The organism is Aquirufa sp. A-Brett2-W8 (assembly GCF_054558755.1).
In genome coordinates, this window is sequence record NZ_JBPXKS010000004.1 from 1 (window position 1) to 326,782 (window position 326,782).

At 42.0% G+C, this 326,782-nt stretch carries 293 protein-coding genes, 2 tRNA genes and 2 pseudogenes; 148 read left to right on the top strand and 149 right to left on the bottom strand.

Features of this window, described 5'->3' with window-relative positions; all coding sequences use genetic code 11:
- Positions 1-280: 280 nt before the first annotated feature.
- Both pruA and ACST13_RS03560 read right to left on the bottom strand, forming a co-directional pair.
- On the bottom strand, positions 281-1,909 hold the full coding sequence (gene pruA, locus ACST13_RS03555) for an L-glutamate gamma-semialdehyde dehydrogenase (protein ID WP_459521848.1): 1,629 nt from the start codon (positions 1,907-1,909) through the stop codon (positions 281-283).
- A 57-nt stretch (positions 1,910-1,966) separates the two neighbouring features.
- Positions 1,967-2,707, bottom strand: coding sequence for a helix-hairpin-helix domain-containing protein (locus ACST13_RS03560; protein ID WP_459521849.1), 741 nt, complete (start codon positions 2,705-2,707; stop codon positions 1,967-1,969).
- A gap of 399 nt (positions 2,708-3,106) precedes the next feature.
- On the opposite strand from ACST13_RS03560, the gene rpoB reads away from it, so the two are divergent.
- The 8 genes from rpoB to ACST13_RS03600 all read left to right on the top strand — a co-directional run bounded on the left by rpoB (position 3,107) and on the right by ACST13_RS03600 (position 17,865).
- The gene (gene rpoB, locus ACST13_RS03565) at positions 3,107-6,979 is read left to right on the top strand and encodes a DNA-directed RNA polymerase subunit beta (RefSeq protein ID WP_459521850.1); all 3,873 of its coding nucleotides are present in this window, start codon (positions 3,107-3,109) and stop codon (positions 6,977-6,979) included.
- 59 nt (positions 6,980-7,038) lie between these two features.
- Complete coding sequence (gene rpoC / locus ACST13_RS03570; RefSeq protein WP_459521851.1) at positions 7,039-11,370, top strand: DNA-directed RNA polymerase subunit beta'; 4,332 nt, start codon at positions 7,039-7,041, stop codon at positions 11,368-11,370.
- Between the two features lie 72 nt (positions 11,371-11,442).
- Complete coding sequence (locus ACST13_RS03575) at positions 11,443-11,763, top strand: DUF3467 domain-containing protein (protein ID WP_459521852.1); 321 nt, start codon at positions 11,443-11,445, stop codon at positions 11,761-11,763.
- An 88-nt stretch (positions 11,764-11,851) separates the two neighbouring features.
- Positions 11,852-13,303 carry a tagaturonate reductase gene (locus tag ACST13_RS03580; RefSeq protein ID WP_459521853.1) on the top strand — a complete coding sequence of 484 codons (1,452 nt, stop codon included), beginning with the start codon at positions 11,852-11,854 and terminating at the stop codon, positions 13,301-13,303.
- 195 nt (positions 13,304-13,498) lie between these two features.
- Positions 13,499-14,905, top strand: a complete 1,407-nt coding sequence (gene uxaC / locus ACST13_RS03585) for a glucuronate isomerase (RefSeq protein WP_459521854.1) — start codon at positions 13,499-13,501, stop codon at positions 14,903-14,905.
- Positions 14,905-15,915, top strand: a complete 1,011-nt coding sequence (locus ACST13_RS03590) for a PfkB family carbohydrate kinase (RefSeq protein WP_459521855.1) — start codon at positions 14,905-14,907, stop codon at positions 15,913-15,915. The genes uxaC and ACST13_RS03590 overlap by 1 nt, the downstream gene beginning before the upstream one ends.
- Before the next feature lie 2 nt (positions 15,916-15,917).
- Complete coding sequence (locus ACST13_RS03595; protein WP_459521856.1) at positions 15,918-16,580, top strand: bifunctional 4-hydroxy-2-oxoglutarate aldolase/2-dehydro-3-deoxy-phosphogluconate aldolase; 663 nt, start codon at positions 15,918-15,920, stop codon at positions 16,578-16,580.
- A gap of 1 nt (position 16,581) precedes the next feature.
- Complete coding sequence (locus ACST13_RS03600) at positions 16,582-17,865, top strand: MFS transporter (RefSeq protein WP_459521857.1); 1,284 nt, start codon at positions 16,582-16,584, stop codon at positions 17,863-17,865.
- On the opposite strand, the gene ACST13_RS03605 is transcribed toward ACST13_RS03600, so the two are convergent.
- From ACST13_RS03605 to ACST13_RS03630, 6 genes are read right to left on the bottom strand one after another with little or no spacing between them, the layout of a single operon-like run.
- Positions 17,862-18,446 (bottom strand): precorrin-2 dehydrogenase/sirohydrochlorin ferrochelatase family protein, encoded by a 585-nt coding sequence (locus ACST13_RS03605; RefSeq protein ID WP_459521858.1) that lies wholly within the window; start codon positions 18,444-18,446, stop codon positions 17,862-17,864. The genes ACST13_RS03600 and ACST13_RS03605 overlap by 4 nt on opposite strands.
- Complete coding sequence (gene rlmN / locus ACST13_RS03610; RefSeq protein ID WP_459522133.1) at positions 18,439-19,437, bottom strand: dual-specificity RNA methyltransferase RlmN; 999 nt, start codon at positions 19,435-19,437, stop codon at positions 18,439-18,441. Before rlmN ends, ACST13_RS03605 begins: the two co-directional genes overlap by 8 nt.
- Before the next feature lie 56 nt (positions 19,438-19,493).
- Entirely contained in the window at positions 19,494-19,946 is a 453-nt protein-coding gene (locus ACST13_RS03615) for a GatB/YqeY domain-containing protein (RefSeq protein WP_459521859.1), read from the bottom strand.
- 12 nt (positions 19,947-19,958) lie between these two features.
- Positions 19,959-21,473 carry a GH3 auxin-responsive promoter family protein gene (locus ACST13_RS03620; protein WP_459521860.1) on the bottom strand — a complete coding sequence of 505 codons (1,515 nt, stop codon included), beginning with the start codon at positions 21,471-21,473 and terminating at the stop codon, positions 19,959-19,961.
- A gap of 2 nt (positions 21,474-21,475) precedes the next feature.
- The gene (locus ACST13_RS03625) at positions 21,476-22,294 is read right to left on the bottom strand and encodes a glycerophosphodiester phosphodiesterase family protein (protein WP_459521861.1); all 819 of its coding nucleotides are present in this window, start codon (positions 22,292-22,294) and stop codon (positions 21,476-21,478) included.
- A 41-nt stretch (positions 22,295-22,335) separates the two neighbouring features.
- Complete coding sequence (locus ACST13_RS03630; protein ID WP_459521862.1) at positions 22,336-22,722, bottom strand: DUF4296 domain-containing protein; 387 nt, start codon at positions 22,720-22,722, stop codon at positions 22,336-22,338.
- A gap of 84 nt (positions 22,723-22,806) precedes the next feature.
- Here ACST13_RS03630 and ACST13_RS03635 point away from each other — a divergent pair, with 84 nt between their 5' ends.
- The 4 genes from ACST13_RS03635 to ispE are packed head-to-tail and all read left to right on the top strand — an operon-like array spanning position 22,807 to position 26,314.
- A complete protein-coding gene (locus ACST13_RS03635; protein WP_459521863.1) occupies positions 22,807-23,673 on the top strand; it encodes a DUF58 domain-containing protein in 867 nt (288 codons plus the stop codon).
- Complete coding sequence (locus tag ACST13_RS03640) at positions 23,673-24,527, top strand: hypothetical protein (protein ID WP_459521864.1); 855 nt, start codon at positions 23,673-23,675, stop codon at positions 24,525-24,527. Before ACST13_RS03635 ends, ACST13_RS03640 begins: the two co-directional genes overlap by 1 nt.
- Positions 24,517-25,509 (top strand): VWA domain-containing protein, encoded by a 993-nt coding sequence (locus ACST13_RS03645; RefSeq protein WP_459521865.1) that lies wholly within the window; start codon positions 24,517-24,519, stop codon positions 25,507-25,509. The genes ACST13_RS03640 and ACST13_RS03645 overlap by 11 nt, the downstream gene beginning before the upstream one ends.
- Position 25,510: 1 nt before the next feature.
- A complete protein-coding gene (gene ispE / locus ACST13_RS03650) occupies positions 25,511-26,314 on the top strand; it encodes a 4-(cytidine 5'-diphospho)-2-C-methyl-D-erythritol kinase (RefSeq protein WP_459521866.1) in 804 nt (267 codons plus the stop codon).
- On the opposite strand, the gene ACST13_RS03655 is transcribed toward ispE, so the two are convergent.
- From ACST13_RS03655 to ACST13_RS03665, 3 genes are read right to left on the bottom strand one after another with little or no spacing between them, the layout of a single operon-like run.
- Positions 26,311-27,429 (bottom strand): efflux RND transporter periplasmic adaptor subunit, encoded by a 1,119-nt coding sequence (locus ACST13_RS03655; RefSeq protein WP_459521867.1) that lies wholly within the window; start codon positions 27,427-27,429, stop codon positions 26,311-26,313. The genes ispE and ACST13_RS03655 overlap by 4 nt on opposite strands.
- Entirely contained in the window at positions 27,422-31,897 is a 4,476-nt protein-coding gene (locus tag ACST13_RS03660) for a CusA/CzcA family heavy metal efflux RND transporter (protein ID WP_459521868.1), read from the bottom strand. Before ACST13_RS03660 ends, ACST13_RS03655 begins: the two co-directional genes overlap by 8 nt.
- A gap of 57 nt (positions 31,898-31,954) precedes the next feature.
- Complete coding sequence (locus ACST13_RS03665) at positions 31,955-32,338, bottom strand: hypothetical protein (protein WP_459521869.1); 384 nt, start codon at positions 32,336-32,338, stop codon at positions 31,955-31,957.
- An 83-nt stretch (positions 32,339-32,421) separates the two neighbouring features.
- On the opposite strand from ACST13_RS03665, the gene ACST13_RS03670 reads away from it, so the two are divergent.
- From ACST13_RS03670 to ACST13_RS03705, 8 genes are all read left to right on the top strand, one after another.
- Positions 32,422-33,039: a DedA family protein gene (locus ACST13_RS03670; protein WP_459521870.1), complete on the top strand. Its 618-nt coding sequence runs from the start codon at positions 32,422-32,424 to the stop codon at positions 33,037-33,039.
- A complete protein-coding gene (locus ACST13_RS03675) occupies positions 33,036-33,515 on the top strand; it encodes an NADH-quinone oxidoreductase subunit A (RefSeq protein WP_459521871.1) in 480 nt (159 codons plus the stop codon). Before ACST13_RS03670 ends, ACST13_RS03675 begins: the two co-directional genes overlap by 4 nt.
- A gap of 19 nt (positions 33,516-33,534) precedes the next feature.
- The gene (locus ACST13_RS03680) at positions 33,535-34,992 is read left to right on the top strand and encodes a bacillithiol biosynthesis cysteine-adding enzyme BshC (protein ID WP_459521872.1); all 1,458 of its coding nucleotides are present in this window, start codon (positions 33,535-33,537) and stop codon (positions 34,990-34,992) included.
- Positions 34,977-35,996, top strand: coding sequence for a tRNA 2-selenouridine(34) synthase MnmH (gene mnmH / locus ACST13_RS03685; protein WP_459521873.1), 1,020 nt, complete (start codon positions 34,977-34,979; stop codon positions 35,994-35,996). Before ACST13_RS03680 ends, mnmH begins: the two co-directional genes overlap by 16 nt.
- Entirely contained in the window at positions 35,986-36,789 is an 804-nt protein-coding gene (locus ACST13_RS03690) for a serine O-acetyltransferase (RefSeq protein ID WP_459521874.1), read from the top strand. The genes mnmH and ACST13_RS03690 overlap by 11 nt, the downstream gene beginning before the upstream one ends.
- A gap of 1 nt (position 36,790) precedes the next feature.
- Positions 36,791-37,666, top strand: a complete 876-nt coding sequence (gene cysM / locus ACST13_RS03695) for a cysteine synthase CysM (RefSeq protein ID WP_459521875.1) — start codon at positions 36,791-36,793, stop codon at positions 37,664-37,666.
- Positions 37,667-37,765: 99 nt separating this feature from the next.
- Positions 37,766-37,838: transfer RNA gene (locus ACST13_RS03700), tRNA-Phe, on the top strand.
- 168 nt (positions 37,839-38,006) lie between these two features.
- The gene (locus ACST13_RS03705) at positions 38,007-38,786 is read left to right on the top strand and encodes a TylF/MycF/NovP-related O-methyltransferase (RefSeq protein ID WP_459521876.1); all 780 of its coding nucleotides are present in this window, start codon (positions 38,007-38,009) and stop codon (positions 38,784-38,786) included.
- Positions 38,787-38,809: 23 nt separating this feature from the next.
- On the opposite strand, the gene ACST13_RS03710 is transcribed toward ACST13_RS03705, so the two are convergent.
- Complete coding sequence (locus ACST13_RS03710) at positions 38,810-39,418, bottom strand: hypothetical protein (RefSeq protein ID WP_459521877.1); 609 nt, start codon at positions 39,416-39,418, stop codon at positions 38,810-38,812.
- An 82-nt stretch (positions 39,419-39,500) separates the two neighbouring features.
- Between ACST13_RS03710 and ACST13_RS03715 the strand changes: the two genes are divergently transcribed.
- The 6 genes from ACST13_RS03715 to ACST13_RS03740 all read left to right on the top strand — a co-directional run bounded on the left by ACST13_RS03715 (position 39,501) and on the right by ACST13_RS03740 (position 47,056).
- Positions 39,501-42,509, top strand: coding sequence for an amidohydrolase family protein (locus ACST13_RS03715; RefSeq protein WP_459521878.1), 3,009 nt, complete (start codon positions 39,501-39,503; stop codon positions 42,507-42,509).
- Positions 42,510-42,517: 8 nt separating this feature from the next.
- Positions 42,518-43,822: an amidohydrolase family protein gene (locus ACST13_RS03720; protein WP_459521879.1), complete on the top strand. Its 1,305-nt coding sequence runs from the start codon at positions 42,518-42,520 to the stop codon at positions 43,820-43,822.
- Positions 43,823-44,009: 187 nt separating this feature from the next.
- The gene (locus tag ACST13_RS03725; protein ID WP_459521880.1) at positions 44,010-44,216 is read left to right on the top strand and encodes a helix-turn-helix transcriptional regulator; all 207 of its coding nucleotides are present in this window, start codon (positions 44,010-44,012) and stop codon (positions 44,214-44,216) included.
- 21 nt (positions 44,217-44,237) lie between these two features.
- On the top strand, positions 44,238-44,759 hold the full coding sequence (locus tag ACST13_RS03730) for a hypothetical protein (RefSeq protein WP_459521881.1): 522 nt from the start codon (positions 44,238-44,240) through the stop codon (positions 44,757-44,759).
- Positions 44,760-45,197: 438 nt separating this feature from the next.
- Entirely contained in the window at positions 45,198-45,932 is a 735-nt protein-coding gene (lptB, locus tag ACST13_RS03735) for an LPS export ABC transporter ATP-binding protein (protein WP_459521882.1), read from the top strand.
- Entirely contained in the window at positions 45,929-47,056 is a 1,128-nt protein-coding gene (locus tag ACST13_RS03740; protein WP_459521883.1) for a trans-sulfuration enzyme family protein, read from the top strand. The genes lptB and ACST13_RS03740 overlap by 4 nt, the downstream gene beginning before the upstream one ends.
- On the opposite strand, the gene ACST13_RS03745 is transcribed toward ACST13_RS03740, so the two are convergent.
- Both ACST13_RS03745 and ACST13_RS03750 read right to left on the bottom strand, forming a co-directional pair.
- Complete coding sequence (locus tag ACST13_RS03745; protein ID WP_459521884.1) at positions 47,053-47,319, bottom strand: PEGA domain-containing protein; 267 nt, start codon at positions 47,317-47,319, stop codon at positions 47,053-47,055. The two genes, ACST13_RS03740 and ACST13_RS03745, sit on opposite strands and share 4 nt — an antisense overlap.
- A 61-nt stretch (positions 47,320-47,380) precedes the next feature.
- The gene (locus tag ACST13_RS03750) at positions 47,381-48,904 is read right to left on the bottom strand and encodes a capsule assembly Wzi family protein (RefSeq protein ID WP_459521885.1); all 1,524 of its coding nucleotides are present in this window, start codon (positions 48,902-48,904) and stop codon (positions 47,381-47,383) included.
- 56 nt (positions 48,905-48,960) lie between these two features.
- Here ACST13_RS03750 and ACST13_RS03755 point away from each other — a divergent pair, with 56 nt between their 5' ends.
- Positions 48,961-50,349, top strand: coding sequence for an undecaprenyl-phosphate glucose phosphotransferase (locus ACST13_RS03755; protein ID WP_459521886.1), 1,389 nt, complete (start codon positions 48,961-48,963; stop codon positions 50,347-50,349).
- Here ACST13_RS03755 and ACST13_RS03760 read toward each other — a convergent pair.
- The 4 genes from ACST13_RS03760 to ACST13_RS03775 are packed head-to-tail and all read right to left on the bottom strand — an operon-like array spanning position 50,324 to position 55,526.
- A complete protein-coding gene (locus ACST13_RS03760; protein ID WP_459521887.1) occupies positions 50,324-51,091 on the bottom strand; it encodes a WecB/TagA/CpsF family glycosyltransferase in 768 nt (255 codons plus the stop codon). The genes ACST13_RS03755 and ACST13_RS03760 overlap by 26 nt on opposite strands.
- Positions 51,078-52,340: an O-antigen ligase family protein gene (locus ACST13_RS03765; protein WP_459521888.1), complete on the bottom strand. Its 1,263-nt coding sequence runs from the start codon at positions 52,338-52,340 to the stop codon at positions 51,078-51,080. The genes ACST13_RS03760 and ACST13_RS03765 overlap by 14 nt, the downstream gene beginning before the upstream one ends.
- Positions 52,327-53,964 (bottom strand): hypothetical protein, encoded by a 1,638-nt coding sequence (locus ACST13_RS03770; protein ID WP_459521889.1) that lies wholly within the window; start codon positions 53,962-53,964, stop codon positions 52,327-52,329. The genes ACST13_RS03765 and ACST13_RS03770 overlap by 14 nt, the downstream gene beginning before the upstream one ends.
- Complete coding sequence (locus ACST13_RS03775; RefSeq protein WP_459521890.1) at positions 53,958-55,526, bottom strand: capsule assembly Wzi family protein; 1,569 nt, start codon at positions 55,524-55,526, stop codon at positions 53,958-53,960. The genes ACST13_RS03770 and ACST13_RS03775 overlap by 7 nt, the downstream gene beginning before the upstream one ends.
- Positions 55,527-55,671: 145 nt before the next feature.
- Here ACST13_RS03775 and ACST13_RS03780 point away from each other — a divergent pair, with 145 nt between their 5' ends.
- On the top strand, positions 55,672-56,301 hold the full coding sequence (locus ACST13_RS03780) for a type IV toxin-antitoxin system AbiEi family antitoxin domain-containing protein (protein ID WP_459521891.1): 630 nt from the start codon (positions 55,672-55,674) through the stop codon (positions 56,299-56,301).
- Between the two features lie 14 nt (positions 56,302-56,315).
- The gene (locus ACST13_RS03785; RefSeq protein WP_459521892.1) at positions 56,316-57,188 is read left to right on the top strand and encodes a glycosyltransferase; all 873 of its coding nucleotides are present in this window, start codon (positions 56,316-56,318) and stop codon (positions 57,186-57,188) included.
- Here ACST13_RS03785 and ACST13_RS03790 read toward each other — a convergent pair.
- The 41 genes from ACST13_RS03790 to ACST13_RS03990 all read right to left on the bottom strand — a co-directional run bounded on the left by ACST13_RS03790 (position 57,159) and on the right by ACST13_RS03990 (position 100,533).
- Complete coding sequence (locus ACST13_RS03790; protein ID WP_459521893.1) at positions 57,159-58,610, bottom strand: flippase; 1,452 nt, start codon at positions 58,608-58,610, stop codon at positions 57,159-57,161. The genes ACST13_RS03785 and ACST13_RS03790 overlap by 30 nt on opposite strands.
- The gene (locus tag ACST13_RS03795) at positions 58,610-59,431 is read right to left on the bottom strand and encodes a hypothetical protein (RefSeq protein ID WP_459521894.1); all 822 of its coding nucleotides are present in this window, start codon (positions 59,429-59,431) and stop codon (positions 58,610-58,612) included. Before ACST13_RS03795 ends, ACST13_RS03790 begins: the two co-directional genes overlap by 1 nt.
- Positions 59,432-59,433: 2 nt before the next feature.
- On the bottom strand, positions 59,434-60,126 hold the full coding sequence (locus ACST13_RS03800) for a glycosyltransferase family 25 protein (protein ID WP_459521895.1): 693 nt from the start codon (positions 60,124-60,126) through the stop codon (positions 59,434-59,436).
- Positions 60,119-60,838, bottom strand: a complete 720-nt coding sequence (locus tag ACST13_RS03805) for a hypothetical protein (RefSeq protein ID WP_459521896.1) — start codon at positions 60,836-60,838, stop codon at positions 60,119-60,121. The genes ACST13_RS03800 and ACST13_RS03805 overlap by 8 nt, the downstream gene beginning before the upstream one ends.
- On the bottom strand, positions 60,838-61,872 hold the full coding sequence (locus ACST13_RS03810; protein WP_459521897.1) for a hypothetical protein: 1,035 nt from the start codon (positions 61,870-61,872) through the stop codon (positions 60,838-60,840). The genes ACST13_RS03805 and ACST13_RS03810 overlap by 1 nt, the downstream gene beginning before the upstream one ends.
- Positions 61,872-64,307, bottom strand: coding sequence for an SLBB domain-containing protein (locus ACST13_RS03815; protein ID WP_459521898.1), 2,436 nt, complete (start codon positions 64,305-64,307; stop codon positions 61,872-61,874). The genes ACST13_RS03810 and ACST13_RS03815 overlap by 1 nt, the downstream gene beginning before the upstream one ends.
- A 160-nt stretch (positions 64,308-64,467) precedes the next feature.
- Positions 64,468-65,553, bottom strand: coding sequence for a mannose-1-phosphate guanylyltransferase (locus ACST13_RS03820; protein WP_459521899.1), 1,086 nt, complete (start codon positions 65,551-65,553; stop codon positions 64,468-64,470).
- 17 nt (positions 65,554-65,570) lie between these two features.
- Positions 65,571-66,137, bottom strand: a complete 567-nt coding sequence (locus tag ACST13_RS03825; RefSeq protein WP_459521900.1) for a D-sedoheptulose 7-phosphate isomerase — start codon at positions 66,135-66,137, stop codon at positions 65,571-65,573.
- Positions 66,118-67,083, bottom strand: a complete 966-nt coding sequence (locus ACST13_RS03830) for a bifunctional heptose 7-phosphate kinase/heptose 1-phosphate adenyltransferase (protein ID WP_459521901.1) — start codon at positions 67,081-67,083, stop codon at positions 66,118-66,120. Before ACST13_RS03830 ends, ACST13_RS03825 begins: the two co-directional genes overlap by 20 nt.
- An 8-nt stretch (positions 67,084-67,091) precedes the next feature.
- Positions 67,092-67,643 carry a sugar transferase gene (locus ACST13_RS03835; RefSeq protein ID WP_459521902.1) on the bottom strand — a complete coding sequence of 184 codons (552 nt, stop codon included), beginning with the start codon at positions 67,641-67,643 and terminating at the stop codon, positions 67,092-67,094.
- A 10-nt stretch (positions 67,644-67,653) separates the two neighbouring features.
- Positions 67,654-68,625: a UDP-glucuronic acid decarboxylase family protein gene (locus tag ACST13_RS03840; RefSeq protein ID WP_459521903.1), complete on the bottom strand. Its 972-nt coding sequence runs from the start codon at positions 68,623-68,625 to the stop codon at positions 67,654-67,656.
- Positions 68,626-68,628: 3 nt separating this feature from the next.
- On the bottom strand, positions 68,629-69,945 hold the full coding sequence (locus ACST13_RS03845; RefSeq protein ID WP_459521904.1) for a UDP-glucose dehydrogenase family protein: 1,317 nt from the start codon (positions 69,943-69,945) through the stop codon (positions 68,629-68,631).
- Between the two features lie 21 nt (positions 69,946-69,966).
- Entirely contained in the window at positions 69,967-71,052 is a 1,086-nt protein-coding gene (gmd, locus tag ACST13_RS03850) for a GDP-mannose 4,6-dehydratase (protein WP_459521905.1), read from the bottom strand.
- 12 nt (positions 71,053-71,064) lie between these two features.
- The gene (locus ACST13_RS03855; protein WP_459521906.1) at positions 71,065-71,952 is read right to left on the bottom strand and encodes an NAD-dependent epimerase/dehydratase family protein; all 888 of its coding nucleotides are present in this window, start codon (positions 71,950-71,952) and stop codon (positions 71,065-71,067) included.
- Positions 71,949-72,701: a glycosyltransferase family 2 protein gene (locus ACST13_RS03860; protein ID WP_459521907.1), complete on the bottom strand. Its 753-nt coding sequence runs from the start codon at positions 72,699-72,701 to the stop codon at positions 71,949-71,951. Before ACST13_RS03860 ends, ACST13_RS03855 begins: the two co-directional genes overlap by 4 nt.
- Positions 72,695-73,780 (bottom strand): glycosyltransferase family 9 protein, encoded by a 1,086-nt coding sequence (locus ACST13_RS03865; RefSeq protein ID WP_459521908.1) that lies wholly within the window; start codon positions 73,778-73,780, stop codon positions 72,695-72,697. The genes ACST13_RS03860 and ACST13_RS03865 overlap by 7 nt, the downstream gene beginning before the upstream one ends.
- The gene (locus ACST13_RS03870; protein WP_459521909.1) at positions 73,767-74,828 is read right to left on the bottom strand and encodes a hypothetical protein; all 1,062 of its coding nucleotides are present in this window, start codon (positions 74,826-74,828) and stop codon (positions 73,767-73,769) included. The genes ACST13_RS03865 and ACST13_RS03870 overlap by 14 nt, the downstream gene beginning before the upstream one ends.
- Positions 74,829-74,908: 80 nt before the next feature.
- Positions 74,909-75,976 (bottom strand): glycosyltransferase, encoded by a 1,068-nt coding sequence (locus tag ACST13_RS03875; RefSeq protein ID WP_459521910.1) that lies wholly within the window; start codon positions 75,974-75,976, stop codon positions 74,909-74,911.
- Positions 75,977-76,669: a DUF5672 family protein gene (locus tag ACST13_RS03880; protein ID WP_459521911.1), complete on the bottom strand. Its 693-nt coding sequence runs from the start codon at positions 76,667-76,669 to the stop codon at positions 75,977-75,979.
- 107 nt (positions 76,670-76,776) lie between these two features.
- The gene (locus tag ACST13_RS03885) at positions 76,777-77,544 is read right to left on the bottom strand and encodes a glycosyltransferase family 2 protein (RefSeq protein WP_459521912.1); all 768 of its coding nucleotides are present in this window, start codon (positions 77,542-77,544) and stop codon (positions 76,777-76,779) included.
- Positions 77,541-78,500, bottom strand: coding sequence for a glycosyltransferase family 2 protein (locus tag ACST13_RS03890; protein ID WP_459521913.1), 960 nt, complete (start codon positions 78,498-78,500; stop codon positions 77,541-77,543). Before ACST13_RS03890 ends, ACST13_RS03885 begins: the two co-directional genes overlap by 4 nt.
- The gene (locus ACST13_RS03895) at positions 78,497-79,366 is read right to left on the bottom strand and encodes a dTDP-4-dehydrorhamnose reductase family protein (protein ID WP_459521914.1); all 870 of its coding nucleotides are present in this window, start codon (positions 79,364-79,366) and stop codon (positions 78,497-78,499) included. Before ACST13_RS03895 ends, ACST13_RS03890 begins: the two co-directional genes overlap by 4 nt.
- A gap of 7 nt (positions 79,367-79,373) precedes the next feature.
- A complete protein-coding gene (gene wecB / locus ACST13_RS03900; protein ID WP_459521915.1) occupies positions 79,374-80,498 on the bottom strand; it encodes a non-hydrolyzing UDP-N-acetylglucosamine 2-epimerase in 1,125 nt (374 codons plus the stop codon).
- Between the two features lie 4 nt (positions 80,499-80,502).
- Positions 80,503-81,522 carry a polysaccharide biosynthesis protein gene (locus ACST13_RS03905; RefSeq protein ID WP_459521916.1) on the bottom strand — a complete coding sequence of 340 codons (1,020 nt, stop codon included), beginning with the start codon at positions 81,520-81,522 and terminating at the stop codon, positions 80,503-80,505.
- Entirely contained in the window at positions 81,515-82,708 is a 1,194-nt protein-coding gene (locus ACST13_RS03910) for a glycosyltransferase (RefSeq protein ID WP_459521917.1), read from the bottom strand. Before ACST13_RS03910 ends, ACST13_RS03905 begins: the two co-directional genes overlap by 8 nt.
- Before the next feature lie 2 nt (positions 82,709-82,710).
- Positions 82,711-83,727: a glycosyltransferase family 2 protein gene (locus tag ACST13_RS03915; RefSeq protein WP_459521918.1), complete on the bottom strand. Its 1,017-nt coding sequence runs from the start codon at positions 83,725-83,727 to the stop codon at positions 82,711-82,713.
- Complete coding sequence (locus ACST13_RS03920; RefSeq protein ID WP_459521919.1) at positions 83,712-84,578, bottom strand: alpha-1,2-fucosyltransferase; 867 nt, start codon at positions 84,576-84,578, stop codon at positions 83,712-83,714. The genes ACST13_RS03915 and ACST13_RS03920 overlap by 16 nt, the downstream gene beginning before the upstream one ends.
- A 2-nt stretch (positions 84,579-84,580) precedes the next feature.
- Positions 84,581-85,756: a DegT/DnrJ/EryC1/StrS family aminotransferase gene (locus ACST13_RS03925; RefSeq protein ID WP_459521920.1), complete on the bottom strand. Its 1,176-nt coding sequence runs from the start codon at positions 85,754-85,756 to the stop codon at positions 84,581-84,583.
- 6 nt (positions 85,757-85,762) lie between these two features.
- Positions 85,763-86,689, bottom strand: a complete 927-nt coding sequence (locus ACST13_RS03930; protein ID WP_459521921.1) for a GDP-L-fucose synthase family protein — start codon at positions 86,687-86,689, stop codon at positions 85,763-85,765.
- 24 nt (positions 86,690-86,713) lie between these two features.
- The gene (locus ACST13_RS03935; protein WP_459521922.1) at positions 86,714-87,694 is read right to left on the bottom strand and encodes an NAD-dependent epimerase/dehydratase family protein; all 981 of its coding nucleotides are present in this window, start codon (positions 87,692-87,694) and stop codon (positions 86,714-86,716) included.
- Positions 87,695-87,724: 30 nt separating this feature from the next.
- Entirely contained in the window at positions 87,725-88,594 is an 870-nt protein-coding gene (locus ACST13_RS03940) for a glycosyltransferase family 10 domain-containing protein (protein WP_459521923.1), read from the bottom strand.
- Between the two features lie 4 nt (positions 88,595-88,598).
- Positions 88,599-89,441, bottom strand: coding sequence for an O-fucosyltransferase family protein (locus ACST13_RS03945; protein WP_459521924.1), 843 nt, complete (start codon positions 89,439-89,441; stop codon positions 88,599-88,601).
- On the bottom strand, positions 89,438-90,229 hold the full coding sequence (locus ACST13_RS03950; protein WP_459521925.1) for a class I SAM-dependent methyltransferase: 792 nt from the start codon (positions 90,227-90,229) through the stop codon (positions 89,438-89,440). Before ACST13_RS03950 ends, ACST13_RS03945 begins: the two co-directional genes overlap by 4 nt.
- A 25-nt stretch (positions 90,230-90,254) precedes the next feature.
- Entirely contained in the window at positions 90,255-91,583 is a 1,329-nt protein-coding gene (locus tag ACST13_RS03955; RefSeq protein WP_459521926.1) for an asparagine synthase-related protein, read from the bottom strand.
- A 1-nt stretch (position 91,584) separates the two neighbouring features.
- Positions 91,585-92,313 (bottom strand): glycosyltransferase domain-containing protein, encoded by a 729-nt coding sequence (locus tag ACST13_RS03960; protein WP_459521927.1) that lies wholly within the window; start codon positions 92,311-92,313, stop codon positions 91,585-91,587.
- A complete protein-coding gene (locus ACST13_RS03965; protein WP_459521928.1) occupies positions 92,314-93,069 on the bottom strand; it encodes a glycosyltransferase in 756 nt (251 codons plus the stop codon). It lies immediately after the preceding gene.
- Between the two features lie 40 nt (positions 93,070-93,109).
- Positions 93,110-94,393, bottom strand: coding sequence for an ABC transporter ATP-binding protein (locus ACST13_RS03970; RefSeq protein ID WP_459521929.1), 1,284 nt, complete (start codon positions 94,391-94,393; stop codon positions 93,110-93,112).
- Entirely contained in the window at positions 94,390-95,244 is an 855-nt protein-coding gene (locus ACST13_RS03975) for an ABC transporter permease (RefSeq protein ID WP_459521930.1), read from the bottom strand. Before ACST13_RS03975 ends, ACST13_RS03970 begins: the two co-directional genes overlap by 4 nt.
- Positions 95,245-95,250: 6 nt before the next feature.
- Complete coding sequence (locus ACST13_RS03980) at positions 95,251-96,387, bottom strand: hypothetical protein (RefSeq protein ID WP_459521931.1); 1,137 nt, start codon at positions 96,385-96,387, stop codon at positions 95,251-95,253.
- A gap of 1 nt (position 96,388) precedes the next feature.
- Positions 96,389-98,983, bottom strand: a complete 2,595-nt coding sequence (locus ACST13_RS03985; RefSeq protein ID WP_459521932.1) for a polysaccharide biosynthesis/export family protein — start codon at positions 98,981-98,983, stop codon at positions 96,389-96,391.
- Between the two features lie 191 nt (positions 98,984-99,174).
- Positions 99,175-100,533, bottom strand: coding sequence for an MFS transporter (locus ACST13_RS03990; protein ID WP_459521933.1), 1,359 nt, complete (start codon positions 100,531-100,533; stop codon positions 99,175-99,177).
- A gap of 295 nt (positions 100,534-100,828) precedes the next feature.
- Here ACST13_RS03990 and ACST13_RS03995 point away from each other — a divergent pair, with 295 nt between their 5' ends.
- The 6 genes from ACST13_RS03995 to ACST13_RS04020 all read left to right on the top strand — a co-directional run bounded on the left by ACST13_RS03995 (position 100,829) and on the right by ACST13_RS04020 (position 102,818).
- The gene (locus ACST13_RS03995) at positions 100,829-101,164 is read left to right on the top strand and encodes a type II toxin-antitoxin system RelE/ParE family toxin (RefSeq protein WP_459521934.1); all 336 of its coding nucleotides are present in this window, start codon (positions 100,829-100,831) and stop codon (positions 101,162-101,164) included.
- The gene (locus ACST13_RS04000) at positions 101,148-101,444 is read left to right on the top strand and encodes a helix-turn-helix domain-containing protein (RefSeq protein WP_459521935.1); all 297 of its coding nucleotides are present in this window, start codon (positions 101,148-101,150) and stop codon (positions 101,442-101,444) included. The genes ACST13_RS03995 and ACST13_RS04000 overlap by 17 nt, the downstream gene beginning before the upstream one ends.
- Before the next feature lie 75 nt (positions 101,445-101,519).
- On the top strand, positions 101,520-101,711 hold the full coding sequence (locus ACST13_RS04005; RefSeq protein ID WP_459521936.1) for a hypothetical protein: 192 nt from the start codon (positions 101,520-101,522) through the stop codon (positions 101,709-101,711).
- The gene (locus ACST13_RS04010) at positions 101,712-101,939 is read left to right on the top strand and encodes a hypothetical protein (protein WP_459521937.1); all 228 of its coding nucleotides are present in this window, start codon (positions 101,712-101,714) and stop codon (positions 101,937-101,939) included. It abuts the gene before it with no gap.
- 248 nt (positions 101,940-102,187) lie between these two features.
- Entirely contained in the window at positions 102,188-102,556 is a 369-nt protein-coding gene (locus tag ACST13_RS04015; RefSeq protein WP_459521938.1) for a type II toxin-antitoxin system RelE/ParE family toxin, read from the top strand.
- Complete coding sequence (locus tag ACST13_RS04020) at positions 102,519-102,818, top strand: helix-turn-helix domain-containing protein (RefSeq protein ID WP_459521939.1); 300 nt, start codon at positions 102,519-102,521, stop codon at positions 102,816-102,818. The genes ACST13_RS04015 and ACST13_RS04020 overlap by 38 nt, the downstream gene beginning before the upstream one ends.
- A 95-nt stretch (positions 102,819-102,913) precedes the next feature.
- On the opposite strand, the gene ACST13_RS04025 is transcribed toward ACST13_RS04020, so the two are convergent.
- The 5 genes from ACST13_RS04025 to hisH are packed head-to-tail and all read right to left on the bottom strand — an operon-like array spanning position 102,914 to position 105,941.
- Entirely contained in the window at positions 102,914-103,252 is a 339-nt protein-coding gene (locus ACST13_RS04025) for a phage holin family protein (RefSeq protein WP_459521940.1), read from the bottom strand.
- Positions 103,253-103,258: 6 nt separating this feature from the next.
- Entirely contained in the window at positions 103,259-103,858 is a 600-nt protein-coding gene (gene hisIE, locus ACST13_RS04030) for a bifunctional phosphoribosyl-AMP cyclohydrolase/phosphoribosyl-ATP diphosphatase HisIE (protein ID WP_459521941.1), read from the bottom strand.
- Between the two features lie 7 nt (positions 103,859-103,865).
- Positions 103,866-104,627 carry an imidazole glycerol phosphate synthase subunit HisF gene (hisF, locus tag ACST13_RS04035; protein ID WP_459521942.1) on the bottom strand — a complete coding sequence of 254 codons (762 nt, stop codon included), beginning with the start codon at positions 104,625-104,627 and terminating at the stop codon, positions 103,866-103,868.
- Positions 104,621-105,352, bottom strand: coding sequence for a 1-(5-phosphoribosyl)-5-[(5-phosphoribosylamino)methylideneamino]imidazole-4-carboxamide isomerase (hisA, locus tag ACST13_RS04040; protein WP_459521943.1), 732 nt, complete (start codon positions 105,350-105,352; stop codon positions 104,621-104,623). The genes hisF and hisA overlap by 7 nt, the downstream gene beginning before the upstream one ends.
- 1 nt (position 105,353) lies before the next feature.
- Positions 105,354-105,941 (bottom strand): imidazole glycerol phosphate synthase subunit HisH, encoded by a 588-nt coding sequence (gene hisH, locus ACST13_RS04045; protein ID WP_459521944.1) that lies wholly within the window; start codon positions 105,939-105,941, stop codon positions 105,354-105,356.
- A 56-nt stretch (positions 105,942-105,997) separates the two neighbouring features.
- Here hisH and ACST13_RS04050 point away from each other — a divergent pair, with 56 nt between their 5' ends.
- Entirely contained in the window at positions 105,998-106,645 is a 648-nt protein-coding gene (locus tag ACST13_RS04050) for a TVP38/TMEM64 family protein (protein ID WP_459521945.1), read from the top strand.
- A 255-nt stretch (positions 106,646-106,900) separates the two neighbouring features.
- Positions 106,901-107,152 (top strand): hypothetical protein, encoded by a 252-nt coding sequence (locus ACST13_RS04055; protein WP_459521946.1) that lies wholly within the window; start codon positions 106,901-106,903, stop codon positions 107,150-107,152.
- A gap of 116 nt (positions 107,153-107,268) precedes the next feature.
- On the opposite strand, the gene ACST13_RS04060 is transcribed toward ACST13_RS04055, so the two are convergent.
- Entirely contained in the window at positions 107,269-107,664 is a 396-nt protein-coding gene (locus tag ACST13_RS04060; protein ID WP_459521947.1) for a Dabb family protein, read from the bottom strand.
- 26 nt (positions 107,665-107,690) lie between these two features.
- Between ACST13_RS04060 and ACST13_RS04065 the strand changes: the two genes are divergently transcribed.
- Together ACST13_RS04065 and gpmI are read left to right on the top strand one after the other, a co-directional pair.
- A complete protein-coding gene (locus ACST13_RS04065; protein ID WP_459521948.1) occupies positions 107,691-108,368 on the top strand; it encodes an NAD-dependent epimerase/dehydratase family protein in 678 nt (225 codons plus the stop codon).
- Positions 108,369-108,420: 52 nt separating this feature from the next.
- Complete coding sequence (gene gpmI / locus ACST13_RS04070) at positions 108,421-109,941, top strand: 2,3-bisphosphoglycerate-independent phosphoglycerate mutase (RefSeq protein ID WP_459521949.1); 1,521 nt, start codon at positions 108,421-108,423, stop codon at positions 109,939-109,941.
- 421 nt (positions 109,942-110,362) lie between these two features.
- On the opposite strand, the gene ACST13_RS04075 is transcribed toward gpmI, so the two are convergent.
- Together ACST13_RS04075 and eno are read right to left on the bottom strand one after the other, a co-directional pair.
- Positions 110,363-110,683 carry an FtsB family cell division protein gene (locus ACST13_RS04075; protein ID WP_459521950.1) on the bottom strand — a complete coding sequence of 107 codons (321 nt, stop codon included), beginning with the start codon at positions 110,681-110,683 and terminating at the stop codon, positions 110,363-110,365.
- A 4-nt stretch (positions 110,684-110,687) separates the two neighbouring features.
- The gene (gene eno / locus ACST13_RS04080) at positions 110,688-111,965 is read right to left on the bottom strand and encodes a phosphopyruvate hydratase (RefSeq protein WP_459521951.1); all 1,278 of its coding nucleotides are present in this window, start codon (positions 111,963-111,965) and stop codon (positions 110,688-110,690) included.
- A gap of 90 nt (positions 111,966-112,055) precedes the next feature.
- Here eno and ACST13_RS04085 point away from each other — a divergent pair, with 90 nt between their 5' ends.
- Positions 112,056-112,766 (top strand): thioredoxin domain-containing protein, encoded by a 711-nt coding sequence (locus ACST13_RS04085; RefSeq protein WP_459521952.1) that lies wholly within the window; start codon positions 112,056-112,058, stop codon positions 112,764-112,766.
- Here ACST13_RS04085 and ACST13_RS04090 read toward each other — a convergent pair.
- Positions 112,747-113,718, bottom strand: coding sequence for an aldo/keto reductase (locus ACST13_RS04090; RefSeq protein WP_459521953.1), 972 nt, complete (start codon positions 113,716-113,718; stop codon positions 112,747-112,749). The genes ACST13_RS04085 and ACST13_RS04090 overlap by 20 nt on opposite strands.
- Before the next feature lie 258 nt (positions 113,719-113,976).
- Here ACST13_RS04090 and ACST13_RS04095 point away from each other — a divergent pair, with 258 nt between their 5' ends.
- Positions 113,977-114,339 carry a LytR/AlgR family response regulator transcription factor gene (locus tag ACST13_RS04095; RefSeq protein WP_459521954.1) on the top strand — a complete coding sequence of 121 codons (363 nt, stop codon included), beginning with the start codon at positions 113,977-113,979 and terminating at the stop codon, positions 114,337-114,339.
- 497 nt (positions 114,340-114,836) lie between these two features.
- Here ACST13_RS04095 and rsmG read toward each other — a convergent pair whose 3' ends face one another.
- From rsmG to ACST13_RS04120, 5 genes are all read right to left on the bottom strand, one after another.
- Positions 114,837-115,463 (bottom strand): 16S rRNA (guanine(527)-N(7))-methyltransferase RsmG, encoded by a 627-nt coding sequence (gene rsmG / locus ACST13_RS04100; protein ID WP_459521955.1) that lies wholly within the window; start codon positions 115,461-115,463, stop codon positions 114,837-114,839.
- Between the two features lies 1 nt (position 115,464).
- Positions 115,465-116,697 (bottom strand): tetratricopeptide repeat protein, encoded by a 1,233-nt coding sequence (locus tag ACST13_RS04105; protein WP_459521956.1) that lies wholly within the window; start codon positions 116,695-116,697, stop codon positions 115,465-115,467.
- Positions 116,669-118,225, bottom strand: a complete 1,557-nt coding sequence (locus ACST13_RS04110) for an Rne/Rng family ribonuclease (RefSeq protein WP_459521957.1) — start codon at positions 118,223-118,225, stop codon at positions 116,669-116,671. The genes ACST13_RS04105 and ACST13_RS04110 overlap by 29 nt, the downstream gene beginning before the upstream one ends.
- Positions 118,226-118,512: 287 nt before the next feature.
- On the bottom strand, positions 118,513-119,358 hold the full coding sequence (locus tag ACST13_RS04115) for a tetratricopeptide repeat protein (protein ID WP_459521958.1): 846 nt from the start codon (positions 119,356-119,358) through the stop codon (positions 118,513-118,515).
- Positions 119,359-119,387: 29 nt separating this feature from the next.
- Positions 119,388-119,681, bottom strand: coding sequence for an HU family DNA-binding protein (locus ACST13_RS04120; protein ID WP_459521959.1), 294 nt, complete (start codon positions 119,679-119,681; stop codon positions 119,388-119,390).
- A 144-nt stretch (positions 119,682-119,825) separates the two neighbouring features.
- Here ACST13_RS04120 and mutY point away from each other — a divergent pair, with 144 nt between their 5' ends.
- The 3 genes from mutY to gldE all read left to right on the top strand — a co-directional run bounded on the left by mutY (position 119,826) and on the right by gldE (position 122,813).
- On the top strand, positions 119,826-120,881 hold the full coding sequence (gene mutY, locus ACST13_RS04125; RefSeq protein ID WP_459521960.1) for an A/G-specific adenine glycosylase: 1,056 nt from the start codon (positions 119,826-119,828) through the stop codon (positions 120,879-120,881).
- 48 nt (positions 120,882-120,929) lie between these two features.
- Positions 120,930-121,385 (top strand): single-stranded DNA-binding protein, encoded by a 456-nt coding sequence (locus ACST13_RS04130; RefSeq protein WP_459521961.1) that lies wholly within the window; start codon positions 120,930-120,932, stop codon positions 121,383-121,385.
- Between the two features lie 78 nt (positions 121,386-121,463).
- Positions 121,464-122,813, top strand: a complete 1,350-nt coding sequence (gene gldE / locus ACST13_RS04135; protein ID WP_459521962.1) for a gliding motility-associated protein GldE — start codon at positions 121,464-121,466, stop codon at positions 122,811-122,813.
- 6 nt (positions 122,814-122,819) lie between these two features.
- On the opposite strand, the gene ACST13_RS04140 is transcribed toward gldE, so the two are convergent.
- The 3 genes from ACST13_RS04140 to ACST13_RS04150 are packed head-to-tail and all read right to left on the bottom strand — an operon-like array spanning position 122,820 to position 125,964.
- A complete protein-coding gene (locus ACST13_RS04140; protein WP_459521963.1) occupies positions 122,820-125,096 on the bottom strand; it encodes an ATP-dependent helicase in 2,277 nt (758 codons plus the stop codon).
- Positions 125,097-125,149: 53 nt separating this feature from the next.
- A complete protein-coding gene (locus tag ACST13_RS04145; RefSeq protein WP_459521964.1) occupies positions 125,150-125,743 on the bottom strand; it encodes a DUF1684 domain-containing protein in 594 nt (197 codons plus the stop codon).
- Positions 125,740-125,964, bottom strand: a complete 225-nt coding sequence (locus ACST13_RS04150) for a hypothetical protein (protein WP_459521965.1) — start codon at positions 125,962-125,964, stop codon at positions 125,740-125,742. The genes ACST13_RS04145 and ACST13_RS04150 overlap by 4 nt, the downstream gene beginning before the upstream one ends.
- 48 nt (positions 125,965-126,012) lie before the next feature.
- On the opposite strand from ACST13_RS04150, the gene pxpB reads away from it, so the two are divergent.
- Positions 126,013-126,660, top strand: coding sequence for a 5-oxoprolinase subunit PxpB (gene pxpB / locus ACST13_RS04155; RefSeq protein ID WP_459521966.1), 648 nt, complete (start codon positions 126,013-126,015; stop codon positions 126,658-126,660).
- Positions 126,657-127,520, top strand: coding sequence for a 5-oxoprolinase subunit C family protein (locus ACST13_RS04160; protein WP_459521967.1), 864 nt, complete (start codon positions 126,657-126,659; stop codon positions 127,518-127,520). The genes pxpB and ACST13_RS04160 overlap by 4 nt, the downstream gene beginning before the upstream one ends.
- Here the strand turns inward: ACST13_RS04160 and uvrB are convergent.
- Entirely contained in the window at positions 127,491-129,509 is a 2,019-nt protein-coding gene (uvrB, locus tag ACST13_RS04165) for an excinuclease ABC subunit UvrB (protein WP_459521968.1), read from the bottom strand. The genes ACST13_RS04160 and uvrB overlap by 30 nt on opposite strands.
- A gap of 73 nt (positions 129,510-129,582) precedes the next feature.
- On the opposite strand from uvrB, the gene ACST13_RS04170 reads away from it, so the two are divergent.
- A complete protein-coding gene (locus ACST13_RS04170) occupies positions 129,583-130,437 on the top strand; it encodes a glycoside hydrolase family 16 protein (protein WP_459521969.1) in 855 nt (284 codons plus the stop codon).
- 2 nt (positions 130,438-130,439) lie between these two features.
- Complete coding sequence (gene mazG, locus ACST13_RS04175) at positions 130,440-131,225, top strand: nucleoside triphosphate pyrophosphohydrolase (protein ID WP_459521970.1); 786 nt, start codon at positions 130,440-130,442, stop codon at positions 131,223-131,225.
- Here the strand turns inward: mazG and ACST13_RS04180 are convergent.
- Complete coding sequence (locus tag ACST13_RS04180; RefSeq protein ID WP_459521971.1) at positions 131,222-132,325, bottom strand: aldose epimerase family protein; 1,104 nt, start codon at positions 132,323-132,325, stop codon at positions 131,222-131,224. The two genes, mazG and ACST13_RS04180, sit on opposite strands and share 4 nt — an antisense overlap.
- Positions 132,326-132,482: 157 nt before the next feature.
- On the opposite strand from ACST13_RS04180, the gene rpsA reads away from it, so the two are divergent.
- The 12 genes from rpsA (at position 132,483) to ACST13_RS04240 (ending at position 149,050) form a co-directional block, all read left to right on the top strand.
- Positions 132,483-134,330 carry a 30S ribosomal protein S1 gene (gene rpsA / locus ACST13_RS04185; RefSeq protein ID WP_459521972.1) on the top strand — a complete coding sequence of 616 codons (1,848 nt, stop codon included), beginning with the start codon at positions 132,483-132,485 and terminating at the stop codon, positions 134,328-134,330.
- 108 nt (positions 134,331-134,438) lie between these two features.
- Positions 134,439-135,872, top strand: a complete 1,434-nt coding sequence (locus ACST13_RS04190; RefSeq protein ID WP_459462658.1) for a Gfo/Idh/MocA family protein — start codon at positions 134,439-134,441, stop codon at positions 135,870-135,872.
- 64 nt (positions 135,873-135,936) lie between these two features.
- A complete protein-coding gene (locus ACST13_RS04195; RefSeq protein WP_459521973.1) occupies positions 135,937-136,446 on the top strand; it encodes a cupin domain-containing protein in 510 nt (169 codons plus the stop codon).
- A 102-nt stretch (positions 136,447-136,548) separates the two neighbouring features.
- Entirely contained in the window at positions 136,549-137,154 is a 606-nt protein-coding gene (locus tag ACST13_RS04200) for a TetR/AcrR family transcriptional regulator (RefSeq protein ID WP_459521974.1), read from the top strand.
- Positions 137,151-138,491, top strand: a complete 1,341-nt coding sequence (locus ACST13_RS04205; RefSeq protein ID WP_459521975.1) for a TolC family protein — start codon at positions 137,151-137,153, stop codon at positions 138,489-138,491. The genes ACST13_RS04200 and ACST13_RS04205 overlap by 4 nt, the downstream gene beginning before the upstream one ends.
- Positions 138,492-138,498: 7 nt before the next feature.
- Positions 138,499-139,608 carry an efflux RND transporter periplasmic adaptor subunit gene (locus ACST13_RS04210; protein ID WP_459521976.1) on the top strand — a complete coding sequence of 370 codons (1,110 nt, stop codon included), beginning with the start codon at positions 138,499-138,501 and terminating at the stop codon, positions 139,606-139,608.
- A gap of 64 nt (positions 139,609-139,672) precedes the next feature.
- Positions 139,673-143,044, top strand: a complete 3,372-nt coding sequence (locus tag ACST13_RS04215) for an efflux RND transporter permease subunit (RefSeq protein ID WP_459522134.1) — start codon at positions 139,673-139,675, stop codon at positions 143,042-143,044.
- Positions 143,045-143,225: 181 nt separating this feature from the next.
- The gene (locus ACST13_RS04220) at positions 143,226-144,323 is read left to right on the top strand and encodes a hypothetical protein (protein ID WP_459521977.1); all 1,098 of its coding nucleotides are present in this window, start codon (positions 143,226-143,228) and stop codon (positions 144,321-144,323) included.
- Between the two features lie 58 nt (positions 144,324-144,381).
- Positions 144,382-144,912, top strand: coding sequence for a hypothetical protein (locus ACST13_RS04225; RefSeq protein WP_459521978.1), 531 nt, complete (start codon positions 144,382-144,384; stop codon positions 144,910-144,912).
- A gap of 224 nt (positions 144,913-145,136) precedes the next feature.
- Positions 145,137-146,825 carry a gamma-glutamyltransferase gene (ggt, locus tag ACST13_RS04230; protein WP_459521979.1) on the top strand — a complete coding sequence of 563 codons (1,689 nt, stop codon included), beginning with the start codon at positions 145,137-145,139 and terminating at the stop codon, positions 146,823-146,825.
- A 2-nt stretch (positions 146,826-146,827) separates the two neighbouring features.
- Positions 146,828-147,898: an N-acetylglucosamine-6-phosphate deacetylase gene (gene nagA / locus ACST13_RS04235; protein ID WP_459521980.1), complete on the top strand. Its 1,071-nt coding sequence runs from the start codon at positions 146,828-146,830 to the stop codon at positions 147,896-147,898.
- A 3-nt stretch (positions 147,899-147,901) separates the two neighbouring features.
- On the top strand, positions 147,902-149,050 hold the full coding sequence (locus ACST13_RS04240; RefSeq protein ID WP_459521981.1) for a methionine aminotransferase: 1,149 nt from the start codon (positions 147,902-147,904) through the stop codon (positions 149,048-149,050).
- Positions 149,051-149,501: 451 nt separating this feature from the next.
- Here ACST13_RS04240 and ACST13_RS04245 read toward each other — a convergent pair whose 3' ends face one another.
- On the bottom strand, positions 149,502-150,605 hold the full coding sequence (locus ACST13_RS04245; RefSeq protein WP_459521982.1) for a glycerate kinase: 1,104 nt from the start codon (positions 150,603-150,605) through the stop codon (positions 149,502-149,504).
- A gap of 61 nt (positions 150,606-150,666) precedes the next feature.
- Here ACST13_RS04245 and ACST13_RS04250 point away from each other — a divergent pair, with 61 nt between their 5' ends.
- The gene (locus ACST13_RS04250; RefSeq protein WP_459521983.1) at positions 150,667-151,035 is read left to right on the top strand and encodes a hypothetical protein; all 369 of its coding nucleotides are present in this window, start codon (positions 150,667-150,669) and stop codon (positions 151,033-151,035) included.
- Positions 151,036-151,063: 28 nt separating this feature from the next.
- Here the strand turns inward: ACST13_RS04250 and ACST13_RS04255 are convergent, their stop codons facing one another.
- The 5 genes from ACST13_RS04255 to ACST13_RS04275 all read right to left on the bottom strand — a co-directional run bounded on the left by ACST13_RS04255 (position 151,064) and on the right by ACST13_RS04275 (position 159,490).
- Positions 151,064-152,308 (bottom strand): serine hydrolase domain-containing protein, encoded by a 1,245-nt coding sequence (locus tag ACST13_RS04255; RefSeq protein ID WP_459521984.1) that lies wholly within the window; start codon positions 152,306-152,308, stop codon positions 151,064-151,066.
- Positions 152,305-153,120: a sterol desaturase family protein gene (locus ACST13_RS04260; RefSeq protein WP_459521985.1), complete on the bottom strand. Its 816-nt coding sequence runs from the start codon at positions 153,118-153,120 to the stop codon at positions 152,305-152,307. Before ACST13_RS04260 ends, ACST13_RS04255 begins: the two co-directional genes overlap by 4 nt.
- Positions 153,117-155,849: an invasin domain 3-containing protein gene (locus tag ACST13_RS04265; RefSeq protein WP_459521986.1), complete on the bottom strand. Its 2,733-nt coding sequence runs from the start codon at positions 155,847-155,849 to the stop codon at positions 153,117-153,119. Before ACST13_RS04265 ends, ACST13_RS04260 begins: the two co-directional genes overlap by 4 nt.
- A 196-nt stretch (positions 155,850-156,045) precedes the next feature.
- Entirely contained in the window at positions 156,046-157,203 is a 1,158-nt protein-coding gene (locus ACST13_RS04270; RefSeq protein WP_459521987.1) for an OmpA family protein, read from the bottom strand.
- Between the two features lie 4 nt (positions 157,204-157,207).
- Positions 157,208-159,490, bottom strand: a complete 2,283-nt coding sequence (locus ACST13_RS04275) for an O-antigen ligase family protein (protein ID WP_459521988.1) — start codon at positions 159,488-159,490, stop codon at positions 157,208-157,210.
- A gap of 469 nt (positions 159,491-159,959) precedes the next feature.
- Between ACST13_RS04275 and ACST13_RS04280 the strand changes: the two genes are divergently transcribed.
- The 4 genes from ACST13_RS04280 to ACST13_RS04295 all read left to right on the top strand — a co-directional run bounded on the left by ACST13_RS04280 (position 159,960) and on the right by ACST13_RS04295 (position 163,114).
- Positions 159,960-160,997 carry a hypothetical protein gene (locus ACST13_RS04280; RefSeq protein WP_459521989.1) on the top strand — a complete coding sequence of 346 codons (1,038 nt, stop codon included), beginning with the start codon at positions 159,960-159,962 and terminating at the stop codon, positions 160,995-160,997.
- Between the two features lie 79 nt (positions 160,998-161,076).
- Positions 161,077-162,411 carry a YHYH protein gene (locus ACST13_RS04285; protein WP_459521990.1) on the top strand — a complete coding sequence of 445 codons (1,335 nt, stop codon included), beginning with the start codon at positions 161,077-161,079 and terminating at the stop codon, positions 162,409-162,411.
- Positions 162,374-162,583: an asparaginase domain-containing protein gene (locus tag ACST13_RS04290; RefSeq protein ID WP_459521991.1), complete on the top strand. Its 210-nt coding sequence runs from the start codon at positions 162,374-162,376 to the stop codon at positions 162,581-162,583. Before ACST13_RS04285 ends, ACST13_RS04290 begins: the two co-directional genes overlap by 38 nt.
- 30 nt (positions 162,584-162,613) lie before the next feature.
- Positions 162,614-163,114, top strand: coding sequence for a heme-binding domain-containing protein (locus ACST13_RS04295; protein WP_459521992.1), 501 nt, complete (start codon positions 162,614-162,616; stop codon positions 163,112-163,114).
- A 328-nt stretch (positions 163,115-163,442) separates the two neighbouring features.
- Here the strand turns inward: ACST13_RS04295 and ACST13_RS04300 are convergent, their stop codons facing one another.
- The 4 genes from ACST13_RS04300 to ACST13_RS04315 form a co-directional block, all read right to left on the bottom strand.
- The gene (locus ACST13_RS04300; RefSeq protein WP_459521993.1) at positions 163,443-164,489 is read right to left on the bottom strand and encodes an NAD(P)-dependent alcohol dehydrogenase; all 1,047 of its coding nucleotides are present in this window, start codon (positions 164,487-164,489) and stop codon (positions 163,443-163,445) included.
- 282 nt (positions 164,490-164,771) lie between these two features.
- Entirely contained in the window at positions 164,772-166,262 is a 1,491-nt protein-coding gene (locus tag ACST13_RS04305) for a GH3 auxin-responsive promoter family protein (RefSeq protein ID WP_459521994.1), read from the bottom strand.
- A 7-nt stretch (positions 166,263-166,269) separates the two neighbouring features.
- The gene (locus ACST13_RS04310) at positions 166,270-166,980 is read right to left on the bottom strand and encodes a tetratricopeptide repeat protein (RefSeq protein WP_459521995.1); all 711 of its coding nucleotides are present in this window, start codon (positions 166,978-166,980) and stop codon (positions 166,270-166,272) included.
- A 10-nt stretch (positions 166,981-166,990) separates the two neighbouring features.
- A complete protein-coding gene (locus ACST13_RS04315) occupies positions 166,991-168,415 on the bottom strand; it encodes a DEAD/DEAH box helicase (protein WP_459521996.1) in 1,425 nt (474 codons plus the stop codon).
- 88 nt (positions 168,416-168,503) lie between these two features.
- Between ACST13_RS04315 and ACST13_RS04320 the strand changes: the two genes are divergently transcribed.
- Genes ACST13_RS04320 through ACST13_RS04330 form a run of 3 tightly spaced genes read left to right on the top strand, consistent with a single transcriptional unit; the run spans position 168,504 to position 171,413 of the window.
- Positions 168,504-169,586: a chloride channel protein gene (locus ACST13_RS04320; protein ID WP_459521997.1), complete on the top strand. Its 1,083-nt coding sequence runs from the start codon at positions 168,504-168,506 to the stop codon at positions 169,584-169,586.
- On the top strand, positions 169,587-170,777 hold the full coding sequence (locus tag ACST13_RS04325) for a M14 family zinc carboxypeptidase (RefSeq protein ID WP_459521998.1): 1,191 nt from the start codon (positions 169,587-169,589) through the stop codon (positions 170,775-170,777). It abuts the gene before it with no gap.
- Complete coding sequence (locus ACST13_RS04330) at positions 170,778-171,413, top strand: NeuD/PglB/VioB family sugar acetyltransferase (RefSeq protein ID WP_459521999.1); 636 nt, start codon at positions 170,778-170,780, stop codon at positions 171,411-171,413.
- Here the strand turns inward: ACST13_RS04330 and ACST13_RS04335 are convergent.
- Complete coding sequence (locus ACST13_RS04335) at positions 171,408-172,172, bottom strand: ribonuclease H-like domain-containing protein (protein WP_459522000.1); 765 nt, start codon at positions 172,170-172,172, stop codon at positions 171,408-171,410. The two genes, ACST13_RS04330 and ACST13_RS04335, sit on opposite strands and share 6 nt — an antisense overlap.
- A gap of 3 nt (positions 172,173-172,175) precedes the next feature.
- Complete coding sequence (gene lipB / locus ACST13_RS04340) at positions 172,176-172,910, bottom strand: lipoyl(octanoyl) transferase LipB (protein WP_459522001.1); 735 nt, start codon at positions 172,908-172,910, stop codon at positions 172,176-172,178.
- 68 nt (positions 172,911-172,978) lie between these two features.
- Here lipB and ACST13_RS04345 point away from each other — a divergent pair, with 68 nt between their 5' ends.
- The 9 genes from ACST13_RS04345 to ACST13_RS04385 all read left to right on the top strand — a co-directional run bounded on the left by ACST13_RS04345 (position 172,979) and on the right by ACST13_RS04385 (position 183,287).
- On the top strand, positions 172,979-173,332 hold the full coding sequence (locus ACST13_RS04345; protein WP_459522002.1) for a YraN family protein: 354 nt from the start codon (positions 172,979-172,981) through the stop codon (positions 173,330-173,332).
- 23 nt (positions 173,333-173,355) lie between these two features.
- Positions 173,356-173,766 (top strand): rRNA maturation RNase YbeY, encoded by a 411-nt coding sequence (gene ybeY / locus ACST13_RS04350; protein ID WP_459522003.1) that lies wholly within the window; start codon positions 173,356-173,358, stop codon positions 173,764-173,766.
- 27 nt (positions 173,767-173,793) lie between these two features.
- Complete coding sequence (gene mnmG / locus ACST13_RS04355) at positions 173,794-175,653, top strand: tRNA uridine-5-carboxymethylaminomethyl(34) synthesis enzyme MnmG (RefSeq protein WP_459522004.1); 1,860 nt, start codon at positions 173,794-173,796, stop codon at positions 175,651-175,653.
- Positions 175,653-176,552, top strand: a complete 900-nt coding sequence (locus ACST13_RS04360; RefSeq protein ID WP_459522005.1) for a class I SAM-dependent methyltransferase — start codon at positions 175,653-175,655, stop codon at positions 176,550-176,552. The genes mnmG and ACST13_RS04360 overlap by 1 nt, the downstream gene beginning before the upstream one ends.
- Positions 176,545-178,176 carry an Ig-like domain-containing domain gene (locus ACST13_RS04365; protein WP_459522006.1) on the top strand — a complete coding sequence of 544 codons (1,632 nt, stop codon included), beginning with the start codon at positions 176,545-176,547 and terminating at the stop codon, positions 178,174-178,176. The genes ACST13_RS04360 and ACST13_RS04365 overlap by 8 nt, the downstream gene beginning before the upstream one ends.
- A 475-nt stretch (positions 178,177-178,651) precedes the next feature.
- Positions 178,652-180,424 (top strand): AMP-dependent synthetase/ligase, encoded by a 1,773-nt coding sequence (locus tag ACST13_RS04370; protein WP_459522007.1) that lies wholly within the window; start codon positions 178,652-178,654, stop codon positions 180,422-180,424.
- A 49-nt stretch (positions 180,425-180,473) separates the two neighbouring features.
- A complete protein-coding gene (gene gmd / locus ACST13_RS04375; protein WP_459522008.1) occupies positions 180,474-181,553 on the top strand; it encodes a GDP-mannose 4,6-dehydratase in 1,080 nt (359 codons plus the stop codon).
- Position 181,554: 1 nt separating this feature from the next.
- A complete protein-coding gene (locus tag ACST13_RS04380) occupies positions 181,555-182,808 on the top strand; it encodes a nucleotide sugar dehydrogenase (RefSeq protein ID WP_459522009.1) in 1,254 nt (417 codons plus the stop codon).
- A 2-nt stretch (positions 182,809-182,810) separates the two neighbouring features.
- Positions 182,811-183,287: a UpxY family transcription antiterminator gene (locus ACST13_RS04385; RefSeq protein WP_459462751.1), complete on the top strand. Its 477-nt coding sequence runs from the start codon at positions 182,811-182,813 to the stop codon at positions 183,285-183,287.
- A 186-nt stretch (positions 183,288-183,473) separates the two neighbouring features.
- Here ACST13_RS04385 and ACST13_RS04390 read toward each other — a convergent pair whose 3' ends face one another.
- Both ACST13_RS04390 and ACST13_RS04395 read right to left on the bottom strand, forming a co-directional pair.
- On the bottom strand, positions 183,474-183,824 hold the full coding sequence (locus tag ACST13_RS04390) for a four helix bundle protein (RefSeq protein WP_459522010.1): 351 nt from the start codon (positions 183,822-183,824) through the stop codon (positions 183,474-183,476).
- A 240-nt stretch (positions 183,825-184,064) separates the two neighbouring features.
- Positions 184,065-185,300 (bottom strand): nucleoside recognition domain-containing protein, encoded by a 1,236-nt coding sequence (locus ACST13_RS04395; protein ID WP_459522135.1) that lies wholly within the window; start codon positions 185,298-185,300, stop codon positions 184,065-184,067.
- Positions 185,301-185,352: 52 nt separating this feature from the next.
- Here ACST13_RS04395 and ACST13_RS04400 point away from each other — a divergent pair, with 52 nt between their 5' ends.
- The 4 genes from ACST13_RS04400 (at position 185,353) to ACST13_RS04415 (ending at position 189,406) form a co-directional block, all read left to right on the top strand.
- On the top strand, positions 185,353-186,033 hold the full coding sequence (locus ACST13_RS04400) for a M15 family metallopeptidase (RefSeq protein ID WP_459522011.1): 681 nt from the start codon (positions 185,353-185,355) through the stop codon (positions 186,031-186,033).
- Between the two features lie 95 nt (positions 186,034-186,128).
- Positions 186,129-187,481, top strand: a complete 1,353-nt coding sequence (locus ACST13_RS04405) for a TolC family protein (protein ID WP_459522012.1) — start codon at positions 186,129-186,131, stop codon at positions 187,479-187,481.
- Between the two features lie 381 nt (positions 187,482-187,862).
- On the top strand, positions 187,863-189,257 hold the full coding sequence (locus tag ACST13_RS04410; RefSeq protein ID WP_459522013.1) for an efflux RND transporter periplasmic adaptor subunit: 1,395 nt from the start codon (positions 187,863-187,865) through the stop codon (positions 189,255-189,257).
- Between the two features lie 75 nt (positions 189,258-189,332).
- Positions 189,333-189,406: transfer RNA gene (locus ACST13_RS04415), tRNA-Asn, on the top strand.
- A 357-nt stretch (positions 189,407-189,763) separates the two neighbouring features.
- On the opposite strand, the gene bla is transcribed toward ACST13_RS04415, so the two are convergent.
- The gene (bla, locus tag ACST13_RS04420; protein WP_459522014.1) at positions 189,764-190,519 is read right to left on the bottom strand and encodes a subclass B1 metallo-beta-lactamase; all 756 of its coding nucleotides are present in this window, start codon (positions 190,517-190,519) and stop codon (positions 189,764-189,766) included.
- Positions 190,520-190,822: 303 nt separating this feature from the next.
- Here bla and ACST13_RS04425 point away from each other — a divergent pair, with 303 nt between their 5' ends.
- The 6 genes from ACST13_RS04425 to ACST13_RS04450 all read left to right on the top strand — a co-directional run bounded on the left by ACST13_RS04425 (position 190,823) and on the right by ACST13_RS04450 (position 202,798).
- Positions 190,823-191,200: a hypothetical protein gene (locus ACST13_RS04425; protein WP_459522015.1), complete on the top strand. Its 378-nt coding sequence runs from the start codon at positions 190,823-190,825 to the stop codon at positions 191,198-191,200.
- Positions 191,201-191,303: 103 nt separating this feature from the next.
- Positions 191,304-192,389 (top strand): efflux RND transporter periplasmic adaptor subunit, encoded by a 1,086-nt coding sequence (locus tag ACST13_RS04430; protein WP_459522016.1) that lies wholly within the window; start codon positions 191,304-191,306, stop codon positions 192,387-192,389.
- Positions 192,390-192,411: 22 nt separating this feature from the next.
- A complete protein-coding gene (locus ACST13_RS04435) occupies positions 192,412-195,642 on the top strand; it encodes an efflux RND transporter permease subunit (RefSeq protein WP_459522017.1) in 3,231 nt (1,076 codons plus the stop codon).
- Positions 195,632-197,044: a TolC family protein gene (locus ACST13_RS04440; RefSeq protein ID WP_459522018.1), complete on the top strand. Its 1,413-nt coding sequence runs from the start codon at positions 195,632-195,634 to the stop codon at positions 197,042-197,044. The genes ACST13_RS04435 and ACST13_RS04440 overlap by 11 nt, the downstream gene beginning before the upstream one ends.
- A 964-nt stretch (positions 197,045-198,008) precedes the next feature.
- The gene (locus ACST13_RS04445; RefSeq protein ID WP_459522019.1) at positions 198,009-201,017 is read left to right on the top strand and encodes a SusC/RagA family TonB-linked outer membrane protein; all 3,009 of its coding nucleotides are present in this window, start codon (positions 198,009-198,011) and stop codon (positions 201,015-201,017) included.
- A 32-nt stretch (positions 201,018-201,049) separates the two neighbouring features.
- Entirely contained in the window at positions 201,050-202,798 is a 1,749-nt protein-coding gene (locus tag ACST13_RS04450; protein WP_459522020.1) for a RagB/SusD family nutrient uptake outer membrane protein, read from the top strand.
- 185 nt (positions 202,799-202,983) lie between these two features.
- On the opposite strand, the gene ACST13_RS04455 is transcribed toward ACST13_RS04450, so the two are convergent.
- Complete coding sequence (locus ACST13_RS04455; RefSeq protein WP_459522021.1) at positions 202,984-204,054, bottom strand: phosphatidylinositol-specific phospholipase C1-like protein; 1,071 nt, start codon at positions 204,052-204,054, stop codon at positions 202,984-202,986.
- A 373-nt stretch (positions 204,055-204,427) separates the two neighbouring features.
- A complete protein-coding gene (locus ACST13_RS04460) occupies positions 204,428-205,735 on the bottom strand; it encodes a hypothetical protein (RefSeq protein ID WP_459522022.1) in 1,308 nt (435 codons plus the stop codon).
- A gap of 253 nt (positions 205,736-205,988) precedes the next feature.
- Between ACST13_RS04460 and ACST13_RS04465 the strand changes: the two genes are divergently transcribed.
- Positions 205,989-206,456 (top strand): GNAT family N-acetyltransferase, encoded by a 468-nt coding sequence (locus ACST13_RS04465; protein WP_459522023.1) that lies wholly within the window; start codon positions 205,989-205,991, stop codon positions 206,454-206,456.
- A 22-nt stretch (positions 206,457-206,478) separates the two neighbouring features.
- Here ACST13_RS04465 and ACST13_RS04470 read toward each other — a convergent pair whose 3' ends face one another.
- Entirely contained in the window at positions 206,479-207,051 is a 573-nt protein-coding gene (locus ACST13_RS04470; RefSeq protein WP_459522024.1) for a hypothetical protein, read from the bottom strand.
- A gap of 169 nt (positions 207,052-207,220) precedes the next feature.
- Between ACST13_RS04470 and ACST13_RS04475 the strand changes: the two genes are divergently transcribed.
- The 5 genes from ACST13_RS04475 to ACST13_RS04495 all read left to right on the top strand — a co-directional run bounded on the left by ACST13_RS04475 (position 207,221) and on the right by ACST13_RS04495 (position 210,315).
- On the top strand, positions 207,221-208,291 hold the full coding sequence (locus ACST13_RS04475; RefSeq protein ID WP_459522025.1) for a serine hydrolase domain-containing protein: 1,071 nt from the start codon (positions 207,221-207,223) through the stop codon (positions 208,289-208,291).
- Positions 208,292-208,372: 81 nt separating this feature from the next.
- Positions 208,373-208,567, top strand: a complete 195-nt coding sequence (locus ACST13_RS04480; protein WP_459522026.1) for a hypothetical protein — start codon at positions 208,373-208,375, stop codon at positions 208,565-208,567.
- 2 nt (positions 208,568-208,569) lie between these two features.
- A complete protein-coding gene (locus ACST13_RS04485; protein WP_459522027.1) occupies positions 208,570-209,028 on the top strand; it encodes a hypothetical protein in 459 nt (152 codons plus the stop codon).
- 106 nt (positions 209,029-209,134) lie between these two features.
- Complete coding sequence (locus ACST13_RS04490) at positions 209,135-209,608, top strand: nuclear transport factor 2 family protein (RefSeq protein ID WP_459522028.1); 474 nt, start codon at positions 209,135-209,137, stop codon at positions 209,606-209,608.
- A 71-nt stretch (positions 209,609-209,679) separates the two neighbouring features.
- On the top strand, positions 209,680-210,315 hold the full coding sequence (locus ACST13_RS04495) for a DUF1835 domain-containing protein (protein ID WP_459522029.1): 636 nt from the start codon (positions 209,680-209,682) through the stop codon (positions 210,313-210,315).
- Between the two features lie 121 nt (positions 210,316-210,436).
- On the opposite strand, the gene ACST13_RS04500 is transcribed toward ACST13_RS04495, so the two are convergent.
- The 6 genes from ACST13_RS04500 to ACST13_RS04525 are packed head-to-tail and all read right to left on the bottom strand — an operon-like array spanning position 210,437 to position 218,393.
- On the bottom strand, positions 210,437-211,585 hold the full coding sequence (locus ACST13_RS04500; RefSeq protein WP_459522030.1) for a Gfo/Idh/MocA family protein: 1,149 nt from the start codon (positions 211,583-211,585) through the stop codon (positions 210,437-210,439).
- 14 nt (positions 211,586-211,599) lie between these two features.
- Positions 211,600-212,622, bottom strand: a complete 1,023-nt coding sequence (locus tag ACST13_RS04505; RefSeq protein WP_459522031.1) for a sugar phosphate isomerase/epimerase family protein — start codon at positions 212,620-212,622, stop codon at positions 211,600-211,602.
- A gap of 12 nt (positions 212,623-212,634) precedes the next feature.
- Positions 212,635-213,843, bottom strand: a complete 1,209-nt coding sequence (locus ACST13_RS04510; RefSeq protein ID WP_459522032.1) for a class I mannose-6-phosphate isomerase — start codon at positions 213,841-213,843, stop codon at positions 212,635-212,637.
- 4 nt (positions 213,844-213,847) lie between these two features.
- A complete protein-coding gene (locus tag ACST13_RS04515; protein ID WP_459522033.1) occupies positions 213,848-214,903 on the bottom strand; it encodes an aldose 1-epimerase family protein in 1,056 nt (351 codons plus the stop codon).
- Positions 214,904-214,914: 11 nt separating this feature from the next.
- Positions 214,915-217,617: a c-type cytochrome gene (locus tag ACST13_RS04520; RefSeq protein WP_459522034.1), complete on the bottom strand. Its 2,703-nt coding sequence runs from the start codon at positions 217,615-217,617 to the stop codon at positions 214,915-214,917.
- A 2-nt stretch (positions 217,618-217,619) separates the two neighbouring features.
- Positions 217,620-218,393, bottom strand: a complete 774-nt coding sequence (locus ACST13_RS04525; RefSeq protein WP_459522035.1) for a 3-keto-disaccharide hydrolase — start codon at positions 218,391-218,393, stop codon at positions 217,620-217,622.
- 87 nt (positions 218,394-218,480) lie between these two features.
- Here ACST13_RS04525 and ACST13_RS04530 point away from each other — a divergent pair, with 87 nt between their 5' ends.
- The gene (locus ACST13_RS04530) at positions 218,481-219,710 is read left to right on the top strand and encodes a neutral/alkaline non-lysosomal ceramidase N-terminal domain-containing protein (protein WP_459522036.1); all 1,230 of its coding nucleotides are present in this window, start codon (positions 218,481-218,483) and stop codon (positions 219,708-219,710) included.
- Between the two features lie 50 nt (positions 219,711-219,760).
- Here the strand turns inward: ACST13_RS04530 and ACST13_RS04535 are convergent, their stop codons facing one another.
- From ACST13_RS04535 to ACST13_RS04550, 4 genes are all read right to left on the bottom strand, one after another.
- Positions 219,761-220,501 (bottom strand): hypothetical protein, encoded by a 741-nt coding sequence (locus ACST13_RS04535; protein WP_459522037.1) that lies wholly within the window; start codon positions 220,499-220,501, stop codon positions 219,761-219,763.
- Positions 220,502-220,654: 153 nt separating this feature from the next.
- Entirely contained in the window at positions 220,655-221,440 is a 786-nt protein-coding gene (locus ACST13_RS04540) for a DUF2490 domain-containing protein (protein ID WP_459522038.1), read from the bottom strand.
- A 22-nt stretch (positions 221,441-221,462) separates the two neighbouring features.
- Positions 221,463-221,966, bottom strand: coding sequence for a cupin (locus ACST13_RS04545; RefSeq protein ID WP_459522039.1), 504 nt, complete (start codon positions 221,964-221,966; stop codon positions 221,463-221,465).
- 12 nt (positions 221,967-221,978) lie between these two features.
- Complete coding sequence (locus ACST13_RS04550) at positions 221,979-222,890, bottom strand: alpha/beta hydrolase (RefSeq protein WP_459522040.1); 912 nt, start codon at positions 222,888-222,890, stop codon at positions 221,979-221,981.
- 140 nt (positions 222,891-223,030) lie between these two features.
- Between ACST13_RS04550 and ACST13_RS04555 the strand changes: the two genes are divergently transcribed.
- On the top strand, positions 223,031-223,645 hold the full coding sequence (locus tag ACST13_RS04555) for a class I SAM-dependent methyltransferase (RefSeq protein WP_459522041.1): 615 nt from the start codon (positions 223,031-223,033) through the stop codon (positions 223,643-223,645).
- A gap of 50 nt (positions 223,646-223,695) precedes the next feature.
- On the opposite strand, the gene ACST13_RS04560 is transcribed toward ACST13_RS04555, so the two are convergent.
- The 3 genes from ACST13_RS04560 to ACST13_RS04570 all read right to left on the bottom strand — a co-directional run bounded on the left by ACST13_RS04560 (position 223,696) and on the right by ACST13_RS04570 (position 226,773).
- Entirely contained in the window at positions 223,696-224,406 is a 711-nt protein-coding gene (locus ACST13_RS04560) for an FkbM family methyltransferase (protein ID WP_459522042.1), read from the bottom strand.
- A gap of 218 nt (positions 224,407-224,624) precedes the next feature.
- Positions 224,625-225,818, bottom strand: coding sequence for a glycine C-acetyltransferase (kbl, locus tag ACST13_RS04565; protein ID WP_459522043.1), 1,194 nt, complete (start codon positions 225,816-225,818; stop codon positions 224,625-224,627).
- Between the two features lie 7 nt (positions 225,819-225,825).
- Complete coding sequence (locus ACST13_RS04570) at positions 225,826-226,773, bottom strand: NAD-dependent epimerase/dehydratase family protein (RefSeq protein ID WP_459522044.1); 948 nt, start codon at positions 226,771-226,773, stop codon at positions 225,826-225,828.
- 220 nt (positions 226,774-226,993) lie between these two features.
- Between ACST13_RS04570 and ACST13_RS04575 the strand changes: the two genes are divergently transcribed.
- The gene (locus tag ACST13_RS04575; RefSeq protein WP_459522045.1) at positions 226,994-228,295 is read left to right on the top strand and encodes a Gfo/Idh/MocA family protein; all 1,302 of its coding nucleotides are present in this window, start codon (positions 226,994-226,996) and stop codon (positions 228,293-228,295) included.
- Between the two features lie 13 nt (positions 228,296-228,308).
- Here ACST13_RS04575 and ACST13_RS04580 read toward each other — a convergent pair whose 3' ends face one another.
- A complete protein-coding gene (locus ACST13_RS04580; protein WP_459522046.1) occupies positions 228,309-229,439 on the bottom strand; it encodes an alginate lyase family protein in 1,131 nt (376 codons plus the stop codon).
- A gap of 51 nt (positions 229,440-229,490) precedes the next feature.
- On the opposite strand from ACST13_RS04580, the gene ACST13_RS04585 reads away from it, so the two are divergent.
- The 7 genes from ACST13_RS04585 to ACST13_RS04615 all read left to right on the top strand — a co-directional run bounded on the left by ACST13_RS04585 (position 229,491) and on the right by ACST13_RS04615 (position 233,782).
- The gene (locus ACST13_RS04585; RefSeq protein WP_459522047.1) at positions 229,491-229,781 is read left to right on the top strand and encodes a hypothetical protein; all 291 of its coding nucleotides are present in this window, start codon (positions 229,491-229,493) and stop codon (positions 229,779-229,781) included.
- 105 nt (positions 229,782-229,886) lie between these two features.
- Entirely contained in the window at positions 229,887-230,660 is a 774-nt protein-coding gene (locus ACST13_RS04590; RefSeq protein WP_459522048.1) for a YHYH protein, read from the top strand.
- Positions 230,660-231,067, top strand: coding sequence for a toxin-antitoxin system YwqK family antitoxin (locus ACST13_RS04595; protein ID WP_459522049.1), 408 nt, complete (start codon positions 230,660-230,662; stop codon positions 231,065-231,067). Before ACST13_RS04590 ends, ACST13_RS04595 begins: the two co-directional genes overlap by 1 nt.
- A complete protein-coding gene (locus ACST13_RS04600; protein WP_459522050.1) occupies positions 231,045-231,671 on the top strand; it encodes an SCO family protein in 627 nt (208 codons plus the stop codon). The genes ACST13_RS04595 and ACST13_RS04600 overlap by 23 nt, the downstream gene beginning before the upstream one ends.
- A 69-nt stretch (positions 231,672-231,740) precedes the next feature.
- Positions 231,741-232,607, top strand: coding sequence for a sugar phosphate isomerase/epimerase family protein (locus tag ACST13_RS04605; protein ID WP_459522051.1), 867 nt, complete (start codon positions 231,741-231,743; stop codon positions 232,605-232,607).
- Positions 232,608-232,632: 25 nt separating this feature from the next.
- A complete protein-coding gene (locus tag ACST13_RS04610) occupies positions 232,633-233,079 on the top strand; it encodes a winged helix-turn-helix transcriptional regulator (protein WP_459522052.1) in 447 nt (148 codons plus the stop codon).
- Between the two features lie 154 nt (positions 233,080-233,233).
- Positions 233,234-233,782, top strand: a complete 549-nt coding sequence (locus tag ACST13_RS04615; RefSeq protein WP_459522053.1) for a nuclear transport factor 2-like protein — start codon at positions 233,234-233,236, stop codon at positions 233,780-233,782.
- A 53-nt stretch (positions 233,783-233,835) separates the two neighbouring features.
- Here ACST13_RS04615 and ACST13_RS04620 read toward each other — a convergent pair whose 3' ends face one another.
- A complete protein-coding gene (locus ACST13_RS04620; RefSeq protein ID WP_459522054.1) occupies positions 233,836-235,173 on the bottom strand; it encodes a PhoPQ-activated pathogenicity-related family protein in 1,338 nt (445 codons plus the stop codon).
- 185 nt (positions 235,174-235,358) lie between these two features.
- Here ACST13_RS04620 and ACST13_RS04625 point away from each other — a divergent pair, with 185 nt between their 5' ends.
- Positions 235,359-236,027: a type II toxin-antitoxin system Phd/YefM family antitoxin gene (locus ACST13_RS04625; RefSeq protein ID WP_459522055.1), complete on the top strand. Its 669-nt coding sequence runs from the start codon at positions 235,359-235,361 to the stop codon at positions 236,025-236,027.
- Positions 236,021-236,188 (top strand): hypothetical protein, encoded by a 168-nt coding sequence (locus tag ACST13_RS04630; RefSeq protein ID WP_459522056.1) that lies wholly within the window; start codon positions 236,021-236,023, stop codon positions 236,186-236,188. Before ACST13_RS04625 ends, ACST13_RS04630 begins: the two co-directional genes overlap by 7 nt.
- Here ACST13_RS04630 and ACST13_RS04635 read toward each other — a convergent pair.
- The 7 genes from ACST13_RS04635 to ACST13_RS04665 form a co-directional block, all read right to left on the bottom strand.
- A complete protein-coding gene (locus ACST13_RS04635; protein WP_459522057.1) occupies positions 236,185-238,284 on the bottom strand; it encodes a c-type cytochrome domain-containing protein in 2,100 nt (699 codons plus the stop codon). The genes ACST13_RS04630 and ACST13_RS04635 overlap by 4 nt on opposite strands.
- Complete coding sequence (locus tag ACST13_RS04640) at positions 238,284-239,735, bottom strand: DUF1501 domain-containing protein (RefSeq protein WP_459522058.1); 1,452 nt, start codon at positions 239,733-239,735, stop codon at positions 238,284-238,286. The genes ACST13_RS04635 and ACST13_RS04640 overlap by 1 nt, the downstream gene beginning before the upstream one ends.
- Before the next feature lies 1 nt (position 239,736).
- Entirely contained in the window at positions 239,737-242,055 is a 2,319-nt protein-coding gene (locus ACST13_RS04645; protein WP_459522059.1) for a PSD1 and planctomycete cytochrome C domain-containing protein, read from the bottom strand.
- Between the two features lie 53 nt (positions 242,056-242,108).
- Positions 242,109-243,536 carry a c-type cytochrome domain-containing protein gene (locus tag ACST13_RS04650; protein ID WP_459522060.1) on the bottom strand — a complete coding sequence of 476 codons (1,428 nt, stop codon included), beginning with the start codon at positions 243,534-243,536 and terminating at the stop codon, positions 242,109-242,111.
- Positions 243,537-244,526 carry an NHL repeat-containing protein gene (locus ACST13_RS04655; protein WP_459522061.1) on the bottom strand — a complete coding sequence of 330 codons (990 nt, stop codon included), beginning with the start codon at positions 244,524-244,526 and terminating at the stop codon, positions 243,537-243,539. It abuts the gene before it with no gap.
- Positions 244,527-244,612: 86 nt separating this feature from the next.
- Positions 244,613-247,387: a PSD1 and planctomycete cytochrome C domain-containing protein gene (locus ACST13_RS04660; protein WP_459522062.1), complete on the bottom strand. Its 2,775-nt coding sequence runs from the start codon at positions 247,385-247,387 to the stop codon at positions 244,613-244,615.
- A 3-nt stretch (positions 247,388-247,390) separates the two neighbouring features.
- On the bottom strand, positions 247,391-248,851 hold the full coding sequence (locus tag ACST13_RS04665) for a DUF1501 domain-containing protein (RefSeq protein ID WP_459522136.1): 1,461 nt from the start codon (positions 248,849-248,851) through the stop codon (positions 247,391-247,393).
- A 102-nt stretch (positions 248,852-248,953) separates the two neighbouring features.
- On the opposite strand from ACST13_RS04665, the gene ACST13_RS04670 reads away from it, so the two are divergent.
- Positions 248,954-250,039 carry a Gfo/Idh/MocA family protein gene (locus ACST13_RS04670; protein WP_459522063.1) on the top strand — a complete coding sequence of 362 codons (1,086 nt, stop codon included), beginning with the start codon at positions 248,954-248,956 and terminating at the stop codon, positions 250,037-250,039.
- Here ACST13_RS04670 and ACST13_RS04675 read toward each other — a convergent pair.
- Positions 250,028-251,314: a GntP family permease gene (locus tag ACST13_RS04675; RefSeq protein ID WP_459522064.1), complete on the bottom strand. Its 1,287-nt coding sequence runs from the start codon at positions 251,312-251,314 to the stop codon at positions 250,028-250,030. The genes ACST13_RS04670 and ACST13_RS04675 overlap by 12 nt on opposite strands.
- Before the next feature lie 127 nt (positions 251,315-251,441).
- Here ACST13_RS04675 and ACST13_RS04680 point away from each other — a divergent pair, with 127 nt between their 5' ends.
- The 3 genes from ACST13_RS04680 (at position 251,442) to fabV (ending at position 255,924) form a co-directional block, all read left to right on the top strand.
- Positions 251,442-251,993 (top strand): hypothetical protein, encoded by a 552-nt coding sequence (locus ACST13_RS04680; RefSeq protein WP_459522065.1) that lies wholly within the window; start codon positions 251,442-251,444, stop codon positions 251,991-251,993.
- A gap of 128 nt (positions 251,994-252,121) precedes the next feature.
- Positions 252,122-254,602 carry a zinc-dependent metalloprotease gene (locus ACST13_RS04685; RefSeq protein WP_459522066.1) on the top strand — a complete coding sequence of 827 codons (2,481 nt, stop codon included), beginning with the start codon at positions 252,122-252,124 and terminating at the stop codon, positions 254,600-254,602.
- A gap of 119 nt (positions 254,603-254,721) precedes the next feature.
- Entirely contained in the window at positions 254,722-255,924 is a 1,203-nt protein-coding gene (gene fabV / locus ACST13_RS04690) for an enoyl-ACP reductase FabV (RefSeq protein ID WP_459522067.1), read from the top strand.
- 210 nt (positions 255,925-256,134) lie between these two features.
- On the opposite strand, the gene ACST13_RS04695 is transcribed toward fabV, so the two are convergent.
- Positions 256,135-257,046: a LysR family transcriptional regulator gene (locus ACST13_RS04695; RefSeq protein ID WP_459522068.1), complete on the bottom strand. Its 912-nt coding sequence runs from the start codon at positions 257,044-257,046 to the stop codon at positions 256,135-256,137.
- A 62-nt stretch (positions 257,047-257,108) separates the two neighbouring features.
- On the opposite strand from ACST13_RS04695, the gene ACST13_RS04700 reads away from it, so the two are divergent.
- On the top strand, positions 257,109-257,867 hold the full coding sequence (locus ACST13_RS04700) for a DUF4386 domain-containing protein (RefSeq protein ID WP_459522069.1): 759 nt from the start codon (positions 257,109-257,111) through the stop codon (positions 257,865-257,867).
- Here the strand turns inward: ACST13_RS04700 and ACST13_RS04705 are convergent.
- Positions 257,805-258,578, bottom strand: coding sequence for a glycerophosphodiester phosphodiesterase family protein (locus ACST13_RS04705; RefSeq protein WP_459522070.1), 774 nt, complete (start codon positions 258,576-258,578; stop codon positions 257,805-257,807). The genes ACST13_RS04700 and ACST13_RS04705 overlap by 63 nt on opposite strands.
- A gap of 174 nt (positions 258,579-258,752) precedes the next feature.
- Between ACST13_RS04705 and ACST13_RS04710 the strand changes: the two genes are divergently transcribed.
- The 9 genes from ACST13_RS04710 (at position 258,753) to ACST13_RS04750 (ending at position 263,722) form a co-directional block, all read left to right on the top strand.
- Positions 258,753-258,998 (top strand): hypothetical protein, encoded by a 246-nt coding sequence (locus ACST13_RS04710; protein WP_459522071.1) that lies wholly within the window; start codon positions 258,753-258,755, stop codon positions 258,996-258,998.
- A gap of 68 nt (positions 258,999-259,066) precedes the next feature.
- The gene (locus ACST13_RS04715; RefSeq protein WP_459522072.1) at positions 259,067-259,969 is read left to right on the top strand and encodes a CorA family divalent cation transporter; all 903 of its coding nucleotides are present in this window, start codon (positions 259,067-259,069) and stop codon (positions 259,967-259,969) included.
- 4 nt (positions 259,970-259,973) lie between these two features.
- On the top strand, positions 259,974-260,450 hold the full coding sequence (locus tag ACST13_RS04720) for a PhzF family phenazine biosynthesis protein (RefSeq protein WP_459522073.1): 477 nt from the start codon (positions 259,974-259,976) through the stop codon (positions 260,448-260,450).
- 384 nt (positions 260,451-260,834) lie between these two features.
- Positions 260,835-260,999, top strand: coding sequence for a hypothetical protein (locus tag ACST13_RS04725; RefSeq protein WP_459522074.1), 165 nt, complete (start codon positions 260,835-260,837; stop codon positions 260,997-260,999).
- Positions 260,992-261,591, top strand: a complete 600-nt coding sequence (locus tag ACST13_RS04730) for a zeta toxin family protein (protein WP_459522075.1) — start codon at positions 260,992-260,994, stop codon at positions 261,589-261,591. Before ACST13_RS04725 ends, ACST13_RS04730 begins: the two co-directional genes overlap by 8 nt.
- 82 nt (positions 261,592-261,673) lie before the next feature.
- Positions 261,674-262,189 (top strand): DinB family protein, encoded by a 516-nt coding sequence (locus ACST13_RS04735; RefSeq protein WP_459522076.1) that lies wholly within the window; start codon positions 261,674-261,676, stop codon positions 262,187-262,189.
- Positions 262,190-262,240: 51 nt separating this feature from the next.
- Complete coding sequence (locus ACST13_RS04740; protein WP_459522077.1) at positions 262,241-262,378, top strand: DUF2256 domain-containing protein; 138 nt, start codon at positions 262,241-262,243, stop codon at positions 262,376-262,378.
- Positions 262,353-262,646 (top strand): TIGR03643 family protein, encoded by a 294-nt coding sequence (locus tag ACST13_RS04745; protein WP_459522137.1) that lies wholly within the window; start codon positions 262,353-262,355, stop codon positions 262,644-262,646. Before ACST13_RS04740 ends, ACST13_RS04745 begins: the two co-directional genes overlap by 26 nt.
- Entirely contained in the window at positions 262,646-263,722 is a 1,077-nt protein-coding gene (locus ACST13_RS04750; RefSeq protein ID WP_459522078.1) for an FAD-binding domain-containing protein, read from the top strand. Before ACST13_RS04745 ends, ACST13_RS04750 begins: the two co-directional genes overlap by 1 nt.
- Here ACST13_RS04750 and ACST13_RS04755 read toward each other — a convergent pair.
- On the bottom strand, positions 263,702-265,141 hold the full coding sequence (locus ACST13_RS04755) for a cryptochrome/photolyase family protein (protein WP_459522079.1): 1,440 nt from the start codon (positions 265,139-265,141) through the stop codon (positions 263,702-263,704). The genes ACST13_RS04750 and ACST13_RS04755 overlap by 21 nt on opposite strands.
- Positions 265,138-266,601, bottom strand: coding sequence for a cryptochrome/deoxyribodipyrimidine photo-lyase family protein (locus tag ACST13_RS04760; protein WP_459522080.1), 1,464 nt, complete (start codon positions 266,599-266,601; stop codon positions 265,138-265,140). Before ACST13_RS04760 ends, ACST13_RS04755 begins: the two co-directional genes overlap by 4 nt.
- An 84-nt stretch (positions 266,602-266,685) precedes the next feature.
- Here ACST13_RS04760 and ACST13_RS04765 point away from each other — a divergent pair, with 84 nt between their 5' ends.
- Positions 266,686-267,315: a hypothetical protein gene (locus ACST13_RS04765; RefSeq protein ID WP_459522081.1), complete on the top strand. Its 630-nt coding sequence runs from the start codon at positions 266,686-266,688 to the stop codon at positions 267,313-267,315.
- On the opposite strand, the gene ACST13_RS04770 is transcribed toward ACST13_RS04765, so the two are convergent.
- The 4 genes from ACST13_RS04770 to ACST13_RS04785 form a co-directional block, all read right to left on the bottom strand.
- Positions 267,310-267,798: a PaaI family thioesterase gene (locus ACST13_RS04770; RefSeq protein WP_459522082.1), complete on the bottom strand. Its 489-nt coding sequence runs from the start codon at positions 267,796-267,798 to the stop codon at positions 267,310-267,312. The two genes, ACST13_RS04765 and ACST13_RS04770, sit on opposite strands and share 6 nt — an antisense overlap.
- Entirely contained in the window at positions 267,795-268,430 is a 636-nt protein-coding gene (locus ACST13_RS04775; RefSeq protein ID WP_459522083.1) for a putative polyvalent protein kinase domain-containing protein, read from the bottom strand. Before ACST13_RS04775 ends, ACST13_RS04770 begins: the two co-directional genes overlap by 4 nt.
- A 45-nt stretch (positions 268,431-268,475) precedes the next feature.
- The gene (locus ACST13_RS04780) at positions 268,476-268,937 is read right to left on the bottom strand and encodes a helix-turn-helix domain-containing protein (protein ID WP_459522084.1); all 462 of its coding nucleotides are present in this window, start codon (positions 268,935-268,937) and stop codon (positions 268,476-268,478) included.
- A 69-nt stretch (positions 268,938-269,006) separates the two neighbouring features.
- Positions 269,007-271,013: a glycoside hydrolase family 3 protein gene (locus ACST13_RS04785; RefSeq protein WP_459522085.1), complete on the bottom strand. Its 2,007-nt coding sequence runs from the start codon at positions 271,011-271,013 to the stop codon at positions 269,007-269,009.
- A gap of 53 nt (positions 271,014-271,066) precedes the next feature.
- Between ACST13_RS04785 and ACST13_RS04790 the strand changes: the two genes are divergently transcribed.
- A complete protein-coding gene (locus tag ACST13_RS04790; RefSeq protein ID WP_459522086.1) occupies positions 271,067-271,714 on the top strand; it encodes a DUF1801 domain-containing protein in 648 nt (215 codons plus the stop codon).
- A 59-nt stretch (positions 271,715-271,773) separates the two neighbouring features.
- Entirely contained in the window at positions 271,774-272,262 is a 489-nt protein-coding gene (locus tag ACST13_RS04795) for a 2TM domain-containing protein (protein ID WP_459522087.1), read from the top strand.
- A gap of 47 nt (positions 272,263-272,309) precedes the next feature.
- Here ACST13_RS04795 and katG read toward each other — a convergent pair whose 3' ends face one another.
- Positions 272,310-274,475: a catalase/peroxidase HPI gene (gene katG / locus ACST13_RS04800; protein WP_459522138.1), complete on the bottom strand. Its 2,166-nt coding sequence runs from the start codon at positions 274,473-274,475 to the stop codon at positions 272,310-272,312.
- Positions 274,476-274,715: 240 nt separating this feature from the next.
- On the opposite strand from katG, the gene ACST13_RS04805 reads away from it, so the two are divergent.
- From ACST13_RS04805 to ACST13_RS04815, 3 genes are all read left to right on the top strand, one after another.
- On the top strand, positions 274,716-275,615 hold the full coding sequence (locus tag ACST13_RS04805; RefSeq protein ID WP_459522088.1) for a LysR family transcriptional regulator: 900 nt from the start codon (positions 274,716-274,718) through the stop codon (positions 275,613-275,615).
- Between the two features lie 77 nt (positions 275,616-275,692).
- Positions 275,693-277,933, top strand: a complete 2,241-nt coding sequence (locus ACST13_RS04810) for a TonB-dependent receptor family protein (protein WP_459522089.1) — start codon at positions 275,693-275,695, stop codon at positions 277,931-277,933.
- Positions 277,934-277,943: 10 nt separating this feature from the next.
- On the top strand, positions 277,944-278,450 hold the full coding sequence (locus tag ACST13_RS04815; protein WP_459522090.1) for a hypothetical protein: 507 nt from the start codon (positions 277,944-277,946) through the stop codon (positions 278,448-278,450).
- Position 278,451: 1 nt separating this feature from the next.
- Here ACST13_RS04815 and ACST13_RS04820 read toward each other — a convergent pair whose 3' ends face one another.
- Positions 278,452-279,015, bottom strand: a complete 564-nt coding sequence (locus ACST13_RS04820; protein ID WP_459522091.1) for a methyltransferase family protein — start codon at positions 279,013-279,015, stop codon at positions 278,452-278,454.
- A 110-nt stretch (positions 279,016-279,125) separates the two neighbouring features.
- On the opposite strand from ACST13_RS04820, the gene ACST13_RS04825 reads away from it, so the two are divergent.
- The 5 genes from ACST13_RS04825 to ACST13_RS04845 are packed head-to-tail and all read left to right on the top strand — an operon-like array spanning position 279,126 to position 284,664.
- Complete coding sequence (locus tag ACST13_RS04825; protein WP_459522092.1) at positions 279,126-280,043, top strand: TolB family protein; 918 nt, start codon at positions 279,126-279,128, stop codon at positions 280,041-280,043.
- 34 nt (positions 280,044-280,077) lie between these two features.
- Entirely contained in the window at positions 280,078-281,478 is a 1,401-nt protein-coding gene (locus tag ACST13_RS04830) for a Gfo/Idh/MocA family protein (protein WP_459522093.1), read from the top strand.
- Position 281,479: 1 nt separating this feature from the next.
- On the top strand, positions 281,480-283,111 hold the full coding sequence (locus tag ACST13_RS04835; RefSeq protein ID WP_459522094.1) for a sulfatase family protein: 1,632 nt from the start codon (positions 281,480-281,482) through the stop codon (positions 283,109-283,111).
- A gap of 1 nt (position 283,112) precedes the next feature.
- On the top strand, positions 283,113-284,327 hold the full coding sequence (locus ACST13_RS04840) for a hypothetical protein (protein ID WP_459522095.1): 1,215 nt from the start codon (positions 283,113-283,115) through the stop codon (positions 284,325-284,327).
- Positions 284,328-284,337: 10 nt separating this feature from the next.
- Complete coding sequence (locus ACST13_RS04845; RefSeq protein ID WP_459522096.1) at positions 284,338-284,664, top strand: DUF6370 family protein; 327 nt, start codon at positions 284,338-284,340, stop codon at positions 284,662-284,664.
- On the opposite strand, the gene ACST13_RS04850 is transcribed toward ACST13_RS04845, so the two are convergent.
- The 4 genes from ACST13_RS04850 to ACST13_RS04865 are packed head-to-tail and all read right to left on the bottom strand — an operon-like array spanning position 284,661 to position 290,195.
- Positions 284,661-285,854 carry a multidrug effflux MFS transporter gene (locus tag ACST13_RS04850; protein WP_459522097.1) on the bottom strand — a complete coding sequence of 398 codons (1,194 nt, stop codon included), beginning with the start codon at positions 285,852-285,854 and terminating at the stop codon, positions 284,661-284,663. The two genes, ACST13_RS04845 and ACST13_RS04850, sit on opposite strands and share 4 nt — an antisense overlap.
- Positions 285,855-285,900: 46 nt before the next feature.
- Positions 285,901-287,289, bottom strand: coding sequence for a TolC family protein (locus ACST13_RS04855; protein WP_459522098.1), 1,389 nt, complete (start codon positions 287,287-287,289; stop codon positions 285,901-285,903).
- Entirely contained in the window at positions 287,279-288,577 is a 1,299-nt protein-coding gene (locus ACST13_RS04860; RefSeq protein ID WP_459522099.1) for an HlyD family secretion protein, read from the bottom strand. Before ACST13_RS04860 ends, ACST13_RS04855 begins: the two co-directional genes overlap by 11 nt.
- Positions 288,564-290,195 (bottom strand): peptidase domain-containing ABC transporter, encoded by a 1,632-nt coding sequence (locus ACST13_RS04865; protein WP_459522100.1) that lies wholly within the window; start codon positions 290,193-290,195, stop codon positions 288,564-288,566. The genes ACST13_RS04860 and ACST13_RS04865 overlap by 14 nt, the downstream gene beginning before the upstream one ends.
- Positions 290,196-290,279: 84 nt before the next feature.
- On the opposite strand from ACST13_RS04865, the gene ACST13_RS04870 reads away from it, so the two are divergent.
- The 3 genes from ACST13_RS04870 (at position 290,280) to ACST13_RS04880 (ending at position 295,564) form a co-directional block, all read left to right on the top strand.
- Positions 290,280-291,005 carry a TetR/AcrR family transcriptional regulator gene (locus tag ACST13_RS04870; protein ID WP_459522101.1) on the top strand — a complete coding sequence of 242 codons (726 nt, stop codon included), beginning with the start codon at positions 290,280-290,282 and terminating at the stop codon, positions 291,003-291,005.
- A gap of 147 nt (positions 291,006-291,152) precedes the next feature.
- Complete coding sequence (locus ACST13_RS04875) at positions 291,153-293,891, top strand: DUF7133 domain-containing protein (RefSeq protein WP_459522102.1); 2,739 nt, start codon at positions 291,153-291,155, stop codon at positions 293,889-293,891.
- A 29-nt stretch (positions 293,892-293,920) separates the two neighbouring features.
- Positions 293,921-295,564 carry a carboxylesterase/lipase family protein gene (locus ACST13_RS04880; RefSeq protein ID WP_459522103.1) on the top strand — a complete coding sequence of 548 codons (1,644 nt, stop codon included), beginning with the start codon at positions 293,921-293,923 and terminating at the stop codon, positions 295,562-295,564.
- Here the strand turns inward: ACST13_RS04880 and ACST13_RS04885 are convergent.
- The 3 genes from ACST13_RS04885 to ACST13_RS04895 all read right to left on the bottom strand — a co-directional run bounded on the left by ACST13_RS04885 (position 295,561) and on the right by ACST13_RS04895 (position 300,177).
- Positions 295,561-299,067: a family 78 glycoside hydrolase catalytic domain gene (locus ACST13_RS04885; protein WP_459522104.1), complete on the bottom strand. Its 3,507-nt coding sequence runs from the start codon at positions 299,065-299,067 to the stop codon at positions 295,561-295,563. The genes ACST13_RS04880 and ACST13_RS04885 overlap by 4 nt on opposite strands.
- A 103-nt stretch (positions 299,068-299,170) precedes the next feature.
- Positions 299,171-299,680, bottom strand: a complete 510-nt coding sequence (locus tag ACST13_RS04890; protein ID WP_459522105.1) for a nuclear transport factor 2-like protein — start codon at positions 299,678-299,680, stop codon at positions 299,171-299,173.
- Positions 299,681-299,793: 113 nt separating this feature from the next.
- Positions 299,794-300,177, bottom strand: a complete 384-nt coding sequence (locus ACST13_RS04895; RefSeq protein ID WP_459522106.1) for a Dabb family protein — start codon at positions 300,175-300,177, stop codon at positions 299,794-299,796.
- Positions 300,178-300,271: 94 nt separating this feature from the next.
- Between ACST13_RS04895 and ACST13_RS04900 the strand changes: the two genes are divergently transcribed.
- Positions 300,272-300,568, top strand: a complete 297-nt coding sequence (locus ACST13_RS04900; RefSeq protein WP_459522107.1) for a Dabb family protein — start codon at positions 300,272-300,274, stop codon at positions 300,566-300,568.
- Here ACST13_RS04900 and ACST13_RS04905 read toward each other — a convergent pair.
- Genes ACST13_RS04905 through ACST13_RS04915 form a run of 3 tightly spaced genes read right to left on the bottom strand, consistent with a single transcriptional unit; the run spans position 300,537 to position 303,906 of the window.
- The gene (locus tag ACST13_RS04905; RefSeq protein WP_459522108.1) at positions 300,537-301,424 is read right to left on the bottom strand and encodes a dihydrodipicolinate synthase family protein; all 888 of its coding nucleotides are present in this window, start codon (positions 301,422-301,424) and stop codon (positions 300,537-300,539) included. The genes ACST13_RS04900 and ACST13_RS04905 overlap by 32 nt on opposite strands.
- Entirely contained in the window at positions 301,421-302,872 is a 1,452-nt protein-coding gene (locus ACST13_RS04910) for a sodium:solute symporter family protein (protein WP_459522109.1), read from the bottom strand. The genes ACST13_RS04905 and ACST13_RS04910 overlap by 4 nt, the downstream gene beginning before the upstream one ends.
- Before the next feature lie 44 nt (positions 302,873-302,916).
- Positions 302,917-303,906 carry a sialidase family protein gene (locus tag ACST13_RS04915; RefSeq protein WP_459522110.1) on the bottom strand — a complete coding sequence of 330 codons (990 nt, stop codon included), beginning with the start codon at positions 303,904-303,906 and terminating at the stop codon, positions 302,917-302,919.
- 68 nt (positions 303,907-303,974) lie between these two features.
- Here ACST13_RS04915 and ACST13_RS04920 point away from each other — a divergent pair, with 68 nt between their 5' ends.
- From ACST13_RS04920 to ACST13_RS04935, 4 genes are all read left to right on the top strand, one after another.
- Positions 303,975-305,171 (top strand): parallel beta-helix domain-containing protein, encoded by a 1,197-nt coding sequence (locus ACST13_RS04920; RefSeq protein WP_459522111.1) that lies wholly within the window; start codon positions 303,975-303,977, stop codon positions 305,169-305,171.
- Complete coding sequence (locus ACST13_RS04925; protein WP_459522112.1) at positions 305,171-306,169, top strand: SO2930 family diheme c-type cytochrome; 999 nt, start codon at positions 305,171-305,173, stop codon at positions 306,167-306,169. The genes ACST13_RS04920 and ACST13_RS04925 overlap by 1 nt, the downstream gene beginning before the upstream one ends.
- A 121-nt stretch (positions 306,170-306,290) precedes the next feature.
- Positions 306,291-307,046 (top strand): hypothetical protein, encoded by a 756-nt coding sequence (locus tag ACST13_RS04930; RefSeq protein ID WP_459522113.1) that lies wholly within the window; start codon positions 306,291-306,293, stop codon positions 307,044-307,046.
- A 9-nt stretch (positions 307,047-307,055) separates the two neighbouring features.
- On the top strand, positions 307,056-307,442 hold the full coding sequence (locus ACST13_RS04935; protein WP_459522114.1) for a hypothetical protein: 387 nt from the start codon (positions 307,056-307,058) through the stop codon (positions 307,440-307,442).
- A 212-nt stretch (positions 307,443-307,654) separates the two neighbouring features.
- Here ACST13_RS04935 and ACST13_RS04940 read toward each other — a convergent pair whose 3' ends face one another.
- On the bottom strand, positions 307,655-308,494 hold the full coding sequence (locus ACST13_RS04940; RefSeq protein ID WP_459522115.1) for a VOC family protein: 840 nt from the start codon (positions 308,492-308,494) through the stop codon (positions 307,655-307,657).
- 75 nt (positions 308,495-308,569) lie between these two features.
- On the opposite strand from ACST13_RS04940, the gene ACST13_RS04945 reads away from it, so the two are divergent.
- Together ACST13_RS04945 and ACST13_RS04950 are read left to right on the top strand one after the other, a co-directional pair.
- Positions 308,570-308,785, top strand: a complete 216-nt coding sequence (locus tag ACST13_RS04945) for a hypothetical protein (protein WP_459522116.1) — start codon at positions 308,570-308,572, stop codon at positions 308,783-308,785.
- 105 nt (positions 308,786-308,890) lie between these two features.
- Entirely contained in the window at positions 308,891-309,415 is a 525-nt protein-coding gene (locus ACST13_RS04950) for a ThuA domain-containing protein (protein ID WP_459522117.1), read from the top strand.
- Here ACST13_RS04950 and ACST13_RS04955 read toward each other — a convergent pair.
- On the bottom strand, positions 309,393-310,022 hold the full coding sequence (locus ACST13_RS04955) for a peptidoglycan DD-metalloendopeptidase family protein (RefSeq protein ID WP_459522118.1): 630 nt from the start codon (positions 310,020-310,022) through the stop codon (positions 309,393-309,395). The two genes, ACST13_RS04950 and ACST13_RS04955, sit on opposite strands and share 23 nt — an antisense overlap.
- 39 nt (positions 310,023-310,061) lie before the next feature.
- On the opposite strand from ACST13_RS04955, the gene ACST13_RS04960 reads away from it, so the two are divergent.
- Both ACST13_RS04960 and ACST13_RS04965 read left to right on the top strand, forming a co-directional pair.
- A complete protein-coding gene (locus ACST13_RS04960) occupies positions 310,062-311,138 on the top strand; it encodes a carboxypeptidase-like regulatory domain-containing protein (RefSeq protein ID WP_459522119.1) in 1,077 nt (358 codons plus the stop codon).
- Complete coding sequence (locus tag ACST13_RS04965) at positions 311,135-312,400, top strand: M28 family peptidase (protein ID WP_459522120.1); 1,266 nt, start codon at positions 311,135-311,137, stop codon at positions 312,398-312,400. Before ACST13_RS04960 ends, ACST13_RS04965 begins: the two co-directional genes overlap by 4 nt.
- A 52-nt stretch (positions 312,401-312,452) precedes the next feature.
- Here ACST13_RS04965 and ACST13_RS04970 read toward each other — a convergent pair whose 3' ends face one another.
- From ACST13_RS04970 to ACST13_RS04980, 3 genes are all read right to left on the bottom strand, one after another.
- Complete coding sequence (locus tag ACST13_RS04970) at positions 312,453-313,907, bottom strand: RagB/SusD family nutrient uptake outer membrane protein (protein ID WP_459522121.1); 1,455 nt, start codon at positions 313,905-313,907, stop codon at positions 312,453-312,455.
- 21 nt (positions 313,908-313,928) lie between these two features.
- Positions 313,929-317,141 carry a SusC/RagA family TonB-linked outer membrane protein gene (locus tag ACST13_RS04975; RefSeq protein WP_459522122.1) on the bottom strand — a complete coding sequence of 1,071 codons (3,213 nt, stop codon included), beginning with the start codon at positions 317,139-317,141 and terminating at the stop codon, positions 313,929-313,931.
- A gap of 135 nt (positions 317,142-317,276) precedes the next feature.
- Complete coding sequence (locus ACST13_RS04980) at positions 317,277-317,687, bottom strand: GNAT family N-acetyltransferase (RefSeq protein WP_459522123.1); 411 nt, start codon at positions 317,685-317,687, stop codon at positions 317,277-317,279.
- Between the two features lie 70 nt (positions 317,688-317,757).
- On the opposite strand from ACST13_RS04980, the gene ACST13_RS04985 reads away from it, so the two are divergent.
- A complete protein-coding gene (locus ACST13_RS04985; RefSeq protein ID WP_459522124.1) occupies positions 317,758-318,606 on the top strand; it encodes a sugar phosphate isomerase/epimerase family protein in 849 nt (282 codons plus the stop codon).
- Here the strand turns inward: ACST13_RS04985 and ACST13_RS04990 are convergent.
- On the bottom strand, positions 318,603-319,481 hold the full coding sequence (locus ACST13_RS04990) for a hypothetical protein (protein WP_459522125.1): 879 nt from the start codon (positions 319,479-319,481) through the stop codon (positions 318,603-318,605). The two genes, ACST13_RS04985 and ACST13_RS04990, sit on opposite strands and share 4 nt — an antisense overlap.
- Before the next feature lie 97 nt (positions 319,482-319,578).
- Here ACST13_RS04990 and ACST13_RS04995 point away from each other — a divergent pair, with 97 nt between their 5' ends.
- From ACST13_RS04995 to ACST13_RS05010, 4 genes are read left to right on the top strand one after another with little or no spacing between them, the layout of a single operon-like run.
- Positions 319,579-321,015, top strand: a complete 1,437-nt coding sequence (locus ACST13_RS04995) for a DUF2271 domain-containing protein (RefSeq protein WP_459522126.1) — start codon at positions 319,579-319,581, stop codon at positions 321,013-321,015.
- Positions 321,016-321,594: a PepSY-associated TM helix domain-containing protein gene (locus tag ACST13_RS05000; RefSeq protein WP_459522127.1), complete on the top strand. Its 579-nt coding sequence runs from the start codon at positions 321,016-321,018 to the stop codon at positions 321,592-321,594.
- A complete protein-coding gene (locus ACST13_RS05005; RefSeq protein ID WP_459522128.1) occupies positions 321,591-322,244 on the top strand; it encodes a hypothetical protein in 654 nt (217 codons plus the stop codon). Before ACST13_RS05000 ends, ACST13_RS05005 begins: the two co-directional genes overlap by 4 nt.
- On the top strand, positions 322,244-322,669 hold the full coding sequence (locus tag ACST13_RS05010) for a DUF6174 domain-containing protein (protein WP_459522129.1): 426 nt from the start codon (positions 322,244-322,246) through the stop codon (positions 322,667-322,669). Before ACST13_RS05005 ends, ACST13_RS05010 begins: the two co-directional genes overlap by 1 nt.
- Here ACST13_RS05010 and ACST13_RS05015 read toward each other — a convergent pair.
- Together ACST13_RS05015 and ACST13_RS05020 are read right to left on the bottom strand one after the other, a co-directional pair.
- A complete protein-coding gene (locus tag ACST13_RS05015) occupies positions 322,666-323,028 on the bottom strand; it encodes a hypothetical protein (RefSeq protein WP_459522130.1) in 363 nt (120 codons plus the stop codon). The two genes, ACST13_RS05010 and ACST13_RS05015, sit on opposite strands and share 4 nt — an antisense overlap.
- The gene (locus ACST13_RS05020; RefSeq protein WP_459522131.1) at positions 323,025-323,987 is read right to left on the bottom strand and encodes a zinc-binding alcohol dehydrogenase family protein; all 963 of its coding nucleotides are present in this window, start codon (positions 323,985-323,987) and stop codon (positions 323,025-323,027) included. Before ACST13_RS05020 ends, ACST13_RS05015 begins: the two co-directional genes overlap by 4 nt.
- 273 nt (positions 323,988-324,260) lie before the next feature.
- Here ACST13_RS05020 and hemN point away from each other — a divergent pair, with 273 nt between their 5' ends.
- Positions 324,261-325,658 (top strand): oxygen-independent coproporphyrinogen III oxidase, encoded by a 1,398-nt coding sequence (gene hemN / locus ACST13_RS05025; protein ID WP_459522132.1) that lies wholly within the window; start codon positions 324,261-324,263, stop codon positions 325,656-325,658.
- Positions 325,659-325,718: 60 nt separating this feature from the next.
- Here the strand turns inward: hemN and ACST13_RS05030 are convergent.
- Both ACST13_RS05030 and ACST13_RS05035 read right to left on the bottom strand, forming a co-directional pair.
- Positions 325,719-326,213: pseudogene (locus tag ACST13_RS05030) on the bottom strand (LamG-like jellyroll fold domain-containing protein); the annotation flags it as partial.
- A 201-nt stretch (positions 326,214-326,414) separates the two neighbouring features.
- Positions 326,415-326,782: pseudogene (locus ACST13_RS05035) on the bottom strand (integrase core domain-containing protein); the annotation flags it as partial.

The window sequence follows — 326,782 nt, forward strand, 5'->3', positions numbered from 1 at the left end:
TCTTGTACCTCCAATAAACCGTCCAAAGCAACCCGCTCTGGTGTGAATCTAATCACTCGATTTACTCTCAGTCTTGCCCTAGAAACCTTCTGTTCCTAGCGATTGGGAGTGCAAAGATGTAGGATTAATTCTTTAAACGCAAGTATGCCTGTGAAACTTTTTAAGAAGAATTGCCTAAAACACTGAAAATCAAAGAGAACAAATAAAATAAAAAATGAAAAAATCCTCGCAAAAATTAATTCTGCGAGGATTTGGACTTTATTTGGCAATAATAAGATTATTACTTTTCTAAGAATGGGTACCTAAAATCCGTAGGAGAAACGAAGACTTCCTTCACCGTACGCGGCGAAACCCAGCGTAATAAATTCAAATAAGACCCCGCTTTATCATTCGTTCCAGAGGCGCGCGCACCGCCGAAAGGCTGCTGGCCCACCACGGCTCCCGTACACTTATCATTTAAATACAAATTCCCTGCGGCATTTTCCAACACCTTCATCGCCTCGAGCATCGCATATTTATCTTGAGCGAAAATAGCCCCGGTTAAAGCGTAGGCCGAAGTCGAATCCACTAAAGCGAGCGTTTCCTTCCAGGCAGCATCTTTGTATACATAGATCGTTAGAACGGGTCCAAAAATCTCTTCCACCATCGTGCGGTAAGTCGGGTTCGTGGTTAATAGCACGGTAGGCTCCACGAAATATCCTTTTGAGTCGTCGAAGTTACCGCCGGAAACGATGGTGACTTCAGGAGATTTTTTTGCTTCACTTATATAAGAGGTGATTTTGGCGAAGGCTTTCGCGTCGATTACTGCGTTCACGAAGTTTTCGAAATCTTCCGTGCCGCCCATTTTGATGGCGGCTAAATCTGTTTTCAATTGTGCTTCTACGGCTGGCCATAAAGAGGCTGGAACGTAGGCACGCGAGGCGGCGGAACATTTTTGGCCTTGGTATTCAAAGGCACCACGGATTAAACCGGTCGTTAAAGCTTGTGGATCTGCGGAAGAATGGGCTACAACGAAGTCCTTTCCACCGGTTTCGCCTACAATTCGAGGATACGATTTATAGTTGGCGATGTTTTGGCCTATATTCTTCCAAATCGTCTGAAACACACCTGTCGATCCCGTAAAGTGAATTCCCGCAAAATCCCGGTGAGCAAACACCACTTCTCCCGCTTCCGGGCCATCCGCTAACACTAAATTAATAACTCCAGCCGGCAAACCTGCCTCCTCTAAAATATCCATCAATAATCCCGCCGAATAGACCTGCGTAGGCGACGGTTTCCAAACGACCGTATTCCCCATCAATGCCGGCGCCGCTGGTAAATTCCCCGCAATCGCCGTGAAATTAAAGGGAGTCAAGGCATAAACGAAGCCCTCTAAAGGACGGTATTCCAAGCGATTCCATACACCCGGAGAAGAAATGGGCTGTTGGCTATAAATTTGTTGTGCATAATGCACGTTAAAACGTAAGAAATCAATCCACTCACAGGCCGCATCAATTTCCGCCTGGTAGGCATTCTTCGATTGGCCTAACATCGTGCGCGCATTTAATTGCATTCTATATTTAGTCGCCGAAAGATCAGCCGCCTTCAAAAATATCGCTGCGCGTTCCTCCCAAGGCATCGATGACCAAGCGGATCTAGCCGCCAAAGCCGCATCAATCGCCTGAGCAACCTCTGCTTTTCCTCCTTCGTAATAATGCCCTAATATATGTTGGTGATCGTGCGGGCAAGTCATGGCAACTTTTTTGGCCCCCTTCACAGAACGACCCGCGATACGCATGTGCACATCGATTTGCTGATTCCGCAAACCAGTAAGGGCTTGCTTTAATTTTATGCGTTCCGCTGAATTCGCGCCGTATTGTAAAATCGGCTCATTCACAGGTGTAGGAACTTGAAAAACTCCTGAGGACATATTGTTTCGTTGATGTGTATTAAATAGGATACTAAATTACGGGTTTTCTACTTATTATCAAGGTGCCTGCAATGGAGCATCGAAGCTGAGGTAAGGTTTCAATCGCCTCCACGCCACCTGATCTAGTAATTGTATTTGCTGCAATGATTCGAAATCCTTCAGCGGACCATGCTGTTTTCTGTAGGCCAAAACCACCTTCGACTGACCATAGGGCAAATACGGGTGCTTGAAATCTTTCCATTCCACCTGATTAATTTTCAAAAATCGATAAACTCCTGCTCCTACCTTTAATAAGGCCTTATTTTCTTTTACCCAAACCGAGTCCAGGCCATAGACCTCCTTCAATTGATCCACCTGGTAAAACCCACCCAATTTCTCCCGATAGGTGATGATCCTTTTGGCAAAACCAGGACCAATCCCGTTCAAGGCGACCCAAGCCGCCGAGTCCGCGGTATTGATATCAATCGCCTGCTGCCTCCTGTGGCCTCCTGACTCTTTCCCTCCGGACTTATGGCTCCCATAGTCGACCCAAGCTTTCCGCCGGCCTCCGGACTTATAGCCTCCGGACTCATTCCCTCCGGACTTAAACCCTCCGGACTTCGGACTAATCTCCTTATAATTCGCCTCCCAAACCACCGGATTAAATTCCAACCTTTGCTGCTCTTTACTATAGTACTCGCTTCCTATATAATAGACCACATAGATGCCCATCATAAAGAAGAGAACAATAATCCCTTTCATCTCATCGTGTGTGTAGGCGAGGGTGAAGCGGAGGTAATAGTGGATCTTATTTTTCATTAGTGGATGATTTTAAAGCACAAAGAATAAAGTTGGTTAAAAATGATGCTGAAGCCCCATTTTCGTTGTTATAGAAAGGCAGACCACAACACTTCATAAAAGCATCGCCTACGGCGACTCCAACTTTATTCTTTGTGCTTTATGCTCTATTCTTTAATTACAAGGCAATCTCAAACAAAAATCCCACACCTCCCTTGCATCTCAAAAAATTATCAGTACCTTTGCAGGCTATTTTAGGGTACAAGTCTACGGACCTATCCAAAAAGAAATGATTTCTGAAACACAATTCCTTTATCGTAGGGGAAACGCAAAGGGGAATCATTTTTCATCTACGAGGCATTTCAGCTTTAAATTGTGCCCTAAGGGCCCTTATTCATTTAATTTAAAACGTATATAGCCTTGAGTAACATCACTGCCACCGGAAGACACAGCTTTGCAAAAACGCAGTCTGTGATCGATTATCCAGATTTTCTGGATATCCAAATCAAATCCTTTCAGGATTTTTTCCAGCTAGAAACAGCTGCCGAGAATCGTACTGACGAAGGTTTATTTAAAGTGTTTGCTGAGAATTTTCCAATCGCGGATTCGCGGGAAAATTTCGTTTTGTCGTTCGTTGACTACTCTGTAGATCCGCCGAAATATTCGGTAGATGAGTGTATCGACCGCGGTTTAACGTATTCAGTACCTTTAAAAGCGAAATTACGCTTGATCTGTAATGATACAGACAACGAGGATTTCCAAACCATCGAACAGGAAGTATTCTTAGGAAACATCCCTTACATGACAGAGCGTGGATCATTCGTGATCAATGGTGCTGAGCGTGTCATCGTTTCTCAGTTGCACCGTTCGCCAGGTGTATTCTTCGCGCAATCGAAGCATACGAATGGAACTAAATTGTATTCGGCTCGTATCATTCCATTCAAGGGTTCTTGGATTGAGTTTGCAACGGACGTTAACAATGTGATGTATGCGTACATCGACCGTAAAAAGAAATTCCCAGTGACTGTATTGCTTCGTGCGATTGGTTATGGTAATGACAAGGACATCCTTGATTTATTTGGCCTAGCTGAAGAAATGAAGGTGGACAAGAAAAACTTGAAAACTACGGTAGGACGTCGCTTAGCTGCGAGGGTTTTGAAAACGTGGCAGGAAGACTTCGTAGATGAAGATACAGGTGAGGTAGTTTCTATCGACCGTAACGAAATCTTGATCGAGCGTGATACCGTTATTACGGAGAACGAGATCGAGACGATTTTGGAATCAGGATCAAGCACGATCATCTTGCACAAAGACGATGTGAACGTATCAGATTACAACATCATCTACAATACATTACAAAAAGATACATCCAACTCGGAAAAAGAGGCGGTAGAAGTTATCTACAAGCAATTACGTAATACGGATGCTCCAGATGAGCAAACGGCACGTGATATCATCCAAAACTTGTTCTTCTCGGATAAGCGTTATGATTTAGGCGAAGTAGGTCGTTACCGTATCAATAAAAAATTAGGCCACGATATCCCGATGGATATTAAGGTGTTGACTAAGGAAGATATCATTTCTATCGTGAAGTATTTGATCGGTTTGATCAACTCTCGCGCGGTTGTCGATGATATTGACCACTTGTCTAACCGTCGTGTACGTACGGTGGGTGAGCAATTATATGCTCAGTTCGGCGTAGGTTTAGCACGTATGGCTCGTACGATCAAAGAACGTATGAACGTTCGTGATAACGAGGACTTTAAGCCAGTAGATTTAATTAATGCACGTACCTTATCGTCTGTGATTAACTCGTTCTTTGGAACGAATCAGTTATCTCAGTTTATGGACCAAACAAATCCATTAGCCGAGATCACGCACAAGCGTCGTATGTCTGCACTAGGGCCAGGTGGTCTTTCTCGCGAAAGAGCTGGTTTCGAGGTTCGTGACGTTCACTATACGCACTACGGTCGTCTTTGTACGATTGAAACACCAGAGGGACCGAACATCGGTTTGATTTCATCTCTTTGTGTGCACGCGAAAGTAAACGGAATGGGCTTCATTGAAACTCCTTACCGTCTAATCGAATCAGGTAAAGTAGATACGTCTACGACTGTTTCGTATTTAACGGCAGAAGAAGAAGATGGAATGAACATCGTTCAAGCGAATGCACAGATTGACAAAACGGGTAAATTCTTATCGGAGCGTGTGAAGGCACGTTTTGAAGGTGACTTCCCTTTAGTGAATCCAGCGGACGCACAATATATGGACGTTGCTCCTAACCAAATCGTATCCGTTGCTGCTTCTATGATTCCTTTCTTAGAGCATGATGATGCGAACCGTGCCTTGATGGGATCGAACATGCAGCGCCAAGCTGTGCCTTTATTGCGCCCAGAAGCGCCTATCGTAGGTACAGGTTTAGAGCACCGCGTGGCGATTGACTCTCGCACATTAGTAGTAGCAGAAGGTAGCGGGGTTATCGAATATGTAGATGCCTTGAAAATCGTTGTTAACTACGATCAAACAGAAGAGCAAAAATTAGTGAGCTTCCACGGTTCTACTAAAGAATACAAATTAATCAAGTTCCGTAGAACGAACCAGGATACAACGATTAACTTAAAGCCAATTGTCTTCAAAGGACAAAAAGTGGTGAATGGTCAAGCGCTTTGCGAGGGTTATGCAACTCAAGCAGGTGAGCTAGCTTTAGGTCGTAACATGAAAGTGGCGTTCATGCCATGGCAAGGTTATAACTTTGAGGATGCGATTGTGATGTCGGAGAAAGTAGTTCGTGACGATATCTTTACTTCGATCCACATTGAGGAATTCGAATTAGAGGTGCGTGATACGAAACGTGGTGAGGAGGAATTAACTTCAGAGATCCCGAACGTTTCAGAAGAGACAGTTCGTAACCTAGATGAGAACGGTGTTGTTCGTGTAGGTTCAGAGGTGAAAGAAGGAGATATCTTGATTGGTAAGATTACGCCAAAAGGAGAATCTGATCCAACTCCAGAAGAGAAATTATTACGTGCCATCTTTGGTGACAAAGCAGGTGATGTAAAAGATGCTTCGAAGAAAGCGCCGCCGTCATTAAAAGGGGTGGTAATCGATACGAAATTGTTCGCTCGTCCTAAAAAGGATAAAGAAGAACGTGATAAATCGAAAGCTGAATTGAAGAAAGTAATGAAGCAATACGGTAAAGACTTATTAGACGTGCGTAAAATCATGATCGATAAGACCGTTACTTTATTAGCTGGAAAAACGTGTGGTGGTATCCGTCACAAGTTTGGTACAGTGATCGTAGAGAAGGGAGTTAAATTCACTGCGAAAAACATCGAAGAATTATTATTCCCAGATAAAAACTTATACCGCGATGAGTCAACGTATGCAGTTCCAGAAGAAGCGAATTTACTTTCAGATTTGATCGTAGAGGACGCTACTGCGGATGCAGCGACTAACGCGACTTTCTTAGCCTTAATTAAGAGTTTCCACGTTCGTCGTAACGAAATCGCTGGAAATTTCAAGCGTGAGCGTTTTGTGTTAGAGGTAGGTGATGAATTGCCTGCAGGTATCGTGAAATTAGCGAAGGTGTATGTAGCTAAGAAACGTAAGTTAAAAGTGGGTGATAAGATGGCGGGTCGTCACGGTAATAAGGGTATAGTTGCCCGTATCGTTCGTGAAGAAGATATGCCATTCTTAGAAGATGGAACACCAGTAGATATCGTATTGAATCCACTAGGCGTACCATCTCGTATGAACTTAGGACAAATTTACGAGACCGTATTAGGTTGGGCTGGTCAAAAATTAGGTAAGCGTTACGCTACGCCTATTTTCGACGGTGGAACTGAAGCAGAGGTAGCTGCTGAATTAACATTAGCAGGCTTACCAGACTGGGGTCGTACGTATTTATACAATGGTTTAACGGGTGATAAATTTGATCAACCGGTGACTGTAGGTATCATCTATATGTTGAAACTGGGTCACTTAGTCGATGATAAGATGCACGCACGTTCGATCGGACCTTACTCATTAATTACGCAACAACCATTGGGTGGTAAAGCTCAATTCGGTGGTCAGCGTTTTGGTGAGATGGAGGTTTGGGCATTAGAGGCCTTCGGAGCAGCGAATATCTTGCAAGAGATCTTAACTGTGAAGTCTGATGATGTCATCGGTCGCGCTAAAGCTTATGAAGCGATTGTGAAAGGGGAGAATATGCCTAAGCCGAACATTCCAGAATCATTCAATGTATTGATTCATGAATTGAGAGGTTTAGCCCTTGAAATCACCCTTGAATAAAAACCATTGGGCTTTGGCCCTAAAAAAAAGAGTTCATTTTCCAATAAAATACAAAGAAAATGTCATTTAAAAAGACTAGAAAGCTGAATAGCGATTTCCAAAAAGTAACCATTTCCCTTGCCTCTCCAGAGTCCATCTTAGAGGGGTCTAACGGGGAGGTAACACAACCGGAAACCATCAACTACCGTACCTACAAACCCGAAATGGGTGGTTTGTTTTGCGAGCGTATCTTCGGTCCTACGAAGGATTGGGAGTGTCACTGCGGTAAATACAAGCGTATACGTTACAAAGGCATCATTTGCGATCGCTGTGGTGTAGAAGTAACCGAGAAAAAAGTACGTCGTGAGCGTATGGGCCACATCGAATTAGTGGTTCCCGTAGCACACATTTGGTACTTCCGTAGCTTACCGAATAAAATCGGTTACATGCTAGGTCTATCTACTAAGAAATTAGACCAAGTGATCTATTACGAGCGATTTGTGGTAGTTCAAGCAGGTATGTACGCGGAAGAAGGAAAGATTGGTAGCCAATACCTTGATTTCTTAACAGAAGACGAGTACTTAGATATCTTAGACAAATTACCGCGCGAGAACCAACATTTACCTGATGAAGATCCACAGAAATTCATCGCGAAAATGGGTGCTGACGCGTTAAATATGTTATTGTCACGCATCGAATTAAACAGCTTATCGGCTGACTTACGTCACTCTGCGGATACAGAATCATCTCAACAACGTAAGGCTGAAGCCTTGAAGCGTTTAAAGGTGGTAGAAGCATTCCGTGAGTCGATCGGTCGTATCGATAACCGTCCAGAGTGGATGATCATCAAAATGGTCCCCGTAATTCCACCAGAATTACGTCCTTTAGTGCCATTAGATGGAGGTCGTTTTGCGACATCTGATTTGAACGATCTATACCGTCGTGTGATTATCCGTAACAACCGTTTGAAGCGTTTGATCGAGATCAAAGCGCCAGAGGTAATCTTACGTAATGAGAAGCGGATGTTGCAAGAGGCTGTAGATAGCTTATTTGACAACTCACGTAAAGTAAATGCGGTTCGTTCTGAAGGTAACCGTGCCTTGAAATCCCTTTCTGATATGTTGAAAGGTAAGCAAGGTCGTTTCCGTCAAAACTTATTAGGTAAGCGTGTCGATTATTCAGGTCGTTCTGTTATCGTGGTAGGTCCAGAATTGAAAATGCACGAGTGTGGTCTTCCGAAGGATATGGCAGCTGAATTATTCAAGCCGTTTGTTATCCGTAAGTTGATCGAACGTGGTATTGTAAAGACGGTTAAGTCTGCGAAGAAAATTGTTGATCGTAAGGATCCAGTGGTTTGGGATATTTTAGAAAACGTAATGAAAGGACATCCAATCCTTTTAAACCGTGCTCCTACCCTTCACCGTTTAGGTATCCAAGCTTTCCAACCGAAATTAATCGAAGGAAAAGCAATCCAATTGCACCCATTAACTTGTACGGCATTTAACGCCGATTTTGATGGTGACCAGATGGCGGTTCACGTTCCACTAGGACATGAAGCGATTTTGGAAGCCTCTCTATTAATGCTTGCATCTCATAACATCTTGAACCCAGCGAATGGTGCCCCTATTACGGTACCATCTCAGGACATGGTGTTAGGTTTATATTATGTAACGAAAGGTCGTAAGACAACTCCTGACCACAAAGTAGAAGGAGAAGGACGTCGTTTCTACGGATTTGAGGAGGTTGTTATCGCCTTGAACGAGAAGAAATTATCGAAGCACGCGAACATCGTAGTGAAAGCTACGGTACGTAAGGAAGATGGTACATTGGTAGAAGAAATGGTGGAAACTGTTGCTGGCCGAGTATTATTCAACTTATGTGTTCCTGAGGCAGTAGGTTACATTAATGAGTTATTGACGAAGAAGAAGTTACAACAAATCATCTCACATGTTCACAAGATCTGTGGTATGGCTCGTACGGCTCAATTCTTAGATGATATTAAAGAATTAGGTTTCCAACAAGCCTTCCACGGTGGTTTATCGATGGGTATTGGCGATGTTCAAATTCCTGCTGAGAAGGCTTCATTAGTGAAGAAAGCACAGGAAGATGTTCAAGCGGTTTGGGACAACTACTTAATGGGTCTAATCACAGATAACGAGCGTTACAACGCAGTTATTGATATCTGGACAAAAGTGAACTCGAAAATTACCGAGACGCTAATGAAGCAGATGGAGGAAGACAACCAAGGATTTAACGCGATCTACATGATGATGCACTCCGGAGCCCGTGGTTCTCGTGAGCAAATTCGTCAACTAGGTGGTATGCGTGGTTTGATGGCGAAGCCTCAGAAGAACTTACAAGGTTCTATTGGTGAAATCATCGAAAACCCGATCCTTTCAAACTTTAAAGAAGGTCTTGACGTATTAGAGTACTTTATCTCGACTCACGGTGCGCGTAAAGGTTTGGCAGATACTGCCTTGAAAACAGCCGATGCGGGTTACTTGACACGTCGTCTACATGATGTAGCTCAAGATGTTATTGTAAATGAGGACGATTGCGGTACCCTTCGTGGTATTGAAGTTTTCCCATTGAAAGACAACGAGGAGATCATTGAACCATTATCGGAACGTATCTTAGGTCGTGTTTCTATTCACGATGTATATGATCCGATCACAAATGAATTAATCGTTGCTTCAGGCGATGAAATCACTGAAATAGTAGCGAATAAAATTGATGAGACAGCGATCGAATCAGTAGAAATTCGTTCGGTATTAACTTGTGAGACTTTAAGCGGTGTTTGTGCGAAATGTTACGGACGTAACTTAGCGACAGCAGCGATGGTGAACTTAGGAGAAGCAGTAGGTGTAATCGCCTCTCAATCCATTGGTGAGCCAGGTACACAGTTAACATTACGTACGTTCCACGTAGGTGGTACAGCACAAAACGTTTCTTTAGATGCGAGCGTAAAAGCGAAATTTGACGGAGTAGTTAACTTCGAAGAGGTTCGTTCTGTAAGCTCTACCGATGCGGACGGTAGTCCAGTTGAAATTGTGATGGGTCGTTCTGGTGAGATTCAAATTGTGAATCCAGCAAATAAACAAATATTGATCTCTTCTAACATTCCTTATGGTTCATTCTTACGTGTTAAGGAAGGCCAAGCAGTGAAAAAAGGAGATGAAATCTGTGCTTGGGATCCATACAATGCGGTAATCCTTTCTGAGGCTGAAGGTAAAATTGAATTCGAAGCAATCGAAGAAAACAATACCTACAAAGAGGAAGCGGATGAGCAAACGGGTATGCGTGAGAAGGTTATTGTAGAATCGAAAGATAAGACGAAGAACCCATCTGTATTAGTGAAAGCAAAAGGTAAAGAAGATTTAGTATATAACGTTCCAGTAGGTGCTCGTTTAGCCATCAACGAAGGAGATAAAATCAAAGCGGGTCAAATTATCGCTAAGATTCCTCGTGCAGCAGGTAAAACGCGTGACATTACGGGAGGTCTACCACGTGTAACGGAATTATTCGAAGCGCGTAACCCTTCTAACCCAGCGGTTGTAACTGAGATTGATGGGGTTATTTCTTACGGTGTGATTAAGCGTGGTAATCGGGAGATTATCGTGACACCTAAAGAGGGAATCGAGCGTCGTTACTTAGTGCCTTTGACTCGTTTGATCTTAGTACAAAATAATGACTTCGTACGTGCGGGTTCTCCTTTATCTGATGGTGCTATTACGCCTTCAGATATCTTAAAGATCAAAGGACCTACGGCAGTACAAGAATATTTAGTGAACGAAATCCAAGACGTTTACCGTCTACAAGGTGTGAAGATCAATGATAAGCACATCGAGTGTATCGTTCGCCAAATGATGCAAAAAGTACAGATCCTAGAGCCAGGTGATACACAATTCTTACAAGGTCAAAACGTAGATCGTTTCGTATTCCGTCACGAGAACGACTTGATCTTAGATCAGAAAGTGATCACTGATGCGGGCGAATCTGAAAAATACAAAGCAGGTATGATTCTTTCTTCTCGTGCTTTACGTGATGAGAACTCTTCGTTAAAGCGTAGAGACTTGAAGTTAATGAAGGTGCGTGATGCGCAAGCAGCCGTTTCTTCGTCGAACTTACAAGGTATCACACAAGCGTCGTTAGGAACTGAATCATTCATCTCCGCTGCGTCGTTCCAGGAAACTACGAAAGTACTTTCTGAGGCGTCAATTCGCGCGAAAGTGGATACCTTAGAGGGCTTGAAAGAGAACGTTATCGTAGGTCACTTGATACCGGCAGGTACAGGTCTTCGTCGTTACAAAGACATCATCGTTACATCGAAAGATGAATTGAGAGCTTTGGAAGCGAAGAAGGAAGCTGCTGAGATCGCAGAAGCGAAAGAAAAAGTAGAGGCTGCAAACTAATTTGTAGATTCATTTGAATAGACCCCCGGCTTTTCTTAAGTTCGGGGGTTTATTTTTTATACCAAAAAAAATATGGAAAACCCCACAGAAGAAAATCAATTAAATATCGAGCTTCCAGAAGAAATGGCGGAAGGACATTATGTGAATTTAGCACTCATTGCGCACAGCCCATCAGAATTCGTAATGGACTTTATTCGCATCCTACCAGGCCTACCGAAGGCGAAAGTGAAGTCTAGAGTAGTAATGACTCCAGACCACGCGTATCGTCTAATGCAAGCGCTACAAGAGAATATTCAGAAGTATGAAGAGGCTTTTGGTCCGATTATGAAAGAGGGCGACTCCTCTGGTTTTCAATTCCCTATGAATTATAACGGCCCCATAGGCGAAGCGTAAACGTTTTAGATCATTTAATCCCATTTTTTTGCTTGAAAATCAGGTAAAAAGACGGGATTTGTGCCTTTTAAGTGAAATTACTATTACTATGCGCTTATCGAAAAAATTCCTGGAGTCAGGCAAACTACATTCAAGCATTCCTTTACAAATTCCTTCGCCGGAGGTTTTTACGTATCCGGAGAAAGTAGTGCAGTTTGGGACTGGCGTTTTGCAACGTGGACTTTGCGATTTTTATATCGACAAAGCGAACCGCCAAGGTATTTTCAAAGGTCGCGTAGTAGTTGTGAAATCTACCACGAAAGGCGGCGCAGATGCCTTCGACGAACAAGATGGATTGTACACCCACTGCATTAAGGGAATCGAAGATGGCGTAGCGAAAGAAGAAAATATCCTTAATTCCTCCATCTCGAGAACGATTACCGCTTCCAAGGATTGGGATAAAATTATCAAATGTGCGAAAAGTGAGGACATGCAAATCGTCCTTTCGAATACGACAGAAGTGGGCATCAGCTATGTGGCGAATGACCCGATTGCGAATGGTTGCCCAGCCTCATTCCCAGCTAAATTATTGGCTTTCTTACACGCGCGTTTCACGCATTTCCAAGGTTCTGCTACATCAGGAATGGTGATCGTGCCCACTGAATTAATTATCAATAACGGCGATGTATTAAAAGGCATCGTCTTGAAATTAGCGGCAGACCACGGTCTTTCTGCTGAGTTTGTTTCTTGGTTAGAAACAGCAAATCACTTCTGTAATTCATTAGTGGATCGCATCGTGCCCGGTAGCCCGGATGCGGCGACTAATGCCGAGATATGTGCACAATTAGGTTACGATGACTCTTTACTGATTATCTCGGAGGCGTATAGCCTTTGGGCGATTCAGGGAAGTAAAAAAGTAAAAGACGTGCTTTCCTTTGCTTCAGCAGATAAAGGCGTGATCATCGCAGAAGACATCGAAATCTACCGCGAATTGAAATTGCGCTTGTTGAATGGAACCCACACCCTGCTTTGCGGCATGTCCTATTTATTGGGTTTCCGTCTGGTGAAAGATGTGATGGCAAATGGCTATTTGAGCAAATTGATTATGAATTTAATGCTGAGCGAATTAGCGCTGGGCATCCCGTATAAGATGGATTTCAAGGTAGCGGATCGCTTCGGACGTTCGGTGTTAGACCGTTTCCGCAATCCGTATATTAACCATAAATTGATCGACATTACGGTACAGTATACGACGAAAATGCGGATGCGTAATGTGCCGTTGTTGATTAATTATGCCCAAAACTTTGGCAAAGCACCCGAGCTTTTCTGCATGGGATTCGCGGCCTATTTACAGTTTATGCAGGCGGTGAAAGAGGAAAATGGAAAGTATTATGGCGAAAGCAATGGGGAGGCTTATCCAATCCAATGCGACTATGCACCGTATTTTTACGAGGCATGGAAAGATTTTGACTTGAATAAAGTGCTGTCTGACACGGATCTTTGGGGCACGGATTTAACGAAGGTTCCGGGGTTTATGGAAGGAGTTGCTAAGTACCTTTGAGAGAGTATAGATAAGAGAGTAGAGAGTATCGATTTAAAGCATAAAGAATAGAGCACAAAGCATAAAGGAGAAAATGGTAAGTGGTGAATGGTAAATGATAAATGATTCCTCCGGACTCATTCCCTCCGGACTGACTACTGGCTACTGACTACTGGATACTGACTACTGTCTACTGAATAGATTAACCCACATACTATGAAAGCGTTTTTAGATAAAGATTTTTTATTGCAGTCCGAGACGGCGCAGACTTTGTACCATCAATATGCGGCAAAAATGCCCATTATTGATTACCACAATCATTTGATCCCACAGCAGATTGCGGAAGACAAGCAATTTGATAACATCACCCAAATCTGGCTAGCCGGCGACCACTACAAATGGCGCGCGATGCGAGCACATGGGGTTAATGAGAAATACATCACAGGGAATGCATCGGACGAGGAGAAATTCTTGAAATGGGCTGAAACCGTGCCTTATACGATGCGAAACCCACTTTATCACTGGACGCATTTGGAGTTGCAGCGCTATTTCGGGATTACAGAATTATTGAATGCAGAAAGCGGAAAGCGCATCTACGATCAGTGCAATGCCTTATTGCGTACTAAAGAATTTTCTGTGCGCAACCTTTTGTTAAAGATGAACGTGAAGGCCCTTTGTACGACGGATGATCCGATCGACAATTTGGCCTACCATTCACAAATCAAGGCAAGTGGATTCTCTATCAAGGTCTTGCCTACCTTCCGTCCAGATAAGGCGATGGGTGTGGATGACGAGATCGTATTTGTAGAATATGTAAACGCTGTAGCGAAGGCGGCTGAAATGGAGATTCATACCTTAGCAGATTATAAAAAGGCAATCGCTGCGAGACACGATTTTTTCCATTCGGTGGGTTGCCGATTAAGCGATCACGGATTAGAACAGATTTACGCGGATGAATATAGTGAGCAAGAAATTGCACACATTTTCGAGCGTTTAATGACGGGAAAAACGATTAATCAAAAGGAGAAAGTGCAATTCAAATCGGCGATGCTAGTTTATTTTGCACATTTAGATCATGCCAAAGGCTGGACACAACAGTTCCACCTAGGGGCTATTCGCAATAATAACGACCGACTATTAGGTGCTTTAGGGCCTGATACGGGATTTGATTCGATCGGGGATTTTGAGCAGGCGAGACCTTTGTCGAAATTCTTAAATCATTTAGATTCTACGAATCAATTAGCGAAGACGATATTGTATAATTTAAACCCGCGCGATAACGAATTATTAGCTACAATGACGGGTAATTTCCAAGATGGGACAATCGTAGGAAAGATGCAATTTGGGTCAAGCTGGTGGTTTTTAGACCAAAAAGACGGCATGGAAAAGCAGATCAATGCCCTATCCAATATAGGTATGCTAAGTCACTTCGTGGGGATGTTAACAGACTCGAGAAGTTTCCTTTCCTTCCCTCGCCATGAGTATTTTAGAAGAATCTTATGTAATTTACTAGGCGCGGATGTGGAAAACGGTGAATTGCCGGCGGATATCGCTTGGTTAGGCAAACTGGTGGAAGACATTTCTTATACTAACGCGGCAGGATTTTTTAATTTCGAGAATTAATGAAGAAGGTTATCACTTTTGGCGAAATCATGGGGCGTTTAAGCCCGGCAGGCTACGGTCGAATTACTCAAGCTCAATCACTCAACATCACCTACGGTGGTGGCGAGGCGAACGTGGCGGGAGGATTAGCCCATATCGGTTTTCCGGCGGAACATGTGACTTGTTTCCCAAACAACGAATTAGGAAAGGCGGCGGCAGGATACTACCGTCAGGTAGGGGTGGATATGTCCCATACCGTTTACCAAGAGGGCAGATTAGGTTTGTATTTTGTGGAGTTTGGGGCAGCGATGCGTCCGAGCAAAGTGACTTATGACCGCGCTGATTCAGCTTTTGCTAATTTAAACCCAGCGGATTTTAATTGGAAAGAAATATTCACAGGAGCAGGATGGTTTCATTGGACGGGTATAACGCCGGCCATTTCGGAAGCAGCTGCGACTGCCTTAAGAGCAGCTTTGAAAGAAGCAAAAGCACAAGGCTTGACGATTTCGGCGGATGTGAATTACCGAAAGAACCTTTGGCAATATGGTAAATCCGTTAAAGAAGTAATGCCCGATTTAATCGCGCAATGCGACATTATCGTGTGTGGAAAAGGCGATGCGGAAGATATATTAGACATCGTTCCCAACGGTTCTCAGAAAAGTGGATGGCACGATATCTGTATCCAGATTAAGGAGCGTTTTCCGAACATTAAGAAGATTATTAATACGAAACGAGGACAAATTTCTGCCTCTCAAAATAACTTGTCAGCGACGTCTTTCGATGGCAAAAAAGTCATCAAATCCGAAACGGTAGAAATCTCCCAAATCGTTGACCGCATCGGCGGTGGGGATGCTTTTATGGCTGGATATATTTACGGAAACCTCGTTTTAGGCGATGAGGCTAAGTCTTTGGCTTTTGGAGTGGCTGCATCCGCCTTAAAACACACGATCGAAGGAGATATTAATTTGTCTACTATAGACGAGATTCAGACCGTGATGGCCGGTGATATTACAGGACGATTAAAACGATAAAAATGGCTAGAAATTCAGCAGATGTAGTGTACTCACGATTAGCGGAAACGCCCATCGTCCCTTTATTTTTCAATGCCGATCAAACGATCGCCCAAAACGTGCTTAAAGCCTGCTACGATGGTGGAATTCGCGTTTTTGAATTCACGAACCGCGGCGAAGCGGCACCAGCCATTTTTGCGAAATTAATCGACTTCTGCGAGAAAGAATGCCCAGATTTAGTGCTTGGAATCGGTACCATTTACGATGCGAAACAGGCGAGCGAATTCATTGAAATGGGAGCTGATTTTATGTTACAACCATTTACGACACCTGAGGTTGGCGAAATTTGCGCGAAACATAACATCCCCTGGATGCCAGGAACGATGACCTTAACAGAAATTCGTAACGCGGAAATTTTAGGGGCAAAATACGTGAAGATTTTCCCAGGCAATGTGGTAGGACCTGCTTTCGTGAAAGCAATTCAAGGACCGATGCCGAAGACCAAAATTATGGTCACTGGTGGTGTTGAACCCAACCGCGAAAGTCTACAATCTTGGTTTGGCGCAGGTGCTGCAGCCGTAGGTTTGGGTTCTCAATTATTCCCAGCCGAATTAATTCAAAAACAAGACTATACCTCTATATCAAACACGATCGCTAATCTGATCAAAACCTATCACGAACTATAATATGGAAACAATTGGAAAGTACCGCTGGAAAATATGCGCTTTGCTATTTTTCGCGACGACGATTAACTACTTAGATCGACAGGTAATTGGATTATTAAAGCCGGTTTTAGAAAAAGAATTTGATTGGTCTGAGACTGATTATTCAAATATTGTTATTGCTTTCCAAGCGGCTTATGCGATTAGTTTATTGGGTTTTGGCGGCATTATTGATCGCATCGGAACCAAGTTAGGCTATTCGATATCGATCGTAGTTTGGAGTATCGCGGCGATGATGCATGCTTTAGCCACAGGCACGATGAGCTTTGCGTTTATGCGCGGTTTATTAGGTCTAGGCGAGGCAGGAAACTTTCCGGCAGCGATAAAGACGGTGGCAGAATGGTTCCCAAAAAACGAGCGGGCGCTGGCAACAGGTATATTTAATTCGGGAGCGAACATCGGTGCGGTGGCTGCTCCCATTTTGGTGCCCTGGATTTTAGGTGCTTATGGTTGGGAAATGGCATTTATCGCAACGGGGGCAATCGGGTTTATTTGGTTAATTTTCTGGTGGTTCTATTATGAAGTGCCTTCTAAGCACAAATCTTTATCTAAAGCTGAATTCGACTATATCCACGCAGATATGGAGGCGAAAGATGATAATGTAACGCCCGTGCGCTGGGCTAAGTTATTTGGATTCAAGCAGACTTGGGCCTTCTTTTTTGGCAAAATGTTTACGGATCCGATCTGGTGGTTCTTCCTATTCTGGTTACCATCCTACTTCTCTGAGCGCTTCCAATTAGACTTGAAGAAGCCTAGTTTAGAATTAATCATCGTGTATACGGCGACGACGATTGGTAGTATTGGAGGCGGTTGGCTGTCAGGTTATTTGATTAACAAAGGCTGGCCATCTTTCAAAGCACGTAAATGGTCCATGTTCAGTTTCGCCATCGCGGTGGTGCCTATCATGTTAGCGCGTTATTGCGATAATATCTGGCAGGCGGTAGGGTTGATTTCCCTAGCAGCTGCGGCTCACCAGGCTTGGAGCGCAAATATTTACTCGATCGCGACAGATATGTTCCCTAAGAAAGCGGTAAGTTCTGTCATCGGAATCGGTGGAATGGCTGGATCTGTGGGCGGTATTTTCTTCCCAATGATCGTGGGATCTTTACTAGACAAGTATAAATTATTAGGCAATATCAACGACGGATATAACATCATCTTCCTACTGTGCGGAAGTGCGTACATGATCGCTTGGGTGATTATTTATACCTTGGTACCTACGCTGGAGACAGCTAAGATCGACGATTAATCTTTCTTAGGAAAAATCAAATTCTTCGTCAATTCATTCAATTGGGTAATTTTCTCTTGAAAGTCACCCTTTAAAGTTTTGCGGGCAGCCTCTAATTGATCGAGGGAGGTTTGGATGTCTTCAGGGATCACGTCTTCGAGGAAGGCTCTGATTCTTTTGGCCAAAGTAGGCGATTTCCCATTCGTGGAAATCGCAATCTTCAAATCCCCTTTTTGGACGATCGACCCCAAGTAAAAATCACATAAAGGAGGCGTATCTGCTACGTTGCAAAGCAAATGCTGCGCAGCTGCTAAGGCTTTTATTTCTGCTTGTAATACAGGTGAATCAGTAGCACAGATAATCAAGTCTAGCCCTTCTAAATCAGTCGGCTGAAAACCGCGGGTTAATATATGAACGTGGGGAAAATCTTGTAAATACTCTAACGTTTCTGGGCGGAAAAAAGGCGCTACAAGCGTCAATTTTGCCTCCGGCGAATTGCGTAAAATCGCAGATGCTTTTTCCAAAGCCACATTCCCTCCTCCCACGACCAAAGTCTGGATTTGATCCATTTTCAAGAAGATAGGAAACATTGTATTAGGCATCTGCTGGAGCTTTTTTGCCGGCTAGTTGACCACAAGCCGCGTCAATATCGCGTCCGCGGGAGCGGCGAATATTCACGATCATTCGTTTGCTTTCTAAATAGGCAGAGAACTTCGCGATGGCATCTGCCTCCGCATTAACGAAGGTCGATTGTGCGATCGGATTGTATTCGATGAGGTTGATTTTGCATGGGATGCCTTTGGCAAACTCATACAATTCTCTAGCGTCCTCGATCGTATCATTAAACTTATTAAAAACGATGTATTCGAGGGTAATGTCATTCCCGGTTTTATCGAAGAAGTATAACAGCGCTGCCTTCAGTGACTCCAAGGTATTGCTCTCGTTAATGGGCATGATCTGGTTCCGCTTCGTATCATTCGCGGCGTGCAGGGAAAGTGCTAGATTGAACTTCACCTGATCGTCGCCTAATTTCTGAATCATCTTTGCGATACCCGCCGTAGACACCGTAATGCGGCGCGGAGACATCCCCAAACCGTCCGGGGACGTAATCTGCTCGACGGACTTTAACACATTCGCATAGTTCAAAAGCGGTTCGCCCATTCCCATGTAAACAATATTCGTCAGCGCCTGACCGTATTTTTCCTGTGCCTGATCGCGAATTAAAACGACCTGATCATAGATCTCAAAGGACTCTAGATTTCGTTTGCGATCCATATAACCCGTCGCACAAAAGCTGCAGGTTAAGGAGCAACCGACTTGAGAAGATACGCAAGCCGTCATGCGTTCGCGAGTAGGAATTAATACCCCCTCGATGAGGTTTTTATCGAATAATTCGAAGCTAGATTTGATCGTGCGATCGGAGCTAATCTGCGCCTCTGCGGTGGTTACAATTTGCAAAGAAAATTTCTCCGAAAGCCACTCGCGCGTCGTCTTCGGAATGTTTCCCATCGCGTCGAAACTGCGCGCTGATTTCTTCCAAATCCATTCGTGTACTTGCTTTGCCCGGAATGCAGGTTCTCCGGCTGCGAGCATTTCTGCTTTCAGCTGATCAAAACTTAAATTCCGTATGGCAATTTTTTTCTCCAATCTTATTTCTTTAATAATTCATTCACCTTTGCAGAAATCGCTTTGCCATCTGCTAAACCCGCTAATTGCTTCGAAGCTACACCCATCACTTTTCCCATATCGGCTGGACTTGTCGCGCCTACGGAGGCAATGATTTCGGTGATTTTCACCGTTAATTCTGCATCAGACAATTGCTTAGGCAAGAATTCTTCGATGATGGCTAATTCAACTTGCTCTTTTTCGGCTAAGTCAGGGCGATTTTGCGCTACATAGACTTCTAATGAATCGCGGCGTTGCTTCGCAGCCTTCATTAATATTTTCATTTCTGCATCTGTACTTAATCCCTCAGAGCTAGAGCCTGAAGTTTCTTCTAAAAGGATCATTGATTTGATCGCACGTAAAGCACGTAAACGGTCTGCGTCTTTCGCACGCATGGCATCTTTGATACCATTCTCGATAGTTAATTTTAACGACATAGCTTGTTTTGATTAAAAATGAGCCTTGACTCCTTCTAAAAATTCCCGGTGGTTACTTAACCTCGGAACTTTATGCTGGCCTCCTAATTTTCCTCGTTCTCGCATCCAGTTATGGAAAGTTCCGGCTGGGGCGATATGGATTAAAGGTGGGCCAAGCACTAAATCATAAGACCTTTTCGCATCGTAATCCGAGTTTTGCTCGCGTAGCGTTTGGTCTAAAATCTGTGCAAAGGTACGAAAATCTTTTGGGGCTTTTGAAAATTCAATAATCCATTCGTGGCAACCCGTTTTGCCTTCATTCATAAAGACCGGACCTGCCGTATAATCCTTGATCTCTGCCTGCGTCGCGGCGCAAGCGCGCGCGACGGCCGTCTCTGCATTCTCGATGATCAGCTCCTCGCCGAAGGCGTTGATAAAGTGCTTTGTCCGTCCGGAAATCTTGATGCGATAAGGACTCAGGGAGGTGAACTTCACGGTATCTCCGATCTTGTAGCGCCACAAGCCCGCGTTCGTAGAAATAACCATGGCGTAGTTTACGCCTACGGCCACCTGTTCCAACGTCACAATCGTATCAGCCTCCTCTCCCTCGTCGTTCATCGGAATGAACTCATAAAAAATGCCATAATCGAGCATCAGGAGCATCTCATCCGGTTTGGAAAGATCATCTTGAATCCCAAAAAAACCTTCCGACGCATTGTATATCTCTAAAAATCCAACCTGAGACGAGGGGAATATTTGGTTCTTAAATAACTCCCGATAAGGCCCAAAAGCCACCGCCCCGTGAATCATAAACTCAAAATTCTCCCACACCTCCAGAATCGACTTCTTACCGGTAATCTCTAAAATCTTCTCAATCAACACCAGCGTCCAAGTAGGAACGCCCAGAATACTCGTCACATTCTCCTTCGAGGTCTCCAGCGCCATCTTCTCGATCTTCTGATCCCAATCCCCCATCAGCGCCACATCGAGCGAAGGCGTGCGAATCATCTGAGCCCAAATAGGCAGATTCTTCATCACCACCGCCGACACATCCCCCATCAACATACTCGAATTCACCGGATTCTCAGACAGACTTCCACCAATCGACAAACCCTTCCCTTCGAAAATCTTCGTATCGGGCTTATTCTGAATCAGCAACGTAATCATATCCTTCCCCCCCATCATGTGGCATTCCTCCAGCGATTCCTTCGAAACGGGAATAAATTTACTCCGCGCATTCGTCGTCCCAGAAGACTTCGAAAACCAGTTAATGGGCGTATCCCACAAAATATTTTGCTCGCCTTGCATCATTCGATCGATGTAAGGAAAGATCTCCTCGTAGGTAGAAATAGGTACTTGTTGCTTGAATTTCTCGTAATCGCTAATTTCCTTATACCCGTGCTTAACGCCCCATTCCGTCGAGCGCCCATGCGTCAACAGGCCTTGCAGCATCTGGTCTTGTAATTCCAAAGGTCGTTCGTAAATCCCCTCGATCCGCGGCATCCTCCGCTTCATAAACCACAACAAGGTCTCATTAAACAAGGACATGTTTAGGGCTTTAAGAATTGAGGAGCACGATTCGGGTAATCGGTGATGATTCCATCCACTTGCCAATCACTAAATTTCTGCATCTCTGCCGTCGTGTTGATTGTCCAAGGTATAACTTGTATGTGACGCGCGTGACAAAAATCAATCTGCTCTTTTGTTAAAAACCGATGCGATGGACTAAAAATATCGGGTACAAATCCTAACGCCGAAAGCATCTGCTCCGGCGACTCTTTCTCCACTAAGGCAGAAATACGGCCTTTATGAATCGCCTTATTCCAGTATTGCAAAATCGCAAAATCGAAACTCTGCAAGATCAAAACGGAAGGCGAAATCTGCCCAGCAATCACCGACCAAACGCGGTCCGAAAATTCTTTCACCGTCGCCGGCTGGGAGATTCCATATTCGGAGGGTTCGGATTTGATTTCGATATTATAAAAAATCTGACGTCCTGTCTTGCGTGCAAAGGCTTCCCCTAGGGCTAAAACCTCTGAAAGCAATGGTTTATAGGTCGATACGCGTACTTGTTCTGGAAAAAGCTTGTTGCCACGAGATCCTACGTCGAAGGGTTTGATTTCGCTGTACGTTTTTTGGTATAAATTAATGGATGCATCGGTCACCGGACGCCCATCCGAAAACGAGGCATACAACGGATTCATATAGGGTTCGTGCGAAACATATACCTGGCCATCCGAAGACAGGCAAACATCCATTTCGAGTACGGTCACTCCCATCTCTAAGGCGTGTTTAAAAGCGGGTAGTGAGTTTTCTGGATACAAGCCTCTACAGCCCCTATGCCCTTGAATAACAGGTGATTGTGCCATAGAAAATAGATTTACACACAATAATAATAGAAGAAGCTTTCTCATGGTTTTTTAGCTGCGGCTTTTTTAACCGCGGTATTTTTAACCGCCGTATTTTTCTGGCGCTCTTCAATAATCTCATTTACTCGGGTATATAATTTGATAAAGGCAGCTGGGTCTTTCACATAGGATCCATAACTTTTCGCTACCTGCATCGAATCTAGTCCACGTTTTTTCAACGTCTGCTGAGATAATTCATGATATAAGACCAGTGAGGTGTCGGTATTGCCCACGTGCAAGTTTTGGATGATAGCTTCATCTATGTGAATATCTGCCAAAACCTGAGCCATCTGCTCCTGCTCTAAACGATCACTCGAGGATTCATTCACACAGGCGCTAAAAGTACCCGCGCTCAAGGCCAAGAAAAGCAATAATAAACCCTTTTTCATCTTGTAAATATACCCGTAAATTAGAAAGCTTTTAGCTCATTTCATTCAGATTGGGTAAAAAATAGGTAATTTAGTCTCGTGGATATGGACATCAAAGCCTTCCTGACCCATGTCGTTCAGCTGGAAATTCGCATTAGAAAAGCGATTAACACGCAAATGCATGGAAATTTTTCCTCCGTCTTTAAAGGATCGGGCTTAGAGTTTAGTGACCTTCGCCAGTACCATTATGGAGACGACGTGAGGCACATTGACTGGAACACCTCATCGAAGGGTCATGGTACATTCGTAAAGCTATTTAAGGAGGAAAAAGAACAAACGGTCTTCTTCCTAATTGACGTTAGCGCCTCGGGTTCTGTGGGTAGACGCGGGAATAGCAAAATCAAAACGTTGAAGGAAGTCGCTGGCGTTTTAGCCTTTGCGGCTATTCAAGAAGCAAGTCACTTAGGCTTCGTCTGCTTTAGCGATAAAAATGAGAAATATATGCCGGCGGCAATGGGCAAAAAACATGGCTATAAGGTGATTTCAGAACTTTTTCGGGTGGAGCCGGAGAATACGGCGACGGATTTAAAAGCAGGGCTAACCTTTGCATTGCAGACTTTGAAACGCAAGAGTTTACTGTTTGTTTTATCTGATTTCATCGACGAAGGTTACGAGGATTTATTGCGAGCTGCGGCATTAAAGCATGATTTAGTGGTCTTGCATGCACTCGATAAGCAAGAGATAAATTTGCCTTCCATGGGCATCATTCCCATTTACGATCCAGAGCGCAAGCGGACTACTTGGGTGAATACCTCTACGCGAGGGTTCAAGAATTTACTCCAACAGCAGGTGAAAAACCGCGGCGGAGATTTGAAGGAAATGTGCAAGAAATGGCATGCAGATTACGTGGAATTGCGTTCTGGAGAAGATTTCGTGCCGGCTTTAGTGAAACTTTTTAATGCTAGACGTTAATGCAAGAGACGCCATTCATCATTAAGGGAAAGTTTCAGGAGGATTCCGTTGTCATAGGGCAGCCGATTCACTATTCCTTGTATGTGCGTCATCCGAAGGGACAAGAGGTATTTTTTCCGAATGCGAACCGGAATTTTGGGTCTTTTGAAACCGTAAAAAGGGAATTCTTTGCGACAAAAACAACGGCCTCCGGGTCTTTGGATTCTGCCGTATATACCTTGCGTTTATTTAATTTAGCCCCGGTCCAAAAACTCCAAATTCCCATCTACCTAGTGCAGGAACCGGATTGCACGATCATATACCCGGTCGTAGACAGCATTCACTTAAAACGCTTGCTGCCGCATCCGGAACAAATTGATTTAGATTCATTGTACCAAAGCATTCCGATCGAACCTATTAGCCCTAAAACAGATCTAAAAAATGTATTTGCGACAGGGATTAGTCTTTTTATTTTGGCGGGATTGATTTATTGGATTTTTGGCAAAACGATTACGAAACTATTTCAACGGTACTTATTGTGGAGACGAAGACGGGAATTTAGACGTACTTTCCAGCGCTATACGCGTCAAGTGGCAAGCACGCCTGTGGGCTTATCGAATTTAGAGAAAGCCTTTTCTACCTGGAAGAAATATGTAGAGGAATTAACGCAATTGCCATTCACGACCTTTACCTCGAAGGAGATGCTGGATAATTTGGCAGATGAGGCGATGGAAAAGGTTTTAAATGAAATGGATTCGGCCATTTATGGAGGAAATTTCTCTGCTAAAACGACGGAATCCGTTCAATATTTAGACGCCTTAGCGACAAATTTATACGAAATAGAACTAGAGAAGATCAAGAATAATGAAGTTTAATCCGCTCTATTCCTGGCATCAAATACAGGCTTTTTTCAGCTTTGAGTGGGAGAATGGCTTGTTTTTGTATGGCTTGATTTGGCCGTTTTTGCTTTACTTTATTAAGTACCTTCGCCAGCGGGGAAATCAACCTCGCCTCGAATTATCATTATCGGTTCCGCTGAAACAAAATCGCCTTTCTTTGGTACTGAGTTATGTGCCTATGATCATTCAGATACTGTGCATTTCGTCTTTGATCATCGTGGCGGCTGGGCCTTACCGGGTGATCAAGCACCAAAAGAAACAAGTAGAAGGCATCGACATCGCTCTTGCCTTAGACATTTCTTCTTCCATGCTGACGCAGGATATATCGCCTAGTCGATTAGAGACGGCTAAAACGATGGGGACGGAATTCATTCGAAAGCGCAGCCACGATCCTATCGCTTTGGTGGCTTTTGCGGGCGCTCCCTATTTAGCTAGCCCCATCACCACGGATACGGCCTTTTTATTGCATCAATTAAAGCAATTCCAGACGAAACAAATCGTGGAAGAAGGGACAGCTTTGGGGGATGCGTTAGGGATGTGTATTAACCAAATCCGCGACAGCGAAAACCCCAAGAAAATCAGTATCCTGATATCTGATGGAAACAATACCGCCGGAAATTTAGATCCAGTAACCTCCGCAGAACTAGCCAAAAACTTTAATATTAAAGTCTATACCATTGCGGTGGGAAGCCTGAAAGCCAGCACTGATCCCGTAGATGAAAGTACCTTAAGGGAGATCGCAAGCATCACCAAGGGCAAATTTTTCCGGGCTACTAATAGCCAGGCTTTACAACAAATCTTCCAAGAAATTGATAAAATGGAGGCTTCGATTGTGAAAACCGTTACTTGGGAAGAACATATCTCCCTTTCATATTTATTCGCAGAAATTAGCCTCATCCTGTTCTTTGTCAGTCTGTGGGTTCGTTTCAGTTGGATAGGCAACTCTTTAGAAGATTAATATGGTTTTATTTCCGCACGCGAAGATCAATATTGGATTATACATCACGAAGAAACGCAAGGATGGGTTTCATGATTTGGAGACCTGCTTCTTTCCGGTGCCTTGGACGGATGTGCTAGAAATCAGCCCTTCTGATGAGTTTAGTTTTAGCTCTTCTGGGCTCGACATTCAGGGGGACATAGAAGATAATCTTTGCTACAAGGCTTATGAGCTGTTGCGAAAAGAGCATAAAATGCCTCCGGTACATATTCATCTGCATAAAATTATCCCGATGGGCGCTGGTTTAGGCGGAGGATCATCAGACGCTGCCTTTACACTAAAGGGCTTAAGAGACCTCTTTCAATTACCCTTAACGAATGAGGATTTACAACCTTATGCGGCAAAATTAGGGAGCGATTGTGCGTTTTTTCTGTCGAATCAGGCGGCTTTTGGGAAAGGAAAGGGAGATCAATTAAGTCCGATAAATGCCCATTTGAAAGGCAAATTCCTCGTTTTATTATACCCTGCCGTGGGCATCTCCACCGCGGAAGCCTATGCGGGCGTGACGCCATCAAAAGCCCCGGTCGATTTGCGCAAAGCTATTTTGAAAGAGGGTTGGAAAGAGACGATATCGAATGATTTCGAGAAAAGCATCTTCCCACATTACCCCTTATTAGCGTCACTGAAAGAGGAAATGTATGCCTTGGGTGCTAGCTATGCAGCCATGAGCGGATCAGGATCGACCATTTTCGGAATTTTTGACAAAAAAATCGACCCACCTGCAGGATGGGCCGATTATACGATCTGGACAGGATTGGCAGATTAATCTTTCGCAAAGATTGCCTCTAAAGCAGAGGCACCCTTGATGACTAATTTCCCGGCCGGTAATTCTTTCAATAATTTAATTCCAGCAAATTCCGGAGTCGAACTCAAAATTTCCACAGGCACCTGGGCCATCACGCCATTGGCCATTTCTACATAGATAAAGCCTCCTTTACCCACGCGAGCCAAACCCGCCTGAGGAATGCTTGGAATCTTCTGTGTACCCACTTTAACACGTGCGCTCACGAATTGACCCACCGTAAAGTTCTTTTCGTCTGCCTTATTTTCAAAGTGTCCGTGAACGGAGGTCGTGCGATTTGTTAAGTCCACTTGAGGAGCAATAAGGAAGATTTTTGCTTTGGCTTTTTGGCCCTCTGATTCAAATTCGATAATCTGACCGATGTCTAATTTTCCCAAATCCTTTTCGAATACCTTCAATTCCACGTGCTTATCTTCCATTCCCACCACCTTAATTAACACATCAGACGGCGTGACATATTTGCCTATCGCTAGGAATTGATCTTCAATATAACCGTCGATGGGCGAACGCAAAGTTAAAACAGAAGAGATATTTCCCTTAGCCAGCGATTTCAAATCACAGCCTAAGACCTCCAGTTTCAAACCCAAAGCCTTCACTTGCGCATTCACATTGCCTAAATCCGCTTCCGATTGTTGCAACTTTTTCTTCGATCCCACTTCCTCATTCGTTAACACTTGTTGACGTGATTTCTCTGAACTCATAAAAGTCTGAGACGAAAGTGCCTGCAAATATTCCTGTTGCATTTGGATGAAATCGAGCGAAGTCAAAGTCGCTAAGGCCTGGCCTTTGGATACCTTTTTACCTGGTAGCAATTCGTAGGTAGTCTTCACATAACCCGCAATCGGAATCGATATCGAGGCTAAAGACACCGGTGGTACATCGACCACACCTGTACATTTCACTTCTGTGGACATATCTTTTTCTTCCAAAACACCGAATTCGATGCCAGCGTTGGTTTTTTGTTCCGCCGTTAATTTAATTTCTGACATCGGGGTCTCTTCCGACGTTTCTTCTTTTTTCGAGCAAGCGGCTAAGCTGAATAAAAGGCTTAGCGCTGCAAATTTGAATAACTTATTCATTTCCAATGATTGTTTGACGTGTGATAATCGCCTGATTGTAGGCGTTGACTTCTTGAATATAACTCTCTCGAATCTGCCAAGCCTGCTGCGTATTTTGCAACATTTCGACGTATTCGATTTCCCCCTGCTGGTAACTTTTCAGGGCTGTCTTTTCTAATAAAGCCGCCTGCGGGATCGCCGTGGAGGTATAGTAGGCTAAACTAGCGCGGTATTTTGCGACTGCTGCCTCTGCATTCTTGTAATCCGTTTGCAAAGCCGATTCGGCTTGGATTTTTTGGCTGACAAAAGCCTCCTCTTGCAATTTGGCAGAGGCGATTTTGGCTTTCTGGCCCTTCATAAAAATTGGAATAGCCAGGCCAGCTTGAACAAAGTTTTGGCCCCCTACATTTTCAATACTCTGAGAGGTTATACCAAATCGCAAATCAGGTTTCAAGCGTTCCTGTTCTACTGCTGTCAGCAATTTCCCATGTTGCACCTGCTCGGCTAAAAGTTCGATGGTTGGGTTTTTAGACAGATCAAGTCCCGCAGCACCGGATTCCATTGTCAGGGATTCCTTGCCTTCGATTTCGAATTCGCCGGGTTCATTAATCCAATACGCCAGGTTTTGATAGGCCGTTTTCTGGTCCGCTTCTAGCGCGATTCGCTTCTGCTGAAACTCTCTCAAACGGGTTTCAGCCGCCATTAATTCCAAACGATTCGTCTCGCCTTGTTGGAATTTAATGGTTGCCGCGCGCTTCATCTGCGTGTATAGGCTATCTTGTGCTTGCAAAAATGCTAGATTTTTTTGCTGTGCCAAAATCTGGTAATAATAGAATTTCACGCTCGATGCCACTAAGTTTTGGGTGATTTTTAAACGCTTTTCACTCATCAATTTCGCTGAAATCAAAGCCTTCACCTGTGCCTTCAATAGTGTGGGCCATGGGATGCTTTGGGATGCCATCAACGTATAATCCTGACTAGAAGAGGTCTGCGTCTTTCCGTACTGCGCATCGACTGTGCTCTTGGGCAATTCCTTCCCGGAATTGATGAGGGCTTCTGAGGTTTTTACGTCGGCGATGCCGGTGGCAAGGAGGGCGTTGCGCGTGGAGGCTTGTGCGAGGCAAGCCCGGAGGGAAAGAGTCCGAAGGGAGGGGTCGTCACTTCGTGACTTAGTCGACTGCGTCTTAGTCGCCTCCGGCTTAGTCAATGAGTCGTCGCAGTGTGACTTAGTCGACAGGCGGGAGTCGTCGCTTTGCGACTTTGTCAATGGGTCGTCACTTCGTGACTTAGTCGCCTCCGGCTTAGTCACTGCAAACGAACTAAATGACATCAAGATAAATAAAACGATCATGCCTAGTCCTTTGGCCTTCAACATCTTTTCTCTACGGCCCATCACGATCGAGTATACGACTGGAATAACGACTAAGGTTAAAAAAGTCGCGGTGATCAAACCACCGATCACGACCGTCGCTAATGGACGCTGAACTTCCGCTCCAGGTGAGTGACTCAGCGCCATGGGCAAGAAACCTAAAGACGCCACCGCCGCGGTCATAATCACGGGTCTAAAACGCAATTCCAAGCCTTTCTTCAAACGCTCGTCCACACCTAAGCCTTCCTCCGCTAATTGCTTAAAGTAGGACAGCAAAACGATTCCATTCAAAACCGCGACACCAAACAGGGCAATAAAGCCGATCCCCGCCGAAACCGAGAAGGGCATTCCCCTGAGCCAAAGCGCCACCACACCACCAATCGCTGATAAAGGAATCGCCAAGTAAATAATGGCCGCCTCTAAGAAGGAATGGAAGGTAAAGAAAAGCAAGACGAAAATCAGGGCTAAGGCGATCGGAACCACCAGCGCTAAACGCGATTTCGCCGCTTGTAAATTTTCAAAAGTTCCGCCGTAGGTCACATAATAACCCGCAGGCAACGTTATTTTGTTCTTCATGACTTTTTGGATATCGGCTACGACACTTTCCACATCACGGCCTCTCACGTTAATACCAATGGTGATGCGGCGGTGCGTGTTATCGCGAGAAATCTCTAAAGGCGCATTCTCATAACTCACGTCTGCCACTTCTTGCAGTGGAATTTGTGAGCCGGAAGGTAGGTCAATATAGAGTTCGCGGAGGTTTTGGATGTCTTGTCTGTGAACCGAATCCATCCGCACCACTAAATCAAAACGTTTCTCCCCTTCCATCACGATCCCTGCCGTTTCACCCGCAAAGGTCATTTTGATAGCGGAGTTCACTTCGTTTACATTCAAACCATATTGCGCCATCTTCACGCGGTTGTATTTCACCACGAGTTGAGGAATGCCATCGATTTGCTGGACCTTAATATCACCTACGCCGTCGATTTGACGAATATATCGGGACGCTTCGGTCGCATGATCAAATAATTCTTGTAGGTCTTCTCCAAAAATCTTCACCGCAATATCTGACTTCACTCCTGCAATCAGCTCATTAAAACGCATCTGAATCGGTTGCGTGAACTCGAAATTGACCTCTGGAAAAGCATCTAATTCCTTATCCATCTTCTCTTCTAATTCTTCCATGGTCTTCGCATTTTTCCATTCGGACGGATCCTTTAATTGAATGATTAAATCGCAGGAATTTATCCCCATCGGATCGGTGGGAATTTCGGATGCCCCAATACGGGAAACAACTTGATTTATTTCTGATGGAAATTTCTTCATCAGCATAGCTTGAGCTGCCGTATTGATTTTGATACTTTGAGAAAGAGACGCATTCGTAGGTAAGATCGTCTCTACTGCAAAATCGCCCTCATTCAGTTCGGGAATAAACTCCCCGCCTAAAGTCATAAAGAGTGCACCACTGGCCACAAATAGGCCAAATGCGCCTATAATTACCGATTTGCGTTGCTTCAAAGCCCAGTGAATGATGGGTTGATAGCCACGGTATAAAAAGCCCATAATGCGGTCCGCGATGGTCAACTCATGACTGATTTTCTTGTTCAAAAACAAGGCTGACATCATGGGAACATACGTCAATGATAAAATCAAAGCACCAAAGATGGCGAAACTCACCGTTTGAGCCATCGGCCTAAACATCTTTCCTTCAATGCCACCTAAGGCCATAATCGGTAAGTAAACAATTAGAATGATGATGACACCGAAGGCAGCAGAGCCGAAAATGGCTTTGGCAGAAATACCCACTTCCTCATCCATCGCCTGCTGACTTAATTCCTCACCCTTTCGATGGCTATGGAGCCGGTGAATGATGGACTCCACGATGATGACGGCACCGTCCACAATCAGGCCAAAGTCAATCGCCCCCAAACTCATCAGGTTCGCCGACACTCCTAAAATGTGCATCATCGCAAAGGCAAACAAAAGACAAAGTGGAATCACCGAAGCCACAATCAAACCAGCGCGCCAATTTCCCAATAATAAAATCAAAATAAACAAAACGATTAATCCCCCTTCGATCAGATTCTTCTCCACTGTATTAATGGCACGGCCAATTAGGACACTGCGGTCTAAATAGGGTACGATGTGAATTCCTTGCGGCAAGGTTTTACCAATTATGTCTAACTGAACTTTCACGTCCTGCACGACTTGATTCGCGTTTGCCCCCTTTAAAAGTAACATGACGCCACCCACTGCTTCGCCCTCTCCGTTTCGGGTCATGGCGCCATAGCGAACTGCCTTCCCAAAACCCACTTTCGCGACATCCTTCACCAGAATAGGGAGACCGGCTTCGCCTCTTTGGGCAACAACCGTATTTTCAATCTCCTCTAAGGACGTTAGCATCCCCTCTGAACGAATGAAATAGGCATCCGTCCCCTTCTCTAAATAGCTACCTCCCGAATTCGAATTATTGATTTGAATCGCCTTGAAAACATCGTTCACGCTCACATTCATTGCACGCAAACGCTCCGGATCCACCGCCACCTCATACTGTTTCACATTACCACCAAAAGAGCTAACCTCCACCACGCCTTTGATCCCCAAAAGCTGGCGTTTAATCAACCAATCCTGGTAGGTCCGTAAATCTGCGAGAGAATATTGATCCTTAAATGCTTTATCTACTTCCAAGGTATATTGGAAGAATTCCCCCAATCCGGTCGTAATAGGCGCCATTTCAGGCACTCCAGCGCCTTGTAATAAATAAGGTTCTGCCGACTTTAACTTTTCTGCGACCTGTTGCCGGGTCACTTCCGTAGCCACCTCATCTTCGAAAACGACGGTGATAATGGATAAACCCATCCGAGAAATCGAGCGGATATCTTTTACATTCGGGATGGTCCGTAAGGAGATTTCCAGCGGATACGTAATGAATTTTTCGACCTCCGAAGTAGCCAGCGCTGGGGATTGTGTAATCACCTGCACTTGGTTCGAGGTAATATCTGGCAGGGCATCGATGGGCAATTTGCTCAGCGAATATCCTCCCCAAAAAATCAGTCCCAAGACAAAAAGCCCGACCACTAATTTATTGCGTATACTAAAACTTATAATGGAATTAATCATGATGTTAAAATTAAGCATTTACATGAACGGCTCATGCCGCGACCTTTAGGCGTAATTTTAAAATCGGGGAGGCGCGATTAAAACACGCTCCATAGAGAAATGGTAGTTATTTTCGTAGAATTCCGAGCGACGGCGCATAATAATCAGGCTAGCGGCGAACACAAAGAACAAGGAAGTAACTAGAAGCACAAAGCCCATCGCTCCAGAGAAATCAAAACTCGGTAAACTGGGGTGGCTTGTAGTTTTTGCATGCTTCGAATCAGCTGAATAATGCATCCAAAGGAAATCGGCAAAACTGAAACCTGCCGGAGCTTGCTTCTTGTGATCTTGAAAATGCTTCACTAGTTCGTTCGCCTTAATGGCCTGCTCCATACCCACCTTGGGCAACAAGCCGCTGGCGAATAAAAGAACAAAAAGAACGTATGCAAGGACATTTTTCATCCCCCAAATGTAACAAAAATTCGAATTTTTCACCCATATTTATGTTTTCATTTTAATATTAAGATGGAATGTAGGCCTAAATCATGGATGAAATAAATCTTTTGTGGCATCAGCTCACTGATTCTGAAACTATTATCCGATCCGGATTGATAGTAATTACCCTGATTGTTTTCGCTGAGAATGGCCTTTTCTTCGCGTTTTTCCTTCCTGGTGATTATTTATTGTTTTTGACGGGCGTTTTTGGCGGCACCGGAGTGCTAAAAGAGCCTTTAAGCACCTTATTATTAAGTATTTTTGGGGCGGCCGTGATCGGTTCACTCGTGGGTTATTTAAGCGGGCGGTTTTTCGGAAAATCGCTAATGAACAGACCAGATGGCTGGTATTACAAGAAAAAACACTTGGATTCGACTCGGGAATTTTTCGATAAATACGGTTTTATGGCGCTAGTAATCAGTCGCTTTTTACCCATCGTGCGCACGTTTACGCCCATTTTAGCTGGAATTAGCCACTTATCTTGGTATAAATTTATCCTGCTGAATCTAGTGGGAGCCGCTATGTGGGTAGGTATTCTAGTTACTGGAGGTTATTATTTAGGCCAAAATTTCCCCGGCATCATCAACTACGTACAATACATCATTATATTCTTCCTTGGTATCACCACTTTTACGGTAATCAAGGGGTATATGAAATTGAAAAAATGATCGAACAATTTGGCTATGTCGCTGCCTATTTAGGTGCTGGGATTTTATTCCTAGGCTTGATTCTGACGCTTGCCCGATTCATCCGCCCTAATCGCCCCAATGTCGAGAAAAACAGCACCTACGAATCTGGTGAAGCACCCGTGGGAAATGCGAATATTCGTTTCAATCCACGCTTTTATGTGATTGCGCTGTTATTCGTATTATTTGAAATTGAATTAGTTTTCCTATTTCCTACGGCTACTTTATTGAAGAATAAGGAACTTTCGGCGGCAGCGCCTGAATTCCCCCTCTATGCGCTGGTCGAGATTTTATTATTCGTGGGAATTTTAGCTTTAGGACTTGCCTTTGCCTGGGTGAAAGGGTATTTGAATTGGGAAAAACCGGAGAGTTCGGCTGAGAAATTGAACGTTCCCATTCCTGACAGCGTTTACAATAGCATTAGAACAAAACATTCCGCGGCCAAAAATGTCTCATAAAAAGCATACTTTTTCTTCTTTGAACGCTTTTTCCAAACTGCTACTTGATTATCTAGCAGAGAAACCAGCGTTACAGGAATTTTATGGGAATGGTCCTCAAATTGCAAAGTTCAAAGAGCAAATTTCAGATAAAAAAGGGTTTCCTGCTTCTTCGCGAGTCGTTTTGCAAACCGTTTTGACCGAACAATATGCGGCCATTGGGGCGGTGATGCCGGCAGTGGATTTGCGAGAGGAGAATACCTTTACGGTGACCACGGGACATCAATTAAATATCTATACGGGGCCACTTTATGTGATTTATAAGTTGGTTTCGACGATTAATTTAGCGCGCGCTCTTCGTGCAGCATACCCTTCCCAACGCTTTGTACCCGTATATTGGATGGCGACGGAGGACCATGATTTTGAGGAGATTAATCACTTCTTTGCTTTCGGGACTAAATACGAATGGAATACTTCCCAAAAAGGAGCCGTAGGGCGGTTCAATCTCAGTGATTTTCCTAAGATTCCATTTAGAAATGAAATTTTCGATCAGGCTTATTCGGAGGGTAAAACCCTTTCTGAAGCAGTCCGAATATATATGCATGCGCTTTTCGGAGCCGAAGGTTTAGTCTGTCTAGATGCGGATGATGCGCGATTAAAGTCGATTTTCGCTCCTATCATGGAGGCTGATTTGAAACAGCAGGTGCACGAACCTATCGTGCGTGCGACCACAGAGAAATTAGAGGCCTTAGGTTATAAAACACAGGTCTCGGCGCGTCCGGTGAACCTTTTTCGCCTGACTGCTACCGATCGCGTCCGATTAGAAAAAGGGGATTCTGTCGAAATTACAGAAGCAAGCCCGAATGTGATTTTACGCCCTTTGTACCAAGAAGTTATTTTACCTAACCTAGCCTACATAGGTGGACCAGCGGAGGTAGCCTATTGGCTGCAACTAAAAGGGCTATTCGATTTACACCAAATCCCGTTCCCTATTTTATTGCCGCGCAACTTTGCGATCGTGAAGACGCAAAAGCAGGCGGAGAAGGCGGAGAAACTCGGTTTAAGTTTAGCGGATTTGTTTAAAAACGAACTCGCATTACGCCGCGATTTTGTGGCAGGACGCACGGAACATACACTCGATACGGATGGTGAGGTACAAGCATTACAACCCATATTAACTGAGCTAGCCGCACGAGCAAAAGCCATCGATCCCACCTTAGAAGCTAGTGTTTTAGCCGAAGAGGCACGCTGGACCAAAGGTCTCGAGCGTTTAGCCAAGAAATTGAAGCGCGCGGACGAACGCAATCAAGGGGATGAGGTGAGACAGGTTTTGGCATTAAAGGAAGCCCTATTTCCTAGGGGAGAATGGCAAGAACGCCACACGAACTTCCTTGAATTCGCGAGCGATCATCCTGATTTTATACAAGAATTACTACAGACATTCGATCCATTACACTTCGAATTCTACGAAATAACCCTTATATGCCCGAAAAACTAAGTCCGTCAGACTTCCTCGAAGCCGCAAAAATAATCCCGGTGCTCGATGTACGATCGCCTGGAGAATATACGCGGGCTCGAATTCCTGGAGCGATTTCATTCCCCATTTTTGACGATGAACAACGCGCGGCGGTGGGCACTTGTTATAAGCAGAAGGGAAAAGATCAAGCGATTGAATTAGGCTTAGAAATGGTGGGGCCGCAACTCGCTAAATGGGTAAAGAAAGCGAAAAAACTAGCCGTCGATAATACCGTGCTTGTGCATTGCTGGCGAGGAGGCATGCGGTCTGGCAGTATGGCCTGGCTTTTTGAGACGGCGGGATTACAGGTGAAAATTTTAGAGGGTGGATATAAGGCCTATCGCAATGAGGTTTTGGCGATATTTGATCAGCCTATTCCCTTCCGCGTTTTAGGGGGGAAAACAGGATCTGGGAAGACGGAAATCTTGCATGAATTAGAAAAAAGAGGCCGCCAGGTCTTGGATTTAGAGGGCTTGGCACACCACCGGGGTTCGGCTTTTGGACATTTAGGTCTAGAGGAACAGCCTACGAGCGAGCATTTTGAGAATGAAGTGCACCGCGTTTTGCGCGGTTTTGATTATAAGCAAGAGATCTGGGTGGAGGATGAAAGTCGCCATATAGGCAAGGTATTCATGAGTGCGCCGCTGTATAATCAACTGCGAGAGGCCCCGATTGTATTTTTAGACATTGAAGCTCTTTACCGTTTACCTCATTTAGTACACGTGTATGCGTCGTATCCGAAGGAGGATTTAGCTACGGCTTTGGACAAAATAAAGAAACGCTTAGGCCTGGACCGCTACGCCATCGCGATGGAAGCACTGGACGCCGGGGATTTCAGTTTAGTCGCCGAAATCACGCTGCATTACTACGACAAGGCCTATATGTATGGCTTAGAGCAACGAAACGAATCACAAATTACGCGCATCGAGGTCCGCACATTAGACCCGATCGAACAAACCGAATTACTTTTAACACATGCTTCCTAAGAAATTTTTAGATCAATTATTAACGCAACATCAGCAGACGCCTCCATTTCCGGCGACCTCTGACATCAAGAAGCTATTTACGAAAATCGTGTTGACGCTTTTCCCGGAACAAACGCTCAAGCATTTTTCTACACCGGAAGAACTGAAAGCCGTTTGGGAAAGCATCGAAAATGGATTAGAAAGCTTATTGCATTCGATGAAAGAGCAGCTTACGGAAGATCCTGCAGTCATTTCTCATCGCTTTTTAGGCCAAATACCAGCCATCTATGACCTGTTGCAAACGGACGTAGAAGCGATGGTCGCTGGCGATCCGGCGGCGACGACTTCGTATGAAGTGATTCGCACCTATCCCGGATTTTATGCGCTGGCCTTTTACCGTTTAGCGCACGGATTACACCAGGAAAAAGTACCTTTGATACCTCGCATTTTGACGGAATATGCACATTCCAAAACCGGAATCGACATCCACCCGGGTGCCAGCATCGGTCGCTATTTCTTCATGGACCACGGAACGGGAATCGTGATTGGTGAGACAACGGTGATAGGCGAACGCGTGAAATTATACCAAGGGATAACCTTAGGAGCCCTTTCTGTGGATAAATCGATGGCCTCCACGAAGCGCCATCCAACGATTGAAGATGGAGTAGTCATCTATTCGGGTGCCACTATTTTAGGAGGGGAAACCGTCGTAGGAAAGGGGTCGATTATAGGCGGAAACGTCTGGTTAACGCGCAGCGTGCCGGCGAATACGAAGATTTACCACCAAGAGAACGTCAAAGTCATCCAAGATTAATATGAGCCAGCTGTTAGATTTAATTGGAAACACGCCTTTAGTCGAATTATCTCGCCTGAACCCGAACCCGAAGGTGAAGATTTTTGGGAAATTAGAGGGAAATAATCCGGGAGGTTCGGTCAAAGACCGCGCAGCCAAAAGCATGATCGAAGGCGCCATCGCCCGCGGCGAATTAAAGCCTGGGATGAAGCTCATCGAGGCAACTTCCGGCAACACCGGAATCGCACTTGCGATGATCGCCCGTTTATATGACATCGAAATTGAATTAGCCATGCCTTCGAATTCGACGCGCGAACGCGTGCTGACGATGCAGGCTTTTGGCGCTACCGTGACGCTGACAGAAACCATCGAATCCGCTCGGGACTATGCTGTCGAAAAAGCGGCGTCTGGTGAGTTTTTTATGCTGAATCAATTCGAAAATCCAGATAATTATTTGGCCCATTATAAAACAACGGGTCCCGAAATCTACCGCGACACTGCTGGCCAAATCACTCATTTCGTGGCTTCGATGGGAACGACCGGCACCATTATGGGCACCTCGATGTATTTAAAGGAACAAAATCCTTTAATTCAAATCATCGGCTGCCAGCCCACAGACGGCTCGAAAATCCCCGGTATCCGCCGCTGGCCTATCGAATACCGCCCTAAAATCTTTGATCCCTCCCGCGTAGACCGCATCATGGACATCTCCGAAGCAGATGCGACGGCAATGACACGTGCCTTAGCCAAAGTCGAAGGTGTCTTCGGCGGAATGAGCAGCGGTGGCGGCGTATTAGCCAGCCTTCGCTTAGCAACTGAGTTAGAGGAAGGCGTGATCGTTTGCATCATTTGCGACCGTGGAGATCGCTATTTGTCGAGCGGACTATTCGGGGAATAATTCCCTTCCTTGCGAGATTTATTCGGTTTTTTTAGCCCAAGATTGGGATTAAATAAAATTTTACTTATTTTTGCACTCCCGATTAACGCGGGCAATTGAGGTGGATTAGCTCAGTTGGTAGAGCATCGGATTGAAAATCCGTGTGTCCCCGGTTCGAGTCCGGGATCTACCACTTCAATTAATAAAGACCCTAACAGCGATGTTAGGGTCTTTTGTTTTAGGGGAAATTAGCGTGGTTCTCTGTTTGCGATTTCTCACTATTGACACATATTGTCAACACCCGAGAATCGCCGATAGCAAAACACAAAATTTTTACTATTTTTAGGAGAAATTACCTCCTATGCGCAAATTCCTCCTAAGCCTCATTGAACAATTCGGTTACAAAGTCACTAAATTCGATCGCAAGGCCACTGGGCCCTATGCGGATATTCAGGATAAAACCTTTTGGAACTTTTATGAGAAATGCCAGCCCTACACGATGACCTCGGTGGAGCGGATGTTTGCGTTATACCAGGCGACGAATTATGTGATTGATCAGAATATTCCGGGCGATTTCGTGGAATGCGGCGTTTGGCGCGGGGGTTCTTCGCTGATGGTGGCGCAGGTTTTAGCGCACCGCGGGGTGAGCGATCGCCACCTCTATTTATACGATACGTTCGAGGGGATGTCGGAACCGACGGCGGAGGATGTGGATTTTAGGGGCCAAAAAGCAGACCAAATGCTCGAGCAAACCCAAGACCAGAAGGAGACTTCCGTTTGGTGTTTGGCAAACTTAGACGACGTTAAATTAACGATGTCGAACAGCTCTTTCCCATCAGCAAACATTCATTATGTGGAGGGAAAAGTGGAAGACACCATTCCGCAAATCACACCTGCGGGTGCGATTGCCCTGTTGCGTTTAGACACAGATTGGTACACCTCCACGAAGCACGAATTAATCCATTTATATCCCTCATTAAGTGCTAATGGCGTTATGATCATCGATGATTATGGCCACTGGGAAGGCTGCCGAAAAGCGGTGGACGAGTATTTCGCAGAGCAAAAGACTTCAATTTTATTACAGAGAATTGACTACACGGGCCGTTTGGCGATTAAAAGTTTATTGATAAAAACGAAATAAGTTCACGTTTTGTGAAACAGGCCTTATGCTGCCACCTCTACCAGCGAACTCACCCAATCTTGAAATAGCTCAGATTCAATCTGAACGGCCACTGCGGCATGCGTTGACCAGTCTGGCCAGGTTGATTTTAGCTGCGAAATCATTTCGGCTAAATGCCCCTCTTCTTCCACGATGATGGATTTCACTTGGACTTTAGACTTCGTTTCAGTGAGGATTTTTTGGTAGATAGGATATAATTCATCTGCCCGTAATTCGATAGCGTAGGTCACTAATAAGTAAGCCGCCCATTTTACGTCATAGCCTGCTAGACCGAGCTTTTTCTTGGCATATTGGCTGACGCGCAGGTCTAATAAGTCTAAATAGAAGCGAGAAGTGCGTGGGTTGATCAAAAACGAATCGTCGTAGGTCTCGAAACCGGACGGAACTAATTTGCTGATCTGCTTCTTAAGGTAGTAGGCGTGGCGGTGCTCTTCGGCGGCGTGCTTTAATATGATGAGGCTGACCTCTTTTTTGTGTTCAAATTTGGAAATTTTTCGAGCGCCAGAATTTTCCATAAAGGAAAGCGTATTCAAAAAACGGGCATGAGATTCTGGATTCGCAACTAATTGTGCGATCGTATTAGCGGTATTCATGTTTGACTTAGGCAAAATGTGTAGACAAAGATAGGCCAAAGAAAAAAAATTTCTATCTTTAATCTTCAACAAATATCGACGAATGAAAAAATTTCAACCTTTTTGGCTGGGAGCCCTGTTCCTCTTCGTGAGCACGTCTCTCTTTTCTCAAGTCACTTTCCCGATTAATGACGTCGCAAGTCCGTCGAATGGCTATTATGCCTTCACGAACGCGACCATCGTGAAAGATGCAAAAACGACATTGACCAAGGCAACTTTGGTAATTAAAAATGGTAAGATCGAATCGGTCGGAGCTGTAATTGTCCCTAAGGACGCAGTGGTGATCGATTGTGGCGGTAAATACATTTACCCGTCTTTCATTGACATTTACAGCGATTATGGCATGAATCCCGTAGCAGCAGGCGGTGGCGGATACCGCTCTCCTTCTCAAATGATTTCGAACACGAAAGGGCCGTATTCTTGGAATCAGGCCATTAAATCGGAGGTTTCGCATGTGAAATTGTTCGAGGTGAATGATTCGAAAGCGAAGGAATTGCGCAAGCTAGGTTTTGGCACAGTATTAACGCACCAGATGGACGGGATTTCTCGTGGAACGGGCGTTTTCGTGAGTTTAGCGAAGCAGAGAGAAAACTTAGTTATCTTGAAAGAGAAGGCGTCGGCACATTATTCCTTTAATAAAGGTTCTTCTGCGCAGGATTATCCGGGCTCTTTGATGGGTTCGATTGCGCTTTTACGCCAAAACTTCTTAGACGCCGCTTGGTACAAATCGAAGCCGGCGAAAGAGGGAATGAATTTATCTTTGGCCTCTTTTAATGAGATTCAAGTGCTTCCTCAAATCTTCGAGGTAACCGATAAGTGGTCTGTTTTACGTGCGGACAAAATCGGGGATGAGTTTGGCATTCAATACATTATCAAAGCGAGCGGTAACGAATACCAACGCATCGACGAGATGAAAGCATCGAATGCGAAATTCATTTTGCCTTTGGACTTCCCGCAGGCGATGGATTTAGAGGATCCGACGGACGCACGTTTTGTGAACATGGCGGACATGAAGCACTGGGAATTAGCGCCTACGAATCCATCTAGTTTCGAAAAGGCCGGATTAACTTTCGCATTAACGGCGAATGGATTAAAAGACGTGAGTAGCTTTATGCCAAATCTCCGCAAGGCGATTCAATATGGTTTAAGCGAGCAAAAGGCATTAGAGGCTTTGACTTCAACTCCAGCAACTATCTTAGGCGTTTCTGACATGGTCGGAAGTCTAGATGCAGGAAAATTAGCCAACTTCGTCATCACCAATGGCCCTGTTTTCGCTGAGAAAACAAGCATCATAGAGAACTGGGTGCAAGGCGATGCGTATCCGATCGCGAAGGAACAATGGAGTTCTTTGGCAGGAAAATACGACTTACACTTAGGCGCGAACAAGGCGACTTTAAGTATCTCTGGTGAGCCAGGAGGCTATAAAGTTCAGATTTTGGCCAAAGACACAACGTCTGTCGACTTCTCCCAAAAAGAATCCTTAATCAACCTAAGCTTCACCTCAAAAGCCGACAAAGGCAAGCGCACCCGCTTGAGTGGAACATTCGCAGGCGCGACCTTCACAGGAACAGGCCAATTAGCAAACGGCGACTGGGTTTCGTGGAAAGCATCGGCATCCGCTGCGGCTGACACGGTAGCGAAAAAAGCAGGTAAGAAAGAAGATAAATTAGAATTAGGCTCCGTTATTTTCCCATTTGCGGGATACGGAACGGCTAAGCCAGCTTCATCGGAGACGATTTTGATCAAGAACGCGACGGTTTGGACGAATGAAAAATCCGGCGTTTTAACAGGCAGCGATGTACTATTAAAGAACGGTAAAATCGCGGCGATTGGTAAAGGATTAAAAGATCCTTCGGCACGCGTGATTGACGGAACGGGCAAGCACGTAACGGCGGGCATCATCGACGAGCACTCCCACATAGCTGGAACCGGCGGCATTAACGAATGTTCGCAATCCGTAACGGCTGAAGTGCGTATTCAAGACGTCATCGATCCAGATGATATTGACATCTACCGTCAATTGAGTGGTGGTGTGACGGCAAGCCATATTTTGCATGGTTCTTGTAACACCATTGGTGGCCAAACACAATTACTAAAATTGCGTTGGGGTGCAAATGCAGAAGGAATGAAGTTTGCGAACTGGGATCCATTTATCAAATTCGCTTTAGGCGAGAACGTAAAACGTTCTTATAACACCTCGAATCCACGTTTCCCAGACTCAAGAATGGGTGTGGAGCAGGTGCTGATGGATGCCTTCACTCGTGCGAAAGACTATGAGAAGCAAGGTCCTGGAAAGCGCATTGACTTGGAATTAGAGACTTTGGTCGAAATTTTGAACCACAAGCGTTTCATCACGTGCCACTCGTATGTACAGAGCGAGATCAATGCGATGATGAAGGTGGCTGATCATTTTGGATTTACGGTGAATACATTTACCCACATTTTAGAGGGTTATAAAGTAGCTGATATTATGGCCAAACACGGTGCGAGCGCGTCTACGTTCTCGGATTGGTGGAGCTATAAAATGGAGGTGACGGATGCGATCCCACAAAATGCCTATTTAATGCAAAAGACGGGTGTGAACGTGGCGATTAATTCGGATGATGCGGAAATGGCGCGTCGTTTGAACCAAGAAGCGGCGAAATCTGTGAAATACGCGGGTATGTCAGAGGAAGACGCTTTGAAAATGGTGACTTTGAATCCTGCCAAAATGTTACACGTCGCTGACCGCGTCGGTTCGATCAAGGAAGGCAAGGATGCGGATATCGTGGTTTGGTCAGATAATCCTTTATCGATTTATGCCAAATCCGAACATACCATCGTAGACGGCGCTATCGTATTCGATCGGGCTGCTGACTTAATTCGTCAGGCAGAACTGAAAGCAGAGAAACAACGCTTAGTCCAAAAAATGATCGGAGCGAAAAAAGGCGGTGCATCGACTCGCCCTGCAACTCCATCTTTCAAAGAAGAAAATGAGTGCGAGGTGGATCACCACCATGGCAACAGCATTTGGGACCGTATTTCGAGCCGTTGGGATAACACTGAAAACTAGAATTCAACATGAAAAAACAGATCATATATACATTCTTCTTTGCGCTTAGCGGTATTTCTGCTTTCGCACAAGAAACCATGCACCCTTCCCCTGCCCAAAGCAAGACCATCGTCATTTCCGGCGGTACGATTCATGTGGGTAATGGAACGGTCATCGAAAACGGCACGCTCGTTCTCGAAAAAGGTAAAATCAAATCCGTTTCCGCTTCCCCTGTCACTATTTCAGGAGATGTGGAGCGCATTGATGCGACAGGCAAGCAAGTCTACCCCGGCTTAATCGCCTCTAATTCGAGCTTGGGTCTAGTGGAATTCGTTTCCACGAAATCAACCGTCGACATCGAGGAACTAGGCGAAATGAACCCGAACATCCGTTCGATCGTAGCCTATAATACCGATTCGAAAATCATCAATACGGTGCGTTCGAATGGCGTTTTATTAGCCCAAATCACCCCACAAGGTGGAATGATCCCCGGATCTTCTAGCGTCGTTCAACTCGATGCGTGGAACTGGCAAGATGCCGCTTACGCGATGGATAATGGCGTTCACTTCAAGATGCCGGCTTTAATTAACCGCCCGATGGCGTTTCAACGCAGAGGGGCGAACGCGGATCCCGTGGCAGCGGGATTGGCGCGCCTCGCAGAGGCGCGGTCCTTTTTTCAAGAAGCGAAGGCGTATTTGAACGAGAAGACGCATACGAGTACGAACTTGAAGTTCGAAGCAACTAAAGGATTATTCGACGGAAGCAAGCCCTTTTTCGTGCACTGTGACTTAGTGAAGGAGATGTTGGCGGCGATTAATTTTGCCAAAGAATTCAACTTCAAACTCGTTCTCGTAGGAGCCACAGACAGCTATATGATTGCGGATATTTTGAAGGAGAATCAAGTGGCGGTGATTTTGGGAGAAATCCATAGCCTACCAGCAACCGAAGACGATGCCGTAGATCAACCCTATAAGACCCCAGGAATGCTTCAAAAAGCAGGCGTTTTATTCTCGATGGGCTTCGAAGGCAGTGATGGAAACTGGCGTCAACGCGACCTTCCCTTCCATGCAGGAACGATGGCTGCTTACGGAATGACGAAGGAAGAGGCAATTTCTGCGATCACGCTGAATGCTGCCAAAATCCTACACATCGCTGATCGCACCGGCAGTATCGAAGCAGGCAAAGATGCAAACGTAATCATCTCAACAGGTGATGTGTTAGATATGCGTTCGAGTGTTTTAACGCATGCCTTCATCCAGGGCCGTGCTTTGAATTTAGATAACAAACATTCGCAACTTTTTGAACGCTATAAGTACAAATACAGCGTGAAATAAATTTCCTACAAGTGTAGTGATTAGAGTCCTCAAAAGCCGATTTTGTCTTTTGAGGACTTTTTTTATACTCTCATTGCGCACGAATATCAGTGTTTTCATAATCTTCACTTATAAAGTGGAATAAGTTTTGTTTTTGGGTTTATTCTCTGAATATTATCAAAAATAAAACTGTAACCACTAAATATTTATGAAAACCAAACTAGTCTTTTCGACCGTATTGATCAAGTCGCGCCTGACCTTACGAATGACACAATCACAAGTCGCCACCGCGGTCGGCGTATCCCAAAGCGCCTACAATTATTGGGAATCTGGCAAACATTATCCGAATGCCACGAAAATTTACCTTCTCATCAAAGTCTTGAAGATTCCAATTGAGGAGGTGTACACCGCTTAAATTTTTCTTACCTTTGGGGGGATGATTCGCCTCAGCATTTTACTTTTTTTCACATTCGTTGCGTGCACCAGCTCCCCTGAGCCGGCCACTCATTTCTACGACTGGAAAAAAGAGCTGAACCGCCTATCATCTTCCCCCATTTCGGTAAAAAAGACCGTTATTTTAGACGGCAACACTGAAGTAATTGATTCGGTTCAGGTTGATTTGGCCAAAGAGTGGGCCCTCTTCAACGAAGCCGATCTCAACAAACCCGCCTACGCCCTTAGTTATGAGGATCGCTCGACCCCTGGTCTCATTCAATATTCGTTAAAAAAAGGTGAAGATCTTCCCGTGCGTTCTTTTATGGTGACCTTAGATTCCTTAGGTCGCCCTGCTTCTGTTGAATTTGATATTTCTTCGGAAAATTTAATTTACGTAACCTCCAAAAAACTATCCATGCGCCTAGTCGCTGGTCAGGTAGTTTCTTATACCATCGCTGGTTCTCAAGCTTTACGCTGGTTTTCGTCGCCTACGAGGTATACGGTTAGGGGGGAAGTGCTGTAGCTTCGCGAGGTCATTGCTGCGCAATTTAGTCGTGACTACGTCACTTAGTCGCCTGCGGCTTAGTCAGGAAGGAGAGTAGAGATAAGAGAGTAAAGAGAATCTTTTAATATTCACCAGAATTTATATTCCATAATAGGTCTCTAAGTACTGGAAACGGCATAGTGTTGAAATGCCTTCAAAGCACTAAATGGCATTCTGAGGAATTGACAACTTTTGTCAATAGGCGAAAACAGCATTTAACGTAACGTCCATTTATCTAGAGCTGGACGCCCAATTAATTGACACAAACTGTCAATACCTCAAAATCGAGTTTGCCCCCGAACGATTTATTTCACAACATGGCGTTTCTGAACAATCAGAGCACCTAATGGGTTTAACGAGTAGAACCAGCGAAAAAGCAAAGCGCAAAAACATCGAAATTATTCGTATTTTTAAGGCATGATTTTACGGACAGAGAATTTAGTCAAGAAATACGGCCAGCGATTAGTGAATGATCACATATCGTATCAGGTGGCGCAAGGGGAAATTGTGGGTTTATTGGGGCCAAATGGTGCCGGAAAAACCACTTCCTTCTATATCGCTACTGGATTAGTGAAGCCGAATGAAGGCAAGGTATACTTAGATGATTTGGACGTAACTGACTTACCTATGTACAAAAGGGCAAGGTTAGGCATCGGGTATTTAGCACAGGAGGCGTCGGTTTTTAGGACGTTGAGTGTGGAGGATAATATTTTGGCGGTGTTAGAAATGACGAAATTGTCAAAAGAAGAGCAAAAAGAAAAACTAGAAAGTCTGCTGGAAGAATTCTCGCTGACACATGTGCGGAAGAGTTTGGGGCAGGTGCTTTCTGGGGGAGAGAGAAGGAGAACGGAGATTGCGAGGGCGCTGGCGGTGGATCCCAAATTTATTTTGTTAGATGAGCCGTTCGCGGGGGTAGATCCGATCGCGGTGGAGGAGATTCAGGCGATTGTGTCGAAATTGAAATATCGGAATATCGGGATCTTGATTACGGATCATAATGTGGATGAGACTTTGTCGATTACGGATAGGGCTTATTTGCTTTTTGAGGGAAAGATTTTGAAGGCGGGGACGCCACGAGAATTAGCGGATGACGAACAAGTTCGTCGTTTGTATTTGGGTAAAAACTTTAAGTTGAAAGAGAACCAAAAATGAAAAAGGAGACGATTGCAGTACATGGGAGTCATTTGAAGGATGAAACGGCGGGGGCGATTGCGGCACCGGTGTTTTTGACGACGACTTTTGAACGGGCTTTAGACGGAACCTATCCGAAAGGCCATATGTATTCCCGCAACTCCAATCCGAACCGCATTGCACTTGAAAAAGGCCTGGCGGCCTTAGAAGGGGCGTCGCGAGGCTTCGCCTTCGGCTCAGGCCTCGCCGCGGTCAACGCCGTATTCCAATGCCTAAAATCTGGCGACCATATCTTAATGCCGGAAGTAGGTTATTATGCCTCGTATAAACTGGCGGAAGAAATTTTAGGACCCTGGGGATTAGAAGTGACTCAAGTGGATATGACAGACCTAGCGAAAGTCGAAAAAGCGGTTCAGAAAAATACGAAACTCATCTGGGCAGAAACCCCGGCGAACCCGATGCTCAGCATCACCGACATAAAAGGCCTTGCTAGCATAGCGCAAAAACATAAATTAAAACTAGGCGTAGACAATACCTTGGGGACACCCGTCCTCCAAAACCCCATTGCCCTTGGCGCGGACATCGTGATGCACGCGACGACAAAATACATCGGCGGACACTCCGATATTATGGGTGGAGCAGTATTATTGAAAGAAGATGACGAGTGGGCGAAAAGAATAGAAAGGGTGCAGATATTGATGGGGGCGACGCCTAATCCGTTAGATTGTTACTTATTAGCAAGGGGCTTAAAGACCTTGCCATTGAGAATGCGCGAGCACAGTGCGAACGCTTTGGAACTAGCAAAGCGTTTGGAAAAACACCCGAAAGTAGAGAAAGTACACTATCCCGGCTTGGAATCACATCCACAGCATGCGTTAGCCAAAGCACAAATGCCTCAGGGCTTTAGCGGAATGATTGCTTTGCAAGTCAAAACAAGTGAAACGGAAACAAGGGAAATGGCAGGCAAACTGCAGATTTTTCAACAAGCGACGAGTTTAGGCGGGGTAGAATCGCTGGTGGAACACCGCAAGTCCATCGAAGGGCCGCAAAGTACGACGCCGGGAAACCTATTGCGTTTCTCTATCGGCTTAGAACATGTGGATGATTTGTGGGCGGATTTAGAACAAGTCCTAAAGACGATTTAGAGATCCTTCTCTAATTTCACTTCTATTTCTTTTCCTACCCCTTTCAATTCGACACGTTGGCGCTTGTAGCCTGATTTAGAAACGGAGATGAAATTATATTGCTTTTCGTCGATCTTAATTTCGACAGGGGTCTTTCCCACGAAGTAACCGTTTAATATAACCTCTGCGCCCGCAGGGTCAGATTTGACTAAAACAGTCTTCGTAGCAGGCGAAACAAATGAACTTAATGCACTGATTAACAATAAGATAACAAAATTTTTCATGATAGGTGTTGAATGAATTATTCAAATTTACCATAAAATACATGAATCTGTACCCTGAAGGCTAAAAATATCGAGTTGCTGATAATTGCAGCTGGGTATTTAGTTTGACATTATCCAATACCCATTGGTAATTCCTGATTAGTGCAAAATTCAATTTTGCAGATAAGGCATAAGAACCGACGTGGCGTTGGTAATAACCACCAAAATTCACGTCCACCCATTTGGAATCATAGGTTTTAAAGGCATCATAAAAATAATCCATGTTGTGCGCATAGCGCTCTATGGTAAATCCGGCGACGGTAGCGGGGCGCACAAAGGCCACATCGAATGTTTGGAGATTAGAACCAGGACCAATTCCTGACCCGAGAACTTTCCCTTCGTTTGTATAACCATGACGTACAAAATCGTGTCTATACCAAGGTCCATTATTTCGAACTATGCGATCCGCCGTCATGTCCATGGAAGTGTTTTCAATGGCTAAGCGAACATAGCGACCAGGGGACTGAGGGAAGGCTTTACGCATTCCAAATAAATAAGCCCGGGAATGTTCTAAAGACAAATACCAATCGATCAAACTGTTCGGATAATCATTCCAGCCTATTTCTCCATAGATTTCAACCTGCGAGGCGGGGAAAACCCAACGAGCGGAAATAGACGCTAATTGATCTCGTCTCTTTTCATCTTCAAATGGCACTCGCTTCTTCTCAAATGGCAATATAAAGGGGAAAACGTCGGTCAAACCAGACCCCATATCCGAGGTATAGAGATGAAAGGCTCTGGAAAAACCTAGAAATAATCCGGGGATCCAGCGTGGCTGGTAGTTGATGGTTACAGCGGAAATATAGCGTGCATCGGAGGATTTTGGCTCTACATAATTAATGCCATTTACGAGGTAATCAGACGCCGAAGGCTGAACTCCTGAACCCTCCAGTCGCCCCCCGATTAGCTGAAATTCAAAGGAGCCTAAAAAGGTTTTTACCGGTTTCACACTATTAAATGTGCCGTGCAAAAAGCCGGGGGCATTGTTTGACATCAATAAGGAGTTCCGGAAACCGGGGCCCCACCAGAGATTTTCGGTGGAAATACCCACAGAGACGGATCGGGAAGAGAGGCGCAGGGCACTTTGGCCTAAACGAAAACGGGTATACGTCGAATTGCCAAAACGTTCTGGTATATCGATGCTATTCCAGAGCACCAGCATGGGCGCGCGGTAGGAACCCTGCAAGGAAAAAGTCTCAAACGAAGGGTTCGCTGCGTAAACAAGCTCAGGCTTTAACTGAAAACTCAAGGCTTTGTATTTCAGAAAAAAACCAGCCGTTAGATAAGTTTGCAAGCCTCTCGCCGGGATCATCGCGCCGTCATTCCAGCCCATGGGAGCATCGGAATTATAGGAAGTCAGGATAGAGGCGGGCAGCAGCTTCGCCGAAATGGAATCCGAAACCGGCCTTATAGTAAACGAATAAGACGCCCCAGATAGTAGTTGTTGATTGCGCAAACGCTCTTCTGAATAATCCGGCATTCCTACGGGAACCGTCTGTGCAAAGATTTGTGTGGTCAAAAAGAAAAAAAAGATCCATTTAAGCATGAACAAATTTAGGTAGGAATGCCCGCAATTTGTAAATTTGAGTGATAAAGATTTCCATGAACAAAAAGACTAATCGATTTATTCTAATCCGCTACATGAACGATGCCCTGGTGGTCATCGCGGCCTATTTAGTAGCGCTTTGGAACTTAGGACACCTCGATCAATGGAATCCATCCTTTATAATTCTTGCTTTAGTGATTTGGTATTTTGTCTCGTCATTTTCCAAACTCTATGCCGATAGACGCTCCAATAAGTTCGCCGAGGAAATCATTTTCATCCTTTACCACCTGATTTTATTTACCATTTTACTCAGTTCGAGTCTCTTCTTTTTGAAGCCGAGCGGAGTCTACGACTTTAGCTTTTTTGTCTATTTCATCGGTTCCAATTTCGTTTTAGCCGCTGTTACCAAGTATATTTTACGTAAGAATCGCCACGCTGCCTTCTACCAAGGACGGATGAATGACCTAGTTTTATTAGTGGGGGCGACTGCGGCGGCGAAGAATTTTTATGAAACGGTGGAGAAGTATTATTACTACGGGTATAAGGTAGAGGGGGTCATCGACGATGAAATGAATAACATTCAAGGCTGTGATTATTTAGGCAAAATTAGCCAACTGGATTTGATTTTGAAGTCGCGTTTCATTGATGAAGTGGTGATTGCCTTGCCTACAGAGGATTATTCGACCATTCAGCGTTGCATCAGTATCTGTGATTATTACCGGACCAAAGTCCGTATTTTGCCAGATTTCCAACAATATGCTACCTCCTCGGTGAGCATTCAGACCATCGGTCAAGTACCCGTAGTGAATGTGGGGCGACTTCCCCTGGACCGATTAGAAAATCGGATCTTAAAGCGCGTATTTGACGTCGTTTTTTCGATCGTATTTATGCTGACTTTTGGCCTCATCTTATTCCCATTAATAGCCCTGCTCATAAAAATAACATCGAAAGGTCCTGTTTTTTTCCGTCAAGAACGATGGGGGCTAAATAATGAGACCTTAACCTGTTATAAATTCCGGACGATGGTGAAAGAAAGCGAGGATGTGGATGAGAACGGGAATTACCAGCAAGCACAAAAAGAAGACCCGCGTATTACTTGGATTGGGGCCTTCTTACGCAAGACGAACTTGGATGAAATTCCGCAATTTTGGAATGTGTTATTAGGAGATATGTCGGTGGTGGGACCTCGTCCGCACCCGACTCCCTTGAACATTGAATCAATGAATACGGTAGATAATTACATGTTACGCCACATCGTTTTACCGGGAATTAGCGGCTGGGCACAGGTAAATGGGTGTAGGGGAGAGACGCGGACGACGGAGGATATGCAGGAACGCGTGGACTTTGATTTGAGTTATATTCACCGCTGGTCGTTTTGGTTAGATTGCCAAATCATCCTCCAGACCGTCATTAACTTCTTCAGGGGCGACCAAAATGCCTATTAAATTTTTGCTGGATGATGAGCGGAATGAACACCGGTGCCTCCACGAAATAGCGTCTAAACATCCGCTTAGGCTCCTGTAAGAATCGATACAACCATTCCAATCCACTTTTTTGCATCCACAGAGGCGCACGTTGAATCATCCCCGCTGCCACCTCGAATGCTCCTCCTATTCCGATGGCTACGTGCGTATCTAATTTCGCCAGATTTTCCGCGATCCAAATATCCTGTTTAGGAGCCGTTAAACTCACCAACAACATATCCGGCTTCACCGCATTGATCGCATCGATCATCTGCTGATTTTCTTCCTTCGAAAACACTTCTCTGAACGGCGGCACGAAGGTTCCCACAATCTTTATACCAGGGTGCTTCGCCTCCATCACTTTCTTCAACGTTTCCGCTACCCCGGGAGAAGCGCCGAGCAAAAATACAGTGAAATTTCGCGAAGCCGCAAACGGAAAAATCCGCGGCAACACATCCAAACCCGTAATGCGCTCCTTAATGGGATCCCCTAAGAATTCCGAGGCCCATTTCACGGGAACGCCATCGCAAAGAACGTAATCCGCGTGCTTGTAAATCGCTTGAACGCGCGCTGTCGCGCGCGCCGCCAATATCGAATTCACCGGCGTGATACACACCTGCGCCTTTTCACCCCCCTTAATCACGCGCTCCCAATCGCTGAACAATTCGTCCATCGTCAGCGAAGAGACCGGGGTGCCTAAAATATCTACCTTATGATGCTGCATCTAGTTCTGGTTCCGGTTCTGGGAAGAAATCCCCTAAAAAATACAAGCCCACCCAGGTCCAGAAGGGGAATGCTCCCATCGGTCCCTCTAAAAACACGTCGAAACTGCCGTTCAACCAAAACGTGAACAGCACGCAAGAAATCATCAATTGCTGGTCATTCAGTTGCCGTTTGAACATCGGTTTGAATAGGCAAACCAGCCAATAACACCATAACAAAAACAGCGGCCAGCCGAAGCGAGCCAAAATCGTTAAATTAAAATTATGTGGCGAGCGCAAATCATCCACATCCGTATTCACGTCGTCACTATCCGCTAAACTCATCCCCAGCCCTTTCCCTTGAATAGCGTATTCCGGCGTAATGCTGTAATCAATAATATTGGCCCACCAGATAAGACGCCATACTTTGTTTTTATCCAAAGTCGCATCCGTACTCACCCCAAAAATCGACCCCACATTCTCCACTAACTGCTCCATTCCTACTTTACGCCCTTGGAAGTTTTCCTTCACCTTAATGGACGCATACAGCGGCAAAACGATCAACAAGATAATAGGCAAATAGCGGGCATATTGTTTGAACAAATTACGCATTTCTTCCCGCTTCGTGTAGAACACAAATAGTCCTAAGCTGATTAAATAAGCTAGCATTCCGGACCGAGAATAGGCCGTAATGATCAAGAGATTTAATAAAATAGCCACGGCTAAAGTCACCTGAAAACGGATCGATCGGTGGTTCAAATACAGCATTAATACCAAAGAGGAAATCAATAAATGCACCCCCATATCGCCGTATTTATAGAGCGCGAAGGGAACGGATCCGAAGAGGATGAAATTCTCGAAGAATTCGGAGAAGTTTTGGAAATAAAAATTCAACAGGGCGAAAAACGGGAACCACGTATAGATCAAAATAATATATCCCCATAATTGCGCGCGTAAATCTTTAAATAGAAACACGAAGAAGGCAAACCAAGCATACTGGATCACGAAAGAGTCGCGAATCACATCAAATAACGCATAAGACCGTAATCCCCAGCCGATATAGCCTACGGTGACCGCCAGTAAAAACGCTAAAATCTTCGTCCGCTTATCCCAGCCAAAAGCGTATTCCTTGCGCGTTAAAAACAACACGATAAATCCCCCCGCCCACAAAGCCTCCGCCAAAAAACTATACGCAATCCCCTTGTTAAAGAACACATAGAGTGCCATAACGAAGAAATAGACCTGCAAGTACAGCTTTTTAACGACGTCCATTGATCTCGTATTTAAGCGAAACCTGCCACTGCTGGTTCGTATAATCCGACTTCGTAGAGGATTCAGACCAATCTGCCTTTTCGTCCTCAATTCGCACCCACATGTAATTATTCACAGATGTCTGCAAATAAGAGGCCCCTATCAGCAGGTTTTTGGTAATCCCAATTTGCGCCTCGACGCCAGTCATCAGATTCACCCAATAGCGGTTTTCATAACCACTTCCGTAGTATTGGTACACGTAGAAATCATTGTTTTTCGCCACTCGCTCCGCATGTAGACGGATCAAACTACGGCCGCGGTGAAAGCTCAAATGAACCGTTTGGCTATTCGAACCCGGACCGATGGATGCTCCCAGTACCTTCGCGTTATGCGTATATCCCTGCCGCATTTGCGTGCTGGTGTACCAGCTGTTGCGTAGCGGTTCCCCGCCCGGTTGTGTATTATCGATCACTAAACCGGGATCCATCAACTGTAATTGCGTGAATTCGATGCCTAATAGTAAGTAGGATTTTTGTTTTTTGCCCAAAGGAAATAGCTTCCGACCCCCTAGCACAAAACCCGTCTTCGTGGAATCACCGAAGAAGCTGGCTGGCCCCACGACCTTATCTGGCTGACCTAATTCAACATAAAATTCCGCATGGTCTTTTGGTAAAGCAAAGCGAAGCAAAAAAGCTCCTAATTGCATTCGAGGGTTTTCGACAAATGGCTTTCCAGGCTTAGGGTCTTCGTTTGTAAAGTAATTCTGTTGCGCAAAAGAGTAGCCTACATAGAAATTAGGCACCCATTTAGGCTGCCAGTTTACGATAAAGGCTTTCAACATGCGCTGAGAATTATTCTTGCTTTCAATTCCTCCCGCCCAGATAGGTCTGAAGTTCTTGTCCTCCGGAGATAACAATGAAGTGTTCTCTAGCATCCCGATGATCCCTTTCCCCTCGAAAGATCCGATGGGAGTAATGACCGGCTTTCGGTTTTGGACAAAATAATGCAAAAAACCAGACGCCTCATTCGTGAGCACTAAACTGTTTCTAAAGCCTGGACCCCACCAATTGTTCTCAGTAGAAACACCGGCAGCCACATTCCCTAATCGCAAGGCGACGCGCGACTGACCCGGGAAGAAATATTTCAAGGACTCAGTTCCGAAGCGACTATAAGCATCAATATTATTATTGATAATAAAGAACACACGTGTCCAATAATTCCCGTCCTGAGGGCTTCCTGCAAAAGGAATGGTATGCGAATTTTCCGCTTCCACCCATTCCGGCTGAAGATTCACATGCAGGAACTGCCAGGTAAAATGGACGCCCAGACTCCAGCGACGCTGAAAACCAACCGACGGATACATGTTCCCCTCGTTAAAGCCGAAGGGCAGTAGGTTATTGTTTTGAGACGTATGGCGCAATGAAATTCCTTGTAGTTTAAACTTATCTCCTATTCTTGATTCCAACTCTTGAAAACGAGATGTCGAACGAATCATAAACGATTGATTCTCGTATTTCGTCGAATCTGTCCCATGTAACAATTGCCCATTTCGCTGCACGTCCTGCAAACTAATATCATCCAGCAAAGTCGTCTGAGCGAAGACCGAGCAAGAGAGCAATAAGAGGCCTAGAACGTACTTTACCATAAGAAAATCGTATTAATGAAGGCGTAGATATTCGATTTCGAACGATCCTTTTCCCATAAATAATTGCTGGAATTGACCCATTTCACATCCGCCGTAAACAGCAGTTTTTTATAGCGGTATCCGCCTTGTAAACCGTAGGCATAGTCATCCCATTTTATATTTCGGGTTGACACCGCATTCCCGCCAGTGACCGTAGTAGGTCGATTAGCCACGTGCTGAAAAGTCAAGCCTAACTTCGTCCAGCCTTGATTCCAGCTGACTGCGATAGATTGCGCATCATTTCCATGGCCTATTCCATTCGCAATGATCTGGTTATTATTCGTAAAACCCTCGTATACTTGCCCGTGTTCATACCAGTTTCCTGCCCCCCGCATGAGATATGATGGCGTTTCGGACATCTTCGACGCTTCCGCTTGCAAGGAAATAAAGGTGCGCGCATTCAATGGATGTAATTTCTTAAAGCCGACAACCCAGGCCGCCGAGTGGGACATATCGAGCATCAAATCACGCAGGTTTTGTTTCGCATCATTATAGCCAAATTCCGCATAGACTTCTGCGTGATTCTTCGGCATTAACCAACGGGTGGAAAGACTCAATATCTGGTCTTTGCTCAGTGTATCGTCATTATAATCGCTCTTGAATAAATTGTTCAACACCGGTAAATAGGTGTTCATGAATCTTGCGCCAGGACGATCCACCTCGTAGTTTTGAAAGGCCCTTTCAACAGAGAAAAAGACATTTTTTAAGAAGCGCGGCTGATACGTCAAGATGATTCCATTGTATTGCCGATTTTTCGGATTAGCCGCTAGATCCCTCCTCTTCAATAAGTTATTCTCAAATCCCTGCAAGGAATCCCGTGTCATTCTCCCCAAAATCAATTGGAATTCGAAAGTCCCTATCGGAGTCTTCAAGGGCCGTGTGGTGTTCAAACTATAATGCTGAAAACCAGCCGCATTATTCGTCATCAATAGCGAAGAATAATGTCCTGGTCCCCACCAAAGGTTCTGGTTTGACACCCCTAGCGAAATTCCTCCTGCCTCTAATCGCACGGAGGATTGACCTAAACTAATACGATCCAAAGATGGATTCACCTGTCCCCAGCCATCACTCGTTTCATAATCCCCGGAAGCTGTGTGAACAAATTCGGGTTTAAACTGTATATGTAAAATGCTAAAACGGGCATAAATTCCGGCACTGGCTTGCATTTGGTATCCAGTTGAGTTCGACATTGCCTGATCATTCCAGCCATAAGGGCGGGACGTATTTAGCTTTTGAGAGAGAGACGCGGGCAATAAAATGGCTTGGAATAACCCTTTTTTATAACTTTTGATAGTATCATTGGCAGCCGGATCGATCAATCGGTACAGATCTTGGTAACTTTGCTTTCCCGTAGAATAAAAGGGCCTAGCCAGCATAGATTGACTGGCGTCTACTTTCCCTAATAGTTGCAGATTGCGAACTTGCTCATCGATGTCGGAGAATCCGATGGGGATGGCGTTTTGGGCCCATAATGGAGTCCCAAACAAACACAAAACGAAACAAAGCGACAGCAAAAACTTCATAAACAAAGTTAGGAATAATCCGGTGCTGAACAAAAGGGGGGAAAATGCTAAAAAACAAAGTATGCATTACTAATATGCAAGAGTTTATATTACTAATGCACACTTATAATTAATATATTTCTTATATTTGTTAATTATAACAATTATGAGAAACAGAATAAGCTTTCTGGCCTTCTTGGAACAACTGGAAGTCTTCGGTGTTTTCAACACGCAAGACATCTATAAAGCATTTCCACACTTTGACTCTAGGCGTCTTGTGGAATGGCAAGCGAAAAATTACTTGCAAAAATTATCAAATAAGTGGTATTGTTTTGCCAAAATGGAGCGTTCGGAATTCTCACAATTTAGGGTAGCGAATTTGCTTTGCAAACCCTCTTACATCTCATTAGAGTCTGCTTTTGACTACTATGGACTGATACCAGAGTCTTCTTTTAGTTCGACCTCGGTCACCACAAAAAAAACATCCCATTTTGAGAATGATCGAGGTAATTTCACCTATCGATCCATCAAGAATAGTCTCTTTTTTGGATACAAAACGCTCTATACAAGTCAGGGGCCTGTATTAATGGCGGAACCAGAAAAAGCTATTTTAGATTACCTGTATCTCCATCCTGAAATCCAAACAATAGCAGATATGGAAGCCCTTCGATATAATGCGGATGTTTTAAAAGCAATTGATTGGGAGAAATTTATGTCATATTTGAGCCTATTTGATTCCCGGGCTTTGGAAAAAAGAGTAAAGGTATTAACTTCCTACCTTCGAAGCATCCTATGAAACTCTCCGTCTCCATGATCACCTTCCAGGGTGCGGCTTATCTAAAGGCGCAAATGGATTCGATTTTAGGCCAAAGTATTCCCGTTCACGAAGTTATCGTCTGCGATGATGGTTCTACGGACGAAACTCATGCCATTTTAACAGAATATGCCGCAAAACATCCACAAATTCAGCTTCATTTCAACGAGAAAAACCTAGGCACCGTAGCTAATATGCAGCAATGTCTTCGCAAGACTAGCGGAGATATCATTTTTCTAGCGGATCAGGATGATGTCTGGTTACCTACCAAAGTAGAAAAGACGCTTGCCTTTTTCCAAGAACACCCGGACGCAGGCGCCGTTTTTAGCAATGCCAGCATCATAAACGCTGAGGGAAAGACACAAGAAGATATGACTTTATGGGACATTATCGGGTTTCCGTATGACCAAGTCGAACTAATAGATTTTGAGAGACGTGTAGACAATGTAGTGACGGGTGCCGGATTAGCTTTTAAGCGAGATTCCGAATTATTACAAAAGGACATCCCGCAGCTGCCCGGATTATTGCACGACGGATGGATCGGTCTTTATTTTGCCGCAAAGAACGCCCTCCAGGCTAACCCGGAAAAACTATTTCAGTACCGCAACCATGCTAATCAGCAAGTAGGAGGAAAAATAGCTGAAAGATCACAATTACTTGATTTCAACTATGCTTTGTATGACGGCATTCCTGTGATGAAGGATTATAAAACCTGGAAAGAGTCTATGAAGAGGCTTTACACGAACTTGGATTTGCCTTATATGAACAAGGAAAAGATTCAAGAACAAATTGATTTATATGCGGAATACGGGAAGACCTATTTCCAGCTGCGTGCTAGTTTATTCCTCTTTGTTAAAGCGATCCGCTAAGCGATTCCATTGTGTTCGATAAATGGTATCAGGCAAGATAAACAATTGCAGCAGCACAAACCAAGCCAGCGAAAATACCCCTATCACGAGCAATCTCAGTAAAAGCGTGGGCACAAAGAGTTTGAACAAGAGCACGATTCCTACATAAGGAATTAAGCCCAAAAGCTGCTGAAAGAACACGATCGTGTAATTAGAAAGCGAAATTTCGTTCCGCGTGAAGAAGATGAAAGCGATACAAACCGCTAATTCAGTGAATAGAATCGTTATCGCTGCACCGTTTTCTTTGAAAGTAGGCACTAATTGAATCGCACAGATTATGCTGATAAACATACCAATCAGCGCAGAAATAAGGATGGATTTGTCCTTGCCTACGGCACTGAGGATTTGGAAGCCAAAAATCCCCGACATACTAATGATCAAAATCAGCGGAGCTGTGATTTGCAGTGGTAAAATCGCTCGATCAAACGCGGTTCCTAGCAAGATATGAATGATCTCTGGTGCGCATAGAACGATTCCTAGCACCAAGGGCATCGAAAGACTCACCAAAACATAGAAACACTGTTTTATAAGTAAAACGAAGGCCTCTTTCTCTCCCTTGTGGTACAAACTCACCAGCCCTGGAAACATCGCCACAGAGATCGCGCTCAAGACGCCTATCAATAATCGGTTTAACTTCAGCGCCGAGGAATAATAGCCCACACTTTCATTATCTGCTAAAAAGCCTAATAAGATCGTGTCTAATGAGAAGTAAACCGAGATCGTGAAGATGGTTAAAAACAACAAAGCCATCGGTTTAAGGTGTTTCTTCAACTCTAAGCCTGATACCGAAATGCCTGAAAAGTCGAGCAAATCCCAAAGTCTTTTGCCATTAAATAAGGCCAAAACCACCGCCAGCCCTACCTGCATCCGAAAATAGTTCACGTAATCATTCGTATTTCGAATGAACAAAAACACCGCAGCGATGAAGCACAGGCGAATCACGAGGGAACGAATGGCAATGAACTTGAATTGGTTCATCCCGGAGAAGAACCATTCTAATTGAAAAACTTGAAGAACAAAGTAGCCCAGTGCCCAAGAGAAGAGGGATTTCTCTTCCGCGAGTTGCGGAACCGCCATAATAAACCCAAGGAAAATAATGCTTAGGAGCATTGTTCCTAGCGCATTGATAATGAAAATTTCTGAGACGGTTTTCGTGAGCAAGGCGCGGTCTGAAGCCGCTTTGGCTACTTCGCGTATCCCATAAATAGGAATTCCTAGGGCGGCTAAAAGAACGAAATAACGGGCGAAACTCTCCGCAAAATTCAAGACCCCTACGTGCTCCGGACCCAGCGTTCGAGCCAAATACGGGAACGTGATCAGCGGGAATAACACCTGCGTAATCGCCAGTAACACATTATAAAAGACATTTTTCCGGGTCTCCATTAGCGGTAACTCGCGTCCACGATCAGTTTATATAGGTTTCGAATCATCCGGGGAATGCGTTGGATTTTGTGGGCCAAAGGCACTCCATTCACATAACGGCGATCCAATACTTGATAATGAAATGCCGAGTCAAAAAGCTCCGGCTTTTCCGCGGCCATGGCACGGCAAATACCTTGCACATAGCGAATCTCCTCTAGATTCGTCTTCCCATTCGAGAACACCCGGTTACCCGTGCGTATCGGACGCGCATGCTTTAGTTGCACCCCGTGAACCACCGCTGTTTTGGTTTTACCTATCAGACGTTGAATGGTCGGAATCAAATACACATCGAGTCCCGTACCAGAAATCGAATGTTTGAAATGTGGTCCTGCAGCCTGAAAAACGGCCTCGCTGTAGAAAGGGGACATAATTTCCACCCACCAGGATTCTTGGACTAAATAGCCCGGCTTGTGTATGAACTGTCGTAAATTATAATAGGAATCGTGGTTCAGACTTGGCTGAAATACGTCTAATTTCTCTAAAGTGGCAATAAAAAAGAGCTTGTTGAGATCGGAAACCGAGATGATTTGATCATCATCTAAAAAACCAATATAGGTCAAAGGCGTTGACTGTAGTCTGACATAAATATGCTGCATCACATCTCCTTTGCACTCTGATTTTATAGAAATATAATGAGCCACTTTTGAAGGCGCCTCCGCAACCGTACCGCTGTAATCGTATAATAACCAATCGAAAGCCGGCTCCGCGTCGAAATGGATATGGTCCATGGGGCTGGATTGGCCATCCCAAGTAATCGCCACGATAGATTTAGCTGTACTCATAATTAACAAAAGTACGATTGTATCGTGTTTCGACAATAGAAAATCATTCTAATTAATTCAGCGGTCATTAAAGAACTACGGCTCTCCCGTCGAATCAGTGAATCAGACGTTCGCCAGGTTGAAATCACTTCTGGTATAATGCTTCCTATAGAAATCTCCGTAGGATCCACAAATCGCTTGTACATATCTACCGGATAAGCTACCCGCGCCGTTTTTTGTAACAAATACTTCGCGGCTTTCGCATTTAAGGAATATCCATAAGCTCCATAAACGGACTTAATCAAAGGTTCTCCTACTCCATTCTTTTTCGTGGAACGTTTCAGGCTGGCATAACCATTCCAAGCGCCCCAGAAGAACAGATCGTATTTCTCTGCCGTTTCTGGTTTCAAAAGTTCTGCCTTCATTATCCTGCTATCTGATTCTAATACTAGAAAATGCTCCTCCGTCTTTCCTCGTGCGATTAACCGCCACACCTTGCGGTGACTCAAAACCACCCCTATCTCCGTCGCTAATAAAGCTTTGCCAGTCCGCTTGCGAGACTTTTCAATCAGGTCCTCTAAAAAAGGAACGTGTACACGTGACGGGAAAACAGGCTCCACTAACTCTAAACCAGACAACTCAGATCGCATCTCCTCCACATGAGCCTTACGCTCTGTCTCGTGATCAGCAAAAAGGACGAACGCACGTTTAAACATGGGTGAATTGGCTAAACGTGCTGAAAGATCCAGAAGCTAAAGCATCCGGTGTGAAGAAATCCTGCTTGCCTCCATCCGGGTACAGAATAAAATGAGGCTTGCGGCATAGGAAGGCTAGGTGCAAGGGTAAAGAGTCTGCCGCCACCACGTAATCTGATGCCTGAATCAAGTCGATTAATTGCTCGAAATTGGAATACTCTGCACCGAACCGAGCTACTCGCCCATCAATCCGCGCCAAAATACCCTCTGGAATGATACGTTTAGGCAAACGTGCATCTGGCAAAATCAACACCTTGTCTCCTTGTTTTTTAAGCCCTTTAGACTTCAAACCATAAGCCGCATAAACCGGGGCTCCCGTTTCGAAAAACGCCTTAAACGAATGACCAGTGATGAAATTCAAGAGGCCCACTCGCGCGCTTTGTTCGACGAAATCAATATAGCCAGGATTCGCGCGCGTATATTTCTTGATTTTAGCTAATTGAAGGAATGTGTCAAAACTCAAAAATCCCCGATTTGTAAATAAGTTTAATTGTGAACCTGTAATTCCGAAATCCACAAATTCTATAGAACGAGGCGCAATACAGCCACGGGAAATAAGCGCATCATAAAGAGGTTTCAAATGCAAAGAAGCAACGATTACATCGGTCGCAGCTAGGGCTTGCACCGCTATCGCAAAATCTCCGTAAGCGCGCAACAGAAACACCCGACGCATTATTTATCCGTATAAAGGTAGAGGCAAAGGAATAATCCGACCAATAATCCGGCGAACATGCCGACGAAACCTAGAAATCCATAGGATTTACGATCGTCCATTAGTGGGAATTTAGGCACATCGAGTAGTTGAATGACCGGCGTCTGAGAAACAAGGGCAATACGACTCATCTCTAAGTTTTTCGTAACCTCCGCATAGATGCTAAACACAATCGATTTATCACGAGAACTCACTTCCGCGGGAACTGACATTGATTTAAATGCCACATTCGGATCTAGGATCTGGAAAGAAGCTGCATTGTATGATTTAGCATTTAAAACGCGCAATAAGGAATCCCCACGTGCCTGCAAACGCTTCACATTCGCTGCTGCATTACTCGTTTTTACATTCACGTAATACGTTGTCGTCTCTTTCAATAAACGCTCTGCGAAGTTCTTCGAGAACACTTGGTTTTGAGAAACCGTCACAATCTTAAAGATGGTTCCCTTTTTGTTCAAGCGATCTACTGAAACATTTTTCTTAGCGATTTGATCGTACATGACATAAAGAACAGAGTCCTGATAAACGGAATGAGCCGGCGCAACAACAGACGCTGCCGGAATAGCAAAGGAAACAGGAGCCGGTAAACGCTCCCCTAAACCCGTAAAATATAAATATAAATCGGCTAAGGTCTTTCCTGAATTCCCTGAAATAGGCGTCAACAAAACTTTCTCAATAATAACTCGGGACTTGATGATATCTAAGATATTGTCACCACTGAAAACACTTGAACCTCCGCCACCTAAGCTACCCAGATCCAATCCTACCTGCGAAGCAATCCCAGCTAAGCCTCCGCCACTCGCTGATTTCTCCTCGAGAATAAACGTGGTAGATGCCGCATAAGCAGGCTTCTGCATAGCTCGGTAAATCAGAGGAAGTACAAGACCTACGACCGCACAAAAAGTGATCAATATAAACTGAGAGCGCAAATAGCTAAGGAATCGCTTGATCGATTCAATAACATCCCCTAAAACGATGGTTTTCTTGTCTGCCATTATTTCACCGTGTTAATTAATGCTATAATTAAGCCTCCTAAAGAGGCTAAGCCCGTTCCCATGGCGATATACTCTGGCGTAGAAATAGGTCTTTTATCTTTTTTAGCAGGAACATATACCTCCGCACCTGGCTCTAAGCTAGGGTAGAAGCGGAAGAATAGGAATCGTTTCGTAGTTTTGATTTCACCATTAGGACGTACCATGTAGGCATAGCGGCGTGATGCGTTAGGAGCAAACCACCCGGATTCTGAGATTAAGCGGCGGAAGCCTAGGCCGCTGTGGTAGGCGATTTGGCGAGGTACATTGACTGCACCAAAAGTCTGCACCGTCTGCGTTAATTTAGGTACCTTAATCACGTCTCCCTCTTCTAAAATAATATCATAAAGCGATCCTGGCTTCTCCATCGCCTCCGCTAGGCGAATTCCTACGGGCTTTTGGTCCACTAATAAACCATTCACATTCGACGCAATTTTCGCCGTATCCGTGGCTGCAAAAGAATTACCAGAACTACGCTTCGATTGATTCGAAATTGTATTGATCTTCGACGAGAATAATGCCTCATCAGCAGATGTTTGGTTCACATGTGTCTTACGCAATAAGATCGCGCCTGTCGCATAACCTGTTTGTTTTAAACCACCTGAACGCGCAATGATATCGGAAAGACGCTCCTTGTTTCCAGACAATGTATAATTCCCTGGATAAAGCACTTCGCCCTCTACTGAAACCGTAATTTGTGTACGATAAGAAGGAGATTTACGCACGGAAACAATGTCAAAAGGCTGTAAAATGAAATTCAATTCCTCTGCCGAAGAAGAACCTAAATCAATCGAATGAATAATCGAATAAGCCGTCGTATCTGAAGTAGATGTAGATAACAAACGACGCGAAACCTCGATGCGAGAACGGGATGCCCCCTCTTTAAAGCCATCCGCTAGCAGAATCAGATCTTGCACGCGCATGTTATCAGCAAACGAGAAAGTCGCCGGACGATTTACCTCGCCATTTATTGTCACAGAATACGCTTCGCGCAAACTCATAATCGGATAAATATGAATCTTATCTTCGCGTTGTAAACGAATATCTGTTTTTCCTGAAAGCACGTCCTTTACATTAAAAGGCAACATTGAAGGCGTTAAATCAGGATTCAAGCGACTCAGTAGTGCGCGTTCTATAGAAGCATTCTCCTTCACACGAACTGCCGTTAATAAATCTTTTAGGTTAGTGAATTCGTTCAAGCCATATTCCCCGGGATAATATACCGCTCCGTCGATAAAGGCTCTATTAGTGAAAGTAGTAGGTAAAGTGTCCACGATCAAGGAATCCCCTGATTGCAACATAAATGAAGCAAGCGCCTCTGTCCTCACAGATTGTACTTCATAGCCCCCTGATCCCATCCGCTTCACGCGAATGCGCTCCTTGAATGCGTCATCTGCAAAACCGCCCGCATAGTGCAGGATATCGGCTGCACTTTCGCCTTTCTTCACATCAAATAAAGCCTTTTTCTTCACGGCACCACTCACTGCCACGCGTGACTCGTAAGTTCCTACGCGGATTACATCGTCGTCTTGCAGGAGTCTGTTTTTAGATAAATCACCTTTCAGTAGGAAGTCATATAAGTCTAAGGTTGTAATCGTTTTCCCGTTCCGCACTAATTCAATCTTGCGGAAAGACCCTAGATCTGACGGACCACCAGAGGCATACAGGGCATTCATCAAGGTAGATAGGGACGATACGGTATAGTTACCCGGCTTCTTCACTTCGCCCACTAAAGTAACCCGGATAGAACGTAATTGACCTAAAGAAACCATCACTTTCGTACTTCCGCCAGCGATGGTTGTGTAAATTTTCGAGGCAGCCTCCCGAATACGCACGTGCGCTTCTTCGATGGTTAAACCGCTTACTTTGATAGGCCCTAGATTAGGGAAACGTATAAAGCCTTCTGTGCTGACCTTAAGTTTTTTCGTACTTTCACTTAAACCATAGATATCCACAATTAACTCATCCCCCACGCCTATCACGTAATTCCGCGGGGTGGAAATGGTCAAATTAGGCTCGAAGCTCAGGTTTTGGTTTTCGAAAATTTCGGATCCAAAAACGCGTAGGCCCGAAGGTGCTGCAGAAGGTCCTGACATTTCAATCTTCTTGCGAGGAATAGTTACTTCATCCTTCGTTTTCGTCTTATAGGCATTAATGGAGGTCGCCGTTAAGGGATCCATCTCCGCGATACGACGATTTAAAATGATGATTTGATCAGCCGGAAGACCTTTAGCCTTCATAATCTGCTCGATCTCCTCCGGCGCTCTTCCCTGCAATTGGTAGCGAACCATAATCTGCGCTAATTGCTGATCGCTGATATTGTTAATATCTACCGGGATATCCTGAGCCAAAGCCGGAAGGGATAATAACACAAGTATAAATATTCTGAATGCTTTCATTTCGAACTGATTTTAGTTAAAACGTCAATTGTTCTAACCACACTAGTGTAAAAATACTATTTTAATAATAAAGGAATAAATTTTAGCCCATAAGTTTCTTATAATTAAAAAGCCAAGAAAAATTTCTTGGCTTTTTTTATTAAGTTAAAAACATATTTATTTACTCATAATTAGACCCATAAGTAGAAACCATATCCGCTGCTACTTTCTTAATCGATTGTTCCTCACTTTTCGGATAAATCAATAAAACGTTTTCGTCATCAACCACAATATAATCTTGCAAACCTTTAATTACAACTGCCTTTTTTGACTGAACATTGATAAGAGAATTATATGTATTTTCAAGAATTGTATGTGGAGAGTTAATACTATTCTCGTTTTCGTCTTTACTTAAAACTTCATGTAAAGATGCCCAAGTACCTAAATCTGACCAACCAATCTCTGATGGGATAGTATAAACATTATCCGCTTTTTCTAAAATAGCATAATCTATCGAAATATTAGGGCTTTGAGGATAGAACTTGTTGATAAACCCTTGCTCCTCATTAGTATTGTAAAATTCGATGCCCTTTTCGAATATAGTATGGATTTCCGGAGCAAAATTAATAAAGGCTCTTTTAATTGATTGCGCACTCCATACAAATATCCCTGCGTTCCATAAATAATCCCCACTATCAATATATTCTTTTGCTTTTTCCAAAGGGGGTTTCTCTAAAAATGCCTTGACAGGATATGCCCCATCACTTAAAACTTCACCTTTATAGTAATTTATATAACCATACCCCGTGTCTGGTCTTGTAGGACTTATGCCTAAAGTTAAAATAGAATCATTTTTAGAAGCAAAATTCAAAGCGTTTCTTACATTTTCTAAAAATTGCTCTTCTTTTAAAATTAAGTGGTCTGATGGAGCTACAACAATGGTTGCCTCTGTGTTTTTCTTAAGTATTTTATATGAAGCGTAAGCGAGACACGGCGCAGTATTATTTCTCGAAGGCTCAAGTAATATATTATCACTGGGTAAAATGGGTAATTGCTTAATTACTAAATCTTTGTAATCGGCATTAGTAAGAACATATATATTCTCACTAGGCACGAGATTTAAAAACCTATCAAAAGTATATTGCAATAAGGATTTTCCTGTTCCTAGAATATCTATAAACTGCTTGGGAAAACTATTTCTACTTTTAGGCCAAAAACGGCTACCTACGCCGCCTGCCATAATTAAAACATATGAGTTATTATTCATTTATTTTCAACAAATTATTAAAAAGCACTATCAACCATTGAACAAATTAAATGACCTACCATTATGTGCATTTCTTGTACCCTAGCCGTAATCGGACTATTAATGTTTATATTCAAACTAGATATTGATTTTAATCGACCTCCGTCTTTTCCTGTTAAAGAAACCGTAAAGCAACCTAATTCGTTAGCCTTCTCAATAGCAATACAAGCATTTTCACTATTCCCACTAGTTGAAATCCCTAATACAACATCACCTTCATTAGCCAATGCTTCTACTTGGCGCCCAAAAACTTGATCAAAACCGTAATCATTCCCTATTGCAGTCAAAGCTGATGTATCTGTCGTTAAAGCAATTGCAGGTAACCCTTTTCGCTCTTTAACAAACCTTCCTGTAAATTCAGCTGCAATATGTTGAGCATCTGCCGCACTCCCACCATTTCCAAATAAAATTATTTTATTCCCATTGTTAATCGCATGAATAATTTGATTTGATGCAATTGCAATTTGAGAGGGGAGATCAAGCTTCAAATTACTAACTACATTAATGTGGTCTTGAATCTCCGCTTTAATTAAATCTAAATTCATCTTTAATTTGTTTTAATACTACATCAATTGTCGTGACACAACTTCCTACCTGCTGAATAACTATTGAAGCTGCAGCATTAGCAAAAATACAAGATTTTTCTAAAGGTATTTTTTTTGCACAACAAATTGCCAAACTAGCCAAAACTGTATCCCCAGCTCCAGAAACATCATAAATCTGAGAACTAATGGTGGGAATAATTTTAAATTCTTCAGATAAACAAGCTATGCCGTCTTCCGCAAGTGTAATAACAATCTTTTCTGTGTTCAAAGTTTTTTTTAGCTCTTTACAAACTGATTCAATTTCAATTTGCTCCCTTTCAAGCATTGAAATTGCTTCTTTTTTATTAGGCTTAAATAAATAAGCATTTGAAAATTTCTTAAAATCTTTGTCCTTAGGATCAACTATAGTTTTTACGCCATTTGCATTTGCTATAGCAATAATTTCTTCACAAAGCCGATAAGTTAGCACCCCCTTAGCATAATCTGAAAGTACAATAATATCAATAGTGGAAATATGTAATTTTAGGTGATTTAAAAAGTGGTTTTCTATATCTTTTGAAATCGCAAAATTATCCTCTGTATCAATCCTTAATAACTGTTGACCAGAAACCAATACTCTTTTTTTCAATGTTGTTTTTCGTGTTACATCTTCATAAATATTAGATGTATTAATGTTAAGCTGATCTACTAATTCTAAAACTTTTTTTCCGGTTTCATCTTTTCCTACCACGCTCATTATTTCACACTTAACCCCAAACGAAACTAAATTTTTTAATACATTTCCAGCCCCACCTAGCATATGCTTCTCGTTTTTTAAATTCACAACAGGGACTGGAGCCTCTGGAGAAATCCTCGTAGATGTACCTATTTGATAGGTATCGAGCATCAAATCCCCAATTATAAGAATATTAATATCCTTTAATGATTCTAATTCTTTAAAGTCCACTGGAATTATTAATGTGCTACGTTCTTACTAAAAAGAACATTTGTAATGGTTTTAATCAATATAAGTGAATCGAACCAAAAAGATTTTCGCTCTAAATATTCCTTTTCCAATTGAACTTTTAAATCAATTGAAATTTCATCTCTTCCATTAATTTGTGCCCAACCTGTTATTCCAGGAATTAAAGAATCTACGCCTTCCGCAATTCTTAAGTCCATTAAATCATCTTGATTATACAACGCGGGTCTGGGTCCTACAAAAACCATTTCCCCATTTATTATATTTAACAAATTCGGCAATTCATCTAAACTATATTTTCTTAAAAACTTCCCGATTTTTAAAACATAGTGATCTGGATTTTCTAATAAATGTGTAGCTACATTGGGCGTATCTAACTTCATAGTTCTAAACTTTAGAATCATGAAGAAGGAGCAATTTTGACCAACTCTTTTTTGTTCAAAAAAAACTGGGAATCCATCTTCCAGATAGATTAACAATCCGATTATAAAAAAAAATGGAGACAATAAGATAAATAGAAATATGGCAATTAATCGATTAATCATTTAACAAGGTTTAAAATTCTTTCGGTTTTGCAAACCAATCATTTTCTGGCAAAGCCTTAAAATATTCGTACGTCTTCTTAAGCCCTTCTGCCCTTTCAATTTTCGGCTCCCAATTTAATATTTCTTTGGCCTTCGAAATATCAGGTTTTCGCTGTTTCGGGTCATCTGCAGGCAATGGCCTATATACAATTTGAACTTTTGATTCTGTTAATTTTAAGACTTCTTCCGCAAAATCTTTCAAACTTATTTCGTTTGGATTTCCAATGTTGACTGGATTAGAATAATCACTTAGAAGCAATCGATAAATTCCTTCAACTAGGTCATCTACGTAACAAAAACTTCTAGTTTGAGACCCATCTCCAAATACCGTAAGGTTCTCCCCCCGAAGGGCTTGGCCGATAAAGGCAGGTAGAGCTCTTCCATCATTCAACCGCATCCTCGGACCATACGTATTAAAAATTCTAATTATTCTAGTTTGAACTTGATGAAATGTATGATAGGCCATGGAGATACTTTCCATATACCTCTTAGCTTCATCATAAACACCCCTAGGACCTATGGTATTTACATTACCCCAATACTCCTCTGTTTGAGGGTGAACTAAAGGATCTCCATATATTTCGCTTGTGCTTGCCACTAAAATTCTTGCACCTTTGGCTTTTGCAAGGCCTAAACAATTGAGTGTTCCTAAAGCTCCAACTTTTAATGTTTCTATTGGAATTTTTAGGTAATCTATCGGACTGGCGGGCGAGGCAAAGTTTAATATGTAATCAATTTCGCCTTCTATTTCAATGTATTCAGTAATATCATGAAGTCTAAATTCAAATTCTGGATTTGATTTTAAATGGACTAAGTTATTTTCATTGCCTGTGATTAAATTATCCATAGCAATTACTTTACATCCCTCTTTCAAAAACCGGTCACACAAATGTGAACCTAAAAATCCTGCCCCACCGGTAATTAAAACTCTCTTCCCTTTCATTAATTATTCCATATTTGATTTTCTTCCGATACTCTCATAATGATACCCGAGTTCTTCCATTTTATTAACTTCAAATAAATTTCTACCATCGAAAACAATTTTATTGCCATCCATAAGTAAGTCCATCCGATCAAAGTCAGGAGTTCTGAATTCACTCCATTCAGTAGCAATAATTAGAGCATTGGCCCCCTTAAGCGCATCATACTGATTTTCAACAAATCGAATTTTATCTCCTAAGACCGACATAACATTAGGCATTGCTTCTGGGTCATACGCTGTAATGGTTGCTCCTACGCCTATTAATGCATCTATTATAACTAAGGCAGGAGCTTCTCTGATATCATCTGTATTAGGTTTAAAAGCTAAGCCCCACAAAGCAAAATGCGTCCCTCTTAAATCATTCTTAAAATAGGTCTTAATTTTGTTCACTAGGTGAAGCTTTTGATATTCATTTACTTTCTCAACAGCCTTCAAAATTTCAAAATCATATTCTACCTCATCCGAAGACATAATCAATGCCTGAACATCTTTAGGAAAACATGACCCACCGTAACCTATTCCTGGGAATAGAAATCTCTTTCCTATTCTATCATCACTTCCAATCCCTTTCCGAACAAAATCTACATCAGCGCCAAGTTTCTCACACAGCTGTGCAATTTCATTCATAAATGAAATTTTTGTAGCTAAGAATGAATTTGCAGCATACTTTGTTAACTCTGAGCTTCTTTCATCCATAAAGATGATTGGATTTCCTTGTCTAACAAATGGAGCATAAAGGTCACTCATTATTTTTTTTGCTCTTTCTGACTTAGTCCCAATAACCACTCGATCTGGTTTCATAAAATCATCAACAGCAACTCCCTCCCTTAAAAATTCGGGATTACTAACTACATCAAAATCACCTTTGAAATTTTGAGAAATCGCCAATTGAACTTTATCTACGGTCCCAACAGGAACAGTACTTTTATTAACAATTACTTTATAGCTTTTCAGAATTTTACCTAAATGATCTGCCACTCCCAGAATATACTTCAAGTCTGCACTTCCATCGGCTCCAGGAGGAGTCGGTAAAGCAAGAAAAACAATCTCCGCATGTTCTATTGCTTCTTCTAAATTAGTTGTAAAAGTTAAGCGATTTTCCTTTATGTTTCTTAGAAACAGTTTCTCTAATCCAGGCTCATAAATAGTGATTTGACCACTCTTAAGCTTTATTACTTTGTTTGCGTCAATATCAACACACGTAACACTGTTGCCTGTTTCAGCAAAACATGTACCAGTCACTAATCCTACGTAACCTGTTCCTACAACTGTAATTTTCATAATCTAATTATAAAAGTTCTATTAATTTGATGATTTTGCGGCCAATTCCTTTTTAAATAAAACTAAGTCAGAAGCAACCATATCTTTTACAAGTGCAGGTAAATCATACTTAGGCTTCCATCCTAATTTCGTCATTGCTTTTGTTGGATCACCTATTAATAAATCTACTTCTGTTGGTCTAAAATATTTAGGGTCTACACGTACTACAACACTTCCCGCTTCAATCGCGTATTCTCCGTTATTCTCAATTACAACTCCCTCTTCATTTTCATTCTCGCCTCTAAATTCCAATTTAACCCCGATTTCAGCAAATGACATTTTCACAAAATCGCGGATTGTAGTCGTTATACCTGTTGCCAAAACAAAGTCCTCTGGCTTTTCTTGTTGAAGAATTAAGTACATCCCTTCGATATAATCTTTTGCATGTCCCCAATCTCTTCGAGAATTTAAGTTTCCTAGATAAACACATTTGTCTAAACCTAGAGCAATTTGTGCAGTTGCTCTTGTAATTTTTCTCGTTACAAACGTTTCCCCGCGTTGAGGGGATTCATGGTTAAATAAGATTCCATTACATGCAAACATCCCGTATGCTTCCCTGTAATTAACGGTAATCCAATACGCATACATTTTAGCGACCGCATAGGGCGAGCGTGGATAAAATGGCGTTGTTTCAGATTGTGGTACTGCTTGCACAAGACCATACAATTCAGAAGTAGATGCTTGGTAAATTTTAGTTTTCTCAACTAAGCCTAAAATCCTTACAGCTTCTAAGATTCTTAAGGTGCCAATACCATCAGCATTTGCAGTATATTCAGGAGTTTCAAAGCTTACATGAACGTGGCTCATAGCCGCTAAATTGTAAATTTCATCAGGCTTTACTTCTTGAATAATTCGAATCAAGTTAGTACTGTCTGTTAAATCTCCATAATGCAAGTGAAGATGACGATCGGGGATATGTGAATCTTCATAAATATGATCAATCCGTTGAGTGTTAAATAAAGAGGATCTTCTTTTAATTCCATGAACTTCATACCCCTTTTTCAATAGAAATTCCGCTAAATATGCGCCGTCTTGACCTGTAATTCCCGTAATTAGTGCTTTTTTCATTTTATTTATTTATTATTTATCCAAATTATTGAACGTTAGGGATAATCCTTCCTCCGTACTATACGGCAAAGACTTCCCTAATTCTTTTACTATTTTATTATTATCAACTATGTAGCTTTGTGTCAATTTATCTAATATTTTTTTATTAAACGGTAGATTAAATAATGTCCCAATTTTTGCTAAAGTATTGACAATCATAACTGGAAAATTAATTTTCAGAAAATTGATATTATTAAAACGAGCAATAGAAGCAACTAAATCATTTGTTGAAATGGAACTATTGTCAGAAATATTATATACTCCAGAACGGAATGAATCATTTATTAAAATCTCATTCAATGTAAAACATAAGTTATCTATGTAACAAAACGACCTCGCATTTTTAAATGCATTTAGTGGCCAAAAGCGTGTAATTCTAATCAATTTAGATAAAATACTCAAATTGCCTTTATTATTCTTTCCATAAACTAGGGAAGGCCTTAATATCACAAAACGCTTGCCAATAGGTAATTCCTTAGAAATAATATATTCCTCCGCGAGTAACTTGCTTTCACCATAAGTTGATTGAGGATTAGGGAGAGAATATTCAGTTAAGGGCTCATCACATTTATCTGCAACAGCCTTAACTGAACTTAAAAAAATAAAAAGTGGGACGTCTGAAACTAAAAATTCATCATAAATCCGTTTCGTCAATTCAAGATTAACATGGAAGTAATCATCTTTCGAATAAATGCCTTCAACATCATGAGCAATCCCAGCAAAATGAAATATGGCATCAATATCATAAAGATCTATATTACAGCGATCAAAACGTCTGAAATTTTTAGTTTTAAAAAATTGGCTTTTTTGGATATGAGATCCGACAAAACCATTTGCACCCGTCAAAAATATTTTACTCATTTCGGGATTAAAAAACTCCAAATTTTAAAAATATATTTAGAATAAACCAATAAAATACTAGCAAACAACTTATTAGATTTTAAAGAAAAAATAATTTCCTGATTAAGCCTATGTACACTACGTATTCCACTGCTACTAATTCCTCCTATTCTCATATTTACCATTGTAAGAGGAAAATACTTGTACTTTAATTTATTAATTAACACAATTCTCAATAACAAATCAAAATCCCCTGCAATTTTTAGATCCTCTCTATAGATTCCAACAGTTTCAAAACAAGTCTTTCTTAGAAAAGAGGCTGTATGCGCGGGTTGAAAACCTAAATAAAACATAAAAGGTCTAAAAAACTTAGAGCTATAATGTCTTACAATTTTATTCTTTGAATTTACATAATCTGCATCTCCATATATAAGAGAAGTACTTAAATCAGAATTAAATGAATTTACAACATTAGAAATCACGGCATTGCTACTAAATATATCATCAGCATGTAATACCCCAATGATATCACCTTTAGCATGCTTTATTCCTTTATTTAGTGCTTCATAAATCGAATTATCATTCTCACTTAGAAAAAAATCAATTTTACTAGAAAACTTATTGATAACTTCAATTGTACCATCAGTAGAATTACCATCAATAATAAGATACTCTATATTAGAATAATCTTGCGATAATACAGATTGAATAGTACTTTGAATAGAATCTACTCGATTTCGAACAACGGTAATAATCGAGACTTTTAACATATTTCAATTGGATAACATTCTTGAAATATCTTATTCCTACAACTTAATTGATCACAAGAATTTTTACAACTAACAATATTTGAACTGATAATAACTGTTCTATTTGCTATCGGGCTAGCTACTGTTTCAAAAGTAGGTCCAAATATAACAGTAGAAGGAATGGATAGCGCAGATGCAATGTGTCCAGGAGCACTATCTAGGCAAAACAAATATTCGCATTTGGTGAGATAAACAATAAACTCTCTTAATCCTCCTTTCCATATTGAAGCTTCAATATTGAATTCTAATAATAATTCAATCAATTTATGACATAATTTTGGATCATCAGGTGTATCAAAAATGACAATAGGAATACTATGATACTGATTAGCTATTTGACTAATCCATGACCTAAGCAACTCCGCGTTTGGTCTTCGCATTGGCAATGATGCCCCAAAATGAATTCCAATATAACTATTAACTTCTTTAACACGTAAGATCTCATTGCCGGAAAGTTTAAGAAAAGGGGTAAACACAATATCATTAGATTTTCTGGTCAAAAACTTGATAATATTTCGATTAAAAGAAATAAGATGAATCAAATCCTTATGTATTGGCAAAATTTGATCCACAAAATACGGAAGATCAAAGAAAGAATAAGAAACAATATTCTTACTACCTGATAACCTCAAAAATAATTGACTACGAATGTCCCCCCTAACTTCAATACTCAAATCAAAATTCTTTTTTCTAAGGTTAAATCCTTTTTGAATTAAAGTAATGTATCGATGAAATTTATTGTCATACTTGACCCATGGGACTTCAATAAATTCCAAATGATTAATTTCATCAAAATTCTTAAAAATACTTCCTGCCCACGGTCCTCCTAAAAACGTAATTTCAGCACCAGGATATATATTTTTCAGATTCCTAAAAATTGGAGTTAACATCACTAAGTCCCCAATTAAATGTACATCCATTACTAAAATAGAACGAACATTATTTGAAACCTTTCTTTTAAAAAAGAAAAGTGAAATAAAATACAAAAATGGCTTAAAAAATTTAAGCCATTTGACAATGTTACTATTAAAGGGTTTCAAATAAATTCCTTCGTTTATATAAAAAAGCAAATACAATAACCCAAACTAAAAAATTTAACAAATTTCCAGACGAGAACATCCCTGCATCGAAAATGCAAAAAAATAAAAATGATATAAAAATTGCATTTATATATAAGCTGCCAATTTTAAACTTTGCTATTCCTACACAAATACGATAAAGTAAAAAAACTAAGATAGAAAAAAAGAAAATCCCATTCTCAACTAAATATTCTAGATAGTAATTGTCAAAATGAATTTTTGAAAGCACATTAGTCTTCGAATAATTAGCAATACTACTCCCTCCGCCTAAAAATGTAAATGAGAAATTTTCCACCCATACATCTAATCGATCACTCATTACTAAATTTATCTGATCATAAAATAGATAAACCAAAGTGCTTATAACAATTAAAGGCAAAACAAAATATAGAAATAGTATAGCGTTAATTGATACTCTTTTTAAGATACTCTGTAGAAATAAAAAATTGAAATAATAAATTAAAATATTTCTTGATTGCATAAAATACAATAAAGCAAAAAAAAACAAAATATGAAAAAATCTGCTTCTAAAGGAGTAATATTTTTTAAACAACAAATGATAAAATATAATAACCGTCAATAAACAAATCGCTCCCTCTTTAGGATGAAAATAACCAATTAACAATCTTGATCTTCCATAATACGTGTTATATATGAAATCGCCTGACTCAAAGACTAAATTTAAAACTAGAGGTATAAAAAAGATGCCTAATAATATATAGAAATCTGATTTATTAAATAGTATCATTATATTCTCAAAATATCTTGCAAAAAAGGTGCATGAAAATAGGAAAAGCGCTAGCTGAAAAAAAATAACTAGTTCAGAAATATCAAAGATTCCCCTTAAAAGAAAAGGCGACAAAATAAATGCAATTAATAAAACAAAAAAAACATTCCCCTTTAAAAGCTTCAAATTCTTAATAAAGCTCCATTCAAAGAAGATGATTAAAGCAGGTATAAAGATTACAGCATGCTTTAAAAAATAGAGTTTATTATCTAATTCAGCCACACAAAATCTACTTACCGATAGAACATATGCAAGTATAATTAAGTATAAATTAAATTTTAATAACTTAAATCGATTAATAATCATACATTATTTATTCTCAACCATTCTAAATTATAGGCATAAATTTGATTATTATAAATTTCCGTCTGATTCAAATTCTTGCAATTTTCTATTAAGTTATTTAAAAAATCAGGATTGTCTAATTCTATAATTTTTTCAATGAATGATGCCTTCGATCCTGAGTCAAATACTAATCCTACTTTATTATTTTCTACGAAATCTATATTTGATCCAACCTTACTTGAAACTAATACCGGCTTGTGAAAAATAACAGACTCCTCTACGACTAAACCCCATGGTTCAGATGAAGAAGGCAAAATTAAACATATAATGTCTTTAAATAAAGCAGGTAACTCATCATTAGATATGTGTGGAGTAAATCGAATATTAGAAGATGCAATAGCCTTGAGACTTCTTTCAAGAGGACCAGACCCAACAATATGCAGATTAATATTAGGTAATTCGTTAAAACACGAAATTAAGAAGTTTAAATTTTTCTCATTTACTAATCGCCCTAAAAACAAAAAAGAATCTCCTTTATTTGAATCGTTTATTTTTAGTTTGTTTACAAATACATTTGGAATACCAACACCTCCAACAACCTTATAAGGCTTATTGAAATTCAATTCATTTAAAATCTTAGAATGCGGAGTGCCTGAAGGCAATGCAAAGTCTACAAAACTTAAAAAGAATTTTTTAATACTTTTGGGAATAAAACTTAAATTGGTCTCATAAATTGAAGACTCTATTGCAACACCCTTTAGAGATCTTGTTGGAAGAATAATAGAAATCCAAAACTCTATCATATCCCATCCATTTACAATTATATGATTATATTTTCTTAGAAACAGAATTCTGATTAGTTTATATAAAGACCAAGGTTTAAATCTTTCTTCAAATCCTTTAAAATTTAATATTTCATACTCAAAATCAAAGTCCCTATTTATAAAATCTGGAGTTCTCCCCGTAGAATTAAGAGAAATAAATATGACAAATATTTTCTTTGTTTTAGCCATCTCGTTATATAGATTAACCTTATAAGAGCTAGGCACATGTGTGACAATAATAATGTCAATTATCTCTTTCACTTAGGAATTAATATGCTTATGCCAAAATTCTATTCCATACTTTGGCCAAGCATGGCATCCAAATGGTAATTTAAACTTATTTGCCACATAACATAAATCCGGGAATCTTTCAAATGAAAAACTTAAACTTTCGTTCAGGGGGGCTACATGATAGTTTGCAAAAAGCCTGGGGATATATTTTGTCCAAAAGATGTCTTCGTGGATACAAATTCCCGGCAAAAAAGCACTTATTATTCTGATTTTAGTAAAAAATCGATTTTTAAAATATTTTTCAAAATAGGCTATAATTTTAACAATTTTACACAGCCTGTATTTTGAAACTAAAGAGGCAGTATTCCTAACATTTTGAAGATCCTCAAGGCATTGTAGACTAGTTTGAATATTTCTAAGTGAAAATCCTGAATTACCAACAGATATAAGTGTTAGCTTTTGATCAATCAATTCGACAAATGGAGCTCCAACAAAATCAAATCCTTGGGATGTCCAATATTCTAAATGATCTTCAAACACATAAGCATCTAACTCATACGTAAGCAAAAATTCGTATTTCTTAAAAATTTGATAGAATTCAATATCTATCTTCATTTTATTATAATTTTCAATACTTGATAACCAATGATTAGGAACTAAATTTGTATTAAAATTAATACCCTCTTTTCTATAAGCACTCAAATTAACATTTGTTGTTGTCAAAACTACTATATCGAAATTACTTAACACATTGAAGCATTGTCTAAATGAGATTAATTCAGCCTCAGAGGGGCTTGAAGTGTGAACAGGAATAACAACGCACGCATTTATCACTTAGACGAAAGTATTTTTTTTAGAAAAAATTTAAGAAGTATAAAATAGTTAACAAAAAATAAGACACCCCAAGGTTTAATCCTGTGTCTTTGTTTGATTAAATTATACTCGCTAAATATTTTCAATTCGTTATTTTCCCCCAATCCATCTTGTCGCCAATTTGAAAAAATGATATTGGACGTATAAATACTAGGTTTATTTTTAAAAGACCTTAAAATATGTTCATAGTCCATACTGTACTTCAAATTTTCATCAAATTCGCCATACTGTTGAAAGTATGATTTGTGAGTAAACAAAGCTTGGTGATATAAGCTCATTCGCCAGACTAAAGTATTATAATTGAATTTTGGTTTATTCCTTTTTGAGGCCCATAATACTTTTTTCTCCGATGTATTAGTAACTCGATTGATCCTTGCAATAACAAAATCCTTTAAAAAATCCTGATTCGTAAAAATCTCAGATAATACTTCATTACCGGTTAGTGTATCCCCAGAACCTTGAAAATTTATATAATCACCATTTGCAACCTGAATCCCTTTATTAAAAGCATGGGCTATACCTCTATCTACTTCGCTAACCCAATAAGTTATTTTATCCCCATAGCTTTTCAATATATTAACTGTTTCATCAGAAGACCCTCCATCTATTACAATTATCTCAAACCTTGGATAAGTTTGAGATAAAATACTTTCTAATGTAGATACCAAAGAATGACCAGAATTAAAGGTTGCAATGATAAAAGAGATTAATGGCGGTTTCATCATTTACCAGATATTAAAAATGCAGCTTTTCTATATATTCTATTTATAGCAGAATATCCCTTTGCGAGAACAAACAAAAGAATTTTAATAACAGGTGTTGTCATTGAGGGAAGATGGAGTTTTGTAATAATTCTGGTAACAAAAAGATTACTTAACTTCTGATATCTTGTAGATAAAAAATCTGCGTAAAGAACAATTAGATATAATTTCGACTTTGGCGTTTCGTGAATATTCGAAATAAAAAAGCTGAAACCATATTTATCTACAAGTTCGAACAATATAGCCTCATATTCTACAACATTGACTTCCTGAACGTCACTCCTATTGAACGTATTATTATGTTCTCTTCTGAAACAACTGTAATCTTTGTTAAACTTTAACTTCGCAAAATGTAGAACGTGAAAGATAAACGAAACATCTTGGCTAATTCTAAACCTTTCCTCAAACTGATAATACTTTTCAAAAAAATCTTTCTTTACTAAAAATGCACAGGCATAATACCAATAATAAAAATGTGTAACGGGTATTGGTATTTTAGGAAAAATAGAATATTTATCTTTTCTAGTTAGCGTTAAATCAGAAAATTGAAAATATAAGAGTGAATTAGATATTACAACTTCAGTATCAATACCCAATAATCCTACTTGCTTCTCAATATGATCATTCGTATAAAGGTCGTCATGACTTAACCAGGAGAAATATTCTCCTTCCATTTTAGAAATACCATTATTTAATGCTGTTGATACCCCTCCATTCTCTTGTTCAAAGTACCTAATCTTATCCCCAAAACTTAATGCAACTTCTCTGCCGGCTCCATCATCTTTTGATCCGTCATTAATTACAATTATTTCAATATTAGAATAGTTTTGATTTAGAGCGCAATTTATAGCCTCAGATAAATAATTCGATCCATTATAAAGGGGAATAACAATGGATACTAAAGGTTTGATTTCAATCATTTAAATAAATTATATTGTTTATATCGTTTACTTTGATCTGACTTAACAAAATCAAAAATTTCTTTCATCATTTCGTCATAAGAGGGTACCTTCAATTTTAATAGCCCTCGAGTATCAACTAACGATTTATCAGTTATGATACCCTCCACTCTGTTAACATTGTATTGTTTTCCACTGTATTTTTTAAATAGACATAGTAAGTCGTATTTAGAAATAGGGGATAAACTCGTTACCTGGTAAAGCCCTCTAACTTTATTGTTTATTAAATTTTCAATTGCCCTAGGTAAAAATAGAGTACTTACACCTGACCAAATACTTTTTTCATATCCATTAACATCATTCTCTTGAAACATAAACCAATTAAAAAGTTCTTCACTTTCAATTTTTAATTCTGGCCCAACGACTGAAGTCCTAACAGTTAAGTGATTTTTATCAAAAATCTCACCTAATGATTTAGTTTTTGAATATACGCTTGCACCATCTTTAACGTCACTTTCTTCGTATTGACCTTTATTGCCTGAAAAAACACAGTCAGTGGAAATATGAGTTAACTGACCTCCATAACTATCAAGTAATTTTACTAATAAATGAGGAAGATATGCATTTAAAGCAATTGAAGATTTGACGTCTTTTTCTGAAGCGTGTATTAACAAACCAGCGCAATTAATTATATAATTGGGCTTTAAATTCAATACAAATTGAGAAATTAGTTCTTCATTTCTAAGATCAATAAGCTTCGTTTCACTTCTCGCTTTACGAGTTAGTGCAATATCATGAACCTCATAATGAGGTAATTGCTCGAAGTAACCCAGCATTTGGTGCCCTATTAGGCCACTTGAACCCAGAATTAATACCTTAGCTTTCAATGCGCGATTACGATTTGTGCCAAACAGTTCTGTTAACAAAATCAGTATAGGAAAGGATTATCCTAAGTACTTTTTTAGAGACATTATCAACATCATAGTCTTTAATTAATTTAAAACTACGTTTAGCTGAAAAATGCCTAGTTGCAACATTAATTGCTTCAATAACTCGATCTTTTTTCAATCCTGACATAATTATGGTGCCTTCATCCATTCCCTCTGGACGTTCATGAGCTTGTCTAATCGTAATGGCGGGTAAATTCAAAATTGAACTCTCTTCAGTGATAGTTCCACTATCAGAAATAACACAAAAGGCGTTTAATTGTAAATTATTATACTCATGAAATCCATACGGTTTCGAAAAGCGAATCAGCTTATTACTAAGTTCATAGTTTAATTCTTCTAATTTTTTTCGAGTTCTTGGGTGGGTTGAAATAATTACATCTAACTTGTATACTTTAGTTATTTCTTCAATTGTTTCAAGTAAATCTGAAAAGTTTTGAACGGAATCCACATTTTCCTCCCTATGAATACTCATCAAAAAATATTTCCCTTTTTCTAAGCCTTCTTTTGACAAAATATCTGAAGCTAATATTTTATCCATGTTAGCATTTAATACCTCTAACATAGGAGAACCTATCTTAATTATAGTATCAGACTTAATACCTTCTTTTATTAAATAATCACGCGCATGTTCAGAGAGGGGAAGATTAATATCACTCAAATGATCGACAATTTTTCTATTAATTTCTTCGGGAACTCTTTGATCAAAGCAACGATTGCCAGCCTCCATATGAAAAATAGGCACTTTTCTTTTTTTAGCTGGAATAACCGATAGACAACTATTTGTATCGCCATATACTAAAAGAGCATCCGGATTAATTTCTGCAATTATTTTATCTGCCTTCGCAATAATATCTCCAATTGTTTCAGAAACTGTTCCTTTAATTGCTTCCAAGAAATAGTTTGGTCTGCGAATACCTAATTGCTCAAAAAACAATTCATTTAATTCGTAATCGTAATTTTGCCCTGTATGAACGATAATATGCTCCGTGTTAGCATCTAACTCTTTAATTACTTCACTTAACTTGATGATTTCTGGGCGAGTGCCCACAATTGTCATAACTTTTATCATAATCCTAATTATTTAATTCGTTTTTAATGAAATCTAATCTGAGTAATAAATCGATCATTTCATTTTTAGTTAGTCTAGTTGTATTTTCTGATGTGTAATCAGAGACGTTAGCAATTTCCTTTTCTCCTTCCTCAAAATACTTAGCATAGTTAAGGTCTCTAGTGTCCGCTTGGATTCTATAATAACCACCCATATCTTCCGATTTTAAAAACTCTTCTCTGCTTAACAAAGCCTCATGCATTTTTTCTCCATGTCTGGTTCCTATTATTCTAATTTCGCTTTTTGAATTAAATATTTCAAGTAATGCCTCTGCTACGGTTAGTATGGTTGCCGCCGGCGCTTTTTGAACAAAAGTGTCCCCTTGTTGACCATTATTGAAAGCAAACAAAACAAGCTCCACTGCATCAGGAAGGGTCATCATAAACCTGGTCATAGCTGGATCTGTAATTGTCAAAGGTAAGTTCTTTTTTATTAGATCCGTAAACAAAGGAATTACTGAGCCTCTAGAAGCCATCACATTACCATAACGAGTTGCAGCAAGAAGTGTGTTTTCTGGTGGAAGATTCCGCGACTTCGCTACCATTACTTTTTCCATCATTGCCTTAGACATACCCATTGCATTGATAGGATAAACAGCCTTATCTGTACTTAATACAATTACACGCTCAACGCCATTATTTATAGCCGCATCGATTGTATTTGCCGTGCCAAACACATTCGTATTAACTGCTTCTAAGGGATAAAATTCACAAGAAGGTACTTGCTTTAATGCAGCTGCCGAAAAAACGTAATTAACGCCTCTCATTGCATAATTCAATGAGCCTACATCTCTAACGTCCCCAATATAAAATTTGATTTTATCATTATTGTAAAGATGTCGCATATCATCTTGCTTTTTTTCATCTCTACTGAAGATTCTAATTTCTTTAATTCCTGTATTAAGAAACCTATCCAATACAGCATTCCCAAAAGAACCTGTACCACCAGTGATTAATAATGTTTTGTCTTTAAAAATTTCACTCATCTTTTTTTGTATTAAACAGTTTAAGATAGGTTTGAACTGTTATTGACTGTAATTTTTCATAGTCAATATCTTCTCTAACCTTTTGGCAATTAATCTCTGCAGCTTTATCAACCAAATTATCATCTGAAATAGCTTTTCTAATTGCCATTTCTATAACTTCTGGATCCTCGGGTGGAACTATTATACCAGTTTTACCATCTATGATCCACTCATTCGCACATGATGTGTTTGATTGAATAGGGAAAGAACCAACTGACATTGCTTCAATAAGAGAAGTACTGATTGCATCACCTATACTTAATCCAATAGATATTCTGGCATTAGAATGGTATTGCAAAATGGAAGCATGATCACTATTCTCTTTTAATAATTCGATTGGTATATTTGTTTCTTCAAAAAAAAGGCTAGATGCAATTTTTATGTCTTCAGCTTGCGTATTTGTATATATTACTATCTTATATCCAGAAAGAATATCCTTGCATCTACTTAAAGCCCGAATTCCAACAAGCGCTCTACCAGCCCACCCTTGGTAGCCCTTAAGCATTATAATTCTTCTCTTAGAGGGAGCAATTGAATTAGAGGTTATTATATCGATTTGATCAAATCTCAAGCCACCTGAATTAGGATAAACAGGTAAAATGTGATTTTTGTATCCTAAATTTTGAGCTAAAAAAACATCTCTTTTACATTCACAAGAATAGTAATCGCAGTTTGCTAAAAGTTGCTGAATTTGATTTTTATGATGTGGAATTCTTCCGAAAATAAAGAAATCGCTTCCCCAGTTAGCATGCCACCAAATTGGAAAATTATGAGAATTGAAATAGTTAATTTTAACACTACTCACGAGATAACCCCCGCCTTGCGTCTCCATCGAATGGATAATATCAGGATTTATTTTACGAATAAACTTGTGTAATCTTTTCTCGTAATAATTATTATTTAGTTTGTAGTTCAATTTAACAAATACACGATAGAACAACCGATACACATCACCTAATCCAAGTTTTTCCATCAATTTAAATAAATTCCAAAAAGGAATTAAATATTTAACAGATTGAAAATCTTTATTTATCCACAAATTGTCATATGAAGGAAATAAATACAGCTTCCAACCTTGATCTTCTATCTGACTAATCCATCTTGAGGTATGAATACTTCCAGAAAGAGAAACAAATAAAATTTTCATTCTTACTTGGAAATTGGTTTCCAATGAATAATAGATTTCGCGAAATACTTTATAACATATAATCCTCCAATAGTATTGAATATTTGAAGTAGCAACGGCATTCTATCTATGAATAACATTAAACTAAAATTATCGTTCGACAATACATTTTGAAAATACTTCCTAGATCTATTTTTAAATATAATTGAGTCAGCATTAAGATTATTTTTAGTAAAATAATCCTTAATACTTAGTTCAACATCAAGATATTTCTTTAAATCTGATACATTTTTGATAGATCCATTTAAATAGTACTCCATATGTTCATTATTACCACTTAAAAAATTCAAGTGCTCTAATGAGATTTTTTTGGACATCTCCTGTTGCTGAATTGCGCCTCTACTTGACATCTGAGATTCATGAATCCTATACTCCAAAACAATATTTGGTAGGTTCGCCATTCTGCCAACATGGGAAATATCCGTCCAAATTTTATAATCCTCAGCATTAACATAAGATGAATTATAAGATATGTTGTGATTTTTTAAGAAATCGGCCCTCATTATAATTGTAGGGTGAGCAAAAGGACAAAAATCAATCAAATCCAATAATAGCTCACCATGTTGGCAAGAAGGTCTAAAAAAACTATTTGAATCAATTATTTGATAACCTGCACCACAAACAACTACATCAGGGTTTGCTTCCATAAAGTCCAATTGTACCTCAATCCTATTCTGAATTGAAATATCATCTTGATCCATTCGTAAAATATATTTCCCTTTTGCAACTTTTAATCCGAGATTCAAAGTATCAATCAAACCAGAATTAACAGGTTTAAATATTAACTGAATTCTAGGGTCAACTATTTCTTTTAATACTTCAATCGTCCCATCACTTGATGAATCATCAATAATTAATAACTCAAAATCAGTAATTGTTTGAGTCAAAATACTATGAACAGCTGGAATTACATAGTCTCCTCCATTGTATGTTGGCATCAAAACGGAGACTAGCGGTGTAGAATTTAAATTCTTAACCATTCGGAAGGAATTAAGTAATTGGTCTGGTCATTTAATTTATTATCATTAAACCAAACCTTAGGACATATCACAATTTTGCTAGTATAAGTATTTAGCCAAGCGCCCCACCAACTAAATGTGCTATTGGCAGTTATATTATGCTTACAAGTAGACATCAATCGTAAATCCTCATAATCAGATTTGGAATCATTAATATCTACGAATACAGTTGCAAAATTTAAATTTAGATTATTTTTTGCCCATAATATATCATCAGAAAATATATAGAAAACAGGGTCGACAACTTTAGTAGAGATAATTTTAACTGCCTCATTATAATATTCTAAGGAACTTGTACCGTGAGTTTCATTTACATGACTAACATTGACATAATTACCTCGTCTAATGTGAAGACTTACCGCATTTTCTTGCTGCATTTTTTCGATCAATACCTGATTTTTTTTACTTGGAGGTATTTTAAAACTAAAGTCATTTCTTAACTTCGATTCAATTTCTTTAAAATAATTTTCAGATTGCCAATATCCATTTAGATAAATTGGACTAGTCTGTAATTTATAGTTTGGATTAAATTGAAAATTGTGTTCCACTAACACATAGTTTAGTCCTATTACTTTACGGTAGAGTTTTTGAAAGATGTTTAAGCCAATCCCCTTATAGCAATTGCATTCTTCTGGTGTGGCGAAAATTTCATCAATACAAAAAGGAGAAAGACTGTAATCGTGCCATTCATAGTTTTCATAAGATGAAACATCTAGTTTTAATTTAGCATTGTTACTTATAGCTAAGTACTTCCCAAATGCATATTGAAATAACTGGTTACCTAACCCACCCGTCAAATTGACTATAATCATAACTAATATTTATAAAGGCAACTACTGATGGTTTCTAAATCATTTTCAGTTAATTCAGGATAATTTCCACAATAAAATCCATTGTCATGTAAAAAATCTGTCCCCGGCATTTCAAACTTTTCTGTTACATATTTATCATAAAAAGGCTGACGTTGCATATTACCAGCAATCATCGGCCTAATTTCAATTCCTGCTCCAGAGAACCGCGATAAATAAAGTTCACGCAATTCTGGGGTTTTACAAACTATAGGGAAAGCAAATGTTGACAACTTTTTAATGTGATCATGCTTTAACGTAATTAAGTCATCATTTTGAAGCATGATTTTTTCTAATCTTAAATAATTAGATTCCCTTGAGTTAATATTAGAGTCTAAAAATTGAAGCTGATATTGTCCTAAAAAACCGGTTATCTCCGTCGGTCTAAAATTAAACCCAAGATCATAAAAAGTATATTTAGCTTCAAATTCAGAATTGATATTGTACTTTTTCCTCCATTTAAACTGCTGCTTTGCCGTTAAATTTCTATCCCAACCATTCGCTCTGACAATTCGTAACATCTCTGCAAAATCTTCATCGTCAGTACAAATCATTCCCCCTTCAATTGTACTCATATGATGTGCAACAAAAAATGAAAATGACGCTCCTAAACCAAAATTGCCAGCTTTCCCCTCTGCCAGTTCAGTCCCAAGGGATTCACAATTATCCTCCAATAAAATAATATCATTTTCTTGGCAAATCTTTTTAATATTTTGAATATCCCCTAAAAAGCCCAAAACATTGGTTAAAAACAAAGCTTTTAAACCGGTAGTCTTTAGCCTTTCAATAAGATTTTCAGACTTAACATTTAGATAAGCAGGGTCGCAATCTAACGGCACAGGAATCATCCCCATTTGAATAATAGGCATTGTATTTGTACTCCAAGTTAAAGCAGAAAAACCCACCTTATCTCCATCTTTCAATTGTCCTAAATTTTTTAATGCTTGAAGCATTGCCAAATTTGCACTGCCACCACTGTTAAAAAGAACTGCTTCTTTTCGCCCTTGATACAAAGCAAATTTATGTTCAAATGCAAAACATTCACTATCCATACTTAAACGATCTGCTTTAAGTATAAAATTAGCTAGTGCTGTTTTAGTTTCATGCTCATTTAAAAAAGCATTTTTCATTAATGGAATCATAATAATTTATTTGGTTTTATTATATAAATCAATCATTTGAGTAACTCCTTTTTCAAGGCTAATTTTTGGATTAAAGCCCAAATTAGCCATCTTTGAAACGTCCATACATTTTTTTAACATCCCATCAGGTTTTGTGACATCCCAATTAATTAAACCTTTATAGCCCACTTTATTCGAAACAAGTTCCGCAAGTTCCTTAATACTAACATCAGTACCACAACCAATATTAATAAATTCATCCTCATTATAATTTAACATCATAAATAAAGATGCCTCTGCTAAATCATCAACGTGCATAAACTCTCTTCTAGCAATTCCTGTTCCCCATAATGTTATATTACTTAGATTCTCATCATATGCATCAACAAATCTTTTTACAAGAGCAGATAATACATGAGAATGAGCTAAATCAAAAGAATCATTCGGACCATATAAATTACAAGGCATTAAACTTATTCCATTAAACCCAAACTCCTTCCTTAGGCCTTCTATTAATTTCAATCCAGCAATTTTTGCGATTGCATACCCTTCATTGGTCGGCTCCAGTTTCCCTGACAATAAATATTCCTCCTTCATTGGCTGCTTACACTCTTTAGGATAAACACATGAGCTCCCCAGAAATAGTAATTTTTTAACTCCATATTTTAATGAGGATTGAATAATGTTATTTTGAATAACTAAATTATCTAATAAAAAAGTGGCAGGGTGAGAAATATTAGCCTGAATCCCTCCGACCTTGGCAGCACATAAAAATACATACTCAGGCTTATTATTATTAAAAAAATCATCTACCTGAGATTGATCCATTAAATCCAATTCTTGCCTATTTTTTACAATTATCGCATTATAATGATTTTTGGCTAATAAACGATAAATAGCTGACCCAACCATTCCATTATGACCAGCAATAAAAATTTTACTATTCTTATTCACAATTATTTATTTTTGAGAATTCTACTACTTATTAGTTAAAAATTTATCAAAAGATATTTTCCAATCAAAAAAATTATTCAGCCCCTCTTTTAATGAAATTAAAGGGTTATATCCAAGTAATTTCTTGGCTTTTGAGATATCAGCATAGGTTTTTCTAACATCTCCTAATTGTTCTGGATACCTATCTACAATTGCAGATTTTTTACAGATATTCTCTATTTCTTTGATAAGTGTGTTCAAAGTAACAAGATTATTATTTCCTAAATTAAAAATTTCGAAATTTGACTGATCATAATCAATTGCAGCGGAAATTCCACTAACTATATCATCTATATAGGTATAATCTCGAGATGTACTTCCATCACCAAAAACTGTTATCGGTTCATCATTCAAAATGGAATTAAAAAATTTATTTATCGCTAAATCAGGCCTTTGTCCAGGCCCATAAACCGTAAAAAAACGCAAAGCAATAAATCTAATACCATAAAGATGACTAAAAACATGACCCATTAACTCCCCCGACAATTTTGTCGATGCATAAGGGCTGATTGGAAATAAAATATCTTCTTCATTCCAAGGAAAATTCTGATTCACCCCATAAACACTACTTGATGACGCAAATACAAAATGCTTAATATTTTTCTTTCTAGCATATTCAAGCAAGATCTGTGTTCCTCTGACATTAACATCATTATATACCAAAGGATTTAAAATACTAGGGCGTACTCCAGCCTTACCTGCTAAATGTATAATAGCAGAAATATCATTAATATCATCTATCAATTCAATATCAGAAATATCAGATTCAATAAACTTGAAACTATCATTAGCAATAAATGAACTCATATTAAATAACTTTTGAGACTTTGAATAAAAGTCATCAAAATTATCTAATCCATATATTATAAAATTTCCAGTTTTCAACAAACTAGATATTAAGTTACTTCCTATAAACCCGGCGGAACCAGTAACTAAAATGTGTCTTTTAGTATCAATTGATTTCATTAATTATTGTTAAAAAGATAAAGAACTTAATTAAAGTAAAGAATCAAATAGAATAACTTCAGATTCTAATCTAGCGCCAAAATCAATATACTGTTTACTTTGCTCATAATTAATATTTACAAACTCTTGCATACTAACATAAGTATCAAAATTGATATTTTTTAACACATTAATAATATCTAAATAATCTTTAACAACAATAATTCCATTTAAGTTAAAATAATCACCAATATTAGGGCAACCCAAATATATAGGAACAGTCTTACTTTGAAAACAATCTATTATTTTTTCAGTAAACCAATTTTCTGAGATAACATTCTCAATGACAATATGGAATTGCCAAAGGAATAATTCGTTTTTGCTATTTTTTGATTGCATCTTTAGCAACCTAGAATCTGAAGAGGAAAAATTTTCATTTATACTATTAAAAAAAAACAAATTAACATTAAAGTCCAATTCCAACAAATCGATTAGCTGATGTCTAAGTCTATGCAATGGTGTAATTGTTTTACCTCCAATTAATGTCGATACACCAAACAATTTTTTATTAAACTTATAGTCCTTTATCCAAGAAGTTCCAAAAACAAATTTTTTTGCATTTGAAAAATGTTTTAAAATAATTGGGTCGTGAGTTAATATTAAATCGAAGTAATTTTGACTTAAATTTAAAACATCTTTTCTTAGTCCCGAAATTTCATTTGGCTCCAATAAAACCAAAACCCGATTATATTTATTAGTCGATGACGGAATAATATCGATAAAAACATCAATAGGATTTTTGAGATCTAATTTGCGTTTAAATCCAAAAGTGTTATGAAAATCTACTCGAAAGTATAGCGGATTATTTCTTCGAAATAAATAGTTAAAAAGCCTTATTAGAAATATATTTATGCATCTCATAAAACTAATTAATTCGTAATGAAATTAAATGTTTAACCATTTGAGCAAATGTACTATGTTTATTATATACAACTAAATTAGTGTATGATAGTAAATAAATATCGACAATACCTTCAATTACACTGGCTTCTGATCTATGAGTATTATTTGACCAGCCTCGAAAAAAATTAGATTTTTTTGAATACCCATTTTTTTTACGGACAATAACATTATTTGGAAATGTATCTTTTACCTTAACTTCCCAAGTTCGACTATCTGAACAAAACAATATTCTACAATTATTATCTGCTTTGATATAATCATTGATAATAGATAAATAATCATCTAATTTATCATCAACAAAATCAGTACCACGAGCATGAATACCTAATACATTGTAATTAATATTATTTAAAGAGACAAAATCGTTAATAACATTTTTAATTTTATTAACGGGTTCAAGAAATTTTAAAAAACTTTGAATATCTGTAAAATCTAAAAATAAATTATTATCATAAATTATAATGTATTTTTTTTGATCTTCAAAGACCTCATTTAACTGAGATAAATTTTTAATTCCTGCCTTATTATATAAATTAAATAACGAGGGATCCTTATACATATTCATATCACCAACGATATAATCTACATTTGAATATATACTAACCTCTGAAGGATCTAAATCAATAAGTCTAAAATTTTTTATTTCATTACTATACAAATTATTAAATTCTGCATGACAAATATCTGTTTTATTCCAAACCAACCCCAAATTTCGTGATAACTTATGTGACAATTCAAAACATGAAGATAAGGGCAGTAATCGATTCCCAATTCCCCCAGAACAATAAGAAATTATATATTTCATAAAAACTTTTTTAGTTTAGCCTTTATAATTTTAATTAAAGAACGTGATTCAGCAATTTGGCTATTATCATTAAAAAAAGAAAGTAAAATTTCTCTTTTGCTAAAAACTTCATCCCAATTATTAACATTATTACGAAAATCAAAATTATCTTTTTTATAAACTATTGTCATCCCTAAATCAGCATAATTGGTGTAAACATCAATAAAATTGTCTGAATAATTTTCGACAAATACACTTTTGTGTATATCTCTATCTTGTGTGTTAATCTTTAAACCAAAAAATTTCTCAACAGCTTTATCAGGTGTTTCCCAATCAATCCCGCCGAATGAATCATAACCCTTACCTGTATTACCAGTTAATTTACCTTCACAACTATGACCTTTTTTATGAATATAGCCCTCCCAACTTGTATCATGAAAAATAGCATAGCCTCCAACTTTAATAATATCCCACCAATAATACAATTCGCACAAAACTTGTTCTTTTGCATGAACAGAATCAAAAAAAACCAAATTTACTTTCTCTTTATCCCACTTACTACCAACTGAAACCGAATCATCTTTTATAAAATTATAATTTGGATTATCACTATAAAAGCATGGAATGGGATCTATTGCATAGATAACATTATTATTTTCAATTGCCCTATTAATCATCATTTTTGAACTGGCCCCTTCAAAAACACCTATGTCTACTAAAATACCACCATTAATAGATTTAATAATTTCATTAAATCTATTAAACGATTCCTCCCCAAATTCATTAACTAATTGAGCCCTTTCTTCCATATTGTAATTAAATTAATTAAAAGATTTAAAATCCAATTTTCTCATCCTCAACGAATGGATAATTATTTTTCGTTAAATAATAATAAATAACAGACTTATAATGAGAGTTTTTAACCTCTGGCTTTAAATAAAGGAACTCTTGAACAACATTTTTGTCCAAAAAAGGATATCTAGCTTCAATACCATAAGCTCCTGCTACATATTCTTCTTTAGCAAGGTAAGATTCCATCGAACTATTGAAAAAACTTGCCCATGGAAAAATATCTTCAAGTTCATTAGGGAAAAACCCTCCGAAATTACTATGAGGATATTTTTTAACTCCGCTAAAACCGTAATCAGAAAAAATTTCATCCGCACCTTGCCCGGATAAAAATATTTTATTCCCGTCTTTTATAGCCTTAGAACAAACATGGGAAAGGTGATTAGCTCCATTGTCATCAACCAGATTTAAATAAAATTCATTATAATCTGAAGTACTTGAATATGTTACAAATTTAAAAGGCTCAGTATTTTTGCAAATAAAGTCATGAGCAATTTTAATTTCATCAGGCTTTTTAGTCAACCTATTTACGGTTATATTACTAGACATCTCTTTAAATCGAGCTTCAAGTACATTTTCATTTTCAGTTCCAAGAACTGTATATGTAGTGAAATTTTTATTTTGTTTTAATAATTCACAACAAATTGCGCCACTGTCATAACCACTACTTAGTCCTAAAAATAATTTTTCGCGAATATTATTCGTCCGTTTTTTGATTGATTCTTCAAAAGCATGAATCCAATCATTCACATTCTCTTTGTACTGATTTAAAACAAATTCTGTAACAAGGAAACTCTCTATTATACTAGAATCTTTTAAATCAATAACTAAAGTCGTATTCGGTTTCGCACTAACTACATCAATATATCCTAATTTAATTAATGGGTCACTATATGTTGAACAACTTAAATTACCTTTACCTAAAGAATAAAATATAGGTTTTGTCTTGAACGTATCAGTACTAATTATTAAAATATCTTTCTTTAAATCAATTAATACAAGTGCAAATTCTCCATCTAATACCTTCGTAAATCTTGGTCCAAATTTTTCGTATAATGGTATTAAACATTCCCCATCTGATTTATAATTACCAAATTTCTCAAATTCATAAATTTCTCCATTATAAAGACAAATAATATCATCTTTTACAAATGGCTGCCTAGTAAAATCACCTGTTATACTTAATAAGTTATGAACAAAAGAATAGCCAGAGCAATTAAATAAATTAGTATAGTCCGGACCTCTGAACTTATTGAAAAAGTTAACTTCTTCTAAGTTGTTAATGTTTTTATCTGAAAATATAAAGCTGCACATATTAATAAAATTTATTTCTTACTTGAGGCATAATTTTGTTTGAATAAAAACCATTGTTTGCAAACCCATCTAAGATAAATGGTTCTATACTTAGTTTGTGCATAGCAAAAGGCAAACTTATTTGATCTCTAGAGGAATACTTACAAATTAACTCCCACCACATTAGGTTAAGGGTATTTATTTGGGGGGTATTTTTCCTAATACTACAAGGTAATTCAAATAGACCGACGTTCTTTGGAAAATTTTTAGATTTGTAAAAATCAATCTGGCTATTAATTAAATTAACGTGATCATAATTAAGCTTAATCAACTCATCAGCTTCATCATAAACACAATTTCTTTGGGAATGCCTAAATAAAGCGATATCAGCTTCAGAAATTATATTCTTAATCACATAATAGGGATCTAAAATTAACTCATGAGTAGAATCAACCCAAAAGAAATAATCATACTCTGGTAAAAATAAGTGAGGTAATACCTTAAATATTTTGGCATTTCTACGACCCTGATATTTATCATCAATAGTAAAATCTGATATTAGCCGCTGATTCCAAATAGAATTATGTTGTATTTCATCCACAAAAGCGAAATAATCAACATTATCAAATATAATTTTAGGATTTTTCAACTTATTAGACATCCCACTAATAGAAGTTATTACTGCTATTTTTAATGGTGATTCTTTATTAGTTAGTTTTTTTTTTCCTCTAAAAAAATTTGTAAATAGCATTTAAAAAAAATTATAAAGTTTATCAAAAATTGAAGAATTAGATGAGTACGCATAAAATTTATCCCTCATATATAATTCTTCTCTTTTTTTTATTGTTTCCGGTATTGTATCACTTAATCTATTTCCCCAAATTCGATTAACAATACATATGTTATTATGAATTACTGGCAAGCCATATTTAATATATAATTGCATATAAAAATCGCAGTCCATCAACCATATCAAGTTTTCGTCGAACCTTTCCTTAACACTTTTCCGTATAGTTAAAACGCTTGGAGAACTAATAGTATTCATCCCGCCAACTATATTACTATTCCATTTAGGATAAAAATTATTGTAATAATCAATGCCGTTGTTTGAATGAGTACATGCACATACTAGCCAAAACTGATTTGATTTAAATGAATTAACAATATCATAAATTACATTACTTTCAATTAAAAAATCATCTTGAAAAAGAATTTTAATTAATTCGCCGTCGCAATTATTTATTGCATTGTTAATGTTACTTGAAGAATTTCCTCTATTATTTTCATTCCTCAAATAGAGAATATTTAGCCTATCTGTCCAACTATTACAAAGTTCTTGGATATCATTTGAAATACTATGATCAGATATAACAACTTGTATATTATTATATGTCTGACTTATAATTTTAGTGAAGCTAAATTCTAAAAAAGTAACACCATACCCATGCATTTCATACACTGGTATCGCTAAAGAAATCAAAGGACTACTTTCAGCAACTTCATTCATAAAATTACACCCAATTAAACATATAAAAATTAGACATAAGTTATCTTGAAAACTGCCATTCAGGAGTTAAAAAAAGCATTCCCATTTCTCGCGGCAATTCTCTATTAGTTCTAGTTCCTGCACCACTAATTTCAAAGGATAATGCACCTTCTACATAATCACAAGCTTCAGACTTTTCTCCAATAAAAAAATTCACATAATACAAATCTGGATAAAAAGACAAATTAGACATTTTAACACTTGCCATCATTGTTCCACTTAGAGTAGGAGTCAAGACATCAGAGTCTTTATTATACATATAACATAACTTCACACCATCACTTGAAACTATTTGAATTGCTAGATCAATTTCCCCACTCTTATAAATATTATCTGTGTTAAACTCAATATGAAATATAATCGATTCGTCCATTAAAAATTTTCTTCTGACTTCATTATCAATGCCTGTCATCCATACTCTCTTGAATTTCACATTATTATTAAAGCCTGCCTTGAAGTTATCATTTATTTCAACATATGATTTATGCATCAAATCAGAGCCTAAATAATCCTTAATTACACTATTTGTATCACCATTAGACGCAATCATCCCATCATTTAGCAATATTGCTTTATTACACAATTGTTTAATTGCCATCATATTGTGACTAACAAACAAAATAGTTCTACCTTCGCCCGTGCTGATTTCACCCATCTTTCCTAAACATTTTTGTTGAAATTCAGCATCTCCCACGGCAAGAACTTCATCAACAATTAGAATTTCCGACTCCAAATGCGCTGCTACAGCAAATGCAAGTCTTACATACATACCCGAAGAGTACCTTTTAACTGGGGTGTCAACGTAACGTTCAACGCCTGCAAAATCTACAATTTCATCGAATTTGCGCTCAATTTCTTTTTTGCGCATACCTAGAATTGCTCCATTTAAAAATATATTTTCTCTTCCACTTAATTCAGGATGAAATCCTGTTCCCACCTCTAGCAACGATGCAATTCTCCCTTTTATCTTGACTTTTCCAGTAGTTGGAGATGTTATTTGAGACAAGACTTTGAGCAAAGTACTTTTACCCGCACCATTTTTGCCTATAATTCCAACTGCATTCCCTTTTTCAAACTCGAAATTTATATCTTTTAAACTCCAAACTATATCACTCGTCCCTTTAATTTTTCGATTATTGGCTTCTCCGATTTTTAAAAAAGGATCTTCTTTCCCACGCTTAATAGCCCACCATCTTTCAATGTCACGAGAAATGGTACCCGTACTAAACTGCCCTAAATGATATAATTTAGAAAGATTCTCAACTTTAATAACAGGTTCAATCATACTGTATCTATAAATGTTTTTTCTACTTTATTAAAAATTATGATTCCGCTTAAAAGTATTGTGATGGACATAAGTATTGTATATATGAACGTAGGCAACGAAAACTCCCCCTTACCCAGCAATCCAAGCCGTGAAATTTCAACTATTTGTGTCATTGGATTTAATGTCACAATCCACTTATATTTATTAGTTACAACTGATAGAGGATAAATCACAGGTGTGGCATACATCAATAATTGTACACCAAAAACAACGAGAAAAGATAGGTCTCTATATTTATTTGTCAAAGCAGTAATAATCATACCCATACCAAGGCCTAAAGCTGCCATTAAAATAATTTGAATTGGGAATAGAAATAAAAATATAGTTGGAGAAAAGTTCGCTCCCCTGTACAAATAGAAAAGCATCATAATAAAAAGCAACAAAATTTGTACTGCGAATTTTAACAAATTCGATAAGATAATGCTAATTGGTATGATTAATCTGGGAAAGTATACCTTTCCAAAAATACCTGCATTATCTCTAAATACCGTTGACGTTTTGTTAAGAGATTCTGAGAAGTAATTCCAAATGGTTATGCCTGTCATATAAAATAATGGCTGCGGTAAGCCATCCGTAGAAATTTCAGCTAATTGCCCAAAAATAAAAGTAAACGTAATTGTTGTAAATAATGGCTGAATAAAAAACCACAATGGTCCCAATATTGTCTGTTTATAGAATGATACAAGATCTCTTCTAACCAGTAATAACAGCAAATCTCTATATTTCCATACTTTCCCAAGACCTAAATTAAGAGAGGTAGATTTAGGCTCTATAATTGTATCCCAACTTTCAGATTTTTCTAATTCCATTTAAGACTATAATCTAATTAATGTTCGTAAAACTAAAATGCCTGAAATAAACATACCTACTAGTACATAAATAGCTATATTCCTTAAGTAACCGTTAGAAGCAGGGCCTTCTGGAATATTTATTGGCTTTAAGAATGAGAAGACAGGCGTTTCTTTTTTTAATTCAATCTTAGCCTGTTCTAATTGAGTTGCTATTTGATTAAATAAAGTAAACGTTAATGTCACATCATTATTCAATACTTGTTCTCTAGCTTGAAAAGTTTGAAAAATTGCTCCTAAACTATTATCCTTAAATCCAGCTAAACGTTGCTGAGCTTGTTTATAATTTGATTGTGCTTCTGTATATCTAGACTCTAAAAATAGAATATTATTTTGTTGCTTATGAGTCTTTTGAAATGTGATATAATCAATCAACTTTTTTAGAACAAGCTGACATGTAATGGCACTTATAAATCCATTAGGCATTCGTACTGTTACTTTGCATTCCTTCTCTTCAAAATTTACAACAATTCTACTCTTCAAATTTGAAATACTTCCTAGCTTATTATTCCCTAATTTAACAATAGGAGGAACTTTAACCGAAAACAACATCCCTGGAGTAATAACTGAGTCTACGACAGAACTACGATTTGTGCCTTGTGTTACTTTATTAAAAACAACTGGTTTCATAATAGAACCAGTACCGCCATCTAAAAGGCCAAGAGACTTGTAAAAAGGTACAGGTTGATGATTATTTAAATATGTCTCAATAGTCGTCGAATCCTTACCTAACTCATTCAATGGAATTTTTTCTGCTAATAAATCACTTAGAAAAGCATCTGATAAAACAATGTCTTCATATAATTCAGGACTAAAATCACTAGTAACTGATACCTGTGGAATATTTACCCCTAACAATCCTCCCATACCTGCTAAGGCATTATTATCGGGGCCCTTTTGAGAAATCAATACTTCAGCCTTAGACTCATATTCTACATTTGTAAATAAGTATAGGACATTGCAAATAGCTAATAGTGAAACATTAATTATAATAATTTTTAAAAGATTACGCTTTATTGCTTTCCCAAATAATCTCAAAAGGTCGTTTATATTAATTTCTTCTTTTGATAATATTTCCTTTAAACCAAGTGTCTTTGGCTCCATATTATTTAGTTAAATTAAATATCAATAAGTAGGTAGTAACTAAGCTAGAGGTTAATCCTAATAACCGATCAATACTAAAGTTGCCCTTAGGCTTCATATCCTTAGGTACAAAAACATGTGAACCAGGACTTACCCGAGGATAAATACGAATACCCATAAAGCTTTTAGTACGTAATACTGAACCATTTGCTGCTACCACATAAGAGCGTTTTCTAAGAGCAGTATTATTAAATCCCCCCGCTTGATCCACAAAATATTTTAAAGAAGCGGATTGATTGAATTTAACCGAAACAGGATATAACACATCGCCTGATATAGAAACGGTCTCATCAAAAGTAGGGATATACAAAATATCTCCTTCGCTCAATTGTAAATCTGCAGATCCACCTGGTGATTTGAGAATTTCGTCTAAATCAATAGATACAAATTGGTATTCACTTTCACTGATACTAACATCCTTTAAGTTTTTTAGTACTGACTTTTGAATAGACGATTTTATGTTCTCAATGTCACCTAAATCAATCTCTTCATTATTTTCCAATTTTGAAAGGGAATCCAATTTATTCTGCTTCTCTATATTGGTAATTTGTGTCTTAATTTGAGAGGCTAAAATACGATTCGATTCCGACATTCCACTATTTGTAGTTTCTTGATTGCGCTGGTTTAATTCCTTTAAACGATTAAGGTATTCATCTATATTACGCTTTGGCTTAAAGAATAATGATTTCCTGATCAATAATGCTCCCTTTAAATTTGCAGATGGCAAAACTCCGCCAGCACGGTACAAGAGATCTCCTACCTTCAAATCAAACTTATCAAATACATACTTCCCAGTATAACTTGCTTCTCCTTGTACATAAATATATTTAAATTCTTTGTAACCAATAGAAGGGCGAACAAATACTTGATCAAAGGGTTCTAAAGCAATTTTCTTTTCAATTTCGTTAATACTTAAATCAGAATTAATCTCCGCTTTAATTACCTTAGCTAATTCTGTTGGACTATCCTTAACGCGGCGTACCACTTCTATGTAAGAACTAGAGGCTGATTGCTTTAAACCCTTCGCTTTTATAATAAGATCCCCAATCGTCATTCCAGCCGCATAAGGAAAGGCTCCCTTTTGATTTACCTCACCATCAATGGAAACAGAATAAATCTCCTTCATATCAAAATTACTGGCTATAACCAATACATCCTCTTTCTGGACTAAAATATTATGTTCTAAATCACCAGCCACAACTTTTTTAAGGTCTATATCTAAAGCTTGCTGACTTAAATCTGCGCTAGAGCGATAGAGAATAGCGCGCCCTAAGAATGCATCAGGTTTCAGTCCCCCAGCCTTCTTCAATACATCAGCTATTCGTTCAGTTTTGTTAGATTCATAGTCCCCTGGACGAACCACAGCTCCGATTAATTGGACTCTGTTTTGAAAGGTAGTCAATGCCTTGGAAACGGAAACTGCATCTCCATCTTCTAGGCTAGTTTTAGAGAAATTAGCAGATTCTACATGCAAAATAATTTTATCTACACCTGTGTAACGCTGTATAGTAACATGGTCTTTAAAGGCTGTTTCTTTAAATCCATTTGCCATTTGAATCAAATCATTGACATTTTCTTTTGCCTTTGTCTCAAAATACAATGGACGTCTAACCTCTCCTATAATTTCAACTCGATTCACATACTTAGGCACTAATAGCACATCGCCATCCTCTAATCGAACATTGTGATCAGTTTTCCCTTTTAATAAAAAATCGTACAAATCAACTTCAGTCACTAAACGGCCTGCTCTGAATAATTGAATATTTCTGAAGCTACCTTTAGTAGTGGGTCCTCCTGCTGAATACAAGGCATTAAACGCTGTGGTATAAGAAGGCAATTGAAAAGTCCCTGGAGTTTTAACATCTCCCACAATATTGACTTTAATCGTTCTAACATTCGCTAGTGTAATTTGTAAATAACTACTAGGATTTGCTCCACCTAAACCCGCATAGCGTGTTCCTATCTTCTGGGTTAAAAGTGATTTAACGGCCTCTATTGTTAATCCCCCTACATGTGACAATCCCACATTGGGAATAACCACTTTACCCTCATTGCTAACTTTTAAATTAATAGTTGCTTGAGCTATACCATAAATTTGGACTATTAAATCGTCCCCAGGTCCTACCACATAATTTCGTGGAGTAGCCATACTCAAATTAGGAGCAAAACTCATCGTTTTGTTAGCAAACACTTCAAAGCCGAAGATTTTTTTCTCCTCGTCTGTTAAAGAGACACTATCTTTTTGTGATGTTTGGTTCGTATTATTTTGAGCCTGAGATAACGTTCCAGCCTGTTTGATATTACCTAATGTGTTTGCATTAGCCTTATTACCTCCCAAACCGTTCGCTTTCATCATTAAAGCACTTATCTGTGCATCAGAATAACCTTTTGACTTAGCCAAGGCTTGCAATTCAGCTGGACTCATTCCACGTTGCTCTGCCTGTATAATGATCTGATTTAACTGATCATCTGAAGGCATGGTAGTAGCCTGAGAATTAGCTTTATAGCTCAATAAACTAATAAACAGGACAAGCGATAATTTAAAACAATTCTTCATAAGGTAAATATAAGAATATTCGAAGAGATTCGATTCTCCATGGCTTCGCCATTCTAAGTCACAAATATAAGGTGCTCAGAAAATAGAATTCAAGAAACAAATATACCCCCATTTTGGTTTAGCGCCAAAGACAATTTATTTAAAGGGAATATTTGGCATTATATCCATCGAATTATGCGAAAAGTCTTATTTTAGTCACTTAAAGCCCTGCCTTTGGTTTCAGGTAAATAAATCACGCCCACGATGACCGTTAGGGCCGCTAGGGCAATGGGATAGAACAATCCGGCAAAATTCGAATGAGTGACGGCTCCCAGCCATGTGGCAACAAAAGGGGCACATCCGCCGAACACCCCATTAGCAAAGTGATAAGGGATGGAGAGGGAGGTGTAGCGGATTTTGGTAGGGAAAAGTTCAACTAGGAACGCGGCGATCGGGCCGTAGGCCATCGCCGCGAAAGTCACCAATAAGCTGCAAATGAAGGCCAATTCGAGCTTTCCGGTCCAAGTCAGGAAGATCGCGCCTTTGACCATCGTGCCCTCCTGGGCTACGATCGTGGACATCCACGAGAAAAGGGGGTAGTACCCGAGCGCAGCGAGGGCCATACCGCCCAGCATAATTTTCTTGCGACCCACCCGGTCAGACAGGCTTCCGAAATACACGAAGAGGGGAGTGCCCACCACCAGACTCGCGGCGATAATGAGGTTCGTCGTAATGAAATCGACCTGGAGGATTTTGTTGATGAAGATTTGGGCATAAAATTGTCCTGTATGCCAAACAACTCCCTGCCCCACAATCGCCCCAAACATCGCAATCAGCATTAAGCGGCGATTCGCCTTACTCGCAAAAGCCTCTTTTAAAGGGTTTTCGGAGAGTCGCCCTTCGGCCTTGAGTTTAGAGAAAAGCGGCGACTCGTCCATATTTCGTCTAATGAAATAGGACACAATCACTAGAATACCAGAAAGCGCAAAAGGCACCCGCCATCCCCAGTCCTTAAAGGCCGCATCGCCTAAAAGCTGCTGTGTCGCTAAGATGACCAGGATGGAGACGAAGAAACCGAGCGTCGCGGTCGTTTGGATGTAGGACGTGTACTTCCCGCGTTCGGCGTCTGGTGCATATTCCGCGACGTAAGTCGCGGCGCCCCCATACTCGCCCCCTAAGGCTAATCCCTGAATGATTCTCAATAGTAGAAGTATAGCTGGAGCTACTAACCCGATCTTCTCATAACTCGGTATAAACGCAATCGCAAACGTCGACCCACCCATCAGCATCAGCGTCAACAAAAACGTATACTTCCTCCCTATCAAATCCCCTAGCCTCCCAAAAATCAACCCACCAAAAGGCCTCGCCACAAACCCAGCCCCAAAAGCCGCTAACGTCGAAATGAACGCCGCTGTCGGATCCTCTTTTGGAAAGAAACTCAACGAAATAATCGCACTCAAACTCCCAAAAATATAGAAGTCATACCACTCAATCACCGTCCCCACACTTGACGCCACAATCACCTGCCACAACTTCTTAACCGGCACCTTATTATTATCAAACTCTTGCATAGCGTATTCTCAATTTCTTCCTAAAAATACAGAAAATATCACAATCGCCGCCATTTCCATAGACATTCTGGCTCAATTAACTCCATTGCCGGTTTTGATTGAATATCGACGCATTTCTATAAATGGTTTTTTGAGCTATTGACACAAACTGTCAATACCTCAAAATGGCTTATACAGTACAGCGCGTAGATTATCAATAACCTGTTAGCTACCTCTAATTGAACTATCTACATTTATATCGCTAATTAAAGTTGTCCGTTCGGATAACTATGTATACCTTTATAACGCTAAACAAATGAAGCATCGCCAATTAGTATTCCACGGGGATTACTATAAAAACTATTTTGACAGACAAAGACCTAAGATTAGAGAAAAGATTACCTGGACCTTGAAAATTATCCAGGAGCTAGAACAAATTCCCATTGATTTCTTTAAACACATTACAGGAGAAAAAGGGCTATATGAAATCAGAACAGAATATTCAGGCACAATTTGTAGAATATTCTGTTTTTTTGATAAAGACAATTCTATTGTTCTGATCAATGGATTCACTAAAAAAACGCAAAAAACACCAAGAGCAGAAATTGAAAGGGCTCTTAAAATCAAATATGCATATGAAAACGACAAATAAAACACTTGAAGAGTTTATTGACGAAAACTACGGAAAGGAGGGCTCACCCTCAAGGAAAGAATTTGACAAAGGATACGAAGCCTTTAAAATTGGATATCTAATCCAAAAAGCACGTCTAGAACGAGGCTTAACGCAAGAGGAATTAGCGGAAAAATGTGGAACAAATAAAGGATACATCTCAAAAGTCGAGAACAATTTGAAAGAAATCCGGATTTCAACTTTACAAAAAATTGTTGAATTAGGCCTTGGAGGCCGATTAGTAATAAATATCAAGCTCTGATTTCACATTATCAGTAAGCTGTTAGGTTAGGGGGAATGGAGGGAATACATTTGGAACACCAAACCACTAATCAATATGTTTAACCACTTCTCTAGATACCTGAAGCTCATCCGTGCCGTTCCGCTGCACGTGATGGCGCAGGATCTCGAGATCGACGCCGGGCTTTTGAGCAAATACGAAAACGGCAGTCGCATCCCAGATCTTGACCTCGTCATCATTTTTGCCCATTACCACGACGTAAACGCGCGCGAACTTTGTGTTTTCTAGATGCGGGAACGCATTAAGCGCTCCATCGCGGGCTACGAATTACTAGCTTTAGAAGCTTTGCCCTTTTGTTCCAAAGACCTAGATGCCTACCTCATCGGCAGAAAAACCGGCCTCGAACATAAATTAATCCGAAAACTACACATCCAAGCCCCCCTCACCTACGACCCCACCCAGGTCGTAAACCTCTTACGCTTTCAATACCGCCGCCATGGCACCATTAACCACTAAACAAAAAAACTATGAATTTCTTCAGACCAAAAGACCCCCTCCTTTTCTACAACGGCCACATGGGACCTTACAAATTCACCAAAGTGACCATTACCATCACCGAAAAAGAGCATGAAATCTATTGCGAATCAGTCATAGTAGCCCCCGTTTCAACTAAAAATCTAATTTTTGACGCGAGGAAGTTCCTGAATGATTTGAGGAATAGATGAAAAATTGTTGCACTATAGTGAAACTTAACTACCTTTGATGTGAGCAAGAATCAGAAATGCAGGAAAATAACATTTTATAAGAACTACTTTCCGGACTTCGTAATTAAGCAATCGGTAGACATTCAATATAAAATATATTGGACCTTTGATGTAATAGAAGACCTTTGGCGTGTTCCTGAAACATATTTAAAGCATATCGTTAATACTGATGGACTTTATGAAATTAGAGTTCAGGTAGGGAACGATATCATTCGAATATTTTGCTTTTTCGAGACTGGCAAACTGGTTATTTTAATCAATGGATTCCAGAAAAAAACTCAAAAAACACCTAAAAAAGAGATAAAATTAGCTTTAAAACTTAAATCAGAATATGAAAAACAAAAATCTGACAACCTTCGAGGAACATAAAGACAGACACATCGGCAAAGTAGGGACAAAAGAAAGAGATGAATATGAAGCAGGATATCAAATCTTTAAGGCAGGTGTTTTGATCCAGGTCAAGCGCTTAGAATTAGGTATGACTCAAGAAGAGCTTGCCACTAAAGTAGGCACCTCCAAGTCCTATATTTCTAAAATTGAAAACAACATTAAAGAAGCCCGCATTTCAACACTAGAAAAGATTGTTGAATTAGGTTTTGGGGGACGATTAGAAGTGTCGATTAAAATCTAAAATGGCAATTTTGCCTATTGACAGAATGTGTCAATTCCTGAAAAAGCTAGCTACACGCGTCGCCAAAATATCACAAAAACAGGCATTAAAGCCTCCTAACGGGTAAACAGCCCCACAAAAGAAGTGGACAGCGACACAAGAAAGCTAAAAATCAACGGAGCAATAAACCCTGTCACCGCAAAACCTGGCACATAAGCAGCGACTAGATAAACTAGACCTACCGAAATTACTAAAGAGAACAAGCCTAACGTCAAAAACGTAATAGGGAAGCTAATGATCTTCAGCACCGGCTTGATGAACGAATTCACAAAGCCCATCGCTAATGCGACTATAAGGGCAGTCGTAAAACCATCCACAGTGATGCCTTTTAAATAACGCGGGATAACTAATACGACCCCAGCGATAATGATGTAACGAATGATGAATCCTATCATAATAAATTATTTAGCAGCGTGACGAGATTGAAGAACGGCGATGATTTCGCTCAAATCGATTCCGCGGTCCTCTAATAAGACTAATAAGTGGAAAATTAAATCCGCCGCTTCTCCTTTGAAGAGCTCATCGTTTTGCATTAAAGCTTCGATAACGAGTTCGACGGCTTCTTCGCCTACTTTTTGGGCAATCTTATGAGTACCTAATTGAAATAGGGAGGCCGTATAAGACGAAGAAGCAGATGCGTCTTTGCGGCTACGGATGACGTGCTTTAGCTGATCTAACCAGGCGGCGTTGTCCGCGTTTGACTCATCGAAACAGGTGTCTGCGCCGGTGTGGCAAGTGGGACCAGCCGGTTTGGCCTGAATTAAAATGGTGTCTGCGTCGCAATCAATCGAAAGACTAACTACGTCTAGGAAGTTGCCTGATTCTTCGCCTTTGGTCCAAAGACGGTTCTTTGAGCGGCTGAAAAAGGTCACACGAGACTCAGCAACGGTCTTCGTATAGGCTTCCTCATTCATGTAGCCTAACATCAATACGGTACGGGTGCTGGCATCTTGGATGATGGCGGGCACGAGGCCTTTGGAAAAATCGGGTTGCTTGGACATATTTCTGTTAAATGCGCATCGGAATGCCTTGGGTAGCAAGGTAATTCTTCAATGCCAAAATTTCAATTTCTTTAAAGTGAAATATACTCGCGGCGAGGCCTGCGTCTGCTTTGCCGGTCGTAAATACTTCCGTAAAATGTTCCATCGTTCCCGCTCCGCCAGAGGCAATAATGGGAATGGAAGCTGCTGAGGATATGCGAGCGGTCAAATCACAGGCGAAGCCTGCTTTCGTTCCGTCCGCGTCCATCGAAGTTAATAATATTTCGCCAGCACCACGGTTTTCTACTTCGCGGGCCCATTCGAGAGTTTTTAGTTCGGTTATGCGTCTGCCGCCGTGGGTGTGGACGAAGTCCAGGCCCGCGGCGGGTTCAAAGCGTGTGTCGATCGCGACAATGATGCATTGAGAGCCAAAAGCCAAAGCCAGTTCATCAATCAGCTCTGGCCGGCGCACCGCAGACGAGTTGATGGACACTTTGTCCGCGCCGGCGTTCAGCAACGCCGATACATCAGCTATGGAAGAAATTCCGCCGCCCACGGTAAAAGGAATATTCACGTGCCGCGCGACTTCGCGGACTAAGTTCACCAAAGTCTTCCGGTCATCAACCGTAGCCGTAATATCTAAAAATACCAACTCATCCGCCCCCTGCTTCGCATAAAGTGCACCCAGCTCCACCGGATCACCGGCATCGCGCAGATCCACAAAGTTCGTCCCTTTCACGGTACGCCCTTCTTTAATATCCAAACAAGGTATGATGCGCTTTGTTAACATGCTGATGTTGAAAATTGTGCCAAATCCGCTAAACTAATCCGACCCTCATAAAACGCTTTCCCCACAATCACCCCAAACAAATTCATCTCCCGCAAGCGCACTAAATCATCCATACAGGCCACCCCACCGCTCGCAATCACACTCAGTGACGGGCTCGAAGCCTGAATTTTTTCATATAAATCGAAGCTGGGACCTTGCAATAAACCATCTTTGGCAACATCCGTCGAAATCACATACTTCGCGCCTTTCGAGGTATAATCCTGCAAAAAATCGAAAATCGAAATATTCGAATTCTCTTGCCAGCCCGAAACCGCAATCATCTCATTCTGCGCATCCGCCCCCAAAATAATCTTCTCCGACCCATACTTCTGCAACCATTCGCAGACCAGCGCAGGATTACGCACGGCAATACTGCCGGCGGTAATCTGCGCGGCACCCGCAGAAAAAGCCGTATCAATCATCTCATCGGACTGAACTCCTCCACCAAAATCAATATGCAGTTTTGTGTTTGATGCAATTCGTTCTAATACGTCTAGGTTCACAATCGTCTTCGCCTTCGCCCCATCCAAATCCACTAAGTGCAAACGCTGAATTCCGGCCCCCTCAAAGGCTTTGGCGATTTCCAAAGGGTCTTCTGAATAGACCGTCTTTTGGCCATAATCCCCCTGAGTCAAACGCACGCATTGCCCATTTATCAGATCGATCGCTGGAATTAGTTGAAACATATTAGAGTGCTAAGAAATTTTTCAAAATCTGTTCGCCAGCCTTTCCGCTGATTTCCGCGTGAAACTGCGCGGCATAAAAATTATCCTTTTGTAACATCGCCGAAAACGGCTGCACATACTCACAAACCGCTGTCGTATACTGATTTACGGGCGCATAAAAAGAGTGTACGAAATAGACGAACTCTTCTTTTTTCAGTCCTTGCATCAAAGGGTTGTCGCCTTTTTGCTCGATCGAATTCCACCCCACGTGTGGAATTTTCAAATCTTTACTAATGAACTTCTTCACCACCACGTCAAACACCCCGATGCAATTTGTGTTTCCCTCTTCCGAGTGCTTGCACAACAATTGCATTCCGATGCAGGTCGCCAAAACAGGCTGCTTCAACCCCTTTATCAATGCGTCTAGGCCCTTTTCTTTCAAATAAGCCATCGCCGTACTCGCCTCGCCCACCCCCGGAAAAATCACTTTGTCGGCCTTTTTAATCTGCTCATGGTCATCTGTCAGTTGGTATTTTTGACCAATACGATCCAACGCGTACATCACCGACGCCACATTCCCCGCATTGTATTTTATGATCGCAATTTCCATAAGCGTACAAAGGTATTAACTTTGGGGGATAATTGCCCCCTTTGCGGGGCCCTTTTATGAACAAAAAACTCGTTTACGAATCGCTCTACCTCGTTTGGATGGGCCTATTGCCCTTGCTGGCGTCTGGCTTTTTGGGCTATTTTGCGCTTTCGAATCCTTCGTTTTTTACGTCGTTTTCTCTGCTGGGGTCGGTGGTTTTTTGGATTTGCGCTGCTTTGATTATGGGCCTGGCCCTCTGTCCCACGACATTTTTTGCCTTGTTTACAGGCTATGTATATGGATTTTCGGGGTTGTTGCCGTTGATTTTGGCTTACTCGGCGGCTTCGGCTTTGGGTTATTTTCTTGCCAAAAAGTTCGGCGCGACAGCTTTGCTGTCGCGCGTACCTTCTAGTTTCCTAGCAAACGTGCGTTCATCCTCCTTTTCCTGGGTGTTCCTCGCACGGCTTTCTCCTATTTTCCCTTTCGCCATCACAAACGCCATCATGGCCTTCGTGGGCGTTCCCTTCCGCTCATTTATTACGGCTGGAACTTTGGGGATGTTGCCGCGGACATTTTTGGCGGTCTTTACAGGGATTTCTGCGTCATCGTGGGCTTTGCTTTTCGCGCGCCCAGAGTTATTGCGCTGGCAAGATGTGGTTTCTGTGGTATTGTTGCTTGTTTCCGCTGTAGGGATGTATGTTTTAGGACGCCGTTCTATGCGATAAGTGCGTTTTTGGCCTTATATGGCACTATTGTGATGAAATGCGTTGAAAAGTATAAATGGTTTTTTGAGGTATTGACAGTTTTTGTCAAAATTCAAAGTCCAAAGTTCAAAGTCCAAATCCGCAGGGTGACTAAGCTGCAAAGCAGCGACTAAGAAGTAGGCGACCAAGTCACGAAGTGACGACTAAGCGACAGAGTCGCGACTAAATTATCAGTTTTTAAAGTTGCTTTACAGCCAATAAAGCCTACATTTATCCATGCAACCACTAAACATCAAACTTTACGATTTAGCTCGTGCTAAATTGCACCTGAAAGATTCTGACGCCATGGAATTTGTATCCACCATTCACGAAATGCACGATCACATAGATCAGAATCTGGCCACAAAGGAATTTGTAAGCAAAGAACTTTCTGAAACGAAATTTGAAATTCTAAAATGGCTATTTATTTTCTGGGTAGGTCAATTATCCATCACAATAGGCATCGTTCTGATGTTAATCAAAAAATAGCCCACTGACTAAGTCCGCAGGACGACTAAACGACAAAGTCGTGACTAAATCGCAAAGCGATGACTAAGCCAAAGGCGACTAAGTCACGAAGTGACGACTAAGCGACAGCGTCGCGACTAAGCCGCAGGCTCCTGCGAATCTATCACCTGAACTTTCCCCCAAAGGTGCTTGTTCTCATCAATGAACTTCTTGTGAAGTGGATGGTAGAGGTATTCTTTCTCTTTTTCGGCGCTGTCGAAAACAAGGACTACCGAAAAGGTGTAACTTGCTTCTGTTACGGGTTTGTCAAAATCCGTGACGATGGGCTTGCCTACGTGGGCTGAAGTGATCATCGGAAGGGTTCCTAAAGCTTTAAGGGCGCGGTAGAGTTGATCGGTTTCGGTGGTGGAGCTTGGGTTTTTGGCCCAAAAAAGAACATGATGTATAAAGGTCATTTTCGTAGTTGATTCAGAAGAAGCCACAAAGGGCAAGGTCGAGGCTAGGGCGATAAAATCGCGGCGGGAGGTAGACATAGGTTTAATATTTTTTCAATTCTACGATGGAAAATCCACAAATCAAAGTGATTGTGACCGGGGTAACCGGGATGGTGGGCGAGGGCGTGATGCTGGAAGCGTTGCGTTCGCCGTTTGTGAGTGAGGTTTTGGCGATTAGTCGCAAGCCGTCCGAACATGCGCACCCTAAATTAAAGGAGTATTTTTTGGCCGATTTTTATCATCCGGAGGAGATCAAGGAGGTGGTGAAAGACTACGATGCGTGCTTGTTCTGCCTGGGGGTTTCGTCCGTGGGGATGAAGGAAGAAGAGTTTAGGCGCAAGACCTACGATTTGACTTTGGGTTTTGCGGCCCAAATGCCCAAAAATATAAGCTTCAGCTATATTTCCGGGATGTCCACGGACAGCTCCGAAAAGGGTTCCATCATGTGGGCGCGGGTGAAGGGGAAGACGGAAAATGATTTGAAAAAGATGGGTTTTCGGGATTCTTATTCGTTTAGGCCGGGGTATTTGGAGCCGATGAAGGGGAATAAATTCACCTTGAAATACTATAAATATGTCAATTGGATCTATCCGATACTATTATTGGTGGCGGGGAAGACGGCGTCGACTTTGGAAGAATTAGCCAAAGCGATGATCGAGGTGGCTGCCTTTCCGACCGAAAAGAAGACGATTGAGGTGGTGGATATTAAGGTTTTGGCAGAACAAATGAGCCATAGAATCTAGGCAAATTGCCTAGAAATGGGTATTTTTGCAGCGAAATGTAATACAATAAAAGATGGATAAGAAAGTAGTTTTAATGATCTTAGATGGCTGGGGCATCGCCACAAATCCCAAAGTTTCCGCGATCGACGCGGCCAAAACGCCATTTATTTCTTCACTATACGGCAAATATGCGCACTCAAAATTAGAGGCGTCCGGCCTAGCAGTGGGCTTACCAGAGGGCCAAATGGGCAACTCCGAAGTAGGCCACATGAACTTAGGTGCCGGCCGCGTGGTCTACCAAAACCTCGTTCGCATCAACAAAGCAGTCACCGAAAATACCTTGGGCCAAGAGCCTGAATTAGCCAAAGCATTCGACTATGCTAAAGCCAACAACAAGTCCGTTCACTTCATGGGCCTCGTGTCCGACGGCGGCGTTCACGCCCACATCGAGCACTTGAAATCCTTGCTTTCGACGGCGTCAGAGGCTGGTTTGGGTAACGTTTTCGTCCACGCTTTCACAGATGGTCGCGATACGGATCCCAAATCAGGTCTAAAATTCATGACCGATTTATACCAACATACGCTTAAAACCAACACGCAAATCGCCTCAGTAACGGGTCGTTACTATGCGATGGACCGCGATAATCGCTGGGAGCGGGTGGCTTTGGCCTACAAAGCAATGGTCCACGGCGAAGGAAATCCGTCAACTGATGTGCTGAAATCAATCGAAGCGAGCTACGCAACTGGTGTGACGGACGAGTTCATCCACCCGATTATTATGACGGATGCCGCTGGTTTGCCGCTGGGCAACATTCAAGAGGGCGACGTGGTGATCTGCTTCAACTTCCGCACCGACCGCGGCCGCGAAATCACACAGGCTTTAACGCAGCGTGATTTCCACGAGGAGAATATGCACAAAATGAATTTGTACTACTTGACGATGACGGAATACGATAAAGAGTTCCAAAACGTCCACGTCATCTTCAACGACTCCAACCTTCCCATGACCATGGGCGAGGTCCTAGAGGGCGCCGGCAAAAAACAAATTCGCATCGCCGAAACCGAAAAATACCCACACGTTACGTTCTTCTTCTCTGGCGGTCGTGAGGCCCTTTTTACAGGACAACAAAACATCCTACGCAACTCCCCCAAAGTCGCAACCTACGATCTTCAACCCGAAATGTCTGCCGCAGATCTTCGCGATGCGTTGATCCCCGAATTAGAAAAAGAAGAGGTAGACTTCGTCTGCTTAAACTTCGCTAATCCTGACATGGTAGGCCACACGGGCGTTTTCTCAGCTGTAGTTAAGGCAGTCGAAACCGTTGACGCTTGCGCCGAGGCAGTCGTAACAGCGGGTCTAGCTCACGGTTATTCCTTTATCATCATCGCTGACCACGGTAACGCGGACGTAATGATGAATGAAGATGGTTCTCCAAACACCGCTCACTCAACAAACCTTGTTCCTTGTATTTTAGTAGACAACGACTTCAAACCTACGCTTCGCGATGGAAAACTGGGTGACATTTCTCCTACGATCTTGAAGATGATGGGCGTGGCTCAACCGAAAGAGATGACGGGGGTGGCGTTATTTTAATTTTCGCGTTGCGAAAATTAAAATAAGTCGACTAGAAGTCATTCCGACTGCGTCGGAGTTATCGCTACGCGATTTAGTCGTCCCTGCGGGACTTAGTCGCGACTCCGTCGCTTAGTCCGGAGGGGATAAGTCCGATATGGCCTTTAGGTACTCCAGGGGCACAAATAGATTAAAATACTTTCAAAGTACTAAATGGTTTTTTGGCGTATTGACAACATCTGTCAATTCCTCAAAAAACTATTTATACTTTACGACGCCATTTCACACATTATTGGGTTTAGGGCACGGAGAGGCGGATTCGACAAAATCCACTATACGATTCGCCGCAGGCGATGCGATCTTTATTCTTTATGCTTTGTGCTCTATGCTTTAAGCCGAAGGCTCTAAATAAAAGAAGCCCAGCAAACATGCCGGGCTTCTTTTATTTCTCAATCGGTTGATTCTCTTGATCGACGATCACGAAGACATCCTCTGACGGACGCTTCATGAAATATTTCTCGCGAGCGTATTTTTCTAATAACGCTGGATTTCCCATCACAGCAGCACGCTCCTGTTTCAGCTCTTTTAACTTGTGCCGATAGTATTCGTGTTCCGCCTTCAAGTCTGCCAGTTCGGTAGAAAGTCTATATTGAACCGTTAAATCATTATTGTCTAGTACAAACATCCACACAAACAAAACGCAGGTGGAGATGTAGTAGAAACGATTTGGCCCTAAAAATAAACTCTTAACGCGATCGAGCATAGAATTAGAAATTCAAACCTGGGAAATATGCGTTAGCACCCAATTCCTCCTCAATGCGAAGCAATTGGTTGTATTTAGCCATACGGTCAGAGCGAGATGCAGAACCAGTTTTGATTTGGCCTGTGTTCAATGCTACCGCTAAGTCAGCGATCGTAGCATCTTCAGTCTCTCCAGAACGGTGTGACATGATGTTTTTATAAGAGTTGCGTTTTGCTAGGTTAACGGTGTCGATGGTTTCAGTTAATGAACCGATTTGGTTTACTTTTACTAAAACTGCGTTTGCTACGCCTTTGTCGATACCTTGTTGTAAACGCTTCACGTTTGTAACGAATAAATCGTCCCCTACTAATTGGCATTTAGAACCGATTAATTTCGTTTGCTCAGCCCAACCTGCCCAATCGTCTTCCGCCATACCGTCTTCGATCGAGATGATTGGGTATTTGTCAGCCCAAGTCTTCCAGTAAGCAGCCATCTCCATTGAGTTTAATTGCTTACCGTCAGATTTTTTGAATGTGTAAAGACCTGTTTTCTCATCGTAGAATTCAGATGCAGCAGCGTCCATCGCGATGAAGATTTCTTCGCCTGGCTTATAACCTGCTTTTTCGATCGATTGCAATACGATTTCGATGGCTTCTTCGTTCGACTTGATGTTAGGTGCAAAACCACCTTCATCACCTACGTTAGTAGAATATCCTTTGGACTTCAACACACCTTTCAATGCGTGGAAAACTTCCGTACCCATACGTAATGCATGCGAGAAAGATTCAGCTTTCGCTGGCATTACCATGAATTCTTGGAAGTCAATCGAGTTATCCGCGTGAGAACCTCCGTTTAAGATGTTCATCATCGGAACTGGTAACGTGTTTGCGTTTACGCCACCGATATAACGGTATAAAGATAAGCCTGCTTCTTGCGCTGCTGCTTTTGCTACTGCCAAAGAAACGCCTAGAATCGCGTTTGCGCCTAATTTACTCTTGTTTGGCGTTCCGTCTAATTCAATCATGATGTTATCGATCATGTTTTGTTCAGACACTTCTAAACCCCAAAGTTCTTCTGCAATCGCCGTATTTACGTTCTCAACTGCTTTTAAAACACCTTTTCCTACGTAAACTGATTTGTCTTCATCACGAAGTTCTACTGCCTCGTGGATACCTGTAGAAGCTCCAGATGGAACTGCTGCACGTCCAAAAGCACCGTCTTCGGTCTTAATGTCCACCTCAATTGTTGGGTTTCCGCGTGAATCTAAAATTTGTCTTGCGTGTACATACTGTATTGCACTCATCGTATTATATTTATTTTGATTAAAGAATTAAGATTATTGCCTAAATTGAACTGCAAATTAACGCTTTTTTGCCTAATTCCGTATTATCAGATGATAAAATGTATTTCGAGTTGCCTTATGATGGCCTTCGTATTTCTACTGAGCCTCAGTACTTTCGCCCAAAATATCGACGTTGATGCCTTCGAAAAGAAGATCAAAGAGACGCCGAACGCTTATTTGCTGGACGTTCGGACTACGGGGGAATTTGGAGGAGGACATTTGCCAAAGGCGATGAACATCGATTTTCGCTCCCCAGATTTCAGCGCCAAAGTCGCGCAACTTTCGAAAGATAAACCGGTCCTTATCTATTGTCTATCTGGCGGTCGTTCCGCTCAGGCTGCTGAGCAAATGCGCGCGGCTGGTTTTCAAGTGACCGAAATGAAAGGCGGTTATTTGAAATGGACAACACGTCTAAAGCCTTTGGAGGGAGTACCCGATGTCAAGCATGATGCGGCCTGGAATTTGGCCGACTTTAAAAAAGAAGTCGCTTCATCAGATGCCGTAGTAGTCGATTTTTATGCCAAATGGTGTGCGCCCTGTCTTAAAATGATGCCCATCGTCGATAAACTAGCCGAAGAATTTAAAGGAAAGGTGACAGTCCTTAAGGTCGAAGCAGACGGCAACCAGGCCATCATGCAGGCCTACGGAATAGACGAAATCCCGAGTTTCATCGTCTTCTCTAAAGGAGAAATGAAAACCAAAACATCGGGGTTCCGGGAAGAGGCCGCTTTAAAGGAACTCTTTACTGCGACCAAGAAGTAGGCTGACGCTCCCATCGGTGCGCCCGCAACTCCTCTACTAATGCTGTTGCTAATCCACGGCCATCTGAGGTCGCGGTATTACTTTCTACGTGTTTAATCTTACGCATACCAGGAATGATCGTACCCACATCCGGGTTCGAAAGAATGAAACGCAAGGCCATTTCAGGCAAATCCATTCCTTCTGGAACCAAAGGTTTCAAAGCATTCGCGTGATCCACACTCGATATCAAATTCTCCGGAACGAAATAAGTCGAACGCCAATCATTCGCTGGGAAAGTCGTGTCATAGGTCATCAAACCCGTCAAACTTCCCTCATCAAAAGGAACACGCGCAATCACGCCCACATCTAATTTCTTACAAAGAGGGAATAATTGGTCTTCGGGGTTTTGGTCAAAAATATTATATATCACCTGCACAGAAGAAATCAATCCGGTTTCCAAGGTCTGCAAGCAATTGTTTGGCTCCCAACGGTTCACCGAAACTCCCCAATGAGCGACTTTCCCCTCTTTCGTTAATTTCTCAATAGCCATCTTCCACTCATCGCGATCCGCCCACGCATCTTCCCACACATGGAACTGCTGCAAATCAATTTGTTCCACTTTCATGTTGCGCAAACTTTTCTCCGTGTACTCCACGATGTGATCAGCCGGGAAACAGTCTTCTATTTTGAAATGAGGCTTAGATGGCCAGGTAAAGTTTTTGGGCGGAATCTTCGTCGCAGCATATAAAGTAGTCTCCTTATGACGTCTCACAAGACCTCCCAAGATTTCTTCACTCTTACCTTCTGCATATCCCCAAGCGGTGTCAAAAAAATTACATCCCAGCTCGACCGAACGGTCCAAAGACTTATTGACTTCCTCCATATCAGAGCCCGTCCATCCAGCTAATCCCCACATGCCATATCCAACTTCTCTTAATGCCCAGCCAGTCCGGCCAAATCGTCTTGTCTTCATAGTTCTATTTAAGTATTCGAAAATTAAGTAAAAAATCCCTTACCTCTATACCGTATAATATGTGAAGGACTAGTTAATGTATCTACTTTAGTTACCTTATTTAGCTATTTATCCCCAAAAAGTATATGTAACCTATTATATATTAACCGGTTAATGGTCGATTGAGAAACAATAATCGTCAATAACGCAAATAACCTAATTATTTTCCATATCTGTGGTGATGCGCCGTAGATTTGTCTTACTAACTGCTCTACTGTTATGACGGGAACCATTAAGAAAGAACAAAACTGCATGCTTGCATTAGGCGATCAGATTATCTGCATCAAAGATGTCCTTCACATCGAGGGAGAAGGTAATTATTCTAAGTTTCACATGAATGATGGTAGCAGAATTATATCGTGTAGAACGCTAAAATACTTTGAGGAATTTCTCCTGGCTAACAGCTTCATACGTCCTTCTAAATCTGCCATTGTCAACATGAATGCCATTCTGGCCATTGATTATAATATTCACAAAATTATTAAATTAATCAATGATCATCAAGTGACTATCTCGCGTAGGCAGATCAAGCCGCTGAAGGAGTTGTTTAGAGCCGCGGAGCGGCAGGTCGTCACTTCGTGACTTAGTCGCGACTGCGTCGCTTAGTCAAAATGTCGCCTACGGCGAATCGTATAGTGGGATTTAAGAAATGTATCTCTCAGAGCTTCAGACCCAATAATGTGTGAAATGAGGTCGCAAAGTATAAATGGTTTTTTCAGGAATTGACAGATTGTGTCAAGATTCAAATATCAAAGACCTGATTCAAAGTTCAAAGAGCAAAGTTCAAAGCAAAAAATCAACCTCCGGACTAAATCGCGCAGCGATGACTAAGTCCGAAGGACGACTAAGCGACACAGTCGCGACTAAGGCGCAAAGCGCCGACTAAGACGGAGTCGACTAAGTCCGAAGGACGACTAAGCGACACAGTCGCGACTAAGGCGCAAAGCGCCGACTAAGACGGAGTCGACTAAGTCCGAAGGACGACTAAGCGACACAGTCGCGACTAAGGCGCAAAGCGCCGACTAAGACGGAGTCGACTAAGTCCGAAGGACGACTAAGCGACACAGTCGCGACTGCGCCTACGGCGCAACATGCACTAACTTCTTCGTCTCAAAGAACTCCTCCTTAAAGTTTTTGGAAAGATGAAACACCTTATGCTTTCGCTCCAGTTCTTTCAATTCCTCACTCAAATCCCCGCCTTTCAGGCAAAGAAGGCCATTCTTTAAATCGTGGTAACTATTTGGGCTGATTTTCTTTCTCACCCAATTAAAGAAAGGTAACAGGCGAGTAACCGCTCTAGAAATAATAAATTCGAATTCGCCGTCGATGTCCTCGGCGCGACCGTGTGTGGCTTGCACGTTTTTCAATCCCAAAGCCTCGGCAACGCCTTGAACGACTTTGATCTTCTTTCCGATGCTGTCCACTAAATGAAAATTCACTTCGGGGAATAGAATCGCCAAAGGAATTCCAGGGAATCCGCCGCCGGTGCCGACGTCTAATATCTCTGTGCCGGGTTTAAAATCGATAAATTTCGCGATCGCCAAAGAGTGTAACACGTGGTGTAGCATCAAATTATCAATATCCTTGCGAGAGATGACATTAATTTTCTCATTCCACTCTGCATACAAAGGAAACAATTGCTCGAATTGAGCGAGTTGCTGAGCTGTAATGGTGGGGAAATACTTCTTAATGATATCTGCTTTCATATTAACGTTTTTTTCTTCTGGCTTTCTTGGATTCGGAAAGTAATTTTTTGGCCTCTGTATACTGAGCGGACTTCTTTTCTGCGTTTTCTAATACTTCCTTGCAGAAGTCTACGGCCTCGTCATAATGTTGTTGTTGGAAGGAGATGCGTGCTAATCCTAGGACAGATGCCCAATAATAGCCGGAATCGGTGGCGTCGGTTTCTTTAGAGAAGGCCATGCACTGTTTGAAATAGGTCATGGCTTCGGCCTGATTTCGGTAAACATAGAGGGCGTAATAGCCTAAAATATAGCTAGCATAGCGGCCTGAGGTGGCTTCGTAGCCTACTTGGTGTTGTTCGATGCGGCGTAGTATTTCTTTAGAAAGAGACGACGCTTCAGTAATATTGCCATTCATGTAGGCTGAGCGAGCATAGGCTCGGTGGAAATAGGGATTATCTGGGAATGTTTCGTAAGTGTATTTCGCCATTCCGTAGGCCTTTTCGTTCATGTTTTCCATGCCGTAAATCTGCAAAAGGAAATAACGAGCTTCGGTACGGGTATAGAAGGCTTGGTAAGAAACCTTTTCTAATTGGGCGATTCCTTGGGTTTTGTTGGCCTTAGGAAAAAGCCATAAAACGGGTCTTAAAAGGGGGAAGTTCTGCTTGATGAAGAAATAATAGTAATTATAAAGTCCATCACCGAACATCAATTCGGGGCTGAAATCAGCAAAATTACGGGAATATTCGAGGTATTTTAGGGCGTTTTTGGCGGCCAAAGTCGCGCGTGTCCAATGCTTGCGTTCTGCGTGGAGGCGGCCTTTGAAGGCGTAGGCGGCGGCCATGAAAAAGGCGGCTTCGGGGTTTTCGGTTTCGTCGTAGATTTTTTCGGCCTTGGAGATACTTTGGTCCATATATTCAATCAAACGATCGTCATAAACCTCACTCCTCGTATTAGGCACAATCTTCCACCACTGCATTAAACCTAATAAGAAATCAGGCAGCGGGTGCTGTGGGTACTTAATCTTCAAGTAATTGAATTCGCGTTCAGCTTCCGGAAAGTGGAAGTTATACATCTGGTTGATGGCCAAAGTGGCCTCCGTCTGAACTTCGGTAGTGAGCAAAAGCATTCCCTTCGAACGCTCCTTCTCCGCCTCATCCGCCTTCTTCCACCATTGTGCATTCGAATCGAATGAAGGTAGAAGAAGGCCGAAAATACAGGCTAAAAATCTAAGATGATATTTCAATTTGATCTCCATTTTGGTTTAAGAATTTAAATTCTGTTATGCCAAATGAGGAATCTTCCATAATCGTAATCCAGGTCTTATATTTCATAAACCAGTTCATGCGAATGGAAGGGAAGCCTTTGGTGAAATAAGCACTTAAAAAAGGATGCACTAAAAGTGTCAATTTCTTCTCGTTTTGCTTCGTCAACAAATGTTCCAAATGCTGTTCAACAATGTCTGAAACCGCTATACTCGCCGTAATGCTACCCGTTCCGCCGCAACTAGGACAGGTTTCATGCGTGGCTACGTTCATCTCTGGACGCACACGCTGACGGGTGATTTGCATCAAGCCAAACTTCGTCAAAGGTAAAATGGTGTACTTCGAACGATCCCCACGCATTTCATCGCGCATGATGTCCTGAATTAACTTACGGTTATCAGCCTTCTTCATATCAATGAAGTCGATCACGATAATACCGCCCATATCACGTAGACGTAATTGGCGAGCTACTTCTTTCGCAGCTTCCCGGTTCACACTTAAGGCAGTCGCTTCTTGATCATCCTCTGCATTCGATTTATTCCCCGAATTCACGTCGATCACGTGCAATGCTTCCGTGTGTTCCACGATTAAATATCCTCCACCTGGCAAGGAAACCGAACGGCCAAAAAGCATTTTCAATTGCTTTTCAATACCTAATTGCTCGAATAACTTGGTTTTGCTTTGGTGTAGCTTAACAATCTTCTCCTTTTCAGGAGCGACATTGTGTACATAGCCTTTTGCCTCATTGTACAATTCTGGTGTATCAACGATGACATTATCAAAATCATTGTTCAAGAGGTCGCGTAACATCGAAGTCGCGCGGCTCATTTCGCCAATAATACGGTCGCCCGCTTTAGCATCCACTAATTTAACTAGACCTTCCTCCCACTTAGCGATCGAATCCTTCAGGTCACGCTCCATTTCTTCCACCGCTTTACCTTCTGCCACTGTACGCACGATTACACCGTAATTTTTCGGCTTAATCGACGTCATTAGCTTTTGCAAGCGATTGCGTTCCGCTTTCGACGTGATCTTTTTCGAGATGTTCACACCGTTCGCAAAAGGAACTAAAACAAGGAAACGACCTGCGATGGAAATATCGCAAGATAAACGAGGGCCTTTGGTTGAAATAGGCTCTTTAACGACTTGAACTAAAGCCAAATGTCCTTTTTGAACCGCTTTCTCGATCTTCCCTAATTTATCAATTTCGGGCTCAAGCTTGAAGTTCTCTAAACGAATGACTTTATTTTTCTTCGTCATTGCCTCCCGCGTAAACTTCTGCAGGGTAGGTAAATTAGGGCCTAGGTCATGGTAATGCAAGAATGCATCCTTTTCATAACCAATGTCAATAAAAGCGGCGTTCAGTCCTGAAACCAACTTTTTAACCGTTCCGAGGTAAATATCCCCTACGGAAAACTGTGGTTCAGACTGTTCAATATGGTACTCTACTATCCTTTTGTCATGCAAAAGGGCTATTCGATCCCCCTTGGGAGTCGAATTAATGATTAATTCATTGCTCACAATTTATGTCGAGAAGAATGGTACAGGGCCATTAGGCCCATATAGTCTAAAGATAATTAAAATAAACGCCAAAAACAGGCCATTTCGAAAAATGCCTGTTCCTGCGTTACCTAAATACATTTCCCATCTGGAAAGTGGATTTACGAAGACTATTTCTTCTTATGACGATTCTTACGAAGACGTTTCTTTCTTTTGTGAGTGGAAATCTTGTGACGTTTTCTTTTTTTACCGCAAGGCATAATGTTAAATATTAATGTGTAAATACTTTACGAGATTGACTTTCAACCTCAATGCTCCTGCATTTCTGCAAGCAACTCTTTAGCGGCTATCTGCTCCTGTTCATCTTTAGATTGCTCTAAAACACGCTTCAGGACTTTCTGAGCCTCTTCTTTTTTATCTAACTGGGCTAAACAAAAACCGAGATTTAACGCGGCTTTATGGTTATTCGGCTCCAGCTTCAATATCTGGGTGAATCGTTCTTGGCCTTTGCCAAACTGATTCGATTTAATCGATAATATCCCTAAATTAAACAAGGCTGGCACAAACGTGGGCTCCTGTTCAATCACTTCGCGAAGCAGCGTAATGCCCTTCATCGGAGTGGGTGTATCTACGTACGTCATCGCCATGTTCGATTTTACCAGCAGATTGCTCGGGTCGATGGCCATAGCCTTCGAGAAGTACATTCTTGCCTTTTCGCCCATTTTACCGCCTTTCTGTCCATTCAAAGCATACGTTTGTGCTTCGAAATACAGCTGACCGGCACGCAAAACGTTCGTCAAACTGGGATGCTGATCCGCATAATTCGCTGCAAAAACCGCAGCAGAATCATAGTGACTCGCACTCATAAAAGCCCGCATCAAATTTTCCAAGGCTTTCACCTGAGAAGCATCTGTCTTAGCAGCAGCAAAAGCGGACTTCAAAGTAGAAATCTCCTTTAACTGAGCTGAGGTTAAGGGAGCAGCATGCTCTTCCTTTTCAGCGACTTTTTCTGTCTTTTCGCTCCCCGCATCTCGGTTAGCGCCCCCCGAAGGAGTATTTTGTGTCTTACCCGCCACATTACCTTTCGGTAAAGAATACAATAGGGCAGTTATCCCTAGACCTACAAGAAGAATGATCAAAAAGTTTTTTTTCATTTTTCTAGACCCTTTCTAAGCTCTAAAGCCTATTTAGTGGGGTCAGTACTAGTTTTTATTTGCTCCACGAACACTTTAGCCGGTTTAAAGCTAGGCACATAATGTGCCTCGATCGTGATCGCTGTATTTTTAGAAATGTTGCGAGCAATCTTCTGAGCTCTTTTTTTGTTAATGAAGCTACCAAAACCGCGAACATAAATGTTCTCCTGATTCGCTAAATTATTTTTTACTACTTCGAAAAATGACTCTAACGTTTCCGATACATCTTTCTTATCAATTCCTGTTTTGCTGGCAATCTCAGCAATTACATCTGCCTTTGTCACGTTTCTTTAATTTATTAAATGATGATTCTTAGGTAATTACAAACCCCGTCTTTAAATAGGGACACAAAAGTAACGTTTTTCTGCCAATTCTCTAAAAATTCTTTCAAATTCAAGGTGATTTTTTTCGTAAATTTGATTTAATCCATGCAGAAAAGCTCCATTCACCCCTTTGCGTCTACCATTATGGCTTGGTATGCTGAACATCAGCGAGAACTGCCCTGGCGTCAAACGAAGGATCCGTATGCGATTTGGCTTTCTGAAATCATCTTACAGCAGACCCGCGTAGCACAGGGTTTACCTTATTATCAACGATTACTAGCCGCATTCCCTAGCGTTCGCGATTTAGCGGAGGCTGAGGAGGCCACGTTGCTTCGCTTGTGGCAGGGTTTAGGCTATTACTCCCGAGCTCGAAATCTGCAGAAGGCCGCCCAGATGGTTATGCGGGATTTTAAGGGCTCGTTTCCGCAAACTTACGATGAGATCATTTTGCTTCCGGGTGTAGGACCCTATACCGCCGCGGCGATTGCGTCTTTTGCTTTTGATGAGGCAAAAGCCGTAGTGGATGGTAATGTTTTCCGAGTTTTGTCGCGTGTGTTCGCGGTGGAAACGGATATTACGTCTTCAGCTGCTCGTAGTGTTTTTACTTCCCTCGCTCAATCGTTAATCCCTGCTCAGGATCCAGCTGGGTTCAATCAGGCAATCATGGAATTTGGGGCTTTGCAATGTACACCGGCTCCGGATTGTTCGGTATGTCCGTTGGCTGTTTTTTGTCAGTCAAATAAGGAGCATCGGGTCGCTGATTTCCCGGTGAAATCGAAGAAGACGAAGGTCAAAGAGATACAGATGGACTACTTGGTCATCGAACAAAATGGACTGCTTTTAGTGCGAGAACGTGCCGAAAATAGCATTTGGAAGGGTTTGTGGGAGTTCTATTTAATCGAAGATGAGACCGAATGGCCCGCCTTTCCGCGCAAGGCACTGAAGTCCCCGCCGGTGCATCTTTTAAGTCACCGAAAAATCAAATGCGATGCTTGGCATGTTCAAGTTCCTGATAATTTTGCCCTGGCGATACCGGAAGGATACGTCTGGATGAGCCCCTCAGACTTCGAGAGCAAAGGAAAATCAGTTTTGCTTTTGAACCTAATAACTGATAATTTAGATTGTCCTATTTTACAAGACATTTCGCCCACGTACCTTTAGGCAATGCAAGGAGCCTTGCTGAGCTAACCATTTAAAAAACAAATCATTATGGCTGGAGTAAACAAAGTTATTTTACTAGGAAATTTAGGTGCTGACCCAGAAGTTCGCGCACTACCTAGCGGCGTGAAAGTGGCGAATATTAACATCGCTACCTCAGAATCCTATACGGGTAAAGATGGACAACGAGTAGATCAAACAGAATGGCATCGCGTGGAGCTTTGGGATAACCTAGCGAACATCGCGGAACAATACCTGAAAAAAGGAAATCAAGTCTACATCGAAGGAAAAATTCGTTCCGAAGAGTGGCAAGACAAAAATGGCGCAACCGTACGGGGTTATAAAGTACGAGCTACCTCTATTAATTTAATCGGCGGGCGTAATGAAGGAAGCCCTGCAGCAGCTCCGGCGGCCGAAAGGCCTAAGCCAGAAGCCGTTCTAGCTGGGGAGGCGAAAAGCGATCCATTCCCACCGATGATGGAAGAAGGGGACGATCTGCCATTTTAAATTTTTGATACAAAAAAGGGGATATCGCATTTCGTATTCCCTTTTTTGTAAATTTGCATTGATAAGTTCACCCCCTATATGGACCCAGACCCCTTACCCAATCTTTTATTACTCGCTTTGGAGCCTTCCATTAACGTGAGTTCAATTGCGCTTATTTCCTTCATTTTAGTAGCCCTATTGTTTCTGTCAGCTGTTTTAGCGGGTTCAGAGGTAGCCTTCTTTTCGCTCAATGCAGACCAACGTATTAACCTTAGAGAGAGTGAAATAAGTAGTGAGAAAGCGGTGAGTCATTTACTCGATAAACCACAACAACTACTAGCTACTTTGTTGATTTCCATCAACTTTGTCAATATTATTTTCATTACGCTGGCTAATTATTTAACCTCCATGATACTGGGACAACAGTCCATGGAGACTTTAGTGGTGACTTTGTTTTTGTTATTTGGGGTGACGTTTATCATTACGTTTTTTGGAGAATTAATTCCCAAAGTATGGGCCCAGCAAAACAATGTCAATTTCGCGCGTTACTCTGCCCCTTTAATTAGTTTCCTAAGTTTTGTGTTTTCGCCATTATCGAAAGCATTGCTGGGTATTTCGGGTTTGATCGAGAAGCGGGTAAAGAAAAAATCCTATACCTTAACGTCTGAAGAATTACAACAAGCACTAGAGATTACGACGGATGAAACGACGACGGATCAGGAAAAAGATATTCTTCGGGGGATTCTGAATTTTGGGAATATTTCCGTTAAATCGGTGATGCAGGCAAGGCGAGAGATCGTGGCCTTCGATACTAGCATGAACTTTCACGAATTAATGGACCTCATTAATAAGAATGGCTATTCTCGTGTACCTGTTTACAAGGAGACGATCGATAAGATCGAGGGAATTCTGTATATTAAAGACTTATTGAAACACATCGATCAAGATGAGAGTTTCGACTGGATGCCCCTTTTGCATAGCCCTTTCTTTGTTCCTGAAAACAAGAAAATCGATGATTTGCTCTATGATTTCCAAGAGAAAAGGGTGCACATGGCCATCATTGTGAATGAATACGGTGAGACCGAAGGCTTGGTAACCATGGAGGACATCATCGAGGAGATCGTGGGTGAAATCAATGACGAGTTCGATGAGGTGGAAGCAGATTACAAGAAGATTTCAGAAAATGTCTATCTCTTCGAGGCGAAGACTTCCTTGAACGATTTCTGCCGTGTATTCGAGGTAGAGGCGGCTTTTTTCGAGAAGGCCAAAGGGGAAAGTGAATCGCTAGCAGGTTTAATTATCGAACTTTTTGGTCGAATTCCGAGTGCTGGGGAAGATATCGAATTCGAAGACTTCAACTTCAAGGTGCAATCGGTGGATACGCGCCGTATCAAGAAAGTGCGCGTGACGCATCGGCCTGTGGCTGATCAAGACGATTCACAAAACTAAGCCGAATTAGGTAACGATCATCAGTTTCGCGAAGCTCAACAAGAGCGTTTTTTCGCCTACCCCCTTTTCAAAATCAATCACTGCTTTGCGCTCGGCGCCATTCACATCAATGCGTTTGATGAGACCGAAACCGAATTTAGCGTGCTCGACTTTTTGGCCGGCAGCTAAAGCTAAGGCATCTGTCGCCTGGAAATTCGTGGAAACGACGTGCTGGTAATTCGTGTTCGTCGTTGGTTTTTGAATCAATTGTGCCGCGGATGGAGCTGGCTTTGCAGAGAAACCCGTTTTTTGGACGGGGCGGAAGCTGGAAACTTCCTTGCGCGCGCCTGCTGGCTTCGCCATCTTCACAAAATTAGGGTCTAATTCATTCAAGAAGCGACTCGGCTCGCAAGCCTTCAAGCGACCAAACTGGTAACGCGATTCCGCATAGGATATCATCAATTTTTTCTCTGCCCGAGTGACCGCCACATAAAACAAGCGACGCTCCTCTTCGAGGTCCTGCTGGGATTGCAACATCATTTGGGACGGAAATAAATCCTCCTCTAACCCCACTAAAAAGACCCGATTGAATTCCAAACCCTTCGCCGAGTGAATCGTCATCAAAGTCACCTTATCGCGATCCGCTGGATCTTCATCCGCATCGGCGTTTGTCAATAAAGAAACGGATTGCAAGAAAGTCGAAAGGGATTTATCTTCATTCTCCGGATTATCCACGAAGGATTTAATGGCATTGAGTAATTCTTGTAAGTTTTGGTAACGCGCTAATCCTTCTACGGTCTTATCCTCATATAATTCGCGCATCAATCCAGATGCTTTTGCCACGTGGTTCGCCACCTCGTAGGCATCTTTTTGCTCTACTTCGACCATCAACTTAAAGGACTTGATCAAATCTGAGAATGCCTCGATTCCCGCGCTTCCGCGAGCCGCATTAAATTGCCCGATGTTAGAAACAATGTCCCAAACCGGCACCTTATTCTCCGCCGCCGTCACCACAATTTTCGCAATGGTTGTATCACCGATCCCGCGTTTAGGCAAATTGATGATGCGCTTGAAGGCCTCCTCATCGTTTTGATTGACCGTAAAACGCAAATAGCCGAGCACGTCCTTGATCTCCTTGCGTTGGTAGAAAGAAACGCCTCCAATGATGCGGTATTTGATATTTAAACGGCGCAAGGCCTCCTCAAAAGAGCGTGATTGGGCATTTGTGCGGTATAAAATGGCGAAGTCCGTCCACTTTAAATTCTCTTTTTGAGCTGCCTCAAAAATCGTCGACGCAATCATGCGTCCTTCCTCGTTATCGCTCGATGCACGAATGATTTCGATATCATCTCCATCCTCGTTCGAGGTGAAAACGTCTTTCTTTAATTGATTTTTATTGCGAGAAATAATCGAATTCGCCACCGCGACAATCGCCTTCGTGGAACGGTAATTCTCCTCTAATTTAATGGTCATTAAATCTGAGTAGTCGCGCTCGAAGTTCAGGATATTTTGGATATCCGCACCGCGGAAGGCATAAATCGACTGCGCATCATCGCCCACTACGCAGATATTGCGATTTACGGCGGATAATTTCTTCGTGATTAAATACTGGGAGACGTTAGTATCTTGAAACTCATCGACCATCACGTGCTTGAACTTGTGTTGGTATTTATTTAAAACGTCTAAATGATCTCGGAAGAGGATGTTTGTTTGGAACAATAAATCATCAAAATCCATCGCATTCGCTGCGAAACAACGGGCACAATATAACTGATATAATTCCCCCAGCGCCGGAATGCGGGCTAGGCGATCTTCTTCCGATAAAATCGAAGATCCCATGTATTGCGCCGGACCGATCAAGCGGTTCTTCGCATTCGAGATGCGGTTCAAAACTAAATTAACCTTGTAGATTTTATCGTCTAAATTCTTCTCCTTAATGAGTGCGCGGATCAGGGATTTCGAATCGTCTGTATCATAAATAGAAAAGTTCGAGGTATAGCCGAGACGGGTGCCTTCGAAACGAAGAATTTTGGCAAAAATCGAGTGAAAAGTCCCCATCCAAATATTCTTAGCCGCAGAACCGATCACCGTTTCAATCCGGTGACGCATCTCGCCCGCTGCTTTATTCGTAAAAGTCAAAAGTAGGATGGCAAATGGATCCACGCCTGTCTCAATCAAATGCGCCGTGCGATACGTCAGCACGCGGGTCTTTCCAGAACCGGCGCCGGCGATGATCATCAAAGGACCATCAATATATTCGACTGCTTTTCGTTGAGGCTCGTTCAGGCCAGCTAGGTAATCCATTGGTTTTGGGCTAATCAATTAGGGTCTCAAAAATACGAAATTACCACCGGATTTTAGTGGTGCCCTGCGTTTTTCTCCCCAGCTAGAATAGCGATTATCAATTTATTTTCCTTCGTAGGCAGCGGACAAGTCGCGAATGGAGTGAAGGCACAAGGCGGATTATAGGCCTTATTGAAATCTAGTGTGACCGTTCCGTCCGGATTGAAACCTTTCGTGTCCATAAAACGGCCTCCACCATAGGTAGATGTTTTGTTCGTAGCATCGCCAAAAACGACAAAGAAATCCTCCTTCGTCTCCCCCGGCCCTGCCTCTAAGCGATACGTTTTGCCGTCGATCGTAAATTCCAATAAACCGGGTGAATCTTCTTGGTAGGAGCGACCCGTAATATCGATGATGGTTACTTTTTTACCCACCGTGGGAATGAATTTTGCGTTTATCTTCCATTTCGGATCTGCGGGAAAATGTTCAATCCCCTGAAATGCCTTCAGGTATTCCCCCTCTAAATCCCGTAAGCGAATCGCATATTTATCCCCGCGTTGAATGATAAACCAGCGTAGCGATTGATGCGAAATAACCGTAGGCTTCGCTCCTGAGTAAGGGTAGACTACCTGGCCATTATAAATGACTTGATTATTTTGTAGTATCACTTTGCCGAGAGATGCCTCCGCGTGTGGAAAGACAAAGTCGTTCGATTCCGCCCCGCCGATGGTGTTTTCTCCCTCTTTAAGCCAAAAAGTCCCGCTAAATTCAACCAGCCGGTTTCGGACTTGAGGCTTGCCTCTCTTTTGGCATAAAAATCAGCATAATCCTCCTGAGAACGCGCCGTGAACGCTACGAGAGTGAGGAGGAAAAATAGGATCTTATTCATAGGGGGATATTTGCCTAAAAATACTAAATTACTTTGGAATTAAACCGCATGAAAAACCAAATCTACGAACTAGGCGACACAGCGATCACGATCGAATTCGGGAACGAAATCAGCATGGAATTCCATGAAGAGGTGATTCGGCGTTTCTACCAATTCCAAACAAATCCATTGCCGGGCACGTTGGACTTGATCCCCGCCTATACGAGCCTAACCATCGTCTTTGATTTAGGCTATGTGGCGAGTCGTTTTCAAGGTTTGGCTGGAATGAAAACGCTGGTCGAGGAAAAATTAGCCGAGCCTTTTTCAGCGGTGACTCCAGAAGGTCGCATCCACAAAATTCCTTGCCTATATGAAGGTCCCGATTTAGCTGCCGTAGCTGTGGCTTGCGGACTTAGCGAGTCGGAAATCATCCACATTCACAGTGAAAAAGAATACCAGGTCTATTTTCTGGGCTTCTTACCCGGCTTCGCCTATATGGGCACCACCGATGAGCGCATCACCGTGGCGCGCAAAGAAACGCCGGTAACTATCCAGCCGGGAGATATCGGTCTTGCGGGGAATCAAACGGGCATTTATCCGAGCACTTCGCCGGGTGGCTGGCAAATTATAGGCCGCACGACTACCGATCTGCTTCCCGATGGTTTGCCGCTTTTCCAGGTAGGTGATCGCGTCCGTTTTATCCCACAGCGCTCATGAAAAACATAAAAAAAGGCTTATTTGATTCGCTGCAGAGTCTTCCCATCTTTGGCCTGCAACATCAGGGAATCCCACCTGGAGGCGGAATGGACACGTTTTCACTACAATTAGCCAATGCCCTTGTGGGCAATGATTTATACGACAAGGTGCTGGAAATGCACTTCCCGGCGGGTGTTTATGAATTCGAGACGAGCACATTAGTAGCCATTTGTGGAGCGGATTTTAGCGCCCACTTAAATGAGGTTTCGGTCCCCCTGAATCAGCCGATTAAAGTGCCTCCTGGCACTATTTTGAGCTGTAAGAAACCCGTAACTGGCATGCGCGTCTACGTCGCCACCCGAGAACTGAAAGATGAACAAGTGTCGCGCATTAAAATCATGCCTTGGTCGATGGCGCCAGAAAATGTATTAAGTAACGACCCTATTCGGATTCTGTGCGGACGGGAATGGGATCACCTGAAAGCCTGTTCACAACAAACCTTATTAAGTAAGGATTTTGCCATCTCGGCGATCTCGAATCGAATGGGTTATCAGCTCATTCAAGCTCCTTTAAAAACAGCGTCTGCCACGCCCCTGTTATCCTCTGCGGTCACTGCGGGAACCATTCAGTTGCTTCCCTCCGGTCAGCTCGTGGTATTAATGGCGGCGCATCAAACCACGGGTGGCTATCCCCGCGTGGCGCATGTGATATCCGCAGATCTTCCTCGTTTGGCCCAAATGGGTCCTAAGGAAAGCCTCCGCTTCACGCTAACTGATCCGATGACAGCGGAATATGAATGGATTTTCCAACAAAATTATTTGCAACAAGTCCGGAATGTGTGTGCGCTGAAACTAAGCCAGCATCGATTCGATCACCACTAATTCGTCGCGCAATCTGGCCGCTAGTGGGAAATCGAGATCCCGCGCCGCTTTCTCCATCTCTTTTCGAATGGTTTCGGATTGCTTTTTCAGCTCTGCCGGTTTCATATAGGCCAAAAGAGGATCGGCAGCGACCGGCGCTTGATCCGGATAAATAGTATAGTTTTTTGTAGGCTTTGCCAAACGATCTGCGATGGAAGTTTGCTCCATGATTTCGTCATGTGAACGCCAAATCGTTTTAGGCGTAATTCCGTGCTTCTCATTATAGGCCATTTGAATGGCGCGGCGGCGGTTAGTTTCCGAGATCGCCAGTTCCATCGAACCCGTGATCTTATCTCCATACATTAATACCTTGCCATTTTCATTACGCGCGGCACGACCGATGGTCTGGATCAAGGAACGAATGTCGCGCAGGAATCCTTCTTTATCCGCATCCATAATGGCTACCAAGGAAACTTCCGGTAAGTCCAAGCCTTCCCTTAATAAGTTCACCCCCACTAAGACGTCGATGACACCTAAACGTAAATTTCGAAGAATCTCGACGCGTTCAAGAGTCTTCACTTCGGAGTGAATGTACTGGCATTTGACGCCTACGCGGTCGAGGTATTTCGATAGCTCTTCCGCCATCCGTTTGGTCAAAGTCGTGATTAAAACCCGCTCGTTTTTCTTAATGCGGTCGTAGACCTCTTCGAGTAAATTATCGATTTGGTTTTTCGTAGGACGCACTTCGATCAAGGGGTCCAAAAGACCCGTAGGTCGAATGATTTGCTCGACCACAACTCCTTCCGAACGGCGTAATTCGTAATCGGATGGGGTGGCGGAGACGAAGATGGTTTGGCCGATGACATCTTCGAATTCTTCAAATTTAAGTGGTCGATTATCCATCGCCGATGGCAAGCGGAAACCATATTCCACTAAGGATTCTTTGCGGGAGCGGTCGCCGCCGTACATCGCCCGGATTTGGGGCATGGAGGCGTGGCTTTCGTCTACCACCATTAAGAAATCGTCAGGGAAGAAGTCCAAAAGACAGAAGGGGCGCTGGCCGGATTTTCTTTGGTCAAAATACCGGGAATAATTCTCAATGCCCGAGCAGTAACCGAGTTCGCGCATCATTTCTAAGTCAAACTCCGTCCGCTGCTTAATGCGTTCCGCCTCCGTCAGACGTCCTTCGCGGCCGAAATACGAGATCTGGTTCACTAAATCTTCCTGAATATGGGAGATCGCGTTGTTCAAGGTGTCGCGACCGGTCACGAATAAATTCGCGGGGAAAACGGCCACCATCGTCTCCGAAGAAATCTTCTTGCCCGTCCAGGGGTCGATGCGGTGGATCTCCTCGATCTCATCGCCAAAAAACACAAAGCGATATCCGAAGTCCGCATAGGCTAAGAAAATATCGACCGTATCCCCTTTAACACGGAACGTTCCACGCAGAAATTCGCCTTCGGTCCGAGCGTAGAGAATCTCCACCAAACGGAACAAAAACTGGTTCCGAGAAATCGTATCTCCCACCGCAATGCGCATAATGGAATTTCGGTATTCCTCCGGATTTCCCATACCATAAATGCAGGAAACCGAGGCAATCACAATGATGTCGCGGCGGCCAGACATCAAGGACGAGGTCGTCGCCAAACGCAACTTTTCAATCTCCTGATTAATCGAGAGATCTTTTTCTATATAGGTTCCCGTAGAGGCGATGAAGGCCTCGGGCTGGTAATAATCGTAATAAGAGATAAAATATTCGACCGCATTTTCTGGGAAGAAATGCTTGAACTCCCCGTATAATTGGGCGGCGAGGGTCTTATTATGGCTCAAAATCAGCGTAGGCCGATTCGTCTGCTGGATTACATTCGCAATCGTAAACGTCTTTCCGGAACCGGTTACGCCTAATAGGGTTTGGGCTTGTTCTTCTTTCCTAATTCCCTCGACTAATTGCCGAATCGCTTCGGGTTGATCACCGGTGGGCTGGTAAGAAGAGGTCAATTTGAAATCCATCTCGAAATATACGAATAATGGAGAGGAAAATTCGGAGGGAAATACTATTTTTGGAAAAAATCAACCCCCTACTATGTTACGACTAGCACTCATCATCTTCAGCCTAAGCACCCTCTCTTGTAAATCGGACGAGCCCGCCGCTCCGAAGATTAATGTTCTTGATTTACCCATCGTTCCCCCTAAGGAATATACGTTTGCGACGACGCCTTTTTGGGCAGATGAATTCGAAAAAGACGGTTTACCAGATCCTGCAAAATGGGGTTATGATGTAGGAAATAGTGGCTGGGGAAATAATGAGCTTCAGAACTATACGAATGCAAATATCAAAAATGCGCATATCGAGAATGGTATTTTAACCATCGAAGCGATCAAGGAAACGGCTGGTTCGAGTGCTTATACGTCCGCTCGTATCGTGACGAAAGGCAAAAATGACTTCTTATATGGTCGCATAGAGGCCAAAGCAAAAATCCCTGCGGGCCGTGGAAACTGGCCAGCGATTTGGATGCTTGCAAGCCAATCCGATTATGGAACACAATATTGGCCAGACAATGGTGAGATCGATATCTTAGAACACGTAGGTTACGATCCTGGTGTTTTTCATGCTAGTGTTCATACCAAAGCATTCAATCATATAATAGGGACTCAGAAGACAGCGACGACAACGGTGGATAAATGGAATACGGAATACCATACGTTCCGTGTGGATTGGACGCCAGATTATGTTCGCGCTTTCGTAGATGATAAGCAATATTTTGAGTTTAAAAACCCGAAGGGTGGTTGGGAACAATGGCCTTTTGACAAGAAACAACATATCTTAATGAACCTAGCAATCGGTGGAAACTGGGGTGGACAAAAAGGGGTGGATGACACGATTTTCCCTAATAAATTCCAAATCGACTACATTCGCGTATACGCTCTGAACCCGTAAGAATGAAATACCCGAAGGCCGCGGAGGCATTTGACCGATTACTAGTGATGATGGATGACCTGCGGGAGAAATGCCCTTGGGACAAGAAGCAGACACTGGAGTCTTTACGCCACTTAACCATCGAGGAAACTTACGAGCTTTCGGATGCGATCATGGAAAACGATCTGACCGAGATTCGCAAAGAAATAGGGGACCTTTTCCTTCATTTAGTATTTTACAGTAAAATCGGTTCTGAAAAAGGGGCTTTCGATGTGACCGACGTTTTGAACGGGCTATGCGAAAAACTCATCGGCCGCCATCCGCATATTTACGGCGACGTCGTGGCCGAAACCGAGGAGCAGGTAAAGCAGAATTGGGAGGCCTTAAAATTAAAGGAAGGTAATAAATCCGTTTTAGGCGGAGTTCCAGGTTCATTGCCAGCGCTCGTGAAGGCGATGCGCATTCAGGAAAAGGCGCGCGGAGCGGGTTTTGACTGGGAAGAAAAAGAACAGGTGTGGGAGAAAGTGGAGGAGGAGCTGGGTGAATTCAAAGAGACTTTTGTGGGCAAAGAATTAGACGAAGCCGGGAAGGCGGAGGCGGAAGGCGAGTTAGGGGATTTGATCTTTAGCTTGGTCAACTTTGCCCGATTCATCGATATTAATCCGGAAACCGCCGTAGAGCGGACGAATAGAAAGTTCATCAAACGCTTTCAGCACCTCGAAAAGCGCGCGGCAGAGAATGGCCAGGCGCTTTCCGAAATGACTTTGGCAGAAATGGATATCTACTGGAACGAAGCGAAAAGGCTTTAGTTCACCCCAAACTGATAGGCTGTCTTTGTTTTATACACCTCTCCTGGACGCAAAACCGTGCTAGGAAATGAAGGCTGATTAGGCGAATCTGGGAAATGTTCCGTCTCTAAACATAGGCCGTGGCGCTTCGTAATCTGCACCCCGTATTTTCCCGTCAAATGTCCATCCAAGAAATTCCCTGTATAAAACTGAACCCCGGGCTGATCCGTAGAAACCACCATCTTGCGTCCTGATATAGGTTCAACGACCGTCGCGATTTTTGCATAAGATCCCAAAGACTTATCCAAAGCCCAGCAATGATCATAGCCTCCGCCTAAGGCAATCTGCTCGGAAGAGGTATCATTAATGCGTTCTCCTACGACATGCGGTTTCGTGAAATCGAATGGCGTTCCTGCCACTGGTGTAAGCGCGCCCGTCGGAATTAATACTTTATTCACCGCCACTAATCGAGAGGCATTAATCTGCATTTCTTGATTCAAAATATCGCGTTTCGCGTTCCCGCTCAAATTAAAGTAGGAGTGATTACTCAAGTTCAAGACCGTTGCCTTATCCGTGGTCGCTTCATAAGCGATACTTATTTCATTGTCTTCCGATAAGGTATAGGTCATTTTTACGCTTAGGTTTCCAGGGAATCCCTCTTCCAGGTCTTTCGAAACATACGTAAGCGCGAGCTTGCTTTCCGTCGCTTCGACCACTTTCCACACCTTCTTATCGAATCCGATCAGGCCGCCGTGCAGGTGTTGGCCGTTGTTTTGGGAAGCTAAGGTATATTCCTTGCCCTCTAAGGTAAATTTTCCGTTTGCGATGCGGTTTCCGAATCGGCCCACGATCGCTCCGAAATAGGGAGTGTCTTTAATGTATTCTGCCAAAGTCTCAAATCCCAACACCACGTCTTCGATTTTTCCACTGCGGTCCGGTGTTAAGATTTTTTGGATGATGCCCCCGTAATTCATGATTCGAACTTCCATTCCTTGGGAGTTCTTTAAAGTATATAAGGTAACAGACTCGCCCGCAGGCGTTTGGCCGAATGGTGTTCCTGGATTATTCATGGCTACTAGGTTTTGGGACAAGAAAAAAAGGGCTAAAAAGCAATATTTCATAGGTTAAACAGGTTTGTGGATTCAATTTACCACAAAAGATGTAAAATAAAATAATTCTTCGTAGCTTTGCACCCCAAATTAAAAATTGTTTCAAACTTAATTTCAGCAAGTTAGCCCAGCTTGTTGATGTAGGCGAAAGTCAAAAGGGCACTCATTTATGTCAAAAGTAAAAAAAGATTTCGACTGGGATTTAGTTGAAGGAAAAGGTTTCGGCGGTAGTTATACAGCGGATCAAAAAGAAAAAATGGAGGCTGCTATCGAAGCAACCTTGAATTCGGTCACGGAGAAGGAAGTGGTGAAAGGTATTGTGGTAAGCAAGACTGACCGAGAAGTAATCATTAACATTGGATTCAAATCTGATGGTTTAGTATCTGCTTCTGAATTCCGCGATATGCCGGATTTAAAGGCTGGTGACGAGGTTGAAGTATACATCGAGAACCAAGAAGACGCAAACGGACAATTAACGTTGTCACGTAAGTTAGCTAAGGTGATGGGTGCATGGACGAACATCGAGAAAGCATTAGAAGAAGATACGATCATCAATGGTTTCGTTAAGCGCCGTACTAAAGGTGGTTTAATCGTAGACATCTTTGGAATCGAGGCGTTCTTACCTGGTTCTCAAATTGATGTGAAGCCTATCCGTGACTTCGATATTTTCGTAGGCAAAAACATGGAGGTTAAGGTGGTTAAAATCAACCACACAAATGACAACGTAGTTGTATCTCACAAAGTATTAATCGAGAAGGATCTAGAGGCTCAACGTCAAACAATCTTAACGAACTTAGATAAAGGTCAAGTACTAGAAGGTGTGATCAAAAACATGACTAATTTCGGTGTGTTCATCGATTTAGGTGGTGTAGATGGTTTACTTCACATCACAGATATCTCATGGGGTCGCATCAGCCACCCACAAGAGGTGTTGAAATTGGATCAAAAAATCCAAGTAGTGGTATTAGACTTCGACGAAAACAAAAAACGTATCTCTTTAGGTATGAAGCAATTACAAGCGCACCCTTGGGAAGCTTTAGCTGTTACAACTGAAGTAGGAACGAAAGTGAAAGGTAAAATCGTTAACGTAGCTGATTACGGTGCTTTCTTAGAAGTATTGCCAGGCGTAGAAGGTTTAATCCACGTGTCAGAGATGTCATGGTCTCAACACTTACGTAACCCACAAGATTTCTTGAAAGTAGGCGATGAAATGGAAGCAGTTGTGTTAACATTAGATCGTTCTGAGCGCAAGATGTCTTTAGGTATCAAGCAATTAACAGAAGATCCTTGGACTAAGACTGATTTATTAGCGAAATACGCGATCGGTACGAAGCACAAAGGAACGGTTCGTAACTTAACTAACTTCGGTTTATTCTTAGAATTAGAAGAAGGAATCGACGGTTTAGTTCACGTTTCTGATTTGTCTTGGACGAAGAAAATCAAGCACCCATCTGAATTCGTTAAAGTAGGTGATGCTTTAGATGTTATTGTTATCGAACTAGACGCGAATAGCCGTCGTTTAGCTTTAGGTCACAAGCAATTAGAGGAAAACCCTTGGGATACATTTGAAAGTGTGTTCACTTTAGGTTCTACACAAAAAGCAACGATCATTTCTAAGAACGACAAGTTCGGTGTATTAGAATTGCCTTACGGTATCGAAGGACTAGCTCCTTTGAAGCAGTTAACCAAGGCAGATGAGTCAGTGGCTGAGGTAGGTGAGGCGTTAGACTTCGTGGTAACAGAATTCCACAAAGAAGAGCGTAAGATCATCTTATCTCACACACGTACCTTCACAGTAGCTACGGCTGAAGAAGTAGCGGCTGATGCTGCTGCTGCGAAACCAGAGAAGAAAAAAGCAACGAAGTCGGCGGAAAATAAGCCAGCGACTGCAACAGCTGAGAAATCGACTATGGGCGATATCGGTGCATTATCTGCTTTAAAAGAGCAAATGGAAGGCGCTGAGAGAGAACAAGCGATTAAAAAATTAGAGAAGAAATCCTCTAAAAAGGCTGAATAGTAACATTCTCCTGTTCTATACGGAATGGGGTTAGCGAAAGCTGACCCCTTTTTTTGTTTTCTACATTTTTTTTACAAACTTACATCCAATCTTTAAAACCTATCTAACATGAGTAATAATTCAAGACGGAACTTCCTGCAAAAAGCCGGATTAGCCGCAGCCAGTTTCTACATTGTACCTCGCCATGTATTAGGCAAAGGTTACACTGCTCCTTCAGACAAATTAAACATCATGGGTATCGGTGGTGGCGGAAAAGGCTACAGCGATATCATGAATTCGTATAATAAAGGGGCTGAAAACATCGTCGCCATCGTCGATGTAGATGATCGCCAAATCGTTCGAATCAAAAACGATTTACCTAAAGCAAACATTTACCGCGACTTCCGTGCTGCCTTAGATAAAGAAGGTAGTAACGTAGACGCAGTTATCGTGTCTACGCCAGACCATACCCACGCAACGATTGCGATGGAAGCGATGCGTCGTAAGAAACACGTATATGTTCAAAAGCCATTAACGCATGATATCTACGAGGCTCGTATCCTAGGAGAGAAAGCGCGCGAGATGCAAGTGGTGACTCAAATGGGTAACCAGGGTTCATCAGGAGACGGCGTTCGTAAGATGATGGAATGGTTCGATGGCGGTGCGATCGGAAAAGTAAAAGAAGTATATGTTTGGACAAACCGTCCCGTATGGCCACAAGGAATCGCCTACCCTGCTGCTGGATCTCCAGCGCCGGCAGAGTTAGATTGGGATCTTTGGTTAGGACCTGCGAAATACAGAGAATATAACCCAGCTTTACTTCCATTCAAATGGAGAGGTTGGTGGGATTATGGTACAGGTGCCTTAGGCGATATGGGATGTCACTTATTAGACCCTCCTTTCAAAGTGTTAGGTATCCGTGACGCGATCGACGTAGAATGTTCGGTAGGTTCTGTCTTCTTGCAAGATTGGACGCCGGAATACATTCCACAAGGATGTCCTCCTAGCTCGATGGTAACTTTACACTATGGTCCTTCGAAGAAGAATAATTCACCGGTGAAATTAACTTGGTTTGACGGAGGTCTTCGGGCGCCACATCCAGATGGAATCCCAGCTACCGAAATGATCGGGGATGCAGATGGATCAAACGGGGTAATCTTAATCGGTTCTAAAGGAATCATGACTTGCGGTACCTATGGTTTGAATCCTAAAGTATATAAAAACGGTGCACGTGTGGATGAGTCTGAACTTCCTAAAGCAAGCTTAGCGCGTGTGAAAGGTGCGGACAACGGTCACAATACACAGTGGGTAGAGGCTTGTAAGGCTGGTTTCGGCAAGATGGAAGTAAGTTCTCCATTCGATTATGCTGCGCCATTTACGGAATCTGTTTTAATGGGTAACATCGCGATTCGTACGTATATGTTACGCGAAGGTGAAGGACGCAATGCGAAATATGTGGGTCGCCAAAAACTGGAGTGGGATGCAGCTAACATGCGCATCACGAACTTCGATGCGGCGAACCAATTCGTTAGACGCGAATACCGCAACGGCTGGACCTTATAATAAGTTTTAACTTGATTTTATTGAAAAGACGGGATGCTCTCCCGTCTTTTTTTTATTTTTGTAAATGAATTTAACCGCAACCACACCTGCTTCAGAAGTCTTCGCTCAAGTCGAAGCCTATATCATCTCTCAAGGCTATACGATTATTGACAAAGATCACAACCGCCCCTGGGGAGGTTTCTTTGTATTAGATGAAACACAGGCGGCGAAGTTTGCTGCACAATTCTTTCCTCAGCTTTCCATGGATGCGATTCAAATTACGCAAAAACTGAGCCCTAAGTTCTTAGTGGTGGCGCCTGAGAAGCGTTTGTCTTGGCAATACCATTTCCGCAGAGCGGAAGTTTGGACGGTGAATTCGGGTCCGGTGGGGGTTGTCATTTCAGGCACGGATGAGCAATCTGCTCCAGGCGTTTATCAAGAGGGTGATTTAATCACGTTGCCTACGGGCATGCGCCACCGTTTAGTCGGTTTAGATAACTGGGGCGTGGTGACTGAGATTTGGCAACATACGGATGTGGAGCATCCGTCGGATGAATCGGATATCGTCCGCTTGCAGGATGATTTTGGCCGTTAATCAGATTTAACCATTCGGTTATCTAAAAATAATACAAGAAAACTTTGTAATCTCTGAAAGTTTCCATAGTTTTGCTTCCCGATAAATCAAGGGGTTAAGCAAATGAAATCGCGTATTCTAGAAAAAGGAACTGAATTATTCTTCCGCTACGGTGTCAAGACCGTAACGATGGATGCGATTGCGAGCGAATTAGGCATTTCCAAAAAAACGATTTATCAACATTTTCCGGATAAAGATTCCATGGTTTACGAGGTCGTTAAAACCTTCATTGAACTGGACGATGTGAAATGGGAAGAGCTCGATAGGCTATATCCGAATGTAATCGAAAAGATATTTAAGTCTTTCGAGATGACAAAGGATTTATTCACGCAGATGAACCCGCGTCTGTTATACGAAATTCAAAAATACTTCCCGAATCCTTATCAACTTTTCGCCGAGCATGGCGAAAAATGCATTCATAAAAACTTAATCGCTGACTTTAAAAAGGGAGCGCAATTCGGGTACTTCAGAAATGATATTGACTTCGAATTATTAGCGCGCTTACGGATGGCCGAAGTGGATTTAGCCTTCAACCCAAATTTTTATCCCAACAATAAATTATCCTTGTATGACACCCAGCTAACGCTGATGGACATTTTCATGCGAGGCATTTTGACCGAAAAAGGTTTAACACTTTACACATCTTACCAAAACAATTTAAACGAATGATCCGCCTAAGAAAAATTTATGCCGGTCTATTTTTACTAGCCTCCTTGGCCGTAAATGCGCAAACCTTCAGCCTAAAGCAGGCCGTGGACTATGCCATTACGCATCAGGTGCAGATAAAAAATAGCCAAATCGACTTGCAGAACGCAAGTGCGAAGATCAACGAGATCAAAGCAATCGGCTTACCACAAGTCAATGGTTCACTCGCTCTAACAAACAACCTGATCTTGCAACGTGTATTCATCCCAGCCAGAATCTTCAATCCTGCTGCGGCAGAGGGAGAATTGATCGCGGCGAAATTTGGGGTAGATAATTCGGGTTTTGCGAACGTGGGTTTGAGCCAATTAGTGTTTGATGGTTCTTATTTATTAGGCTTGAAGGCTTCCTCCGTATACAAAGATTTAGCCGTGAAGTCAGTGACGCAGTCGAAGCAACAAGTGGCGGAGAATGTGACGAAGGCTTATTTTGGGATTATGGTGAATGAGAAACGCATCGGTTTATTGCGTTTGAATGTAGCCCGCCTGGATACGCTTTTAAAAGAGACGCGCGCTTTAAATCAACAAGGTTTCGTGGAGAAAATCGATGTGCAGCGTTTGGATGTACAAGCGAATAATTTACGTACGGAAGTAGAGAACGTGAATCGCCTGCAAGAATTGAGCTATTCCTTATTGAAATTCCAAATGGGTTATCCAATGGAAGAGCCGATTGTTATCAGTGAAACTTTGGAAAAAGTGGAATTAACGACGTTTAATAAGAATGCCGTAGGTGAGTTTAGCTACGCGAATCGCATCGAATATTCCATCTTGCAAACGCAAGAAAACCTAGCGGAATTAGATCTAAAGAGCATCAAGGCTGGTTATATGCCCCGTTTACTATTGAATGCAAACTATGGTTATAACGCGGGAGCGAACGCATTCAGCGATTTGGTCAACAAACCTTGGTTCGATAATGCCGCCATCACGATATCTTTGCAGATCCCTATTTTTGACGGATTCTCTAAGAAATACAAGGCGGTACAATCGGCTAACAACTTGCAAAAGGTGCGTCAGTCCTATGGCTTGCTAAAGTCGTCCATCGACATGCAACGCACACAGGCGAGCATTACGATGAAGAACGCTTTAGAATCCATGAAAGAACAAAAAGCGAACCTAGATTTAGCGAATGAGATTTCACGTGTGACACGGGTGAAATACCAACAAGGGGTAGGATCGAACCTAGAGGTATTGAACGCAGAGTCATCAATCAAAGAATCACAAGCGAATTATTTTACCGCATTATACAATGCGTTGATTGCCAAAGTAGAAGTAGAAAAAGCAAACGGTACACTATACATAGACTAACAGAAACATGAAAAAAATAGCCATCCTCCTAAGTGGAATCATTTTATTCGCGGCCTGCGGATCAAAAGACAAGAAGCAAGAATTAGCTGACTTAAAAAGTCAGGAAAAAGAAATACAGTCGAAAATCGCTGCTTTAGAAAAAGAAGTCGGTACGCCTGCAGATAAAGCGGCTGCCAAAGTAATCGCCGTAAGCGTGAGCCCTTTAGTAGCTCAAAACTTCCAGCACTTCGTAGAAGCACAAGGAAATGTGGTAGCTGAAAACACGGTTTTAATAAGCCCACAAACGGGTGGTGTGATTTTGACTTTGCCAGTTGTAGCGGGGCAATCGGTATCGAAAGGGCAGTTGATTGCCACTTTAGATAATAATATCTTAAAAGAATCAGTAGAAGAGGTTCGCCAACAATTGTCTTTAGCTAAGACCATCTTTACTAAGCAGAAAGCGCTTTGGGATCAACAGATCGGAACGGAAGTTCAGTTTTTGAGCGCGAAGTCGAACATGGAGTCTTTAGAGAAAAGAATCGTCACCTTGAAAGCGCAATTAGGTCTTTCTCGCGTAACGGCTCCGATCTCAGGAACGATTGAATTAGTTCGCCAAAAAGCGGGTGAAATGGGCGCTCCTGGCGTGCCTATCGTTCAAATCGTGAACTTAGGCAACTTGAAAATCTCTGCTAAAATCGCTGATTCCTATGTAGGAACGGTGAAACAAGGCGACGAAATCAGCATCAAATTCCCGGATTTAAACAAAGAATTGAAGGCGCGCATCTCGTTGGTTTCTAAAATTGTCAACCCTTTAACGCGTACGTTTGACATCGAAGCACGCATCCCGAACACAGGTGGCGAATTAAAGCCGAACTTGTTAGCGGTGATCAACATCAACGATACTTCGAAGAAGAACGCGATCGTGATCAGCGAAAACATCATCCAAAAAACCGAAAAAGGAGATTTAGTGTATGTGGCGGTAGAAGAGAATGGCAAAAAAGTAGCCCGCGCACGTCAAGTGACCATCGGTTTAACGTATAACGGTCAGGCAGAGATCACAAGCGGTCTTAAAGCAGGCGAATCAATCATTGTTCAAGGATTTCAAGATTTAGTGGATGGTACAGCCATCTCGTTCTAAGTAGAAAATGGAAAAAAATAGCAAAAATGAGCAATTGCCAGAAGGCAAAGGCTTAATATATAACATGGTGGGCTGGTTAGCCCAAAACCGTACGACGGTTTACATCTTCACCTTCATCATTTTTGTGGCGGGGATGGGAATCTATTCGAAACTTCCTAAGGAGCAATTCCCGGACATCGTGGTGCCTCAAATGGTCATCCAAACGGTCTACGCTGGAACGACTCCATCAGACATCGAGAACACGATCAATAAACCGATCGAAAAGCAAATCAAATCCATCACAGGTGTAAAGCGCGTCAAATCAAACGCTTTACAAGATATTTCCGTGATCATTGTCGAATTTAATACCGATGTCACTGTGCCCGTCGCTAAACAGCGGACGCAAGATGCGGTGGATAAAGCGATCGCCGATTTGCCCAAAGATTTAACCCGCGAACCTTCCGTAGCCGAGGTCAACTTCTCGGAATTCCCCATCATGAACATCAACATCGCCGGCGATTATCCGCTCGATAAGTTGAAGAAATATGCAGAGGATTTACAAGATGAGATCGAGGGGATGCCGGAAATTAACCGCGTGGACATCATCGGAGCTTTGAAAAGAGAAATCCAAATCAACCTGGATTTGTACAAAATGCAAAGCTATGGTTTAACCTTCTATGATATTCAATCAGCCGTTCAAGGCGAAAACGTGAATATCTCGGGTGGTGATTTAGCCGTAGATGGTGTGCGTCGTTCACTTCGTGTGACGGGAGAATTCAAGAATATCGATCAATTAGCGAACCTGATGGTCGGTTCTTCAACAGGCGCGCGCGTTCGTTTAAAAGACGTGGCTGAAGTAAAAGACAGCTACGAGGAGAAGCAAGACTTTGCGCGTTTAAACAACAAATCGGTTATTACGCTAAACGTGATCAAACGAAGTGGTGCTAACTTAATCGAGGCGGCAGATCGTATCGAAAAGACGATCGATGAGTTCAAAGAAACGCGCTTTCCTGCTGGTTTAACGGTAACTACGACGGCCGATCAATCGGAGCGTACGCGAGGCGAATTAGCGGATTTAATTAATACAGTAGTCCTAGGTTTCCTCTTTGTGGTAATCGTATTAATGTTCTTTATGGGCGTTAGAGACGCCGTGTTTGTGGGTCTTTCCGTGCCATTATCGGCCTTGTTGACCTTCTTATTCATGCCTTCGCTGGACTTCAGCTTAAATACTATCGTTCTTTTCGGTTTCCTTTTAGGCTTAGGTATTGTGGTGGATGATGCGATTGTGGTCATCGAGAACGCGCACCGTTTGTTCAATAATTTCAAAAAATTGACGATTACGGAGTCGGTAAAATTAGCCGCTTCGGAAGTATTTATTCCCGTATTGTCCGGAACATTAACGACGATTTCGCCTTTCTTGCCTTTATTATTCTGGCCAGGAATTGTGGGGGAGTTCATGAAATACTTGCCTATCACGTTGATCATCACGCTTTTTGCGTCACTTTTTGTGGCCTATGTGATGAACCCGGTATTCGCGATTACGTTTATGAAGCGGCACGACGAAGAGGCAAATGATGTGAAGAATCCGACGTTCTCGGACATACGTCGCACCGTTTTCATCTTGTTGAGTTTAGCCGTTTTCGGGTATGTGATGGGCTTCGGCTTGGGTCACTTTGGCTTTGGAAACTTCTTAGTTTTATGTCTACTCTTGTATGTATTAAATCACTTTGTGATCACTCCGAAGTTAATCGTGCCATTCCAGGAGACTACCTTACCTAATTTTAAGACGAATTACCGCAAGTTAATTTCTTGGGTTTTAACGGGCATGCGTCCGATTTATGCGACTATTGCCGCCTTCTTTTTGTTGGTTTTTACGATTGCTTTAATGGGTATCGTGAAGCCTAAGGTGGTTTTCTTCCCTTTTGGAGATCCTGATTACATTTATATTTATGCCAAAAACCCGATCGGAACGGATGCGGTCGTAACGGATTCCGTGACTAAGGTGATCGAAAAGCGGGTTTCTGCCTTTATTCAAAAACAAGGTTATGGTAAAATTGTCAATTCGATCATTTCGAACGTAGGAAAAAACGCCGGCGATCCAATGCAACCAGACCGTGGCGCCACTCCGCACAAGAGTAAAGTGACGATCGCGTTTGAGAAATTACAATTACGCGAGGGTATTAAAACCGGGGATGTTTTAACGGAGATTCAGGCAGATTTTGCCAAAAATCCGCTACCAGGTGTCGAGCTTGCCATCGAACGCGAGCGCAACGGGCCCCCTACCGGTAAGCCTATTTCGATTGAGATCGCAGGGGACGAATTCTCTGTTTTGCAAGATCTAGAGAAGAAGGTGCGAGCTTCAATCACGAAAGCAGGCATCCAAGGTATTCAAGAATTGAAATCTGACCTGGTAACAAACAAGCCCGAAATCATCATCGATGTGAACCGCGAAAAAGCGTCTCGCGAGGGTATCTCCTCAGCGCAGGTAGCAATGGCAGTACGTACCGGTTTATTCGGTGCAGAAATCTCCAAATTCCGCGATGTAAAAGATGAATACCCGATACAATTGCGATTGAAAGGGGATTCTCGCAACCAAACAGAGAAGCTTTTGCAAATGAATATTACCTACCGCGATATGAATTTGGGCGGTGCCTTGCGCCAAGTTCCTTTGAATTCGATCGCAGATATTCACTACGCTACTTCCTTCAGCCAAATCAATCGTAAAGACCAAGAGCGCATCATCACCCTAGGTTCTGATGTGATTCAAGGCTATAATGCGAATGAAATCGTGGGCGAATTAACCACGCTTTTTGAAGAAATCGACGTTCCTCAGGGATATAAGATTCGCATGGGCGGTGAGCAAGAGGACCAAAAAGAATCCGGCGCCTTCTTAGCCGTAGCTTTCTTAGCGGCTTTAATTTTAATCTACTTAATTCTGGCAACGCAGTTTAACTCTGCGGTGAAACCTTTAATCATCTTCGCAACGATCTTGTTATCGCTAATCGGGGTATTATTAGGCTTCATGGCGTTCGGGATGACTTTCTCCGTGATTATGTCCGGTGTAGGTATCATCGCACTGGCGGGCATCGTCGTGAAAAATGGTATTCTTTTGATCGAATTCATTGAGGAACTTCGCTTTAAGCGCGGTTATGACTTGAAGGAGGCGATCATTGAAGGTGGTGGAATTCGCTTAACTCCGGTATTGTTGACGGCTTCGGCGGCGGTATTGGGATTGATTCCTTTGGCGTTAGGCTTAAGCATCGACTTCGTCACGCTGTTCACCGAATTAGATCCGCATATTTTCATCGGTTCTGATTCCGCGGCTTTCTGGGGAATTTTAGCTTGGACAATCATCTTCGGATTAACGTTCTCTACCGTTTTAACGCTTGTAATCGTTCCATGTATGTACTACATCTCGGAGCGCATCAAGCAAAAATGGTTTACTAAGACAGTGTAATTTATATTGGGTTCAAGAATGCAGAAACCCCTGGGCGTAGGTCTAGGGGTTTTTTGTTTTAACTAAATGCGTTGCATCCTACCTAATTCTGTGTAAATTGGCGAAGGAGGCAATCGCTTCTACTGTTCTATTATTTTGATTAATACGTCAATAACGACATCATCATTCAAAATTTTAGCACATGAAAAATCTTTCCTTTGCCGTATTTGCGCTTATTAGCTTTGCTCTATTTTTCCTCTCTTGTAGCAAAGAGCCTGAGTTAGACCCAATGAAACCCTATGAATTATTACGAGAATGGTACCAAAATAATAGCACTACACCTATTCAAGAAAATATCATATGGACCAAAGGCAAAATTATTACGCTGAAAGATTGTAGTACAGTAACGGCGTTTCCTGCAATATCTAAAGTAGGAATTAAAGAATTAATCATATTTGAACATAATGGGAAAAGAGAAGCTGTATTTAAACAATATACTTTTCTAGGGCATAATCAAGAAATGAAAGGGTTTTCAATTAATGGGGAATTACTTAAAGTGCTGAATGTTCAGAAGGAGAACAAAATTATGGCCCCAAAATCAAAAGCGCTAATTAAGAGGTTTCTTAACTCAGAATTACCTGTTGAGGACCCCAATTACATTTGGGACCAAGGAATGGCATTTAGTTTTTATTTTATTTACTACGGAGGAGGTTCAACCTATTATGTTTCAAATTCGGGCCAAGGAAGTAGTTATTTTAACACAATTTATAATGACTTTCTGTTGGGCAGGGGCGGGGGTAATTTTGATTCCTATTACGCATACAATAATTACAATTTTAGCCAAATTGATGACAAACTAACTAATCCATGTTTTATATCGGTATTAAATGAGCTTAGAAATAATAACATTTATGGTGAAATGTCAGATGTTATAGAATCCCTAGATCAGTCAAAAAACGGGCAAAAATATAAATTTGATATACGTGAAATGAGCCTACTTGAAGAACAAAAATACAGTGCTGACAATGCTATCGTAAATTTTAAAAATGAGATTTGCTTGAATACAAATAAGTTAAAAAATACTTCCAAAGAATACATTGCTCGAGTTATCTTGCACGAATTTTTGCACCTACATATTAACAAATCGAATTACCTAGATCATACAGAGATTGCAACAAAATATATTAAACCAATGGCTGATTTTTTACATAAATTATATGATACAAACTATGAAGACGCACTTGCTCTATCACTATCAGGGTTACAAAAAATACCTAATTACAGTACGCTTTTAATGTAATATAAAAAGAACTCTACAACAATTTATGAGGTCAAACTTAAATATACGACAAATGGATATGGCAAATATTGCAACTAAAACAAATAGAATTTTCGCCCTAGGGCTGATTTTATTCTTAACTAACTTTAAATCTTTTAGCCAAAGCTACAGCGAGAAACCCTTTAATTTCAATGGATGCGGAGAGAGTGACCTGCAATCTTTTTTTTCAAATCACTTAGTTGAATGGGGAAACCAACCTACACTGAATTTCTTTGTTTTCAAGTTAAAAGGGACGGGCGAAATAACAGATGTAAAGCATTTTGGAGAAATGAATAAAGGGTCCGTAAAAAAAGTCATTGAATTAATCCAAGCTTCAAGAGGATGTTGGAATCTGCCCAAAGATTCAACTGAATTTCAATGGAAAGTTATCCCATTCGTAGCAAGTAAAAAGCCTGAAAAAATGAATAAAAAAATGGCTATGGACTACTTTTGGACATCACAATCAACGTTTTTAGAACTTTTTTACGCTCAGGAAGAAAATGTATATCTAGAAGATTTTCATTTCACTCGCCTAATTAGATATATAGATCCTGGTATTAAAATTGACTAACATAAAACCCCTGGACGTAGGTCTAGGGGTTTTTTGTTTTTGCAGTGAACTTCGGACTCTCTCCCTCCGGACTCTCTCCCTCCGGACTCTTTCCCTTCGGACTCTTTCCCTTCGGACTCTTTCCCTTCGGACTCCCTCCCTCCGGACTTCGGACTAGCTTCCCCTACAGCCACTCTTGTTTTTCCCCTCTCTATCCACTAATTTACCCTTTCAAAATCAACACTATGAAAAAATTATTCCTTCTTCTCATTCTTCCGTTTCTAACAAATGCGCAAGATCGTCCGTATGGTAAAGTTTGGGCGACTCGCTCACAGGCCATTGCCCAAAACGGGATGGCCGCTACCTCTCATCCTTTGTCTACCCAGGCCGCACTTGATGTGCTGAAGGCTGGTGGAAATGCGATCGACGCTGCCATTGCAGCGAATGCCATGGAAGGGGTGGTCGAACCACATGTGAACGGAATTGGAGGGGATTTGTTTGCGATTGTTTGGGATGCGAAAACGAAGAAATTATATGGGATAAATGGATCGGGGAGATCGCCGAAATCTTTGACTTTGGCAGAGTTTAAAAAACGGGGTCTAACGCACATCCCGTCGCTGGGTCCTTTGCCGATTAGCGTGCCGGGTTGCGTGGATGCGTGGTTTGAATTGCACAAGAAGTTCGGTTCGATGCCGATGAATAAGGTATTAGAAAAAGCCGTTTCGTATGCGCGCAATGGCTTTCCAGTGCACGGCGAGTTGGCGTCAGCAATGGCTCGTGTGCCGGCGAATTATGGCAAGTTTCCGAACGTCGCGAACCACTATTATCCCAATGGAAAGCCACCGGTGGAGGGGGATATTTTCAAGAATCCGAACCTAGCGAATACACTAGAGAAAATTGGAAAAGAGGGACGCGATGCCTTTTATAAGGGGGATATGGCGCGGACGATGGACGCGTTTTTGAAGAAGAACGGTGGGTTTTTGAGCTATGATGATTTAGCGACTCACACCTCGACTTGGGTGGAGCCCGTTTCAGTAAATTACCGTGGGTATGATGTGTGGGAATTGCCGCCGAATAGCCAGGGGATCGCGGCTTTGCAGATGTTAACGATTTTAGAGGGCTATGATTTCTCTAAAATAAAACTAGGTTCAGCGGAGCATGTGCACCTGTTTACGGAGGCCAAAAAACTAGCTTTCGAAGACCGCGCGAAATACTACGCGGACCCTGAGTTTGCTAAAATTCCCGTAGCGGAATTAATATCGGAAGCGTACGGCGCGAAGCGCCGGGCGTTGATTAATCCGAATCGCGCAGGTCGCCATTACGAGGCGGGAAATCCTGCTTTGAAAGAAGGGGACACGATTTACTTAACCGTGGCAGACAAGGACGGCAATATGGTTTCGTTAATTCAGAGTAATTACCGAGGTTTTGGGTCAGGCATGATGCCGGATGGTTTGGGATTTATGTTCCAAGATCGCGGTGAATTATATAACTTGAAAGAGGGAGAAAACAATACCTATGCACCTGGTAAAAGACCATTCCAAACAATCATTCCTGCGTTTATGACGAAGGATGGCCAACCGGTAATGAGTTTTGGCGTAATGGGTGGCGCGTACCAACCAATGGGTCATGTGCAGATAGTGATGAACGTGGTGGATTTTGGCATGAATGTACAAGAAGCAGGTGATTACCCCCGGATGAATCACGAGGGATCGTCTGAGCCGACAGGGGAAACGATGGAAACAACCGGTGGTACGATAACTTTAGAACACGGCTATCCGTATGAGGTCATTCGCGAATTATTGCAAAAAGGGCATCAAGTAGGCTACATGAATGGCATTTATGGTGGCTACCAATGTATTATGTACGACCCAGTTCGGAAGGTGTATTTTGGTGCAACTGAATCTAGAAAAGACGGACAGGCGACTGGATATTAAGGATGTTTGCAAGCCGCATTTTCACGGGCCACGAGTGGCTAGAAAACAAAGAAATTTCCATAGAAAATGGTCGCATTTCGGCTATTTCGGAAGGCCAAGGTGCGGCGTCTGAAAACTTCCTCGTTCCCGGTTTCATCGATTTGCAAATTTACGGTGGTGGCGGGATTCTATTCTCAAATCACCAAACGACAGAATCGATTCAGGCGACCTTCGACGAACACCATAAAACGGGAACGGTAGCTTTCCAAATCACCTTGAACTGCTCGCCGGCTGCCTCCATGTGGAAAGCAATCGAGGCCTATAAAAACTATTCAGGTCCCGGACTGGTGGGTTTACATCTAGAAGGGCCCTTTTTCAACCCTATAAAAAAAGGGGCTCATAACGAGGCGTTTGTACAAAAACCAAGTCTTGCCTTTCTCGAAGAACTTATAGCTCGAACAGCAGGCGTACCGACTTACCTGACCATTGCACCTGAAATGTTTAGCGCTGCGGAACTTTCTTTATTGATACGCAGTCCCATTATGTGCTCCCTGGGGCACAGCGACGCGACTTTTGAACAGGCGATGAACGCCATCGAAAAAGGCGTTTCTCGCATCACGCACCTATTTAATGCGATGTCCCAGTGGCAATCGCGCGCGCTAGGATTAGTGGGTGCTAGCTTTAATTCCGATGCTTGGACGAGCATCATTGCGGATGGGTTGCACTGCGATTATAAATCGCTACAGCTGGCTTATCGACTGAAAAAAGGGCGTTTATTTCTGATCACCGATGCGGTGACGGATGATGTGTCTGGCCCCTATTCTTTTCAGGCCAAAGACGGGCGCTTCACTAACGAGGCGGGTGTGCTTTCAGGCTCCTCTTTAACGATGATCGAGGCCATTCAAAACTGCGTTCAGCAAGCGGGTATCCCTTTAGAAGAGGCCTTACGGATGGCGACGGTTTATCCAGCAGAGGTAGCAAATTTAGACGAATTAGGTAGTATTGAGGTGGGTAAAAGGGCTTGTTTTATCGAGTTGAATTCGGCTTTCGAGGTTCAGCAGGTTTGGTACGATGGAAAAGCCTTGTTAAATTAGGCTATGATTTCATTTCCTTCTAAGCAGCCACAAGTCCAAACGACTATTTTTACCAAAATGTCCGCCATGGCCCTAGAACACGGGGCCTTAAACCTGTCCCAAGGTTTTCCGGGTTTCGATTGTGCGCCTGCTTTGCAAGAACTTCTTCAACATTATTCTAAAGGCTTTAACCAATATGCCCCTATGGCCGGTGTTCCGGCTTTACGTCAGTCACTCGCCACGAAAACCTCGTCTTTTTATGACATTTCCGTCGATGCAGATTCCGAAGTAACCATTGTTTCTGGTGCGACTGAAGCTATTTTTGCGGCCATCCATTGCTGTGTTTCGCCTGGCGATGAGGTCATCATGTTCGACCCTAGCTACGACGCGTATGATCCGATTGTTCGCTTAGCAGGTGGAATTCCCATTCATATTCCTTTGAAAGCATCGCAAAATTTTGCCATCGATTGGTCAGAATTAGCAAAGAAAATTACCTCTCGAACACGCGCGATTATGGTGAATAGTCCGCATAATCCGACGGGGGCTGTGTGGTCGATGGCGGATCTAGATGCCTTTGCTGAAGTGGTCAAAGGGACCCATATCTTACTCGTTTCAGACGAGGTATACGAGCATATCGTTTTTGATGGTGCGCAGCATGCGAGCGTTTTATTGCATCCTGAATTACGCAAACGCAGTTTTGTATGTGGGTCTTTTGGCAAAACGTATCATATCACCGGCTGGAAAATAGGCTATTGCCTTGCTCCGGCTTTCCTTACTTCAGAATTCCGTAAACTACACCAGTGGGTCACTTTTTCGAGTGCGACACCACTGCAATATGCTTTAGCTGACTACCTAAAAGAGCCGTCGCATTACCTCGGTTTATCTAATTTTTACCAAAAAAAGCGGGATCTTTTCGCCTCCCAATTCAGCGGAACCAAATGGAAAGTTCTTCCAAGTGCCGGAAGTTTCTTCCAATGCTTTGATTATTCCGCGATTTCAACCGAAAAAGATGTGGATTTAGCCGATCGACTCACGCGCGAAATAAAAGTAGCATCTATCCCCGTATCGGTCTTTTATGAAACAGATCCAGGCGATAAAATCCTGCGTTTCTGCTTCGCAAAAGAAGATGATATGCTGGTGGAAGCGGCGAAGCGATTAGTGAAACTTAGTTAAAAATTTTAATCAGTTATTTTCCCCATTTACGTTGTTTCTCCAAAAACAATCCTACATTTACCTCGGCCTAAGCGATCGATTAGGCACGCCTGTTCCTCCCAACATACTTTTTATTAATCTTATTTATTGCGATTTTTTCGCAACAAGTGAATGGTGAACCAGTACATCCTGTTTCTATGAATCCATCGGATGTGTTACTATTTCTACATTTAAATGTACTTCAAACGACTAATATGAACCTAATATCCCCTTTAAATTCAATATTATTTAGAATAATAATTGGAGCAATTATACTACTTTACATCATTCTACTTGGTAGAATAATTAGACAAATTAGTATTAATAGCCCATTTTCGCACTTACAAAAAATAGTATTAGCACTCATTGTTATACTCTTTCCAATTATTGGACCCGTATTATATTATTCGATTCTGAGAAAAAAATATTGCGCCTAGTTCAAATACTTTAACGCAATTTCCTCCCCGATCTGCTCTAATATCTCTGCGGCATGCGAGATGGAATCATCGGAGTCCTTAGCACGAGAGGAGATCGTAAATACGTCATTTTCATCCAGGAAAATGGGGAAGTTTGAAGAGCTTTCGAAGGCTCCGGAGACTAGAATCGTTTGTTTGAATACCTTGTCGCAGCGTTTGATGACTTCTGAAACAACTTTGCCACCCCAAGTGGAGGAGTCAATCTTACCTTCGCCAGTGATAATAAAGTCTGCCTTTAAAAGGGCACGGTTGAAGTGAACTTTATCCATCACCCAGCTAGAACCTGAGACAAGTTGTGCATTTAAGAAGTAGCGCGCGCCAGCTCCAAGGCCGCCAGCAGCGCCGGCACCTGCTTCAGAGGCAATAGAACCGAAGAATGTAGCTATATTATTTAGACCTTTATCTAATTGTTTAATTACTGTCGCGCTTGCTCCTTTTTGAGCTGCAAAAACGTGGGCTGCCCCCGAGGGACCGGCTAAGGAATTCGTCACATCCGTGACTACGGTGAAGATGCAGGCTTCCGCGAGCGCGGGTGCTGAAATAGACAAGATATGAATCAAATTTTCCCCAATTGCATCCAGCGGTATGTCTTTTGCGTCTAAAAATTTCCAGCCTAAAGCTGCCGCCATCCCGATTCCTGCATCGTTGGTGGCAGAGCCACCGATGGTAAGGATGATTTGAGTGGCGCCGCGAGCGAGAGCGTCCGCAATAAATACACCAGTCCCGAAAGTGCTGGTTTTTAAAGGCTTTCGTTCTTTTATAGTTAATAAGGCGAGGCCTGAGGCACGTGCCATTTCGATATAGGCCGTTTTTTGATCGGCTAAATACAAATAATCGGCTTGAATGGGACGCAGTAAGGGATCAAATGTGTCAACCGTAATCCAGGCGCCTCCGTGTAATTGTTGAATGACTTCGAGCGTTCCTTCGCCGCCGTCCGCGAGGGGCATTTTAGTGAAACTCGTTTTCGGGCGACGCTTTTTTATGCCCTTTTCTAAGGCTTCACATACTTGTGAGGCGGATAGAGATCCTTTGAATTTATCAGGCGAGATTAATACGTGCACGGCGATGGATTTATGTCGCAATTTACCGACAATTCCTTAAATTTAAAGCATGAGAATATTGATGAACCTTTGCCTAGTACTTTTTCTTTTCAGCGCGTGCACGAATCAACCTGATTTGACGGGTTTAGACCTAGAAGGATTTAAAATGGATCGCAGTGGATGCAATGGAACAAGAGAAAAGCAAATCGACTGGTTGAAGACGCATAAAATGACTTGGAAGGGGGTGAGATCAAATGATTTGGAAGATATACTAGGTAAGCCAGATATTCAACAATTAGCGGATCGCAACCAAGAGTATTATGTATATTTTTTGGAAAAAGGTCCTCATTGTGAAGCCATTAAAAATCCGTCAAAAGCACGCACCATGGCATTCCGCTTCAGCGCGATGGGCTTAACCACCGAGATTACGTTTCAACAAGGATTGCCTTGATGTTAAAAAAAATTCCAACTAGTGGAGTTTATTTCATTGCTCCGTAGATAATGTTCTCGATTTTCTCTTGGTAATCCCCATGCGAGTTAGGCGTGTGTTGTGACATAATCAAGACGATCATCTTCTCTTTCGGATCTGCCCAATAGGTCGTGCCATAGTAGCCGCCCCAAGAGAAGGATCCTTTATTACGCATTGTACGATTCGCAGACTTTTCGCCCGCTAACATAAATCCTAAACCAAAGGAATCATCGCCTAAAGAGAAGTTCGGGCCGATCATTAATTCGGCAGTGCGACGGCCGATGATCTGTTTTCCATTGTATTTACCACCATTTAAGATGCATTGCAAGAAGATCGCATAGTCGAATGCGGTGGACGAAAGTCCTGCGCCGCCGGAGAAGAAAGTCTTCTTGAATAAAGGATAGTTCGGGTTAATGCCGCGGAAGGTAGGTGACCAGGTGATGATTTTGTTCTGCTCATTTTCCGTATAAACCGTAGGCAAGCGAGATCCTTTATCCGCTGGCAAATTGAAATACGTGTCTTTCATTCCCAGTGGAATGAAGACGTGATTCGTTAAGTAGGCTTCCAAAGTTTCACCGCTAATCACCTCAATCAAACAGCCCAATACGTCGGTGTTCAATCCGTAAGTGAATTTATCCCCTGGATTATGGATTAATGGCAGCGCCCCTAATTTCGTGATTGCCTGTAATAAAGTGACACCGTTGTCACCTAAGCCAGATGGAATGCCTGCTTTGGCATAGATGGCCATCATCTTATCCGATCCTATTCCTGCGTAGTCGATTCCCGAGGAATGAGTCAATAAATCCCGGAATGTGATTTCGCGCTTAGCTGGCGATGAAGTATATGTCGTGTCCGACGCGTTGAAATCTTTTAAAACGCGAGTGGATTTGAAGCTAGGGATGAAGTCTGAGATGGGTTGATCTAGGCGTAATTTCCCTTGTTCGAAAAGCTGCAAAATACCTAGGCTAGTTAAGGCTTTCGTCTGTGACATAATGCGGAAAATCGCATCCGCTGGCATCGGTTTTTTAGTTGCCAAATCCGCATAGCCATGCCCCTTATAATGAACTAATTGATTATTCTTTACTACTAAAGTTACCGCTCCTACCAGGTGGTTTTTCTCCACATAGGATTTCAATAAGGCGTCTATGCCTTCTAACTTTTTTAGATCGAAATCAGCCGTGGGTTGCACCACAGGGGATAAAACTTGCGCCGCTAGTGATAGCGGGAGTAAAAAGAGAATCAGCAAGTTTTTCATTCGTCAGTTTTGATTTTTTGGTTAAATGGTAAGTTTAATTGGTAAGCAAATGATTGGTCTTTGTCGTTTTCTAACACGTCTAAACCATATTTGATTTGTTCGATAGGGGTAGCGTCGTAGGTTCTGAATAGTCGATCCCAAAAGGCGAAAATATTACCGTAATTCGAGTCCGTCTGAGGGCGTTCGAAGTGGTGGTGCACTTTGTGCATGTTAGGGGAGATGATGACATAGGAAAGCGCATTGTCTAACCAAAGCGGCAGGCGAATGTTAGCGTGATTGAACTGGGAAAGTACGACGCTGAGGCTTTGGTACAAAAAAACAATCCACATCGGTGCTCCACAAACTAAAATCGCTAAAATCGCGAAGACCGCACGGATCACACTTTCGCCCGGATGGTGGCGATTCGCCGTGGTCGTGTCCACCTGCGTATCTGCGTGATGCACCATGTGGAACTTCCAAAGCACCTTAATCTTGTGTTCGATCAAATGCACTAAATAGGCTCCCACCAGATCCATCAGCAATAATCCCACGATTAAAAAAGCCCAGCTAGGCATCTCGAACCAGTGTAAAATTCCAAAATGAGCCTCCGCCGTCCAGTCGCTTGCCGCTACTAAAAGAACCGCAAAGGGGAAGTTAATCGCAATAGTCGTGAAGGTTAAAAATAAGTTCAGCTTCGCGTGCTGCCACTTATTCCCCTTAAAATTCAAGAGGGGAATACCCGTTTCAATTAACCAAAAAAGCGTAATTCCTCCCGCTAATATCAATGCGCGATGTGCACTGGGGATGGTAGCAAAATAGGATTCAATCATCATTTTTTAACGTTACGTAAGACATAAACAAAGTTTTTCACTGTCGGCCTTTTGTCATAAAAGTCCAAAATATAGTAATAAGTTCCGTCCGGGACTTGTCCCGTCTTCTCAAACAACTCAGTGCCCTTAGATGTTTCGCCACCCCAATTGTTTTGGTAATTTTCCGTCTCATACACCAGACTTCCGATGCGATCGAAGATTGAAATATGGTTTGGAATCGGTTTCGCTAATAGTCCTTCAAAGACGAGAACATCATTTTTCCCATCCCCATTAGGCGAAATACCTTGTGGCTCGAAGAACGGACACGGATCCGGATCAAGGCGATTTTCGATACCATCTCCATCACAATCTGGTTTGTATTTCAGGGGATTTTCTTCATCCTCATCGTAGATTCCATCGCCATCCGTATCTAAAGTCCCGGCAGACAAAACCGTCACCGTAAGAGATGTCGTGCTATTACAACCCGTATTATTCGTTCCCTTAATCGAATAAGTCGTGGTTTTTAACGGGTTCGCCGTGACAACTGCTTTGTCCACCGCCGAAAGTCCATAACGTGGCGACCAAGCGTAGCGGTCAGCTCCGGAAGCTGTGATGACGATACTAGACCAGCGAACGACTTGCGCAGGATTAGGCACAAAGGTCAACACGGGAATCGGGTTAATGACTATAACGGTCCCAGAACTGTAGGCCGTCCCACATACCGGCTGCGTGATGACCGCTCGGAAGTATTTCGTGTTAGGTAAATTCGTGGCGGTATAGCTCGAATCTTTGTTTGCGATGTCCGCAACTCCCACTAAGAAATCTGGGGTATCTGCCGATTGCCATTTTGCAATCGTTCCAATATGCCCGCTGAGCTTCATCAATTGACTATTCTTATCCCCACAAAAAGTGCCGGTTCCTGTTAATTTCCCCCCCGCAATTTCTTCCGTTCGAATCGCAACGGAATTAGTAAACTCTAAACTATCCAGCGAGGATCTAGCCCCTCGGCGGTAATAATAAATCGTTTTCGAGAGTGGGGGCAAATAGGTTTTCGCCGTTGCGCCGGGTATTTGGGTGAAACTGATGTTATCTGTACTTTGTTGCCAAATATACGTGATAGGCCTAGGTACTCCATAGGCGTCTATTTTAGACGTTAAAAGGGTTGGTTTCGCCGGATAACAGAGTGCTTGATCAGATTCAATTTCTCCAGGCCAAAGGTAGGGCAAAATAGTCACCGAATCTTTTTGAACCGCATTCGCCCCGTTAATCGTGAAGCTAATAATCGCCGTTCCAGCCGTAATTCCACCTGTTAAAATGGCGGTATAGGTTCCATTATTATTGTTGACTACCGCAGAAACCGTTCCTAAAGTCGAGGAAATCGTCACTGAACCTCCGTTTCCGGTTAAATTATTGCCTTTGGCATCTTTCAATTGGACAAAAATGGTGGAATAATCCGTCCCGTTTGCCCTGATAATTTTAGGGCTGGCGTTAATGGTGGAAGTGGTCGTGTCAGAGACGTTAGGCACGGAGCCGCAGAGGTCGATGGTGGGAGTTTGGTCGCAGTTAAAGATGGGTTCTTTCGCATCGAAAGAGGTTCCATCTCCCATACTACCATTAATGCGGTGTCCTACATAACAGAATTTCGAACTTCCTTCTTTTACGTAGAGGAGGGTGTGCCCGCCCATTTCGGCAAAAAGAGCTTTATCGGTTCCTTGGATAAATCCGCCGGCGAGGCCGGGATCATAGGAGGCGTTTTCAATGGGTCTGCCTAACATATTGCGGGCATTATAGCCCCACGAATAAAAATCCCCCACCTTTGTAATGGCCGCTGCCGCTGGAACCGAATTACTATGCTCTTGTACCGTCACGAAAATGACGTCCGTTAGAAAATCGTTAGCGGCGGCTGATTTTTTGGCCTGAACCCAATTCAAATGCACCAAATCTCGCGTGAAAGCGCCACACTGGTAATTTTTATTATCCCCCATCGCATAGAGATTTCCAGAATTGCTCAAGACATAATAGGTATTATACGTACTCCCACTCACGACTCCCCCCGTTACCCCTATCATGCGAATTCCCTTCGTTTTCACATCATCCGGTAGGGTCATCTCTGTCGCATATGACCGATAAGCTACGCCTGAACCATCGCCTAAAAAAGTGGATTTGCCCCAAGTATACAATTTACCGTCATTGGTTTCAGCTATCAAGGCGTTGATGTTGGTATTTCCGACCTGTCCACGCACCGCTTTGACCCCCGTTAAATAGGTGGTCGCATCAATTTTTACCCGCTGCCATACATTAGATCCTGCCGTTCCTTGTACCGCCCCAACTCCATCCAATGCCCCCGATATATAACCTAATACATAGACATCCCCCGATTTGCTTAATAATATCAGGGTTCTGTACATCGCGAAAAGCATTTTAACATCAGAAGGCTCTAAACCAATAGGTAAACCAATGGGAGAAGATCCTGCAGGAGGAGTTATTTGAGCAACTCCAGGGGAAGTGGTGAGCGTAGGGCTGAAAAGAGAGCCTACGGCACCCCAAGCAAATAAACCTGTCGAGGTCAAGACCACCGCTTGGTCAATAGACGTTCCCGTGTAAGAGCCTCCAATACCTGCTTTATAAATGGTTCCAGTAAGAGATGAATAATTAGACGTACTAATCTCTAATGGCGTCACCTGCCCATTTAGACCGGTAGGGGTCATATTCGCACCCCAGATGGAATATTCCCCTGTACTCTTGATTGCCACGGAAGCGTGATAACCACTTATAATCTTATCGTAGGGATCATTTACGTTACATTGCGCCGTAGAAGTGTGGGCGACACAAAAAAATAGGATCATCCAGCCCCATACCCTAAAGTAAAAGTTTGTGCTAGATGACCCCATATAATAATTTCAAATTAGATTTTAGAACCTAAATATAGGCTTAAAATATTGAAATTTATTATTTGATGATTCTAATTTCAATGCGGCGGTTTAAGGTCATGCCTGCCTTCGTATCATTCGATGCCGCTGGCTTATCTTCTCCATACGCATTCACTTGTAAGCGTGACGCTGCGATTCCGCTTTTAACTAAGAAATTCGCTGCCCCTTGTGCTCTAAAGCGAGACGCCTTTAAATTATTCTTCGAGGTACCGTAAGCATCAGAGTGCCCATCGATGCGTACATTAATATCAGGACGAGCTGTTAACGCAGATGCCACAACTGTTAACTTAGCAGTAGATTCCGCTGTTAATTCCCACTTGTTATTCATGTATAAAATCGTAGTCTCTGCCATCGCTTCTTGGTCTGCTTTCAACTGAGCTGCTGCTTTTGCCTCTGCTTCCGCCTTCGCCATTGCGTCCGCTTTTGCTTTTGCTTCTGCCTCCGCTTTCGCCATAGCGTCTGCCTTTTCTTTTGCATCGGCTACCGCTTTCTTATCTGCAGCGATTTTAGCCAAACGATCTTGTTCCGCTGCTTCCGCTGCGGCTTTAGCTGCAGCTTCTTCGCGTGCCTTCGCGGCCTCCTCATCCATTTTCTTCTTCGCCGCTTTCCAACCGAAATGGTATACTAAACCGAAAGAAGTGCTATTATTTGATCCACGTACCGAGGCAATTTTCACGCCAGCTTCCGTCGATTGAGCCATAGGAACAGCTAAGTTCGTTTGCGCTACGAAAGAGAAATCTCTCGATAATTTGATGTCAATTCCTAAACCTCCTATAGCGCTTAACTCATACGCATTACCCAGGAAACCTTCGTCGCGGCGGGCAAAAGCGTCTGCTCCGATTTGGAAGAATGGTTTTAATACCGAAGTCTTTTTACGTTCGAAAAAGAAATAGCGCATGTTAGCGCCTAAAGAGATGAATTTGTTGTTCCAAGCACCTGGGCTAAAGAAATCCCCTTGAAAACCAGCTAGTGAGGTATATACGATATCCATGTTAGCCGATTTACGCTTGGTAAATTGCAAACCCAAATTTTTGTATTTATTAAATTCGTCTTTACCCGTTCTTCTATTATTCGTCCATAAATCGGACGGGCCGCCTAAGATGGCGATAGATTTATCATTTTCTTGTGCTGCGACTGTTCCGCTTAAGAACAATAGACCTAGTAATATTCTTTTCATATTATTATTTACAATATTGTGAAATCGCCGTGCTCGCATCCGGATAAGCTTTTGCCTTAGAACGGGCGAAACTGGCACATGCCTCCGCTTTCTTTCCTGTAGATAGCTGAGACATGCCTGCAAAGTAAGCTGATTTTCCTGAATTATTGCCTGGGTGTTGTTCGGATTTGGCAAAATAGAACAAACTTTCTGCAAATCGCTTACCCGCATAATAGCAGATTCCGACATTTTCTAAGTGGGAGAAATTACCCGGATCGAGTGCGGTTAATTCTTTGTAAACGGCTGCTGCTTGCACATATTTCCCTTTCACAAAGAGGTTATTCCCTTTCGCCGTCAATCCTTTTAAATCTTGGCTTCCCCCTCGCAACATATTTCGAGTCGGGTTCAAAATCGCCGTATCTGCTGGGAATCTTTTCAACGTCTTTTCTAATTGCGCTAGCATCGTTTTATCCGCCCCTTGCTTCACCTCAAACATCCCTAGCAGGTATTGATTCCAAGTCAGTGCGATGTCATTATGGGCGTCCAAAGAAACCTGCAATGCACGCTTAATCTCATTCGTATCCTTCAACTTAGCCGACGTAAAAATGATATTCTTATAATAACTGGACGCCCGAGGCCACGCGTCAAATGCGCGTTTCGCATAGAAATGAGCTGAGTCCATTTTATTCAAAGAAGCATAAATCGAAGTCCGCAAAAAGTCATTATAATGCAAGAACGGATTGTCGTTTTCGCTTTCCTTTAATATGCGAAGTGCATCGTCAAAACGTTTATCGCGGATATAATAGCGCGCCATCATCGCCTTCATAGGCAAGGTGGACGAGGAAAGGTTCGGAATATCTGGCAGTTTTTCTACATCGATGGTGGCCATCTTAGGATCAGCGTTTACTTCGCCCATGACGAATTTTTGGATCTTCAAAGACTCGAACGTTTCATTCGCGATATAGATGGAAGGTGCTAATAAGGCGACGCCTATGACAAGGTAGGCGATGGGTAAGCCGCGGAGGTTAAAGGAGGTTTTTTCCAAAGGAATTAACACCAACGCTGCCGCCAGCGACAGCATCGTCTGCATCGCCGTGCGTTCTGCGGGGAAGTTTAGTAGCGCATCCACGCCATAACAGGTAACGGCCAGGAAAGCGATGATGACCATCAGTTCGTCGCCACGTTTTTGGTTTAAAAACTGTACCGTATAATAGAGCAAGAGCAGGAACAATCCTGCGAAACAAAGTCCACCGATAATCCCTAAATCCGCAAACATCTCCAGAAAATCATTGTGCGCATGGTAAGGCACAAACAACTCGTTTGCTACTTCGCGCTCGTAGGGAATGGAGGCTAATTTCCAGTTGCCGTAACCGGCTCCTAGAAGGGGATTGTGTGACGCGTAATCTATGGCGGTTCCCCAGAGGTGAATCCTTGAGTTCTGCTCGCTGGCAATATTGATGTCGCCGATACGCTTGGTTACGGTTCCATAACCGGTCTCCGTTTCTTGCCCCGCTACAGCCAGTTGCAAACGTGTATTCGCCGCGAAAATCGCTAGGACTGCCGGTAATAAAACGAACAATAACGCCGGTTTTAAAGCCGCTCTATGTTTCCAAATAAGTCCGGTGAAAAACAACACTATGATCAAAGCAAAACCCACATAAGTGGAACGCGTGTTCATTAAAAAGAGCGCAAATACCCCCATGCAAAGGGTGAAAATGCCGGCAATTTTGCCCAGCCATTTGGCAGACATAATCACATACATCGCAAACGGAATCAGAATCAAAAGCGACGCCGCGGTCACGTTCTTATTCCCATGGTATTTATTCAAACCTAGGATGGCCGCGTCCAAATTCATCGTGCGCAAATTCGCGCTAAAACCTTTGATCACATAAATAGAATCGAAAAATAAATAGGCGGTAATGCAATACGCTATCCCCGTAAAAAGAAAGGCACGGTCTTGGCTATAATACAGAATCGAGAGATTCAAAAAGACGAAATAAGTGGTGATCAATCGGGCCAAAGTCACCAGCGTCTCCGTGGGATTAATTGCATAGAAATACGAACCAATCGCCCAAAAAACTAACAGCGAAAACACCCATGTAAACTTGTAGGAAAGTACGTGTTTGATGGCCTCCTCGTATACTTTATACCGTAGCGCGATAAAGGCAACAATCGCTAAACTCAAAGAGCTCGAATACAACCACTGCGCACCCATCACGTCCGATCCCCCCATGTCTGGGATGAAGTAGACGGCTAGGTAGAGGACGCTGACTAAAATTGCGATGAAGGAGGATAGGGTAGGTTTCATGGTGCAATTTAATAATTCTATGAAAATAATTGATCTATTCATTTTCCACAAAATAAACAGGCATGACGCCTAGCCAATATTTGGAAAATTTGTCTTAATTTTAGTTCCATCACTGGAGCTAATGAAAAATCTCGTATTTGTACTTCTTCTATTATTCAGTTTTCTACTTAGGTCAGAAAATATCCACTTATCCTATTTAGGGGAATCGAATTTACATTATGCTAAACCATACCTGTATGTGATAGAAAAGGATCATTATAAAACCATCAAAATCCCTGAGCAGATAGTTTCTGAGCCTGTCTATTTTAAGTTTAGCGATTCCACATTTTATAAAAAATTTGCTTCACCGAGCTCATATCAACTTAGCGTTATTAATAATAAACTTTATTTAAGCCTAAATTTAGGAGGCCTAATTTACGAGATAAAGGGCAACGAAATAGTTCGAATTGACCATTCATTTGAACATAAAATGCAAATAAGCAGTCAACAATTTGTTTATGATAATCGTATTTTTCGTTTCGGTGGTTATGGCTTTTGGTCAGCCAGAAATTTCTTCACTTATTTCGATTTAAATTCCAAAGAATGGGAAAGTTATTCTCCCGTTCGGGGCGATAGAGTTCCGCCAGGAATGTTCGATGTAAACCAATTCATAAACGGCGATGATATCACCTATTTTAATGGCGTAGTAATTGATGCCTTTGATAACTTAAAATTTGATAGAAGTACGGAAATTTGGCATTTTAATTTACGGTCTAAAATTTGGGATTTTAAAGGTAAGGCTACCTTGTTTTTTGGGAATAATCCACAAAATTTTCAATACGATAATTACTATGTTGCCTTCACTGAGGAGCGAAGAATCATCAGGGTAAATTTTAACAATGATACCTATGAAGTATTTGAAAATCAGGCCATTTCATCCAAAATTTCCCCTCAACTCAAACCATTTGTAGAAAATGGAATCATCTATTATTTTGCCAATAACTACGCTAATGGCGAAATCGAATTAGTCTCCCTCCCTATCGATCAATTTTTAGGGAAATCAATCAAAAAGGCAGATTTTATTGAAAAAAATCTTTGGCTAGAATATTCACAAGTAATCATTGGGCTGATTGCGTCACTTATCCTGGTAATTGCCTTCTATTTTGGCATTAAATTCCGCCCTACTAAAGCTACCCATATCAAGGATAAAAATGGCGTTTTATATGTAGGAAAGGCGGCCATTAATTTTGAAGAAAATGAATTAAAAGTACTTCGCCACCTGTTAAAAAAGGACGACGTTCCTAACTCTGAGTTGCTCGAAATAGTCGAACAAAAAGGGGTGCACTTCTCCCACAATATCCGTGTTAAAAATGATGTTTTAAACCAGCTAAATTTAAAACTGAAAGCCATATTGCAGGTAGATACTAATTTCATTATTTTCAAGAAGTCTGATTCCGATTCTCGCCTGAAAGTGTATCGTTTGAACAAGCAGTATTTTAAGGTGAGTGAGGCGTTTTTGGGCGACTAAATTTGTCTGATGGTCGACTTCAGGATAACGGGTATTTCTCTTTTTTGCATATTTAGCGGTAGAACATCCTAAGACCGCCATGAAAAAGACCCTGCTTTTTTTACTGATATCTATATCGATTTTCGCGCACGAAGGTGGACATTTTGGCGGAAACGACGTGTTGCGTATTTGGCATTTAACTAATGGCTCTATCATCCGTGGCAACTTTTCATCCGCGACTTCCGACGTCTTGATTTTAGAACAATTTCAGGGGGCGAAAGTGCGCGTTCCCATCGCGGAATTAAGCGCGCAAGATCAGAAATTTGCAGCGGTAAAAATGGAACGCGGCTCGCAAATAAATGGCTACATCGACGTAGAAAAACCGGTTTCCTATTTGCCCTATTTTAATCTTTTAGCCCTCGCCTTTTTCGCGCTATTATTGATGGAGAAATTGCGCCTTCGTTTAGTCTTCAGAAGATTCGCTTATTCCTCTTTTTTGCTGGCTTTTGTTGCCTTAGCCTGTAAAACAGCTGCTGAAGTTACTCCAATAACTCCCTCTGCACCCGTTACGGCGATTCCTAAAACAACCGTTAGTTATTTAGACTCTGCCTTTGCTCCCTATAAACCAGCCTTAAGTACCACTTCTGACGCAACCTATTTCTATGTAAATTCGACCGGATTGCCGGCTCACAATATGATGGTTGGGATTACAGCATGGCAGCAGCAAGTGCCTATTCCTCAGCCTTATACGGGCACGAACCATTGGTCTATTCCACTGCAGCCCGTGTATGCGAGTACGCCTTTGAGCACGACAAATAATTTCATGAAAGGGGCAGTTGCTTTGGCGGTAAATGGTGTCCCTATTTTTAATGCACTAAATAACCGCGGGGAGGACTCTTTTGCCATAGGCGAGCTGGATCAATGGGGAGGCCACTGCGGTCGTGGAGATGACTACCATTACCATGCGGCGCCCTTACATTTATCGACTATATCTGGGTTGAAAGCGATTGCTTTTGCTTTGGATGGTTTTGCTGTTTTGGGGGCCAAAGAACCGGACGGAACCGCCATGCTAACCCTCGACACTAATCACGGCCACGAATGGAAAGGCAATTACCATTACCATGGAACTACGAATTATCCCTATGTCATCGGTGCCATGCGCGGAAAAGTTAGCTTAGATCCGGCCACTCCTGCGCCCGAAAACCAAATATTGCCGCAAGCCTTTTCGTCCTCCGTTAGACCCGCTCTAACACCTTTATCAGGCGCCACCATTACTGATTTTAGTGCGCCCACGAGCTCTAGCTATAATTTGACCTATAAAATTGGGTCAAAAACAGGGTCCGTAAATTATTCTTGGAACACATCTGGCCTATTTACGTTTAACTTTACAGACGTGAATGGCACACAAACAACCAGCACTTATCAACGAAAATAATATGATCCCCTATAAATTTGGCAGCTCAGATGGGATGTTTAATCTAGGAAGCTCTTTGGCCTTCCTCCAAATTCTAGAACCCGGAGTCTATATTTCGATGAATGGGAAGATATTTGCGACGAATAACGTCCGCAAGAACTTAGAAAAGGGTGAATTCGAGACAATTAATTGATACATTGCGTTTACAATAAAACTGTAAACCATGAAAAACAAAATCATTGCCGGATTAATCGTCGTATTAATCGCCATCCAATTCGTTCCTACAGAAAAAAATCTATCGAACGATAATACCTACGCCATAGAAACGAAGTACGAGGTTCCCGGAGACGTTAAAGTGCTGTTAGAGAACGCTTGTAACGACTGCCACTCGAATAAATCTACCTATCCATGGTATAGCAACGTGCAGCCGGTTGGTTTTTGGCTAGATCACCATGTGAATGATGGGAAAAAGCACTTGAACTTTGCTTCGTTTACGAAGATGCCGATTGCGGTTCAGAACCACAAATTAGAAGAGGTGGTGGAGCAGGTGGAAGAGGGCGAGATGCCGATGCCGTCCTATACGTATTTAGGCCTTCATAGTAATGCCAAATTATCAGAAGCAGATCGCGCGAAAATCATCAACTGGGCCAAGTCTTCCATGGCTATGTTGAAAGCTACGTATCCGGCAGATAGTTTGAAGATGAAGCCGAGACCACAGGGATAGTCACTTCGCTGCTGCGCCGCGGAGTCAAAGAGTCGCCTACGGCTTAGTCGTCACTTCGTGACTTTGTCGCGGCGAAGCCGCTTAGTCCGGAGCGCGAATACTCGTCTGTTGGCTCCAATGGCACTAAGTGTTGAAATAAGGACATAAAGTATAAAGTCGATTTTCAGGTGTTGACAGATGTTGTCAATACGCGAAAATCGACTTTGTAGTTTTACTTAAATTTTTCTCCTGCGGACTAAGTCACAAAGTGTCGACTAAATCGCGCAGCGATGACTAAGCAGCTCTGCTGCGACTAAGCGACGCAGTCGCGACTGTCGACAAGGTCGACCTACAGCGACGCCTTCATATCAATCACAAATCGATACTTCACATCCGACTTGATCACCCGCTCATAAGCCTCGTTGACATCTTTCATGTCGATCATTTCGACATCAGAAAGGATGTTGTGCGCGGCGCAGTAATCGAGCATTTCTTGAGTTTCGGCGATGCCGCCGATCATGGATCCGATGATGGAGCGTCTTTTGGAAATTAACGTAGCCGCACCGATTTGAGCTGCCTCTGGAGGAATGCCCACTAAAAGCATCTTGCCTTCCACGCTTAATAAGCCTAAAAACTTATCCAAATCATGGGGCGCCGCCACCGTATTCAGAATGAAATCAAACGAACCTTTTAAGGATTCCATCGTCGCCGGATCCGTAGATAAAGCGAAATGATGTGCACCCAGCGCCATCGCATCTTGCTCCTTCGAAGGTGAAGTACTTAGCATGGTTACTTCTGCGCCAAAAGAAGCAGCAAATTTCACCGCCATGTGGCCTAAACCACCCAAACCTAAAACAGCTACTTTGTGACCCTTGCCTACACCAGCATAGCGCAAAGGTGAATAAGTCGTGATTCCGGCACAAAGAAGGGGAGCAACGCGCTCCAGCTCTTTGGTAAATGGAATATGTAATGTATAGGCTTCATCGATGACATAAGTCGAAGAATATCCACCAAAAGTCTGCGTCACCCCATCGCGGTAATGGCCATTATACGTAGGCGTCATGCCCTCATCGCAGTATTGCTCCTGACCCTTATGGCAAGACGGGCAATCGCGGCAAGAGTCTACAAAAACTCCCACGCCGGCTAAATCGCCCACCTTAAATTTCGTCACATCGGCTCCCACCTCTGTAATGGTTCCCACGATCTCGTGACCAGGAACGATTGGATAAACAGATGGGCCCCACTCGGAACGAACCATGTGTATGTCTGAATGGCAAACGCCACAGTAAAGAATGTCGATTTTAACATCTTTTGGCCCTACATCGCGTCGCTCAAAATCAATCGGAGCCACCGGTGCCTGCGGATTCACCGCCCCATATCCATGTACTTTTATCATAGTTGTGTTTTATATTAGAAGGTAAAATTAGTCGATTAATACTCGCTTATCTACCACGGTTTAACCTTTTAATCACAAAATTGTTTTAGGCCAAAAGAAGGGGCATTTGTTCCAAAACCCTCAAGTATTCAGGCAGCATTTGGACTATTGACCCTTTCTGTCAAGATTCAAAGAGCAAATATCAAAGTAAATCCTCCGACTAAATCGCAAAGCGATGACTAAGCCGTAGGCGACTCTTTGACTAAGGCGTGAAACGCCGACTAGTCGCGAAGCGACGCGCGACTAAGTCCGCAGGACGCCCTCCGCAAGCACCCGGTCATTCGAGAGGCGGGGAACTTTGTTTTGGCCCCCTAATTTACCCTGGGACTTCATATACGAGATAAAAGCTCCCGAAGGCAAAGGAGTCAAGACTAAAGGACGCAAGATCGAACCCGAAATCAGATCTCGGTAATAGATATTTTGCGAGCACATCGAAGCATCTAAAGCTTCTTGAAAAGCAGATAATGACGAAGGCGACGATGAAAACTCCATAAGCCACTCGTGGTAAGGCAAACCAGTCGCAGGAGAAACCTGCGGCGCGACAGTAAACTCAACAACACGCGCTTCAGGGCAGGCGACAAGCGCAGCAGCGAAAGCTTTCTCCACCTCTTCGGCAATCACGTGTTCGCCAAAAGCCGAAATGAAGTGCTTGATTCGACCCGTCACCACAATGCGGTACGGGTTAAGTGAAACAAACTTCACGGTATCGCCGATGGAATAGGACCAAAGGCCGGCATTCGTCGTCAACAATATGGCATAATTTACCCCCAGGGAAACCTCTGTGAGGCTTAGGCGCTCTGGATTGGCGCCGAAATACGTATCTGTAGGAACAAACTCAAAGAAAATCCCGCCGTCTACGTTCAATAAAAGCCCTCGTTCGCCCGAAGAGTCGTCGAATGCAATGAACCCCTCCGAGGCGGGATATGTCTCCACCACGTCAATTTCTCGGCCAATCGAGGCCATTATTTTCTCGCGGTAGGGTTCGAAGTTTACGCCACCGGTCACGAAAACTTGGAAATCGGGGAAAAGGTCGCCTATTTTTTGGCCGGATAACTCTTCCAAACGATCAAAATACATCTGCACCCAAGGCGGAATCCCGGAAATCAAACCCATCCGCTTCGAAATCGTCTCCTGTACAATGGCCTCGAGCTTTTGCTCCCAGTCTTCGATACAATTCGTCTGGTACGATGGCATCTGATTGCCGCGTAAATAACTTGGAACGTGGTGATTCACAATCCCAGAAAGGCGGCCCGTAGGCACACCGTTGGTTTCGGTCATCTCCGGGGAGCCACTTAAAAAGATCAATTTACGGTCTAAAAACGAAGCATTCCCGCTGTAATACACATAATGCAATAAGGCATCCCGCGCTGCGGTAATGTGAAATGGCATGGAATCAGATGAGATGGGAATGTATTTGACGCCGGAGGTGGTGCCGGAAGTTTTGGCAAAATAGGCTGGTTTTCCAGGCCAAAGAATGTCTTCTTTTCCCGAAACTACCTCATCGATATAGGGCTTAATGTCTTCGTATTCGAAGATGGGTACGTTAGAGCGGTAGTCGAGGTAGTTCTTGATTTTGGAGAACGAGTGGCCTCTTCCAAAAAGCGTCTTCTCTGCCTTCGCTACCATCTGCTTCAACCAAAAGTCTTGGCGCTCAAAGACCTGCTGTTGGCTTAAGCGGTACTTTTTAACGACGCGAGCCGCTAGTGGTTTGGCAAAAAAGGAACGAATACCCATCGCTACACTATTTAAATATCCCTTTAGGGTCTGGCATTTTGGCTTCTAAAAGCGACCCAAAATTCAGGTCCAGTTGCAAAATATCAGCCACGCGAGCTTCGTGGAAGTAGGTCCACGCTAACTCATATTTTTCCTTGTAATAGGCGACCTGACAGCGTTTCATCCAGGCACTCGCATTCTTCGGATCTTGTTGCAATGCATGCACTAATTCCGTTTCTACTTCGTCCAAAGTCCCGCAATCAATCCCCTTCTGATAACAATCCAACTTCACAATCGCGTAATCCACGCGCATCATCGTCACGGTTGAATCTAACTCTAATCCCTTGTTTAACAAGCGAATAGCTAGATCGTTGTCGCCTCTTTGGTAGGAAATAACTCCTAGTCCCCAAAAAGCATCGACGCTATTGGGATCCAAAGCACTAATCAAATTAAAGCGATAAGTCGCGGTGTCTAAACGAGCGGACGCCAAATATTCCCAAGCGCGCTCTGCAAAAAAAGTAACCGCCTCGGCCCTCGAGCCAAAAGACGCATCACAGCTCGCCACGAACTCATTTAATTCTTTTTGGTCGACCTTAGATAGCGGCTTCGAACCATACAATACTTCGTACTTCGCTGCGCGAACCGGTTTTACAGGTGCCGCCGCCGCGGTACCTGCCACGGGCTTTGTCTGCGAAAACGCAGCAAACGACATCAAACACAATAACAGAACTCTTTTCATATACACAAAACTAACGTTTCTTTTTAATGGACGCAGCGCCCGGACGGAATTTTGCATTCTTTCCAGGGCGATTATTGCGGACGATGGGCTTAGGTCCTTGAACGGCGCCACCTTTCGGTCCAGCCTTAGTTACAGCTTTTTTCTGAGGGACTTTTTTGCCGGATGCTTTGGCCTTAATCACCCATTTCTTATCGTGGAACGCCCCCTTAAAGTCCGGATCCTCGCGTTTGCGCTGGTCATCGACCGCGCGTAACATATCTTGTTGCTCTAAAAACGGCGTTTCTTCGATCTTGATTCCCTCTGGCAACTGCTCGATTTCGATCTTCTGCTGAATGATTTCCTCGATTTTCGTCCAGTGGTAACTCTCCGCTAACGTAATAAAGGTAATCGACTCGCCTATCTCCTCAGCGCGACCCGTGCGGCCGATTCGGTGGACATAATCCTCGTAAATCAAGGGCACATCAAAGTTAATCACGTGAGAAACTTTCGGAATATCGATTCCGCGAGCCGCCACATCCGTCGTCACTAAAACGCGGACATTTCCTTCGCGGAATTGGGCCATCGCGTTGATACGCGTGTTTTGACCTTTGTTCGAGTGAATCACACGAACTTGGTCTTTTGACAAAGTCTTTAATAACCATTTCTCCACGTCATTCGCCGCATCTTTCGAACGACAAAATACCATAACCCGATGAAAATCAGGGTTTTGCATAAAGTAAGCGAGGGCATGAAGCTTCGTTAATAAGTTCGGTGCCTCGTAAACAGATTGCGTCACCTGGCTCGCCGGCGTGGCCTGCGGAGTGATTTCGATCTTCATCGGAAACTCTAAAAACTCGTGGGACAGGTTCTCCACCTTCTCAGGGAAGGTGGCGGAGAACAAGCCGTTCATCCTTTTTTTGTAAGGTATTTTTTCCAAAATCTGACGAATCTGAGGCATAAAGCCCATATCCATCATCTTATCTGCTTCGTCTAAAATCAAAAATTTCAATTCCTTCACCACGATCACGTCCTTGCGGTACAATTCTAAGAATCGACCCGGCGTAGAAACGAGGATGTCGATGCCTTCCTCGAGCGCTTGGATCTGGGGCTTTGGCCCTAATCCTCCGTATAATGCCAAAATTCGCAAGTCCGTAAACTGCGCTAAACCAATCATGACCGTGTGAATTTGCATCACCAGCTCGCGAGTGGGTGCTAAAATCAAGGCGCGCGGATTCTTTCCCTGCGCATATTTACAGCGCATCAAAATGGGCAAAGCATAGGCAGCGGTCTTCCCGGTACCCGTTTGCGCAATTCCCAATAAATCGTGGCCTTGCAATAACAGCGGAATCGCCTTCTCCTGAATGGGCGTCGGTTTTGTATAACCCACCTCCGTGCAAGCGCGCTGTAGCTGTGGATTTAATCCCAAACTTAAAAATTCATCCATTGGATTCGGCATTGTAGTAGATTTGCAAAGGTAGGGAAAATATAATTCTTACCTTTGAAACAAAAATACGATAGTTTTGGCTCGAATTAAGGCATTTCTGATGAATCTAGGCCTATTGGTCGCCCTCTCCTTTGCCACAGGGAGCCTTTCATCCCTATTTTTAGCCGGCCTAGACTGGATTCAGCAAAATGGATCCTATTTATATGCCTTACCGCTTTTAGGTTTCGTGTTCGCAATTTTCCCCTTCCCCGCCTACCTCATCATCCCCGCCTCTTGGCTTAGTCACCTGGCCGGAGCGTCGGTGGGACGAGAAGGAGTCGCGGTCACTATGGGTCGAGTCTTAGGGGAGAAAATTTCGGGGTCGTCCATTTTCCCAAAAGACCTTTTTCCTAAAGCCGGCATGGCCGCCGGATTCGCTTCCGTTTTCGGAACTCCGCTAGCCGGAGCATTTTTTGCGCTCGAAGTGGGGGAGGTTGGGAAAATTAATTTTCGCCATATCCCCGCCTGCCTTTTTGCGGCTTTTTCTGCCAATTATGTAAGTCTCCACGTGTACGGAACAAAACATCTATCTTACCCTAGTATAAATTTACCTGCATTTTCAGCTTCGTTTTGTGCGAAATTAGCGCTCTTGGGCCTGTTTTTAGCCCTAATTGCCTTTCTCTATAAGCGCTCAGAATCGATTATAATTTCTACGTTCGACAAATTACCCGTACGGGGTCCGCTAAAAGGGATTCTCGCGGGCTTGATTTTGTTCGGCGTCTTAAGCATCCCGGTGTTTCACGAAACTCTTGGACTCGGTTCAGAATTTTTACTTCGACCATTCGATCAGGTCGCGCCGGACTTTGCCCTTTGGAAATTAGTCGCCACGAACTTAAGTTTAGGTATGGGATTTAAAGGGGGAGAAGCGACGCCCCTGTTTTTGATTGGCTCTCATGCGGCCTCCGGTTTTGCATCATGGCTCGCTTTGCCTTTAGGTTTATCGACAGGTATCGGATTCGTGAGTTTATATGGAGGTCTTGCCAAAACCCCGCTAGCCGCCACCCTCCTCGGAGTAGAGCTTTTTGGGCCCTCGGCCTGGTTCTGTTATTTCATCATTACACTAATAGTCTTGTTCGGCTCAGGAAAAAAAGGAATCTTTACATCTCAAACCTGGGCAGACTACTTGCCTAAACCTATCTACTAAATGTCACTACTGTTTGCAAAAGCCTTCGAACACTACGATACCTTCCGCGAAAATCGCCTGACGAAACGCAGTTTTTCTGCTGACCTTTGGCAAGAATTAATAGCAGAATGGTCTTCACATTTCGATGTCCGCGAACTAGGTAAAACAGAAGAGAGAAGACCCATACACGAGGTAAAATGGGGTGAAGGACCTATCCAAGTCATTGCTTGGTCCCAAATGCACGGAGACGAAGCTACAGCCACCCTCGCTTTGGCTGATATTTTTCGTTTATTATCCTCTTCTGGGGAGTTAGCCCAGGATATTAAGCAAAAATTGCATCAAAAAATTACCTTACGCATCATTCCTCGCTTAAATGCAGATGGTGCCGAACGGTGGCAACGCGAAACCGCTCTAGGCATCGACATGAACCGCGATGCGACGAAACAAAACTCTATAGAAGCGCGCATTTTATCTACTTGGGCAGACGAAATCAAGCCTGCTTTCGCCTTCAATTTACACGACCAAAACCGATTGTATTCGGTAGGCAATAGCCCAGAACAAACCCATATCGCCTTCCTAGCCACCACAGGAGATGAGGGCGGGACTTGGACTCCCTCTCGTTTGCGCGCAGGCCAAATCTGCCAACGCATGTTGCACCAAATCCAACCTGTCATCCCAGGAAAAATTGCGAAATGGACAGACGAATATGAATCCAGAGCTTTTGGAGATACCTTCTCCTCTCGTGGATATGGCTTAGTTTTACTCGAATCTGGCGGAGCTGGATGGGATCTGGAAAAGCATTCCTTGCGCAAATTAAACGCCTGTTTATTACTCGATGCATTCTGTGCTATCGCCGACGGAAGCTATTCTGCAGAATCCATTGAGGAATATGAAGCCTTGCCTACTAACGAGCGCGCCATCGTAGATATCAAAATCAAAGACGCTCCCTTAAGCTCAACCGTTCGCGCGGATGTCTTGTTTAACCTCGTAGAAACACCGATGACAGACGGTAGAATTCACTACTCTTGGTTGGTAGAAAACATTGGCGACATGTCGCCATTCTTCGGATTAACGGAAATCGATGGGAAAGACTTACATTTGTCCCCTGATTCAAGCATTACTTTGGGTGAGAATTACACCGAATTAATCCTATTAAAGGATGGAAAACCCGGCTTTAAATTATCAGATTACACGCATAAAATACAATCCTAAATGACATCATTACCCGTAATAATTATTGGAGTTAATCCCTTTGGCCTAGAAGCAGCACATATTTTTGAAAAAAATGACATCGTTATCTACGGTTTCTTAGACGATGATCCTAAAAAGAAAGACACGAGTATTGGGGAGATCCCTGTATTAGGGCCTGCAGATGATGAGTCCTATTTCAAATTAATTGGTAAAAACTGTGGCGTATTCGTCGCCCTAGAAAACCCAACTGAGCGGAAGAAAATGATCGAATTGATCTTAGAGGAACGCGAAGTAAAACCGGTAAATGCCATCCACCCGACGGCAAATATAGCAGACGTTAAAAGCCTAGCCTACGGAGTTTTCATAGGTAGCGGCGCCCAAATATTACCCGAAACAAAACTAGGGGATCACGTCATCATTGGCTCCGGAGCCATCATAGAAACGGGAGCACAAATCGCAGATTACGCGTCCATCGGAGCGGGCTCTGTGATAGGAAAAGAAGCCATCATCGAGAACAATGTTTATATCGGCATTCACTCCACTATCGTGGGAAGTGTGAAGGTAGGAAAAGGCGCTACAGTAGGAGCGGGAAGTGTAGTGATTGAGAATGTAGCAGCATCGAAACGCGTATTCGGCAACCCGGCAAAAACTTTATAATTTGACGATATTCTCTGGCGCAACTAGATCTAAAAAGTGAAAACGAAGGTAGAGTTGCGCCACTACGATTACATCTTCTAGGCAATACTCATTTATCCTAGCTAATCCATTTTCTTTGTAGAAAACCCGATTCACCTGGTCTCCAGAGAGGTCTGCTTTGGCCCCAGAAATTCCCAGTAATTCCGCTAATAATTCAAGCGAAGAATAGGATCTTCTATCGCCAAATTTCCACATCTCCATCGTATCCTGGTGTATGATTTCCCACGGTTTCTTTCCCTGCAATTGCAAGGATTTGGGAATCTCTAAGCCATTAATTAACATCCGTCTACAGAGATAGGGAAAGTCAAATTCCTTGCCATTGTGCGCCACCAAGGTTAATTCTCTGGACTTATAGGTCTTATTTACGAAAGCAATGAACTCCGTGAGAAGCGATTTCTCGTCCGCGTGTGCAATCGTCTTCACTTTTAAGGCCATCTCACCCTGTTTGTTGACGAACAAAAAGCCCATTCCCACGACAATAATCTTTCCAAATTCTGCATACAATGGCGCCTTTTCAAAATACATTTCCTCTAAGCTGATATTAGCAGGATTAACCATATTCTTCGCCTTTTTTACCCACAATTCTTTCATTTTATCCGAAAGAAGGGAAAAATCGGATACTCCGGACGAAGTTTCGATGTCTATGAAGAGGGTGTTCTTGAAGTTTTTTAAAGTATCCATTTCTTGCGTTCGGCGCATGTTCCACGTGGAACGTACCATTCTTTATGCATTCAATGTTTCACGTGAAACATTCACTAATTCCATTTTAAATAGGTCAATTAGATGCTCCATGACCATGTCAGAAACCACTTGTAAGTCCATTTCTCGACCCAATTCCTGTTGAAATGAAGTTACTCCACGAGTGGCTATTCCGCAAGGAACGATATGTGTGAAGTAGGTTAAATCCGTATTTACATTCAATGCAAAGCCGTGCATACTAATCCAACGAGATGCTTTTACCCCTAATGCACAAATCTTGCGAGCTTTGTCAGAAGAAGGGTCTATCCATACGCCCGTCAGCCCTTCAATGCGCCCAGCTATTAAGCCAAAACCTTCGCAAGTCTTGATGATCGCCTCTTCTAACATCCGTAGATATAAGTGAATGTCTGTGTAGAAATTCTCTAAGTCTAAAATAGGGTAGCCCACTAATTGCCCGGGTCCATGGTAAGTAATATCTCCACCGCGATTTGTCTTAAAATAGGTCGCGCCTAAGGTGGACAAAAACGATTCTTGTAACAGTAAATGTGATTCGTCTCCGCTCTTTCCTAGGGTATATACGTGGGGGTGCTCGCAGAACAAAAGGTAATTAGTGGTACTGCTTTTCGAGGAATCATCTAGTCCACGATTCGCTAATTTAACCGTCGCTATGCGATTTAACAAAGTCTCCTGGAGATCCCAAGCAGACTTGTATTCTATCAGTTTTAAATCAACAAATTGGACTTCTTTATTCTGCATCATTCATTATCAATAGGCTGATAGCATCTGCAAATCTGAGAGACTACCTTTCCTAAAACAAAGATACAATAATGGCAAAACATATAATACAGGGAAAATTAGGAGAACAAATAAGTGTAGATTATTTGATTAAAAACGCCTATACCATCGAGGCGCGAAACTACCGATACAAACGAGCGGAGATTGACATCGTGGCAAGAAAAGGAAATCTTCTCGTCTTCTTCGAGGTCAAATCTTTGCGTAGAAATACCCACGGACATCCCGAACAAAAGATTACACAAAACAAAATTCGCCTGCTAAACAGGGCCGCCTGCGCTTATCAATACCAGCATAAATGGCGGCAAGAAATCCGTTTTGACAGCATTTCCGTGAATTTTTATCCACAAGCCTTTAAAATTGAGCATTTCGAGGATGCTTTTTCGTAAATTCGTGGTTTAATAGCGCGCACATGGTTCATTTTTGCACAGAAGACATAACATTCTCCTTAAAAGAGATGTTAAAACATAAAGCTTGGTTAAACGAAGTAGCGAAACAAGAGGGAAAGCATATCCTCGAATTGACCTATGTGTTCTGTTCTGACGATTATTTATTACAGATTAACCAGGAATATTTAAACCACGATACGCTAACCGATATCGTCACTTTTGATAATTCCGAAGACCCTAAAAGGATTGAAGGAGATATCTTTATTTCGATCGATCGAGTAAAAGAAAATGGCGATACGCTAGGGACGAAAGAAACAGAACTTAAGCGCGTTATGGTACACGGATTATTACACCTACTGGGTTATAAGGACAAGAAGAAAGAGGACAAAGCAATAATGACTGAGAAGGAAGATTTTTACATTAATCAATACTAAAATGTTTCACGTGAAACATTCATAGCTATGCTAAATTCATACGATGTAATTGTGGTGGGTGCGGGACACGCAGGATGCGAAGCGGCTTATGCGGCAGCGCAGATGGGTTCCCGCGTTATGCTAATCACCATGAATATGCAGACGATTGCCCAAATGTCCTGCAACCCAGCGATGGGGGGCGTGGCTAAAGGTCAGATCGTAAGAGAGATTGATGCAATAGGTGGAATGTCAGGAATCATCTCAGATAAGACGATGATTCAATTCAGAATGTTGAATCGTTCCAAAGGCCCAGCGATGTGGTCGCCCCGCTGTCAATCCGATCGAATGCGATTCGCGGAAGAGTGGAGAAATGCATTGGAGGGGAATTTGAATGTCGATTTTTGGCAAGATTCAGTTCAACAATTAATCGTAGAAAAAGGCGAAATAAAAGGAGTCATCACCCGTATGGGAATGACATTTACGGCGCGCACAGTCGTACTAACGAATGGAACTTTCTTAAACGGATTGATTCATATAGGGGAGAAGAATTTTGGAGGAGGAAGAATGGCCGAACCAATGGCCATCGGGTTAACTGAACAACTCATTGGTCTCGGTTTCGAATCGGGTCGAATGAAGACGGGAACGCCACCGCGTGTCGACGGAAGAAGCCTAGACTTCGCAGCAATGGAAGAACAAAAGGGGGATGAAAATCCGAGCTCTTTTTCTTACCTAACGGAAACCCCCTTGACCGAACAGCGCTCTTGCTGGATCACGCACACGAACACGAAAGTACACGAAGTATTACGTAAAGGCTTTGATCGCTCGCCGATGTTTGCCGGAAGAATTAAAGGTTTAGGCCCTCGTTATTGTCCATCCGTAGAAGACAAAATCAACCGCTTTGCAGACAAGGATTCACACCAAATTTTTGTGGAACCAGAAGGCTGGAGCACGGTAGAAATTTACGTGAATGGGTTCTCTACTTCCTTGCCGGAAGACATACAATTTGAAGCCATTCGTTTAATCCCAGGATTTGAAAAGGCAAAAATGTTCCGTCCGGGTTATGCGATCGAATACGATTATTTCCCGCCTACCCAGCTGACTTCGACCTTAGAGACGAAGCGGGTGAGTGGCTTATTCTTTGCCGGCCAAATCAACGGAACTACAGGTTACGAAGAGGCGGCTTGTCAGGGATTAATGGCTGGAATTAATGCCCACCTAAAAACACACGAATTAGATCCGTTTACCTTGTCTCGTTCGGATGCTTACATCGGTGTATTGATCGACGATTTAATTAATAAAGGAACCGACGAGCCCTACCGCATGTTCACCTCTAGAGCAGAATTTAGAACGCTGCTCAGACAAGACAATGCGGATGAAAGGCTAACAGCGAAAGGGTATCAGTTAGGTTTGGCAACAGAAAAACGTTGGAATAAATTTCAAGAGAAGAAGGCACAAGTAGCAGCTTTGACAGAAGAAATAAAAAACACGAAAGTAAAGCCAAGCGAAGTTAACGATTGGCTAGAGCAGGAGGGAAGCGCGACCTTGAAAGAGGGTGCGCCCATCATGAATTTATTAAGACGATCGGATTTATCATTTGATCGGATCGCCACACACCCTAGCGTCGAACCCCTTGTTAGAAACTATTCTCAAGAGGTACGCAAACAGGTAGAAATCTTAGTGAAGTACGAAAGCTATATTGAGAAGGAGCGCTTAATGGTAGACAAAATGAAATCGATGGAAGACTTGTCGATTCCAGCGAATTTTGATTACGATAGAATTAAAACGCTATCAACAGAATCCCGCATCAAATTGAAAGCCATATTACCACAGACTATCGGGCAGGCGAGCCGCATCTCCGGGGTGTCAGCATCTGATGTTTCTATCTTACTTTTATTCATGGGGCGCTAATGGAAAATATACAAAACTGTCCCGTTTGCGGATCACCACATTCAACCTTGAAATTGAAGGCAAAAGATTATACGGTATCGAACGAAATGTTCCACATTGTCACGTGCGATTCTTGTCAATTAATCTATACTAACCCGCGTCCGGCAGCGAACGAAGCTGGTCCTTATTACCACGCTAGCGCCTATATTTCACACAGCGATACAAACGAGGGCATTGTAAATAAGCTTTACCATGCCGTGCGCAAATTCACGCTTCAGTCGAAAACAAATTGGATTGAATCGGAGAAAAAGGGTACTAAAGAATTGCTTGACATTGGGTGTGGAAACGGCCACTTTCTCGCTACGGCTAAAGAAAAAGGCTGGCACATTACTGGTCTTGAATTAGATCCAGAAACGGCTGCTAGGGCCGCCAAACTAACAGGCCTACCTATTGCGCCATCTTTGAAAGAAATTGAACCAGAAAGACAATTTCAAGTCATTACCTTATGGCATGTTTTAGAACACGTCTATGAAATAGACACGTATTTCGAATTCTTTAAGAATCGACTAACGCCGAATGGCAAACTCTTATTAGCGCTACCAAACGCTGCCAGTTTTGATGCAAATTATTTCAAGGAACACTGGGCGGCTTACGATGTTCCACGACACATCTATCACTTTACGCCTGCAACCATTTCGGCTTTAGCAGCGAAATACGGATTTACATTAATAAGGAGTCACGGGTTAATTTTTGATAGCTTTTATATTTCTTTATTGAGTAACGAATACAAATCAGGAAATAAACGCTTGCTTCATTCGTTCTTTATTGGTCTAATTTCAAACCTGTCAGCAATGCTGGGCAAATCAAATTATTCTAGTAACTTATATATATTCGAAAAGACATCGGCAAAAAATGCGTAATTACTTGAAATTCAGTCTTTTAACGATTTTCCTAAGCCTAGGAATCGGCTTGGTCTTTTTACAAAGTTGCGCCCAAATGGCCTCGCCTCCGGGTGGTAAAAAAGATACCCTGGCGCCCGTCGTAATTACCTCTATACCGCTTAACAAAAGCAAGAATTTTAAAGGCAAAAAGATTGAATTAAATTTCAACGAATACATTACCGTAAAGAGCCTGAATCAAGAATTATTAATCACCCCCTCTATCAGTAATTATGAAACACGCATTCGCCCCACTGGCTTAACGCTCGTTTTAGATAGCGCACTTAAAGACAATACCACCTATACCTTCAATTTTAGAAATGCCATTGAAGACGTGGCAGAGCGCAATAAAGGCAAGAATATTAAACTCGTTTTCAGCACCTCGAATAGGATCGACTCGCTGAAAATTGAAGGTAACGTGAAACATTTACAGACAAATAAAAAGGCGGACAACATAACAGTGGGGCTTTATCCTTATAATGACACCTTAAGCATTGATAAAGCAAAGCCCTATTATTTCGTTAGAACCGATACATCAGGAGTATACGCCTTAGAGAATTTAGCGGCAGGAAAATATTATATGGCGGCTTTTGAAGACGCGAACAATAACTTGATTTATAACTCTGCTAAAGAGTCGGTTGACTTCATTACAGAGCCCTTCATTGATCTGAGTAAAAATGAAGCGCGCGACTTTAAAATCGCGCTTCAGAACCAGGACGTATTAAAATTAAGCAAAACAACTTCCACCGCGAAAACGATATTATATGAATTCTCGCGCGGAATTAAGCAGGCAGATTTAACATTTTCTTCCGCGGAAAAGCCCTTATACCAAATCGAAAACAACCGAAACCTGCGCCTTTATGTGGGGGAATTAAATAGGGCAGACACCTTAAGAATAGAGGCTGCATTAACAGATTCTATCGGACGAACCATACAGTTAAAGCTGAAAGCAAAGTTCAGAGAGTTAGCCAAAAAGGAAAGGGCCTCCAATATTCCCTTGGGGTTCGATATTTTTCCCAAAGTCGGGACCAATATCGTTGCAACAGACTCTATTCTGATTATTTTCCCCAAACCGGTCTTGCAATTTGTGTCTAAAAAGATACACATTTTGACCGAAAACGAGGATGACTTAACCTTCCCTGATGACGCTTTTAGCTGGAACAAGCTCCAAAACATATTAACGATTAAAAGCGCCTACTTGCCGGCGCAAGAAAAGTTTACCTTGTCGCTTGATAAAACAGCTTTCATAGGCCCAGAAGCAGATTCCACGAATGAATACAAGCAAGCGATTAAACGATTAGATCCCGAGGAGACAGGAACCATTGAAGGGGGCATTCGCAAGCCTGGACATTATATCTACCAGCTTTTGAGGGGGGACAAATTAGAAAAGGCTTACGAACAAAAATCAAGCGGTCCTTGTTCTTTCCAAAACGTAGAGCCCGGCATCTATACGCTAAGGGCGATAGTGGATAATAACGAAAATGGGCAGTGGGATATTGGTAATTACAAGACGAAAACAAAGTCCGAACCCATATTTTACCTTGATACAAGGATAAAATTAAAGGCTAATTTTCAATTAACCGACTTGTGGATAAACACCCCCTAGGTGTGTGGATAAGTGCCATTTTTATCCACATTCTATCCACAATTTTTACCTACTACTGTGGATAAGTTTTAGCCTACTGAGCCTTATGTGGATAAGTCCAAGGTTATCCACAAGTTGTTAGACACTTATCCACACAAGCACAATGCCTTTTGATTATTCAAATTGTAGTCATATCAACGACTTACAAACACGATTTTGAGTTATCCACTTATCCACAAAGAACAACAAGAAGAAACAAAAAAGAGATTTTAAAATATTTTTCTTTTTTTAATTTATGTGTGTGGATAAGTTTTAAAGCTGAAAAAAGAGATTTAATGCTTTTTTGATATATTTAAGATTAAAGAATACTTATTGAGATAAAAAAAGATCAAAACGGTATACGCAATGTGGATAAATGGTGGATAAGTAATTTAGGTGCAAAAAGAACTATATTTAATACAATTCACTAAATTGCTAGCTCTAAACCCTTCATTTTATGGTTCATCAACAATTCACCCGCGTATTTGATTTATTAGAGGCTTATAAAACTTTTAAAAAAGAAGACCTGTTTTGCCTAAAACGGAATGATGAATGGAAGAAGTATTCGGTAGACGAAACTTTGGAAACGATTCAAACACTTGCTCTAGGTTTACTTGAACTTAGAATTAAGCCAGGTGAGAAAGTAGCTATCATTTCTGGCAATCGTCCAGGTTGGAATTTTGTTGATTTTGCTGTTCAACTCATCGGTGGTGTTACCGTTCCGATGTATCCTACCATCACTATCGAAGATTATGACTACATTTTTAAGGATGCAGAGGTGAAATTTGTGTTCTGTGAAAATGAGGAATTGTATTTGAAAGTGAAGGAGGCCTCTAAAGGGAATAAATTAATAAAAGGAATTTACACCTTTGATCCGGTGGCTGATGTGGAACGGTGGACTGCAGTGAAAGATTTAGGAAAGGGAAAAGATGTGGCTAAACTAAAGCCATTGATGGATGCGGTTCAGCCTAGTGATTTATTAACCTTGATTTACACATCTGGTACGACGGGTCGACCTAAGGGCGTAATGTTAACGCACCACAATATCGTGAGCAATGTGAAGTCTTTAGTGAGAGGTAATTTCTTTGATTTATTGCCAAACGATCGTGCTTTAAGTTTCTTGCCTTTGTGCCACATTTATGAGCGCACGGACATTTATATGTATATGTATTATGGCGTTTCGGTCTATTATGCGGAGAGCATGGAGACGATCGCTGATAACATTAGGGAGGTAAAACCGGCGATGTTTGCTTCGGTTCCGCGTTTGCTGGAGAAAGTATATGATAAGATTTTGGCCAAAGGAAATGAGCTTACCGGCATCAAGCGGACGCTATTCTTTGGCGCATTGGAATTTGGTCTGAAATACGATCCGATGGAAAAATTAGGCTTATTAGATTCGATAAAGTTAGCGTTCTACCGAAAAGTGATTTTCAGTAAATGGAGAGAAGCTTTGGGCGGCAATGTTCGTTTGATCGCATCGGGCTCAGCTGCTTTGCAACCTCGTTTGTCACGCGTTTTTTGGGCGGCCGGCATTCCAGTTTCAGAAGGTTATGGATTAACGGAGACCTCTCCGGTAATTTCTGTATCTCGTGTGAAGCCTGTTGATTTTAAAGTAGGTTGTGTGGGATCCCTAATCGACTGCATCGAATTAAAGATTGCGGAAGATGGGGAGATCTGTGTGAAAGGGGATTCAGTGATGTCGGGTTATTATAAAAATCCAGAAGCTACGGCGGAAGCGATTGATAAAGATGGCTGGTTCCATACGGGCGACATCGGAACGATGGTGGACGGCAAGTATCTGAAGATTACGGATCGAAAGAAGGAGATATTCAAAACGTCTGGCGGAAAATACGTGGCGCCGCAACTAGTAGAGAACAAATTGAAAGAATCTGCTTTCATCGAGCAATGTATGGTGGTGGGCGAAAGCCAAAAATTCCCGTCGGCGCTGATTATTCCAGAATTTAACGCTTTGCAAGTGTGGGCGGATCAGCAAGGCATTCAGGCCAAAGGCCCAGAGGCGTTGATTAAACACAAGGAGGTTCTACAAAAAATGGATCAAGAGGTAGTAGACACCATGGCTTCGGTGGCAAAATACGAACAAGTGAAAAAATTCGTTCTATTGCCGCGTTTGTTCACGGTGAGCTATGGAGAAATCACGCCGACATTGAAATTGAAGCGCAAGGCAATCTACGCGAAACATGAGGCGGCGATTTTGGCCCTATACGAATAAATTGCGTTAGGCCCGTTTTTTGCGTAATTTTGATTTCTTAATGAATCGTATGTCGACAGGAAAAAAGGTAGCTCTCATTACGGGCGTAACAGGACAAGATGGCGCTTATTTAGCGGAATTTCTTTTAAATAAGGGCTATATCGTGCACGGAATCAAGCGCAGAAGCTCTTTGATTAACACCGACCGCATCGATCATTTATACCAAGATCCGCACGTAGATTCGGCTTCTTTTATTTTGCATTACGGCGATTTAAGTGATTCTACGAATATCATTCGCATCATTCAAGAAGTTCAGCCAGACGAAATATACAATTTAGGGGCGATGTCCCACGTGAAAGTTTCCTTCGACGAACCCGAGTATACGGCGCAGGTGGACGGCATCGGAACATTGCGCATTTTAGAGGCAATACGCTTGCTTGGTTTGGTTAAAAAGACCAAAGTGTACCAAGCGTCCACTTCGGAACTTTACGGTCTTGTACAGGAAGTTCCGCAATCAGAAACAACCCCATTTTACCCTCGTTCTCCCTATGCCGTCGCTAAGCTATACGGCTACTGGATCACGGTGAATTACCGCGAAGCCTACGGCATGTTTGCGGTTAACGGGATTTTATTTAACCACGAATCTCCCCTTCGTGGCGAGACCTTTGTGACCCGTAAAATCACCCGCGGTGTTGCCCAAATCGCTTTAGGACAAGAACAAAAAATACACTTAGGTAACCTAGATGCGAAACGCGATTGGGGCCACGCGAAAGATTACATCGAGGCGATGTGGTTGATTTTGCAACAAGATACACCAGAAGACTACGTCATTGCGACCGGCGTTACGACGACCGTGCGCGAGTTTATCCGCCTTTCTTTCGCCGAATTAGGTGTTGAAGTGGCCTTTACGGGCGAAGGAATTAACGAAAAAGGAACGGTGGTTTCTTGCTCGAATCCCGCTTATCAAGTGCAAGTAGGGCAAGAAGTCATCGCGATCGACCCACGCTATTTCCGTCCGACGGAGGTGGAATTATTGATCGGGGATCCGACGAAGGCCAAAGAAAAACTAGGCTGGACCCTGAAATATGACTTAGCCGCGCTCGTAAAAGATATGGTTTTGTCGGATGTAAAATTATTCTCGAATAAATAAGATGAGTACACGGATCGCCATAATAGGCTTAGGATATGTGGGTTTTCCGCTGGCGGTAGAGTTTGGCAAGAAAATCCCCACACTCGGATTTGACATCGACACAAGCCGCATTGCGGAATTGAAATCAGGTTTCGACCGCACGCAGGAGGTGACCGCGGAGCAATTAAAAGCGTCGGTTTCTTTGACTTTTTCGTCTAATGCTGCCGATTTAAATTCTTGCAATACATTCATTGTTACCGTACCCACCCCCATTGATCATTTCAAAAAACCGGATTTAAGTCCGCTTTTGAAGGCATCGGAGATGATTGGAAAGGCATTAAAGAAAGGCGATTTAGTCATTTACGAATCGACTGTTTATCCGGGTTGTACGGAGGAAGATTGCGTTCCTGTTTTGGAAAAATTCTCTGGATTAAAGTTTAATGTAGATTTCTTCTGTGGCTATTCGCCAGAGCGCATCAACCCAGGCGATAAGGTTAACACGTTGACCAAAATCAAAAAAGTAACCTCCGGCTCCACGCCAGAAATTGCCGAAAAAGTCGATCAACTTTACCGCTCCATCATCACCGCAGGTACCCACAAAGCGCCTTCGATGAAAGTAGCCGAAGCGAGCAAGGCCATCGAAAACGCCCAACGCGACGTAAATATCTCGTTTGTAAACGAATTGGCCTTGATTTTTGACCGCATGGGCATCGACACCACCGAGGTATTAGAAGCCGCAGGAACGAAGTGGAATTTCTTGAATTTCAAACCCGGTCTAGTGGGCGGCCACTGCATCGGCGTAGACCCCTATTATTTATTGCACAAGTCCGAAAGTCTCGGTTATTATCCACAGGTAATCCTTTCGGGTCGCCGCGTGAACGATAACATGGGCATTTTCGTGGCGAATAAATTAGTCAAACTGTTGATTAATAAAGGCCAAAAAATCGGCGGCGCCAAAACCCTCATGCTTGGCATCACCTTCAAAGAAAACTGCCCCGACATCCGCAATTCCCGCGTAGTAGATATCTACAAGGAACTCGTGGACTTTGGCATGGACGTCGACGTCTACGACCCCTGGGCAAACGCGGCCGAAGTGAAACACGAGCACGGCATTGACCTAGTCACGAAACTAGCCCCTAGTTATCAGGCGATTGTTTTGACCGTAGCTCACAACGAATTTTTAGACCTCCCCTTTGCGTCTCTGCGCGCCGAAAATGGAGTCATTTTTGACATAAAATCTATACTCTCAAAAGACTTGGCTGACGCCCGTTTATAAGCATGGCCTGGTACGCAATTTACACGAAATCCCGAATGGAGAAGAAAGTCTCCTTGCGTCTAGAAGACCTGGGCATCGAAGCCTATTGTCCTACCACCAAGCGCAAAAAACAATGGTCCGACCGCAAAAAGTGGGTCGAAGAAGTCCTTTTCCGCTCCTACGTCTTCGTAAACATTGACCTGGAGAAACAAAGCGGCCTCGTTCGGCGAACGCTAGGCGTCGTGAACTTCGTCTACTGGCTCCATAAACCCGCAGTTATTCAAGACTCGGATATTGTTGCCATTAAACAATTTCTATCCGATCACCTGGAGGTAGAAACTGTTGGAAAAACCGCTAAAGTAGGCGACTACATCACCATCGAATCTGGGCCACTAACGGGCCAGGTAGCGAAGATTGTTGGGCTGAAGAATAAGCACGAGGTGCGGCTGAAAATAGAGAGTTTGGGGTTTGAACTTGTTGCAGCACTAGCAGATAAATAAAGGCTAATGCCTTTATTTATCTGCTAGTGCTGCAACTGAAAGCACAGAGCATAAAGCACAAAGAATAAAGTTTGTATCAAAATGAGCGAAGCCTATTTTGATGACTTTAGAAATAGTATTTTAATTATGAATAACCGAAGGTTATACCTCCTCTATTCTTTATGCTTTGTGCTTTATTCTTTAAATCTATGCTTTATTTAGAGTTTTCAGCGTCGCCGTTAATATTTTCAATAATTCCTCCAGGTCCTTCAAAGCCTCATTTCCATCTTCATCATTGATAATTTGTGAGCGCATTAGGAGCCTAATCCAATAATGTGTTTCCCTCGCTTCTTTATATGAAAGAGATATTTTGTATTTGAAATCATTGCGAGAAAACCCGCCAATGGCTTCTTCTAAATTCGCGCCTATTGAGGTTGAGCATCGTAGTAATTGTTTTCCTAATACAAATTCTTTGTTCTCATAAATCAGTTTTCGGCATAGAGAGACCATTTTTAAGGAAAATTCGAAAGACTTAGTAAGGGCTGGATTTTTTGTCATCTTAGTGGTTATTTGATGACAAGGTTAGGTAAAGTTTTGCGGGGGAGCTATCTGTTTATTTATATTTTATCATTCTAAAGAATAAAGAAAAAAGCACAAAGAATAAAGGAGGAATACCCTGCGGGTATACATTTATGAAATGTTATTAAACCCATCAAAATGGGCGAAGCCTATTTGATACAATCTTTATTCTTTGTGCTTTATGCTCTATGCTTTAAAACTAAGCTCTATTCTTTACTTCTACCCAAAAAAAAGATAACTCACAAAAATCGCCGTAAGAATCCCCACTAAATCCGCCGCCAATCCCGCCCAAAGCGTATAGCGAATATTGCGTACTTGGACAGAGCCGTAGTAAAGGGCGATGACGAAAAGGACGGTTTCGGCGGAGCCTTGGAAGACGCAGGCTAGTCGGCCGGCGAAGGAATCTGGGCCAAAGGTCTTCATTGTATCGATCATCATGGCACGCGAGCCGCTACCAGAAACCGGGTGTAGAAGGGCGGTAGGCATCGCGTCGGTGAAGCGATTATCGATTCCGATGCTGTCTACGGCATATTTCATTCCGTCTACGATAAAACCTAAAACACCTGAATTGCGAAGGCAAGAAATGGCAACGAGCATTCCCACGAGGTAGGGGATGATGCGGACGGAGGTTTCGAAACCGCCTTTAGCGCCCTCGACGAAGGAGCCGAATATGTCTACTTTCTTATAAAAGGCTGCGGCGATGAAGGAGAAAATCAAGGTGAAAAGTATGCCGTTGCTGAAGAGTTTGGACTGTATGTCGATTTGTTCTTTTGATAGGCTGCTGAAGTACCATAAGATAGCAGCCAGTATGGCGGTGATGCTGAAAAGCCAGCCGAAAAGGACAGGGTCGAAAAGGCGAATTTTTTGCTTGATCGAGACGAAGATTAGACCCGTGATGGTGGCCGCATAGGTGGCCATAAGGCAGGGAATAAAGACGTCTGAGGCATCTTGAGCACCATAAATGGCGCGTTGGGCCATGATGGAAAGAGGGATTAAAACGGGGCCCGCGCTGTGTAAAACAAGGAACATGATTTGGGCGTTGGAGGCGGTTTCTTTGACCGGATTCAAATCCTGTAAACCCTGCATTGCTTTTAGGCCAAAGGGGGTTGCTGCGTTATCGAGGCCCAATAAATTGGCGGAGAAGTTCATGATCATTTGGCCGTGAACGGGGTGATCTTTAGGAACTTCTGGAAAAAGACGAGAGAAAAAGGGTTGAATTTTGCGGGCCAGAAAATGGATCGCTCCGGCCTTCTCCCCCACTTGTAAAATACCCATAAAAAAGGCCATCACGCCGGTTAAAGGAAGGGCGACTTTCATCACCGCTACTTCCGCGGAGTCAAACATGCCGTCGACGAGGACTTTAAAGATGTCGGTATTGCCGAAAAAGATGAATTGAATGAGGGCCACAATGAACGCGACGCCGAAAAATAAAAACCAAATCCAATTTAAAGCCATAGGTTCGAAGAGGTAAAAAACGATTAAATTTAGGGAAAATTCCGTCATAATTATGAGACAATTCGCTAAAGCAGGAATAATCCTGCTACTAAGCCTATCGCTGAAGGCACAAAAAACGACTTGCGCGGCAGAGCTGTCGATGCAGAAACAGGGCCTATTAGAGGTCACAGAGCAGGTTCCGTCTATTTTGGTCGAACTAAAATATGCGACAGCTGATAATTTTATGAGGAAGGATGTGTATGGTTGTTTGACGCACGCCTATTTGCAAAAGGAGACGATTGCGAAGTTGAAGACGGCGCAGGAGAATTTGGAAAAAGCCCATCCAGGTTATCATTTGCTGATTTATGATGCGGCGAGACCGCTGTCGAAGCAATGGGAACTTTGGAACACCTTAACAGAATATCCCCCAGCGAAAAGACGTACCTATGTGGCAGATCCTAAGGAGCATTCGATTCATAATTATGGAAGCGCGATTGATTTGACGGTGGCGGATGAGAAAGGGAAGCCCTTAGAGATGGGGACGAAATATGATTTTTTTGGCGAAATGGCTTATCCGATAGAGGAGGCAAGGTTATTAAAGGCAGGGAAGTTAAGCCAAAAAGCGATCGACAATCGACTCATTTTGCGCAATGCGATGAAAAAAGCAGGATTTTCGGCTATCGAATATGAGTGGTGGCACTTCAATGCGTTCTCCCGAAAAGAGGCCAAGGAAAAGTTTAAAGTTATCCCTTAAATGGGGTTTCATCCTGAAGCCTTGCCGTTTATCCTAAAATCAGGAGCCACATTCGGAGGATTGTTTACCTTTGCATACATTTTATTGTTGACCTTATGTCTTTAAAAATATTTAGCCTTTCTGCTTTACTATTAGCCAGCGGAATATCGGCCTCAGCCCAAAACGCTTCTGCTATCCAGGCGAACGGAAGCGTGGTTCAATTATCACTTTCTAAGGCGGTTGAAATCGCGTTACAACACAACCTAAATGTGAAGTCTTCTGAGGTGAGTTTGCGCAATGCCCAGTTGCAGCTTCAGCAGTCTAAAAACAATGCTTTGCCTAATTTAAATGCGAATATCAACCAGTCGGCGAGTTTTGGACGTAGTATTAACCCGTTTACGAACGGATTCGATTCGCGTAACATTAATTACAATAATCTAGGTTTAAATGCGGGAATGCTTCTTTTTAATGGGGGCCAAATCCGCAACACCGTTCTCCAGAATGATTACAACTTGAAGGCATCACAAGAAGATTTGGCTTCTATTAGAGAAAACATCTCGCTTCAAGTTGTGCTTGCTTATTTAGCCATATTGAATTCGGAAGACCAATTAAGTATTGCTAAATCGCAGACAGAAATCACGAAATTACAGATTACTCGCACAGAAAAATTAGTGAATGCGGGCTCGCTTGCCCCTTCTAATCTGTTAGATTTAAAAGCGCAATTAGCGAATGAAGAGTCTAACGTGGTGAATTTTTATAGCAATTTAGACCTTAACAAATTAACCTTATTACAACTTTTAAACGATTCGAGTATTTCAGCTATTGAGCTGCAACGAATTCAGGTTCCAGTTCCTAATACGAAAGGATATGAAACGGGATTAGATGAATTATATACTAAAGCTTTAACGATTCAGCCTTTAGTTAAGGCAGCCGACCTTAGAGTTCAGAGTGCTTTAAAAGGAATTTCGGTTGCAAAATCAGCAACACTACCTACTTTATCATTCAATGCAAGTGTGTCTGCGAATCAATCGAACGCTTTAACCTTGGGGTATTTTGATCAAATTAATAATACCCAAAACAAAGTGCTTTCCGTAGGATTAAATATCCCCATCTTCACTCGATTTGCTTCCAGAACTAGAATTGCACAGGCAGGCTTGCAACGAGAAAATGCTTCCATTGAGGCCGAAAGGGCTCGCTTGACTTTACGTCAAAATATTGAGCAAGCATATCTGAATCTGAATAATGCAGCGATGAAATATGAGGCGGGACTTTCGCAGGTTTCTGCTTTAGAAGAATCTTTCCGAGCGGCTGAAAGTCGTTTTGGTGCAGGTACGATTGACTTCGTGAGTTATAATTTGCAAAAGACGAATTTAGATCGCGCGCGTTTGAGTTTGGTTCAATCTAAATATGATTTCGTATTTAGAACGAAGATTTTGGATTTTTATCAGGGGAAGGCGCTGGTTTTTTAGTTGCGGAGCAACTGAAAAAACAGAGTCGCCGCGTTGCGGCTTAGTCACCTCTACGAGGTTTAGTCAAAGAGTCGAAGGATGGACTTTTTGACTAAGACGAAGTCGACTAAGTTGCGAAGCAACGACTAAGTCACGAAGTGACGACCCATTGACTAACACGAAGTCGACTAAGCGACGCAGTCGCGACTAAGTCCGAAGGACGACTAAATCGCGAAGCGATGACTAGAGAATTAATTATAAACAATAAATAAAGTCACAAAGACTAAGACGAAGTCGACTAAATCGCGAAGCGATGACTAAGTCCGCAGGACGACTAAGCGACGCATTCGCGACTAAGTCACGAAGTGACGACTAAAGAGCGGCGAAGCCGCGATTAAAACTATGGCAACTAACAACAACAGTAAGCGGACTTGGATGATCATCGGAGGCGCGGTGGTATTGATTTTTGGCGGATTATTTCTAGCCAAAAAAATGGAATGGATCGGGAAGGTCGAGCCCACGGAAGTAGAGTTCGCGAAGGTTTCACGTTCAACGATCATCGAAAAAGTAAGTGCATCTGGAAAGATCCAGCCGGAGGTAGAGGTGAAATTATCCCCAGACGTTTCTGGAGAGATTGTTTCTTTGAATGTGGCGGAAGGCGATTCAGTTGTGGCTGGCCAAGAATTATTAAAGATTCGTCCAGATAACTATGTGTCTCTTTTGGCACGTGCAGAAGCGCAAATGAACGCGACGAAAGCAAATATGGAACAAAGTAAGGCGGTGTTAGCCCAAAGCGAAGCACGTCTTTCTAAGGCTAAAATCGATAACGATCGAAATGCGAAATTGCACAAGGATAAGGTAATTTCTGATGCTGATTTTGATCAATTTGTATCTGCTTACACCGTGGCCAAACAAGATTTGGAAGCCGCAAAAGCAAACGTAAATGCGGCAAACTATAACGTGAAATCTTCAGAGGCGACTTTGAAAGAAGCGAAAACGAATTTAACGAAGACAACGATTTATGCCCCTCAAAGTGGTATCATTTCTAAGTTGAACGTTGAATTAGGGGAGCGTGTGGTAGGAACATCACAAATGGCGGGAACGGAAATGTTGCGCATTGCGAACTTGAATAAAATGGAAGTGCGGGTAAATGTAAACGAAAATGATATTACTCGCGTAAGTATCGGAGATACGGTATTAATCGACGTGGATGCGTTCTCTTCTAGCGAACGCAAGTTCAAGGGGGTGGTCTATGAAATCGCGAGTTCGGCGAATTCGAGTGGCGCGTCTGCTGTTTCAAATGATGCAGTAACGGAATTTGAAGTAAAGATTCGTGTATTGCGATCGTCTTATGCGGATTTAATTAAAGGTAAATTGTCGTATCCATTGAAACCGGGAATGACGGCCTCTGTGGAGATTTTGACCAACAGACAAGAAAACACCTTAACTGTTCCTTTATCATCTGTGACAACGCGCGAAATAGGCGCTGTTGCAGAAGGCGAAAAGAAAGAAGAAGATGGAACGAATTCAATGAACTCAAACGATGCCTTAGAAACGAAGAAACGCAAGGAAAACACGAAAGAAGTGGTGTTTGTGATGGAGAAAGGCAAAGCGAAAATGATTCAAGTTAAAACGGGGATCTCGGATTTTGAAAATATCGAAATCGTGTCTGGCTTGAAAGACGGACAAGAGATCATTGCAGGGCCATACGCGACGGTAGCCAAGAAGTTGAAAGAAGGAGACTTAGTGAAAAAGAAGGATCCAAAAGCAGCAGAAAAGGCCGCTGACAAGAAATAAATTGAAAAAAACGGGGGGCTATCTTGCATTTACTGATTTAGCCCCCTATTTTTGCAGTCCCAATAGGAACAAAATTCCTTCTTAGCTCAGTTGGTTAGAGCACATGACTGTTAATCATGGGGTCCCTGGTTCGAGCCCAGGAGAGGGAGCAAACAGGAAAGTCACTAGAAATGGTGACTTTTTTCGTTTAAAATCCATCTCTATTCCCCCTATTAATCGATTTTCTTGGTTCGAGCCCAGTAGAGGGTTTGGTGGTTTTTCGACCAATTTAATTGGGAATTATACCTGTGATTTTCGATTTGTGCCAAGAATGTGCCAAGAGTTGGTTTTAATCAACGTGATTTCAACTTTTTAAAAGTGAGAAATCATCCTGTAAATTGGGGGAAGTTTATGACCTCTTTTTGATTTGTGCTCCCTCTCTTATCGGAAGTTGCAATCATAAAGCCATGATTGGGCTTGCCAGTATCAGGAAATTGAAGGATTATACTTAGCCCAAATTGGGACCTCTACTTAGTTTTAAATAATTTAATCGTATAATCTAATAGGTCCAGATTACCTATCTTGCCGTGACCAGGTATAACAATTTTAACATTTGGATATTGTTGTTTCACTTTCTCAACAGTACTTGACCATTCTCCAACATTGGCATCCCCCAAATACCCTTTTGTGGCCTGTAGTTCTTTTATTAAACAGCCTCCAAATAATATGTTCTCCTTTGGGAAATAACCTACAACGTTATCTTTAGTATGTCCTTGACCAAAATATTTTACAACGGCATATGTATTTCCAAGGCTTAATTTAAGGGAATCGTTATATCCATTTTGAGGCACTACAACATTATTTATTTTGGCTAATTCGATGGTACTAAAATTTCCAAACGAAGGGATTTGTAACTTATGAAATGAGTCTAATCCCCCTAAACAATCATCGTGAAAGAGAGTGGGAACAATCGCATTTATTTTACAATGAAGTTTTTTCATAATAAAATTGATTAATTCTTCAGCACTTTTATTATTTGTTGGTGTATCAAATACAACCACTTCATTACTATTTCGAACTATCATTCCGTTACAGGCAACATTCCCGAAATCATTTGTTTGTAGGTATGAAGTATGCAAAAATGCATTATCAGAAATTTGAATGATAATCAAATCTTCAGAATGATAAACTTCAATAGGCTTAAATTCTTTGGGACTCAACGTACTTTGGGAATATAAATTTCCACATAGAGAGAAAGTTAGAACAAAAAGAAGTGTTTTCATATGGTAAATATAAGAAAAGATGCAACTAGCCTAACCCACTGATAGACAAAGAAAAAGCCATCATTTCTGATGGCTTGTCCAGTGTGGCTCCCTTGATAGGTGAAATGTTGCAGCCGTTTTCAATGTTTGAGCGCCAGTATTATTTGCGAAAGTTATTATTACGCAGACAAGACGCTGAATTAGTCTTAAAATTTAATTAATACTCAGATATATTAGGCTAACCTGTATTTCCATTGTAATATTACACCTACTTACAAATAAAGAATACAGTTAAAAATGCATCATAGCAAAGGCATGAAACTAATGAAAAAAGTCAATGTACGTTTTATTGTCTTGCTCATTTTTATAAGCTTATTTCAGCATTTTTCTTTTGCACCTTTACAATCTACACTCGGACTTTCAAAATCAATTTCAGGTACTACTCAAAATACCCATTTTGAAAAAACTTCTGTAAAGCATTATCAAAGTCAAACTGACCTATTTGTAGAATTTGAAGAAGATGAACTTCAAAACGAACACGTCTATTTAAAAGCGTCACTCTCCAGTAATTGGAATTTCAATTCAATTCATTACTCAGTATTAGCGAATACCCTTTATTTAAGCTTAGCTTTTGCTAATCTTAGCAAAGTTGAAATGCCCTTCTTTGTGCTCTACCATTCCTGGAAGAGCGACTTATCTTAAGTTCATTTTTTCTAACGCATTAATTGTTGCGTAATAACATATAAGCAATCTCTTGTTTGTGTGTTTCTTCTATTGTATTTACATCACCATTCAAATAAAATAAATGAAAGGGTTCCCACTCGTTGCTATAGCAGCAACCATCCTACTTTTTACTTCCTGTGCAGAACATGAAGCTGAAAAAGAAAAAGAAACGACATTTACTGTTACTAGCCCAATACAGATAGATACCACTATTTATAAAGAATACGTTGCTCAAATTCATTCTGCAAAGCATATAGAACTTAGGTCTCAAGAGAAAGGATATCTACAAAAGATATTTGTAGACGAGGGGCAAATGGTAAAAAAGGGGCAAATAATGTTTAAGCTTATGCCAGCCATATACGAGGCTGAGGTTGGAAAATCAAAAGCAGAGCAAAAATTTGCACAGATTGAATATAAAAACACCAAGAAACTAGCAGATGAGAACGTTGTTTCTGCTAATGAATTGGAACTAGCTAAGGCGAAGTTAGATAAAGCGAACGCAGAATTACAAATCGCACAAGCGCATCTTGGGTTCACTGAAATTCGTGCTCCTTTTGATGGCATTATGGACAAATTTCATACGCTACTTGGAAGCTTAGTAGAAGAAGGTCAACAACTTACAAGCCTTTCAGATAATCGTAAAATGTGGGTTTACTTCAACGTAGCAGAATCTGAGTATTTGGATTATATCCAAAAAGTGCAATCCAAAAACAAGCAAAAAGTATTATTACAAATGGCCAATAAAGAAATTTTTGAAACGATTGGTTATGTGGAAACCATCGAGGCAGATTTCAATAACGAAACGGGCAATATTGCATTTAGAGCAACCTTCCAAAATCCCAAAGGAATCCTTCGTCATGGGGAAACAGGTAATATCATGATGCCTATTAAATTAAAAAATGCCATCCTCATTCCACAAAAATCTACGTTTGATGTACTTGATAAGAAGTATGTGTATTTAGTGGATGCAAATGGCGTCATTGCATCTAATGAGATTACTATCGCGCAAGAAATTCCACACTTTTATGTTCTTGCCTCTGGACTAAAACCAACTGATAAAATTCTTTTAGAAGGATTAGGCAAGGTAAAAAATAACGAAAAAATTAAGTTCAAAGTCGTTTCATTGAAAAAAGAATTGGCTGAAATCAAAAATATTCACGCCGAATAATGGCACGATAAAATAAACAATCATGTTTAAAAATTTCATAAAAAGACCCGTACTAGCCATTGCGTTATCATTGGCAATTGTATTTTTGGGTTTCATTGCAATCACAAAATCTCCGATTGCACAATTTCCGGAGATTGCTCCACCAAGGGTAAACATCTTTATAGAATTCCCTGGTTCCAATGCAGACGTATTGGTAAAATCTACTCTAACCATTTTGGAGCGCGCCATCAATGGTGTACAGGGAATGCAGTATATGCTTTCTGATGCTACAAGTGCGAGTGAAGCAAGTATCGAGATCATTTTTGAGCCAGGTACAGATCCAACACTTGCGGCTGTAAGGGTTAAATCGAGAGTAGATCAGGTCATGACCAATCTGCCTCCACTTGTTCAACGCGAAGGAGTGATTATCTCTCCAATGCAACCCAGTATGTTAATGTACTTAAACCTGTATAGCAAAGACAATAAAGTGGATGAAAAGTTTCTTTTCAACTATGCGAATACCTTTATTCTTCCGGAATTACAACGTATTAGAGGGATGGGGCTTGCGCAAGCGATTGGTAGCAGATCTTTTGCCATTCGTGTCTGGTTGAATCCAGAACGCATGAGGGCTTACAATATATCATCGAAAGATGTATTAAAATCAATAGATGAGCAGAGTGTACTAGCTCGTCCAGGTCGTGTAGGGCTCAGTTCGGGTAAAACAGCACAATCTCAGGAATACGTATTTACTTATAAAGGGTGGTACAATACGCCAGAACAATACAACGATATTATTTTGAGAGCGAATGCGGAAGGTGAGATTTTGAAACTTAAAGATGTTGCTAAAGTTGAAGTAGGTTCTGAATTCGTTGACATCTACTCAAATAAAGACGGACATCCTTCTGCTTCGTTGGTCTTAAAGCAAAATCCAGGTAGTAATGCAAGGATTGTGATTGACGATGTTAAAACAAAATTGGCCGAATTGAAAAAAGATTTTCCTCCGGGAATTGACTATGAAATAAACTATGATGTCTCCAAATTCGTAGACGCCTCGATCGAAAAAGTATTGCACACTTTATTGGAAGCATTTTTACTCGTGGCATTTGTTGTATTTATCTTTTTGGGGGACTGGCGCTCTACTATTATTCCTATACTCGCAGTACCGGTTTCGTTGATTGGCGCATTTGTATTTATGAATGCTTTTGGTATTAGCATTAACCTTGTCACCTTATTTGCACTCGTACTAGCCATCGGAATTGTTGTTGATGATTCCATCGTAATGGTAGAAGCTGTTCACGTAAAGATGGAGGAGGAAAACCTTTCTCCATATGCAGCGGTGCAAAAGGTCGTAGTAGAAATTAGCGGTGCGATTATTGCCATTACCCTAGTCATGACATCTGTATTTATCCCCGTTGCATTCATGACTGGCCCTGTTGGTGTGTTGTATCGTCAATTTTCATTAACAATGGCAAGTACTATTGTTATTTCGGGATTTGTCGCTTTAACCCTTACACCCGTTTTGTGTGCTATTCTGCTCAAGAATACACATGGTAAACCAAAGAGGAAAACACCTATCAATCTTTTTTTAAACTGGTTCAACAAAAGCTTTGATCGCGCAACTGGCAAATACGAAAAGCTGCTTATTTTAATTGTCAATCGAAAAACTTTGACTTTTGGAATTTTGTTTGTCTTTGGCCTTGGTATCATGGGCATTAATAAAGTACTTCCTGCGGGCTTCATTCCAAACGAGGATCAGGGGCAGATTTACGCCATCATTCAAACTCCTCCAGGAACTACTTTGGAGCGTACCAATGAGATTTCTAGAAAACTTCAATTACTGTCAAAAGAAGTTGAAGGTGTTGCTTCTGTAACTTCACTTGCAGGCTATGAAATCCTAACAGAAGGTCGTGGCTCCAATGCCGGTACTTGTTTGATTAATCTAAAAGACTGGTCAGACAGAAAGAATAATGTAAAAGAGGTGATAAAAGAACTAGAAGAAAAATCTAAAGACCTCCCAGCCAATATCGAATACTTTGAACCACCCGCTGTTCCAGGCTATGGTACCTCAGATGGATTTTCTTTACGTTTACTTGACAAAGGTAGTGATGTAGATTACCAAGAATTTGATAAGGTAAATACGGAGTTTGTAAAGGCATTGAAAAAACGAAAAGAACTAAGTGGACTGTTTGCATTTTATTCTGCAAAATATCCCCAATATGAAATTTTCATTGACAATAGTTTAGCTATGCAAAAAGGCGTCTCCATTGGTGAAGCTATGGAGAATTTAAATATTATGGTCGGTAGTACTTATGAGCAAGGTTTTATCCGCTTTAATAATTACTATAAAGTCTATACGCAAGCATCCCCAGAATTTAGGAAGCAACCATCCGATATCTTAAATATGTTCATTAAAAATGATCATGGCGAAATGGTTCCTTATTCTGCATTCATGAGCATCAAGAAAACACAGGGTCCAAATGAAATATCTAGGTACAATTTATACATCTCCTCTTTAATCAATGGTGTTCCTGCAAACGGATATTCCTCAGGGGATGCGATTGAGGTTATCAAAGAAGTGGCTAAAACCTCTTTGCCCAGAGGATATGATATTGCATGGGAAGGTATTTCTTATGACGAATCAAGAAGAGGAAATGAAGCCTTATATATTTTCTTAGTCGTGATCTTCTTTGTTTACCTGATTTTATCTGCACAATATGAAAGTTTTATATTACCACTGGCTGTTTTACTTTCCATCTTTCCTGGGGTATTTGGTTCTTTCTTTTTATTAAAATTAATGCATTTGTCCAATGACGTTTATGCACAGGTTGGGCTTATTATGCTGGTAGGATTGCTAGGCAAAAACGCCGTATTGATTGTTGAGTTTGCCGTACAAAAACAAAATCAAGGTGCAAGTATTTTAGTGGCAGCCATTGAGGGCGCTAAAGCTCGTTTCCGCCCAATCCTTATGACTTCATTTGCATTCATTGCAGGATTGATACCACTTGTATTGGCAAAAGGTCCAGGCGCAGTTGGGAATCACACGATCGGCGCATCGGCCCTTGGAGGGATGTTGTTCGGAACAATTTTTGGCGTCATTGTCATTCCTGGACTTTATTACATTTTCGCAAAACTTCAGGAAGGCAGGTCACTCATTAAAGGGGAAGATCTAAACCCATTAACAGAGGAATTGGTGGAAAATAGAGAAGATTCCGCGCTTGTTAAACAAATCAAAAACATCATCAAAAAAATAAGGAGGAAAAAAAATGAAATTTAAATATATATTCTTGCTTACTTGTATAGGCTTTGCTGGATGTAAAATCCCTGCATTAGTTAGTAAGCAAGAAAACAAAACAGTTCCCGGATACTATAATACCGTTCAAGATTTAACCAACATAGCGGCCATAAAATGGCGTCAGTATTTTAATGACCCCTACTTGATTGCGATTGTTGATTCTGCTTTAAAAAATAATCAAGAGTTGAATATTGCACTTCGTGAAATCGAGATTGATAAAAATGAAATTCAATCAAGAAAAGGGGAGTACTTGCCATTTCTTAATTTTGGAGCCGTTTCAGGAGTAGAAAAAACGGGTAGATACACTTTTGATGGTATTTCAGAGGAAGATCTAAAAGCCAGGCCAGAAACTGGACCAACGCATATTGGAGATTTTAGAGTTGGCGTTTATGCTTCTTGGGAATTAGACGTTTGGAAAAAACTAAGGAATGCTAAAAAATCAGCTACGCTAAAATATCTTTCTACGATAGAAGGTAGAAATTTTATGGTAACGAATTTGATCGCTGAAGTTTCTACCGCTTATTATGAATTGTTATCTCTTGATAACTTACTAGCGATTGTTGAGCAAAATATTGAACTTCAAAAAAATGCACTTAGAATGATCAAATTGGAGAAAGAGGCAGCAAAAGTAACTCAGCTAGCTGTAAACCGATTTGAAGCACAATTATTGCATACTCAAAATTTGCAGTACACTATTCATCAAAATATTGTTGAAGCTGAAAATAAAATTAATTTCTTATCCGGTAGTTTCTCGCATCATATTGCTAGAACCAAAGGCTCATTGAATGATATTCCAGTTGAATTGATTCAAAGCGGTATTCCATCTCAACTATTATTAAATCGTCCCGATATTCGACAAGCAGAACTTGCTTTGGCTGGTTCAAAATTAGATGTGCAAATTGCCAGAGCCAATTTTTATCCATCCTTCCGCCTAAGTGCAGGAACAGGCTTTACTGCATTTAATCCAAGTTTTGTTTTCAGACCAGAATCAATCCTTTTTAATTTTGTGGGAGATGCGGTTGCTCCTTTGATTAATAAGAACGGTATTAAAGCGGCATATAAAAATTCAAATGAAAAACAGATCATTGCTGCATACGAATATGAACGTTCTATTCTGAGTGCTTTCGTTGAAGTAGTCAACCATCTATCTTTTATAGATAATTATAGAAAAAGTTATGAAACTAAGTCAAAAGAGGTGGAGATCCTAAATCAATCTATTGACATTTCGAACAAACTTTTCATTGCTACGAAAGCAGATTACATTGAAGTTTTACTAACGCAACGGGAAGCATTAGATGCAAGGATTGAATTGATTGAAACCAAACTAAATCAGTTAAAAGCTAAAGTCAATATATATCGATCTTTAGGTGGAGGGTGGAATTAGTTTAACACAAGATAGACAAAGAAAAAGCCGATCATTACGGATCGGTTTTTCTTTAGGCTCCCTTAATAGATGGAATGTTGCAGCCGTTTTCTTTGATAGAACTTGCCAGTATCAGGAAATTAAAGGGTTGAACTTCGTGTAAAGTTGCAGAAAGTGAATGCTTTGTAGTACCAAAATGAAATTAGTTACGGCACTATCCCATTAACTGTGTAAGTAAAAAATAAAGGGTTCGTAAATGTCATTTTACATTTATTTGATTTTTTGTTTTTTAATATCTCTCCTGTAAATCGTCAGCAAAATTGGACCGATAGAGGTTATTTCATAGGGAGTGTTTCCAAACAATTATTAACTTAACAAAATGGAAACAAGAAAAAAAAGAAATTATACATTCACAAAAACACGAAACACTTCTTTAGGAAAAGTCCACTTTAGTTTGACGACGTACAGTATCTAATGACTGTTTTGACCAAGAGTGGTTATTTAAGATTGATGAGAGTGGACTTGTTAAATAATTTCCTAATAGTTACATGCTCAATCATCGCTTTATAGTTGCATTTTTCGTCTGTAATGGGAGCAAACACGAAAGTCATCAGAAATGGCGACTTTTTTCGTTTAAAAACCTCCCCATCTTTGTGAAAATGAAAACGCATAGAAGCCGTCAAATTATAGGACAATTAGCATAATGAAAAGCGGGAGCACTGTCGTTTACCTTACTCTGGAAGGTGGATGAATTGTCGAATGAATAAATAGTATTATCAAAGTTTTATCTGGAGAGAGCCAATTTTAGTAGAAATGGTTTCTCAAAGCTAATTTTTCAAAGGACTTCTTATTTGTTTGTTAATTCGGATTTAATATTCTAACAAAAGATTTAAGATAGTTTTGGGGACAAATAAATCAATTAATATCAGTCCCAAACTATTACTCAATTATGATTGCACAAAAAATCTTTTGGAGGGGTTTAATCATGGCATGTTTGCTGCTTACCCTCAACTTTACTTTTGCCCAACAAACTCAAATGACGGGCAAAGTTAGCGACAACAAAAATGCACCAGTTGGACTGGTAAAAGGAACTGTACTAGATGAAAATGGTGCACCACTTCCGGGAGCATCTATCCGTGTTAAAGGCACTACTACAGGTACTGTTACCAAATCAGACGGTAAATTTTCTCTGGATGTAGCAACAAACGCCATCTTGGTGATTTCTTATATGGGCTACGACTCAAAGGAAGTTTCCGTGAATGGATTAACCACCTTATCTATTGAACTAACGCCAGACAGTTCTGAGCTAAATGAAATTGTGGTCGTTGGATACGGTATCCAAAAGCGTGCTGATGTTACGGGAGCAATTTCCTCTGTGAAAAGCGAAAATTTTAATAAAGGAGTCGTTAACAACCCAGGTGAGCTTTTGCAAGGTAAATTGGCAGGTGTTGCCATTACCACCACAAGTGGTGAGCCAGGAGCTAACCAAAATGTGATCATTCGAGGTGTAGGTAGTTTGCGTTCTGGAACCCAGCCACTTTATGTAGTGGATGGCTTTTTATTGGACAACTCCTCTACTGGTGTGGCCACAAACCCGCTTAACTTCATTAACCCAGCCGATATTGCGAGTATTGACGTGTTGAAAGATGCAAGTGCAACAGCAGTTTACGGTTCGAGAGCATCCAACGGTGTAGTGGTAATCACTACCAAAAAAGGATCAGGTAAGGGTCAAGTAAACCTTAATTTGTCTACTGGATTCGCTTCCCTTCCAAACCAGCTTCCTGTATTTGATGCTGCCACTTTCCGTGCGCAAGTAAAGGCTGTAGGTGGAACCTTAGTTGATTTGAAAGGAAATACCAATTGGCAAGACGAATTGACTCAAGTAGGTATTGCTCAAAATGCAAACCTTTCTTTAAGTGGTGCAGCCAGTGACAAGTTCTCCTATTTTGCTTCAATTGGCTACCAAGATCAGGATGGTATTTTGAAAAACAGCAACTTGAAGCGTTACTCTGGTAAATTGAACATCAACCAGAAGGCGTTAAACGGTAAGTTGAATATTGACTACAACTTAACTGCTTCTCGTACGGAGAACTTGCGTCCTGCGATTTCTTCTGTGATCAGCGATATGATCACCTTGAACCCAACGATTCCAGCGTATACCAATGGACAGCCAACAGATTTGCCGACCAATTCGCTTAATCCATTGAGAAGAAATCAGATCTACCAAGACATGGCTATCAATAACAGAATATTGGCCTCTATTTCTCCTTCTCTTCAGCTTGCGAAGGGCTTGGTTTATAAGATGAACTTTGGTGTGGATTATTCTGCGACCAACCGCGATGTGCAGTACAAGCCATTTCCATCTGTAGTAAACGAGGGTAACATTTCGAATGGTGCGTTGGATTTGACTTTTGATCCTAACACTAATCAGCTTGTAGAAAATACCTTAAGCTACAATTGGTCTTTAAAGTCTCATAATTTGACCTTCTTGGCAGGACACTCTTACCAAGATTTGCGCGATGAAAGCAAGACTATTTCTTTCCAGGGCTTTGTAAACAACGCCATTGAGCCAAGATACCAAGATCAGACTAGCACGGGAACGTTCCCAACTGCCGTGAACACTGGGGCTGTACGAAATGAATTGCAATCCTATTTTGGTAGACTGAATTACGCATTTGCCAATAAGTACCTTGTGACAGCAACGTTTAGAGCTGACGGTTCTTCAAAGTTTGGAGCCAACAACAAGTATGGCTACTTCCCTTCCGTTGCCTTGGGATGGAACGTGATCAACGAAAGTTTTATGGCCAACTCTTTCTTCAATAACTTGAAGGTTCGTACCAGCTACGGTGTAACAGGTAACCAGGAAATTCCTTCAAAAATCACCCTTGCAAGTTTCTCTGAAAACAGATTGGCAACTGGTGCAGGAAGTTTTAACACCTACCCTCTCGATCCTTCAGCAACGACGATTGATAAGTATCCTTACGGAATTACGTATACGCGATTGGCCAACCCCAATTTGCAATGGGAAGTATCTTCTCAGCTAGATTTTGGTGTTGACTTCTCCTTGTTCAACTTTAGATTGTCAGGTACCTTGGATTATTTCAGCAAGGTGTCTTCCAATATTCTCTTGGAGGTTGTTCCAGCTGACCCTATTCAGCCAACCGCTACATTCTGGAATAATATCCCAGATATGAAGATTGTGAACAACGGTCTAGAATTGGCCTTGGATTATAAATCTGACCCAAAAGGTTCATTTACCTATAATGTGGGAGGTAACGTTACCTATATCCAAAACAAAGTAGTTGATTCTCCTTATGCTGTTTTGGTGACGGGTGCTGCTCAAGGATCTGGACAGACCGGTGCTACCATCAACGGATACATCAACAATGAGCCGATTGGAGCCTTTTACATGTACGAGTTTGAAGGAGTAAAGGATGGTATCAGCGTCTATAAAGACACAAATAAGGATGGTAAAGTGTTGGACAACGACAGAGCGGTTGTCGGAAGTGCGATTCCTGAATTCATTTATGGATTCTATTCCAACTTCAATTACAAAAATTTCCAGTTGGGCTTGAACTTTAATGGTATGTCTGGAAGTAAGGTGTTTAACCATACAAACATGACCTTATTTCCTAAGGCTTTATTAGCTCAGTCTAACAATACTACAGACTTTGCAGTGCAGTATCCTACCGAAACCTTAGCTAACGCTAACATTGTATCTACCCGTTACCTAGAGGATGGATCTTTCCTAAGATTGAATAACGCCACTCTTGCGTACAATGTACAGCCAAGTAAAGTAGGCTTAGGTAAAGCATTCCAGAACATTCAATTCTCTGTGACCGGTCAAAATCTATTCGTTTTGACAAAATATTCTGGATTTGATCCGGAAGTGAACACAGGTTCAACTTCTGGAGGCATTCAAACATTCGGTATTGATCGATTTACTTACCCTAAGTCTAGAACTTTCTTGATTGGTCTAAACCTAACATTTTAATTACAATAAAAGATTTATAAAATCGATAAAAAATGAAAAAATTACTAGTATTTAAATTGTTGCCGTTAACGGTGTTCTTCTTCGCATTTTTCGGGTGTACAACGCTAGAAGAAGATATCTTTGACGAATCCCTAACGGGTTCAGGTCAGGCGGAAGTAGTAAGTGGTTCAATTGGTCCGGTATACGGCTTTTTGAGAGGTGCGATCTGGTTACACACAGCAAATTTCGGTCTTCAGGAGATTGCTTCTGATGAAGCTATCCTTCCTTACCGAGGTGGAAGAGACTGGTTTGATGGTGGTAAGTTCATTGCTGTTCACCAGCACCTCACTACCCCAGGCAATGCCTTGGTAGGTGATACTTGGACCTATATGACGCTAGGCTTGTCTCGTGCATTGACCGCAGAAGAGCGAATGAAATTGGAAGTTAAAAAGGGCAATGCAGCTGCTCAGGACGCGCTTTATGAGATGGTTGCTATGAAGGCGTACATCAACATGATGATTCTTGACAACTGGGGCTTGGTATTTAAGAAAAATGCGACTAACGAAAAATCTGAGATTTTAAGAGGACAGGCAGCTGTTACTTACCTTGAAACTGAATTGCTATCGGTAAAAGATCTTATTAAAAGTGATAAAGGTCCTGGTCGATTTAACCAGTTTTCCGTGAAAGCACTATTGGCAAGGTTATACTTGAATGCCGCAGTTTATCGTAATCCTTACGGAACTCCAGCCTTCAAAAAAGAGGATATGGACAATGTGATCAAGTACACCAACGAAATCATCGCTGGACCCTATGCTCTTTCTGCTGAGTATTTCGACATTTTTGGAGACAATAATAGCACCAACCGTGAGCTTATCTTCGCAATGGATCAGCGCGGTGTATTGCAGACAGAACACCAAAGATGGCAGTATTGGTCCATCTCGGGCGACTTGGTTCCACGACCTGAATTTCCAAATACCCGTGGTACTGATGCGGCAGCGATGACCACAGATTTTTACCAAACTTGGGTAGATGCTTATGGTTCAGTAGATCCAGCGGTGGCAGATGCTCGTTTTAGCATGAAACAAACGATGGTTCCTGCAAATCTACAGAACCTGACAGGTATTACTCCTGCAAACGACGAGAACCAATATTACTGCGTGGATGCCAAGTCCTTCCAAATTGACAGAGGGATCATTCGTGGGGTTCTTTGGGGACCAAGAAAAGACGCAGGTGGAAAAATTATCTTGTGTCCTGATGGCAAAGTAAGAATCTATCCAGTTATCAATGCAAGAACCAGCGGCGCCAACAGAACTTATGTTAATCACAATTTGCAGGTTGATTTCACAGAGCAAGGGAGTTTGCACAATACAGGTTACCGATTCTCGAAGTATCAATTCAGCAGTACAGGTCAAGATTGCTGTTCTTTCAGTAGTGTTGACTTGGTGTTGATCCGTTTGGGTGAAATTTACTTAATGCGTGCAGAAGCGAAATTGAGAAATGGAGACAATGCAGGTGCCTTGGCTGATGTCAATACTTTGAGAACTTCAAGATCTGCAAGACCAAGTCAGCGTCCAGCTGCTTTGATTACACTAACGACAGATATCTTGTTTAGAGAATCAGGTTTTGAATTGTATTGGGAAGCATTCAGAAGAAACTATCAGATCCGTTTTGGCAAGTACGATGGCTCTTGGACCGGAAAGACAGGTTCTGATCCAAACAAAAGATTGTTTCCAATTCCTCAGAGAGCCATTGATGGTTCCTCTAATGAGAAAGGTTATCTAGTTCAGAATCTTGGCTATTAATTAGAAAATACCAAATATAACTGCGAGGATAAATTAACTTTTAAAACTAAAAAACCGATCGGCTGATGTCGATCGGTTTTTTTATGCTCTTCTTCCAATCTCTTTAATTAGTGGATTCTCTTGATTTCTTGAAAAATTTGAGGGCCATCCCAAGGGTAACAGGAACCTAAAATTTAGTTTTCAACTTATTTTTTACTAGGGTTTAGAACTGGATTTGCTCGTTCAAACTTGTTGCCTTCAAAAGACACCTTGTACGTGGATTTGAATAGCTTGGATGGGAGGTAATAATCGGTGGAGATGACCTGGGCTCCTGAGGATTTAGCTTTTTCAAACTGGGTGTAATCTTCGGTGCGAGCCTCTTCCGTGCCCGAGTCGGATCGGGTACGTATCATATAGCCCTTTCGAACCAATTCTTGAATATAGGCTTCGTTTTTTATAGGATCGTTGATTATGCGAAATCCAGCTTCTGGGTTACCCTCCTTGAGATTGACGAAAAATACTGCACGGGCTAAGCCTGGTTTTTTAGTTAAATAGGTTCTAATTTTCTCTTCACTTTCGTCCAATACAAATAAGAATTTACCCCTTGCTTGGTCTAGGGCTGGCCAGTTGCCGTTGAGGGCACCTTGCTCCACGGAGGCAAAGCTTCCTTTCACTTGGTCTGGGATGATTAGCTTTTCCAAGCCGAGGTTCGTTCTGATTTCCAAGTCAATGCTGTCCAAGGCCGTCGCAGTGAAGGGAAGTGGACGAACCGTATTTGGGATGGGAGCATCTTTTGCATTTACCAGAATAAAGATGGGGTGGTGGTCCGGGTGTGAATTGCTCCACTTTTTGAGTGCCTGAAGGGCCTCTGCAAAAACGAGGTAGTGCGACTGAAAATCAATGTCTTGCACATGGAACATTTTGAGACCTGGTAGAGACAACTTGTTTTCTAGGTCATAGGTGAAGTTGGGATTTCCTCCCTTTTTGATCATTTCTATCCCTTTAGGTTGCGTATATCGGCCACCTTGAGGGTCGTGAAAAACATCAAGTTCTAAGTTTCTCAAACCCATGTCCAATTGTTTTTCAAGTGGCGCATGCTCGTACTCAAGTCCTTTGGCAGTATTGGCATTCATGCCACGGAGGTAAGTAAGGATCTCGGGTGCTATGGCACTTTTGTAGCTATTATGGCTACCAATAATTTGCGTTTGGTTGAGCTTTTGCGCAAGCATGGGAAAGCACAACAGGAAGGAAAGAGCGAGTGAAAGTATGTTTTTCATGACCAAAAGTTTAAATTTTTAAGTTCTCATTAATTTGTGTGAACTGGATTAAAATTACATAATCAAAGTGTTATGATATTGTGTTTAGCTTATAACATTATTCCTTTGTTAATTCTTGCCTCTTTTAGTGGGTATTCACAATGCAAAGCTGCATTTGCGGCTCATTCGCACAACGACTACCTTCAGCCAGTTCCCTTTTGGGGTCATTTAGAGCAGGCTGTGCCTCAATAGAAGTAGATGTGATTTTGAAGGATGAAGGGCAAATCAAATGATACTGTCCACTATTAATCTTTCCTAAATCTTAAAAGATAGGATTTCCAGCTGCAACATTCCATCTATTAAGGGATCCACACTGCGCAAGCCAGTAGTTCATTTACTTTTCAAATTCAATGTAATGCTCCGACGCATATTCATCATCCCCTGGTTTAATTCTTTTTACAAAAAAACGTGCACGCTTCCCAAGTTTAACGGATGTGTATTTTTCTTTGATATCATTGGGGTCATTTAATGGTTGTAATGAAGGGTACCATAAAATATATCCCGGTTTCTGAAATACCAATTCAGGCTTTGACCAATCTTGGCTATTGTTTCCTGTACTCAAATCTTTATGTTTATTAAATGAAATATAGATCTTATCACCTTGCCATGATTTCCCCTCCACTTTCCCCATCATCATTACCCAGCAATTTAAATAAGTATTCCAACTAACAGATGGCCCCCAATGAAATCCACCTGTAGGTGAAGAAGCGCCACCGCCACCTTCATTGATTGGAATTTGTAAAGAACGAACTGGAACCCCATAACTATCGTAAGCAATAGAGAACGATTTGCCATCCCATCTTTTTGCTTCTCCAACTGGAGAATCTAGATCTTTCAAAGCGATACGTGCGATACTTATACATTGACCACTCCATTCTTTTTGAACGGTATACGTTTTTTCATCATACACGCCAGGATAACCATACTCTCCATAAAATAAATACAAATAGTCGCCACTCGCTACAGCAGACGGGTCTCCAACACCGCCCGCAAAAGTATTTGAAGTATTAAATGGCTTTCTAATCATTCTTGGGTCATAATCCTCAATAAAGATGCCTCTGTTATCCCAGCTTTTACCTCCATCAATGGATTTCATCACACCAATTCTACAAACAGCTGCAGGACTTTCTGGACCAGTCAAACCTTGTGGCCAAAGCACATTTCTATATCCCTCTTTGTTAACTGAATCGTATGGTAAGGTGCTTGGATAATTTTCGTTATGGTAAATTCCATATAATGTTTTACTACTTTTATCTTTAGAATCTTGGTAAACAGTTTCAAACCATACAGCTCCATGCAAGCCTTTCTGTCCTATAGATGCATTGCTAGGCATACTAGGGTTAAAGAACTTGCTAGCAGGGTTTTTAAAAACAACCTCTGCATTTTCTCCATCTGAATACTTTAAATCTCTTGCATAACCCCATAAAGGGTCTTCGCCATATTTGCCAGGAAAGATTCTAAATGTATCGCCAATCCAAACTTCTGCCATATTACAATCCACAAACGAATTGAATGTAATTTTAGGAGCAGGGATTAATTTAAACTTTGGAGTTGAGTCTATATTTTGAGTTATATCCAATTTAGTGGAAGATAGTAACCCTATAATAATAGAGAACCAAGAAAATAAAATTAAAAAAGGCATTCTATTTCAATTTATTGTGAGTCATGAAGTTAGTATAAATTTAAAAAAATAATAGTATTCACAAATACTAGTTTAAGCTGCATCTTTCGTTGGTAAGGGGAGCGAGTCGATCAGAACTGATAAGCATTTTTGTTTTTTATCAGCAAGTTAGGCTTCCATTCCCTACCAAAGGGCTAAATGATTTCTGAGCAAAAACAATCTAACGTTTGGTAAAAATATACAAACCTGAAAAAGTAATTCTTATTTTTGATGCATGGATACAATTGAAATAGTTAACTACGAATCTGCTTATAAGGGCGTATTTAGGGATTTAAATGTTGAATGGATTTCTACCTACTTTAAAATGGAGGCGTCTGATTATAATGCCTTAGACCATGCGGATAGTTATATTTTACAAAATGGAGGTCATATTCTGGTTGCTTTATTAAATAAGGAGCCAGTTGGAGTTTGTGCATTAATTAAAATGGACGATCCGTTATATGATTTTGAACTGTCGAAAATGGCAGTCGCGCCTAAAGCACAAGGCAAAAAGATTGGTTGGTTAATCGGGGAAGCCATAAAAGACAAGGCAAGGTCTATCGGTGCAAAAACACTTTATTTAGAGAGCAATACCCTGTTAACACCTGCCATAAGCTTGTACCGAAAGTTAGGATTTGTTGAAGTCTTTGGACGCAATACATCTTATGAGCGTTGCAATATTCAAATGGCGCTTGTCTTATAAGGGAATTATCCAAATTTGAAATTTAATTGATTTTATCGAATACCGTCTTCCAAGAACGCTCTTCCTTCCAAATGTTCGATTTTGCTTTGGCCAAAACGGCAATAGATTTACCATCATTGCTCAAGTTCCAAACCTCAGTCACATCGGTATATGCTTGTTGTTTCTTATTGACCTTATAAGGAGTGCCTGTGATAAAATAGGCTATCGATCGAATGGTCATGGTTTGACCTCCATTGGACAATTTTACACTAAAGGTCTTTCTGTTTTCTTGGTCATGACTAATTTGTCTTGTTTTCCCATCGAAGACCATCTTCTCCAGACCTTTAACAGAAGCGTTGTTTGAAGCCGGGTTTTCTATGGTTAAAAAATTTCCCCGCTCTACGATTTTCATACTTTTAGAAGCCATTCGATCGCCCGCGTCATAGGAGCAAAAAATATTGCCGCCTATACTGATGGCCTCCTTGGCTTGCCATTGGCCAGAAAAGTTAGGGCGATTTGTACCATTTTTTTGCTGTGCTTGTACGGAAATATACATTACCCCTGTTAGCAGAATAATGAGTGAGGCTAAAATGTATCTTTTTTTATTTTCTGCCATGGTTATTTATTAAAAATTTCCTTCAAAGTTATATAACTTTCTGTAAAGAGATAATTTCTGTGGCGGCAATGTTACCTATTTTCTATATCTCATTTTTCTTAAATTTACAATCCTAAACGATTAGGTTGAGGTGAATTGTCTACTGGGGAATTAATAAAATAGAACGATTATGAAGACGTTTAATTTTTTGCTTTTGATCTTATTATTTATTTCAAGTTGTGTCAAAAAGGATGAAATAGTCGAACCGGCACCATCTGATTCTATGTATTTCCCTTCCAATACAAGTTCAACCTGGGAAACTAAAGCTATTTCAAGTTTGGGATGGGATCAAAAAGGAGTTCAACCATTGAAGGATTTTCTTATTCAAAAAAATACAAAATCCTTTATGATTCTCGTAAACGGACGAATTGTCATGGAAGAGTATTTTAATGGACATACAGCCAGCACTACTTGGGTATGGAATAGTGCAGGCAAAACCTTAGTCGCCACCACAACAGGAATTGCACAGCAAGAGGGATTATTGAATATTAACAACAAGGTATCGGATTATTTAGGAACAGAATGGACAAGTATGCCATTGCCAAAAGAAAATTTAATATCAGTAAGAAATTTGCTGACAATGACCGCAGGCAACGATGCTTCAAAACAATATGTGATTAAACAGAACTTGACCTATGTGGCTGATGCAGGCACTAGATGGGCTTACAGTAATATTTTCCAAAAGTTGACGGATGTAGTGGCAAAAACAAGTAATAAGTCGTTTGAAAACTATTTCAACGAAAAACTGAAGAATAGAATCGGAATGGATGGCGTTTGGAATTTTGGAACAACTTTTACCATTTACCAAAGCAATACAAGAAGCATGGCAAGATTTGGCCTTTTGGCGCTGAACAATGGAAAATGGAATAACCAACAGATTATCAATGAATCATTTTTTAATGAGAGCATTTCTACCTCGCAAAACATCAATCCTTCTTACGGTTACCTATGGTGGTTAAATGGGGAAAAGAGTTTTACGCTTCCTGGTGAGCAAACGGTTAATCCAGGTTTTTTAGTGCCAAATGCGCCAGCAGATATGTATGCCGCAATGGGCGCAAATGACCAACGAATTTATGTAATTCCAAGTAAAAAAATGGTTGTAATAAGAATGGGAGATGGGGCGGATCCTACAAATTCAAATATTGCAATATCCGGTTTTGACAACGAACTATGGGGCAAAATAAATGCAGTCATTAAGTAAGCATGCCGATCAGAAATGAATGGTTTTTGTTGGTGTATTATTGGTTGATTGAAGGTTTAAAAATTCATAGTATATTTGATTATGTATAAATTAGATAGGACATATAGCGCTTCAGGAAACCTTTTTGAAAAGAAGGAAGAGGTTACACACTATTTAGGAATGAGTAAGGAAGAAATTGGTAAGGTTTTTGCTTATTTAAATAGTGTTTCTTTTAATTATACTTTTGGGAATCCCCCTGAAATGGACAAATCGGCTTTTTCAATGCGCAAAATGTAGCCATGGGAAATATTTTTAATCTAGATTTTCAAGAATTTTTATTGGCCCTAAATAAAAATGAAGTCAATTATGTCCTAGTTGGAGGATATTCTGTTATCTATCATGGATTCCCCAGAACGACAGGAGATCTAGATATATTTGTAGAAGTTTCAAAAAGTAATTACAAAAAATTGGCCCATGCATTTGAACAATTTCAAATGCCGCTTTTTGACATGTCTGAAGATTCCTTTCTACATCAATCCCAAATTAATGTGTATACATTTGGAAGGCCCCCAGTATGCATTGAAATTTTGAAAGAAATCTCTGGTTTTACTTTTCATGAAATTTATACAAATGCGCTAAATACCGTGTTTGAAGAAATTCCCATGAAAGTAATTCATATAAATGATCTCAAAAGGAATAAAAAACTTAGCGGTAGGGCAAAAGATTTAAATGATTTAGAAAATCTTTCTAAAATATAAGGGCTGTTTTTAAGGAATTATTTATAACATCAAGCCGATCATTTATGATCGGCTTTTTTGTTTTCTATCAGCAAGTTAGGCGTAAGCATCTTTTGTATATTTACCCATGAAAAATCTAATCCTGCTAGCCTTCGCTTTCACAATTGGCACAAGTGTTTTCGCTCAAAGCCAAAACGAAAGAAAAGTGGCGAGTACCCCAGCCGATCTTTATAATAAAATAGCTAATCTGGATAGCGCCTTATTTGCAGCGTACAATTCTAAGAATTTGGATTTAATGAAGACGTATTTTACTCAAGACCTAGAGTGGTACCAAGATAATGGAGGCTTAATCGGCTTTGAGAAAGTGTTTTCGAACTTTCAATCTATTTTCAATAGAGAATATGACCTTAAAAGAAATCTACTAAATGAGAGCCTAGAAGTGCATCCCATAGAAGGTTATGGCGCAATAGAAATTGGTAAACACCAATTCAAACACATTGAAAATGGTAAACTGGAAATAGGTACTTTCAAATTCTTAATGATTTGGAAGAACGACAAGGGTAGCTGGAAAATAGCAAGAGTAATTAGTTATGACCATTGAGCCCTCTTCTCCATCAGGTCCTATTGGAGTATTTTTAGCATCATCTTTTTAGTAGATTTGCCTATCATTAGATGAATACTATAGTGAAGGTGCATATATTAAATGGAGATTTTCTGCAAGATTGTTTACAAGCAGAAAACGCTTTAATTGTTCGTGAAATGTTTGTGGAGGGCCCTATCAAGGCCGATTCTATTAATGAATTATTTCAAGCTAGAGCGACTTATTTGGAAAAAACGTATGCAATTCCTACGGAGGAATATCATATAAAATCCGTTACAGAATTTGAAAAGATTCAACGCATCCCCAATGGCGGGGAAGTGTATTTGTGGTTTGATTATGATTTATTTTGTTTTGTGAATCTACTGTTCATCCTTCAGCTTCTGATTAAAAATAAAACGTTGAAATTATTTCTGATACGCCCTTTGCGAGGAAAGAAATTTAGCATTTGGCAGGGATTTGGGAATCATACAAAATCCGATTTAATGCTTGCTTACTCTCAAAAAACCCCTCTTAAATCGAGAGATTTAAAAGACCTTTTACACCTATGGAATAGGCTAGGGGAAAGCGCAAACATAAAACATCATCGACTTATTCCTTTTCTACAGAAACATCTAAAGGATTATCTATCGTTATCTCAAGCAAGAAAATCAAAAGCGAGTTGGGGTTTTACAGAAGGCCAAATCAAGCGTTTATCGACTAATAGTTGATCCACTTTTGACCCTTAAAACAAAAAGAGGCCATCATCGGCCTCTTTTTGTTAAACTATCCTGGTATCACCAGGGCTTTGGAAAAATCATAGAACATCCTCAACTACGAGTAAACGCGTATTTAGGGCCATTCCACCTGCGTATCTTTCCAAGACTTTGTATTTGCCGATTCAATCACCGCTTCGCAAACCCGCTGTGTCTGTAATGCGTCTCGGAAGGTGGGGGCACAAGGCTTATTTTCACCTATAGCTTTTAAAAAGTCAGCTGCTTGATGAACAAAACTGTGTTCATACCCAATAATTAAACCAGGCACCCACCATTTGTCCATGTAAGGCTGATTGCCATCTGTAACTAAGATGGATTTCCATCCCCGTGTTAAATCATCATCCGCATGATCAAACATTTCTAAGCGATTTAAATCATGTAAATCCCAACGCAAGGAAGCATGCTCCCCATTTATTTCAAACGTATAAAGGGCTTTGTGGCCACGCGCATACCGTGTTGATTCAAAAAGGCCTAAAGAGCCATTGTCAAAGTGGCAATGGAAAATACACGCATCATCAATGCCTACTTTTTTCACGGCACCCGAACTAACGTGAACGCGTTCTTTGATAAAGGTTTCCGTCATCGCAGATACATCTGTAATCCCACCATTTAACCACATGGCCGTGTCAATACAGTGAGCTAATAAATCCCCCGTAACCCCTGAACCGGCTGCGTCCACATCCAATCGCCATGTTCCGGCACCTCCCTGTGGTAAATCAGGTGAAATGGTCCAATCTTGGAGGAAATTAGCTCGGTAATGAAATATACGTCCCAGTTTTCCCGAATCTATGATTTGCTTAGCCAAACTAACCGCAGGTAAACGACGGTAATTATACCAAACCGTATTCGCCACGCCAGCTTTCTCGATCGCGGCCACCATTTGCTCTCCTTCAGCCAAAGTGCGAGACAAGGGCTTCTCACATAAAATCATTTTTCCAGCTGCAGCTGCGGCAATCGCGATTTCAGCATGTGTGTCGTTTGGTGTACAAATATCCACCGCATCGATGTCGTCGCGGGCAATTAGTTTTCGCCAATCGGTTTCATAAGAGGCGTATCCCCATTGTTCTGCAAAAGCTTTCACACTGGCCTCGTTCCGCGAGCAAACGGCTTGTAAAACGGGTTTGCAGGTAAGCTCCGGGAAAAAATTAGGGACACGGTTATATCCGTTAGAATGGGTTCTACCCATAAATCCTGTGCCAATTAATCCAATTCGTATTTGTTTCATAGGGGATAGGTTTATTATGACCAACCATGTGCCTCACGCACGTCGATCATGGCCGCTAAAATATCATTCCAGGTTTGTTGTTGCTCCATTACGGAGTTGCCGAACATACAGCCGTCCCAACAAATATGCTTGAATGCTTTTGTTACTTGTCCATCCGCATCTCTTAACCAGAATCCAGCATCTTCAGCGATGTTCAACTTCCCATTAGGATCGGTCGCTAAGCAGTGGCGACCCGTCTTATCATGACTTCCAGTTCCATGAACCGTACCGTCATTTTGAGCCACGTGAAAATCGATTGTCCATGGGCGAAGAGCTGCCGTCAATTCTTTTAATGACGCTTTTAATATCTCGCGATTTTCCCAGTTATAATCAACCGGTAAAATTCGGTCCTCGGGGCAATTATAACCCATCGTGTAAAGTAAGGTATGGGACATATCCGCTTGGAATCCAATGTTAGGGCGATCTACGGCTTCTAATGTCTGAATCATATTCCGCCAAGAGTGCATGCCTCCCCAACAAATCTCTCCTTCGGCAGCCAATCTTTCACCGAAATCTGCAGCTACATCACATGCACGCTGGAAGGTGTCCACAATTAACTTAGAATTACCTGTAGGATCTTTGGCCCAATCAGCCACGCCCGCAGCAGAATCTATCCGAACGATGCCATTCGGACGAATGCCTAATTTGCGCAGTTCCGCACCTATTTCACAGGTTTTGCGAACCATGTCCACAAACGTATCGCGCGCGTCTTTATCCCCCATCGCATTCCCTGCCCAAATAGGAGCCACTAAACTCCCAATTTCTAAGCCATGAGCGGCCACTTTATCGGCTAGGGCTTTGGCGCCATCTTTCCCACTTTCAATATCGAAATGAGGAGGCAATAACCCAATATCAACGCCATCAAACTTAGTGCCATTGACTTCCGCGGCGGCTGTCATGGCGAGCATTTTATCGAGTGAAATAACGGGCTCTGAATCGGGGCCTTTGCCTACAATTCCGGGCCAGGTAGCATTGTGTAATTTAGGATAAGTAGTCATTTTAAAAATAGGTTAAAATTTTAAATCTGGGTTCGCTGGACCAAAATGTTTCAACATAACAATCGGGTCAGTGGAAGAATAATTCGTGATCTTAACACCGGATTTCGCGGCAGCTTCTGTGACAAAAAATTCATCGTTGGTCAATTGTCCATACCGAATCATGGCCGGGGTCTCGATATTCCAAACCCCCATTTTACCATGTCCTTGCATCATAATTAAACCATATGCGGCTGCATCCGTGATGGTAACCGTTTGGCTAGGAAATACCGTTAATTCTTTCGCGCTGAACGCATCTGATCGGTAGCAGACCCATTTTTCTGAGTATCCTTGTGCCGCCATTTCAGCCTCATCCCGCACGGGAATCGGTTGCATAAAACGCGTTTCTAATAAATTAGGATTGGTATTTAATTCCCAATCGATGACCTCCATTAATTGATCATAATTCCCAATGTCCTCTTTGGGAGTACCATTCCACAATAACTCCTCTGGAATGACAGCCTCATTAACCAGCGACTGATACATCGCAAAAACATCGGATGCTTTTTGTGGCTCATACGTACACATACTGCCTGGCGCGTGCAACATCCCCGGAGGAACATCCCAACCCGTCCCTGGAATCAAAGGAAACGCTTGAGAATACATGGTGATTTTGTTATCCCCTTTCGTAAAGTTCATCAAACACTTCTTAATTTGTTCCTTGGTTGTACCAGGAGCAATGCCAAAGAAAGTATACGGGAAATCCCCTCCATGATTATTTAATTGCGGGGGGAAATAGTAGGCCTCAGGCTTCCCTAATTGACCTATTTTAGCGGCATGCTCATCATTGTGATGAATGTGGTGTGGCAAAGGGCCCATGTTATCAAAAAACTTCGAATACATCGGCCAAGATTTGTATTCATTCCACAAACGATCACCGATCACTTCGCCTTTCAATTCTTCGATTACATCAATCAAAAGAAGCTGCTCTTCTTTCCCTCCTTCGGAATAAACAACGGCACTTAAGCCTTCATTTTCCCCGGTCAATGGGCCATTTTTAGCAGGGGTCGTTGACGATAACCAACGTTCATCGATTCCACCACGGGCACCACCCAGGACGTAATAATCATCTGGATGTAATTTAATTCTTCTCCCTGGTACACAAAAAGACCTCGGTACCCAAGTAGGCGCAAGCCTTAAAATTCCTTTTCCTTGCGCCAGCGCTTTAGCTGCATTATCGCTCATGTCGTCATTTTATTAAATGTAAAAAATCTATATCTTCTTTCGACTTAGGTAAATTAGGCGCTAAAATATTCAGCGTCAACGTTATCTCTTTTTTCTCCCCGGGGGCCAGGCTAGTTAATGTGTTTGATTCCCGCGCAGCTTTTTGGCCAATGGGCGGGTTCGTACCGGGTTCAATTCCTGTGACATATTCCTGTTCAGCAAAATGGTGCCAGTTGGTCAAACAAGGCAATTCCCGTTTATCAAATGTGATGTGTAGGCCTAGTTCTCTTTCTTTGTTCCAAAGTCCACAATGAACTTTATGCTCGGCATCAGCCTCGGGATCAATGAAAATAACAGATTCTCCGTTTCCTTTATGAAGCTCAAGCGGCTCGGGGCATTTTTTTATGTTCGCAACACCCAATAAGTGTGGATCTGAAGCGACGCGGTGTGTCCCTTTCCAGATAATATCCGTGCCTTCATCCACTAATGGCCAACCGAAATTAAAATGATACAAAAGCATCAGCGGCGCAGCGGCGTTTCCTTCGTTAATTACCTCGTCATGGATTTGTAAAGCTGCTTCGCCTAACCTGCCTGAAATGGTGCGTTTAAGCGTTAGACAGGGCCCAAAAATGGCATGTTGGCGTATAATCCCCGTAATCGACATATCCAGCGAGCCACTCCGTATGTCGGGCTGAATGATGGATACGATTTCTGCAGGCAAATTTCCTATTTGACCATGGATTCCGCGTTCCCCTGATTCATCAGATTCCGGGCCACCCACATGATCAAGTCCACACGTAGCCAGCAGGCCGCCACCAAAAGTTCGTAGCCAATCAATCCCGTGATTCGACATAGGCTGAGGGGCCGTAATTCCTACATGACTAATCCAAGCAAGGCTATGTTGGTTATAGAACGCATCCGCGATGTCCATGGCGCGGTCAATGATCACTTTATATCGGAAACCTGTTCCGGTATCAATCCAGGCAATTCGAACACCTCGACCCGCCCCATTATCTAAAACGGACGTTTCGATGCCTCCTAATTGTCTGTGATTCGATATTTTACCGGTCCAATCTGACATGTTTGATGCGCTTACTTCTTTTTAAATATAGCATTACTCTCACTTCCACCCGCCATTAAATAGGCCATTAAGTCCTTTAATTCTTCTCCGTTTAGGCTATTTATTAAACCGGGTAGCATACTGGAAACCGGGGAGTATTTCATTGAAATTACATTTTTCTTCAAAATCTTCTCCACCTGATCCGGTGCATAAGGATTTTGAGAAACGTAATAGGCCATTTTATCCTGATTGGTTAATCGGCCTATCACCGAAGTCCCATTGCGCAGCATAAATTGTGTGGCGGCATATTGATCCGAAACGGTTTTGTTTGGATTAATGATGGACTCTAACATATCTTTTTTCGAGAATCGCGTTCCTAAATTAGTAAGATCTGGTCCTACATTTCCGCCGCCTTCGCTTCCAATAGCATGGCAACGAATACAGGTGGTCGCGGCATACATTGATTTTCCGTTTTGGAAATCACGATCTGCTAATGGAGCATCTAATATGGCTACCGCTTCCTCTAACTTCCATTGCTTTCCAGGGCCTTTCGGGTAATTGACATCCTTTACATCATTCCCATTCGCGGACAACATATCTGCACCGCCTAATTTGTCGAAGTAAGCACGCTTACTTTCGGCTACATTTTTCAAGGCTAATTTTCGTGCCCGATCAATGAATCCCACGTAACTACGTCCGCCAGAAAATTGGAACGAATTTTTAAACCACTTGAAATAACGTTCGTGTAATTCGGGAGTCCAATTATTTTTAGCGGCCGATAACATCGTCGCCATGTAGGTTTGTTGGGCCGGCGGAATTTTCTCTAACATCTTAGCAATATCCGTTCCGTACTGCGGGTTACGCATAATCAAATCTGCGGAGGATGTGGCCGATTCCACACGGTATGCCGTTGCACTAGCTGTGTCCTTTGTCTCCATTAATTTTAAGGTTCGCTCAATGACTTTAGGCGCCTCTAAAGGAATAAGTAAGCGACTTAATGCTCGGTCCATATTCATGCGGTTTGAGGGATATTTGGCATCAAACTTTGCAATGATTTTAGCGGCCATCGATGCGTCAGGCATACCTAAACGCAACATCGCTAATTCATAGGCACGCAATACATCTAGCATTTGAGCTTCCGTGAATGCTTTGTTATCAATCGCCAATAAAGCGGCGTAAATCCCTGATTTAAATTCGGGCTTGCTTTGACGAATCAGACCGATAAGCGCCTGCGTTGCGGCAATCGGATCTTTTTCCGACATAGCTTTATCTTTCCATTCAGCAACAGGCTGGTGCTCTAATGCCATACGAGCAGCATAGCGAATAAAACGATCTGGGTGTTTTAAATTCGGCCAGGCTAGGGCTAATGCGCCAGGATTAGGACCTTGATGGAATTGCTCAATTTTACGGCGTAATTCATTTAACTGATTGGGCGCACCCACTAGTGTTTTAGTTGAAGTTTCCTCTGTACCCACGTAAGTCACCCGATATAAATCCGATTCAAGGCGACGACCACCCGTCATGAAATATAAGTTGCCATCTGGGCCAATAACCCCGTCCGTTAAAGGCAATGGAATACCGGAGAAGAACTCTTCCCGATCAGCTAAAAATGTAGATCCGGAAGTCTTTAATTTGATTAAGTGTCCGATTCCAAATGTCCAGTCGAAAGCCAAAAGAGATTTCTTGTATTTAGCCGGGAATTTAGCATCCTTTAAAGACAACAAACTCGTGGGCGACCCTTGGCCAATATTTAACACCGGAGGCAGGTTATCTGGGTAGGTGGTTGACCATTTACTATTACCCGTTCTCCAGCCATACTCACTACCACTCGTTACATGGCAAATGCGCGTAGGACGATACCATGGTAAACCGAAATCCCACTCCATATCTGCATCATACACGAATAAATCCCCTGTTTCGTTGAAGGCAATATCAAATGCGTTCCGATAGCCCGCACTAACTAATTCCCACTTCTTTCCTTCAGGATCAATGTTTGCAATCCAACCACCCGGCGCATAACGATCATTTGCATGCCCACGTGGATCTTTGATCAATGGGAAGATATTATCTTCTTGCCAATTTTTAGGCAAGCGATAGGCATCCATTGGAGGGACATCGGTATGATTTCCGGAAATTAAGTAAATCGATTTTTTATCAGGGGATAAAATAATGCTGTGCGGACCGTGCTCGCCTTCGCCTACAAATTCTTTCATCAACGTGATTTTGTCAAATTGATCATCCCCATCTAAATCTTGCACGCGATATAAACCGCTACCTCTAGGAGTAAAGCTAGAAGCAGTGCCACGAACCGACCCTGGTTTAGTTGCGCGCGCATTAACCATCACATACAAACTGTTGAATGCGTAAAGCATACCGTGCGCGTTTCCGATACCTAAGGTATCCATGCCTTTGCCAAATTTTAATTTCTCAATTTGTGGCTTCACGCTTGCCGCTCCTACCGCAGGAATCGTCAAGCGATACAAACCGCCATATTGATCTGAGCAAATCATTCTGCCTTTATCATCAAATGTCATCGATACCCAAGACCCCCTATTTTCATCTGATGGACTAAGTAAATGTTCGATTTTAAAACCTGGCTGTAAACGGATTTTATCCAATTTTGGATCAGTTCCCTCTACGTGAGCAGGCTCAATTTTGAATAAGCCGTTGAAGCCCAAACTCCCCAGACTAAGTAATACGACACTCGCGATTAAATACTTACCGATTGATTTCATTTTTATTTTAAGTTTTTGATACGAATATTTTTAAACGCTACTTTCATGGGCGGTCCCACGTGTACTTGCACACCTAACCACCCAGAGGCTTTGCCATTTACTTGATCTAAGTCCGTCACGTCACTCATCAAAACACCGTTCACAAAATGTTGTAGACGCTTGCCTTTGATAATTAAGTGTACCTCATTCCAATCTTCTGATTTAATGGCAGTTTTCAACGAATCTATATCGCCTAAAGAGCCGGTAACTGTTCGGGGTAACCAAGCGTTATTTTTCGAAAATGCACGCAAATTCGTTTTCATTGACGCATCTGTTTGTTCATTCACAGAAACACTTTCGCCTCGATAAGCCAAGGTTGTTCGGCCTCTTTCCTCGTAGTTTTGGCCGGTATATCTGATTTCCCCATCAATATCAGCTTGATATCCTTTTAGTGCAAATGGTAAATCGGGGAGCAATTCCTCCGAACGGTAATTGATTCCCGTATTACCTCCCTTTGAAATTTTAAACTCAGCTTTTAGCTCAAAGTCGGCCGGCTGGGAATCCCGGTAAATTAAAAATGTATTCTGTTTTAATAAGGTTTGAGGCGTGATTTCGCCTATGATACTACCATTTTCCACCCGCCAGTAGGTAGTGTCGCCTTCCCATCCCTGCAAGGATGTTCCGTTAAAAATGGATTTAAACCCCTTCTCTAGCTGCTTGATTTGGCCAAAGATGGGAGCTTGAAAAGCCAGTATAGAGACAAACAGCCAAATGAATGGATGGTAATAAGTTTTCATAGGCAATGGTTTAGGATTATAAATTAGTTTAAAAAGTTTGAAAAATGGTTTATCGGCTTGAAAATTTTTGCTATTATTATACCATATATGAAAAACAGAACAGCCCTTTTAGTCCTATTTTTGCTAGCGCAATTATCGCTAACTGCTCAAGATTTTTTTGCAGGCGCGGCCATAAGAACTATTAACCCTGAAAAGGATTCTTTATACCTAGCAGGAGGCAAACCCAATCGCCCATTTATTGACGTTCATGATAATCTTTATGTCAAAGCTGTGGTGGTAAGCAATAGCAATAACAACATCACCTTACTTACATTTGATTGTATCGGATTATTGTATCCTCAACTACAAGAAATCCGGGCTAGAATTAAATCCGAACTTCCACTACTTGATTCCGAACACGTTGTCATGTCATCCACACATACCCATTCGGGCCCCGATGTGGTGGGGATTTGGGGTAAAGATTTAGCGCATTCAGGCGTTAATGATAAGCACATGCAGTTCATCGTGGATAGGGCTGTAAAAGCCATTAAGGAAGCATATAATGCCAAAAAGCCGGTAACTATATCCTATGGAAATGGTTCTTTTGGAGAGGATTGGGTAAAGAATATTTCAGAACCTGGTGAGCTGGACAGGGCGGTAAGTGTCATCAAATTCAGCGATCTGAATGGAAAGAATATCGCTACGCTGACTAATTTTGCCTGCCATCCTACCATCATGGACGACACCAGTACTGCGGCAAGTTCAGATTATGTTTGGGGATATTATACCTATTTAGATGCAGCGCAAGGCGGGGTGAATATGTTCCTGCAAGGTGCCATAGGGGGCTGGGTTCAACCGGAAGGAGTTCCCCATACCTACGAACAAGCGAAACAGTATGGAACGTCGTTAGGGAAATATGTTTTTGAATTATCCCCAAGTAAGAATTCGAGTAAAAGCCTACATTTTACATCGGCTAAAGTTGATTTTCCATTAGCAAATCCAGCTTTTCAGATGTTGTCCAAATCAGGGGTCATCAAAAGAACGTTTGGAAAAACGGTGAGCTCTGAGATAGCCTTTTTTACTATTGGCGATGCTTATTTTGCTACTCATCCCGGCGAAACCAGTCCAGCACTAAGCCTTGCGACGAAGAAATTGATGAACAACAAGGGCCCTAAATTTGTCCTAGGTTTATCGCAAGATGCCTTGGGCTATATCATCAAACCTAGCTTTTTTGATTCGAGCAAAAATATTCCTCACAGCAAATACCTGACGGGGATGAGTATTGGGCCAGAAACGATGGAAATTATTTATTCTACCTTGAATACGCTCGTTAAATAAAAAAGGGATCAAATCGACCCCTCCTTCTTTTTAAATAGCCTAATTAGTATTTACTTACTAGTCAATCTTTTATTCAAGGTCATCATATACCGATCGGTTCTAGTCCATCCATTAGCAAAAATTGCACCGTCTTTTTCCCAAGAACCTTTACCATATACTTCTTCCCAAGCAGTAGCAAAATCTGAATCTTTTGTATCATCTAAATCTTTCCATCCATTAGGGAAATATCTAACCAGATAATATCTAGTTTCCCCTGTAAATGTCACCCAAATCCCTATTTTTCGTCCTAATTTATTCCAAATTTTTGGCATTTTTTGTAAAACATCTGTAAAGGCTTTGGAACTATTGGTAACCGTCCATTCTGTGCTCACAAATTTTTCAGCCTTGTCATCCGGGCCGATGTTAGACATTTCAGGTTTAAAGACTAAAAGTTCAGCAGCAATACCTTCAATATGGGGTGCAACGTTTAAGTTCCAATTATCACTCCATCTGATATTATCTATGGTAGTGGGAGTTACCACATCTCTATCTGCAAAACTTTTCCCTATATTATTTATAAATAAATATTCTCCGTGGTGTTTCCCCCCGGTAATATTGTATCCGCTCATTTGAGGTTTGCCGTCTTTTACTGGCAAAAATTTAGTTATGAATGTTTCGGAAGCATCAACAAATGAGTTAGAATGCCCCATTTTAACTTTCCAAAAAGCGGTATTCATGGTGCTCGTTTTCTGTTGAGCGAATGGCGCAAAGCTTATCAAAGTCAATGCAACCATCAGTAATTGTTTTTTCATTTTTTAAATGTTTATGGTGAAAATATATTCCTCAAATATAAGTATCATTTTGAAACCAGAAACAAAAGCATATTATTTTTTCAATAAATTATATAATAAAAAAGCCTCCGGTAATTTTACCAGAGGCTCTGCTTTTTGAAATTTCTAAGCGATTTAATCTTTTGGCTTCGATAGATCAATAGTGAAGTTGGCGTTAATGATAAGTCCATTATTATTTTGGAATACATTTAAGCCATTTATTTGTCGGCCTAATTGTAGAGTCTGGTTAAGATATCCTCCTTCCATTCGGAGGGTTTTATTGAAACGATAACCGAGTAAAATGCCTATTCTATTTTGGTCAAAAATATTAGCATTTACATTTTCCCCAAACCCGACAAGCACCTCATCATATACCGCAAAGTAGGCCGTTTTATCCTTTATCTCTCGACCACGCAAGGGAACTTGAAGGCGAACCATATACCTGCCCCTGTTTGATAGCGGATACTCGTCTTCGGTCGTTTCATTAGCCGAACTATATCGCCCAATAAATCTTTGTTCTAACATAAATCGGTGGGAAATATCTACAATGCCCTCTTTGTGAGATAGTTGAACCATTTCGAAAATACGGTGTTCCGTAAATTCTCTACCTAATTTATTGAGTGCGTATTCCCCATAGGGAAATGTTTCAGCCCACGCATAGCCCACTCTAAATAGGACCCTTGGAGTCACATTGTAATTTAGCCCAACTCGTAATAGGCCTTGTTGCCAATTTGAAATTAGGTCATTTCTTCGCCATTGATATTCTGTGTGAATTCCGGTCTTTTCTGATAATTTGAACGTGCCAAAATAATTGTACCAACCAATGGTATTCGAGGTTGTTATGCGATTATTTTGCGCCAATGAAAATTGACAAGAAACAAATAACAGAGCTAAAAACAGGGTAATTTTTCTATGCATCATTCACAAAAGTACGCTTAATATATTATTTCCAAAAGTTTAAAAGGGGCCCCCCGATGCCAAAAAGCGGGTCTTTTTGTGGAATAGGGATAGTGGCGATTTCTGCCAAAATAGAATGGCTGTCTTCCTTTTTCAAACTAAACTTTAGGTTCCAATCTGCCCCATTCGGATAGCCGCCCACAAATTGATATTCAACAGAATTGTCGACAGAATAATGTCCAACCCCAGCGGGCAGGATGATCAGGTCCCCCGTTTCAACGTTGACAATTTCGCCATTCTTACCCCCTAGCATTAAGCGCGTTTGCCCACTTTTTAGACCCAAAACTTCATGCGTATTGCTATGAAAATGGTCTTCCGTTAATATGATGTCGTGCCAGTTATTTGACCATCCATTTTGGCAAAATAAAAATTCAAAGTTCTTATTTATAACGTGCTGAAGCACATTTTTGTAAATCACCACCGGGAGGATATTGTTTGGAATATCTCCGTCATTCTCGAAATAATAGGTGATGATGTCGACGTTGTTCATAGTTGCCTGAGCCTATTTTGCTACTAAGAACTTATTCACATCTAGCCAGTGCATAAACGCATCAAACCATTTATTACTCGTTCTATTCGGATTGCCTAAACCAAAACCGTGGCCTCCGTTTTGGTATAAATGAAACTCCACCGGTCTGCCCGCTTTAAACCAAGATTCAATCACGCCAAATTGTGCATTAAATAAAAAGTCATCTGACGCAATTACATTGAACATAGGTGGAGCATTTGCAGGTACTTTTACCGGGCCCATTCCGCCATAAATTGGTCCAATAAAGGCAAGCTTCATTGTTTTCGAATGAAGCGTTGCGTGCATCGTTAAACCGGCCCCTGCGGAGAAACCAATCATACCAATGCGTTGTGTATCAATACCCCAGTTTGCTGCGTTTTTGATAATCATGGCATAGGCTGCTTCTGCGTCTGTTAGTTGATTTGTCAGATCCATTTGTGCCATTGGGTTGGTGTTCTTAGCCGAACTATCTGTCTTTTGCGGTGCCGGGCGTGGACGGTTCATCCAAGCCGTAAAATCGTCTAATTTTTCTGAGGTAGGGAATAAACGGTATTTTAGAACGAAGGCAGTTATTCCTTTTTTGGCCAAAGCCTCAGCCACCTCCCAGCCCTCATTACCCATCGAAAGCCAGCGGTATCCTCCGCCTGGAGCCACAATGACAACGGCTCCATTTGCCTTGCCCTTTTCAGGAAAGAAAGGCGTTAACGTAGCTGTGGAAATATTACGCGCCATCGGATCGCCCCATTGGCGAAACCACGTCTCAGGTGCTGGCTGGTCCTTCACAGAACCAGTGTTTAAAGGAATATGCTTAGTTTCTTTAGGTGCTTCCAGCGGATAAATCGTTCCATCTTGTGCGAAGGCACCGAAAGCGAGACAGGTTATAATAGCAACGAATAGCTTTTTCAAAGTTTTATAGGTTTAGGGTGACAAGATAAAGAAATTATTTTAAGTGGATTTTGGAACTATGTTGACAAATCAAATGCAGGTCCTTACCTTAGGTGACATAAGTCACACCTTTTCCTATCAGATTTAACCAATTTTGTTACATGATCGCAGACACAAAAGAACACTGGGAAACCATCTATAAAACAAAGCAGCCTAACGAAGTAAGTTGGACACAAGAAGTTCCTACTGCGTCATTAGCATTTATCCATCAGTTTAACATCCCTAAGGTGGCTAAAATTATCGATATAGGAGGCGGTGACAGCAATTTAGTTGATTTTTTATTAGCGGAAGGCTACACAAATCTTTCGGTTTTGGACATATCTGAAGCAGCCATTTTTAGGGCGCAAGAAAGGTTAGGCGCTGATGCCCAAAAAGTCAATTGGATTGTATGCGATATTTTGGACTTTAATCCTGTAGAAAAATACGATGTTTGGCATGATCGAGCAGCCTTTCATTTTCAGACAGAATCCGCGAAAATTGACACTTATCTAACTATAGTAAAAAAAGCGGTCGATGGTATGGTCATCATAGGAACTTTTTCCACAGACGGCCCCACTAAATGTAGTGGACTTGAGATTCAACAATACGATGAGGATGGGATGAAGGCCAAGTTTATAAAATCGGACTTCCAAAACTTAGAGTGCAAGCGCGAAGATCACATAACACCTAGCGGGGCAGTTCAGAACTTTGTCTTTTGCAGCTTTATGAAACGTTAATTAGTACCCTTGACTAGAGCTATGATTCAGCCATGTAATCAATGGACAAATTAACTTTTGCTTAAAAGGTTAATAAGCGCAGTTTCAGATTTTTTAACAGCCACAAAATTAGGCCCAATGAAATCTTCGTGCTTAAAATGGTAATCTCTAAATTCAACATTCTTTGGGAAAACTTTACCCACTAAGTACCCGTGCGCTTCAAAGAACTGATAATAATCAATGAGCAACTTCTTCGTGGAGATATTAATATACCCATACTCAAATTGAATAAGCTTCACGACACCACGCTTAATTGCCTTTTCAAATCCGAGCAAAGCATCAAATTCAGCCCCTTCGACATCCAGCTTTAGAAAGTCAATGGAATCTATATTATTCTCTTTGATGAAATCATCACCACTCACGAGCTCTATTGTTTGCTTCTGCTCCGCACTCGTTGCTAGTCCTTCAAAATCGTAAATGGAGCAATGTTCATGTGAATCAAATAGATTTATTTCTGATTCACAGGTCTCTTTGAAAAAACCCTTTTTAATCGGGATGATATTTTGTAAGCCCTTGGTATTAGTAAGAAATTGTTGAAATGTAGATTCAACGGGTTCAAAGGCATAAATTTTGCAATTAGGCATCACTTGATTTGCGATGATTGAATAATCTCCCACATTTGCGCCGCCATCAATGATCACCGAGGGATTCAGTCTAGCTATTTTTTGTAAAATGTTTCCCTCTCCAGTACTGTAAAGATCGTAGTTCTTATTTTCATACAATCTGTTTAATACTCTGCCAAAGCCCGCTAATGCTTTAAAAAAACCTATTGTGCGTATTTCTTTTATAAATTCTTTTAAGTGTAGACATTGATATAGTGGAGTTAGGATATTAAAATAACCGAAAATTGTCTAATAATCGAAATTTAATAGCAAAAGTTAGCTGCATCGACCTCTTATTATTCGCTCAGTGATCATAGATTGACGGGGTAATGGATCAGTTAAATTACCCCCAGCTCCTTACCCACACTGGTGAAGGCAGCAATCGCGTGATCTAATTGTTCCCTAGTATGCCCAGCGGAGATTTGGACGCGAATTCTCGCTTGACCTTTGGCCACCACCGGATAGTAAAAACCAATCACGAAAATCCCTTTTTCCAAGAGTTTTTCCGCCATTTTTTGGGAGACAACCGCATCGTATAACATGATTGGAATGATCGGGTGTTCGCCGGGTTTGGTATCGAAACCTGCGGCCACAATTCGCTCCCGGAAATACGCCGTATTTTCCTCCAATTTATCGCGCAATTCTGTCGTTTTAGACAAGATATCAAGTACTGCAATCGATGCCCCGGTAATGGATGGCGCTAAAGTATTTGAAAACAAATAAGGTCTAGAACGCTGTCTTAATAGGTCGATGATTTCCTTGCGGCCCGAGGTAAATCCCCCTGATGCTCCGCCTAACGCTTTGCCTAGGGTACCCGTAATGATGTCAATTTTACCCATCACCCCTTTTAGTTCGTGCACGCCACGTCCTGTCTTTCCCATGAAGCCGGAAGAGTGACACTCGTCGATCATAATCATGGCCTCGTATTTTTCCGCTAACGCGACAATTTTATCTAATTGCGCAATGGTTCCATCCATTGAAAAAACGCTATCTGTGACAATCATTTTTTGTACAGCCCCATCCGCCACTGCTTGCTTTAATTTAGCCTCTAGATCGTCCATCGAATTGTGCTCATATCGGTAGCGCATTGACTTACATAAACGGATGCCATCGATAATGGAGGCATGGTTTAACGCATCAGAAATAATCGCATCTTTTTCCCCTAATAAGGGCTCAAAAACGCCTCCGTTTGCATCAAAAGCTGCGGCATATAAGATCGTATCCTCAGTCCCTAAAAAGGCTGAAATTTTTTCTTCTAAGGTTTTGTGAATATCCTGTGTTCCACAAATAAAGCGAACAGAAGATAGCCCAAATCCATGGGTATCAATCGCGTCTTTCGCTGCTTGAATTACGGCAGGATGCGAAGAAAGACCTAAGTAGTTATTCGCGCAAAAATTATACACTTTTTGACCGCCTTGAATGGTGATTTCGGCAGATTGTGGTGAGGTAATGACACGCTCTTTTTTGTATAATCCAGCTTCCTTGATGGAATCAATTTCTTTCGTGATGAAGGACTTGTATTGTTCGTACATGGCTCGTTTACTTTATGTGTTGAGGTAGTTTCATTATAATTTCAGCCGTCATTTCAGCTAGGCTAAAAGAGGCTTTCCAACCCCATTCGTTTCTAGCGCAGTCATCATTGATACTCGATGGCCACGAATCTGCAATTTTTTGTCTGAAATCTGGTGCGTAAGTAATGCTAAATTCTGGATAGTGAGTACGAATACTTTCCGCTATTTCTTGCGGAGAAAAACTCATTCCAGATAGATTATAGCTAGTTCTGATTTGGATGTTATCTGCCGGGGCAGCCATTAATTGTAAGGTAGCTTGCACAGCGTCCTCCATGTACATCATGGGTAGGGCCGCGTCTTCTTGTAGGAAGCAGGTAAATGGCTCTTTGTTTACGGCTTTGTAATAAATATCAACGGCGTAATCGGTTGTGCCACCACCGGGCAATGATTTATAGCCTATTAGACCTGGGAAACGTAGGCTTCGCACGTCTACACCGTAGGTATTGAAATAATATTCACACCAATGCTCGCCGGCTAGTTTAGAGATACCATACACCGTGGTGGGATTTTTAAAGGCGTCTTGAGGGGTGTTTGTTTTAGGAGAATTTGGACCAAAAACGGCAATAGAACTAGGCCAAAACACTTTATCCAGCTTACATTCTTTCGCTAATTCTAATACATTTAACAAACCTCGCATGTTAACATCCCAGGCCTGAACGGGATTTTTCTCTCCGTTAGCAGAAAGAATCGCAGCTAAATGATAGACCTGCGTAATCTTTTCTTCTTGTATCAAATTCACAATAGCGTCTTTGTCTAACACATCAAGGGTTTGAAAACGGCAATAGGCAAATTTAGATTTTACACTTTGCTGAAAATCTGTTGCAATGACCGCATCGCTACCGTGTGTATTGACTAAGGCTTTGGTGAGCTCGGATCCAAGTTGACCCCCCGCACCAATCACCAATAGTTTATTCATTTAAAGTTTGTTTGTTGATAAGTGCATAAAATTACCAATGTTGAGCGATTAATTAACAAATCTTCAACTCCTTATTACCTTTTTGAAAATAATAAATTTATAATGATATAACAAGCAGTCTTTTATACTCGAAAATAATACTTTTAGGAAATTTTGTGTATTCAATTTATTTTAAGTTGATTTGATTTTTAAGCGCAACTTTAAACCTCAAACCTACCTTATGAAAACCTCAACCTCGATTAAAAGACGCGATTTTCTAACGAAAGCAAGTCTGGCCTTTGGCTCATTTTTCATCGTTCCTCGACATGTGTTGGGAGGAATTCGTCCAGATGGATCTCCATATATAGCACCTAGCGATCTCATTAACTTAGGATTTATAGGAACAGGAAAGCAGGGGAGAGGATTATCTAATTTATTTTTGAGCACGGGAGAGGTTCGCATTGCCGCCATATCTGAGGTGTATCAAGCAAAGGCTAACCTGTTTTTAGATCGCGTAAAAGAGATTTATTCGAAATCATCTTCGCTGGGAACTTATGCCGAAATACCTCAATACCAAGATTTTAGAGAGCTGCTAGCGCTGAAAAACATAGACGCAGTTGTGATCGCTAGTCCAGACCATTGGCATGCAGCCATGGCGGTGCGCGCTGCTGCTGCGGGGAAAGATATTTATTGCGAAAAACCACTCTCGTTGACTGTAAAAGAAGGACGTGCCATGGTGGATGCGACACGAAAATATAAGCGTGTTTTTCAAACAGGATCCATGCAGCGTTCCTGGCCAGAATTTAGACAAACAGCCGAGCTAATACGTAATGGCTACATAGGCGAAGTGAAATCCATTAAAGTGAATGTAGGGCCGCCACCTATAGCCTATGATTTAACGGCTGAAGAATTGCCAACCGGATTGGATTTCAAGAAGTGGTTAGGACCTAATGACGCGGTTTCATTTAATTCCGAATTAGCTCCCCCCATTTCAAAAGATGTGTTCCCTAATTGGAGAAAATACAAGGAGTTTGGAGGCGGTGGCATGACGGATTGGGGTGCGCACATGTTTGATATTGTCCAATGGGCATTGGATATGGACGAAAGTGGTCCCGTGCGAGTGGATGCACCTACAACCAATGGAAATGAATTTTTGACCTATACCTACGCGAATGGAATTACGATGACACACCAGCCATGGGAGTGGAATAATGCCATCGAGTTTGTGGGTACCGAGGGAACCTTACGTGTTCAAAGAAAGAAGTTAGAAACATCCAATGCGGCCTTGAAGGATCGTGTTATTGGGCCTAATGAAAAGCACGTGTACGAAAGCACAAATCACTACAAGGACTTTTTAGCTGCGATGCGCAATCGTACGCGCCCTGTTTGCGATGTGGAGATTGGTCACAGAACGGCCTCTGTTTGTAACATTGGAAACATCGCTTATGAGGTTAAAAAATCATTAACCTGGAATCCAACATCTGAAAAGTTCAATGATGCGGAGGCTAATGCATTGCTGGGTAGAAAATTGAATAAACTGTAGACATCTTCTAAAACTAATCCACTAACCAAATCAACGGATTTCGAATAGGAAGATTCCGAATCACTTCTTCGTTTTTGGGGAAATGATTTAGTTTTTCCCAAGTAGAAAACCAACGCGCATCCGCATAATCTTGATAGCCAAACAATAAAAATGGCGCTGCCACAGGCCACTCATCCCAATACATCACATCTTGTGGATAGGGCCAGCTTTTTTTGTCCTTTACATAAGGATACAAAAAGTCAATACCCTTTTTTAAAGAAGCATTTTTGATCTTAAAAATGTGAGCGGTTGTCATGACTGCATCTAGGTTAAATAGGGAATAACCATAGGGCTTTGTCCGCTTAAGTTCTAATGGAAAGGCGCCGCGCTCATCCATTTGATTAGGCAAAATGATGTTCACAAAACGGTCTTTGCAGTAATTTAAAAGCACTTCGTCGTTTACCAAATGGGCAAATGCACTCACCTGCATTACCCAACAAGTGCCATGATTATTCTTAGCCTCCCGTTCCTCCTTTCCATACGGATGCGTTGTTACCCAACGTAAATAGTTCGTAAACCAGGCATGGATTTGAGTGCGATCAGCCGGTTTTATGAGCTTACGTTTTTCCAAAATTTCGATACTTTTCGCCACCTCTATCAGTTGAATCATGTCAATAATTCCAACCCCGCGTCCCGTCACTTTTCCTTTTATAGCCTGCGCATATAATAGGTGCGGACTCATCATCGTCGTTGTGTCCACCATCCACGCTTTAATATGTTGGATAGCGTGATTTGCATAATCTGTTCGACCGCTTATTAAATAGGCCGAAGTTTGATTCGCCACTATCTGACTAAAGCGAATCATTGCCTTGCGATGTGCGGTAAAATTGTCTGGATTTGTTAGTCCATCTTTTTGAATATAAGGACCAAAGGGATTAGCCGGATTTGGCCACCAATAATCTCCTTCTGAGAAAAAATCATGTTTTCCGCCGGCAGATCTTTCACTCTGAAAACTAGTAACGGTGACCGGCTTTTCCGTCAAATTTCGGTTCGCTTCGGCGATGATTTGGGATTTTAATACTCGTTCTACTTTTTCAAATAAAGGAGATTGTGCACTTAATTGAATGGATATACACAGTAAAAGTAGGGTAGCCGCTTTTTTCATTATTTAGGTTTGATGACAGTGAAATAACTATTTTATATTCATATTTGCGCTATGAAAAGTAGTAAATCATTCAGAGAATCCGTTGCATTAGACGCCCCTGATCCGGCGCTAACTCCTATACTAAAAAGTCTTTGGTATGACGCTAAAGGCGATTGGAAAAGAGCACACGATTTTGTGGACGGATTATCTGGCGTAGATGCCGCTTGGGTACATGCCTATTTGCACCGCAAAGAAGGGGATAGTTGGAATGCAGATTATTGGTATGCGCGCGCGAAGAAAACAAGACCGGCGTGTTCTTCAGAAGAGGAGTGGGAGAGTTTAGTGGCGCATTTCACGGATTAGTTTCATCCTTTAAATCAACCTTATACGTCCATTAAATCTTATTGTTTCGTCTACTTCCTGTAAATTTTTGCACAAGATTTATTTAATTTGACGATTCAAATTTATATGCATATGCTAAATCGGATTATCATTTCGTTTGTAGGGTGCGCCCTAATCGTTTCGTGTTCTAAGACTGATTCGGTGACACCAATCACGCCCACACCTGTTGCTAATGTGGAAGTTCCGGCTATTTATAAGAAAATCTATGGTGCCACGAGCGTCACAAACGACGGCACGTATATCACCATCAAAACGAAGGGTTTGCCTGATCATAAAAGCGCCTATTATGCTACCACGAATGCTTTATATGAAGCATTTTCGGGTACGACTTTTGGCGGTTTGAATTTTGCCAAAAATCCCAATTCCATTGTCGAGCAATCGGGCACCTTTAAAATACCCGTTAATCCTAAGGTAGACCCTACTCACCGTGCCACCCCTTTAGGCGCAATAGGAGTCGCCTTGAATGGCATTCCTTTATTTAACCAATATGCTGGGCCTAATAACCAAGAGCTGAAGGGGGAAATGGCTGGTTTTGATCAGTTTTATGGCCACCCACAACAATCGGGATCATATCATTACCACGTAGAGCCTTTGCACTTAACCACTGTTAAATCTACTAAATCTGGACTGATGGGATTCTTGTTAGATGGCTTCCCTATATATGGTCCACAAGAGGAAACTGGATCTGCGGTGACGAATGCAAATTTAGATATCTATCACGGTCATACGCATGCAACCGTTGATTATCCGAACGGAATTTACCATTACCATTTCACGACAGAGGCGCCCTATTTAAATGGGAACGGTTACTATGGTACACCTGGAACGGTTTCGCAATAATGAAATACGCTTTTCTCCTTTTGTTTATATGGAGCTGCTCGCTGCGCGAATCAGCGGAAACCGTAGTCGTAAAAAAGTATTTTCCCTCCGGTAAGATCATGGAAATTCGTCATGTCCAAAACTGGGTGAGGCAGGGTTTGCAAACGGCGTTTTGGGAGAATGGCAAAAAGCGTTTTGAGTATGTCGCCGCGAATGATGCCTACGAAGGAGAGCTAAAAGAATGGGCTGAAAATGGACAACTTTTTCACCTCGCTCATTACAAAAACGGACAAGAAGAAGGCGTCCAACAAATGTGGCACGCAAACGGTAAAATCCGTTCTAATTTTGTCATTATTCAAGGCCGCCGATACGGCTTATTAGGCACCAAAAACTGCAAGAATATCAATGAGAAATTATTGGCTTATTAGTCTTTTCTTGATAGCCTGTTCGGAAACTCCGGTTTCTAAAATCCCCTATTATACTACCCCCGACTTTACGCCTTATTTTATGAGCGAGGCGGAGGCTGCGGCGAAAATCACGCACCGCATTAAGCCCTTTTCTTTCTACAATCAGGACAGCACCTTGTTCGATAGCAAATCCCTACAGGGGAAAGTGTATGTGGCGAACTTTATCTTTACGCGCTGCAGTAATATTTGTCCAGACATGACCTCCCAAATGAAGCGCATCGAAAAAGTCTTTCATGCAAATTCAAAAGTTCAGCTTTTATCTTTTACTGTCACGCCCTGGTTAGACGATGTGAAGACGCTGCATAAATTTGGAGAAAAATACGAGATCTCTTCATCGAATTGGTCTTTGTTAACAGGTCCCAAAGCATCCATCTATACCCTCGCCCGCCAGTCCTTTTTTGCGGAAGAGTCTATAGGCTATAATAAGGACACGAAAGAGTTTTTACACACCGAGCACATCGTGCTGGTGGATCAAAAAGGTCGCATTCGCGGGATTTATAATGGAACGATTCCCCTAGATGCTGATCAGTGCATTGAGGATATGAAATTGCTTTTACAGGAATAGGGCTTATTTTATCGGAAAAATACATTAACTTCAATTTTCAACAAATTTTATACTACGTTAACCATGAAAATGAAATCAATTTTTGTGATATGCGCCGTGATGGCGATGTCATTATTCTCCTTCAAACCTTCAGATAAAGAGTTTCAAGCAGAAAAGCCTTTTGGCGGTTTAGCTTTATATACCGTCCGCGATGCGATGAAAGATGCGCGCGCCACTCTTTCTAAAGTTGCACAGTCAGGTTATGTAAACGTTGAATCTGCAGGGTACAGTAATGGTAAATTCTATAATTTATCTCCGGCGGATTTTAAGTCGCTGCTTGATGAGATGAAATTAACGCCGATTTCTTCACACCAAGGAACGGTTACATTTGAAAACATTGATCAACAAATTGCCGATTTAAAGGCGGCAGGGGTTACCTATTTTGTTATTCCAGTGCCCCCAATGGGATTGTTTGGACATGATGGTAGAAAAATGACCATGAAAGGTGGCGCTAAGAATTTGGCAGAAATCTTAGATAAATTAGGCGAGAAATGTGCTGCAGCTGGTTTGCAGTTATTATATCATAACCACGACTTTGAGTTTATGAAAGACGCAGATGGAACCGTTGTGATTGATTATTTGTTAGAACATTGCAATCCGAAGTATGTTAATTTCCAAATGGATTTATACTGGGTAGCGAAAGCAGGTGCTGATCCAGTTGCTTATTTCAAACGCTATCCAGGTCGCTTTAAAATTTGGCATGTAAAGGATATGGATGATCAAGGTCGCTTTGCACCAGTAGGCAACGGAAAAATTGATTTCAAGCGTATTTTAGACAATAAAAAGTTGTCAGGAATGCAGTATTATTTCGTAGAGCAAGATGCTTGCTATAACGAAACAGCTTTAGAGGCTATAGTGGTCAGTCACAAAGGTTTAGCTAAGCTAGGATTTAAGTAATCATTTTGTATTTTTGCGGACCAATATGAAAAAAGATAAAAATGCCATGTTTCGATCTCTGTGCCCTGTAGCAACAGGTTTGGATGTTTTAGGGGATAAATGGACATTATTGATCTTGAGAGATATGATGTTTTTCCATAAGTCCACCTTTAATGAATTCAAGACAGCTCTGGAGTTAATGCCCAGTAAAATGCTTTCTAATCGACTTAAAAAATTAGAATCGTTGGGATTTGTGAATAGGCAAAAAGGTGTATTAAATAAGAAGAATGTTCATTATATATTAGAAGATCAAGGGATAGAGACTTTTCCCATCATGGTTGAACTCATGATTTTCACCACTGATTTTTTTTATGATCACTTAGGAGATACCTATACTAAGGGGGTAAAAACAACAATTAAAAATGATAAACAGACTTACATCAATGAGATGACTAGTAGTTATCGAAAATTTAAAGAAAATCTAGTTCTTTAATTGATTCAGGAATTTCAAAATGCAGAGCCTCCGGTAATTTTACCGGGGGCTTTTTTGTTGAAATTATTTTAAAAAAATAATTGTGCTTTTGTTTTAAGTTTCAATATGATACTTATATTTGGGAAACTAAACTATTCTAAATTTACTATTTATTATGAAAAAATTACTACTACCCCTGATGGTCATGGCAACGATGTTTGCTTGTAATGCACCAGAAACAAAAAAGGCTGACGCTTCGTCATCTGATCCAGATACGGGAACATTTTCTTCACAAAATGAAAAGTCTCAAAAAGTAAGGGAGGCCTTGGAAGCCTACATGAAAAACGATTCAACCAAGATTTATGAAATCTATGTGGATACGGTTAAAATTTATGATCAAATGGCCGCTAACCAAGAGAATGGACAAACGAAGCCAAATCCTGGTGGACGTGCGGGTTTTGCTGCGAATGAGCGTATGAATCATGATTTTTTCACAGATATCAAAGTAACGACGGATAACATTAAGACTTTCGTTTTTGCTGATGGAAGAGTTCATACCGGAGTTTGGTGTATGTGGACGGGTAAAGGAAAGTTTACAAACGCCTCTATTTCGGCACCATTGCACCTTGCCTTTATTTGGGAAGGGGATAAAATAGTAGCTGAATACCGCTACTTTGACCCAGCAGTTTTATATGCGGAGGTTGCTGCATCACAAAAGAAATAAGTTCTTTGTTTAGGGTTTGAATTAAAACGGGGGGCTTTCATTGCCCCCCTTTTTTATAATACATTCGTTGTATCCGTCGTAAATATACGGGTACTGACCGTATAAGTACCGCCGTTCGGATCTTTGTATTTAAGATCCATGTAGAAAGCTTGGAAGCCTTTCTTTACATAGGGGATGGTGTATTTTGCCGTTGATCCTTCTAATTTCACGCGGCGTGTTAGCCATAAATTATTGCGGAAATCGCGATCCGCGGAGGTGGTCGCCCATATTGCCGCTTCCACTAATTCCTCTGGTTTTGCTTGCACCGTTAATTCAAATCCGTCCTTTCCTTTTTCCACATTCCAGGTGCTTACTGGATATTCTTTGTTTTGTAAAGTCAGGCCAAAGAAGGAGCTCAATCCTTCCAGTGCCTGTTTCCCGCCGGCTAAATCGTGCCCAGCGTTTGGCACATAATGGATTAAGTTTTTACCAGGAATTTGGCCAAAATAATGCTTAATAGCATCCGCCGTCCAATATGGATCATTTGTCGCCACAAAAATCATCTTAGGAACGGTAAGCTTTGTCCGATAGGAATAAGGGTCAACCATGGCGGTGATGGCCTTCCCATCTGGAGATTCCGTGCTTTGCGGGATGCCAATTTTGACATAATCCTCTATCTGATCACTGTATTCGCCATAGGTTTCAAATTGATAGCTTAGGGTTTTCGGCATGTTCAACATATCAATCACCATAGGCCCAATCGCCTTCACGCGCTTGTCATCAATCGCACTCGAAAGCCAAGTTGTCCAACCGCGTTTAGAAGCTCCCGAAATGACAAAATTGTTGATTTTATGCTGAGTCTTTTGTGCCACGAATTCTTGTACTGCATCCATTCCTTTCACGGCAGATTTCACCATGGGGAACAATAAGGGCCATGAATAATCCTTGTCTTTTCGGAATTCATGTAGGGTATAGGTGATTAATTCATCTTCCGTTTTACCGTCAAAAAAGGGTTGATTTGGGACTTGTCTTATAATCGCGACTACCGCTTTATTTTTGATGGCGATTGTACCTAAGACAGGCCAAAGGCGACTGTCTTTGCTCCAGTTTGGCAGCTCATCCTTGTTGCTTCCTCCGTCGATAAAAAATAGCGCGCCGTCATATTGGACGGTTCCCGGGACGATAATGGTGAGCTGGTGTGTCCATTTGATACCGCGCCACTTTTGGGAGCTTAGTAAGACCTGGTAGGCTTTTGTGCTTCCCATGCTGGTGGAATCTTTTATTTCCCAGGAGTAGGTCGCGTCGCCATTGGTTAAATAGCTTTTTAAGGCATTTTCTGGAGTGATTTTGGTTTGTGAAAATCCCAGAATTGGAATCAATAAGAAGATGATTCCGGCGAATAGATTTTTCATATTCAGGTTTAATAGTTTAGGTAAATATAAAAAAAATAATGAATGTTTGCGGTGTTTCTATTATTTCGCCGCGCGTGTAGGAGCGATTTTCAGGTGTTGACAAAATGTGTTTAAACAATGGCAAAGAGACAAATTTTTGGTTTTGTAAAATTATGTACATATATTTGTACATAAAATTGTACAACATGTTAACAACGACTCTTTCAGATTTTAGAAAAGACATTAAAAGCTACTTCGATCAGGTAACCGAAAGCTTTGATACGCTTATAATTAATCGTGGGAAAGATACGGGGGTAGTGATTATGTCATTAGAGGAATATAATTCGCTAAAAAGTACGCAACATGAATTATCATCGCGCAAAAATCAACAGCGCTTAGATGAATCGATCGAATCATTAAAATCAGGTGAGAAGCTCCTAAACTCCCTAATCCCTTTGTACGACCGCGACCTAAAGGCGCTGCGTATTGAAATTGAATCCTATTCGGATGAAGCATCCATTTGGAAAATAGCACCGGGGATAAATAATCCGGGGGGGAATGTGTTTCTGCATTTGATGGGGAATTTGAATACATTTTTCGGTGCGGTATATGCGAAAACGGGCTATGTTCGAGATCGACCTCTTGAGTTTTCTACGACGGGGATTTCTCGAGTTAAGCTATTGTCGATGCTGGATGAAATTCATCCCATTGTATTACGTGTTTTGCGGGAGTTCCCAGAAGAAAATTTGGGAAGTATTTATCCGATTAAAATCTTCGAAGAAGAGAAAACAGTCTCCTATATTTTCATTCATTTGGAGACACATTTGGCGTATCATTTAGGCCAAATAAATTACCATAGACGTCTTTTGTGTTGATTTTTGACCCATTTGATACGGAACAACCTTGGAAAGAGCGTCCCATGTGGCAAAAGGGAGTACTTATTTTTCACCTAGCAGTCGTCGCTGGATTGTTTGGGTATGAAGTAGGAAGTTCAGATGCTACGATAGGCTTCATCGATGGCTGGAACGGGAATTAGTAGAAGAGCAACTCGTCCACCCGTAACCAAGCACCCTTCCCTTTGTTATCCACAAAAGCGGGGAGTCTTTTTAGTCGTTCTGCTTTCACTCGGTAATATTTAGCCGGGGCTCCTGCGATAGGGATGTTGATGCCGCGGGGAGAATAGCCATTTTTTTCTTTAGGCTGAAGCGGTTTTACACTGGTGACTAGTTTCATTTTATCCGGCGAGTCCCCCGCCCAAACTTCCACCTTTACCGGAGGAAACACATCCGAATCGGTCTTCTCTAAATAGGAAAGAGTTATACCATGGATGGGTGCGGGCTTTGCAAAAGTGGCGACAGCATCCAAGTCAGTTTCTTTAAAACCGAGCCAAGAATAATTCGAAACTCCTTTCACTTCCCGAGCGCCTAAAATAAAGTCCATCAAACTCGCCGCACCTGCTGCCGGATACTTAGGATCCGAGGAAGATAGCAGATCGATGCGCGCCGGAATAAAATTTGATTTGTACACGCGCATGTCGATGGGATTGCTGGCGAGCCAGCCGGGTTTGGTGGCAAGAATGCGGACTTTAGTAAATTGATTTATCGCCACCGGACCTGACGTCTTTAGTAAAGAAAGCGAGTCTGGAATGGAGTCGTTTACCGTGTAGCGGAAAATTACGTCTCGTAACGTATGCTTGAAATTTAGCTTTTCGTTCGGCCTTAAAATTAGATTTTCATTCACTAAAATAGGCGGATTTATTTGCAAGGTTTCCTCTTTCGGAAGGTAGCCTGCATCGAATTTTATTTTAGGAAACTGCTTTTGTAATCTAGCTAAATTAGCCGCCGAAAGTCCGGTATTCCACAGGTGAATTTCTTTTAAAGCGGGAAGCTTAGGAAGGAGTTTGGAAATCCCTGACAGGCCTATTTTCGTTCCAGAAATAGACAGTTGCTCTAAGTGATTTAAGCCAGCTAATTGAGGGATTCCCGCGTAATCGATGGATGTGAAATTTAGGTTTAATTTTTCTAAGTTTGCGAACTTCGAAAGAAGACCTAGCGACTCGTTAGTGATGGGCATTTTAGAAAGTTGCAATCCTACTAATTGCTCGCTCACCTGGGATAAATCAGATAGTGTTTTTGGGTCAAATTTTGCCGCCACATAAAAATCTGCCTGTAATGCTGGAGATTCATAAGCGATCGGATAAACGGTGCAATAGGGCGTGTTTACCGAGGCGATTTCAGATTCGGAAGCGGCAGAGAAATCGTATTCTTTCGAGCTTGTTGTCAAAGCTGCAGGTTGAACCAGCTTTTGAAAATCAAGACTATACTGACCTAATTTCTGTTCGAAAGAAGCCCCTTCCTTTACCCATAAAGTCAATATTGTAATTTCATCCGGAGTTAATTGCGCTTTACCTAGTGGAGGCATGTGCTCTTTCGCGTTCATCGGGAGTTTAATGCGCTGAATTAAGTGACTATTTAGTGCATCGCCAGCCTTCCAAATGGCGCCATGTTTTCCGCCCTTCATCAGGTTCGCAATGCTATTCATTTTGAGCGCGCCTTTCGTTTTTTGATCGTTATGACATGACTCACATTTAGCCTTTAAAATGGGTTGGACGATGTCGTTAAATACTACTGTTTCGGCGGTGATTTCAACCTCTTTCGAACCAAAGCGCAAGTAATCTTCTCCGTGCGTAATACTCGCTCCGGTGTGTCCCGCAAAGATTAACGCAATGAATCCTAATGCAGCGCCCACGAGTAGATTCCTGCGCGCTAAAACCCAAACAAAATATACAAACGAGACCGCCACGCCAGACCATTGATGCCAGTCTAAGGCAGAGGTTTCGTAGCCTCCTTCTTTGGCTAAAAACAAACCAAAAATGGCCGTCATGGTAGAGAAAATCGCAGTCAATAAAAGTAAAGATTCCGCTAAAACCTCAAAAGACAAAAGCTGTTTTTTGATACCGAATAAGGCCAACAATAAGACGCCAAATCCGATGGGTAAGTGTAAAATTAAGGGATGAAGGTGGCCGATTCCTGTTAGCGGCAAAGCAAAACTCGATTGAAAAATCAACAGGAAAACGAGGAAGCCTTGCAGGCCCCACAAAATCATATTTCCTATTTTCTCGATCTTACCCATTACGCGATTAATCCTGGTATAACATTCCCCGCAATATCCGTTAATCGGTAGCGCCGGCCTAAATGTTTAAAGGTTAATTGTTCGTGGTTAATCCCCATCAAATGCTGCACAGTCGCATGGAAATCATGGATATGTACCGGGTCTTTCACCACATTATATCCTAATTCGTCTGTTTCTCCATACACCGATCCCGCCTTTACCCCGCCGCCGGCCATGAAAATACTGTAGGCACGCGGGTGGTGATCGCGACCATAATTATCTACGGTATATTGTCCTTGGCAATAATTAGTTCGACCAAATTCGCCTCCCCAAATCACCAACGTTTCATCTAATAAACCGCGTTGTTTTAAGTCCGTAATTAATGCTGCGGAAGATCGGTCCACATCTTGTGCCTGCATCGCCATTTCTTTAGGCAAGTTTCCGTGCGAATCCCAACCTTGGTGGTAGATTTGGACGAAGCGAACACCTGATTCGGATAATTTACGAGCTAGCAAAACGTTAGCTTCATAGGTCCCCGGAACTAAGCATTCTGGCCCGTACATTTTGATAATGTGATCCGGCTCTTTGGATAAATCAGTTAATTCTGGAACCGCGGTTTGCATGCGGTAAGCCATTTCATATTGCTGTACTTTGGCCTCCACTTCCGGGTCCTTGTTCTCCGCAAATCCCTCGTGATTTAATTCAGCTAACTGATCGAGCATACGTCGTCTGCCCGCTTTATCGATGCCATCGGAATCATTTAAATAGAGAATCGGATCTTCAGAACTGCTAAATACGACTCCTTGATGGGTAGAATCTAAGAATCCATTCGTCCAAAGCTTCGAATAAACCCCCTGTCCATTTCCGCGTCCTCGCGAAAGCAACACACAAAAAGCGGGCAAGTTTTTATTCTCACTGCCTAAGCCATAAGACATCCAAGCGCCCATACTCGGGCGGTTACCTACTTGTGCCCCTGTTTGTAAAAAGGTTAAAGCGGGATCGTGGTTAATGGCATCGGTATTCATGGTGCGAATCACGCAAATGTCATCCGCCACGGAGCCAATATGTGGGAATAAATCGCTGATATAGGTGCCTGATTTGCCGTATTGCTTGAAGTTATAATACGAACCGACTAGTGGGAATTTATCTTGCGATGCGGTCATTCCAGTCAACCTTTGTCCACCCCGAATGGAATCAGGCAATTCTTGCCCAGCCATTTTATTTAGGGTGGGCTTGAAATCGAAACTTTCATATTGGGAGGGGGCTCCGTTTTGGCATAAGTAAATAACCCGCTTCGCTTTAGGGGCGAAATGGGCAACACCTAAAGGCAAAGATTCTCCCGCAGCATCCCCTTTGAAAAGTTCAGGAACTAACAGGGAGCCCAGCGCTAATCCGCCTATGCCAGCCGCCGCCTGCCCGAAGAAGTGTCGGCGCGTAACGTTCAATCGATTTTTGAAGAATTCGTTTTCCATATTACACGCGCATGATGGCCTCCTCTAGGTTAAAGATTAATTGAATTGTCAGCATCATCGCCGCTGTAGATCCGGTAACTGCAGCTTTGTCCTGTTTGTATTCCCCTATTTTCATCAATTTCTGGACTTTTTTAGGGTTCTTCACACAAGATTCCTGCTCGGCCTTATAATAGTTTAGCAGCATGGTTAGCTCCTTTTCTTTCGGGGCACGGCAAACAATTCGTCTAAATGCCCTCGTTAATTTCTCTTCCATAGTTCCCTTTTCATGTGAGATTCGACTCGCTAAAACGCGGGAACTTTCTAGCACATGGGGATCATTCATCATGACCAAAGCCTGCAAGGGAGTATTCGTTCGACCTCTTTGGACTTCGCATTGATCTCGATTACTCGCGTCGAAAATCAACATCGTAGGCGGCGGTACAGTTCTTTTAATAAAGACATACATCCCGCGACGATACAAATCTTGGTTATGATCTTGAATATAATTCATCAACGATCCGCGGCCGGAGGTGGCTACTTCCCAAAGCCCTTTGGGCTGGTAGGTCTTCACGCTAGGCCCACCGATTTCCTGATTTAATATGCCTGCGGAGGCTAATACTTGATCGCGGATTTGTTCCGCCGGAATGCGAATGCGAGACATGCGCGATAAATAGATATTTTCTGGATCCACTTTTTGGGCTGCCGTAGTGACCGCTGAAGCTTGTCGGTAAGTCGCTGACATAACGATTTGTTTTACCAAACGTTTGATATTCCAGCCGTGTGTTTGGAAATCAACCGCTAGCCAATCCAATAATTCAGGGTGAGTCGGAAGTTCGCCTTGCATGCCAAAATCCCCCAATGTTTTCACGATGCCCCTCCCAAAAAATTGCCCCCACATCCGGTTCACGAATACGCGAGAAGTCAATGGGTTAGCAGGATCTAACAGCCAGCGGGCTAGTCCGAGTCTATTTTGACTGTATTTGGCGGGGCTGAAAGGAAGGATACTTTTGGGAATACCTGCCTGAACTTCTGGCCCATGCATATCATAATTTCCTCTCGAAAGGACATAGGTAGGCCTCCAGCGAACAGAATCTGTCATCACCATGACATCCACCGCGGCGGTGTCTTTTTTGTGGATAAACTTCAAAATCGATTGCACATCTTTTGTGGAGATGGACATATTCGGAGGATCGGCGAAGGAGGCATCTATCGTCCCAAACAATCCTTTTTCAGGCACCTGATTAAAGAAAGCATAGGTGCTGTAATAATCTTTTTGGGATATCGGATCGTATTTATGGTCGTGGCAGCGCGCGCATTCGAAGGTGAGTGCGAGGAAAGATTTGGAAAAAGTATTCGTTCGATCATTCACATATTCCACGCGGTATTCCTCATCGATAACGCCACCTTCTTGGGTGATTTTATGATTGCGGTTAAAACCCGTGGCTAACATCATCTCCTTAGTAGGACGAGGCATTAAATCCCCGGCTAATTGCCAAGAGGCAAATTTCGCATACGAATAATTCGAATTAAAGGCATGAATCACCCAGTCCCGCCACGGCCACATCGTTCTAAGGCCATCGTCCTGGTACCCATGAGAATCCGCATAACGGGCTAAATCCAGCCAGGTAACGGACATTTTTTCGCCATAATGCTTACTGCCCAGCAACTCATTAACCATCTTTTCATAGGCTTGCGGGCTATCATCTTTCAGAAAACGATCCTGCATCTCGAGGCTAGGCGGCAAACCTGTTAAATCCAGGGCCACCCGTTTTAATAGCTGTTCTTTCCCTGCTTCTGGACTAGGCTCAAGCGACTTCTCCGTCATTTTTGCATAGACAAAAAAGTCGATCGGATTGCGAACCCAATCTTCATCTGCCTTTGGTAATTCTGACTTTACCGGCTTAATAAAAGCCCAGTGGGGCTTGTAAACGGCACCTTGCTTGATCCATTTTTCGATCAAATCAATTTCATGCGATGTTACCGTTAGATGTGAGCTCATCGTAGGCATGCGAAGCGAGGTATCTTTTGTGATCAAACGCTGGAAAGCATCCGAAGATTCCGGGTGGCCTGGAACAATGGCGTGCATCGAAGGATTGTCTTTAAACGCAGCATAAGCCCCTTCCGGGGTATCTAAACGCATGTTTGATTTACGCTTATTCGCATCAGGCCCGTGGCATTTAAAGCAACGATCAGAAAGGATAGGGCGTATATGGTAATTATAGTCAATCACATCCGGCATGGACGTGTCTTGTGCTTGGGTATCTGAACATTGCGTGTACGCAAATATACTCCCGATAGCTAGGACTAGTAGCAGCCAAAATCGCTTGTTCTGTATTGTCATAGTTTTCTAAACTAATAGGGCAATATACGATTAAATTTTTTCTTTGAAAATCGCTATTTGTTGAGGGCCACCTGAGTGCTATCGATCTCCAAAGGCCATCGGCCTTTAAATCCCGATTGAATAACTACATCAGGGCGCATTTTTCTGAGTTGCTTCAGTCCTTTTTCAGTTACACGGGTTTGCCACAAATAGATACTTTTCAGTGATTTAATTTTCGCGAGAGTCGGTAGCCCTTGGTCACCGATTTGCGTTCCCACAAGATTAAGCGACTCTAAGTAGGCGAGACTTTTTAATGATTCGAGACCTGGGTCTGTTATTTTCGTATGATGTAGATCGAGTGTTATGAGTAAAGGCATGCCTGCTATTTCCTTCATAAATTCCATACCCACTTGCGTATTGCCTAATTTCAAGTGGACGATTTGCTCTTTTATACGATTTAAATCCGCTAATTCCTTCGTTGAAATGAGCGGTGCATTAATGGCATTAATTTCTATAAAGGGCTGGTCTTTAGCTATGGGGTTTGCTACTAATCCATGCTTTCTTAGGATCGCTAGGTCTGCTTCGTCCGCGGCATCTATCGATAATTTAAATACGGGGGACTCCTGCACGACTTCCACTTGCGTATAAGTTTTTAGAACGGTCTTTATCTTTTCATCTGCCCGTAATTGGGACACTTTTTTAGTAAAGTCTGCGCCATTTTGTACCCACCAATGCAGTAAGGTTATTTCATTTTCTGTTAGCGGGGTTTTCCCTTTAGGGGGCATGTGGTGTTCATCGCTAGCTTCCAGCAAAAGTCGTTTAATTAGTTCGCTTTCTCCCGGTTTTCCAGCAGCTAAAACGGGCCCCTCTTCTCCGCCGGCTAAGATAAATTCGGGTGTATCTAAGCGAAGCTTCCCTTTCTGTTTTTCTGCGTTGTGGCAGGAAACGCAGCGTTGATCGAGAAGAGGTTTGACGAGTTGCGTATAAACGACGGCCTCTGGTAGGTTGGTGATTTTGGGGATCTCTTTTTCCTGTTTTTCTATCCCCATTATTTTATGCGCCGAAGCAGGCAAACTAGCCGTTAAATAATCTGATCCATGCGTTAGATTTCCTCCATAATGGCCGGTGATGGTGAGGCAAGTTAGGCCGAGGATAAATAGGATATTCGTTAGCCGGCTCGGCATTCCTGAGCGCATCGCGTAAGCTAAACCCGAAGACAACACGCAGGTACTCACGCCAAGCCATTGGTGAATTTGTAAGGTCGCTCGGTCGTATTCGCCTGATTGCGCTAGCGACCAACCCATGGCTGCGGAAAGAACCGAAAATGCGGAGGTCCAGATTAAAATGCGCACCACCACGGGCCTGGCTTCGGTCTGCTTTTGTGCATAGAAAAAATGCAAAATCCCCGCAATGAAAAACATCCCGATGGGCAAATGCACCAGCATCGGATGAAAATGTCCCCAAAACAGGAGCCACGACTGGCCCGCCTCTACTAGTATCATTTAGCCAATTCGTTCTAATTTGATCGGATAAGTTTTCCCCGACGCCCACTGCGGCACATAGATATTTTCATCGGAATCTGCATATACATCGTGTGGATGGATGAACACTTTGTGTTCGTCGTCTTTGACCTGCTTTTGCAAAACGCCATTTTTATAAATCGGTTCCGAACCACCCGGCGTCGAAACGACTTTCATATTTTTATCCAAAATCTGTAGGTATCCTGAACCCGCCCACGAGGCATCCGTGCTACGGAAACAAGCCGCTAGGATGTAGTCTCCATGCAAGACAGGACGACAAATAAACGAACCTGGATAGTGATAACGCGTGATGAATTTCCCGTCCAACGTGAATCTTTTCAAGCTGTTGTTCACGCGATCTGTTACTAATAAAGTCCAGTTATTGGGGTCGCGCGTATCGACTAAAACGCCGTGGCAGCAATTGAATTTATTGTCGTCATAGACAGAGGTATAGCCACCAAAATGACGGATGTACTTACCTTTCGAATCGTATTGAATAACGTAATTTGCTCCGTATCCATCGGCCACATAGATGTCACCGTTCTTTGGATTCACGGCTGTTTCTGTAGGCACAAATTGATGTGGATGATCGTAAACTCCCGTCTCTTTTGGGTAGTCAATTTTGAAAATCTCGCGACCTTTCAAATCGGTTTTGATGACCTGGTGGCGGGTGTTATCACAAATTAATAAGAACTGTTCTCCGCCCTCATTTAAAATGGTTAAGCCATGCGCACCCGGATACGAATTTCCCCAGGAGTCCAGTAGCTTGCCCGATTTGTCGTAGATGAGGACGTTGTTTTTGACTTCATTTGTTAGTAAAAAAAGTCGTCCTTTCGCATCTTCCACCATTTCGTGGCAGTCGTTGACTGGATTTTTCCCAGCGTCTAAAATACCCCAATTAGGGACCACTTTGTACGTGAATGATCCATGACCGAGGGTAATTTCCCCCGCTTTAGGTGCGATTTTTTTCATAGTATTGTTCGTTAGCAAAGAGGTGCCGATAAGTGCGGAACTGGTTTTTAAAAAGTCTCTGCGGTGTATAGGTTCTTTCATTTTTATTAAGGTTTATTCACGCTTTCATCAATATTGAATAGGGCATTGGCAACTAAGGTTTTGGCCACTAAAATAGCCGGATTAAGGGGAACATCGTTATCCGGACAAAGCTTTAAAAAGGCCAGAGTTTCTTGCGAGTGAGATCGGTAATACTGTAAGGTTTTCGTATAAAAAGCATTCAAAGTTTCAGCCTTTTTAGGTGCTATTTTTTTGCCAAATAAATCGGCATATCCTTTTTGAATAAATTCAAGACCACTCTCCGGGTATTTGCGCGCAAAAAATTGGGACGCCTCTAAGAATACCGGGTCATTCAAGATATTCAAAGCTTGCATGGGTGTGTTCGTGCGTATGCGCCTAGAAAGACAAATATCGCGCGTTCCCGCATCAAAAGTGACCATCGTCGGGTAAGGGCTGCTGCGGCGCCAATAGGTATAAAGAGATCTTCTCCACTGTTCTTCGCCACTACTTTTTTCCCATTGCATTCCGCTATAAGGAGCGTTCCAAATACCTTCCGGTTGTTCGGGCATGACACTTGGACCCCCCAGCTTTGGATTCAATAAACCAGACCAAACCAACACTTGATCTCGGAGTTGCTCTGGGCTTAAGCGAATGCGCGGGCCTCTAGCGAGGTAGCGATTATTCGGATCTTTTTCCCGCGTCTTTTCGTCCACAATGGACGACTGCTGGTAGCTGGCGGACATCACAAGGTACTTCAAAAATTCTTTAGGGCGGTATTTAAAATCAACCTGAAATTTATAAGCCAAATGATCTAACAAGTCTTGATTTGCAGGGGACAATCCTTGGCTTCCCAGATCTTCCAACGTTTCCACAATACCGATTCCAAATAATTGTTCCCAGAATCGATTCACCGCTACCCGGGCGGTTAATGGATTGCTTTTGCTTCCAATCCAATTCGCTAAATCCAAGCGATTACTTACCGCCGCACTTTTAAAAAGTGCCGGAATTCCTGGCTGAACGGCACCTCCCGGATTTAACCAAGAACCGCGCGTAAACACCCGCGTAGTTCGGGCATAGTCTGCTGGATTTTCTAGCATAACCGGTGTAGTCATTTCAGGTTCGGAGGCGATGGCCTGAATGGCTAGATTTTCAAATTCGGTGGACATAAGTTGCGCCGGAACTTCCGGCAGTAAAGCCCAAAATCCAATGGTTGCCGTTGTTTGATCCGGCTTCACTTTCGCATTGATAAATTCCCAAACAAGGTCCTGCTTTCCGGGTAAGGAGGGGATGGTAACAAAGGTATATGCCCAACCTTTTACCCAGCGGCCTTTTGGCGCAGCATATTTTTCTTGTAGCGTCGTGTCTAATTTTATGCGCGCGATGATCGGGCCTGTTTTTGTGCCTTGGTGAATGTTCAAAATTGTAGGGGCAGGACCGGAGTTTCGGCAAGCAATTAAGAGCTTTGTTTTCCCCATCATAGGAACAGCCTTGAAGCGGGCGGAACCCTTATGTCGAATGGCTAAATATTTATTATCTGCTAAAGCTCCGTTGTCAAATTGGTCCGCCCAATGTGGATGAATTTTAGGCTCGACAAAACGGATCATATTTCCCCAAGCTTTTTGGGATGCCATCGGCTGATTTTGTAGAAATGTTTTTAACCGCGCGATCGTTTTTTCGTCTTCCGGTTTATAGTGTTTGTACGTGGGAGAATCATCGGGCACATCTTCGTCGCGGGCGTTATTGAAGAAAGCCATATACCGGTAATATTCATCGTGGCGGATGGGGTCATAGGGATGAGAATGACATTGTACACAGCCAAAACTCGTGCCCTGAAGGACCTCCCAAGTCGTATTTACCCGATCTAGAATGGCCGCCGTCCGAAACTCTTCATCCTCCGTACCGCCCTCATCATTGTTCGTGGTATTGCGGTGAAAAGCAGTAGCGACGTAGTCGTTTTCTGTGGGATTTGGTAATAAATCCCCCGCTAATTGCTCCTTAATAAATTGATCATAAGGCTTGTTTTGATTGAACGATGCGATGATATAATCCCGGTATTTCCAAATACTCCGCGCCTCATCTTTTTCATATCCCTTCGTATCCGCATAGCGCGCTAAATCCATCCACATGGCCGCCCATTTTTCCCCAAAATGAGGGGATTTCAAGAGCTTATCCACCTGCTTTTCGTAAGCCTGATCTGTTGCATCTTTCTCAAATTCGAGGTAGTCTGCAGCCGTAGGCGGAAGCCCAGTTAAGTCTAAATATAGGCGTCTTAAAAGATCCGTTTTTTCAGCCGTTTCCGCAGGTGAAAGGCCGTGATTTTTTTGCTCAGCTTGCACGAAATAGTCCAAGTCATTTTTTGCCCAGCCACTCGAAATTCCCATCCAACTCAATGCTTTTTCCCACCAATTCCCCGTCGGAATGCGCGGATCTTCTACCGCTTGATATGCCCAATGCTCTCCCCAATTAGCGCCCTCTTTAACCCAAGTGGTCAATAAATTGATTTCCTCTGTTGAAAGGGCTGGACGCTGATAAGGCATTTTTTCTTCCGGATCTTCACTATGGAGTCGCTGAATAAAAGAAGATAGTTCCGGATGACCTGGAACGATGGCGGGCTTTCCAGATTTCGTTTTCCCTAATGCCTCTTCCTGAAATAGTAAACTAAAACCGCCTTGTTTTTTAACACCTCCGTGGCAGGAGATGCAATTTTTATTCAGGATGGGTTTGATTTGGGTGCTATAATCTACCTTCTGTTGTTTGCTCGAAACGTAGTAGGCGGAGATTCCCATGATGCAAAGGCCCAGAAAAAGCAGAATTCTTTTCATTACCTAGGCTAAAATCGGTTTAATTACTTTCCCATACACATCGGTTAAGCGGAAATTTCGGCCTTGGAATGGGAAGGTAAATTCTTCATGATTGATCCCCAAACAATGCAAAATAGTAGCCTGCAGGTCATAAATGGAAGTTTTCCCACTGACCGTAGCATACCCTAAATCATCCGTTTCGCCCAAAGACATACCGGGTTTTATTCCGCCACCGGCTAACCAGATCGTGAATGCTTCCGTATGGTGATCACGTCCAAAATAATTTTGTTTCTTGCCTTCGCGGTTTTCTTGCATCGGAGTACGACCAAATTCGCCACCCCATACAACCAACGTCTCCTCTAATAACCCCCTCTGTTCTAAATCTATCAATAAGGCTGAAACGGCTCGATCAGTTTGCAGGCATTTTTGATGTAAGCCAAAATCCACCGATTCATTTTTCCCCGTACCATGTGCGTCCCAACCCCAATCGAAAAGCTGTACAAATCGAACCCCTTTTTCGACCATTTTTCTAGCGAGCAAACAGTTATTCGCAAAAGATTCTTTGCCCGGATTGGTTCCGTATAATTGATGAATGTATTCCGGCTCCTTACTTATATCCATCACGTCTGGCACCGAACTTTGCATTTTATAGGCCATCTCATATTGTGCAATTCGAGCAACTGTTTCTGGATCTCCAAATTCCGTGAAAGTTTCTTCGTTTACGGCATTGATGGCGTCGATACTTGCCTTGCGGATATCGGTCGTTACGCCCTCCGGATTCTTGATAAAGAGCACAGGCTCTCCTTCCGAGCGGCATTGCACTCCTTGGTAAACCGAAGGAAGGAACCCACTTCCCCAAGCAGACTTTCCTGCATCGGGATTTTTACCCCCGGAGGCAAGTACCATGAAAGAGGGAAGGTTTTCGTTTTCGGACCCCAGACCATACGAAACCCAGGAGCCTAATGACGGCCGTCCCAGCCGCGCGGAACCGGTATGCATTAGCAATTGTGCCGGCGCATGGTTAAATTGATCCGTATACATTCCTTTTAAGAAGGTGATCTTGTCAGCTTGCGTGGCTAAATGCGGCATGTGATCGGAAATCCAATGTCCGGCAGCCCCACGTTGGAGGAAATTAGCTTTAGGCCCTAATAAGTTAGGGACGCCTCGAATAAAGGCGAATTTTTTTCCTTCGAGCAATTCTTTCGGGCATTCCTTGCCGTCAAATTTTGCTAAAATAGGCTTATAGTCGAATAATTCAAGTTGTGATGGCGCACCAGCCATGTGTAAAAATATGACTGATTTCGCTTTAGCAAAATGGGGCGGAATGCGGGTAGACGCCTGTTGGGTTTTGATGGGGGATGAACAATTCCAAAGGGCAGAACCGAAGGCCAGGGAGCCTATACCCGTACCCAGCGACTGCAAGAAATGTCTTCTTGTCGCCAAAGTGGCTTCTTTCTCGATCGCTTCTTTTACTAATTTGTCCATTCTGCCTGTCCAGGATACGAGCGGATAAACCGCAGTTTCAAATATACAACTTTGCATAATTATATAGGTAAAATTTTATAAATTCCCGAAAATATTCTACTTATGAAAAAGCTACTCTTATTTCTCTTGTTACCGTTTATTTTTCAGGCCAAACCGCTACGTGTCGGTATCGCCGGCATGACCCACGGACACGTAGGACAAGTATATACGGCGATTAAAAAACCTCAGCAAGATGTGATCATCGTCGGTTTTGCAGAGCCGAATAAAGAGCTGGCAATGGCTCTTTTGAAGAAACAAAACCTGCCGGATTCCCTTTGGTTTCCTTCTTTAGATGCGTTGATCGCTAAAACGAAGCCGGAAGCGATTGCGGCATTCAATAGCATTCATGAGCACCTAGAGGTAGTTAAGGTTTGTGCGCCTAAGGGAATACATGTGATTGTGGAGAAGCCTTTGGCAGTTAATATGGATCACCTGAACCAAATGAAGGCGATTGTAGCGAAACACCCGATTCACTTATTGACTAATTTCGAAACGACTTGGTATTCGTCTCATGCCAAAATGTGGCAGCTGGTGAAGGAAGAAAAAGCCTTAGGCACTATTCGCAAAGTGGTGATCATGGATGGACACCGCGGGCCGAAGGAAATCGGATGTGCTCCGGAATTTCTAAACTGGCTGACAGATCCGGTGATGAATGGGGGCGGGGCGATCATTGATTTTGGCTGTTATGGAGCAAATATTATGACCTGGTTGATGGACGGGAAAAGACCCATCGCGGTGACGGCGGTGACGCAACAATTGAAGCCGGATGTGTATCCTAAAGTAGACGATGAGGCCAGCATTATTTTAACGTATCCAGATTGCCAGGCGATTATTCAAGCCTCTTGGAACTGGCCTTTTGATCGGAAGGATACGGAGGTTTATGGCACGAAAGGAATTTTGGTAGCCGATAAAACGAACAAGATGCGCTATGTGACAGGGGACCGATTTGGGGTAGAGGGAATGCTTACGCTGGACCCACTTCCTCACGAAGTTTCGAATGTGTTTCCGTATTTAGCAGCGGTGGTTCAAGGCAGAATTAAACCAAAAATGGACTTGTCTTCTTATGAAATAAATCAAGTAGTGGTGGAGATTTTATCTGCCGCCAGGGAGTCAGCAAAAACAGGAAAAAAAGTGCTATTACAGAACTAATTCCAGACCGAGTACTCCTAGCAATCCCACGACGGCGAGAATGGTTTCCATGATGGTCCAGGTGCGCAAACTATTTTTAATGGATACGCCGAAATACTCTTTATAGAGCCAAAATCCTGCGTCATTCACATGCGATAAAACCATGGATCCCGCGCCTATACTTAGCGCCAAAAGGGTAGGATTCGTTCCCGAGGAGGCTAATAAAGGCAAAATCAAGCCAGCTGTGGTAATGCCCGAAACCGTAGATGAGCCGGTTACAATCCGTAAAACGGCTGCAATCCCCCAGGCAATAATTAAGGGATTTAAGGAAGAATCTTGGGTAAGTGAATGCAAGGCATCTCCCACGTGCATCTCTTGCAATATTTCCTTGAAGGCTCCTGCACCTCCAAATGTTAACATCAGCGGCGAAATTTCTTTAATAGAATCTACTAACCATCCGCTGATTTCTGTCCAAGTAATTCCGCGTCTTATTCCGAGAAAATATACAGAAACGAAAACGGAGATTAATAAGGCAACCAGGGGTTCTCCCAGTAAATCGAAGAGCGGTAAATGAACAAATGATTTGATGGCGATGAGCGCCACGGGTAATAATAAAATGGATAAGCTAATTCCCACGCTCGGGTTTTGGCCGCTTTCGTCAGCCTCCACAAAAGACATGGGCGAGGCAGGAATATTTTTCAAGGTTTTTCCAAACAACCAGCCCGAAGCCAACATCGCCGGAATCGAAATTAAGATGCCATAACCGAGTGTCGCCCCCATTTCTGCGCCGGGCAAATGCGTCACTAAATAATAGGGCGCGGGATGCGGAGGCAGGAATCCTTGCGTAATTGAAAGAGAGGCCAGCATGGGAATTCCTAAATAAACCGGCGGTAAATTGTATCGTTCTGCGGTGGATAATACTAAGGGTGCGAGTAATAGGAATGCGACAGAAAAGAAGAGCGGAAGCCCTACGATAAAGCCGATAAACATGAAGGCAATGGGCAAATTTTTCGGGCCAAAAAGACCGACAAAATATTCAGATAACACGAAGGTCGCCTTGCTTTTGGCCACCATCTTCCCCATCATAGCCCCTAAAATGATAATAGGAATAATGGATCCTAAGGTGCCACCAATTCCTTTTTGCATGGCGGCAATCGTCTGTTCGGTGCTCAGCGAACCAGCCATCCCCAGGCCTAGCGAAACCACTAGAAAGGAAATAAATGGCTGCAGCTTCAGTACCGAGATGAGGGTCACTAAAACTAGGATGGCAATGCCGATGAGTAGCCAAATGGACATAATTATAGATTGATCTTCACAAATATAGGATAATTTCGTAGACGAAAGCGGTGTATTCTATCGACAATTGTGCGTTAGGAATGGGGCATCTATGTGGAACTTTGGCCTATCATAAAACCAACAAAAAATGAAAAAATACCTACCGATTTTAATGACAGCCATTCTTTTTACTGCCTGCAAAAAAGACGACGTACAGCCTACGGATGATAACGAATTAATTACTCGTGTAGAACTGAAATTTACGGACGTTACGGCTAAATCAACCCTGACTTTTACCTTTCAGGACAAGGATGGAGACCCGAAAACGGCCCCTGAAAAGTTTGATAAAATCGTGTTAAATAAAGGCGTTACCTATTCCGTTTCTATCGGGGTTTATGATGACACGAAGTCTCCAGTAATGGACATTACCCAGGAAATAGAGGAAGAATCAGATGTGCATTTGTTTGTATTCAAGACAACGCCTGCTTCTTTATTAACAACGACAATTTTAGACAAGGATAAAAATGGTCTGCCCATTGGTTTATCTTCTTCGGTTTTAACGCAATCCACTGCTGGAACGGGGAAATTAAATGTATTACTAAAACACCAGCCCGAATTAAATGGGGTGAAAGTGAAGACGGGTCTAGAGGCGGGAGGTAGTACCGATATAGATCTTTTATTCGATGTGGAAGTAAAATAATTTTACGGTTATTATTTGTTGAAAGCCCTCCATTGAGGGCTTTTTTATGGGATGGGAATGCTTTAGCCTACAAGGAATTCGTGGATTAAAAAATTATTTCATTAATTTGGACCAAATTGAAATAACGAATGAAAAAAGCAATTCTTCTTAGCTGCGGCCTACTAGCCGCCTCTTTTTTAAGCCACGCGCAAAATACCAAAGCGCCTGTTGCTGCTGTCTCGAAACCCGCTGATTCTTCCGCTGTGAAGAAACCCGCATCGAAGACCAAATCCTACGAACAGGTAATTACTAAAGACGCCAAATCCAAGAAAGGATTATTTACGACGCATCAAGTAGGCGATAAATTTTATTTCGAAATCCCGAAGAAACATTTGGGCAAAGACATGTTATTAGTCAGCCAAATCGCCAAACTTCCAAGTGGCATCGGCGGAGGCTATGTCAATGCGGGAACGTCCTCTCGGGAGCAATTGATTGTGTGGGAGAAATTCCAAGAAAAGATCATGATCAAAATCAAATCCTACACATCGGTAGCGGCAGATTCATTGCCGATTAGTTTATCGGTAAAGGCGAACAATTATGAGCCGACTCTGTACATGTTTGATGTTGAAACGTATAGCAAAGATTCGACTTCTTTAGTTATCGAAGTGACGAAGTTTTACAGCAGCGACATTCCGGCAATGAGTGCATTAGATGCCTCTTTGCGCGTGACACACGGAGTAAGAAATTTAGATGCGTCTCGGAGTTTCATTCGTTCTATCAAATCATTCCCGTTGAATATCGAGGTGCTGCAAGATTTCACCTATAATGCTTCGAAACCGTCCGCAACGGCCTACACCGAAACCATCAGTTTGCAGATGAATCAGTCGATGATTTTATTGCCTGAGAAGCCGATGAAGCCACGTTTATTTGATGAGCGCGTGGGGTATTTCACCCAAAGACAATACGATTATTCAAGTGAAGAATTAAAATCAGATCAAAAAACCTACATTCAGCGCTGGCGCTTAGAGCCTAAGGATATGGCGGCATATAAGCGCGGTGAATTAGTGGAACCGATCAAGCCGATCGTCTATTACTTAGACCCTGCTACGCCGATGAAGCTTCGCAAGCACATGAAAAAAGGAGTGGAAAATTGGCAAAAAGCCTTCGAGGTAGCCGGCTTTAAAAATGCCATTATTTGCAAAGATCCACCGACCGCAGCCGAGGATCCGGATTTTTCACCGGAAGATATTCGTTATTCTGTGATTCGTTATGTAGCGAGTACTACTCGAAATGCGACAGGACCAAGTGTTAGCGATCCGCGTTCTGGGGAGATTATTGAGAGCGATATCATTTGGTACCATAACCATTTACGTTCCTACCGCAACCGTTTTTTATTAGAAACAGGGGCCTCTAATCCGAACGCTCGCACGCTTGATACGCGCGAAGAAGATATTGGCGAAATGATGGAAATGGTGATTTCACATGAGGTGGGACACGCGTTGGGTTTCCCGCACAACATGGGAGCGAGTAGCTCCTATGAAGTAGAGAATTACCGCAAGGCTGATTTCACGAATAAGGAAGGAATCTCCGCGAGTATCATGGATTATGCGCGCTTTAATTACATCGCACAGCCGGGTGATCAGGGAGTTCGGTATATCCGACAAATGGGCCCTTATGATAATTATGCAGTGAATTGGGGGTATCGTGCCTTGCCAGATGCTGCTCGTCCAGAAGACGAAGTCCCTACTCTGAATAAATGGGTGGAGGCGAAGGCAGGGGATCCTAGGTTCCGTTTTGGCAATCAAGGAACGACTTTTGATCCAAGTTCTCAAACCGAAGACATTGGTAATGATCCCATTCGCGCTAGTACGTATGCGGTGAAAAATTTGAAATATGTGGCCAAAAACCTAGCCGATTGGACGAGTAAAAAGACCAACGACTACGAAGATTTGATCGAATTAAATGATGAACTATTGGGTTCTTGGTCGCGTTATGTAGGCCACGTGACTACGATGGTGGGCGGCGTATATGAGCAATATGCTAAACCAAATCAAAACATTACCTCCTATAATCCAGTACCTAAAGCGAGCCAACAATCCGCCGTTAACTGGATCATCGCCAATGCATTTACGAACGTAGATTGGTTGATAAACAGAGAGGTTGTAACGCACAATATGGCGGGTTACATCGATCGAATGAGAAGCCTACAAGTTAGCCCATTGAATCGGATGTTAAGTTTAGAGACTTTTGCCCGCTTAGATAATAGCGCTTTAACTACCCCTAATAATTACAAGACGATAGATCTATTTCAAGATGTACGCGGAGGGATTTGGAGCGAGTTAGCCTCAGGGAAAAATATCGATCAGTACCGTCGCAATTTACAGAAAGCTTACATTGAGCGCATGAAGACATTGATGACGGATCAGGCGCCAGCTCCCCCTAGTCCTTTCGGCGCGCGTGAATCCTATCCGGTGGCGCAGTCAGATGTTCGCTCGATTGTTCGTGGTGAGCTGAAGTCGCTTCAGGCGAGTTTAGCCTCTGCAAAAGCAAAGGTCACTGACAAAGAAGTTCGCTACCACTTGGATGATTGTTTAGAGCGTGTTTCTTTGATTTTGAATCCTAGGAAGTAGGGGTTTGATTTTTAGGCTTCAAAAATGACCCGCAATCAAATCTTGCGGTAGGAAAGCAGTTACTGTTAGGACAAATATAAGCGCATTGACTATATTTGCACAAACAAAATTCAAGCACTATGATTATTGAACCTAGAATGAGAGGGTTTATCTGTTTAACATCTCACCCGAAAGGTTGCGAACGAAACGTATTAAATCAAATTGACTACGTTAAATCAAAGGGAGCCATCGATGGCCCTAAAAAAGTGCTTGTGATCGGAGCCTCTACCGGCTTTGGTTTAGCGTCTCGCATTACGAGCGCATTCGGTTCGAATGCGGGGACGATTGGGGTGTTCTTTGAAAAAGCACCTGCAGAAGGCAAAACGGCCTCTCCAGGATATTATAATAGCCTTGCATTCGAAGCAGCGGCAGGCAAAGCAGGTCTTTATGCGAAGAGCATTAATGGCGATGCATTCTCTAACGAAGTGAAAGCACAAGCGATCGATTTAATTAAGGCAGATTTAGGTCAAATCGATTTAGTCATTTATAGCCTAGCTTCGCCAGTTCGTCAGCACCCTGTTTCGGGCGTGTTGCACCGTTCGGTTTTGAAACCTATCGGTGATACGTTCACGGATAAAACGGTTGATTTCCACACGGGCATTGTTTCTGACGTGACGATTACACCTTGTAGCGAGGAGGATATTGAGAATACGGTAACTGTGATGGGCGGGGAAGATTGGCAGATGTGGATGGATGCTTTGTTAAATGCGGGCGTTTTAGCGGATGGCGCGACGACTGTTGCGTATTCGTATATTGGACCTAAAGTAACCGAGCCGGTTTACCGGAAGGGAACGATCGGAATGGCGAAAGACCATTTAGAGGCGTCGGCGTTTAAGATTACGGAGGATTTGGCCAAAATAGGAGGCAAAGCCTTCGTTTCAGTCAACAAAGCCCTAGTAACTCAAGCAAGTTCAGCGATCCCAGTAATCCCCTTATATATCTCGCTGCTTTATAAAATCATGAAAGCAAACGGGACGCATGAAGGTTGCATCGAACAAATTCAACGTCTTTTCAGCGCGCGCTTATACACAAATGAAGTAGTTCCAGTAGACGAAAAAGGACGTATCCGCATCGACGATTGGGAAATGAACGCAGAGGTCCAAAAAGAAGTGGCTGAATTATGGAAAGGGGCAACGACAGAAAACCTTCCCGCTATTGGAGATTTGAATGGGTATAAATCGGATTTCATCAATCTATTTGGTTTCGGTGTTGATGGCATAGATTACGCGGCAGAATCAAATGAAATGGTCGAGATTCCGGGTTTAATTACCGTAGAAAAATAAAGAGAAAGTCATCTGCGAGGAGGCGTTTTAAGTGAAAGCAAATCATTAATTACTTTTATGTTTTACATAAAATAGTTTTAATTTTTATAACTAAAGTCGCTCTATACTTTTGTTGTAGACGACTCTAACTCAATGAATTAATTCAAATGTGTTAGTTTAGTTGATGAAAAAATATTTTATAAAAGCCAGGGAAAATTTGCCTGGCTTTTTTTATTCAAAATATTTCTTTCTGATTTGTTCCTTATTTTCAGAGGAAAAGTTTAAAAATGCGTTCGCTACCGGGGATAATTTTTTGTCTTTGTGCCAGGTTAATTTCCATTTAGTGGAAATAGGCAAACCCTCTCTTTCCATTATTCGTAGCTCCCCCGATTTTATTTCGTTTTTTAAGCCAATTATGGGCATAATGGAATAACCTAATCCCGCTATGACAGCTTGCTTAACGGCTTCGTTTGACATTAGCTCAATTTTTTTCAATGCATCCACTCCTTGTTTTTTAAAATAGGATTCCATCACTTTTCTAGTGCCAGAACCTAATTCTCTAAATATCAGCGGAAGCTCGTTTTTAAATTCCAGGTAATTAAAAGTGGGATTCAGCAAAGCGGTTTCGCTATTTCCAATTAGATATAAATTATTATTTAAAATATCAATATATTCAAAATTCGGATTATCAATTGCATCCGAAATCAGGCTAAAGTCGACCTCATTATCTAATTGGCTCTCTAGTACTTTTTCTCTGTTTGTCACGTCGATACTAATTTCTACTCCAGGATGTGAACGTAGAAAATCAGTTAAATAATACGGTAATACATATTTGCCGGTGGAAACAATGGATATCTTTAAGCGCCCCACGATTTGATCTTTATAGGCCATCGTTTTGTAATTGATGGCATAGACTTGATCTAAAATACCCTTAGCGGAATGGGCTATTTCCTTGCCAAAATCCGTAATATAAATTTTCTTGCCTATGATCTCAAGAAGGGGGATTTCGAATTGCGCTTGAAAGTTTTTGATCTGAATGGAAACAGCGGGCTGCGTTAAGTTCAGCTCTTCTGCAGCCTTAGTGATACTTGTCGTTTGCACCACTTTTAAGAAAATCTGCAGTTGATTTAAAGTATAGTTCATAATAAATCAATATGTATGTCGGCTTAAACCTAAATAAAAATTATTAATTTTTGCTAATTAGAATGTATTTTTCTTTGATAAGCGCGTCTAATTACCATTTAAATAATAATTCGATTTATCAAAAAGGAAATAACGTTATTGCGTCCATGACAGCATCACGCAAAACTTCCCTTTCTGCAGGTATTCTATATCTGCTCACTTTTATTTCGGTTCCGACTTTGTCCTTATACCACGAAATCCATCAACCTAATTTTATTCTCAGCGCTGCCTCCTCTTCCGATGTGGTCATCGGTGGGATCTTGGAATTGTTAATGGCCTTGTTTTGCATAGGCACGGCGATTGTGCTATTCCCGGTTCTGAAGAAGCAAAATGAAACGTTGGCTTTGGGTTTTGTGGCTGCTCGGGTTTTAGAAGCCGCGCTTATTTTTGCGGGGGTTGCGGGTTTATTGACCGTCTTAAGTTTGCGCTCTTTGGGTGGGCAGGCTACGGTGATGAGCCACGGACTGGTCATGTTATATGATCGCTTGTTTTTGATAAGCCAAAGTTTCATCCCCGCCGTCAATGGACTCTTATTAGGAACACTTTTATATCAATCGCGTTTAGTTCCCCGCATTTTACCCATCATCGGAATAATTGGAGCCTTTACTTTGACTGCTGGAGATGTGGCGGTTCTTTATGGCGTATTTGATCAACACGCACCTCTTGCTGGTTTGTCAGCGGTTCCGATCGCGTTATGGGAGTTCTCGCTGGGGATTTATTTAACGGTTAAGGGTTTTAAGGACCAAGGCGGGCTTATCAGTTTGGATCAAATCGAGGCCTAATTCAGCAGCCTTCTTGTAATTTGTTTCGATATCCAGTGGCCCCAGAAGGTCGGTAAAAACGCGGATATCTGCCGCATGAATCTCTTCGACCATTTCGCTAGTTAAGGAAAGGAAATTTGCGTCGAATGCATACGGATGTAAGGTCGCTATTTTAGTAGCAATTTCTTCTTTTTTTCGAAGGCTTGGCATCAACCGGGCTTGGGGGAATTCCTTTTTTAAGGAAAGCAAAAACGGGTCATTCCCATAGAAACACGATTCGTTAGCTAAGCCGTATTTTTGAAGTATTTCTGCCAAAGGCTTTGGTGCTACTTCTTTGCAATCAACATAGATAAATGTCTTTTTTGAATGCCATTTATTCCAACGCGAAATGAGTTCACAAACTTCTTCCAGGCTCGGGATTTTTTCTTTCTCAAATCCAGCATGCCCTTTTCCCGCAGACAGTTTTTTCAATTCTGAAAATACTTGATTTTTCACTGGACCTTCGCCTGTTGTTGTTCTGTTCAATGTTCCATCGTGCAGAATAATTAATTTTCCATTTGCCGATGTTCGTACATCGATTTCAATAAAATTTACCCTTAATTTGAGGGCATTTTTATACGTGGCTAACGTGTTTTCTGGCGCCCTTCCCGTATTTCCCCGGTGGGCAGAAATGCGAGGTTGAGCTAATGAAATTAGTGAAACACAAAGAAAGAAAAGGAGGTATTTTTTCATGAGACAATTTGGCCAAAAATGGGCAAAATTCTATTACGAAGGCATTAAATTTTGGGACGACAAAACACCCCAAATTAATAACACAAAACGCCTAATTCCTTAACCATTTGTTTAAATTAAGACTCAGCTATTTTTCTATTTTTGGATAGAAAAACAACTAAAACATATCAGATCATGGAATTAGCAGTAAGTCTTTCGCAACCGCAAATGGAGCTCGTTAGAGCTGTTTTTGAATCCTACACGTCTAGCTCAAAATCAATTTTTGATGTGGATTATTACATCGATCAAATTTTTGAAGAATGTATTTTTCAATCCACTGTTTTTGATTTATCAAATGACAATGAAGCCGGAGATTTAGCCGTAACTTATTTCAATTTGATATACGATTATTTAGACGCGGTCTACGAGGAAGTAGCCTAAAAAAGACTACATAAATTGCCGGTATTTCGATCTTTTTGTCTTACTTAGGATTAATTGAATCGTGATACATGTCTATACAGAAATTAATTAGCCCTAATAAACAAATGGAGTGGGTCGACTTGACAGCTCCTACCCAGGAAGAATTAGAAGAAATAAGCCAGACTTATTCGCTTAATAAGCAGGCTATTTCTGCCTGCCTCCAACCCGACCACTTACCTAAGCATGAAGATGTGGATGACACGCATTTTATTATCACACGAATGCTGATTCATCCGGCGCGGAAGCAAAACATTTCGATCCAATCCTTATCGACTAAAGTGGCTTTTTTTTATAGGCCAGGACTCTTAATAACCGTTCATCGTCTGCCACACGATTTTATTCAAGAGGTACAAACACGTTTTTTTACTACAGGGATCTTTAAACAAGTGGAGTCTTTGGTGGCGAAAATTCTTTGGCACATATTACATACCTATGAATTGCCTGCTGTGAATTTGTCTTACGAATTAGATGAGTTCGAGAGGAAGGTATTTGCCCAAAATTTGACCCACGTAATGCTGTCCGAACTCTATCAAATTAAACGAAAATCGCTTATCAGCAAAAAATTACTTTTATTCAGTCAAGAAGCGGTTAGTTCCATAAAAGTACTAGAGCAGGATGCAGCTGTGCTACAAGAGGTACGGGACTTACATTTAAAACTGTTAAAAATTTACGACCTTATCCACGAGGATGTTTCTAACCTGGTGAATTTCTACCTCTCTTTTTCGGCGCAAAAAACGAATGAAGTCATTAAAGTGTTAACCATTTTCTCGGTGTTTTTTATGCCACTCACCTTTTTGGCTGGAATTTATGGTATGAACTTTGATTATATGCCGGAGCTGCGTTCAAAGTGGGGATACCCCACGTTAATCCTGGCAATGGTGCTCATCAGTGTATTTATTTTTACCTGGTTCCGTCGCAAAAAATGGCTTTAAATTCATGAAAATTCCCATCTACCAAGTCGACGCCTTTAGCGATCAATTGTTTAAAGGTAATCCCGCTGCTGTTTGTCCACTAGTCGAATGGCTACCGGATGAGTTGATGCAAAATATCGCATTTGAGAATAATTTAGCAGAAACTGGCTTTATTGTTCCGTCTGGTGACGGATATAAAATTCGCTGGTTTACACCTACGGTGGAAGTAGATTTATGTGGTCACGCGACTTTAGCGAGCGCGCATGTGGTCTTTCACGAATTAGGTCACACGATTGAAGATGTACACTTTCTATCCCATCGCAGTGGCCCGCTTATGGTTAGTAAAAGAGGGGATCAGTTGGTATTGAATTTCCCTTGCGATGTGATGGAGGAATTAGCTGTAGATCCAGTATATGGCACTGGACTGGCTATTTCCCCTCGGGCAGTTTTAAAGGGAAAACAGACCTGCTCTTCATTTATGAATCTGAGTCCGACATTCTGAATCTTCAACCTGATTTCGAAGCCTTAAAAATTCACCAAGTGCGCGGCATTATCGTGACTGCTCCCGGCGAAAAGACAGATTTTGTGTCTCGTTTTTTTGGCCCAAATAGTGGTGGTAACGAAGACCCCCGTTACTGGTTCCGCACATACGACATTGATGCCCTATTGGTATCGTATTTTAGGGAAACAGACAATGACCGCGATGCAATTATCCCAAAGAACAGGCTTTCTCACGTGCACATTGCAAGGCGATCGGGTAGAGATAGCTGGGAAAAGTGTGTTGTATTTAAGGGGGGAGATTTGGGTATAATAGGTTAATTATAAGCATATTGGATTTTAATGTTGAAATTAAATTGTAATTTTGTCTTTCAATAATTCTTCAGTTATGAAAAACTTCTCAAATACAGAAAAACGAGTTGCTTTTTTTCAAAAGCAATTGGAGAAAGCAATGCCAGCTGTTAGACAACAAATCAAAGTCTACGAATCTCATGTCAAATTAGGTACTACAAATAAATCACCTCAAGTAGCACCTCAATTTAATCATGCATAAACCTCGCTTGCTGGTCATCGCAGGATGTAACGGCTCAGGCAAATCTTCTTTTTCTCGGTCGTTAGTTCCCTCGGACTCGATTATACCATTTGATTATGATTTCCATTTCTTGAGCCGCTATAGGGACTTATTAGAGATTGACATTAAGGAACAAATGGCACATAATTTGGCATCATCAGATTTAATTAGTGAGATTGAACATGCTTGGGAAAATGGCAAAGATTTTGCTTTTGAAACTAATTTTGATAACGAACCGATGTTTTGGCCTAATAAATTTAGAGCTAAAGGGTATGATCTTTTTTTGATATTTCTTTGTTTGGACTCGTTAGAGTTAGCGAATAAACGGGTTGCAATAAGGGTAGAAAATGGGGGACATTTTGTGTCTAAATTTGAAGTGGAGCGAAGGTATTATGCAGGATTTGAAAACTTGAATAAGTATTATGCTCAATTTGACTTTGTAGATATTTTGGAAGGTTCTGCTCATGGAAAAATGCCGGAGCACATCGTATCAGTTGAAAATGGCAAAGTTGTCTTTTCTACTTTGAAATATTCGTATCTACAAAACCTTATTCCTAAATTAAGCGCCAACTAAACTTCAACTACAAGCGCCTTTAAAAGTAATCTGGTCAAAACAGGCAATAAACGAGTTAATAACCTACATAAATTATAATAACATGAAAAAACTATTCACCTTTTTTGCCATCCTAGTTATGGCAACTAGCCTGCAGGCTCAAACTCCGAAAGCGGAGCGGATTAAGGACTGGGAACGCGCACGCGCTTTCACGAAAGAATATTTAGACGCAATGCCAGAAAGTGGTTACGCGTTAAAGCCGACGAAGGAAATGCGTTCTTTTGCAGGCCAAATGCTTCACCTAAGTGATGCGCTTTATGGAATCGTAGGTCCAGCCACTGATGTTGCACCTACCGCAAAGGATTTAGAAAAATCAAATGATGTAGCGAAAGCTAGTGTGACGGAGAAGGTTTTAGCAGCTTATGATTTCGCAATCAATGCCATCAAAAATGTACCCGATGCAAAATTAGCTGAATCAGTTAAGTTGTTTGGCCGCTTTGAATTGTCACGCGGTCAGGCGATTGAAAAAGCATTTGAGCATCAAACTCACCACCGGGGTCAAGCTACCGTTTACATTCGCTTAGCGGGAGGGACTCCTCCGCAGGAGAAGTTATTCTAGTTTAAACATTTTCAAAAGAAAAGGGTTTGTATTATAGGCAAGCCCTTTTTTATGCAAGGCGTTAAAAAACAACATTTACCTTCCAAAACCTGTCCCGTTTGCAACCGTCCCTTTACTTGGCGCAAGAAATGGGAGAAGAATTGGGATCAAATTATCTACTGTGGTGAAAAGTGCAGACGTAGCAAATAAGTTTTCCGATGAGGATATCGACCGCATCATCCAAATGGCGTGGGAAGATCGCACGCCTTTTGAGGCGATTGAATTTCAGTTTGGCCTTAAAGAAAAAGAAGTCATCGAAATTATGCGGGCGAATAGTAAATTATCTAGCTTCCAAATGTGGCGCAAACGCATGTCAGGACGTAGCACGAAACACCTAGTAAAGCGGGTTTCATCAGACGCACGTTTCAAATGCACCCTTCAGCGCGGCATTAGTATGAATAAAATCAGCAAGCGTTAGTGGAATTTCCTACCACACTCGAGGCCGTTTACGCTCGGATTGATGCGTTTGATCCGGCTCATTACGCCCGCTCCCGTAACTTTTTAAACGGGGGTGTTTCCTACCTTTCGCCGTATTTATCCCGTGGATTTATCACGGTCCCACAGGTCGTAGCCCGATTAAAAGACCGTGGTATCGGCATGGATCAGGCTGAAAAATTCATTCAAGAATTAGCCTGGCGAGAGTTTTATACCCGGACTTGGTTTCAGAAAGGGGACGCTATTTTTAGCGATATTCGTCATCCACAAGAAGCGGTTTTGTACCAGGGAATTCCCGCTGCCGTGTTAGAGGCGGAGACGGGAATCGAGTCCTTAGATGCGCATTTAAAAAGCTTTCCTGAAAAGGGTTATTTACATAATCACCTGCGCATGTACCTCGCGGCCATCACCTGCAATGTGGGGAAATACCATTGGTCTGCTCCTGCGGCTTGGTTGTATTATCATTTATTGGATGGAGATTTAGCGAGTAATGCGCTGAGTTGGCAATGGTGCGCTGGCACTTTCAGTAATAAGCTGTATTATGTGAACCAAGAAAATGTAAATAAGTACACGGGCAGCCGGCAAACAGACACGTTTTTGGATTATAGTTACGAGGAATTGCCACTGCGCTCGGTGCCGGAGGAATTAAGGGAATCGACGAATCCGAAGCTTATTTTTACGGCGCCGGTGACGAAACCGCTGGAGATTCAACAAGAGCTTCCCACCTTCATTTATACCCATTATACCCTCGATCCCACCTTCCACGAAGGCGAAGATGGGAATCGCATTTTAGTCTTAGAACCGAGTCATTTTGTGAAACATCCCATGTCCGAGCGCACGATGCAATTCATCTTCGATTTAGCCAGGAATATTCCGGGGATTCAAGTTTTTTATGGGGAAATCGCACAGCTTCCTGTAAAAGGAATTTTCCGAGACCACCCCATTAATGCCCATTTTCAGGGAATACGAGAGGCGCATCCTTCGCTAGCTCCGGGCTTACAAGGGGAATTCAATAGTTTCTTTTCTTTTTGGAATAAACTAAGCAAAAAGCTTAGTTAGAAACGTTTCAGCGTTGTTTAAGTGGTGTGACTTTTTCTCCAAAGGCATCTTATCCCAGGTACTAATCAGCATCGCCCACCTCGGATTTTTACGAAACGTCTCCCGTTGTTTATCGAGGAATCGCCAGAATAATCCATCCCAAATTTCTTGCCATTCGCCTTTCGGATAATCGCTCATTTTCAAGATATAATTCGAGCCGCAGATGTAGGGTTTAGTAGTCATTAATCCCCCATCGCTAAATTGCGACATGCCATACACATTCGGGACCATTACCCAATCGTACGCGTCAATGTACATTTCCATGAACCAGCGATGAACCGCATCCGGTTTGATTTCGCACAATAACATAAAATTTCCGAGTACCATCAGCCGCTCGATGTGGTGATTATAGCCCGTTTTCAAAAGTTTATGAATCGTCTGATCGATGGGCAATATTCCGGTCGTCCCATCATAAAAAGCAGCTGGCATTTCGTTCGTAAATCCCCAGTAATTTGTGGTGCGTTGTTGAACGCTTATTTTTCGATATAGCAATTGGACAAATTCGCGCCAACCGATGATTTGGCGAATAAAGCCCTCCATGCTATTTAGGGGTGCAGCGGAGGCTGCAACGCGTTCGATCACTTGCGCCGGATTTAATAATCCCGCATTAATCAGAGGACTTAAAATACTGTGAAATAAGGTCTTTTCTTGCGCCTTAATGGCATCCTCATAATCCCCAAAAAGGTGCACACGTTCCCGTAAAAAAAGTTCCAGAGCCGCCTGAGCTTCTGCATGTGTTACCGGATAATAAGCACCCGAAAAAGGCATATCGCTTGATCCCGGATTATCAGGAAAGTGCAAAGCTACATATTCAATGGCCTCCTGAATATAGGGGTTTGGAACTGCCTCTGGAAAGGGCGCCGGGATGAACGTATTCTTTGGAATTTTCTTGCGATTTTCCGTGTCATAGGTCCATTGACCTCCCACGGGTTTGCCGTCTTCTTCTAACAATATTCCCCGGTCTTTTCGCTGCTGAGTATAAAACGCCGTCTGATAATAGGGCTTGCGATTCCCTAGTAATTCAGTCTCCGTGTTCAAGAAGTTAGGACTAACTAATAAGCGAATGTTAGCAGCCCGGCGAAGGCGGCGTTCTAGCAGATAATCATTGGGGTCAAATAACGTAATTTCACCCGCTAAAGATGCGACTAAAGTAAATTCAGAAGCACGAGGATCCTGGGCATTAATGTACTCCACTGCTTTGCCAGCACCACGAAGGCGGTCGGCAAACTCCCGCATACTCGCCCGGTGGAACAAGATTTTTTGTTTGTGAAAAGCGTATTGATTGAAGAAAAGATCGGATTCAATCAGGTAGAAGACGTCCGCTTGTTGAGCCAAAGTCTCTTCGAAAAGCTGGTGCGGGAAAATCAGAAATGTGCTCATTTATTGACGTGTTTTTGGAGGATTCGCGCCCCTTCTTGCCGGGCCTTTTTCGTTTTTCGCATCGCCCAAACTTGGTCCGAAGCAGTTTTGCGCGTTGCACTTAAATCGACCACCGGTGCGGGATAATCCACGCCGATTTTTACCCCATACAACGTCTGTTCCATGTCACTCAGTTTCCAAGGCTCGTGGATCAAAGTAGCAGGAACTTGGCCTAATTCCGGCACCCACTTTTTAATGAAAATTCCCTCCGCATCATGCGCATAAGAATTCTTTACTGGATTATAAATACGGATAGTATTAATGCCGGTGACGCCGGCTTGCATCTGGATTTGGGGGTAGTGAATGCCTGGTTCATAGTCAAGAAATTGCCGCGCTAGAAAATGCGCTAAATCGCGCCAATCTTGCCAAAGATTAAAGACAAAAAAGGAGACAACCATCGCCCGCATTCGGAAGTTCAAATAGCCTGTTGCGACCACACAGCGCATACACGCATCAACGAGTGGAACTCCGGTTTTACCCTCTTGCCATGCTATAATTAATCGCTCATCCCGGTTTTTCTCCAGCGCTTGATAGGCCTTATTAACCGGCTCAAATTCCATGCGAGATTCATCTTCGAATTTTTGGATAAAATGACCTTGCCAATGCAGGCGGGAGATGAAATTCTGCAGCGCACGCTTGTTTTTAGCCGTTTTGTAATTCTGTATGGTAAAGGTATGGGCCATCCGCATGCTGATATTTCCGTAGGCCAAATAAGGGGAAATTCGACCGCATGCCCGTCTACTTGCCTCCGGTTTGCTGATGGAAAAACTGTAATCTGTATGCCGTGTTTCAATAAAGCTTTTTAGGTATTTCCAGCCCCAGTATTCTCCCCCTTCTTGGAAGATAGGATTCCGCGTTTTAAAAGAGATCGGTAGTTCTGGGCCTCTACACGCATCATAAAAAGTCGGGTCGAGGGGCAAAAGATTCCAGTCATTTTCTGGCACGAAAAATGGCGCGCTCTTCATCGTTGTTTCCCAACGTTGCTGCCAGGTTTTCCGAGATTTTAAACGGCGAATTACGCCGCCTGTTGCTGTTTCATTCCATGAAATGCCCGCCACTCTACAGAACTCAGCCACCTCTTTGTCCCGCTGATAACTTAGCGCATTTCCTATCTCTTCGTGAGAAAATAAGGTCTTGATATCGTACACGGAAGCCAGCGCTTGAAACACCGGAATGACCTCTGAATGGAACACATAAAGCTGACCATTTCGATCTTCTAATCGTCCTTGCATCTCCACTAAAGATTCGTGGACAAATCGCCAATGGCGCACATCGCTATCTGGATAGGCGATTAGAGAAGGCTCGAAACAATAGATAAGTAGAACTGGAATATCGGAAGCCAAAGCCAGACACAAAGGTTCGTGGTCCGTAAAGCGGAGATCACGTTTGAACCAGACAATATGGATAGGGGACTTTGGCATATACTAATAACCTGTAAGCCCACAGGATGTTTTCAGAAAGAAAAACCGTACCTTTGCACCGCTTCAAAACCCTAATGTATCTAAATGAAACAATTGCTAGCCGTTTGCCTTATTTTAGCGTCTTTTTCACTAACTGCCCAAACAGGAAGTATTGAGATGAGCACAGGAGGATTCTCCTTTATCCCTGCTTTCACCTCGAAAGAGCCTAATCTTATCATTAATGCTGGCACAAATCCTAAGAAACGCTTAACAGGGCACTTAATGTATATGATGCGTATACAGAGCATGACGCCTACAACGGTGGCTTTATTTACACGCTATCGATTTATTGATAAAAAATTTAAGGCTATCATAGGGATTCATATGCCCGCTTTTCAAATGACGGAGGATTATGAAGTGACGAGTTTCTTCGGTCGAGAATTGACGATGTCTTATCCGGTGAGCAAAAAGATGAGTGTGGGCTCGTTCATTTTAAATGGTCAGGCACGCAATAAAGATTTTAAAGTGACATTAGTGTCTGGAAATACGAATTACCACCATAAAAACTGGAATTTTTTATCACAAGGGTATTACTTGAGTGTAGGGGATTTGACAGGAGTAGCTGAGACGATTTCATATGATATTAACGAGCATTTTCAGGCCAAAGCCTTTGGCAATTATACCCTAACAGACGGACAAGTAATCGGTACAATTAGCTTGAAATATAACTTATAAGCTCTTCGCTTTAAACGTCCAGGTTAAATAGAACTCCGCTACGACTTCGCCGGCTTGATTTCGGCCGATGGAGGTCACTTGTAGTTTAGAACCTGCCGGATTATTCAATGCCTCATTCACGGTGTCTTGTAATGCCTGGCCATCCTCGCAGGTAAAAATGATGACTCCTGTTGCCTTCTTAACGAATTTAGCTTCCAGCTTTTCCACGAGCATACTTACAGCAGGTTGCCGTTTATATACCTGTCCTAAAGCCAACATCCCGCAACTCATTTCCGCCGCCATCGCCTCCACGGCGAAGTACATGGAGCGAAATGGATTCTGATTAAACCACGAAAGTTTCACGCGCACTTCACAGGATTTTTCGTCGAAATGAGCGATGGAAAGTCCGGCCCAAAAAGCGGAGGAAAGCTTTTGGAAAACAAAAAACTTAAATAGAATTGGATTCGTGATGATCCGTTTGAATGCGGGGAAGTGTGGGTTCATTTGTTGATAGAATATTTATTGTCACTTACTATGTAAAAAACGGTATCGATAAAATAAAGCATCCCGTTTTGTGTTAATACATTTTCGTCGTGAAGATCTTCTAAAATTAAACCAAGGGCTGCATTGTAATAATCATGATTTTTCGTGTTTTGGAACCCGTTATTTTCAAGAAAAATTTTAACAAGGCTTAGATCTGTTTTTTCAGTTGCTTTAACAAATGGTTGCTCCACTACTGCATGCACTATCTCTTGCTCCCTATAGAAGCCTAGCAATTGATAAGCAGTATCAGGGAAAATTAAATTATTGAGTAATAAGTTGTGCAAATAATCAATCCAAGATGCATAATAAATAGCATCATTCAACTTTAAAACGGTAGACCCATCTTTTAGATAGATCTTTTGTTCAGCACCTTGTGAAACATAATTTTCAACATTAATATTAGTTAACCACAAGCCCTCCTGGTCGGCAAACTGAATTAAACTCTTAGTTTCTTGCTGTTTGTTTTGCTTGAATTCTTGAGCCATTGAGCCTGCTCCTTTGCTTCTTTTAAGGTAACTACAGGTTGTTTGGATAAGATGGTGATGCTTAACTTGGCTCTTTCCAGAAAGGATAAGGTGGATTTCATCTTTCATGTAGTATTTGTCTAGCAAAGGTAAGGAAATTGAATTAAATAAATCTTATCTTAAATACCCTAAATTCTCTTCCTGCGCCTGCTTAGCTAAATAGTCTAAACTTGCTTTTCTAGTACTTTTAAGGGCAAGCTCGTAGGTAGTCAGATCTTGCTGAGAAATACGGCGATGGCTACCTGCTTTATGATAAGGAATTTTACCTTCTTCTAAGAGTTTCACTACATGAGGACGCGAAACTTGGAGAATATCCGCCGCCTCCTGAGTGCTTAATTCTATGCCAGTAGGAATGAGGGTAATCCCTTTTCCTTCAGACATGAAAAAGAGAATCTCCTTAAGAATGGAAACTGCTTTTTCTGGCAATTCAAGGCTATTTTTTGTCTCTTGAAAGACGAGTTTTACTCGATTTTTTTTAGTAGAACGGTAGGAATTGCGTTCATTTATTAAAATGTCAAAACTAGCTTTTGCTATTTTTTGATCTTTTAAGGTCGGCGTTTCAGTTCCAGCGTTCATATCGTTTCGTTTATTTCGAATAAAAGTACACATTTAAACGAAACAAACAAAACAGCGTATTGATAATTTTTAATAACTCAATCCATGCCCAAACGCAAACAATCCATATCCCGGCCCTTCCATATAACCCGGAACGTCTGATTTATTTGATTCAACCACAGCTTGATTCAGCGGTGTGGTAAATGGCATTTTGCCTGAGGGATTATAGGCTCCAGTCACAATATCTAACAGGGCCTCTTGCGTCGTACCAAAAGTCGCAATAATGGACGCGGCCTTTCCTTTATCAATTTCTTCTATCACCCATGGGTTCGTGTAATTGATGGCTAAGATGGTTGGTTTCGCATTAATAATCTCATTCACATGATTCACATCGATGCGATTCTTAGATAAATTCAAATCGATTTTCGCACCTTGCGAGCTAAATAAACCACCGGCAGAGGGAATTAACCACAATAAAACTACATCAGCCTCCTCCTTCGTGTTCACAAATTCTAATCCCGGATAGGTTGGTTTAGCGACCTTGATCGCCTCCGCTGGGTTGCGACCGGAATTGAAATAGGTCTCGAAATAGACTTTGGTCTTCTTAGCGATAGGCAAACGTTTTTCGTCGTTGCGTAAAAGAACGATTGATTTACGTAAGGCCAAATCCGCAGCAGCAGTCGCCTCCTTATTACCCACAATTTTCACCGCGTCTTCCACATTCACATAGGGGTTCTCGAATAGCCCTAAATCGAATTTCTCTTTCAATAATTTAGCTACCGACTGATTAATTCGTTCCTCTGAAACCATTCCTTTTTTCACCACTTCGATCAAGGTAGTTGGATCAGCTGAACCAGAGAAGATATCTACCCCTGCGTTGAGTGCTTTTTGGTAACGTTCTGGAATCGTGATGTTTTCCACCCCCCAAGGCATCATTTCAATAGGACCCGTATCGGAATTGATAATGCCTTTGAAGCCTAATTTACCTTGCAATAAATCCCCTATCATGGCTTTGTTAAACGAGAATCCCACCTCCTCGAATTCCTTGCCTTTTGGTGCAGAATAGTAGGGCATAATGGCTGAAGTTCCAGCCGCAATCGCCGCTTTAAATGGCTTTACATGGAAGTCAAACATGCCACCTGGATAATGTGCAAATTTTCCCCAGTCGAAGTGGGAATCTTGTCCATTTTCTTGCGGACCACCGCCTGGAAAGTGTTTTGTGGTCATTGCCACAGACGAAGACGATAGTTTAGTTCCCTGGAATCCTAACACAATTTGCGTAATCATATTCGAAGCTAAATCAGCATCCTCGCCAAAAGTTCCTTCTACGCGTCCCCAGCGTGGTTCTGTCGCTAAATCAGCCATATACATATAGCCTTTGCGAAGACCTACGGCGCGCCATTCGGTCGCAGCCGTTTCCGCAAATTTGCGTGTTAAAGTAAAGTCACGCATGGCCGCCAAACCTAATTCACCGGGCCATTTAGAGAAGGATGTAACACCCACACTAAGCCCTACGGATGCATCCGTCGTTACGTGGTTACGCGGATTGGAAGCAACGATAGCCGGGATTCCCAGGCGCGTTGACTCACAAAGTTCTTGTAGATTATTCGACCATTTGGCCAAAATCGCCGGCTCAGCATTCGCCCGCAAAATGAAATGGCGTAGGTGAAATTGTGTTACCCCTTTAGTCGTACCAGCGGCGCCCATATTAGGGGAAGCCAATGGTTTACGCGTAAACATATTGGTACTTTGTACCTGATCTTCTTCGTTAAAGCCTTCCGTGATTTTCGGTCGAGGTCCAGCACTACCTTGAACCCCATTATTGAAAACTTGATCTCCTCCCATGCGGGTTGTGCTGATGAGCATAAATCCCACTTTCTCCTCCAAAGTCATCTGAGCAACTAAATCCTTCGCGCGCTCCGAAGCAGACAAACGCCAGTCCTCGTATTTGTCCAGTTTATTATTCTTGTTTAAATCTTTAAAGGACAATTTCCCTACGCGCAAAGTAGGCGTTTTTATAGCGACGATAACAGGTTGTGTTTGGGCTAGTAGCGAGCTAGAAGCAAAAAGCAACGTAATAAGGATACGTGATTTCATAGGTTTTTTCTTTCTTTGCATAGCAAAGCAAATCTGTAGCCATTTCTAATCATATGAAAAACCCGAAAGTAGACGAATTCATACAAAGTGCCGACAAGTGGTCTGCTGAAATGGCCTTTTTGCGTAGAATACTACTCGATTGTTTACTGGTGGAAACCTATAAATGGCGGACGCCGGTTTATATGGTGGGCTCGAAAAACAGCATAGCTATTTCTAGTTTAAAAGAACATTGTGCCTTGAATTTTTTCAATGGAGCGCTACTTCAAGACGAGGAGGGGATATTGATTAAACCCGGAGAGCATACGCAATTAGGTCGCTGGATGAAGTTCAGTTCGGTGGAGGAGATTTTGGCCAAAGAAGACCTAATTAAAGCCTATGTCCTAGAAGCTATCGAGGTAGAAAAGCTCGGAATTAAATTAGAGAAGCCAGTAGAGATCCCTTATCCAGAAGAATTAGGCACCATTTTTGCCGCGAAACCCGCCATGAAAATGGCCTTCGAAAAGTTAACCCCTGGCCGCCAGCGTGCCTACCTTCGCTTTTTCACCGACGGCAAACAATCGGAAACACGCACCTCTCGCATTGAGAAAAACGAAAAGTACATCTTAAAAGGCATCGGAATTACCGATTGCATTTGTGGTTTAACGAAGCGGAAGCCGAGTTGCGATGGTTCGCACAGGGTTATCGAGAATTTCAAGCGATGACGCAAAGAAGTCATAGAAAAGGCGTTTGTTTCTAACGAGAATAACCCCAATTTTGCCCCATGAATTTTGGAGAACAATTAAAGGAAATCCGATCCTCGAAGGGACTCACCCAAATCGAACTATCTGAGAAAAGCGGAATTGCCCTGCGCACCGTGCAACGCATGGAACGCAACGAAGGGAAGCCCAGCTTGTATTCGATGAATGCGATCGGCGATGCGCTTGGCGTAAATTTGACTTTATTGTATGCTCCGGATGACGAAACTGAAAAACGAAATATCATGGAAAGTACCGATCAACAAATGTGGCTACTGGCCAAAAGACGGGCTAAATTCAAAAGAAGCCTAAGTTCCTATGCACTTGTTATACCTTTTCTGTGGGTTATTTGGTATTTAACCTCACAAGATAAAGATATTAATCGCATACCTTGGCCTATTTGGCCCATGCTTGGGTGGGGAGTAGGTTTAACGATTCAATATTTGAAAGCCTATGTTATTGTCGCAGAGTCTTTGGAACAGCAAGAATACGATAAGTTGAAGGGCCAAAAATAAAGCCAGCCACCCTTTCGAGCAGCTGGCTTTAAACTCAACCTAAAAAACTATTTATACTGCAAATCGAAACGATCTAAGTTCATCACTTTCGTCCACGCCGCTACGAAATCCTTCACAAACTTAGTTTGCGCATCTTTCGTTGCATAGACTTCAGCAAGCGCACGAAGCTCTGAGTTCGAACCAAAAATCAAGTCAGCACGTGTCGCTGTCGCAACTGGAGCTCCTGTTTTTGTATTCGTTCCCGCGAACTCTTCTTTCGTGTCGTTCGTTGGCTTCCAAGTCGTTCCCATCTCTAATAAGTTCACGAAGAAATCATTCGTTAATGCGTCTTTTTTCGTGGTAAACACACCGTGCTTCGAACCATTAAAATTCGTATTCAATACACGCATACCACCGGTTAATACCGTCATTTCTGGCGCGGTTAACGTTAATAATTGCGCTTTGTCTACGAAGATTTCTTCCGTCGATAGCATATAACGCGTTTTCAAGTAGTTACGGAAACCATCACCCATTGGCTCTAATAAGTTCACCGATGCCACGTCCGTTTGTGCTTGTGACGCATCCATACGACCTGGTGTAAATGGAACCGATGTTTTCACACCTGCATTTGCTGCTGCTTTTTCTACGGCTGCTGAACCACCTAAGACGATTAAGTCGGCAATGGAGACTTTTTTCGTGCCTGCTTTGGCATTAAAATCTTGCTGAATTTTTTCCAAAACCGCTAAGACCTTCTCTAATTGCTTCGGATTATTTACCTCCCAATTACGTTGTGGCAATAAGCGAATACGTGCACCATTCGCACCACCGCGGCGATCCGAGTGACGGTACGTCGAAGCCGAAGCCCAAGCAGTCGAAACTAATTCGCTAACCGTTAAACCCGAATTCAATAATTTCACTTTCAAAGCCGCGATATCCGCTGCATTGATAACCTCGTGGTTTACTGCTGGAATCGGATCTTGCCAAACCAATTCCTCCTTCGGAATTTCTGGTCCTAAATACGTCGAGCTTGGGCCCATATCGCGGTGCGTTAATTTGAACCATGCTTTGGCAAAAGCCTTCGCAAATACTTCCGGATTCTCTAAAAAGTTTTTAGAAATTTTCTCGTAAGCAGGATCAACGCGTAATGCGATATCCGTTGTTAACATCGTCGGCTTGTGGAAGACATTTTTATCAAAGGCATCTGGGATGATGTTTGGACTATCTTTCGCAATCCACTGGTTTGCACCTGCCGGGCTTTTTTCTAAAGTCCACTCATTGTTAAACAATAATTGCAAGTATCCGATACCCCAAGCAGTAGGAGTCGAAGTCCACGTCACCTCTAAACCCGACGTGATCGCATCTTTTCCTTTTCCTGATTTGTAGGTGCTTTTCCAGCCTAAACCTTGCTCTTCGATGCCCGCTGATTCTGGATTGTCACCCACATTCGTTGCAGGTCCCGCACCGTGTGTTTTACCGAACGTATGACCACCCGCGATTAACGCCACTGTTTCCTCATCATTCATCGCCATACGGCCAAAAGTCTCACGGATATCTTTCGCCGAAGCTACTGGATCCGGTACACCTTTAGGGCCTTCTGGATTCACATAGATTAAGCCCATTTGAACCGCTGCTAAAGGCATTTCTAATTTGCGATCGCCTGAGTAGCGATTTGAATCGTCTAACCATTTCTTCTCAGAACCCCAATACACATTCGTTTCTGGCTCCCAAACGTCCGTACGTCCACCGGCAAAACCAAAGGTCTTAAAGCCCATTTGCTCTAAGGATACGTTTCCAGTCAAGACCATTAAGTCAGCCCATGAGATTTTGTCCCCGTATTTTTGTTTGATCGGCCATAACAAGCGACGCGCTTTGTCTAGGTTCGTGTTATCTGGCCAAGAGTTCAAGGGGGCAAAACGTTGTTGTCCTGCGCGAGAACCTCCACGGCCATCACCTGAACGATACGTTCCTGCACTATGCCAAGCCATACGAATGAATAAAGGGCCATAATTCCCAAAATCAGCCGGCCACCACTCTTGTGATGTCGTCAATACCTTGCCGATATCTTTTTTCAAAGCGGCATAATCTAGGCTCTTGAAGGCTTTGATGTAATTGAAGTCAGTACCCATTGGGTTTGACTTTTCGGAGTTTTGGCGTAGCATACCTACGTTTAACTGTCCTGGCCACCAGTCGTTATTTGTGGTTCCAGCTAATTTCATCCCTGTATGAGGATTCATTCCCGCGTGTGGGTTAGCCCCTGCTGCCGCGTGTGGATTAGCTCCAGCTGCCGCGTGCGGATTAGCCGCTGCCGGTTTAGCAGAATAATCCTGTGCTTGAACGGCAAATGAAGCCATAATTGCACTGAGTAAAAGTATTTTTTTCATGATTCTTTATTTTTAGTGAAGCAAATTTAAAGCCTATTTTAGTATAGAGGAAACTGATTTTTTCTATATTTGGCATAGATAAAATCTATACATGTGAATATACAGCAATTAGAATACATATTAGCAGTAGACCAATTTAAAAGCTTCTCTAAAGCAGCTGATTATTGTCATGTTACGCAAGCGACCTTGAGTGCGATGGTAAAAAAGCTGGAAGAACAGCTAGATATCGTGATTTTCGATCGAAAAGCTAGTCCCATTGCGACAACAGAAAACGGTCGCGAAATTTTAGGGCAGGCCTTGCAAGTGGTGGCACACGCAAATGCGTTACTAGATTCGTCTAAATCCATTAACCGAAAAATGGAGGGCAAGGTGAAATTAGGGGTCATTCCTACGATTGCGAATTCCTTATTATTGATTATTCTGAAACCTTTACTGGAGAAATACCCAGCCCTGATTTTTGAAATTCAGGAGCAAACCACACAGCAATTGATGAAAAGTCTACTTGAAGGGAAGCTGGATTTGGGGATTTTAAGTACACCTATTTCCTCATCGGATCTAGAAACGGAATTACTTTACAAAGAGAAATTAGTGCTGTATGGGCACGTTCAGAAAGCTTCGATCAAAAAGGCAGAACTAAGTCAGCAACGCTTTTTCTTATTGCAGGACGGTCATTGCCTGCGGGATCAAATCATTCAGTTATGTGAATTAAAAAAGAATAAATATTTGCCAGTAAATCTGCGTTTTGAGGCAAATACCTTTGAAACCTTATTGAATTTAGTGGATGATTTTCAAGGAGTAACCATTTTGCCCAAACTATACGCAGAGCAACTCTCCGATAAACGCAGAGCCGCTATGATTGAATTAGAGGAGGGGAATTTGGAACGTGAAGTAAGTCTCTGTTACTACCGACCTTATGCTAAATGGAATATTATCAAGCGTTTAGCTAGTGACATCAAGGAATTGGTTGCTGTGCATGGCATAGAAGTTATTTAAAATAATTCTAAATAAGCTTGTTTTTTTGCAAATGGCGTTTTACTTTTGAGCATTATTTATAATTAGTCTAAATAAAAATGTCTAAAATTTCAATACATCAATTTATCGTTTTTTTTGCCTTCATTTCCCCTGTTTTTGCTCAGCAATCGGAGTCTACCGACAGTCTACATGCAGTGCAATTAAAGGAAGTAAGTATCATGGGGACAAGTCCTTATAAAGTAGTTGGCTCTGGGGCTTTGGTTAATTTTGCCAAAATTCAAAAGCTTAACCAACCCGATATCAACAAAGTCATTCAAACTATTCCTGGAATAAATGTACGCGATGAGGAGGGCTTTGGCCTACGTCCGAACATCGGTTTACGGGGTACTCCAGTGAATCGGAGTGCAAAGATTACGTTAATGGAGGACGGGATTTTAATGGCTCCTGCGCCTTATTCAGACCCGTCGGCCTATTATTTCCCCACTTTTGCGCGGATGGAACAGCTGGAGGTTTTAAAGGGAAGTAGCCAGGTAAAACATGGCCCATACACCATTGGAGGGGCGATTAATCTAATTTCCACTTCCATCCCAGATTCATTTAAGGGCTTTGCTCAGCTTTCTTATGGGAGTTTTGGGACTAATCAGCAACGCATTTGGATAGGGGATAGCCAAAAAAACATCGACTACTTGTTCGAAGTAAATCGCCTCGCCAGTAATGGATTTAAGGAATTGCCTTCCGGGGCGAATACCGGTTTCGATCGTAGAGATATTATGGGAAAGGTCCGCTGGCATACCGATATAAACGCCCCCATCAATCAATCGCTCACCTTAAAATTCTTGACGATGTCAGAGGAGGGCAATGAAACGTATTTAGGCCTGACTTTTAATGATTTCCTAACTAATTCTAACAGACGTTATGCAGCTACGCAAAAAGATCTGCTGGATATGAATCACCAGCATCTTTCTTTGACACATAGTATCAACCCGACGAATAAATTCAGCATCACATCGACAGCCTATGCGGCCAAAACGTTTCGAGATTGGGGACGCGTTAATTCAATCGGAGGAGTCAGCTTAACCAATATTTTAGCAGATCCAATAAGTAATTCAACCGCTTATTCCATTATGACTGGTCAATCAAATGGTAATTTGAATTTCCAAAGCGCGGCTAGAACGTTCTATGTCTTAGGCTTTCAATCGAATTTGACTTACAATTTTGAGACCGGCGCTGTTCGACACAAAATTCAATCAGGCATTCGCTACCACCAAGACGAAGCGGATCGATATGCTACGCAATCCACTTTTGCCATGACCAATGCCACGATGGTGTTGAGTTCTGCCGGAGTTAAGGGAAATGCGGAGAATCAAATTCGTCAAGCGAAAAGCTGGGCAGGCTATCTGCAATATGAATTGGTGATTGATAAACTCACGATAAGTCCAGGAATACGCTACGAAAATATGGAATTAGCCTTTACTAATTTTGGCAATAATGACAATGCTCGAATAGGGACAGCCTTAAAATCTGCGAAAAATCAGCTTGCTATTTTCTTACCCGGGGTCGGTGTGAGTTATGTAGTAAAGGACAATATGCGCGTTTTTGGCGGAGTGCATAAAGGCTTTTCTCCTCCGGGGATGCCCTCAGTAAGTGCAAATGCCACCCAGGCTAAAACGGAAACAGCTAATAGTTATGAGCTGGGATACAAGGTCAACTATAAAAACTTGAAGCTGCAGGCGATTGGTTTCTTGAACAATTACCAAAACATTTTAGGATCAGATAATGTGTCCGGTGGAGGTGCAGGAACTGGCGATATGTTTAATGCGGGGAACGCAAAAATCCAAGGAATTGAAGTTAGTTTGGAACAAAATTTATGGCGTTCATCTACGAAATGGAGCTTACCATTGAGCATCGCTTATACCTATAATGAAGCAAAATTTATGCAAACATTCGTGAATGCGGGAGGCGATTGGGGGACAGGAACTATCACGAAGGGGGAGTTTATACCCTTTATTACACCGCAGCTTCTGAGTTTAAGTTTAGGCCTCGAGTCGGAGAAAATGAACATCACTTTAGTTAGTAGATATGTGGGGAACACCCGAATTAAAACGGGAAATCCTACGGAGATTATAGCCTCATCGAACGCGAAATACAATGATGTTAATACGATTGGGGAATATTGGGTAGTAGATCTAAGTGGGAATTACCGCTTGACTAAATTTATTTCGTTATTCTCCACGATTAATAACGCATTAAATAATCGCTATATCGTAGCAAATTTACCTCAAGGATTCCGTCCTGGTATGCCTTTTTCAGTTAATTTTGGTGCTAAAATAAATCTTTAACATTTTCTTTATGAGCTCAGTATCTACTAAAATGCGCATTTTTCACCGCTATTTAGGCTTCTTCTTGGCCGGCATTATGGCGACTTATTCGATTAGCGGAATCATTTTAATCTTTCGCGAGACGGAATTTTTAAAGAGCGATGTGCACAAGGTGGTGACGGTGAAACCCGGTCTTCAGGGCCAGGAATTAGGCAAGGAATTGCACATCAAAGGCTTCAAGCCGGATACGACAATCGACGATGTAGTTTCCTTCAAACAAGGGACGTATAATTCGAAGACAGGGGTGGCAGATTATACCGTTTCGGAGCAGCCTGCCATCGTGAACAAGATGACGAAATTGCACAAGGCGACTACGAATGATCCGCTTTTTTATCTGAATATTTTCTTCGGATTATCGCTATTATTCTTTGTGATTTCGTCTTTCTGGATGTTCTTACCTCAGACGAGTATCTTTAAAAAAGCGATGTTGTTTACCTTGGCAGGTGCGGTTTTGACCCTGGTTTTATTGTTGCTGTAATCTAGTACAGGTAAGGAATAAGTGCTTTTACGCGTTTTTGATAGGTAGTATACTCAGGGCCAAAAACAGCAATTAATTTGCTCTCCTCTAAGCGGTAGCCTATCAGGATGTAGCCATAGGAAATCACTAGGACGAGTCCCATTTTTTCGGTGGGGACGAGCAAAAAAAGACCTAAAATCAAGATGATTATCGCGAAATAAAGGGGATGACGAACATGTCGGTACATGCCTTTTTGGACTAATTCAGGCTTCCCTTCCGCCTTAATACCCAGAAATTCTGCTCCATCAAAAGCCTTAAAAGCAAGGATTAATAGGATCAAACCGATTACCAGGAGGCATATCCCCGCCGATTTGCAGCCAGAGAACAAATAGGCCTCTGGGATTAGAAAACTTTGTATGACTAAAGGAATCAATCCCCCTATAGCAATGAGGTTATATAGGATCCTATAATAGGTAAAAAGGAAGGGGAATTTCCTTTGAATAATCGATTTTGCTTCGGAGGAGGCTAAATAGCTGTGGACAAAAAAGTAAAATACCCAGGCTATACCCAGAATTGTGATTTCCATAATGAGGAATAATTAGTAACAAATCTAAACTAAATAAGCATATTATTCATTTCGATCAGGACATGAAAAGCTAATAATTTTTATAACTTATGTTTCTAAACCGATGAAACATGAAAAAATTAGCGATTCTTTTGCTAGGATTCAACCTATCCTTGTCTGCCCAAATACCTGCCGGGAAAAAAGTGATCACCTCACTTTACATTTATGATCTAGCCTCAGGTAAATCAGAGTTAATTCTCACCGAGAAGCGACATTTCGAAGCGCCAAACTGGTCTCGTGACGGGAAGTTTTTATTGATTAATTCATACGGGAAACTCGAAAAAATCAGCCCAAAAGGAGAAAAATTAGGCGAGTTAAATACCGGTTCTGTCGCTAAGGCGAATAATGATCACGGTTACAGTTTCGATGGAAAAACCTTATTCATTTCCAGTGGAAAACCAGAAATAAAAGGAGGATCCTCTTTCATTTATAAAGTTTCAGCTGATGGCGGAGAACCAGTTCAACTAACTCCATTAACGCCTTCATATTGGCACGGGGTTTCACCAGATATGAAAATGATGGTGTATTGTGCCTCTAGAAACGGCAACTTTGATATCTATGCCATGTCTACAGCTGGCGGAGAAGAAATTCGCTTGACGACAAACGAAAGCTTGGATGATGGTCCGGAATATTCTCCAGATGGTAAATACATTTACATTAATTCGTATCGTTCAGGGATGATGCAGATCTGGCGGATGAAGGCGGATGGCTCGGATCCGGAGCAGATGACCTTCGATGCGCATTCGAATTGGTTTGCGCACATTGCACCTAATAATAAGGTGGCGACTATTATTACGTATATGGAAGACCAAAAGCAGTCCCATCCCTTTGGCCATCAAGTAAAGCTGCGTTTGTTGAATCTGAAAACGAAAGACGTAAAGGATTTAACGGAGGAGTTTTATGGGGGACAAGGAACGATTAATGTGCCTTCATGGAGTCCTAATGGTAAGAAATTTGCCTATGTGCGGTATGCTTTGGAAGATTTGTAAAAAGGAAGTAAATTCACAAAAAACCTATTGGAATATGAACAAAGATAGTCAAGCTTCGAGACGGAAGTTTTTACAACAAATTGGGGCCACTAGCCTTGTGGCAGCGTCCTCCCCATTCGCCTCTTTAGGCGCTCAGCAAAAAGCAGAGGAACGTATTTTAACCTATGAAAAACGCATTTCGGTAGGCGAAAAGATTCGCTTAGGAGTGATTGGTTTTGGGGTACAAGGTCACTTTGACTTAGCCTCAGCACTGAAAGTTCCCGGAGTCGAATTAGCGGGAATCTGTGATTTATATACGGGCCGCATCGAAAATGCAAAGGAACTATACGGTAAGGATTTATATACGACACGTAATTACAAAGAATTATTAGATCGTTCGGACATCGATGCAGTAATCATCGCAACACACGATGTCTGGCACGCGCGGATTACGATCGACGCTTTGGCAAAAGGCAAACACGTCTACATCGAAAAACCGATGGTCTACAAAATAGACGAAGGTCCTAAGGTGATTGCAGCCCAAAAGAAATACGGCAAAGTCTTACAAGTAGGATCTCAGCGCGTGAGCAGCATTGGTTTAGCGAAGGCGAAAGAGATGTTAGCGGCTGGTGAGATTGGAAAATTGAACATGGTCAACGCGGTCTATGATCGCCAAAGCTCTATAGGCGCCTGGGAATATACCATTCCTAAAGATGCAGACGCGTCTACGTGTGATTGGAATCGCTTCATCGAAGCTACGGCTAAAATGGAATTTGACGCGAAGAAATTCTTCTGGTGGCGTGCCTTCAAAGAGGTAGGAACTGGCGTAGCGGGGGATTTATTCATCCACTTGTTGTCAGGAACTCACTTTATGACAAATTCGAAGGGTCCAGAAACGATTTTCTCTACGGGCCAATTTAGTCATTGGAACGACGGTCGTAACCTTCCAGATGTGATGTCGGGAGTGATGCAATACGGTAACACGGCGGAGCATCCAGCCTTCCAATTAACTTTGCAAGTGAACTTTATTAGTGGAACGGGTGGTCAAGAGGTGATCCGTTTAATCGGTTCTGAGGGTGTGATGGACGTGAAAGGAAATACGATTTCTGTGAAACATAGCATTTTGCCAGAAGCACCAGGTTTCGGTGGATACGATTCCGTGTTTACACTTCCTAAAAGTATGCAGGAGGAAATGACCCGCGAGTACAACGCGAAATGGACGGATGTACAGCGCAAGCGTCCGCTGAAAGAGGATGTGATTTACAAAGCGCCTCCAGGATACGATGAGCACGTGGATCACTTCACACATTTCTTCGATGCGATCCGCAATGGAACATCGGTAGTGGAAGATGCGACCTTTGGTTTTAGAGCTGCTGCGCCTGCTTTAGCTTGTAATGAAAGTTACTTCCAAAAGAAAATTATTCAGTGGGATCCGGTGAATATGAAGTTGAAATAGGATGAAAAAAATTGTTGTTTGGGCCTTTATCGGTGTTTTTAGTCATACGCTCGTAGGCCAAAAGCTTTCAATTAAGCGCCCAAACATCATTTTCATCATGTCAGATGACCATGCTTATCAGGCCATTTCAGCCTATGATCAGCGCTTGCTTTCTACTCCCAATATCGATCGCATTGCGAAAAGTGGGATCTTGTTTACAAATGCTTCCGTAACTAATTCGATCTGCGCTCCTAGTCGAGCGACAATTCTGACGGGGAAACATTCGCACTTAAATGGAAAGGTGGATAACCATGTTAAATTCGACACGACGAATGTGACCTTTCCTCAATTATTACAATCCAATGGCTACCAAACGGCCATGTTCGGGAAGTTGCATTTTGGTAATACACCGAAGGGCTTCGATCAATTTAAGATTCTTCCCGATCAGGGGAATTATTATAACCCTGATTTTATTACCAAAAACGAAGGCAATATCAAGGTCACGGGTTATGTGACGGATATTATCACCGATATGACGTTGGATTGGCTTAAAAAGGAGCGCTCACCAGACAAGCCCTTTATGCTCATGTATTTGCACAAAGCGCCACATCGTCCTTGGTTAATGGCAGAACGGCATTTGGACGAAATGACTCAGAAAACGTTTCCAGAACCGAAGACGCTCTTCGATGATTATGCTGGACGAACTTCGCCTGCTAAAGAGGCGGAGATGAATATCCTAATAAGTATGGGTTGGGCGGGGGATAATAAAATCTATCCTGCGGTATTAGATTCATTAAAAATTCCTGAAATCAGATCTGATAAGCAACGATTTAAAGCGGACATGGGTCGCTTAAATTCGAGTCAAAAAGCGAACTTTGACCGGGTCTATGATCGGATCAATGCGGAATTCTTGAAGGCCTATCCGAGTATGACGGATCAAGATAAGATGCGCTGGAAATTTCAGCGTTATATGCAAGACTATTTAGGCACACTTCGTGCCGTGGATGAAAATGTGGGGCGCTTATTGGATTATTTGGAAGCCAATAAATTGATGGAAAACACGATCATCGTGTACACATCCGACCAAGGATTTTACCTAGGGGAACATGGCTGGTTCGATAAACGTTTTGTCTATGACGAGTCCTTTAAAACACCATTAATGATCTCTTGGCAGGGACATATTAAGGCAGGCCAGCGTTCTGATGCCTTGGTTCAAAACCTCGATTATGCACAAACCTTTCTAGACGCTGCGGGTGTTCCCGCACCTTCGGACATGCAAGGCCAAAGTTTAATCCCTCTGGTGACAGGCAAGCCTTGGAAGCGCGATGCGGTTTATTACCACTATTATGAGTATCCAGCAGAGCACATGGTGAATCGCCATTATGCGATTGTGACGAAGAAGTACAAGTTGATACATTATTATTTTAAGTCGGATGAATGGGAATTAATCGACCGAGAGAAGGATCCCATGGAAATGAAAAATGTGTATAATGATCCTGCCTATTCATCTATTCGGAAAGTTTTGCATAAGCAATTAGATGAGCTTCGGGTAAAGTATAAAGACAATCCGGAGATTAGCCAGGGGTATATTGATCGCTTTTTGAAAGATACGGCTAAGGGGAAAGCAGTTGAAATAAAGGCAAACCGGAAGTAAAATGGAAAACCAAATTATCACCGACATTGCTAATCCAGCGGGGCTTGAGCAACTCTACCGCTCGAACCCAGCTGAATTTAGCCGGGCTTTCGAAGCGGTTTATCCTCAAATATCCTCGCAGGTTTCGGCGCAAATTTGGCGGGAACGATTAGCTGTTTCGACCACCTCCTGGGGTTCCATGAGCGACTGGATTGTAGTAGGTATTTTTGCGCTGTTAGCCGGATTTCTCATGCAGTTACCGGACATTTTTTCTATTTCGCATGACTATTATTTTCCCCGCAACATGTCCTTTATCGTGATGCCGGGGATAGGAGCCTATTTTGCTTACAAGCAAGGGATGTCGCTTCGTCAGCTTTTGGCACCTTTGGCGATTTTAGCCGCTTCGATTGTTTTTATCAACTTTTTACCTGAAAAAAGCACAACCTTGCTTTTAACTTGCCTTCATATCCCTATTTTAATTTGGTTAGTGGTGGGCTATATTTTTGCTGGATCTGATCCTGGGAAACGAATGGATTTTCTGCGTTACCACGGAGATTTAGTCGTGATGACTACCGTAATTGGATTAGCGGGAGGCTTATTTACCGCGTTGACGATTAATCTTTTTAATTTAATTCAGCTAAAAATCGAGGACTTTTATTTCCGTTATTTAGTCCTGTCGATTCTTCCGTCTGTGCCTCTTTTTGCTACCTTTTTAGTGCGCCAAAACGCCAGCTTAGTCAGCAAAATTTCTCCTGTCATCGCACGTATTTTCACCCCCTTAGTTACTTTAACCTTAGCCATTTTCCTAGTGGCTATCATTTATTCTGGGGAAGACCCCTATAATGACCGCGAGTTTCTGCTGCTATTTAACGGTGTGCTCATAGGAGTATTAGCCTTGATCTTGTTTTCTTTAGGCGAGGCAACAAAGCAAAATGCATCTCGCGTTCACCAGTATTTCTTATTTGCTCTAGCGGGTTTGGCGATTATAGATAATGGCATTGCTTTGTCAGCCATTGGTTTCCGACTGGTGGAATTTGGTGTTACACCGAATCGCCTAGCGGTGCTAGGAAGCAATGCGCTCGTCATGGCGCACTTGATGATTACAACGCAAAAGCTATGGTCATTTCTAAAAGGAAATGAACGTATCGAAGCGGTAGAAAAAAGCTTGACGTCCTACCTTCCATTTTATGCCGCGTGGGCAGCAATTGTTAGTTTTGTATTCCCTTTATTATTTTAACTTTACCTCTATGAAAAAGCTATTTTTATTCTTTTTTTTAGTAGCCTTTGCGGCTTCTGCACAATCTAAGCCGGCAGGGAAGCTGGATGCCTCTAAACCAGTGTTGGAACTAGAAGCGTCTTGTGGTTCGTGTAATTTTAAAATGCCAGGAAAGGAATGCTACCTCGCGGTTAAATATGAAGGGAAGGCCTATGCGGTCGAAGGCACGGGTCTAGACGATCACGGGGATGCCCATGAAGAGAAAGGCTTTTGTATGGCAGTGCGTAAGGCCAAAGTTCAAGGTAACTTGAAAGGCGATAAATTCGTGGTAAGTTATTTCGAGCTTTTAAAGCCTTAGGTGACAATATACTTCCGCCCAATTCCGAACAAAATTGTATTCGCTAGCACAGCACATCCGAAAATGATGATTGCCATGGTGAAAGGAGTTCCATCAAATAGCAATCCGACTAAAGTAGCGCAAACTGCACCCCAAGCCATCTGAATGGAGCCTAGCATCGCAGACGCCGTTCCAGCACCTCGGTGAAAGGGACGCAAGGCAAGTGTCGCTACATTGGGGAAATTGAAACCTTGGCAACCCATAATCAGAAATAATAGAGCGATATTTAATTCCATCGAAAGCAAATCCAATTTAGCTAAAATAGATAAAATCAAACCCAGTATTAATTGCGTGGGTAAGGTCACTTTCAAAATTTGTAAACTCGAATACTTCTTCAAAACCACGCGATTCAATTGACTCGCCGAGATAATTCCGGAGGCAACAATCGCGAAAATGAATCCGAATTTGGACTCATCTACTCCATAATAAGTTAAAAAAGTTAATGGCGCCCCACTTACATAGGTGAAAATACTTCCTGCCCCTATCGCCCCGGTAAAGGCAAAAACGAGGTATTCTTTTTCTTTGAACAAGGACTTGTAAGACGTTAAAATGGTCGTAATTCGAAACGGTCCACCATGTTCCCGGTTGGTCTTTTCAGGTAACCAGGATTTGATCAAGAAGATGATGACTAATAAGATGAAGGCGAGAACTAAAAAGATAGCTTTCCAGCTTGCAATCGTTAATAATAAGCTTCCTAAAGAGGGGGCTAATATAGGAGAAACACCTAGGATCAAAATCATTAATGACATAACCTTGGGGCGTTCTTTTTCCTCAAAAGTCTCTCGAATCACCGCATTAGGGGCTACCATTCCCACGCTTCCACCTAAGGCTTGAAACAGTCGAAAAACAACTAACATTTCAACGGACGTGGAAAAGGCACAAGCAATTGAACTTAAGACGTAGATGGATAAACCGATGTAGAGTACGTTTTTGCGACCGAAATGATCTAATAGCGGGCCGCTAATTAATTGCCCCAAGCAAATACCGAAGAAGAAACTGGATAGCGTATAGCCCATTTCTTCTTGTGAACAATTCAAAGCTAAAGCAATGTTTTTAAATGCTGGCAAATACATATCGATGGACAAAGGTCCAATGGCCGATAAGATTCCAAGAATTAAGATAATTTTCGTGCGGTTCGCAGAATTAGGCATTGTATAGAGGGGTATTTTTGAAGAGGCAAAGGTACGCCCAATTATCTTAAATTAATACCCCCGCACTTGCTTGTAAAGCATAAATAGTTTTGAAAAGGTAGGCTTTCAGTTCCGTTAATTTTTCAGCCGCTTCCATGGCTTTTGTTTCTCGACTATTAATTAAAAATAAAGAGGATTCGCCTTGTGCAAAACGGCTTTCTTCCGCTTTTACTAAGGTTTGGTAGTTTGAAAGGGCCATTTCCTGGGTTCGAATTTGCTTTTTAAGCGCTTCTACCTGGTTATAATAAGAGCTAATTTTTACCTGAATCTGCTGTCTTTTCTGTGCTAAATTCAAGGATTCTTCTTGTATTTTTAATTTTGCTAATTGAAAATCTGCTCTTCCTTTTGATAAGCGAAGTGGCATCTCGAACTTGATACCGTATTGGTAATTGTTCTCAAAAAGCGGACGCACTTCCACGCTAGGTGCAAGCCCTTTAGATAAGGCATTATAAGTCACATCTAGTTTAGGTAATAGGCTTTGAAACTTTAATTTCTTCTCTACCTGCAAGCCTTCAATCTTGTATTGATAGGCGCTTAATTCCGGATGATTTGCATAAGCCTTTTCGAGTAATGACGGAAGATTTAAATCAAAGTCCGCTAATAGGGCAAATTCATTCGCCACCTCTCCTGGTTGCACCTCTGAAGGCAAGTCCTGTGGCGTGTTGTTTTCTTGCCATAAATAGACTGATAAATCAAGTCTAGCATTTTCACGTTCTACCCATTTTGCTTGGTATAAATTGTCAAAATATTGCTGCTGAGTCGTCGCCTCTACCGTATCTACTGCGGGCCTTTCCCCTAATTCCACACTTCGCTTCACTAAGGAAACGCGCGCTTCTGCAATCTGTAGATTTTGATTGACTATTTTTAAAACCCGCACTGATTTGACCCAATTCCAGTAGGATGCCATCCCATCAGAAAAGAGCCCATTTAAGATGGCCCTCTGTTCTTGAAGAGCCATTTTATTCATCAATTTTGCCTGTTGGAGGCTAGCTCTTCGCTGGTCGATGAATAAATTTCTTGCGAGTGGAACGCTAATGCCTATATAGCTAGTTTCACCTAAAGTTTCACTCGAATTTAGGCGCGTTCCTTGTAAATTTTCAAGGCCTGATCGTAATTCTATCCCATACCACGTGGGAATACTAAGCTCAGGAGCGTGGGAGGTATAATAGTTTTTACCATCAAAGGTTTTTTGCGTGCTATAATGACTAAGTATAGGATCAAAACCGCCTCTAGCTTGCAGGATTTGGGCCTCCGATTTCTGCACTCCGATCCCCGCTTGTTTAGCAATCGGATGGTAGGTTTGAACGATTTTCAGGAACGCTTCCGGAAATAAAACGGGCGTCTGAGCAAGGCTCGAAAAACTGAAAAACAAGAAGACAATAAAACTATTTTTCATCCTTTTTCACCGTATAAAAATCTGCTGGGAAACCATTGATATTTCGCCATAATTCATACCAAAGTGGGACATCATTCAATAAGGCAATTCCATTTGCGCCCGCACCCATTTTAATTTGTTTAGGCCATTTTTTCTCTTTCGGATTTTCCACCACGATGACCCGAAACATACCCTCCTCATCGATGTTGTTTTCAACCGCTTTTATCTTGCCAGCAAAGGTTCCAAAACTTTGTTCTGGCCAGCCGCCAGCAAATAAGATTGCAGGGAAACCGTCAAAAATAAAACGAACATCTTGCCCCGGCATCACTAAGGGCAGGTCCACAGGTCGCACATACATTTCCACGGCATAATTTGTATTCGTAGGAACGATGGTTAATAACTCTTCGCCATCTTTCAATATTTCTCCAATACCTGCTTTTTGTGCATTAATTATTTGGCCGCTTTGCGGAGCTAGGATGTAGTACATTCCATCTCGGATGGTATAATTAGCGACCTGGTTTTCTAGCTTAGCTATTTCTCCTTTGCCCGTTTCGATCATGCCCAGGCTTTGGAATTTATCACTCTCTGCCTTGTTCATTTTTTCACTGTATTCCTGGTCCACTCCGCGCAATTCAATCTTCGTATTTTGAATTTCTTGAAGGGTTTGGTTTACCTTATTTTCGGCGATCGTTTTCTTCGCTAAAGCGTTTTGCATCGACGCATTTCTTTGCTGAAAGGTCGTTTGCGAAATCAGACCTTCTTTGAACATTTTTTGATTTCGTTCAAACTGGTCTTTTACTAAATTATACTCGTTCCCTGCCGCATCTAATTCGGATCTTTCTCCGGTTAATTTTTGCTGTAATTGGGTGATTTTATTCGCTAATTGATCCTGTTTTAATTTCTTAGAGGTACGCAGATTCACGATTTGATCCTCCGTTGATTTTACTTTTTGCTCATAATAACCGACCGTTCCTTTTTTAGCATCTAACTGTTCTTCAGTTCTCGAAATTAATTTAGGGTCTAAATATTCTGCTTTGATCTCACTGATTTTTGCCAAAGTATCTCCCTGGTTCACAAAATCCCCTTCTTTCACCCACCAACGATTCATTTTGCCGGCGATGGGGCTATAGATTTTTTGTGGCTTTTGCTCTTGGAATAGGCTGGTAATATTACCTCTCGATTTAATATTTTGGGTCCAAGGTAAAAACAAAATTCCGAGAACGATTAAGCCTAAGCCGATTAACCAAGGCTTTATTCGAGGCCCCTTATCACGTAAGTATATTTCGTTAAAGGACTTAAATTTTTCCATTTTTGATAATAATTTTTTGATCGAATCCCTCCGATTCATTGGTAGAAATAATAACGGTGGCGTCCGACTTTTTGAGCAAAAATTCACGTAAATTTTCTGCTAATTCTGCATCTAAACCAGTCCAAGGATTTTCTAAAAGAAGCAATCTTTTTTCTCCACACAAGGCGCGCAAAAGCAATATTTTTTTAATAATGGATTGTGGAGTTTTTTTACCAATAGGCTCGATGTAGGAATCAAAACCTAAGGGAAAATGATTTAGGAAATCAGCCATTCCTAGTTGATTTGCCGTCTCTAAAATGATGGCTGGAGTGATTTCTGATTTACCTAAACTGATATTCTCATATACAGTGCCTCCAAAAATTTCCTGTCCGGGTAATAATATGCCCGTATGTTTTCGCAGACTGGATAGGCTATAATTTTTTATGGGAACTTTGTTGATCATCAGTATTCCTTGGAAGTCTAGATAATTTCCTGTCAGGATTCGCATAAATAGTGACTTTCCAGAACCATCTGGCCCATTTATTTGTATTTTTTCACCTGAATGAATATGTAAGTTGATGGCTTCTAAAACAGGTTTGCCTGGCTCAAATTCAAAGGAGAAATTTCTCATTTCAATCTCTAAACCTACTCGAGTACTTAGTTCTAAATCTCCGCTTGTTTCTATAGGGCTTTCAGTTACACTTGCTAATTTTTCTAATCCTGTGATCACATCATAGGCACTATCTAAACTAATAATTAGCTTTTCAACTGCGCCTATCAGCAACAATATCACGATTTCTGCGGCTATAAATTCGCCTATATTTAACTGTTGAGTGACTAATAGATAAGAGCCAAAAGTTAACATTAATGTGGTTAAGCTGATCTTAAAAAATAGGAGGGTTTTATATTGAAAAAGTAAAACATGGAAATGTTTTGTTCTAGCCCCTAGGTAGCCACTTACATTTTTATCGGTTCTCTTCAGATTTAAATCCGAACCCTGGCTAAACTTGAAGGTTTTAATTGTTCTTGCAATTTCCCCGAAAAAACCAGCTACTTCGTATTTATAATTCGATTCTTCAATACTTGTTTCTATTCCCCTTTCGCTGGTGTAATATAAAATCAAAACTAAAAGCAGTAATAAAATAAGGCCTAAAATGATGAATAAGGGATGGTACAAGGAAAGCAAAATAATCCCAAAGATAATTTGAACACTGGCGACTGGAATGTCCAATAGTAATTTTGCAAAACCTTTTTGGATATTTACGGTATCAAAAAACCGATTTACTTTCTCTGGAATAAAAAATTTATCCATTTGCTTCAAATCCAGCATGGGGATCTTTTCTGCGAAATCATACGCATATTGAGTGAAGATTCTTTGTTGGATCGACTCGATAATTTTCATTTGATTGATTTGAAACAAACCCATCAGAAAGACACCCAAAACCACTAAAAATATGAGCACATAGATGGAGGTCACCATCGTAGCACCCATCACTAAACCGATGATAGTTTGTACCCCTAGTGGAAGACTTAAGTTAACAATACCACCCAAAATCGAAAATAGATAGATCGAAACAACCTCCTTTTTATGACCTCGGATTAGCGCTTGAATCCTTTTTAGTGGACTTAATTTTTGCATAATTCGTATTTTTCTCCTGCAAAATTATAAATACTTTTTTATATAATAGTAATACTATTATTAATAAATGTTAAAATATCTTTTGTGTTAGTAAATCTATCATTAGATTTGTTGTGTAATAAGCGAATTAAAATGGACTATTCTCTCAGTTTTAAGGTAAACGAAAAGATCTATATTAGAGATCCGGAAAGCACGGAGCTGGGTAGGCAAATCGTTAAAAATGCTATCGATTTGATTTATAAGCTAGGTTTCGAGCACTTTACGTTTAAGAAACTGGCGCTAGAGATGAATACTACGGAGGCGACTATTTACCGGTATTTCGAGAACAAGCACCGCCTACTTCTCTATATATTAAATTGGTATTGGTCTTATATGGAATACTTAGTCGTATTTCAGTTGCAGCCTTTATCTAGTTCTACGGATAAGCTAAATCGCTTAGTTGAATTGCTGACGCACGCGCTACCAGAGAGTGCGGGTCAAACGGATTATAATAAAAATTATTTACACCAAATCGTTATTTCTGAAAGCAGCAAAGTTTACTTAGTTAAAGAAGTGAAGGAGATCAATGAAGAAAAGGTATTCAAGCCATTTAAAGATCTTTGCGCACGCATTTCGGATCTAATTCAGTCCCATAATCCGGCCTATGCTTATCCACATTCCCTAAGTAGTACCCTCATTGAAACGGCTCATTCACAGCTATTTTTTAGTCATTATTTACCTAGATTAACCGATGCGGGGAAGGAGAATAAGCAATTATTTGTTGAGAACTATTTAAAGGATCTATTATTCAAATCCTTGCAGGAAAACTGATCCCCTCCGGACTCCGGACTCATTTCCTACAGATTTCCTAAGCTCTGAAGTAGGACGCACTACTAGGATGAGCTGCCCTGATAATTCGTTATAAGCTCTTGTAATTCAGTGAAATTCTACATTCCTTGTGTAAAATTCTAAACCTACATGAAAAAATTAGCCGTATTATCTTTGGCGGGAATGCTGATGCTTTCTGTTTTGGCCTCCTTTCATTCCACGTCTTCTCGTACAACCTCTTTAGACACCCTGAAAATTCCGGACGGAGTCGATCCGAATGATGAAAACTGGAAAGGGATTGATTTAGCTCCTAAAGCCCCGGTGCAACCTTTGACCATCGATGAGCAGTTGAAGAAGTTTTTGTTGCCTGAGGGCTATAAAATGCAGCCCGTTTTAATGGAGCCACAGATCCAGCAGCCGGCGGAAATCGTGTTTGATGGGAATGGCAGGATGTACGTTTTGGAGTTAAGATCTTATATGTTAGATGCAGATTCCAAAAATGAGTTAGAGCCTACCAGCCGAATCTCGCGCTGGGAAGACAAAAATAATGATGGAATTTACGAGACAGGAACCGCCTTCGTGGACGGATTAATCTTCCCCCGTTTTGTTTTGCCTTATGGCAAAAATAGTGTTTTGACCATGGAGTCAGACCAAGATAATATTTACAAATACACGGATACAAACGGCGATGGCAAAGCCGATAAAAAGGAATTTTTTACTAACAAATATGGTCGTTCAGGCAACGTAGAACACCAGCAAGCCTTCTTGTTTTATGGAATGGATAACTGGCTTTACTCTACTGTTAACGCCTTCCGTATTAGAGAAACTCCGAACGGAATTATTCGGGAGAAAACAGGGGCAAACCGAGCTCAATGGGGAATTACCCAAGATGACGATGGGAAATTATACTTCCAAGGTGGCGCGTCTGGCGTTCCGTCTCACTTTCAATTCCCGATTCAATACGGCAACTTTGAGGTGCCGAATGAACTCGCTGCGGGCTTCGTCGTTCCTTACGGCGCTGCCGTAAAAGTATCCGATATGCAGGGCGGAATGGACGAGGTTCGTCAGCCGGATGGATCTTTAAATCGTGTGACGGGTTCAGCAGGAAATGATATTTTCCGCGGGGATCGTTTACCCGCTTCTGTACGCGGGCAGTTATTTTATGGAGAACCGGTGGCGCGAATTGTACGCCAAATCAACCCTATTAAAAAGGACGGTTTAACCACGCTTCATAACGTTTTCCAAGACCAAAAATCCGAATTTATTCGCTCGACGGATCCCTTATTCCGTCCTATCGATATGGCCACTGCTCCCGATGGAACGATGTACATTGTAGATATGTACCACGGAATTATTCAGGAGGGGCAATGGACGCCTAAGGGCTCTTATTTGCGCACGAAAATCGAGCAATACAAATTAGACAAAGTGGTGGGTTTGGGTCGTATTTGGCGAGTGAGTCACGAGGGCTTTCAGCGCGACACGAAACAACCGCGTATGTACGATGATAAATCGGCGACTTTAGTGACTTATTTAAATCACCCCAATGGTTGGTGGCAAGATATGGCGCAGCAAGTTTTAGTGCAGCGCAATGATAAATCGGTGGTGCCTGCATTAACGGCGATGGCCTTGAAAGGGACGAATGTGAATGGAAGAATACATGCGATTTGGACTTTAGAAGGTTTAGGTTCTTTGAAAGTGGCGACTGTTACTAAACTGATGGCAGACGTGAATCCACGCATTCGCATCCAAGCTTTGAAGGCTTCGGAAACCTTGTACAAAGCAGGCGAAAAAGGATTAGCTGATCTGTATAAAAAAGCATTAAATGATTCGGATAACGAGGTGGTGATGCAGGCGATTTTCACGCAGAAATTCTTGAAGGTTCCGGAACTCGAATCAGGTATAAAAGCCACATTAGCTTCCAATAAATCGGCTGGGGTCAATTTGATCGGAGAGCAAATAATAACACCTCCTAAGCCACGAACGAATGGGCCTTTTAATGCGCCGGAATTGAGCAAGGAGCAAAAGGGAATTTTAGAGCGAGGGGAATTAGTGTTTGCTGAATTATGTTCACAATGCCATGGAAATGATGGGATGGGAAAGCCGATGGGGAATGGGAAATTGTTAGCGCCGGCTTTGTCAGGATCATTCCGCATTCAACAACATCCGGAATATGCGATACGGGTTATTTTACATGGATTAGAAGGGGCGATAGATGGTAAAACTTATGCGGGTGGTTTGATGCAACCGATGAAAGAACAATCTGACCAGTGGATTGCAGATGTGGTTTCGTATATCCGAAATGGTTTATCAAATGATGCGTCTTTCGTCACTCCACAGCAGGTGGCCTCGATTCGAGCAAATACGAATAAGCAAGCGGGGATGTATAAGTTTGAGTCTTTATTGAAGCAGGTTCCGATGGAATTTGTACCGGACCAAAGCTGGAAATTCTATGCCACCCACACTTCATCCACCCGCGTGGGAGGAAATGCATCGCCTAAAAGCGCCTTTAATTATGAAGGCTGGTCGACGGGTAAAACGCAAGAAAAGGATATGGTTTTCCAAGTGGAATTCCCATCAGAATATACCCTTTCTGAGTTCCATTTTACGTCTACTTCTGGGTTTAAGAGAGGCCAAAGACCTGCCGCCGGCGTTACACCCGAATTCACGCACACCTATCCTCGAAACCTGCAAGTAGAGGCCTCGACGAATGGCTCAGATTGGCAGGTTGTTCAAGCAAATGTAAAAGGAACGCAAGGGGATAATATTGTAGCCCTTACACCCACCCGCACGAAATTCTTACGCTTGAAATTAGCGGAAGGAGTTAACGCCGCAGCTAATGATATTACACCTTGGTCGATGCGTTCGATGAAGATTTATGGATTGCGATAAAATAACGGAATTTAAACCTATTAAAAAATATGAAATCTAATCGTAGAAATTTTATCCAATCCCTTGGATTAGGAGCTGCCACTTTAAGTGTGGGCTCGAGTCCTTTGAATTCTCCCACAGCCGTAACATCCACGGATGACCAGCTGCTGTTTGTAGGCGATAATATCGCCGTTGCCACTACAGAGTATGGTCAAGTGCGCGGCTTTGTATTGCGGGGGATCAACCAATTTTTAGGGATTCCTTACGGAGCTGATACGTCAGGCAAAAATCGTTTTATGCCACCCGTTAAACCAGCGGCTTGGAAAGACATTAAACCCTGTGTTTGGTGGGGAAACACCGCTCCTCAAATTATGGAGAAACGTTATTCAAATGCCTATGCCTCTTTCGTGGATCACTGGAATTACGATGATGTATCGGAGGATTGTTTGAAGCTGAATGTGTGGACTCCCGCTATTGATTCTGGTAAACGTCCGGTGGTAGTTTGGTTACACGGTGGCGGTTTTACGAATGGCAATGCCATTGAACAAGATGGCTACCATGGCGAAAATTTGAGTCGCTTAGGCAACATCGTTTTCTGTTCGATTAATCACCGTCTAGGACCTTTCGGATATTCGCACCTAAAGGCAGCTGGAGGTCATCCACATTCAGGGAATGTAGGTAACCTAGATATGGTGGCTGCGCTCGAATGGGTAAAAGATAATATTGCTAATTTCGGAGGGGATCCGAATAATGTAACCATCATCGGTCAGTCGGGTGGAGGAGCTAAGGTGACTTCATTAATGAATATGCCAGCGGCAAAAGGTTTATTCCATAAAGCGGTGGCTTTAAGTGGAACTTCATTAACAGGAGTAAACAAGGAATATGCAGAGAAACTAGGGCTTAAAGTGATGGAAGAAGCAGGTTTACAACCCGGCGAAATCGAGAAATTGCAACAAATTCCATGGAGACAATATATTGATATTACGACGCGTGCAGTAGAAAAATTCGCAGAGGAAGCGAAGAAAATGAACATCTCCCGTGGTGGATTTTCGCCGGTTGCGGATGGGGTGACGATGAATGATCAGCCGTTCTTTTCTGATCCGAATCATTTCTCAGCGGACATTCCGTTGATCATTAATACGACCTTCCATGAGTCTAGCCCTAGCCGGACAGACGCGAGCTTAGAAGAGATCACCTTAGCAGGAGTAGTAGAAAAAATCAAGCCTCGATTCGGTGCGGATGCAGGCAAAATTGTGGAGGCGTATAGCCAAAACTTCCCTAAAGTAAAACCCGTTGAAGTGTGGGCCATGATTCTATCGAATAGAAAGGGAGCCATTGCTGCCGCAGATGCGAAAGTGTCACAACGCAAGGCGCCGGTGTATTTGTCTTGGTTTGGCTGGCAGCCCCCGCTTTTTGACGGACGCATGCGCGCGTTCCACTGTGATGATATTTGTTTTTGGTTCTATAATACAGACCTGATGTTAACACATACGGGTGGCGGGAAAAGACCTCGTGCCCTTTCTTCGAAGATGGCGAAGTCCTTCTTGAACTTCATAAAAACAGGTAATCCAAATGGCGGAGGCCTTCCGTCTTGGAAGCCTTACACGAAGGAAAATGGGGAGACGATGATTCTCGATGATGCCTGTGCACTCGTGAATAATCCGGATGCGATGGGTAGAAAAGCGTTAGGTTAATTCGATTCTACGACAAATTCATAAAGGCCGGCGCCGAGCTCGAATTCTATTCGATCCGCGCTGGTTTTTGTTTTTTCCAGTGGTAATCCTTTCAAGATTTTGCCCTGAGGCAATTTTACTTGAGCGGAGGTATTCGCTGGAATTGTGAAATGGTAGGTCGTCTTATTACCTTTTTTAATCCATTCGCTGGCGATTTTTCCATACATCGTTTCGACGTGACCTTTGGCAGACGTAATTTTACTCGACGGATCTGGCGTAGGCTGTAAAATAAAATGTTGGTAGCCAGGGGAAGTTTCATCGCGCTGAATTCCGAGCGAATGTGTGTACATCCACGCGGCTACAGCCCCGAAGGAATAATGGTTAAACGAGTTCATGCTGTTATTACCTCCAAAACCATTTTCAATGGTATAAGAATTCAATCTTTCCCAAATACTCGTGGCTCCGTTCGCTACCGAATACAACCAAGATGGATAGGTTTTCGTCGTTAACAAGCCATAAGCAATGTCGTGTTTTCCGTTTGCAGATAGGGCTTCGGAGATGGCCGCGGTTCCGATGAAGCCGGTCATCAACGAGAACGGTGGGCGGGCCTCGCCTTGGTCGTCTTTATTCGAGCGTTTGATTGTTTCGACTAAATTTTCCAGCGTTTTAGGGGCATTGCTTGCATTAAAGACGTTTAATGCCAAAGGTATTGCATACGACGCCTGGGTGTCCATCAGCTGGCCTTTGTCGGAGGCTTCTGGTGTAGCGTTCGCATTAGGCGGCCCCATAAAGTCGGTTTTAACACCTGATTTGATAGTTTTAAAGTGGTTTTTATCTACATAAATTTCGTTGAAGGAGATTTTTTTGGCTTCACTTTGGGCTAAAAAAGATGCACCTTCTGCCGTAAATCCTAAAACGTGTGCCACCTTCGACACAATTGCTAAATCAGCCGCCTGGTAGGCCATCCAGAACAGGGTATTGTCGTTCTTATTCCCTTCCGGGCTCAGCCAATCGCCTAGCGGTCCTTCGTTCAAGATGCCGTCCTTTACTTTGGAATCAAGGAAAGTCATATAGCGTTTCATGGCTGGATAATGTTCCGCTAGCATGGCTTTGTCGCCATATTGCAAATACGTTTCCCACGGAATCACGATACCCGCGCTGCCCCATAAGGTCCCGCCAAAACCACCGCCCATTGGAGCTACGTCAGTGAAACGGCCGTCAGCCCGCTGCACATCCCGCATGCCTAGTAAGTGGCGGCGCATGAAGTTATTCACAGGTGCCATCATCGTTGCGGTTTTTGAGAAGACATTGATGTCTCCACTCCAGCCCATTCGCTCGTTTCGGGCCGGGGTGTCCGTCGGAATCGATAGGAAATTGGAGCGCATCGACCACGTGATGTTTAACCATAATTTGTTGACCATTGGGTCAGAGGTTTCATAGTAAGAGCTTATGTTTTTAACGGAGGATAGAACGATTCCTGCGACTTGAGGGAGTTCTGGAGCCTTTTCTATTCCCGTAATCTCTAAATAACGGTAGCCATGGAAGGTAAAACGCGGTTGAATGTATTCGTCTCCCCCTTTCAAAATATGGATATCTTGCGCGAGAGCCGCCCGGATATTTTCGAGCATAATCATTCCTTTCTGGCCTGCGTATTCGGCTAAATCAGGGTAGAGAACTTCGGCAAAACGCTGGGTGATGATTTGACCTGGCTGGCCGTTTTTGATGAAGATTTTAGGGAAGCCGACCATGTTTTGGCCCATATCATAGACATAGACGCCTTTTCTGGGTTCCGAAATGGACTTTGCTTGCAATACTTGTTGCACCGTAACGCGGTCATCAAGGTGATTTACTAATTTCATTCCTTGGTAATCGAGCGCGAAACTGTTGCCTTCTAATGGAATATTAGCTGCCGGCGTCCAGTTTTTATCATTGAAATTTGTCGCTGACCAGCCTTCGATATCTGCGTTTTTCCGCGCATCATAGACCTCGCCTTGGAAGAAACTCCCCACGCGAATGGGTCCATCCGTGAACGATTTCCAGGTGTTTGGATTCGTCTGAATGACCTGCTCTGTTCCGTCCGTGTAGCGAATTTCTAAAGAAGCCAATAAGGATTGACGATCTCCAAAATAGTTCCAACTATCGCCACTGTACGTAATATTACCACTCCACCAGCCTTCGCTTAGCCACGCTCCCCAGGCATTTTTACCCTTATTTAGTAATGAAGTCACATCAAAAACCTGGTAGGTATGCGTCTTGTTGTATTGCGTTAATCCGGGATTAAAAAACTCGTCACCGACTCTTTTTCCATTCAAATACAATTCATAAATGCCGCGTGCCGTGGCATAAATTCGGGCGCTTTTGATTGTTTTTCCCGTAGTTGCCGCAAATTCCGTGCGCAACATCGGTGCGGCGTGACGACTTGGATTAGCAACACTGAATTTTCCGGAAACACTAAAAACCTTGCCATCAAAAGGGAGCTCTTTCCATAGTCCCGGATGTTGATCAGCCTCAAATAACGGATTCGAAGGAAGTCTAAAATTGCGAATAATCACGTCCGAGAAACGTGCTGACTCCCCTGTTGCTGTGGCAAATCCAATCTCCGAAAGCATCGGAAAACTAATGAAATTATTACCCGCTCCGATGGGATTTAAGTTTACGCCAGTTGCCGCGTATGGGCTTGCATTTTTGGGCGTAGGATTTATCTTGTGTGCCTTGTCGACTGCATCGATATAGAAATCAAATACGCCAAAATTGCAATCAGCAAACACAGTATGTTTTTGAGATTTATTCGCTGCATTGATGATAGCTGGAGGAATTTTAAAGCTTTTGAAAGCCTGATCTGCTCGGTCTTTTTTGTCGTAACCTACGCGGTAAATATGTAAGTCCGCTTGTCCTGAATCAGATGTTTCTAGACCGGAAAGGTCTAATTCAAGTCGTACATAAGATTGATTTACTCCGCTATTCACGTCTTGAATATTCAGATTGCGGTTTTGCAACCGAGGATCATTTGCTCCAAAAACAAAGCTCGCTTTCGTGCCTTTATCGATTTGGACCCCATATTGAAACTTATAAACCGATAGGTAATGGGTATAGAAATTCAAGTCATTGGATCCGATCCAATCGGCCCCTTTCCAAGCCTCGAGCGAAGGGTTCAAAAGGCCTGTTTCGAAATTTGCAACCTGTGTCGATTTCTTCTTCGCGGAATCCCAAACCTCCAGCGTCCAGCGGTACGCCGTTTTTGCTTGTAAGGCTTCTCCATTGTATTGAATTCCTACCGAGATGTCTGTGTTTTGCTTTTTAGAATCCCAAACAATCTGGCCAGATTCTGACTGTACGACAATATGATATGCAGTTTGTTTTGCGTTGCGCACACTAGAGTTCATCTGCCATGAAAAACGCGGATGTGCCTCATCAATCCCAAGAGGGGCTTTTTGGTATTCGACTTGTAAATTTTGTAGGGAAAATTGCGCTTGTGCCACAAAAGATAGGACAAACAGCAAACAAGCGAGGATCAACTTTTTCATATTCAATAGGTTTCAACCCAATTTACGAAAAGAATTCGACGCCGGTGTCCTAGGGACAGCAAAAAAACTGTTGCAGCGTCCGCAGGACGCTGCAACAAATAATTTATTTAAACAATTCCGCAACCGCAGTTTTGTCGTAGAATAACCACTCCTCTACTAGCTTGCCATCTTTGATTGCATCCACTGCAAAAGTGACATTCTTAGCAGTTTTATCGCCTCTTGTGTAGATATTAGTCGTGTGGCTCATAACGTAACTAGTGTAGCCTTTTGAAGTAGGCTTATCGAATTGGTTTTCCCAAACCGGACCCACTACAACACTAATTTTAATTCCTTTGTCAGCTGATACTTTAAATATAGACATATTTCCATCGATACCCATTGAATCTAAGTTATCGTGAAATACAACATCAGTAGAATAGGCAGAACGATAAGCTGCCGAATCTCCAGATTCATACGCTGCAATCATTTTTCTTACTAAATCTGTGTTAGCAGAGCTGTCGATGGTGATACCGTTTTGGCCTTTTGCGCCAGTAGAAGCAGCAGCGCCGTCTTCTTTTTTAGCACAAGCGAAAATGCTTCCCGCAAGTGCGAATAATAGAATGAATTTTTTCATTTTTTGGTTGTTAAGGGGTTTTTGTAAGGACCAAAGAACGCGTAATTATTCCCCGTATTCCTTAACAACCAAACAAGCTTTGTCCCCTTTACGGATTTGGGAACATATTTTATCTAGGCATCTACCGCATCATACACGATTACCTTCTTCCACAAATGAGCATAGTTTTTCACAAAGTCGACATGGATGGGGTGATCTTGGTACACTTTTTGGCCTGCTTCATCGTCAAAAAACATCAATTCAGAAACGTCCCAGCTCGTATCTACCACCTCGCGTTTTTCGGTGGATGCTAAAGTCCCAATGTGGATTTCTTTAATAGACGGAATCCCTTTTAAGGCTTTCAATCCCTTAATTAATTGTTGTTTATCCTCTTCGGATGCAGGGTTATTTAGCCAAAAAAACACGTGGTGTAATAAAGGTTTTTTCGCAGCTGCTTTTGCGACTGTTCCGGTGCTCGCTATTAAGCCTGCCGAGGCAATAAAATGACGTCTTTTCATAGTTTTAGATTTTACCTCAATTTACAAGATAAAGGGGCTTTTTGCTAATAAATCATCCCAAATTCTGTATTTTTGGCACCTAAACCCTATGATAATGAGCATTCGACACGCAGGTATTTTTAATTTTAAAGCAACGGTTTCAGCATCGCAGAAACACGCATTTTTTGTGGCGCTTAAAACCTTGGAAGAAATTAACGGGGTAGAAAACATGGAGGTTTCGCGCCAAACCAGCTCCAAAAATAAGTTCAAATACGGCTTCTCGATGGATTTTGCAAACAACGAAATTTACCAGGCCTATTCGATACATCCACAGCATGATGCCTTTGTAAAGGACTTCTTTATTCCCTTAGTGGAGGATTTTATGGAGATCGATACCGAGAAGCTGATGTAAGCAATTCATCTAATTTTGCCTTCAGCGACTCTGTTAAAGGATCTACTTTTCGTCGCGTTGCTAACGAAATAGGGAAGCCCTGTTTTTGCAAAACGTATTTAGCGCTAGTGGGGTAGGCGGAATGCATTAGGTCCATATTTTCAGTCAAAAATGCCTGAAATTCATTGGTAGTATTAGAGCAGAAAGCGGAAATTAAATCCGGGAAAAAGTTTCCTTGAATGCAGGAAAGACCCAACGAGCCAGCGGCTAAGGAGGCTTTGGCATGCACCATATACGCATCATAAACACCGAATTGCTCCCCCATTCCCGCCTGAATTTTTGCCTTTACTTGATCTATATTTAATGACGTATCCTTGTGGTAACAGAGGCGTCCCGAAGCTAATAGCTCCGTTAAAACAGGAATCGAAACCAATCTTTTGTAAGGAACCGGGCATTCATAAATGCCAAAAGGTACGCCCGGCGTCAAATTCATCCATTGATGAATTCGGGCTAAAAAGAGCTCATCCGATTCTTCGGCGCTAACAAATTGATTATTCAAAACGATGACCGCATCGACCCCTAGGGCATATACCTGATTCGAAAAATCAGCCATCTTTTCGATACTTCCACTAAAGGTTCCCGTCGCCACCACCGGCACTCGTCCCACCGTTTGATCCACCACTGTTTTGATCACCTCTAAACGCTCAGAAGGGCTTAGTTCATACATCTCACTCGATAAGCAATTCGCAAAAAGCCCGACCGCTCCGTTGTCGATATAGTGATCACATAGCGCGCGCAAAGTCGTAAAATCGATCGATAAATCGTCGTTAAACGGCGTTAACATAACTGGAATAAAACCGCGCGGCAAGGTGTTCATTTGGCTCGAATTTTATGTAGTAAATAACCGATTCCCACGATACTTAATGTTCCTAAAACAACGGTCATTTTACTGTCTAATGGAATTTGTAAATAGGTGGGCAGCGCATCTTTAAAAGACATTCCAGCGATAAGAATAAGTCCTAAAAATGCCGCGATTTTGGCCTCAGAATTACGCACTTTTTTTGCGAGAAAACCAAGTAAAAATATCCCTAACATTCCTCCTGCAAATATCCCGGAAAGCTTCCACCACACATCCAAAAGGCTTTTTACCCCTATCATACTGATGCCAAAAACAATGCCTAAAGCACCCATGCAAGCGGTGGCAAAAAGCAAGACCCGAAACTGCTTTTTCTCCGTCGCAGAGGGGTCGATGTAACGTAAATAAATATCCTTTAAAAACACGGTTGCAGAGCTATTCATTCCGCTGCTCATCGTGCTCATTCCAGCCGACATTAAAGCCGCCACTAACAAGCCTAAAAATCCGGAGGGGATTTGTGTTTTCATGAAAAAGGGTAATACCCGGTCGCCGTAATCACTAGCTTTTAAGGCCTCTAATGGGATGTTTTTTTCGATGGAAACCTGCTGTTTTAATTCGAGAATAAGCGCGGGATTATCTCCATAAAAAGCATACAGCGCCGTACCGATGAAAAAAAACAAGAAGGAAACGGGCACGTAATACAGAACGCAAAGCCAAATACTTTTCGCCGCATCGCCTGGATTTTTTGCGGTATGGTAACGTTGGATGTAGTTTTGGTCTATACCGAAATTCGTCAAATTAATGAAAAAGCCATACAGCAAAATCACCCAAAAGGAGCTTGTACTCAAATCGAAATTCCAAGTTCCCAGACTAAATTTATCCTCCCGCATTCCCGTTTCAATAATCGTGCTGATGGGAGTCTTCAAAGTAATTAAATACAGAATCATCGCAGCACCCATTGTCTTTAAAATGGCCTGAATTACCTCCGTCCAAATCACCGCTTCCATCCCGCCTAAAACCGTATATAGAATAATGCAAAGACCTGCCACTAAAATAATCAACCGCATATCAATCCCGGTCAGCGCATTCAAAGTCAGCGCAATTCCGTAAAAAATCGTCCCCATTCGGGCTAGCTGCGTAAGTATAAAACAGACCATCGCATAGGTCCGCGCCCATCCGCCAAATCGCTTTTCTAAATGCGTATAAGCACTAATCTCCCCGCTTCCACGGTAAAAGGGCACAAACCATTTCGTCGCTACGATAGCGGCTAAAGGAATAGAAAGACTAAAAACGAAGGGATTCCAGTTAGACCCAAAAGACTTCCCCGGATCACCTAAAAACGTGATGGCACTTAAAAAAGTGGCATAGAAACTAAGTCCCAAAGCCCAGCCCGGAATCGCTCCGGAGGCTGTCGTAAATTGTTCCGAACTCTTATTTTTTCGAGAAAAATAGATCCCGATTCCTATCATGACCAGGAGGTAAAAAACAATGATAAGGAGATCGATCGAAGCCATTAAAGCGAAAGAATAACGTGTTTAATTTTCTTCCGCTTCCAAGTATAGGTGATGTGTACTTTGCCGTCTTTGGTTTGAATGACTGCTGGATAGGAGAATTCCTCTCCCGGTTCGTTCTCTAAAGTAGCGATATCTTTCCAGGTTTTACCATCGCTCGAAATGGCCACACTGATAGGCGAACGGCCCTTTTTCACTGGATTATAAACGATAACATGTCGACCATCTTTCAAGGTAACCGCATCGATTCCCGAGTTTGGATTCACTAAAGTCGATGGCTCTAAAGCCGTCCAAGTACGCCCTAAATCACTCGAAAAGGCCTGTAAGATGAATCCATTTTCTGAGCGACAAACTAATTGCAAGCGGCCATCCGGTAAGAATAAAATGGAAGGTTGAATCGCTGAAGTAGTCACCCCGTCATTTAATGGCCCTGTTCTGGACCAAGTTTTTCCCCCATCGCGGGTAAATTCCATGTGCAATCTCCAGTCATTATCTTCCGAACTGGATGGGCATAAAAGGGTGCCGTCTTTTAAGAGAACAGCCTTATTTTTAATAGGGCCATAAATGTCTTTTGGTAGTTTTTCTGCTGCTGACCAGGTCTTCCCGCCATCGAAGGATCTTTTTAACATACCCCACCATGCGTCTGGTGCAGGGCCCTCTTTGTAAAACAGGATTAATTCTTTTCTAGGTACTTGTAATAATACGGGGTTCCAAAGTGGGTACCTTCTGCCGTCACCTTGCACTCCATTCGCTACCTCTACTGGCGTGTCCCATTTACCGTTTACATACTGACTAAACCAAATCCCCACATCTGGGTTTTTTTCATGCTTTCCACCAAACCACGCAGCCACTAATCCAGCTGGTGTTTCTTCAATCGTGGAGGCATGACACGATGGATAAGGCGCAGTTTCATAAATAAATGCTGATTTTTCAATTTGTGCCTGTGCACTAAAAGCCCAAACAAAAAGTAGGCTAGCGTAAATGAATTTCATAGGTTTCATAGGTTGTTAAGGTAATATTATAAAAAAATCGATAATTTCGAATGATTTAATCCTATTTAATGAAACACGTCATCCTATTTCTTAGCTTATTGAGCTTCACCGCCTTAGGGCAAGCAGACTTCGAGAAAAACTTGCAGAAGCGCTTGATTCTAGCTGAAGATGGTTCCACGATTGAGATCGAGGCGGGTCGTTTTCAGCTAACGAAGAGCCTTTCTTTAGAAGGGAAAAAGAACATCACCTTGCGCGGAAAGGGAATAGATCAAACGATTTTGAGTTTTAAAGGCCAAACCCAAGGCGCAGAAGGAATCAGGGTTTCGAATTGCGAAAACATCGTCATCGAAGATATGACGACGGAGGATTCTAAAGGGGATTTGATTAAGACGATGCAAGTGAAGGGAATCACCTTTCGCCGGATCAAAGCCGCTTGGACAGGTGGCCCTAAGTCCACCAATGGCTCCTACGCGCTCTATCCTGTATTGTGCGAGAATGTTTTGATCGATTCATGTATCGCGATAGGTGCCTCGGATGCGGGAATTTATGTGGGACAATCGAAGCATATCATCGTTCGAAATTGTGAAGCCTACGAGAATGTGGCTGGAATTGAGATTGAAAATTCGCTTTATGCGGATGTTTATAATAACAAGGCGATCGGTAATACGGGCGGAATTTTAGTATTTGATTTGCCTGATTTAGTCCAAAAAAAGGGCGGCCACATTCGCGTTCATCACAACTTAGTGAAAGAGAATAATCTGGCAAATTTTGCCCCTAAGGGAAACATTGTAGGCAATGTGCCCAGAGGAACCGGGATGATGGTGTTAGCCGCCAGTAATGTGGAATTTTTTGAAAATCAAATTATCAATCACGCCACGATTGGGGTCGCGATTATCTCGTATTACATGACCGAAAATGCCATAAAGGACAAAGATTACGATCCATATCCGACAGCCGTTTCGATTCACCACAACACGTTTGAAAGAAATCCGAGAAGGGTGCCGACGGATAGCCGTTTTGGTAAAATGTATCGCTTCGTTTTACGCTTCGGGCGCCACGTTCCGATGGTCGTTTATGACGGTATTTTAAATCCGAAGAAAGTAGGTTCAGATGGGAAATACCCTTTAGATTATTCCATTTGTGTGCGGGATAATGTGAACCAAAGCACCGCTTTCCTCGATGCGGAGAATAATTTCAAAGGCTTAAAGCAAGGCAAGGATCTCTTTGATTGCGATTTAGAAAATGTCAAATCAATTAAATTCTGATGCGGTTAATTGGATTACTATTTTTGGCTTGCGTTGCATTTTTAAGTCTCGTTTCAGCAGATGCGAACTACAAGGAAAACCTTTCTGAATATGGTTTTTTCAAAGGAACGGTAAAGGATCAAATTCCAACAGATGGCGTTGTTCTTTACACGTTAAATTCCCCCCTTTTCTCGGATTATGCCTCTAAATTGCGTTTCGTAAGGCTTCCAGAAGGCAAATCAGTGTCCTATAATCCCGATTCTGTTTTACAGTTTCCTATCGGAACGGCCATTGTTAAAACCTTCTATTATCCTTTCGATGAACGCAATCCTGAGAAAGGACGTCGTCTAATGGAAACGCGGGTTTTATTACATGAGGCCAAAGGCTGGGTGGCGCTGCCCTATATTTGGAACAAAGAACAAACCGATGCCGTACTCGAAGTGGCCGGCGGAAGCGATCAAGTTTCCTGGATAGACGCGGCAGGCAAAAAACAATCCTTCGAATACCAAGTGCCTAATATGAACCAGTGTAAGGGTTGTCACGAACGATCGGGCGAAATGACGCCCATAGGCCCCTCGGTTCGACAATTAAATGACGGTCAACAATTGCAACATTGGGAGACCGCAGGACTACTAAAGGGCTTGCCAAAAGACCACATTCCCGCCCTCGTTAACTATTCAAACGCCAGCGCCTCCCTCGATGATCGGGTGAAAGCCTACCTGGATATTAACTGTGCACATTGCCATAATGCGACCGGTCCGGCGCGTTCGTCTGGACTTTATTTAGAATGGAATTCGAAGGATCGCACGGCTTATGGATTCTTCAAAGCACCGGTGGCGGCAGGCAGAGGATCCGGTAATTTGAGTTATGATATTGTTCCTGGCAAGCCGGAACAGAGTATTTTGCACTACCGTATGGCTTCACGTGACCCCGGTGTTATGATGCCAGAATTAGGCAGACAACTCACTCATCACGAGGGAGTTGAATTAGTCCGCTCTTGGATTCAGTCGATGAATTAATCGATGGATTTGTTCCAAAATCCGATTTTGGAACAAATGATACCAGTTATATAATATCACATTATGGGAATGTTTTTAGTTTTGATTGAAACTCTTAAAAATCTAAAAACTACTCACTTCCTTGGCCCTAGTCTTGCTAGTATCAGCAGCGACTTTCGCACAAACACGTTACACGATCGTGGCTTATCGCAAATTACAACCAGGTAAATCAATCGATGACGCTATTGCAATTGAAAAGCAATGGTTACAACTTCATGATGCACGTAAAGCTGCTGGTGTTATTGAAGGATGGGCCATGTATGTGCCTTATAATAACATGAAATCACCAGGAATCGATTACGATTACATCACGGTAAATTCAGGTCCAGATTTAGACAAATTGCATACTTACCCAATGGAGATATTTGCGAGTATGATAAAAGCAGATCCTACGGGGTATGAAAAGCTAAGTGCGGCTACGGCAAAAACTCAAACTATTCTTCGTCATTCTTTTGGCAAAAAAGTAGTGGGAACAGCTAAATCAACTAATAAAGATCACTTCGTCGTTTTTGATATGATGAAAGTTGCGGATGGCGCAGCATATGAAGCATTTGAACAAAAAGTAGTGAAGGTTCAAGAAGAAAGAGTTGCAGTTGGAAATATCTCAGGCTGGTCTTTCTATAAAACAATTTTTCCAACATCAGACGATGTTGCGTTTAACTACTCAACCGTTCAAAGCTATGATAATTTATCAAAAATCGATCAGGCAATGGATAGCTATTACAAGGCAATCCCAAAGGCTTTAGGAATTTCTCCTGAAGAATTTGTTAAACAAGCATCTGCAAAACGGAGTATTACGTCTACTATGATTACTAAAGTGGCATTATCAACTAAATAATTTAAAATAATGAAAAAAATTATCATGATCATGGCTGTCGCGTCAGCCTTATTTTCTTGCGGACAAAAGCAAGATTCAGCCGCTTCTTCTACAGAGGCGACAAAGGATTCTTTAGGCGGAATGATGACATATACGGATGCTAAATCGCAAGCCGTTAGAGAACAAATCAAGGCCTATACGGAGAATGATTCGACTAAGTATGGAGTAAGTATTGCAGACAATGTGAAGCTTTATTTCCCTAATGATACGGCCGTAGATGTTCAGGGAAAAGAAGGCTATGTGGCAACTTTTCTAGGACAGCATAAGATGTACGAGAACATCAACGTATCTCGTTTACGCGTTATGACGATTACTTTAGGAAATGGTGAAACATGGACAGATACTTGGGGTGTTTAGTCAGCAAAAGGTCGTGCATCTGGTAAAGTAGTATTCGTTCCGATTCACATTGTGGATCGTTGGGATGGAGACAAAATCGTAGGAGAATACCACTTCTGGGATAATAAAGCCAATGAAAATGAGGCAGCTGCTATGGCAGCCGCAGCAAAAAAATAGTTAAAATTTGTTGAAAAGGGTTTAGAAAAGGGGGCGCTGTTAGTGCCCCCTTTTTCTCATTTTACTGCTTTCTCTAAATCCGCAATCACGAATTTCGACATCTGTAAAAAGGCATAAGTCGCCTTAGGTGCCGTCTCTGGGTTGCTCATTAATTTTCCCAAAACCGAAGGAACAATCTGCCAAGAAACACCATACTTATCTTTCAGCCAACCGCATCTACCAGGCGAACCTCCCGCGACTAAATTTTCCCATAAGAAATCAATTTCTTCCTGGGAATCGACCGTCACCATCATGGAAACACCTTCATTGAAGTTGTGCTGATGCTCCATGGAACTTTCCATTAAGCGGAAAGGCTTACCGTTTAAAGTAAACTGAGAATACTTCACATTCCCCTCTTTGTCATGTTCCCCTTTTTCATACAATGCCTTATGCAGAATTTCAGAATTCGGAAATAGGGACGTATAGAAATCAATCGCTTCGCTAGCCTTTCCATTATTCACTCCATTAAACATCAAATTAGGGGCCAGCTTTGCGTGCGATTCATGGTTTTTCATGATCTGCCAATTCACTCCATATTGATCTGCGCACCAGCCATAAAATGGACTCCACGGATAGGTGTTTAAAGCCATCAGTACCTTTCCATTTTCGGTTAATTTCTCCCAAACCCTTCTGATTTCTTCCTCATTATCTAAATTAACGAAGAAGGATATAGACGGATTAATCGGATAACCTGGTCCGCCATTCAGGTGCATGAAACGTCTTTCGAAAAGACGGTAATTCACTGCCATGGGGTTCTCGGAAAGAGGCTCAAAGCCTGAAAAAGTGCTTTGATAAAATTCTGCGGCCTCTTTTGCATTCTTGTCAAACCAGAGGCAGGTTGCAATTTCGTGTATCATAATGGGATTAAATTTCGAAAGAAATTTTGACTTTTCCTCAGAATGGTTACCTTGTAAAACAAAACCCCAAAAACTGTGAGAAAATTCTTCAAAATCCTTGGCTGGACTCTATTGGCCTTTGTCGTTCTTTTATTCGCCGCTGGCAGTCTATTCATCTACAAAGTGAAAAACGGATTTCCAGTTTCTTATGAAACCGAGAAGCCAAGTATTTCGATTCCAGCAGATAAACCAGCGATTCTTTTATTCTCTAAAACGACGGGATTCAGACACGAGGAATCGATCGATGCCTAAAGTTTAGTATTAAGAAGTTTATGCCATAAAAACCCTAGTTGGTATTTATATGAAACGGAAGCAGGAGGCATATTTAATCCGGAACAATTAGCTCAATTTGAAGTGGTGATTTTTGATAATTCAACAGGTCGTGTTTTAGATGATGCGCAGCAAGCGGCTTTAGAGAAATACGTGGAAAATGGCGGAACATTGATGGGAATTCACGGTGCAGGGGATGATTCACATCATTGGGATTGGTATGAAAAGAACTTGTTAGGGGCGAAGTTTTCGCATCATCCGTTAAATCCGCAGTTTCAAAAAGCACAAGTATCCTTGCAGGACACGACTTTTTCACCTGGGTTATCTACGACATTTGAGGGCAACGACGAATGGTATGTTTTCTTGAATCAACCCAAAGATGCCACTATCGTTTACTCCATCGATGGAGATAAGATTTTACCTAGTGGGAATATGTTGTGGATGAAGGATAAGAATTTTGGGATGGGTAAAAATCATCCGGTGGCTTGGTATAAAATGGTAGGAAAAGGGAAGACATTTTATACGTCGATGGGACACTCGAAAGAAGTTTGGGCGAATCCGGATTTTGTTAGTTTAATCGAGGGAGCAATTAAATGGGGATATAAAAAGTAACGGGATCCGGGCAATTTTCCGAATAAAATGGCAGATCTCTTGGAGAACAAACCCCCGGGTAATCCCCTGAATACCCTTGCATATCGCGAATGAGTTGAAAATGCAGGTGTGGTGGCCATCCCCCATTTTCACTTGGTTCGCCTAGGTGACAAAGCAGTTGGCCCGCAGCAATGGGCATTCCCACCGACAGCCCTTCCAGATCTTCGATAGCTAAATGACCATATAAACTATAGATTCCCAGAACGGGATGAAATAGAATAATGGTAGGGCCATAATTACCCGAACCAGGGTTGACTTGAAAACTATGCACCACGCCATCCGCCACAGGAAAAACAGGCGTTCCCGCTGCTGCCCAAAAATCAATACCCAAATGAATGTTCCGGAAGTCGGCTGAATCAGTCGCAAAATTCTCATGCGCTTCATAGATGACCCGGTGTTCGAGGTAGCCGCCTACGCCTATTTTGGCCCCTAATTTCTGCTCTATATAAGCGCAAAAAGCTTCAATATTCGAAAATACGGATGGATTCAACTCCTTATTCGAAGCGCTCAAATCCAGCGCGATACTGTTCGAGGGTGTGAAAGGCTCAGAAAATAGGCGATGAATCATTCGTGAATTTATTTGCTTAAATTTAGTCAAAGATAAATAATGCGCCTTCTAATTCCCTTCCTTCTTGCCCCATTTTTCCTATTTGCTCAGCAAAAATACATTTTAACCGGATCAGTAACGGAAAAAGGATCGATTACTATTCCAGGCGCCAGCGTTTTCATTGAGGGAACCACTATGGGGACTCAGGCAGATGCAAATGGGCTCTACACGCTAAAAAATATACCGGCAGGACGACACCGTTTGGTTGCTTCGTTAGTGGGATATCTCCCTAAAATGATCTTAATTGATGTTCCTGGAAAGAGTAGCAATTGGAATTTTTCTTTAGAAGAAGACAACAAGACTTTAGACGAAGTGCGGGTGGTGGGATCTCAGGACAAGACTTGGGAAAAGCAATTTCGTGCTTTTGAAAGGGGCTTCATCGGGGAAAGTTATGATCGAAAAGAGGTTTACATTACGAATCGTGAGGTAGTGGATTTCACGGAGGATGATGACGCGTTCAATGCAAAAGCATCTAAACCTTTGCAAATCGTGAATAAAACGCTCGGATATAAAGTAACGTATTTTATGGACAACTTTGAGAAGACGAGTAATTTGACTTCTTTCAAAGGCTTAGCTAGTTTTGAAAAGCTTATCCCGGAAGATGCGAAACAAGAGCGCAGGTGGGAGCGGAATAGGGAGGAGGCGTATGAAGGTTCGATAAAGCATTTTTTGAAGGCTTTGGTGGGGAATCGATTAGAAGAGGAGGGCTTTAATGCGTTTTTATTGAAGCCGGAATATTTGAATAATTTGCGGAGGGGCTTGTTTTTTGATCGGAATAATGAAAGGCACGTCGCTTTCAAAGAACCAGATTTAATCGGAGTTGTTTCTGAAGAGGGGTTGACCACGATGAATTGGAAAATTCCGATGGAGATTGTATTCAATCGGAAACGTGTGGCGAGACCGATCTTTATGGATGCGCCCTATCCTTATACGATTTTGATCCCCAAAGGCCCCATACAAGTTACCGCCGCCGGCGATCTCATGAATCCTTATTCGATCGAAATGCGGGAGGAAATGGGTAAAATTGGAATGGCAGATTTATTACCTTTGGACTTTGAAATCAACACAGAAAAATGAAAAAAATCTTACTACTCCTAGCGCTTCCTTTTTTAGCACAAGCGCAGAAAATTGACAAAATCATTACGCGCGCAGAAACGGAGCGCATCGAAACTTATTTAGCCTCCGATGAACTAGCAGGCAGAAAACCCTTCACGCCGGGAATTGAAAAAGCAGCGAATTTTATCGCAGGCGAATTCGAGAAAGCGGGTTTGCAGAAAACGAAAGACTCCTTTTTGCAGAGTTTTCCCCTGTTTAAATCTCAATTGCAATCGATTTCTGCCATCATCGATGAGAAAGCTATCGAGGGGAAACAAGCGGCTATTATCTCCAAAGAAGCATCTATTCAACTGGACGAAAAATCGGGATACGAGGTGGTGAGCATAAAGGAGGGAGAGAATTTTGGCCAAAACGCCTACAAAATTATGGCGGCGAAAAAACCAACGATCGCCTTCTTGCACGAAAGCTTTGCGAAATTCATCCCACGCCTTTCTGGCAGAGGTCCGATGAAAGAAAGCCAAGCGACCATCCTATTCGTTATTTCCAATACCGTTCCTTCCACTTTTAAAATTACCGCGACTCAACAAGTGGAGAAACTTCAATTATCTAACGTCGTGGGCATCTTACCAGGCAAAAGCCGTCCGAACGAATACGTCATTTTCTCCGGCCACTATGACCATTTAGGTATAGGCAAACCGGTACAGGGGGATTCTATCTATAATGGAGCGAACGACGATGCCGCTGGAACGACAGCCGTGATGATGCTGGCTAAATACTATGTTAAAAAACGCGATAATGAGCGCACCTTGATCTTTGCAGCGTTCACGGCGGAGGAAAGCGGAGGCTTTGGTAGTTCCTATTTTTCTAAGCAGCTTAACCCGGATCAAGTAATGGCCATGTTCAACCTCGAGATGATCGGGACAGAAAGCAAATGGGGGAAAAACAGTGCGTACATCACCGGTTATGAGAAGTCATCGATGGGCGAAATTTTGAAGAAGAATTTAGCTGGATCGGAGTTCACTTTTTATCCAGATCCGTACCTAGACCAAAACTTGTTTTACCGCTCTGATAACGCCACGTTAGCTGAATTAGGCGTACCGGCACATACCATTTCTACTTCCAAGATGGACAGCGAACCTAATTACCACAAGGCGAGCGACGAAGTAGGGACTTTGGACTTAGATAATATGACCGAAATTATCAAGGCTATCGCGAAGAGCGCTACCAGTATTATTTCGGGAAAGGATACGCCTAGTCGAGTCGATACGACCAAGCTTAAATAAATAAAAAAGCCGCTCCCTCGTAAGAAGGAGCGGCTTTTTAGTTTAAACTTGATTACTTATTCAAGTTCGGGTTGTTTTGAACTTCTTCGATAGGAATCTTGAAAGTTAAACGTGTATCGTTGTGAGGAACAGGAGTACCTACAAACTTCAAGTGGTTTGATCCACGGTTCGTAGTTGCCTTATTTCTCTTTAATGCTAAGTACGTCTTTCCTTCACCCCACATCTCAATACGAGTCTGTAAGTAAATCTCATCTTGTAACGCTTTTCCAGTTAATGCATCGATGTAAGATGCATCAGGAACACGTAGCGCCATGATTGCTTTTAAAGACTTTCTTGCACCTGCTTCGTCCCCTGTTTTAGCACAAGCTTCTGCATTTAGCAAGTACATCTCTTCCACACGCATGTAGATATAATCTGCGTCGATTGTTCTTTGACCACCGATTACTTTGCCCGGGTGGTAGAACTTACCGATAGGAGCTAATTTATTAGCTGAGGAGAATTGAGCCTTTCTAATGTCATCAGCTGGGATTAAGTCATACAAACCTTTGTCCATACCCTTGATATCTCCCGCCCAAGCGTAAGAATAGGTGTAAAGGTCCATTTGTCCCCACCAAGAGATCAAGTTCAACTTAGAATCTACCGTGATATCTACACCCCACATCCATTGGCTAGTTGCTAAGGCATTAAAACCACCCGTTGCTTCAGCCGCTGTCATGATTTTAAAGCCACCTTTTGAGATAACGTCAGCTGTTACCGATTTCATCGCTGCGTTATTACCCATCGCACCGTGAACATACGCTAACATACCTGATGCTACCGAAGCGTTAACTTCAGATTTGTTCGAACGAGAAAAATCAGATAATAACGATTGCGCGTCTGTTAAATCTTTCACCATTAACGCATATACATCCGCTGCAGTGCTTTTAGGCAAGTTTGGATCTACGGTGTTTTTGTACAATGGTAAAATCTTCTCAGATGGGTTGTATTCGTTTTGGAAATACTGTGCTAAATAGAAATAACTAAATGCACGCATCGCTTTCGCTTGACCCATATACCAGCGACCAGCTGCCGTTCCTGGGATTGCCTCGCTACCACCTAAACCATCGATTACTGTATTCGCAGCAAAGATAAGGCGGTAGTAGAAACGCCATACTTGGTAATTATCTTGGAATGTATAATCTACCGTTGTTTGGAATTCTGTAATCGTTCTGAACCAGCCATAGATAACCGAAGTTAAAGCCATGTCACCAGACAGCATGTCGCCGTACATATCGTAAGACTTATGACCAAAGTCATCGTGTCCGGATGTACCGCCAGTACCAGCGCCATACATCGTTGCATAAATACCTGCTACGTTCGCAGATTGTAAACCAGGATTTAAAGCAGAGGCCTCTGCGATTTGATTCGCTGAAATCAATTCGGTAGGTTCCGTCTGTAAAAATTCTTCTTTACAACTAACCGTTCCTAGAAGAACAGTCGCAAATAAAATTTTATGTAATGTTTTCATCTTTCTATTTCTTTTAAAAAATTAAAACTTAACTCGTAACCCAGCTGTCATAGTAGACAAAGGAGAATAACGATAGGTATCAGATCCTCCCGTTTCAGCCGAACTAGGGTTGAAACCGTTTCTTGCAGAAGCTAAGAATAAATTATCTCCAGATACCCAAAGGTAAACACCTGTAATAGGGCTGTTTGTGAAGAATTTGCTCGGAACCTTATAACCGATTTGAAGGTTGTTCAAAGCCAAGAAATCTGATTTCGTAATGAAGCGAGTAGATCCTGAGCTTACGTTAGCATCTTGTCCAGCAGATAAACGAGGTACGTCAGTTGCCTGACCTCTCTGAGACCATCTTGATAAGATATCTGTATGGAAGTTATTACCTCCAGCAGCACCACCTGAGTTCATTAATCCAGCATAAGCTCCGTCATATGCATAACCACCTAAGCTGTAAAGGAATTGCATATTGATGTCAAAGTTGCCTAATCCACCATTTAAGCTAAATGCTCCTCTTACTTTAGGGAATGGCGACTTATTGATAAATTTAGTCGTTCCATCTGCGTAAGCACTTGTACGAGAAACTTTGACAGTTTTCAATGTTTCAGCCGTAGCAGTTGCTTCGAAATCAGCCATTGACTTGATGTTTTCTGAAGTTTGGCGAATGTTGTCACCATTTGCATCTGCCCAATATACGTTCCACTCAGAAACACCTGTTTCTGGGTTTACACCAGCATATTCACGTGTATAAAAATCGAAGATCGAGTGACCTACCGCTCTACCATAAAGACCATCAATATCGATGATTTTCTCTTTACCTGTAGCTGGATCGATTGGTAAACGAAGCATACGGTTCTCGATCATCTCACCATTAATGGTAAAGTCTAAATAGTTGTTCTTCGTTTGTAATAAGTGAGCCGTGATATCGAATTCAACACCGGTATTACGCAAAGCACCATCGTTTACACGAAGAGATGCATAACCTACTGAAGGTCCTACACGGCGATCGAAGATCAAGTTATCAGTCGTCTTAGTATAGTAATCAATAGCAACGTCTAGGTACTTACCTAATTTGAATTCAGTTCCTACCTGCATTTGCTTAGAAATCTCCCAAGTCAAATCTGGATTACCCTTTGAAACGAAAGATAAGGAGATGTTTTGGTTTAAGTTTTGAACTTGGAATAAGTCATATCCAGGATATAGACCGATACCACCTTGCTCTCCAATTAAACCATAAGAAGCTTTCAATTTCAAATCTTTGACCAATGGAACATTTTCCATGAATGCCTCCTTAGATACTAACCAAGCAGCACCTACTGAACCGAAATCACCCCATTTGTTTTTCAAGAAACGAGACGATCCATCACGTCTTACCGTAGCAGATAAGAAATATTTTCCATCGTAATCATAGTTTAACTGACCGAAATACGACTCTAACGAGTAGTTGTTCAAATACGATTGTGGAGGGTTAGAGATAACCGCGTTGTTGAATTCAACACCATCTGGCATCACTAACTTGTACATCGAAGCCCACATAAATTTAGTTTCTGTGGCATAGCTTTCGTGTGCTACGAATGCTTCGAAGTTATGTACATTAAACGACTTCTTGTAACGTAACAAGTTTAACAAGTTGTAGTTTAAGTTCTCTGTTTTTTGCTTGTAGATATAACCACCTTGACCAGCGTTAGGGCCATAGAATGGATTGTTCTGTATATCCAAAGAAGCGTTTGAATATTGTAAACCTAATTTGTTCTCTAATGATAAACCAGGAGTGATTTGAATATTCAAAGATGTCGCTGCGTTGATATCGTGTGACTTCGTATTACGGATACCTAATTTAGCATCAGCAATTGAGTTTGTTAAGGCACCGAAACCACGACCTACACCGTAATCGTATTGGTATCCATTATAATATGGATCACGTACGTATTGTGAAGTAGTGTTATCGTGTAAGAATAACGGATAGATAGGAGGCAAGTTATCTACAAACCAGAATACCGATCCCGAGTCAGATGGTTGACCTGGGTTATTTGTTACTCCATAAGAATAACCGATGTTCGTAGTCGAGCTTAACCAAGATTTAGGATTGTGTGTTAAGTTCAAACGAGTAGAATAACGTTTGTAATCTGTGTTTACAGAATATCCGATATCTTCTAATGCTCCATAAGAAGCAAAATAACGTGTTTTGCTATTACCTCCACTGATCTTTAAGTTAGCTTCGTTACGATTGGAATTTTGGAAACCATAATCAGCCCAATTTTCTGGGATATAACGACGCTCAGCACCTGGAACAACTTGTCTTGTAGCTGGGTTAATTAATTGAGCCGCAGGAACTGTCCACATGTTGTAATTAGGCATGTTAGCAAACAAGTTAGCGTTTGCATAGGCAGTTGGGTTAGCATTCGCTAAAGCAACACCTCTATTATACAAGCCTTCCCATGTCAATCCAATGTATTGCTCTGGGGATTTGATCGTGCTATAACGAGGTAATAAGCTCATGTTTTGACCAGACTTTAATTCTAGTTCAATCACAGCCTCACCTGTTCTACTACCTCTTTTCGTGTTGATTACAACCACACCATTCGCTCCACGAGAACCGTAGATCGCTGTTGCAGCCGCATCTTTTAAGATGGTAGTGTTCTCGATATCACCTGGGTTAATCGAGTTGATATTTCCTTCGAAAGGCACACCGTCTAATACGTAAAGTGGACCACGGCTACCATTTACAGTACCGATACCACGAATACGAATCGCAGCAACTGTTCCTGGTTGTCCTGAAGAGTTGATGACAGTCACACCGGCAGCCTCACCCGCTAATCCCTTAGAGATGTTAGAGAAGTTTTTACGCTCGATGTTTTTTGCATCAACCACTTTCGCTGTACCTGTAAACGATTGTTTAGCAGTCGAACTGTATGAAGTGACGATAACTTCATCTAACGTATTATCAGATGTTAATGCTACTTGAACAGATGAAGTCGCACTTGTTACAGCAACCGTAGATTTAGTATAGCCTACGAAGCTGAATGTTAAAGTTTGGCCATCCGCGGCCGCAATCGAGAACTTTCCAGATTTGTCTGTGTTTGTTCCCGTTTTTGTTCCATTTACGATGACAGTTGCGCCCACTAATGGTTGGCCGTTCTCATCTGCTACCGTACCTGTTACAGTTTTCGTTGCTTTCTGGGCGAACGATACCTGCATCATGAACACTAAGATTAGTGTCAAAAGGCTAGTAATTTTTGTTTTCATAAGCGATGAATTTTTCAAAAAGTGTGTTAAAAAATGATTTAATTAATTTGGGTTTTATACTGAAAGCCAAACGTTTATCTGGTTTTCAAACCGAAAAAAAGCGGATTTTGTTTTAAAATCAAAGAAAAAACCAAACTATTTCAACTCATCTACACTGTCTATAAAGTAGCAATGTTCGTGTTTTTGCATCCCAATTTTAGGATAATACCCTTCAGCGGCGGGGGCGGATAGAAGGATTACTTTCGCCCTAGGAATGAACTTTTTTACCTTTATAATCAATTGTTTCCCTATGCCTTGGTGCTGGTAAGCCTCGTCGATAGCGAGGTCAGATAAGTAGCTGGTATAGACAAAATCGGTCATTACGCGTGCCAGACCCACTAATTTGCTTCCATCGTAAGCGCCTACATAGACATTCCCGTGCTGGAACATGAGCTCCATCGCCGCTAAATCTGCTAAAGGACGGCGTAATCCCAAAGTGGATTTTTCGAGAATATCGATGAAATCTTGGGCTGTGATTTTGGGTTGTGTGATATAGGTGATGAGCATCAGAAAATATTTATTATTAATCTCAATTAATTCACAAAAAAAAGTCATTTTTACGTAAAACCTATACAATATGAAAATTAAACACCTAGTAATTATTTGCCTTTTGGCATTGCCTGCATTTCTGCAAGCGCAGAAATTATACACCTATCCGATTGGTGTTCAAGCCTATACTTTCCGCAATCAATTTCCTAAAGATGTAGCTAAGACGCTTGACCTAATTCAGTCCATGGGAATAACGGAAATTGAAGGTAGTGCACAAAAGGGACAAACTACTGAGCAATTCAAGCAAATGTGTACGGATCGAGGCATTTCTGTTCCATCTACCGGGGTAGATTTTAACGATTTAGCAAATCCAGCCGATGCGATTGCTAAAGCCAAGATATTGGGGGCGAAATTTGTGATGTGTGCTTGGATTCCGCATAAAGTTCGCGGAGGCTTTACTTTAGAAGAAGCGGAGAAAGCCGTAGCTGTATTTAATGAAGCAGGAAAGAAGTTCAGAGAAAATGGTTTGACGCTTTGTTACCATGATCATGGCTATGAGTTCCAGCCTTTTGGCAAAAAGGAAACCCTGTTAGATTATATCATCCAAAATACCAATCCGGAATATCTATCTTTCGAAATGGATGTATTGTGGACGATGCACGGTGGAGGCGCTGATATGCCAGAGAAATTATTGAAGAAATACCCGACTCGCTTTAAGTTGATGCACGTAAAGGATTTGCGTAAGGGAATTGCGGGTGATTTAACCGGCGGAACTCCAGCAGAAAACGATGTGCCAGTAGGAACGGGTCAAGGAAATTGGAAGCAAATCATTAAGCTAGCAAAGAAGAACGGCGTAGAGCATTGCTTCATTGAGGACGAAAGCAATCAAGAGGTGCAATTTGTTCCTTTAAGTATTGCGTATTTGAAGAGCCTTTAGAATTTTATGTTGTAAGCAATATAGGGGATCGCTCCAATACCGAAACTAGTAGATAATAAACCGACGTCGTACGCCGAGCGCTCCCCTAGAATTCTTAATCCTGCGGATAAAACCCCAGTGTAGGCTGTTGTCGAATTTAGAAATTGACCATTATCACCATAATTTACCGTCTTAATCGAGAATATCCAGTTCTCGGTAATTAACATCGCCTTTTTTGAAATCCGTGTCATACCAGAAACGGTGAACATAGGGGTGTTAGCAAATTTCCAATTGTAATCATCTCTTCCAAATCCAGTATTTTCATTATAAGCTCCTAACCCTGCATTTAAGGTCATATTATGTTCTTTCGAACCATAGGTGAAAGATCCATATACCGTTCCCACCCCAAAATTCAAACCTCGAATTAGGGATGTCGCAAACAGAATTCCCCCTCCTACGTGTACCTTATCAGCTACTTGATAGCCTATTTTAGGTGTGATAAATAGGGCAAAAGGAACCACAACGCCACCCCCTAAGGAGAAATTATCGCTTATACCTGCTTGAAAGGAATTCAAAAGGCCAACGGCGTTTTGGTAATATTTGTCCCCTTTCTTTAGCGGAATCGCAGAAGGAGCGAAGAAATAACGCGTGGGTTGTGGATTCGGAAATTGGTCTTTTTCTTCTTTCGAAATCATGTTCATCGATTTAATGGTCGACCAGGGAATGGTGACTTTACCTAAATCTGATGTGGCGATTGAAACTTCTGTTTCAGATTTTTGAATTAGTTGGCCGCCGATTGTTTTGCCATTTTTTAATTCTAAACGAACATAGGTGGAATCTTGTGCCATCGTTTTGGCGCCAAAAAAGAGCAGGAACGCAATCAGTAGATTTTTCATGGGATGTCCGTTATATCTACAAATCTCAACGCTTTATCTCATATATCGTTCTATTAAGCTGATTATTTTTCAATATTGTGCTTTAAATATATATCCAATGATCAATTCAATCGGCCTAAGTTTATTATCATTATCACCTGCAGCATCCTCTAACAACGGTTTATTAACAGCACATTTTGAAAATGTGTTAGGAACGTCCTTAGATTTAAAAATCATTGCCTCATCTGAGGTAGTTGCTTCTGCGGCAGAATCAAAAATCTTATCAGAAATTAATCGACTGAACGGGATTCTTTCCTCCCGTGAATCTTCGGAGTTTAATCTGTGGCGTTCGACTCGCGGAGAATCCATCGAAATTTCTTCCGATTTGCGCGAGGTGTTACAGCATTTCGAAGAATGGAATGTAAAAACGGACGGAGCTTTGAATCCGGCGTCGGAGCATATTGCCAAAATGTGGGCATCGGAAATTCCTTCTACATCAGCTTTAGCAATGGTAGTTAATGAAGTAAATCAGCCGCACTGGTCATTGGATGAAAATGGAGCGACGCGTTTAACGGACACAGAATTGAAATTACACAGCTTTACGAAGTCCTATGTGATGGAGAAAGCAGCCGCAGAGGCTATGAAAGAAGAAGGTGTGGCTGGGGTGGTTGTGAATATAGGGGGTGATTTTGTGGTGAAAGGAGATTGGACGGAGAAAATAGGCGTGTCTGATCCGAGAAATGCGGGAGAGAACGCGCAGGTTTTGAGCTATATCCAAGTGAATAATAAAGCGGTGGCGACATCGGGCGATTACCGCAGAGGTTCAGATATCGATGGCGTTCATTACTCGCACATCATGGATCCGCGAACGGCGGAACCGGCAGCGGAAGTGATTTCTGCGACAGTGGCACACGAAGATGCGGTGACGGCTGGGGCTTTAGCGACGGCTTTTAATGTATTAGGTGTGGCGGCTTCGATTGATTTAGCTGCGCAGTATCCGGACGCTTCGTATTTAATAGTGGACAAAGAAGGAGCGGAATATAGAAGTGAAAACTGGCCTGCGACTTCATCAGAGAAGAGTTCGATTAGTTTAGTGAATGTCAAAGAGAAGTTGTGGACTGCCAGTCAAACCTTAGATATCAATTTCGAACTAGCGCGTTTCGAAGGTCGCGCGCGTCGTCCGTTTGTGGCGGTTTGGATTGAAGATGAGAATCATAAGCCGGTGAAAAGAATCGCGGTTTGGTATAATAAGCCACGTTGGTTGCCGGATTTGCGTTCTTGGTTTGCGGCGAAAAGAGACGTGGAATTTGATGCGGCTTCGGTGACGGGTGCGACACGCGCGGCGGGGCAATATACCTTGGTGTGGGATGGGAAGAACGACGCGGGGGAATATGTACCTTTGGGGAAATATACCGTGTTTATCGAGGCGGCTCGCGAGCACGGAACGTACCAGTTGATTAAGCAAGAAATGAAGTTTGATGGGAAGGCCAAAAGCCAAACCTTAGCCGGTGGCGAGGAAATGACGGCGGCTTCATTGGTCTATAAAGCAAAGTAAATGAGAGATTTAGCGACGTGGTCGAGGTGGCTGCACATCTATTTGTCGATGTTCAGTTTCATTATCGTATTGTTCTTTTCGGTGACGGGTTTGACCCTGAACCACGTGGATTGGTTCCCAGAAAGTACAGTGGTTTCAGAACTGAAAGGTTCTGTGAATGCTGGCTGGGTTTCGGTGGCTGATACCGCTAAAATTCCTAAACTCGACATCGTTGAGCAGCTTCGCGCGAACCATAGTATTAAGGGACAAATGAACGATTTCAGAATCGATGAGGAAGAGATTTCGATTTCCTTTCAAGGTCCCGGTTATACGGCCGATTTCTTCGTGAACCGCGCGGATGGGAAATACGAATTAACAGAAACGAAGATGGGTATTATTGCCGTGATCAACGACCTGCACAAGGGTCGCGATACCGGGAAGTCATGGTCTTGGGTCATTGACTTTTCTGCCATCTTTATGATTGTAATCTCGCTAACAGGATTAATTTTGTTATTATTTTTAAAGAAAAGAAGGACGAACGGGATGCTTTGGTTAGCTATCGGCGGGATCGTTGCCTGGGTATTTTATTATTTTGTATGAAACGCATATTCACCATTCTATTTTTCAGCTCTTTGCTCTTTGCAAATATTGTGTTTGCGCAAGACCACGCTCCACTTCCGCCACTACCGGTGGAGGCGACATTTGGGAATAATCGATTGCATTTTCAAGCTGTTATAAACCGGCCCATTTCAGCCAATGGGAAATTAAGTTTTTTCAATTTGAGTACCGGTGCGGTTGATTATTCAAATACGGCGTCGGAGACGGAGATGGTGGTGGTAAATAATCTAACCTATTCCTTATTTGGCAATATTAAGCTAACGGGTGGAGCAGAGTGGCATTATAAATTAGGACTAGTTCCTCAGCTCGGTTTGCAGTATTTTAAGGCAAATCGTACCTGGCTGATTTTGGTAAACCCAAGTATTAATATGCAACCTTCTAAGAGTACGGCCACGATCGGAATTGTGGAATACAAACCGGCGCTTTCTCAGAAAACGCAATTGTATACACGTGCTCAAGTATTGTACATTCAAAGTTTGGAGGATGGGAAGCATGCGCGCAGTGCGATCATGTTGCGAGCGGGTATTACCAAAGGGAAGTTCACGGTCGGCTTAGGAGCTAATTTTGATTATTATGGACCGATGAAGATGGAGAAAGATAATGTAGGCCTGTTCACTCGTTTAGCACTATAATGAAGAAATTACTGTTCCTTTTTTGTTTGAGTTTCTTCGGTTGCAAAACCGTGGAGCCGCTGGATGACGCGACGACGAATCTGAATCTTTGGAACGAAAAAAAGATTGTTAACTATTCTTTTTCCTTTAAGCGTGTTTGCTATTGTCCTTTAGAATATGTGGGTCCGCATCAAATAGTAGTGCAAAACGGTAAGATTTCCACCGTAAATGGCGCGCCCTATAATGCGGCAGAACGCTACGGGGTTATGTATACGATTCCAGAATTATTACAAGTTATTAAGGCGAATATTGATCGTAAACCCGTTAAAAGTATCTTGAATTTCAATCCAACATACGGTTATCCGACTAGCGTATATTTTGACTTTTCGGAAATGATCGCCGACGAGGAAATCGGCTATGAGATTACGAATTTTAAAATCAACTAGGGACAAATCGAGATGGGTAAGGCCTTCTTAGGTGTGGGGCTATAGGCTTTGCAGGTGATACATTCAGCGGTCAGTTGGCTAGCGTCTAACTTGAAAAAGAATTCGTCCCCTTCTTTCAAACTAACAGGCAAGGCGCAGGGATTAGATAAGGCGAACGCATTTTTATAGTTTTTACCCGTATCTGGATTCTTCCAAATAGATTCCACCTTCGATGTGTCAATTGAACCTTCGACTAATTCAATCACATAATTATTGCAAATTCCCTTTAGTGATAGGCGACCCTTGTAGCAATTATCAGGAAGTACTTCTTGGGATTTACAGGCACCTAAAAGCAGGCAGAAGAGTAGTAGTGGTTTCATTCCGCTAAAGTAATCATTGCTTTAATTACCTGTGCGCCGGGCTCGTTAATTTTTGCAAATATATCAGGAACTTGATTTTTTGTGAAGCGATGGCTGATGAATTGTTCTGCCTTTATCTTTCCTCCTCGAAATATACTTATCACGTATTTGAAGTCTTCCAAAGTCGCGTTTCGGCTACTCATTAACGTCGCTTCTCTTTTGTGAAATTCAGGATGAGAAAAGGAGATTGCTTGTTTTTGCAATCCGATCAAAATGTATTTCCCTCCATGTGCTATTTTAGCGAATCCTGATTCGATGGCGTTAAGATTTCCTGTGGCATCAATGACGGAGGAATAAGTATTCGCGGAGGCCTCTGAAACCCCTAAATTATCCAAGCAGAATTTTAATCGTGCCGGATTAGGTTCTGCGACCTCGACCAAAGCCCCTTGAATTTTAGCGAGCAAAATCGTGAATAGACCAATGGGTCCGGCGCCCATCACTAGCACTTTTTCGCCTGGGTTTAATGCCGCACGGCGAAGTCCGTGTGCTGCGATGGAAAGTGGTTCGACTAAGGCAAGTTCGTCAGCTGATAGACCTCTTCCTGGTAAAATGTAGCGATCTTCTACCACAATATATTCGCGCATTCCGCCGTCTATATGCACCCCAAAAACCTGCAAACTTTCACAGCAATTAGACTTTCCAGCCTCGCAGGCATCGCACGAAGCACAATTAAAATAGGGAATGATTGTAGCTAATTCACCTGTCACGAAGACGTCGGATTCCACGATTTCTACCGCCATTTCGTGGCCTAAAATGCGCGGATAAGAAAAGAAGGGTTGGTTGCCAGCAAAGGCGTGAATGTCCGTTCCGCAGATGCCAATGTTACGTACGCGAAGCAGGGAAAATCCCGGTGCGCGCTGAGGCATTTCAGCCTCTTTCAGGCTCAGTGTTCCAGGCTCATTACATATCCATTGTTGCATGGGTTGAAATTAACAATTTTAATTAAAGAAGCAGGAATAAATGGTAAGTGGGGGTAAAAATGGTGAATGGTAAGTGGTGAATGGTAAATGGGGGCGGGTTTATCGATCATGATAATTGGGGATATCGATCATTATTTACGTTTTTATGATCGATAAATAGGTTTTTTATGATCGATAAATGCAGAACAGTTCAAATCAGATCATTTACCACTTACCATTCACCATCTCTTCACCATTCAATGTTGTTCTTAGCAAAAATGACGACAGTCATTTTTGCTAAATCCTCTCAAAGCTACCTTTGCCCCCATGCAAGCGGTAAGCCTAGATTTATTGAACAAGTACAACGTAGCGATTCCGCGCTACACGAGTTATCCGACGGTACCGTTTTGGGATGAGACGATTGACAGCGAACACTGGGAACGGATGTTTGTGCGTCGTTTCGAGGAGAGCAATGAACAGGAGGGGATTAGCGTGTACATTCACTTGCCTTTTTGCGAGAAACTCTGCACTTTTTGTGGCTGTAATAAGCGCATCACGACGAATCATTCCGTGGAGGAGGAGTACATCGATATGCTGTTACAGGAGTGGAATTTGTACCGAAAATCGATGAGCTCTAAGCCCGTTATTCGAGAATTACATATCGGAGGCGGGACGCCTACGTTCTTTTCGCCGCAGAATTTACAGCGGATGTTGCAGGGGATTTTAGCTGATTCTATTGTGCCAAAGATCCACGAATTCGGTTTCGAGGATCACCCCAATAATACGAGTCGCGAACATTTACAAACTCTTTTTGAGCTCGGATTTAACCGCGTGAGTTTTGGGATGCAGGATAGTAATCCCCAAGTTCAGGAGGTGATTAATCGGGTGCAGCCTTTGGAAAATGTCAGACAGGTGGTGGAATGGGCGCGGGAGATCGGGTATGAGTCTATGAACTTGGATTTAGTGTATGGCCTGCCTTTGCAGACTTTGCCGCGGATCGAAAAGACCATTCAGGACGCGATTTCGATGCGGCCGGATCGCATCGCGTTTTATTCCTATGCGCATGTGCCGTGGACGAGCAAGGCGCAGCGACTTTTTGACGAAAACGATTTACCTGAGGCGTCTGAGAAGATGCAGTTGTACCAAAAAGGCAAGGAGCTTTTCCGCGCCGCCGGTTACACGGACATTGGGATGGATCACTTCGCGCTCCCATCGGATTTAATGGTCAAAGCGCACAACGAGGGCACCTTACACCGCAACTTTATGGGCTACACGGTGCAGCAGACGGGTTTGCTTTTAGGTTTAGGCGTCTCGAGCATCAGCGATATTTACTATGGTTTTGCCCAAAACAAGAAGACCATTCAGGAATATTACCAGCAAATTAAGGCCGGCGAACTGGCCGTTTTCAAGGGCTATTTTTTAAGTCAGATGGACCAAAAAATGCGCCAATACATCCTCGACATCGCCTGCCAAGGCAAGACCCATTTCCACAAAGAAGACCTCGAAGTCCTCCGTCCATACACCTTTCACGAACTCGACGAACTCGCGATCGATGACCTGGTCACCTGGGGCGCACACGGCGTCATCGTGACAGATTTAGGCAAGCATTTCATCCGAAATATCTGCAAGGCTTTCGACCTGAAACTGTTGGCGACCGCGGAGGCTGCGCCGCAGTTTAGTAGGGGGGTGTAAAGTAAAACCCGAGGGACATGCTCCATCGGGTTTAGGGGAATCTGATTATTCTAATACGATTTACAAACCGAAACGGGATTTAACCGCATTAAAGTTGGTGGTGACATCACTACTACCCAATACAGAATTATATACTGAGATGGTTGCAATATTCCCTCTAAAGTATTCCGCTCCTCCACCCCATGCATAGTCCCAACCGATTACAAAGTTGCCTTGGCCAGTTAATGAGCCCGCTGAAAAATTAATTGTATTGGCTAGATTTTTATCCACATACCATTTCATTTGATTAATAGATACATCGACAGTTATTGTAATTAAATGCCATGTATTGTCCATGATGGTGGAACTTGAATTGGGTTCAAATTGCTGAACCCCCGGATTATTTAATTGTGCTCGAATTCCATCTCCTCTCGAGGTTAACAAAAAACCAGTAATAGTGGATGCGTTTCTCGTATTTATCATTTCTGCATATCCACCACTTGGAATTTTTGCCCAGGTAGATAATGTCCAAGAACCATTATCAGGAATGACAGATGAAACTATTGAAACATATGAAGTGCTACCATTGAAATATAAACTGCCATTTTGAAAAACAGGTAAACTTCCTGAATTATTAGAACGTAAAGTACCGTGATTATTATTTCCACTTGTACGTCGTCAAACTAAAGTGGACTTTTCCTAAAGAAGTGTTTCGTGTTTTTGTGAATGTATAATTTCTTTTTTTTCTGTGCAATCTTTGGCTGTTTTTATTTTCTCATAGTTCAATCTTCTTTGTTTTAAAGTTTCCATTTTAATTCGTTTTCTTTCTTGTAAAATCATCTCTCCACGCCCATAATATACGTCAGCAGGCGTAAGATTTTGAAGGGATTCATGGTAACGCTGGTGGTTATAGTATTCCACAAAATCTTTTAAAGCCGCCTCTAATTCCTCTGGCATGTAGTAATGATGCAGCTTGACTACATTCTTCATGGTCCGGTGGTACCTTTCTATCTTTCCCTGGGTCTGTGGATGGAAAGGTCTGCCGTGTAATTGATCCATATTGTAGGATTCCTTTAGGTATTGCTTTAGTTCTTTTGCTACATAACATGAACCATTATCAGAGAGTAATCGAGGTCTTGGTTTGG

What these genes read in the sequence shown, in the direction of transcription:
- ACST13_RS03630 (WP_459521862.1), bottom strand. Translation starts at nt 22,722, where the DNA reads ATGAAAAAGGGTTTATTATTGCTTTTCTTGGCCTTGAGCGCGGGTACT.
- ACST13_RS04130 (WP_459521961.1), top strand. Translation starts at nt 120,930, where the DNA reads ATGGCTGGAGTAAACAAAGTTATTTTACTAGGAAATTTAGGTGCTGAC.
- ACST13_RS03675 (WP_459521871.1), top strand. Translation starts at nt 33,036, where the DNA reads ATGATCGAACAATTTGGCTATGTCGCTGCCTATTTAGGTGCTGGGATT.
- hisF (WP_459521942.1), bottom strand. Translation starts at nt 104,627, where the DNA reads ATGTTAACAAAGCGCATCATACCTTGTTTGGATATTAAAGAAGGGCGT.
- ACST13_RS03740 (WP_459521883.1), top strand. Translation starts at nt 45,929, where the DNA reads ATGAAAAAGGAGACGATTGCAGTACATGGGAGTCATTTGAAGGATGAA.
- mnmH (WP_459521873.1), top strand. Translation starts at nt 34,977, where the DNA reads ATGCCCGAAAAACTAAGTCCGTCAGACTTCCTCGAAGCCGCAAAAATA.
- ACST13_RS04525 (WP_459522035.1), bottom strand. Translation starts at nt 218,393, where the DNA reads ATGAAAACTTATTACCATCCATTCATTTGGCTGTTTGTCTCTATACTG.
- ACST13_RS03690 (WP_459521874.1), top strand. Translation starts at nt 35,986, where the DNA reads ATGCTTCCTAAGAAATTTTTAGATCAATTATTAACGCAACATCAGCAG.
- ACST13_RS04240 (WP_459521981.1), top strand. Translation starts at nt 147,902, where the DNA reads ATGATTTCATTTCCTTCTAAGCAGCCACAAGTCCAAACGACTATTTTT.
- ACST13_RS04735 (WP_459522076.1), top strand. Translation starts at nt 261,674, where the DNA reads ATGAAAAAACTATTCACCTTTTTTGCCATCCTAGTTATGGCAACTAGC.
- ACST13_RS04320 (WP_459521997.1), top strand. Translation starts at nt 168,504, where the DNA reads ATGAATCTAGGCCTATTGGTCGCCCTCTCCTTTGCCACAGGGAGCCTT.
- ACST13_RS03660 (WP_459521868.1), bottom strand. Translation starts at nt 31,897, where the DNA reads ATGATTAATTCCATTATAAGTTTTAGTATACGCAATAAATTAGTGGTC.
- ACST13_RS03715 (WP_459521878.1), top strand. Translation starts at nt 39,501, where the DNA reads ATGAAAAAATTTCAACCTTTTTGGCTGGGAGCCCTGTTCCTCTTCGTG.
- ACST13_RS04000 (WP_459521935.1), top strand. Translation starts at nt 101,148, where the DNA reads ATGAAAACGACAAATAAAACACTTGAAGAGTTTATTGACGAAAACTAC.
- ACST13_RS03590 (WP_459521855.1), top strand. Translation starts at nt 14,905, where the DNA reads ATGAAGAAGGTTATCACTTTTGGCGAAATCATGGGGCGTTTAAGCCCG.
- ACST13_RS03855 (WP_459521906.1), bottom strand. Translation starts at nt 71,952, where the DNA reads ATGAGTAAAATATTTTTGACGGGTGCAAATGGTTTTGTCGGATCTCAT.
- ACST13_RS04890 (WP_459522105.1), bottom strand. Translation starts at nt 299,680, where the DNA reads ATGAAAAAATTCATTCTATTATTCGCACTTGCGGGAAGCATTTTCGCT.
- ACST13_RS04200 (WP_459521974.1), top strand. Translation starts at nt 136,549, where the DNA reads ATGAAATCGCGTATTCTAGAAAAAGGAACTGAATTATTCTTCCGCTAC.
- ACST13_RS04825 (WP_459522092.1), top strand. Translation starts at nt 279,126, where the DNA reads ATGAAAAAATTAGCGATTCTTTTGCTAGGATTCAACCTATCCTTGTCT.
- ACST13_RS04615 (WP_459522053.1), top strand. Translation starts at nt 233,234, where the DNA reads ATGAAAAAATTACTACTACCCCTGATGGTCATGGCAACGATGTTTGCT.
- mnmG (WP_459522004.1), top strand. Translation starts at nt 173,794, where the DNA reads ATGCTAAATTCATACGATGTAATTGTGGTGGGTGCGGGACACGCAGGA.
- ACST13_RS04905 (WP_459522108.1), bottom strand. Translation starts at nt 301,424, where the DNA reads ATGAACACCTTGCCGCGCGGTTTTATTCCAGTTATGTTAACGCCGTTT.
- ACST13_RS04255 (WP_459521984.1), bottom strand. Translation starts at nt 152,308, where the DNA reads ATGAAAAACTTGCTGATTCTCTTTTTACTCCCGCTATCACTAGCGGCG.
- ACST13_RS04875 (WP_459522102.1), top strand. Translation starts at nt 291,153, where the DNA reads ATGAAAAAATTAGCCGTATTATCTTTGGCGGGAATGCTGATGCTTTCT.
- ACST13_RS03710 (WP_459521877.1), bottom strand. Translation starts at nt 39,418, where the DNA reads ATGAATACCGCTAATACGATCGCACAATTAGTTGCGAATCCAGAATCT.
- ACST13_RS03885 (WP_459521912.1), bottom strand. Translation starts at nt 77,544, where the DNA reads ATGATGAAACCGCCATTAATCTCTTTTATCATTGCAACCTTTAATTCT.
- ACST13_RS04780 (WP_459522084.1), bottom strand. Translation starts at nt 268,937, where the DNA reads ATGAACGCTGGAACTGAAACGCCGACCTTAAAAGATCAAAAAATAGCA.
- ACST13_RS03770 (WP_459521889.1), bottom strand. Translation starts at nt 53,964, where the DNA reads ATGGTAAAGTACGTTCTAGGCCTCTTATTGCTCTCTTGCTCGGTCTTC.
- wecB (WP_459521915.1), bottom strand. Translation starts at nt 80,498, where the DNA reads ATGATAAAAGTTATGACAATTGTGGGCACTCGCCCAGAAATCATCAAG.
- ACST13_RS03560 (WP_459521849.1), bottom strand. Translation starts at nt 2,707, where the DNA reads ATGAAAAATAAGATCCACTATTACCTCCGCTTCACCCTCGCCTACACA.
- ACST13_RS04915 (WP_459522110.1), bottom strand. Translation starts at nt 303,906, where the DNA reads ATGAAATTCATTTACGCTAGCCTACTTTTTGTTTGGGCTTTTAGTGCA.
- ACST13_RS03990 (WP_459521933.1), bottom strand. Translation starts at nt 100,533, where the DNA reads ATGCAAGAGTTTGATAATAATAAGGTGCCGGTTAAGAAGTTGTGGCAG.
- ACST13_RS04865 (WP_459522100.1), bottom strand. Translation starts at nt 290,195, where the DNA reads ATGCAAAAATTAAGTCCACTAAAAAGGATTCAAGCGCTAATCCGAGGT.
- ACST13_RS04775 (WP_459522083.1), bottom strand. Translation starts at nt 268,430, where the DNA reads ATGAAAGATGAAATCCACCTTATCCTTTCTGGAAAGAGCCAAGTTAAG.
- nagA (WP_459521980.1), top strand. Translation starts at nt 146,828, where the DNA reads ATGTTTGCAAGCCGCATTTTCACGGGCCACGAGTGGCTAGAAAACAAA.
- ACST13_RS04845 (WP_459522096.1), top strand. Translation starts at nt 284,338, where the DNA reads ATGAAAAAGCTATTTTTATTCTTTTTTTTAGTAGCCTTTGCGGCTTCT.
- ACST13_RS04305 (WP_459521994.1), bottom strand. Translation starts at nt 166,262, where the DNA reads ATGGGTATTCGTTCCTTTTTTGCCAAACCACTAGCGGCTCGCGTCGTT.
- ACST13_RS04730 (WP_459522075.1), top strand. Translation starts at nt 260,992, where the DNA reads ATGCATAAACCTCGCTTGCTGGTCATCGCAGGATGTAACGGCTCAGGC.
- ACST13_RS04695 (WP_459522068.1), bottom strand. Translation starts at nt 257,046, where the DNA reads ATGAACTATACTTTAAATCAACTGCAGATTTTCTTAAAAGTGGTGCAA.
- ACST13_RS04465 (WP_459522023.1), top strand. Translation starts at nt 205,989, where the DNA reads ATGGATACAATTGAAATAGTTAACTACGAATCTGCTTATAAGGGCGTA.
- ACST13_RS04190 (WP_459462658.1), top strand. Translation starts at nt 134,439, where the DNA reads ATGAGTAATAATTCAAGACGGAACTTCCTGCAAAAAGCCGGATTAGCC.
- ACST13_RS04910 (WP_459522109.1), bottom strand. Translation starts at nt 302,872, where the DNA reads ATGATAGGAATCGGGATCTATTTTTCTCGAAAAAATAAGAGTTCGGAA.
- ACST13_RS04335 (WP_459522000.1), bottom strand. Translation starts at nt 172,172, where the DNA reads ATGGTACGTTCCACGTGGAACATGCGCCGAACGCAAGAAATGGATACT.
- ACST13_RS04760 (WP_459522080.1), bottom strand. Translation starts at nt 266,601, where the DNA reads ATGCCAAAGTCCCCTATCCATATTGTCTGGTTCAAACGTGATCTCCGC.
- ACST13_RS04655 (WP_459522061.1), bottom strand. Translation starts at nt 244,526, where the DNA reads ATGAAAAAAATCGCACCTAAAGCGGGGGAAATTACCCTCGGTCATGGA.
- ACST13_RS04490 (WP_459522028.1), top strand. Translation starts at nt 209,135, where the DNA reads ATGAAAAATCTAATCCTGCTAGCCTTCGCTTTCACAATTGGCACAAGT.
- ACST13_RS04065 (WP_459521948.1), top strand. Translation starts at nt 107,691, where the DNA reads ATGGAAAATCCACAAATCAAAGTGATTGTGACCGGGGTAACCGGGATG.
- ACST13_RS04995 (WP_459522126.1), top strand. Translation starts at nt 319,579, where the DNA reads ATGATCAATTCAATCGGCCTAAGTTTATTATCATTATCACCTGCAGCA.
- bla (WP_459522014.1), bottom strand. Translation starts at nt 190,519, where the DNA reads ATGAAAACACTTCTTTTTGTTCTAACTTTCTCTCTATGTGGAAATTTA.
- ACST13_RS04955 (WP_459522118.1), bottom strand. Translation starts at nt 310,022, where the DNA reads ATGATTCATCGCCTATTTTCTGAGCCTTTCACACCCTCGAACAGTATC.
- ACST13_RS04020 (WP_459521939.1), top strand. Translation starts at nt 102,519, where the DNA reads ATGAAAAACAAAAATCTGACAACCTTCGAGGAACATAAAGACAGACAC.
- ACST13_RS03890 (WP_459521913.1), bottom strand. Translation starts at nt 78,500, where the DNA reads ATGATTGAAATCAAACCTTTAGTATCCATTGTTATTCCCCTTTATAAT.
- ACST13_RS03825 (WP_459521900.1), bottom strand. Translation starts at nt 66,137, where the DNA reads ATGAATTTAGATTTAATTAAAGCGGAGATTCAAGACCACATTAATGTA.
- ACST13_RS04345 (WP_459522002.1), top strand. Translation starts at nt 172,979, where the DNA reads ATGGCAAAACATATAATACAGGGAAAATTAGGAGAACAAATAAGTGTA.
- ACST13_RS04755 (WP_459522079.1), bottom strand. Translation starts at nt 265,141, where the DNA reads ATGAGCACATTTCTGATTTTCCCGCACCAGCTTTTCGAAGAGACTTTG.
- ACST13_RS03800 (WP_459521895.1), bottom strand. Translation starts at nt 60,126, where the DNA reads ATGTTTAAACGTGCGTTCGTCCTTTTTGCTGATCACGAGACAGAGCGT.
- ACST13_RS04060 (WP_459521947.1), bottom strand. Translation starts at nt 107,664, where the DNA reads ATGTCTACCTCCCGCCGCGATTTTATCGCCCTAGCCTCGACCTTGCCC.
- ACST13_RS04095 (WP_459521954.1), top strand. Translation starts at nt 113,977, where the DNA reads ATGACGGGAACCATTAAGAAAGAACAAAACTGCATGCTTGCATTAGGC.
- fabV (WP_459522067.1), top strand. Translation starts at nt 254,722, where the DNA reads ATGATTATTGAACCTAGAATGAGAGGGTTTATCTGTTTAACATCTCAC.
- ACST13_RS04790 (WP_459522086.1), top strand. Translation starts at nt 271,067, where the DNA reads ATGAAAAACCCGAAAGTAGACGAATTCATACAAAGTGCCGACAAGTGG.
- ACST13_RS04195 (WP_459521973.1), top strand. Translation starts at nt 135,937, where the DNA reads ATGAATTTAACCGCAACCACACCTGCTTCAGAAGTCTTCGCTCAAGTC.
- ACST13_RS04880 (WP_459522103.1), top strand. Translation starts at nt 293,921, where the DNA reads ATGAAATCTAATCGTAGAAATTTTATCCAATCCCTTGGATTAGGAGCT.
- ACST13_RS04500 (WP_459522030.1), bottom strand. Translation starts at nt 211,585, where the DNA reads ATGAAACAAATACGAATTGGATTAATTGGCACAGGATTTATGGGTAGA.
- ACST13_RS04765 (WP_459522081.1), top strand. Translation starts at nt 266,686, where the DNA reads ATGAAACAATTGCTAGCCGTTTGCCTTATTTTAGCGTCTTTTTCACTA.
- ACST13_RS03840 (WP_459521903.1), bottom strand. Translation starts at nt 68,625, where the DNA reads ATGAAAGGGAAGAGAGTTTTAATTACCGGTGGGGCAGGATTTTTAGGT.
- ACST13_RS04390 (WP_459522010.1), bottom strand. Translation starts at nt 183,824, where the DNA reads ATGACAAAAAATCCAGCCCTTACTAAGTCTTTCGAATTTTCCTTAAAA.
- ACST13_RS04680 (WP_459522065.1), top strand. Translation starts at nt 251,442, where the DNA reads ATGAAAAAATACCTACCGATTTTAATGACAGCCATTCTTTTTACTGCC.
- ACST13_RS04140 (WP_459521963.1), bottom strand. Translation starts at nt 125,096, where the DNA reads ATGGATTACCTAGCTGGCCTGAACGAGCCTCAACGAAAAGCAGTCGAA.
- ACST13_RS04625 (WP_459522055.1), top strand. Translation starts at nt 235,359, where the DNA reads ATGTTAACAACGACTCTTTCAGATTTTAGAAAAGACATTAAAAGCTAC.
- ACST13_RS04900 (WP_459522107.1), top strand. Translation starts at nt 300,272, where the DNA reads ATGAGCATTCGACACGCAGGTATTTTTAATTTTAAAGCAACGGTTTCA.
- ACST13_RS03790 (WP_459521893.1), bottom strand. Translation starts at nt 58,610, where the DNA reads ATGGAGACCCGGAAAAATGTCTTTTATAATGTGTTACTGGCGATTACG.
- ACST13_RS04220 (WP_459521977.1), top strand. Translation starts at nt 143,226, where the DNA reads ATGAAAAATCTTTCCTTTGCCGTATTTGCGCTTATTAGCTTTGCTCTA.
- rsmG (WP_459521955.1), bottom strand. Translation starts at nt 115,463, where the DNA reads ATGAAAGCAGATATCATTAAGAAGTATTTCCCCACCATTACAGCTCAG.
- ACST13_RS04455 (WP_459522021.1), bottom strand. Translation starts at nt 204,054, where the DNA reads ATGAAAAACATACTTTCACTCGCTCTTTCCTTCCTGTTGTGCTTTCCC.
- ACST13_RS04495 (WP_459522029.1), top strand. Translation starts at nt 209,680, where the DNA reads ATGAATACTATAGTGAAGGTGCATATATTAAATGGAGATTTTCTGCAA.
- ACST13_RS04985 (WP_459522124.1), top strand. Translation starts at nt 317,758, where the DNA reads ATGAAAATTAAACACCTAGTAATTATTTGCCTTTTGGCATTGCCTGCA.
- ACST13_RS04570 (WP_459522044.1), bottom strand. Translation starts at nt 226,773, where the DNA reads ATGAATAAACTATTGGTGATTGGTGCGGGGGGTCAACTTGGATCCGAG.
- ACST13_RS05015 (WP_459522130.1), bottom strand. Translation starts at nt 323,028, where the DNA reads ATGAAACCACTACTACTCTTCTGCCTGCTTTTAGGTGCCTGTAAATCC.
- ACST13_RS04700 (WP_459522069.1), top strand. Translation starts at nt 257,109, where the DNA reads ATGTATTTTTCTTTGATAAGCGCGTCTAATTACCATTTAAATAATAAT.
- ybeY (WP_459522003.1), top strand. Translation starts at nt 173,356, where the DNA reads ATGGTTCATTTTTGCACAGAAGACATAACATTCTCCTTAAAAGAGATG.
- ACST13_RS03595 (WP_459521856.1), top strand. Translation starts at nt 15,918, where the DNA reads ATGGCTAGAAATTCAGCAGATGTAGTGTACTCACGATTAGCGGAAACG.
- hisH (WP_459521944.1), bottom strand. Translation starts at nt 105,941, where the DNA reads ATGGAAATTGCGATCATAAAATACAATGCGGGGAATGTGGCGTCGGTG.
- ACST13_RS04585 (WP_459522047.1), top strand. Translation starts at nt 229,491, where the DNA reads ATGAAAAGTAGTAAATCATTCAGAGAATCCGTTGCATTAGACGCCCCT.
- ACST13_RS03720 (WP_459521879.1), top strand. Translation starts at nt 42,518, where the DNA reads ATGAAAAAACAGATCATATATACATTCTTCTTTGCGCTTAGCGGTATT.
- ACST13_RS03605 (WP_459521858.1), bottom strand. Translation starts at nt 18,446, where the DNA reads ATGCCTAATACAATGTTTCCTATCTTCTTGAAAATGGATCAAATCCAG.
- ACST13_RS04685 (WP_459522066.1), top strand. Translation starts at nt 252,122, where the DNA reads ATGAAAAAAGCAATTCTTCTTAGCTGCGGCCTACTAGCCGCCTCTTTT.
- ACST13_RS04205 (WP_459521975.1), top strand. Translation starts at nt 137,151, where the DNA reads ATGATCCGCCTAAGAAAAATTTATGCCGGTCTATTTTTACTAGCCTCC.
- ACST13_RS03785 (WP_459521892.1), top strand. Translation starts at nt 56,316, where the DNA reads ATGATCACCTTCCAGGGTGCGGCTTATCTAAAGGCGCAAATGGATTCG.
- pxpB (WP_459521966.1), top strand. Translation starts at nt 126,013, where the DNA reads ATGAAAAACCAAATCTACGAACTAGGCGACACAGCGATCACGATCGAA.
- ACST13_RS03620 (WP_459521860.1), bottom strand. Translation starts at nt 21,473, where the DNA reads ATGTCCTTGTTTAATGAGACCTTGTTGTGGTTTATGAAGCGGAGGATG.
- ACST13_RS04575 (WP_459522045.1), top strand. Translation starts at nt 226,994, where the DNA reads ATGAAAACCTCAACCTCGATTAAAAGACGCGATTTTCTAACGAAAGCA.
- ACST13_RS04380 (WP_459522009.1), top strand. Translation starts at nt 181,555, where the DNA reads ATGAGTACACGGATCGCCATAATAGGCTTAGGATATGTGGGTTTTCCG.
- ACST13_RS04650 (WP_459522060.1), bottom strand. Translation starts at nt 243,536, where the DNA reads ATGATACTAGTAGAGGCGGGCCAGTCGTGGCTCCTGTTTTGGGGACAT.
- ACST13_RS03645 (WP_459521865.1), top strand. Translation starts at nt 24,517, where the DNA reads ATGAAGTTTAATCCGCTCTATTCCTGGCATCAAATACAGGCTTTTTTC.
- ACST13_RS04925 (WP_459522112.1), top strand. Translation starts at nt 305,171, where the DNA reads ATGCGGTTAATTGGATTACTATTTTTGGCTTGCGTTGCATTTTTAAGT.
- ACST13_RS04605 (WP_459522051.1), top strand. Translation starts at nt 231,741, where the DNA reads ATGAAATCAATTTTTGTGATATGCGCCGTGATGGCGATGTCATTATTC.
- ACST13_RS04645 (WP_459522059.1), bottom strand. Translation starts at nt 242,055, where the DNA reads ATGACAATACAGAACAAGCGATTTTGGCTGCTACTAGTCCTAGCTATC.
- ACST13_RS04785 (WP_459522085.1), bottom strand. Translation starts at nt 271,013, where the DNA reads ATGAAATCACGTATCCTTATTACGTTGCTTTTTGCTTCTAGCTCGCTA.
- ACST13_RS03750 (WP_459521885.1), bottom strand. Translation starts at nt 48,904, where the DNA reads ATGCTTAAATGGATCTTTTTTTTCTTTTTGACCACACAAATCTTTGCA.
- ACST13_RS03960 (WP_459521927.1), bottom strand. Translation starts at nt 92,313, where the DNA reads ATGCTATTTACAAATTTTTTTAGAGGAAAAAAAAAACTAACTAATAAA.
- ACST13_RS04405 (WP_459522012.1), top strand. Translation starts at nt 186,129, where the DNA reads ATGTCTTTAAAAATATTTAGCCTTTCTGCTTTACTATTAGCCAGCGGA.
- ACST13_RS03775 (WP_459521890.1), bottom strand. Translation starts at nt 55,526, where the DNA reads ATGAAGTTTTTGCTGTCGCTTTGTTTCGTTTTGTGTTTGTTTGGGACT.
- ACST13_RS04840 (WP_459522095.1), top strand. Translation starts at nt 283,113, where the DNA reads ATGGAAAACCAAATTATCACCGACATTGCTAATCCAGCGGGGCTTGAG.
- ACST13_RS03575 (WP_459521852.1), top strand. Translation starts at nt 11,443, where the DNA reads ATGGAAAACCCCACAGAAGAAAATCAATTAAATATCGAGCTTCCAGAA.
- ACST13_RS04965 (WP_459522120.1), top strand. Translation starts at nt 311,135, where the DNA reads ATGAAAAAAATCTTACTACTCCTAGCGCTTCCTTTTTTAGCACAAGCG.
- ACST13_RS03730 (WP_459521881.1), top strand. Translation starts at nt 44,238, where the DNA reads ATGATTCGCCTCAGCATTTTACTTTTTTTCACATTCGTTGCGTGCACC.
- ACST13_RS04295 (WP_459521992.1), top strand. Translation starts at nt 162,614, where the DNA reads ATGAAAAACAAAATCATTGCCGGATTAATCGTCGTATTAATCGCCATC.
- hisIE (WP_459521941.1), bottom strand. Translation starts at nt 103,858, where the DNA reads ATGTCCAAGCAACCCGATTTTTCCAAAGGCCTCGTGCCCGCCATCATC.
- ACST13_RS03745 (WP_459521884.1), bottom strand. Translation starts at nt 47,319, where the DNA reads ATGAAAAATTTTGTTATCTTATTGTTAATCAGTGCATTAAGTTCATTT.
- ACST13_RS03615 (WP_459521859.1), bottom strand. Translation starts at nt 19,946, where the DNA reads ATGTCGTTAAAATTAACTATCGAGAATGGTATCAAAGATGCCATGCGT.
- ACST13_RS03950 (WP_459521925.1), bottom strand. Translation starts at nt 90,229, where the DNA reads ATGGAAGAAAGGGCTCAATTAGTTAATGAATTTGGGGAGGAATCGTTT.
- ACST13_RS03945 (WP_459521924.1), bottom strand. Translation starts at nt 89,441, where the DNA reads ATGAAATATATAATTTCTTATTGTTCTGGGGGAATTGGGAATCGATTA.
- ACST13_RS03975 (WP_459521930.1), bottom strand. Translation starts at nt 95,244, where the DNA reads ATGGAATTAGAAAAATCTGAAAGTTGGGATACAATTATAGAGCCTAAA.
- ACST13_RS04670 (WP_459522063.1), top strand. Translation starts at nt 248,954, where the DNA reads ATGAAAAAGCTACTCTTATTTCTCTTGTTACCGTTTATTTTTCAGGCC.
- ggt (WP_459521979.1), top strand. Translation starts at nt 145,137, where the DNA reads ATGAAAAAATTATTCCTTCTTCTCATTCTTCCGTTTCTAACAAATGCG.
- ACST13_RS04430 (WP_459522016.1), top strand. Translation starts at nt 191,304, where the DNA reads ATGAAAGGGTTCCCACTCGTTGCTATAGCAGCAACCATCCTACTTTTT.
- ACST13_RS04530 (WP_459522036.1), top strand. Translation starts at nt 218,481, where the DNA reads ATGAAAAACAGAACAGCCCTTTTAGTCCTATTTTTGCTAGCGCAATTA.
- ACST13_RS04855 (WP_459522098.1), bottom strand. Translation starts at nt 287,289, where the DNA reads ATGAAAAATAGTTTTATTGTCTTCTTGTTTTTCAGTTTTTCGAGCCTT.
- ACST13_RS04050 (WP_459521945.1), top strand. Translation starts at nt 105,998, where the DNA reads ATGAACAAAAAACTCGTTTACGAATCGCTCTACCTCGTTTGGATGGGC.
- ACST13_RS04480 (WP_459522026.1), top strand. Translation starts at nt 208,373, where the DNA reads ATGTATAAATTAGATAGGACATATAGCGCTTCAGGAAACCTTTTTGAA.
- ACST13_RS04315 (WP_459521996.1), bottom strand. Translation starts at nt 168,415, where the DNA reads ATGCCGAATCCAATGGATGAATTTTTAAGTTTGGGATTAAATCCACAG.
- ACST13_RS03940 (WP_459521923.1), bottom strand. Translation starts at nt 88,594, where the DNA reads ATGAGATGCATAAATATATTTCTAATAAGGCTTTTTAACTATTTATTT.
- ACST13_RS03625 (WP_459521861.1), bottom strand. Translation starts at nt 22,294, where the DNA reads ATGGCACAATCACCTGTTATTCAAGGGCATAGGGGCTGTAGAGGCTTG.
- lptB (WP_459521882.1), top strand. Translation starts at nt 45,198, where the DNA reads ATGATTTTACGGACAGAGAATTTAGTCAAGAAATACGGCCAGCGATTA.
- gpmI (WP_459521949.1), top strand. Translation starts at nt 108,421, where the DNA reads ATGGATAAGAAAGTAGTTTTAATGATCTTAGATGGCTGGGGCATCGCC.
- ACST13_RS04475 (WP_459522025.1), top strand. Translation starts at nt 207,221, where the DNA reads ATGAAGACGTTTAATTTTTTGCTTTTGATCTTATTATTTATTTCAAGT.
- ACST13_RS03985 (WP_459521932.1), bottom strand. Translation starts at nt 98,983, where the DNA reads ATGAAGAATTGTTTTAAATTATCGCTTGTCCTGTTTATTAGTTTATTG.
- ACST13_RS04445 (WP_459522019.1), top strand. Translation starts at nt 198,009, where the DNA reads ATGGCATGTTTGCTGCTTACCCTCAACTTTACTTTTGCCCAACAAACT.
- ACST13_RS04975 (WP_459522122.1), bottom strand. Translation starts at nt 317,141, where the DNA reads ATGAAAACAAAAATTACTAGCCTTTTGACACTAATCTTAGTGTTCATG.
- ACST13_RS03905 (WP_459521916.1), bottom strand. Translation starts at nt 81,522, where the DNA reads ATGAGTGAAATTTTTAAAGACAAAACATTATTAATCACTGGTGGTACA.
- ACST13_RS04710 (WP_459522071.1), top strand. Translation starts at nt 258,753, where the DNA reads ATGGAATTAGCAGTAAGTCTTTCGCAACCGCAAATGGAGCTCGTTAGA.
- ACST13_RS03845 (WP_459521904.1), bottom strand. Translation starts at nt 69,945, where the DNA reads ATGAAAATTACAGTTGTAGGAACAGGTTACGTAGGATTAGTGACTGGT.
- ACST13_RS04620 (WP_459522054.1), bottom strand. Translation starts at nt 235,173, where the DNA reads ATGAAAAATCTATTCGCCGGAATCATCTTCTTATTGATTCCAATTCTG.
- pruA (WP_459521848.1), bottom strand. Translation starts at nt 1,909, where the DNA reads ATGTCCTCAGGAGTTTTTCAAGTTCCTACACCTGTGAATGAGCCGATT.
- ACST13_RS04310 (WP_459521995.1), bottom strand. Translation starts at nt 166,980, where the DNA reads ATGAAAAGAGTTCTGTTATTGTGTTTGATGTCGTTTGCTGCGTTTTCG.
- ACST13_RS03670 (WP_459521870.1), top strand. Translation starts at nt 32,422, where the DNA reads ATGGATGAAATAAATCTTTTGTGGCATCAGCTCACTGATTCTGAAACT.
- ACST13_RS04815 (WP_459522090.1), top strand. Translation starts at nt 277,944, where the DNA reads ATGAGCTCAGTATCTACTAAAATGCGCATTTTTCACCGCTATTTAGGC.
- ACST13_RS03955 (WP_459521926.1), bottom strand. Translation starts at nt 91,583, where the DNA reads ATGTGCAGCTTTATATTTTCAGATAAAAACATTAACAACTTAGAAGAA.
- ACST13_RS04150 (WP_459521965.1), bottom strand. Translation starts at nt 125,964, where the DNA reads ATGAATAAGATCCTATTTTTCCTCCTCACTCTCGTAGCGTTCACGGCG.
- ACST13_RS03835 (WP_459521902.1), bottom strand. Translation starts at nt 67,643, where the DNA reads ATGATTAATCGATTAATTGCCATATTTCTATTTATCTTATTGTCTCCA.
- ACST13_RS03810 (WP_459521897.1), bottom strand. Translation starts at nt 61,872, where the DNA reads ATGGCAGACAAGAAAACCATCGTTTTAGGGGATGTTATTGAATCGATC.
- ACST13_RS04795 (WP_459522087.1), top strand. Translation starts at nt 271,774, where the DNA reads ATGAATTTTGGAGAACAATTAAAGGAAATCCGATCCTCGAAGGGACTC.
- ACST13_RS04970 (WP_459522121.1), bottom strand. Translation starts at nt 313,907, where the DNA reads ATGAAAACATTACATAAAATTTTATTTGCGACTGTTCTTCTAGGAACG.
- ACST13_RS04055 (WP_459521946.1), top strand. Translation starts at nt 106,901, where the DNA reads ATGCAACCACTAAACATCAAACTTTACGATTTAGCTCGTGCTAAATTG.
- cysM (WP_459521875.1), top strand. Translation starts at nt 36,791, where the DNA reads ATGAGCCAGCTGTTAGATTTAATTGGAAACACGCCTTTAGTCGAATTA.
- ACST13_RS04330 (WP_459521999.1), top strand. Translation starts at nt 170,778, where the DNA reads ATGACATCATTACCCGTAATAATTATTGGAGTTAATCCCTTTGGCCTA.
- kbl (WP_459522043.1), bottom strand. Translation starts at nt 225,818, where the DNA reads ATGTACGAACAATACAAGTCCTTCATCACGAAAGAAATTGATTCCATC.
- ACST13_RS04725 (WP_459522074.1), top strand. Translation starts at nt 260,835, where the DNA reads ATGAAAAACTTCTCAAATACAGAAAAACGAGTTGCTTTTTTTCAAAAG.
- ACST13_RS04105 (WP_459521956.1), bottom strand. Translation starts at nt 116,697, where the DNA reads ATGGAGATCAAATTGAAATATCATCTTAGATTTTTAGCCTGTATTTTC.
- ACST13_RS04485 (WP_459522027.1), top strand. Translation starts at nt 208,570, where the DNA reads ATGGGAAATATTTTTAATCTAGATTTTCAAGAATTTTTATTGGCCCTA.
- ACST13_RS04170 (WP_459521969.1), top strand. Translation starts at nt 129,583, where the DNA reads ATGTTACGACTAGCACTCATCATCTTCAGCCTAAGCACCCTCTCTTGT.
- ACST13_RS04895 (WP_459522106.1), bottom strand. Translation starts at nt 300,177, where the DNA reads ATGAAAAGACGTCATTTTATTGCCTCGGCAGGCTTAATAGCGAGCACC.
- ACST13_RS04360 (WP_459522005.1), top strand. Translation starts at nt 175,653, where the DNA reads ATGGAAAATATACAAAACTGTCCCGTTTGCGGATCACCACATTCAACC.
- ACST13_RS03795 (WP_459521894.1), bottom strand. Translation starts at nt 59,431, where the DNA reads ATGAGTACAGCTAAATCTATCGTGGCGATTACTTGGGATGGCCAATCC.
- ACST13_RS04860 (WP_459522099.1), bottom strand. Translation starts at nt 288,577, where the DNA reads ATGGAAAAATTTAAGTCCTTTAACGAAATATACTTACGTGATAAGGGG.
- ACST13_RS04595 (WP_459522049.1), top strand. Translation starts at nt 230,660, where the DNA reads ATGAAATACGCTTTTCTCCTTTTGTTTATATGGAGCTGCTCGCTGCGC.
- ACST13_RS03725 (WP_459521880.1), top strand. Translation starts at nt 44,010, where the DNA reads ATGAAAACCAAACTAGTCTTTTCGACCGTATTGATCAAGTCGCGCCTG.
- ACST13_RS04600 (WP_459522050.1), top strand. Translation starts at nt 231,045, where the DNA reads ATGAGAAATTATTGGCTTATTAGTCTTTTCTTGATAGCCTGTTCGGAA.
- ACST13_RS04820 (WP_459522091.1), bottom strand. Translation starts at nt 279,015, where the DNA reads ATGGAAATCACAATTCTGGGTATAGCCTGGGTATTTTACTTTTTTGTC.
- ACST13_RS04090 (WP_459521953.1), bottom strand. Translation starts at nt 113,718, where the DNA reads ATGAAGACAAGACGATTTGGCCGGACTGGCTGGGCATTAAGAGAAGTT.
- ACST13_RS04300 (WP_459521993.1), bottom strand. Translation starts at nt 164,489, where the DNA reads ATGATAAAAGTACATGGATATGGGGCGGTGAATCCGCAGGCACCGGTG.
- ACST13_RS04675 (WP_459522064.1), bottom strand. Translation starts at nt 251,314, where the DNA reads ATGTCCATTTGGCTACTCATCGGCATTGCCATCCTAGTTTTAGTGACC.
- ACST13_RS03705 (WP_459521876.1), top strand. Translation starts at nt 38,007, where the DNA reads ATGCGCAAATTCCTCCTAAGCCTCATTGAACAATTCGGTTACAAAGTC.
- ACST13_RS03780 (WP_459521891.1), top strand. Translation starts at nt 55,672, where the DNA reads ATGAGAAACAGAATAAGCTTTCTGGCCTTCTTGGAACAACTGGAAGTC.
- ACST13_RS03965 (WP_459521928.1), bottom strand. Translation starts at nt 93,069, where the DNA reads ATGAATGAAGTTGCTGAAAGTAGTCCTTTGATTTCTTTAGCGATACCA.
- rlmN (WP_459522133.1), bottom strand. Translation starts at nt 19,437, where the DNA reads ATGCTCGCAGCCGGAGAACCTGCATTCCGGGCAAAGCAAGTACACGAA.
- ACST13_RS03815 (WP_459521898.1), bottom strand. Translation starts at nt 64,307, where the DNA reads ATGAAAGCATTCAGAATATTTATACTTGTGTTATTATCCCTTCCGGCT.
- ACST13_RS04940 (WP_459522115.1), bottom strand. Translation starts at nt 308,494, where the DNA reads ATGATACACGAAATTGCAACCTGCCTCTGGTTTGACAAGAATGCAAAA.
- ACST13_RS04705 (WP_459522070.1), bottom strand. Translation starts at nt 258,578, where the DNA reads ATGAAAAAATACCTCCTTTTCTTTCTTTGTGTTTCACTAATTTCATTA.
- ACST13_RS04280 (WP_459521989.1), top strand. Translation starts at nt 159,960, where the DNA reads ATGCAAATAAGCAGTCAACAATTTGTTTATGATAATCGTATTTTTCGT.
- ACST13_RS04400 (WP_459522011.1), top strand. Translation starts at nt 185,353, where the DNA reads ATGAGACAATTCGCTAAAGCAGGAATAATCCTGCTACTAAGCCTATCG.
- ACST13_RS04515 (WP_459522033.1), bottom strand. Translation starts at nt 214,903, where the DNA reads ATGTCAGATTGGACCGGTAAAATATCGAATCACAGACAATTAGGAGGC.
- ACST13_RS05005 (WP_459522128.1), top strand. Translation starts at nt 321,591, where the DNA reads ATGAAACGCATATTCACCATTCTATTTTTCAGCTCTTTGCTCTTTGCA.
- ACST13_RS04740 (WP_459522077.1), top strand. Translation starts at nt 262,241, where the DNA reads ATGCAAGGCGTTAAAAAACAACATTTACCTTCCAAAACCTGTCCCGTT.
- hisA (WP_459521943.1), bottom strand. Translation starts at nt 105,352, where the DNA reads ATGTTTCAACTAATTCCAGCGATCGATCTGATAAATGGGCAATGCGTG.
- ACST13_RS04260 (WP_459521985.1), bottom strand. Translation starts at nt 153,120, where the DNA reads ATGATGATTGAATCCTATTTTGCTACCATCCCCAGTGCACATCGCGCA.
- ACST13_RS04520 (WP_459522034.1), bottom strand. Translation starts at nt 217,617, where the DNA reads ATGAAATCAATCGGTAAGTATTTAATCGCGAGTGTCGTATTACTTAGT.
- ACST13_RS04545 (WP_459522039.1), bottom strand. Translation starts at nt 221,966, where the DNA reads ATGAACAACGTCGACATCATCACCTATTATTTCGAGAATGACGGAGAT.
- ACST13_RS04010 (WP_459521937.1), top strand. Translation starts at nt 101,712, where the DNA reads ATGCGGGAACGCATTAAGCGCTCCATCGCGGGCTACGAATTACTAGCT.
- ACST13_RS04275 (WP_459521988.1), bottom strand. Translation starts at nt 159,490, where the DNA reads ATGAAACCTACCCTATCCTCCTTCATCGCAATTTTAGTCAGCGTCCTC.
- ACST13_RS04270 (WP_459521987.1), bottom strand. Translation starts at nt 157,203, where the DNA reads ATGAAAAGAATATTACTAGGTCTATTGTTCTTAAGCGGAACAGTCGCA.
- ACST13_RS04920 (WP_459522111.1), top strand. Translation starts at nt 303,975, where the DNA reads ATGAAACACGTCATCCTATTTCTTAGCTTATTGAGCTTCACCGCCTTA.
- ACST13_RS05000 (WP_459522127.1), top strand. Translation starts at nt 321,016, where the DNA reads ATGAGAGATTTAGCGACGTGGTCGAGGTGGCTGCACATCTATTTGTCG.
- ACST13_RS04425 (WP_459522015.1), top strand. Translation starts at nt 190,823, where the DNA reads ATGAAAAAAGTCAATGTACGTTTTATTGTCTTGCTCATTTTTATAAGC.
- ACST13_RS04075 (WP_459521950.1), bottom strand. Translation starts at nt 110,683, where the DNA reads ATGCTCGATCGCGTTAAGAGTTTATTTTTAGGGCCAAATCGTTTCTAC.
- ACST13_RS04935 (WP_459522114.1), top strand. Translation starts at nt 307,056, where the DNA reads ATGAAAAAAATTATCATGATCATGGCTGTCGCGTCAGCCTTATTTTCT.
- ACST13_RS04610 (WP_459522052.1), top strand. Translation starts at nt 232,633, where the DNA reads ATGAAAAAAGATAAAAATGCCATGTTTCGATCTCTGTGCCCTGTAGCA.
- ACST13_RS04660 (WP_459522062.1), bottom strand. Translation starts at nt 247,387, where the DNA reads ATGAAAAGAATTCTGCTTTTTCTGGGCCTTTGCATCATGGGAATCTCC.
- ACST13_RS04285 (WP_459521990.1), top strand. Translation starts at nt 161,077, where the DNA reads ATGAAAAAGACCCTGCTTTTTTTACTGATATCTATATCGATTTTCGCG.
- ACST13_RS04435 (WP_459522017.1), top strand. Translation starts at nt 192,412, where the DNA reads ATGTTTAAAAATTTCATAAAAAGACCCGTACTAGCCATTGCGTTATCA.
- ACST13_RS03600 (WP_459521857.1), top strand. Translation starts at nt 16,582, where the DNA reads ATGGAAACAATTGGAAAGTACCGCTGGAAAATATGCGCTTTGCTATTT.
- ACST13_RS04115 (WP_459521958.1), bottom strand. Translation starts at nt 119,358, where the DNA reads ATGAAAAAAAACTTTTTGATCATTCTTCTTGTAGGTCTAGGGATAACT.
- ACST13_RS03635 (WP_459521863.1), top strand. Translation starts at nt 22,807, where the DNA reads ATGGACATCAAAGCCTTCCTGACCCATGTCGTTCAGCTGGAAATTCGC.
- ACST13_RS04250 (WP_459521983.1), top strand. Translation starts at nt 150,667, where the DNA reads ATGAACCTTTGCCTAGTACTTTTTCTTTTCAGCGCGTGCACGAATCAA.
- gldE (WP_459521962.1), top strand. Translation starts at nt 121,464, where the DNA reads ATGGACCCAGACCCCTTACCCAATCTTTTATTACTCGCTTTGGAGCCT.
- ACST13_RS04590 (WP_459522048.1), top strand. Translation starts at nt 229,887, where the DNA reads ATGCATATGCTAAATCGGATTATCATTTCGTTTGTAGGGTGCGCCCTA.
- ACST13_RS03995 (WP_459521934.1), top strand. Translation starts at nt 100,829, where the DNA reads ATGAAGCATCGCCAATTAGTATTCCACGGGGATTACTATAAAAACTAT.
- ACST13_RS04720 (WP_459522073.1), top strand. Translation starts at nt 259,974, where the DNA reads ATGAAAATTCCCATCTACCAAGTCGACGCCTTTAGCGATCAATTGTTT.
- ACST13_RS04555 (WP_459522041.1), top strand. Translation starts at nt 223,031, where the DNA reads ATGATCGCAGACACAAAAGAACACTGGGAAACCATCTATAAAACAAAG.
- ACST13_RS04005 (WP_459521936.1), top strand. Translation starts at nt 101,520, where the DNA reads ATGTTTAACCACTTCTCTAGATACCTGAAGCTCATCCGTGCCGTTCCG.
- uxaC (WP_459521854.1), top strand. Translation starts at nt 13,499, where the DNA reads ATGAAAGCGTTTTTAGATAAAGATTTTTTATTGCAGTCCGAGACGGCG.
- ispE (WP_459521866.1), top strand. Translation starts at nt 25,511, where the DNA reads ATGGTTTTATTTCCGCACGCGAAGATCAATATTGGATTATACATCACG.
- ACST13_RS03765 (WP_459521888.1), bottom strand. Translation starts at nt 52,340, where the DNA reads ATGGACGTCGTTAAAAAGCTGTACTTGCAGGTCTATTTCTTCGTTATG.
- ACST13_RS03805 (WP_459521896.1), bottom strand. Translation starts at nt 60,838, where the DNA reads ATGCGTCGGGTGTTTCTGTTGCGCGCTTACGGAGATTTTGCGATAGCG.
- ACST13_RS04370 (WP_459522007.1), top strand. Translation starts at nt 178,652, where the DNA reads ATGGTTCATCAACAATTCACCCGCGTATTTGATTTATTAGAGGCTTAT.
- ACST13_RS04385 (WP_459462751.1), top strand. Translation starts at nt 182,811, where the DNA reads ATGGCCTGGTACGCAATTTACACGAAATCCCGAATGGAGAAGAAAGTC.
- ACST13_RS04810 (WP_459522089.1), top strand. Translation starts at nt 275,693, where the DNA reads ATGTCTAAAATTTCAATACATCAATTTATCGTTTTTTTTGCCTTCATT.
- gmd (WP_459522008.1), top strand. Translation starts at nt 180,474, where the DNA reads ATGTCGACAGGAAAAAAGGTAGCTCTCATTACGGGCGTAACAGGACAA.
- ACST13_RS04770 (WP_459522082.1), bottom strand. Translation starts at nt 267,798, where the DNA reads ATGAACCCACACTTCCCCGCATTCAAACGGATCATCACGAATCCAATT.
- ACST13_RS04540 (WP_459522038.1), bottom strand. Translation starts at nt 221,440, where the DNA reads ATGATGCATAGAAAAATTACCCTGTTTTTAGCTCTGTTATTTGTTTCT.
- gmd (WP_459521905.1), bottom strand. Translation starts at nt 71,052, where the DNA reads ATGAAAAAAGCACTAATTACGGGAATTACAGGTCAAGACGGCGCATAT.
- ACST13_RS04850 (WP_459522097.1), bottom strand. Translation starts at nt 285,854, where the DNA reads ATGCCTAATTCTGCGAACCGCACGAAAATTATCTTAATTCTTGGAATC.
- ACST13_RS03910 (WP_459521917.1), bottom strand. Translation starts at nt 82,708, where the DNA reads ATGAAAATTTTATTTGTTTCTCTTTCTGGAAGTATTCATACCTCAAGA.
- ACST13_RS04410 (WP_459522013.1), top strand. Translation starts at nt 187,863, where the DNA reads ATGGCAACTAACAACAACAGTAAGCGGACTTGGATGATCATCGGAGGC.
- ACST13_RS04505 (WP_459522031.1), bottom strand. Translation starts at nt 212,622, where the DNA reads ATGACTACTTATCCTAAATTACACAATGCTACCTGGCCCGGAATTGTA.
- rpoC (WP_459521851.1), top strand. Translation starts at nt 7,039, where the DNA reads ATGTCATTTAAAAAGACTAGAAAGCTGAATAGCGATTTCCAAAAAGTA.
- rpsA (WP_459521972.1), top strand. Translation starts at nt 132,483, where the DNA reads ATGTCAAAAGTAAAAAAAGATTTCGACTGGGATTTAGTTGAAGGAAAA.
- ACST13_RS03925 (WP_459521920.1), bottom strand. Translation starts at nt 85,756, where the DNA reads ATGATTCCATTAATGAAAAATGCTTTTTTAAATGAGCATGAAACTAAA.
- ACST13_RS04160 (WP_459521967.1), top strand. Translation starts at nt 126,657, where the DNA reads ATGAAAAACATAAAAAAAGGCTTATTTGATTCGCTGCAGAGTCTTCCC.
- ACST13_RS04885 (WP_459522104.1), bottom strand. Translation starts at nt 299,067, where the DNA reads ATGAAAAAGTTGATCCTCGCTTGTTTGCTGTTTGTCCTATCTTTTGTG.
- ACST13_RS03915 (WP_459521918.1), bottom strand. Translation starts at nt 83,727, where the DNA reads ATGGTTAAGAATTTAAATTCTACACCGCTAGTCTCCGTTTTGATGCCA.
- ACST13_RS04325 (WP_459521998.1), top strand. Translation starts at nt 169,587, where the DNA reads ATGTCACTACTGTTTGCAAAAGCCTTCGAACACTACGATACCTTCCGC.
- ACST13_RS04715 (WP_459522072.1), top strand. Translation starts at nt 259,067, where the DNA reads ATGTCTATACAGAAATTAATTAGCCCTAATAAACAAATGGAGTGGGTC.
- lipB (WP_459522001.1), bottom strand. Translation starts at nt 172,910, where the DNA reads ATGATGCAGAATAAAGAAGTCCAATTTGTTGATTTAAAACTGATAGAA.
- ACST13_RS04210 (WP_459521976.1), top strand. Translation starts at nt 138,499, where the DNA reads ATGAAAAAAATAGCCATCCTCCTAAGTGGAATCATTTTATTCGCGGCC.
- ACST13_RS04665 (WP_459522136.1), bottom strand. Translation starts at nt 248,851, where the DNA reads ATGGACAAATTAGTAAAAGAAGCGATCGAGAAAGAAGCCACTTTGGCG.
- ACST13_RS03755 (WP_459521886.1), top strand. Translation starts at nt 48,961, where the DNA reads ATGAACAAAAAGACTAATCGATTTATTCTAATCCGCTACATGAACGAT.
- ACST13_RS03820 (WP_459521899.1), bottom strand. Translation starts at nt 65,553, where the DNA reads ATGAATAATAACTCATATGTTTTAATTATGGCAGGCGGCGTAGGTAGC.
- ACST13_RS05010 (WP_459522129.1), top strand. Translation starts at nt 322,244, where the DNA reads ATGAAGAAATTACTGTTCCTTTTTTGTTTGAGTTTCTTCGGTTGCAAA.
- katG (WP_459522138.1), bottom strand. Translation starts at nt 274,475, where the DNA reads ATGAATCCTCATACAGGGATGAAATTAGCTGGAACCACAAATAACGAC.
- ACST13_RS03665 (WP_459521869.1), bottom strand. Translation starts at nt 32,338, where the DNA reads ATGAAAAATGTCCTTGCATACGTTCTTTTTGTTCTTTTATTCGCCAGC.
- ACST13_RS04960 (WP_459522119.1), top strand. Translation starts at nt 310,062, where the DNA reads ATGCGCCTTCTAATTCCCTTCCTTCTTGCCCCATTTTTCCTATTTGCT.
- ACST13_RS04510 (WP_459522032.1), bottom strand. Translation starts at nt 213,843, where the DNA reads ATGAGCGATAATGCAGCTAAAGCGCTGGCGCAAGGAAAAGGAATTTTA.
- eno (WP_459521951.1), bottom strand. Translation starts at nt 111,965, where the DNA reads ATGAGTGCAATACAGTATGTACACGCAAGACAAATTTTAGATTCACGC.
- ACST13_RS03860 (WP_459521907.1), bottom strand. Translation starts at nt 72,701, where the DNA reads ATGTTAAAAGTCTCGATTATTACCGTTGTTCGAAATCGAGTAGATTCT.
- ACST13_RS03980 (WP_459521931.1), bottom strand. Translation starts at nt 96,387, where the DNA reads ATGGAGCCAAAGACACTTGGTTTAAAGGAAATATTATCAAAAGAAGAA.
- mutY (WP_459521960.1), top strand. Translation starts at nt 119,826, where the DNA reads ATGCAGAAAAGCTCCATTCACCCCTTTGCGTCTACCATTATGGCTTGG.
- ACST13_RS04990 (WP_459522125.1), bottom strand. Translation starts at nt 319,481, where the DNA reads ATGAAAAATCTACTGATTGCGTTCCTGCTCTTTTTTGGCGCCAAAACG.
- ACST13_RS03935 (WP_459521922.1), bottom strand. Translation starts at nt 87,694, where the DNA reads ATGAAATCAATTGATACTAAAAGACACATTTTAGTTACTGGTTCCGCC.
- ACST13_RS04395 (WP_459522135.1), bottom strand. Translation starts at nt 185,300, where the DNA reads ATGGCTTTAAATTGGATTTGGTTTTTATTTTTCGGCGTCGCGTTCATT.
- ACST13_RS04980 (WP_459522123.1), bottom strand. Translation starts at nt 317,687, where the DNA reads ATGCTCATCACCTATATCACACAACCCAAAATCACAGCCCAAGATTTC.
- ACST13_RS04440 (WP_459522018.1), top strand. Translation starts at nt 195,632, where the DNA reads ATGAAATTTAAATATATATTCTTGCTTACTTGTATAGGCTTTGCTGGA.
- ACST13_RS03760 (WP_459521887.1), bottom strand. Translation starts at nt 51,091, where the DNA reads ATGCAGCATCATAAGGTAGATATTTTAGGCACCCCGGTCTCTTCGCTG.
- ACST13_RS05020 (WP_459522131.1), bottom strand. Translation starts at nt 323,987, where the DNA reads ATGCAACAATGGATATGTAATGAGCCTGGAACACTGAGCCTGAAAGAG.
- ACST13_RS04535 (WP_459522037.1), bottom strand. Translation starts at nt 220,501, where the DNA reads ATGAAAAAACAATTACTGATGGTTGCATTGACTTTGATAAGCTTTGCG.
- ACST13_RS04225 (WP_459521978.1), top strand. Translation starts at nt 144,382, where the DNA reads ATGGCAAATATTGCAACTAAAACAAATAGAATTTTCGCCCTAGGGCTG.
- ACST13_RS04470 (WP_459522024.1), bottom strand. Translation starts at nt 207,051, where the DNA reads ATGGCAGAAAATAAAAAAAGATACATTTTAGCCTCACTCATTATTCTG.
- ACST13_RS04085 (WP_459521952.1), top strand. Translation starts at nt 112,056, where the DNA reads ATGATAAAATGTATTTCGAGTTGCCTTATGATGGCCTTCGTATTTCTA.
- ACST13_RS04830 (WP_459522093.1), top strand. Translation starts at nt 280,078, where the DNA reads ATGAACAAAGATAGTCAAGCTTCGAGACGGAAGTTTTTACAACAAATT.
- ACST13_RS03580 (WP_459521853.1), top strand. Translation starts at nt 11,852, where the DNA reads ATGCGCTTATCGAAAAAATTCCTGGAGTCAGGCAAACTACATTCAAGC.
- ACST13_RS03640 (WP_459521864.1), top strand. Translation starts at nt 23,673, where the DNA reads ATGCAAGAGACGCCATTCATCATTAAGGGAAAGTTTCAGGAGGATTCC.
- ACST13_RS04640 (WP_459522058.1), bottom strand. Translation starts at nt 239,735, where the DNA reads ATGGAAAACGAATTCTTCAAAAATCGATTGAACGTTACGCGCCGACAC.
- ACST13_RS04580 (WP_459522046.1), bottom strand. Translation starts at nt 229,439, where the DNA reads ATGAAAAAAGCGGCTACCCTACTTTTACTGTGTATATCCATTCAATTA.
- ACST13_RS04635 (WP_459522057.1), bottom strand. Translation starts at nt 238,284, where the DNA reads ATGGGTAAGATCGAGAAAATAGGAAATATGATTTTGTGGGGCCTGCAA.
- ACST13_RS04215 (WP_459522134.1), top strand. Translation starts at nt 139,673, where the DNA reads ATGGTGGGCTGGTTAGCCCAAAACCGTACGACGGTTTACATCTTCACC.
- ACST13_RS04835 (WP_459522094.1), top strand. Translation starts at nt 281,480, where the DNA reads ATGAAAAAAATTGTTGTTTGGGCCTTTATCGGTGTTTTTAGTCATACG.
- ACST13_RS04180 (WP_459521971.1), bottom strand. Translation starts at nt 132,325, where the DNA reads ATGAAATATTGCTTTTTAGCCCTTTTTTTCTTGTCCCAAAACCTAGTA.
- ACST13_RS04290 (WP_459521991.1), top strand. Translation starts at nt 162,374, where the DNA reads ATGGCACACAAACAACCAGCACTTATCAACGAAAATAATATGATCCCC.
- ACST13_RS04025 (WP_459521940.1), bottom strand. Translation starts at nt 103,252, where the DNA reads ATGATAGGATTCATCATTCGTTACATCATTATCGCTGGGGTCGTATTA.
- ACST13_RS03655 (WP_459521867.1), bottom strand. Translation starts at nt 27,429, where the DNA reads ATGAATAAGTTATTCAAATTTGCAGCGCTAAGCCTTTTATTCAGCTTA.
- ACST13_RS03970 (WP_459521929.1), bottom strand. Translation starts at nt 94,393, where the DNA reads ATGATTGAACCTGTTATTAAAGTTGAGAATCTTTCTAAATTATATCAT.
- ACST13_RS04460 (WP_459522022.1), bottom strand. Translation starts at nt 205,735, where the DNA reads ATGCCTTTTTTAATTTTATTTTCTTGGTTCTCTATTATTATAGGGTTA.
- ACST13_RS03920 (WP_459521919.1), bottom strand. Translation starts at nt 84,578, where the DNA reads ATGATTATAGTCAATTTGACGGGTGGGTTAGGTAACCAGTTATTTCAA.
- ACST13_RS04365 (WP_459522006.1), top strand. Translation starts at nt 176,545, where the DNA reads ATGCGTAATTACTTGAAATTCAGTCTTTTAACGATTTTCCTAAGCCTA.
- ACST13_RS04450 (WP_459522020.1), top strand. Translation starts at nt 201,050, where the DNA reads ATGAAAAAATTACTAGTATTTAAATTGTTGCCGTTAACGGTGTTCTTC.
- mazG (WP_459521970.1), top strand. Translation starts at nt 130,440, where the DNA reads ATGAAATACCCGAAGGCCGCGGAGGCATTTGACCGATTACTAGTGATG.
- uvrB (WP_459521968.1), bottom strand. Translation starts at nt 129,509, where the DNA reads ATGGATTTCAAATTGACCTCTTCTTACCAGCCCACCGGTGATCAACCC.